The organism is Streptomyces sp. NPDC050842, assembly GCF_044456565.1.
Taxonomy (GTDB): domain Bacteria; phylum Actinomycetota; class Actinomycetes; order Streptomycetales; family Streptomycetaceae; genus Streptomyces.
In genome coordinates, this window is record NZ_JBITGA010000007.1 from 1 (window position 1) to 452,604 (window position 452,604).

Below are 452,604 nucleotides of genomic sequence, written 5' to 3' on the forward strand. Positions count from 1 at the left end.
ATCTGGCGTTGATTTTTGGCACGCTGTTGAGTTCTCAAGGAACGGACGCTTCCTTTGTACTCACCCTCTCGGGCTTTCCTCCGGGCTTCCCTTCGTTTCCGACTCTATCAGATCTTTTCGATCCGATTTCCTCGGTGCTTTCCGGTTCCCGTTCGCTTTCGCTCCGGGCCCTTCCGGCGTGTTCACTACTTTAGCTGATTTCTCTGGTGACTCATAATCGAGTCATTCGAAACTAATTTCGGGAATGCCGAAATACGCCCCTGCTGGGGAATCATCGTGTGTGTAGTGGATGGCCGCTACGGAGTGCTTGAACAAGCAGGTCCGTGTCCAGCGGCTCGGGCCACGTTAGGCGATCGGGCGGCCGGAGTCAAGGCCCCGCTTTCGGGGCGTGTGGGCGCGGTAGGGGCTGACCGTCGGGTCGTCGGTGATCCAGAAGCGCCAGGGGTGCGGGGCGCCGTCGCCGCCTACGCCCGTGCGGGGGCCGCTGCTGAGCGCGTCCGGGGTGGGTGGCGTGCCGGTGAGCAGGGAGAGCGGGGCTTCGGGGCCGGCGCAGGTGTCCGTGCCGTTCAGGGAGAGGGCGATGTCCAGGGCCGTGGCCAGACGGGCGGGGCCCTTGGCCAGCTCCGTGTCGCGGCGGGCCGAGCGGCGGCGGGCGCGGGCCTGCTCGGCGCCGGTCAGGATCTCGCCCGCGCGCAGGAGGACTCCGCTCGCCTCGCCTTCGGGGCCGCAGACCAGGTTGAGGCAGTGCCACATGCCGTAGGTGAAGTAGACGTACGCGTGTCCGGGCGGGCCGAACATGACGGCGTTGCGTGCGGTGCGGCCGCGGAAGGCGTGCGAGCCGGGGTCGATCGCGCCGGCGTACGCCTCCACCTCCGTGAGGCGGAGCTCGATCCTGCCTTCGGCCGAGTTCCGGACGAGGGTGCGGCCGAGCAGGTCGGGGGCGACCTCCAGGACGGGGCGGTCGAAGAAGGCCCGCGGGAGCGGCGTACGGGAGGGGGTGTCGCTCATGGCGGCCGAGCGTAGTGGCGGGTGGCGGGGAACCGGCTACGGTCGTCGCGCGTATGTAGAGGTCAGTACCGAGAAGGAGTGAAAGTCATGGGATTCAAGAAGCTGCTCGCGAGCCTGGGTGCCGGTGGGGCCACCGTGGAGACCGTGCTCACCGAGGCGAACGTGGTTCCGGGCGGTGTCGTCCAGGGTGAGGTGCGGATCCAGGGCGGCAGCGTCGACCAGCAGATCGAGGCGCTCTCCGTCGGGCTGCAGGCGCGGGTCGAGGTCGAGGGTGGCGACCAGGAGCACAAGCAGGATGTCGAGTTCCTCAAGGTGCGGCTGGGCGGTGCCTTCGAGGTGAAGGCCGGCGCCGTGCACGTGGTGCCGTTCGGTCTCGAGGTGCCGTGGGAGACGCCGGTGACCTCGATCGCCGGGCAGCAGCTGCACGGCATGAACATCGGCGTGGTCACCGAGCTGGAGATCGCCCGGGCCGTGGACTCCGGCGACCTGGACCCGATCAACGTGCACCCGCTGCCGGCGCAGCAGGCGATCCTGGACGCCTTCATCGGTCTGGGCTTCCGCTTCAAGAGCGCGGACATGGAGCGCGGGCACATCCGGGGGACGCGGCAGAAGCTGCCCTTCTACCAGGAGATCGAGTTCTTCGCGCCGCAGCAGTACCGCGGGCTGAACCAGGTCGAGGTCAGCTTCGTCGCCGACGACCGTGAGATGGACGTCGTCCTGGAGATGGACAAGAAGCCCGGTCTGTTCGGCGAGGGCAGCGACTCGTTCCGCGCGTTCAAGGTGGGGCTGCACGACTTCCACACGACCGATTGGGCGGCCTACCTGAACCAGTGGCTCGCCGAGGTCGGCGGCCGCCGCAACTGGCTCTAGGCTCGGCGGGAAAGTAGCGACAGGCGATACGGAGGCTCGACGTGTCCGACGGTAAGAGGGCGCCGCTCCCTCACGATTTCCATCCGCCGGTGGCGGCGTTCACCGTGGTGAGCGACGACATCGCGCCGGGTGCGGTCCTGAAGGACGCTCAGGTGTACGCGGCGGGGAACACCTCTCCGCACCTGCGCTGGGAGGGCTTCCCCGCGGAGACCAAGAGCTTCGCCGTGACCTGCTTCGACCCGGACGCTCCGACGGGCAGCGGGTTCTGGCACTGGTCGCTGTTCGACATCCCGGTGTCGGTGACGGAGCTGCCCGTCGGTGCCGGGTCGGGGTCGTTCGAGGGGCTGCCGGCCGGGGCCGTGCACGTCCGGAACGACTACGGCGCGAAGGAGTTCGGCGGCGCCGCTCCCCCGGCCGGGGACCCGGCGCACCGCTACGTCTTCACCGTGTACGCGGTGGACAGCGAGAAGCTGGGGCCCGACAGCGACGCGTCGCCGGCGGCGGTCGGCTTCAACCTGCGGTTCCACACGCTGGGCCGTGCCCAGTTGGTCGGTGAGTACGCGGCTCCCGCGGCGGTCTGATCGTTCGTTTGTTGTTTGCCCGCTTCTGGTCTTGGAGAGATCAGAAGCGGGCATCTTTTGTTTCGCGGGGGGAAATTGCGTTGTCCGACCCCGGCCGGCCCGGCCATCGTTGATCCAGGCCCCACGCCCCGCTCCGGGACGGGGCCGGCACACGGGAGGTGGGCACAATGCGGGACACGCTGGTACTCAACGCAAGCTTCGAGCCGCTTTCGACGGTCACACTCAACCGTGCGGTGGTGCTTGTCCTGCAGGACAAGGCCGTCGTCGAGCAGGCCCATCCCGAGCTGCGGGTGCGTGGTGCCGCCGTCGATCTTCCGGTGCCGCGGGTGATCAGGCTCTGCCGGTACGTGCGGGTGCCGTTCCGAAGACACGCCCCGTGGTCGAGGCGGGGGGTGCTGGTCAGGGACCAACACCGGTGCGCGTACTGCGGGAGGCGGGCGACGACCGTCGACCATGTCGTGCCGCGTGCCCAGGGGGGCGGGGACAGCTGGCTGAATACCGTCGCGTCCTGCGCGGAGGACAACCACCGCAAGGCCGACCGGACGCCGGAGCAGGCGGGGATGCCGCTGCTGCACGAGCCGTTCGTACCGTCGCCGGCGGACGCGATGCTGCTCGCCATGCGGGCGGGTGAGCGGTCCGAGCTGCCGGAGTGGCTGGCGAACTCGGCCGCGTAGACCGTCTCGTACGCGTACGGAAGGGTCCGACTCCCCCGGTGTGGGAGGCGGACCCTTCCGTCGTCCGGGCTACTTCAGCGTCAGCTGGAGGATCGCGACGACGCCGACCGCGATGATCACTCCGCGCAGGACGGACGGCGAGAGCCTGCGTCCGACCTTGGCGCCGATCTGGCCGCCGATGGTGGAGCCGACGGCGATGAGGAGAACGGCCGTCCAGTCGAACTCGGCGACGAAGAGGAAGAAGACGGCGGCGACGCCGTTGACGAGGGCGCCGAGGACGTTCTTGACGGCGTTGATCCGCTGCAGGGTGTCATGGAGCAGCAGGCCCATGAGCGAGAGGTAGAGCACGCCCTGGGCGGCGCCGAAGTATCCGCCGTACATGCTGGCCAGGCAGAGGCCGACGAGGAGGACGGGGCCGCCGTCGGGGTGGGCCACGGTGCCGGTCTGTTCACGGCGTCGCTGCACGGCGGCGGCGATGCGGGGCTGGAGCAGGACCAGGACGAGCGCGATGCCGATGAGGACGGGGACGATCGCGTCGAACGCCTCGGACGGCAGGGCGAGGAGCAGGATCGCGCCGATGAGGCCGCCGATGAGGGCCGCGCCGCCGAGGCGGAGGATGCGGGCCTTCTGGCCCTTCAGTTCGTGGCGGTAGCCGACGACTCCGCTGATGGCACCGGGGACGAGGCCCAGGGTGTTGGAGACGTTCGCGGTGATCGGGGGGAGCCCGGTCGCGAGGAGGACCGGGAACGTGATGAGTGTTCCCGATCCCACGATGGTGTTGATGGTGCCGGCGCCGATACCGGCGGCGAAGATTGCCAGCGCTTCCCAGATGGACAACGCCATCTCCTTACATGGTCAGTGAGTCGCCTCCCCGCTCCGACGTCGTCGGGGTCGAGGGGCTCGCACTGATCATGCACGAAACTTACGTGTACGTGTCAGTCAACCGGGGGTTCTTCTCGCCGGTCGGACCGGGAGTCCTTCGTGTTGAAGCCGGGGACGCCGCCGCCCATGTTCCCGAAGGCGCCGGAGAGGCCCTTGAGTGCGTCGCCGATCTCGCTGGGCACGATCCAGAGCTTGTTGGCGTCGCCCTCGGCGATCTTCGGGAGCATCTGGAGGTACTGGTAGGAGAGGAGCTTCTGGTCCGGGTCGCCGGCGTGGATGGCCTCGAAGACCGTTCGGACGGCCTGGGCCTCTCCCTCGGCGCGCAGGGCGGCGGCCTTGGCCTCGCCCTCGGCGCGGAGGATCGCGGACTGCTTCTCGCCCTCGGCGGTGAGGATCTGGGACTGGCGGGTGCCCTCGGCGGTGAGGATCGCGGCGCGCTTGTCGCGCTCGGCGCGCATCTGCTTCTCCATCGAGTCCTGGATGGAGGTCGGCGGCTCGATCGCCTTGAGCTCGACGCGGTTGACGCGGATGCCCCACTTGCCGGTCGCCTCGTCGAGGACGCCGCGCAGCGCCGCGTTGATGTCCTCGCGGGAGGTGAGGGTCCGCTCCAGGTCCATGCCGCCGATGATGTTGCGCAGGGTGGTGACGGTGAGCTGCTCGATCGCCTGGATGTAGCTGGCGACCTCGTAGGTCGCGGCCCGGGCGTCGGTCACCTGGTAGTAGATGACCGTGTCGATGTTGACGACGAGGTTGTCCTGGGTGATCACCGGCTGCGGCGGGAACGGGACGACTTGCTCGCGGAGGTCGATCCGGTTGCGGATCGAGTCTATGAACGGGACGACGATGTTGAGTCCGGCGTTGAGCGTGCGGGTGTAGCGGCCGAAGCGCTCCACGATCGCCGCGCTCGCCTGCGGGATGACCTGGATCGTCTTGATCAGGGCGATGAAGACGAGCACCACCAGAATGATCAGGACGATGATGACTGCTGACATCGTGTTCCCCGTGCCCTTCGATACCGGTTGAGTGCCGGATGGCTTTCGATGATCCAGATCGAGTTTCCCAGACGGCGGAACGTCATGGGCGAGGTTCGGTCACATGACGTCCGGTCACATGACGTCCGGTCACATGACGACTGCCGTCGCGCCGTCGATCTCCACGACGTCGACCTGGTCGCCCGGTTCGAAGGTCTGTCCGCTGTCGAGCGCGCGGGCGGACCAGATCTCGCCCGCGAGCTTGATACGGCCGCCGCCGCCGGCGTCGACCCGTTCCAGGACGACGGCCTGACGCCCCTTCAGGGCGTCGACGCCGCTGGCCAGGCGGGGCCGGTCGTCGCGGTGGCGGGCGGCGATCGGGCGGATCACCGCGATCAGCGCCACGGAGACGACGGCGAAGACGATCACCTGGGGAGTGATGCCGAAGCCGAGCGCGGCGGTCACCGCCCCGGCGACCGCGCCGACGGACAGCATGCCGAACTCCGGCATCGCGGTCAGGACCAGCGGAATGCCGAGCCCCACCGCGCCGATCAACCACCAGACCCACGCGTCGATGTCCACGTGGTCATGGTAGGGCGGTGGGGACCTTCCGGGACAGGGCGCGGGCGGCTGTGCGGGACGCCGGCGCTCCGGTCCGCTACTTCAGCGGCAGGCCCTGGGCGGTCCAGCGGTCGCCGACGCGCTCGACGACGAGCGGCAGGCCGAAGCAGCGCGAGAGGTTGCGCGAGCTGAGCTCGGTCTCCACGGGGCCGGCGGCGAGGACCTTGCCCTGACGGATCATCAGGACGTGGGTGAAGCCGGGGGCGATCTCCTCGACGTGGTGCGTGACCATGATCATGGAGGGGGCGAGTGGGTCGCGGGCGAGGCGGCCGAGACGGCGGACGAGGTCCTCGCGGCCGCCGAGGTCGAGGCCGGCGGCGGGCTCGTCGAGGAGGAGGAGCTCGGGGTCGGTCATCATCGCGCGGGCGATCAGGGTGCGCTTGCGCTCGCCCTCGGAGAGGGTGCCGAACTTGCGGTCCAGGTAGTCGTTCATGCCGAGGCGGTCGAGGAAGGCCTTGGCGCGCTCCTCGTCGACCGGGTCGTAGTCCTCGTGCCAGGTGGCCGTCATGCCGTACGCGGCGGTGAGGACGGTCTGGAGGACGGTCTGGCCCTTGGGCAGCTTCTCCGCCATGGCGATGCCGGCCATGCCGATGCGGGGGCGGAGTTCGAAGACGTCGGTGCCGACGCCGCCGAGCCGCTCGCCGAGGATCGTGGCGGTGCCCTTGGTGGGGAAGAGGTAGCTGGAGGCGATGTTCAGGAGGGTGGTCTTGCCGGCGCCGTTGGGTCCGAGGATCACCCAGCGCTCGCCCTCCTTGACCGACCAGGAGACCTCGTCCACCAGAGCCCGTCCGCCGCGGACCACGGATACGTCCACCAGCTCCAGTACATCGCTCATGAGCGCGTTGTCTCCCCTTGCGGTCGAGTCGTGTCGTCGCCTTGCACCGATGGGCGCGGCGTCCAGGGGAAAACCTACGTTATCGATGGAGCGGGCCGGTCCCTAGGGCTTCCTTTGAGTCCTTAGTCTGGGGGGATGCTTTCGGAACCACGCTCAGGACGCCTGGCCGCCTGGGGCAATGCCCTGCTGGCCGGGGCGGTGTCGCCGGACGACGCGGCGCTGGCCATTGTCGGGGAGGACGCGGTGCACCGCGTGGAGGGGCTGCCGGGTGAGGCGGCGCCGGTGGGGCTGACGCTGGCGCTGGGCCGGCTGCGGCGGCTCGGGGTGACCGGGTGGCGGGTCGCGCTGCCGGCGCCGGGGCATCCGCTGGGGCTGAGCGGACCGCCGGAGTTCAACGCGCGTGCCCTGGAGTCGGAGGAGGCCGTGGTGGGCTTCGGCGCGCCGTACGGTCTCGTGCCGGAGGTCTCGGAGGCGGGGCCGGCGGGCGACGCGCATGTGGAGGTCGTCTGGCGCTGTCTCGCGGTGCGGGAGGCTCCGCCGGCGGACGTGCCGTCGCTCGGCGAGGCGGAGCGGGAGCTCGCGGAGGCGCTGCGGGACGCGACGGCGGTGCTGACGCGGCTGGACGTGGCGGCCTCGGGCCCCGCGGCGGACGCGGCGCGCGAGGCGTACCGGGCGCGGGCGGAGGTGGGGCGCGAGGTGCTGGCCCCTGGCTACCCGCCGCGGGCGGTGCGCGTCCTGGAGCTGGCCCAGCGGATCGGTCTCCTAGTGGACCTGGCGTACGACCACGGGCACGGGGGCGCGGTCAGCGCTTCGGAAATGGCGGCGCGGGGGGAGGCTCTGCGGCCGGTGGAGCGGGTCGCGCGGCGGGCGCAGGTCGCCGCGTACAACGCGTATGTGGAGGAGCGGGAACGGGAGAAGGAACGAGAGCGGGGGTTCTGAGCCCCTGGCCCTCCCGGCGCCTCCGGCCCCGGGCCTTGCCCCCGACTCGGCGGTCGGAGGCCGCCGCAGCGTGCCGAAGCCCGGGAGGCCCGCCAGGGCCGAGCGGTGCGAGGGGCGCGTCAGGAAGGAGGGGCCAAAGGGGCCGGCCCCCGGGGGATCGTCCGGGGGCCGGTGGTTCTGGGGTGGCTCAGCCGTTGAGGGCGTGGTTGCCGAAGGCCGGGTTGAGCAGGCCGATCACGTTGACCGTGTTGCCGGAGACGTTCACGGGGACGTGGACCGGGACCTGCACCAGGTTGCCGGACGCGACGCCCGGCGAGTTGAGGGCCTTGCCGTCGGCCTCGGCGCCGTGGGCGGAGGCGGCACCCGCACCGGCGGCGATGATGCCGCCGGCGATCATGGTGACGGCAGCGGCCTTCTTGAGGTTCTTCACTTGGTACATCCTCCTGGTCGTCGCTGCGGCAGGTCCGCCGCAGCACGTCATGGAGAACGCCGCCGCGCCCGCCGGGTTGCGCCGAACGGGGGATATACACCCGACGGTATGAAGGACTGAACGGTCGTGCGCCCGGAGTGCCAGGGGGCGCACGGAGCGCTCTTCAGTCGGTGAGGCCGTGTCTGACCGCCCAGAGGGCGGCCTGGGTGCGGTCCGCGAGGTCGAGTTTCATCAGGATGTTCGAGACGTGGGTCTTGACCGTCTTCTCGGAGAGGACGAGCGCGCGGGCGATCTCGCGATTGGACCGGCCGTCGGCGATCAGGCCGAGGACCTCGCGCTCGCGCTCCGTGAGGGTGGTGCCCCGTCCCGTACCGCTCGGGGCGTCCTCCTGGCTGAGGAGCGCTTCGGCGACCTCCGGCTGGAGCAGGACGTGTCCCGCGTGGACGGAGCGGATGGCGCCGGCCAGGGCGTCGGGGTCGATGTCCTTGTAGACGTATCCGGAGGCTCCGGCGCGGAGTGCGGGGACGACCGTGCGCTGCTCGGTGAAGCTGGTGACGATCAGGACCCTGGCCGGGTTGGCGAGCTCGCGGAGCCGTTTCAGCGCCTCGATGCCGTCGGTGCCGGGCATCTTCACGTCCATGAGGACCACGTCGGGGCGGAGCTCCTCGGCGCGGGCGACTCCTTCGGCGCCGTCGGAGGCCTCCCCCACCACCTCTATGTCGTCCTGCACCTCGAGGAAGGTGCGCAGGCCTCGGCGGACGACCTGGTGGTCGTCGACCAGCAGGACACGGATCGGCTTGTCAGCCACCGGGTACCTCCATCTCGATCGTGGTGCCCTCGCCGGGGGCCGAGGTCACGGTGAGTCCGCCACCGACGCCGCCCGCCCGGTCCCGCATGGAGACGAGACCGAGGTGGCGACCGGCGCTGCGGACCGTACGGGGGTCGAAGCCCTTGCCGTCGTCGGCGACCGTGAGCCGCGCGCCCTGGCCGCTGCGGGCGAGGGTGACGCTGACGAGCTCGGCCTCCGCGTGGCGCAGGGCGTTGTGCAGGGCTTCCTGGGCGACGCGGAGCACGGCCTCCTCCTGGGCCGCGGGCAGGGCGCGGATCCCCGGGCTCTCGAAGGTGACCCTGGCGGTGTGGGCGCGGTCCATGACCTGGATCTGGGTGCGCAGGGTGTGGACGAGGCCGTCCTCGTCGAGCGCCGCGGGGCGCAGCTCGACGACCGCCGCGCGCAGCTCGTCGGCGGCCTCGGCCGCGAGGAGGGCGACCTGCTGGAGCTCGTCCTTGGCCCGGGCGGGGTCGCGGTCGACGAGGGCGGCCGCGGCCTGGGCCGTGAGGCGGAGCGAGAAGAGCTTCTGGCTGACGGCGTCGTGGAGCTCGTGGGCGAGGCGGGAGCGCTCCTCGGCGATGGTGAGCTCGCGGCTGCGCTCGTACAGCCGGGCGTTGGTGAGGGCGATGGCCGCGTGCTGGGCGAGGATCCCGAGCAGTTCCTCGTCCTCGGCGGTGAAGCCGCAGCCGCCCGTCTCCTTCGGGCAGCGCTTGTTCGCGAGGAAGAGCGCGCCGAGGGTCTCGTCGCCGTCCCTGACGGGGAGGCCGAGGAAGTCGGACATCTCGGGGTGGGCGGCCGGCCAGCCTTCGAAGCGGGGGTCCTCGCGGACGTCGGCGAGGCGCTCGGGCTCGGCCTTGTGGAGCATCGCGGCGAGGATGCCGTGCTGCCGGGGCAGCGGGCCGATCGCCTTCCACTGCTCGTCGCTGACGCCGTCGACCACGAACTGGGCGAAGCCGCCGTGGTCGTCGGGGACGCCCAGGGCCGCGTACTCGGCGTCGAGGAGCTCGCGGGCGGAGGCCACGATCGTCTTGAGGACGTCGCGGACCTCCAGATGGCGGCTCATCGCGAGGAGGGCGGTGCTCACGGCGGAGAGGCCGGAGCTGGGTCGATGGCTCATGTGTTCACCGTACCGGCGGGGTGTGACCGTGCGTATCCGCCTGGGGACGGCGTGGGAGGGGGACTCGGGACCTAGGTCCAATGCCCTCGGCGGGCCGGGCCGGGGGCCGAGGCGGCGCGGCGGGGCCCGGCGCGAGGGTGGTGCCTGTCGGCTTCGGCAGGTGGTGCCGGACGGCACGGATTCACGGATACAAGGGGGACTCGTCATGGCAGTCGCGATCGTCACGGGGGCGTCGAAGGGGCTCGGCAGGGCGCTGGCGCACGCGCTGGCCGGGCGGGGCTGGGACCTCGTCCTGAACGCCCGGACGGCGGGGGCACTGGAGGAGAGCGCGGCGGCGGTCCGCGCGGCGCACGGCACGCGGGTGGTCGCGCTGCCCGGCGACGTCGGGGACGCGGCGCACCGGCGGGAGCTGGTGGCCGCGGCCGAGGGGTTCGGCGGGCTCGATCTGCTGGTGAACAACGCGGGCGTGCTGGGTGCCGCGCCGCTCCCCCGCCTTGAGCACCAGCCGCTGGACGGTCTGCGGGCCGCCCTGGAGACGAACGTGGTGGCGGTGCTCGGCCTCGTACAGGAGAGCCTGCCGCTGCTGCGGGCGAGCGACGCGGGGACGGTGATCGCGCTCAGTTCGGAGGCGGCGGCGGTGCCGTACGCGACGTGGGGCGGGTACGGGGCGTCGAAGGCCGCGGTCGACCTGCTGGCGGCGGTGCTGGCCGTGGAGGAGCCGGAGCTGCGGGTGTGGGCGGTGGACCCGGGTGACATGGAGACGGATCTGTACGCGGCGGCGGTGCCGGAGGGGATCGGTACGCGGCCGGGTCCGGAGTCCGTGGTGCCGGGCTTCCTCCACCTGCTCGACCGGCGGCCGGCCAGCGGGCGGTACGTGGCGCCGGAGCTGGCGCGGGCCGTGGGATGAGGGGGTGAGGGGTGAGGGGGCGCCTCTGGTACGAGTCCGGCGGCGTCCCTCTCCTCCTCCCGGAGGACCCGCCTCACCGTCTGCATTGCTGCCGCAACGCCTGGTGAGTTCGTTACGTGCCCGATGTGAGCCCGCGCATAGGACCCACATCACTTACGAAGACCCCTAGTGGACGCCAGAAGGCCAGTTTGACGTGGAGGAACCTGGCCACAACGGGCATTCCGTGGCCTGTGCACAAGCCCCTGATCCACTACCCGGGATCGTACGTCACACCTTTGCCACACGATTTTGCTGCCGCTAAGAATTGCCCTCGTCGCCGCCGAGCAGGCGCAGCGCCGCCCCGGCGAGCGACCCCCCAGCGATTCGAAGAGGTAGTCCTGATGTCTGCGAACACCCCCGGCCACAGTCGTGGTCTGAAGAAGACCCACAAGGCCACGATCGCCGGCGTCGCCGCTCTGGGCGCCGCAGCACTCACTCTTTCCCTCGTGCCGGGCAACGGCGGCTCCAAGGAGACCGAGCCCCAGGCCCTCTCCGGTACGCAGCAGGTCGCCTGGTCGTACGACGCCGCCAGCCCGCAGGCGAAGGCGCTGGCCGCCAGCGTCACCGAGCAGCAGACCACGATCGGCCTGAAGGCCAAGCAGGAGGCCGACGCCAAGGCGGCGGCCAAGGCGAAGGCCGACGCGCAGGCCGCGGCGAAGGCGAAGGCCGACGCGAAGGCCAAGGCCGACGCCCGGGCCAAGGCCGACGCCCGGGCCAAGGCCGCCGCGAAGGCGAAGGCCGCGGCCAAGGCCAAGGCTGACGCGGCGAAGCGCGCCGCGGAGAAGGCGGCCGCGAGCCGTTCCGTCGCCCGTACGCCGGTCTTCGCGAACAACCTCGACGGCTGGATCCGCGAGGCGCTGTTCATCATGGACAAGCACGACATCCCGGGCAGCTACAACGGCCTGCACAAGAACATCATGCGCGAGTCCAGCGGCAACCCGCGGGCCATCAACAACTGGGACATCAACGCCATCAACGGCGTCCCGTCCAAGGGCCTGCTCCAGGTCATCTACCCGACCTTCAAGACCTACCACGTCGCCGGCACGCCGTTCGACCAGTACGACCCGGTCGCCAACATCGTCGCCGCCGCCAACTACGCGGCCGACCGCTACGGCTCGATCGACAACGTCAACAGCGCGTACTGATCGCATAGGGCCTGGCTGATAATGCGCCGAGCGTGCGTGCCGGGCGGGCGGGCCGGACCCGGCGGGAATTGTCAGCCAGGCCCTGAGTCCGCTGTCGCACGCCGAAGGGCGGCACCCCCCGCACTGGGGGTGCCGCCCTTCGGCGTATCGCCGGGGTCGTTACTTGCGCATGACCTCGGGCTCGTGGCGGCGCAGCAGGCGCGCCACGACGACGCAGCAGACGGCCGCCATGAGCAGCTGGACGCCGAGGTCGAAGCCCCACTGGCCGGCCGTGTGCTCCCACAGGGAGTCGGTGTCCGTGGGGTTCTTCGGGTCCCACGGCGGCATGAGGCGGGCCAGGTCGAGGGTGGTGCCGGCGCCGGCGATGCCCCAGCGGGAGGGCATGAGCCAGGCGAACTGCTCCAGGCCGGGCGAGCCGTAGACCTGGAAGAGGATGCCGGTGAACACGACCTGGATGATCGCGAACATGACGAGGAGCGGCATGGTCTTCTCGGCGGTCTTCACGAGCGCGGAGATGACCAGGCCGAACATCATCGAGGTGAGGCCGAGGGCGATCACCTGGATGCACAGTTCGACGGCCGGGGGCATGAGGAGGCCCTCGGCGGGCAGCGCGCGGGTGGAGAAGCCGATGCCGCAGATGATGACGCCCTGGAAGGCCGTGATCAGGCCGAGGACGATCACCTTGGACATCAGGTACGCGGAGCGGGAGAGGCCGGTGGCGCGCTCCCGTTCGTAGATGACCCGCTCCTTGATCAGTTCGCGGACCGAGTTGGCCGCGCCGCTGAAGCACATGCCGACCATGAGGATCAGCATGATCGTTCCGGCGTCGCCGTTGAAGCGGGACGGCGCCGTCGGCGAGCCGAGGCCGAAGTCCGCCGGGATGACGACCGAGACCGCGCCGAGGACGGCGGGCAGGATCACCATCAGACCCAGGAAGCCCTTGTCGGAGGCGATCACCGAGACGTAGCGGCGGATCAGGGTCCACAGCTGGGAGCCCCAGCCCTGCGGCTTCGGCGGGCGGGCCATCGCCTGCTGCGGCATCTGGACCGGCTGCGCGGCGACGGCGTCGATGTCCGCGGCGTACATCTGGTAGTGCTGCGAACCCTTCCAGCGGCCCGCCCAGTCGTAGTCGCGGTAGTTCTCGAAGGCGGAGAAGACATCGGCCCAGGTGGAGTAGCCGAAGAAGTTCAGCGCCTCCTCCGGTGGGCCGAAGTACGCCACCGAGCCACCGGGCGCCATGACGAGGAGCTTGTCGCACAGGCCCAGCTCGGCCACCGAGTGGGTGACGACGAGGACCGTTCGGCCGTCGTCGGCGAGGCCGCGCAGCAGCTGCATGACGTCGCGGTCCATGCCCGGGTCGAGGCCGGAGGTCGGCTCGTCCAGGAAGATCAGCGACGGCTTGGTGAGGAGCTCCAGGGCGACGGAGACGCGCTTGCGCTGGCCACCGGAGAGGGAGGTGACCTTCTTCTCCTTGTGGATGTCGAGCTTGAGCTCGCGCAGCACCTCGTCGATCCGGGCCTCGCGCTCGGCCTCGGCGGTGTCGCCGGGGAAGCGGAGCTTGGCCGCGTACTTGAGGGCCTTCTTGACGGTCAGCTCCTTGTGCAGGATGTCGTCCTGCGGGACCAGACCGATGCGCTGGCGCAGCTCGGCGAACTGCTTGTAGAGGCTCCGGTTGTCGTAGAGGACGTCGCCCTCGTTGGCCGGGCGGTAGCCGGTCAGCGCCTTGAGCAGCGTGGACTTTCCGGAGCCGGACGGGCCGATGACACCGATCAGCGACTTCTCCGGGACGCCGAAGGAGACGTCCTGGAGGATCTTCTTGCCGCCGTCGACCGTCACCGTGAGGTGGCGGGCCGAGAAGGACACGGAGCCGGTGTCGACGAACTCCTCGAGCTGGCCGCCGACGATGCGGAACGTCGAGTGGCCGACGCCGACGATGTCCTGCGGGCCGAGGACGGCCGAGCCACCCTTGGGGATCGGCTGGCCGTTAACGTACGTGCCGTTGTGCGAGCCGAGGTCGCGGATCTCGAAGCGGCCGTCGGGCGTCGCGTGGAAGTCGGCGTGGTGCCGCGAGACCTGGAGGTCGGAGACGACCAGCTCGTTCTCGAGGGCACGGCCGATGCGCATGACGTGGCCGAGGTTCAGCTGGTGGAACGTGGTGGGGCTGCGGTCGGCGTAGGCCGACGACGCCCCCGCGGCGGCGCCGGGGCGCCCGGGCCCCTGGTGGCCGTGGGGGCCCTGCGGGCCGCCCTGCTGGTGCGGGACCTGCGGCTGCGGGGCCTGCGGCTGCCAGCCCTGCTGGGGCGGGGCCTGGTGCTGCGGGGCCTGGTGCTGCGGCGGGGCCTGGTGCGTCGCCCAGTCGGCCTGGGCGGCGGCCTGCGGCCCCGCGGCCTGGTGGGCGGCGGCGGGCTGGGCCGCCTGCGCCTGGGCCGGCTGCTGGTGCGCCTGGTGCGCGGGCTGGGCTCCGGCGGCGAGATTCAGCCGGGGGCCGTCGGTCGCGTTGCCCAGGTGGACGGCCGATCCGGGGCCGATCTCCATCTGGTGGATCCGCTGCCCCTGGACGAACGTGCCGTTCGTCGAGCCGTGGTCCTCGATGACCCAACTGCGGCCGCCCCAGCTGACCGTGGCGTGCCGCCACGAGACCCGGGCGTCGTCGATGACCAGGTCACCCTGCGGATCGCGACCGAGGGTGTACGACCTGGACGGATCGAGCGTCCAGGTCCTTCCATTCAATTCCAGTACGAGTTCTGGCACTCCATGCCCCACTACTTGTCCCCCGATGTGCTCCCGTCGTCGGGAGTCTAGGGATGGCGAACATCGTGGGGAACTATTTCAGGCCCGGTCCCCACTCCGAAAGTCGGGCCACGCTCGTGCCGTGTTCGGGTCGTGTGAAGAGTCGGCCGAGGCAAGCCCACGACCACTCGGGTGTCCGCTGGGCGGGACGGGGGGTCAGGTGGCACGCGGTGCCCGATACGGTGGAACCACCATGAGCGCATCGCAGACCTCAGACGTTCCCACCCTTCTCGTCAAGATCTTCGGCAAGGACCGTCCCGGGATCACCGCCGGACTCTTCGACACCCTCGCCGCCTACTCCGTCGACGTCGTGGACATCGAGCAGGTCGTCTCCCGCGGCCGTCTCGTCCTGTGCGCGCTCGTCACCGAGCCGACCGTCGCCTCGCAGGGCGAGCTGCGGGCCACGATCCACAGCTGGGCCGAGTCCCTGAAGCTCCAGGCCGAGATCATCTCCGGTACGGGTGACAACCGGCCCCGTGGCGAGGGGCGCTCGCACGTCACCGTGCTCGGCAACCCGCTCACCGCGGAGCAGACGGCGGCCATAGCGGCCAGGATCGCGGAGACGGGCGGCAACATCGACCGTATCTTCCGCCTCGCGAAGTATCCGGTGACGGCCGTGGAGTTCGCCGTCTCGGGCTGCGAGACCGAGCCGCTGCGGACCGCGCTGGCGATCGAGGCCCACACCAGCGGGGTGGACGTGGCCGTGGTCTCCGCCGGGCTGCACCGGCGGGCCCAGCGGCTCGTCGTCATGGACGTCGACTCGACCCTGATCCAGGACGAGGTCATCGAGCTCTTCGCGGCGCACGCGGGGTGCGAGGACAAGGTCGCCGAGGTGACGGCGGCGGCGATGCGCGGTGAGCTGGACTTCGAGCAGTCGCTGCACGCGCGGGTGGAGCTGCTCGCCGGTCTCGACGCCTCGGTGGTCGACAAGGTCCGCGCCGAGGTGCGGCTGACGCCGGGGGCCCGGACCCTGATCCGTACGCTCAAGCGGCTCGGCTACCAGGTGGGTGTCGTCTCCGGCGGGTTCACCCAGGTCACCGACGATCTGAAGGAGCGGCTGGGGCTCGACTTCGCCTCGGCCAACACCCTGGAGATCGTGGACGGCAAGCTCACCGGTCGGGTGACCGGCGAGATCGTGGACCGTGCGGGCAAGGCGCGGCTGCTGCGCCGGTTCGCCACGGAGGCGGGGGTGCCGCTGGCACAGACCGTGGCCATCGGCGACGGGGCCAACGACCTGGACATGCTGAACGCGGCCGGTCTCGGGGTGGCGTTCAACGCCAAGCCGGTGGTGCGCCGGGCCGCGGACACGGCGGTGAACGTGCCGTTCCTGGACACCGTGCTCTATCTGCTGGGGATCACGCGCGAGGAGGTCGAGGTCGCCGACGGCGGCGAGGACCTGCTGCACTGAGCCATCGGTGCGCCCGTACGGAGAGGGCCCGGTCGTCGTCGGACGGGCGGGCCCTTTCGCGTACGAACAGGGTCCGCCCGTCAGTCGTGCGGGGTCCAGAAGTCCACGAGCCGTGCGGCCCCGTGCTCCAGCGACTTCCAGGAGCCGTTGAAGCCGAGGACGGCGTAGGCGGAGGTCGGGAAGCCGCTGCGGTTCATGCGGGTCAGGAGCTCTCCGTCGGCCTCGCCCGCGAGGGCCTCGGCCAGGGCGTGCATCCCGGGGTTGTGGCCGATGACGAGGAGGTCGTCGACGTCCTCCGAGGTCTCGTTGAGCAGGGCGATGAGCTCGCCGAGCGAGGCCTCGTACAGCCGGTCCTCGTACACGGTCTTCGGGCGCTCCGGCAGTTCGTGCACGGCCAGCTTCCAGGTCTCCCGGGTTCTGACGGCGGTCGAACAGAGGGCCAGGTCGAAGGCGATGCCGGTCCCGGCGAGCCTGCGGCCCGCGACGGGGGCGTCCGCGCGGCCTCGCTCGGCGAGGGGCCTCTCGTGGTCGGACTCGTCGCTCCAGTCTGCCTTCGCGTGGCGGAGCAGCACGATCCTGCGGGGTGTATCGACGCTCATGGTCAACAGCTTCGCACGGAACGGCTTTCGGTGACTCAGAGAGCGAGCGTTTGCTGGAGCTGCTCCAGGACCCGGCCGACCCCCGTGTCACCAGCGGTCGCCTGGGCCCCACCCGGCCCCGCTATGAGCATCAGCAGGACGCCGAACGCGGCCACGGGAAGGGCGAGCGCCCACCAGGGCAGCCGGGTGTCGACGCCGGTCGGCAGGGGCCGGGTGCTGGTGTCCGTACGGGCCGACATGGCCGCCTCCGAGGGGTGGGAGATGCAGGTCCCGCCGTCTCCGGCGGGATGTCTCCAACGTACGGACCCGGGGCTCGGCGGCCCATCAGGTGATCCACCCACTTCACCCTGACACTCGCCCCCTAGGGGATGCGGGGGATATCCCCACCCCCGGGGGTCACGGTGAGGCGAGGGTGGCGATCACGGCGATGACCGCCCCGATGCCGAGCATCGCGCCGAGCACGATGAGCAGCTTCTTCTGGCCGTTCTGGGGATTGGGTTCGAGGACTGGCATGGGACCAGTCTCGCATCTCAGCATTCGTCCTCGACGGTCCGGTCCCGCCCGGCGAGGCTTCCGACGATCATCTGCGGGATCATCAGGCCGCCCATGAGCGCGATGGGCAGTCCCCAGCCGCCGCTGTGCTGGTAGAGGACGCCGACGAGCAGGGGGCCGGGGATGGAGATGAGGTAGCCGACGCTCTGCGCGAAGGCGGAGAGGCGGACGACGCCGGCGCCGGTCCGCGAGCGCATCCCGATCATGGTGAGGGCGAGCGGGAAGGCGCAGTTGGAGACGCCGAGGAGCACCGCCCAGACCCAGGCTCCGGCGGCCGGGGCGAGGAAGAGGCCGGTGTAGCCGCCGAGGCCGCACAGGCCGAGCGCGACGACGATCGGTCCCTGGTTCTTCATCCGGGTCGCGAGGCGGGGGATGACGAAGGCGAGCGGGACGCCCATGACCATGGTGACGGCGAGGAGCACGCCCGCGGTGGAGGCGGGGACGCCGGCGTCGCGGAAGATCTGCGGCATCCAGCCCATGGTGATGTAGGCGCCGGTGGCCTGGAGGCCGAAGAAGCAGCCGAGGGCCCAGGCGGTGCGGCTGCGGGTGACGCGCGGGGCGGCCGTGGTGTCCGCCGGGGCGGCGGTCGCGGTCGCGTTCCCCGTACGTCGGGTGGGGCGGGCGCGGTCACGGTCGCCGTCGCGCAGGAGCGGGATCCAGGGCAGGACGGCGAGCGCGGCGACGACGGCCCAGACGCCGAGGCCGAGCCGCCAGTCACCGCCGAGGGCCTCGGTCATCGGGACGGTCGCCGCCGCGGCGACGGAGGTGCCGAGGGCGAGCGCCATGGAGTACAGGCCGGTCATGGTGCCGACGCGGTCGGGGAAGTACCGCTTGACGATGACGGGCATCAGGACGTTGCTGAGGGCGATGCCCATGAGGGCGAGGGCGCTGGCGGCGAGGAAGCCGGCCGTGCCGGTGGCGAAGGGGCGGACGGCGAGGCCCACGAAGATCGCCGCCATGCCCGCGCACACGACGGCGGCGGGGCCGAAGCGGCGGGCCAGGCGCGGGGCGGTGATGCCGAAGACGGCGAAGCAGAGCGGGGGGACGGAGGTGAGGACGCCGGCGACGGTGCCGCTCATGTGGAGGCCCGCACTGACCTCTTCGAGGAGCGCGCCGAGGCTGGTGATGGCCGGGCGCAGGTTCAGGGCGGCGAGGACGAGGCCGACGATGACGAGCCCGAGGGTCCAGCGGTGCGCCCGGCCGGGTGCGGGAGGATCGCCGGCGGCTGCGGCCGCTCGGGCGGTGATACCGGCCGGTCGTACGGCGGGGTCGAGGGTCTTCGGTTCGTCAGGCATGAGGCCATCATAGAATCATGGGATGATTGGTTGTCCAATCTCGAACGAATGGGACGGTACTCCATGGCCCTCGGCCACCCGCGGCGCGCAGGACTCTCCGATCAGGTGATCGCCGAGCTGCGGAACCAGATCACCTCCGGCGAGTGGCCGGTGGGTTCGCGCATCCCGACCGAGCCCGAGCTGGTCGAGCAGCTGGGCGTGGCCCGCAACACCGTGCGCGAGGCCGTCCGGGCGCTCGCGCACAACGGGCTGCTCGACATCCGCCAGGGCTCGGGGACGTACGTCATCGCCACCAGCGAGCTGGCGGGCGTCATGCACCGGCGCTTCGCCGGCTCCGACCCCCGGCACGTCGCGGAGCTGCGCTCGACCCTGGAGTCCGCCGCCGCCCGCTTCGCGGCGGAGCGGCGCACGGAGCGGGACCTGAAGCAGCTCGACGCGCTGCTCGTGCGGCGCGAGGAGGCGTGGGAGTCGGGTGACGCGGAGCGGTTCGTGACCGTCGACGCGGCCTTCCACCACGCGGTCGTCGCCGCCTCGGGCAACGACGTCCTCACGGAGCTCTACGCGGACCTGGGCGATCTCCTGCGGGACTGGCTGCGCGACGACGTGGGGCAGGAGCTGCGGCCGGAGAACCACATGGACCACGCGCGCCTGGTGGACGCGATCCGCGCGGGCGACGCCGAGCGGGCCGGCACGGAGGCGGCCGGCTACCCCTTCATGTGCCTCAAGAGCCCCGTCCCGGAGTCGGCTCCGGCTCCGGTTCCGCCGGCTGGTGCGTGACCCAGGCGGACCGGACCTCCTTCCAGCAGCGGCCGGTGACCTGGGCGTAGTCCGCGGGGCCGACGTCGACGGGGGCGCTGTCGGTGTCGACGTCCCACCACCGGTCGCACTCGACGTGGAGCCGGACGCGGTCGGTGTCGGGGTACGGGTTCTGGCAGTAGGCGGTGACGCGGGAGCCCTGGACGACGGTGCGGCAGGACGCCCCGAAGTTCTCCGGCTCCTCCGCCGCCGGGCCGGCGGCGGGGAGCTCCTCGGCCGGGGCGGGAGCGGCCCGCACCTCGGCGGCCACGGCGATCCCGGTGAGCAGAACGGCGACCGAGGCGAACGCGCCGAACCCGTTGCGTATCGCGCGCATGCCCGTACCTCCTCCCCGTCAGCAGCAGATCATCACGCTCTGCACCAGTCTGGGGTGATTCGCGCGACTTTTCGACTCGGGGACGGAAAAAGGCCCGCGCACCCGCCCCACCAGGGCAAACGCGCGGACCTTCGGCCGTACGGTGAGCGCTTACGCGCCGATCGCGTGCAGACCGCCGTCGACGTGGATGATCTCGCCCGTGGTCTTCGGGAACCAGTCCGAGAGCAGCGCGACGATGCCGCGGCCGGCCGGCTCCGGGTCCGAGAGCTCCCACTCCAGCGGGGAGCGGCTGTCCCACACGGCGGCCAGGTCGCCGAAGCCCGGGATGGACTTGGCGGCCATCGAGCCGAGCGGGCCCGCCGAGATCAGGTTGCAGCGGATGTTCTGCTTGCCCAGGTCACGGGCCATGTAGCGGCTGGTGGCCTCCAGGGCGGCCTTGGCCGGGCCCATCCAGTCGTACTGCGGCCAGGCGAACTTCGCGTCGAAGGTGAGGCCGACGACCGAGCCGCCCTCGCTCATCAGCGGCAGCAGCGCCATCGTCAGCGACTTCAGGGAGAAGGCGGAGACGTGCATGGCGGTGGCCACGGACTCGAACGGCGTGTTCAGGAAGTTGCCGCCGAGGGCGTCCTGGGGAGCGAAGCCGATCGAGTGGACGATGCCGTCGAGGCGGTCGCCCAGGTGCTCGCGGACCTGACCCTCCAGGCGGGCGAGGTGCTCGTCGTTCGAGACGTCGAGCTCCAGGACCTTGACCTTGTCGGGGTGGGGCAGCTTCTTGGCGATGCGCTCGGTCAGCGTCGGCCGGGGCCAGGCGGTGAGGATGATCTCCGCACCCTGCTCCTGGGCCAGCTTCGCGGCGTGGAAGGCGATGGAGGACTCCATCAGCACACCCGTGATCAGGATGCGCTTGCCCTCGAGAATTCCGCTCATGTGATCAGTGACCCATGCCCAATCCGCCGTCAACCGGGATGACGGCTCCAGTGATGTACGAGGCGTCGTCGGAGGCGAGGAACTTCACCGCGGCGGCGATCTCCTCCGGCTGCGCGTAACGGCCCAGCGGCACCTGGGACACGATGCCCGCGCGCTGCTCGTCGGTGAGGACCGCGGTCATGTCGGTGGCGACGAAACCAGGGGCGACGACGTTGAACGTGATGTTGCGCGAGCCGAGCTCACGCGCGAGGGAGCGGGCGAACCCGACCAGGCCGGCCTTGGAGGCGGCGTAGTTGGCCTGGCCCGCGGAGCCCAGCAGACCGACGACCGACGAGATCAGGACGACGCGGCCCTTCTTGGCCCGCAGCATGCCACGGTTGGCGCGCTTGACGACCCGGAAGGTGCCGGTCAGGTTGGTGTCGAGGACGGACGTGAAGTCCTCCTCCGACATGCGCATGAGGAGCTGGTCCTTCGTCACGCCGGCGTTGGCCACGAGGACCTCGACCGGACCGTGCTTCTCCTCGATCTCCTTGTACGCCTGCTCCACCTGCTCGGTGTCGGTGATGTCGCACCTGACGGGCAGGCAGCCCAGTTCGACCAGGGCGGCCGGCGGCTCGCCGGAGCGGTACGTGATCGCGACCTTGTCGCCGGCCTCGGCGAACGCGCGGGCGATGGCGAGGCCGATGCCCCGGTTTCCTCCGGTGACGAGAACCGAGCGGCTCAACGGATCACCCTTTCGATAGCGGTCTGGTAGCCGAAAACCTATCGGTATCGCTCCCGACATGAGGAATCGACCTCCGACAGTGGCGTAGGGGCGGCACTGTCGGATCCCTACAGCTCGGGGGCGGTACGGGTCCGGCCGGGAGAGCCCGGCGCGCGGCCCACGGGGGCCCTCTAATGGGCCTACCCGGCCGCCCTTCCCATGATTGACTTCCGGGACAGCTGAACCACCGTCTCCACCCCAGACTTCCGATCACTGAGAGCGAGGCCGCTCGTGGTCCATCAGATCGACCCTACGTTCGTCGCGCTGCCGCTCCGGGCGCTCGCCGACGCGGCGCTCGCCCGGGCGCGCGCGCTCGGCGCCGAGCACGCGGACTTCCGCCTGGAGCGGGTACGCAGCGCCTCATGGCGGCTACGGGACGCCAAACCCTCCGGTTCCTCGGACACCACCGACCTCGGCTACGCGGTGCGGGTGGTGCACGGCGGGGCCTGGGGCTTCGCCTCCGGGGTCGACCTGACCATGGACGGGGCGGCACGGGTCGCGTCGCAGGCCGTGGCCATGGCCAAGCTGTCGGCGAAGGTGATCGCCGCGGCCGGCTCCGAGGAGCGCGTGGAGCTGGCGCCGGAGCCGGTGCACGCCGAGCGCACCTGGGTCTCCTCGTACGAGATCGACCCCTTCTCCATCCCCGGCGAGGAGAAGAGCGCGCTGCTCGCCGACTGGAGCGCGCGACTTCTCGGGGCGGAGGGCGTGGCGCACGTGGACGCCTCGCTGCTCACCGTCCACGAGAACAAGTTCTACGCGGACACGGCGGGCACCGTCACGACGCAGCAGCGCGTCCGGCTGCACCCGCAGCTCACGGCGGTCGCCGTCGACGGGACGACCGGCGAGTTCGACTCGATGCGGACGATCGCGCCGCCGGTCGGGCGGGGCTGGGAGTACCTGACGGGCACCGGCTGGGACTGGGACAAGGAGCTGGACGAGATCCCGGCGCTCCTGGCCGAGAAGATGCGGGCGCCGAGCGTCGAGGCCGGGCGGTACGACCTGGTCGTGGACCCGTCGAACCTCTGGCTGACGATCCACGAGTCGATCGGGCACGCCACCGAGCTGGACCGGGCCCTCGGCTACGAGGCGGCCTACGCCGGCACCTCCTTCGCCACCTTCGACCAGCTCGGCAAGCTGGCGTACGGATCGTCGATCATGAACGTGACGGGTGACAGGACCGCCGAGCACGGGCTCGCGACCATCGGGTACGACGACGAGGGCGTCGAGGGGCAGAGCTGGGACCTGGTGAAGGACGGCACGCTCGTCGGCTACCAGCTGGACCGGCGGATCGCGAAGCTCACGGGCCTCGGCCGCTCGAACGGCTGCGCGTTCGCGGACTCCCCCGCGCATGTGCCGGTGCAGCGGATGGCGAACGTCTCGCTCCAGCCGGACCCGGGCGGTCTGTCGACCGAGGACCTGATCGGGGGTGTGGAGCGCGGGATCTACGTGGTCGGCGACCGTTCGTGGTCGATCGACATGCAGCGCTACAACTTCCAGTTCACCGGGCAGCGCTTCTTCCGCATCGAGAACGGCCGGCTGGCCGGGCAGCTGCGGGACGTGGCGTACCAGGCGACGACGACCGACTTCTGGGGCTCGATGGAGCAGGTCGGCGGCCCGCAGACGTACGTCCTCGGCGGCGCGTTCAACTGCGGCAAGGCCCAGCCGGGCCAGGTCGCCGCTGTCTCCCACGGCTGCCCCTCCGCCCTCTTCCGGGGTGTCAACATCCTCAATACGACGCAGGAGGCCGGTCGATGAGCCGCGTCAGCAAGCCGTACGAGATCGTCGAGCGGGCGCTTGAGCTGTCCCGTGCCGACGGGTGTGTCGTCATCGCCGACGAGGAGTCCTCCGCGAATCTGCGGTGGGCCGGGAACGCGCTGACCACCAACGGTGTCACGCGGGGCCGCACCCTCACCGTCATCGCGACCGTCGACGGCTCCCAGGGCACCGCCTCCGGTGTCGTCTCCCGGTCGGCCGTCACCGCCGACGACCTGGAGCCGCTGGTCCGGGCCGCCGAGGCCGCCGCGCGGGCCGCCGGGCCCGCCGAGGACGCCCAGCCGCTGGTCGAGGGCGTGCCCTCGTCCCCCGACTTCACGGACGCGCCGGCCGAGACCTCCTCCGCCGTCTTCGCCGACTTCGCCCCGGCGCTCGGCGAGGCCTTCGCCCGGGCCCGGGCCGGCGGCCGTGAGCTCTACGGCTTCGCCAACCACGAGCTGACCTCCACCTACCTGGGTACGTCGACGGGGCTGCGGCTCCGCCACGACCAGCCCAACGGGACCCTGGAGCTGAACGCCAAGTCCCCCGACCGATCGCGCTCCGCCTGGGCCGGGCGCTCGACGCGGGACTTCAAGGACGTCGACCCGGCCGCGCTCGACGCGGAGCTGGCGACGCGCCTCGGCTGGGCGGAGCGGCGCATCGAGCTGCCCGCCGGGCGGTACGAGACGCTGCTGCCGCCGACGGCCGTGGCCGACCTGCTCATCTACCAGCTGTGGTCGTCCACGGCCCGGGACGCGGTGGAGGGCCGTACGGTCTTCTCGAAGCCCGGCGGCGGCACCCGGCTCGGCGAGACCCTCTCCCCGCTGCCGCTGACCCTGCGCAGCGACCCGAACGAGCCGGGTCTGGAGTCCGCGCCGTTCGTGATCGCGCACTCCTCGGGCGACGACTCCTCCGTCTTCGACAACGGTCTGCCGGTCGGGCCGATCGACTGGGTGAAGGCGGGGAGCCTGGCCCACCTGATCACCACCCGGCACACCGCGGGGCTTACTCGGTTGCCCGTGGCGCCGGGGGCGGGGAACCTGATCCTGGACGGCGGCGGTGAGCGTTCCCTCGAGGAGATGGTGGCCTCGACGGAGCGCGGTCTGCTGCTGACCTGCCTCTGGTACATCCGCGAGGTCGACCCGGCGACGCTGCTGCTGACCGGTCTGACCCGGGACGGCGTCTACCTCGTCGAGAACGGCGAGGTCGTCGGCGAGGTGAACAACTTCCGGTTCAACGAGTCGCCGGTGGACCTGCTGTCGCGGGCCTCCGAGGCGGGCCGGACGGAGAAGACGCTGCCGCGCGAGTGGAGCGACTGGTTCACCCGGGCCGCGATGCCCGCCCTGCGGGTGCCGGACTTCAACATGAGCTCGGTCAGCCAGGGGGTCTGACCCACCTAGACTGAGTCGTCGTACCACCAACAACCTGAGGAGACTGACGGTCGTGACGGACATCGTCGACGAGCTGAAGTGGCGTGGGCTCTTCGCCCAGTCCACTGATGAGGACGCACTGCGCAAGGCTCTCGCGGACGGTCCCGTCACGTTCTATTGCGGTTTCGACCCGACCGCGGCCAGTCTCCACGTCGGTCACCTCGTGCAGGTGCTCACCGTCCGCCGGCTCCAGCAGGCCGGGCACCGGCCGCTGGCGCTGGTCGGCGGGGCCACCGGCCAGATCGGTGACCCGCGGCCGACGGCCGAGCGCACCCTGAACGACCCCGAGACGGTCGCGAACTGGGTGAACCGGCTGCGTTCGCAGATCGAGCCCTTCCTCTCCTTCGAGGGGGAGAACGCGGCGGTCATGGTGAACAACCTGGACTGGACCGCCGGTCTTTCGGCGATCGAGTTCCTGCGGGACATCGGCAAGCACTTCCGGGTCAACAAGATGCTGACCAAGGACTCCGTCGCCCGGCGTCTGGAGTCCGAGCAGGGCATCAGCTACACGGAGTTCAGCTACCAGCTGCTCCAGGCCATGGACTTCCTGGAGCTGTACCGCCGCTACGGCTGTGTGCTCCAGCAGGGCGGCTCGGACCAGTGGGGCAACCTGGTGGCCGGTCTCGACCTGATCCACCGCCTGGAGCCGGGTGCGGACGTGCACGCGCTCGCGACGCCGCTGATGGTCAAGGCGGACGGCACCAAGTTCGGCAAGACCGAGGGCGGGGCCGTCTGGCTGGACCCGGAGATGACCACGCCGTACGCGTTCTACCAGTTCTGGCTGAACGTCGACGACCGGGACATCTCGACGTACATGCGGATCCTCTCCTTCAAGTCCCGCGAGGAGCTGGAGGAGCTGGAGCAGCAGACCGCCGAGCGGCCGCAGGCGCGGGCCGCCCAGCGGGCGCTCGCCGAGGAGCTCACCACGCTCGTGCACGGCGCCGGGCAGTGCGCGGCCGTCATCGACGCCTCGAAGGCGCTGTTCGGGCAGGGCGACCTGGCCGAGCTGGACGGGGCGACGCTCGCCGCCGCGCTGTCCGAACTGCCGCACGCGCGCGTCACCGAGCTCGGTCAGGTCGTGGACCTGTTCACCGAGGTCGGGCTCGCGCCGAGCAAGTCGGGTGCGCGCCGCACGGTGAAGGAGGGCGGGGCGTACGTGAACAACGTGAAGGTCACCGCCGAGGACGCCGAGGTGTCGGCGGAGGACCTGCTGCACGGCCGCTGGCTGGTGCTGCGGCGCGGCAAGAAGAACCTGGCGGCGATCGAGTTCGCCGCTGCGGAGGGCTGACCGCGCCTGCCCCGCACGCCGGGAGGCCCCGGTACGTCACGTGATGTGCCGTACCGGGGCCTCCCGGTTTCACGGGTGCGTCACGCCCGCTGTTTGTTGCCCTTGATCGAGGCCCAGACCATGTCGCCCACGCCGACCACGGCGACGGCGCCGATCAGCTGGAGCAGGTGGCGGGTCCAGTCGATGCCCTTGGTGTCCTCGACACCGATCCAGGTCGCGACCGCGTTGCCGAGCACACTGCCGAGAATGCCGAACACGGTCGTCAGCCACAGCGGGATCTGCTGCTTCCCCGGCAGGATCGCCTTCGCGATCAGACCGAGGACGAATCCCACGATGATCGCCCACAACCAACTCATCGTCGCCTCCTTTTGCGCACGTGGGCCCAGTCTCGGCCCGTCCGCCAAACGGCGCATGTCGGACAGCGCCATCCGTGCCCCGGTCTCGTCGGCGCGAAGGGCCGGGCGTACGGTGGAAGCAGGTCCGGACCGGGGAGAGTCCGGCACGACCGTTGGGTGGTGGACGGCGATGCCGAAGCGCGGAGAGACCGAGGTCTTCCGGATCACGGGGGCCCGGCAAGGGCTCGCCGACGACGTCCGGGGGCGACAGCGGCGGTACATCATCTCGATGACCGTCCGAACGCTCTCCGTGATCGCCGCGGCGGTGCTGTGGAACATCGAACGGCACGTGGCGATCGTGGGGCTCGTGCTGGGGATCCTGCTCCCCTATATCGCCGTGGTCATCGCCAACGCGGGCAGGGAGTCGGCCCCGTCCCTTCCCTCCACCTTCGTACCGGCTCCGACGCGCCCCGCGCTCGATGCGGCGGAGGCGCCTGAGGGCGTCCGAGCGGAGACTCCGACCGGCCGGAACTGATCACGGACAGTGGCCGGAAACCTCAAGAAAAGCTCAGATCAATCATGAAGTTCCCGTGCACCTCACCCCATGTGCCGTGACATACTGCCTACGCGCTCCGCATCCCCCGTCGGAGCGACGGACCGATGCCGGGCAGCTCCCCCCGTGGCTGCCCGGCATCGCCCTTGCTGGACAATGATCAGGTGAGCGAAGAGAAGCCGATCTGTTCCGCCAAGGGCTGCCGCGCCGACGCCCTCTGGGTCCTCGCGTGGAACAACCCCAAGCTGCACACGCCCGAGCGGCGGAAGACCTGGCTCGCGTGCGACGAGCACCGCGAGCACCTCTCCCAGTTCCTGGGTGTACGGGGCTTCCTCAAGGACGTCGTCCCGCTGAGCGAGTGGGAGCCTACCGAGCAGTCCCCCGAGACCTGACGCCTCGCGGGGTCAGCCGCCGATCGCCGACATCGGGCGCTCGGGCTGGAGGAAGCTCGGGTCGTCGAGGCCCGAGCCGGCCTTCTTGCCCCACATGGCCTGCTTCCAGATCCGCGCGACCTCGTCGTCCGGGGCGTCCGAGCGGAGCGTGGCCCGCAGGTCCGTCTCCTCGGTCGCGAAGAGGCAGGTGCGGATCTGTCCGTCGGCGGTGAGCCGGGTGCGGTCGCAGGCCCGGCAGAACGGGCGGGTGACGGAGGCGATGACGCCGACCGTGTGCGGTCCGCCGTCGACGACCCAGCGCTCGGCGGGGGCGGAGCCGCGCTCGTCGGCGCCCTCGTCGGTCAGGGTGAAGCGGGTGCGCAGGGACTCCAGGATGTCGCCCGCGGTGATCATGCCGTCGCGCTTCCAGCCGTGCTGGGCGTCGAGCGGCATCTGCTCGATGAAGCGGAGCTCGTAACCCTCCGCGACCGCCCAGGCGAGCAGGTCGGGGGCCTCGTCGTCGTTGAGCCCGGGCATCAGGACCGCGTTGACCTTCACCGGGGTGAGGCCGGCGTCCCGCGCGGCGGCCATGCCGTCGATGACGTCCTGGTGACGGTCACGCCGGGTGAGGGTCTTGAAGACGTCGGGGCGCAGGGTGTCCAGGGAGACGTTGACCCGGTCCAGACCGGCGGCCTTGAGCGCGGTCGCGGTGCGCTTGAGCCCGATGCCGTTGGTCGTGAGGGACATCCGGGGGCGGGGTTCGAGGGCGGCGACGCGCTCGACGATCCCGACGAGGCCGGGGCGGAGCAGCGGCTCGCCGCCGGTGAAGCGGACCTCGGTGACGCCGAGGTCGGTGACGGCGATGCGGATCAGCCGGACGATCTCGTCGTCGGTGAGGAGATCCGGCTTCGCGAGCCACTGGAGGCCCTCTTCCGGCATGCAGTACGTGCAGCGCAGGTTGCACCGGTCGGTGAGCGAGACGCGCAGGTCGGTGGCGACCCTGCCGTAGGTGTCGATGAGCACTGTGGGCCCCCTCCCCGTCTTGCGGATACGTGTGGTTCGAGACTACGTGAGCCCGCGGACAACGAGCAGGGCAGATTGTCACGGGACCGGCACGGCCGCGTCGTAGAACCCTACGACGCGGCCGGCGGATCGCTGCGGAACGTATACGGCCCGTTGCGCTCCGGTCAGTGCTTGACCGCTGCGGCCACCCCGACGCCGGTGAGCGACTTGACCTCCAGCTCCGCGTACTTGCCGGCGTCCGGCTCCTCCTTGGAGAGGAGCGAGCCGAGCCAGCCGAGGAGGAAGCCGAGGGGGATGGAGACGAGGCCGGGGTTCTCCAGCGGGAACCAGTGGAAGTCCACGCCCTTGAACATCGAGGCCGGTCCGCCGGAGACGACCGGCGAGAAGAGGACGAGGACCACGGAGGAGATCAGTCCGCCGTAGATCGACCAGAGCGCGCCCTGGGTGGTGAAGCGCTTCCAGAAGAGCGAGTAGAGGATCGTCGGCAGGTTGGCCGAGGCGGCGACCGCGAAGGCGAGGGCGACCAGGCCGGCGACGTTGAGGTCGCGGGCGAGGGCGCCGAGCGCGATCGACACGATGCCGATGAGGACGGTCGACCAGCGGGCGGCCCGCATCTCCTCCTTCTCGGTGGCCTTCCCTCGCTTGATCACGTTCGCGTAGATGTCGTGCGCGAACGACGAGGACGAGGCGAGGGTCAGACCGGCGACCACGGCGAGGATCGTGGCGAAGGCGACGGCGGAGATGACGGCGAGGAGGATCGCGCCGCCGGTGGAGCCGGCACCGCCGCCGACTTCCAGGGCGGTGAGCGGGGCCGCCGTGTTGCCCGCCTTGTTGGACGCCTTGATGGTGTCGCCGCTGAGCAGGGCGGCGGCGCCGAAGCCGAGGACGATCGTCATCAGGTAGAAGGCGCCGATGATGCCGATGGCCCAGTTCACCGACTTACGGGCGGCCTTGGCGGTCGGCACCGTGTAGAAGCGGATCAGGATGTGCGGCAGGCCGGCGGTGCCGAGGACGAGGGCGATGCCGAGGGAGAGGAAGTCGAGCTTCGACAGGGCGCTGGTGCCGTACTTGAGGCCGGGCTCCAGGAAGGCGTCGCCCTTGCCGCTGTTGGTGGCGGCGGCGCCGAGCAGCTGCGAGAGGTTGAAGTCGAACTTCAGCAGGATGAGGAAGGTGATGAGGAGCGTGCCCGCGATGAGGAGGACGGCCTTCACCATCTGCACCCAGGTGGTGCCCTTCATGCCGCCGATCGTCACGTACACGATCATCAGGAGGCCGACGAGGGCGACGATCGCGATCTTTCCGCCGTCGCTGGTGATGCCGAGCAGCAGCGAGACGAGGACGCCGGCGCCCGCCATCTGGGCGAGCAGGTAGAAGATCGAGACGACGATGGTCGACGTGCCGGCGGCGGTCCTGACGGGCCGCTGGCGCATCCGGTAGGCGAGGACGTCGCCCATGGTGAAGCGGCCGGAGTTGCGGAGCGGCTCGGCGACCAGGAGCAGGGCGACGAGCCAGGCGACCAGGAAGCCGATCGAGTAGAGGAAGCCGTCGTAGCCGTAGAGGGCGATGGCGCCGCTGATGCCGAGGAAGGACGCGGCGGACATGTAGTCGCCGGAGATCGCGAGGCCGTTCTGGAAGCCGGTGAACTGGCCGCCGCCGGCGTAGAAGTCGGCGGCGCTGCGGGTCTGGCGGCCGGCCCAGACGGTGATGACCAGGGTGGCGACGACGAAGGCCCCGAAGAGGGCGATGATCAGCGGCCGGTGCTCGCTGGTGGCGTTGCCCGCCGCGAGCAGGACGGTGGTTCTCATGCGTCGCCCTCCATACGGTTCCGGATGACCTCGGCCCGGGGGTCGAGGCGGTTCGCGGCGTGCCGCGAGTAGAGCCAGGCGATGAGGAAGGTGGTCAGGAACTGACCGAGGCCCAGGACCAGCGCCACGTTGATGTTGCCGAAGAGCTTGGTGCCCATGAAGTCGCCCGCGTAGTTGGAGAGCAGCACGTAGAGCAGGTACCAGGCGATGAAGGCGAGGGTGAGGGGGAAGGCGAAGGAGCGGTACGTACGGCGCAGTTCGCCGAACTCCGCGCCTTCCTGCACCTCGACGAACTGCTCCGTCGTGGGCGGTACGGGACCGCGGTCGGTCTCCGTTCCGTTTCTGGGCGGCGGCGGTGCTTCGGTAGCCACGGAATCTCCTCGTGACGCGGGGACGGACGGCATGGTCAAGGGGGCCTCACCAGGGGGCGGGAACGGGGGCTCCGGGCGGAGCCCCTCCCCTGTCCAACGGCACGGAGCGGGAAGCGAAGTGGTTCACGCGGGGGATTTATTCGCACAGATCTTCATGAAGTCTTCTCAACTCATTGAAGGACCGGGAAGATCAGCGATAGCTTCACTCGTCATGCACCTGTCCGCGCGCAAACCCGCGCGGGGGCAGTACATACGGATGATGTGGAGAACCCATGGCTCATCTGGGATCGAGGCGCGGCCGAGCTCTTGCTCTGCCGGTTGGTCTCGCGCTCACGGCCTCGCTCGGCTTCCTTCCCTCCGGCGCCGCCTCCGCCGCGGAGCTGAGTGACGCCCCGGCCGCAGCCGTAGCGGCGACGAACGGGCCGAAGCTCTCGTACGTCGTCAACGTCGAGGGTGGCCGCTGGACCGCCGCCTCGGTGAAGAAGGCGATCGCCGCCGCGGGTGGCGAGGTGGTCATCTCGTACGACCAGATAGGCGTGATAGTCGTCCACTCGCAGAACCCCGAGTTCGCGAAGACGATCCGTCAGGCGCGCGGCGTGGTGTCGGCCGGTTCGACCCGTACCGCCCCCCTCTCCGTCCAGACCGACACCTCCGTCGACGAGGGCGCGCAGACGCTGACCGCGGCCGAGGCGAAGGCCGCCGCGGCCAACGCCACGGACGCGCAGGACCCGCTGGAGCCCCTGCAGTGGGACCTGCCCGCCATCAAGGCGGACAAGGCCCACCAGAAGACGCTGGGCAGCAAGCGCGTGACCGTCGCCGTCATCGACACGGGCGTCGACGACACGCACCCGGACCTGGCGCCGAACTTCGACGTCAAGGCCTCCGCCAACTGCGTGACCGGCAAGCCGGACACCACCGCCGGCTCGTGGCGCCCGAACCCGGGCGAGAGCGACCACGGCACGCACGTCGCCGGCACGATCGCCGCCGCCAAGAACGGCGTCGGCATCACCGGTGTCGCCCCGGGCGTCAAGGTCTCCGGCATCAAGGTGTCCACCCCGGACGGCTTCTTCTACACCGAGGCCGTGGTCTGCGGCTTCATGTGGGCGGCCGAGCAGGGCGTCGAGATCACGAACAACAGCTACTACACCGACCCGTGGATGTTCGCCTGCAAGAACGACGAGGACCAGAAGGCCCTCATCGAGGCGGTCACCCGTGCGACCCGCTACGCGGAGCGCAAGGGCACGGTCAACGTGGCGGCGGCCGGCAACTCGAAGTTCGACCTCGCGGCCGACTCGATCGTCGACAACAGCAGCCCGAACGACACCACGCCGGGCGACCGGGTCATCGACCCGAAGGAGTGCCTCGACTACCCGGCCATGTTGCCGGGCGTCGTCACGGTCTCCGCGACCGGAGCCAAGGACCTGAAGGCGTCCTACTCCAACTACGGTCTCGGCGTGATCGACATCGCCGCCCCCGGCGGTGACCGCACCGAGTACCAGACGCCGGACGCCCCGGCGGTCAACGGCCGCATCCTGTCGACCACGGTCAACGGCGGCTACAACTACAAGGCCGGCACGTCGATGGCCTCGCCGCACGCGGCGGGCGTCCTCGCGCTGATCAAGTCGACGCACCCCTACGCGTCCCCGGCGGCCCTCAAGGCGCTGCTGTACGCGCAGGCCGACGACCGCGCCTGCACCAACCCGTACGACATCGAGGGCGACGGCAAGATCGACGCCGTCTGCGAGGGTGGCAAGAACAAGAACGGCTTCTACGGGGCCGGTCTGATCGACGCGCTGGACGCCGTCCGCCGGTAGTCACCGCGTGTGCTTGACGGAGGGCCCTGGTGTGGTGTGCCACACCAGGGCCCTTTCACGTGGCACCGAGTGCCATAGTGCGGTCATGGACAACACGGTGCGCACCGGTACGGAGTGGTTGTGGTCGGCCCTCGGCGGCGATCCCGCCCTGGTGGACCGCGTGGAGTACGGCGGGACGTCCGGGCTGCTGCCCGCGCGGCTGCCCGTGTTGGATCTGGCCCGGGCCGCGGTCGCGGTCGCGGGGCTCGCGGCCGTCGAGCGGGCGGGGCTGCCGGGGCCCGTGCGGGTCGACGACGGGGCCGTCGCCACCGCGTTCGTGAGCGAGCGCCATCTGCGGGTCGACGGGCGGGCGCCGGTGAGCTTCGCGCCGCTGTCGCGGTTCTGGCGGACGTCGGACGGCTGGGTCCGTACGCACGCCAACTACCCGCACCACCGGGCGGCGTTGCTCGCCGCGCTGGGCGCCCCCGACTCCGTCGACGCGGTCGGCGCGGTCGCGGCGGCGATCGGCGAGCAGAGGTCCGTCGAGGTCGAGAGCGCGGTGTACGCGGCCGGGGGTCTGGCCGTCGCCCTGCGCACGCCCGCGGAGTGGGCGGAGCACGCGCAGGGCCGCGAGGTGGCGGCGCGGCCGCTGCTGACCCTGGAGCGGCTCGACGACGCCCCGCCGCGGCGCCGCTCGGGTCCCCTGCGGGTGCTCGATCTGACCCGGGTGATCGCCGGTCCCGTCGCGACCCGGACGCTGGCGCTGCTCGGCGCGGACGTGCTGCGGATCGATCCGCCGGGCAACCCCGAACTGCCGGACCAGCACGCGGACACGGACGTCGGGAAGCGGACCGCCGCCCTCGACCTGGACCGCCCGTCGGACCGCCGTACCTTCGACGAGCTGCTGGACGCGGCCGACGTCCTGGTCACCGGCTACCGCCCCGGCGCGCTCGACCGCTTCGACCTCGACCGGCCCGGCCTCGTGACCGCGCGGCTGTCGGCCTGGGGCGACTACGGCCCCTGGGGCGGGCGGCGCGGCTTCGACAGTCTGGTGCAGGTGGCGACCGGGATCGCCGTGACCGAGGGCTCGGCGGAGGAGCCGGGGGCGCTCCCGGCGCAGGCCCTGGACCACGGCACGGGCTATCTGCTCGCGGCGGCCGTGCTGCGCTCGCTGACCGAGCAGGACCGGGACGGCGGCACGCGGCTCGTACGGGTCGCGCTCGCGCAGACGGGGCATTGGCTGACGCATGGGCTGCCGCGGTACGAGCCCGGGCGGTACGTCACCGAGTCGGAGGGGCCGCTGGGACGCCTTCGGCACGCGCTGTCGCCGGTCGCGTACGAGGGCGGCCCGGCGGGCTGGTCACGCCCGCCGGGCGTCGCGGGGGCCGATACCCCTGTCTGGACTACGGCTTGACGAGGACCTTGAGCGCGGTGCGCTCGTCCATCGCCTTGTAGCCGCCCGGGACGCCGTCGAGGCCGACGGTCAGGTCGAAGACCGGGGACGGGTCGATGGTGCCGTCGAGGACGTCCGGGAGCAGTTCCGGGATGTACGCGCGGACGGGCGCGACGCCGCCGCGCAGCGCGATGTTCCGGTCGAACATCACGGAGAGGTCGAGCCCGGTGCCGCTGCCGTGCGGGACGCCGACGTAGCCGATGGAGCCGCCGTCGCGGGCGATGGCGACGGCCGTGCGCATGGACTGCTCGGTGCCGACGGCCTCGATGACGGCGTGGGCGCCCTGGCCGCCGGTGAGTTCGCGGACGGCGGCCTCGGCGGCCTCGCCGCGCTCCGCGACGACGTCGGTGGCGCCGAAGGCGCGGGCGATGTCGGTGCGGGCGGTGTGGCGGCCGAGGGCGATGATCCGCTCGGCGCCGAGGCGCTTGGCGGCGAGGACCCCGCAGAGGCCGACGGCGCCGTCGCCGACGACCGCGACGGTGGAGCCCCGCGTCACGCCCGCGCCGAGGGCGGCGTGGTGGCCGGTGCCCATGACGTCGGAGAGGGCGAGCAGCGCGGTCAGCAGGTGGTCGTCGGAGGCGGCGTCGGCGGGGAGCTTGACGAGGGTGCCGTCGGCGAAGGGGACGCGGACGGCCTCGCCCTGGCCGCCGTCGGAGCCGACCGAGCCCCAGAAGCCGCCGCGCGGGCAGGAGGTCTGGAGCCCCTCGGCGCAGTACTCGCAGGTGCCGTCGGACCAGACGAAGGGGGCGACGACGAGGTCGCCGGCGGCGAAGCCGGTGACGTCGGAGCCCGCGGCCTCGACGATGCCGAGGAACTCGTGGCCGATGCGCTGGCCGGGCTGCCGGGCGGACTCGCCGCGGTAGGCCCACAGGTCGCTGCCGCAGATGCAGGCGCGCAGGACGCGCAGGACGGCGTCGGTGGAGTCCTTGATCACCGGGTCGGGCACGTCCTCCACGCGCATGTCGAACGGGGCGTGGATGGTGGTGGCGCGCATGGGGGGCGGTCCTTGCTGTCAGACGGTTGTACGACGTTCACCGTACATCGCGGAGAGCACTCCCACGGTCAGCAGGTACTGCGCCGCGATGTAGGTCAGCATGACCCAGAAGTCGGGCGCGGGCAGCTGGGGCCACTCGGCGACGCCGGTGGCGATGAGGGTGTCGGACAGCAGGAACAGGGCTCCGCCCAGGCCGGCCGCACGGCCGAGGGCGCTCGCGCGGTAGGCCATCGCGGTGAGGAGCAGCGAGTACCCGGCGACGGGGATCCGCAGGTCGGCGGGGAGGTCGGGCCAGAGGAGCGCGACGGTGCCGACGAGGGCGGCCGCGTATCCGGCGCCGAGGAGCGTCGACGTACGCCGCCGTCCGAACAGGATCAGGTAGCAGACGTGTCCGCCGGCGAAGGAGCCCATGCCGACGAGGAAGGCCCAGTCGGCGTCGGAGAGCAGGAAGACGTCGCCGCCCCAGCCGAAGAGGAGCGCGGCGACCAGGAGCTTGGGGGCACCCCTGGTGACGGCGTACGCGGCGAGCAGGGGCATCAGGAGCGGCTTGGCGAGCTGGTGGCCGAGCTCGGCGCCGGCGAGGAGCGAGCCCAGGTCGACGACGGCGGCGAGGCCGAAGGCGACGAGCAGCGCGCGGGAGACGGTCGAGGAGGGCGAGGCGGGCGAGGCGGCGCGGACGGCCGTCGGGTCGGCGCTCACGCGGCGGCCTCCGGCGCGGCACCGGCCTGCGGGGACCGCTCGGGTGGGGGTCCCGGCTGCCAGCCCGGGCCGCGGAAGACCCGGCCGGCCCGCTCGCGCCAGTCGCCGGCGGACCGGACGTCGCGGGCGATGGCGGCGTACTCGTGGGTGGCGACGCGCAGGGGGTTGTACGTCTCGATGTTCTTGGTGAGCCCGTAGACGGGCCGGTCGGTCTCGCCGACCCAGGAGCCGAACATCCGGTCCCAGACGATGAGGATGCCGCCGAAGTTCCGGTCCAGGTAGCCGCCCTGGGAGGCGTGGTGGACGCGGTGGTGCGAGGGCGTGTTGAGGACGTACTCGAAGGGCCGGGGCAGCTTTCCGACGCGCTCGGTGTGGATCCAGAACTGGTAGACGAGGTTGACCGAGTAGCAGAAGGCGACGGCGGCCGGGTGCACGCCGAGGGCGATCATCGGCAGGTAGAACGGCCAGGAGGTCACGCTGGTCCACGGCTGGCGCAGGGCGGTGGTGAGGTTGAACTTGCGGCTGCTGTGGTGGACGACGTGGCAGGCCCAGAGGATGCGGATGACGTGGTGCCCGCGGTGCTGCCAGTAGTAGAAGAAGTCCTGTGCGAGCAGCATCAGCGGGATCGTCCACCACAGGACGGGGACGCGGAGCGGGGTCAGCTCGTAGACGGCGGTGTAGATCGCGACCACGGGGATCTTCCACAGCGCGTCGAAGGCGAGGCTCCCGATCCCCATGCCGAGGCTGGTGGCGGCGTCCTTGGTCTCGTACCCGGCGGCGTCCTCGTCGGGGTGGATCCGGTGGCTGACCATCTCCAGGACGGTGAGCAGGACGAACGCCGGTATGGACCAGAGCACGACATCGGGCAGGTTCGGCATGCCGTCGACGGTAGGCGGCATGGGCGGGGGCCCGCTAGACGTTGTTACCAACAAGTATGCGAGACGGCATGTCAGCAAGATTTGGCACCTTCTGACAGGCCCGCCGGCGCCTGTCCGACCCTGATCGGCCGGACACCCCCTAGATCCCCGCCGCGCCGAGGAGGGAGCCCGCGCCGTAGGTGACCGCCATCGCGAGCGCGCCGCCGCCCACGTTGCGGAGGATCGCGCGGCCCGCGGGGGCGTTGCCGAGGCGGGCGCTCCACCAGCCCGTGAAGGCGAGGGCCGCGAGGACGGCGGCGACCGTGACCCAGAGGCGGGCCGAGGCCGGCGGCAGGACGATCGCGAGGAGCGGGAGCAGGGCGCCGACGGTGAAGGCGAGGAAGCTGGCGCCCGCCGCGTGCCAGGGGTTGGTGAGGTCGTCGGGGTCGATGCCCAGCTCCACGCGCGCGTGGGCGCGCAGGGCATCGCGCTCGGTGAGCTGTTCGGCGGCCTCGCGGGCCACCTCCGCGGAGAGCCCTCGGGCGGCGAGGAGGCCGGTCAGTTCGGCGAGTTCCGCCTCGGGCTCCTCCCGCAGTTCGCGTCTCTCCTGGGCGAGCGCCGCCTTCTCCGAGTCGCGCTGGCTGGAGACGGAGACGTACTCCCCCGCCGCCATCGACATCGACCCGGCGAGCAGCCCCGAGAGGCCCGCGGTGAGCAGGGCCGCCTGGGACTCCGTGGCGCCCGCGACGCCCACGACGAGGCCCGCGGTGGAGACGACTCCGTCATTGGCTCCGAGCACGGCGGCCCGGAGCCAGTTGAGACGGGAGCCGAGACCACCGCCGTGGGCCTCGTCGTGGGCGGGCGGTTCGGGCGCGGGTGCGGTCACGTCAGGAGGTTCGCACCCGTCCGGTCACCAGACGCGGACCGACCCGCCCGTGGCGAAGGCGGGGCTGGTGGCGCCCTCGGGGATCTTCTCCAGGGGTGTGGCGATCTCCGTGACCTCCGGGCCGTGGACGGCGGCGAGGGGGTCGAGGAGGGCGAGGTCGAAGCCGTAGACGCGGGCGGCGTTGCCCCCGACCATGGCGGCGACCTCCTCCCTCGGCACGCCCGCGTAGGCGATGCGGAGGCCTTCGCGGGAGTAGGGGGTGGTGCCCTCGTCGTGCGGGTAGTCGCTGCCCCACATGATCTTGTCGAGGCCTATCCGCTCGCGCAGCGGCACCTCGTGCGGGCGCATGAAGCTCGCGCCCACGAAGCAGTTGTCGCGCCAGACCTCGCTGGGGCCCTTGCCCATGGACTCCGCGAGCCCGGCGCCGAACTTGGACTCGGCGGTGGAGGCCTTCGAGGCCGCCGCGACCAGGCGTCCGTGGTAGTAGTCCAGCATCTCCATGACCCCGGGGATCCAGCCGGAGCCCTGTTCCGTCAGGACGAGCCTGAGGTCCGGATGCCGGCGGAAGGCACCGCCGAAGACGAGGTGCCACAGGGCCCGGTGGGAGAACCAGGTCGTCTCCACCATGAAGACGGCCCGGGCCGCCGGTTCGTCGCCGAGCGGCGGCGAGGCCGAGCCGCCGTGGTGGTTGACCGGCACGCCCAGCTCCGCGCAGACGGCCCAGATCGGGTCGTACGCCTCCGAGTACAGCTCGGGCACGCCCGAGCCGGGCGGGGCGCCGGGCAGCAGGATCCCGCCGGTCAGACCGGCCTCCTTGGAGCGGCGGATCTCGCGTACGGCCTCGTCGACGTCGTTGAGCAGGACCTGCGCCACGCCCGCCCTGCGGCCCGGCGCGTCGGCGCAGAAGTCGGCGAGCCAGCGGTTGTGCGCGCGCAGGCCCGCCCAGCGGAGCTCGTACTCCTCGCGGGTCGGCGGCGGGGCCATCAGGGAGGCGGACGGGAAGAACGGCGGGATGGTGTTCGGGAAGACGACCTCGGCGACGATCCCGTCCGCCTCCAGTTCCCGCAGCCGGCGCTGCGAGTTCCAGTTGCGGTCGGCGGTGTCGGCGAGCAGGTCCTCGTATGGGTTGACGTAGCCCGCGGCCCAGGCGTCGAAGGCCGCGTGGTGCTTCTTCTCCAGGTACGGCCGGTAGTCGAGGAGGTCGGCGCCGGCATGGCAGTCGGCGGAGATGACGGTGTACCTGTCGTGTCCGTCCATCAGTTCGCCCCCAGACCCAGGACCGGGAAGTCGTGCTCCGTCAGCCAGTGGCGGCCGACCTCGCGGGAACGGGCCCAGGAGGCCTCCACCGCCGCCTGGTCGGGCGACTGTCCGAGCTCGGCGGGGGTGGGGCCGATCCGGCGGGCGATCGGTTCGAGGGCGGGGAGGTCGAAGCCGAAGACCTCGGCAGCCGCCAGGCCGAGCATCCGCCGGGTCTCCTCCACCGGGATGTCGTGGAAGGTGTTCCGCAGCCACGCGCGCGTGGCGGGCCAGGTCCCCTCCGGGTGCGGGAAGTCCGAGCCCCACAGGATGTTGTCGACGCCGATCTCGTACCGCTGGGCGAGCTCGCGCCGCTTGGTGTTGGTCGCGCAGATGAAGACCTGCCGGTCCAGGTACTCGCTCGGCGGCCGCTTCAGCTCCGCGAACGGGGAGAGCTTCTTGCCGCCGTGCGCGCCGAGGTAGAGCCGGTCCATGAACCAGAGCAGGTTGGGCAGCCACCAGCAGCCGGACTCGGCGACGCCGAACCTCAGGCCCGGGTGGCGCTCGAAGACCCCGGACCAGAGCAGGAACCAGAGCGGCCTGGCCGGCCAGAAGGTGACCTCGGAGACGTAGATCCCGAGGTGGTCGCCGTACTCCTCGCGCGGCGCGGCGCCGGAGTGGGTGACGACCGGCATGCCGGTCTCGGCGGCGGCCGCCCACACCGGGTCGTAACGCCGGTCGTGGTACGGGGCCTTGTCCACCCACATCGAGGGGATCATGAGGGCGCCGAGCCCGGACTCCTTGGCCCGGTGGATCTCGGCGACGACCTCGACGGGGTCGGCGGTGACGGGGAGCAGCGCGACCCCGCAGTGCCGCTCGGGATTCTGCCCGACGAACTCGGCGAGCCAGCGGTTGTGCGCCTTCGCACCCGCCATGCCGAGCGCCGGGTCCTGGTCGCCGGAGAGACCGAGGCCGACGCCGAAGGGGGCGGCGGTCTGGCTGTCGACGGCGTCCGCGTCGGGGAAGACGACCTCGGCGGCGACCCCGTCGCCGTCGAGCTCCTTGAGCCGCTGCGCGGCGTCCCAGCCGCCGCGCAGGCCCTCCTCGTTGTCGTGGAACCACTTGTCGGCGAAGGCCTCGTTGCGCACCCCGAGGCGGGTCATGGCCTCGCGGCGGGCGTCGCGCCCGGCGAGGAACTCGTCGAAGGCGCGGTGGAAACGGGACTCCAGATAGGGCCGGTACCGCTCGGTGGGCAGTCCGGCGTGGCAGTCGGAGGAGATGATCAGATACGGGTCCTCGTGCGTCGTCATGTCGATGGGTCCTCAGTCTCGGTCTCGGTCGAGGATGAAGCTCTCCAGGTACGACGGGTCGGCGCGGTCGAGCATCGACCGCGAGCGCGCCCGGATCTGGCCGTCGCTGTGCTCGCTCTCCGGCAGCATCCAGAACCGGTCGGCGCGGATGCCCTCGACGACCTGCTCGGCGACCTCCTCCACCGGGGTGAAGGCGATCTCCTGCCCGGCCTCCTTCATCGCGGCCTCCCACTGGTCGAGGCTGCGGTACGGGGTCCTGCGCGGGCGCTCCTTCGCGAACCGCTCGGGCCGGTTGCGGTGCGACTCCCACAGGCCGGTGCGGAGCATGTGCGGGCCGGGGAACAGCACGGAGGCGCCCACGGACGCGTGCTCGGCCCGGAGATGGGCGTAGAGCGACTCGGTCATGGTGACGACGGCCGCCTTGGTGACCGCGTACACGGAGGCGGTGGGGAGCGGGGCGATGCCGCCGTCGGCGGAGGAGGTGTTGACGACGTGGCCGGGCTCGCCGCTCGCGATCATGCGCGGGACGAAGGCCTGGATGCCGTGGAAGACGCCCCAGACGTTGACGGAGAAGGCCCACTTCCAGTCGTTCGGCTCGTGCTCCCACATCCGGCCCTCGGCGCCGGACCCCACGCCCGCGTTGTTGCAGAGGACGTGGACGGCGCCGAAGGTGTCGTACGCCGCGTCCGCGAACGCCCGGACCTGGTCGGGGTCGGAGACGTCGACCGTCCGTGCGAGGATCTGCGCCCCGCCCTCCATCAGCTCGTCGGCGGCCTCCGCGAGCGCGCCCGGCTCGACGTCCCCGAGGACGACGGCCATGCCCTCGGCGGCGAAGCGGCGGGCCATGGCCCGCCCGATGCCGCTCGCCGCGCCGGTGACGACGGCGACCTGTCCCGCGCGCAGTTCCATCAGACACTTCCTTCCGGGGGTCCGTCGAGGATCTGGAGCGGGTCGTCGTACCGCTGGTGGATGTAGGGCAGCAGCGCCTGCGCGGAGACGCGTTCGGCGACCGTGCCCTTCTGGTCGGTGGTCTTCTCGCCGATCGTGATCTCGACGAGCCGGCGTACGGGGAGGTCGGCCACCGGGTCGTACATGGACTCGCGCAGGATCACGTCGCCGGTGATCCGCTCCAGCTTCCGCACCTTCTCGTTGCGGACGCAGTGGACGAGGACGGGTTCGCCGTCGAAGCCGGTGCCGTCGACGGCGGGCAGGAACTTGAAGTAGAAGTCCGTCTTCCGGACGGGCTCCGGCAGCGGCAGCGGACCGGAGACGGCGCCGCGCACCTCGACGAAGGCGATGCCGTGCCGGGCGAGGGCGGCCCGGACGACGAGCCCTTCCCGGTCGACCGTGACCTCGCCCAGCTTCTTCGGCTCGCCGAAGACCTCGCGCCCGCCGATCAGGGCGCGCTCGTGGGTCATCGGCATGACCAGCGGGTACCAGCCCTCCTGGTCGCCGTGGGCCGCGGCCACGGCCACGGAGCCGGCGCCCAGGGGGTAGCCGGACAGGTCGACCTGGCTGATGTTGACGCGGACGAGCGGGCGCGCGGTGGGTTTCAGCGGGGGCGGCAGGATCGCCGCGACGACATCGGGGTCGGTCTCCCAGACGGCGACCACTCCGGTGGACCAGATGTCGGGGAGCTTGGAGCTCCGCTCACGCGCCGCCGCCGCCTCGGCCTCGCTGCGCGCCCCGTACCGTACTCGTGCCATGACGTACCACCCTTCGGGATCGTCCCCTGGACAGTCGGCCTGTAACACAGTTACACCGTCGTCGATGAAGGGTAAAGACCCGTGCACGCGGAGGAGTTGGGGGAAAGCGATGGCACGCTCGGCACTGAGCCGCGACGAAGTCCTGGACACCGCGGCCGCTCTGGTGAGGGAGCACGGCCCGGGCGCCCTGACCATGCGCAGGCTCGCCGCCGAGCTGGGCACCGCGGTCACCTCGATCTACTGGCACGTCGGCAACCGCGAGTCGCTCCTCGACGCGCTCGTCACCCGCACGGTCACCGACCTCGGCACGATCCGCCCGCGCGGGACGACCCCCGCCGAGCGGATCGTCTCGGTCGCCCGCGCGCTGCGCCGCGCCCTGCGCGAGCGCCCGCACCTGGTGGCGATGGTCCACGAACGGGGCCTGACGGAGCGGATGTTCCTGCCGGCCCAGCGCGCCCTGGTCCACGAGGCCCACGCGGCGGGGCTGCGCGGCGAGCACGCGGCGCGGGCCGTCCGCGCGCTGCAGTTCCAGGTCGTCGGCTACGTGCTGGTGGAGCGCAACCGCGAGCGGTCCCCGGCCCAGTCCCCCGCCGAGGAGGAGCTGTGGCGCGAGGAGACCGCCGAGGCCGCGGCCGACCCCGATCTGACGCGCGCCCTGGCCGCGCCGATCGACACCGAGGCCCTCTTCGTCGACTCCGTACGGGCCCTGGTGGAGGGTCTGCTCACCCGGGCCGGCGGGGGCGCCGCGGACACCGGGGACGGCACTGTCGGTCGCGGGCCGTATTCTCATTGACCATGCTCGACGACCGTACGACAGCAGCGACGTGGCCGGCCGCCTACCCACAGGGGTACGCGGTCGTCGACGTGGAGACCACCGGCCTCGCCCGCGACGACCGGATAGTGTCGGCTGCCGTCTACCGGCTGGACGCCCAGGGGAACGTCGAGGACCACTGGTACACGCTCGTCAATCCCGAGCGCGACCCCGGTCCCGTCTGGATCCACGGGCTGACCAGCGACGTCCTGGAGGGCGCTCCGCTCTTCCCGGAGATCGCGGCGGAGTTCGCGACCCGGCTCGACGGCCGGGTCCTGGTCGCGCACAACGCGATGTTCGACTGGCAGATGATCGCCAGGGAGTACGCGCGCGCCGAGTCCGCCGCCCCCGTGCGCCAGCGGCTGTGCACGATCGCGCTCGCCAAGGAGCTGTCGCTGCCGCTGCCCAACCACAAGCTGGAGTCGCTCGCCGCGCACTTCGGCGTCGTCCAGCAGCGCGCGCACAACGCGCTGGACGACGCGCGCGTCCTCGCCGAGGCGTTCCGGCCCAGCCTGCACACGGCGGCCGAGCGGAACGTCCGGCTGCCGCTCCTGGAGTGCCGGCCGCTGACGGAGTGGGCCGGCGCCCCGGCGCAGCCCCGGGTCGGGCACCAGGGCGGACACCCGTCCTCGTCGTCCTCCGGCGCGTACCGCATGAACAGCTGGCGCCCCTCCCGGAAGCGCCCCGCCTGCCCGTACCCCAACCCCGGCCGGTACGAGTCGGACCGGCCGCTCAAGCAGGGCATGCGGGTGGCTTTCTCCGGCGACACCTCCGTCGACCGCGAGCTCCTGGAGGACCGCACGGTCGACGCCGGGCTCCATGTCGCCACCAGCGTCTCCCGACTGACGAGCCTGCTCGTCACGAACGACCCCGACGCGCACACCTCCAAGACGCTGAAGGCGAAGTCCTTCGGCACGCCGGTCGTCGACGAGGCGGCCTACACCCACCTGCTGCGGGACGTGGCCCCGGCAGACGGGTGACGCGCGGGGCCGGGTGGGCGTGCCTCGCTGCGCCCACCCGCCGGGAGCTCCACCCTGTGGCGCATGGCACGTTGTGAGGTCTGCGGAAACGATTACGGCATGTCCTTCGAGGTTCATGCACAAGGTGCGGTGCACGTCTTCGACTGCTTCTCGTGCGCCATCCACCGCATGGCGCCCATCTGTGAGCACTGCCGCGTCCAGATCATCGGACAGGGCGTCGAGAGCGAGGGCAGCTGGTACTGCGGCGCCCACTGCGCCCGCGCGGAGGGAAAGGTGGGCATCGTCGACAGGGTGTGAGGAAACGATCCTGGGGGCGGCCTCCCCGAGTCGGCCGAACCCCGCCGCGTGCACCCCATGACCCCGGTTGTACCGTCATGGGGTGTACCGCTTCCTGTTGTCCCGGCAGTGGGTGATCCTCACCCTCATCGTCCTCGCCCTCATCCCCACGATGATCGAGCTGGGCTTCTGGCAGTTCCACCGGCACGAACGCCGTGTGACCCAGAACGCCCTGATCGCGGACAACCTCAAGGCGAAGCCGGTCCCGGTCGAGGAGCTCACCTCCCCCGGCCACACCGTCCCGCGCGCCGACTACTGGCGGCAGGTCACCGCCACCGGCACCTTCGACACCGCCCACGAGGTGGTCGTCCGGCGTCGCACCAACGCCGACGACAAGCAGGGCGTGCTCGTCCTGACGCCGCTGGTCCTCCGGGACGGCAGCGTCGTCCTGGTCAACCGCGGCTGGGTGCCGGCCGCCGCCGACCAGCGCGCGTACCCGACGGTGCCGCCCGCCCCCAAGGGCGAGATCACCGTCACCGGCCGCCTCAAGGCGGACGAGACGACGGGCGCCAGCGGCATCAAGGACCTCAAGGGCCTGCCGGACCGTCAGGTGATGCTGATCAACAGCGAGCAGCAGGCCGCGCTCATCGGCCGCGAGGTCCTCGGCGGCTACCTCGAACAGATCGCCCCCGAGCCGGCCGGCGACACCCCCGAGCTGATCCCCGAGCCCGACCACGACTCGATCGGCGCGCACATGGCGTACGCCGTGCAGTGGTGGCTCTTCACGGCCGGAGTGCCCGTCGGCTGGGTGATCCTCGTCCGCCGGGAGAAGCGCGACCAGGAGGCCGCCGCCCACGCCGAAGCCTCCGGGAGCGGAGACGGGAGCGGCGACGGCGACGGAAGCGGGGGCGACGACGGCGGGCCTTCCGGCGCCTCCGGGGCCCCTGCCGGGGACAGCAACGCGATCCAGGCCACCCCGTCCCTCTGATTGACGGCCGCCGCTTGCGGGAACAGCCCAAAGCGTGACGCAACGTATCGACGACTACGCCCTCATCGGCGATCTCCAGACCGCCGCGCTCGTCGGCCGTGACGGGTCGATCGACTGGCTGTGTCTGCCCCGCTTCGACTCGGCCGCCTGTTTCGCCGCACTGCTCGGCGACGAGAACAACGGCCACTGGCGGATCGCGCCCAAGGGCGCCACGACCTGCACGACCCGCCGCTACGTCGAGGACTCCCTCGTCCTGGAGACCTACTGGACGACCCGCACGGGCACCGTCAAGGTCGTCGACTTCATGCCCCAACGGGACAAGGCCCCCGACGTCATGCGGATCGTGGAGGGCGTCAGCGGCACCGTCGAGATGAGCGCCGTCCTGCGACTGCGCTTCGACTACGGCTCGATCGTGCCCTGGATGCGCCGCGCCGACGGCCACCGGGTCGCGGTCGCCGGGCCCGACGCCGTCTGGCTGCGCAGCGAGCCGCCCGTGAAGACCTGGGGCCAGCAGTTCGCCACCTGTTCCTCCTTCACCGTCGCCGCCGGCGAGAAGGTCGCCTTCGTGCTGACCTGGCACCCCTCCCACGAGCCGCGCCCCGACCTCGTCGACCCCTTCGAGGCCCTGGAGCAGTCCCTGGAGGACTGGCGGGAGTGGACCGCCCGCTGCACCTACCAAGGCCCCTACCGGGAGGCGGTGCTGCGCTCCCTGATCACCCTCAAGGCGCTCACGTACGCCCCGACCGGCGGGATCGTCGCCGCTCCCACCACCTCCCTGCCGGAGGAGCTCGGTGGCGTACGGAACTGGGACTACCGCGCGTGCTGGCTGCGCGACTCCTCCCTCACCCTCGGCGCGCTGCTCGCCGCCGGGTACGTCGAGGAGGCGGCCGCCTGGCGGGACTGGCTGCTGCGCTCGGTCGCGGGCGACCCGGCCGACCTCCAGATCATGTACGGCCCCGGCGGGGAGCGCCGGCTGCCCGAGACGACCCTGCCGTGGCTGCGCGGCTACGCCGACTCGGCGCCGGTACGGACCGGGAACGCGGCCGTGGAGCAGTTCCAGCTCGACGTGTACGGCGAGGTCATGGACTCGCTCTACCGCGCGCGCGAGGCGGGGATCCCGGCGGAGCGGCACGCCTGGAACCTCCAGCTGAGCCTGCTCGGCTTCCTGGAGTCGACCTGGCGGAACCCCGACGAGGGCCTGTGGGAGGTCCGCGGGCCGCGCCGCCACTTCACCCACTCGAAGGTGATGGCCTGGGTGGCCGCCGACCGGGCGGTGCGCACCCTGGAGTCGGACCCCTCGCTGCCGGGGGACCCGGCGCGGTGGCGGGCGATGCGGGACGAGATCCACGCCGAGGTGTGCGCGAAGGCGTACGACCCCGACCGGAACACCTTCACCCAGTCGTACGGCTCCCTGGAGCTGGACGCCGCCACGCTGCTCATCCCGCAGGTCGGCTTCCTGCCGCCGGACGACCCCCGGGTGGTCGGGACGGTGGACGCGGTGAAGGCCGAGCTGCTGCACGGCGGGTTCCTGCGCCGGTACAGCACGGATTCCGGCAAGGTGGACGGGCTGCCGGGGCAGGAGGGGACGTTCCTCGTCTGTTCGTTCTGGCTGGCGGACGCGCTGCGGATGACCGGCAGGACCGAGGAGGCGCGCCGGCTCTTCGACCGGCTCGTCGCCCTCCGCAACGACGTGGGGCTCCTCGCGGAGGAGTACGACCCGGTGGCCCGGCGCCAGCTGGGGAACTTCCCGCAGGCCTTCAGCCACATCGGGCTGGTGGGCACCGCCCTCGCGCTGGCCCGGGAGGATCGGGACCCGGCAGGATAGGTCCATGGATCTTGGACTGAAGGACCGTGTGTACGTGGTGACCGGCGCGACGCGGGGGCTCGGCAGGGCCTCGGCCGAGGCGCTGCTCGCCGAGGGCGCGAAGGTGCTGATCACCGGGCGCGAGGAGAAGACCGTCGCCGACGCCGTGGCCGAGCTGAGCACGGGCGCGGACGCAGGCGCCGGTGCGGGTGCGGGTGTGGGCGCGGGCCGGGTCGCCGGTGTCGCCTCCGACAACGCCGACCCGGGGACCCCGGCCCGGCTGATCGCCGAGGCGCGGGCCCGCTTCGGCGGATTCGACGGCATCCTGATCAGCGTCGGCGGCCCGGCGCCCGGCTTCGCCGCCGACAACACCGACGAGCAGTGGGCGGCGGCCTTCGACACCGTCTTCCTCGGGGCCGTACGGCTGGCCCGCGCGGCGGCGGAGACGCTCGCCGAGGGCGGTGTGATCGGCTTCGTCCTGTCCGGTTCGGTCCACGAGCCGATCCCGGGCCTGACCATCTCGAACGGGCTGCGGCCGGGACTCGCCGGCTTCGCCAAGTCCCTCGCCAACGACCTGGGCCCGCGCGGGGTCCGGGTCGTCGGGCTGCTCCCGAGCCGGATCGACACGGACCGGGTGCGCTCCCTCGACGCGCTCTCCGGCGACGCGGACGCGGCCCGCGCGGCGAACGAGGCCGCGATCCCGCTGCGCCGCTACGGCACCCCGGAGGAGTTCGGGCGCACGGCGGCCTTCCTGCTGTCGCCGGCCGCCTCGTACCTGACGGGGCTGATGCTCCCGGTGGACGGCGGGGCACGGGGCGGCTTCTGAGCCGTCGCGTCCTCGCCGTGGGTCAGGTGACCCGGCGGGCGCGGTGCTTCACGGCCCGCAGACGGGCCTCCGTCGGCAGCGCGGGGAGTCCCGTGGACGTACGGGCGTGCGCGAGGGCCTTGGTGCTGAGGGTACTCAGGGCGTCTCCCGGGGAGGCGTACGGCTCCAGGAGGAGCGCGACGCGGGTCCGGGGGGCGGCGCGGCGGCCCGTGAGGTGGACCCGGGCCCGGGAGACACCGTCCTGGGCGGCGGCGTCCGCTTCCAGGACGGCCTCCAGGGACCGGCCGCGCAGGGTCGCCTCCTCGCCGTCGCCGGTGTCGACGAGGACCTCGCGGAGCCGGGCGCGCCGGAACTGGACGAGCAGCCACCACAGGGCGAGCAGGACGACGAGCCCGAGGCCCGCGATGACCGCGGGCCACCACCAGCTCTCGTCGCGCCACCGTTGACGGTCCGCGGCGGAGAGCAGGACGTCGGAGGGGCCGGACCAGGGCCACCAGGACGGTACGGGCAGGTCGAGGGCGGCCGCGAGGACGGCGCCGCCGACGAGGACGAGGAGCAGCCCGGCGAGACCGAGCAGGACGCGGTTGACGCGTCGGAGGACGACCGTCACCGGGGTTCACCCCTTCCTGGGGGGTCGGGTCACCCGTACGGTCAGCGCGGGCGGGTGGGCGAGGCCGAGCTCGTCGACGCCGGTGGCGAGGACGGTCTCCACGTCGGCGCGGACCTCGTCGAGCACCCGGAAGTGCGAGACGGCGCGGACGCCCACCTTGGATCGGCCCACGCGGACCCGGACGGACTGGACCCCGGAGACCTCCATGGCGCGGTCGCGCAGGGCGAGGGCGGCGGCCTCACGGTCGAGCCCGGCCCGTACGTCGACGTGTGCGCGGCGCATGGGGAGGACGGCGCGCAGTCCGGGGGTGGCGGCCAGGATCAGCAGCCAGACGCCGAGCAGGACGGCGACGGCGGCGCCGATGACGACCGCGGCGCTGTCGAGGGGCTTGCTCGCGAGCCCCTCGGCGAGCTCGCGCCGCCAGGCCATGGCGGACCGCTCGGCCCGGACGGCCGCCACGTCGTACAGCAACAGCCCCGCCCCGCCGAGCACGACGGCCGCGAGGACGGCGGCGGGGATACGCCGCACCGCCCAGAAGCGGCGCACGCGCGGCCCTGCGGCACCGGGGAGTACGGGCACGGAGTCGGGAGACCCTGCGCCGTCGGAGCCGGAGGTCCCGTCGGGCCCGTCGGAAGCCGAGGGCCCATCGGAGGGCTCGGCCTTGTCGAAGGCCGAGGGCCCATCGGAGGGCTCGGCCTTGTCGAAGGCCGAGGCCCCGTCGCGAGGGGCGGCGGCCCCGTCGCGAGGTGGGGCGCCGGTGCCGGGGGTGGCGTCGGCGCGGGGGGCGTCCGGGTCCGGGGGCGGGTCCGGGGTGGTGGTCATGAGAGGCGGCCCCTCGGGGTGGTCTGGTGCGTGAGCGTGGAGTGGAGGCGTTCCACGTGGACGGCGACCTCGTGGACCTCCATGCCCACGAGGTCCTCCACGCGGCTGCGAACCCGGCCCCGGACGGCCCCGCACTGGCGGCCGATGTCGGACGGGTAGGCGAGTTCGAGGCTCACCGAGACCCGGGCGACGTCCCGGTGGACGACGACCGAGGTGTGCGGCGCCGAGCCGCCCTCGGGGACGGCTTCCAGCGCCTCCCGCGCGGCCTGGGAGGCGATCTTCGCGACGACCCGGTCGGCGATCGTGGTCGCCCCGCGGTCACGTACCGGGTCCGCTGCCACCCCGGGTCACCGCCGCCGGTCGCCGCGTTCGCGGCCCCGGAACAGGTCGCCTGCTTCGAGGTCGCCGTCGAGGAAGCGCCCGGCCACGAAGCCGATCGCGCCCAGGGCCGCGACCAGCAGAAACGCCCCGAAGCCGCCGAAGTACCCGGCGAAACCCAGGGCCATGCCGGCCACCAGGCCGACCACCGCCATGCTCATTCCTGTCCCCTTTCGAGGCCTGTTCGACGGACGGGCCGCCGACGGCTACTGGAGCCTCTGCTCCGGCTCTTCCTCCTCCTCGTCCGGGAGCTTCACGTCGCTGACCGCGATGTTGACCTCGACGACCTCGAGGCCGGTCATCCGCTCCACGGCGGCGATGACGTTCTCCCGTACGTCGCCCGCGACATCGGCGATGGACACGCCGTAGTCGACGACGATCTCCAGGTCGAGCGCGGTCTGCACCTCGCCGACCTCGGCTTTCACCCCTCGGGTGACGCTCGACTTGCCGCCGCCTCCGCCGGGTACGCGGTCGCGTACGGCGCCGAAGGTGCGGGAGAGGCCGCTGCCCATGGCGTGGACGCCGTCCACATCGCGTGCGGCGAGGCCGGCGATCTTCTCCACGACGCCGTCGGCGATCGTGGTCCTGCCCCGGGTGGCCGCGGCGCCGCCGCCCCGCTTGGTCACGGAGGTCCGGCGCGGTTCGTCGGTCGTGCTGTCACCGGAGTGCGTGGATTCCGTCATTGCATTTCGCCCCTTCTGGGATATTTCGGGGTTCTTTGCCCACACTAAGGGCGGCTGCCCGGTCTCGCCCCAGGTATACGGCAGGCTGGGGTAATGACGACGGCTGAGGGTTGGACGGCGGCGGTACGGGACCGGCTCGCGTCGGGCAGGTTGCTGCCGCTCGGGGCCCCGGAGGACGGGGCCTGGATCACGGAGCGTGCGGCGCGGACGGTTCTCGACGGGGTCGCTGCGGCCGTACGGGGAGTCGCGCCCGGCGAGCTCCGTATCGGGCCCCATACGGGAGCGGATACGGGAGCGGATACGGGAGCCGATGCCCTTCCGGTGCCGCTGGGCGGGGTGCCGCCGGGGCCGCTGCGGATCTCGGCGGATTTCGGGGCGGTGGCCGGGCGGCCCCTTCCGGAGCTCTCCGCCGAGCTGCGTACGGCCCTGCTCGCGGCGGCCGAGGACGCGCTCGGGCTCGTGGTGGCCGCCGTGGACCTGCGGGTGACGGACCTGCTCGACGCGGCCCCGGATATTTCCGGGCCGGCCGCTCCCCCACCCGGGCGACCCTCCCCCGCGACGGACGATCCCGCCGCGCTGGCGGCCCTGCGGGTCGAAGGCGTGGCGGGCGTGACGGACGCGTTGGGCCCGCCCGTCCACCGGGCCTCCGGCCGGGTGCGGGTCGAGCTGGCGGTGACGGCGGGCCACCGCCCCCTGGACGTGGCCCGTGCCGTGCGGAACGCCGTGACCGCCGCCACCCAGGAGGCGACGGCGGTCACGGTGCTGATCTCGGAGCTGCGGTAAGGGGGTGCCTCGCGGGGGGCGTCAGTCGCCGAGGCCGGCGAGGTCGCGCAGGCGGCGGGCCTGCGCGGCGCGCTCGGCGGTGCGCTGCTCCTCGTACGAGCGTCCGGCGGCAGCCTGAAGGAGCGCCTTGGTCTCGTTGACCGCGGCGCGCGGCGCCGCGAGCAGGGCGGCGCTCAGGTCCCGTACCGTCGCGTCGAGTTCTTCCGCGGGCACGGCGATGTTGGCGAGACCGATGCGCTCGGCCTCCTCCGCGTGGACGAAGCGACCGGTGGCGCAGATCTCCAGCGCGCGGGCATAGCCGACGAGCGAGACGAGCGGGTGCGTCCCGGTCAGGTCCGGGACGAGACCCAGGCTCGTCTCGCGCATGGCGAACTGCACGTCCTCGGCGACGACCCGCAGGTCGCAGGCGAGAGCGAGCTGGAAGCCCGCGCCGATGGCGTGCCCCTGTACGGCCGCGATCGACACGAGGTCGCTACGGCGCCACCAGGTGAACGCCTCCTGGTACTCGGCGATCTCCGCGTCGAGGTCCTCGTCGGAACCGCGCGCGAGATCGAGGAAGGACGGCTCTCCGTCGAAGCCCTCGGGCGTGAACGCCTGCCGGTCGAGCCCCGCGGAGAAGGACTTTCCCTCTCCGCGCAGGACCACGACCCGCACGCTGCCGGGCAACGACCGGCCGGCTTCTGTCAACGCCCGCCACAGAGCGGGAGACTGAGCGTTGCGCTTCGCCGGGTTGGTCAGGGTCACCGTGGCAACGGCGTCCTCGACGGTGAGCCGTACACCGTCCTTGTCGAATACGAGCTCAGAGTCGTCGAGCGAAGTCATGGGGCGCCTCCGGTTCCGGTGCAGCACTTACGAGAGCTAAGTGACTGCACAGTAACCACCTGGCCGACCGCGAGGCCGACCGGGTGGCCACCGAGAGACCCGGTGGCCGGTCGAGCCGCCCCGATGACTCAGACCGAGGCTGCCTTCTTGCCCCGGGTCGCTCCGCCGCGTCCGCGCAGCGTGACTCCGGACTCGCTCAGCATCCGGTGGACGAATCCGTAGGAGCGGCCGGTTTCCTCGGCCAGCGCCCGGATGCTCGCACCGGAGTCGTACTTCTTCTTCAGGTCTGCCGCGAGCTTGTCGCGCGCGGCGCCGGTCACCCGGCTGCCCTTCTTCAGAGTCTCGGCCACCCGTGCCTCCTCATGGGAAGTGCGCTCTGGACTTCTCATGATCACCCCTCCCCGCCGTCCTGGCCACCCATTCGACAAGGTCCGTGCCGCCGGGTTGCTGGAGCAGCACGCCCTCGTCACGACCGGAAGCACTGATTCCGCACAGGCGGAAAGCGGACTCCGCGGCGCCCGGGGCGGGAAGTGCCAGGTCAACGCCGCAGGGGGAACACACGTACGGCGCGGGTCTGCCGGAAGGATTCGGCAGAGCACCGCGCCGGGGTGTACGAGACGCCCTCACTCAGATGAAGGATCACCCATGAGCCGAATGATCCAGCCCTGAATGATCACTTCGGACCCAGGAACCCGCCGGTGGGCGCTTCCGGGGCCGCGAGCCGGGTCAGGCCAGGGCGACCAGGTCCGCGTAGTCCGCGCCCCACAGGTCCTCGACGCCGTCCGGGAGCAGGATGATCCGCTCCGGGTCGAGCGCCTCGACCGCGCCCTCGTCGTGGGTGACGAGGACGACCGCGCCCTTGTACGTCCGCAGGGCGCCGAGGATCTCCTCGCGGCTGGCCGGGTCGAGGTTGTTGGTCGGCTCGTCGAGGAGCAGCACGTTCGCCGAGGAGACGACCAGGGTCGCGAGCGCGAGACGGGTCTTCTCGCCGCCGGAGAGCACCCCGGCCGGCTTGTCGACGTCGTCGCCGGAGAAGAGGAACGAACCGAGCGTCTTGCGGACGGCGACGAGGTCGAGGTCGGGCGCGGCGGAGCGCATGTTCTCCAGGACGGTCCGCTCGGGGTCGAGCGTCTCGTGCTCCTGGGCGTAGTAGCCGAGCTTCAGGCCGTGGCCCGGGGTGACCTGGCCCGTGTCGGGCTTCTCGACACCGCCGAGGAGGCGCAGCAGGGTCGTCTTGCCCGCGCCGTTGAGGCCGAGGATGACGACGCGGGAGCCCTTGTCGATGGCGAGGTCCACGTCGGTGAAGATCTCGAGCGAGCCGTAGGACTTGGAGAGCCCCTCGGCGGTCAGCGGCGTCCTGCCGCAGGGCGCGGGGTCCGGGAAGCGGAGCTTGGCGACCTTGTCGGAGGCGCGCACGGCCTCCAGGCCGGAGAGCAGACGCTCGGCGCGCTTGGCCATGTTCTGCGCGGCGACGGTCTTGGTGGCCTTGGCGCGCATCTTGTCGGCCTGCGAGTTGAGGGACGCGGCCTTCTTCTCGGCGTTCTGCCGCTCGCGCTTGCGGCGCTTCTCGTCGGCCTCGCGCTGCTGCTGGTAGAGCTTCCAGCCCATGTTGTAGACGTCGATCGTGGTGCGGTTGGCGTCCAGGTAGAAGACCTTGTTGACGACGGTCTCGACGAGGTCGACGTCGTGGGAGATGACGATGAAGCCACCGCGGTAGGTCTTCAGGTAGTCGCGCAGCCAGACGATGGAGTCGGCGTCGAGGTGGTTCGTGGGCTCGTCGAGGAGGAGCGTGTCGGCGTCCGAGAAGAGGATCCGGGCGAGCTCGACGCGGCGGCGCTGACCGCCGGAGAGGGTGTGCAGCGGCTGGCCCATGACCCGGTCGGGCAGGCCGAGGGCGGCGGCGATGGTGGAGGCCTCGGCCTCGGCCGCGTAACCGCCCTTGGTCAGGAACTCGGTCTCCTGGCGCTCGTACTGCCGCATGGCCTTGTCGCGGGTGCCGCCGGAGCCGGTCGCGATGCGCTCCTCGTTCGCCCGCATCTTCTTGAGGAGGGTGTCGAGGCCGCGGGCGGAGAGGATGCGGTCGCGGGCCAGGACGTCCAGGTCACCGGTGCGCGGGTCCTGCGGGAGGTAGCCGACCTCGCCGGAGCGGGCGATGGCGCCGGCGGCGGGCTGCCCCTCGCCCGCGAGGCACTTGGTGAGGGTCGTCTTGCCCGCTCCGTTGCGGCCGACGAGGCCGATGCGGTCGCCCTTGGCGACGCGGAAGGAAGCGGACTCGAGGAGGACGCGGGCGCCGGCGCGCAGCTCGATGCCGGTGGCGGTGATCACGGACAGACTCCAGGGCGATGGGAAACGGCGGAAGGACGGTTATTGACGGGCTTCGACGCCGCTAATGCACGGGGAGAGTGGCCATACGGCCAGTCTAACGGCCTCCTGCAACTGGTTTTCGGCCATGTGGGTGTTCGATGGCGAGATCGGAGCTTTCTCACATTCCAGCCCCTTCTCTCCCATCTCCCCCAAAAGGGGCGAAAGGTGAAAGATCGACCGATACTCGGCGCAGGGCGGCGGCCACTGCCGCGGCAGTGACGCGGAGGGTGGTGGACCGTGCAGTTCGACGACGACGCCGACCTGGACACCTCGGAGGTCAAGGACGTCCGGAGCAGTCGCGTCCCGGGCGGCAAGGCGACGGTCGGCGGCGGCATCATCGGCTTCATCGCGTTGATCCTGGGCGTGCTCTTCGGCGTCGGCCCCGACCAGCTCGGGCTCACCGACAGCGGCGAAGAACCGGTCGCGACCTCGTCCTCCGCGGCCCAGGTGAACCAGACCTGCAAGAAGGGCTCGGACGCGAACGCCCGCGAGGACTGCCGGATCGTCGCCGTCGTCAACAGCCTCCAGGACTTCTGGCGGACCGAGTACGCGCGGCGGGGCGGGACCTACGGGAGCGCCGCCACGGTGATGTTCACCCAGCGGGTCGGGACCGCGTGCGGCTCGGCGACCTCGGCCGTCGGGCCCTTCTACTGCCCCGGCGACCGCCAGGTCTATCTGGACCTGGGCTTCTTCGACGAGCTGCGGACGAAGTTCGGGTCGAGCGGCGGACCCTTCGCCCAGGCGTACGTGGTGGCCCACGAGTACGGCCACCATGTCCAGAACCTGATGGGGACCCTCGGCCGCGCCCAGGACGGGCGGACCGGTGCGAACTCCAACGCCGTCCGGGTCGAGCTCCAGGCCGACTGCTACGCCGGGGTGTGGGCGCGGCACGCGACGACCACCCCCGACGACAGGACGGGCCGGCCGCTGCTGACGCGGCTCACCGACGACGACATCCGGGACGGTCTCGACGCGGCGGCCGCGGTCGGCGACGACCGGATCCAGGAGAGGTTCCAGGGCCGGGTGACCCCGGAGAACTGGACGCACGGCTCGGCGGCGCAGCGGCAGCAGTGGTTCTACCAGGGGTACAAGACCGGCGACATGGCCCAGTGCAACACCTTCCGCTGAGTTACCGGTGGGGGCTGAGAGACTGAGATCCAGGTCACATTCGGCTGAATCGAGAGGAAGTGATCGGGATGGCTGAGGCACCCCACATCTGTCCGACGCTGACGTACGAGGACGCGAAGGGCGCGATCAAGCTGCTCACGGAGGGCTTCGGCTTCACGGCGAACGCCGTGTACGAGGCCGAGGACGGGCTGATCGCGCACGCCGAGCTCGCGTACGGGAACGGCATGGTGATGCTCGGCAGCAAGGGCACGGGCAGCGAGTTCGACAAGCTGATGGCGGGCGGGGGCCCGGTGGGCGTCTTCGTGCACGTGGACGACGTGGACGAGCACCACGCGCGGGCCGTCGCCCACGGCGTCGAGATCGTGCTGCCGCCCACGGACCAGGAGTACGGCTCGCGGGACTACACGGCCCGGGACGCCGAGGGCAACATCTGGAGCTTCGGGACGTACACGCCCGGCGCCGCCGAGTAACGGATCGGCGGCGCCGGGCGTCGTCGTTCGGTGCGCGTCAGGCTCCGCCGGTGTGGACCTGGAAGGCGGCCCTGCGGACCGCCTTGGACAGGGCGGGGTCCGGGTGGGCCGCGGCCAGGGCGACCAGGACCTGGACGGTCCGGGGGTGGCCGACGGCCCTGACCTCGTCGAGCAGCGCGGGGACGGTGCCCTGGACGGCGGATTCGAGGTGGCGGACGAGCAGCTCGCTCTCGCCGTGGTCGGCGACGGCCGCGGCCGTGTCCACCCAGAGCCAGGTCGCCTCCTCGCGGGTGAGCACCTCCTGGGCGTCGTCGGGGTCGGCACCCTCGTACTCCGCCAGCCAGAGCAGCGCGTACGGACGCAGGGAGGGCTCGGCGACGGTGGCCCGGACCTCGGCCTCGGCGGGGGCTCCGACGACCCGGAGCGCCTCGAAGGCGAGGCCGCGCAGGAGGGCGTCCTCGCCCCTCGCGACGGCGAGCAGCTCGCCGACCGCGCTGGAGAGGGTGCGGGCCGCGAGCCAGGCGCGGTACTCGGCGCGGGCCGGTCCCGGGGTGAGCCGGGCGCAGCCGCGGAGCATGTCCTCGGCGGACTGCTCGATGTTGCCCGCGGGGCTCTGCGCGGCGACGCAGATCTGCTCCAGCTTGACCCAGACCGCCCAGTTCCCGAGGGGGGTCAGGGTGGCGTGCCGGGCGTCCGCGCCGGGGTCGAGGGTGAGCGCGCCGACGGCCGCCAGGCCTTCCAGGGCCCAGTCGAGGAGGGCGGGGAGCCCGTCCGTGCCGCGAGGCGTCTCGGGGGGCTCGGGGGCGGTGTCCGTGGCCGGCCCGGGGGTCTGGTCGGTCACGGGGACCTCGCAGCGCTCCTCGCGCAGCTCCTCGACGCGCTGGCCGAGCAGGTCCAGGAGCGCCGGGACGAGCACCGGGCCCTGGGAGAGCTGGAGCAGGGAGAGCACCTGCGGGACGGCCTCGACGACCTCGGCGACCGCGCTCGGCGCGACGCCCTCGGGGGCCGGGTGGACCAGGGACCAGGCGTCGAAGAGGGCGACCCAGCCGCGCAGGACGGCGGAGTCGTCGCGGTCCCACGCGTGCAGGCGCCAGCCGGGGCGGGCGGTGTCGCCGTGGAGCTCGACGAGTCCCGCGAGCCTGGCGCGGTCCCAGCCGGCCCGGATCTGGCCGGGCGTCAGGTCCAGTGCGGCCGCGGCCCGTTCCTGGGCGGTGACGGCTTCGGCGCCCGTACGGAGGGCGGATTCGGGGCCGCGCTCGACGGCGGCCCAGCGGGCGATCCGTACGGCGTCGGCGAGGACGTGCCGGGCCTGGCGGGCGAGTTCCGCGCGGGGCGGAGTGCCCTCGGGCGGCCGCGGCGCCGGCCGGGTGCGCCGGGTCGTCACGGCCCGTCGGGCGGTGGCCAGCGCCCGCGGGCGGACGAGTCGGAGTCTGGAGTTGCGCGCCAATGGTTCATCGGGCTTTCGAGACGTCACGGGGGCAGTCTTCCCGCTGACGGCCCGAAAGCCCAATCGGAATCCGCAGCCCCGTCAGAACGGCCTTCGGAGCAGGGGGGTGCGTGTCGTCAGAGCAGGGGGGTGAGGAAGCGGCGCAGGGCCTCTTCGTAGCGGACGGGGTCGGCGTTCCACATCGCCGCGTGCGGGGCGTGCCGGACCGTGTGCAGGGTGACCAGATCGGGGCGGCGGGCGGCGAGCTCGACGGACGACTCCCAGGGGGCGAGCGTGTCGTCGGGGCCGTGCAGGAGGAGGACCGGGACGCGCAGGGCGCCCGGTTCCGAGGCGGCCTGGAGCCGGTCCCCGTGGGGCCCCGTCCGGCCCTGGGCGGCGCGGACGGCGAGCGGGAGCAGGGGTCCGGGGACGTGGTGGGCCGTGGCGAGGCCGCGGAGGGTGGCCTCCCAGTCCAGGACCGGGGAGTCGAGGACGAGGCCCCTGATCCGGTCCCGTACGCCCGACTCGACGGCGGCGCGCAGGGCCATCGCGGCGCCGGTCCCCCAGCCGTGCAGGACGACCTTGTCGGCGCCGCGGCGGACGGCGTAGCGGATGACGGCGTCGACGTCCCGCCACTCGGAGTCGCCGAGGTGGGCGAGACCGTCCGGGGAAGCGGGCGCCCCTTCGTCGCCGCGGTAGGAGGGGACGAGGACCGGGATCTTGCGGCGGTTGTAGAAGGGGACGACGTTCAGAGGGTGCTCGCGGGTGGTGCCGAGGCCGTGCAGCGCGATCACCCACGTGGTGCGCGGGGCGGCCACGAGCCAGCCGGGCAGGGGGCCGAGCTCGCCGGGGACCTCGACGTCCTCGTGGGCGAGGCCGAGGGCGCCGATCGGTGTGCCGCAGTGGAGCTGGGGGGTGAGGCGGACGCGGGCGCCGGGGCCGAGGACGCCGAGCTCGACCCGTTCCAGGCGGCGGACGACGGAGTCGGCGGTGTGCGGGACGCGGTCGAGGACGGGGCCGATGACGGCGTGCAGGCCGGGGGCCTGGATCCCGTACGTGCCGGGGCGCAGCGAGGCGAGGCTGCGGGTGAGGGTGATCCGTTCGGGTTCCGTGGCGTGCACGGTGAGTCTGGGGTCTCCCGGGAGTGGTCGTCCGGACGGCACCTTGAGGGCGACGTCGCTGGCGTACCGGCCGGCCGCTACCGCGGCCGCACCGACACCGATCAGGGTGGTGACGGCCGCTGCCGTCGCTGTAGCCGGGCGCACGCTCCCAGTGTCGGCAGGTCTCGGGCGGCCTGCCACCGGGCGGACCCGGCCGGGGTGTCACTCCCCGGGGCACCCCGGGGAGTGACATGGGTCTCCTCGGCGGGGTCCCCCGGTCGGATGGTTCGGTCCAGGGGGCGGAACGGGGCGGCGGGGGACGAACCGGGCCGCGTCGCCGGTGCCTTGCGGGAGCCGGATTACCCGGGGTCGCAGGGCGACCGCATCGTGGACACCCCCTCGGACGGGGCCCTAAGCGGAATCTCTTGACACCGGATGGGGACACCACGCCGCCCGCCCCAGTTCACCTTCCGTTCACTCAGGTTGCCTACGTTCGTCGAGCCACTGACGTCAAACGATTGCCTGGGTAAATGGAACACATCACGCTGCTGCTCGCCATTGTGGTCGTGACAGCTCTCGTGTTCGATTTCACGAACGGTTTCCACGACACCGCCAACGCGATGGCCACGACCATCTCGACCGGTGCCCTGAAGCCCAAGACGGCGGTGGCCATGTCCGCCGTGCTGAACCTCGTCGGCGCGTTCCTGTCCGTGGAGGTCGCCAAGACGATCTCCGGCGGGATCATCAACGAAGAGGGCATTCGTACAGAAGTGATCTTCGCGGCGCTCGTGGGCGCCATCCTGTGGAACCTGCTGACCTGGCTCGTGGGCCTGCCGTCCAGCTCCTCCCACGCCCTCTTCGGCGGCCTCATCGGCGCCGCGGTCATGTCGGCCGGCTGGTCGGCCGTGAACGGCCCGACCATCGTCACCAAGGTCCTCATCCCCGCCATCGCCGCGCCGCTCGTCGCCGGCCTCGCCGCGATGCTGGCCACCCGGCTGACGTACAAGATCGGCGCCAACACCGACACGAAGCACACCGCCAAGGGCTACCGGGTCGGCCAGATCGCCTCCGCGGGTCTCGTCTCCCTCGCCCACGGCACCAACGACGCCCAGAAGACGATGGGCATCATCACCCTCGCCCTGGTCACCCAGGGCGTCGTCGCCCCCGGCTCCAACCCGCCCCTCTGGGTCATCGTCGCCGCCGGCGTCGCGATCGCGCTCGGCACCTACCTCGGCGGCTGGCGCATCATCCGCACCATGGGCAAGGGCCTCACCGACCTCCAGCCGCAGCAGGGCTTCGCCGCCCAGACCAGCGCCGCCACGGTCATCCTGGCCTCCTCGCACCTCGGCTTCTCCCTCTCCACCACCCAGTCCTGCTCGGGTGCCGTGATGGGCGCGGGCCTCGGCCGCAAGGGCGGTGTCGTCCGCTGGTCGACCGCGACCCGGATGTTCGTCGCCTGGGGTCTGACCCTGCCCGCCGCGGGCCTGGTCGGCGCCGGCGCCGAGTTCCTCACCAAGCAGGGTCCCTGGGGCATCGCCGCCGTCGCGGTCCTGCTGGTCTCCGGCTCGGCCGTCATCTGGTCGCTGTCCCGCCGCAAGCCGGTCGACCACAACAACGTCACCGACGACGACCTCGACGGCGAGTCCGAGCCCGCGGGTGTGGTGACCACCGCGATCGCGGCCGTCACCCCGCCGCCGGCCGGTTCCGTCGCCGCCGTCGCGGACGAGGACCTGAAGACCACCATCCCCTCGCCGGTTCCCACGGACCCGGCCGCTCCCCCGGCCCCCGCCGCAGCGGTGTAAGGAACCAACGACATGAAGATCGACTGGGCAGCTCTCGGCTCCGTCTTCGGAGTCAGCCTCGTGGCGACCGTCGCCCTCGTGGGCCTCTTCACCCTCGGCATCATCGGCCTCTCCAAGCAGGAGCAGGCCGCCGCCCAGGGCGGCTCGGCCACGATGGCCCGGACCGGCGCCTACGCCTGCTTCGCCGCGTGCCTGGCGGCCGTGGCCTACGGCATCTACCTGATCGTCGCCTGACGGTCCTCGCCACTCCGCAGTACATCGGCCGGGCGGTCCGCACCTTCGGGTGCGGGCCGCCCGGCCGCCGTGTTCGTGGTGCTTGCCGGGGCCCGTGTCTGTGGTGCTTCGCACAGTGACCTGTCGCAGGTCAAGGGTGGGTTGACGGGTGTTCGCGGGCCGTGGTGGACTGCCGAGGCCATTACGGCGGCAGCAGAGGAAGTCCGGTGCGAATCCGGCGCGGTCCCGCCACTGTGACCGGATCCGAAGGGTCCGGGAGTCAGGAACTCTCGCCGCCGGTCACGTCGATCCAGGGCGCGGACCCTGAGTGAGGACCTGCGCCATGCCCGGCCGCATCAGAGCCAGCCGCCTCTCCCGGGACGGATTCGCGTACGGCGCGGCCCTCGGGCTCGCCGTCGACCGGCTCGTCGGCGATCCCCGCCGCGGACATCCCGTCGCCGTCTTCGGCCGCGCGGCCGCCGCCGTCGAGCAGCGCCTGCACCACGACCACCGCGGCTGGGGCGCCCTGCACACCGCCGTCTGCGCCGGCTCCACCGCCGCCCTCGGCGCACTCGCCGCCCGGGCCGTACGGGACCGGCCGGCCGCCGCCGTGGCGCTGACCGCCGCCTCCGTCTGGGCCGTCGTCGGCGGCACGACCCTGGGGCGGGAGGCCCGCGCGATCGGCGGGGCGCTCGCCGTCGGGGACCTGGAGGTCGCCCGGGAGCGGCTGCCGCACCTGTGCGGGCGCGACCCGCAGTCCCTGGACGGCCCCGCGATGGCCCGCGCGGTCGTCGAGTCCGTCGCCGAGAACACCTCCGACGCCGTGGTCGGCGCCCTCTTCTGGGGTGCCGTCGCGGGCGTGCCGGGCCTCGTCGCCTTCCGGGCGGTCAACACCCTCGACGCGATGGTCGGCCACAAGTCCCCGCGCCACCGCCGCTTCGGCTGGGCCTCGGCCCGGCTCGACGACGTGGCCGGCTGGCCCGGGGCCCGGCTGACGGCCGTCGCCGCGACGCTCGCCGGAGGCAATCCGCGCGGGGCCGTACGGGCCTGGCGGGCGGACGCCGACAAGCACCCGAGCCCCAACGCGGGCCCCGTCGAGGCCTCCTTCGCGGGCGCCCTCGGCGTACGGCTCGGGGGGACCCTCTCGTACGGCGGGCGGGTCGAGCACCGGCCCGTGCTCAACGGGGAAGGGCGGCCCGTCGAGGTCGCCGACATCGACCGGGCGGTCCGGCTCTCCCGCCGGGTGACCGTACTGACCCTGGCCGCCTGTGTCGGCGGCCGCATGATCATCGGTGCCGTGAAGCGCGCGAAGCGGAGGAACGCATGAGGGGTGGGGGCCTGCTGGTCGCCGGGACCACGTCCGACGCCGGCAAGAGCGTCGTGACGGCCGGCATCTGCCGCTGGCTGGTCCGCAAGGGCCTGAAGGTGGCGCCGTTCAAGGGGCAGAACATGTCCCTCAACTCCTTCGTGACCCGCGAGGGCGCCGAGATCGGGCGGGCCCAGGCCATGCAGGCGCAGGCCGCCCGGGTCGAGCCGACCGCGCTCATGAACCCGGTCCTGCTCAAGCCGGGCAGCGACCGCTCCAGCCAGGTCGTCCTGATGGGCAAGCCGGTGGGCGAGATGAGCGCACGCGGGTTCTTCGGGGGGTCCGGGGGGTCGTCCCCCGGGAAGGCACTGCGCGGGGGGCGGCAGAAGGAGCTCTTCGAGCCGGTCATGGCGTGCCTGGAGGAACTCCGGGGCATGTACGACGCCGTGATCTGCGAGGGGGCGGGCAGTCCGGCCGAGATCAACCTGCGGCGCACGGACATCGTGAACATGGGCATCGCGCGGGCCGCGCGGCTACCCGTCGTCGTGGTCGGCGACATCGACCGGGGCGGGGTCTTCGCCCAGTTCTTCGGGACGACGGCGCTGCTGAGCCCCGAGGACCAGTCGCTCGTCGCCGGATACCTCGTGAACAAGTTCCGGGGTGACGTGACCCTGCTCGAACCCGGGCTCGACATGCTGTACGGGCTGACCGGGCGCCGGACCTTCGGTGTCCTGCCGTACGCGCACGGGCTCGGCATCGACGAGGAGGACGGGCTCCGGGTCTCGCTGCGCGGCACCGTGCGCGAGTCCGTCGTCGCGCCGCCGGTCGGCGCGGACGTGCTGCGGGTCGCCGTGTGCGCCGTCCCGCTCATGTCGAACTTCACCGACGTCGACGCGCTGGCCGCCGAGCCGGGTGTCGTCGTCCGGTTCGTGGACCGGCCGGAGGAACTCGTCGACGCCGACCTCGTCGTCGTGCCGGGGACCCGGGGGACGGTCAAGGCGCTCGCCTGGCTGCGGGAGCGGGGGCTGGCCGGCGAGCTGGCCCGGCGCGCGGCCGAAGGGCGGCCGGTGCTCGGGATCTGCGGCGGGTTCCAGGTGCTCGGCGAGCACATCGAGGACGAGGTCGAGTCGAAGGCCGGGGCCGTCGACGGGCTCGGGCTGCTGCCCGTACGGGTGCGGTTCGCGCGCGAGAAGACCCTGGCGCGGCCGGTCGGCGAGGCGCTCGGGGAACGGGTCGAGGGGTACGAGATCCATCACGGCGTCGCGGAGGTGGGCGGCGGCGAGGCGTTCCTCGACGGATGCCGGGTCGGCTCCGTGTGGGGCACGCACTGGCACGGCTCGCTGGAGAGCGACGGGTTCCGCCGGGCGTTCCTGCGGGAGGTCGCGGCGGCGGCGGGGCGTCGGTTCGTGCCCGCCCCGGACACGTCGTTCGGCACGCTGCGGGAAGAGCAGCTGGACCGGCTCGGCGACCTGATCGAGGAGCACGCGGACACGGACGCGCTGCTGCGGCTGATCGAGGAGGGGGCCCCGGCGGGGCTGCCGTTCGTGCCGCCGGGTGCGCCGTGAGTGCCGGTTGCGGGGTGGGGGGAGCGCGGCGGGGCCGCGCGGGGCGTGCGCCCGGCCTCCGGCCGGGCTCGGGTTCCCACCCGCACCACCCGTGCGACTCGGAGAGTCCGGTGCGGGTGGCCCCTGTGGGTGGTTGCCCGCCGTCGGCGACCGCCGGGCCGTGGCCGCCTGCCGCTCTGGCGACGGCACACGCTCGCGGCGCCGGAGCGCGCGAACGGCCAGGCGTCATCCCGGGCCGGCCGGCCCTCTCGCATCATCTGATCGAACTTGAAGGAGTGACCGCCCGATGAGCACCCGGTTTCCGTTCACCGCCGTCGTCGGCATGGACGACCTGCGGCTCGCGCTGCTGCTGAACGCGGTCAGTCCGGCGGTGGGCGGTGTGCTCGTCCGGGGCGAGAAGGGGACCGCCAAGTCCACGGCCGTCCGCGCGCTCGCCGATCTGCTTCCGGTGGTACCGGTGGTGGCCGGCTGCCGCTTCAGCTGCGACCCGGTCTCGCCCGACCCCGGCTGCCCCGACGGGCCGCACGACGGCGCCCCCGGGGCCGAACGGGCCGCGCGGATGGTCGAGTTGCCCGTCGGCGCGTCCGAGGACCGGCTCGTCGGCGCGCTCGACATCGAGAAGGCGCTCGCCGAGGGCGTGAAGGCCTTCGAGCCGGGGCTCCTCGCGGCGGCCCACCGGGGCATCCTGTACGTCGACGAGGTCAACCTGCTGAGCGATCACCTGATCGACCACCTCCTCGACGCCGCCGCCATGGGCGCCTCCCACGTCGAGCGCGAGGGCGTCTCCGTGCGCCATGCCGCCCGTTTCCTTCTCGTCGGGACCATGAACCCCGAAGAGGGCGAGCTGCGGCCGCAGTTGCTCGACCGGTTCGGGCTGACCGTGGAGGTCGCCGCTTCCCGCGTGCCCGAGCAGCGGGTGGAGGTCGTCCGGCGGCGGCTCGCCTTCGAGGACGACCCGGCCGCGTTCGCCGCGCGCTGGGCCGGTGAGGAGGCCGATCTGCGCGAGCGGATCATCGCCGCCCGCGACCTGCTCCCGAAGGTGGTCCTCGGGGACGCCGCGCTGCTCCAGATCGCCGCGACCTGCGCCGCGTTCGAGGTCGACGGCATGCGCGCCGACATCGTGATGGCGCGGGCGGCGACCGCCCTCGCCGCCTGGGCCGGGCGGACGGGGGTCACCTCCGAGGACGTGCGGCAGGCCGCCCTCCTGGCCCTCCCCCACCGGCGGCGCCGCAACCCCTTCGACGCGCCCGGCCTCGACGAGGACAAGCTCGACGAGACCCTGGAGCAGTTCAAGGGCGAGGAGCCGCAGACCGACCCCGACGAGGACCCGGAGCCCGACGGTCCGGGTGACGGCGGTCCCGGCGGTGGCGGTGGCATTCCGCCGCAGGGCGAAGGCCCCGGCCCCGAGACGGACGGTGTGCCCGACGAGGCCCCCGCCCCGGCCGAGGCTCCCGCGCCCGCCCCGCGGGGCTCCGGCGCCGGTGAGCGCGCGGCCGTCCAGGCCGCCGAGCCCTTCCGTACGAAGATGCTGAGCGTGCCCGGTCTCGGCGAGGGCGCCGCCGGGCGCCGCTCCCGGGCCCGTACCGAACACGGCCGTACCACCGGGGCCACCCGGCCCCGGGGCGCCCTGACCAAGCTGCATCTCGCGGCGACCGTGCAGGCCGCCGCCCCGCACCAGCGGGCGCGCGGGCGGACCGGTCCCGGGCTCGTCGTCCGGCGGGACGACCTGCGGCAGGCGACCCGTGAGGGTCGTGAGGGGAACCTCGTGCTCTTCGCCGTGGACGCCTCAGGCTCGATGGCGGCCCGGCAGCGGATGAGCGCCGTGAAGGGGGCCGTGCTCTCCCTGCTCCTCGACGCCTACCAGCGGCGCGACAAGGTCGGCCTGATCACCTTCCGGGGCCGTACCGCGGACCTCGCGCTGCCGCCGACCTCGTCCGTGGACGCGGCCGCTTCCCGGCTGGAGACGCTCCCGACCGGTGGCCGTACGCCGCTGTCGGCCGGGCTCCTCAAGGCCCATGACGTCCTGCGGATCGAGCGGCTGCGCGACCCCTCGCGCCGCCCGCTGCTCGTCGTCGTGACCGACGGGCGGGCGACCAGCGGCGGCGCCGACCCGGTGGCGCTGGCCGCCAGGGCGGCGCGGCTGCACGCCGCCGAGGGCACGGCGAGCGTGGTCGTGGACTGCGAGACCGGTCCGGTGCGGCTCGGGCTCGCCGGGAGCCTCGCACGCGAACTCGGCGGCACCGCCGTCACCTTGGACGAGCTGCGGGCCGACTCGATCGCCGGCCTCGTCAGGGACGTACAGGCAGCAGATCAGACAACCAGGAGGGCCGCTTAATGCCGCAGGGACAGCCGACCGTCGTGCCCGACGACGGTCTCACCACCCGTCAGCGCCGCAACCGCGCACTCGTGATGGTGCACACGGGCGTCGGCAAGGGGAAGTCGACCGCCGCGTTCGGCATGGCGCTGCGCGCCTGGAACCAGGGCTGGCCGATCGGGGTGTTCCAGTTCGTCAAGTCCGCCAAGTGGAAGGTCGGCGAGGAGAACGCCCTCAAGGCGCTCGGCGAGACCGGCAAGGGCGGCACGGTCACCTGGAACAAGATGGGCGAGGGCTGGTCCTGGATCCAGCGCGAGGTCGCCGAGGGCGAGCAGTCGCACGAGGACAAGGCCCGCGAGGGCTGGGAGCAGGTCAAGCGGGACCTCGCCGAGGAGCGGTACAAGTTCTACGTCCTCGACGAGTTCGCCTACCTGCTGCACTGGGGCTGGATCGACACCAAGGAGGTCGTCGAGGTCCTCCGCGACCGTCCCGGTCACCAGCACGTCGTCATCACCGGGCGCAACGCGCCGCAGGAGCTGGTCGACTTCGCCGATCTCGTCACCGACATGTCCAAGGTCAAGCACCCGATGGACGCCGGTCAGAAGGGCCAGCGGGGCATCGAGTGGTAGCACGTCTCGTCATCGCCGCGCCGTCGTCCGGCGCGGGCAAGACCACGGTCGCGACCGGCCTGATGGCCGCGTTCGCGGGCCGTGGTCTGGCCGTGTCCCCGCACAAGGTCGGGCCCGACTACATCGACCCGGGCTACCACGCGCTCGCGACCGGCCGCCCGGGGCGCAACCTCGACGCGTACATGTGCGGTACGGGGCTGATCGCGCCGCTCTTCGCGCACGGCGCGCGCGGGTGCGACCTGGCGGTCGTCGAAGGGGTGATGGGCCTCTACGACGGTGCCGCCGATCAGGGTGAACTGGCCTCCACCGCACAGGTGTCCAAGCTGCTCAAAGCGCCGGTGGTGCTCGTCGTCGACGCGTCGTCGCAGTCGCGGTCGGTGGCGGCGCTCGTGCACGGGTTCGCGTCGTGGGATCCGGAGGTGCGGATCGGCGGGGTGATCCTGAACAAGGTCGCCACGGATCGGCACGAGCATCTGCTGCGGGAGGCGCTGGGCGAGTCGGGGGTGCCGGTGCTGGGTGTGCTGCGGCGGGCTCCTGCCGTTGCCACGCCTTCTCGGCACCTGGGGCTGGTGCCGGTTGCCGAGCGGCAGGCTGCGGCGGTGGAGGCGGTGGCCGCGCAGGCGGAGCAGGTGCGGGCCGGGTGCGATCTGGAGGCGCTGCTGGCCCTTGCCCGGTCGGCGCCGCCGTTGAACGCCGAGCCGTGGGTGCCGGAGGTAGCGGGACGGCTGCACGCCGGTGGTCCTGTGGCGCCCACCCTCCCACAGAGCTCCGCCTGGGAGGTACCCCCAGCCCTGCGGGACGATTGCCCACCACGGCGGGTCGCCGTCGCCGGTGGGGCCGCGTTCACCTTCTCCTACGCCGAGCATGGCGAACTGCTCACCGCTGCCGGGGCCGAGGTCGTGACCTTCGATCCGCTGCGGGACGAGAGCCTGCCCGAGGGGACCTCCGGGCTCGTCATAGGTGGCGGCTTCCCCGAGATGTACGGGGCCGAGCTGTCCGCCAACGAGCCGTTGCGGAAGGCCGTGGCCGAGCTCGCCGCGGCCGGGGCGCCGATCGCCGCCGAGTGTGCCGGGCTGCTGTACCTGGCGCGGTCCCTCGACGGGACGCCCATGTGCGGGGTGCTCGACGCGGACGCGCGGATGTCGGAGCGGCTGACGCTCGGGTACCGCGACGCCGTCGCCGTGAGCGACAGCGTGCTGGCCCCGGCCGGGGCGCGGCTGCGGGGGCACGAGTTCCACCGGACCGTGATCGAGCCGGGCGCCGGGGCGCAGGCCGCCTGGGGGCTGCGGCAGCCGGAACGGCGTGTCGAGGGCTTCGTGCAGGGCGGGGTGCACGCCAGTTACGTGCACACGCACTGGGCGGGTGCCCCGGAGGTGGCCGCGCGGTTCGTCGCGCGGTGCGCGGGTGGTCCGGTCGCGTGAGATCAGCCGCCGGAGACGCCCACCACGAGCCAGATGAAGCCCACGCCCGCGACCGTGCACAGCAGGGTCGAACGGGCGGGGTGTTCGTGGTGGGCCTCGGGCAGGATCTCGGCGGCGGCGAGGTAGAGCAGGGCGCCGCCGAAGAAGCCGAGATAGCTGCCGAGGAGTTCCTCCGGAAGGGTGAACAGCAGGGTGGAGGCGGCGCCGAGGATCGGGGCGACCGCGTCGGCGACGAGCATCCCGATGGCCTTGCGGCGGGCGTTCCCGTAGAGGCTCGTGATCGTGTAGGTGTTGAAGCCGTCGGCGAAGTCGTGGGTGATGACGGCGAGCGCGACGGTGGCGCCCATGCCGCCGCCGACCTGGAAGGCCGCGCCGAGGGCGATGCCGTCCATGAGGCTGTGCAGGACCATCGCGGCGGCCGCGGTGAGGCCGACCTGCGGGACCCTCTCGTCGGCTCCGACCCCGTGTGCCGCCTGGCGGACCGCGAGGAGGCGCTCCACCACGTGGGCGAAGAGGAAGCCTCCGACGAAGAGCAGCAGGGCCTCCGGGACGCCGAACACCTCTTCCCCCGCGGCCTCCACGGCCTCCGGCAGGAGGTCGAGTCCGACGACGCCGAGCATGAGTCCGCCGGCGAGACCGAGGACGAGGTGGCGGCGGTCGGTGACGCGTTGCGCGACCCAGCCGCCGAAGAGCGTCATGAGGAACGCGCCGAGCGCGACGACCACAGCCATGGGCCTTTGCTATCGGATGGGACGGTGTGCGCGCACCTCGGTGTGGGGGCCAGGTCGGGCGTTCCGGTGGACGAAGTGCTCGCGCTGGTCGACGTGGTGCTGCGGGAGGCGGGTCTGACGCGGGCGGCCGTGCGGTCGCTGGCGACGCTGGACGCGCGGGCCGCCGAGCCGGGCGTCACGGGCGCGGCCGGGGAGCTGGGGGTTCCGGTGCGGGGGTTCCCGGCCGGGGAGCTGGCCGCCGTCTCCGTACCGCATCCGTCGTCGCTGCCGCTGGACGCGACGGGGACGCCGTCGGTGGCGGAGGCGGCGGCGCTGCTGACGGCGGGCGCGGGGGTCGGAGGGTCCGACGGGTCCGACGGGTCCGACGGGTCCCCGCGGGCCGTGTTGCTCGTGCCGAAGCGGAAATCGCGGCGCGTTACGTGTGCGATCGCCACGTGCGTACCGGTTTGTCCGCACGAACACGCGTCAGGCGTACGGTTGTTGCACCGGGCTCACGGGTACATCGCTGGCGAGCCTGGCTCACCCCCCACCATCCCCACCCCCCACACGACGGCGGCCATGGACACGCACACGCATTCCGACGCCCACGACCTGCGCCACCACGGTGACGCCGAGGTCCGGGACGAGAAGTTGATCGATCTCGCGGTGAACGTCCGGACGAACACCCCTCCGGACTGGCTGAGACAGAGAATCGCCGATTCGCTGACCGGCCTCGCGGCCTATCCCGACGGCCGGGCCGCGCGGGCCGCGGTCGCCGTGCGGCACGATCTGCCGCCCGGCCGGGTGCTGCTCACGGCCGGCGCCGCGGAGGCCTTCGTGCTGATCGCGCGGGCCCTGCCGGCGCGTCGGCCCGTGGTGGTGCACCCGCAGTTCACCGAGCCGGAGGCGGCGCTGCGCGACGCCGGGCACGAGGTGGGCCGGGTGCTGCTGCGCGAGGAGAACGGTTTCCGGCTCGATCCGGCGGCCGTGCCCGAGGACGCGGACCTGGTGGTGATCGGGAACCCCACGAACCCGACCTCCGTCCTGCATCCCGCCGCCTCGATCGCCGCCCTGGCCCGGCCCGGCCGGACGCTGGTGGTCGACGAGGCGTTCATGGACGCGGTGCCGGGTGAGCGGGAGTCGCTGGCCGGGCGGACCGACGTCCCGGGGCTCGTGGTGCTGCGCAGCCTCACCAAGACCTGGGGGCTCGCGGGCCTGCGGATCGGGTACGTCCTCGCCGCGCCGGAGACGATCGCCCTGCTGGAGCGGGCGCAGCCGCTGTGGCCGGTGTCGACGCCTGCTCTGGTCGCGGCGGAGGCCTGCATGTCGCGGCTGGCGCTCGCGGAGGCCGAGCACGCGGCGCACCGGATCGGGGTGGAGCGGGCGCACCTGCTCGCCGGTCTCGCGGAGTTCGACGAGGTGCGGACGGTCGCCGGGTCGGAGGGCCCCTTCGTCCTGCTGCGGATCGACGGGGCGGACGCGATACGGGACCGGCTGCGCCTGCTCGGCTTCGCGGCCCGGCGGGGCGACACGTTCCCGGGGCTCGACCGGAACTGGCTGCGGCTCGCGGTCCGGGACCGGGCCACGACGAACCGTTTCCTCCAGGCCTTGGACCAGGCGCTCCTGCTGGGCGGCTGACCGCCCCCGTAGAGAAGCACGCGAACGGGGCGCGGGGTGGGCGATGTCGTCACCATCGCCCACCCCGCGCCCCGCTTTCCCTCTTCCCCTACCCTTCCGGCACCCCCCGGCGCCTCCCCCTCGGGCCGTCAGCCGCGCGAGCGGGCACGCGAGCGGGTGACCGCGAGCGCGCCGCCGCCGGCCACCAGGAGGGCGAGGGCGCCCGCCGCGATGTACGTGGTGGAGGAGCTGCCACCGGTCTCGGCGAGGTTCTCGGTCGGGGTGGTGCCGCCGTTGTTGGTCTTCACGCCGCCGTCGCTGCCGGGCTCGACGGTGGGCTTCTGCGTGGGCTGCTCGGAGGGCCGCTCGCTGGGCTCCTGGGTGGGCTGCTCCGTCGGCCGCTCGGTGGGCTGCTCCGTGGGCTCCTGGGTGGGCTCCTTCGTCGGCGCCGGGCCCTCGGGCGTCTCGCAGGTCGCCTCGGCGAGCGTCACGGTGCCGTTGACCTTGGCCACGCCCAGCTGCAGCGGGTCGACCTTCACCGTGAGTTCGAGAGCCGTCGCCGCCGCGGTGCGGGAGGTGGTGGAGGTGCGGGAGAGGTCCAGGGTGACCTGGCCGATGCCGGGCACGGTCACCTGGGTCCGGCCGGCGGTGGAGAGGGTGGTCTTCTTGCCGAAGACGGTCACGTGCCCGAGGACGTTGGACTCGGCGACCGGCTCCTTCCCCACCTCGCACAGGGCTTTGGCGGTGACCTTCTCGACCTCGATGAGGGAGAGCAGCGGAATGCCGGGGACGTGGACCTGCGCCTTGACCAGGTTCACGTATCCCTCGGCCTTCGCCTCGTCCACGGTGGCCTTGGAGGTGGCGACGTCGGCGGCGAGGATGTCGATCGGCTTTCCGCCCTCGGCCCCCTGCACCTTCACGGTGAGCGCGGTCTCGCTCTCGGTCTCGGGCGCCTTGACCTCGTTGAGCGAGGTGCGCACCGGCACCTTCACCGTCTCGCCGAGGAGGGAGACGTCGAGGCCGGCGCGCAGGACGACGGCGGTGGCACGCCCTTCGCCGCCCGTGGCGTGCGCCGCCGGGGCCGCGAGGAGCACGGGGCCGACGGCCAGGGCGGCGACGGTCGCGGCGGCGGCGGTGCGGCGTACGGGCGCGCGGAAGGTGTTGCTGTTCAAGATGGTGGAACCCCCACAAGAGACATGGCGTCGCCGGCCGCTCACCACGGGGACGGTGGGTCGGCGCGGCCTCGGCGACTTGAGACACCGGAATCTTTACGCACGGAGAGTGAACCGACAGTCGCCTGGCGTGAGTTCACTCCAAAGGGGGGTTTCCGTGTTCATTTTCGATTTTTCTCGACACAACCGTCCCGCCACGTCCCGCGTCTTTCGTACGAGCGGGCGCATGCGGGCACCGACGGGTGCGTGCGGGGCCGCGCGGGAGAAAGTGAGAACGACCCGCTACCGCCCGGGGTAACGGATCGTCAACGCCACGCCCTGGAGCTCGATCAGCTCGCGCGCCAGTACCCGAGCGCGTGGACACGCTCCTTGGGAAGGGCGAGCTCCTTGCGGGCGTACGCGGCGAGCGTGCGGGTCGTCGCCGTGTCGCAGGCGATCCAGACGTACGAGGCGGCGTCCGCGAGCTCGGGCAGCTCGGCCTTCACCCGGGCGACGAGGTCGGGGCCGCCGCCCTGGCGCGGGACCCGGCGCAGCTCGTGGTGCGCGGGGTCGAGCCGGACCGGCAGCTCGTCGTCGGAGGCGTGCTGCGTCTCGAACCAGACGGTGGCGGGAACTCCGGGGAGCGCGTCGAGCAGGGAGTTGACGGCCGGCAGGGAGGCCGGGTCGCCGACCACGAGCAGCCGCGCGGGGAGCGGGTCGGGCGCGTCGAAGCCGGTGCCCTGGAGCGTGGCCTCCACGGTGTCTCCGGGGGCGCAGGTGCGGGCCCAGCGGCTGGCGATGCCGTCGTGGAGGGCGAATTCGAGACTGAAGGTGCCCGCGGCCAGGTCGGGGTCGACCAGGGTGTACGCGCGCTGGTGCGGCTTGCCCGCGTCGTCGAACCAGAGGCGCACCCACATCGTCGGGTGGATGCCGGCCGCGGCGAGCAGGCCGCCGTCCGTGAAGTGCACCCTGCGGTAGTCCTCGGTGACCTGCTCGGCCCCCGTCACCGTGAAGGTGAAGTCCTTCCCCCGAAACAGCTTGAGGACCGCCCCCTGCCAGCCATGCCCCACCGTGATCTCCTCCCCTGGACTCCTGTAAGTTACTTAGGTCAGCCTAACCTAAGGTTCTGAAAAAGATACGGACGGGATCGGGGTTCTCCGTGAGCATCGAGGTCTACCGGGACGCCTGGGGCGTCCCTCATCTGCGCGCCACGGACCCGGAGGAACTCGCCTTCGCCCAGGGGCGGGTCACCGCCCGCGACCGCGCCTGGCAGCTGGAGGTCGAGCGGCACCGGGCCCAGGGCACGACGGCCGCCTTCCTCGGTGCCGCCGAGCTCGGCTGGGACGCCTTCGCCCGGCGGGCCCGGCTCGCCGACACCGCCCGCCGCTGCTACGCGCGGCTCGAAGCCTCCGACGCGCCGACGGCCGCGTGGGTCCGGGCGTACGTGGACGGGGTCAACGACGGCCTGGCGGACGGGGCCCTGCGGGCACCCGAGTTCGCGGAGACCGGTCTCGTACCCGGGCGGTGGGAGCCGTGGACCCCGCTCGCCGTCTGGCTCTCCACCCACATCCTCTTCGCCGGCTTCCCCACCAAGCTGTGGCGTGAGCAGGTCGCCACCCGGCTCGGTGAGGAGTGGACGGAGCTCTTCGCGACGGACGGCCCCGGCACCGCGGGCTCCAACGGCTGGGTGGTGTCCGGCGAGCGGACCGCGAGCGGCGCCGCCCTGGTGGCCGGCGACCCGCACCGGTTCATCGAGGCGCCGGGCGTCTACCAGCAGATCCGGCTCGCCTGCCCCGCCTACGACGTCGTGGGCATCGCCGTGCCCGGCGTCCCCGGGCTCGCCCACTTCGGCCACACCGGCTCGGTGGCCTGGGCGATCACCAACGCCATGGCCGACTACCAGGACCTGTACCGGGAGCGGCTCCGCCGGCTGCCCGGCGGCGGCGTCGAGGCCTTCGGCCCCGAGGGGTGGCGCCCGGCGGCGACGCACACGGAGACGATCGAGGTCGCGGGCGGTGAACCCGTCGTCGTCGAGGTGGTGGAGACGGACCGGGGGCCCGTGATCATCGGGGCGGACGGCGAGCCCGCCGGCGGTTCCTCCGAGTGGGAGGCCGTGAGCCTGCGCTACCCGCCCCGGGTCACCGGGGAGCTCGGCTTCGGGACCCTGCCCGCGCTGCTGCGCGCCCGGACCGTCGCCGATGTGGACGCCGCCCTCGACGGCTGGGTCGAGCCCGTGAACGTCGTGCAGGCCGCCGACACCCGGGGCGGGCTGCTGCACCGGGTCGCCGGCCACGTACCCGTACGGAACCGGGCCAACTCCCTGCGTCTCGTACCCGCCTGGGACCCCGCGCACGACTGGGAGCCCGCGCCCGCGCCGCTGCCCCGCGCCGAGGTCCGCGGCCACGCCGTCATGGCCAACGCCCGGGGGCTCGCCGCCCCCCTCGGCGTCGAGTTCGCCCCGCCGCACCGGGCCGCCCGCATCGGCGAGCTCCTCGACGCCTCGGCGGAGTGGACCCCGGAGTCCACGACCGCCGTCCACACCGACACCGACAACCCCTCGGCCGCCCGCCTCCTCGCGGCGGTGGAGCGGGCGGCCGAGAGCCTCTCCCCCGACGCTTCCGCCGTGCGCGAGCGGCTGCTCGGCTGGGACCGGCGGATGGCGGCGGAGAGCACCGACGCGGGCCTGTACGCGGCCGTGCGCGGCGCCGTCGTGCGGCGGCTCGCCGGGCACGCGGCCTTCACTACGCTGCGCGAACCCGCCCCGTACCCCGAGCTGTTCCGCCCCTGGCTGGCCCTCGGACCCCGGGTCGCCTACGCCCTGGAGACGCTGCTCACGGCCGGTCCCGTGCCGGCCGGGGACGTCGACCGGATCGTCCGCGAGGCCCTTGAGGAAGTCGGGGCCGGTGAGCCGCCCGCCGCCTGGGGCGTGACCCACCGCCTCGCGCCCTGGCAGGCGCTCCCCGACGCCGACGACGCGCAGTGGCCGGGGCTCGCCGGGGACCACGACTGCGTCCTGTCCACGTCGAGCGTGCCCGGCTGGACCGACCGCAGCGCCCGCGCCTCCGCCGCCCGCTACGTCTGGGACCTCGCCGACCGCGACCGGAGCGGCTGGATCGTGCCGTTCGGGGCGTCCGGGGTGCCCGGCGACCCGCACCACCGCGACCAGCTTCCCCTGTGGCTGCGGGGCGAGCTGGCCCCCGTCACGACCGACTGGCAGTACCTCACCAAGGAGCAGGGATGACCACCGCCGTACACGTCCAGAGCGTCGAGGGCTTCGGCACCGTCACGATCCGGCCCGTCGACCCCGACCGCGACGCCCCGCTCCTGCACGGCTGGGTCAACGAGGAGCGCGCCCGGTTCTGGGGCATGGGCGGGACCACCGTCGAGCAGGTCCGGGACATCTACGCGCACCTGGACTCGCTCACCACCCACCACGGCTTCCTGGTCGACCTGGACGGGGAGCCCGTCGCGCTGTTCCAGACGTACGACCCCGAGGCGGACCGGGTCAGCGAGTGCTACACGGTGGAGCCCGGCGACATCGGCGTCCACTTCCTGATCGCGCCGAGCGCGACCCCCCGCTCCGGCTTCACCGCCGGACTCGTCGGCGCCCTCGTCGACTTCTCGCTGCGGGGCCACTCCCGGGTCGTCGTCGAGCCCGACGCCACCAACGAGAAGGCGATCGCCCGGATGGTCCGCGTCGGCTTCGAGCTCGGCCCGGAGGTCGTGCTGCCCGAGGTGGACCTGCCGGAGGTCTTCATCCCGGAGAAGAAGGCGCGGCTCGCGTTCCTCACCCGCTGACCGGCCGCCGACCGGCCGCCGACAGGCCGCTGACCGGCCCGCCGCCCGGCCGTTGACCGGCCCCGGTCAACGGCCGGGCGGTCAGCCGACCACCCGGCCGTTGACGACGACCCGCCGCGGCGCCGCGAGGACGCGGACGTCCGCGCGCGGGTCCTCGCCGTAGACGACGAGGTCGGCGGGGGCGCCCTCCTCCAGCGACGGGCGGCCGAGCCAGGCCCTGGCGCCCCAGGCCGTGGCCGAGAGCGCGTCGATCGGCGGGATGCCGGCGCGGGTCAGTTCCTCGACCTCCTCGGCGACGAGGCCGTGGGCGAGGGAGCCGCCCGCGTCGGTGCCGACGAAGACGGGGACGCCGGCGTCGAAGGCGGCGCGGACGGTGTCGTACCGCCGCTCGTACAGCCTGCGCATATGGGCCGACCAGCGCGGGAACTTCTCCTGGCCGCCGTCGGCGAGATGCGGGAACGTCGCGATGTTCACCAGGGTCGGGACGATGGCGACGCCCCGCTCGGCGAAGAGCGGGATCGTGTCCTCGGTGAGGCCGGTGGCGTGCTCGATGCAGTCGATGCCCGCCTCGACGAGGTCGCGGAGGGAGTCCTCGGCGAAGCAGTGCGCCGTGACCCGGGCGCCGAGCCGGTGCGCCTCGGCGATGGCCGCCTCGACCTCGGGGCGCGGCCAGCAGGCGGTGAGGTCGCCCGCGTCGCGGTCGATCCAGTCGCCGACGAGCTTGACCCAGCCGTCGCCGCGCCGGGCCTCGCGGCCGACGTACGCGACGAGGTCGGCGGGCTCGATCTCGTGGGCGTAGTTGCGGATGTAGCGGCGGGTGCGGGCGATGTGCCGGCCGGCGCGGATGATCTTCGGGAGGTCCTCGCGCTCGTCGATCCAGCGGGTGTCGGAGGGCGAACCGGCGTCCCGGATCAGGAGCGTGCCCGCGTCCCGGTCGGTGAGGGCCTGCTTCTCGCTGGTGGCCTCGTCGACCGGGCCGTGCCGGTCGAGTCCGACGTGGCAGTGGGCGTCGACCAGGCCGGGCAGCGCCCAACCCTCGACGGTCACCGCCTCGGCGGCGGGCCGGTCGTAGGTGATCCGCCCGTCGACGCACCAGAGTTCGTCCCGTACGTCCTCAGGGCCGACGAGCACCCGCCCCTTCACATGCAGCACCGCGTGATCGCTCATGTCTGCACTGTACGAGGGCGGGCGCCCGGGCCGGGACCCCCGGTCGAGGGGGGCACTCGTCGATCGCGCTCCCGTAGCGGGCGTCCAGGTGGGGCCCGCCGAAGGAGGCGACGCCGATGCCCGCCCGTGCCCGGTCCGTCGTCCTGTTGGACAGCTGATGTCCCTTGACGGTTGCATCAGGACGAAGATCCCTTTTGTACAGGTGGGCCAAGGAGCGAGCGGACCGTCCGTCGGTACCCTGATCGGGAGTTCCGCCCGCACCGCACCGAGTCGAAGAGGCACCGACGTGACCGTGACACATCCGCTCCTGGACCTGGCCCCGCTGACCGCCGCGCATTTCGCGTCGATCGAGCGGCGGGTGGCCACGCTGCTCTCCACGGAGCAGGACGTGGTGATCACCCAGGGCGAGGCGCTGCTTCCCCTGGAGGGGTGCATCCGCAGCGGGGCGCGGGCCGGTTCGACCGCGCTGAACGTCGTCACCGGTCCGTACGGGCAGACCTTCGGCAACTGGCTGCGGGACTGCGGGGCGACCGTGGTCGACCTGGAGGTGCCCTTCCACACGGCGGTGACGGCCGCTCAGGTGGAGCGGGCGCTCGCCGAGCACCCGGAGATCGACTTCGTGTCGCTCGTCCACGCGGAGGCGGCGACCGGGAACACCAACCCGGTCGCGGAGATCGGCGAGGTCGTCCGGGCGCACGGCGCGCTGTTCTACCTGGACGCGGTGGCGTCGATCGGCGCGGAGCCGGTGCTGCCGGACGCGTGGGGCGTGGACATGTGCATCATCGGCGCGCAGAAGGCGATGGGCGGCCCGGCGGGCGTCTCGGCGGTCTCGGTGAGCGCGCGGGCCTGGGAGCGGTTCGCCGCGAACCCGGCCGCGCCCCGTCGCTCGTACCTCTCCCTCCTGGACTGGAAGGAGCGGTGGATCGACGGCGGCCGGAAGGCGCTGCTGCACGCTCCGGCGCAGCTGGAGATGCTCGCCCTCGAGGCCTGCGTCGAGCGGATCGAGGCGGAGGGTCTGGACGCGCTGATGGCGCGGCACGCCTCGGCCGCGGCGGCGACCCGGGCGGGTGCGCTGGCGCTGGGCGGCGGTCTGAAGCCGTACGTGTACGAGGCGAAGGACGCGGCCCCGGTCGCGACGACGCTGCGCGTGCCGGCCGGGGTGGACGCCTCGGAGCTGGTCGCGAGGGCCCTCTCCGCGGATCCGTCGCTGCCGCTGATCGCGGGCGGCGGGGCGCTGGCGAAGAAGATGATCCGGGTCAACCACTACGGGGTGGACGCGACTCCGGGCGCCGTGCAGGCCTCGCTCGCGGCGCTGGGCGCCGCGCTCGGCGACACGGGCCGCCCGGTGGATCTGGAGGCCGCGCGGCGCGCGGTCACGGAGGCCTGGAAGTAGGAGCGCGTACGGAAAGGAGGGCGGGGTCCGGCGACCGGACCCCGCCCTTCGTCGTGCGTGGCATCCCTTACAGCGCGGGGTAGTCGGTGTAGCCGCGGTGGTCGCCGCCGAAGTACGTGGCGGTGTCCGGGGTGTTGTACGGGCCGCCGGCCCTGAGGCGGGCGGGCAGGTCGGGGTTGGCGAGGAACAGTGCCCCGTAGGCGACGAGGTCGGCGGTGCCGTCCTCGACGAGGGCCAGGGCGTCGGGGCCGGTCGGGCCCTCGCCGGCCGGGTTCAGGATGAAGGTGCCGGAGAAGGCCTTGCGCAGGGCGAGGGTCAGCTCGCGGACCTCGGGCGCGGGCTCCGTGACGTGCAGGTAGGCGATGCCGATCGGGTCGATCGCCTCGACGAGGGCGGGGTAGATGTCCTCGGTGTCGGTCTCGGCGATGTCGTTGTAGGTGTTGGCCGGGGAGATGCGCAGGCCGGTGCGCTCGGGGCCGATCTCGGTGGCGACGGCCTTGACGACCTCGACGGCGAAGCGGATGCGGTTCTCGACCGGGCCGCCCCATTCGTCGGTGCGCAGGTTGGAGTTGGTGGAGAGGAACTGCGAGACCAGGTAGCCGTTGGCGCCGTGGATCTCGACGCCGTCGAAGCCGGCCTCCACCGCGTTGCGGGCGGCGGTGGCGAAGCCGGCGATCGTCTCCCGTACCTCGTCGGCGGTGAGTTCGCGCGGGGCGACGAAGTCGATGAGTCCGGAGCCGGCGAAGAGCTGTCCGGCCGGGGCGACCGGGGACGGGCCGACGGGGTGGAGGCCGTCGCCGAGGACCTGGGGGTGGCTGATCCGGCCGGCGTGCATCACCTGGACGAAGATCCGGCCGCCGCGCTCGTGGACGCCGTCGGTGACCTGGCGCCAGGCGGCGATCTGCTCGGCGCTGTGCAGGCCGGGGGTGCTGGGGTAGCCCTGACCGATGGCGGTCGGCTGGACGCCCTCGGTGATGATGAGGCCGGCCGAGGCGCGCTGGGCGTAGTACTCGGCGACGAGGGCGGTGGGGGTGCGGCTCTCGCTCTCGGCCCGGCTGCGGGTCATGGGGGCCATGGCGATGCGGTTGGCGAGACGGATGCCGGCAAGGTCGACGGGGTCGAAAGCGGTGGTCATGGCGGTTCCCTCACATCATTATGTGGTCGGCCAACTAATGGGGCCGTTGCCACTGTAACCCATTCATTGGCCGACCAAGGTAATCTTCTGGGAGAGCCGTCCCGAGGAGCCCTGATGTCCGGAACCGACCCCGCCTGTACCGACCCCGTCTGTACCGAGCCCCGCGCCGCGGCGCCCACCGGTGTGTGCGGCGAACCGCTGCCGGACGCCGCGCGCGGCGGGCCTGTCAGCCACACTCTGGCGCGGGTCGCCCGGATGCACCGGATCGCCATGGGGCGGCGGCTGCGGGAGCTCGGCCTCTACCCGGGGCAGGAGCTGATGATGATGCGCCTGTGGGACTCCGGGCCGGTCCGCCAGTCGGAGCTGATCCAGTCGCTCGGGCTCGACCCCTCGACGGTGACGAAGATGCTCCAGCGCCTGGAGCAGTGCGGTCACGTCCGCCGCCGACCGGACCCCGCCGACCGGCGCGCGGTCCTCGTCGAGGTGACGGACAAGGGCCTGGCGCTGCGAACCGGGGTCGAGGGCGCCTGGAAGGGCCTGGAGGACTTGTCTCTGGGCGGGCTCGCCCAGGCCGACCGGGCGGAGCTGGCCCGCCTGCTCGGTCTCGTCGCGGAGAACCTGTACGAGGAGGCGGGCGAGGAGGGCGACTGCCCGCCGCTGCCGAAGAGCTGCTGACGGCGGAGGCGGGGCGCCGGGTCTCGCGGAGGGCTCAGCCCGCCAGGACGTCCAGGACGCGGTCGACGTCCGCCGCCGTGTTGTAGAGGTGGAACGAGGCCCGCAGGTTGCCCGCGCGGTCGGAGAGCAGCACGTCGGCGTCGCGCAGCGCGTCCGCCCGGTCGCCGAGGCCGGGGATCGCGACGACCGTCGAGTCGTCCATGACCGGCGCGTGGCCGAGCTCGACGAGTCCGGCGCGGAAGCGGGCCGCGAGCCCCTTGTCGTGGGCCTCGATCCGGTCGATGCCGATCTCTTCGAGCAGCGCGAGCGAGCGGGCCGCCCCGTGGTACGAGAGGAAGGCCGCAGGCTCGTCGAAGCGGCGTGCGGAGCGGGCCAGTTCGCGGACCGGGCCGTAGCTGTTCACCCACAGCTCCTCGCCCGTGACCCAGTTGGCGTGGATCGCGAGCAGCGAGTCCTGCGCCTCCTCGGTGACGGTGAGGAAGGACGCCCCGCGCGGGCAGAGCAGGTACTTGTAGGCACCGGTGACCGTGTAGTCCCACTCCCCCGCGTGCAGGGGCAGCCAGCCGGCCGACTGCGTGGCGTCCAGGAGGGTGCGGGCTCCGTGGGCGGCCGCCGCGGCCCGTACCGCCGCGAAGTCGGCCGTGCGGCCGTCCGCCGACTGCACGGCGGAGAAGGCGACGAGCGCGGTCTCGGGGCGGACGGACTCGGCGAGCTGCTCCAGGGGCACGAAGCGGGTCTTGAGGTCGCCGCGGATCGTGAACGGGGTGAGGACGGAGGAGAAGTCGCCCTCGGGGAAGAGGATCTCGGAGCCCGCGGGCATCGACTGGGCGATCATTCCGCAGTGCACGGCGACGGAGCTGCCGACGGAGACGCGCTCGTGCGGGACGTGGGCGAGCCGCGCGAAGGCCGCCCGGGCCTCCTCGACGATCGCGAAGCTGCCCGCGCCGTCGGCGCGGCCGTCGGCGGTCTCCTCCGCGAGGAGCGTGACGGCGTCGATCGTCCGGCGGGGCAGCAACCCGCAGGCGGAGGTGTTCAGATAGGTCTTCTTGGGCGCGAACTCGGCGCCGCCGAGCGGCTGATGCAGGGAATCCATGTCCCCACCCTGGATTCCCCACGATCACCCGTCAATGGCGATTCGACCGTGGGGAAGCTCCAAGACGCCCTTATCCGCGCAGGTCAGACTGGGTGCGCTGGCACCGGTCAGGCCTGCGGGACCTCGCAGCCGTCCGGGCCGCAGGCGTCCGCGCCGGCGTCGACGACGGGCTGGAGTACGCGGCCCTGCCAGGCCTGCTCCAGGGCCTGGGTGAAGACCTCGGCGGGCTGACCGCCGGAGACGCCGTAGCGGCGGTCGAGGACGAAGAACGGCACGCTGTTGGCGCCGAGTTCGGCGGCCTCGCGCTCGTCCTCCCGTACGGCGTCGGCGTAGGCCGAGTCGTCGGCGAGGACCGCCCGGACCTCGGCCTCGTCGAGACCGGCCTCGACGCCGAGCGTCGCCAGGGTCTCGGCGTCGAAGACGGAGCGCTCCTCGGCGAAGTTGGCGCGGTAGGCCAGGTCGAGCAGCTCGCTCTGCCGGCCGCGCGCCTTGGCGAGGTGGAGCAGCCGGTGGATGTCGAAGGTGTTGCCGTGGTCGCGGCCGTCGGTGCGGTAGCCGAGGCCCTCGGCGTGCGCGTTGTCGGCGACGTGCTGCTCCATGGCGCGGGCCTCGTCGAGGGTCCGGCCGTACTTCTTCGCCAGCATCTCCAGGACCGGGCCGGTGTCGCCCTTGGCGCGGTGCGGGTCCAGCTCGAAGGAGCGGTGCACGACCTCGACGTCGTCCCGGTGGGCGAAGGCCGCGAGGCCCTTCTCGAAGCGGGCCTTGCCTACGTAACACCAGGGGCAGGCGATGTCGGACCAGATCTCGACGCGCATGGGACTTCTCTCCGAGGGGTTGCCGGTGGGGTGTTCGTCGACGGGAACGCCCCCACCGGTCCGGTTCATTCCGCTTCGGGCGCCAGTGTGAGGCGGAGCACGAGGTGGTTGCCGGAGTGCGGGGAGACCGGGTCGGGGGCCCAGCCCTGGGCCGCGTAGAAGGCCTGGGCTCGTTCGTTCTCCTCGAAGACCTCCAGGACGGCGGTGGTCACTCCGGCGGCCTGCCAGGCCTCGACGCAGGCCGTGTGGAGGGCGCTGCCGACGCCCCGGCGCCAGTGGGCGGGGGTCACGTGCAGCTGGCTGAGGAACATCACGCCGTCGCGCTCGCCGTAGGCGGCGATCCCGGCGACCTCCCCGTCCAGCTCGGCGCACAGCACGGCCCCGCGGTCGATCGCGCCCGTCCAGCCGGTCCGGGAGCGGGCCAGCTCGTCGGGGCCGGCGTAGGCGGACTCGGGGAGGTGGCCGCGGTAGTACGTGGCCCGGGCCTCGGCGTGGAGGGCGGTGACGGCGTCGAGATCGGCGGCGGTCGCGTATCGGATCATGAACGTTCAGGACGCGGCGGCGCGCGCGCCGGTTCCGGGGAGCCCGGTCCGGGTGGCCAGGCGGCTGAAGGAGGCCCGGTACGCGCTCGGGGTGAGGCCGGTGCGCCGCAGCAGGTGCTGCCGGAGCGAGTCCCCCGTGCCGAGGCCGCTCGCGCGGGCGACCTGCTCCATGCCGAGGGAGGTGGCCTCCAGGAGCTCCTTGGCCCGCTCGACGCGCTGGTGGAGCAGCCATTGGAGCGGGCTGACCCCGGTCTCGGCGTGGAAGCGGCGCGAGAGGGTGCGGACGGAGGTCCCGGCGTGCCGGGCGAGGTCGGTGAGCGTGAGCGGTTCGTCGAGGCGCCCCATGGCCCACGCGCGCGTGTCGGCGAAGGAGATCCCGCGCTCGGGCGGCAGTGGGGTCTGGGTGAACTGGGTCTGGCCGCCGGGCCGTACGGGTGCGACGAGGGCGAGACGGGCGACGGTGTTGGCGACGGCGGCGCCGTGGTCGGTGCGGATGACGTGGAGGCAGAGGTCGATGCCCGCCGCGTATCCGGAGGAGGTGAGGAGGGGGCCGTCCTGGACGAAGAGGACGTCGTCCTGGAGGTCGACGGCCGGGTGGCGCTCGGCGAGCAGCTCCCGGTACGCCCAGTACGTCGTCGCCGCCCGGCCGTCGAGCAGCCCGGCCTCGGCGAGCGCGAAGGCGCCGGTGCAGATGGAGGCGATCCGCTTGCCCGCGGCGGCGGCACGGCGCAGCGCGTCGAGGATGCGGGGGTCGGGGTCCGTGTACGAGCCGCTGCCCGCGAGGACCACGGTGTCGGCGGCGTCCACGGCGTCGAGGCCGTGCGGGACGAGCAGGTCGAGGCCGCCGGTGGTGGTGACGGGACCGGGGTCGGGGGCGCAGATGACCGTCTCGTACCCGGGCCGGCCGTCGATCTCGACCTTCCCGAACAGCATCTCGGGAATGGCCAGGTTGAACAGGGAGACGGGCGGGGCGGCGATCACGGCGACGCGCTGGACGCGCGGGACGGCGCCTGTGATCGACATGGCCAGAACCTCCGGGCATATGGCATTCGGGCCACTACTCTACGTCCGCGCCGGTCACGAAGGTGGGGACATGTCATCGACCGATCTCACCGAAGCCCTCGCCGCCCGGCGCGGCACCCCTGACGGAGCCCCCTCCCCCGGTCCGGCTCCGGCCCTGGCCGCCGCGACGCTCGGCTTCGCCCTCATCACCCTCGACACCTCTGTGGTCAACGTCGCCCTGCCGGCGATCGGCGCCGACCTGGGCACGGGCATGACCGGTCTCCAGTGGGTGGTCGACGCGTACACGCTGGTGTTCGCCGCGCTCCTGCTGTCCAGCGGGGCGCTCGCCGACCGCTTCGGGGCGGCCCGGGCGTACGGGGTCGGGGTCGTCGTCTTCACCGTCGCGTCGGCCGCCTGCGGTCTGGCCCCCGGCCTCCCCTCGCTGCTCGCCGCCCGGGCGGTGCAGGGCGCGGCGGCGGCCGTGATGCTGCCGGCCTCGCTCGCCCTGGTGCGCGAGGCCTACGGCGATCCGGGGCGGCGGGCGCGGGCGGTGTCGCTGTGGGCGGCGGGCGGGACGGTCGCGGTGGCACTCGGCCCTGTCGTGGGCGGGGCCCTGACGACGGCCTGGAGCTGGCGCGGGATCTTCTTCGTCAACCTGCCGCTCGGGCTTCTCGCGCTCGCGCTGCTGACCCGGGTGGCACGCTCGGAGCCGCGGCCCGCGCCGCTCGACCTGCCGGGGCAGCTGACGGCGACGACGACGGTCGGCGCGCTGACCTTCGCGGCCATCGAGGGCGGTACGGAGGCCTGGTGGGCACTGGGGGTCGCGGCCGTCTCCCTGGCCGCCTTCCTACTGATCGAGGCGCGGCGGAGCCGTCCGATGGTGCCGCTGGGGCTCTTCCGGAACACGACGGTGGCGGTGGCGGTGACGGCGGGCGCGGCGAACAGCGTGGCCTTCTACGGGATGATCTTCGTCTTCAGCCTCTTCTTCCAGCAGGTGCTCGGGCTCTCGGCGCTGGGCGCGGGGCTGATGTTCCTGCCGATGACGGGGCTGCTCGCCGGGGTGAACCTCCTGTCGGCGAAGGCCGCGGCCCGGTACGGGGCGAGGCTGCCGATCGTGGTCGGCCAGGCGGTCGCGGTGGCCGGCCTGCTCGGCCTGCTCACCGTGGACGCGGACTCCTCCCTCCCGGCCCAGGCCCTGCTGCTGGTGCCGCTGGCGCTGGGCGCGGGCTTCTCGCTGCCGCCGCTGATCGCCTCGATGATGGAGGCGGTGCCGGCGGAACGCGCGGGCACGGCGGCGGGCCTGCTCAACGCGATCCGCCAGACGGCGGGCGCGCTCGCGATCGCGGTCTTCGGCTCACTGGCGGCCCACGACATGGCCGGCATGGAGACGGCCCTCCACACGAGCCTCCTGATCAGCGCCGCCTTCCTCACCCTGACCACCCTGGCGTCCCTGCGCCTGCCGGGCCGCCGGACCCGCTGAGCGCGCTCAGGCGCCCTTGCGGTAGCGGCCCGGGGCCATTCCGTACTCCCGCTTGAAGGCCTTGGCGAAGGCGAACTCCGAGGAGTATCCGGAGCGTTCGGCCACCGCGCGGAGCGGGAGGTCGTCCGTGCGCAGGAGGCGGCCGGCCGTCGTCATGCGCCACCAGGTGAGGTACGCGAGGGGGGAGCGGCCGACGAGGGCGGTGAAGCGGCGGGCGAAGGCCGCGCGGGAGAGGCCGCCGAGGGCGCCGAGTTCCTCGACCGTCCAGGCTCTGGCCGGGTCGTCGTGGAGGGCGCGGAGGGCACCGGCGACCACCGGGTCGCGCAGGGCGGCCGACCAGCCGGCCGACCGGTCGCCGCACTCGGTGAGCCACCAGGTGCGCAGCAGGTAGAGGAGCAGGGTGTCGAGCAGGGCGGGCACGATGGCGTCGGATCCCGGCTGGGGTTCGGCAAGCTCGGCGCCGAGGAGGTCGACGGCGGCCCGCAGCCGGGGGTGGGCGCCGACCCGGGCGGGGAGGTGGACGTACGGGGGCAGCTCGGTGAGGAGCGGGTGTGCGCGGGCCCTGCTGAGCTGGTAGGCGCCGCAGAGGAGCAGGGTCTCCTCGGCGCCGACGGGTCCCCGGTCGGGCACGGTGGGCCAGGAGCCGTCGGCGGCCGGCGTGGCGTCGACGAGCGGGGTGTCGGGGCGGTCCGCGAGGCCGTGGCCGGTGCCGTGGGCGAGCAGGACGACGTCGCCGGGGCCGAGCCTGACGGGGGCGCCGTCGTCCGGGGGGATGAGCCAGGCGGTGCCCTGGAGGACGACGTGGAATCCGGCGCCCTTGCTCGGGGCGAAGCGGAAGCCCCAGGGCGCGAAGCGGACCGTGCGGGAGGAGTGGGGCCGCCCGGTGCGCATGGCGGCGATGGCATCGCTCAGTACGTCCATCCCGGCACCGTACTCCTCGTCGAGGGTGGCGAGACGATCGGATATGACCGGGAGTCATGGGGATATGGATCGTCTCGCCGCGCCTTCGTACGGTCGAGGCATGACGACGACAACTGGCAGGACGACCAAGGCGGTTCTGTTCCACGAGACCGGCGGCCCCGAGGTGCTGACGGTGGAGGAGGTGGCGCTGCCCGCCCCGGGGCCCGGGGAGGTGCTCGTACGGGTCGAGGCGATCGGACTCAACCGTGCCGAGGCGCTGTTCCGCGAGGGCACGTACTACTACCGGGCGACGCTGCCCGGTTCGCGGCTCGGCTACGAGGCGGCGGGCGTGGTGGAGGCGGTCGGCGCGGGCGTCACCGCCTACGCCCCGGGCGATCCGGTGATGGCGGCGGCCAACTTCGACTTCGGGGTCCACGGCGTGTACGCGGAGCGGGTGGTGCTGCCGGAGGAGTACGTGGTGGCCCGGCCCGAGGGGGTGGACGCGGTGACGGGGGCGGCGGTCTGGCTGACGTACTTCACCGCGTACGGCGGGATGGTCCTGACCGGCGGACTGCGGCCCGGCGACCATGCGGTGATCACGGGCGCGTCGAGCGGGGTGGGGACGGCCGCGATCCAGACCGCGCTGCGGATCGGCGCGGTGCCGATCGCCACCACGCGCGGCGAGGGCAAGCGGAAGCGGCTGCTGGAGCTCGGGGCCGCGCACGTGATCGTGACGGAGAACAAGGACGCCGATGCCCTGGTGGAGGAGGTGCGGCGGATCACGGGCGGGGCCGGCGCGGACCTGGTGTTCGACGCGATCGGCGGGCCCGGTTTCGCCCGGCTCGGGGACGCGCTGCGGCCCGGCGGCACGGCCGTGCTGTACGGCTTCCTGGACCCGCGGCCGGTCGAACTGTCGATGAACTGGCCGATCACCACGCACGGATACGCCAACGGGGCGCTCGCCAGGACCGAGGAGGGGCGGCGGCGCGCGGCCGGGTTCATCGGCTCGGGGCTGCGGGACGGCTCCCTGGCGCCGGTGATCGCCGAGACCTTCGAGGGTCTGGAGCGGATCACCGACGCCCATCGGCTGATGGAGTCCAACACGCACACCGGGAAGATCGTGGTGCGCGTGCGCCACTGAAGGTCAGCGGCGGGGCAGGCCCAGCGGGTTGCCGTCCCGGAGCTCCGGCGGGAGCAGGTGCTCCGGGGTCGTCTGGTACGTGACCGGGCGGAGCCAGCGCTCGATCGCGGTCGCGCCGACCGAGGTGCTGGTGGAGGTGGTGGCCGGGTACGGGCCGCCGTGGTGCTGCGCGGCGGCGACGGCGACCCCGGTGGGCCAGCCGTTGACGAGGACGCGGCCCGCGAGCGGGGTGAGTTCGGCGAGGAGCGGCCCCGCGGCCTCGTCCTCCTCGGCGATGTGCAGGGTGGCGGTGAGATTGCCCGGCAGCAGGCCGAGGACGGCGGTGACCTCCTCACGGGAGGAGTAGCGGGCGACGACGGTGACGGGTCCGAAGCACTCCTCCAGGAGGAGGTGGTGACCGCCGCCGGTGAGCCGGTCGGCGTCGACGGCGAGGACGCCGGCGCTGACCGTGTGCTCGCCGCCCGCGCCCGGGGTGACGGGGGTCCGCACCCCGTCGAGCGCGCCGCGCTCGGCGACCCCGGTGACGAAGGCGTCCCGCATGCGGTGGTCGAGCATCACGGCCGGTTCGGTCTCGCTGACCCCGGCGGTGAGCGCGGCGAGGAAGCGGTCGCCCGCCTCGCCCCGCGGGGCCAGGACGAATCCGGGCTTGGTGCAGAACTGGCCCGCGCCCAGGGTCATGGAGCCGGCCAGGCCGGCCCCGATCTCCTCGGGGCGCTCCTCGGCGGCGGCCGGGGTGATCACGACCGGGTTGAGGGAGCCGAGTTCGCCGTGGAAGGGGATGGGTACGGGCCGGGCGGCGGCCGCGTCGAAGAGCGCGCGTCCGCCGCGTACCGAACCGGTGAAGCCGGCCGCCGCGACGAGCGGGTGGCGGACGAGCTCCACGCCCGCGTCGAAGCCGTGGACGAGGACGACGACGTCCTCGGGCAGGCCCTCCTTGGCGGCGGCCCGGCGCAGCAGCGAGGCGCAGAGTTCGGAGGTGGCCGGGTGGTCGGGGTGGGCCTTGACCACCACGGGGCAGCCGGCCGCGAGGGCGCTCGCGGTGTCGCCGCCGGGCACGGAGAAGGCGAGCGGGAAGTTGCTGGCCGCGTAGACGGCGACGACGCCGAGCGGGATCTTCCAGCGGCGCATGTCGGACCGGGGCGGGGTGGCGTCCGGGTCGGGGAGGTCGATCCGGATGTCGAGGAAGGACCCTTCCGTGACGACCTCGGCGAAGGCCCGCAACTGGGCGGTGGTCCGGGCGAGTTCGCCGGTGAGCCGGACCGGCCCGAGGGCGGTCTCGGCGTCGGCGGCCTCGATGACGTGCTCGCGTGCCTCGTCGAGGAGGTCGGCCGCGGCACGGAGGAAGGCGGCCCGCACCGTGCGGTCGGCGAGCGCGTCCCGGGCGCCGTGCGCGGCCCTGACCGCCCGGTCGACCTCCTCCGCTGTGGCCTCCACCGCAACCTGCTCGCGCGGCTTCCCCGTCCGGGGGTCCACACTCCACACTGGTTCTGCCGCCACCGCCACGCCCCTGTTCGCTATTCTGAACGCCGTTCCCGTAGATGAACGCGTCTGCGAGGGACTCTATTGACGGCCCGGCCGTCTCCACAAGGGGCCCGCTCGGCCAGGTGGCCAGGGCGGGCCGGGGGGCGACCGCCGGGACGACCGGACAACGGAAAAAGGGGCGAGGGTCATGGCGACTGCCGACGCGGGTGGGGCACAGGTGAAGTCCGCGGTGCGGACCGTGGAGCTGCTGGAGTACTTCGCCGGGCGCCCCGGGATGCACTCGCTCGCCGCCGTCCAGGAGGCCGTCGGCTACCCCAAGTCCAGCCTGTACATGCTGCTGCGCACCCTGGTCGAGCTGGGCTGGGTGGAGACGGACGCCACCGGCACGCGGTACGGCATCGGGGTGCGGGCACTGCTCGTCGGCACCTCGTACATCGATGGCGACGAGGTCGTGGCCGCCGCCCGGCCGACGCTGGACCGGCTCTCCGACGACACCACCGAGACCATCCACCTCGCGCGGCTCGACGGCACGAACGTGGTCTACCTGGCGACGCGCCAGTCCCAGCACTACCTGCGGCCGTTCACCCGGGTCGGGCGCCGGCTGCCCGCGCACTCGACATCGCTCGGCAAGGCACTGCTCGCCACCCACACCGACGAGCAGGTGCGCAAGCTGCTCCCCGAGACCCTGCCGGCGCTGACCGAGCACACGATCACCGACCGCGAGAAGCTCATCGAGGAGCTGCACGTCATCCGCGAGCAGGGCTTCTCGGTGGACCGCGAGGAGAACACCCTCGGGCTGCGCTGCTTCGGGATCGCGATCCCCTACCGGACCCCGGCGCGGGACGCGATCAGCTGCTCGGTGCCGGTGGCGCGGCTCACCCCGGCCCACGAGCAGATGATCAAGGACGCGCTCTTCGACGCGCGGGACCGGCTGACGCTGGCGACCCGCCGCCTCTGAGCCTCCCGCCAGGCGTCAGCCACGCTCGGCGAGGGCCTTCTGCCAGACCGGGCTGTCCACGTAGTGGTTGTCGTACTGCTCCGAGGACGCCTTGATCTCCTCGAAGCTCGCCTCGCCGCGCATGACCCGGCCGAGGAGGCGCAGGTAGTCGAAGCGGGCCATGCCGGGCGTGAAGGCGAAGAGGACGTCCGCCTCGGCGCCGGGCGCCGCCGCGAAGGCGTGCGGGGTGTGCGGCGGGACGAGGAGGAAGTCGCCCTGCTCCAGGACGGTCAGCTCCTCGCCGACGAGGACCTGGAGCGAGCCGCCGAGGACGAAGAACATCTCCGAGGCCTTGGTGTGGAAGTGCGCCGGGGCACCGACCGCGCCCTTCGCGAACGAGGAGCGGTAGCTCGTGAGCTGCCCGCCGGTGGTGTCGGAGTCGGCGAGGAGCGTCATCACGCTGCTCGGGTCGGCGGTGGTCTCGGCGGTGGCGGCGCGGGTCAGGAGCGGGGCGAAGGTCGCGTTCTCGTTCATGATCACTACTTTAGTGAGCCATTGACCCCGGGGAATGGGTCAATTGATCACAGGAATCATGGGTCAATTCCGCCTCGCCCCGCCTCCCCCGAGGCGGGGCGAGGCGGAGGGCTCCTCCCCCGCGCGGCGGAGACGGTTCACCACACGGCAGGACGTGGCACCGGCACCCCGCACGGGAGCGTGGAGCCATGACACCGACCGCGCACCGGCTCGCCCCGGCGCCCTCCGCCGCGTACCGCCCCTCCCTCCTCCGCCGGGTCCTGCGCATCCTCGCGATCGCCGCCTGCCTCCCGTACATCTCGCTCAAGATCGTCTGGGTGGCGGGCGGCGAACTCGGCATCCCCGCCGGGAGCGTGCTCCTGGAGCACCGGACGACGCTCGCCGTCGCCAACTCGCTCTCGGTCCTCGCCGACGCCGCCGTCATCGTCCTCGCCCTGCTGCTCACCCAGGCGTGGGGCCTTCGGGTACGGGCCTGGCTGCTCGCCTTCCCCATGTGGGCGGCGACCGGACTCCTCGCGCCGATCATGGCCGGGTACCCGGCGCAGCTCGCGATCGCGCTCCTCACCGGTGACGAACGGGCCGCCGCCCCCAGCGAACCCTTCCTGGACGGCTGGGTCTTCGCCGTCGTCTACAGCGGCTTCATCCTCCAGGGCCTCACCCTCGGCACCCTCTTCGTCCTCTACGCACGGGACCGCTGGGGCCACGTCTGGCGCGGCCGGCTCGGCGAGGTCTCGGCACGCGTCTCCGGGCCCGGCGTGATGGCGGCCGCCCTGGCCGGCGCGGTGGTCTCGCTCGTCCCCGCGACGGTCCAGCTGATCTGGCTCTCCGGCTCGGCCAGGGGGCTCTCCGCCCAGCGGGCCGCCGAACGGGACTCCGACTTCTACGTCCTGAGCGCCATCCAGCTCGGCTTCCTCGTCGCCGCCGTCGTCTTCACCCTCGTCCTCGTCCTGCGGCGGCCCGCGCGACTCGGGGTGCGGCCCGTCCTCGCCCTGGCCTGGGTCTCCACCAGCGCGGCGGGCTGCTGGGGCGCGTACATGTCGCTGGTCGCCCTCATGCCGGAGACCGATCCCGCCAAGCAGGTCACGGGCCTCGCACAGTTGTCCTACGCTGGCGAGATGATCACCGGGTTCCTGCTGGCCGCGTGCGTGGCCGTCTTCCTGCGGCGGCGGAGCGCCGAGGCGTGAGGCGGTGCGCGGTCGCCCTGTTCGGGCAGCGGGCCAGGCTGCGCTGGGTCCATCTGATCCTGGGCGGCGCGCTGTTCATGCCGTACTGGCTGGTCGGCACCATCGTCCTGGGGGCCTTCCTCGACTCGCCGGGCATGTTCGGCGGCAGTCTCACCGTGCAGTTCGGGGCGTACGCGATCGGGCTGCCGCTCGCCGCGGTCACCGCGCTCTTCCCGCCGGCCCGGCCGATGTCGGTGGCGGTGGCGCGGACGCTCTGCGGGGTTCCCGCGGACCGGCTCGCGGACGGCCCGGCCCGCGGCCGCGACGCGAAGGCCCGGACGGCCGGCTGGTTCACGCTGCACGTGGGCGCGGGCGCGCTGATCAGCGGGGCGTCCCTGGCCCTGCCGCCGTTCGCGGTGTCGGTCATGGCGCTGCCGTTCTCGCCGGCCCTGCGGGAGTCGGAGATCGGCCGCTACTGGGGGCTCGACCAGGACTGGTGGGTCTGGGCGGCGCTCCCGGCGGGCCTGCTGATGCTGCTCGCGCTCGCCGCCACGGCCGCCGCGACCGGGGCCCTGCTCGCCGGGCAGGCGCCCCGGCTGCTCGGGCCGAGCCCCATGGACCGGCTCGCGGCGGCGGAGCGGCGCGCGGCGGAGGCGGAGTCGCGCAACCGGCTCGCCCGCGAACTGCACGACTCGGTCGGCCACGCCCTCAGCGCGGTCACCCTCCAGGCGGGCGCGGCGCGCCGGGTCCTCGACACGGGCGACGCGGCCGACCTGGAGTTCGTCCGGGAGGCGCTGACCGCGATCGAGGAGACCACGCGGCGCACGGTCGGGGAGCTGGACTGGGTCCTCGGTCTGCTGCGGCGCGGCGAAGGGGCGGACAAGGGAGTGGGGCCGGGGCTCGACGCCCTGGAGGCCCTCGTGCGCGGCGCCGGACCGCGCGTCGGGCTGACGGTGAGCGGGGACCTCGCGCCCGTACCGGAGGCGCTGTCGCGGGAGGCGTACCGGATCGTCCAGGAAGGGCTGACGAACGCGGCCCGGCACGCGGGCGGCACGCCCGTCACCGTACGGCTCGACGCCCGTACCGAGGAGTTGGAGATCACCATGGAGAACCCCCTGCCCGAGCGGCCACCGGTCGCCCGACCGCACGGCGGGCTCGGCCTGCGCGGCGTCGGCGAACGGGCCCGGCTGTTCGGCGGCACCGCCGAGGCGGGCCCGGTGGACGGCGTGTGGCGCCTCGCGGTGAGGATCCCCCGGTGAGCGCGGCGGTACGGGTGGTGCTCGCCGACGACGAGCGCATGGTGCGGACGGCCCTGCGGGTCATCCTGGACGCGGAGCCCGACCTGGAGGTCGTCGGCGAGGCCTCCACGGGCGCCGAGGCGGTGTCGGTGGTGCGGGCGACGCGCCCGGACGTCGTGCTGATGGACGTGCGGATGCCGGAGATCGACGGGATCCGGGCCACCGAGCAGATCCTCGGCGGGATGGCGGAGCCGCCCCGGATCGTGGTCGTGACCACCTTCGAGAACGACTCCTACGTGTACGACGCGCTGCGCGTCGGCGCGGCCGGTTTCCTGCTGAAGCGGGCGGCGGCGGAGGACCTGGTGGCCGCGGTCCGGCTGGTCGCCCGGAGCGATTCGCTGCTCTACCCGGCGGCGGTACGGGGCCTGGCCGCCGAGCACGCCCGGCGCGCTCCGGCGGCGGCGCCGCCCTGGGCGGCGCGGCTCACCGAGCGGGAGGCGGAGGTGCTGCGGCAGGTGGCGACGGGCGCGACGAACGCCGAGATCGCCGGACGGATCGGCGTCGGCCCGGCGACGGTCAAGTCGCATGTGGCGGCGGTCCTGGCCAAGCTGGGCGCCCGGGACCGGACGCAGGCGGTGATCCTGGCGTACGAGTCGGGGTTCGTCCGGGCGGGGTGAGGCGGCAGGCCGCCACGCCGGGATGAAGGTTCCCTGAGAAACGGGACACATCCGGAACGGGCACCACCGGCCCGTTCGTCCCCACAAGTGCGATGAACAAGACGATCAGGCACACGTCGGTCTTCGTCCTGGTCCTGGTGCTCGCCCTCCTCGGGCGGGCCACCTGGGTGCAGGCGTACGAAGGCAAGGCGCTGGCGGACGACTCCAAGAACCGGCGGAAGACCATCGCGCAGTACGCGCAGCCGCTCGGCAACATCGTCGTGGCCGGTTCGCCGGTCACCGGCTCGAAGAAGACGGAAGGAGGCGATCTCGCGTACAAGCGCACCTACACGGACGGCGAGCTGTACGCGGCGGTCACCGGCTACAGCTCGCAGGCGTACGGCGCCACGCAGCTGGAGGGCATCTACGACGACGTCCTCGACGGCACCGACGACCGGCTGAAGAACCCGGTGGACGCGGTGACGCGCAAGCAGCAGGAGCCCGGCACGGTCGTCACCACGATCGACCCGGACGTGCAGAAGGCCGGCTACGAGGCGCTCGGGAACAAGAAGGGCGCGGCCGTCGCCGTCGACCCGGCCACCGGCCGGATCCTGGGCATGGTGTCGACCCCGTCGTACGACCCGTCGAAGATCGCCGGGACGGCGGACGGCGACGCCTGGCAGGAGCTGATGAGCGACGAGGACAAGCCGCTGGTCAACCGGGCCCTGCGCCAGCCGCTGCCGCCCGGTTCCACCTTCAAGCTGGTCGTCGCGGCGGCGGCCCTGGAGGACGGCCTGTACGGCTCGGTGGACACGGCGACGAAGAGCCCCGACCCGTACACCCTGCCGAACACCCGGACCGTGCTGAAGAACGAGAACGCCTCAGCGCCCTGCGAGAACGCCACGATCCGTACCGCGCTCCAGTACTCCTGCAACAACGTCTTCGCCAAGATGGCCGCCGACCTGGGGCAGGACAAGGTGAAGGCGATGGCGGAGAAGTTCGGCTTCAACGACTCCGAGCTCGACGTCCCGGTCCGCGCCTACGCGAGCGTGTACCCGTCGGGCATGGACTCCGCGCAGACGGCGCTCACCGGCATCGGCCAGTTCGACGTCACCGCCACGCCGCTCCAGATGGCCATGGTGTCGGCCGCGATCGCCAACGACGGTCTCCTCGCGGCCCCGCACGTGGTGTCGGAGGTCGTCGACTCCGACGGCGACGCCCTGGCCACGTTCGACGACGGGGACGGCACGCGGGTCGTCTCCTCCTCGACGGCGGAGCAGCTGCGGAGCGCGATGCGGACGGTCGTGGAGAAGGGCACCGGCACCAACGCGGCGATCTCCGGGGCCGAGGTCGGCGGCAAGACGGGCACGGCCCAGCACGGCGAGAACAACAGCAAGACGCCGTACGCCTGGTTCACCTCCTACGCGAAGACCCCCTCGACCGGGAAGCAGGTCGCCGTCGCGGTGCTGATCGAGGACTCGGGCGCGGCCCGCTCCGAGGTCAGCGGCAACGGCCTGGCGGCCCCGGTGGCGCAGAAGATGATGGCCGCGGCGCTGAAGTGATCCGTGCGGGGGTCCGATTGGCTCTGGGCCCCCGCCACGCGATATGCAGGGGCACGCTCGTTTCCGAGCGCGCATTCGAATCACCGACGTTGCTCGTTGACCCTGCTTCCCCTCGCGGAGGACCGCCGTGCGCCTGCCCCGTTCCCTGTCCGGCTGGACCATGGCGGTCTTCGGCGTGCTCGCCGCCGCGCTCGGTGTGGTGGGCCTGGTCACCCCGGACGCCCTGCTCACGGTCATGGGCTTCGAGCCGGTGCGCGAGGGCGGGCGGGCGGACGGCGACCACACCCTGGTCTTCCTCACGGCCTCCTCGATGGCCGCGCTCAACATGGGCGTCTACTACGTCCTGGCCGCGCTCGCCGACTGGAAGCCCTTCTTCCGCTGGACCGTCCCCTTCCGGCTCCTCACCTGCGCGGTCTTCACGCTCGCCGTCGTCACCGGCCGTGCCCCGGCCGGCTTCCTCGGCGTGGGCCTGTGGGAGGGGCTCGGGGCCGTGGTGACGGGGGCGGCGCTGCGGTACGAGAACCGCCCCGCTCACCGTCCGCTGACGTCGGAGAGCCCCGCCGGCCGACCGGAATAGGGCAGCTGACCGATCCCTGAGGGCCTCCTCAGAGGCCAGGCTGCCGCCATGCGTTGGTATCTGACAGGCATCGTCGTGTCCGGATTCGGGACGACGGCCATGTGGCTGGTCTCCGGGATCTGGGTCAAGTCCCTCACGGGTTCGGACAGTCTGGCGGCACTCGCCGCCTTCGCCCTGTGGGCACCCGTCCTCCTCGGCCCGCTGCTCGGCACGCTCGCCGACCGGGTGCGGCGGCGGCCCCTCCTCGTCGTCCTGAACGCGGCGATGGCGCTCCTGCTGCCCGTGCTCCTGTGGGTGGAGTCGGCGGACCGGGTCTGGCTGCTGTTCGCGGTGCTCGTGCTGTACGGGGCCCAGGGCGCCGTCCACGAGGCCGCCGAGCAGGCGCTCGTCGCGACGACGCTCGACGAGGGGCGGCTCGGCACCTTCAACGGGCTCAGGATGACCGCGAACGAGTCGATGAAGCTGATCGCCCCGCTGGTGGCGGCGGGCCTCTTCGCCCGCTACGGAGGCGGCCCGGTCGCGCTCCTCGACGCGGCGAGCTTCGCGCTCGCGGCGGTGCTGTTCGCGCTGATGCCCGTACAGGAGGAGCGCCCCGCGCGGCCCGCGGAGCGGCACTGGTGGCGGGAGACGGCCGAGGGCGTACGGCTCCTGCGGGCGTCGCCCGTGCTGCGGCCGCTGGTGGCGACGGGCGGGTTCACGATGCTGCTCGCCGGGGTGAACGGGGCCGCGATCTACGCCGTGGTGGACAGCGGGCTCGGGCGCTCCCCCGCGTACGCCGGTGTGCTGTACGCGGTCCAGGGCGTGGGGTCGGTCCTCGCGGGCCTGGTCACGGGCCCCCTGCTGCGCCGGGTCCCGGAGCGGGTGCTCGCCGCCGCCGGTCTCGCGCTGTTCGCGGTGGCGGTGGGCGTACGGGCGCTGCCGTACGAGGCGACGGCCCTGGCGGCCAGTGCGGTGATCGGTCTGGGGATGCCGTGGGTCCTCGTCGCCACCATGACGGCGGTCCAGCGGGAGGCCCCCGCGGAGGCGGTGGGCCGGGTGGCGGCGACCGCGCACACCCTGGTCTTCGCCCCGAACGCGCTGGCCATCGCGCTCGGCGCCGGTCTGGTCGCGGTGGCCGACGTCCGGATCCTGCTTCCGGTCCTCGCGGTGGCGGGGACGGTCTGGGCCGCCGGGCTCACGGTCCGGCGTACGGGACCGGGAGAGGACAGGAGCGAGGACGGGAGCGCGGGCCGGAGCGCGGGCGAGGAGGACAAGGTCGGGGCCTGACGGACGGGCTCGCAGTGCGGGGCGGCCAGGGGGCGGGGAGCATGGAGGGGGGCGCGTAGGGCGGCGGGAGGAGGGCAGTGTGACGGCCGGTTCCTTCCCGGAGACGGCGGGGCGGGCGGGTGTGCCGTTCGACGGCAAGGGGCTCCTCGACGTCCTCGGAGTCGCGGCCGTCGTCATCGACGCACACGGCCGCATCGTGCTGTGGAGCCCGCAGGCGGAGGCCCTCTTCGGCTACAGCGCCGACGAGGCCCTCGGCCAGTACGTGGCCCGGCTGATCGTCGGCGCCGAGCACCGCGAGGAGGCGATGCGCCTCTTCGGCGAGGTGCTGCACGGCGGCGCGGCCTGGGCGGGCACCTTCCCCGTACGGCACAAGGACGGCAGCACCCGCGCCGTGGAGTTCCGCAACATGCGGCTCACCGACGACCTCGGCGGTCTGTACGCGCTGGGGATCGCCGCCGACCGCGCCGTCGTCGAGCGCGTCGAGACCGGCCTCGCCCTCTCCGACCGGCTCGTCTCCCAGTCGCCGATCGGTCTCGCCGTCCTCGACACCGACCTGCGGTACGTCCTCGTGAACCCGGCCCTGGAGCGGATCAACGGCGTTCCGGCCGCGCTGCACCTCGGGCGCCGGATCGCCGACATGCTGCCCGGGGTCGACGCGGCGACCCTCGAGGCGGCGCTGCGCACGGTCCTCGCGACGGGCAGTCCGCTGCTCGACCACCAGACGACGGGGCGGACCCCGGCGGACCCCGACCACGAGCACACCTGGTCGGTGTCCTTCTACCGGCTCGACGGCGCCGAGGGCCGGGTCCTGGGGGTCGCGGCGTCGGTGATCGACGTGACCGAGCGGCACGACGCCGATGCGGAGGCCATGCGGTCCCGGCGGCGGCTCGCGCTCGTCGCGGACGCCTCGGCGCGGGTCGGCACCACCCTGGAGGTGGACCGGACGGCCGCCGAACTCGCCGGGGTCGTGGTGCCGGAGCTCGCGGACATCGCGGCCGTCGACGTCCTCGACTCCGTCCTGGCGCTGCGCAGGCCCGGCGCTCCCGAGGCGGGCCCCGAACTGTTCCGCGCGCTCGCGGTGAAGGCCTCGGGCCCGACGGAGGCCCTGCCGGCCGCGGACCCGCCCGGGGCGGTCGCGATGTACGGGGCGGACCGGCTCGTCACCCGCTGTGTGCACACCGGACTGCCGGTCCTGGTCGAGCACGTCGGTCCCGGTGATCTGCCCCGGATCGCGCGGAGCCCCGAGGCGGCGGAGCAGCTCCGGCGGGCCGGGGTCCACTCGTACCTGGCGGTGCCGCTGATCGCGCGCGGCGAGGTGCTCGGCGCGCTCGACCTCAAGCGGGACCGCAATCCGCTGCCCTTCGACAGCGACGACGTGCTGCTGGCGACGGAGCTCGCGGCCCGCGCCGCGGTCAGCATCGACAACGCCCGCTGGTATCAGAGCGTGCGGAACTCGGCGGTGACGCTCCAGCGCAGTCTGCTGCCGGGCACGCCGCCGGAGCGGGCGGGCCTGGAGATCGCCGCCCGCTACCAGCCGGCGCAGGCGTCGAGCGAGGTCGGCGGCGACTGGTACGACGTGATCGCCCTGCCCGACGACAAGACGGCGCTGGTCGTCGGGGACGTGATGGGCAGCGGGATCGACGCGGCGGCGACCATGGGGCGGCTGCGGACGGCCACCTGCGCGTTCGCGGACCTCGATCTGTCGCCGGCGCAGGTGCTGCGGCATCTGGACCGGATCACGGCGGGCCTGGAGCACTACATCGCGACCTGCCTCTTCGCCGTGCACGATCCGCGCCTGGGCCGGATCCGGATCTCGAACGCGGGCCATCTGCCACCCGTGCGGATCCCGGCGGCCGGCCCGGCCGAGCTGGTGCGGCTCTCGACCGGGCTGCCGCTGGGGGTGGGCGGTGGCACCTTCCGGACGGCCCGGGTCCCCTTCCGCCCGGGGGACGTGCTCGTGCTCTACACGGACGGGCTCGTCGAGACCCGCCACGAGGCGATCGACGACCGGCTCGCGGTGCTCGTGGGCCTGCTCGACGGGGCGCGCGGGCCCCTGGAGGAGACCTGCGACATGCTGCTCCAGGCGCTGCGACGGCCGGGCGCCCAGGACGACGTCGCACTGCTCGTCGCGCGGAGCACGGGATGAACGCCCGGGCGGGCCGGGACGGCCGGGACGCCAAGACGGGCCGGGACGGCAGGACGGGCCGGGACGCCAAGACGGGCCGGGACAGCAGGACGGGGCTGCGGAGCGTCGCCGGCCAGGTCTTCGCCCTGGAGGCCCTGATCGCCCTCCTGGTGATCGTGGCGGCGGTGTTCATCACGTTCCAGCAGGCCCGGCAGGACACCGAGCAGGACGCCCGGATCCGGTCCCTCGCGGTCGCGGAGTCCGTCGCGCGCGCCCCGGGCATCGCCGAGGCGCTGACCTCGCCCGATCCGACGGCGGAGCTCCAGAAGCGGGCGGAGGAGATCCGGCTGGCCACGCGCATCGACTTCGTCGCGGTCCTGAGCCCTGACGGGGTGCGGTACACGGACTCGGACACCTCCCTCATCGGCACCAAGGCGACCGGGGACCTCTCGCGCGCGGCGGTGGACGGCAACTCCTTCACCGAGGTCTTCCGGGGCGCGCCGAACGACGCGGTACGGGCCGTGGTCCCGGTGGTGGACGACCAGGGCCGGATCGTGGGCATGGTCAGCAGCGGCATCGAGGTGGAGAACATCGCGCAGTCCGTGCAAGGCAGGCTCCTTGTGCTCGCGGCCGCGGGGACGGGCGCGCTGGTCCTCGCCGTGGGCGGGGCGGCCCTGGTGAGCCGACGGCTGCGGCGGCAGACGCACGGCCTCGGGCCCGCCGAGATGACCCGGATGAAGGAGCACCACGAGGCGGTCCTGCACGCCGTGCGCGAAGGCGTCCTGATCGTGGGCCCCGACCACCGGCTGCTGCTCGCCAACGACGAGGCGCGCCGGCTGCTCGGTCTGTCGGCGGACGCGGAGCGGCGGCACGTCTCGGAGCTCGGCCTCGATCCCCGTACGGTCGAACTCCTCACGTCGGGGCGGGCGGCCACGGACGAGGTGCACCGGGCGGGTGACCGGCTGCTCGCGGTGAGCGTGCGCCCCACGCTCCCCGGCAACGACGAGTCCGGCAGCGTGATGACGATGCGGGACACCACCGAGCTGGCCGCCGTGACCGGCCGGGCGGCGGTGGCCCGGGGCCGACTCCAGCTGCTGTACGAGGCGGGGGTGCGGATCGGGACGACGCTGGAGGTCGTACGGACCGCGGAGGAGCTGGCGGAGGTGGCGGTGCCGCGGTTCGCGGACTTCGCGACGGTGGAGCTCCTCGAACCGGTGCTGCGCGGGGAGGAGCCCCCGGAGGACGCGGCCACGACGACGGAGATGCGGCGGACGGCGCTGAGCGGGCTGCGGCCGGACCAGCCGCTCCAGCCGGTCGGCGACACGATCCGCTTCGACGTGCCCAGTACTCCCATGGCGACGGCCCTGAGGGCGGGCCACGCCATGGCGCAGGCGGAGCTGGCGTCGGCGGAGGGCTGGCGGGCGCAGGACCCGGAGGGGGCGGCTCAGGCCCTCGCGTACGGGATGCACTCGCTGCTCACGGTGCCGCTGCTGGCCCGCGGGGTGGTCCTGGGGATGGCCAACTTCTGGCGCGCGGACACCCCGGAGCCGTTCGGGGAGGAGGACCTGTCGTTCGCGGAGGAGCTGGCGGCGCGGGCGGCGGTGGCGATCGACAACGCCCGCCGGTTCACGCGGGAGCACGCGATGGCGGTGACACTCCAGCGGAGCCTGCTGCCGAGGGCGCTGCCGGAGCAGAGCGCGGTGGACGTGGCGTACCGCTACCTCCCGGCGAAGGCGGGGGTGGGCGGCGACTGGTTCGACGTGATCCCGCTGCCGGGCGCTCGGGTGGCGCTGGTGGTGGGGGACGTCGTGGGGCACGGGCTGCACGCGGCGGCCACGATGGGGCGGCTGCGGACGGCCGTGCACAACTTCTCGACGCTCGACGTGCCGCCGGACGAGCTCCTGGGCCATCTCGACGAGCTGACGGCCCGGATCGACCACCGCGAGATGGAGGGCCCGGACGCCGAGGGACGGCGGCGGGACGAGGGCATCACTGGTGCGACCTGCCTGTACGCGATCTACGACCCGGCGTCCGGGCGGTGCACGGTGGCGAGCGCGGGGCATCCCGGTCCGGCGCTCGTGGGCCTGGACGGGCAGGTCACGTTCCCGGAGCTGGCGCCGGGGCTGCCGCTCGGACTCGGACTGGGCGACGTGCCCTTCGAGACGGCGGAGCTGTGGCTGCCGGAGGGGAGCAAGCTGGTGCTCTTCACCGACGGGCTCCTGGAGGACCGGGGGCGGGATCTGGACACGGGTCTCGCGCTGCTGGGATCGACGCTCGCGCGCCCGGACCGGACCCCTGAGCAGACCTGCGCGGACGTCCTGGCGACGCTCCTGTCGCCCTCGCCGCGCGACGACATCGCCCTGCTCGTGGCGCGGACCCGGCTGCTCGACCGGGAGCGGATCGCGGAGTGGGAGGTGACGCGGGACCCGTCGGCGGTCTCGCCCGTACGGAACGCGGCGGCGGCGAAGCTGTCGGAGTGGGGGCTCGACGGGCTCGCGTTCACGGCGGAGCTGATCCTCAGCGAGCTGATCACGAACGCGGTGCGGTACGGCGCCGATCCGGTCCGGGTGCGGCTGCTCCACGACCGCACGCTGATCTGCGAGGTCTCGGACGGCAGCAGCACGTCCCCGCACCTGCGGCACGCGACGACGACCGACGAGGGCGGGCGCGGGCTGTACCTGGTGGCGCAGTACGCGGAGCGCTGGGGCACGCGGTACGGCCGGCGCGGCAAGACGATCTGGGCCGAGCTGCGGGCGGTCGACGCGGACGCGGAGCCGCTGGCGGCGACGGTGGTGCCGGACCTGGACGCGCTGGAGGACCTGGCCTGGTGAGGGACGGCGGGCCTGGCCTGGTGAGAGGCGGCGGGCGGGGCGCGGAGCTTCTCGGCCTCCCGAGGGCCGACCTGCGCACGGGCTCCCCCGCCGACTTCATGCTCGTCGGCGGCGAGTGCCTCCCGCAGGTGGTGGTCGACCGGCCCCCGCGCGACCTGGTGATCCGCGCGGGCCGGGTGGTGGCGAGGGACGGACGCCTGGTCTGACGGGCCCTGGCGGGACGGCGCGGACCGACCCCGTCGGTCTGCGAAGATCGGGAACCGCCGCCCCCTCCGGACTGGAGCCCTCCCCATGACGAGCCCTCGCTCCGCCCCCCGCGGCTCCACCCCCGGGGACACCCACCCGTCCCTGCGGGAGCGGGTCTACGCGGAGCTGCGCGAGCGGATCGTCGAGGCGGAGTACCCGGCGGGGACACGGCTCGTGGAGCGGGAGGTCGCCGAGGAGCTGCGGGTCTCCCGGGTGCCGGTGCGGGAGGCGATGCAGCGCCTCGAATCGGAGGGGTTCCTCTCGGTGCGGCCGCGCCGGGGCTCCGTGGTGACGGACTTCGGCCCGGAGGACGCCGAGCACCTCTTCGACGTACGGGAGAACCTGGAGGGCCTGGCCGCCCGCCTCGCCGCCCGGCACGCGCGTCCCGAGGAGCTCCGCGCGCTGGAGGAGCTCCTCGCCCGGGCGCGGCGGGCGGCGGAGTCCGGCCGTCTCCGCGAGGCCGTCTCCCTCAACGCCGACTTCCACCGGGCCGTCGTCGAACTCTCCGGCAACCCGCTCCTGGTGGAGCTGATGGCCCCGCTCGACTCCCGCCTGCGCCGCCTCTTCCGGCTCACCTCCGCCGATTCGGACGGCGAACCGATGTGCGGCGCCCACGAACGGCTCTACGAGGCCGTCCGCGACCGCGACGAGTCGGCCGCGGAGTCCCTGGCCCGCGCCCACGTCGCGGCCACCCGCGCCTCCGCCCTGCGGCTGCTGAACGACCGGCGGAACCAATCCGGTTGACCCGGCTCGACTACTGTGCGCGGATGGCCCGGATGTCACCCACACGGACGCACGGTGGCTATCGGACCGATCCCCTGTGGACGGTTTTCCGGATCGCGCTCGTCGCCACGGGGCTCGGCTCGGCGGTGGCTCTGGTCGGCACGCTGAACGCCGACGACGAGTGCGGTCGGGGCTGGACCGAGGGCCCGGGCGCGCCGACGGGAACGCGGTACGAGGCGTTTCCCCCGTCCGTCGTCTGCGAGTTCGAGCGGGGAGAGGTCTCCACCACAGGGGACGTGCTCGGCGGGTCCCTCTGGGTGGCCATGACCGTCCTGGTCGTCTGCCTCTTCACGGCTCTGATCGCGGAGTGGTACGAACCGCGCCTCGGCGGCCCCCTGGTGGTGACCATGTCCAGGACGGAGATGCGCAGCCGGACGCCGGACCCGCTAGACCGGCTTGAGCAGGGCCGTGCGGATCGCCTCCAGGTCGCCGTCCGAGGCCAGGCCCGCGTGGTAGAGCCGCAGTTCGGTCGCGCCCGCGTCGCGGGCCCGTCCGGCGTCGCGGGCCAGGTGGCCGGGGGCGCCGCCCATGCCGGTGACGACGGAGAGATTGGCGGCGACGACACTGCCGGGGCCGGCGTGGGTCGCGAAGGCGGCGACCTTCGGGGGGCGGGCGACGACGCCGTCCGCGAGGGCGAGGACGCGTGCCGGGTCCGTGCCGGCGTCGGCGCCGCAGCGGTACGGGTCCGGGTCGGCGTGCAGCAGGACGCGGAAGCCGGGCGGGGCGGCGGCCCGTACGGCGGCCACGGCGGCCTCCTGGAAGGAGCGGGCGGTCCCGGCGCGCCAGGCCAGGACCGGGGCCTCCAGGTCGCCGAGCCCGCCCGCCGGGCCGGAGCCCGCCCAGACGGGTTCCAGGGCACGGCGGACTGCGGCGGCCAGTGCGTCGGGGTCGGCGCCGCCGTTCCCGTACCCCTCGCGGCAGGAGGGGCAGAAGCAGAGGGACATCAGGTACTGCTCGCGGTCGCCCAGCGGGACCCCGGAGGTCTTGTCGTGGGCGTGCAGATGGGCGAGGCCGTACCAGCCGCAGGACTCCAGCTCGGTGCCGGCCGCGCCGGGGCGGACGGCGGCCTCGGCAGCCAGGTCGACGAGCAGGGCACGGACGTCGGGCCGGGCGATACACGGGGCCCAGGGGTACCGGTCGCCGTACGCGTTGACGACGGAGGTCTCCGGGTGCTCGGCGCCGAGCCGGGAGTTGTGCGCGAGGACGACCCAGCTGTGGACCTCGAGGCCGGTGCCGGCGAGGGCCTCGGCGGCCCGGCCGTAGGAGTCGCCGGGGGCCCAGTCCCCCGCCGGGTACGGGCGGAGCGCTCGGCCCGCCCAGCGGTCCGGGTCCGGCGGGTAGAGCACGGCGGCGTGCTCGGCGGTGACGATCCGGTGGGCCGGGTGGCGGGGGCTGAGCGCCCGGGTGGAGTGGTAGGCGGCGGCGAGCGTCACCTGGGCGATGCCCAGGTCGGCGAGGAGTGCGGGCGCGGCGGGGTCGCCGTCGACGTCCCAGGGATAGAGGAAGGCCCCCGCCCGCAGACCCGGCGTTTCGGCGCTCACGCCCCGGCCTCCTTCAGGAGGGCCCGGCCGCGCTCGACGAGCCGGGCGAGTTCCGCGAGGTGTTCGGGTGCGGGCTCGCTCAGCGGCGGCCGCACCTCTCCGACGTCCAGACCCCCCATCCGTACCGCCGCCTTGACGAGCGAGACGGCGTATCCCCGGCCCTGGGCGCGGAGTTCGACGAGCGGCCGGTAGAAGCCGTCGACGAGCAGGTCCACGGTGGCGTCGTCACCGGTGGTGAGGGCGCGGTGGAAGGCGAGGGCCAGGTCGGGGGCGAAGCAGAAGACGGCGGAGGAGTAGAGGGTGACGCCGATGCCCCGGTAGGCGGCGCCGGTGAGTTCGGCGGTCGGCAGGCCGTTGAAGTAGAGCAGGTCGAGGCCCTCGGAGCGGACGGCGCTGACGATGCGCTGCATGAGGTCGAGGTCGCCGAGGCCGTCCTTGAGGCCGATGATGCCGTCGGTGCGGGCGAGGGCGACGGCCGTGTCGGGGGTGAGGATCGCGTTGTCCCGCTGGTAGACGATCACGTCGAGCGAGGTGGCGGCGGCGAGTTCGGTGTAGTGGCGGAGCAGTCCGGCCTGGTCGGCGACGACGAGGTACGGGGGCATGGCGAGGAGTCCGTCGGCGCCGGCCTCCTCGGCGAGCCGCGCGTACTGGATCGCGAGCGCGGTGCCGTAGCCGGCTCCGGCGACGACGGGGACGCGGCCCGCGGTCTCCTCGACGGCCGCGGCGACGCAGACCCGGAACTCCTCCGGGGTGAGGGCGTGGAACTCTCCCGTGCCGCAGCAGGCGAACACGGCCGCCGCGCCCGCGTCGACACCGCCGCGGACGTGGGCCCGGAAGGCGTCGAGGTCGAGGGAGCCGTCCGGCCCGAAGGCGGTGACGGGGAAGAAGAGCAGGCCGTCGAGCCGGCCGGCGAGCGGGGCAGTGGTCACGGGCGCTCCCAGGGAAGTCCGTCGTGTACAGCCACCACCGCGCACAGTCGTGCACGGTTCTGACTGTCATCCATATTCTTGAACACCGACGCGCTGCACGCTAGAACAGTGCGGAAGGGCCGGTCAAGGAGAGAACACGCCGTATCGCGGAGTCTTGACGCTCCGTCGGACCGCTCCCTACCGTGTCCACGGTTGTGAACGGCACTCACCTGCATGGCATTCACCTGCATGGCACTCGACGGAGGAGAACCACTCCATGTCCGTACCCCGCACCGTCCTCCTCACCGGCGCCGCCGGCGGCGTCGGCACGCTGATGCGGGAGCTGCTGCCCCCGTACGGCTACGAGCTCCGCCTCCTGGACGTCGTCCCCGTGCAGGGGGCACCGGACGCGATCGTCGCCGACCTCGCGGACCGTACGGCGCTGCGCGAGGCGGTCCGGGGCGTCGACGCGGTCGTGCACCTGGCGGGGATCTCCCTGGAGGCCGACTTCGAGCGGATCATGGCCGCCAACATCGCCGGGACGTACAACCTCTACGAGGCCGCCCGCGAGGAGGGCGTCCGACGGGTCGTCCTGGCCTCCAGCAATCACGCCGTCGGCTTCACCCGCCGCCCGCGCGACGGCGAGCCGGTCGTCCCGGTGGACACCCCGCACCGCCCCGACACCTTCTACGGCCTCTCCAAGTGCTTCGGCGAGGACCTGGCCCAGCTCTACTGGGACCTGCACGGCATCGAGACGGTGTCCGTGCGCATCGGCTCCTGCTTCCCCGAGCCCACCTCGGTGCGGATGCTCTCGATGTGGCTCAGCCCCGCGGACTGCGCCCGCCTCCTGCACGCCTCGCTGACCGCCGGGTCCGTGGGCCACACCGTGGCGTACGGCTCCTCCGCCAACACCCGCGTGTGGTGGGACCTCTCCACGGCCCGGGCGCTCGGCTTCGACCCGCGGGACGACTCGGAGGTCTACGCGGAGAAGCTGATCGCCGAGAAGGGCGTCCCCGAGGAGGGCAGTGCCGACGACCTCTACCTGGGCGGCCACTTCTGTGTGGACCCGCCGCGCTGGCCGCACTGATGTGAAGGGTCGGAACTACGCAGGACCCGGCCGGACTTAGTACGGGGGAGCCGGCCGGGGCCCGGGTCACGGGTGCGCGCTGGCAGACCGGACATGTCCACGGTAAGCGCGGACGAAGATCATCGCGAGCCGCGGAACGCGGCCTCTGTCCGGATTGCGCGGCCCGCTCGTACAACCGTCCGGACACCCGCTCACGCGCTCACCTGGGCACCCCTCACCCGGACGCCGTCACCCGCCACCCGTCACCCGGACTCCCGCAGGGTCCGGGACGGGGACTCGCCGTACTTCTCGCGGTAGCGCGCGGCGAACCTGCCCTGGTGGGCGAAGCCCCAGCGCCAGGCCACCTCGCTCACGGTCACCTCGTCCGGCGCGGCCGCCCGCAGCTCCTCGCGGACCCGGTCGAGGCGGACCTCCCGCACGTACGCCATCGGCGACATCCCCACGTACTCCCGGAAGGACTCCTGGAGGCGCCGCACGCTCACCCGGGCCAGGGCCGCGAGTTCGGTGGTCGTGAACGGGTGCTCGGGGCGCTCCCGCACCGCGTCCATCGCGCGCTTGACCGGGGCCGGGCGGCGCGCCTCCCCCGGGTGGGCGAGCGCCTCGCGCCAGGGGTGCTCGGCGGCCAGGAGCAGTCCGTTGAGCAGCGCCTCCTGGAGCGGCCGCGCGACCAGCTCGTGATGGGCGAGCCCCTCCCCGGCGAGCGCCTCGTAGGCGACCTGGCGGGCGAAGCGGACCCAGCTCAGGCCGGGGCCGCGCGAGATGTCCAGGCGGGGCGCGAAGGCCAGCGGGCCGCTCGCGCGGCGGCCGAGGAGCCGCTCCAGGCGGTCGTGCAGCTCGGCCGCCCCGATCTTCACGGAGAGGGTCCGGCAGTCCCCGCTCCAGCGGTCGAGGAAGGTGTCCCCCGCCGGGTCGAGGAGCAGCGCCTCGGTGGCCGTCGCGACGATCGGGGCGCGGCGGCCCTGGCGCATCTCCATCGTCCCGCTGAGCGGCGCGTTCAGGTGGTACGCGCCGAGCTCCCCGAAGCTCATCCGCACGTCGGCCCCGCAGCTCAGGTCGCCGATGACCAGCGGCCCGAGCGCGACGGTGTCGAAGCGCGCCGCGAAGGGTCTTCGCCGGTCGACCACGTCCATGCGGTTCGCGTAGTAGCGCGCGTCGAGCTCCTCGCGCGCCTCGTCGACGTCCCCCGTGCGGAACGAACTCCCACCCACAGTCCCCATGGGCCGAAAGAATATTCATATGACGGATCTGACCGGGAACGGCAGGATGCCCGGCATGCCGAGACCCCGGGGATTCACGTACGAGCGCCACCGCGACGGCTCCGTCGCCCTCACGCACCACGGACGCGCCGCGGGCGTGCTGCGCGGCGCCCGGGCCGAGAAGTTCCTCGCGGAGGTGGAGTCGGGGGACGCCCAGCTGGTGATGGCCCGGTGGACGGGCGCGTACCGCTTCGGCAACGAACGGCAGGCCAGGAACCATCCGCGTAACCAAGGTGGCCGAACCCGGCGAGGGTAAGGGAACGGCAAAGCCGTCCGGATCGTTACCCCTGGCATGACCGCTATGACCCCCGGCTCGAACATCCCTCTCACCGCCGCGCGCGTGGCGGTGGACGTCGCCGCCCCGGTGCGGCTCGACGTCTCGGGCCTGCTGCTCGGCGCCAACGGCAAGGTGCGCTCGGACGACGACTTCATCTTCTACAACCAGCCCGCCGGGCCCGGTGTGACGTACCGCTCCGGCGGCGGCACCGCGCCCGACGCGATCGTGGTGGACACGGGCGCGCTCCCGGCCGGCATCGAGAGGATCGTCGTCACGGCGAGCCCCGACGCCGCAGGCCAGACCTTCCAGGGCGTCGAGCCCACGGCCACCCTGCGGAACGCGGACGACGGCAGCGTCCTCGCCACGTTCACGCCGCCCCAGCTCGCCACCGAGACCGCACTGGTCGTCGTCGAGATCTACCAGCGCAACGGCGCGTGGAAGGCCCGCGCCGTGGGCCAGGGCTACGCGAACGGGCTGGCCGGCATCGCGACGGACTTCGGCGTCTCCGTGGACGACGAGCCCGCCGCGGCACCGGCCGCGACGCCCGTCGCCCCCGCCCCCGTCGCCCCGCCGGTCCCGCCCGCGCCGCCCGTCGCCGCGGTGGACCCGCGGATCGCGGCCTCGGCGCCCCCGGCACCGGCCGCTCCCCCGGCCGCCCCCGCCGCCGCGCCCGTCTCCACGGGCAAGATCAACCTCGACAAGGGCCGGGTCAGTCTCCAGAAGAACCAGACGGTGTCCCTGGTCAAGGGCGGCAAGCCGCTGCTCTCCCAGGTCAAGATGGGCCTCGGCTGGGAGCCCGCCTACCGCGGCAAGGACATCGACCTGGACGCCTCCGTCATCGCGTACGGGCCGCAGCGCAACCACCTGGACAGCTGCTACTTCGGCAAGCTGTCGATCCTCAACGGCTCGATCAAGCACTCCGGCGACAACCTCACCGGCGAGGGCGCGGGCGACGACGAGGTGATCGTCGTCGACCTGGGCCGGCTGCCCGCCGACGCCACCGGCCTCGTCTTCACGGTCAACTCCTTCTCCGGCCAGAAGTTCACCGAGGTCGCGAAGGCCTACTGCCGGCTGATGGACGCCGCGACCGGCGAGGAGCTGGTCCGCTTCGACCTCACCACCGCCGAGCCGCAGACCGGCGTGATGATGGCCAAGCTGATCAAGCAGTTCACCGGCGAGTGGGAGATGACGGCGATGGGCGACTTCGTGAAGTCGCGGACGGTCCGGGGCATGGTGAAGCCGGCCGCCCAGTCGCTCTGAGTGGCAGGCCGAGCGGCGGGCTCCCCCCCGCCCGCTAGGAGAACAGGGCGCTGTAGCCGTTGAGGGCGGGCTGGCCGCCGAGGTGGGCGTAGAGAACGGTCGAGTCCCGGCCGATCTCTCCCCGCTCCACCAGGTCGACCATGCCCGCCATCGACTTCCCCTCGTACACGGGGTCGGTGATCATGCCCTCGGTGCGGGCGGCGAGCCGCATCGCGTCGAGGGTGGCCTCGTCCGGGAGGCCGTACACCCCGGCGTGGTAGCGCTCGTCGAGCTCGACGTCGGCCGCCGTCACCTCGCGCTCGACGCCGATGAGCGCGGCGGTGTCGCGGGCGATCCGGGTGATCTGCTCGTGCGTCGGTCCGGGCTTCGCCGAGGCGTCGACGCCGAGGATCCGGCGGGCGGGTCCGCCCTCCTCGGCGAGCGCGGCGAAGCCCGCGACCATCCCGGCCTGGGTGGAGCCGGTCACCGAGCACACGACCACCGTGTCGAAGAAGACGCCGAGCTCGCGCTCCTGCTCGGCCACCTCGTAGGCCCAGTTCGCGAAGCCGAGACCGCCGAGCGGGTGGTCGGAGGCGCCCGCCGGGATCGCGTACGGCTTCCCGCCGCCCTCCTCGACCTCGCGCAGGGCCTGCTCCCAGCTCTCCTTGAAGCCGATGCCGAAGCCCGCCCGCACGAGGCGCACGTCCGCGCCGGCGAGCCGGCTGATCAGGATGTTGCCGACCTTGTCGTAGACGGGGTCGGGCCAGTCGACCCAGCTCTCCTGCACGAGGACGCAGCGCAGCCCGGCGCGGGCGGCGACGGCGGCGACCTGGCGGGTGTGGTTGGACTGGACCCCGCCGATGGAGACGAGGGTGTCGCAGCCCTGGGCGAGGGCGTCGGCGACCAGGTACTCCAGTTTGCGGGTCTTGTTCCCGCCGTACGCGACGCCCGAGTTGCAGTCCTCGCGCTTGGCCCAGAGCGTGGCGCCGCCGAGATGGTGGGTGAGCCGTTCGAGCGGGTGGACCGGGGAGGGTCCGAAGAGCAGCGGGTAGCGTGCGAAGTCGGTGATCGGCAAAACGGCTCCCGGTGAGTGAGGCGATTAGAGGGTGTCCTGGGGGGCCGGGATGCCCGTGACCTCGGCCACCTCGACGGCGTCGTCAGCGAGTTGTTCGAGCGCCGCCCAGATCTCGGTGGTGATCCGGACCGCCGCCTCCGCGTCCCCGCTCGCGCACGCGTCGATCAGCCGGGCGTGCAGCTCGGCCGAGCCGCAGCTGCCGGAGTCGCCGAAGAGCCGCCGCTCGACGCGGCGGATCAGCGGGGTGTAGCGCGCGATGGTGGCGGCGGCCGCGTGGTTCCCGCTGGCGACGACGAGGACCTGGTGGAGCTCGTCGTCGGCGCGGAGCGCGGCCTCCACGTCGGAGTCGCGGACGGCCGCCGCGAAGCGCTCGTTGGCCTCGCGCATGGTCCGGACGCCCTCGGGGCCGAGCAGGGGTACGCCGGTGCGGGCGGCGAGTTCGTGCATCACGCGCACGACGGAGGCGGCGTCGCGGACCACCCGGCTGACCGGCCGGGTGACCCGGGTGTAGCTCTGCGGCTTGGTCTCGACGAGCCCCTCGTCGCAGAGCCGGACCAGCGCCTCGCGCACGGGTGCGCGGGAGAGCCCGAGGAGGTCGGCGAGGTCGGCGTCCTTCAGCGGGGCGCCGGGGGCGAGGTCGCCGCGCACGATGGCCTCGCGCAGTGCCTCGTACGCCCGGTCGCGCAGAAGGGTCCGGCCCACGGGCCGCAGTGCGTCCATGGACTGACATGTTAGATGTCAGTCCATGGAGCTGACCAGGGGTCAGAGGGGCAGCCCTGGGAGGACCGGAAGGGCAGCCCACGGGCCCGAAGTGCAGCCCACGGGCCCGAAGTGCAACCCACGGGCCCGAAGGCCGGCCGGGAAGGCCGGCCGGGAAGGCCGGCCGGTGGCTCAGTGGCGCGGCTGGCGGCGCCAGGGGCCGGTGATCGCGACCAGGATGCCCGGCGACTGGATGTTGGCGAAGAGCGTGTCGCCGTCGGGCGAGAAGCAGACGCCCGTGAACTCGCCGTCGTTGAGGTCGTTGCGGGCGATCGGGTACGTCCGGCCGGAGTCGGTCGCGCCGAAGAGGTGCTGCACGCCCCAGCCGTCCTCGGCGATGACGATCCCGCCGTACGGGGAGACGGTGATGTTGTCGGGGCCGTCGTAGGCGCCGTCCTCGCCGGGCGCCTGGTTCACGCCGAGCAGCACCTTGAGGGTGAGGGTGCGGCGCCTGGGGTCGTAGAACCAGACCTGGCCGTCGTGCGAGGGGCCGGGGCTCCACTCCTCGCGCGCGAAGGAGGAGACGACGTACGCGCCGCCGTCGGCCCACCACATGCCCTCCAGCTTGCAGCCGCGGGTGACCTGGCCGGGGCCGAACTGCTTGCGGACGGGGACGGTGCGGGCGTCGCGGTCGGGGACGTCGACCCAGTCCACGCCGTAGACGGTGCCGATGCGGGTCGCCTGGGAGAGGTCCTCGACGAAACGGCCCCCGGAGTCCGTGCACTTGAAGGCCTGGAGCACACCGGCGTCGTCGGCGAGCGTACGGAGCTTCCCGCGCCCGTGCTCGAAGCCCTTCGGCGGCACCCAGCGGAAGAGCAGGCCGAAGGGCAGCGCGGCGTCCTCGGTGAGGTAGGCGTGGCCGCGCTTGGGGTCGATGACCACGGCCTCGTGGTCGTAGCGGCCGAAGGCCTTGATCGGCTTCGGGTCGAGGTTGGCGCGCCGGTCGCGCGGGTCGACCTCGAAGATGTAGCCGTGGTCCTTGGTCATGCCGTTGACGCCCGCGAGGTCGGAGTTCTCCTCTCCGGTCAGCCAGGTGCCCCAGGCGGTGCTGCCGCCCGCGCAGTTGGTGGAGGTGCCGGCGAGGCCGACCCACTCGGCGACGGTGCCGTCCCGGTGCATCTCGACGACGGTGCAGCCGCCCGGGGCGGTCGGGTCGTAGACGAGCCCCTCGGTGAGCGGGACCGGGTGGGGCCAGTTCGAGCGGGGGCCGTAGAGCTCGTGGTTGTTGACCAGATACGTGGTGCCGCGCGGGCCGGCGAAGGCCGCCGAGCCGTCGTGGTTGGACGGCGTGAACTCGCCGCTCTCCAGGCGGGTGACGCCGCTGTGCGTGACGACGCGGTACGAGAACCCGGCGGGCAGGGCGAGGATCCCCTCGGGGTCGGCGACGAGCGGCCCGTAACCGAGCGCGTGCCCGTGACCGTGCCCGTTCCCCTGGTCGTGCCCGCCTCCGTACGCCTCCGGCTCGTCCGAGGCGAGCGCCTCGGGCGCGGTGGCGAGAGCGCCGACGACGCCGGTCAGGGCGAGCCCCGCACCGGCGACGGCGGACTGCTTGGTGAACTCCCTGCGGTTGAGAGGCATTGTGTGAGGGTCTCCCTGTGACGGCATGATCTCGCGGGCCACCCTCCCGTGCCCCCGCGAACACGAGTCAAACACCACGGGAACGCCTCAGGGGCATCACACGATCGGTATCAGCCAGGGAAGATCACCGTGGCCACGGCTCAGGAGCCCGATCGCGAGCGGGCCTTGAAGGCCGACTTACGGGCTTCCTTCGCGGCCGTCCTGTCCCGGTGCAGCCGGCCGATCGCCTCCAGGACCTCCGCCGTCGCCGGGTGCTCGACCCGCCACGCCGCCTCGAAGAAGCCGCTGTGCCGGCCCGTGAGCCCCTCGATCAGCTCCTGGACCTCCTCCAGGTCGCCGTCCGCGTCGAGCTGCGCCGCGATCGTGTCGATCGCCAGCCAGAAGATCATCGCCTCCGAGGGCGCGGGCACGTCCGCCGCGCCCCGCTCCGCGAGCCAGACCCGGGCCAGGCCGCCGAGCTCCGCGTCGTCCAGGACCTCCCGGACCGCGGGCTCCGCCTCCGCGCCCACCAGGGAGAGCGCCTGCTGGCAGTGGAGGCGGCGGAGCGGCGAGCCCGCGTCCGCGCCCCGGGCCGCGTCCAGCAGCTCGCGTGCCGCGGTCACGACGTCGCGGCCGGAGAGCCACGCGGCGGTCTCGGCGCGCGCGGCGGCCTCCGGGTAGGCGGCGATGCCGCCGAGGAGCGCGTCGGCGCCCTTGTCGGCGAGGTCGCCGACGGCGGGCGCGTCCACACCGGCGTCGAGCATCCGGGCCCGGACGCCGTAGAGACCGAGCCGGGTGAGCCGGACCATGCCGTACCGCGAGACGTCCTCGTCGTCGAGCGGCGCGGCCGGCTCCTCACCCTCCTCGGCCATCAGGGCCTCGTCGACGGGCTGGTACTCGACGAGCCCGATCGCCTCCAGGAGGCGGAACTGCTCGTCGAGCCGCATCATCGCGTCCGAGACCTGCTCCAGGACGTCGTCGGTCGGCTCGCCCATGTCGTCGGGGACGACCATCGAGGCGGCGAGCGCGGGCAGCGGCACGGGCCCGTCGCCGGGTCCGCCCTCGCTGACGGTCAGCAGGTAGAGGTTGCCGAGTACGCCCTCCAGGAACTCGCCCTCCATCTCGGGGTCCCAGTCCAGCGACTCGAGGTCGATCTCGCCGTCCTCGCCGACGATCCGGTCCAGGTCGTCGAGGACGGGCACGACGGCGTCGGCGAAGACCGCGTCGAAGCCGTCCAGCCAGATCGTGAGGACGTCATGGGGCGAACCGCCGGTGAGCAGCCCCAGGTTCTCGCCGGGCCCCGCCCCGCCGGGGGTCTCGTCGTCCGCGCCGTCCTCGACCGTCACGAGGCCGGTGTCGACGGCGAGCCGCCAGGCGTCGGCGGCCAGGATCTCGGCCTCCTCGACGGCTTCCTCGAAGGCCTCGGTGTCCGCGAAGGAGTCGGCGTCCTCGCCGTCGGCGACGACGGTCAGGCCCAGCACCTCGACGGCGTCCGGCAGTTGCTCGTCGACGAGCTCGCCGCCCGCGCCGACCCTCGTCTCGGGTCCGGCCCAGCGGGCGAGCCGCACGGCGCGGGCGAGGAGGGGCGCGGCCAGGGCGTCCCGCGCCAGCTCCGCGTCCGCGGGAAGCCGAACGGGGGGAAGGGTGGGCTGCTCCGCTGACATGTGGGGGGTCTCCTCGACGCGTGCGGGTGGGACGGGGGTGGGGGAAGTGCGGGGAAAGAGCGGTACTCAGCGTAGACGCATCCGGGAGGACGTCCGCCGGTTCACGGAACCGTCAGCCTTCGTACACCCGTCGACTCTTGACAAGTTCCCCCCACTCACAAGAGATTGACGCGCGTAGATTCATCTGCCGTTCCTCCAAGCACCCTCCGGAGCCCTGATGCCTTCCTCCATACCGAGATTCGCCGCTGTCTCGGCCGTCGTCGCCGCCGCCCTCGCCGCCGGACTGCTCGCCGGTTCGACGAGCGCCTCCGCCGAGGACAGCGCCGCCGGCGTCCGCATCCACGACATCCAGGGCACCACCCGCGTCTCCCCCCTCGTGGGCACGCAGGTCACCGGCGTCACGGGCATCGTCACCGGCGTCCGCACCTACGGCTCGCGCGGCTTCTGGATCCAGGACCCCCAGGCCGACGCGAACCCGGCCACCAGCGAGGGCCTGTTCGTCTTCACCAGCTCGGTCCCGACCGTCGCCGTCGGCGACGCGGTCAGCCTGAACGGCACGGTCACCGAGTACGTCCCGGGTGGCCTGAACTCCGGCAACCAGTCGCTGACGCAGCTCTCCAAGCCCGTGATCACGGTGGTCTCGCAGGGCAACGCGCTCCCGGCCCCGGTGACGATCTCCGGCTGGTCCGTCCCCGACACGTACGCCCCCGAGGGCGACCCGGCCGCCGCCGGCTCGATCAACGGGCTGACGCTGGACCCGGAGACGTACGCCCTGGACTACTACGAGTCCCTGGAGGGCACGAACGTCCGGATCGGCTCCTCGCGGGTGGTCGGCGCCACCGACCCGTACGCGGAGCTGTGGGTGTCGGTGAAGCCGTTCGAGAACCGCACCTGGCGCGGCGGCACGGTCTACGGCTCGTACGAGTCCCAGAACAGCGGCCGGCTCCAGATCCAGTCGCTGACCCCGCTCGCCCAGCAGCCCTTCCCGAAGGCGAACGTGGGCGACCGGCTGACGGGCACGACCGAGGGCCCGCTCGACTTCAACCAGTTCGGCGGCTACACGCTGACCGCGCGGACCCCGGTCACGGTCGAGGACCGCGGCCTGGAGCGCGAGAGCACGGCCAAGCAGCACAAGAACGAGCTGGCCGTGGCGACGTACAACGTCGAGAACCTCGACCCGAGCGACCCGCAGGAGAAGTTCGACGCCCTCGCGAAGGCGGTCGTCGACAACCTCGCGTCGCCCGACATCCTCGCCCTGGAGGAGATCCAGGACAACAACGGCGCCAAGAACGACGGCACGGTCGCCGCCGACCAGACGGTCAAGAAGTTCACGGACGCGATCGTCGCGGCCGGCGGACCGGCGTACGAGTGGCGCTCGATCGACCCGCAGAACAACAAGGACGGCGGCGAGCCCGGCGGCAACATCCGTCAGGTCTTCCTCTTCAACCCCGAGCGGGTCTCCTTCACGGACCGCGCGGGTGGCGACGCCGCCGCGGCCACGGCCGTGACGGGCGAGAAGGGCCGCGCCGCGCTGACCCTCTCCCCCGGCCGGATCGACCCGGCGAACACCGCCTGGGAGAGCAGCCGGAAGCCGCTCGCGGGCGAGTTCGTCTTCCGCGGCCGCACGGTCTTCGTGATCGCCAACCACTTCGGCTCGAAGGGCGGCGACGAGTCCCTCGTCTCGCACCACCAGCCGCCGAACCGTTCCTCCGAGGCGAAGCGCCTGCTCCAGGCGCAGGCCGTCAACGCCTTCGTGAAGGACATCGTCGCGCTGGAGAAGCAGGCGGACGTCCTCGTCGTCGGCGACATCAACGACTTCGAGTTCTCCGGCACGACGAAGGCGCTGACCGACGGCGGCGCGCTGTACCCGGCGGTGAAGTCGCTGCCGCGCTCCGAGCGGTACTCGTACGTCTACCAGGGCAACAGCCAGGTCCTCGACCAGATCCTGACGAGCCCGGGCGTGCACCACTTCGCGTACGACAGCGTCCACATCAACGCGGAGTTCGCCGACCAGGACAGCGACCACGACCCGCAGGTGCTGCGCTTCCGCCCGTAGGGAATCCCGCCCCGGTCACACGACCCCGGTCACACGCCCGCGCTGAGGCTCAGCGCGGGCGTGTACCGCCTCACCGGGCCGACCGGGGCGGACTCCGACCGCCACTCCACATGCGCCTGCTCGCTCCCCCACTCGGCGAAGTCGAGAACACGGGCGCCGTCCGTGGAGACATGGAGGTGCGGTCCGGCCGGCCCGGTCCCGTCCGCCGCGGCGGACGGACGGGACGGCGGGGCGTACCGGTGCAGCTCGACCCGCTCGATCCCGGGGACGGCCGCGTCGATCTCGGCGTTCCGGTCGTCGCGGTAGGTCCGGACGAAGTCCTCGTAGGCCTGCTCGGCCGTCCACTGCGAGTAGTGCAGCAGCGTGTCGCCGTCCGTCCCGATGAACACGCTGTACGAGAGCAGCCCGAGCTCCGGCCACTCCCGGCTCTCCCAGGCCGTGCGGATGGCCTCGACGGCCGCCCGCTGGCGCTCGGGCGTGCCGACCCGCCAGGTGCTGGCCAGGACCGTTCCGACGCCGGGACGGTACAGGTCGGGACGGGCATCGGGGTGTGCGACGGCGTTCATGGAAGTCTCCCTCTCTTCGGCATCTCCGAATGACTCCACCGTCCTCCCTCAACCATGGTTGAGGTCAAGGGATCCGCCCGTGCGAGGTCCCGTGCGAGACTCTGCGCCGTGATCCTTCGCCCCGCCACCCGCGCCGAACTGCCCGCCGTCCTCGCCCTGCTCGCCGACGAGGAGAAGGTCGTGGACCCCGGCTCGGTCGTCGTCACCACCGCCTACGAGCGGGCCTTCGCGGACATCGAAGCCGACTCGCGCAACGAGATGCTGGTCCTGACGGACGGCGGACTCATCCTGGGCTGCCTCCAGATCACGTACATCCCGGGTCTCGGGAAGGGCGGCGCCGAGCGGGCCCTGATCGAGGCGGTACGGATCAGGGCCGACCGGCGGGGCGGAGGCCTCGGGCGGGAGCTCATGGAGCGGGCCGTGGCGCGGGCGCGCGCACGCGGCTGCGCGCTCGTCCAGCTGACCAGCGACAAGCGGCGGTCGGAGGCCCACCGCTTCTACGCCTCCCTGGGCTTCGCGCGCAGCCACGACGGCTTCAAGCTCCGCTTCTGAGAGCCCCGGGCCCCGCTACCCGAGCAGGTGCCCGCCGCCGTCCACGAGGAGCACCTCGCCGGTGATGTACGAGGCGTGGGCCAGGTCGAAGACCGCCTGCGCGATGTCCTCGGGGCGGCCGACGCGGCGCAGCGGGACGACGGCCGCGACATGGGCCTTGGCCTCGTCGGCGCCGTCGACCCCGTCGAACCAGGGGGTGTCGACGAGTCCGGGCGCGACCGCGTTGACCCGTACGTCGGGGCCGAGGGTCTTGGCGAGGAGCTTCGTCATGTGGTTGACGGCGGCCTTGGAGACCGCGTACGGGATGGAGCTGCCGCCCGGCCGGACACCGGCCTGGGAGGAGATCGTCACGACGCTGCCGCGGGTCTTCCGCAGGTGCGGGACGGCGGCGGTGACGGTCTGCCAGACGCCGATGACGTTGACGTCGTAGAGGTGCCGCCACACGTCGGGCGAGGCGGCTTCGAGGTCGTCGTGCGGGATGAACCGGGTGGTGCCCGCGCAGTTGACGAGGATGTCGAGGCGGCCGAGGCGCTCCACGGTCCGTTCGACGAGCTCCTTGGCCTGGGTCTCGTCGGAGACGTCCGCCCGGAGGTAGACGGCGCCGGGCAGTTCGGCGGCGAGGCGTTCCCCGGCCTCGACGGAACGGGCGGAGTTGACGACGACGCGGATGCCGGCCTCGGCGAGGCGGCGGGCGACGGCGGCCCCGATGCCCGAGGACGAGCCGGTGACGAGTGCGACGCGCTCTTCGGTCGTGCTGGGTGAGCTCATGCTGTGTCGTTCTCCATGTCCCCCTGTCGCGCCCGTCGATCATGCCAGAACGGCGCCATCCTTCAGTAGTACTTACCCCTCGGAGCAAGCAGATCTAAGTGGACCTTCAGGATCCATTGCGCACAGACTTCCCGGATGAGTACTGAACGCCCTTTCGGCCGCGCGCTGTGCGCGATGATCACGCCCTTCTCCCCCTCCGGCGCGCTCGACCTCGACCGGGCGGGCGAGTTCGCCGCCCATCTCGTGGCGGAGGGCTGTGACGGGCTGGTCCTCAACGGCACCACGGGCGAGTCGCCGACCACCACCGACGCCGAGAAGGCCGCGCTCGTCCGGGCCGTCCGGGCGGCGATCGGCCCGGGGCCGTCGCTCCTCACGGGCGTCGGCACCGCCGACACCCGGCACACCGCGGAGCTGGCCCGCCAGGCCGAGAAGGCGGGCGCCGACGGCCTGCTCGTCGTCACCCCCTACTACAGCCGCCCTCCGCAGGCGGCCGTCGAGGCGCACTTCCTGAAGGTCGCGGACGCGACGGAGCTGCCGGTGATGGTCTACGACATCCCCGTCCGCACCGGGACCCGCGTCGAGCCGGCGACGATGCGGCGCCTCGCCGAGCACCCGCGGATCGTCGCGGTGAAGGACTGTTCGTACGACCTCCTGGCCTCGGCCCGGCTGATCGCGGAGACCGGGCTCGCGTACTACTCGGGCAGCGAGGAGCTGAACCTGCCGCTGTACGCGGTCGGCGGCGCCGGCTACGTCAGTACGGTGGCGAACGTGGTGCCCCGCCGGCTGCGCGCGGTCCTCGACGCCTTCGACGCCGGCGACACCGCCGGGGCGGCCCGGCTCAACGCCCTGACGCTGCCGCTCATCGAGCTGATGATGGCCTCGGGGCTGCCCGGCACGGTGACCGCCAAGGCGCTGCTCGGCGGGCCGCTGCGGGAACCGCTGCAGCCCGCCGACCGGGAGACGGTCGACGGGCTGCGGGGTGCGTTCGAAGCGCTGCTTCAGGCGGAGTCGGTCGTGTAGGTCCTGCCGAGGATCGCGGCGTGCTCCAGGACGTCCTCCAGCGGGTCGTCGATCTGCCCGGTGTGGAGGGAGAGGCTGGGCCCGTTCGTGACGGTCGGGCCGTTGTGCGTGTGCGTCTCGTCCGCCTGGGCCGGACCGGCCGACAGCAGCACCGCCACCGCCGTGAGCACGCCGACGACCGTGGGCTTCGTCCTCATGTCGACTCCTCGCCTTGTCTGCTTGCACTGACTCTGCGCTCCGGGAGCGCGTCCTGTTAACGCAGAGTCACCGCATCAGTTGTGGCTGTGGAGGATGTCGTTCAGTCCGCCCCAGACCGCGTTGTTCGGGCGGGCCTCGACGGCGCCGGTGACCGAGTTGCGGCGGAACAGGATGTTCGAGGCGCCGGAGAGCTCGCGGGCCTTGACGATCTGGCCGTCGGGCATGGTGACCCGGGTGCCGGCCGTGACGTACAGACCGGCCTCGACGACGCACTCGTCACCGAGGGCGATGCCGACGCCCGCCTCGGCCCCGATCAGGCAGCGCTCGCCGATCGAGATGACGACGTTACCGCCGCCGGACAGGGTGCCCATGGTGGAGGCGCCGCCGCCGATGTCGGAGCCGTTGCCGACGACGACGCCGGCGGAGATCCGGCCCTCGACCATCGAGGTGCCGAGGGTGCCGGCGTTGAAGTTGACGAAGCCCTCGTGCATGACGGTGGTGCCGGCGGCGAGGTGGGCGCCGAGGCGCACCCGGTCGGCGTCGGCGATGCGGACTCCGGCGGGCACGACGTAGTCGGTCATGCGCGGGAACTTGTCGATGCTGGTCACGGCGAGGTGCAGGCCCTCGGCGCGGGCGTTGAGCCGGACCTTCTCGATGTCGTCCACGGCGACCGGGCCGAGCGAGGTCCAGGCGACGTTGGTGAGGAGGCCGAAGACGCCGTCCAGGCTCTGGCCGTGCGGCCGGACCAGCCGGTGGCTGAGCAGGTGCAGGCGCAGGTAGGCGTCGTGCGCGTCGAGCGGCTTGTCGTCGAGCGAGGCGATGACGGTACGGACGGCGACCACCTCGACGCCGCGGCGGGCATCCACGCCGAGGGCCTTGGCGGCCCCTTCGCCGAGGGCGTTCACGGCCTCGTCGGGGGTGAGCCGCTCGGTGCCGGCGGGGCCGGGCGCGTCGGTCAGCTCGGGGGCGGGGAACCAGGTGTCGAGAACGGAGCCGTCACCGGCGATGGTGGCGAGGCCGGCGGCGACGGCGCCGGTGGTGCGAGGAGCAGTGGTCATGACGGAAAACCTAACGGGCGGGCCCCCGCGCGGGCCAACCGGTCTCAGGTGACGGTCGCGTCGCGGGCCGGTTCCGGCGGAACGACCGAAGGCGACGGCGAGGCGATCGGATGTTCCCACCGGACACCGGAGAGGGAGGGTTGAAAGAATATGTAGATCGGTCTACTTTGACGTCATGGGACAGAAGGGCGCGGAGACACGGGACCGACTGCTGGACGCGACGCAGGAGCTGGTGGAGACAGCGGGGTACTTCGGCACGGGGCTCAACCAGGTCATCGCGGTCAGCGGCGCACCCCGCGGCTCGCTCTACTTCCACTTCCCCGGCGGCAAGGACCAGCTGGTCGGCGAGTCCGTCCGGCGGGCGGGACGGGCGATCGGCGACGCCCTGGGCGAGCCGGCCGGCCCCGACGCCTCGCCGGCGGAGTTCGTCGATGGGGTGCTGCGCCACCTGGGCGACCGGCTCGCGGAGTCGGGCTGGCGCAAGGGATGCCCGGTGGCGACCGTGGCGCTGGAGACGGCCGCCGTCAACGACCCGCTACAGGAGGTGTGCTCGGAGGTCTACTCCTCCTGGGAGGCGGCTCTGCGCGCACGGCTGGCGAGCCGTCCGGACGCCGACGACCTCGCCGTCACGGTCCTGGCCCTGGTGGAGGGTGCGCTCCTGCTGGCCCGGGCGCATCGCAGCAGGGACCCGCTGGACCGCGTCGCCCGCCGGATCCACACCCTGCTGGGCTGACCGAGGCCCGCCGGTCGACGGCGGGCCTTCTTCCTGGCCAAAAAATATGTAGACCGATCTATTCAAGGAGTCTCATGGACGCGATCGTCTTCGGCGCGAACGGCTTCATCGGCCGCTCCCTGGTCGCCGAGCTGCTCACCCGGGGCCGGCGGGTGGCGGCAGCCGTACGCAAGGACACCCTCACCCCCTGGCTGGCCTCCCAGGGTGTGGACACCGCGGGGCTGGAGATCGTCACCGCCGACATCACCCGACCGCTTTCGGGGCTGCCGGAGGTACGGGACGTCTACAACGCCGCCGCCCGCTTCGCCTTCGGCCTCGGCGTGGACGAGGCGCGGGCGACCAATGTCACCGGGGCGCTGCACGTGCTCGAATGGGCCGCCGCGCTGCCCGGGCTGCGGCGCCTGGTGCACATCAGCGGCTACCGGGTGAGCGCGGCCGGCGGCCGGGCCGACTACGCCGGTCTCGGCACCTACGAGGCATCCAAGTTCGAGGCCGATCTCGCGGTGCGCGCCCGGGCCCGCGAGCTGGGGGTCCCGCTGACGATCGCCAATCCCGCCACCGTGATCGGGCCGGGCCAGTACGTCGGCCTCGCCTCCCTCGTCGAGGACCTGTGGCGCGGGCGGCTCCCCGCGCTGCCCGGTGGCCCCGACACGTTCCTGCCGATCGCCACGATCGACTACTTCGCGCGGTTCCTGGCGGAGGTCCCCGCGGCGCCCGCGGGTGAGCACTACTGGGTGCTCGACGACAGCACGCCCCTCCTGCCCGACCTGATCCGTACGATCGCCGAGCACACCGGCGTACGCGCCCCTCGCCGGACCGTCCCCGTCGGCCTGCTGCGGCGCCTGCCGCGCACGCTGACCGGCGCCGATCCCGAGACGCTGTCCTTCCTGTCGAGCGACCGCTACCCGACGGCGTCCGCCCGCGCCTTCGCCGCGAGCGCCGGCCTGGAGATGCCTCCGGCCGCCGACGCCCTGCGCACGTGGGCCGATGACCTGGTGGCGGCGCGGTTCGGCGGCGCCTCGCCCTGGCTTCGCCCGTACGGCTTCCACGCCGTGGCGGGCAGTCGTACCTGGGTGACCGGGGACCGGCACCGCCCCGCCTATGTCCTGCTGCACGGCCTGCCGATGAACGCCGACGCCTGGGCGCCCCTCGCCGCCCGCCTTCCCGGCCCGGTCCTGGCCCCCGACCTGCCGGGCCTGGGTCGTTCGGCCGCCACGGACCGGCCGGTGGACGCGTGGCTGGCCGAGCTGCTGAACCCGGTGTCGACGCGCCCCGTGCTGATCGCGCACTCCGCGGCCTGCGGACCCGCGCTCCGCTTCGCCGTCGACCACCCGGAGCGGGTCAGCGGGCTCGTCCTCGTCTCCCCGGCGTTCCTCCAGGCACCCGTGGGGCGGCTCGCCCGCTCGGGCCTGGCCGCGCCGATGCTGCGCCGCATGCCCGCCGCCCGGCTGGCCCGGACGCTGGGTGTCCCGGAGGGGCCGGAGGTGGAGAGCGCGGCGGCCGACCTGCGCCGTCGCGGGGTGGCGCGCCGGGTGTCCACCACGCTGCGCGCGGACGTCGCCGAGCGCCGGCGGTCGCGGACGCTGCTCGACAGGGTCGGCGTCCCGGTCCGGATCGTCGTGGGTTCGACGGACCCGCTGGTCACGGCCGTCGATCACCCGGTGACCGAGATCGCCGGCGCCGGCCACTACCCCCAGCTGACGCATCCCTCCCAGCTGGCCCACCACCTCGGCGCCGGCTCCACCCAGGACGGCGGATGAGCCGGCGGCGGGGGGCCGCCCACACGGACGCGCGTGCCTACCGGGACGGGCCCGCCGTCGGTACCAGGATCCGGGCCAGCATCTCGCGCGCGTAGGCCTCGTCGTACGTGCCGCCGGTGAGCAGGACCTGGAGGCAGACGCCGTCCACGAGGGCGACCAGGGCGCGGGCGGTGACGGGGTCGGTCCGGGAGGAGAGCGCGGCGACGACCTCCTCGGCCCACTCGGCGGCGACCGGGCGCAGGGCGGGGCGGCGCAGGGCGGCGAGGTAGAGCTCGTACTCCAGCTCCACGCCGGTGCGTTCACCGCCCATCCACTCCCCCATGAGCCGAGCGAGCGCGGCGGCGAGGCCGGTGGACGGATCGGTGAGGGCGAGACTCTCGCGGAGCTGCCGCCCGAAGCTCTCGTTGGCCTCGCGGAGCGCGGCGACGAGGAGTTCGTCGAGGGAGGCGAAGTGGTACGTGGTGGAGCCGAGCGGCACGTCCGCCTCGGCGGCCACGGTCCGGTGGCTCAGCCCGGTGATGCCGGACCGCCCGACGACCCGGAGGGCCGCGGCGACGATCCGCTCGCGCCGCTCGGGGTCGTGGCGGCGGGCGCGGGCCATCAGTGCGCGCCGCCGAGCTGGAGGACGGCGACGCCGACGACGATGAGGACGATCCCGGCGATCTTGGCGAGGCTGAGGGTCTCGCCGAGGAAGAGGATGCCGATGGTGGCGACGGCGGCGGTGCCGACGCCGGACCAGATGGCGTAGGCGGTGCCGACCTGGAGCGTCTTGAGGGCCTGGGCGAGGAGCGCGAAGGCGATCAGGTAGCCCGCGCCGGTGATCAGCGAGGGCCAGAGCTTGGAGAAGCCGTCGCTGTACTTCATCGAGGTGGTGGCGAGGATCTCCGCCACGATGGCGCCCGCCAGCAGTCCGTAGCCCATGCGTACGAGGGTACACATCATGCGTACGGCCGTACACATCGGCGCCCGCTACGGTATCCGGCATGACGTTTCCCCCAGTGCCGCCTTACGGCTACGGCTACCCGCCGCCGCCTCCACCCCCGAGACCCGGGGTCATACCCCTGGCGCCGCTCGACCTCGGCGCGATCTTCTCCGGCACCTTCGCCGCCTTCGGACGCCACTGGAAGCAGCTGCTCGGCTTCACCGCCGCCGTCCACGGTGCGGCGATCCTGTTCGTGGGAGCGTCGATCCTCATCGCGTACGCGGCCGTGGGCGACCTCTTCGCCGCCGTGTTCGACCTGCCCGAGGGCCAGGAGCCCCGGTGGGACGACGTCCGGCCGCTGATCGTCGCCTTCGTCTGCGTCTGGATCGCCGGCCTGATCGCGATCCTCTGCGCCAACGCCCTGATGGCGGCGGCGTGCCCGGTCGTGATCCAGGAGGCCGTCCTCGGCCGCCCGACCACCTTCGGCGCGCTCTGGCGCCGCGCCTGGGCCCGGATGCCGGCCGTCCTGGGCACCGTGTTCCTGACGAGCCTCGCCCTGATGCTGCCGGTCGTGATCCTGCTCGTGGGGTTCGCCGCCATGTTCGTGGGCCTCCTCGCGGACCTGGGCGACCTGGACAGCGCTCCCTCGAACGGCAACTGGCTCCTCATCCCCTTCCTGGCCGTCCTCCTTGCCCTGCTCGTCACCCCGCTCGCGACCTGGATCTGGGTGAAGTTCAGCCTCGCCCCGGCGGCGGCGGTGATGGAGGGCCAGGGCCCGATCGCGTCGATGCGCCGCTCCTCGACCCTGATCCGCGGCTTCTGGTGGCGCTCCTTCGGCATCCTGCTGCTCGTCGGGTTCGCGAGCGCCCTCGTCAGCTGGATGATCCAGCAGCTGCTCTCGGTGCTGGCGTCGGCGCCGCTCGCGGCCATCGACTTCTCCGGCGACGACGCGAGCGCGGTGATCGCCGCCTTCGCGGTGCTGATCGCGTTCCTGTTCGTCGGGCAGCTGGTCGGCCAGCTGGTCGTCTCGGTCTTCCCCCCGCTGGCGACGGCCCTGCTCTACGTCGACCTGCGCATCCGCAAGGAGAACCTGGCCCCGGACCTCGCCCGGGCCGCAGGCCTGCACTGAGTACGCGAAACGGCCGTGCCCCGAAGGGCACGGCCGTTCACACGAGTCCGTCTCTCAGACGTTGAAGCCGAGCGCGCGCAGCTGCTCGCGGCCGTCGTCCGTGATCTTGTCCGGACCCCACGGCGGCATCCAGACCCAGTTGATCTTCAGCTCGCTGACGATGCCGTCCGTCGCGGACTTCGCCTGGTCCTCGATCACATCGGTCAGCGGGCAGGCCGCCGACGTCAGGGTCATGTCCAGCGTCGCGACGTTCGAGTCGTCGATGTGGATGCCGTAGATCAGCCCGAGGTTGACCACGTCGATGCCCAGCTCGGGGTCGACGACGTCGTACAGCGCCTCGCGGACTTCTTCCTCGGAGGCCGGCTTCATCGTGGCCCCAGCGTTCTCGGTCATGCCGACTTCCTCTCCGCATCACCCAGTGCCTGGGCGGTCGCGTCCTTCCACGCCATCCAGCTGAGCAGCGCGCACTTCACACGGGCCGGGTACTTGGAGACGCCCGCGAACGCGACCGCGTCCTCCAGGACCTCCTCCATCGCGTCGTCGGGCTCGATCTGGCCCTTCGACTGCATCAGCTCCAGGAAGGTGCCCTGGATCTTCTGCGCCTCGGCCAGCTCCTTGCCGACGAGCAGCTCGTTCAGGACCGAGGCCGAAGCCTGGCTGATCGAGCAGCCCTGACCCTCGTACGAGACGTCCGCGATACGCGTGCCCTCGTACTTCACGCGGAGCGTGATCTCGTCGCCGCACGTCGGATTGACGTGGTGCACCTCGGCATCGCCGTCCCGAAGACCGCGCCCGTGGGGGTGCTTGTAGTGGTCCAGGATGACGTCCTGGTACATCGAATCCAGCTTCACGACCCAACCCCTACCCGAAGAAGTTCCGTACGTGCTCCAGACCCGCGACGAGGGCATCGACCTCGGCCGGGGTGGAGTACAGATAGAACGACGCCCGCGTGGTCGCAGGAATTCCGTACCGCAGGCAGACCGGCCGCGCGCAGTGGTGGCCGACGCGGACCGCGATGCCCTCCTCGTCGAGCACCTGACCCACGTCGTGCGGGTGGATGTCGCCGAGCGTGAAGGAGATCGCCGCGCCGCGGTCCTCGGCCGTGGTGGGGCCGATGATCCGCAGGTCCGGGACCTCCTGGAGGCGTCGGACGGCGTACTCGGTGATCGCGTGCTCGTGGCGCGCGATGTTCTCCATGCCGATCGCCGACAGGTAGTCCACGGCCGCGCCGAGGCCGACGGCCTGGGCGATCGGGGGCGTACCCGCCTCGAACTTGTGCGGAGCCGGAGCGTAGGTCGAGGAGTGCATCGACACGGTCTCGATCATCTCGCCGCCGCCGAGGAAGGGCGGGAGGTCCTCCAGGAGCTCCTGCCGTCCCCACAGCACGCCGATGCCGGTCGGACCGCACATCTTGTGGCCGGTGAAGGCCACGAAGTCGGCCTGGAGCGCCTGCACGTCCAGGACCATGTGCGGGGCCGCCTGCGAGGCGTCGATGCAGACGAGCGCACCGACCTCCTGGGCGCGGCGGATGATCGTCTCGACCGGGTTGATCGTGCCCAGCAGGTTCGAGACCAGCGTGAAGGAGACGATCTTGGTCTTCTCGGTGATGACCTCTTCGATGTTCGAGAGGTCGAGACGGCCGTCGTCGGTGAGGCCGAACCACTTCAGCTTCGCGCCCGTGCGCTGCGAGAGCAGCTGCCACGGCACGATGTTGGAGTGGTGCTCCATCTCCGTGATGGCGATCTCGGTCTCGTGGTCCACGCGGTAGGGCTCGTCGGCCCAGCCCAGCATGTTGGCCACGAGGTTGAGCGACTCCGAGGCGTTCTTGGTGAAGATCACCTCGTCGCGGCTCGGCGCGTTGATGAACGCCGCGACCTTGTCGCGGGCGCCCTCGTACAGCGCCGTCGCCTCCTCGGCGACCAGGTAGACGCCGCGGTGCACGTTGGCGTTGTGCTGCTCGTAGTACTCGTTCAGCGCGTCGAGCACCTGGCGCGGCTTCTGCGAGGTCGCCGCGGAGTCCAGGTACACGATCTTCTTGCCGTCGTGGACCACGCGATCCAGGAGCGGGAAGTCCTTGCGGATCGCCTCGGTGTCGAGGAGGCCGGAGAGCCCCTGATGGGCAGAAATCACGCGGATGCGCCACCCTTCGTGCTGTAGGCCTCGTAGCCCTCGTTCTCCAGCTTGTCGGCGAGCTCGGCGCCGCCGGACTCGACGATGCGGCCCTCGGAGAAGACGTGAACGAAGTCGGGCTTGATGTAGCGCAGGATGCGCGTGTAGTGCGTGATCAGCAGGGTGCCGACCTCACCGGTCTCGCGGACGCGGTTGACGCCCTCGGAGACCTGACGCAGCGCGTCGACGTCCAGGCCGGAGTCGGTCTCGTCGAGGATCGCGATCTTCGGCTTGAGGAGCTCCAGCTGGAGGATCTCGTGGCGCTTCTTCTCACCGCCGGAGAAGCCCTCGTTGACGTTGCGCTCGGCGAAGGCCGGGTCCATCTGGAGCTGCTCCATCGCGGACTTGACCTCCTTCACCCAGGTACGCAGCTTGGGGGCCTCGCCGCGGATGGCGGTGGCGGAGGTGCGCAGGAAGTTGGAGACCGAGACACCGGGGACCTCGACCGGGTACTGCATGGCCAGGAAGACGCCGGCGCGGGCGCGCTCGTCGACCGACATCTCCAGGACGTCCTCGCCGTCGAGGGTGACGGTGCCGCCGGTGACCGTGTACTTCGGGTGGCCGGCGAGCGAGTACGCCAGGGTCGACTTGCCGGAGCCGTTGGGGCCCATGACGGCGTGGGTCTCGCCCTGCTTGATGGTCAGGTCGACACCCTTGAGGATCTCGCGGGGGCCGTTCTCGGCCTCGACGGAGACGTGCAGGTTGCGGATTTCAAGCGTTGCCATGGGTGACTCAGGACTCCTGGGTGACGGAGACGAGCACATCGTCCCCTTCGATCTTGACGGGGTAAACGGGCACGGGGCGCGTCGCGGGAAGGCCGGAGGGCTTCCCGGTGCGGAGGTCGAAGCTCGACCCGTGCAGCCAGCACTCGATGGCGCAGTCCTCGACCTCGCCCTCCGAGAGGGAGACGTTCGCGTGCGAGCAGATGTCGTTGATCGCGAACACCTCGCCCTCGGTGTGCACGACCGACACCGGCGTGCCGTCGACCTCGACCCGCTTCGGGGTGTCGGCCTCCAGCTCGCTCAGTGCGCAGACTCGGACGAAGGCCATCAGACGGAGGCCTCCAGCTCGGCCTCGATCTTGGCGAGGAGGCGCTCCTGGACGTCCGGCAGACCGATCTGCTGGACCAGCTCCGCGAAGAAGCCGCGGACGACGAGGCGGCGGGCCTCGGTCTGCGGGATGCCGCGGGACATCAGGTAGAAGAGCTGCTCGTCGTCGAAGCGGCCGGTGGCCGAGGCGTGACCGGCGCCGGCGATCTCGCCGGTCTCGATCTCCAGGTTCGGCACGGAGTCGACCCGGGCGCCGTCCGTGAGGACCAGGTTCCGGTTGAGCTCGTACGTGTCGGTGCCCTCGGCGGCGGCCTGGATGAGCACGTCGCCGATCCAGACGGCGTGCGCGTCCTGGCCCTGCAGCGCGCCCTTGTAGGCCACGTTGGACTTGCAGTGCGGGGTGTTGTGGTCGACCAGGAGACGGTGCTCCTGGTGCTGGCCGGCGTCGGTGAAGTACAGGCCGAAGAGCTCGGCCTCGCCGCCGGGCGCCGCGTACGCCACACGGGGGTGGATACGGACGACGTCGCCGCCGAAGGTGACGATGACCGACTTGAAGGAGGCGTCGCGGCCGACCAGCGCATTGTGCTGGGCGACGTGGACGGCCTTCTCGTCCCAGTCCTGGACGGAGACGACGGTGAGCTTGGCGCCGTCGCCGAGCACGTAGTCGACGTTGGCGGCGAGCACCGCGTCACCGGTGTGGTCGATGACCACGACGGCCTCGGCGAAGGCACCGAGCTCGATCACCTGGTGGCCGAAGGCGACCCCGCCCTCGCCGTGCACCGCGATGCGGATCGGCTCGGTGAGGACGGCCTCCTTGGCGACGGTGACGACCGAGGCCTTCTCGAAGGAGGAGTACGCCTGGGCCGCGACACGGTCGACGGGCTTGCCGGCCTTGCCGAGGCGCTCGTCCTCGCGGCCGACGGTCTCCACGGTGACGCCCTCGGGGGCCTCGATCTCGACCTTGACGCCCACGCCGGACGCGACGGCGGTGCCGTCGTGGAGACCGCGCAGTCGCGCGAGCGGCGTGAACCGCCACTCCTCCTCGCGGCCGTGCGGGACGGGGAAGTCCGCGACGTCGAAGGACGGGGGCGCGCTCATGCGCGTGGCGACGGTGGACTCGGCGGCCACCGCGATCGAGCCGGCGGTGGTGGAACCCGCCGGGATGTTCTGAGCCTCAGCCATGGCTGTCGTGTTGCTCTCTTCCTCGTAACTACGCAAAGACGGTACGGATGGCGGCCGGGTCTTAACCGACCGAGCCTTCCATCTGCAGCTCGATCAGCCGGTTCAGCTCAAGGGCGTACTCCATCGGGAGCTCCTTGGCGATCGGCTCGACGAAGCCGCGCACGATCATCGCCATGGCCTCGAACTCGGTCATGCCGCGGCTCATCAGGTAGAAGAGCTGGTCCTCGGAGACCTTGGAGACCGTGGCCTCGTGCCCCATGGAGACGTCGTCCTCGCGCACGTCCACGTAGGGGTACGTGTCCGAGCGGGAGATCGTGTCGACGAGCAGCGCGTCGCAGAGCACGTTGGACTTGGAGCCCGGGGCACCCTCGCCGATCTCGATGAGACCGCGGTAGGAGGTGCGGCCGCCGCCCCGCGCCACCGACTTGGAGACGATGTTCGAGGAGGTGTTCGGGGCCATGTGCACCATCTTGGCGCCGGCGTCCTGGTGCTGGCCCTCGCCCGCGAAGGCGATGGACAGGGTCTCGCCCTTGGCGTGCTCGCCCATGAGGTAGACGGCCGGGTACTTCATGGTGACCTTGGAGCCGATGTTGCCGTCGACCCACTCCATGGTGGCGCCCTCGTAGGCGACGGCGCGCTTGGTCACCAGGTTGTAGACGTTGTTCGACCAGTTCTGGATGGTCGTGTAGCGGCAGCGGCCGCCCTTCTTCACGATGATCTCGACGACGGCGCTGTGCAGCGAGTCGGAGGAGTAGATCGGGGCGGTGCAGCCCTCGACGTAGTGGACGTAGGCGTCCTCGTCGACGATGATCAGCGTCCGCTCGAACTGGCCCATGTTCTCCGTGTTGATACGGAAGTAGGCCTGGAGCGGGATCTCGACCTGCACGCCCTTGGGCACGTAGATGAACGAGCCGCCGGACCACACGGCCGTGTTCAGCGAGGCGAACTTGTTGTCGCCGACCGGGATGACGGTGCCGAAGTACTCCTTGAAGAGCTCCGCGTGCTCCTTCAGCGCCGTGTCGGTGTCGACGAAGATGACGCCCTGCTCCTCCAGGTCCTCGCGGATCTGGTGGTAGACGACCTCGGACTCGTACTGGGCGGCGACACCGGCGACGAGGCGCTGCTTCTCCGCCTCCGGGATGCCGAGCTTGTCGTACGTGTTCTTGATGTCCTCCGGCAGGTCCTCCCAGGACTCGGCCTGCTTCTCGGTGGACCGCACGAAGTACTTGATGTTGTCGAAGTCGATGCCGGAGAGGTCGGAGCCCCAGGTCGGCATGGGCTTCTTGCCGAAGAGCCGCAGACCCTTGAGACGCAGGTTCAGCATCCACTCGGGCTCGTTCTTCTTCGAGGAGATGTCGCGGACGACGTCCTCGTTCAGACCGCGCTTGGCGGTGGCACCGGCCGCGTCGGAGTCGGCCCAGCCGTACTCGTACCGACCCAGGCCCTCAAGCTCGGGGTGGCTGATCTCGGTGGTCATGCGGGGTTCCTCCCGGCCGTACTGACAGATGCTGATGAGTTGGTCTGTGGGGCGCTGTGCGGGATGAACGTCGTGCAGACGCCGTCACCATGCGCGATGGTGGCCAGACGCTGGACGTGCGTTCCCAAGAGGCGGGAGAAGAACTCCGTCTCCGCCTCGCACAGCTGCGGATACTGCTCGGCGACGTGAGCGACCGGGCAGTGGTGCTGGCAGAGCTGCTCGCCGACCGGCGCGTTCCGCGCAGTGGCAGCGTACCCGTCCGCCGTCAGGGCCTTGGCAAGCGCCTCGGTCCGCCGGGCGGGGTCGGCCGTCTCGACGGCTTCCCGGTAGGTGTCGCCCTGGGCCTCGATCCGGTCGCGGGCGAAGGCGGCGACGGCCGCCTCCCCACCGGCGTTGCGCTCGATCCAGCGGAGCGCTTCGACGGCCAGCGAGTCGTACGACTGGTCGAACTCGTCCCGGCCGCAGTCCGTGAGCGCGAAGATCTTCGCGGGGCGGCCGCGGGCGCGGGCGCCGTAGACGCGCTTCTCGCGGGCTTCCACGACGTTGTCGCCGACCAGCGAGTCGAGGTGGCGACGGACGGCCGCCTGGGTGAGGCGGAGCCGCTCGGCCAGATCGGCGACGGTCGAGGGGCCGTGATCCAGGATCGACCGCGCGACCCGGTTGCGCGTGGAACGCTCTCGGGTCGCGAGTTCCTCCACCGGAGCCGCGCCAACGTTTTTCACAACGCCATTGTTGCGTAATTAATCGAGGACTGACAAGCGGCGTCCACGGAGGCGACGGTGCCGTGCGTCACTCAGGTAAGGCTTACCTGACCTGCGGAAATGATCATTCGTAGGATGAATCCGAGCCCGCTCCACACCGCCACCGGGCCACCCGGCGGGCTCATACACGCAGGCCACAAGCGCTCCCGGGCCCCGCGCCGGGAGGACCCTCGCCGCCTCTCTAGACTTCCGGTCATGGGAAATGAGTCCGTCGTCCAGGTCCGCGGCCTGGTCAAGCGGTACGGAAGCAAAACCGCCGTCGACGGCCTCGACCTCGACGTGCGGGCGAACACCGTCACCGCCGTCCTCGGCCCCAACGGGGCCGGCAAGACCACCACGATCGAGACCTGCGAGGGCTACCGCAGGCCCGACGGCGGCACCGTCCGCGTCCTCGGCCTCGACCCGGTCGCCGACGCGGCCGCCCTGCGCCCCCGGATCGGCGTGATGCTCCAGTCCGGCGGCGTCTACTCCGGTGCCCGGGCCGACGAGATGCTCCGCCACATGGCGAAGCTCCACGCCCACCCCCTGGACGTGGACGCCCTGATCGAACGGCTCGGCCTCGACTCCTGCGGCCGCACCACCTACCGCCGGCTCTCCGGCGGCCAGCAGCAGCGCCTCGCGCTCGCCATGGCCGTCGTGGGCCGCCCGGAGCTCGTCTTCCTGGACGAGCCGACCGCCGGACTCGACCCGCAGGCCCGCCGCGCCACCTGGGACCTCGTACGCGAGCTGCGCACCGACGGGGTGACGGTCGTCCTCACCACCCACTTCATGCAGGAGGCCGAGGAGCTCGCCGACGACGTCGCCATCGTCGACGCCGGCCGGGTCGCCGCCCAGGGCAGCCCCGAGCAGCTCTGCCGCGGCGGCGCCGAGAACACCCTGCGCTTCACCGGCCGCCCCGGCCTCGACCTGGGCTCCCTGCTCAAGGCGCTGCCGGACGGCACGGCCGCCGCGGAGCCCCTCCCGGGCACGTACCGGATCACCGGAACCGTCGACCCGCAGCTGCTCGCCACGGTCACCACCTGGTGCGCCCAGCACGGCGTCATGCCCGGAGGCATCTCCGTGGAACGCCACACCCTCGAAGACGTTTTTCTTGAGCTCACGGGCAAGGAGCTGCGCGCATGATGCCGGCCGACATCGAGATTTGCCGGGGATCCGGGGGTTGTCCCCCGGATGGACACAGCCTCGAACTCACGGGCAAGGAACTGCGGTCATGAGCACGGGCACCTACTCCCCCAAGCCCGGCGCGGCCCCCGTAGGCCGGATGATCGCGGCGCAGACGGCCCTGGAGACCCGGATGCTGCTGCGCAACGGCGAGCAGCTCCTCCTCACCGTGATCATCCCCTCCCTCCTCCTCGTCCTCTTCTCCACGGTCGACATCGTCGAGACGGGCGCCGACAAGGCCGTCGACTTCCTCGCCCCGGGCGTCCTCGCGCTCGCCGTGCTCTCGACGGCCTTCACCGGCCAGGCCATCGCGACCGGTTTCGAGCGGCGGTACGGGGTGCTCAAGCGGCTCGGCGCCTCACCGCTCCCCCGCTGGGCGCTCATGACCGCCAAGACGCTCGCCGTCCTCGTCACCGAGGTGCTCCAGGTCGCGCTCCTCACGGCGATCGCCCTGGCACTCGGCTGGTCCCCGAACGGCAACCCCGCCTCCGTCGCCCTGCTCCTCGTCCTCGGCACGGCCGCCTTCTCGGGCCTCGGGCTGCTCATGGCGGGCACGCTCAAGGCGGAGGCCACCCTGGCCGCCGCCAACCTGGTCTTCCTGCTGCTCCTGGTCGGCGGTGGCGTCATCGTCCCCCTGGACAAGTTCCCCGAACCGGCCCGCTCCCTCCTGGAGCTCCTCCCGATCTCCGCCCTCTCCGACGGCCTCCGGGACATCCTCCAGAACGGCGCTCCACTGCCCTGGGCCAACGCCCTGATCCTCACGGTCTGGGCGGTCCTCGGCCTCGGCGCGGCGGCGAAATTCTTCCGCTGGGAGTAGCCGAAGAGGTTCAGAGGGTGACGTTTCCCGACAAGCCACCCCCCTCGTGAAAGCGTGCACAAGCCCCGTCCTACGATGGGCCCCGTGCTGACCCCCCTCGCCTACATCGCCCAGCGCTGGACCCCGTCCCCCCGGACGCTCCGGCGCGCCGCGCTCTCCGCCGTCGTGATGAGCGTGTTCATCATCGTCACGGGTGGCGCGGTCCGGCTGACCGGTTCCGGTCTCGGCTGTGACACCTGGCCGAAGTGCACCGAAGACAGCCTCATCGTCACACCCGAGCAGGGCTACCGCGGCCTGATCGAGTTCGGCAACCGGATGCTGACGTACGTCCTGTCGGCGGCCGTCGGCTGGGCCATCATCGCCACCCGGTCCACCAAGCCCTGGCGCCGGAACCTCACCCGGTGGGGCTGGGCGCAGTTCTGGATCGTGATGAGCAATGCCGTCATCGGCGGCATCACGGTGTGGATGGGCCTCAACCCGTGGACGGTCGCCGGTCACTTCCTGGCCGCGAACGCCCTCCTCACGGTGGCCGTCATCACCTGGCACCGGACCGGCGAGGGCGACACCGACCCGCGGCCGCGCGTGCCGCGCCCGGTCCGCAAACTGTCGTGGGCGGTCACGATCACCTCGGGTCTGCTCATCGCGCTCGGTACGACCGTGACCGGCGCCGGCAAGCACGCCGGTGACAGCAGCGACGTCCCGCGCATGCCGTGGAACTGGACGGACGCCGCCCACCTCCACGCCATCGCCGCCTGGGTCGTCTGCGCGCTCGCGGTCGCCATGTGGCTGGTGCTGCGCGTCGTGGACGCCCCGGACGACACCCGGGCCCGCGCCCGTGACCTGCTGATCGTGCTGCTCGCGCAGGGCGGGATCGGTTACGTCCAGTACTTCACCGGCGTCCCCGAGATCCTGGTCGCCGTCCACATGCTCGGCTCCTCGCTGATGTGGATCGCGGTGCTGCGGCTGGCCCTGAGCCTGCGCGAGCGCCCGGTGCCCACGGCGGGCATCCCGGCGCAGGCCGACCCGGAACTCACCGCCAAGGTCTGAGCCGGGGGGGGCCTAGCCCAGTCCGTAGACCCGCCGGGCGTTCCCCGCCGCGATCATCGTGGCGACGCGCTGGGCGTCCGCGTGGGACCAGGCGCCCTCCATCACCCACTCCGCGAGCACCCGTGTCAGCGCCGAGCGGAAGACGCCGGCGGCGACCGCGTGGAGCTCGGGCAGTCCGTGGGCGCCGCTGGAGAACAGCAGCTTGCCGAACGGCGCCAGTTCCAGGACCTCGGCGAGGACGGCCGCCGCCCGGGCCCCGGTGTGGGCGAGGGCCGGGCCGAGGTCCGCGTACACGTGCGGATGGACGACCGTCAGGTGCGCCGCCGCGCGGTGGTGCGGGTAGGCGTGCAGCAGGACGAGGTCCGTGCCGAGCCCTGACGTGGCGGCGGCGAAGCCGCCCAGGACGGCCGGGTCCCGGTCCCGGGTGTGCAGCTGGAGGGGGCGCCCGGCGGTGACGGCGATCCAGAGGAGATGCCTCAGCAGGACGGGGTCGGTGAGCCGCCCGCCCACCGGGCGTCCGGCGAGCCAGCGCCCCGCCGCCCCGCGTACCTCCCCCGGCCCCGGTGGTTCGGGCGCCGTCGCGAGCCCTCGGCGTACGCCCTCCACCGAGGTGAAGGCCACGGCGTCGACGGCGGCCCCGTGGACGGCCTCGGCGAGGTTGGCCAGGAACGCGTCGACGGTCCCCGAGGTGTCGGCGACCTGTTCGGCGAGGGGTTCGAGGCGGACGATCTCGTGGGCCTCCGCGCCGGCCGCGGCGGCGATCTCGGCGGGCCGGGTCAGGTCGCCCGGGAGCCCCGTGTCCACGAGGTAGGTGGAGATCCCGGAAGCCCGGAGGAGCCGGCGGCCCGCCTCGACGACGCCGAGTTCGCGACGGCGGGCGAGGTAGTGGGCGGGCGGGCAGTGCGGCTCGAGGCCGAGGAGCGGCGGACACCAGCGCCGTACCGCGAAACCCGCCTGCGTGTCGAAGAAGGTCGTCCCGGCGGCGGGCAGCCCGGGCGGACCACCGCGCCGGTCACCGAGGTGCGCGCCCAGGTGGGTCTCGAAGGTGCCCAGGCCGAGCTCCGTACGGAGCACTCCGTGGCAGTACTGGTCCACGAGGCTCGGCGTGTCGATCATCTCGGGGGGCTCCCTGTGTGGACGTGTCTCCACACGTCCTAACGGGTGAGCCCCACGCGAGGTTGTTGCCTCAGCTGTTGGAGGGACCGCCGATCTGGATACCGGCCATCCGGCTCCACTCGTACGGGCCGGTGACGACCCGGGCGGCGAACTCGCCGTCGAACTCGTCGTGGAGCGTCAGACCGGCCTTCTCGGCGGCCTGCTGCGCGATCGGGTACGTGGGCGCCACCAGGTCGCCCCAGCCGCCGTCCGTGCCGACGAGGACGATCCGGGTGCCCGCCTGGCCGATGTGGGCCAGCTGCCCCTCGGCGCCGCCGTGCTCCGCGGAGAACGCCCGGATCTGCTTCGCGAGCCTGGCCGCCCTGCGCTCTTCCTGCTTCGTTTCTGCCATGTCAACGATGCTACCGAGGGGTAGATCGACTGGCGACGGCCGGGCCACGTGGTCTATCCCACGTGACCCGGCCGTCGACCGGACACATCATCTGAGCGCGGAGTGCCTACCGGAGGAAGGGGTCCACCGCGACCGCCACGAACAGCAGCGAGACATAGGTGATGGACCAGTGGAAGAGGCGCATCTCCTTGAGCTTCGCGCCGGTCGCGCCCGACTTCGCGCGGTTGAGGAGCCCGTGCGCCTCCCACAGCCACCAGCCGCCGGTGAGCAGCGCCACGGCCGTGTAGAACCAGCCGGTGTAGCCGAGCGGGGTCAGCAGCAGCGAGACGGCGACCATCACCCAGCTGTAGGCGACGATCTGCTTGGCCACGACCTTGTTGGAGGCGAGGACCGGCAGCATCGGCACGCCGGCGCGCGCGTAGTCGTCCTTCACCTTCATCGACAGCGGCCAGTAGTGCGGCGGCGTCCAGAAGAAGATGACGAGGAAGAGGATGATCGCGGCCCACGACATCGAGTTCGTCACGGCCGACCAGCCGATGAGCACCGGCAGGCAGCCGGCGATGCCGCCCCAGACGATGTTCTGCGCGGTCCGCCGCTTCAGGATCATCGTGTAGACGACCACGTAGAAGAGGAGCGCGCCGAGCGAGAGCGCGGCGGAGAGCCAGTTGACCAGCAGGCCGAACCAGAGCGTGGAGATCACCGCGAGGCTGAGGCCGAAGACGAGGCCCTCACGCGGCGTGAGCACGCCGGTGACCAGCGGGCGCTGGGAGGTGCGGTCCATCAGGGCGTCGATGTCGCGGTCGATGTACATGTTCAGCGCGTTGGCGCCGCCCGCCGACAGGTAGCCGCCGAAGCAGGTGGCGAGCACCAGCCACAGGTTCGGCACGCCCTGCTCGGCGAGGAACATCACCGGAACGGTGGTGATGAGCAGAAGCTCGATGATCCGCGGCTTGGTCAGCGCCACGTATGCCTTGACGCGGGCCCCGAACGGCCGATGGCCCCCCGGGCTGGGAGTCAAGACGACCCCTGCGGGTCGGGACTCGACGGCCGTCACGCACACCCCTGACAGAGAAATTCCCAGCAAGCTCCCCGGATGAAGACGGGGTAAAGCTTGCGCGTACCACGCCACTGTAGACGTTGCCCAGACGCCGATCTTCGCGGGGGTGGGGTCGTGTTGGAGGGGTGTGTCCCAAGGCGTGGACACCGTTCGGGAGGCGAACTCACACGGCCACCGGCACTCTTGCTCTGTCCGCTCATTTGAGGGGCCTGCACACGAAAAGAGGGGGCTCTGTCGGGGGTAGGCTCGACACCGCCGGTACACCCTCAGTCACCGGCTTCAGAACATGTGGAGAGGAGCCCTGACCCAGGGTGAGCACTAAGCCGACCACCACAGACCTCGAGTGGACCGAATTGGACCAGCGGGCCGTCGACACCGCCCGCGTCCTGGCAGCGGACGCCGTACAGAAGGTCGGCAACGGCCATCCCGGTACGGCGATGAGCCTGGCGCCCGCCGCGTACACCCTCTTCCAGAAGGTGATGCGGCACGACCCGGCCGATCCCGAGTGGGTCGGGCGCGACCGATTCGTCCTCTCCGCGGGCCACTCGTCCCTGACCCTCTACACCCAGCTGTACCTGGGTGGCTTCGGTCTTGAGCTGGACGACCTGAAGGCCTTCCGCACCTGGGGCTCGAAGACCCCCGGTCACCCGGAGTACGGCCACACGGCCGCGGTCGAGACGACGACGGGCCCGCTGGGCCAGGGTGTCGCCAACGCCGTGGGCATGGCGATGGCCGCCCGCTACGAGCGCGGTCTGTTCGACCCGGAGGCGGCCCCCGGCACCTCCCCGTTCGACCACCGGATCTACGCGATCGCCGGTGACGGCTGCCTGCAGGAGGGCATCTCCGCGGAGGCGTCCTCGCTCGCCGGCCACCAGAAGCTCGGCAATCTGATCCTGCTGTGGGACGACAACCACATCTCGATCGAGGGCGACACCGAGACCGCCGTGTCCGAGGACACGATGAAGCGGTACGAGGCGTACGGCTGGCACGTCCAGCGCGTCGAGTCGAAGTCCAACGGCGACCTGGACCCGGCCGCGCTGTACGCGGCGGTCAGGGCCGCCGAGGCCGAGACCGAGCGTCCGTCGTTCATCGCGATGCGCTCGATCATCGCCTGGCCCGCGCCGAACGCGCAGAACACCGAGGCCTCGCACGGCTCGGCGCTCGGCGACGAGGAGATCGCGGCCACCAAGCGTGTCCTGGGCTTCGACCCGGAGCAGACCTTCGAGGTCACCGACGAGGTCATCACGCACACCCGCTCGCTCGGCGACCGGGGCCGTGAGGCCCGCGCCGCGTGGGAGAAGTCCCTCGCGGAGTGGCGTACGGCCAACCCGGAGCGCGCCGCCCGGTTCGACCGCATCCAGGCGAACGAGCTGCCGGCCGGCTGGGAGGAGAAGCTCCCCGTCTTCGAGCCCGGCAAGGGCGTCGCCACCCGCGCGGCCTCGGGCAAGGTCCTCCAGGCTCTCGGCGCGGTCATCCCGGAGCTGTGGGGCGGCTCGGCCGACCTGGCCGGCTCGAACAACACGACGATCGACAAGACGTCGTCGTTCCTGCCCGAGGGCAACCCGCTGCCGGAGGCCGACCCGTACGGCCGCACGATCCACTTCGGCATCCGCGAGCACTCGATGGCCGCCGAGATGAACGGCATCGCGCTGCACGGCAACACCCGTGTCTACGGCGGCACCTTCCTGGTGTTCTCCGACTACATGCGCAACGCCGTGCGTCTGTCGGCCCTGATGCACCTGCCGGTGACGTACGTCTGGACGCACGACTCGATCGGTCTCGGCGAGGACGGCCCGACCCACCAGCCGGTGGAGCACCTGGCCTCGCTGCGTGCGATCCCGGGGCTGAACGTGGTCCGGCCGGCCGACGCCAACGAGACGGCGATCGCCTGGCGCGAGATCATGAAGCGGCACACCAAGGTCTTCGGCAAGGGCGCCCCGCACGGTCTCGCCCTCACCCGCCAGGGCGTGCCGACCTACGTGGCGAACGATGACGCGGCCAAGGGCGGCTACGTGCTGTTCGACGCCGACGGTGGCGACGCCCAGCTGGTGCTGATCGCGACCGGCTCCGAGGTGCACCTGGCCGTCGAGGCCCGTGAGCAGCTCCAGGCCGCCGGTGTCCCGACCCGTGTGGTCTCGATGCCGTCCGTCGAGTGGTTCGAGGAGCAGGACCAGGCGTACAAGGACTCCGTCCTGCCGCCGTCGGTCAAGGCCCGGGTCGCGGTGGAGGCCGGCATCGGTCTCACCTGGCACCGGTACGTCGGGGACGCCGGCCGGATCGTCTCGCTGGAGCACTTCGGTGCCTCGGCGGACGCGAAGGTCCTGTTCCGCGAGTTCGGGTTCACGCCGGAGGCGGTCGTCGCCGCCGCGCGGGAATCTCTCGACGCCGCCGCGCGCTGACGCCCATACGTACGACTTAATGGAGATGCAACTCTCATGACAGACGCTCTCAAGCGCCTCTCCGACGAAGGCGTCGCGATCTGGCTGGACGATCTCTCGCGCAAGCGGATCACGTCCGGCAACCTGGCCGAGCTCATCGACCAGAGCCACGTGGTCGGCGTGACCACGAACCCGTCGATCTTCCAGAAGGCCATCTCCTCGGGTGACGGTTACGAGCAGCAGCTCGCCGACCTCGCCGCCCGCAAGGTGACCGTCGACGAGGCCATCCGCATGATCACGACGGCGGACGTCCGCGACGCCGCCGACATCCTGCGGCCGGTCTTCGAGGCGACCGACGGCCAGGACGGCCGGGTCTCCATCGAGGTCGACCCCCGTCTCGCCCACGAGACGGTCGCCACCATCGCCGAGGCCAAGCAGCTGGCCTGGCTGGTGGACCGCCCCAACACGCTCATCAAGATTCCGGCCACCAAGGCGGGTCTGCCGGCGATCACCGAGGTCATCGGCCTCGGCATCAGCGTCAACGTGACGCTGATCTTCTCGCTGGAGCGCTACCGCGCGGTCATGGACGCCTACCTGGCGGGTCTGGAGAAGGCCCGCGAGCGCGGCCTCGACCTGTCGAAGATCCACTCGGTGGCGTCCTTCTTCGTGTCCCGTGTGGACTCGGAGATCGACAAGCGCCTGGACGGCATCGGCACCGACGAGGCCAAGGCGCTCAAGGGCAAGGCCGCGCTGGCCAACGCCCGCCTGGCCTACGAGGCGTTCGAGGAGGTCTTCTCCTCCGACCGCTGGGCGGCCCTCGACAAGGCGCAGGCCAACAAGCAGCGTCCGCTGTGGGCCTCGACCGGTGTCAAGGACCCGGCGTACAAGGACACGCTGTACGTCGTGGACCTGGTCGCCCCGGGCACCGTCAACACCATGCCGGAAGCCACTCTGGAGGCCACCGCCGACCACGGCGACGTCTCCGGTGACACCGTGCGCGGCACGTACGACCGGTCCCGCGCGGAGCTGGCGGCCATCGAGAAGCTGGGCATCAGCTACGACGAGGTCGTGCAGCTTCTGGAGGACGAGGGCGTCGAGAAGTTCGAGGCGTCCTGGAACGACCTGCTCAAGTCCACCGAGGCGGAGCTCTCGCGCCGCGTACCTGCGGAGGCGTAAGCACTTTGAGCGCAGTCGACGGAGCCAACCCGCTCCGTGACGCCGCCGACCGACGGCTCCCGCGTATCGCGGGGCCGTCGGGCCTGGTGATCTTCGGCGTCACGGGCGATTTGTCCCGTAAGAAGCTGATGCCCGCCGTCTACGACCTGGCCAACCGCGGCCTGCTGCCGCCGGGCTTCTCGCTCGTCGGCTTCGCCCGCCGCGAGTGGCAGGACGAGGACTTCGCGCAGGAGGTCTACGAGGCCGTCAAGCAGCACGCGCGCACCCCGTTCCGCGAGGAGGTGTGGCAGCAGCTGATCCAGGGCATGCGGTTCGTCCAGGGTGACTTCGACGACGACGAGGCCTTCGAGAAGCTGAAGTCCACCGTCGAGGAGCTGGACAAGGCGCAGGGCACCGGCGGCAACTTCGCCTTCTACCTCTCCGTGCCGCCGAAGTTCTTCCCGCTGGTCGTCCGGCAGCTCAAGAAGCACGGCCTGGCCGACCAGAAGGACGGCTCCTGGCGCCGCGCGGTCATCGAGAAGCCCTTCGGGCACGACCTGGTCTCCGCCAAGGAGCTCAACGAGGTCGTCCACGAGGTCTTCCCGCCCGACGCGGTCTTCCGGATCGACCACTACCTCGGCAAGGAAACCGTCCAGAACATCCTGGCGCTCCGCTTCGCCAACACCCTCTTCGAGCCGATCTGGAACAGGTCGTACGTCGACCACGTCCAGATCACGATGGCCGAGGACATCGGCATCGGCGGCCGGGCCGGGTACTACGACGGCATCGGCGCCGCCCGTGACGTCATCCAGAACCACCTGCTCCAGCTGCTCGCGCTGACCGCGATGGAGGAGCCCGCCTCCTTCGACGCCGACGCGCTCGCCGCCGAGAAGACCAAGGTCCTCGGCGCGGTGAAGCTCCCCAAGGACCTGGGCGAGACGACGGTCCGCGGCCAGTACGCGGCCGGGTGGCAGGGCGGCGAGAAGGCCGTCGGCTACCTCCAGGAAGACGGCATCGACCCCCAGTCGAAGACCGACACCTACGCGGCCGTGAAACTGGAGATCGACAACCGCCGCTGGGCGGGCGTCCCCTTCTATCTCCGTACGGGCAAGCGCCTCGGCCGCCGCGTCACCGAGATCGCGGTCGTCTTCCAGCGCGCCCCGCACTCCCCCTTCGACCACACCGCGACCGAGGAACTCGGCCGCAACGCCATCGTGATCCGGGTCCAGCCGGACGAGGGCGTGACGGTGCGGTTCGGCTCCAAGGTGCCCGGCACCCAGATGGAGATCCGGGACGTGTCGATGGACTTCGCGTACGGCGAGTCCTTCACGGAGTCCAGCCCCGAGGCGTACGAGCGGCTCATCCTCGACGTCCTGCTCGGCGACTCGAACCTCTTCCCGCGCGTCGAGGAGGTCGAGCTGTCCTGGAAGATCCTCGACCCGATCGAGCAGTTCTGGGACAAGCACGGCAAGCCCGCGCAGTACCAGTCCGGGACCTGGGGTCCGGTCGAGGCGGACGAGATGCTCGCACGAGACGGACGGAGCTGGCGCCGGCCATGAAGACCGACCTGACGGACACCACGTCATCCAAGATCAACAAGGCGCTGGTGCTCGGGCGGCGGGCGATCGGCACGCCGGCCGTCGGCATGGTGCTCACCCTCGTCATCGTCACCGACGAGGAGAACGCCTACGACGCGCTGAAGGCGGCAAACGAGGCGTCCCGCGAGCACCCCTCGCGGACCCTCGTCGTCATCAAGCGGGTCTCGCGCTCGCCGCGGGACCGCTCCAAGGCACGACTCGACGCCGAGGTCCGCCTCGGCGCCGACGCCAGCACCGGCGAAACGGTTGTCCTCCGGCTGTACGGCGAGGTCGTCGACCACGCCCAGTCGGTGGTGCTTCCGCTGCTCCTCCCGGACGCCCCCGTCGTCGTCTGGTGGCCGGTGAACGCGCCGACCGACCCGGCGAACGACCCGCTGGGCGCGCTCGCCCAGCGCCGGGTGACCGACACGTACGCCGCCGAGCAGCCCATCCAGGAGCTGACGGCGCGGGCGGACACGTACACCCCGGGCGACACGGACCTCTCGTGGACCCGGATCACCCCGTGGCGCTCGATGCTCGCCGCCGCGCTCGACCAGGTCGTGTGCGAGGTCACCTCGGCCGAGGTCGAGGGCGAGGAGTTCAATCCGAGCGTCGAGCTGCTCGCGATGTGGCTGGCCGAGCGGCTGAAGGTGCCGGTGCGGCGCTCGAAGTCGGCGGGGCCCGGTCTCACCTCCGTACGGATGGAGACCAGCTCCGGGCCGATCGTGCTCGACCGGCCGGACGGCTCGCTCGCGACGCTCTCCATCCAGGGTCAGCCGGACCGCGGCGTGGCGCTCAAGCGCCGGGACACGGCCGAGCTGATCGCGGAGGAGCTGCGCCGGCTCGACCCGGACGACACCTACGCGACGGCGCTCAAGTTCGGTCTTGAGCGCCTCGACGAGCAGGCGGCGACCGTCGCCCCCGAGCAGGTCGACGAGCCCGTCGCCGAGGCGGTCACCGAGGCGGTCGTCGTCGTGGAGTCGGCGGCCCCGGCCCCCGCGAAGCCCGCCGCGAAGAAGGCCCCGGCCAAGAAGGCGGCGGCCAAGTGAGCACCCCTCAGCTGGTCGTGCACCGCGACAAGGAGCTGATGGCGCAGGCCGCGGCGGCCCGGCTGATCACGAAGATCGTGGACGCCCAGGCCACCCGCGGCTCCGCCTCGGTGGTGCTGACCGGCGGACGCAACGGCAACGGCCTGCTCGCCGCGCTGGGTACGGCGCCCGCCCGGGACGCGATCGACTGGTCGCGGCTCGACCTGTGGTGGGGCGACGAGCGCTTCCTGCCCGAGGGCGATCCCGAGCGGAACGTCACCCAGGCCCGTGAGGCGCTGCTCGACCGGGTGCCCCTCGACCCGGCGCGGGTGCACGCCATGCCGGCCTCGGACGGACCGTACGGCGCCGATGTCGACGCCGCCGCGGCCGCGTACGCGGAGGAGCTGGCCGCCGCCACGGGTCCCGGTAACCACGGGCGGGTGCCGACCTTCGACGTGCTGATGCTGGGCGTCGGCCCGGACACGCACGTGGCCTCGCTCTTCCCCGAGCTGCCCGGAGTCCGCGAGACCGAGCGGACGGTGGTCGGGGTGCACGGCGCTCCCAAGCCGCCGCCGCTCCGGGTCTCCCTGACGCTCCCGGCGATCAGGGCGGCCAAGGAGGTCTGGCTGCTCGCGGCCGGCGAGGACAAGGCGAAGGCCGCGGCGATCGCGCTGTCGGGCGCGGGCGAGGTGCAGGCCCCGGCGGCGGGCGCCTACGGCCGCTCGCGCACGCTGTGGCTGCTCGACGCGGCGGCGGCCTCGGAGCTGCCGCGGAACCTGTATCCGCCGGCTTCGGCCTGATTTCCCTACCCGGAGGCCCGGTTCACTGCTCTGTGGACCGGGCCTCCGGCGTCGGTACGGGCTCGATGAAGGGCGCGAGGAGGTCCGGTACGGCCTCGGCGGCGAAGGTCAGGCCCTGGGTCTCGCCCGCGTCGTAGATGTCGTACGCGCCCTCGCCGGCCGCCGTCGTGGCGGTCAGGGTGAGGACGCCCGCGCGGCGCTGGAAGTACGACTGCTTGACGGTCCAGCCGATGACGCCGGAGCGCTGGAGGGCGACCGTGGCGCGCCGGACCGTGCCCGAACGGGTCACCAGATAGGCGCCGCTGACGCCGTGTCCGAGACTGCGGTACGCGTCGTGGGCGAGGAGCACGGCGAGCGGGGTGAGGACGACGGCGCAGCCCGCCGCCACGTACAGCAGGACCGGGGTGAGGAGGAGCCCGAGTCCGGCGAGGAGGGCGACCGGGGCGGCGACGGACCACAGGGCCCAGCGCAGCCGGCGGGTGCGGGCGGCACGGGGGTGGGCGGCGAGCGGCGCCCCGGTGGGGGGTTCGGGCTCGCGCAGGACCTGGGCGGCGACGCGGTCGGCGATCTCCCGGGGCGCGGCCGGCAGCAGGGTCTTGAGGTCGGAGTGCTTGTCCCCGTCGTCCTTGGCGAGGCCGGTGGCGACGGCGTCGACGCGGGCGGCCCCGACCAGGCGCACGCCCAGCGGCTCGACGACCTCGATGCCGCGCAGCCGGCGCTCCTCGATGGAGACCGAGCGGGCGGTGAGGAGGCCGCGGCGGACGCGCAGGGTGCCGCCGGGCTCGCGCTCCAGGCGGTGGTTCCACCACATCTCGACCCAGAGGCCGAGGGCGCCGACGGCTCCGACGACGGTGGCGACGAGGACCAGGTCGACGATCATCCAGGTGACGGAGACGTCCCGGAAGCGGTCCCCTATCCAGTCGATGACCTCCGCCTGGGCGCCGAACCACTCGCTGACCTGCATGACGGCTCCGGCCGCCGCTCCGCCGAGGGCCGGGGCGACGAAGGAGACCGGGGCGTACCGGATCCAGCGCGGGTCGACGGTGGCGAGGGCGCCCTCGTGCGGCAGGTCCTCGGGGCCGGTGGTCGTGCGGGCGAGGAGCTCGTGGCGCAGGCGCTCGCCCTCGGCGCGGGTGACCAGGTCGAGTTCGAGCGTGGACTCGCTGCCGCCGGTGCTCTCGCCGGTGCCGATGCGGACCTTGACGAGGCCGAGGACCCGCTGGAGGGGGTTGGCGGTGAGGTCGACGCTGCGGATGCGCTCGCGGGCCAGGGAGCGGCGCTTGATCAGCAGGAGCCCGGTGTGGAGTTCGACCCGCTCGGGGCCGATGCGGTAGCGGGTACGGCGCAAGCGGACGTAGTCGACGAGGGTGCCGCCGAGGACGAGGAGAAGGGCTCCGGCGAGGACCCAGGAGAGGGCCTGCCACAGCGGTCTGGATCCGGCGAGGCCGAGGGTCGTAGGCAGGCCGGCGCCGCCGGCCACGCCGCACAGGACGGCGGCGGTGGCCAGGAGCATGCGCCGGTCGAGGCGCCGCCACGCCTCGGCGGGGCCCTCCCCTGGGGCCTCCCCGGGGCCTTCCCCGCGCGGCCCGTCGGCGCCGCCTATGCCGCCGGCGTGCGGGTCCTCGCCGTGTCCGGCCTCGTTCATGTGGCGTCCCCGGGGGTGGCCTGGGTGAGGGCCGTGAGCCGTTCGCCGAGCTCGGCGGCGAGCTCGTGGTCGAGGCCCTCGATCCGGAGGGCGCCCTTCGAGGAGGCGGTGGTCACCGTGACGGTGCCGAGCCGGAAGAGTTGCTCCAGCGGGCCGCGTACGGTGTCGACCGTCTGGATCCGGGACATCGGGGCGATCCGCCACTCCTGCCAGAGGGCCCCTGTGCGGACGTAGACGGCCTCGTCGGTGACCTCCCAGCGGTGCACCCGGAACCACCAGGCGGGGAAGAACGCGGCGCAGCCGAGGCCGAGGACCGCGACGGCCCCGGCCGCGAGCAGCAGCCAGAACCGGGCGGGCCCGATGAGCGCGCCGAGGACGGCGAGGATCACCACCGGGACGGCGGTGGTCACCAGGAGCTGGCTCCGCCACCAGGCGACGGCCCGCTCGTCCACGGCGTTCCTGGGCGGCCGCAGCCGCACCGCGTTCTCCCCCGTCATGCGATCAGCCCCGGTCGCGCAGCGCGCGGTAGGCCGAGACGAGCCCGGCGGTCGAACTGTCGAGCTGCTCGCCGCCCCCGCCGCCGGTCAGGACCGGTTCGATCTTCTTGGCGAGGACCTTGCCGAGTTCGACGCCCCACTGGTCGAAGGAGTCGATGTTCCAGATCGCGCCCTGGACGAAGACCTTGTGCTCGTAGAGCGCGATCAGCTGGCCGAGGACGGACGGGGTGAGCGCGTCGGCCAGAATCGTGGTGGTCGGGTGGTTGCCCTGGAAGGTCTTGTGCGGGACGAGCTCCTCGGCGACCCCTTCGGCCCGTACCTCCTCGGGCGTCTTGCCGAAGGCGAGCGCCTGGGTCTGGGCGAAGAAGTTGGCCATCAGCAGGTCGTGCTGGGCGACGAGCCCGGGAAGCAGGTCGTCGACGGGGCGGGCGAAGCCGATGAAGTCGGCCGGGATCACCTTGGTGCCCTGGTGGATCAACTGGTAGTAGGCGTGCTGCCCGTTGGTGCCGGGGGTGCCCCAGACGACGGGTCCGGTCTGCCAGTCGACCGGGTTGCCCTCGCGGTCCACCGACTTGCCGTTGGACTCCATGTCGAGCTGCTGGAGGTAGGCGGTGAACTTGGACAGGTAGTGGGAGTACGGCAGGACGGCGTGCGACTGGGCGTTGAAGAACGCGCCGTACCAGACGCCGAGGAGGCCGAGCAGCAGCGGCGCGTTCTCCTCGGGCGGGGCCGTGCGGAAGTGCTCGTCGACGAGGTGGAAGCCGTCGAGCATCTCGCGGAAGCGGTTCGGGCCGATGGCGATCATCAGGGACAGGCCGATGGCGGAGTCGTAGGAGTAGCGGCCGCCGACCCAGTCCCAGAACTCGAACATGTTCGTGGTGTCGATGCCGAACTCGGCGACCTTCTCGGCGTTGGTCGAGAGGGCCACGAAGTGCTTGGCGACGGCCTCCTGGCCGGCTCCGAGCCCGGCGAGGAGCCAGTCGCGGGCGGAGGTGGCGTTGGTGATCGTCTCGATGGTGGTGAAGGTCTTCGAGGCGACGATGAAGAGGGTCTCGGCAGGGTCGAGGTCGCGGACGGCCTCGTGGAGGTCGGCGCCGTCCACGTTGGAGACGAAACGGAGCGTCAGGTCCCGCTGGGTGAAGGAGCGCAGGACCTCGTAGGCCATGGCGGGGCCGAGGTCGGAGCCGCCGATGCCGATGTTCACGATGTTCTTGACCGGCTTGCCGGTGTGGCCGGTCCACTCGCCCGCGCGGACCTTGTCGGCGAAGGCGCCCATCCTGTCGAGGACGGCGTGGACGCCGGGGACGACGTTCTCCCCGTCGACCTCGATCACGGCCTCGCGCGGGGCGCGCAGCGCGGTGTGGAGGACCGCGCGGTCCTCGGTGGTGTTGATCTTCTCGCCGCGGAACATGGCGTCGCGCAGCTCGGCCACGCCGGTGGCGGCGGCGAGTTCGCGCAGCAGGGTCAGCGTCTCGTCGGTGACGAGGTGCTTGGAGTAGTCCAGGTAGAGGTCGCCGACCCGCAGGGTGTGGCCCGTGCCGCGCGCCGGGTCCGCGGCGAAGAGCTCGCGCAGGTGGGTCTCGCCCAGCTGCTCACGGTGCTTGCCGAGGGCCGCCCACTCGGGCAGCCGGTTCAGCCTGGTGCGGCCTTCGTTGTTCATCTCGGACATCGCCCACTTCTTCTCGTATGTCTGCCCCGCTGCCCCTCCAACCTAATTGATCAGGGGGCCCAACGACGCTACGGCGAGCGCGAACAGTGCCGCCGCGAGGAGGGCGGGTGCGTGCGGTCCCCAGCCGGCGGCCGCGACGCCGCCGAGGAGGGCCCCGAGCGGAGCGCCCGCGACGGCGAGGGTGCGGAAGGCCGCGGCGATGCGGCCGAGCATCCCGTCGGGGGCGCGCTCCTGCATGAGGGTCGTCTGGTTGACGTTCCACACCGTCCCCATGAATCCGAACACCGCCATGGCCGCGACCGATACCGCGAGGGCGGGGACGGCGCCCATCAGGATCAGGCAGGCCGTCTGGACCGTCCCGGCGAGGGCGACCGCGCGTATCCGTCCGGTCCGCTCGGCGATGCGGCGGGCGAGGAAGCCGCCGGCGACGCCGCCGATCGCGTAGGCGGTGATGGTGGCCGCGTATGCGGCGTTTCCGGCGCTTCCGGCCTGGCGCCCGTCCGTCACGTGGACGACGAGGGTGGCGATGAGGGCGCCCATCCCGATGTTGCAGAGGGTGGTGGCCGTGCAGAGCCGGCGCAGCGGCCGGTCCCGGCCGAGCGTGGCGAGCCCTTCGGCCATCTCCTTCCGGAGGGTCGACCCGGCGGGGCGGGGCGACCGCTCGGGTGCCTCGGTCCGCAGGGAGGCGATGAGGAGTGCGGCGAGGACGTAGGTGGCGGCGTCGGCCACGTACGGCACGGCGTCCCCGGCGAGGAGCAGCGCGGGCACCAGGGGCGCGGCGAGGAGGCCGCCCGCGAACTGCTGACCGGTCATCAGGCGGGCGTTGGCCGCGGCCAGGGCCTCGGTGGGGACGAGGGCGGGGAGAAGGGCCGTGGCGGCGTTGTCGAAGAGGGTCTGCAGGGTCGTGAGGGCGAAGGCGAGGACGAGCAGCAGGGCGATCGTGGCGTGTCCGAGCGCGACGGCCACGGCGAACGCGGCCATGAGCGCGCCGCGGACGAGGTCGACCGCCCACATGGCCCGGCGCTGGTCGACCCGGTCGGCGACGGCTCCGCCGAGGAGTCCGAAGAGCAGCCAGGGCAGGAAGCCGCAGGCGGTGACGGAGGCGATGAGGAGGGGGTCGTCGGTGAGCGAGGCGGCGAGCAGGGGCAGGGCGGCGGTCCGCAGCGAGTCGCCGAAGCGGGAGACGACGGCGGCCGTCCACAACCGTCCGAAGCCGCCTCGCCAGTTCGGTACGGCCCTGGCCGTCACTGCTTCCGTCGCCGTCATGGCGCCCCCCTGCGTCGGTGATCCCCTGCCCGACCGACCGTAGGGGACGCCACTGACAACGCCGGTTCAGTGCACGCTCAGTGCCCGCTCAGTACCCGCCGCGGTGCAGTCGGCCCTCGTAGCGGGCTTCGAGGAGCGCGTTGCGTTCGTGGCCGCCGGGGATGTTGGCGGAGACGTACACGGGCGGTTCGTGGCCCTCGGCGAGGAGCAGGGCGACGGCTTCGGCGACGGTCATCTGGACGAGGAGCGAGGAGGTGAGGGTGGAGATCCCGCACAGTCCGCCGCCTCCGGGGAGCGGGAGGACGGCGTCGCCGGTGGGGGCGCAGTTGTCGAGGACGGCGTCGGCGAGGTCGGCGAGCCGCCTGCCGCTCGGGTGGAGGGCGGGGACGGCGTGGGTGTGTTCGAGCGAGGTGAGGGCGACGAGCCGGTGTCCGGCGGCGGTGACCTTGAGGGCGAGGTCGACGATCGCGTTGTTGACGCCGGAGTTGGAGATGATGACGAACAGGTCCTGCGGGTGGGGGCCGGCGAGGGCGTAGAGCCGGTCGGCGAGGCCCGGGGAGCGTTCGAGGAGGGGGTCGGCGAGGACGGCGGGGTCCTCGCCGCCGCGCAGGACGAGGTCGGCGAGGGAGATCCGGCTGGTGGGGACGAGGCCCCCGGCCCGGCCCGCGATCTCCAGGGCGGCGGCCTGGGAGTGGCCGGTGCCGAAGGCGTGGATCACCCCGTCGGCGGCGACGCAGTCGGCGAGGAGCCGGGCGGCGAGCGGGACGGTGTCCTTGTTGGCGGCGACGGCGCGGTCGACGGCGCCGCGGGCGTGGTCGGCGAACCGGTCGGCGCCGAGGTCGGGTCGAGGCAGGGCGGCGGACATGACGAGGCCTCCACTGGTTCAGTGAACCCATATCTTCTGAACGACATGAATCAATGAACCAGTCAGGATGACGCGCCGTCAAGGGACCCGGCCAGGCGGGCGAGTGCCACCGCGCCCGCCACCCCGTCCGGTACGGGCACGGGGACGAGGCCCCACTCCCGCACCCCCTCCGTGAGCCGCCCGAGCAGCGGGCCGCCCGGGCCGACGAGGCCGCCCGTGACCACCAACGGCTCACCGGGTCGCGGGTCCAACGCCCGCACCGTGGCGCACAGCTCGGCCCCCGCCCGGTCGAGGAGCTCCCGCGCCGGGCCGTCCCCGGCCGCCGCCACGCCGACCACGAGCGGGCTCAGCGCCGCGAGCCGGACCGGATGCGCCTCGTACGCGTACCGCACGACGGCCTCCTTGCCGGGCCCGCCGCACACCTCGCCCACCGGCCCGGCGAGCGCCGTCCACGGCCCGCGGCCGTCCAGGGCGCGCAGCACCGCCCGCACCGCCTCCCGGCCGAGCCAGAAGCCGCTGCCCGCGTCCCCGAGGAGCCAGCCGTCGCCGTCCGCGACCCGGACGGCACGGCGCCGCTGCACGCGCGCGGCGGCCGCGCCCGTCCCGGCGATCAGGACGAGCCCGTCGGCCGGGGCGCCCGGTCCGGCCGCGAAGGCGACCTCCGCGTCCCCGTACACCTCGACCGCGCCGGGCGCCGCGCCCACCGCGTCGAGAGCCCGGGCGAGCGCCGTCCCCGCCCGCCCCCGCCCCGCGCCCTCTCCCCCGCCGGCGAAGCCGGCCACGACGGCCCGGACGTGCCGCCCCGCGCCGTCCGGCAGCGCCTCCCGCAGGGCGTCCGTGAGGTGACGGGCCAGCGCCGCGGGCGCCACGCTCAGCGCGTTGCCCGGCCCGCCCGCGCCCTCACCGAGGACGGCACCGCCCGCCGCGTCCGCGACCCGCGCCCTGATCCGCGTACCGCCCGCGTCGATCCCGACCACCCACGGGCGGTCCGCATGAATCCTGGATTCGCTCATCAGCCCGCATGGTGGTTGATAGATTCACCGCGCGACAAGACCCCTCCACGGCCGGCACCCGGCCGGCACCGGACCGAAGGCGCTCCCGCATGATCACCGCACTGATCCGCTCCGAACTGCCCAGGCTGTCGGGCTCCTTGCGCAAGGTCGGCGTCTGGGTCCTGGAGCGCCCCGCCGACGTCCCGAGGGCGTCCGCCTCCGAGGTGGGGCAGCGGACCGGGACGTCCCAGGCCACCGTCACCCGCTTCTGCCAGGCCCTGGGTCTCGCGTCGTACCGGGACCTGCAGTACGAACTCGCCAAGGAGCAGGGCCAGGTGGGCTCCGAGGAGCCGGAACCCCGGCCGCTCGGCCCGGACATCGGCCCCGACGACCCGCTCGACCGGCTCGTCTCCGTCGTGGCGCGGGCCGACCTCCAGGCGCTGCGCAGGACCGCGGAGAGCCTCGACCTCGACGCTCTGGACCGGGCCGCCCGGACGCTCGCCGCGGCCCGCCGGATCGACGTCTACGGGGTCGGCGGCTCCGGCGTGATCGCCCTGGAGGCAGAGGCCCGGCTCTTCGGCATCGGCTGCGACGCCCGCGCCCGGACCGAGGTGCACGCGGCGGAGACCTCGGCTGCCCTGCTGACGCCCGCCGACGCGGTCGTCGCCTTCTCCCACTCGGGCGCCACCCGGGAGGTCCTCGGCCCGCTGCGGCTCGCCGCCGAACGCGGCGCGGCCACGATCGCCGTCACCGGCGATCCCCGCTCCCCCGTCGCCCGCGCGGCCGGCGTCCACCTCGGCTCGACCTCCGCCGAGACCGGCTTCCGCCGCGGCGGCTTCGGCACGCGCCACTCGGTCCTGCTGATCGTGGACTGCCTCTACGCGCGCGTGGCACAGCTGACGTACGGCAGGGCGACGGCATCCCTGGCGCTCACCGCGCACATCGCCGACGGTCACCGCTGAAGCGCTGGAGCGCGGCTAAGGAACCGACGAGAAAAAGGAATTGACGAGAAACGGCGAACGGGCCTTGCCCGCGAACAGAATTCGCGGGCAAGGCCCGTTCGTCACATCGTCACACCACGTTTAGATCTCGCCGCGCAGCTTGGCCAGCGCCTCGGCGAGGATCGCCTCGCCGTCCGCGTCACTGCGCCGCTCCCGCACATAGGCGAGATGGGTCTTGTACGGCTCCGTGCGCGGCGGGTCCGGCGGGTTGTCCCGGTCCTGACCTGCCGGGAAGCCGCAGCGGGGGCAGTCCCAGGTCTCCGGGATCGCCGCGTCGCTGGCGAAGCTCGGCTGCGTCTCGTGCCCGTTCGAGCACCAGAAGGAGATGCGGGCGCGCGGCGCCGATTCGCCCCGCTCGGCCTCGCCCATCGGCCCCGCTCCGACCCGGCTTCCCCGGATCGCGTTGCCACTTGCCACGGTCGTAACTCCCTGCGTGATGGTGCTCGAAGATGCCCCAGTCTACGTAAGGCCCAACGCGCGTCCAGTGATTGGAGTTACCCGTCCAACTTCATCAGCAGACCAAGTACCACAATGCAGGCGAACCAGAGCAGACCGACCACAACCGTGATCCGGTCCAGGTTGCGCTCGGCGACCGAGGAGCCACCGACGGACGACTGCATGCCGCCACCGAACATGTCGGAGAGACCGCCGCCCTTTCCCTTGTGCATCAGTACGAGCAGCATCAGCAGCCCGCTGAAGACGAGCAGGGCGATCGAGAACCCCATAACCACGGCTGGACCAACTTCCTCGGACTTATACGGACGGGGGCCGGGCACCTGCCCGACCCCCGCTAGGGTACGACGTAACTCCGCTACCGCATACTCACTGGTCGCGGAAGCGCGCGATCTTGACGAACTCCTCGGCGTCCAGCGCCGCGCCGCCCACCAGGGCGCCGTCGACGTCCGGCTGCGCCATGATCGCGGCCACGTTGCCGGCCTTGACCGAGCCGCCGTACTGGATGCGGACCTTGTCGGCCAGCTCCTGCGAGTACAGCTCCGCGAGACGGCCGCGGATCGCCCCGCAGACCTCCTGCGCGTCCTCGGGGGTGGCGACCTCGCCGGTGCCGATGGCCCACACCGGCTCGTACGCGATCACGATGGTCTCGGCCTGCTCGGCCGGGACGTCCTTCAGGCCGCCGTCGAGCTGGGCGAGGGTGTACTCGACCTGCTGACCGGCCTTGCGGATGTCCAGGCCCTCGCCGACGCAGAGGATCGGGGTCACGCCGTGCTTGAAGGCGGCCTTCACCTTCGCGTTGCAGACCTCGTCGTTCTCGGCGTGGTACTGACGGCGCTCGGAGTGGCCGACGGCCACGTAGGCGCAGTTGAACTTCGCCAGCATCGCGCCCGAGATCTCACCGGTGTAGGCACCGGAGTCGTGCGCCGAGAGGTCCTGGGCGCCGTACTTGATCTTCAGCTTGTCGCCGTCGATCAGGGTCTGGACGGACCGCAGGTCGGTGAAGGGGACCAGGACGGCGACCTCACAGGCGTCGTAGTCCTTGTCGGTCAGGGCGAAGGCGAGCTTCTGGACGTGGGCGATGGCCTCAAGGTGGTTGAGGTTCATCTTCCAGTTGCCCGCCATCAGCGGAGTGCGAGTGCTCATAAAGGGGTCAGTCCTCCAGTGCGGCGAGGCCGGGAAGCGTCTTGCCCTCGAGGTACTCGAGGGAGGCGCCGCCGCCGGTCGAAATGTGGCCGAATGCCTTCTCGTCGAAGCCCAGGATGCGGACGGCGGCGGCGGAGTCGCCACCACCGACCACGGTGAACGCCGGGGAGTCGACGAGCGCCTGGGCGACGGCCTTGGTGCCCTCGGCGTAGTCGGGGTGCTCGAAGACGCCCATCGGACCGTTCCAGAAGACGGTGCCCGCGTCGGCGAGCTTCGAGGCGTAGAGCTTACGGGTCTCCGGGCCGATGTCCAGGCCCTCCTCGTCGGCCGGAATGGCGTTCGCGGCGACCGTGGTCGGGTTGGCCGGGGCCTTGGTCTTGAGGTCCGGGAAATCGGGCGAGACCAGGACGTCGACGGGGAGTACGAACTCCACCCCGCGGGCCTCGGCGCGCTCCAGGTACTCCAGGACCGCCGGGATCTGGTCCTCCTGGAGCAGCGAGATGCCGACCTCGTGGCCCTGGGCCTTGAGGAAGGTGTACGCCATGCCGCCGCCGATGAGGATGCGGTCGGCCTTCTCCAGGAGGTGGTCGATGACCCCGAGCTTGTCGGAGACCTTGGCGCCGCCGAGCGCGACCACGTACGGCCGCCGGACGTCGTCCGTGAGCTTCCTCAGGACGCCGACCTCGGTGGCGATGAGGTAGCCCGCGGCGTGCGGGAGGCGCGCCGGCAGGTCGAAGACCGAGGCGTGCTTGCGGTGCACGGCGCCGAAGCCGTCGCCGACGTACACGTCGGCCAGCGCGGCCAGCTGATCCGCGAAGGCGCCGCGCTCGGCGTCGTCCTTCGAGGTCTCGCCGGCGTTGAACCGGAGGTTCTCGATCACGGCGACCCCGCCGTCGGCGAGGCCCGCGACGGTGGCGGTGGCGGACTCGCCGACCGTGTCGGTCGCGAAGGCCACCTCGGCACCGAGCAGCTCACCGAGGCGAGCGGCGGCCGGGGCGAGGGAGAACGCCGGGTCCGGGGCGCCCTTCGGGCGGCCCAGGTGCGAGGCGACCACGACGCGGGCGCCGGCATCGGCGAGCGCCTTCACCGTGGGGACGACGGCGCGGATGCGGCCGTCGTCGGTGATGGTCGTGCCGTCGAGGGGCACGTTGAGGTCGGCGCGGACGAACACCCGCTTGCCGGAGACGCCTTCGGCGAGAAGCTCGTCGATCGTCTTCATCTGTCACAGACTCCTTGGTACGCGGTGGAGCACACGAGACAGGGCTCAGACAGCGCGGCGTTGCGCTGCCCGAGCCCTGCTCACATCGAAAGCCTGCCCTGAAGTTTAGAGCTGGCCGCCGACGAAGACGGTGAGGTCGACGAGACGGTTGGAGTAACCCCACTCGTTGTCGTACCAACCCAGGATCTTCACCGTGTTGCCGTCCTGGACCATCGTCAGGGAGGCGTCGAAGGTGCAGGAGGCCGGGTCGCTCACGATGTCCGAGGACACGATCGGGTCCTCGGTGTAGTAGAGGATGCCCTTGAGGTCACCGTCGTCGGCGGCCTTCTTGAACGCGGCGTTGACCTCGTCCTTGGTGACCTCGCGGTCCAGGGTGACGACCAGGTCGGTGGCGGAACCGGTCGGGACCGGGACGCGCATCGCGATGCCGTCGAGCTTGCCCTTGAGCTGCGGGAGGACCAGGGCGGTGGCCTTGGCGGCACCGGTCGTGGTCGGGATGATGTTCTCCGCGGCGGCACGGGCGCGACGCAGGTCCTTGTGCGGGAAGTCCAGGATGCGCTGGTCGTTGGTGTACGCGTGGACCGTGGTCATCAGGCCCTTGACGATGCCGAAGTTCTCGTCGAGAACCTTCGCCATCGGCGCGACACAGTTGGTGGTGCAGGACGCGTTCGAGATGACGTGGTGGTTGGCCGCGTCGTACTTGTCCTGGTTGACGCCCATGACGATGGTGATGTCCTCGTCGCTGGCCGGAGCCGAGATGAGGACCTTCTTCGCGCCGCCGGCGATGTGCTTCTCGGCGTCGGCCTTCTTGGTGAAGATGCCGGTCGACTCGATGACGATGTCGACGCCCAGCTCGCCCCAGGGGATGTCGGCCGGGTTGCGCTCGGAGAGCACCTTGATGGTGCGGCCGTCGACGGTGATGGTGTCGGCGGTGTGGGTGACCTCGGCCTTGAGGCGTCCCAGGATGGTGTCGTACTTCAGAAGGTGCGCGGTGGTCGCGGTGTCACCCAGGTCGTTGACGGCCACGATCTCGATGTCAGCACCCTGATCAAGGAGCGCGCGGAAGTAGTTCCGGCCGATGCGGCCAAAGCCGTTGATGCCTACGCGGATCGTCACGAACCGATCTCCTCGTTAGGTACGCCGGTGTGCTCGACGCCGGCGAGATTTTTGTTTTTAGGGATGTCCCCGACCGCTTACGACCCTACCTCTCCGGGGGCCGGGGAGTGACATCGACCGCATCCGCGCGTGCCCGGAAAGTAAGGAAAAAGGCCGACGGCCCGTACCTACCAACGGGTACGGGCCGTCGTGGGACCTTTGTCCCCACTACTCTCCGTCAGCGTCGGAGCGCCGCGAGGGCGCGGCCGAGGAGCCGTCCCCGCTCGGTCGCACCCGGCACGTGCTCCAGGCCGTAGCCGAGGAGGACGGTGTCACGCGTGGTGACCGCTGCCTGGGAGTGGAAGAGCGCCGCGGAGCGCGTCCAGTCCGTGCCGTTGCCCGGGCTGCCGGCCGGTGCGCCGGGTACGGACCAGGCGCCGAGGCCGGTCTCGAAGCCCTCCTCCTCCGTGGTGGTGCCGGTGACGAGCCGGGTGTCGTCGACGAAGGCGCCGGTCTCTCCCGTACCGGGGTCGGAGACGTACGAGATCGAGAGCTCGACCTGCTTGCCCGCCCAGGCGCTCAGGTCGACGGAGGCCTGCCGCCAGCCGTTGGAGGGGCCGGTGAAGGCGTTCCAGGAGCCGGTGGTGCCGGTGGCCGCGCAGCCGTCCTCGCCGACCGTGAGGTAGCGGGCGAGGAAGGGGTGGTCCCGGACGTAGTAGCCCTCGCCGCAGTCGGCCGGGGGCTCGGTGGACGTGCCGCCGTTGGTGTCGGGCAGCGTCGTCCAGTCGTCCTGGCCGACGGTGTGGGCCTCCACGACGAGGTTGTCGTAGCCGGGCTCGGTGTCGTAGCTGACCTGGAAGTCGAGGCGCGGCGCGGCCGCGGCGGCGACACCGGTGAGGTCGACGGTCCTGCCGAGCCGGGCCCAGGTGCCGTCGGAGTGCTTGACGGCCGCGAAGGTCGCGCCCTCGGCGGGCTCGAAGGGGGTGCGGACGCCCGGGTAGTCACCGGCGGAGGAGCTGCTCGCGAACTGCGGGAACTCCTTCGGCTTCAGGGTGTCCGAGGTGACGGTGTACGCGCCGGCGTTGTCCAGCGGGTTGTCGGCGGCGGCGCCGAGGCTCGCGCCGACGCCCGCGAAGGCGCCGGTGCCGGCGAAGGCGGGCGGCTGCCCGAGGCCCGCGCGGTGGTAGGCGCCGAGGTAGTACTGGGCGAAGTCGTTGGTCTCGGCCCGGCCGACCTGGGTGAGTCCGCCGGACTTCTCGCCGGCGTTGATCAGCTTGCCGCCCTCGTTGAGGTAGGCGCGGACAGCGAGCTGGGTGGGCCCGGAGGGCCGCTCGGCGCCGGTGTACCAGACGACGGTACGGAAGTGGGAGAGCACGCCGAGGGCGTCGGGGGTGCCCTGGGTGGCGACGTCCCAGACGGCGGCCTTGCGGCCGTTGTCGGCGAGCGCCTTCACGTACGCGGCGGTGTGCCGCGCGGCGGTGGTGCCGCCCTCGTCGGCGAGGACGAGCACGTCGCCGCGCGGGCGCTCGGCCACCTTGTAGGTGAAGGGGGCGGAGGCGGTGGTCCGGCCCTCCCGGGTGCGGGCGGTGAACCAGACCTCGACGGAGTCGCCGGGCCGGGCGTCCTCGACCTCGGCGCGGTACTCGTCGAAGTAGAGGTTGTCCTCGCCGCCGTAGGTCTCGCCGCCCTTCCAGGCGTCGAGCTCCTCGCTGTGGGTGCGGCCGCCGTTGATCCGGTACTTCAGGGTCTTGCCGCGCAGGGACTTGCGCGCGGTGACGGCGACCTCCTGCTCCCCGCCGCGGGCGTAGGAGGTGGTGAAGGCGGCCGGGGTGAAGTCGGGGGCCTCGATGCCGACCGGGGAGACGGGCCGGTCGGGGCGGGCGGCGCTCTCGGCGACGGCGAGCGCGAAGGGGATGTTCTTGGCGAACTCGGCCTGGATCAGCTTCTCGTCGTCCGGGAAGGTGAAGACGGAGGCGCAGTCGGCCGGGTTCCAGGCGTCGTTCGGGTCGACCCGGGAGGCGGTGGCGCAGGTCGACATCTCCGGGGTGAACATCTGCATCCCGTTGACGTTGGCCGCGTGTCCGTCGGCCTCGCCGTTGGTGATGTACAGCTCCGAGGAGACCTGCGGCCGGTAACCGGGCACGGCGGAGTTCTGCGGAGTGCCGGCGAGGGCCTTGAGCGCCACGTCGTCGGGGGTGTCGGTGGCGACCTGCCAGCCGACGCCGTACAGCAGGAGCTGGGCGGCCGAGTGGTAGTTGATGCCGTACGAGAAGCCGATCCGCTTCTGGAAGGCGTCCAGGGCCTTGGTCTCGGGCTCCGACATGGGGCCGGTGCCGCGGAAGGTCTCGTCGGCCGGGTCGGGGGACGAACCCTCGTTGTCGTAGCCCCACTTGTAGGCGAAGTTGCGGTTGAGGTCGACGCCGTCGCCCGGCGTGATCCGCCCGTCGCCGTCGTTGTCGCGGAGGTTCTTGCGCCACTGCCGGTTGTCGGGGTCGGCGTGGGTGAAGTCGTAGCCGTCCGGGTTGGCGGAGAGCACGAACCACAGCTCGGTGGTGTCGACGATCCGGGTGATCCGCTCGTCCTTGCCGTAGCCGGCGAGGTAGTGGTGGAGCAGCCTCCGGTTCATCTCCGGGGTGATCCACTCGCGCGCGTGCTGGTTGGACAGGTACAGCGTGGCGGGCTTCGAGCCGTCCTTGACCCGGCTGGCGCCCTTGCTGACCTTGAGGGCGAGGATGTCCTGCCCCTTGAGGGTCTTGCCGATCGAGACGACCTTGGTGATGCCGGGGTTGGCCCGGGCGGTGTCGAGGAGCTCCTGCTTGAGGCCGTTCGGGCCGCTGTACGGCCGGAAGACGCCGTCGCCGGCGGCGGCGACCCGCTGCTCGGCCCGCTGGGTCAGGGTGTGCTCGGCGAGCTCGACGCCCTGGTCGCGCAGCTGACCGGCCTGCCGGTCGGTGAGGAAGAGCTCGACCGTCGCGGAGCCCTTGTCGGGCACCTGCTCGGTCATCTCGTGGGCGTCGGCCCCGGCCTCGAGAAGCAGCGGAACCTGCTCCTGGGTGACCTCGGCCCGCCATACGGAGAGGGCGTCGCCGCCGTCCCGGTCGTTCGGCTGCGCTCCGGCGACGGGTGCCGTCGCCACTCCCGCGATCAGCAGTGAAGCCGCGGCGAGGATCGATCTCGCTCTGCGTCTCATGAGCCCCCCTTGCTATTGCCTGTCACGAAGGTGAACAGACGCCAGGCTCATGGGCGCTCATGGGCCTGTCAAGGGTGCCTCGCGGGTGGACGAAAAAGCTGCCGGTGCCTCAGAAAGGCACCGGCAGCGTGGAGTTCGGGATTCCGTACGGGCGACGGACCGGGTCAGCCGACCAGGCTGTCGTCGAGCTCCTCGGTCAGGTTGGACTCGGTCCCGGGAATGCCCAGGTCCTGCGCCCGCTTGTCGGCCATCGCGAGCAGCCGGCGGATCCGCCCGGCCACCGCGTCCTTCGTCAGCGGCGGGTCGGCGAGCGCGCCCAGCTCCTCCAGGGAGGCCTGCTTGTGCTCCATCCGGAGGCGGCCCGCGGCGGCGAGGTGCTCGGGCACCTCCTCCGCGAGGATCTCCAGGGCGCGCTGCACCCGGGCCCCCGCGGCGACCGCGGCGCGCGCCGAGCGGCGCAGGTTGGCGTCGTCGAAGTTGGCCAGGCGGTTGGCGGTGGCGCGGACCTCGCGCCGCATCCGCCGCTCCTCCCAGGCCAGCACCGACTCGTGCGCGCCGAGCCGGGTCAGCAGGGCGCCGATCGCGTCGCCGTCGCGGACGACGACCCGGTCCACGCCCCGTACCTCGCGGGCCTTCGCCGCGATGGAGAGCCGGCGGGCCGCGCCGACCAGGGCGAGCGCCGCCTCCGGTCCCGGGCAGGTGACCTCCAGCGAGGAGGACCGGCCGGGCTCGGTCAGCGAGCCGTGGGCGAGGAAGGCGCCGCGCCAGGCCGCCTCCGCGTCACAGGTCGCGCCGGAGACCACCTGCGGGGGGAGGCCCCGGATGGGGCGGCCCCTGCCGTCCACGAGGCCCGTCTGGCGGGCCAGCTGGTCGCCGCCGGCCACCACCCGCACCACGAAGCGCGAGCCGCGCCGCAGCCCGCCGGGGGCCATCACGATCAGTTCGGAACTGTGTCCGAAGATCTCCAGAATGTCCCGCTTCAGGCGGCGCGCCGCCATCGCCGTGTCCAGCTCCGCCTCGATCACGATGCGGCCGCTCACCAGGTGCAGCCCGCCCGCGAACCGCAGGATCGACGAGACCTCTGCCTTCCTGCAGCAGGTCCGGGTGACGGGAAGCCGGGAGATCTCGTCCTTCACCGCTGCCGTCATCGCCATGGGCCGATCCTTCCATGCATCCGAAAAATACGGTCGTACGCGGCGGCCAACAGCTCCGGGTCATGCTTCGCGGAGCCGTCGGGCCCGGCCACCGGCGCCAGCTCGACCGCGGCACCGAGCCGCTTGGCGGCATCGGCGAGGGACTCGCGATCGGGCACGGCAGCCTCGTCGGCGAGCACCACGTCCAGGGCGAGTTTAGGGGCGTGTCGTCCCAAAACCTCCAAATGACGCTGCGGAGAGAAGCCCTCTGTTTCTCCGGGTTGCGGAGCGAGGTTCAACGAGAGCACCTTCCGGGCCTTCGTCTCCACCAGCGCGTCGAGGATTTCGGGGACGAGAAGGTGCGGGATCACGGAGGAGAACCAGGAGCCCGGACCCACGACCACCCAGTCCGCGTCGAGCACGGCCGCGACCGCCTCGGGCACGGCCGGCGGGTCGTGCGGCACGAGGTGCACGGACTGCACGTCACCCGGGGTGAGCGCCACCGTCGCCTGACCGCACACGGTGTCCACGTCGTCCGGCCGCTCCGGGTCGTGCCCCTTGACCAGGGCCTGGAGCTCCAGCGGTACGGCGGACATGGGCAGCACCCGGCCCTGGGCGCCGAGCAGCCTGCCCACCAGGTCCAGGGCCTGCACGGGGTCGCCGAGCTGCTCCCAGAGGGCGACGATCAGCAGATTGCCGACGGCGTGGCCGTGCATCTCGCCCTTGGACTGGAAGCGGTGCTGGATGACCCGGGCCCAGGTCTGGCCCCAGTCGTCGTCCCCGCAGAGCGCGGCGAGCGCCTTGCGCAGGTCGCCCGGGGGCAGCACGCCGAGCTCCTCCCGGAGCCGGCCGCTGGAGCCCCCGTCGTCGGCGACGGTGACGACGGCGGTCAGGTCGCCGGTGATCCGGCGGAGGGCGGCCAGGGAGGCGGACAGGCCCATGCCGCCGCCCAGCGCGACGACCTTGGGCTGGGCACCGCGTCTGCGGAGGGTGCGCCGCGGCGTGAGGGTGGAGGCGCGGCGGCGGTACGGCTTCACTCGCGCCCCATGTCCCGGTGCACGACGACGGTCTCGACCCCTTCGGCGGCGATGCGGGCGGCGAGCCGCTCGGCGGTGGCGACGGAGCGGTGCTTGCCGCCGGTGCAGCCCACGGCGATGGTCACGTACCGCTTGCCCTCGCGGCGGTAGCCCGCGGCGATCAGCTGGAGGAGCTCCGTGTAGCGGTCCAGGAACTCCTTGGCGCCGGGCTGGTTGTAGACGTAGTTCGACACCTCCTCGTTGAGGCCGGTGAAGGGGCGCAGCTCGGGGACCCAGTGGGGATTCGGCAGGAAGCGCATGTCGACGACGAGGTCGGCGTCGACGGGGAGGCCGTACTTGAAGCCGAAGGACATGACGGTGGCCCGGAGCTCGGGCTCCTCGTCCCCGGCGAACTGGGCGTCCATCTTGGCGCGCAGCTCGTGGACGTTGAGGCTGGAGGTGTCGATCACCAGGTCGGCGTCGCCGCGCAGCTCGCGCAGCAGGTCCCGCTCGGCGGCGATGCCGTCGGTGATCCGGCCGTCGCCCTGGAGGGGGTGCGGCCTGCGGACCGACTCGAAGCGCCGGACCAGGGCGTCGTCGGACGACTCCAGGAAGACGATCCGGCGGGTGACCTGCTTGGAGTCCAGGTCGGCGAGGGACTCCCTGAGGTTGTCGAAGAACTGCCGGCCGCGGACGTCCACGACGACGGCGATCCGGGCGACGTTGCCCTGGGAGCGGGCGCCGAGCTCCACCATGGTGGGGATCAGCGCGGGCGGCAGATTGTCCACGACGAACCAGCCGAGGTCCTCCAGGCACTTCGCCGCGGTGGACCGGCCGGCTCCGGACATGCCGGAGATGATCACCAGCTCGGGAATGGCCGCCTCGGCGCCGTTGTCGCCGGGGGTCTCCTTCGTGCCCGTACTCACGTGTCCTGCTCCGTCTCGGTCGTGCTGGTCGTTCTGGTCCTGCTGGTCGGTCCGGTCCTGCTGGTCCTGCTGGTCGGTCCGGTCGTTCTCGTCAGGCCGGTCGCTGTGCTGCTCTTGCGCGGTCATGCCGTGCCGCCCCCGTCGTCTTCCATGATCTCTCCTGTCGCCGTGTTCACGGCGGGTGCGGCCGGGGCCGCCTGGGCGAGGGCCACGACCACCGATTCCGCGGTCTTCCGGCCCATGCCGGGGACCTCGCAGATCTGCTCGATTGTCGCCTGCCGGAGCCGCTTCACCGAGCCGAAATGCTTGATCAACGCCTGTTTCCGTGTCTCGCCGAGGCCCGGGACGGCATCCAGGGGGCTGGTCCGGATGCGTTTCGTCCGCTTGGAGCGCTGGTAGCGGATGGCGAAGTCGTGAGCCGTGTCACGTACCCGCTGGAGGAGGTAGAGGCCCTCGCTGGAGCGGGGCAGCACCACCGGGTCGTCGTCGCCGGGGAGCCAGACCTCCTCCAGGCGCTTGGCGAGCCCGCAGACCGCGATGTCGGTGATGCCGAGCTCGTCGAGGGCGCGCCGGGCGGCGGCGACCTGCGGCTGCCCGCCGTCGACCACCAGGAGCTGGGGCGGGTACGCGAAGCGCTTGGGCCGTCCGTCGTCCTCGGCCGGCACCTCGCCGTCGGCCCCGTCGCCGTCGCCGTCGACCCACTCGCCGGTCTTCTCCTTCTCGGCGAGATAGCGCTTGAAGCGGCGGCTGATCACCTCGTGCATCGAGCGGACGTCGTCCTGGCCCTCGAAGCCCTTGATCTGGAAGCGGCGGTACTCGCTCTTGCGGGGCAGCCCGTCCTCGAAGACGACCATCGAGGCCACGACGTCCTCGCCCTGGAGGTGCGAGATGTCGAAGCACTCGATCCGCAGCGGCGCCGAGTCCAGGTCCAGGGCGTCGGCGATCTCCTCCAGGGCCCGGGAGCGGGTGGTCAGATCGCTGGCGCGCTTGGTCTTGTGCAGGACGAGCGCCTGCTGCGCGTTGCGCGCGACCGTCTCCATCAGGTCCTTCTTGTCGCCGCGCTGCGGGATCCGCAGCGAGACGTTGGAGCCGCGCCGGCCGGCGAGCCAGGCGGTGACGGCCTCGGCGTCGTCCGGCAGCGCCGGGACCAGGACCTCCTTGGGGACCGTGTCGCCGCTCTCCTCCCCGTACAGCTGCTGGATCGCGTGCTCGACGAGCCCGGCCGTGTCGACGGCCTCGACCTTGTCGGTGACCCAGCCGCGCTGGCCGCGCACGCGTCCGCCACGCACGTGGAAGATCTGGACGGCGGCCTCCAGCTCGTCCTCGGCGAGGGCGATCAGGTCGGCGTCGGTGGCGTCGGCGAGGACGACCGCGCTCTTCTCCATGGCCCGGCGCAGGGCCTCTATGTCGTCACGGAGCCGGCCGGCCTTCTCGTACTCCATGTCCTCGGCGGCGATCATCATCTGCTTCTCGAGCCGGCGGATGTACGTGCCGGTGCGACCGGCCATGAAGTCGCAGAACTCCTCGGCCAGTTCGCGATGCTCGTCGGGCGTGACGCGGGCGACGCAGGGCGCCGAGCACTTGCCGATGTAGCCGAGGAGACAGGGGCGGCCGGCCGAGGCGGCGTTCCGGAAGACCCCCGCCGAGCAGGTCCGCACCGGGAAGACGCGCAGCATCAGGTCGACGGTCTCGCGGATCGCCCACGCGTGCGCGTACGGCCCGAAGTAGCGCACGCCCTTCTTCTTGTGGCCGCGCAGGACCTGGACGCGCGGGAACTCCTCGTTGAGCGTGACCGCGAGGTACGGGTAGCTCTTGTCGTCCCGGTACTTCACGTTGAACCGGGGGTCGTACTCCTTGATCCAGGAGTACTCCAGCTGGAGCGCCTCGACCTCGGTCGAGACGACGGTCCACTCCACGGAGGCGGCGGTCGTCACCATGGTGGCCGTGCGCGGGTGCAGGCTCACGAGCGGCTGGAAGTAGTTCGCCAGTCGCTGACGCAGGGACTTCGCCTTGCCGACGTAGATCACCCGGCGGTGCTCGTCGCGGAATTTGTAGACCCCCGGCGAGTCGGGGATCTGCCCCGGCTTGGGGCGGTAGCTGGAGGGGTCTGCCATGGTCCCCACCCTACTGGCGGGGACCGACACTCCGGCCTCGCGCGCTCGTTGGCGAAGCATGGCGAATCAGCTTGCGGGACGGGTGTGTGTGATCACGGGCGCGGCGAGCGGGATCGGCCGGGCGACGACGAAGCGTTTCCTCTCCGAAGGCGCGCGGGTCGTGGCCGCGGACGTCGACGGGGACGGTCTCGCGACGCTGGAGGGGGTCGTCCCCGTGATCGGCGACGTCTCCCTGGCGGAGGACGCACGGCGGATGATCGACACGGCGGTGGAGCGCTTCGGACGGCTCGACGTGCTCGTGGCCAACGCGGGCGTCATCCCGCTGCTCGACATCACCGAGGCGGACGGGGCGGACTTCGACGCGGTCATGGCCGTCGACGGCCGGGGCATGTTCCTGACGTGCAAGTACGCGATCGAGGCGATGCTCGTCTCGGGCGGCGGGGCGATCGTGTGCACGTCGTCGATCTCGGGGGTCGCCGGGCAGGCGCGGCAGGCGGTCTACGGCCCGGCGAAGTTCGTGGCGAGCGGGCTGACCAAGCACCTGGCGGTGGAGTGGGCGGAGCGCGGGATCCGGGTGAACGCGGTGGCCCCGGGCACGATCGAGACGGAGCGGGTCGCGGCGGCCCGCGTGGAGCCCGGCGGCCCGGAGTACCTCTCCGAGGTACTCCGGGCCCACCCGATGGCCCGCTTCGGCACGCCGGAGGAGGTGGCGGCGGCGATCCTCTTCCTGGCCTCGGCCGAAGCGTCCTTCATCACAGGCGCGATCCTCCCGGTAGACGGCGGCTACCTGGCCCGCTGACCGCCGGGCGCCGACGCCCACTGACCGGGTGGCGGCTCCCCCGGGCTCCGCACCGCGGCCGGGTGGCGGGTCAGGGCCGGCGGGTGGCGGGTCAGGGCTCCTGGGGGGCGCGGCGGCGTATTGCCGTCGTGGCGATCAGGGTGAGGGTCAGGGCCGCGCCCGCGCCCGCCATCGTGGAGGCCACCGTGACGGCGGGCTCCTCGTGACGCGCGGGTGCATCCGCGCGCGGCGCGTACCCGCCCGCCGCCCCCTTCCTCGCGTACGCCGAGCCGGGCAGCTTGTCCCCGTAGTCGCGGGCGACCCGCTCCCGGTACGCGGCCAGACTCGTCCCGTTCTTCCCGACCGCCCGCACCGCGTCCTCGTCCAGCGGCAGCACCTTCGCCCCCTTCTGGACGTACCAGGCGTCGATCTGCGGCTCCCGGAAGACGACGCCGCCGGGCAGCACGCGCCCGCCCTGTTCCGCGTACCGGATCTCGTCGTCGCCGGTGGCGATGTTCACGACCTGCCAGCCGCCCGGCTGCTTCACCGTCCACAGCGAGGCCTTCTGGCCGTCCGAGGCGACGGCCCGGCTGGCCCGGAACTCGACGCGGGCGACCGGCGCCCCCGCCTTCCCGGCGACGAAGTCCGGGGAGAGGATCCGTACCGGCACGGATCCGCCCTCGACGCGCGGGGCGGCCGCCGAGCGGGCGAGCGCCCCGTCCCGGGCGAAGAACCGGGACAGGGTGTCCAGGGTCTGCGGCGCGGAGGCGGCCTGTTCGGGGGTCGGCGCGGCCGGCAGGCTCTCCGCGGCGGCGGCCGGGAGCGCCCCGAGGGCGACGAGGGCGGCGGTGGTCAGCAGACCGGCGCCGATGGCACGTCCGTTCATCGTCGTCACGCCCCGATCCGGTAGAGCGAGTGGGTCCAGGAGAAGGAGTTGTTGTTGACGTACCAGGCATGCGAGGCCCAGTTGTAGCGGTCGCTGGAGGGCCAGGGGTCGCCCCAGTAGACCCAGCTGTTCGCATCGTCGTAGCCGTAGATCACATGCATGTGACCGCCGCCGCTCGACCACTGGATGCGGGTCTCGATGGGCCGGTTCGCGTTGATCTCGGTCTGCACGGTCGGGTAGCGCAGCCAGCCGGTCACGTACGAGCCGGGGTTGACGCCCGCCCAGCTGAGTCCGGTCTGGACGTTGCCGAGGGTGGCCTGGTTGTTGGGGCAGTCGTAGCCCTGCTGGCGGTTGAAGGCGGCGTTGCAGAACTGGTTCTGGCTGTAGTTGCGGCCGAACCAGGTGGCGATGGTGTTGCCGGCGGCGGCCCAGCACCAGTTGGTCTTCTGCTGCGCCTGCATGGTGATGTTCAGCTGCTTGGAGCCGAGGGCGGAGACGTCCTCACCGGCGGGCGCGGCGGACGCCGAGGTGGTGGGGACGAGGAAGAGGGCGGCTGCGGCGAGTGCCGCGAGGGACAGTTTCCTGCTGCGCATCGCGTTCCTCCCGTGGAGGGGGGTGGGGATGTGGGGAGTGGAGGAGCGCGTCCGGACGCTGGTCAGGAGCATCGGCCGTTGTCGGGAGCGGGTCAACACGCTTCAATGCGGGGTGACATCGGACTGTGAACGGTGTGACCCGGGTGTGAACGGACGCCCTCGGCCCACCTGCCCGCCCACCGCTCGCGGCGCGACGGTCCGCTCCCCCGTCGTGAATGTTCACTGAGGAGCCCTCGTGAGCCACACCGAGGCCGATCTGGTGCAGCTGCTGCACACCGGCCCCTTCCATCTGGCGCTGCGCACCGCGTTCGCCGTGCGCGGGCTGCCGCTCCAGCGGGTCCAGCACCATCTGGCGCACCGGGGCATCAGGGTCGGCGTGACGAGCCTGAGCTACTGGCAGCAGGGCGCCCGGCGGCCGCAGCGGCCGGAGTCCCTGAAGGCCGTGCGCGCGCTGGAGGAGGTGCTCCAGCTACCCGGGAACTCGCTCCTCCGGCTCCTGTCGGACGACGCGGCCGGCCGGGCCGAGGTGGAGCGCCCGGCGGGACGGTCGTACCGCTCACTGGTGGAGGCGTCCGGCTCGGTCGAGGAGCTGCTCGCGGAGCTGGAGTCCCCGGCGGACGGCGGGCTGCACACGGTGGGGCACCACGAGCGGGTACGGATCGGGGCGGCGCGGGAGCTGGTGGGGCGCGAGTCGCAGCACGTCGTGCGGGCGCACCGGGACGGGGTCGACCGCTATCTGGCCATCCACCACGGGGATCCGGGGTGCGATCCGTCCCGGGTGGAGGTGCGGGCCGTGGAGAACTGCCGCACCGGGCGGGTGCGGTGGCATGCCGGGACGGGCGTGATGGCCGCGGAGCTGCTCTTCGACGCGCGGCTGCGGGCCGGGGACACGCACCTGTTCTCGTACGGGTTCGAGGACGGCACAGCGGGTCCGAGCGGGGAGTACGTGCGCGGGTTCAGCTTCGCCGGTGGGCAGTACGTGCTTCAGGTGCACTTCGACGAGGCGGCGCTCCCGGTGCGGTGCCGGAGGTTCGCCCAGACCTCGGCGGGCGCGCCGCGCGGGGGCCGTGCGGAGCTGACGCTGAGCGGCCGGCACCGCACGGTGCACCTGGTGGAGCAGGGGGTGCGCCCGGGGATCCTGGGGATCGACTGGGACTGGTCGTGAGGGCGTGAGGGGCGGGAGCCGGAGGCTCAGGCCTCGGGTCCGGCGACCAGCTTGCCGTTCTCGACGCGGACCGGGACCTCGGGCAGCGGCACCGTGGCCGGGCCCTTGAGCGCCTTGCCGGTCGTCACGTCGAAGCGGCTGCCGTGGCAGGGGCAGTTGCCCTCGTTGTCCTCGATCTTGTCGAGGACGCAGCCGGCGTGGGTGCACTGGGCGCTGAACGCCTTGTACTGGCCCTTGGCCGGGCAGCTCACCAGGACCTTCTGCTCGCGGTAGAGCTTGGCGCCGCCGACGGGGATCTCGTCCGGGGCGCCGAGAGCGACCGGGGCGGTCGGGGTCGGGACCCCGGCATGGCCGAGCTTGGATTCGGTGGAGCAGGCGGCGACTCCCAGCCCGGCGGCGCCGGCGAGGGCGGCACTCTTCAGTACGGTGCGGCGGCTGGACTGGCCGGACATGAGCGCTCCACGGTGGGATCGGGGCAAGGCGTGACCGAACCGACGATACCGGCGGGGTTTCGCGGGCTGTCGCCCGGGCCTGTCGTGAGGCGGGGCCCCGGGTGGGGCCCCGCCTCTCCGCGTCAGGCCTTGCGGGCTCGGGCCGTCGCCTTCTTGGCGGTGGCCTTGGTGGCCGCGGCCTTGGTGGCGGTGGCCTTCGTGGCGGCAGCCTTCGTCGCCGTGGCCTTGGTGGCGGTGGCCTTCGTCGCCGTCGCCTTGGTGGCCGTCTTCTTCGCCGGGGCGGCGGACTTCTTGGCGGGGGCCTTCTTGGCCGCCGCCTTCTTCGCTCCGCGCGCCGCCGGGACGGTCCCGCCCGCGTCGCTGATCCGGTCCGCGCCGAGGATCTCGCGGAGGAACTTGCCGGTGTGGCTGGTCGACACCGAGGCGACCTCCTCGGGCGTGCCCTCGGCGACGACCAGGCCGCCGCCGTTGCCGCCCTCGGGGCCCATGTCGATGAGCCAGTCCGCGGTCTTGATGACGTCGAGGTTGTGCTCGATGACGATCACCGAGTTCCCCTTGTCGACCAAGCCGGAGAGGACCGTGATCAGCTTCGAGATGTCCTCGAAGTGCAGACCCGTGGTCGGCTCGTCCAGGACGTAGACGGTGCGGCCCGTCGAGCGCTTCTGGAGCTCGGAGGCGAGCTTCACGCGCTGCGCCTCGCCGCCCGAGAGCGTCGGCGCCGACTGCCCGAGCCGGACGTACCCGAGACCGACCTCGTTGAGCGTGCGCAGGTGGCGGGCGATGGTCGGGACGGCCTCGAAGAAGCCGAGGGCCTCCTCGATCGGCATGTTCAGGACCTCGGCGATGGACTTGCCCTTGTAGTGGACCTCCAGGGTCTCCCGGTTGTACCGGTCGCCGTGGCAGACCTCGCACGGGACGTAGACGTCCGGGAGGAAGTTCATCTCGATCTTGATCGTGCCGTCGCCGGAGCAGTTCTCGCAGCGGCCGCCCTTGACGTTGAAGGAGAACCGGCCGGGCAGGTAGCCCCGGACCTTGGCCTCCATCGTCTCGGCGAAGAGCTTGCGGACGTGGTCGAAGACGCCGGTGTAGGTCGCCGGGTTCGACCGCGGGGTGCGGCCGATCGGGGACTGGTCGACGTGCACGACCTTGTCGACGAGGTCGTCGCCGTCCACGCGCGTGTGACGCCCGGGCACCGACTTGGCGCCGTTCAGCTCGCGCGCCAGGTGGGTGTAGAGGATGTCGTTGACCAGGGTCGACTTGCCGGAGCCGGAGACTCCCGTGACGGCCGTCAGGACGCCCAGCGGGAAGGAGACGTCGATGTCCTGCAGGTTGTTCTCGCGGGCGCCGTGCACGGTGAGCCGTCGGCCCGGGTCCACCGGGCGGCGGATGTCCGGGGTGGGGATCGCCCTGCGGCCGGACAGGTACTGCCCGGTGATCGACTCCTCGTTGGCGAGGAGCTCCTTCAGGGGACCGGAGTGGACGACCTTGCCGCCGTGCTCGCCTGCACCGGGGCCGATGTCGACGACCCAGTCCGCGACCTTGATGGTGTCCTCGTCGTGCTCGACGACGATGAGCGTGTTCCCCATGTCCCGGAGCCGGACCAGGGTCTCGATGAGCCGGTGGTTGTCGCGCTGGTGCAGGCCGATGGACGGCTCGTCGAGCACATACAGCACACCGACGAGGCCGGAGCCGATCTGGGTGGCGAGCCGGATGCGCTGGGCCTCGCCGCCGGAGAGCGTGCCGGCGGCCCGGTTGAGGGAGAGGTAGTCGAGGCCGACGTCGACGAGGAAGCGCAGCCGCTCGTTGACCTCCTTGAGGACCCGCTCGGCGATCTTCTTGTCGCGGGCGTTGAGCGTCAGCCGGGAGAGGAACTCGGCGCAGTCGCTGATCGACATCGCGGAGACCTCGGCGATGGACTTCTCCATGACCGTGACCGCGAGGACGATCGGCTTGAGGCGGGTGCCCTCACAGGTGGGGCAGGGCACCTCGCGCATGTAGCCCTCGAAGCGCTCGCGGCTGGAGTCGCTCTCGGCCTCGCTGTGCCGCCGCTTGACGAAGGAGACGGCGCCCTCGAAGGCCGGGGTGGTGTACGCCCGCTCCCGCCCGTACCGGTTGCGGTAGCGGACCTCGACCTGGGTCTTGTGGCCGTGCATCAGGGCCTTCTTGGCGCGCTGCGGCAGCCCCGCGTACGGGAGGTCCGTGCGGAAGCCGAGGGCCTGGGCGAGACCGCCGATGAGCCGGCCGAAATACTCCTTGGTGTGGCCGTGCGACCAGGGGTGGATGGCCCCCTCGTCGAGCGACTTGTCCTCGTCCGGGACGATCAGCTCGGGGTCGACCTCCATGCGCGTACCGATGCCGGTGCAGTCGGGGCAGGCGCCGAAGGGCGAGTTGAAGGAGAAGGAGCGCGGCTCCAGCTCCTCGAACGACAGGTCGTCGTACGGGCAGTAGAGGTGCTCCGAGTACATCCGCTCGCGCTCGGGGTCGTCCTCGGGGAGGTCGACGAAGTCGAGCACGACCATGCCGCCGGAGAGCCCGAGCGCGGTCTCGACGGAGTCGGTGAGCCGGCGCTTGGCGCTGTCCTTCACGGTGAGGCGGTCGATGACCACCTCGATCGTGTGCTTCTCCTGCTTCTTCAGCGTCGGCGGCTCGCTCAGCTGAATGGTCACGCCGTCGACCCGGGCGCGGCTGTAGCCCTTGGTCTGGAGGTCGGCGAAGAGGTCGACGAACTCGCCCTTCCGCTCGCGCACGAGCGGCGAGAGGACCTGGAAGCGGCTGCCCTCGGGGAGCTCCAGGACCTTGTCCACGATGGCCTGCGGCGACTGGCGGGAGATCGGCCGGCGGCACTCGGGACAGTGCGGCTTGCCGATGCGGGCGAAGAGCAGGCGGAGGTAGTCGTACACCTCCGTGATCGTGCCGACCGTCGAGCGCGGGTTGCGCGAGGTCGACTTCTGGTCGATGGAGACGGCGGGCGACAGACCTTCGATGAAGTCGACGTCCGGCTTGTCCATCTGGCCGAGGAACTGCCGGGCGTAGGAGGAGAGCGACTCGACGTACCGGCGCTGCCCCTCGGCGAAGATCGTGTCGAACGCGAGGGAGGACTTGCCCGATCCCGAGAGCCCGGTGAAGACGATGAGGGAGTCACGCGGGAGGTCGAGCGAGACGTTCTTGAGATTGTGCTCGCGAGCGCCACGAACGATGAGACGGTCGGTCACGCCGGTCCGCACCTTTCTTGAGAGAGCGGATGTGCCTGACACACCCAACAACCAAGGATGCCGGATGCTTCCGTCGAGCCTATAGCACGCACATTCGATTTCCGGCCTCGTGGCGACCGCTTCACCCGAACGAGTGGCGGCGCTAGGGTCGGCGCCATGATCGACCACGAACGTGATCTCGCCTCTGTCAAAGCAGCGACCGACCGGCTGCTGGACGCGGCCGCCTCCTGGGACAACGCGACGACGGCCGAGCCGTCACGGCTTCCCGGCTGGACGCGCGGCCATGTCCTGGCCCACATCGCCCGGAACGCCGACGCTCTGGTGAACGTCCTCCAGGGCCGTCCCATGTACGCGGACGCCGCGACCCGCGACGCCGACATCGAGCGCGACGCGGGCCGCCCCCTCGCCGTCCAGCTCGCCGACCTGCGCGAGAGCGGCGACGGTTTCCAGGCCGCGGGCGCCGAGCCCGCCGACTGGAGCCGCACCGTCGAGCTCCGCAACGGCGTCACGGACAGTGCCTCCCGGATCCCCTTCCGCCGCTGGGTGGAGGTGGCCCTGCACCATGTCGACCTGGGCGTCGGCTACGAGCTGGAGGACCTGCCCGAGGAGTTCGTCCAGCGGGAGATCGAGTTCCTCGCGGACCGCTTCACGGGCAACGCGACCGTGCCGCCGACCCGGATCGTGGCGACGGCGGGCACGGACACCTGGACCACCGGTTCCGGCGAGGGCGCCGAGGTCACCGTGACCGGCCCCGCCCCCGAGCTCCTCGGCTGGCTCGCCGGCCGCCGCGACGGCTCCGCCCTCAAGACCGAGGGCGGCCCGCTCCCGGCGCTCCCGGCGCTCTAGCGCCCTCTGTCGTCGGTGGGCGGAGCTAGGCTGAGCCCATGACGTACAGCGGAAGTGTGAAGGTCGGCGGACCGGCGGACGTGCACGAGCTGACGGACCTGATGATCTCGAAGGTCTCGGTCGGCCCGATGGACAACAACGCGTACCTGCTGCGCTGCCGGGCGACCGGCGAGCAGCTGCTGATCGACGCGGCCAACGACGCCGACACACTGCTCACGCTGATCGGTGACGACGGCATCAGGGCCGTCGTCACCACCCACCGGCACGGCGACCACTGGCAGGCCCTCGCGGAGGTCGTCGCCGCGACCGGCGCCCGGACCTACGCCGGGGCGTACGACGCGGAGGGCATCCCGGTCGCCACCGACGTGCCGGTCGAGGACGGCGACACGGTCCGGGTGGGCCGGGTCGAGCTGACCGCCCGCCGGCTGGTCGGGCACACCCCCGGCTCGATCGCCCTCGTCTACGACGACCCGCACGGCCACCCGCATGTCTTCACCGGCGACTGCCTCTTCCCCGGCGGGGTGGGCAACACCTGGAAGGATCCGGAGGCCTTCGCGAGCCTGATCCACGACGTGGAGACCAAGCTCTTCGCGGCCCTGCCGGACGAGTCCTGGGTCTACCCGGGCCATGGCAAGGACACCACGCTCGGTGACGAGCGCCCGCACCTCGCGGAGTGGCGCGAGCGCGGCTGGTGAACCGCCGTCGCACCGACAGCGCGCGGCTCACCGGCCGCGCGCTTCCGTACGCCCCCGTAACCCGGACGGCCGCGGGGTAGTTGGCGCCACATGCGCCCCAGTCACTCTCCGTCGCCGACCGCTCCCCCGGCTCCGCCCGCTCCTCCTTCGATGCTCCGGCTCGCCACCGCCTCGCTCGTCGGCACCGCCATCGAGTTCTTCGACTTCTTCGTCTACGGGACCGCCGCCGCCCTCGTCCTCGGGCCGCTCTTCTTCCCGACCTTCTCCCCGATCGCCGGGACCCTGGCCGCCTTCGGCACCTTCGCCATCGGCTTCGTCGCCCGCCCGCTGGGCTCGGTCCTCTTCGGGCACGTCGGCGACCGGTACGGCCGCCGACCGGTCCTCTTCGCCTCGCTGCTCCTGACCGGCTGCGCCACCGTCGCGGTCGGCTGCGTCCCCACGTACGAGACGCTCGGCATCGCCGCGCCGCTGCTCCTGCTGACCCTCCGGTTCCTCCAGGGCCTCGGCCTCGGCGGCGAGTGGGGCGGGGCCGTCCTGCTGACCGCCGAGCACGCGCCGGCGAACCGGCGCGCGCTGTGGGCGAGCTTCCCGCAGATCGGCCCGGCGGTCGGCTTCCTCCTCGCGAACGGGGTGATGCTGGCGCTCACGGCGGGCCTGAGCGACGCGGACTTCCGCTCCTGGGGCTGGCGGGTGCCGTTCTGGGCGGCGGGGGTCCTCGCGGCGGCCGGGCTGCTGCTGCGGTCCTCGCTCGCGGAGACCCCGCAGTTCGAGGAGCTGACCGCGTCGGGACGGCGGGCGAGCGCCCCGCTGGCCGAGATCGTCCGCGATCACTGGCGGCTCGTGCTGCTGACGGCCGGGGCGCTCGCCGTCGGGTACGCGGTGTTCTACACGGTCTCCACCTGGGCCCTGGCCTACGGCACGGAGCGGCTCGGGGTGAGCAGCACGGTGATGCTGACGTGTGTGATGGCCGCGGTGGCGATCAAGGGCGCGGCCACGCCCTTCGTGGCCCTCCTCTCCGACCGCTGGGGCCGCCGCCCGCTGTGTCTCGCGGGGTGCGCGGCGTCCGCCCTCTGGATGTTCCCGATGGTGGCCCTGCTGCACACCGCGGAGCCGTTCCTGATGTTCCTCGGCTTCCTGGGCTCGCTGCTGGCTTTCATCACGATGTTCGCCGTGATCGCCGCGTACCTCCCGGAGCTCTACGAGCCCCGCGTCCGCTGCACCGGCGCGGCCGTCGGCTACAACCTCGCGGGCGTCCTCGGCGGCGCCCTCACGCCCATCGTCGCCACCACCCTCTCGGACGGCGGCTCGGGCCCGCCCTGGGGCGTCGCGGCCTATCTGACCGTGGTGGCCCTCATCAGCCTGGGCTGCTTCGCGCTCCTCCCGGAGACCCTTCCGGACCGGTCCGAGGCGGCGGGGGCACCGAAGGCGGCGGAGGCGGCGACCGCCTGACGGCACGGGAAACGGCGACGGCCGGCCGGGGGCGGGTGCCCCTGGCCGGCCGTCGCCGTGCGTGACGCGTCAGGCGCCGATGCTGTCCTTCTCGACGCCGTCCGCGTCCTCGACACCCTTGGTGTCGGTGACGCTCTCGGCAGCCTCTCGCTCCGCCTGCTTCTTGGAGGCGATCAGGCTGGTGATCGTGGTGACGACCAGGACGCCGCCGATGACCGCCAGCGAGAAGCCGATGGAGATCTCCGGGACGTGCACCCCGGACTCGTGCAGGGCGTGCAGGACGAGCTTCACGCCGATGAAGCCGAGAATCACCGACAGGCCGTAGCTGAGGTGGACCAGCTTCTTGAGCAGGCCGCCGATCAGGAAGTACAGCTGCCGCAGGCCCATGAGGGCGAAGGCGTTGGCGGTGAAGACGATGTACGGGTCCTGGGTCAGGCCGAAGATCGCCGGGATGGAGTCGAGGGCGAAGAGGATGTCCGTGGTGCCGATGGCGATCATGACGACCATCAGCGGGGTCAGGACGCGCTTGCCGTTGACGCGGATGAAGAGCTTGGTGCCGTGGTACTTGTCGGCGACGCCGAACTTCTTCTCGACGGACTTGAGGAGACGGTTCTCCTCCCAGTCGTCCTCTTCCTCGTCGGCACGCGCCTCCTGGATGAGCTTCCAGGCGGTGTAGATCAGGAACGCGCCGAAGATGTAGAAGACCCACGAGAAGTTCGCGATGACCGCGGCGCCCGCGACGATGAAGATCGTGCGGAGGACCAGGGCGATCACCACACCCACGAGCAGCACGCGCTGCTGGAGGTGGGAGGGGACCGAGAACTTCGCCATGATCAGGATGAAGACGAAGAGGTTGTCGACACTGAGCGACTTCTCGGTGACGTAGCCGGCGAAGAACTCCCCGGACGCCTGGCTGTTGCCGAACACGAGCAGGCCCACTCCGAAGAGCACGGCGAGCACGACCCAGACGATCGTCCAGATTCCGGCTTCCTTGACCGAGACGTCATGGGGCTTCCGCCCGATGAAGAAGTCGGCTCCGATGAGGGCGACCAGACCGAGAATGGTCAGCACCCACAGGGTCATTGAAACGTCCACTGCGCCTCCGGCGTCGTACGGCTACTTGATCAGCGTCGTCGCTGCCGGAGGTCTCTTCCACCCGAGCGGCTCACACCGCGGTCGGGCCGACGCCCCGGGATCGGATCGCTGAGGATCCGTCCGTATTGACGGGTACGCCGCGCATGGGGAGTACTCCCCTCCGCACCATGAACATTACCCGAAAACCCAAGAGAAGGTAAAGCGCAGGGTAAAGAGGCTCCAAGAGACCAGGTCAGGGCCGCTTTGCCGGGCGGGCGTCCGCGACCTGCGCGAGGACCTGCCGGAGGATCCGGCTGCCCGGCGGCAGGAGCGGGGGCTCGTACGACCACGCGTGACCCACCCACGGATCGGCGAGGTGGTCGTCGGGGACGGGGGTGAGCCGCAGCAGTGAGCGCCAGAGCGGGTCGAGCACGGGCCCGTACGCGGCGGCGTCGGCCCGGTCGGCCACCATCAGCAGATGGACGCCGACCCCGGGGCCCTCGTCGGCCAGGTACCGGAGCCGGGTGACCGCCCGGTCGTCGAAGCCGTGCGGGAAGTCGTGCACGATCAGGAGCTGCCGGGCCGCGTCCAGGCCGGGCGGCAGCGCGTCGACGGCGCCGTTCCGCAGGGCCATCTGGAGGAGGTCGACCCGCTCCGTGAGCTGCTCCAGCACCGCGGAGACGCCGGCCGCGCCCCGGGCGGGCGGGGCGGCGAGCACGCCGGTGTCCACGAGCGGCGCGAGCGAGGCCGCGCCGGCACCGGCCGCGTCGACGACGTGGACCGCGAAGCCGCCCGCCGGGTGGACGGCGAGCAGCCGGGCCGCGTGCGCGACCGCGGTGTCCAGGGCGAGCCGCCTCAGCTCGGTCTCGTCGAGGAGGCCGGCCGCCTCCGAGCGGCCCCGCCCTCCCCCAAGTTCTCGGCTGCGCTCGGACAGGGGGGACCCCGAGTCCACCCAGAGCCCGCGCTCCAGCGGGAGCCGGACGAGCATGGGGATCCGCAGCTCGGTGCGCTCGGGGAGGTGGAGGTCGCCCAGGCGCACGGCCATCGGCTCCTCCGCCGGCGGGCGGTAGCCGTGCCAGACCGGGTTGTCCCAGCGGGCGTAGGCGGGCGGCAGGGCCGGTTCGACGACCTCGGACTCGACGGCGAGCTGGGCGAGGTCCCGGTCCAGGACCTCCTGGGCCCGCTCCACGAGCTCGTCGTGACGGGCGCGGGCGGCTGCCCGCGCGGCATCGTTCGCGCCCCCGCCACGAGCGCGGTAGTCGGAGAGCACCTCGTCGAGCTCCCGGTCCAGCCGGGACTCGGCGAAGTCGCAGGCGCTGCGGTAGGCGGCGGCGGTACGGGCCAGGTCCTCGAACATCCCCCACACCTGGTTGTACAGGCGCTCGTCCATGGACCAGCCGGCCGCGTCCCCGGCGACGGGGACGGACGGGCCCTGGGGTGCCTGCGAACCCTGCGGGGCCGGAGTCGGGGCCGGGGCCGGGGCAGGCTCCGGGGCGGTGGTCCGGCGCCGGGGATGGGCGTAGCTGATCGGGCCGCCCGCGGTCGGCGCGGTCTGCTGCTCGGCCGGGGCGGGGACGGGCGCGGGCGGCGGTGTGCGGCGGGCCCGCTCCGACTCCAGGATCGACGCGGCCAGGTCGGCGGGGCGCTCCAGGCCCTGGTCACCGAGGAGGGCGGCGAGACCGCCCTCGTACCCCTGCCCCATGGCGCGGACCTTCCAGGCGCCCTGGCGGCGGTACAGCTCCAGGGCGACGACGGCGGACTCGCTGTCGAGCCCGGTGATCGTGTAGCTGGCGATGTCGGTGCCGTCGGGTCCTGTGACGGCGACGAAGGGGGCGGCGGCCTTCCCGAAGGAGGTCGGTCCGCCGCCGCCCACGGGCAGCGCCAGGAGGACGGAGACGCGGTGGACGGCGTCCGGGACCGCCGCAAGGTCGACGGCGAGGCGCTGGTCGGCCGCGGCCTGCCGGGGGACGTCCACACCGGGGAGCGAGGGGGCGACGGGGTGGGCGACCCACTCCACGCCCGGGACCCTGCCCCGCTCGTCGCCGAGGGCGGCTCCGGCGACGACCGGGTGACCGGCCGACACCCTGATCTCCAGTCGGGTGTCGGGCAGGGGGTGGTTCTGCCCCCGGACCAGCTCGGCCGTCATCGGCTCTGTCCCCTCAGCGGTTCCCTGTTGACGAATGGTGCGGACGTGCGGTGGCGCGGACGTGCGGTGGAGCGGTGCTGCCGTGGAGCGGTGGTGCGGGACAGCTCCCGGCGGCCTGCTGCCTCCGGGAGCTGTGGGTGCGTCCTGCGCGGTCCTGCCTACAGGTGCGGCAGGATCGCGGGCATCAGGTCCTGGAACGTCCGGCCGTTGGCCGGGTTGCCCAGGGCGGTCATCTGCCAACCGGAGCCGGCCCGGTGCACCTTCGCCATGATCTGCGCGGTGTAGTTGCCGCCGCCGTCGAGGGTGTAGCGCGCGAGCTCCTGGCCGTTCGTCTCGTCGACGATCCGGCAGAAGGCGTTCTGCACCTCCTGGAACGTCTGACCGGTGAAGGAGTTCACGGTGAAGACGATCGTGTCGATGTGGACCGGGACCCGCTGGAGGTCGACGAGGATCGCCTCGTCGTCCCCGCCCTGGCCCGCGCCGCCGACCAGGTTGTCACCGGTGTGCTTGACCGAGCCGTCGTCGCTGACCAGGTGACGGAAGAAGACCACGTCGACCGGCTGCTTGTCCGCGAAGAGGACGGCCGAGGCGTCCAGGTCGATCTCCTGCGTGCGCTTGCCGAAGAGACCGCGGCGCGGTGCCGCCTGCCAGCCGAGCCCCATCCTCACCTGGCTGAGGCTGCCTCCGCCCTGCTTCTCCAGGCTGATGGCCTGACCCTTGGTCATGTTGACCGTCACGCGCTTGCCCCTCTCGTTGCGTTCCCCGCGCCCGCTGTCCGGTGCGTGCGGTTGTCCAGCACCCTACGCAGAGGGACTGACACCGCAGAGCCGAGGTCCGGATTTGTGTCGGTCTTGCAACACACCGGACCGCCGCAGGTCAGGCGAGACCCGCCTCCTTCATCTGGCGCAACTCCTTCTTCAGCTCTCCCACTTCGTCGCGGAGCCGGGCCGCCACCTCGAACTGCAGCTCGGCGGCTGCGGCGCGCATCCGGTCGGTCATCTCCTCGATGATCGCGGCCAGTTCGGTGGCGGGGCGGTCGCCGAGCTCGACGGTGGATCCGGGCTTGCCTCCCTTGCCCCGGCTCTTGGGGCCGTGCGCGGCGAGCGAGGGTACGGGCGCCTTGGCGGCCTTCCCCTCCTTCCCCTGGCGGTAGCCGCTGCCGAGGAGCTCCTCGGTGTCGACCTCCTCGCGGGCGATGGTCGCCACGATGTCGTTGATCTTCTTGCGCAGCGGCTGCGGGTCGATGCCGTGGGCCGTGTTGTACGCGACCTGCTTCTCGCGGCGCCGGTTGGTCTCGTCGATGGCCTGCTCCATCGCCGGCGTGATCCGGTCCGCGTACATGTGGACCTGTCCCGAGACGTTTCGCGCGGCACGGCCGATGGTCTGGATGAGGGAGGTCCCGGAGCGCAGGAAGCCCTGCTTGTCGGCGTCGAGGATGGCGACGAGGGAGACCTCGGGAAGGTCGAGTCCCTCGCGGAGGAGGTTGATGCCGACGAGGACGTCGTACTCGCCGGCGCGCAGCTCGCGCAGCAGCTCGATGCGGCGCAGGGTGTCGACGTCGCTGTGGAGGTAGCGCACCTGGATGCCGAGCTCCAGGAAGTAGTCGGTGAGGTCCTCGGCCATCTTCTTGGTGAGGGTGGTGACGAGGACCCGCTCGTCCTTCTCGGTGCGCAGCCGGATCTCGTGGACGAGGTCGTCGATCTGGCCCTCGGTCGGCTTGACGACGACCTCGGGGTCGATGAGCCCGGTGGGGCGGATGATCTGCTCGACGAAGCCGTCGCCGCGGGAGAGTTCGTACGTGCCCGGGGTCGCCGAGAGGTAGACGGTCTGGCCGATCCGCTTCTGGAACTCCTCCCACTTCAGCGGGCGGTTGTCGAGGGCGGACGGGAGCCGGAAGCCGTGGTCGACGAGGGTCCGCTTGCGGGAGGCGTCGCCCTCGTACATGGCGCCGATCTGCGGAACGGTGACGTGCGACTCGTCGATGACGAGGAGGAAGTCCTCGGGGAAGTAGTCGATGAGGGTGTTCGGTGCGGAGCCGGGGTCGCGGCCGTCGAAGTGCATCGAGTAGTTCTCGATGCCGGAGCAGGAGCCGATCTGCCGCATCATCTCGATGTCGTACGTGGTCCGCATGCGCAGGCGCTGGGACTCCAGGTGCTTGCCCTGCTTGTCGAGCTCGGCGAGGCGGATCTCCAGCTCGCGCTCGATGTCGTTGACCGCCCGCTCCATCCGCTCGGGGCCCGCGACGTAGTGGCTGGCGGGGAAGACGTACAGCTCGCGGTCCTCGGTGATGATCTCGCCGGTGAGCGGGTGGAGGGTGGAGAGCGCCTCGATCTCGTCGCCGAACATCTCGATGCGGACGGCCAGCTCCTCGTACACCGGGAAGATCTCGATGGTGTCGCCGCGGACCCGGAAGGTGCCGCGGGTGAACGCCAGGTCGTTGCGGGTGTACTGGATGTCGACGAAGCGGCGGAGCAGCTGGTCGCGGTCGATCTCCTCGCCGACCTTGAGCGGGACCATCCGGTCCACGTACTCCTGGGGCGTGCCGAGGCCGTAGATGCAGGAGACGGAGGCGACCACGATGACGTCCCTGCGGGTGAGCAGGGAGTTCGTCGCGGAGTGGCGGAGCCGCTCCACCTCCTCGTTGATGGAGGAGTCCTTCTCGATGTACGTGTCCGACTGGGGGACGTACGCCTCGGGCTGGTAGTAGTCGTAGTACGAGACGAAGTACTCGACCGCGTTGTTCGGCAGGAGTTCGCGGAACTCGTTCGCCAGCTGGGCGGCCAGGGTCTTGTTCGGTGCCATCACCAGGGTGGGGCGCTGGAGCTTCTCGATCATCCAGGCGGTGGTGGCCGACTTGCCGGTGCCGGTGGCGCCGAGGAGCACGACGTCCTTCTCGCCCGCGCGGATGCGCCGCTCGAGGTCGGCGATGGCCGTCGGCTGGTCGCCGCTGGGCTGGTAGGAGCTGACGACCTCGAAGGGCGCCACCGAACGTTCGATCTTGGAAACGGGCCGCATGGAACCACCGTACGACCCGGCACTGACACTCGGGCGGTGATCGGCTCACCGCCCGCTCCGAAGGAGTCCCGAAGGTCGCCCGAAGTGGTGTCCCTGAGGTGTCCCGCTCACCAGTCCTGGGAGCGGTGGCCGCCGCGGGGGACGCTCCTGCGGGCGGCGCGGCCGGCGGGGCGGGCCGACCAGTTGGCGGGCTCGCCGTAGGACGGCACGTGGCGCGGCGCGGGCACGCCGGGGCGGTGCACGCTCTGCGCGGGCCGCTGCCAGTCCGGGTCGCCCATCACGAGCAGCGGGTCGAACATGACGACCACGGCGGCGAGGATGAGGAAGACCGCCGGGCCGATCAGCATCGGCAGGAGGAGCGAGGTCGCGGTGTCACCGGTGCCGGCGGGGACGTGTCCGCCCTGGAGGTGGACGCTGACGGCCGCCATGGCGGTGTAGTGCATACCACTGACGGCTCCGCCCATCACCAGGCTCGCACCGAGGCTGGCCAGAAACCCGTGTACGGATACGGCCGCCCAGAGGGCCGCGGTGGCGGCCACGACGGCGATGACGACGGACAGGGCGACGGTGACCGTGTCGTACTCGACGCGGCCGTGGAGGCGCATGCCAGCCATGCCGAGGTAGTGCATCGTGGCGACGCCGAGGCCGGTGATCGTGCCGCCGGTGACGAGCGTGAGGGCGGTCGCCCCGCGGTACCCGACGATGAAGATCCCGATGCCGACCATGAGGACGGCGACGCCCAGGCTGGCGAAGGTGATGGGGCGGTCGTAGGTGATGGGCGCCTGCCGGACCGAGAAGCCCATCATGGCGATGAAGTGCATCGTCCAGATGCCGGTGCCTATGGAGGTGGCGCCGAGGGCGAGCCAGCCGGCCTTGAAGGTGTCGCGGTGGCGGAGCGACCTGGTGGTGCACCTCAGACCGAGGGCGCCGCCGAGGCAGGCCATGATGAAAGCGGCCACCGGAGTGACGAGCCCGTAGCTGAATCCGTCGACCGTGCCCTGCATGAGCGTATGTCCTCCACCCCTGGTGCCACGTCGTCCGAAAACAGTCGGTACCGCTGGGTAGTACTACCGGGGCGAGATTATGGCGCGCCGGGGGCCTCACGACCACGTGACCGGGGAATTTCTGCTCGTGAGACCGGAGCGAGACCGGTCCGTGATCTAGCCGGCGGCTCGGCGCCCTCCTCGTGACCGTCACGGGAGCCTGTCCGGTCGGGCTGTCCTGTCAGTGGCGGGTCGTACCGTGGGCGGCATGGACAACGAAGCGGAGCCGACGGGCGGCGAGCCGACCGTCGCGGTGGAGTGGACGGTCGTGGAGAGCGACATCGGTCCGCTCTTCCTCGCCGCGACCGGGCGGGGACTGGTGCGGGTCGAGTTCCACGCCGACGCGGCGCGGCGGGTGCAGATGCTCGACCGCTTGGGCGGGCGGTTCGGGGTGGAGCCGGTGGAGAGTGCCTCGGGGCTGCTCGCCGAGGCGATACGCCGGCTCGACGCGTACTTCGCGGGCGATCCGCGCCCCTTCGACCTGCCCCTGGACTGGAGCCTGACGTCGGGCTTCAACCGGCAGGTGCTGCGCGAGCTGGCGACCGGGGTCCCGTACGGCACGGTCGTGGGGTACGGGGAGCTGGCGCGGCGCGTGGGGCAGCCGGGCGCGGCCCAGGCGGTCGGAGCGGCGATGGGCGCCAATCCGCTGCCGGTGGTGGTGCCGTGCCACCGTGTGGTGGAGAGCGACGGCGGGCTCGGGGGGTTCGGGGGCGGTCTGGAGACCAAGCGCCGGCTGCTGGCACTGGAGGGTGTGCTGCCCGCGCCGCTGTTCTGAGGGGGGCGTTCCCATCGGATGGGACGGCTGGCACACTCACGTAAGTGACCCACACCCCCGACGCCCCTGACGTCACCTTGCCCGGCGACATACCCGGCGCGGTATCCGACGAGACATCCGCCCCTGTCTCCGCCACCGAACTGCCCGCGCTGCGCCGACGGATCCAGGCCGTCCTCATCGCCACCCAGATCCTCGGCGGCCTCGGCATCGCCATCGGCTTCGCGCTCGCCGCCGTGCTGGCCAAGGAGGTCAGCGGGACGGAGGCGTTGTCCGGTCTCGCCTCCACGGCGTCGGTGGCCGGTCCCGCGCTGCTCGCCATGCCGCTGGCCGCGCTGATGGCCTCGCGGGGGCGCCGGGCGGGGCTCGTCCTCGCCTACCTGCTCGGGGCACTGGGGGCCGTGGTGGTGGTGCTCGGCGCGGCCGTCGAGAGCTTCCCGCTGCTCCTCGTCGGACTCGTCGGCTTCGGCGCCGGCTCCTCGGCCAACCTGGCCGCCCGGTTCGCCGCCGCCGACCTCGCCGAGCCCGACCGCAGGGCCCGGGCCATCTCCACCGTGGTGTGGGCGACCACGATCGGGGCGGTGCTCGGGCCGAACATCGCCGCACCCGCCGGGGAGAGCGTGTCGGGCCTGGGCATACCCGCCACGGCCGGCCCGTTCGTCTGGGCCGCCGGTGTCTTCGTCGTCTCGGCGGCGGTCGTCGCGCTCCTCCTGCGCCCGGACCCCCTCCTCACCGCCCGCGCGCTCGCGGATCCCGGGGCGGGCGAGCGGCCGGAGGGCCGCTCCCTGCGCGCCGGAATGCGGGCGGTACGGGAGTCGCCGCAGGCCCGGCTCGCCCTGGTCACGATCGCCGCCTCGCACACCGCGATGGTCTCGATCATGTCGATGACCCCGATCGCGCTGACCCATCACGGCGCGGGCATCCAGCTGATCGGTCTCGTGATCAGCGGGCACATCGCCGGCATGTACGCCTTCTCGCCGCTGATGGGCTGGCTGTCCGACCGGCTGGGCAGGCTGTCGGTGATCGGACTCGCCGTCGGGCTGATCGCCGTGGCGGCGCTCATCGCGGGCACGGCGGGGCCGAGCCCCGGCCAGACGGCCCTCGGTCTCTTCGTCCTCGGCCTCGGCTGGTCCGCCGGCCTCGTGTCCGGCTCGGCGCTGCTCACCGACTCGGTGCCGCAGGCCGCGCGGGCGGCCGTCCAGGGTCTCTCCGACTTCGTCATGAACACCGCCGCCGGGGTCGGTGGGCTCGCGGCGGGCCTGATCGTCTCGGAGGCGGGCTACGGGCCGCTCAACGCGATCGCCGCGTGTCTGCTCCTTCCGATGGCGGCGCTCGCGGTCCGCGGCGCCCTCCGGAAGTCCGGTCCGGTCGCGCCCTGACCCCGGTCCCGCCCTGTACCGGGCTCTGCCGGTGGGCACGCCGGTCAGCGCGGTACGGCGGGTGACGTCGCCCCGCGCGCCAGCTGCCGTGGCGCCCCCGTGCCGTCCGCCGGTACGGACCAGACCGCTCCCCCGTATCCGTACGCGAGGGTCTTCGGGTCCGTCCACAGGGCCTGGTCGTCGATGCCGCGCCGCTCGGCGACGGGGTGCTCGCGCCCGGAGCGCAGGTCGTGCACGTACAGCCGCCACGGCTCGCGCGGGCCTTCGGAGACCCGCTTCTTGAAGGCGATCCGGGTTCCGTCCGGGGAGAGCGACGGGCATTCGACGTTCTCCCGCAGGGTGCGGGCCGACCAGTTCGCCATGTCGCCCTCGACGAGATGGGTGCGCCCGTCCGTCGAGACGGTGGCGTAGAAGCGGTTGTCGTCGGCGGCGAAGGAGACGCCCCAGTAGTTGACGTCGGGGGCGTGGTACCGGCGCCCGCCGAGGGTCAGCGGAATCAGCTCGATGTTCTTCACCAGGTACCCGGTGTGCAGGTCGAGGATCGACGTGCGGGTGGAGAAGGACGAGCGCGCGTAGGAGTCGCCGGTCGCGAACATCGTCCAGGAGAGCATCCGCCCCGACGCGGAGACCCGGGCGCGGCTGGGGATGCCGGGCAGCGCGATGCGGCGCACTTCGCGCAGCCGGCGGTCGAGCACCAGGGCGTACGAGCGGGCCGGGACGCCCGGTCGGCGCACGAGGCAGAGGGCGGTGGGGCCGGCGGCGTGGAAGCGGTCGCAGGCGGGCCCGTCGGCCACCCGGCCGCCGGCCGCGGCCGGGTCCACGCGCGCGACGCGCCCGGTCGCGGTGTCCCGGACGTGGAGCGCGCCGGGGCGGCCCCCGTCGAGGGTGAAGCCGGCCACCGGGGCGTCGGTGGCCCCGGCCTGTCGCCCGGACGCCGCCCGGAGGGTGTAGGCGGTCGCGCCGCCGCCCAGCAGGACGAGGGCGAGGACGAGGATCCACACACGCGCGTGGCGGGACAGACGGACATCGGTCACGGCGGGCATGGGTCAGTCCTCTCGGAGGGTCGTGGCAGAGGCGGGAGGCAGAGCAGCGGCGGGCAGGGGGCTCGCGGCCGGTAGGAATCGGGCGGCGCAGCACAGGGCCGCGGCGAGGGCCAGGAGCGCCGCCACGAGTGCCGCTTCCGGCCCGCTCGCCGTCCAGACGGCGCCGAACGCGACGGCGGCGCCGAGCCGGGCCAGCGCCTGCGCGGTCTGGACGAGCGCGAGGCCGCCCGCCTGGCGCCCCTCGGCGAGGTAGGGCCCGGTCAGGGCCATCAGGACGCCGTCGGTGGCCGCGTAGAAGGTGCCGATCAGCACCAGGACGCCCCCGACGAGGAGGACGTCCGGTACGGGGGCGAGGAGCAGTCCGTACGCGAGGAGCAGGGCCCCGTGTCCGTACAGGAAGGGTCGCCGGCGGCCGACGCGGTCGGCGAGGCAGCCGGCCGGGACGGCGAGCAGCAGATAGACACCGGCGGCGCCGAGCGGCAGGAACGGGAACCAGGTGGCGTCGAGTTCGAGCCGTCGCTGGAGCAGCAGGTACAGGAAGGCGTCGCCGACGGTGGCGGCGCCGAGCAGGCCGGCGCAGAGAAGGATCCGCCGGTACGCGGGCGAGCGCAGCACGGCGAAGACCCCGCCACGCGCGCGTGGCGCCGCTTCTGCGGCCTGCGCTCGGGGCCGTCGTACCGCCGTGCCGCGTCGCCCCGGGACCAGCAGCACCCACAACAGGACGCCGAACACCCCGACGCAGAAGCTGACGGCGAAGACAGCCTCGTACGCCTCGGCCGTGGCCCACAGCAGGGCGAAGGCGGCCAGGGGGCCCAGGAGGGCTCCGGTGGTGTCCATCGCGCGGTGGGTGCCGAAGGCGCGGCCCAGCTCGTCCGGCGGACTGTGCAGGGTGATGAGCGCGTCGCGCGGGGCCGTGCGGACGCCCTTGCCGAGCCGGTCGGCGGCGAGCGCTGCGGCGATTCCGCCGGCCGAGCCGCCCGCGAGGAGGAGGCCGAGGCGGGAGCACGCCGAGAGGGCGTAGCCGAGCCCTCCGACCTGTTTGTGGCGTCCTCCGCGGTCGGCGGTGGCGCCGCCGAGGATCCGTACGAGCGCGGTGGCGCCGGTGGAGAGCCCGTCGAGCAGCCCGAACTGGAGCGGGGAGAGGCCGAGTCCGACGACGAGGTAGAACGGCAGCACGGCGGTCACCATCTCGGAGGAGATGTCGGTGACCAGGCTGACCGCGCCGAGCGCGAGGACGGTGCCCGGGACGCGCCGCCTGCCCCGCGAGGGGGCGGGCGGCGCGCCGCGGCGACCGGTGGTCGCGAGGTACATCAGTGGCAGGTGTAGGTCGGGCCGGAGTCCTTCACCTGGTCGTCGGTGCCGACGTACTGCCAGGTGTAGGTGGTGTCGGTGAGGTCCAGCTTCAGGACGCCGTACGGACCGCTGATCCGCTTCTGGCTGTTCGGCTGGACCGTCTCGATGTCGTAGGGGTCGGCGCCGCCCATGCCCCCGACGATCTCGACGATGCCGTCGGCGGTGGCGCGCCCGTTCGGGTCCTGCGGGGCGAACCGCTCGTAGTGGTGGTCGTGTCCGTTGAGCACGAGGTCGGCCTTGGCCCCGTACAGGATCTGCCAGACCGGCCGGGAGACGGGGTCGTTGCCGTGGCCGCCGGAGGAGTACAGGGGGTGGTGGAAGTAGGCGGCGAGGCAGCCCTTGGTGTTGCGGGCGAGGTCGTCCTTCAGCCACTGGATCTGGGCGGGGTCGTCGAAGGAGTTGGAGTCGAGGGCGACGAAGTGCCAGTTGCCCTGGTCGTAGCTGTAGTAGGGCTTGCCCTGGGGGTAGGCGATCGCGCCGAAGTACGCCTTGTAGCCGGCGAGCGAGCCCGCGGGGTCGTAGGTCTCGTGATTGCCGGGCACCGGCCGTGTCTTCGCCTTGAAGGCGCCCCAGGTCTTGTCGTAGTAGGCGCGGAAGTCGGAGAGCAGGGCGTCGTCGTACTGGTTGTCGCCCATCGTCAGGTAGAAGGACGGGGCGATCCGCTGTGCCAGCGCGGCGGTCTTGGGGTGGGCGCAGGAGCTGCTGGAGGCCGTGCACTGGGCGGCGATGTCCCCGGCCGCGACGACGGTGAAGGCGCCGGTGGGCGGGGGCGTGGTGCCGGTCGTGCCGTAGGCCTCGACCGCGAAGAGGGAGTAGCCGTACGAGGTGCCGCGTGCCGTCCCGTAGACGCGGAGGTGACGGCCCTTGCCGGTGAGTCCCGTCCAGTCGTCCGTGCCGCCGTTCCCGGCGGTCTCGGTGGCGAGGCGGGTCCAGGTGGTGCCGTCCTCGGAGATCTCGACGCGGTAGGCCTTGGCGTAGGCGGCCTCCCAGACGAGGCGGACGCGGGAGACGGTGGCGGAGGAGCCGAGGTCGACCCGGATCCACTGGGGGTCGGAGCCTTCGGCGCTGGCCCAGCGGGTGGTGGAGACGCCGTCGAAGGCCTTCTCCGGGCCGAACGTGCCGTCCTCGACGGAGGAGGAGGTGGCCGGCCGGCCCTGGGAGATCAGCGGATCGGCCGCGGCGCCGGCCCGGTCCGGGTGGGCGAGCAGGAGGCCGCCGACGAGCAGCAGGACGGCGGTGAGGACGAGGGTCAGTCGGGTGGTGGTGAAGGGGGTGGTGGGGGTGCTGCGCGGTGGTGTGGAGGCGTACAGGCGCATACCTGGGCTCCCTGGCCTGAGGGGTCGGCGAGAGCTGGACACCGGTGCGGAGCACGAGGGCCCTGCCGCGTGGCGATTCGGGGCGCCACGCGGCGGGGTGGTGCTCGGCGGCCGGGTCAGAGCTCTCGCTGAGCGCGTCACGCCCGTGGGGTCGGGCGCCGCGCCAAGCCGCTGGCCGGGATGCTAGCCGATAGGAAGGTTTCCTACCAGACCTTCAACTCCCCCTGTCCGCACGGGCGTCTGAGCCAGGGGCACGGACCCGGGAGGCCTCAGAGGCTGATGTGGTACGCCTTGCGCAGGGTCTCGTGCACGGTCCAGGTCGTCCGGTCGCCCTCGCGCAGCACGCACGCGTCGCCGGGGCCGATCTCCAGCGTCTCCCCGCCCTCTACGGCGACGGTCGCGCGTCCGCTGACCACCACGAAGAGCTCGTCGGCCTCGGTGTCGGTGACGACGCCGGGCGTGATCTGCCAGATGCCGCGCACCTGCTTTCCGTCGGCGGACTCCCACAGCACCTTGCCCGTCACCTCGGGCGTGCCGGAGACGATCTGGGCGGGGTCGAGGGGGTCCGCCTCGAGCTCCGCGTCGGGGATGTGCACGGCGAAGGAAGGCACGTCATGTGTCGTCATGGGCGGTGACTGTAGCGGGGGTCAGGAGCGCCCCGGGGACCGGGATCGGGTGGAACAGATCACTCCGCTTCGCCTCCTACCAGGCGACTTACCCGAATGCGACGACGGCGACGGATTCCGCACCACGCTCCCGGCGAAGCGCGGCGGGGCTCCTGGCCGTCCGCGGCGACGGGACCGGAGACGCCGTCACGGAATCCGCAGGAACGCCCGGGGACGGACGGGCGTGTGGCAGGAGGTCGCCACCGAGGTTTGCGGGGCCCGTGGTCGCGCCAGGAATGGGACATGTCCACACAGGTGTCCGAAGAGGTACGGGAGGCGCTCCACGAGGGCCGGCCCGTCGTCGCACTGGAATCGACGATCATCGCCCACGGCCTGCCCCGCCCGCGCAACCTCGACGTGGCCCTGGAGCTGGAGGAGCTCGTACGGGCCGGGGGCGCCGTCCCCGCCACCGTCGCCGTGGTCGACGGCACCGCCCGGGTGGGCCTGGACCGTGCGGCACTGACCAGGATCGCGGAGGACCCGGCGGTACGGAAGCTGGGTCACCGCGATCTTGCCCCGGCCCTGGCGACCGGGGCGACGGGCGCGACGACGGTCTCGGCGACGGCGTGGCTCGCGGACGCGGCGGGCATACGGGTGTTCGCGACCGGCGGGCTCGGCGGCGTGCACCGCGAGTGGAGCGAGACCCAGGACGAGTCGGCCGACCTGCGGCTGCTCGCCGAGGTCGGGATCACGGTGGTGTGCGCCGGGGTGAAGTCGATCCTCGACGTGCCGGCGACGCTGCAACGCCTGGAGACGCTGGGGGTGACGGTCGTCGGATACGGCACGGAGCACTTCCCCGGGTTCTACCTGTCCTCCTCGGGAGAGCCCGTCGACTGGACCCTGCGGAGCCCGGAGGAGGTGGCGGGGGTCATACGGGCCCAGGACGCGCTCGGCGGGCGGCGGGCCTCGCTCGTCGTGGCCAACCCGGTGCCGGAGACGGAGCAGTTGGACCCCGCGCTCCACGACCGGGTCCTCGCACAGGGACTCGCGGAGGCGAAGGAGAAGGCGATCACGGGGCAGGCGGTGACGCCGTTCCTGCTGGAATACCTGACGGTGCACACGGCAGGGGCGTCCCTGGAGGCGAACCTCGCGGCGGTACGGGGCAACGTCCGGCTCGCGGCCCGGATCGCGACGGCGTACGGCGCCGACGGCCGATGAGCCGGATGGGGCGCGCGCTGTTGGTCGTCGGGGACGTGGTGACGGATGTCGTCGCCCGGCACCGGACTCCCCTCGCACCCGCGACGGACACGGCGGCGGAGATCCGGACCCTCCCGGGCGGCGCCGGGGCCAACGCGGCCTGCTGGGCCGTGCGCTCCGGATGCGGGGACGTGCGGCTGCTCGGCCGGGTCGGGACGGACGCGGCGGACTGGCACGAGCGGGCGCTGAGACGGGCGGGGGTGCGCCCGCTGCTCGTCCGGGACGCCGAGGCGGCGACGGCCACCGTGATCGCGCTCGTCGACGCCTCGGCCGAGCGGACCTTCCTCACCGACAGCGGCGCCGCGCTGCGCCTCTCCCCCGCCGACTGGAGCGCCGGCGTGCTCGACGGCATGCTCGACGGCGTGGCCGCGCTGCATCTGTCCGGCTATCTGTTCTTCGCCCCGGCGAGCCGCGAGACGGCCCGGCGGGCGCTGCGGGACGCGCGGGAGGCGGGCGTTCCGGTGAGCGTGGACCCGGCCTCCGCGGGGTTCCTCGCGGAGCTGGGAGTGGACGGGTTCCTGACGGCGACAGCGGGCGCCGACGTGCTGCTGCCCAACGCGGACGAGGCCCGGCTGCTGACCGGGGGCCGTGAAACGGAGGCGGCGGCCGCGGAACTGAGCCGGCGCCATCCGCTCGTCGTGGTCACCCTCGGACCGGCGGGTGCGCTGGTCGCCGAGGGCGGCGCGGTCACGGCACGGGTGGCGGCGCCTCCGGTGCCCGCGGCGCTCAGGGTGGACTCGACGGGCGCGGGTGACGCGTTCACCGGGGCGTTCCTGGCGGCCCGGATCGCGGGCGCGGACCCGGTGAAGGCCGCGGAGGCGGGATGCCGCGCGGGCGCGGAGGCGGTCACCGTCGTGGGAGGCAGACCCCTGGACCCCACACCCAGGGCGACCGTCTAGTCCCCGGACTGGCCCCCGGGCCGCAACCCGGTCCAGGCCGGGTGGCGCGGGTCGTCGGCGCGTACGACGGCGTCGGCGGTCGTGGCGGGGTCGACCTCCGTCTCGTACCGGGCGAAGGCGGGCAGCGTCCAGGAATCCTCGGTGCGCCGGGCGAGTGCGGCGGCCGAGAGCCGCAGGTGCACGGTGAGGTCGAAGGGGAACCAGTGGCCGAGGAGGAACGGCCCGTGGAGCAGGAGCACCCCGCCGGGCGGCAGCGTCACGTACGGGCTGCGGGTCGCCCGGTCCGTGGCCGGGTCCCACAGGTCGGGCAGCACGCGTCCGGTGCCGCCGGGCTCCAGCGGCGCGAAGACCTCGCGCCACAGGGCCTTGATGTCGGTCCACCCGTCGAAGTACGCGTCGGGGTCCCGCTTCCCGTACTCGTACCGGAGTGAAGCGGGACGCAGGAAGCCGCCCGTCCCGGCCACGTGGACGGCGCGGCCGCGCGCCCGGAGCGCCTCGGCGAGGAGCCCGGCGAGCTCGCCGCCGGGTGCGGCGGGCGGCCCGTCGATGCCGACCTTGAGCCAGGGTCCGCCGTCGCCGGGCGTGGCCGCGTCAAGGTGCCCGGCGAGTGTGCCGGCCAGCCGTTCCCAGGTGATCGCCTCGTATCGCATCCCGCTCATCCTGCCCGTCACTCCCCTGCCTCGGCGCGTTCCCTGGTCCCGGCTCGCTCCCGCGTCCCAGCTTGTTCCCGCGTCCCGGCTTGACCTTGTCACTGGCGTCACTGTTCGACCATCGGATTCATGGACACCATCACACCCACCAGGGTCGTCGTCGTCACCGGCGCGGGCACCGGCATCGGCCGGGCCACCGCGCGCGCCTTCGCCGGACAGGGGGCGACGGTCGTCGCCGTCGGCCGCAGGAAGGAGCCGCTGCGCGAGGCCGCCGAGGGACACCCCGGAATCCACCCGTTCGTCGCGGACGTGACGGCGGAGGGGGCCGCCCAGGGGATCGTCGAGGCGGCCGTGACCGCGCACGGCCGCCTCGACGTCCTCGTCAACAACGCCGGGATCTCCACCGGCGGCCCGCTCGGCACCCTCGACCGCTCCGTGATCACCCCGCTCCTGGAGACGAACCTCGTTGCCCCCGTCCTCCTCACCCAGGCCGCCGTCCCCGCGCTCAAGGAGTCCCGGGGCGTGGTGGTGAACGTGTCGACGGCGATCGGGCAGCGCGGCTGGCCCGCCAACTCCGTGTATCCGGCGACGAAGAGCGCCCTGGAGGCCCTGACCCGGTGCTGGGCGCTGGAGCTCGCGCCCGACGGCGTCCGCGTGGTGGCCGTCGCGCCCGGCGCGATCGAGACCCCGATCGCCGACCACATGGGCCTCTCCCCCGAGCGGTTGGCGGCGCTGCGGGCGTGGCAGCTCGCCCACACGCCGCTGGGCCGCATCGGCAGGCCCGAGGAGGTCGCGCGGGTGATCACGTCGCTGGCCTCGCCCGACGCCGGCTTCCTCACGGGCACCGTCCTGCCCGTCGACGGGGGCGCGCTGGTCACGTGATACGACTGCGCGAGGAGGTGGCGCCTTGCGCATCGGTGAACTGGCCCGGCGGACAGGGGTGTCACCCCGCGCGCTGCGCCACTACGAGCAGGCGGGACTCATCGCGTCGGCCCGGGCGGACAACGGCTACCGGGTGTACGAGGAGGGCGCCGTCGCGCGCGTGTCGAACATCCGGTACCTGCTGGACGCCGGGCTCACGCACGACGACGTGTCCGCGTTCCGCTCGTGTCTCGACGGGGACGTCGCCTCGGCCGCGCCGTCCGCCCGCGGGCTGGAGATCGCCCGCGAGCGGCTGGCCGTTCTCGACGCGCGGATCGCGGCGCAGACGGCGGCCCGGGACCGGCTCGCGGCCTCCCTGGACCGGTCGGCCCCCGGGGCGCCGACCGAGTCCCTGGCGGGCGCTCAGCGCTGGGCGCAGGCCGGTGCCGGTTCGTCGACCGAGAGCGGCGCCCCCTCGGGCAGCAGGTAGGTCACGTACAGGACGACCGGCTCGGTGCCGAGGTTGCGGCCGATGTGGACGTGCTTGCCGCCCGAGGGCTCGATGAACGCCTGGCCCGTCGCGGTCACTTCGACCGAGCAGTCGTCGAGCGTACGGGTGAGCGTGCCGGCCTGCACGACGGCGACGAGCTGTCCGGGGTGGTGGTGCCACCCCGTGGAGCCGCCGGGGGCGATGGTGATGGTCCGGACGACCACATCGGTGTCGCCCTTGGGCGGCTTGATCTTCATCTTGCCGTCCGAGGTGCCCTTGGCGAGCACGGTCCCGCTGACGCCACTGCCGGGCGTGGCCAGCGCGGCGGACGGCACGACAGCCACCGCGGCGACCGCTCCCGCGACGAGTAGCCCTCTGCGCAGGCGCGCGCCGCGCCCCGCCTCACGTATTCCCTGCCCCAGCCCCATGACGATTCCCCTCCGCGTTCGTGGAGCGGCCGTACGTTCGACGGCCGCCGAAACGGCCACACGCTACTCGGAAGCGGGAGGTCCCGGACAGGGATTCGATCAAGGAACGCGGGTGGGCCGTTCGAGGGCGGCGCGCCCCGACTCGATCGCCCCGGCGAGCGTCAGCTCCCCTTCCGCAAGCGCCCGGCAGGTCGCCGCGTCGGTCCGCAGCCAGGCGTCGGGACCGTCATCCCCACCACTCGGCCGGCCGCCCTCGTACACCCCGTCCCCGTACTCCACGCCACCGTCGCCGTCGATCCGCACGTGGAACTCCCCCTCGTCCAGGGTCACCTGGACGACCCCCGCACCGAGCTCCGCGAGCGGGCCGAGGAGCGGGATCGCGTACCAGTGCGCGCGGACGGCGTCGGTCGGCCGCGGTTCGCCCAGGTCGCTCGCTCCCCATGCGGCGAGCGAGCGCAGGACGGGCAGCAGGTCCCGGCCGCGCGGGGTGAGTTCGTACACGGACGCCGAGGCGGGCGGCGGGAGCCGCCGCCGGGTGACGAGTGCGGCGCTCTCCATGTCCTTGAGGCGGCCGGCGAGCATGTCCGTGCTGACGCCGGGCAGGTCGGCGTGGAGGTCGGTGTAGCGGCGCGGCCCGGCGAGGAGTTCGCGGACGACGAGCAGGGTCCAGCGGTCGCCGACGAGGTCGAGGGCGCGCGCGGCGGCACAGTGCTGGTCGTAGCTGCGGCGTGGCTGACGTGGCATGCGACGCAGTCTAGACATGTTGTTGGACTTTCCAAGCTCGAACTTGGTAAAACCAAGCAACACTGATTCCGGGGACCTGGGGAGGTCGGACATGGAGTTCCGGCAGTCGAGCAAGCTGAGCGAGGTCTGCTACGAGATCCGCGGCCCGGTGATCGAACACGCCAACGCGCTGGAGGAGGCGGGCCACAGCGTCCTGCGCCTCAACACCGGGAACCCGGCGCTGTTCGGCTTCGAGGCGCCCGAGGAGATCGTCCAGGACATGATCCGGATGCTCCCGAAGGCCCATGGCTACACGGACTCCCGCGGCATCCTCTCGGCCCGCCGCGCCGTCGCCCAGCGCTACCAGGCCATGGGCCTGCCCGAAGTGGACGTCGACGACGTCTTCCTCGGCAACGGCGTGTCGGAACTGGTCTCCATGGCCGTCCAGGCACTCCTGGAGGACGGCGACGAAGTCCTGATCCCCGCCCCCGACTTCCCGCTCTGGACGGCGGTCACCACCCTCGCCGGCGGCAAGGCGGTGCACTACCTCTGCGACGAGTCGGCCGACTGGTACCCGGACCTCGACGACATGGCGTCGAAGATCACCGACCGGACCCGGGCCGTCGTCATCATCAACCCCAACAACCCCACCGGGGCGGTCTATCCGAAGGAGATCGTCGAGGGCATCCTCGATCTCGCCCGCCGCCACGGCCTGATGGTCTTCGCCGACGAGATCTACGACCAGATCGTCTACGACGAGGCCGTCCACTACCCGGCCGCCTCCCTCGCCCCCGACGTGGTCGTCCTCACCTTCGGCGGGCTCTCCAAGACGTACCGGGTGGCGGGCTTCCGCTCCGGCTGGCTGGTCGTCAGCGGGCCGAAGCAGCACGCCAGGAGCTATCTGGAGGGCCTCACCATGCTGGCCTCCATGCGACTCTGCCCCAACGCCCCCGCCCAGTACGCCATCCAGGCCGCGCTCGGCGGCCGGCAGTCGATCCACGAGCTCACCGCCCCCGGCGGCCGACTGCGCGAACAGCGCGACCGGGCCTGGGAGAAGCTCAACGAGATCCCCGGCGTCTCCTGCGTGAAACCGAAGGGCGCGCTGTACGCCTTCCCGCGCCTCGACCCCGCAGTGCACAGGATCCACGACGACGAGAAGTTCGTCCTCGACCTGCTGCTGCGGGAGAAGATCCAGGTCGTCCAGGGAACGGGCTTCAACTGGCCGCGCCCGGACCACTTCCGCATCCTGACCCTGCCGTACGCCGACGACCTCGACGCCGCCATCAGCCGCATCGGCCGCTTCCTGAGCAGCTACCGCCAGTGACGTCCCGCCCCCCGGCTGTCATGATCTGAGGGTCCGAAGGATCTTCGGGCGCGGACGAGCGCATCGGTCGAGGACTTCGGCCGAGGAAACGGGGAGGGCCGGCCGGTCATGGATGTGGCGCTGATAGCCGTGATGGGAACGCTGCTGGGTGTGGTCGCCACACACTGGTTCCAGGGCAGGACCACCGAGCGCACGGCCGCCCTCGCCCGGAACGAGCAGCTCCGCCAGGAGCGGATCGAGACGTACAGCGCCTTCGCGGGCGCGGTCGTCGACTACCGGCACAGCCAGAACGACCGCTGGTTCCGGGCGGCCGTGAAGCCCGGGTCGAAGGAGGCGGAGGAGTCCCGCCACGCCTCCTACCGGCAGCGCACCGCCGCCCGACAGGCTCTCTTCCGCGTCCAGTTGGTCTGTGACGACCCGGAGACCCGACGGCTCGCCGAGGCGGCCTTCGTGGACTCCCACTGCATGCACGACGCGGTCGACGAGGCGGACCGGGCCCGCCGTTCGGAACAGGCGAAGGAGGCACTCGCCACGTTCATCGCCGCCGCCGCGCCCGACGTCCGCTGAGGGGAGGCCGGACGTGGACCTCGTCGCCCCGGTCGTCGTGGAGCCGCTGCGACGGCGCCGCTGCTCGGAGTGCCACCAGGGGCCGCTGGAGCGGATGGTCGTCGAGTACCACGCCCTGGTCTGTCTGGACTGCGCCGACCTCGGCCATCTGGTGTTCCTGCGCCGGGGAGACACGGCGCTCACCCGGCGCGCCAGGGAGGGCAGTGCCCTCTGGGCCGTGGTGGTACGGCACAACAAGCGCCGTACGCGGTACGAGCGTCAGGGCCTGCTCGTCGAAGAGGCGGCGCTGGCACGGGCGGAGGCGGCCTGCCTGGCGGACGCGGAGGCGCGGGCCAGGCGGCGGGCCCGGGACGCGGCGCGGCATGCGGCGCTCGACGCCGAGATCACCGCGACCCTGCGGGCCGAGATCCTCCGGTTGTTCCCCTCCTGCCCGGCGGACCGGGCCACGGAGATCTCCGAGCACGCGTCGGCGAAGGGCAGCGGGCGCGTAGGGCGGACGGCCGCGGGCCGGTCTCTCGACCGGGGCGCCGTCACCGCCGCCGTACGCGCCTCCGTACGGCATGTCGACACGCCGTACGACAGCCTGCTGATGCAGGGGGTTCCCCGGCACCAGGCCCGGACGAGGGTCGCATCCGCCATCGAGACGGTGCTTCGGGCCTGGCGCCATGGCGCCGTGGATACGCGCGGTCCGCGACGCGGCTGACGGCTCGGGTGTCAGCGCGCGTCGGTCGGGGCACGAAGGGAAGACCTCGGGTCCGGTTCCCGGCGCGAGGAGGAGACCGTCAGACCTGGTCTCCGGTGCGGCGGGCGCGGCGGTACATCAGGGCGCCGCCGAGCAGCAGCGCGGCGCTCCCCGCGGCGGCGTAGCCGACGGTGTCCGAACCGGTGGCGGCCAGTGCGACCGACTCGGACTCGGTCTGCGGCGCGTGGGCCGGGGCGGGCACGGGCGCGGGGGCGGGCTTCTCGGTCTCCTCGGCGCGCGGAACCGGCACGTTCCTGACGGGGGTCTGCGGCCGCGGCGTCGGCTTCTCGATCGGCTGGACGGGCTTGCCGGGGCCGTTGACCGCGGTGTTGCCCACGGCCGGGTTGCCGATGCCGACGACGTTGACCGAGTTCCCGCTGACGTTCACGGGGAGGTCGATCGGCAGCTGGAGGCCGTTGCCGGAGAGGATGCCCGGGGAACCCTCGGTGTGGGTCTCGGCCGTGGCGCCACCGCCGTTGGAGTAACCGCCGTCGGACGAGCCGCCCCCGTGGGAGCCGCCGCCCTGCTCGCCACCGCGCGGGGTGCCGGGCAGGTCCTTGTGCGACCGGCCGCCGCCGTCCTCCTCGCCGTAGCCACCGGGCTCGGGCGCGGCCGACTTGTTGGCACAGCTGTTGCCGGCCGCCGGGTTGAGCAGTCCGATCACGTTGACCGTGTTGCCACAGACGTTGACCGGCACGTGGACGGGCAGCTGCACCGTGTTGCCGGAGATCACTCCCGGCGAACCGACCGCGGCGCCCTGGGCATCGGCGTCGGCGTGCGCGGCGCCCGCCGAGAGCGCGAGCGCCCCACCCGTGACCATCAGTGTGGCCAGACCACTTCGGCGAATCTGCCTCATGGCTTCCTGCCTTCCGGAGGTGTACACGGGCAAGTGCCCGTACCGGAATCAACGCGACAAACGCGGATGCCGGATCCGGCCGTTGGCGGGATTCACTCCTTCGAGTGGGGCGCCGTTCGAGTGTCGGCTCCCTTCCCGTCACCCTCCGAGCAGGTCGGTGAGCGCGCCGACCGGGTCCGGATCGGGTTCGCCGCGCGGCCACCAGTCCTCGCGGCCCCCGTCCGACTCGTAGCCGTACCAGAGGCCGTCCCGGCCCAGCCGGAGCTGGAGGGATTCCGTCGAGAGCCGGTTGCGCCAGGGCCGGAAGGCGGGGAAGTCGGCGGCGAGCAGCGCGGGTCGGGCCCGGTCGAACGGTCCGGCCGGCGGGTCCCAGGGCTCCTCCAGGACGGCGAGTCCGGCGGCGCCGCCCTGCCGCCAGGCGGCGACGGCACGGGCGAGGTCCGTGGGTGTGCGGTCCAGCGCGTACGCCAGGTCGCGGTAGAGCGCGCGGGTCGAGGCGGTGAGCCCGGAACCGGGGTGCGCGGCGGCCAGCCGGACCGCGTCCTGCCAGGGGGTGAGCGCGGCGACCGGGTCGTGTCCCGTGGCGAGGAAGGTGTGGGCGCGGACCGCCGCCTCGCTCGCCAGGAGGTCGAGGGCGAGCGGGTCGGGGGCTTCGGGGTCGGGAGGGAAGACGGCCGGACGGCCGGGCCGGTCGGGGAGCGCCAACGGCCGGGGCAGCGGCGGGAGTCCCGCTCCTGCCGCCGCCCCGGCCGCCGTCGCGGCGAGCGCGGCGCGGGCGGGGACCGTCGGCATCGGCGGCGCGGCGGCGGACGTCTCGGCGGCGGACCGGGCCGCGTTGCGCCGGGTGAGCTCGGCGAGCAGTTCCTGCTCGCCGCGACCGCGCATCAGGAAGAGGACGAACGGATCCTCGTCGAGGAGTCTCGCCGCCTGGTAGCAGAGGGCGGCAGCGTGCTTGCAGGGGTAACCGTCGTCCGGGCAGGAGCAGTCGGGGACGAGGTCCCCCGGCGCGGGCAGCAGGCCGGTGACGGCCTCCAGGGCGTGCGGCACGTCCTTGTCGAGGAGGGCGGCGATGTGATCGGGGCGGGCGGTGGCCTCGTCGAGGAACCGCTCCCAGCCGTCGTCGCCGAGGGTCCGCATCCTGATCTCGGTGCGGTACGGGCGGGGGCGGCTGCCGTGGACGTAGGCGACGACCCGGCCGGGAGTGACGGTGATCGCGTCGACATGGCCGCGCCCCGCGTACGCCTTCCCGCGCGCGAGGCGCGCCGGGTCGAGGGCCGTGTCCTCCAGCGCCTCGACCCAGGCATTGCCCCACCAGGTGGCGGCGAACCGCCCGTCGGGCGCCTCGCGGGGCGCGACCTGCGGGAAGCTGCGCCGGCGGTCGTCGTGGCGGGGCAGGGCCCCGCGGGCCGAGCGCGGGTGGTTCACGCCTGCCTCCTCAGGGACACCAGGTCGGCCAGCTCCCGGTCGGTCAGTTCGGTCAGGGCGGCCTCGCCCGAGCCGAGGACGGCGTCCGCGAGGGCCCGCTTGGCGCGCAGCATCTCGGCGATGCGGTCCTCGACCGTGCCCTCGGCCACGAGCCGGTGGACCTGCACCGGCTGGGTCTGCCCGATCCGGTAAGCCCGGTCGGTGGCCTGCTCCTCGACGGCCGGGTTCCACCAGCGGTCGTAGTGCACGACGTGGCCGGCCCGGGTGAGGTTGAGGCCGGTGCCCGCGGCCTTGAGGGAGAGCAGGAAGACGGGGATCTCGCCGGCCTGGAAGCGGTCGACCATCCGCTCGCGCTCGGCCACCGGGGTGCCGCCGTGGAGCAGTTGGGCCTGGATGCCGCGCGCGGCCAGGTGGTCGGCGAGGAGCCTGGCCATCGACACGTACTGGGTGAAGACGAGCACGGACCCGTCCTCGGCGAGGATCGTGTCGAGGAGCTCGTCGAGCAGGGCGAGCTTGCCGGAGCGGCCGGCGAGCCGGGCGGTGCCGCTGCCGCGCGGCGACTGCTCCTTGAGGTACTGCGCGGGGTGGTTGCAGATCTGTTTGAGGGAGGTCAGCAACTTCATGACGAGACCGCGGCGGGCGATGCCCTCGGAGGCCTCGATCTGCGCCATGGTCTCGCGGACGACGGCCTCGTAGAGCGTGGCCTGTTCCCGGGTGAGGGACACGGGGTGGTCGGACTCGGTCTTGGGCGGCAGCTCGGGGACGATCCCGGGGTCGGACTTGCGGCGGCGCAGCAGGAAGGGCCGTACGAGCCGGGCGAGCCGCTCGACGGCCTCCGCGTGCTCGATCTCCTCGTTGTTCTCGACGGCCCGGGCGTGGCGGGAGCGGAAGGCCTTGAGGGGTCCGAGGAGACCGGGGGTGGTCCAGTCGAGGAGCGCCCACAGTTCGGAGAGGTTGTTCTCCACGGGGGTGCCGGTGAGGGCGACCCGTGCCGGCGCGGGAATCTCGCGCAGGGCCTTCGCGGTGGCGGAGAACGGGTTCTTGACGTGCTGTGCCTCGTCGGCGACGACCATGCCCCAGTCCCGCTCGGCGAGTCGGGCGGCGCTGGTGCGCAGGGTGCCGTAGGTGGTGAGGACGAAACCGCCGTCCACCCCGTCGAGTCCCCGGTCGGCGCCGTGGAAGCGGCACACCGGCGTGCCGGGAGCGAACTTCTCGATCTCCCGCTGCCAGTTGCCGAGGAGGGACGCCGGGCAGACGACGAGGGTGGGGGCGCGGCGGGCGCGGCGCAGGTGGAGGGCGATGAGCGTGACGGTCTTGCCGAGGCCCATGTCGTCGGCGAGGCAGCCGCCGAGGCCGAGCGAGGTCATCAGGTCCAGCCAGGCGAGGCCGCGGAGCTGGTAGTCGCGGAGGGTGGCGGTCAGGCCGGGCGGGGCCTGCACGGCCTCGGGGCCGGCCATGAGCCGGTCCCGGAGGGCGGCGAGCGCCCCTACGGGGACGGCGGGGACGGTCTCGCCGTCCACCTCGGCGGTGCCGGTGAGGGCGGCGGCCAGGGCGTCGACCGGTTCCAGGAGGCCCAGTTCGCGCTTGCGGGCCTTGCGGACGAGGTCGGGATCGATGACGACCCACTGGTCGCGGAGGCGCACGACGGGCCGGTGGGCCTCGGCGAGGAGGTCCATCTCGCGCTCGGTGAGCGGATCGCCGTCGAGGGCCAGCTGCCAGTTGAACCGCAGGAGCTCCTCGCTGTCGAAGAAGGCAGTGCCGTCGGTCGCGGAGCCGGGCGCGGAGAGGGCGGAGCGGACGACGGCGGAGGCGCTCAGCGAGCGGGCGAGCTCGCGCGGCCAGTGGACGGCGACCCCGGCGTCGGCGAGCCGGGCCGCGGCGGGGCCGAGCAGCTCGTACAGCTCGTCCTCGGTGACGGCGAGGACGTCGGGCACGTCCCGCTCCAGGAGCCGGGCCAGCGGGGGCCAGACGCGGGCGGCCCGGCGCAGGGCGAGGACCGCGTCGATCCGGGCGCGCGGCCCGAAGTGCTCGCCCTCCCCCGCCCACAGGGCGAGGGCGTCGATGACGAGGGTCGGGTCGGCGAGGCTGTGGATCTGGAGGATCGCGGCGGCGGCCTGGCGCTCGGTACCGCCCTCTTCTCCGGCGTCGGTGTCGGAGATGTCGAAGAGTTCGTACCCCGACAGGTCGAGGCGGAGCGAGACCCGTACGCCCGCGTCCATCCCGGCGGCGGCCTCCGCGGCCCAGGCACGCGCGCGGGGCAGGTGCTGCGGCGCCCGGGCCGCGAACGGCGCCCCGACGGCGTGGGTGGCGGCCGGGGTACGGGGCAGGGTGTCGGCGACCGCGTCGAGGAAGGCGCGCACGAGCGCCTCGGGCTCGGGCAGCCGCAGCGGGCCGGGTCCTGGGACGGGCACGGCGTGCGCCTCGTACGGCATGGCCGCGGCCACGGCCCGCAGGTGGGCGATGTCGTCGGCGTCCAGCGGGCCGGCCCGCCAGGCGTCCAGGTCGTCGGTGGTGAGCCCGGGCAGCAGCCGGCCTCGGGCGATCAGCTGCAGGGCGTGCAGGGCGGCGGCTCCCCAGCAGGCGGTGGCGGGGTGGGCGGCCGGGTGGTGGCGGGCCGCGACGAGATGGGGAAGGGCGGCGGCGACGGGGAGGGTGACTGCGGGCACGGTCCGGGTGCGGGCTCCGCTGCCGTGCCGCCGGACGACGGTCAGCTCGACGCGCTCCGGCCCTTCGGGGGTGGTCCGACCGGCTTCGGCGGGCTCGGGTCCGCCGCCGAGCGCGGCGACGTCCGGCAGGGCGCTCCCGTCGGGGGCCCAGAAGGCGACACGGCCCTCGCGCGGCAGGGCGGCCGGGAGGAAGACGGCGGCGCCGGTGGTCCAGATGGGCGTCATGGCTCTGCTCTCCTCCCGCTGCGCGGCGGATTCCGACGGGATCTCCGCCCGGCTCTCCTACTGGCCTCCGACCTTACGGGTGAGGTCTGACAACGGCCGCCAGGGCCGTTCCCCCGGGCGGCCCAGCAGCGGATGCCGCGGGGTCCGGCAGACGGCATGGTGGCCAGGACCGGGGTGGATCCGGGGTGCTGCCGACCGCCGCCTTCGCACGACAGAAGAGGATTCGCCATGTCCGTTCGCCGGCGTCTCACGACGGCCACCGGAGCCGTCCTGCTCACTCTCACGGTCGCCGGCTGCTCGGGCCTCGGCCGCACCACCGTGGGCCCGATCGCCTACGAGACGGAACGCGAGCTGCTGATCTCCGTGACCAGCCCCTCGGTGAACGGCTGCCACCGCCTGGCGCCGTCCGGTGCGACCAGGGTCGCGAACGAGAGCCTGACCGACATCGTGCTGTACCGGACCCGCAACTGCCAGGGCCAGGACTCCACCTACCTCCCGATCAACACCAGCGACGGAATCGTGCCCGGACACCTGCCCTGGCGCAGTTACAGCGTCGTCCACTAGACACCCCGGCAGCGCCCTCCGTCTCCCCTTCCCCCTCCCCTGCCGCAGGTCCATGCTGGAAGTGAACCGGGGACCCCACGGGAGGGGTGACCGCCATGCGTTCCGGAAACGAGCCGGCCACCGCGCGCAGTGCCCTGCGGCTGCGGTTCTGGCTCAGTGTGTGGGGGCTGCTCTGGGCCGCCTTCGGCACGACCGTGTTCTCGCTGGTGGGCCGCCCGGGCTGGGCGGCTGCCTGCGGAGTGCTGCTCCTGGTGGTCACGGTCGATCTGGCGATGGTCGTGCGCCACCTCCACCAGGGACCGCACTGGCAGCCGGGCCGGGACATCCCGCCCTACGAGCCCGACCACGGCGGCACGGGCCGCTGAACCGCACGGGCCGCTGAACCACACGGACCGCTGAACCGCGGCCGTCAGCTCCGCGAGTCGAACCCCGCCGCCTGGAGGTACTCGGGCTTCGGGTCGAGAGCGGCGGCGAGCCGGAAGTGCCGGGTGGCCTGGGCGGGCTTCCCGGAGCGCTCGAAGGTGCGGGCCAGCGCGAAGTGGGCGAACGCGTTGTCCGGCTCGCGCTCCAGGACCAGCTCGAACTCCAGCTGGGCCGGTCGGAGCTGGGCGGCGGCGAAGAACGCCCTGGCCCGCAGCAGGCGGGCCGCCGTGTTCTCGGGGTGGGCGGCGATCACCGAGTCCAGCAGCTTCACGGCGCCCTGCGGGTCCCGCGCGGCCAGCAGATGCTCGGCGGCGCGGAAGTCGATGACGTGGGTTTCCGGGTTCCTGTCGGCCACGGTGGCATCCTTCCCTCGATGAGGTGAAGGAACACCGAACCCGGCGGCCGCATTCCGCCGACGGTTCGCCGGGCGCCCGCGGCGCCCGTACAACGCCGTGGGGCGGTGTCTCAGGCCGGGGCGGCGGCCCGGCGCTCCAGCTCGTCCCAGACCTTCCGCACCTGCGGTTCCAGTGCGTCCAGCGGACCGTCGTTGTCGATCACGAGGTCCGCGATGGCCAGCCGCTGCGCGCGCGTGGCCTGGGCGGCCATCCGGGCCCGGGCCTCGGCCTCGGCCATGCCCCGGAGGCGTACGAGCCGGTCGAGCTGGGTCTCGGGGGTCGCATCCACGACCACGACCAGGTCGTACAGCGGCGCGAGCCCGTTCTCGGTGAGCAGGGGGACGTCGTGGACGACGACGTCTCCGGCGGCCGCCCGGCTCTCCAGCTCCGCCGACCGGGCCCCGACCAGGGGGTGCACGATGGCGTTCAGGGTGGCCAGCCGGTCGGCGTCGGCGAACACGATGGAGCCGAGCTTCGGCCGGTCGAGCGCTCCGCCCTCGGTCAGGACGCCGTCCCCGAAGGCGTCCACGATGGCCGCGAGCCCGGGTGTCCCGGGTTCGACGACCTCGCGCGCGATCCGGTCGGCGTCGATCAGCACGGCTCCGTACGAGACGAGCAGCCGCGACACTTCGCTCTTGCCGGCGCCGATCCCGCCGGTCAGGCCCACCTTCAGCATGAGCGGCAGCTTAGGGCCTGCCCGGAGAGGGCTATGCGTCGCCCTCCCGCTCCGCGAGGAAGCGCTCGAACTCGCGGCCCAGCTCGTCGGCCGACGGCAGGTCGACCGGCTCGGCGACCAGGCTGCCGCGCGTCTCGGCGCCGGCCACCGCGTCGTACTGGTGCTCAAGGCCCTGCACGAGGGCGACCAACTCGTCGTCGCCCTCGCCGATCTGGCGGTCGATCTCGGTCTGGGTGCGGCGGGCCTCCGTCCGCAGCGCGTGGGCGACGCCGGGGAGCACGAGGCCGGTGGCGGCCGTGACGGCCTCGAGGACGGTCAGGGCCGCGTCCGGGTAGGGCGAGCGGGCCACGTAGTGCGGGACGTGGGCGGCCACGCCGAGAGTGTCGTGGCCGGCCTCCGAGAGCCGGTACTCGACGAGGGACTCGGCGCTGCCCGGGACCTGGGCCTCGTCGAAGGGGCTCTTGTGCCCGGGCATCAGGTCGGTACGGGTGCCGTGCGGGGTGAGGCCGACGGGGCGGGTGTGCGGAACGCCCATGGGGATGCCGTGGAAGTTGACCGCGAGGCGCACGCCGAGCCGCTCGACGATCTGCCGGACGGCGGCGGCGAACCGCTCCCACTCGACGTCGGGCTCGGGGCCGGAGAGGACCAGGAAGGGCGCGCCGGTGGCGTCCTGCACGAGGCGGACCTCGATGGTCGGCGTCTCGTACGCGCTCCACCGGTCCCGTCGGAAGGTCAGCAGGGGGCGGCGGGCGCGGTAGTCCACGAGCCGGTCGTGGTCGAAGCGGGCCACCAGCTGGTGGGGCAGGGTGTCGAGCAGCCGCTCGACGATCTGCTCACCCGTCTCGCCCGCGTCGATGTAGCCCTCGAAGTGGTACAGCATGACCAGCCCGGCCGACTCCTGCGCCAGAGCCAGGTCCACGACGGCCAGGCCCTTCGGGTCCCATTCGTACAAATCCTGGGGATCAAGCACGATTACCGCTCCTCCTCGTGTTCTCTCTGGCAACGCCGTGCGCCGCATCACCATTCCCGCGCGGGCCGATCTTCCGGAGGAGGAGTCCGGTGGGCCCGGCAGAGCTGCGGAAACGACCGAGGCCCGCTCCCCCGGAGGGAAGCGGGCCTCGGTGTGCTAGCGGCTAGCGCTCAGCGGAGAGCCTGTTCAGCTCTGGCCGCCGGCGAGCTTCTCGCGGAGGGCGGCGAGCGCCTCGTCCGACGCCAGGGCGCCGGAGTTGTCGTCCGACTCCGAGGAGTACGAACCACCCGAGATGCCCGCACCGGCGTTGCCACCGGCGGCCGGGGCGGCAGCGCCCTCGGCAGCGGCGGCCTCGTCGGCCTCGCGGGACTTGATGACCTGAGCCTGGTGCTGCTCGAAGCGAGACTGCGCCTCGGCGTACTGGGTCTCCCAGGCCTCGCGCTGGGTCTCGAAGCCCTCGAGCCAGTCGTTGGTCTCGGGGTCGAAGCCCTCGGGGTAGATGTAGTTGCCCTGGTCGTCGTAGGACGCGGCCATGCCGTACAGGGTCGGGTCGAACTCGACCGAGGCCGGGTCGGCACCGAAGGACTCGTTGGCCTGCTTCAGCGAGAGGCTGATGCGACGACGCTCGAGGTCGATGTCGATGACCTTGACGAAGATCTCGTCGTTGACCTGGACGACCTGCTCCGGGATCTCCACGTGGCGCTCGGCCAGCTCGGAGATGTGGACCAGACCCTCGATGCCCTCGTCCACGCGGACGAACGCACCGAACGGAACCAGCTTCGTGACCTTACCCGGGACGACCTGACCGATCTGGTGCGTACGGGCGAACTGCTGCCACGGGTCCTCCTGCGTCGCCTTCAGCGACAGGGAGACACGCTCGCGGTCCATGTCCACGTCGAGAACCTCGACGGTGACCTCCTGGCCGACCTCGACAACCTCGGACGGGTGGTCGATGTGCTTCCAGGACAGCTCGGAGACGTGCACGAGACCGTCGACGCCACCCAGGTCCACGAAAGCACCGAAGTTGACGATCGAGGAAACGACGCCGGAGCGGACCTGACCCTTCTGCAGGGTGGTGAGGAACGTCTGGCGAACCTCGGACTGGGTCTGCTCGAGCCAGGCACGGCGGGACAGGACCACGTTGTTGCGGTTCTTGTCCAGCTCGATGATCTTCGCCTCGAGCTCCTTGCCCACGTAGGGCTGGAGGTCGCGGACGCGACGCATCTCGACGAGGGAGGCCGGCAGGAAGCCACGGAGGCCGATGTCGAGGATGAGACCACCCTTGACGACCTCGATGACGGTACCGGTGACGATGCCGTCTTCTTCCTTGATCTTCTCGATCGTGCCCCAGGCACGCTCGTACTGAGCGCGCTTCTTGGACAGGATCAGACGGCCTTCCTTGTCCTCCTTCTGGAGAACCAGGGCCTCGATCTCGTCGCCGACCTTGACGACCTCGTTCGGGTCGACATCGTGCTTGATCGAGAGCTCACGGCTCGGGATCACGCCTTCGGTCTTGTAACCGATGTCGAGCAGGACCTCGTCCCGGTCGACCTTCACGATGACGCCGTCGACGATGTCGCCGTCGTTGAAGTACTTGATCGTCTCGTCGATCGCGGCGAGGAAGGCTTCCTCGTTACCGATGTCGTTGACCGCAACCTGCGGGGTGGTGCTGGTGGCGGTGGTCTCGGTGCTGCTCGTCATGTGGGAAAGGGCTCCGGTTACGGACAGAAAGTCGTAGGTACTGCTACGCCGAGAGCCCGTATCGCACCAAGAAGCCGGACAGCCAATGAAGCCCCTGCCCGCGAACGGGGAGGTGCCTCGAAAACCGAGGGGACATACAACAGGTACGAGCGCGGCCTGCTCCGTCTGAGGCGCGCAGGCCCGCAGCGCAACCTTTAGCATACGGGGGCGGCCGGACAGGGTCAATGCGCGAAGCGCGCACCAGGGGCAGAACCGTGCAAACCCGGCACTATTTCTTGTCCGCCGCGCCGGATCCGCGCCGGATCCACGCCGCATGGCGGGATCGGCCGCGGGGCGGCACTGAGCGCAAACTACATCGGCGGGCGAGATGAACCAAGAGTACGAACAGCACGAGGGCCACGACGAGGCCGAGGACGACGCCGAGGCGACCCGGCGTGACGCGGGGGACGCGGAGAGCAGCCGGGCGAGCCGCGGCTGGTGGGACCGGAACGCGGACGAGTACCAGAGCGATCACGGGGCGTTCCTCGGCGACGACCGGTTCGTCTGGGGCCCCGAGGGGCTCGACGAGGCCGAGGCCGAGCTGCTGGGGCCGGCCGGTGCGCTGAAGGGGCGCGATGTCCTGGAGATCGGCGCGGGCGCGGCGCAGTGCTCACGCTGGCTGGCGGCGCAGGGGGCGCGGCCGGTGGCCCTCGACCTCTCGCACCGGCAGCTCCAGCACGCGCTGCGGATCGGCGGGGGCGTGCCGCTGGTCGAGGCGGACGCCGGGGCGCTGCCCTTCCGGGACGGCTCCTTCGACCTGGTCTGCTCGGCGTACGGCGCGGTGCCGTTCGTCGCCGATCCGGTACGGGTCTTCCGCGAGGTGCGCCGGGTGCTGCGGCCCGGCGGTCGCTGGGTCTTCTCGGTGACGCACCCGATCCGCTGGGCGTTCCCGGACGAGCCGGGGCCGGAGGGCCTCTCGGTGGCGGCCTCGTACTTCGACCGCACGCCCTACGTCGAGCAGGACGAGCAGGGCCGGGCCGTGTACGTGGAGCACCACAGGACGCTCGGCGACCGGGTGCGGGACGTGGTGGCCGGCGGTTTCCGGCTCGTGGACCTGGTCGAGCCGGAGTGGCCAGCCTGGAACAGCCAGGAGTGGGGCGGCTGGTCCCCGCTCCGGGGGAACCTGATCCCGGGCACGGCGATCTTCGTCTGCGAACGCCAGGATTAGTCCTATGAACAGGTGGGGCCTGTGGACAACGGGACCCACCTCTTCTCCTCGCGTATGAGACTGAGTGCGTGATCCGAAACGACGCACTCGACCTGCTTCCCGTCCGCCATGCCGTCCCTGAGCTGCTGACCGCGCTCGCTGAGCGCGGCACGGCGGTGCTCCACGCGCCGCCCGGCACCGGCAAGACGACGCTGGTGCCGCTCGCGCTCGCGGGGCTCATAGGGGACGGGCCGACGCGGCGGGTGCTGGTGGCCGAGCCGCGCAGGATGGCCGTGCGCGCGGCGGCCCGGCGGATGGCCTGGCTGCTGGGCGAGGAGGTCGGCGGGACGGTCGGCTTCTCGGTGCGCGGCGAGCGCCGGGTGAGTGCCGCTACCCGGGTCGAGGTGGTGACCACGGGCCTTCTGCTCCAGCGGCTCCAGCGGGATCCCGAGCTGGCCGGCGTGGACGTGGTGCTGCTCGACGAGTGCCATGAGCGGCATCTGGACGCCGATACGGCCCTGGCCTTCCTGGTGGACGTCCGCGCGGCCCTGCGGCCGGAGCTGAAGCTGATCGCGGCCTCGGCGACGAGCGACGCGGAGGCGTGGGCGCGGCTGCTCACGGCCGTGGACGGCGGCGACCCCGCGCCGATCGTGCGGAGCGAGGGCGAGGGACACGGATACGAGGTCCGGTTCGCCGCTCCTCCGGCGGGGATCAGGCCCGCGCACGGCACGTGGGTGGATCCGGCCCTGCTGCGCCATGTGGCGGCGACGGTCCGGCTGGCGATGGAGCGGCACGAGGGGGACGTCCTCTGTTTCCTTCCCGGTACGGGGGAGATCGCCCGGACGGCGGGGCTGCTCGCCGGGCTGGACGCGGAGGTGCTCCAGCTGCACGGTCGGGCGCCGGCGGCGGTGCAGGACGCGGTCCTGCGGGGTGCCGAGCCGGGCGGGCGGCGCCGGGTGGTGTTGTCGACGTCGGTGGCGGAGTCGAGCCTGACGGTGCCGGGGGTCCGGATCGTCGTGGACTCGGGGCTCGCGCGGGAGCCGCGGATGGACCATGCGCGGGGGCTGGGGTCGCTGGCGACGGTGCCGGTGTCGGTCGCGGCGGCCACCCAGCGGTCCGGGCGGTCGATGCGCGAGGCCTTCGGCACCGTCTACCGGTGCTGGGCGGAGGCCGAGGAGGGGAATCGGGTGCGGTTCCCTTCGCCCGAGATCCGGATCGCCGATCTGGCGGACTTCGCTCTGCGGGTCGCGTGCTGGGGCGATCCGACGGCGGAGGGGCTCGCCCTGCTCGACGCGCCGCCCACCGGGGCGATGGCGGCGGCCCGCTCCGTGCTGGCGGCCGTCGGTGCCGTGGACGAGGACGGCAAGGCGACCGAGCGCGGAGGGCGGCTGTCCCGGCTCGGGCTCCACCCCCGGCTGGGTCGGGCGCTGCTCGACGGAGCCGCCGAGGTCGGTGTACGGCGGGCGGCGGAGGTGGTGGCGCTGCTGAGCGAGGAGCCTCCCCGGGAGTACGGGGACGATCTGACGGCGGCCTGGCGGTCGGCCCGCCGGGGCGCGGACGGCTACGCGGCCCACTGGAAGGCGGAGGCACGGCGCCTGGAGCGCTCGGCCGGTTCCGTCGGCGAGGCGGCCGAACCGGGGCGGGACGCGAAGGCGGGGGCCGTTTCCCGGGCGGGCGGTGAGGACGCCGTGGCCGGCCTGGTGACCGCGCTGGCCTTTCCGGAGCGGGTGGCCAGGGCGCGGGAGCAGGGCGGCTATCTGATGGTGTCGGGCAGCGGGGCGCGGATCGACGAGGGGTCGGGGCTGCGTTCCACTCCGTGGCTGGCCGTGGCGGTGGCGGACCGTACGGCGCGGGACGCCACGGCGCGGGTGCGGCTGGCGGCCGTGGTCGACGAGGGCACGGCCCGGTGGGCGGCGGGTCATCTGCGGGCCACGGGCGAGGAGGTCCACTGGGAGGACGGGGACGTGGTCGCGCGCTCGGTGGACCGGCTGGGAGCGGTGGAGCTGACCGTACGGCCCCTCGGGTCGGGGGCCGAGCCCGCGCTCGTACGGGAGGCGCTGCTCGACGGGCTGCGGCGGGAGGGGCTCGGGCTGCTGCGGTGGAGCCGGGACGCCTCGGAGCTGCGCGAGCGGCTCGCCTTCCTGTACGGGGAGCTGGGCGACCCGTGGCCGGACGTGGCGGACGGGGCGCTGGTCGACCGGGCCGAGGAGTGGCTGGAGCCGGAGCTGTCCCGGGCCTCGCGCCGGGCGGATCTGGGGCGGATCGACGCCGGGCAGGCGCTGCGGCGGCTGCTGCCCTGGGCGACGGGCGAGGCGGGTCGGCTGGACGAGCTCGCGCCGGAGCGGATCGAGGTGCCGAGCGGTTCGCGGATACGGGTCGAGTACGGCGGCGGGCGGCCGGTGCTCTCGGTGAAGCTCCAGGAGATGTTCGGCCTGGCCGAGACGCCGCGGGTGGCGGGGGTGCCAGTGCTGGTCCATCTGCTCTCCCCCGCCGGGCGGCCGGCGGCGGTCACCGCCGACCTGGCGTCGTTCTGGCGGGAGGGCTACCGCGCCGTGCGGGCGGAGCTCCGGGGCCGGTATCCGAAGCACCCGTGGCCGGAGGACCCTTCCGCGGCGGAGCCGACCCGGCACACCAGCGCGCGGCTCAGACGGGAGCGGTGACGGACCCTGTCGGCACCGACGGCACCGGCGGTGCCGCCGCACGGCGGGAGCGGGCTTCCAGCCAGAAGGCGAGGGCGAGGAGGGCGAGGGCGAGGACGGTGAGGGTCCAGGGCATGTAGGAGACGAGCATCATGACCATCAGGCGGTTGGACTCGACCAGCTCGCCGACGCTCTTGACGTAGTCCTCGCGCATCTTCACATGGCCCTCGAAGACGGTGATGGTGTCCTGGCCCATCAGTGCCTTGGCGTTGCGGAGCTCCTCCCGGTGGATCTCCTCGCCGTTGACGGGGGCGCCGGTGACCGGCTCGATCCAGAACATGCGCTTGGTGGTGTACCAGCGGGTGAGGCCGGATTCGGTGATGATCTCCGGGGGGATCTTGATCGGCATGGCCTTGGGCATGGGGACCTTGGTCCAGGGGATGGTCTGCTCGAAGTAGTAGACCTCCATCCCGCGGAAGTTCTGGGTGCCCTTGTAGTGGATGGGGGCCGAGGTGCGGGTCTGGGCGTCGAAGTACTGGTAGTCCCGCTTCTCGGTGAGGAAGGGCCACTTGAACTCGATGCCCTCGCGGCGGACCGGGTCGCCGTCTACCGTCTCGCCGGTGGCGTGGACGGGGTCCTGGGTGTGGGCGTCGAAGATGTACCGCTCGGGGACCTTGGAGACCATCTTGCCGTCGGGGCCCATGACGTAGGCGAGGGCGTCCCAGACGACGACGTCGCGCCCGGCGTCGCGTTCGATCCGCCGCGACTCCTCCACGTTGCCCTTGAGGGTCTGGACGATCGTGAGTTTCTCGACCTTCTCGGCCTTGAGCGTGGCGTAGTTGAGGAGGGTCGCGGGCCGGGCCTCCAGGACGGTCTCCTGGTACTGGTTCGGCGGGATCTTCGCCAGGCGCGGGAAGGCGTACCACCGCAGGGTCGGCGCCATGGCGGCGAAGCAGACGGCGAAGGCGAGCAGGACGAGGCTGGCTCGGCGGCGCACGGTATCCCCCTACTTCTTCGGGCCGGGATCGGCGGTCAGCAGGGGTTTGGGCGAGGTGGGCCCGTCGGGCGGCAGATCGACCAGGGACACGAGGAGGACGAAGAGGAGGACTGGGGCGAGTCCGATGGCGACGGCGACAAGGGCGCGCATGGTCGGCCTCCCGCGGCTGGATCTGATAGGGCGTCAGGGCGGGGGCACCGTAGCAACGCGACCGCGAGATGAGAACACGTTGCACCCGGGTAACGCGGAACGCCGCCCCCGCGTCCGGTACGGACGGAGGGGCGGCGCTGGAGGACGCGACGCGGGGAGCGGTCGGTCAGGCCGAGGGCGAGGAGGAGGGAGAGGAGGTGGCCTCGGGCGAGTCGGTCGTGGAGGGCGCCGGATCCGGGGTCGACGGCTCGGGCGTGGGCGTGGGCGCCGTGACCGTGAGCTCGACGAAGACGCTGCCGCCGCCGGGCGTCGTCAGCTTGAGGAAGAACGTGCCCGCCTTGTCGCCCGCGAGGAGGGCGCCGGGGGCGAGGGTGATCAGACCGTCCGCGTTGGTCGTGAAGGTCTTGGTCCTGGCCGTGGCACCCGCGTCGCCCGTGAAGTACGGGCCGTCGGCGCTCGCCTCGGTCGCGGTCTTCGAGGTGACGATCAGGCCGGTGACGAGGACGCCGGGGGCGAGCGCGCCCTTGTCGGTGGCCTTCACCTGCACCTGCTGGGTGAACTCCTTGCCGGTGGTGGCGGTCAGGGCCTCGCCGCCGACCCGGCTGAGGGTGTCCGCCTGGCGCTCGGTGACCGTCGCGGTGAACTCGGCGGCGACCAGGGGGGTGCGACCCACGACGGTGGCCCGAACCTTGAACGAGTCGAGCTTCTCCCCCGCCCGCAGCACGGGAGAGGCGGCGATGCCGCTGGCGCCGGTGGTGACGGTGGCCTTGGCCGTTCCCCCGGCGAAGCGGGCGTCGGTGGTTCCGACGATCTCGAAGCTGATGCTCACCCCGACGACCGGCGCGCCCGAGGCGTCGAGCGCCGCGACCGTGGGGGACTTGCCGAAGACGTTCCCGGTGGTGGTCGTCAGCGGACCGGTGGTCACGGTCGTGAGCCGCGTGACCTTCACGGCCGGCGGGACGGTGGGCGTCGTCGTCGGCGGGGTGGTGGGCTTCGTCGGCGGAGTCGTGGGCGGCGTGGTCGGAGTGGTCGGCGGCTTGGTCGGGTCCGTCGTCGGCGGGGTGGTCGGCGGCACGACCGACTCGGACGGCTTCGGCGACTTCGGCGGGACCGGCTTCGACGCGGGAGGCGTCGGCGCGGGCGTCGTCGGGAGGGGCGACAGCGGCGGGGTGGGCCTGGGGCGGATGCCCCGGCCGCGGTTGTCGCTGCGGTCGACCGGCAGCACGCCCGTACCGTCCGGGACCTGGTGGGTGCCGCGCTTGTAGTACTCGAACCAGGACAGGACCGTGTTCAGGTACTCCGTCGAGCGGTTGTAGCTGAGGACGGCGCGGTCGAGGTCGGCCTTGAGCGCGAGGTTCCGGTCGTTGGCGCAGAGGTAGAGACCGGCGGCCTGCGCGGCGTCGTAGATGTTGTTCGGGTCCTTCTTGCCGTCACCGTTGGCGTCCTGACCCCAGGTCGCCCAGGTGGACGGGATGAACTGCATCGGGCCGACGGCTCGGTCGTGCGTCTTGTCGCCGTCGTAGGCACCGCCGTCGGTGTCCGAGATGTTGGCGAAGCCGACGCCGTTGAGGGCGGGGCCCAGGATCGGCGAGAGAGTGGTGCCGTTGGCGTCGACGCCGCCGCCGCGCGCCTGGCCGGACTCGACCTTGCCGATGCCTGCGAGGAGCTGCCACGGCAGGTTGCAGCCGGGGTCGGTCGAGCGGACCGACGCCTCGGCCCGCTTGTAGGCGGAGAGGACGGACGCGGGTATGCCGGCCTCGGCGGGCCCGGTGATCACCGGGAGGTGGGTGGGCGCCCCGGGCTTGACCGGGGTGTTCAGCGGCGGCAGTTCGGTGTAGTACGGGGAATCACCGGTCGCGGAACCGTCGGTCGGCGGCGTGGCGGTGTCCCCGGCGCCGATGGCCCGGTCCCCGCCGGCGTTGTCCGCGGGCGGCGGGATCATGTCCGGCGCCTGCGAAGCGGCGAGCGCGGCGACCGCCGCGGCCACCACCGCACCGCTGGTGGCCCCCTTGCGCAGCCGGCGGCCCAATTGCGCTGCCATACCTGTGGTCCCCTCCCCATCGACTGAGTCCCACGCTCCCCGCGTGTGACCTCTGGCGACCCTATGCCAACTCCGGACCGCCGAACACTGACGCCTGACCGTGTTTCACGCTTTCGTCACCTCTCGGCCTCCTGGCGATCGGACCCGGACCGGTGGCCTCCTCACGTATACGGGCCGACCGGCCCGGAACGGGAACCGACCTGGGGGTCCGGGACCTCTTGCACTGCGGCCGTTCCGCCGCGGCCGTCACCACCGCAACCGAGTGGGAGCTCCCGTTGCCGTTCACGCTCAGCCATGCCGCCGCCGTCCTGCCCGGGCTGCGCCGCGACGGGACCGCGCGCGGACCGCTGGTCGCCTCCGCTCTCGTCGCGGGTTCCTTCGCGCCCGACATGACCTACTTCGCGGCCACGGCGGTGCCCGGGGCGATGGTCCTCGGCGACTTCACCCACTCCCCCGTCGGGATCGTCACGGTCGACGTGCTGATCACCGCGGTACTCGTGGCCCTGTGGCTGACCGTGCGCGAGCCGCTCGTCGCGCTGCTGCCCGCCCGGTGGCGCGGGCGGGTGTACGGGCTCGTACGGGGACGTCCCTGGCGGGACCGGCACACGGCGGTGCTCGCCGGCTGGTTCTTCCTCTCCGCGGTGGTCGGTTCGACGACCCATGTGGTGTGGGACTCCTTCACCCACATCGACCGCTGGGGCACGCGGGTGATCCCCTTCCTCGGCGAGCTCGTGGCCGGGTTCCCCGTCTATCTCTACGCGCAGTACGGGGGTTCCGCGCTGGCCCTGGGGCTCCTCTGCTGGTTCACCCTCCGCTCCCTGCGCGCCACCGCGCCGGGCACGGAGCTGCCCGCCCGGGTGCCGGTCCCGGGCCGGCGGGGGCGGCTCGTCGCGGTCGGCCTCATCGGCGGCTGCGTCCTCGCCGGGGTGGCCCACCGGGTGCTGCGCTGGGCGGCGTACTGGGGCTGGAATCGGATCGAGACGCCCCTGGACGTCATTCCGACGGCCTGCTTCGGGGCCGGCGCGGGGCTCGCCGTCGGGCTCGTGCTGTACGGGACGGGGGCACGGCTCCTGGGTACGTCCCCCACTCCTGCGGCCGGTGCCCCGGCCACGTCCCACCCGGCGCCGGAGGGCGAGACCCCGGTTCGCCGCGCGGAGCGCTCCCGTCCGGGGTCTCGCTGATCCTCTCCCCGGGGGTGAAGCCGCGGGCCGCCGTACTGCCCGCGAGGCCGCGGTGCACGGCGACGGCGATCCCCTCCAGGGTGCGTACGCCGTACCGCATGGTGGGGTTGTCGTGGCTCAGGAGGGCCATCCGGTAGTCAATGGCGGCGCTTCCGGTGGCGCTGCCGGTGCCGGTGGTGGTGCCCGTGCCGCGGACGATGCCGATGCTGTGGACGCGCCACTCGTGGGTGGCGCGGGGCAGCCAGCCGTTCTTGAGGTGGACCTTGACCGTGCGGGGCGCGCCCGCGGTGACGCCCCAGGCCTGGCTGCTGACGACCTGCCCCATCAGGCTGAGCGCCTCGGTCCGGCGGGAGACGGCGGTGAGCAGGGCCAGTTGGTCGCGGGCGGTGGTGCGGGTGAGGCCCCAGTAGCGGTCGTGACCGAGGACGGTGTCCTGGGCGCCGGCCTCGCGCAGCACCCTGTTCAGCCGGGCGCGCGAGAGCCCCTGCCACAGGTCGGTGGCGGCGGTGTTGTCGGAGCGGGTGATCATGGCTTTCATCCGCTGGGCCTCGAGGCGGGTGGGCGCGCGGCCCAGCTCCTCGGCCCGCCCGAGGACGGCCTGCATGATGAGGGCCTTGGCGATGCTGGCGGAGTCGTAGAGCCGGGCGTCCCCGAGCCGGCAGCGCAGCTCGCGCCGGGGGTCGTGGACGGCGACCGAGACCGTGCCGTCGCGGTCCTTGAGCGCGGCGGCGATGTCCTGGGACATGCGGGTGGCGAGGGCGGGGTCTCGGGACGAGGTGCAGAGGGCGGGGGCCTGGTGTGCTGCCTGGTGTGCCTCGGCGGGCCAGGTGGTGCCGGATGCTCCGAGGAGCGCGCCGAGGAGTACGCAGGCGCGGAAGCAAGAGCGGCGGCGGCTCGTGATCATGCTCCCCAGTGTCGGGAGCCGGGGTGCGGGGGCGCGCCTTGGAGTGGTCCACCTGGCGCACACCCGCCGGGCCGGGCCCTGGCCTGCACCGCACCGGTGGTGCGGGCTCAGGCACCAGAAGCCTAGGCCCGGCAGGGGGCGCCGTCCCGTGTGCCCACCCTCCCCCAGAGGGGGACCCCCAGCCCCTGCGGGACGATTGCCCACACGGAAGTGGTGCGCCCACCTGCCGTGACTCGTCAGTGGGCCGCCGAGTCCCAGTCGTGGCCTACGCCGACGGAGACGTCGAGGGGGGCTCGGAGGTCTGCCGCGGCAGACATCTGTTCGCGGACCAGGGCCTCGACCTGGTCGCGCTCGCCGGGGGCGAGTTCGAGGACGATTTCGTCGTGGACCTGGAGGAGCATCCGGGAGGCGAGGCCCGCCTCCGTCAGTGCCCGGTCGACATTGAGCATGGCGACCTTGACGATGTCGGCGGCCGTGCCCTGGATGGGGGCGTTGAGTGCCATCCGCTCGGCGGACTCGCGGCGCTGCCGGTTGTCGCTGTTGAGGTCGGGCAGGTAGCGGCGGCGGCCGAGAATCGTCTCCGTGTACCCGGTGGCGCGGGCCTCGTCGACGACCCGGCGCAGATAGTCCCGGACTCCGCCGAAGCGCTCGAAGTAGGTGTCCCTCAGGCCGCCGGCCTCGCCCGGGTCGATGTTCAGCTGCTGCGCGAGGCCGAAGGCGGAGAGGCCGTAGGCCAGGCCGTACGACATGGCCTTGATCTTGCGGCGCATCTCGGCGTCGACGGCGGACCGCTCGACGCCGAAGACCTGGGAGGCGACCGTGGTGTGCAGGTCCTCGCCGGAGGCGAAGGCCTCGATGAGGCCCTCGTCCTCGGAGAGGTGGGCCATGACGCGCAGCTCGATCTGGCTGTAGTCGGCGGTCATGAGGGCCTCGTAGCCCTCGCCGACGACGAAGCCGTGCCGGATGGCCCGGCCCTCGTCCGTGCGCACCGGCACGTTCTGCAGGTTCGGGTCGGTGGACGAGAGGCGTCCGGTGGCGGCGACCGTCTGGCTGAAGGTGGTGTGGATCCGGCCGTCGGCGGCGACGGTCTTGATCAGTCCTTCGACGGTGGAGCGGAGCCGGGCCTGCTCGCGGTGGCGGAGCATGATCACGGGCAGGTCGTGCTCGGTCTGGCCGGCCAGCCAGGCGAGCGCGTCGGCGTCCGTCGTGTACCCGGTCTTGGTCTTCTTGGTCTTCGGCAGGTTCAGCTCGCCGAAGAAGACCTCCTGGAGCTGCTTGGGCGAGCCGAGGTTGAACTCGTGGCCGACGGAGGCGTGCGCCTCCTTCACGGCCTGCTGCACGGCGCCCGCGAACTGCTGCTCCATGGCCTCCAGGTGGTCGCGGTCGGCCGCGATGCCGTGCCGCTCCAGGCGGGCGAGGAGGACGGAGGTGGGCAGCTCGACGTCGTGGAGGAGCTCGCGGGCCCCGACCTCGCCGAGCCGCTCGTCGAAGGCGTCGGCGAGGTCGAGGACCGCGCGAGCCTGGGTCATGAGGGCCTCGGCCTCGGCGGTGTCGTCGGCGCCGAAGGCGAGCTGACCGTCGGCGGCGGCCGCCGGGGCGAGCTCGCGGTGCAGGTACTCGACCGAGAGCGCGTCGAGCGCGAAGGAGCGCCGGCCGGGCTTGACGAGGTAGGCGGCGAGGGCGGTGTCCATGGTGACGCCCGCGATGCTCCAGCCGTGCTCGGGGAAGACACGCATGGCGCCCTTGGCGTTGTGCATGACCTTCGGGCGGGCCGGGTCGGCGATCCACTCGGCCCAGGCCCGCTCGTCGGTCTCGTCGAGGGCGCTGGGCTCGAACCAGGCGGCGGCTCCCCCGGCGGCGGCGAGGGCGACCTCGCTCACGTTCCCCGTGCCGAGGGCCCAGCTGTCGACGGTGGCGATGCCGAGGGGCTCGGCGCCGTGCTCGGCGAGCCAGGGGGCGAGCTCGCCGGCGCCGAGGACGGAGCCGTCGATCTCGACGCCCGCCTCCGGGGCCGGGGCGGTGTCCTCGGCGGCGCCCGGGTCGACGGCGAGGAGCCGCTCGCGCAGCGAGGGGTTGCGGATCTCCAGGGTGTCGAGGACGAGGGCGACCGCCCCGCGGTCGTACGGCTCGCGGGCGAGGTCCGTGACGCCCTTCGGCAGCTCGACGTCCGTGACCATCGCGGTCAGGCGGCGGTTGAGCTTGACCGACTCCAGGTGGTCGCGGAAGTTCTGCCCGGCCTTGCCCTTGACCTCCTCGGCTCGCGCGACGAGCTCGTCGAAGGAGCCGAACTGGTTGATCCACTTCGCGGCGGTCTTCTCGCCGACGCCGGGGATGCCGGGGAGGTTGTCGGACGGGTCGCCGCGCAGGGCCGCGAAGTCGGGGTACTGCGAGGGCGTGAGGCCGTACTTCTCCTGGACCTTCTCCGGAGTGAAGTGGGTGACCTCGGAGACGCCCTTGGTGGGGTAGATCACGGTGGTGCGGTCGGAGACCAGCTGGAAGGAGTCCCGGTCGCCGGTGAAGATCCGGACGTCGAAGCCCTCGGCCTCGGCCTGGGTGGTGAGGGTCGCGATGACGTCGTCGGCCTCGAAGCCGTCGACGGCGAAACGCGGCACGTTCATCGCGTCGAGGAGCTCGCCGATCAGCTCGACCTGACCCTTGAACTCGTCGGGGGTCTTCGAGCGGTTCGCCTTGTACTCCGGGAACTCGTCGGACCGCCAGGTCTTGCGGGACACGTCGAACGCCACCGCGAAGTGCGTGGGCGCCTCGTCGCGGAGGGTGTTCGCCAGCATCGAGGCGAAACCATAGATCGCGTTCGTCGGCTGGCCCGTCGCGGTGGTGAAGTTCTCCGCGGGCAGCGCGAAGAACGCGCGGTACGCCAGGGAGTGCCCGTCCATGAGGAGGAGTCGCGGGCGGTCCGCTTCGGTCTTCTCGGTCTTCTTCGATGCTGTCTCGGCCACGGAACGATCCTCCCACGCCCCACTGACATTCCCGGTCGCCCATGCCCCGGCCCCGCCCCGCCGCACTGCCCGGCCCGCCCCTCCGTCAGTGGCGCGTGACAGGATCGGAGACGTACGCCACAGGATTACCGCTCAAGGGAGAGCGCGATGGTCAGCAAGCCCCCGGCCGGTGACCCGGTACAGGACGCACCGCAGGTCACGCCGCCGCAGCACGCCGCAGCGGGCCTGCCCGCCATCGGGCACACGCTGCGGATCGCGCGGGAGCAGATGGGGCTGCGGCGCACCGCGAGCACCCTGCTCAAGGTCAACCAGAAGGACGGCTTCGACTGCCCCGGCTGCGCGTGGCCGGAGGAGGACAAGAGGCACGTCGCCGAGTTCTGCGAGAACGGCGCGAAGGCGGTGGCCGAGGAGGCGACGCTGCGCCGGGTGACCCCGGAGTTCTTCGCCGCGCATCCGGTGGCGGACCTGGCGACCCGCAGTGGGTACTGGCTGGGCCAGCAGGGCCGGATCACCCAGCCCATGCTGCTGCCGGAGGGCGGCGAGCGGTACGAGCCGGTGACCTGGGAGCGGGCCTTCGCGATCATCGCCGAGGAGCTCCGGGCGCTGGGCTCCCCCGACGAGGCGCTGTTCTACACGTCGGGCCGGACCAGCAACGAGGCCGCGTTCCTGCTCCAGCTCTTCGCCCGTGAGTTCGGCACGAACAACCTGCCGGACTGCTCCAACATGTGCCACGAGTCCTCCGGTTCGGCGCTGACGGAGACGATTGGGATCGGCAAGGGCAGCGTCTCCCTGGAGGACCTGCACCGGGCGGACCTGATCGTCGTGGCGGGGCAGAACCCGGGCACGAACCATCCCCGGATGCTCTCCGCCCTGGAGAAGGCGAAGGCCGCGGGCGCGAAGATCATCTCGGTCAATCCGCTGCCCGAGGCCGGTCTGGAGAAGTTCAAGAACCCGCAGACCCCGCGGGGCATGCTCAAGGGCGCCGCGCTCACCGACCTCTTCCTCCAGATCCGGATAGGCGGCGACCAGGCCCTCTTCCGCCTCCTCAACAAGCTGGTCCTGGAGACGCCCGGGGCGGTCGACGAGGAGTTCGTACGGGAACACACCCACGGGTACGAGGAGTTCACGGCGGCGGCGCGGGCGGCCGACTGGGACGAGACGCTCGCCGCGACCGGTCTCGACCGTGCCGAGATCGAGCGGGCCCTGGAGATGGTGCTCGCGTCGGAGCGGACGATCGTCTGCTGGGCGATGGGGCTCACCCAGCACAAGCACTCCGTGCCGACCATCCGCGAGGTGGTCAACTTCCTTCTGCTGCGCGGGAACATCGGGCGGCCGGGGGCGGGCGTGTGCCCGGTCCGCGGCCATTCGAACGTGCAGGGCGACCGCACGATGGGGATCTTCGAGCGCCCCGCGCCGGCCTTCCTCGACGCCCTGGACAAGGAGTTCGGGATCGTCTCGCCGCGCCACCACGGCTACGACGTGGTCCGCTCGATCCAGGCGCTGCGCGACGGCGAGGCGAAGGTGTTCTTCGCGATGGGCGGCAACTTCGTGGGGGCGACGCCCGACACGGAGGTGACGGAGGCGGCGATGCGGCAGGCCCGGCTGACCGTCCACGTCTCGACGAAGCTGAACCGCTCGCACGCGGTCACGGGCACGCGCGCGCTGATCCTGCCCACGCTCGGGCGCACGGACAAGGACGTACAGAAGAGCGGTCGGCAGATCGTCACGGTCGAGGACTCGATGAGTCTGGTGCACGCCTCGCGCGGCAATCTGCCGCCGGCGAGCCCGCACCTGCTGTCCGAGCCGGCAATCGTGGCGCGCATGGCGCGGGCCGCGCTCGGGGACGGATCCGCCACGCCCTGGGAGGAGTTCGAGGCCGACTACGCCACGATCCGGGACCGTATCGCGCGTGTGGTGCCCGGTTTCGAGGACTTCAACGCCCGTCTCGCGGCGAACGCGGGCGGCTTCGCGCTGCCGCACGGACCGCGCGACGAGCGCCGCTTCCCCACGACGACCGGCAAGGCCAACTTCACGGCCGCGCCCGTCGAGTACCCGAAGGTGCCGGAGGGCCGGCTGCTGCTCCAGACGCTCCGCTCGCACGACCAGTACAACACCACGATCTACGGCCTGGACGACCGCTACCGGGGCATCAAGGGCGGCCGCCGGGTCGTTCTCGTCCACCCCGAGGACGCGGCGGCGCTCGGGCTCGCCGACGGGGCGTACACGGATCTGGTGAGCGAGTGGACGGACGGGACCGAGCGGCGGGCGCCCGGCTTCCGGGTGGTGCACTACCCGACGTCCCGGGGCTGCGCCGCGGCCTACTACCCGGAGACGAACGTGCTCGTCCCGCTGGAGTCCACGGCGGACGTCAGCAACACACCCGCCAGCAAGTCCGTGATCGTCCGTCTGGAACAATCGCAGTCCGCCTAAGCGTTTGCTCAGGCGGGTCGGAACGCGACACGCAGCCGTACAAAGACGAACGGAGCCGGTCCATGGGCGAACAGCAGCACGTGAAGTTCCCGCAGGAGGTCATCGACGAGTACGCGGCACTCGGAGTCGACCTGCCCGCGCTCTTCTCCGCCGGGCACCTCGGCAACCGGATGGGCGTGCAGATCCTGGAGGCCTCGGCCGAGCGGGTCGTCGGCACGATGCCGGTGGAGGGCAACACGCAGCCGTACGGGCTGCTGCACGGCGGCGCCTCCGCGGTGCTCGCCGAGACGCTGGGTTCCATCGGCTCGATGCTGCACGGCGGGGTGTCCAGGATCGCGGTCGGCGTCGACCTCAACTGCACCCACCACCGGGGGGTGCGCAGCGGCCTCGTGACGGGCGTGGCGACCCCCGTGCACCGCGGGCGGTCCACCGCCACGTACGAGATCGTGATCAGCGACGAGGAGGGCAGGCGGGTCTGCTCGGCGCGGCTGACCTGCCTGCTGCGCGAGGTCACGGCGAAGGACGCGGGGATCGTCGCGGGCGGCTGACGCGCACGGACCGACGATCAAGGGGCGGCACCTGCCAGGGTGCCGCCCCTTCGTCATCCCCTCTTCGATTCCGTCGGCTGTCACTCTCCGTGATCTTCATTCGGGAGGTGAACGGGGGAAATCCGAGAGGAACGGAAGGGCCGATTCGTCCGCTGAGGTTTCTGCCACTGTCCGATATCCGGAGAGTCCGCTGAGCGGACCGTCAGTACCAAGAATCGCTCAAGCCCCTTAGCGGAACTGCATGTTCTCACTATGTGAACACCGCAATACCAACCCCTATGCCCCGGTATTCCCTGTCGCTGCGCACACTCTTTCCCCGTCGGCATAACAAGACAGTCACATCATGTCCTCGGCGCTCCCCGACCCTCCCCACCTGCGCTTAGAGTCACCGCCAGTCACCGCGCCGCCGGGCGCGTCCTAACGGCACGGCCCTGTACCACCCAGTACGGCCCGGCGTTCGACAACGGCACCCCTCGCTCCGCAGCTTCACGGCACCGCCTCATCCGAGGGGGCCGCGCCAGGGAAAGGACCCTTCGTGCGAAACCGTTCGTTGCTCATACTCACCACCGCGGTCACCGCGGGTGCACTCACCCTCACCGCCTGCGGATCGCGTGACGACAAGGGCGGCGCCGCCGAGAACGGCGACGGCGGCAACGTCACCGTGACCATCGGTCTCGACGCTCCGCTCACCGGTGAGCTGTCCGCCCTCGGCCTCGGCATCAAGAACTCGGCCGACCTCGCGGTCAAGACGGCCAACGAGAAGGCCCACGTCAAGGGCGTGACCTTCAAGCTGGAGTCCCTGGACGACCAGGCGCAGCCCTCCGCGGGCCAGCAGAACGCGACCAAGTTCGTCGCCGACAAGGGCGTCCTCGGCGTCGTCGGCCCGCTGAACTCCTCCGTCGCCGAGTCGATGCAGAAGGTCTTCGACGACGCCAAGCTGGTGCAGGTCTCCCCGGCCAACACCAACCCGTCCCTGAGCCAGGGCGCCAACTGGTCCAGCGGCGACAAGAAGCGCGGCTACAAGTCGTACTTCCGCACCGCGACCACCGACGCCATCCAGGGTCCGTTCGCCGCCCAGTACGTCTTCAACGAGGCCAAGAAGACCAAGGCCTTCATCATCGACGACAAGAAGACCTACGGCGCCGGCCTCGCGGGCACCTTCAAGGCCGAGTTCGAGAAGCTCGGCGGCAAGGTCGTCAACACCGAGCACATCAACCCGGACACCAAGGACTTCTCCGCGGTCGCGACCAAGGTGAAGAGCTCCGGCGCCGACGTCGTCTACTACGGTGGCGAGTACCCGGCCGCCGGCCCGCTGGCCAAGCAGATCAAGGAAGCCGGCGCCAAGGTCACCGTCGTCGGTGGCGACGCGATCTTCAGCCCCGAGTACGTGAAGCTCGCCGGTGCCGCCGCGGCCAATGGCGACATCGCCACCTCGGTCGGCGCGCCGATCGAGTCCCTGGCCTCCGCCAAGGACTTCCTGACCAACTACAAGGCCAAGGGCTACAAGGAGGCCTACGAGGCCTACGGCGGTTACGCCTACGACTCGACCTGGTCCGTCATCGAGGCCGTCAAGAAGGTCGTCGACGGCAACAACGGCAAGCTCCCGGACGACGCCCGCGCCAAGGTCGTCGAGGCCATGCAGGGTGTCTCCTTCGAGGGTGTGACCGGCAAGGTCTCCTTCGACGAGTTCGGTGACACCACCAACAAGCAGCTGACGGTCTACAAGGTCGAGGGCGGCGCGTTCAAGCCCGTCAAGTCCGGCACCTTCGGCGGCTGATCCCGCACCCCACTCAGCACCACCTTCATCGCGCGGGGGGCCGCACAAGGCGCCCCGCGCGGTGTCACATCCGTCGAAAGTCTCGGAGGACAATGCGGTGAACGAACTGCCGCAGCAGCTGGTCAACGGCCTGCTACTGGGATCCATGTACGGGCTCGTCGCCGTCGGCTACACGATGGTCTACGGCATCGTCCAGCTCATCAACTTCGCCCATGGCGAGATCTTCATGACCGGCGGCTTCGGGGCGCTCACGGTCTGGCTCATCCTGCCCGGTGGCACCAGCATGTGGGTCGCTCTGCCCCTCATGATCGTCGGTGCCGTACTGATCGCCACCACGATAGCCATCGGAGCGGAACGGTTCGCCTACCGTCCGCTGCGCGGTGGCCCCCGCCTCGCCCCGCTCATCACGGCCATCGGCCTCTCGCTCGCCCTCCAGCAGGCCGTCTGGGCCTGGTACCCGGAGGCGAAGTCCGCTCGGACCTTCCCGCAGATCTCCGGCGGCCCGATCGAGCTCGGCCCGGTCACCATCCAGACCGGCGACGTCTTCCTCCTGATCGCCGCCCCGGTCTGCATGGCCTTCCTCGCCTTCTTCGTCATGCGCACCCGCACCGGTCGCGGCATGCAGGCCACGGCGCAGGACCCGGACACCGCGAAGCTCATGGGTGTCAACACCGACCGGATCATCGTGATCGCGTTCGCCCTCGGTGCCGCGATGGCCGCCGTCGGCGCCGTCGCGTACGGCCTCAAGTACGGCGTCGTCGACTACAAGATGGGCTTCCTCCTCGGGCTCAAGGCCTTCACGGCCGCGGTCCTCGGCGGTATCGGCAACATCTACGGAGCCATGATCGGCGGAGTCGTCCTCGGTATCGCCGAGACCATGGCGACGGCGTACATCAGCCACATCCCCGGTATGGAGCAGCTCGGCGGCCAGTCCTGGGCCGACGTCTGGGCCTTCGTACTCCTCATCGTCGTACTCCTCGCCCGGCCACAAGGCCTTCTCGGCGAGCGCGTCGCGGACAGGGCGTGAGCACCATGACCACCATCTCCGAGAACACGACGGCGGCCACGCCTTCGAAGTCGGCCGCGGCGACCGGTCTCATCGGCTTCCTGCCGGAGAAGACCGCCCGCGCCCTCGTCCTGGGCGGCGGCCTCCTCACGGTCGCCAGCTGCTTCCTCTCCTGGACCTGGACGCCCACCTTCCCGGGTGACCTCACGTTCTACGGCTCCCCCGCCGGCCTGCAGCTCCAGGTCCTGGTCCTGGGCCTGCTCACCACCCTCTTCGCCCTCTCGTCGTACGGCGTCAAGGGCACGCGCTGGCTGACCCCGGCCGGCGCCGACGCGGCCGTCAAGCTCGCCGCGCTCGCCGCCTTCGGCACCACCTGGTACACCGTCGCCGCGATCAGCATCACGCTCGGCGGCCCGGTCAACCTGGAGCCGGGCGGCGCGATCGTCGCGATCGCCACCCTGGTCGCCCTCATCGGCGCCCTCGCCCTCCCCTTCGAGCGGCCGAAGACGCTGCCCGTGGACCCGGAGGACACCGGCTGGGACCAGTTCAAGCACCGGGCCGGCAACGGCTTCACCGCCTTCAAGGGCGCCTTCGCCAGCACGGGCGCCGCCCGCAAGCTGCCCCCGATGCACTCCGCCGTCGAGATCCTGATCATCACGGGCGTCCTCGCCGTGGCGCTCGGCGTCTTCACCTACGGCGTCGGCACGGAGTACGACGAGCTGTTCATCGGCTTCCTGATCACGGCCGGTCTCGGCTTCGCCGCGGTCAACAAGTCGGGCCTCATGCAGCAGGCCACGCAGCTCACCGGCAAGCACCAGAACCTCACCATCGCGGGCGCGTTCACCGCCGCGGCGCTGTTCCCCTTCACCCAGACCGACGACCAGTACGCGACGCTCGGCGTCTACATCCTGATCTTCGCCACGGTCGCCCTGGGCCTGAACATCGTCGTCGGCCTGGCCGGTCTCCTCGACCTCGGTTACGTCGCCTTCCTCGGCGTCGGCGCCTACGCGGCCGCCCTCGTCTCGGGCGCTCCGACCTCGCCGTTCGGTGTGGAGTTCCCCTTCTGGGCCGCCATCCTGGTCGGCGCGGCAGCGTCGCTCGTCTTCGGTGTCCTCATCGGCGCCCCGACCCTGCGGCTGCGCGGCGACTACCTCGCCATCGTGACGCTCGGTTTCGGTGAGATCTTCCGCATCGCGGTGATGAACACGGACGGCACCTCCGGTCCCGACATCACCAACGGCTCCAACGGCATCGCGTCCATCCCGAACCTCAACATCTTCGGGTTCGACTTCGGCGCCGAGCACGTGATCGCCGGCTTCACCATCGGCCGCTTCGCGAACTACTTCTTCCTGATGCTGCTGATCATGGCGGTCGTCGTGCTGGTCTTCCGGCGCAGCGGCGACTCCCGCATCGGCCGCGCCTGGGTCGCCATCCGCGAGGACGAGACCGCGGCGCTCGCCATGGGCATCAACGGCTTCCGGGTCAAGCTCATCGCCTTCGCGCTCGGTGCCTCGCTCGCCGGTCTCGCCGGCACGGTGCAGGCCCACGTCACCTACACGGTGACGCCGGAGCAGTACCTCTTCGCCGGTCCCATCCCGCCCAACTCCGCCTTCCTGCTCGCGGCCGTCGTCCTCGGCGGCATGGGCACCATGAGCGGTCCCCTGGTCGGCGCGGCGCTGCTCTTCCTCATCCCCAACAAGCTCCAGTTCATGGGCAGCTACCAGCTCTTCGCCTTCGGCGTCGCGCTGATCCTGCTCATGCGCTTCCGCCCGGAGGGCATGATCGCCAACCGGCGTCAGAAGCTGGAGTTCCACGAGGACGCCGAGTCGCCCGCCACGCTGTCCAAGGCAGGTGCCTGAACCATGACGACCACCACGAACACGGCCGACGCCACCACCGAGCCGGCGGCCCGCGAGACCGTCCTCGACGCGCGCGGTGTCACGATGCGCTTCGGCGGCCTCACCGCCGTGCGCGATGTGAACCTGACCGTGAACGCCGGGGAGATCGTCGGTCTCATCGGCCCCAACGGCGCCGGCAAGACCACCTTCTTCAACTGCCTCACCGGTCTCTACATCCCGACCGAGGGCGAGGTCCGGTACAAGGGCACGGTCCTGCCGCCGAAGTCCTTCAAGGTCACCGCGGCCGGCATCGCCCGTACCTTCCAGAACATCCGCCTCTTCGGCAACATGACGGTTCTGGAGAACGTCCTCGTCGGACGCCACACCCGGACCAAGGAGGGCCTCTGGTCGGCCCTGCTCCGCGGTCCCGGCTTCAAGAAGGCCGAAGCGGCCTCCGAGAAGCGGGCCATGGAGCTCCTGGAGTTCATCGGACTCCAGGACAAGGCCCAGCACCTCTCCAAGAACCTGCCGTACGGAGAGCAGCGCAAGCTGGAGATCGCCCGCGCCCTCGCGAGCGACCCCGGTCTGATCCTGCTCGACGAGCCCACGGCGGGCATGAACCCGCAGGAGACGCGTGCGGCGGAGGAACTCATCTTCGCCATCCGGGACATGGGCATCGCCGTGCTCGTCATCGAGCACGACATGCGGTTCATCTTCAACCTCTGCGACCGGGTCGCCGTGCTCGTCCAGGGCCAGAAGCTGATCGAGGGCGACAGCGCGACCGTCCAGGGCGACGAGCGGGTCATCGCCGCGTACCTGGGCGAGCCGGTCGAGGCCGACGCGCCCGTGGCAACGGACGACGCCCCCGAGGCTCCTGAGGCTCCCGAGGCGCCCGCCTCGGACGAGACCCCGGAGACCCCGGCCGCCGAGGCCCCGGAGACCGACGAGGCTCCGGACGCCGAGGACGCCCCGGACACCGAGGAGCCCTCGGAGGACACCCCGCAAGCCCCCGGTTCGGGCAAGGAGAACGACGCATGACCGCACTGCTCGAAGTCGAGGACCTGCGCGTCGCCTACGGGAAGATCGAGGCCGTCAAGGGCATCTCCTTCTCCGTCGACGCCGGTGAGGTCGTCACCCTCATCGGCACCAACGGCGCCGGGAAGACCACCACCCTGCGGACCCTCTCCGGGCTCCTCAAGCCGGTCGGCGGCCAGATCAAGTTCGAGGGCAAGTCCCTCCGCAAGATCCCCGCGCACAAGATCGTCTCGCTGGGTCTGGCCCACTCCCCCGAGGGCCGGCACATCTTCCCCCGCATGACGATCGAGGAGAACCTCCTCCTCGGCGCCTTCCTCCGGAAGGACACCGCGGGCATCGCCAAGGACGTCCAGCGCGCCTACGACCTCTTCCCGATCCTGGGCGAGCGTCGCAAGCAGGCGGCCGGCACGCTCTCCGGCGGTGAGCAGCAGATGCTCGCCATGGGCCGGGCGCTGATGTCCCAGCCGAAGCTGCTCATGCTCGACGAGCCCTCCATGGGTCTCTCCCCGATCATGATGCAGAAGATCATGGCGACGATCTCGGAGCTGAAGGCCCAGGGCACCACCATCCTGCTCGTCGAGCAGAACGCCCAGGCCGCGCTCGCCCTGGCGGACCACGGTCACGTCATGGAGATCGGCAAGGTCGTGCTCTCGGGCACGGGCCAGAACCTGCTCCACGACGAGTCCGTCCGCAAGGCGTACCTCGGCGAGGACTGATCGACCCGGTCCGCACCACGGACGGAAGGCCCGCCCCACAGTGACGTGGGGCGGGCCTTCTTCCGTACGGAACGGCTCCCGCTACTGGCCCTTGGCCGCCTTCTTCTCCTCGGCGTCCTCGATGACCGCCTCGGCGACCTGCTGCATCGACATGCGCCGGTCCATGGAGGTCTTCTGGATCCAGCGGAACGCGGCCGGCTCCGTCAGCCCGTACTGGGTCTGCAGGATCGACTTGGCGCGGTCCACCAGCTTGCGGGTCTCCAGGCGGAGGGAGAGGTCGGCGACCTCCTTCTCCAGGGCGCGCAGCTCGGCGAAGCGGGAGACGGCCATCTCGATGGCGGGCACCACGTCGCTCTTGCTGAACGGCTTCACCAGGTACGCCATGGCGCCGGCGTCCCGGGCCCGCTCGACGAGCTCGCGCTGCGAGAAGGCGGTCAGCATGAGGACCGGGGCGATGGACTCGCCCGCGATCTTCTCGGCCGCCGAGATGCCGTCGAGGACGGGCATCTTGACGTCGAGGATGACGAGGTCGGGGCGGTGCTCGCGGGCGAGCTCGACGGCGGTGGCGCCGTCGCCGGCCTCACCGACGACCGTGTAGCCCTCTTCCTCGAGCATTTCCTTGAGGTCGAGGCGGATGAGCGCCTCGTCTTCGGCGATGACGACGCGGGTCGTCAGCGGCGGGACGTGCGACGGCTCGGCGTCGTCGGCGGGCTGGGGCGACTCGGGGGCGGTCACGCGGGCTCCTCGTTCGATGGCCTCGTTTCGGAGGCGGATACAGCTCACCATGAGCCTACCCACCTCCTGTAAGGTAGGGACACGGCGGGTGATCACCGACCTTCGTTTTGAAGGATGCCCCGGTAGCCCAGCGGAAGAGGCAGTGGTCTCAAACACCATACAGCGTGGGTTCGAATCCCACCCGGGGCACTTTACCTTTGATTCCAAGGTGCGATTCGAGCGCCGCGCGCTCCGCCGAACGGCCTAGGTCAAGGGCTCGCCGATGTGATGGACCCGGACCAGGTTCGTCGAGCCGGCGACACCCGGCGGGGACCCGGCCGTGATCACCACGATGTCGCCCTTCTTGCAGCGCCCGATCCGCAGCAGCTCCTCGTCCACCTGGGCCACCATCGCGTCCGTGGAGTCGACGTGCGGACCGAGGAAGGTCTCCACGCCCCAGGTGAGGTTGAGCTGCGAACGCGTCGCCGGGTCCGGCGTGAAGGCGAGCAGCGGGATCGGCGAGCGGTAGCGGGAGAGCCGCTTGACCGTGTCGCCGGACTGGGTGAAGGCCACGAGGAACTTGGCCCCGAGGAAGTCACCCATCTCGGCGGCGGCCCGGGCGACGGCCCCGCCCTGGGTGCGGGGCTTGTTGCGCTCGGTCAGCGGCGGCAGCCCCTTGGCGAGGACGTCCTCCTCCGCGGCCTCGACGATCCGGCCCATGGTGCGGACCGTCTCGATCGGGTAGCGGCCGACGCTCGTCTCGCCGGAGAGCATGACGGCGTCGGTGCCGTCGATGACCGCGTTCGCCACGTCGCTCGCCTCGGCGCGCGTGGGGCGGGAGTTCTCGATCATCGAGTCGAGCATCTGGGTGGCGACGATGACCGGCTTGGCGTTGCGCTTGGCCAGCTTGACCGCCCGCTTCTGGACGATCGGCACCTGCTCCAGGGGCATTTCGACGCCCAGGTCGCCGCGGGCGACCATGATGCCGTCGAAGGCGGCGACGATCTCCTCGATGTTCTCGACGGCCTGCGGCTTCTCGATCTTGGCGATGACGGGCAGCCGGCGGCCCTCCTCGTCCATGATCCGGTGGACGTCCACGATGTCCCGGCCGCTGCGGACGAAGGAGAGGGCGATGACGTCGGCACCGATGCGCAGGGCCCAGCGGAGGTCCTCGATGTCCTTCTCGGACAGGGCGGGCACGGAGACGGCGACGCCGGGCAGGTTGAGGCCCTTGTGGTCGGAGACCATGCCGCCCTCGATGACCAGGGTGTTCACCCGGGGTCCTTCGACGGAGGTGACCTCCAGGGTGACGCGCCCGTCGTCGACAAGGATGCGCTCGCCTGCGGTCACGTCCGCGGCGAGGCCGGAGTAGGTCGTCCCGCAGCAGTGGCGGTCGCCTTCCATCGGCTCGACGGTGATGGTGAACTCGTCGCCGCGTTCAAGGAGTACGGGGCCGTCACGGAAGCGGCCGAGACGAATCTTCGGGCCTTGAAGGTCGGCGAGGACCCCGACACTGCGGCCCGTCTCGTCGGAGGCTTTGCGTACGCGCTGGTAGCGCTCCTCGTGCTCGACGTACGAGCCGTGACTGAGGTTGAAGCGGGCCACGTCCATTCCGGCCTCGATCAACGCCTTGATCTGGTCGTATGTTTCGGTGGCGGGCCCAAGGGTACAAACGATTTTCGCTCGGCGCATAGGGCGAGCCTAGGCCTTACCCATCAGTAGGAAATTGGCGCGGCATGACTACTCAACAACCTTTCCATGAAAGGTTGTTGACAAGTCTTGAATCTGTGCACCGGGGTGCTCCGATGAGCGATTTTCGCGCCCTCGCGCCCCTTGTCTCAGAGTGCGGGCGGCGCCATCGTGAAGCGCGCGACGACCTCGGCCGTGACCGTCTGCCGCTGCGGTTCGAGGTCCAGCGGAGGCGCCTCGCCGGCCCGCTCCGCCGCGAAGCCCGCCGGCGCCGCGGCGAAGACCGGGGGCACCCCCGACATGCCGGGCCCCGCGAGGCCCGCGTCCGCGAGTTCGAGGAGTGAGGCGAGCGAGGTACCGAGGGCCGACGCGTAGGCGCGCGCCCGCTGCACGGCCTCCGTCACCGCGAGACGCCGCGCCTCCGCGTACGCCGGGGAGTCCGGCCGCAGCTCCCACCACGGCCCGTCGACAGCCGTCATCTCCAGATCGGCGACCCGGGTCACCAGCTCCCCGAGGGCCGTGAAATCGGTCAGCTCGGCCGTCAGCCGCACCCGGCCCACGAAGGCGTGCACCCGCTCGCCGCGCCCGCGCCTGCCGAGCTCCGGCGAGATCGAGAACCGGCCAGTCTCCAGCTTCTGGACCGCCTCCCCCTGCGCCTTGACGAGGTCGAGCACCCGCGCGTTCCGCCGGGTCAGCTCCGTGAGCGTCGCCGAGCGGTCCGTACCGCGCGCGGAGACCGTCACCCAGATCCGGGCGAACTCGGGGTCGACCTCCAGCCGGCCCTCGCCACGCACCGTCACCTGCGGGGCCCCGGGGGTCGCGTGTTCCTGCGTCACGTCCTGACTCCTCCATGTTCGGTAACGATCGTCCACCGAACACTTTCCCACTCCGTAACCCGAAAGGGCTGTTGCCGACGTGCCGCCTGAGCCAGAATCTACGCGCGTTGTGCGCCTGATCCTGTGTCCCGTCGCGCGCCGCGAACAACGCCATCGAACCAAGGAGAAGCACATGCCGTTGAACCGCCGGACGTTCCTGGAGAGCTCCGTGGCCGTCGGGGCCGGAGCCGCCCTCACCGCGGGCGTCGCCGCCCCCGCCGAGGCCCACGGGCGCCGCCCCAAGCCGGCGAAGCGGTACTCGTTCACCGTGATGGGGACGACCGACCTGCACGGCAACGTCTTCAACTGGGACTACTTCACGGACAAGGAGTTCGACGACAAGGCGCACAACGACATCGGTCTCGCCAAGATCTCCACCCTCGTCGACCAGGTCCGCGCGGCGAAGGGCCGCCGCAACACCCTCCTCATCGACGCCGGCGACACCATCCAGGGCACCCAGCTGTCCTACTACTACGCCAAGGTCGACCCCATCACCCAGGCCGGCGGCCCGGTCCACCCGATGGCCCAGGCGATGAACGCCATCGGCTACGACGCCGCCGCCCTCGGCAACCACGAGTTCAACTACGGCATCCCGGTGCTGCGGAAGTTCGAGGAGCAGTGCGACTTCCCGCTGCTCGGCGCCAACGCGCTCGACGCGAAGACCCTGCGCCCGGCCTTCGCGCCGTACAGCATGCACCGGATGCGCACCCCGCACGGCAAGGACGTCAAGGTCGCGATACTCGGCCTGACCAATCCGGGCATCGCCATCTGGGACAAGGCGAACGTCTCCGGGAGGATGGTCTTCCCCGGTCTCGAGGAGCAGGCCGCGAAGTGGGTGCCGAAGCTGCGCTCGATGGGCGCGGACGTGGTCGTCGTCTCGGCGCACTCCGGCTCCAGCGGCACGTCCTCGTACGGTGACCAGCTCCCCCACATCGAGAACGCGGCCGGGCTGGTCGCCGAGCAGGTGCCGGGCATCGACGCGATCCTCGTCGGCCACGCGCACACCGAGATCCCCGAATACCGGGTGAAGAACAAGGAGACCGGCCGGGACGTCGTCCTGTCCGAGCCGCTCAAGTGGGGCCAGCGCCTCACCCTCATCGACTTCGACCTGGTGTGGGAGAAGGGCCGCTGGGTCGTCGAGAAGTGCGGCGCGCAGGTCCTCAACTCCAACACGGTGGCGGAGGACCCGGAGATCACCGGGCTGCTCGCGGACGAGCACGAGAAGGTCGTCGCGTACGTCAATCAGGTCATCGGCACCTCCACCGCGTCGATGACCACGGCCGACGCGCCGTGGAAGGACGAGCCGATCATCGACCTGATCAACGTGGTCCAGGCGGAGACGGTGAAGGCGGCCCTCGCGGGCGGCGCGCACGCGGCCCTGCCGGTGCTCTCGCAGGCCTCCTGCTTCTCGCGCACGGCCCGGATCCCGGCCGGCCAGGTCACCATCAAGGACGCCGCCGGGCTGTACCCGTTCGAGAACACCCTGGAGGCCCGGCTGATGACGGGCGCCCAGCTGAAGGAGTACCTGGAGTACTCGGCGAGGTACTACGTCCAGACCGCGGCGGGGGCGCCGGTGGACACCGCGCTGCTCACCAACGCGGGCGGGACGCCGGACTACAACTACGACGCCGTGTCGGGTCTGACGTACGAGATCGACATCGCGAAGCCGGCCGGTGCGCGGATCGTGAACCTGTCCTTCGAGGGCAAGCCGCTCGACCCGGCCGCGAGGTTCGTCCTCGCGGTCAACAACTACCGGGCGAGCGGCGGCGGCGCGTTCCCGCACGTCGCGAACGCCCAGCAGCTGTGGGCGAACTCGGACGAGATCCGCAACACCATCATCCAGTGGGTGAAGGCGAAGGGGACGGTCGACCCGGGTCTGTTCGCGTCGGTGGACTGGAAGCTGACCCGGGACGGCGTGCCGGTCTTCTAGTACTTCGCTCGGTACGTCAGTGCTGTACGAGAGGCGTCAGCTTCCGGTCCTGGGCCGGGATGCTCGGCGCCTCTCGCGTCTCCAGGCCGAAGCTGGTGAAGGCGGTGCGGCGCGGCAGCGGGTAGGGCTCCTTGCCGGTGACCGCGTTGAGGATGGTCGCGCTGCGCCAGGCGGCGAGGCCGAGGTCGGGGGCGCCGACTCCGTGGGTGTGCTTCTCGGCGTTCTGGACGTAGACGGAGCCGGTGACGGAGGGATCGAGGACCAGCCGGTACCGCTCGTCGATCCGGGCGCGGCCGGCCGCGTCGTGGCGGAGGTACGGGTCGAGTCCGGCGAGCATCCGGTCCACGGGGCGCTCGCGGTAGCCGGTCGCGAGGACGACGGCGTCGGTGGTGAGCCGGGTGCGGGTGCCCTGCTGGAGGTGTTCCAGGTGCAGTTCGACCTGGGTGGTGGCGACGCGGCCCGCGGTGCGGACGCGGACGCCGGGCGTGAGGACGGCGTCGGGCCAGCCACCGTGCAGGGTGCGGCGGTAGAGCTCGTCGTGGATGGCGGCGATGGTGTCGGCGTCGATGCCCTTGTGCAGCTGCCACTGGCGCGGGACGAGTTCGCCGCGTACGGGCTCGGGCAGGGAGTGGAAGTAGCGGGTGTAGTCGGGGGTGAAGTGCTCCAGGCCGAGCTTGGAGTACTCCATGGGGGCGAAGGCCTCGGTGCGGGCCAGCCAGTGGATCTTCTCGGCGCCGGCGGGGCGGGCGCGGAGCAGGTCGAGGAAGATCTCGGCGCCGGACTGGCCTGAGCCGATGACGGTGACGTGGCCTGCGGCGAGGAGCGTCTCGCGGTGGACGAGGTAGTCGGCGGAGTGGATCACGGGGACGCCGGGGGCGTCGGCGAGCGGCCTGAGGGGCTCGGGGACGTACGGCTCGGTGCCGACGCCGAGGACGACGTTCCGGGTGTAGGCGCGGCCGAGGGCCTCGGCCTCGCCGTCCGGGTCGATCTGGGTGAAGTCGACCTCGAAGAGGCGGCGCTCGGGGTTCCAGCGGACGGAGTCGACCTGGTGGCCGAAGTGGAGCCCGGGGAGCCGCTCGCTGACCCAGCGGCAGTACGCGTCGTACTCGGCGCGCTGGATGTGGAACTTCTCGGCGAAGTAGAAGGGGAAGAGGCGCTCGCGGCTCTTCAGGTAGTTGAGGAAGGACCAGGGACTGGCGGGGTCCGCGAGGGTCACCAGGTCGGCGAGGAAGGGGACCTGGAGCGTGGCGCCCTCGATGAGGAGGCCGGGGTGCCAGTGGAAGGCGGGCCGCTGCTCGTAGAAGGTGGCGGAGAGACCGCCGGGGACGCCGTGGGCGAGGGCGGCGAGCGAGAGGTTGAAGGGGCCGATGCCGACGCCCACCAGGTCGTGGGGCTGGTCGAGGTCGTCGTCCTTGGAGGTGCTGCCGGTCATCGGTGCGTGCTGCCTTCCACGAGGGTGATGAGCTGTGCCAGGTCGCCGGGGGTGGCGTGGGGGTTGAGCAGGGTGGCCTTGAGCCAGAGGCGGCCGTCCGCCTCGGCGCGGCCGAGGACCGCGCGGCCCTCGGCGAGCAGGGTGCGGCGGATCGCGGCGACGGTGTCGTCGGTGGCCTCCGCCGGCCGGAAGAGGACGGTCGTGAGGGTGGGCCGGGCGCGCAGGTCGAGGCCGGGGGTCTTCTCCACGAGGTCGGCGAGGTCCTGGGCGAGGGCCATGCACGCGTCGACGAGGGCGCCGAGTCCTGAGCGGCCGAGGGCGCGGAGGGTGACGGCCGTCTTGAGGACGTCGGGGCGGCGGGTGGTGCGCAGGGATCGGCCGAGGAGGTCGGGGAGGCCGGCCTCGGTGTCGTCGTCGGCGTTGAGGTAGTCGGCGGTGTGGCCGAGGACGGCGAGGTCGGCGGCGTCGCGTACGGCGAGGAGTCCGGCGGCGGCCGGCTGCCAACCGAGCTTGTGGAGGTCGACGGTGACGGTACGGGCCCGGTCGAGGCCGTCGAGGAGCCTGCGGTGGGCGCCGCTGAGGAGTACGGGGCCTCCGTAGGCGGCGTCGACGTGGAGTTCGGCGCCGTGGGCCGCGGCGACGTCGGCGAGCTCCGGGAGCGGGTCGATCAGGCCCTCGTCGGTGGTTCCGGCGGTGGCGACGACGAGGACGGGGCCGTGCGTCGTGGTCAGGACCTCGGCCAGGGCGGCCGGATCGAGGACGCCGTGCGGGGTGGGGACGGTGACCGGGGCGGGGAGCCCGAGGAGCCAGGCGGCGCGGTGGAAGGAGTGGTGGGCGTTGGCACCGAGGACGGTCCGCACGGCCCCGTGTCCGGCGTGGCGCTCGCGCGCGAGGAGCAGGGCGAGCTGGTTGGACTCCGTACCGCCGGTGGTGACGAGGGCGTCGGGGGCTCCCGCCCCGGGGAAGACCTCGGCGGCGAGGGCGGCGGTGACCAGGGCTTCGAGGGCGGAGGCGGCGGGGGCCTGGTCCCAGGAGTCCATGGACGGGTTGAGCGCGGAGGCGGCGAGGTCGGCGGCTGCGGCGAGCGCGAGGGGCGGGGTGTGGAGGTGGGCTGCGCAGAGCGGGTGCGCGGGGTCGGCGGCGCCGGCGGCGAGGGCGGTGACGAGGGCGCGGAGGGCCTCGCCGGCGCCGGTCCCGGTCTCGGGGAGTACGGCTCCGAGGGCCGCCACCCGTGCCGCGACGGCCTCGGGCCCGCCGGCGGGAAGAGGCCCGCCCCGCTCCTCCGAGCCGGCACGGAGGGCGTCGAGGACGGTGTCCAGGAGCGGGCGGAGGGCGTCGGCGCCGGGGGTGCCTCCGGCGAGAGGTGGGGGTGCGGCACGCATGGACGACAGCGTGCCGGGGGTTGTCGGGGTATGTCCGGGGAGTCGGACCTTGTGACCCGAACGGGGGACACGGGCCTGGCCGGGGAGGCGAGGCCTGTGCCGTCGCCGTGTGCCGTCCCGCCCGTGCGGGACGGCACGTGGGCGGACTACGCGGTGCGGACCGCCAGTGCGCGGCGGAGGTCGTCGAGTTGGTCGACGAGCTTGCGGTGGAGGGCCGGGATCATGGTGTCGGCGGTCAGGTGGGACTCGCCGAGGGCCAGAGACTCGGCGTCGATCGCGTACGACGGGAAGGCGTACCGGCCCGCGGCCTCGCCCATCGCCGCGCCGCGCCGGTCGCCGAGGGCGGTGGCGGCGGTGTAGAAGCGGGGCACGTACTCCCGTACGAGATCGGCCTGTTCGGGCTGCCAGAAGCCTCGGGCGGTGGCGGTGAAGAGGTAGTTGGACAGGTCGTCCGTGTCGAAGAGGGCCGACCAGGCGGCCTCCTTCGCCGCCGGGTCCGGGAGGGCGGCCCGGCAGAGGGCGGCGCCCTCCTGGCCGGTGGCGCTCGGGTCGCGCGCCAGCTCGGCGGCGATCACCGTCTCGTCGGTGGCGCCGAGGACGGCGAGGCGGGCGAGGATCCGCCAGCGCAGCTCGGGGTCGAGCTCGGGGCCGCCGTGGACGGTGCCCTCCTCCAGCCAGGAGGCGATCTTCGCGGGCGTGGTGGCGCTGTCGATGTACGTGCGCACGGCGGTGAGGCGCAGGCCGGGGGCCTCGCCGTCCTCGGTGCGGCGGAGCAGCGCACGGGCGATCTCGCCGATGGTCGCGAGGGCGGCGGGGCGCTCGTCCTCGGTGACGTACCGGTCGGCGATCTGGGTGCGGGCGAAGCCCAGGACGCCCTGGACGAGGGAGAGTTCGGTCTCCTCGGTCAGGTGCGCGAGGGCGAAGTCCAGATAGTCGGCGGGGGCGAGGTCGCCGTCCCTGACCATGTCCCGCATCGCGTTCCAGACGACGGCGCGGGTCAGCGCGTCGGGGATGCGGGAGAGGCCGCGCAGGGCGGACTCCTCGGAGATCTCGTCGAAGCGGAGCTTGGCGTAGGTGAGGTCCTCGTCGTTGAGGACGACGAGGGCGGGGCGCGGTCCGGTCAGCTCGGCGGGCGCCTCCTGCGGGACGTCGATCGGGCGCCGCTCGCGCAGGACGAGGTCGCCGGAGCCGTCCCGGTCGTACACGCCGACGTCGACGCGGTGCGGGCGGCTGCCCTCACGGTCGACGGTGAGCCGCCAGCGGTTGCCCTCGCCGTCGAGGCGCGGGGTGAGCGTGTCGACGCCCGTGGTGCGCAGCCACTGCTCGGCCCAGGCGTGGACGTCGCGGTCGGTGGCGGCGGCGAGGTTGTCGATGAAGTCGGCGAGGGTCGCGTTGCCGAACTTGTGGCGCTTGAAGTGGATGTTGATGCCGGCGAGGAAGTCCTTCTCGCCGAGCCAGGCGACGAGCTGGCGGAGGGCGGAGGCGCCCTTGGCGTAGGAGATGCCGTCGAAGTTGAGGAGCGCGGACGCGGTGTCGGGGACGGCTTCCGGGTCCGGGGCGACGGGGTGGGTGGAGGGCCGCTGGTCGGCCTCGTATCCCCAGGCCTTGCGGGTGACGCCGAAGTCGACCCAGGTGTCGGGGAAGAGGTCGGCGCAGGCCTCGTTGACGGTCTGGTAGCCCATGTACTCGGCGAAGGACTCGTTCAGCCAGATGTCGTCCCACCAGCGCAGGGTGACGAGGTCGCCGAACCACATGTGGGCCATCTCGTGGGCGATGACCATGGCGCGGGTCTGGCGCTCGGTGACGGTGACGGCGGAGCGGAAGACGAACTCGTCGCGGAAGGTGACGAGGCCGGGGTTCTCCATGGCGCCGGAGTTGAACTCGGGGACGAAGGCCTGGTCGTACGAGTCGAAGGGGTACGGCTCGTCGAACTTCTCGTGGAACCGGTCGTAGCAGGCCTTGGTGACGGCGAAGATCTCGTCGGCGTCGGCGTCGAGGTGGGGTGCGAGGGAGCGGCGGCAGTGGATGCCGAAGGGGAGCCCGGCGTGCTCGGTGCGGACGGAGTGCCAGGGGCCGGCGGCGACGCAGACGAAGTAGGTGGAGAGCAGCTGCGTGGGGGCGGCCTTCCACCGCCCGTCGGGCTGGCGCTCGGTGATGCCGTTGGCGAGGACGGTCCAGCCCTCGGGGGCGCTGACGGTCAGCTCGAAGACGGCCTTCAGGTCGGGCTGGTCGAAGGCGGCGAAGACCCGCTGGACGTCTTCCATGAAGAGCTGCGTGTAGACGTACGACTCGTCGTCGGTGGGGTCCGTGAAGCGGTGCATGCCCTCGCCCGTGCGGGAGTACCGCATGGTCGTGGTGACGATCAGCTCGTGCTCGCCCTCGGTGAGGCTCAGCGGGAGCCGGTTGCCGGTGAGGTCGGCGGTGTCGAGGGCCACTCCGTCGAGGGTCGCGGAGTGGAGGGTCTCGGGCTTGAGCTCGACGAAGGTGTCCCCGGCGGCGCGGGCGGTGAATCGGACGGTGCTGGTGGACCCGAAGGTCTCGGCGCCGGTGGTGAGGTCGAGGTCCACGAGATAGCGGTGGACGTCGAGGAGCTGGGCACGGGTCTGCGCTTCGTCGCGCGTCAGTACGGACATGGGGGCCATGCTGCCTGATGCCTCCCGCCCGTGGCAGGGGGTGGTGGGAGAACGCGGCTCAGGCGAGTCCGGAGCCGTTCAGGTGGGCGAAGGCGGCCGTGATGCGGGGGCGGTCGTAGCCGGTGGGGCCGGCCGCGCCGCTGGAGAGCAGGGTGTGGAGGAGGATCCGGGCCTTGGCGGGGTCGAGAGGGCCCGCGGGGATCAGTCCGTGGTGCAGCAGGTCGTACTCGGAGCCGGGGCCGCGGTAGGTGTGCGAGAGGGTCGCTCCGCCGCCCGTACGGGAGGCGAGGACGACCGGGATGCGGCGGGCGAGCTCGGCGAGCGGCTCGACGAACCAGGAGGGGACGTGGCCGGCGCCGAAGGCGGCGACGACGAGGCCCTGGAAGCGGTGGTCGACGGCTTCGAGGAATTCGCCCCGGTCGCCCTGGGAGAGGGTGAGGAGGGCGACCCTGACCTCGGGGTCGAACGTCAGCGGGCAGAGCGCGGCGCGGACGGCGGGGCGGAGCAGGATCCGGGGCTCGCCCTCGACGACGGTGCCGATCGGGCCGGCCCCGGGCGACGCGAAGGTGGCGACCGAGGTCGTGTGGGACTTGCGGGCGAGGCGGGCGGTGTGGATCTCGTCGGCCAGGACGACCACGACGCCGAGGTTCCGGCAGGCGGGGTCGGCGGCGACGGCCAGCGCGGCGGCGAGGTTGGCGGGGCCGTCGGCGCCGGGCAGGTCGGGGCGGCGCATGGCGCCGGTGACGACGATGGGCTGCTCGGTGGTGCAGAGCAGGTCGAGGAGGAAGGCGGTCTCCTCCAGGGTGTCCGTGCCCTGCACGACGACCACGCCGGAGCCGTCGGCGACGGTGGCACGGACCTCGGCGGCGAGGTCCGCGAGGTCCGCGTGGGTCAGGGACGAGCTGGGGACGCGCCGGAAGTCGCGGAGCACGACGTCGTCGGGCGCGCCGAGACCTGCCAGGACCTCCTGGCCGGTCATCCGGGCCGCGTCACCGCCTCGCGCGGAGATGGTCCCTCCGAGGGTGAAGACCGTGACGCGGGCCATCAGCGTGCTCCGTCCGCAATCGTCTCGTGGTGGCGGATGACCTCCGCGATGATGAAGTTCAGGAGCTTCTCCGCGAAGGCCGGGTCCAGTCTCGCGCTCTCGGCCAGTTCCCGCAGCCGAGCGATCTGGCGGGCCTCGCGGGCGGGGTCGGCGGGCGGCAGCTTGTGCTCGGCCTTGAGGACGCCGACCTGCTGGGTGCACTTGAAGCGCTCGGCGAGCATGTACACGACCGCGGCGTCGATGTTGTCGATGCTCTCGCGGAGCCGGGTCAGTTCGGCCCGTACGGAGTCGTCGACCGGGCGGGGCAGGGTGGAGTCACTCATGATCTGCGAGCTTAGACCGATCTCGGCTGGATCGTGGGCGGGTGTTCGGGATCCGGTACGCGGTTGCTCCAGCCGCCGTGGACGGACCGCCCCTGCTGCTCGCGGAAGCGGATGGGCGCGGTGCCGACGCGGCGGGTGAAGAGCCGGGAGAAGTAGGCGGGGTCGTCGTAGCCGACGCGGCGGGCGACGGCCGCGACGGGGAGCTCGGTGGCGGCGAGGAGTTCCTTGGCGCGGCCGAGGCGGACGGTGAGCAGGTAGTCCTTGGGGCTGCAGCCGGCGGCGCGGCGGACCGCGGTGCGCAGTTCGGCGGCGGTCATGCCGTGCCGGGCCGCGTGTTCGGCGACGGAGAGCGGCTGGAAGGCGTCGCGGGCGAGCGCGGCGAGGACGGGGTCGCCGTCGGCGTTGGTGTCGGCGCGGGCGCGGCGCAGCGCGACGAGCAGCTCGTGGACGGCGGCTCCGGTCTCGACCTCCAGGAGGGGGTTGCCGGGGCGGGCCGCGCGGGCTATCCGGCTGATCGCGGCGCGGGCGGGGGCGGCGTCGGAGAGGGGCACGACGGGCCGGTCGGGCTCGATGTAGCCGAGCTCGGTGTACGTGGCGGTGGCGGGTCCCGAGAAGTCGACGAAGGCCTCGTCCCAGCCGGTGCCGGGGTCGGCGGCGTAGTGGTGGGGGGTGCCGGGGGTGAGCCAGATCAGGGCGGGGGCGGTGACGGCGGTGCGGCGCCCGTCGGCGCCCAGGTACCAGCCGCTGCCCGCGGACACGACGACGGCGACGTGGTGGTCGAGGGTGCGCGGTCCTACCGTGGGCAGGGTGCCGTGCTGAAGCCCGACGCCGAGGCAGACGAGGCCGAGGCGCTGGTGGACCGGGCTGGGCGTGAAGTAGCGCATCCAGGTGTGGTACATGCCGGGTGGGCCTCCCTGACGTCCGCTGCGACGTCTCTAACGTCCAAACTGCGACGATCTTTGTCCATGGACCGGTCCGCCGCCAGAGGGCGAGGGTGAGGCCATGAGCACGTTCGCTGTGGGTGACGAGGACTTTCTGCTCGACGGGCGGCCGGTGCGCCTCCTCTCGGGGGCGTTGCACTACTTCCGGGTGCACGAGGCGCACTGGGAGCACCGGCTCGGGATGCTGCGCGCGATGGGCCTGAACTGCGTCGAGACGTACGTCCCCTGGAACCTGTACGCGCCGGAGCCCGGCCGGTACGGGGACGTGGAGGCGCTCGGCCGGTTCCTGGACGCGGTGGAGCGGGCCGGGATGCACGCGATCGTGCGCCCGGGTCCGTACATCTGCGCCGAGTGGGAGAACGGCGGACTTCCGCACTGGCTGACGGGACCGCTCGGGCGGCGCGTGCGGACCCTCGACCCGGAGTTCCTGGCGGCGGTCGAGGCCTGGTTCCGGCGGCTGCTCCCGCAGGTGGTGGAGCGGCAGGTCGACCGGGGCGGTCCGGTGGTCCTGGTGCAGGTGGAGAACGAGTACGGGAGTTACGGCAGCGACCGGGCGTATCTGGAGTGGGTGGCGGAGCTGCTGCGCGCGTGCGGGGTGAGCGTGCCGCTCTTCACGTCGGACGGTCCTGAGGACCACATGCTGACGGGTGGTTCGGTGCCGGGGGTGCTCGCGACGGCGAACTTCGGCTCGGGGGCGCGGGAGGGGTTCGCGACGCTGCGGCGGCACCAGCCGAAGGGGCCGTTGATGTGCATGGAGTTCTGGTGCGGCTGGTTCGACCACTGGGGCACGGAGCACGCGGTGCGGGACGCGGCGGACGCGGCGGCGGCGCTGCGGGAGATCCTGGAGTGCGGGGCGTCGGTCAATGTGTACATGGCGCACGGCGGGACCAACTTCGGCGGCTGGGCGGGGGCGAACCGGACGGGTGAGCTGCACGACGGGGTGCTGCGGCCGACGGTGACCTCGTACGACTACGACGCGCCGGTGGACGAGGCGGGGCGGCCGACGGAGAAGTTCCGGCGCTTCCGCGAGGTGCTCGCGGAGTTCGTGGAGGGGCCGCTTCCCGCGCTGCCCGAGCCGCCGGCGCGGCTGGCGGCCCCGGTGCGGGGCGGCCTCGTGGAGTGGGCGCCGCTCGACGAGGTCCTGGAGGTGCTCGGCGACGAGGAGGCGCGGGCGCCGGTGCCGCCGTCCTTCGAGGAGCTGGGCGTGGACCGGGGCCTGGTCCGCTACCGGGTGGAGGTCCCGGGGCCCCGGCAGCCGTACGCGCTGGGGGTGACGGGGCTGCGGGACCGGGCGACGGTGTACGTCGACGGGGTCCTGGCGGGGGTGCTCGACGCCGAGGACGCCGAGGACGCCGAGAACTCGGCACTCGTGGAGCCGGTGGCCGGGCCGGCCGTGGTGGACCTGTGGGTGGAGTCGCTCGGCCGGGTCAACTACGGGCCGCGGCTCGCGGAGTCGAAGGGGATCACGGGTGGGGTGCGGCACGAGCGGCAGTACCTGCACGGGTTCCGCGCTCAGGGCCTGCGCCTGGACGCCTTCGAGGCGGCGGCGGTGGCGAAGGTGCCGTTCCGGCCGGTGGCCGGGGAGGGCGGGCCGGGACTGTACCGGGCGGTCGTGGACGTGACGGGTCCGGGAGACGCGATGCTCTCGCTCCCCGACGGGACGCGCGGCTTCGTCTGGGTGAACGGCTTCTGCCTGGGCCGGTACTGGAACGTCGGCCCGCAGGAGTCGCTGTTCGTGCCGGGGCCGGTGCTGCGGGAGGGCGCCAACGAGGTGTGGGTGCTTGAGCTGGCGGGCGGGGCGGGGTCGGACGTCGTCCTCGATGTCCTATGAGTCAGCACAGTAAATAACGTGATCACGCACGTGACGGTGCCCCGGAGCCGAGGCCGCTCCGGAGCACCTGTCCACGGGTCGCCGTTACAGCGTGGCCGCGGCCGACTTGATCGCGGCGGCGAAGGTCGAGACCTCCGTGTAGACGCCGGGGTAGCCGGCCCGGGCGCAGCCCTCGCCCCAGCTCACGATGCCGACCTGGATCCAGGCGCCGGCGTTGTCCTTGCGGAACATCGGGCCGCCGGAGTCACCCTGGCAGGTGTCGACCCCGCCCTCGGCGTACCCGGCGCAGATCTCCTCGGCGGGGACGAGGGAGCTGCCGTACGAGGCCTGGCAGGAGGCGTCCGAGACGAACGGGACGTTCGCCTTGCGCAGGTAGCGCTGCTGCGCGCCGCCCTCGCGGGTGCCACCCCAGCCGGCCACGGTGAAGGTGCCGCTGTTGTACGCGGTCGTGTCGGCGATCTTGAGGGTGGGGACCGAGGTGATCGGCGACGCGAGCTTGATCAGGGCCCAGTCCTTGCCCGTGCCGTTGTAGCCGGGGGCCTGGAGGACCTTGGTGGACTTGACCTTGATCGCGCTGCTGGACTGAAGGTCCACGACTCCGACGGTGGCGGTGATGCCGGTGTTGTTGCCGGAGCCGTTCACACAGTGGGCGGCGGTGAGGACGATCTGCGGGGTCAGCATCGAGCCGCCGCAGCCCATGGAGAGCCTGACCATCCAGGGGAACTCGCCCTGGGCGGCGCGCACGCCGCCGACGACGGGCGCCGGGGCGGCGGAGGCGGTGGTGGGCTGGAGGCTGACGGCGGCGAGGACGACGGCGCCGGCTGCCGCGAGTTTCTGGAGGGCGCTGACCAGTCGGTTCTTCTTCACGCGTGCTCCTTTTTTCATGGGGGGTTGAGCCCGACGGGTATGACATGCGCCCGTCAAGCCATGTCCGGATTATGGGCAGCCCTCAACTGCCGCCACAAGAAAGCCTTTTCGGCCAGAACCGGTGGAGGGACCGTACAGTGGACGGGAGGGGGGATCCGGCATGCCGAACCGTCAGGGGGCCGACCGTGTCGGCCACGGCTTCCCGCACCGCGCGGCGGTCCGGGGCTCGCTCACCGCGCTCTACCGTCGCCTCTCCCCCGACGGTGTCCAGCGGTTTCCGGCGAGCGTGCCGGCCGCCGACATGGCCATCGGCGACGACGAGGACCTCCATCTGGGCACCCAGCGGGTGGCTCGCGCGCTGGTCCACCACCTACGGCTCCCCGACGCCCGCATCGTGGCGAGTTTCCGCCCCATGGAGCACGCGGCCACCGTCGAGCTCGCCGCCGGACCCGAGTACTTCGTCGAGCTCAACGACCGCTTCCGGACCCGCCGCCGGGACATCGGCGCGGCCCTCGCCCACGAGATCACCCACGTCCTGCTGCACCGGCTCGGACTCGGCCGCCCCGGCACCGCGGAGAACGAGATCCTCACCGACGTCGTGACCACCTACCTGGGCGCCGGCTGGCTGCTCCTCGACGCGTACCGCCGGGACGGGGTCGAGAGCCAGAAGCTCGGCTATCTGACCCCGGAGGAGTTCGGCTACGTCCTCGCCAAGCGGGCCGAGGTCTTCGGGGAGGACCCCTCGCCGTGGTTCACCAGCGCGGTGGCGTACGAGGCGTGGGTACGGGGCCGGGCCGAGGCGGAGCGGGAGCGGCGGCAGCCGCCGCTCGCCGGGGCGGGCTGGGGGGAGCGGCGGCGGTACGGCAGGGAGCGGCGCCAGGGCCGGGCCGCGGCGGGAGCCCCGTACTCCTTCGACGGCGGGACCCCGGCGACCGGCGTCTTCTTCGCCTGCCCGGTCTGCCTCCAGCGGCTGCGGGTCCCCGCGGGGCGGTCCCTGCGGGCGCGGTGCGGGGTGTGCGGCTCGGTCCTGGAGTGCGCGGCCTGACCCGCGTGCGGGGACGCGGGAGCGCCCGGGCCCGCCGCCGTACGGGGAATGGATTTGCGCCATGTGCGGACGGCGCGTCAGGGTCGGCGCATGAGTACGTTGTTCGACGCCATCCGAGCCGGGGACGAGGACGGGGCCGTACGCGCCCTGCGGAGCGGGGCGGACCCCGAGGGCCGGGAGGACGGGGAGACCCCGCTGTACCGGGCCGCCGTCGGCGACGAGCCCGGGATCGTCCGGGTGCTGCTCGCCGCCGGGGCCGATCCGGGGCGGCGCAGCGGCGAGGGGGACAGCGACCTGCCCCTGTGCGGGGCGGCCTGCGGGGGGCACGCCGAGGTCGTCCGGGCGCTGCTCGCGGGCGGCGCGCCGGCCGACCAGGAGGAGGAGTTCGGCTTCACGGCGCTTGCCTGGGCGCTCCGGCTCGGCCACGCCGACACGGCGCGGGTGCTCCTGGAGCACGGCGCCGACCCTGACCGCCCGGGACCCGACGGTTTCCTCCCGCTCGTCGCCGCCGCCCGGCGCGGCTCCACCGCCAGCGTACGGGCGCTGCTCGACCACGGGGCGGCCGCCCCGGAGGCCGCGCTGCGGGAGGCGCGGCGGTGGATCGGCGCCGACATCGCGGCCGAGCTGCGGCGCGGGCTCGTCGCGGGGAACGACGGCGGGCAGACGTACGAGGCGGTCGTCCGCCGCGTCCGGGAGGACGGCGGGGTGACGGTCGTCGTCGAGCTGCTGCGGGAGGACGGCGCGCCCACGCGCGGCGACGAGCGGCAGACCGGTCACGCGGCGATCGCCACGCTCCTGGAGGCGGCGATCGGGCTGCGCACCCCGCACGAGGAACTCGCGGCGCGGGCGCTGCGCTGCGGGGACCCGGAGCTCGACGCCTGGACGACGGCGGTGGCCGAGCTGGCCGGCCGGGCCGACGAGGAGACCTTCGTGGCGGCGGCGGGCTGGTGCGCCTATCGCGATCCGCTGCGGCGGGCGCTCGGCGCGCGGGTGCTCGGCGCGCTGCCGGGCTTCGCGGCGAGCGCGCTGCCGATTCTGCGCCCGCTGACCGCGGAGGCCGTGCCCACGGCGCGGGAACCCCTGCTGTCGACGGTGCTCGCGCTCGGGGAGTGCGGGGACGCGGCGGCGGTGCCCGAGCTGCTCGCGGCGGCCGGGCATCCCGAGGCGGCGGTACGGCGGGCGGTCGCGGGGGCGTTGGCCGGGATCGTGCCGGCGGGGCACACCGAGGCCCTCGGGGTGCTCCTGGCGCTGAGCCGGGACGGCGACGCCCGGGTGCGGGACTGGGCGACGCTCGCCCTCGCCGAGCTGCCCGACGACACCCCTCTCGTACGGGAGGGGCTCGCCGAACGGCTGGGCGACGACGATCCGGAGACGGCGGCGGAGGCGGCGCGGGGCCTGGCGATCCGTCAGGACCCGCGGGCCGTGGACGCCTTGGCGACGATCCTCGCGGACGGCGACCCGGACGGCGCGGCGCGCGAGACGGCACTCGCCGCCCTCGAACACGTCCGGGACGCCCGGGTCAGGACCCGTCTGGAGTGGACGACCCCGCGCCGCGGCTGACGGGTGGGGTCGGCCGGAAGCCGGCTCAGCAGGTGTGGTCGACCAGGTCGAACGAGGCGTAGTGGTCGGCGGTGTAGTAGTCCTCCTGGAACGAGTCCCCGGTCACGATCCGGCGGGCACCGCGGGTGGAGACGCCCGGGGTCTTGACCGTGTACTCGTGGTAGTAGCCCAGCGAGTGGGACGGGAGGATCCCTTCCCGGTTCTGGAAGACGGAGCCGTCCTGGCGGTACGGGAAGGGGCCGCCCGCGTCGATCAGCCGCAGGGTCGTGTGGGCCTGGGACGGCAGGTCGGAGTAGCAGATGTCCCCGACGGCCGCGGTCGCCGCGAGCGAGGACGCGACGGTGGCGGGTGCGGGGGCCGGTGCGGCGGTGGCGGGGGCGCCGAGGAGGAGGGAGGAGAGGAGGGCGGCGGCGACACCGCCGGCGAGGGTGAATCGAGGGGGGATTCGCATGGCTGGATGATGACGCGCGTAGAGCGACCCTCGGAAGGCCAACCCGCTTCAATTCCCCGGACGTTCACCGCTCGTCACCACTCGTGCGGATGTCGTGCACGACGTTTCACCGATCACGAGCAGGCCTCTCCCGTACGGCCCTGGCGGCTGCTACCTTCCTCCCCAGTCGCCTAACAAACGTTTGGTGGGCCCGTCCGCCCGTCAGCCCGTATGTTCATGAGGGAGTCCGGCCATGCCCCTGTCCCGACGCGCGCTGCTCACCACCACCGGCGCCACCGCCCTGTTCACGGCCCTGCCGACGAACGCGCAGGCCCACGCGAAACCGCGAGCACCCCGGAACACGATCCGCCAGATCCCGCTCCAGGGCGCGGTCAACGTCCGTGACCTCGGCGGATACCGCACCTACGACGGCGGCCGGGTCCGCCACGGCCTCGCCTACCGGGGCGACCACCTCGGCAAGCTCACCGCCGCCGACCTCACCACCCTCGCCGGGCTCGGCCTCGGGACCGCCGTCGACCTGCGGATCCCGCTGGAGGTGCAGTACGACGGCGCCGACCGGCTGCCGGCCGGTACGGTCCCGGTCGCCCGGCCCATCACCGACAACGGTCTGTTCGGGCAGCTGATGGCCGCGATCGGCTCACGCGACCCGGTGCGGCAGGAGGAGATGCTCGGCGGCGGGCGGGCGGCCGCCTTCATGAGCGACGTGTACCGGACCTTCGTCACCGACGCCGCGAACCGGGCCGCGTTCGCCGAGAACCTGCGGGACCTGGGCGACCCCGCCCGGGGGCCGCTGCTCTTCCACTGCACCTCGGGCAAGGACCGCACCGGCTGGACCGGCTATCTCCTGCTCACCCTGCTGGGCGTGCCGACGGCGGCGGCCCGCGCCGACTACCTGGCCTCGAACACTATCCGCGCCGCCTACGACGCCAAGGTGCGCGAGGGACTCAAGCAGGGCGGGCTCATGCAGAACCCGGACCTGATCGTGCCGCTCCAGGAAGTGCGCCCGGAGTATCTCGACACCGCCCTCGACCAGGTCCGGGCCTCATACGGAAGCCTTCTCCGTTACTACTCCGTCGGCCTCGGCCTGGAGTTCCGCGACGTGCTGGCACTGCGGGAACGGCTCGTGCTCGGCGCCTGACGTCCGCCGCGGGCGGCTCCCGCCCCGGCACCGCGCCCCGCACCCGCACCCGCGCCGGAGCCGGCACCCCGGCCACCGCCGGTGCCGCGACCCGCACCGGCCGCGGCACGGCCCGTGCCGCCCGCGGAGCGCCCGGAGCCGCCCGCGGAGCCGGATCCACGGCCCGTGGACGTACCGGAGCCGGAGGCGCGCCCCGAGCCCATCGACGTGGTCGAGCCCGTCCCGCTTCCGCCACCGGCGGGCGCGGGACGGCGACGACGGCCTCGGCCGCCACCCGCACCGCTGCCACCGGCTCCCGCCGCCTTGCGCGGCTGGGTCGGCTGCGGCGTCTCGATGACGATCGGGACGCCGGAGGGCTCCTTGGCGCCGGTCAGGTCGGTCAGGTGCTGGTCGCTGGACTTGATCTGCGCCGTGCGCGGGCTGATCCCGGCGTTCGACATCAGCCGGCCCATGTCCCGCTTCTGCTCGGGCAGGACCAGGGTGAAGACGCTGCCGGACTCACCGGCGCGGGCGGTCCGGCCGCCGCGGTGCAGGTAGTCCTTGTGGTCCATCGGCGGGTCGACGTTCACGACCATGTCGAGGTCGTCGACGTGGATGCCGCGGGCCGCCACGTTCGTCGCGACGAGCGTGGTGACCTGGCCGGTCTTGAACTGGTCCAGGGTCCGGTTGCGCTGCGGCTGCGAGCGGCCGCCGTGCAGCCCCGAGGCCCGTACGCCGTTGGCGAGGAGCCGCTTGACCAGCCGGTCCACGGACCGCTTGGTGTCGAGGAAGAGGATCGTCCGGCCGTCGCGGGCCGCGATCTTCAGCGTGACGGCCTTCTTGTCGGTCTCGTCCATGACGTACAGGACGTGGTGCTCCATGGTGGTCACGGCACCGGCCGAGGGGTCGACCGAGTGCACGACCGGGTCGTCCAGGAACATCTTGACCAGTTTGTCGATGTTCCGGTCGAGCGTGGCCGAGAAGAGCAGCCGCTGGCCGCCCGGCTCGACCTGCTTGAGCAGCTTGGTGACCTGCGGCAGGAAGCCCATGTCGGCCATCTGGTCGGCCTCGTCGAGGACCGTGACGGCGACCTGGTCGAGTCGGCAGTCGCCGCGCTCGATGAGGTCCATGAGCCGGCCGGGCGTGGCGATGAGGACCTCGGCGCCGCGCCGCAGCGCGGAGGACTGCCGGGAGATCGACATGCCGCCGACGACCGTGGTGATCCGCAGGCGCAGGGCGCCGGCGTACGGGGTGAGGGCGTCGGTGACCTGCTGCGCGAGCTCGCGGGTGGGCACCAGGACCAGCGCGAGGGGCGCGGTCGGCTCGGCGCGGCGGCCGGCGGTGCGGGCGAGCAGCGCGAGGCCGAAGGCGAGGGTCTTGCCCGAGCCGGTACGGCCCCGGCCGAGGACGTCGCGCCCGGCGAGGGAGTTCGGCAGGGTCGCGGCCTGGATCGGGAACGGCTCCGTCACACCCTGCTCGCCCAGAATCCGCAGGAGGCCCTCGGGCATGTCCAGGTCGGCGAAGGAGGCCACCGCGGGGAGCGCGGGCGTCACCGTCTCCGGCGGGGTGAACTCGCTCGGCGGCGGGGGCGCGGTGGGACGACGGCCACCGCGGGAGGCCTTCGGCTGTGACGTGGACTTCGCCTGGGCGGTGCGGGGGCTGCGCTTGAAGGGGCGTTCGGAGCGGGTCATGCGTGCCTTCCTGGCCGGTGCTCGCGGCACAGCCGGGGCCCGCACCTGCACGATGCGGGCCCCGGCTGTTCTACCCGGAACACGTGAACGGGCCCCGGCTGTGTCTCCCGGAGCACGTGAACGGGCCCCGGCTGCTTCTCCCGGAACACGCGATACGCACTCCGGATGTCTCTACCGGAACAATAGTGCGCCTCAGGACCTTCCCGCCCCGCCCGACCGATGCCTGGACGGATCACACCAGGCCCGGGCGCCGCGACGTGGGCGACTTCACAGCCGTTCCGTGATCGTCGGAGGTGACCGGCCGGTCGGTCACGCGCGTACGGCGACTCCGTCCAGGACCATCGACAGGTACTGGCGGGCGATCTCCTCCGGGCTGTGCCCGCCGCCGGGCCGGTACCAGGACGCGGCGACCCAGACGGTGTCGCGCACGAACCGGTAGGTCAGCCGGACGTCCAGGTCGGCGCGGAACACCCCGGCCGCGACGCCGCGCTCCAGCGTGCCGAGCCAGGCCTTCTCGAACCTCTCCTGCGAGTCCACGAGGTAGTGGAAACGGGGCAGGTCGGTGAGGTGCCGGGACTCCTTCTGGTAGATGGCGACGGCGGCGCGATGCCGGTCGATCTCCCGGAAGGACTCGGTGACCAGCGCCTCGATGGTCTCGCGGGGCCCGAGCCCGGCGTCGAGGACGGCGTCGTACCCCTCCCACAGCTCGTTCAGGAAGCCGGAGAGGATCTCGTCGAGCATCGACTCCTTGGAGTCGAAGTGGTAGTAGAGGCTGCCGGCGAGCATGCCGGCGGCGTCCGCGATCTTGCGGACGGTGGTGGCGTTGTACCCCTGGGCGGCGAAGACCTCGGCCGCCGTGTCGAGGAGCTCACGGCGCCGCTCGGGCCCGGCGCTCACCTGGGTCTTCTTCTTGCTGGCAGTGTTCGGCACCCGCCCATTCTCGCCCCAGGGCGTGTCCGGCGGGCCCCGACCGGTGCCTCAGGACTCCTCGCGCGGCGGGCTGTCGTCGTTGCCGCGCCGGATCGTCCGCACGGGACGCCCGGGGGCCCAGGTCCGCAGGACCATCTCGTCGCCCTCCACCCGGATCCGTACGACCTCGGTGGGTTCCACCCGGAAGAGGTGGAAGGGCAGCGGCGCGCCCGCGTCGGCCGCGTACCGCTCGACGGTCTCCGGGTCGGTGATCTCGACCGCCCGCCCGGAGACGCGGACGTCCCCGCCGCCCATGCCGGTGCCGGAGCCGGGGTTGGCGAGCAGCGCGAAGCGGGGGTCGCGGCGCAGGTCGAGCGCCTTGCGGGAGTGCGGCATCATGCCGAGCCAGAGCTCGCCGAAGCGGAAGTCCGCCTCGATGCCGCTGAGCCGGGGCGAGCCGTCCTTCCGCACGGTGGCGAGCGCGTGGTGCGTGAACTGCCCGAAGCGCTCGCGCACGGCCGCGGCCAGCTCGGGTTCGGCGGCTTCGAAGGCCGACCAGGTGGCTGCGCCGGCTACGGCGGCTGCGGTGTGTCCCTTGTCTCCCATGACTCCAGGAAACACCGGATACCCGACATCCTCTGTCCGGATTACTCCGAAGGTCTCCCTGGGCTCAGCGCACTCCCTACGAGGTCGCGGCACGCTCCGCCGCGCTGCGCTCGACGCAGAACTCGTTGCCCTCCGGGTCCCCGAGGGTCGCCCAGCCGGTGCCGTCGGCGTTCCGCCGGTCGTCGAGGAGGGTGGCGCCGAAGGCGAGCAGCCGCTCGATCTCCTCGTCGCGGGTGCGGTCCTGCGGCTGGAGGTCGAGGTGGACGCGGTTCTTCACCGACTTCGCCTCGGGGACCTGGATGAAGAGGAGGCTCACACCGGGCGACTCGACGACGGCCTCGGGATCGCCGGGAAAGTCGTCGGCGCCGAGTTCCGCGTCCAGCGCCATGGCCCAGAAGCTCGCCAGGCCGTAAGCGTCGGCGCAGTCGATGGTGACGTGTCGTACGAGAGAAGTCATGGCGTCATGATCGCCCGCGCGTCCCGGAGTCGGCCACCGGAATACCCATCGCCCGGCCGTCGGCGGCGAGTTGCCGGTTCTCGGTGACCGCGACGAGCGCCGCGAGGGAGGACCGGGTGCCCTGGAGGCCGTGGATCTTCTCGTCGATGGCGTCGAGCTGGGCGACGAGCATCGGGCTGAGGCAGGGCTCGATCTCCGCCTCGCTGCCGCACACGCAGTCCAGGACCTCGGCGATGGCCCGGGTCGGCAGTCCGGCGCCGAGGAGGGCCCGGATGCGGCGGACGACGGCGGGGGCGTCGGGGCCGTACACGCGCTGCCCGCCCGGGGTCCGCTCCGAGGCGAGGAGGCCCTGCTCCTCGTAGTAGCGGAGCAGCCGGACGCCGACCCCGGTCTCGCGCGACAGCTCACCGATCTTCACTGTGACCCCCCTCACATCGGCCCGTTCCCGCTTGAAGCTCACACCGGTGTGAGCTCCTACGGTTCCGGACATGACGAACAACTCGAGCAACACGAGCAACACGAGCAACACGACGATATTCCAGCTCGGGGGCGACCTCCCGGTCCGGCGCATCGGCTACGGCACGATGCGCCTCGCCGACGGCCCCGGCGACCCGACGGGCCCCGAGGCCCGTATCTGGTCGGCCCCGGCCGACCGGGGGGCCGCGCTGGCCCTGCTGCGGACGGCCGCCGAGGCGGGCGTCACCCTCTTCGACACGGCCGACGCGTACGCGCTGGGGGCGGGCGAGGAGCTCCTCGCCGAGGCGCTCCGCCCCTACGGCGACACCGTCGCGGTGGCCACCAAGGTCGGCGTGGTCAGGCCCTCCCCCACCGAGTGGGTGCCGCTCGGCCACCCCGCCTATCTGCGCCAGCAGGCCGAGCTGAGCCTGCGCCGGCTGGGTACGGAGCGGATCGACCTGCTGTACCTGCACCGTCTCGACGAGAACTACCCGGTCGCCGAGCAGGTGGGGGCGTTGCGCCGGCTCCAGGAGGAGGGCAAGGTCCGGCACGTCGGCCTTTCCGAGGTGACGGTCGCCCAGCTGGAGGAGGCCGAGTCGGTCACCCCGATCGCGGCCGTGCAGAACCTCTACAACCTGGCGACCCGCGACCACGAGGCCGTGGTCGCGTACACGGCGGGACGCGGCATCGCCTTCGTCCCCTTCTTCCCGATCGCCATGGGCGGGCACGCGGGGCCGGACGGCCCGGTGGCGCGCGTCGCCCGCGAGGTCGGCGCCACCCCGTCCCAGACGGCCCTGGCCTGGCTCCTGCACCGGGCCCCGCACATCCTCCCCATCCCCGGTACGTCCTCGGCGACGCACCTCCTGGAGAACCTGGGCGCGCTCGATCTCACACTCACTGAGGAGCAGTTCGCGCGGCTTGGGGAGGAAGGCTGAAGCCGACGAACCCAGCCGGACCGGGGCGTGGGCGGTTCAGGAGCGGACGATGCCCTGGGCCCGGGCCACGGCGAGCCAGGCGGGGAAGTCGGCGACGAGCCGGTCGTACAGCTCCGCGTCCGGCACCCGGTTCGGGTCCTGGCCCGCGTGGAAGAAGCCGGCGTTGTCGATCGGCCGCTTCGCCGGTACGTCCAGCTCGTCGAGCTTGCGCAGGAAGTCGAACTGCCGGCTGCCGGGGTCGCCGAAGCCGATGAACTGCCAGAAGAGCGGCAGCCGGGCCGCCTTGCACACGTACCGCTCGGCGGCCGGCTTGTCGATGGGCCCGCCGTCGGTCTGGAAGACGACCAGCGCGGGGGCGGTGGAGCCGCTGTCCAGGTAGTGGTCGATGACGGCGTCCATGGCCAGGTGGTAGCTGGTCCTGCCCATGTGGCCGAGCCCGGCGACGATCCGGTCGATGCTGCCGGCGTGGTCGTCGAGCCGGATCTCGGTCTCGGCGTCGATGTCGGTGGAGAAGAAGACGACCGGCACGCGGCCGTCGTCGTCGAAGTGCGCGGAGAGCCCCAACACCCGATCGGCGAAGGCCTGGACGGTGCCGTCGGCGTAGTACGGCTTCATCGACCCCGAGTAGTCGACGACCAGGTAGACGGCGACCCGCTGCCCGTCCATGCCGTGCCGCCGGAGCGACTCCCCCGCCGATTTGTAGAGGCCGGCCAGCGCGGGCGCGCTCTCCTCGACCTTCCGCAGGCTCATGGCCATGGCCGCTCCTCGCCCTTCCCCTTCTCCCAGTGCTCGATGTCCGCGAGCATGGCGTCGGCCAGGTCGCGCTCGGCCGCGTAGTACCGCTCGGCCCAGGTGAGGGTGAGCCGGGGGTACGCCCACGCCTCGTCGGTCCCGGCGTCCGCCGCGTCGGCTTCCGCACGCAGCCGCATGCCCTCGGCGTACTCCCGGTGTCCGGCCAGGATCTCGCGCATCCGGTCGGGTTCGAGGAGATGGCCCAGCCAGAGCCGCAGCATCGGCCCGTGCTTGAGGACGGGCGGGTCGAGGGGGGCCGTGCGGGCCCAGGTGCGGACGGCGGCGAGGCCCTCGTCGGTGATCCGGTAGACGCGCTTGTCGCGCGTGCCGGCCTCGGGTGCGACCAGGCGCGAGGTGGCGTAGCCGGTTTTCTCCAGTCGTTTGAGCTCGCTGTAGATCTGGCTGAAGGAAGGGCTCCAGTAGAAGAGGCGCAGTGACCGGTCGGACCATTTCTTGAGGTCGTAGCCGGACAACTCCCTTCCGAAGGAGAGCAGTCCGAGCACGGCCCAGCTGGTCGCCGGAAGCCCGGGCAGCGCCTCCGGGGCCCCCTCCGTCTTCTCGTCCACGGCGGAAGTGTACGGCGCTTCCCTCTTCCACCTATGCCTGCTAGAAGTATTTCGATTAGGCATATCTGTCGCAGCGCAGCCTCAGCCGCAGCCGCACAGGTTCGGGAGGAGCTCACCGTGAAGTTCTCCATGATCTTCGAAGCACAGCTCGTCGACCCCACCCCCGCACGCGAACGCGCGGTCATCCACGACTGCGTCGAACAGGCCGTCCTCGCCGAGGAGATGGGGTTCGACCGCGTCTGGGCGGTCGAGCACCACTCCCTCACCCGGTACGCCCACATGAGCGCGTCCGAGATCTTCCTGACCTGGGTCGCCGCCCGCACGCGGACCATCCGCGTCGGGCACGGCGTGGTCACCATGCCCTTCGGGTACCAGCACCCCGTCCGGGTCGCCGAACGCGCCGCCATGCTCGACGTGCTCTCCGGCGGCCGCCTCGACGTCGGCGCCGGCCGGGGCGCGACCCGTCAGGAGATGCGGATGTTCGGGGTGGACCCCGAGGACACCCGGCCGCAGATGGAGGAGGCCCTGCGGATCTTCGCCGCGGCGTGGCGCGAGCCGGAATTCGAGTGGCACGGCTCCCTCGACATCGGCCCCGGCGCGGTCCTGCCGCGCCCCGTGCAGCATCCGCACCCGCCGCTCTTCATGGCCTGCTCGCAGCACGACTCGCTCCGGCAGGCGGCCGAACTCGGCATCGGCGCCCTGGTGATGGGGTTCGCGGGCGCCGACGACGTCCGCGCGATGCGCGCGGTGTACGACGAGACCATCGCCGTACGGGACGGATCGCGGTTCGTCTCCACCGAGGTCAACGACCACTTCTCCGCCCTCTGCCCGACGATCGTCCTGGACGACGCCGACCGCGCCCTGCGGCTCGGCACACGCGGCCAGCGCTTCTTCGCCGAGTCGATCGCCCACTGGTACGGCGGCGCCCCGGCGCCCACCGGTTACGCGGAGGACGAGGACCACGCGGGCGCTCTGGAGGAGGAGCGGCGGAAGCTGGTGGCCCGGCTGCACGAGGCGAACATCCCGGCCCGGCCGGTCGACACCGGCACGTACAACACCGACCACGCGTACGGAGACTCCGCGACCGCGATCGCCTACGTGGAGCGGCTGCGGGAGATCGGCGTGGACGAGGTGATGTGCCTGATCCAGATGGGCACGGTGCCGCAGGAGGCCTGCCTGGAGACCATCCGCCAGTGGGGCACGAAGGTCATCCCCCACTTCCGCGGGCCGAAGAACCTGTAACGGGAGCGCCGCGGCGCCCTCCCAGTCGTCCGGTCGGGGACATTCGGGGGGCGCCGCGCTCAGTTCCGTACGTCGTTGTACGGGACGTCTCTGGGGTGATCCGGCGGGATCAGACCGTCAGCGAACGGTCCGTCGGGCGGATCGGGGCCGGCAGCGAGCTGGCTCCGGTCAGGTAGCGGTCCACGCCACGGGCGGCGGAGCGGCCCTCGGCGATGGCCCACACGATGAGGGACTGGCCGCGACCCGCGTCACCGGCGACGTACACGCCATCGACGTTGGTGGCGAAGTCCGCGTCACGGGCGATGTTACCCCGCGCATCCAGGTCCAGACCAAACTGGGCGACCAGACCGTTCTCCACGTCCGTGCCGGTGAAGCCCATCGCGAGCGTGACCAGCTGGGCGGGGATCTTGCGCTCCGTGCCCGGCTTCTGGGTCAGCTTGCCCTCGACGAACTCGACCTCGACGAGGTGGAGGAACTGGACGTTGCCGTCCTCGTCGCCCTCGAAGTGGGTGGTGGAGACGGAGTAGACCCGCTCGCCGCCCTCCTCGTGCGCCGAGGTGACCTTGTACAGCATGGGGAAGGTCGGCCAGGGCTGGCCGGCGTTCCGGTCCTCGCCCGGTCGCGGCATGATCTCCAGCTGCGTGACCGAGGCCGCGCCCTGGCGGTGCGCCGTACCGACGCAGTCCGCGCCGGTGTCGCCGCCGCCGATGACCACGACGTGCTTGCCCTCGGCGGTGATCGGCGGGGCAACGAAGTCGCCCTCGACGACCTTGTTCGCCAGCGGCAGGTACTCCATCGCCTGGTGGATGCCGTTGAGCTCGCGGCCCGGGACGGGCAGGTCACGCGCGGTGGTGGCGCCGGCGGCGATGACCACGGCGTCGAACCGCTTGCGCAGGTCCGTCGACGTCAGGTCGCGGCCGATCTCGATGCCGGTACGGAACTTGGTGCCCTCCGCGCGCATCTGCTCGATGCGGCGGTTGATGTGCCGCTTCTCCATCTTGAACTCGGGGATGCCGTAGCGCAGCAGGCCGCCGATGCGGTCGGCGCGCTCGTACACGACCACGGTGTGGCCGGCCCGGGTCAGCTGCTGGGCGGCGGCGAGACCCGCCGGGCCCGAGCCGATGACGGCGGCGGTCTTGCCGGACAGGCGCTCGGGCACCTGCGGCTTGACGTCGTTGGCGTCCCAGGCCTTGTCGATGATGGAGACTTCGACGTTCTTGATGGTGACGGCCGGCTGGTTGATGCCGAGCACGCACGCCGACTCGCACGGTGCCGGGCACAGGCGGCCGGTGAACTCCGGGAAGTTGTTGGTGGCGTGCAGACGCTCCTGCGCCGCCGACCAGTCCTCGCGGTAGGCGTAGTCGTTCCACTCGGGGATCAGGTTCCCGAGGGGGCAGCCGTTGTGGCAGAACGGGATGCCGCAGTCCATGCAGCGGCCGGCCTGCTTGCTGATGATCGGCAGCAGGGAGCCGGGAACGTAGACCTCGTTCCAGTCTCTGACTCGCTCGCCCACCGGCCGGGTCTTGGCGACCTCGCGCCCGGTGGTCAGGAAGCCCTTGGGGTCAGCCATTGGTCGCCGCCTCCATCATCTTCTCGGTGGTCTCGGTCTCGGAGAGACCGGCGAGCTCAGCGGCGTCCTTGGCGGCGAGCACTGCCTTGTACGTGGTGGGGATGATCTTGCTGAACCGGGCCGCCGCGGCGTCCCAGTCGGCGAGGAGCTTCTCCGCGACCGTCGAGCCGGTCTCCTCCTGGTGGCGGCGCACGACGTCGTGCAGCCACGCCTTGTCGGAGTCCGACGGGGTCTCGACCGCTCCCAGGTTGCCGGAGTTGACGTTGTCCCGGTCGAGGTCGATGACGTAGGCGACACCGCCCGACATGCCCGCCGCGAAGTTGCGGCCGGTCTCGCCGAGGACGACCGCCGTACCGCCGGTCATGTACTCGCAGCCGTGGTCGCCCACGCCCTCCGAGACGACCAGCGCGCCGGAGTTGCGGACGCAGAAGCGCTCGCCGGTGCGGCCGCGCAGGAACAGCTCGCCGCCGGTCGCGCCGTAGCCGATCGTGTTGCCCGCGATGGTCGAGTACTCGGCCAGGTGGTCGGCGCCGCGGTCCGGGCGGACGACGACGCGGCCGCCGGAGAGGCCCTTGCCGACGTAGTCGTTCGCGTCGCCCTCCAGGCGGAGGGTGACACCGCTCGGCAGGAAGGCGCCGAAGGACTGGCCGGCGGAACCGGTGAAGGTGATGTCGATGGTGTCGGCCGGGAGGCCGGCGCCACCGAACTTCTTCGTCACCTGGTGGCCGAGCATGGTGCCCACGGTCCGGTTGATGTTGCGGATCGCGACCTGGGCGCGGACCGGCTGCGCCTCCTCGGCGGAGGCGGCGTTGAGGGCCTCGGCGGCGAGCTGGATCAGCTCGTTGTCGAGGGCCTTCTCCAGACCGTGGTCCTGCTCGATCAGGGCGTGGCGGACCGCGCCCTCGGGCAGCTCGGGCACGTAGAAGAGCGGCTCCAGGTCGAGACCCTGCGCCTTCCAGTGCGTGACGGCACGGCTGGTGTCGAGCAGCTCGGCGTGGCCGACGGCCTCTTCGATGGTGCGGAAGCCCAGCTCGGCGAGGAGCTCGCGGACCTCCTCGGCGATGAACTCGAAGAAGTTGACGACGTACTCGGCCTTGCCGGAGAACCGGTCGCGCAGCGCCGGGTTCTGGGTGGCGATGCCCACCGGGCAGGTGTCGAGGTGGCAGACGCGCATCATGACGCAGCCGGAGACGACGAGCGGCGCGGTCGCGAAACCGAACTCCTCGGCGCCGAGGAGCGCGGCGATGACGACGTCACGGCCGGTCTTGAGCTGACCGTCGGTCTGGACGACGATGCGGTCGCGCAGGCCGTTGAGCAGCAGGGTCTGCTGGGTCTCGGCGAGGCCGAGCTCCCAGGGGCCGCCCGCGTGCTTCAGGGAGGTCAGCGGGGAGGCGCCCGTTCCGCCGTCGTGGCCGGAGATGAGGACGACGTCCGCGTGGGCCTTGGAGACACCGGCGGCGACCGTGCCGACGCCGACCTCGGAGACCAGCTTCACGTGGATGCGGGCGACCGGGTTGGCGTTCTTGAGGTCGTGGATCAGCTGAGCCAGGTCCTCGATGGAGTAGATGTCGTGGTGCGGCGGCGGCGAGATCAGGCCGACGCCGGGCGTCGAGTGACGCGTCTTGGCGACCCACGGGTAGACCTTGTGGCCGGGCAGCTGGCCGCCCTCGCCGGGCTTGGCGCCCTGCGCCATCTTGATCTGGATGTCGTCGGCGTTGACCAGGTACTCGCTGGTGACGCCGAAGCGGCCGGACGCGACCTGCTTGATGGAGGAGCGGCGCGCCGGGTCGTACAGGCGGTCCGGGTCCTCACCGCCCTCACCGGTGTTGGACTTGGCGCCCAGCTGGTTCATGGCGATGGCGAGGGTCTCGTGCGCCTCGCGGGAGATGGAGCCGTACGACATGGCGCCGGTCGAGAACCGCTTGACGATCTCGCTGACGGGCTCGACCTCGTCGACGGAGATCGACGGGCGGTCGGCGGTGATGCCGAAGAGGCCGCGGAGCGTCATGAGGCGCTCGGACTGCTCGTTCACCCGCTCCGTGTACTGCTTGAAGATGTCGTACCGCTTGTTGCGCGTGGCGTGCTGGAGGCGGAAGACGGTCTCCGGGTCGAACAGGTGCGGCTCGCCCTCGCGGCGCCACTGGTACTCGCCGCCTATGTCCAGGGCGCGGTGCGCCGAGGGGACGCCGGAGACGGGGTACGCCTTGACGTGGCGGGCGGCGACCTCCTTGGCGACGACGTCGAGGTCGGCGCCGCCGATCTTGGTGGCCGTGCCGTTGAAGTACGTGGCGACGAAGCCGGCGTCGAGGCCGACGGCCTCGAAGACCTGCGCGCCGCGGTAGGAGGCGACGGTCGAGATGCCCATCTTCGACATGACCTTGAGGACGCCCTTGCCGAGGGCGTAGATCAGGTTCCGGATGGCCTGCTCGGGCTCCATGTCCTCGATGAAGGTGCCGGCGCGGACCAGGTCCTCGACGGACTCCATGGCGAGGTACGGGTTGACCGCAGCGGCGCCGTAGCCGATGAGCAGGGCGACGTGGTGGACCTCGCGGACGTCACCGGCCTCGACGAGCAGACCCACCTTGGTGCGCTGCTTGGTACGGATGAGGTGGTGGTGGACGGCCGAGGTGAGCAGCAGCGACGGGATCGGCGCGTGCTCGGCGTCGGAGTGCCGGTCGGAGAGCACGATCAGGCGGGCGCCGCCCTCGATCGCGGTGTCGGCCTCGGCACAGATCGCCTCGATGCGGGCCGCGAGGGCCTCGCTGCCGCCGGAGACCCGGTAGAGACCGGAGAGGGTCACGGCCTTCATGCCGGGCATGTCGCCGTCGGCGTTGATGTGGATGAGCTTGGCCAGCTCGTCGTTGTCGATCACCGGGAAGGGCAGGGTGACGCTGCGACACGACACGGAGGTCGGGTCGAGCAGGTTGCCCTGGGGGCCCAGCGAGGAGCGGAGGCTCGTCACGAGCTCCTCGCGGATGGCGTCAAGGGGAGGGTTGGTGACCTGCGCGAAGAGCTGGGTGAAGTAGTCGAAGAGCAGCCGCGGGCGGGCGGACAGGGCCGCGATCGGCGAGTCCGTGCCCATGGAGCCGAGGGGCTCGCCGCCGGTGCGGGCCATCGGGGCGAGGATGACGCGGAGCTCTTCCTCGGTGTAGCCGAAGGTCTGCTGGCGGCGGGTGACCGAGGCGTGGGTGTGCACGATGTGCTCGCGCTCGGGGAGGTCGGAGAGCTCGATCTCGCCGGTCTCCAGCCACTCCGCGTACGGGTTCTCGGCGGCGAGACCGGCCTTGATCTCGTCGTCCTCGATGATCCGGTGCTGGGCGGTGTCGACGAGGAACATCTTGCCGGGCTGGAGGCGGCCCTTGCGGACGACCTTGGCGGGGTCGATGTCGAGGACGCCGACCTCGGAGGAGAGGACGACGAGGCCCTCGTCGGTGACCCAGTAGCGGCCGGGGCGCAGACCGTTGCGGTCGAGGACCGCGCCGACCTGGACGCCGTCGGTGAAGGTGACGCAGGCCGGTCCGTCCCAGGGCTCCATCATCGTGGAGTGGTACTGGTAGAAGGCACGGCGGGCCGGGTCCATGGACTCGTGGTTCTCCCACGCCTCCGGGACCATCATCAGGACCGCGTGCGGCAGGGAACGGCCGCCGAGGTGGAGCAGCTCCAGGACCTCGTCGAAGGAGGCCGAGTCCGAGGCGTCCGGGGTGCAGATCGGGAAGATCCGGTCCAGCGAACCCTCTCCGAGGATGTCGGAGTCGAGCTGCGCCTCGCGGGCGGTCATCCAGTTCCGGTTGCCCTTGACGGTGTTGATCTCACCGTTGTGGGCGACGAAGCGGTACGGGTGGGCCAGCGGCCAGCTCGGGAAGGTGTTGGTGGAGAACCGGGAGTGGACCAGGGCCACGGCGGAGGCGCAGCGGCGGTCCGACAGGTCCGGGAAGAAGGGCTCCAGCTGGCCGGTGGTCAGCATGCCCTTGTAGACGATCGTGCGGGCGGAGAGCGACGGGAAGTAGGTCCCGGCCTCACGCTCGGCGCGCTTGCGCAGCACGAACGCCTTGCGGTCCAGCGCGATGCCCGTGCTCTCGCCTCCCCCAGAGCCTTCGGCCTGGGAGGTACCCCCAGCCACGAAGAGCTGGCGGAAGACCGGCATGGTGGAGCGGGCGGAGGCGCCGAGCAGCTCCGGGGCGACGGGGACCTCGCGCCAGCCGAGGACGGTGAGGCCCTCTTCGCCGGCGATGGTCTCGATCTTCGAGACGATCTCGTCCGTGCCGTCCTCGGGGAGGAAGGCGATGCCGACGGCGTACGCGCCGGCTTCGGGGAGCTCGAATCCGGCGACCTCGCGGAGGAAGGCGTCCGGGACCTGGAAAAGGATGCCGGCGCCGTCGCCGGAGTCGGGCTCGGAGCCGGTGGCGCCGCGGTGCTCGAGGTTGCGCAGTACGGTCAGCGCCTGCTCGACCAGCGCGTGGCTGGCTACACCGGTGAGGGTGGCCACGAACCCGACACCACAGGCGTCGTGTTCGTTACGGGGGTCGTACATCCCCTGCGGAGCGGGGCGACCGTCCATGGGCGACCAGGCGTCGGAACGCATCGGCTCTCCCGTCGTCGTATTGGCATATGTAACTGCCGAGGGACGACGTTGGCCCTCCGCGAAATTTCGTGCAGGTTACATGATGGCTGGCTTCTCGCGAAGTGGATAGCTCATTCCAGCATGCGGACACCACCGACACGCAGTGGTGGTGCGTTCTCACCTATGGGATGCGGGAACGGGGAGCGTTCTCGCAGGGGACGGACCGGGGGGAGCCGGAGGATCTCCGGACTTCAAGCGGTCCGTCACTGAGTGGGCCTCATTGCCCAACGACGCTCATGCCTCATTCCCGTTGGTCACGGGTTCGAAACCGCCGAGTAACCGGCTACTTATGTGGCGTCGTGCATAGTGTCTCACCGCAACGGCGGATCGAGCCAGGGATATACGTCACAGCCGATACGGGCCTTATGCCCCGAAAAGGTGCCCCGAAATGCCGGAAAGGCCCCTTACGAGGCCCTCCCGATCTTCCTTACGGCTACGGAATCCGTTCCGATATCCGGAGCTACAGCGCCGCTCCGAAGAACATCCCGAGCCCGTACGTGACGGCGGCCGCTGCCCCGCCCAGGACGAGCTGGCGCAGCCCGCTGAAGAGCCAGCCGCGGGCGGTCACCCGGGCCACCAGCGCGCCGCAGGCGAAGAGCCCGAGGAGCGCGAGCAGCACGGCGGGCCAGAGCGCGGTCGCCCCGAGCAGGAACGGCAACACGGGCAGCAGGGCGCCGAGCGCGAAGGAGCCGAAGGACGACACGGCGGCGACCATCGGCGACGGCAGGTCGTCCGGATCGATGCCGAGCTCCTCGCGGGCGTGGATCTCCAGGGCCTGCTCGGGGTCCTTCGACAACTGCATCGCGACCTCGCGGGCGAGCGCGGGCTCGACACCCCGGGACACGTACAGCGCGGCCAGCTCCTCCATCTCGTCGATGGGGTGCTTGCGCAACTGGCGACGCTCGACGTCCAGTTCCGCCTGGACGAGCTCGCGCTGCGAGGCCACGGAGGTGTACTCGCCGGCCGCCATGGAGAAGGCACCGGCGGCGAGTCCCGCGACACCGGTGATGACCACGGTCTGCGTGGACACCGCGCCGCCGGCGACGCCGGTCATCAGGGCGAGGTTGGAGACGAGGCCGTCCATCGCGCCGAACACCGCGGGGCGCAGCCAACCGCCGTTCACGTCACGGTGCGTGTGGTTGTCGCGGTGGGCCTCGTGCAGTGGTGCCTGGGCTTCGATGATGGACATGACTCTCCCCTTGTTCCGGCGGGCCGGGGTGCACCCGCCGCCCCCAACACCTCGAAAATACGCGCGATGTAAGGGTCCTGCCAGCAAGGCAGGCCGTACTTACTAAGGCCCGCCTTAGGAGTTGCGTGCCGGGTGAACCTGATTCTGGCGAGGTGTCAGCCGGGTGACAGAGACGTTTCTTCGGCGAGTTCGCGGCCCGCGGTGGCACAGATCCAGGCATCGGGGCGCGCCGAACCGCGCGCCCCCACCGAGGAAGGGGCCGCGAGAATGACGACCACGGCATGCGACACGCGTGAACGGGCGAGAGGGGCGCTCCTCGGCCTCGCCGTCGGCGACGCCCTCGGAGCCCCCGCGGAGAACATGCGCCCTTCGGAGATCCGCCGCCGGTGGGGCCGCATCGAGGGCTTCGTGACGGACCGTCCGGCGGGCACCGACGACACCGAGTACGCGATCTTCTCGGCCCTGCTCCTCGCCCGGCACGGCTCGGCGCTCACCGTCCACCACGTCGAACGGGCCTGGCACCACTGGATCGCCGACCTCGACGAAGGCCCCTTCCGCGGCGCGGGCTTCTCGGAGCGCGGCACGCTGGAGAACCTTCGCCGGGGGCTCGCCGCGCCCATCTCCGCCCAGCACCGTCACGCCTGGAGCGACGGGCTCGCGATGCGCGCCGCGCCGTTCGGGGTCTTCGCCGCCGGACGCCCGGCAGAGGCGGCGCGCCTCGTCGCGATCGACGGCAGCGTCAGCCACGAGGGAGAGGGCATCTACGGGGGCCAGGCCGTCGCGGCGGGCGTCGCGGCGGCGATGGCGGGCGCGGGGGTGACCTCGATCATCGCGGCGGCCCTGTCCGTCGTCCCGATGGACTCCTGGACGGCCCGCTCCCTGCGCCGCGCGGTCGTCGCCGCCCAGCGCGTCCAGCCGGACCCGCTCACCCGCGAGCGGCAGGTCCGCTCGGCGGTCGTCATCGGCGGCTACCCGTGGACGGACCTGGCGCCGGAGGCGGTGGGCCTGGCCTTCGGCGCCTTCGCGGCGGCCCGCGGGGACTTCCGTACGGCGGTCCTGACCGCGGTCAACATGGGCCGCGACGCCGACACGACGGCAGCGGTCGCCGGCGCCCTGGCCGGAGCGATGTCGGGCGCTCCGGCGATCCCGGAGGAATGGGCGACGGCGATCGCCCCGGTCACCGGCAGCTGCCTGCCCTCCATGCGCGGCTACCACGTCCTGGACGTCGCGGACCTTCTGACCCCGGAGGAAACCCTGTCATGAGCGCCGACACCACGACGGAACCCACGACCGCCGACACGGCCACCCCCGCCACGAGCGCCGCTCACGCGACGCCCGCTGCGATCACCGCCCCTGCGGTCGCGTCCGCCGCGGGCACCGCCGTGGGCACTCCCGCCACCACCGCCGCGGGCACCGCCCCTGCGGTCGCGTCCGCCGCGGGCACTCCCGCCGCCACCGCTGTGGGCCATCGTCCCGCAGGGCTGGGGGAACCTCCCCTGCGAAGCTCTGGGGGAGGGTGGGCACAGCCCCCGATGCCGGGTTCCGGCCTCCTGTTCGGTGACCCCGAGGCCCCGGCGGCCCCGGTGCCGGGCGCACAGCTCACGCCCCCGCTCCCGGGCGCCGACACACTGGACCCCGCCCCGGTGCGGGGCACCGGTTCATGGGGCGGCGCCCACGAGGCCCCCCGGCCACAGGCCCCGCCCAGGGCCGGCCGCGACGCCGTCGAGGGCCTCCTCCTCGGGCTCGCCGCAGGCGACGCCGCCGGCTGGCCCGCCGCCCGCCACCGCGCCGCCCGCATGCCGGAGTGGACCCGCCGCCTCACCCGCGAGCTCGACACCTTCGCCGAGCAGAACGCGACGACCACCCTCCCCGTCCCCATCGCCCTCAACCAGCCCCCCGAGCCCCTCCGCCTCGGCCCCTCCGACGACGCCGAGTGGGCGGCCTTCACCGCCGAGGCGATCCTCACCGCCTCCGGCCCCGTCTTCGCCGGCCTCCCCCCGGAGCGCCGCATCCGCGCCGCCGTCGACCTCGCCTGGAACGCCCTCGCCGGCCAGGTCGCCGCCGCCGCCGACCGCGCCCCCGAGGTCGAGTCCGCCATCCTCCCGCTCCGCGCCCGGATCTCCGTACGCGCCGGGCTCGGCAACCTCGCCACCGGCCTGCGCCCGCCCGCCACCGGCCACGACAACCCGCACTACTTCGACGACGCCGCCTGCGTCCGCGCCGTCGTCCTCGCCGTCGTCCACCCCGGCGACCCGCGCGCCGCCGCCGAACTCGCCGAGTTCGACGCCCGGTACACCCAGGACGGCGACGGCGTCCACGGCGCCCGCGCGATGGCGGCGGCCATCGCCGCGGCGCTCGGCGGGGGGACGGTCGGCGAGGCCGTCGAGGCGGCGCTCGCCGAACTCCCGCAGGTCACCGAGATCGGCCGCAACGCCCGGTACGCGGTGAAGCTGGCCCAGACGGCCGGTTCGGCCTTCGAACTGGTCCCGCTCCTGGAGCACCAGATCGTGGACCACGTCTACAGCTACGGGATCGCCGCGGCCGAGACCGTCCCGGTCGCCCTGGCCCTCGCCACCGCCGCCCGGGGCGAGATGACGGCCGCGGTACCGGCCGCCGTCTGCCTCTCCCGCGTCGCGGACTCCGCCCCCGCGCTCGCGGGTGCGCTCACCGGGGCGCTGGGCGGCGGCCGTTCGGTGCCGGCGACCTGGCGCGAGGCCTGCCGGACGCTGGCGGGGTGCGCGCTGCCGAGGTTCGCTGGGACGGATCTGGTCGAACTCGCCGGGCTGCTAGGAGCCACGGAACCGACCACCTCAGGTGGACAATTCCGACATGACCCCCACACTGGATGTGCCCACCCTGGATGACCGGATCACCGGCAGCCTCCTCGGGGCCGCCGTCGGCGACGCGCTCGGCGGCCCCGTCGAGGGCTACACCCCCCAGCAGATCCTGGAACGTCACGGCGGCCGCGTCACCGGCATCGTCCGCCCGTGGAACGGCGACGGCTGGCGCACCGCCCGCCCCATCGCGCCGTACCACAAGGGCGACGGGCACGTCACCGACGACACCTTGATGACCCACGCCCTGATCCGGGTGTACGAGAAGGTCCGCGGCCACCTCGACGCGTACGCGGTCGCGGACTTCCTCGTCCCCGAACTCATGGGCGCCCCCGTCTGGATCCCGGAGCTGGAGGCCGAGGCGCTCCCCCTCCAGCGGATCTTCCTCGCCGAGAAGTGGCTCGTGGCACGGCTCCACTACGGCCACGTGGACCCGCGCGAGGCCGGTGACGGCAACATCGTCAACTGCGGCGCCGCGATGTACATGGCACCGGTCGGACTCGTCAACGCCGCCCACCCGGCGGCCGCCTACGCCGAGGCCCTGGACGTCGCGGGCGCGCACCAGTCGTCGTACGGCCGGGAGGCGGCGGGCGTGTTCGCGGCGGCGGTAGCGGCGGCGTGCGCACCGGGCGCCACGCCTCGCACGGTCGTCGACACCGTCCTGTCTCTCGCCAAGGACGGCACGAGGTCGGCGATCGAAGCGGTCGCCGAAGTGGCGGCCCGCCACACGGACTTCGAGTCCGCGCTCGCCCCGCTCCGGACGGCGGTGGCCCCCTTCGACACGGTCGGACCGGACTACCGCTCCCCGTCCCTGGGAGCCCGCCGCCCGTCTCGCCTGCACGCGATCGAGGAACTCCCCATCGCCCTCGGCATGCTCCTCGTCGGCGAGGGCGACTACCGCCGTACGGTCCTGGGGTCGGTCAACTACGGGCGTGACTGCGACTCGATCGCCACGATGGCGGGCGCGATCGTGGGCGCGCTGCACGGCGAGTCCGCCGTCCCCGCCGACTGGGCGAAACGCGTCGCGGAGGCGAGCCGGCTCGACCTGCACGCCCCGGCGGCGGCACTGGCCAGGGTGACGCGCGAGGTCTTCGCCCAGGACGAGGAGGCGCGCCGGGCGCACGAGGCGGCGTTCGCGACACTGACGAGCGCGGACCGGTGAACCTCCGGCTGACCTGGGTGCAGCCGGAGGACCTGGTGGGCCACGAGCTCCGCCTGGCGGGGGAGGACGGCCGCGACGCCCGCGCGATCGCCGGCCGCTGGTACGCGGCGGGCGGCCCCCCGGCCCCGGAGACGGCCGGCGCCTCCGCCGCACCCCGCCCGGACCTCCGCCCCCTCGCAGAGGAACTCCTGGACACCCTGGCGTCCCTCCCCACCCCTTCCTCGCACCACGAACCGACGTCACTCCCGAGCATCCAGGCCCTGACGACCCCCCTCACCACTTCTCCCCGCGACCCTGCCGGAACCGACGGCGAAGCCCCGCGACTCCACCCGCGTGAAGCGCCGGGACCCCGGGGGGTCGGGGGCGGCGATCCCGGTCTCGTCAGGGTTTCGGGAAGGGGCGGGGTGGGGGAAAGCGACGCCCTCCTCCACCGGCTGCACGCCGCCTGGCTCGGGCGGGCCGTGGGGTGTCTGCTCGGCAAGCCCGTCGAGAAGCTGCCCCTCCCCGCCATCCGCGCCCTCGCCCGCGCCGCCGGCAACTGGCCCCTCTCCACCTGGTTCACCGCCCGCGGCGTACCACCTGAGCTGCTCGCCGCCCACCCCTGGAACCGTCGGTCCGCCACCACCTCCCTCGCCGAGAACATCGACGGGATGCCCGAGGACGACGACCTCAACTACCCCCTCCTCAATCTGCTGCTCCTCCAGCGGTACGGCCGCGACTTCACCACCGCCGACGTCGCCCGCCTCTGGCTCGACGAACTCCCCGCAGGCCGCACCTTCACCGCCGAGCGCGTCGCCTACCGCAACCTCCTCGACGGCGTCGAGCCCCCGCTCACCGCCGTCCGCCGCAACCCCTTCCGCGAGTGGATCGGCGCCCAGATCCGGGCGGACGTCCACGGCTGGACCCACCCGGGCGACCCGGTCGCCGCCGCCGCGCAGGCCTACCGGGACGCGGCGCTCACCCACACCACGAACGGCGTCTACGGCGCCATGTTCGTCGCCGCCACCCTCGCCGCCGCCGCGACCGGCACCGCCGACGTCCACCGGTCGCTCGCAGCCGGCTTGACCGTGATCCCGCCGCGCTCCCGCCTCGCCGAGGCCGTTCGCCTCGGCATCGACTCCGCCCGCGCCCACGACGACTTCGACACGGTCGTCGACCGCCTGCACGCGGGGCTCGGCGGGTACCACTGGGTCCATGCCGTCCCCAACGCCGCCCTCCTCGCCGCCGCCCTCACCCACGGCGACGGCGACTTCTCCCGCTCCGTCTGCGCGGCGGTGTCGGGCGGCTGGGACACCGACTCCAACGGCGCCACCGCCGGTTCGGTCGCCGGGCTGCTCGCCGGTCACCCCGACCGGCTGCCGGAACGCTGGACCACCCCTCTCAAGAACCGTCTCGCGACCTCGGTCCCGTCGTTCGACGGCATCGGCTTCGACACCCTGGCCGAACTGACACATCTGGAGGCAGTACGCCCATGACCAGCATCGTCGTACTCGGCAGCATGAACATGGACCTCGTCGCCTACGTACCGAGGGCCCCCGCCCGCGGCGAGACGGTCACCGGCCGCGCGTTCCGCACGGTCCCCGGCGGCAAGGGCGCCAACCAGGCGGTGGCCGCCGCCCGCGCCGGAGCCGAGGTGGCGATGATCGGCGCGGTCGGCGCGGACGACTTCGGCGCACGCCTCCGGGCCAACCTGGAGCACTGCGCGGTCGACACCGACCTCCTGCGGACCGCCGAGGGCCCCTCCGGCACCGCCCACATCGTCGTCGACGACGAGGGTGGCAATGCGATCGTCGTCGTCCCCGGCGCCAACGCCGCCGTCACCTCCCTCAGCCACGGCGACGAAGCCCTCATCGGCACCGCCGACACCCTGCTCCTCCAGCTCGAACTCCCCCTCTCCGTCGTCACCGAGGGCGCCGCGACCGCCCGCCGCCTCGGCGTCCGCACCGTCCTCACGCCCGCCCCCGCCCAGCCGCTCCCTCCCGAACTCCTCGCCGCCACCGACCTGCTGGTCCCCAACGAGCACGAGGCCGCCGCGCTCACCGGACTGACCGACCCGCGCGCCGCCGCCCAGGCCCTGCTGCGGGACGTCCCCGAGGTCGTCGTCACGCTGGGCGCGGCCGGCAGCCTGTACGCGGCACGGGGCGCCGAGCCGGTCACCGTGCCCGCCCCCCGCGTCAGGGCCGTGGACACCACCGCCGCCGGCGACACCTTCGTCGGTGCCCTCGCGGTCGCCCTCGGCGAGGGCCGGCCCGTCCCGGAGGCGCTCGCCTGGGCGCAGACCGCCGCCGCGCTGTCCGTCCAGCGCGAGGGCGCGTCGACCTCGATGCCGTACCGGACCGAGATCGAGGCGGCCTTCGGCTCCCTCGACGACCTGGAGGCCGACCCCGTATGACGACCACCCCACAGACCGCCGCCCCGCACAGCGCCGCTCCCCCCGCGCCTCCCCTCCACGGACTGCGCGTCCTGGACCTCGCGACCCTCTTCGCCGGACCGATCGCCGCGACGATGCTCGGCGACTTCGGCGCCGAGGTCATCAAGGTCGAGCACCCCCGCAAGCCCGATCCGTCCCGCGGCCACGGCCCCGCCAAGGACGGCGTCGGTCTGTGGTGGAAGGTCCTCGGCCGGAACAAGCGGACGATGACCCTCGACCTCTCCGCGCCGGGCGGCCGCGACACGCTCCTCAAGCTCGCCGCCGAAGCCGACGTGATCGTGGAGAACTTCCGCCCCGGCACCCTGGAACGCTGGGGTCTGGGCTGGGAGGAGCTCTCCACCGTCAACCCGCGTCTCGTCCTCGCCCGCGTCACCGGCTTCGGCCAGTTCGGCCCGTACGCCCACCGCCCCGGCTTCGGCACCCTCGCCGAGGCGATGAGCGGCTTCGCCTCCATCACCGGCGAGCCCGACGGCCCGCCCACCCTGCCCCCCTTCGGCCTGGCCGACTCGATCGCCGCCCTCGCCACCGCGTACGCGGTGATGACCGCGCTCACCGCCAGGAACACGACCGGCCGCGGCCAGGTCGTCGACATGGCGATCATCGAACCGATGCTCTCCGTCATCGGACCCCACCCCCTCTGGTACGACCAGCTCGGCTACGTCCAGCCCCGCACCGGCAACCGCTCCCGCAACAACGCCCCGCGCAACACCTACCGGACCGCCGACGGCTCCTGGGTGGCCGTCTCCACCTCGGCCCAGTCGATCGCCGAGCGCGTGCTGCGGCTCGTCGGGCGTCCGGAGCTCGTCGACGAGCCGTGGTTCGCCGACGGCACGGGCCGCGCCGAGCACGCGGACGTCCTGGACGAGGCGGTCGGCACCTGGATCGCGCGCCACACCCGCGACGAGGCCATGGCCTGCTTCGAGAAGGCCGAGGCCGCCATCGCCCCGGTCTACGACATCCGGGACGTCCTCGACGATCCGCAGTACCAGGCGCTCGGCACCGTCACCGAGGTGCAGGACCCGGAGCTCGGCCCGATCAGGATGCAGAACGTGCTCTTCCGGCTCTCCGAGACTCCCGGGGCGATCCGCTGGCCCGGCCGCCCCCACGGCGCCGACACCGACGGCGTCCTCACCGAGCTCGGCCTCACGCCCGCCGAGATCGACGCCCTCCGCGCCCAGGGAGCGGTATGAACGATATGGAGCGCCTGCGCACTCCCCTCACCTGGCTGTACGTCCCCGGCGACCGCCCCGAGGTCGTGTGCAAGGCCCTGTCCTCCGGCGCCGACGTCGTCATCGTCGACCTGGAGGACGCGGTCGCCCCGCACCGGAAGGCGTACGCCCTCGACGCCACGGTCGATCTGCTCGCCGACGCCCACCCCGTCCCGGTGCACGTCCGCGTCCACTCCCCGCTCGACATCCCCACCCTGGCCCCCCTCCCCGGCCTCTGCGGTCTCCGTGTACCCAAGGTGACACACGCCACTGACATCCACCGGATCGCCGGCCTCGCCCCCGGTCTCCCCCTCTACCCGCTCCTGGAGAACGCCCTCGCCGTGGAGCACGCCTATGCCATCGCCACCGCCCACCCCGACGTGCGCGGCATCGCGCTCGGCGAGGCCGACCTCCGCGCCGACCTCGGGGTACGGGACGACCGCGGGCTCGACTGGCCGCGCAGCCGCGTCGTGGTCGCCGCCCGCGCGGCCGCCCTGCCCCCGCCCGCCCAGTCGGTCCACCCCGACATCGGCGACCTGGACGCCCTGGCCTCCGGCTGTGCCCGGGGCCGGGCGATGGGCTTCCTCGGCCGGGCCGCGATCCACCCCCGCCAGCTCCCCGTCATCGAGCGGGCCTACCTCCCCACCCCGGAGGAGGTCGACGCGGCGCGGGAGGTCGTCGCGGCGGCGGCGACCGGCCGGGGCGCCCTGGCCCTCCCCGACGGCCGTTTCGTCGACGCGGCGGTCGTGGAGGGCGCCCACCGGGTCCTCGCCCTCGCCTCCCGCACGGCCTGACCCCCTGCATGCGAAAGGGCCGCCGGAACCTCTCGGTCCCGACGGCCCTTCGACGAAGGAGGAGAGCAGGATCAGCCCTTGGCGGCCGACCCGGCGCCGTTGTCGGCACCGTGCTCCACGTCCGTATCCGTATCCGTGCGCGCGTCGTCCGCGCCGTCCGCGTCCGGAGCCGCGTCCTCGAGCTCACCGTCCACGACGACGTCGTCGGAGTCCTCGAACCCGTCGTCGTCCCCGGCCTTCTCGGCCTTGTCAGCCTTGTCAGCCTTGTCAGCCTTCGGCTCCACGATCTCCTCGCGTCCCGGCCGGATCCGCGCCGAGATCACGATGTAGGTCACCGCGAGCACGAAGACGATGATCGCCGTCCACACGTTCAGCCGCAGGCCGAGCACGTGGTGCGCCTCGTCGACACGCATGTACTCGATCCAGGCGCGGCCCGCGCAGTACGCGGCGACGTAGAGGGCGAAGACGCGCCCGTGGCCCAGCTTGAAGCGGCGGTCGGCCCAGACGACCAGGACGGCGACGCCGACGCACCAGAGCGACTCGTACAGGAAGGTCGGGTGGTACAGCCCGGCCTCGCGGTTCGCGCTCTCGGTGATCTTCAGGGCCCAGGGCAGATCGGTCGGCTTGCCGTAGAGCTCCTGGTTGAACCAGTTGCCCCAGCGGCCGATGGCCTGGGCGAGGACGATACCGGGCGCGATCGCGTCCGCGTACGCCGGAAGCGGGATGCCCCGTCGACGACAGCCGATCCAGGCACCCACCGCGCCGAGCGCGATGGCGCCCCAGATACCGAGGCCGCCCTCCCAGATCTTGAAGGCGTCGACCCAGTTCTCACCCTCGCTGAAGTACAGCTGGTAGTCGGTGATCACGTGGTAGAGGCGTCCGCCGACGAGGCCGAAGGGCACCGCCCAGACGGCGATGTCGGCCACGGTGCCGGCGGTGCCGCCCCGGGCGATCCAGCGCTTGTTGCCGTACCAGACGGCGACGAAGACACCGATGATGATGCAGAAGGCATAGCCGCGCAGCGGGACCGGTCCGAGATGGATCACGCCGGTCGACGGGCTGGGAATGTAGGCAAGGTCCATGGCAGGTCCGACGCTACCTTGCCGGGCGGGCGCGACGGCAGCCCACCCGGCAACGTATGGGTAACTAACCCGCCGGACGCACCCGCCGGACTATCCGGCCGAGGGAGCGGCCGAGGAGGCCGCCGGAGAGGCCGTGCCCGGCTTCTTGCCCTTGTTGGCCTCGGCGACCCACTTCTTCAGGTTCTCCGGGGAGATCTGCTCGTTCCCCTTCGTCGGGAAGATCGATTCGCCGTTGAGGAGGACGGTCGGGGTGCCGCGGAAGCCGCCGTTCTGGAAGGCCTCGTTCGACTTCGCCACCCAGGTGTCGTGCGTGCCGTCCTCGACACAGCTGCGGAAGGCGGGCGTGTCGAGCCCGGGCACCTTCGCCGCCAGTTCGAGCAGCTTGGCGTTGTTCCCGAAGGCGTCGTCCGTCTCCGGCGGCTGGTTGATGTAGAGCGTGTCGTGGTACGCGGTGAACTTCCCCGCGTCCTGGGCGCACGCGGCCGCGTTCGCCGCGCGCAGCGAGCCGCTTCCGCCCATGTTCCCGTCGATGAGGGTGGCGAGGTGGTACTCGGCCTTGAGCGCGCCGGAGGCCTCCAGCTCGTGGATGGCGTCCCGCATGACGTTCTCGAACTGGGCGCACGCCGGGCAGCGGAAGTCCTCCCAGATCGCGAGCGTCGACGGGGCGTCCGCCTTGCCCGTGGGGATGGCGGGCTTGTCGCCCTCGACGGACCCCGTCGGCGCCACCACCGGGCCCGCCTTGTCCGATCCTCCGTCGTCGCCGCTGTTCGCGGCGATCACCCCGACGACCGCGGCCAGGCCGAGGACTCCGACCACCGCCGCCGACACGATGAGGACGCGCCGCTGCTTCTCGCGGGCCTTGTCGCGCTCGCGCTGCTGCTGGAGGCGCTCCCGCGCGCTCCGGTTACCGTCACCACGGTTCTTCTCGCTCACGCCCACAGCAACGAACCGGGGAGGCACGTACGTGCCTCCCCGGTCCCGGATCCACCCGAATGGGTTACGAAACGCGGCGCACGCCCGCCGCGAGTTCGCCCGCCAGTTCCCTTACGGCGGCGAGCCCTGCGGCTTCGTCGCCGTCGGCGTCGAGGATCCGCTGCACGAAGGCGGAGCCGACGATGACGCCGTCGGCGAAGACGGCGACCTCCTTCGCCTGGGTGGCGTTGGAGACGCCGAGTCCGACGCACACCGGCAGTTCGGAGGTGGCGCGGGTACGGCGGACGAGGTCGGCGGCCTGCTCGCCGACCGACTCGCGGGTGCCGGTGACACCCATGAGCGAGGCGGCGTAGACGAAGCCGGAGCCGGCCGCGGTGATGGTGGCGAGGCGCGCGTCCTTGCTGCTGGGCGCGACGACGAAGACGGTGGCGAGACCGTGCTTGTCGGCGTTCTGCCGCCAGACGGCGGACTCCTGGACCGGCAGGTCGGGCAGGATGCAGCCCGCGCCGCCGGCCGCGGCGAGCTCCTCGGTGAAGCGCTCGATGCCGTACCGGTCGATCGGGTTCCAGTACGTCATGACGAGGACGGGCTTGCCGGTGGCCTCGTAGGCCTCCTTGACCGTCCGCATGACGTCGGCGATCTTGACGCCGCCGCGCAGGGCGATGTCGTCGGCCGTCTGGATGACCGGGCCGTCGAGGACCGGGTCGCTGTGCGGCAGACCGACCTCGACGACGTCCGCGCCGCCGTCGAAGACGGCCTTGATGGCCGCGATGCCGCCGTCGACGGTCGGGAAGCCGGCCGGCAGGTAGGCGATGAGCGCCGCCCGGTTCTCCGACTTCGCCTTGGCGAGGGTCTCGCCGAGCAGCTGGATGTTGCCGGTCACTTGGCGTCCCCCTCGATCTCCGCGATGCCGGTGCCGGCGTCAGCGGCGACCTCGGCGTCGGTGTCGTACAGGCTGAAGTAGCGGGCGGCCGTGTCCATGTCCTTGTCGCCGCGGCCGGAGAGGTTGACGAGGAGCAGCGCGTCCTTGCCGAGCTCCTTGCCGACCTCCAGGGCCCCGGCGAGGGCGTGCGCCGACTCGATGGCCGGGATGATGCCCTCGGTACGGGAGAGCAGCCGCAGCGCCTGCATGGCCGCGTCGTCGGTGACGGCCCGGTACTCGCCGCGCCCGCTGTCCTTGAGGTACGCGTGCTCGGGGCCGATGCCCGGGTAGTCGAGGCCGGCCGAGATCGAGTACGGCTCGGTGATCTGGCCCTCCTCGTCCTGGAGGACGTACGAGCGCGAACCGTGCAGGATGCCGGGCTCGCCGGCGGTGAGGGTGGCCGCGTGCTCGCCGGTCTCGACGCCGTGACCGGCCGGCTCGCAGCCGATCAGGCGCACGCCCGCGTCCGGGACGAAGGCGTGGAAGAGGCCGATGGCGTTGGAACCGCCGCCGACGCAGGCGATCGCCGCGTCGGGGAGGCGTCCGGCGCGCTCCAGGATCTGGCGGCGGGCCTCGACGCCGATGACCCGGTGGAAGTCGCGGACCATGGCGGGGAAGGGGTGCGGGCCGGCGACGGTGCCGAACAGGTAGTGCGTCCTGTCGACGTTGGCGACCCAGTCGCGGAAGGCCTCGTTGATGGCGTCCTTGAGGGTGCGGCTGCCGGACTTCACGGCGATGACCTCGGCGCCCAGCATCCGCATCCGGGCCACGTTGAGGGCCTGGCGCTGGGTGTCGATCTCGCCCATGTAGATGGTGCAGTCGAGGCCGAAGAGGGCGCAGGCGGTGGCGGTGGCCACGCCGTGCTGGCCGGCGCCGGTCTCGGCGATGACCCGCGTCTTGCCCATGCGCTTGGTCAGCAGGGCCTGACCGAGCACGTTGTTGATCTTGTGCGAGCCGGTGTGGTTGAGGTCCTCGCGCTTGAGGAAGATCCGGGCACCGCCGGCGTGCTCGGCGAACCGGGGGACCTCGGTGAGGGCGCTCGGGCGGCCGGTGTAGTTGACCATCAGGTCGTTGAGCTCGCGGGCGAACTCGGGGTCGGACTTGGCCTTGTCGTACTCGACGGCGACCTCGTCCACGGCGGCGACGAGGGCCTCCGGGATGAACTTGCCGCCGTACGCGCCGAAGTACCCCTCGGCGGTGGGGACCTGGCCTTCCAGGTCCGGAATGAAGAACTCGCTGGACATGCGGATGCTCCTCGCGGGGCGGGGCGCCCCGGGTGACGTGCTGACGGTGGTCACGATATGCGCGCGACCTCGTCACGAACGCCGACACCGCGCCCCGTCAGGGCCGTACCCGCGTTCCCATGTGAGGGCACCCCGGCCACGACGGGGTGGCGGAGGCGAGGGTAGGCCTTGGTCAGGCGGTGGTGGTGTTCGTGGTGGTGCGCGCGGGGCGCTCGCGCCATCGCATGCCGTTGACCTGGCCGGGCTCGTCGCCGATCACGTACCGGACCCGGCGGCCGTGGACACGGCGGGCGGGTGCGCGGCAGCCGCGCGGTCGGCAGCCCCGGGCCAGCGGGGCGTGCGGCGCGGGGACGAACGCGGCGGCGGTACGCAACCGGCCGCCACGCCCGGTGACCGCCGACGGCACGCCGACGGTCCCCCGGGCGAGGCCCGGAGGGGTCGGCGTGGCGGGGACGACGGTCATGTCGGGGTCAGCTCCGGCCGTGGCGGAGGGCCGGGTGGGCGCCGGCGGCGACCAGGTCGGCGACGGCGGCCTTCGGGTCGCGGCCGGTGACGAGGGACTCGCCGACCAGGACCGCGTCGGCGCCGGCGTTGGCGTACGCGATGAGGTCGTGCGGGCCGCGGACGCCGGACTCGGCGATCTTGACGATGTGCGCCGGGATCTCGGGGGCGACACGCTCGAAGGTGGTGCGGTCGACCTTGAGGGTCTTGAGGTCGCGGGCGTTGACGCCGATGATCCGGGCGCCCGCGTCGACGGCACGCTCGACCTCGTCCTCGTCGTGGACCTCGACCAGCGGGGTCAGCCCGATGGACTCGGCACGCTCGATGAGGGAGACCAGCGCCTCCTGCTCCAGGGCCGAGACGATGAGGAGCGCGAGATCCGCTCCGTACGCCCGGGCTTCCCAGAGCTGGTACGCGGTGACGATGAAGTCCTTGCGCAGGACGGGGATGTCGACCCGGGCGCGCACGGCCTCCAGGTCGGCGAGGGAGCCGCCGAAGCGGCGCTGTTCCGTGAGGACGGAGATGACGGCCGCGCCGCCCGCCTCGTAGTCCGCGGCGAGTCCTGCGGGGTCGGCGATCGCGGCGAGCGCACCCTTGGACGGGCTGGAGCGCTTGACCTCGCAGATCACCTTGACGCCGTCGCCGCGCAGTGCGGCGACGCCGTCCTTGGCCTGCGGCGCCTTGGCGGCGCGCTCCTTGAGCTCGTCGAGGGTGACCCGCGCCTGCCGCTCTGCGAGGTCGGCGCGTACGCCTTCGATGATCTCGTCGAGCACACTCACGCGAGGGGCCCCCTTCCGGGACGGTGATGGTGATGAGGAACCAGGTTCAGCCACATCGATCCTATCCGCAGGACGGCCCCGGACTCGCATCGGCCGGAGTGGCGTCCCACCTGCTGGGACTCCCGTCGGGGTTTGCCCGGGAGCGCGACGACCCTCACGGGGCCAGCGCGGAGCCGAAGGGGAGGTTCCGGACCAGGGTGAAGAGGGCGAGGACGGCCCCGATCCCCCACCACCAGGCCGGGGAGATCGCGAGGCGCATCGGCACCCCGCGTATGGCGCGAACCAGCCACAGGACCATGACGACGGCGAAGAGTCCGTAGCCGAGGACGGCGAGGGCGTTCGCGCCCAGGGCGGCCGGGAGGTCGCCGTGGGCGAAGGCGTGGGCGCTGCGGAGTCCGCCGCACCCGGGGCAGAAGACGCCGGTGAGGCGGAGCAGGGGGCAGACGGGGTAGTGCCCGGGTTCGTTGGGGTCGACGGCCCCGACGTAGGCGAAGGCGGCGGCGACCCCGGCGAGGGTCGCGACAGGCGCGAGCAGCCGCCGGGCGAGCGGCCGGGGCCGCGGTGGAGCGGGGGGTACGCCGGTGAACGCTCCGGGTCCCGCGGGTGCGGCAGGCCCCGGAGCATCCGCCCGGGCGGATTCACCCGGTCGGGCGAGGGGTGCTGCTGCTCTGGTCTGGGGTTCGGCTTCGGCTGCGGCTTCGGCCGTCGGCTGCGGGTCCACCCGGTGATTCTCGCCCCTGACGCGCGAAGGCGCAGCCCGGCACGTCCGGACTGCGCTTTCGGGTGCGTCGTGTCGCGTCAGGAACGGGCCTGCGCGGTCGCGGTCGCGGTCTCGCGGGCGGCGGCGACGGCCGCCGACTCCTTCGGCATGCCGAGGCCGGCGGCCTTCATCGCGCCGCCGACGATGCCGCCGAGGACGATGACACCCATGCCCGCCCAGAATCCGGGCTGGTTGGCGGCCACCATGAAGACGCCGGCGATGCAGAAGCCGATGAAGGAGATGATGACACCGGTCCAGGCGGCCGGGGTGTGTCCGTGGGCGCTGCCCGCCATGAGTTGCTCCTCGTTGCTGTTGCTCGGTGGTGAGGTCTCGCGTGCGCGGACACTCCGTGCTCATTGTCCCGCACGCGGGCGCGCGAGGATGAATCGGGGGTGCCCGGACGATCACGCGTCGCGGTGAGCCCTCCGCGTCACCGTCGTCGGCTCACTCGCCGCGGGTGGGGTCCTCGCCGCGGTCCAGGGCCTTCCAGAGGTCCTCGGGGCGGTCGGGGTCGACCGCGGGGGCCGTGCGCCCGGTGCGCGGGGTCGCGGACCGCTCGTAGCGGCCGCCCATCGCCGGCCAGGTCTTGCCGAAGCGCAGCGCGAAGAGGCCGGCGAGCAGGATGAGGGCGGCGCCGGCGGCCGTGACGTACGGCCAGGCGGTATGGGTCAGGCCGGATACGACGGCGGCCGTGTCGCCGCTGATCCGGGCGGCCTCCGCGTCCAGGGCGGAGCTGTCGGAGGCGCCGAGGACCGCGGCGAGCGCGGCGCCCGCGCCGCTCAGCGCGAGGAGCGCGGCGACGAGGGTGCGGCCGGTGCGGCGGACGGCGAAGACGGCGAAGAGCGCGGCGAGTCCGACGATCGCGAGGGCGGTCGGCACACCGGTGACGGCGCCGCCGTCGGCTTCGACGGGGACGGTGCCGCCGCCGACGGACGCGACGCCCTCCGCCCAGATCTGGCCGGCGGAGAGCAGGACGACGGTGGCACCGAGGGCGCCGAGGAAGAGGGCCGCGGCCAGGCTGCGGCGGCCTCCGCCGGTGGGGACGGCCACGCGGGCTGCCCGGGGCTGGGGTACGGGTACGGGTACGGCACTCACGTACCCCACTATCCCCTACGGGCTCAGGAGCCGTTCATCCGGTTGGCGGTGTGGACGGCGCGGAGCACGGCCGCGGCCTTGTTGCGGCACTCGTTGTCCTCGGCGACCGGATCGGAATCCGCGACGACACCCGCTCCGGCCTGCACGTACGCGGTGCCGTCGCGCAGCAGGGCGGTGCGGATGGCGATGGCCGTGTCCGCGTCGCCGGCGAAATCGAGATAACCGACACATCCGCCGTACAGGCCGCGCCGGGAGGGTTCGAGCTCCTCGATGATCTGCATGGCGCGGGGCTTGGGCGCGCCGGAGAGCGTGCCGGCCGGGAAGCAGGCGGTGAGGACGTCGAAGGCGGTCCGTCCCTCGGCGACCTTGCCGGTCACGGTGGAGACGATGTGCATGACGTGCGAGTAGCGCTCGACGGACATGAAGTCGACGACCTCCACGGAGCCGGGCGCGCAGACCCGGCCGAGGTCGTTGCGGCCGAGGTCGACGAGCATGAGGTGCTCGGCGCGCTCCTTGGGGTCGGCGAGCAGCTCCTCGGCGAGGTCGTGGTCCTCCTGCGGGGTGGCGCCGCGGTGCCGGGTGCCGGCGATGGGGTGGAGCAGCGCGTGGCCGTCCTCGACCTTGACGAGGGCCTCGGGGCTGGATCCGACGACGTCGAAGCCGTTCTCGAAGCGGAAGAGGTACATGTACGGGGAGGGGTTGGTGGCCCGCAGGACCCGGTAGACGTCGAGCGCGGAGGCGGCGCACGGGGTCTCGAAGCGCTGGGAGGGGACGACCTGGAAGGCCTCGCCCGCCCGGATGCGCTCCTTGATGTCCTCGACGGCGTCCTGGTAGGCCGGGCCGCCCCAGAGCGCGGAGAACTCGGGGAGCTCGGAGGCGGGCAGGGCGGCGGGGACGGTGGCGACCGGGCGGGCCAGGTCGGCCTCCATGGCGTCGAGGCGGGCGACGGCGTGCGCGTACGCCTCGTCGACGCCGGTCTCCAGGTCGTTGTGGTTGATCGCGTTGGCGATCAGCAGGACCGTGCCGTCCCAGTGGTCGAGGACCGCGAGGTCACTCGTGAGGAGCATGGTGAGCTCGGGGAGCTTCAGGTCGTCGCGGGTGGAGTCCCCGATCTTCTCCAGGCGGCGGACGATGTCGTAGCCGAGGTAGCCGACCATGCCGCCGGTGAAGGGGGGCATCCCGGGCTCGGGGCTCCGGGGGGTGTGGAGGGTCTCGACCGTGGCGCGCAGGGCCTGGAGCGGGTCGCCGTCCGTGGGGACGCCGACGGGCGGGGTGCCGAGCCAGTGGGCCTCGCCGTCCCGGACGGTGAGGGTGGCGTCGCTGCGGACTCCGACGAAGGAGTAGCGGGACCAGCTGCGGCCGTTCTCCGCGGATTCGAGGAGGTAGGTGCCGGGGCGTTCGGCGGCGAGCTTGCGGTAGAGCCCGACCGGGGTGTCGCCGTCCGCGAGGAGCCTGCGGCTGACGGGGATGACGCGGCGGTCGGCCGCCAGCTTGCGGAAGGTCTCGAGATCCATGGCGCCAGACCTTACTGGGAGAGCGGGAGCACGTCGGCGTCGAAGCAGGTGCGGTCGCCGGTGTGGCAGGCGGCTCCGACCTGGTCGACCTTGACGAGGACGGTGTCGGCGTCGCAGTCGAGGGCGACGGACTTGACGTGCTGGACGTGCCCGGAGGTGTCGCCCTTGACCCAGTACTCGTTGCGGCTGCGGGACCAGTAGGTGCAGCGGCCGGTGGTGAGGGTGCGGTGGAGGGCTTCGTCGTCCATCCAGCCGAGCATCAGCACCTCGCCTGTGTCGTACTGCTGGGCGATGGCGGGCACGAGCCCGTCGGGGCTGCGCTTGAGGCGGGCGGCGATGGCCGGGTCGAGATTGCTGCTCATGGCGCCATTGTGCCGCGCTCGGGCGGGGTGTCCGGCGGGACGTCCACTGGGCGGACCGGCGTCCCCGGTCGTACGCTGGCGGGCATGTCGACCCATGCGAAACGTGAACGGCTTCTGCTCGCCGATCTGTTGGAGGCGGCGGGCCCGGACGCCCCGACGCTCTGCGAGGGCTGGCGGACCCGGGACCTCGCGGCCCATGTGGTGGTCCGCGAGCGGCGCCCGGACGCCGCGGCGGGCTCGCTCGTACCGGCGCTGAAGGAGCGGCAGGACCGGGTGCAGGCGGAATTCGCCGACAAGCCGTACGAGGAGCTGATCCAGCTCATCCGTACGGGGCCGCCGCGGTTCTCCCCGTTCACCATCAAGCAGGTGGACGAGGGGGCGAACGTCGTCGAGTTCTACGTCCACGCGGAGGACGTGCGGCGGGCCCAGCCGGACTGGTCGGCGCGCGAGCTCGACCCGGTCTTCGCGGACGCCCTCTGGTCCCGTGTGGAGCGCATGGCCCGGCTTCTCGGCCGGAAGGCCCCGGTGGGCCTGGTGCTGCGCCGTCCGAACGGCCAGACGGCGGTGGCGCACCGCGGCACTCCGGTGGTGACGGCCTCCGGGGAGCCGGGCGAGCTCGTGATGTACCTGTACGGCCGCCAGGCGGCGGCGAAGGTGGCCCTGGACGGCGAGCCCGAGGCGATCGAGCGGCTGCGGGAGGCGAAGCAGCTGGGGATCTAGGCCGTCTCGGTGCGGGGCAGCTCGGCGCGGCGGAGGGACTTCACCGAGAGGCCGTAGATCCCGCCGAGGGCGCAGACGGCGGCGCTGGCGGTGAAGACCGGTGCGGGGCCCCACAGGCCGACGGCCGCGCCGGTGAGCGGGAAGCTCAGCGGGGCGATGCCGAGGCTGAAGAAGGTGGACACCGAGGTGACCCGGCCCAGGTAGGCGGGGTCGCACTCGGTCTGGGTGAGTGCTCCGCACAGGGCGCCGCTGAGGCCGGCGAGCAGGCCGACCGCGACGGACACGGCGACGGCCACCGGCAGCCGCGGTACGTACGCGAGGGCGGCGATCGACACCGCGCCGAGGGCGATGGTCCAGGAGAGGACGAACCCGGCGCGCGGGACGCGGCCCCGGACGGTCAGGAGCAGGGACGCGGCCCCCGCGCCCGTACCGAAGCCGGCGAGGATCCAGCCGATGCCGGCGGCGCCCCAGCCGCGCAGGTCGGAGAGGAGCGCGAGACCGACGTTGAGGGGGCCGACGAAGCCGAGGTCGCTGAGGGCGACGACGATCATCAGCGGGCCGAGGACGCGGTGGCGGCGGATGTAGCGCAGTCCGTCGGTGAGATCCTGCAGCGCGGTGGTCTTCTCGCGGGCCGCCTCGTCGGTCGGCAGCGGCCGGAGGCGGAGCGTGAGCAGCAGGGGCAGCGAGAAGGCGAAGAGCAGCCCGGCGGCGGCGAACGCGGCGGCCGACCCGCCGAGGGCGACCGCGAGGCCGCCGAGCGGGGCGCCGACCAGGACCGAGATCCGGTAGGCGAGGCCCCGCATCCCCTGGACCCTGCCGAGCTGTCCTGAGGAGGCGATCCGTGGCGGCAGGGCACCGACGGCGGGCATGAACACGGCGTCCACGGCTCCGAAGACGAGCGCGACGGCGGCGAGGACCCAGAGGCCGGGGGTGGCGAGCGCCAGTGTCGCGGCGACGCCGAGGACGACGACGCAGCGGACGGCGTCGGAGGATATGACCACCCGCCAGGGCCCGAAGCGGTCGGCGACCACTCCCCCGCCGAGCATGAGCAGGGCGCGCATCACGGCGCTGAGGGCGAGGACGATCCCGGCCTGCGCGGGGGTGCCGCTCTGTACGGCGGCCCAGGAGAGGGCCAGGTGGTAGACCATGTCGCCGGTGGCGGAGGCGGTGTACGCGCCGAGCCAGCGCAGGATGTTCGGGTCGCGGTAGGCGGGGTGCTCGACGGGGGCGAGCCGGGTGGCCGTCACGAGTGGTACGGGAACGCGTGGAGGTGGATGGCGACGTTCTCGCGGCCCTCGGTCTCGCCGGCCGCTTCGGCGGCGCGGGCCTTCTGGTCGTACTTCTCGAAGACGGCTTCGAGCTCCTCGCCGAGCGAGGTGAGCTCGGCGGCCGTGAGCCGGGGCAGCCACTCGGAGCTGATGGAGGCGGAGCGCCACGCGTCGGACCAGGTCAGCCGCTCGTCGAGGAAGCGCCGGTGGAGTTCGGTGCGCTGTTCGTTGATGGTGCGGCCGAGGGCGTCGCTCGCGGCGGCCAGCTCCGGGGTGCCCCGGACGTCCTCGTCGTGGATGGAGACGCCGTACGAGCTGGGCTGCCACCAGCGCTCGCGGCCGTCCGCCGACCGGGTCTCGGCCTCCTCGATGAGGCCGTGGTCGGCGAGCTTGCGCAGGTGGTAGCTGACGAGCGAGACGGCCTCGTCGACCTGGTCGGCGAGCTGGGAGGCGGTGGCGGTGCGGGCCACGAAGAGGGCGCGGTAGAGGCGCATCCGCAGCGGGTGCGAGATGGCCTTGAGGGTGCCGAGGTCGGTGATCCGACGGTTCTCCTGCGAGGTCATGACACCGACCCTAGATGCGCAGGAAAACTTGCACAACAGAAATTGCACAAATAATCCTGCACATCTGGGGAAGAAGAAGGGCCCCCGTGGGGGCCCTTCGTGACGACCGCTCAGCGGACCGGGTGGCCCGCCTCCCGCAGCGCGTCCTTGACCTGCGAGATCCGCAGATCGCCGAAGTGGAAGACGGAGGCGGCGAGCACCGCGTCCGCGCCCGCCGCGACGGCCGGCGCGAAGTCGGAGAGCTTGCCGGCGCCGCCGGAGGCGATCACCGGGACCGTGACGTGCTTGCGCACGGCCGCGATCATCTCGGTGTCGTAGCCGTCCTTGGTGCCGTCCGCGTCCATCGAGTTCAGCAGGATCTCGCCCGCACCCAGCTCCGCGGCCCGGTGCGCCCACTCGACGGCGTCGATGCCGGTGCCCCGGCGTCCGCCGTGGGTGGTGACCTCGAAGGAGCCCGATTCGGTGCGGCGCGCGTCCACGGAGAGGACGAGCACCTGGCGGCCGAAGCGCTCCGCGATCTCCTGGATCAGCTCGGGGCGCTCGATGGCGGCGGTGTTGACGCCCACCTTGTCGGCCCCGGCCCGCAGCAGCTTGTCGACGTCCTGGGCCGCGCGGACCCCGCCGCCCACGGTGAGCGGGATGAAGACCTGCTCGGCGGTACGGCGCACCACGTCGTAGGTGGTCTCGCGGTTCCCGGAGGAGGCGGTGATGTCGAGGAAGGTCAGCTCGTCGGCGCCCTCGGCGTCGTACAGCTTGGCCATCTCGACGGGGTCGCCCGCGTCACGGAGGTTCTGGAAGTTGACGCCCTTGACGACGCGGCCGTTGTCCACGTCCAGGCAGGGGATCACGCGTACGGCGAGGCTCATGCGGACGCCTCCGCCCGATACGCCTCGACTTCGACCTCGACGACCAGGCTCGGGTCGACGAAGCCGGAGACGATGATCATCGACGCGGCCGGACGGACGGTGTCGAAGAACTCCTTGTGGGCGCGGCCGACCTCGTCCACGTCCCGGGCGTGCGTGATGTACATCCGGGTCCGTACGACGTGCTCCGCGCCCAGGTCCAGCTGCTTCAGCGCGTCGAGGGCCACATTGAAGGAGTTGACCGTCTGCTCGTAGGGGCCGCCCCCGGTGATCTGGCCTCCGACCACCGACGTGCAGCCGGAGACCAGGACCAGGCCGTTCGGCAGCTCCACCGCGCGGGAGTAGCCGAACTGCTCCTCCCAGGGCGCGCCGGTCACCACCTTGCGTACGGAATCGGTCATACGGCGGCCACCGCCTCCAGCGCCTCTTCCAGGGTGAACGCCTTGGCGTAGAGCGCCTTGCCGACGATCGCGCCCTCGACGCCCAGCGGGACGAGACCGGACAGGGCCCGCAGGTCGTCCAGGGACGAGACGCCGCCGGAGGCGACGACGGGCTTGTCGGTGGCCGCGCAGACGTTCCTCAGGAGCTCCAGGTTGGGGCCCTGGAGCGTGCCGTCCTTGGCGATGTCGGTGACGACGTAGCGGGCGCAGCCCTCGGCGTCGAGGCGGGCCATCGTCTCGTACAGGTCGCCGCCGTCGCGGGTCCAGCCGCGGCCGCGCAGGGTCGTGCCGCGCACGTCGAGGCCGACGGCGATCTTGTCGCCGAACTCCGCGATGACCTTGGCGACCCACTCGGGGGTCTCCAGGGCCGCGGTGCCCAGGTTGACGCGGGTGCAGCCGGTGGCGAGCGCCGCCGCGAGCGAGGCGTCGTCGCGGATACCGCCGGAGAGCTCCACCTTGATGTCCATGGCCTGCGCGACCTCGGCGATCAGCGCGCGGTTGTCACCGGTGCCGAAGGCGGCGTCGAGGTCGACCAGGTGCAGCCACTCGGCGCCCGAGTTCTGCCAGGCGAGGGCCGCCTCCAGCGGGGAGCCGTAGGAGGTCTCGCTGCCGGACTCGCCGTGCACGAGACGGACCGCCTGGCCGTCGCGGACGTCCACGGCGGGGAGGAGTTCGAGCAGGTTCCTGGAAGACACAGTCACAGGGTTCCGATCCAGTTGGTGAGGAGCTGGGCTCCGGCGTCGCCGGACTTCTCGGGGTGGAACTGGGTCGCCCACAGGGCGCCGTTCTCGACGGCCGCGACGAACGGCTCGCCGTGGGTGGCCCAGGTGACCTTGGGGGCGCGCATGTTGGGGTTGCCGACCTCGAGGCTCCACTCGCGCACCGCGTAGGAGTGCACGAAGTAGAACCGGGCGTCGGCGTCGAGGCCCGCGAACTGCTCGCTGCCCTCGGGCGCGTCCACCGTGTTCCAGCCCATGTGCGGTACGACGGGGGCGTTCAACGGCTCGACCGTACCGGGCCACTCGTCGAGGCCCTCGCTCTCCACGCCGTGCTCGATGCCGCGGGCGAAGAGGATCTGCATGCCCACGCAGATGCCCATGACGGGGCGGCCGCCGGCGAGCCTGCGGCCGACGATCCAGTCGCCGCGGGCCTCCTTGAGGCCGTCCATGCAGGCGGAGAAGGCGCCGACGCCGGGGACGAGGAGCCCGTCGGCGTTCATCGCCTTGTCGTAGTCGCGGGTGATCTCGACATCGGCGCCGACCCGGGCGAGCGCGCGCTCGGCGGAGCGGACGTTGCCGAAGCCGTAGTCGAAGACGACGACCTTCTTGGGGGTGCTCGCGGTCATGCCCACACGTCCAGCCGCAGCACGCCGGCGACGAGACACATCGCGGCGCCGAAGGCGACGAGCGCGATGAGGCCCTTGGGCATCTGCTGCTTCACGAAGGAGTAGATGCCGCCGAGCAGGAAGAGCCCGACGACGATGAGGATGGTGGAGAGGCCGTTCACGGTTAGAGCGCGCCCTTCGTGGAGGGGAGGATTCCGGCGGCGCGCGGGTCGCGCTCCGAGGCGTAGCGCAGGGCGCGGGCGAAGGCCTTGAACTGGCACTCCACGATGTGGTGGGCGTTGCGCCCGTACGGGACGTGGATGTGCAGCGCGATCTGGGCCTGCGCGACGAAGGACTCGAAGATGTGCCGGGTCATCGTCGTGTCGTACGACCCGATCATCGGCGCCATGTTCTCGGGCTCGGTGTGCACGAGGTACGGACGGCCGGAGAGGTCGACGGTCACCTGGGCGAGCGACTCGTCCAGGGGGACGGTGCAGTTGCCGAATCGGTAGATGCCGACCTTGTCGCCGAGGGCCTGCTTGAAGGCGGCGCCGAGGGCGAGGGCGGTGTCCTCGATGGTGTGGTGCGAGTCGATGTGCAGATCGCCGTCGGTCTTGACGGTGAGGTCGAACAGACCGTGCCGGCCGAGCTGGTCGAGCATGTGGTCGTAGAAGCCGACCCCGGTCGACACGTCGACCTTTCCGGTGCCGTCGAGGTCGATCTCGACGACGACGGAGGTCTCCTTGGTGGTGCGCTCAACGCGGCCTACGCGGCTCATCGCTTCTGCTCCTTCATCAGTTCACGGACCGCGTCGAGGAACGCGTCGTTCTCTTCGGGGGTGCCCGCGGTGACCCGCAGCCAGCCCGGTACGCCGTTGTCCCGGACCAGGACGCCCCGGTCGAGGATCCGCTGCCAGGCCGCGTGCGTGTCGGCGAACCTGCCGAACTGCACGAAGTTGGCGTCGGACTCGGTGACCTCGTAGCCGAGGGCACGCAGTTCGGTGACGAGCCGGTCGCGCTCGACCTTGAGCTGCTCGACGTACCCGAGGAGGGTGTCGGTGTGCTCCAGGGCGGCGAGCGCGGTGGCCTGGGTGACGGCGGAGAGGTGGTACGGCAGGCGGACCAGCTGGACGGCGTCGACCACGGCCGGGTGCGCGGCGAGGTAGCCGAGGCGCAGCCCGGCGGCGCCGAAGGCCTTGGACATGGTCCGGGAGACCACCAGGTTCGGCCGGCCCTCGATGAGGGGCAGCAGCGAGTCGCGGTGGCTGAACTCCACGTACGCCTCGTCGACGACCACCATGGAGGGCTTGGCCGCCTGGGCCGCCTCGTACAGGGCGAGGACGGTGTCGGCGTCGACGGCGGTGCCGGTGGGGTTGTTGGGCGAGGTGATGAAGACGACGTCCGGGCGGTGCTCGGCGATCGCCTTCTCGGCCGCGACCAGGTCGATCGTGAAGTCGTCGTCGCGCGGGCCCGAGATCCAGCCGGTGCCGGTGCCGCGGGCGATCAGGGCGTGCATCGAGTACGAGGGCTCGAAGCCGATCGCCGTACGGCCCGGGCCGCCGAAGGTCTGCAACAGCTGCTGGAGGACCTCGTTGGAGCCGTTGGCCGCCCAGACGTTCTCGACGGAGACCGGGTGCTTGCCGGTACGGGAGAGGTAGCGGGCGAGCTCGGTGCGCAGCTCGATCGCGTCCCGGTCGGGGTAGCGGTTGAGGCTCCGGGCGGCGTCGGCGACGCGCTCCGCGATCCGGGCGACGAGCGCCTCGGGCAGCGGGTAGGGGTTCTCGTTGGTGTTCAGCTGGACGGGCACGTCGAGCTGGGGCGCGCCGTACGGGGACTTGCCGCGCAGCTCGTCACGGACGGGAAGATCGTCGATGTGGATCTCGGTCACTGCTGGGGCACCTTCCAACCGAACCTCGCCTTGATCGCCGCGCCGTGGGCCGGGAGGTCCTCGGCCTCGGCGAGGGTCACCACGTGGTGGGCGACCTCGGCGAGCGCGTCGCGCGTGTAGTCCACGATGTGCACGCCGCGCAGGAAGGACTGCACGGAGAGGCCCGAGGAGTGGCAGGCGCAGCCGCCGGTGGGCAGGACGTGGTTGGAGCCGGCGCAGTAGTCGCCGAGCGAGACCGGGGCCCAGGGGCCGACGAAGATCGCGCCCGCGTTGCGGACCCGGTCGGCGACGGCGGCCGCGTCGCGGGTCTGGATCTCCAGGTGCTCGGCGCCGTACGCGTCGACGACCTTGAGGCCGTCGGCGAGGTCGCGGACGAGGACGATCGCGGACTGGCGGCCGGCCAGGGCCGGGACGATCCGGTCGTCGACGTGCTTGGAGGCGGCGACCTGGGTCTTCAGTTCGGCCTCGGTGGCGGCGGCCAGCTCCTCCGAGTCGGTGACGAGGACGGAGGCGGCCATGGGGTCGTGCTCGGCCTGGCTGATGAGGTCGGCGGCGACGTGCACGGGGTCGGCGGTGGAGTCCGCGAGGATCGCGATCTCCGTCGGGCCGGCCTCGGCGTCGATGCCGATGCGGCCCTTGAGGAGGCGCTTGGCTGCGGCCACGTAGATGTTGCCGGGGCCGGTCACCAGGTTGACGGGGGCGCAGCCGGGCTCGTCGGCGGAGTCGGCGGTGCCGAGCGTTCCGTACGCGAACATGGCGATGGCCTGGGCGCCGCCGGCGGCGTACACCTCGTCGACGCCGAGCAGGGCGCAGGCGGCGAGGATCGTCGGGTGCGGCAGTCCGCCGAACTCCTTCTGCGGGGGCGAGGCGACGGCCAGGCCCTCGACACCGGCCTCCTGGGCCGGGACGACGTTCATCACGACGGAGGACGGGTAGACGGCGCGGCCGCCCGGCACGTACAGGCCGACGCGCTCGACCGGGATCCACTTCTCGGTGACCGTGCCGCCGGGGACGACCTGGGTGGTGTGCGTGGTGCGGCGCTGCTCGCGGTGGACGAGGCGGGTGCGCCGGATGGACTCCTCGAGGGCGGCCCGGACGGCCGGGTCGAGCTCTTCGAGGGCGCGGCTGATCGCCTCGGCGGGCACGCGGAGGCTGGGGACCCGCACACGGTCGAATTTCTCCCCGTAGTCGATCACTGCCGCCGCGCCATGATGCCGGACGTCCTCGCAGATCGGCCGCACCGTTTCCAGGGCGGCTTCCACGTCGAACTCGGCACGGGGCAGCAGGTCGCGCAGGGCGGCACCCTCGGGGAGGGCTTCGTCGCGCAGATCGATTCGAGAGATCACGGGTCAATTCTCGCAGACGGCACCACGGCGCCGGACGCCTGTATCACTGGCTGATACTCGCGCTGATACACGCCACAGTGGCGTCTTGTCGCCACACCTGACCGTTAGCGTTCAGCCCGTCACACAGCGGGAAGAACGGCTGTGCGAATCCATCAAAGGCATGGACGGATTCACGGGGAAAGCGAGGGGGCGGCGTGACCGAGCCGCACGAGGACGGGATGCCCGACGGGCTGACGGGCCCGGAGCGGGCCGTGTGGCGGGCGTTCCGGATCGGCAGGACCTGCGACCTGACAGAGGGGATCCCCGAGCGGGACGACCCGTTCGGGTCGCGGGAGTGGGGCCCCGAGCGGAGCGTCCGCGCCGACGTGGTGGCCCTGCTGCTGCTCGACGGGCCGCAGGCCCGGTCGGGACGGGTGGCCGCGCTGAAGCTGCGCGGAGTGCGGATCACCGGCGTGCTGAATCTGGCGGGCGGGACGATAGGGCCGTACGTGGAGCTGCACGGCTGCCGCTTCGACGGCGAGGTCGTGCTCCCCGAGGCCCAGTTCGGCACCTTGCGGATGGTCGCCTGCGCCCTGCCGCGCCTGGAGGCGGCCCGGCTGCACACGACGGGCGATCTGCATCTCCCGCGCTGCCGGGTGGGGCGCGGCATCCGGCTCACGGACGCGCAGATCGGCACGGACCTGCTCATCAACCAGATCCAGGTGTGGCCGGACCGGCGCGGGCGGGCGATCACCGCCGACGGGATGGTGGTGGCCCAGGACCTCCAGGCCGAACTGATCGAGACGCACGGCGAGCTGAGCCTGCGCGGCGCGAAGGTCGGCGTCTCGCTCAGCCTGCGGGGCAGCGTGCTCCGCGGGGCGCAGCAGCGCCGCGCGCTCAACGCCCCGCAGCTCACGGTGGAGCGCTCGCTCTACCTGAACGCGGCGTGGGTGTACGAGGAGCCGGACTCCTCGGGGAACGCGGAGACGTCAGGAAACTCCGGGAACACCGGGAACACCGGGAACACCGGGAACACGGGCCATTCGATGGCCACCCCGCCGTACGGCGTGACGCCCGCCCACGGCGCCCGGCGCAAGCCCGTGGAGTGCCACGGCGGCGTCCGGCTCGACGACGGCCGGTTCGGCGACGCGGTGGATCTGAACCACGCCCGTTTCCTGCTGAACGGCTCGCGCCGGGAGGAGGTGTCGCTGCGCCGGATCGTCACCCCGGAGCTGCGGTTCAACGGCGAGCGCCCGGAGGAGGGGCGGGTGGTGCTCAACGGCGCCAGGATCGTCACGCTGATCGACCTGTCGACCAGCTGGCCGGGGCCCGGCGGCCTGGCGATGGGCGGGTTCGTCTACGAGAACCTCGTGCCGTACGGGCACTTCCCGCTGTCCCGGCGCCTGGAGTGGGTGGCGGCGGCCACCCCGGAGTACGCCCCCGAGCCGTACGAGCGTCTGGCGACGGTCCTGCGCAACAGCGGGGAGGACGCGGACGCGCGCGAGGTGCTGCTCGCCAAGCAGCGGCGCCGGCGGGAGACGCTGCCGCTGGCGGGGAAGCTGTGGGGCTTCGTCCAGGACTGGACGGTGGCGTACGGCTACCGGCCCGGCAGGGCGGCGCTGTGGATGGCGATCCTGTGGGCGGCGGGCACCGTGGCCTTCTCGCGGTACCCCCCGACACCGCTCAAGAAGGACGAGGCTCCGGAGTGGAACGGGACGCTGTACGCGCTGGACCTGCTGCTGCCGGTGATCAACCTCGGGCAGGAAGGCTACTGGCGTCTGGAGGGCGTCTGGCAGTGGGCGGCGACGGCGCTGATACTCCTCGGCTGGATCCTGGCGACGACGGTGGCGGCGGGCGCGACGCGCCTTCTGCGCCGCGGCTGACCGGGCGGGTCTCCGAGGCGAGGAGAGAGGCGCCGCAGCAGGGCGAGGAGAGGGGCCGCGGGAGGGCGAGGAGTCGCGCCGTGGGAGGCCGGGGAGGCGGCGATGTGAGGGGGCCGGGTGAGGTGGGGGTGAAAGGGCTGGGCAGATGGGCGTGAAACAGCACGACCCGGTGGGAAAATACGTCGCACCATGGCCTTCCTCCGCGCCCTGATCGGCGCCGTCCGTTCGGCCCGGCACACCCCGCGGCTCGCCGCCGGGCTCGTGCCGGACGACGACGTGCTGCTCGACGCCCCGGACGCGCGGCTCGCCCCCGCCCTGGTCGCCGCCGCCCTGGCCGACCCGGAACCCGCGGCGAAGCTGCTCGCCACGACCCGGGACGCCGCCGAGTGGGAGGACCGCGACCGGTACGTCACCCGGCTCGCCACCTTCGCGTACAACAGGGGCGACTGGCTGGCCCACTGGCTCTCCGCCGCGCCGCGCGACCCCGACGCCCTCCTGATCTCGGCCCAGCTCGCCGTCCGCCGGGCCTGGGAGTCCCCCGCCCGGGCCGAACGGCTGCGCGAGCTCGACCCGTTGATCCGCACGGTCACCGAGGAAGCGCCCGACGATCCGGTGCCGTGGCGACTGGCCCTGGACCACGCGCGCGGGGCGCACGCCGGGCACGCCGTCTTCGAGACACTGTGGGAGCAGGCCGTGCGCCGCTCCCCGCACCACTACGGCAGCCACGTCGCGGCGCTCAAGTACCTCTCCGCGCAGTGGTACGGCTCACACCGGGCCGCCTTCGACTTCGCCGAGCAGGCCGCCGACGACGCCGCGGCGGATTCGCTCGTGCGGGCACTCCCGGTCCGCGCGGCCTACGACCGGCTCCGGGCGCGGCCAAGGCCGGACCGTTCGGCGGCCGCGACGCGGCTCGACCGGGCGGCCGACCGGGCCCTCGCGCTGTCGGCCGCCTTCCCGGCGGGCGACCCGTGGCCCGCCGAGGTCCGCAATCTGCTCGCGTACGTGCTGGTGGAGCGGGCGCGGTGGGACGAGGCGCTGGACGAGTTCCGCCGGATCGGCCCCCACGCGACCTCCTTCCCGTGGGGTGCGCCGCGGGGGGCCGTACAGGAGGACCCCCTCCGCCGGTTCCTGGCCGTACGGGACGTCGTACGGGCCGAGTCGGCCGGCCGGACGCCCCTGTGGAGGCCCGGAGACGGACGGGCCGGACGGGGCGGGCGCGGCGGCCATTAGGCTTGCCGCCGTGACCACCGCTCGCCTGCCCCTCTTCCCGCTCAACGCAGTGCTGTTCCCTGGCCTCGTGCTGCCGCTGAACGTCTTCGAGGAGCGCTATCGCGCCATGATGCGGGAGCTGCTCACGATCGACGACACGGAGCCGCGTCGCTTCGCCGTCGTCGCCATCCGTGACGGGCGCGAGGTCGCGCCGACCGCTCCCGGGATGCCGGACCCGACGGCGCTGCCGGAGAAGGGCCCCGCGGCCGGCTTCGGCGCGGACCCCATCCAGGCCTTCCACCGGGTCGGCTGTATCGCCGACGCGGCGAGCATCCGCGAGCGCTCCAACGGCAGCTTCGAGGTGATGGCGACCGGGACGACCCGGGTGAAGCTCCTCTCGGTCGACGCGAGCGGGCCGTTCCTGGTCGCCGAGGTCGAGGAGATCCCGGAGGAACGGGGCGAGGACGCGGGCACCCTCTCCGAGGGTGTGCTGCGGGCGTTCCGGAACTACCAGAAGCGGCTGGCGGGGGCGCGGGAGCGGTCGCTGACGACGAGCGACCTGCCGGACGACCCGTCGGTGGTGTCGTATCTGGTCGCGGCTGCGGCGGTGCTCGACACCCCGTCGAAGCAGCGGCTGCTCCAGGCCCCGGACACGGCGACGCGGCTGCGCGAGGAGCTGGCGCTGCTGCGCGCGGAGACGGCGGTGCTGCGGCATCTGCCCTCGCTGCCGGCGGTCGACCTGACGCAGGGTCCGACGAACCCGAACTGAGCCGATCTCGGTCACGATCCCAGGAAGAGCGCGTGGCGAAGAAGCAGAAGAAGAACAGCGGGGGCACCCCGGCGACGGTCGCCCTGACCACGGCCGGGACCCCGTTCACCCTGCACGCGTACGAGCACGACCCGGCCTCCCCCTCGTACGGCGAGGAGGCGGCGGAGGCCCTCGGCGTCTCCCCCGACCGGGTCTTCAAGACGCTGGTGGCGGACGTCGACGGCGAGCTGACGGTGGCGGTGGTCCCGGTCGCGGGGCAGCTGGACCTGAAGGCGCTGGCCTCGGCGGTCGGCGGGAAGCGCGCGGCGATGGCGGACCCGGCGGCGGCGGAGCGCACGACGGGGTACGTCCGGGGCGGCATCTCGCCCCTGGGCCAGCGCAAGCGCCTGCGAACGGTCCTCGACGCCTCGGCCTCGGACCACGCGACGATCTGTATCTCGGCGGGCCGCCGCGGCCTGGAGGTCGAGCTCTCCCCCGCGGACCTGGCCGCCCTCACCTCGGCGGTCGTGGCCCCGATCGGCCGCGGCTGACCCTCAGAGCGACTTCTGCTCGGGCTGCGGGTGCGGCCCCCAGTACTCCGGTTCCGGGTCGCGGGGGCCGAAGAGGGCCGTGAGCGCCAGGTGGACGATCATCGCGGCGAGCGGCCAGGCCAGCATCGCCGCGGCCGCCATGTCGAGTTCGAGCGGTGCCTCGAAGACGACGTTGGGGCCGACCGCCTTCGCGTGGGCGACCACGTCCCGCGCCGGGCCGAAGTACGTCCCCACGCCCCAGGCGAGCAGCGATCCGAGGACGCCGCCGAGCGCCAGGCCGAGCACCAGCGGCACCCCGCCCTCGCGGCGCAGCAGGAAGACGACGAGCGCGGCGACCGCGCCGAAGGCCAGGGCGAGGAGCACGAACGTCCCGTCCGCGCCGATCGCCGACTCGCCCTCGGAGTCGCGGAGGTAGACCCCCTTGCCGTCCGAGATCAGCAGGACGCGCGGCGCCAGCCACAGCCACAGCAGCCCGAGCAGCACAGCCGCGACCGCCGAAGCGGCGGTCACGACGACACCCCACAGGACCTCGGCCGCCGTGATCGGGTCCCCGGCGGGGCCGAGCGGCGGAGGCGGCGGGGGCCAGTCAGGGTCGTGCGGAGGCTGGTGAGGCGGAGTCAGGGGTGCGGTCACCCCGCCATCGTGCCAGGTGTGTCTGTGGCCCGCCTCAGCGGACGGCTGCCCGCCGGTAGGCCCAGGTGGCGACCGCCAGGGACACCACGCCGACGGCCCCGCAGATGGCGAGGTCGACGGCGACGACCGCCCAGTCCGGGCGCGGGTCGAAGGTACGGGCCAGGGCCTCCACGCCGTACGTCGACGGCAGCAGGTCCCGCGCCCAGCCGATCGGCTCCGGCAGCCGCTCGGCCGGGAGCACGCCGAGGAGCAGCGCGGCCGACATGCCGAGCTGGCCGAGGAGCGTGGCCAGCTCCTGCCGGGGGGCGAGGAGTCCGAGCGCGGCGCCGAGTCCGGCGAGGGCCGCCCCGGCGAGCGGGACGACGGCGCCGAGGATCCACAGCTGGCCGAGGGGCAGCCCGAAGAGCACGGACCCGGCGACGGCGGTGACGACGGTCCCGGGCACGGTGAAGGAGGCGTACGCGCCGGCCGCGCCGAGCACGACGGCCGCCGGCGGCACGGGCAGGGTGGCGTAGTGGTCGAGGCCGCCGCTCGCCCGCAGCTGCCCGAAGTACTGGGCGAGCAGGTTGAGCGCGACGAAGGCGACGACGAGGACGGTGGAGCCGGCCACGACGGCCCTGGCCTCGGAGCCGCCGTCGACGACCCCGCGCATCAGGACCATGATCCCGATCGACTGGAAGGTGGCCACGAAGAGCAGCGGGATGCGGGCCACGCGGGCGCGCGAGAGCTGCGCGCGGTAGACGGCGGCCATCGCGGGCAGCAGCCGGGCGCGCGGGGCGAGGGGCGCCGCACCGTCCTCGGCGTGCGCCTGGACGGGGAGCGCGCCGGACGGCAGGGCATCGGCGGGCACGGTGCTCACTGCGTACAGCTCCTGACGGTCACGGACGGAACAAGAGGCCCTGGGGGCGCGAGGGGGAACCGGGACGCAAGGGGACCGCGGGGGCCCGGGGCGGGGGAAACGCGGCTCACGCCTTCACCAGTCCCTCGGTCGCGCCGCCCAGCGCCAGGTACACGTCCTCCAGGCTGGGCGTCGCCAGCGTGAAGTCGTCGAGCGCGGCGAAGGCGGCCCCGCCGGTGACGGTGGCGACGGCCGCGCGGGCCTCGTCGGGGGCGAGCCGGAGGATCCAGCGCCGTCCGGTCTCCTGGGCGAGTCCGCGCAGGGCGGCGACCTCGGGCAGGTGGAGCGGCGGCGCCTCGCGCCACACCAGCTCCACACGGACCTCCCCGGCGACGCGGTCCTTGAGTCCGGCCGGGGTGTCGCAGGCGATGACCCGGCCGCGGTCGAGGACGGCGACGCGGTCGAGGACGGTCTCGGCCTCGATGACGTTGTGGGTGACGAGCAGCACGGTGGTGCCGTCCTCGGCGCGCCGCCGGTCGACGGCGGCCCAGACGGCCCGGCGGGCGACGGGGTCCATGCCGGTGGTGGGTTCGTCGAGGACGAGGACGGACCGGCGGCCGACGAGCGCGGTGGCGAGGCAGGCGAGCCGCCGCTGGCCGCCGGAGAGCTTCTTGAGGGGCCGGCCGGCGAGCTCGGTGAGGCCGAGCTCCTGCAGGACGGCGTCGCGCTCGGCGCGCGCGTCGTGGGCGCCGAGCCCGCGCAGGCGTGCGGTGGTCTCGGCGGCGAGGGCGACGGTCAGCTCGTCGAGGGCGGTGGATTCCTGGCCGAGGTAGGCGAGGAGTCGGGCCGCCCGCTCGGGGTGGCGTACGAGGTCGTGGCCGAGGAGCTCGACGGAGCCGGAGTCGGGGCGCATGAGCCCGGTGAGCTGGCGGACCAGGGTGGACTTGCCCGCTCCGTTGGGTCCGAGCAGCCCGAAGATCTCGCCGCCGCGCACGTCGAGGCTGATCCCGTCGGTGGCGCGCACCTCGGGTGTCGCGGGCGCGCCGCGCCTGCCCCGCGTGGCGGGGTACGTCTTGACCAGATCCCGCACCACGCACACCGTACTCACGGGGGAAGAGCCTACGGGGTCGCCGGGCCGGCTCCGGGCGCGGGGGCGTGTTCGGCGGCGGCGCGGACGTCGATCTCGCGCCAGAAGCCCGCCCGGATGGCGTACCGGTCGTGCTCGTCGATCTGGTCGTCCTTGTGGGCGAGGAGACCGAAGCGTGCGGCGTAGCGGAGGAGTTCGCCGTCGATGCGGTGCGGGATCCGCGGGTAGAGGGTGGAGAGCTTCTGGACGTGGGTCTGTTCGGGGAGCCGCTCCATCCACCGGCGGGCGAACACCTGCCCGACCTCGAACGGGTCGCCGCCGACGGTGGTGATGTCCTCCTCGCGGTCCGCCCAGCGCTGCTCGGCGCTGGTGAGCAGGGCGAGGGTGGGCAGGGACGCGGTCTCGGCCGGTTCGCCGAGCGAGGAGGTGGCCGGGCGGTCGATCCAGCCCCGGTCGGAGGACCAGCGGAGCGCGCTCGCGCCCTGCGGCACCGGGGCGAGCGGCCCGCCCGAGCCGTTGGGGCCGCGCAGGCCCGCCAGGTCCTTGGGCGTGGGGACGCCCTTGCCCGCGGCGCCGCCGGGGCCACCGTGGGCGTGCCCGTTGGAGGGGGCGGGCGCCTCGGCGGAGTCCGGTCCGCTCCCGTTCCGCGCCGCGGCCGCGGCGGCCTCGGCGGCCCGTTCGGCGGAGGCCGCGAGGGCGGCCTCGGGCAGGGGCGCCGAGAGGATGGCGGCGATCTCGGGGCGGGGGGCGGGCGGCGGTGCGCAGATGCCGGTGAGGTCCCTGGCGCGGACGGCCCGGGTGATCCAGGTCCGGTCGAGGACCCGCCGCTCGTCGGCCTCGGCCACCAGGTCCTCGGACTGGTTGTAGTCGCCGTCGGCGGCCTGGACGGCCCACAGGTGGACGGCGACGCCGTGCTCCTTGGCGGACATGAGGCCGGGCAGCAGGTCGCCGTCGCCGGTGACGAGCACGATGTCGGAGCAGGCCCTGTTGCGGGCGAGCTCGGTCAGTTCGGTGTGCATGGCCGCGTCGACGCCCTTCTGCGCCCAGCGCCCGTCGCTCCTGGTCAGGGCGCCGAGCCGGACGGTGACCCGGGGCATCACGCGCAGTCTGCGGTGCTCGGGCTGGGGCACTCGGTCGGGTGCGCCGTCGAACCAGTAGATCCGCAGGAGCGGCAGCGCGGTCTCGGCCTCGGCGCGTTCCCGCAGCTGCTGGATGAGAGCGGCGTGGTCGACGGCGATCCTGGAGCGGGCCGGTTCCCCGGCGAGGAGACTGGCGGCGGCGCCCAGCAGGTAGCCGGCGTCCACCAGGACGACGCAGCGGTCCACGTGTTCCACCCTCTTTCGGGAACCTCGGGGTCGGACTCGGGGTCGGAAGGTGCTCCGTATCTTCTTCGTTCTCTTCGAGTCTGCCCGACGGCCGGGAGCTTGACGGTGGGAACTGGATCATCGGCGTGGCGGATGTCACGTTCACCCGGCCGTTACGTTCCGTAATGATCCAAAATGCGGCCGATTCGCCTGTGTGTGAATCTGACAGCGGCCCTGGCCCCTAGGTCCCTTTGAGGAGGCATCATCCCCATGGCCAAGAACCGCAAGCAGGACCGTATGCAGCAGAAGTCGTCGGCAGCGGAACGCGGCACCCAGCAGGCGCAGCAGTCCGCGATGGAGTCGCAGGCCGAGCAGCGCGCCACCCAGGTGACCCCGGGTGACATGGCCCGCAAGGGCCGCCAGAAGCGCTTCGGTCATAACTGACACGTATGCACCGGAAGGGGCGCGCCCGTGACGACGGGCGCGCCCCTTCCGGTGGGACGGGCGTGACGGAGGCCGCTAGCCGGCCAGGCAGGACGGGCCGAGCAGCACCTTCAGGTCGCCGAAGAGGGCCGGGTCGGCCGTCACCCGGTGCCGGTCGAGGCGGAGCACGGTCGTGGTCCGGGGTCCCTGGAGCTTGATCCGTACCTCGGTGTTGCCCTTGTGGTGCTTGAGGATCTCGCCGAGCCTGCTGACCATGGGCGGGGTGACCTTCACCGTCGGGATGGTGAGGATCACCGGCGCGTTGGTCCCGGCGTTCGACAGGTCGGGGACCATCAGCTCCATGGCGACGAGCCGGGGCACGTCCTCGCGCTTGTCGAGTCGTCCCTTGACGAAGACGACCGTGTCCTCGACGAGCTGGGTGGAGACCAGCTGGTAGGTGGCCGGGAAGAACATGCACTCGATGGAGCCGGCCAGGTCCTCGACGGTGGCGATCGCCCAGGCGTTGCCCTGCTTGGTCATCTTGCGCTGGAGGCCCGAGATGATGCCGCCGATGGTGACGACCGCGCCGTCGCTGTGCTCGCCGCCGGTGAGCTGCGAGATCGCCGCGTCGGTCTTGTCGGACAGGACGTGCTCGATGCCGAAGAGCGGGTGGTCGGAGACGTAGAGGCCGAGCATCTCGCGCTCCTGGGCGAGCAGGTACGACTTCTCCCACTCGACGTCGGAGAACTCGACGTCCAGGCCGAAGCCGGGCTCGTCGTTCGTCTCCTCGCCCATGCCGCCGAAGAGGTCGAACTGTCCCTCGGCCTCCTTGCGCTTGACCGCCACCACGTTGTCGATCATCGGTTCGTGGTGGGCGACCATCCCCTTGCGGGTGTGGCCCATCTCGTCGAAGGCGCCGGCCTTGATCAGCGATTCGATGGTCCGCTTGTTGCAGACGACGGCCTCGACCTTGTCGAGGAAGTCGGGGAAGGTGCTGTACTTCCCCTTCGCCTTGCGCGACTTGATGATCGACTCGACGACGTTGGTGCCGACGTTCCGCACGGCGGAGAGGCCGAAGAGGATCACGTCGTCGCCCTGGGCGGCGAAGTTCGACTCGGACTCGTTCACGTTCGGCGGGAGCACCTTGATGCCCATGCGGCGGCACTCGTTGAGGTAGACGGCGGACTTGTCCTTGTCGTCCTTGACCGAGGTGAGCAGACCGGCCATGTACTCGGCGGGGTAGTTCGCCTTGAGGTAGGCGGTCCAGTAGGAGACCAGGCCGTACGCGGCGGAGTGCGCCTTGTTGAAGGCGTAGCCGGCGAAGGGGACCAGGACGTCCCAGAGCGCCTGGATCGCCTTGTCGGTGTAGCCGTTCTTCTTCGCGCCCTCCTGGAAGATGACGAAGTTCTTCGCCAGCTCCTCGGGCTTCTTCTTGCCCATCACGCGGCGCAGGATGTCGGCCTCGCCGAGCGAGTACCCGGCGATGATCTGGGCGGCCTTCTGCACCTGCTCCTGGTACACGATCAGGCCGTAGGTGACCGCGAGCACCTCTTCGAGCGGCTTCTCCAGCTCGGGGTGGATCGGGGTGATCTCCTGCTGCTTGTTCTTGCGCAGGGCGTAGTTCGTGTGCGAGTTCATGCCCATCGGGCCCGGCCGGTACAGGGCCGAGACGGCGGAGATGTCTTCGAAGTTGTCGGGCTTCATCAGCCGCAGCAGCGAGCGCATGGGGCCGCCGTCGAACTGGAAGACACCGAGCGTGTCACCGCGGCAGAGCAGTTCGTACGTCTTGGGGTCGTCCAGCGGGAGGGCGAGCAGGTCGAGCTCGATGCCCTTGTTCGCCTTCACCATCTTGACGGCGTCGTCCATGATCGTGAGGTTCCTGAGGCCCAGGAAGTCCATCTTGATCAGGCCGAGCGACTCGCACTGCGGGTAGTCCCACTGCGTGATGGTCACGCCGTCCGTGTGCCGCACCCAGATCGGGGCGTGGTCGACGATCGGCTCGCTGGACATGATCACGCCGGCCGCGTGCACGCCCATCTGCCGGACCAGGCCCTCGACGCCCCGGGCGGTGTCGATGACCTTCTTGACGTCCGGCTCGTTCTCGTACATCGCGCGGATCTCGCCGGCCTCGCCGTACCGCGGGTGCGAGGGGTCGGTGATGCCGTTGAGGTCGATGCCCTTGCCGAGGACGTCGGCGGGCATGGCCTTGGTGAGCCGGTCGCCCATGGCGTAGGGGTAGCCGAGGACGCGCGCGGAGTCCTTGATGGCGTTCTTCGCCTTGATCTTTCCGTACGTGCCGATCATGGCGACCTTGTCCGAGCCGTACTTCTCCGTCACGTACCGGATCACCTCGACGCGCCGACGCTCGTCGAAGTCGATGTCGACATCGGGCATGGAGACGCGCTCGGGGTTGAGGAAGCGCTCGAAGATCAGTCCGTGCGGGATCGGGTCGAGGTCGGTGATGCCCATGGCGTACGCGACGATCGAGCCGGCCGCGGAGCCTCGGCCGGGGCCCACGGCGATGCCCTGCTTCTTCGCCCACATGATGAAGTCGGCGACGACGAGGAAGTAGCCGGGGAAGCCCATCGAGATGATCGTGTCCATCTCGTACTCGACCTGCTTCATGCGGTCCTCGGGGATGCCCCCGGGGAAGCGGCGGTGCATGCCCCGCATGGTCTCCTCGCGGAACCAGGTCGTGTCGGTGTACCCCTCCGGGATGTCGAACTTCGGCATGAGGTTCTTCTCGACGAACATGCCGTCGGTGCTGATCTGCTCGGCGACCAGGAGGGTGTTGCGGCAGCCCTCCTGCCAGGCGTCCGACGAGTCGATGGCGTACATCTCGTCCGTGGACTTGAGGTAGTAGCCGGTGCCGTCGAAGCGGAAGCGGTCCGGGTCGGAGAGGTTCTTGCCGGTCTGGATGCAGAGCAGGGCGTCGTGCGCGGTCGACTCGTGCGCGTACGTGTAGTGCGAGTCGTTGGTGACGAGCGGCGGGATGCCGAGCTTCTTGCCGATCTCCAGGAGTCCGTCGCGGACCCGGCGCTCGATCTCGATGCCGTGGTCCATCAGCTCCAGGAAGTACCGCTCCTTGCCGAAGATGTCCTGGTACTCGGAGGCGGCCTTCAGGGCCTCGTCGAACTGGCCGAGGCGGAGCCGGGTCTGCAGTTCGCCGGAGGGGCAGCCGGTGGAGGCGATGAGCCCCTCCGACCACTTGGAGATGGTCTCCTTGTCCATCCGGGGCCACTTCTGCAGCCAGCCCTCGGCGTACGCGTCGGAGGAGAGCTTGAAGAGGTTGTGCAGTCCGGTGGCGTTGGCCGCCCAGATCGTCTTGTGGGTGTAACCGCCGGAACCGGAGACGTCGTCCCGCTTCTGGTGCGGCTGGCCCCACTGGATCTTGCGCTTGTTGCGCCGGGACTCGGGGGCGACGTAGGCCTCGATGCCGATGATCGGCGTCACCCCGGCCTTCTTGGCCGTGTGGAAGAAGTCGTACGCCCCGTGCAGGTTGCCGTGGTCGGACATCGCGATATGGGTCATGCCCATCTCGTTGCACGCGTTGAACATGTCCTTGAGCCGCGCGGCACCGTCCAGCAGCGAGTACTGGGTGTGGACGTGGAGGTGCGTGAAGGGCGGCTTGGTCACGGCGGAAGGCCTCCGAAAAACACTGAGCGACAGGCTGCGGACAGTCTGGGGGGACAGCGTGGAAGTCTACGTCTCCGCACTGACAGACGTCGGGCACTCGAAGCTAGGGTCGCCCGTTGAGAGACAGAGAACACCCTCCCCCTCGCGAGCTGGGGGGACCCCCAATTTGTCATGACTGGCCTCACAGCACGGCCGGTACCAGGAGGCACCTCGAATGTCGGTCCCCCAGCCCACCGTCGCGGAGCGCGGTGAGCACATCCTCGCCGTCTTCGAGACCGCCTTCGGCGAGCTCCTCGCCGCCGACCCCGCGGCCTTCCGCGTCAAGTTCCGGAAGATGGCCGGCTCCGCCTTCGCCTTCTACCGGGGGACGGCCTGCCTCTTCTACGCGGACCTGGAGAAGGAGACCGCCGGGCGGGTGGACGGGAGCGTAGGTGTCGGCCCCTACCTGGACGAGCGCACCGGCCGGGTCTGGATCCACGGCGATCTGCACGCCGAGAACTTCGGCACGTACATGGACGCCAACGGCCGGCTGGTCTTCAACGTCAACGACTTCGACGAGGCGTACGTCGGGCCCTTCACCTGGGACCTGAAGCGGCTCGCGGCCTCGCTCGCCCTGATCGGCTACGCGAAGGCGCTCAGTGACGAGCAGATCACCAAGGGGGTCCGGATCTGCGCCGCCGCCTACCGCGAGCGGATCCACGCCCTCGCGACCGGCGCCGGGGAGGACGAGGTGCCCTCCTTCACCCTGCATACGGCCGACGGCGCGCTGCTCGGCGCCCTGCGCGCCGCCCGGGCGAAGACCCGCTTCGGGCTGCTCGACTCGATGACGGAGATCCGCGACTTCGAGCGCCGCTTCGCGCCCGGCGGCGGCGCGATCGACCTGGACGCGGCCACCCGGTACAAGGTCCTGGCCGCCTTCGACGGCTATCTGGAGACCCTGCCGGAGGCCAGCCTGGTCCGCCCCGACTCGTACCGGGTCAAGGACGTCGTCGGCCGGCGCGGGATCGGCATCGGCTCGGCCGGCCTCCCCTCGTACAACATCCTCCTGGAGGGCCACAGCGACGCCCTGGAGAACGACGTCGTGATCTACATGAAGCAGGCCCAGACCCCGGCGGTCTCCCGCCACGTCACGGACCCGGCGGTACGGGAGTACTTCCGGCACGAGGGCCACCGCACCGTGATCTCGCAGCGGGCGCTCCAGGCGCACGCCGACCCCTGGCTGGGCTGGGCGGAGCTCGACGGCGCCGGACAGCTCGTCGCCGAGGTCTCGCCGTACGCGGTGGACCTGGACTGGTCGGACATCGACGACCTCGACGAGATCGCGGAGACCGTCGCGGACCTGGGCCGGGCGACGGCGACCATGCACGCGGCGGCGGACGAGTCCAGCGGGCAGTCGCTCGTGCCGTTCTCGACGGAGCGGGCCATCGACGCGGCGATCGCCGCCGACGAGGACGGCTTCGCCGATCTCCTCGTGGACTTCGCGCACGCGTACGGGGCGCGGGCGCGGGCCGACCACCAGATCTTCGTGGACCTCTTCCGCAACGGCCGGATCCCCGGGCTGTAAAGGCCGTCGGCCGTCGGCTGTCGGCTGGTCGGCTGTCGGCTGTCGGGGCCGGTGGGACGGTTCACAGCCTTCCTTTAGCGACCCCTTACGGCACGGCATGGGACACTCCACGACGATGGACATGGCAGGGACGCAGCTGAGAGCGCTGCGGGCGGCGTTCTTCACGGCACTGGTCGTGACGCTGTCCGTGGCGTCCCACGTGCTGCTCTCGGGCGTGCCGCTGCCGCTGGGGACGGTCGTCCCCGTCGCGGCCGGCGTCTTCGCCGTCGCGTACGCGCTGGCCGGCCGTGAGCGCGGCCTCGGACCCATCGCCGGGCTCCTCGTCCCGCTGGAGCTGGCGGCCGACACACTCTTCACCACCGGTCAGGTGGTCTGTTACGGCGCCGCCGGGGGCCCGGTCGCCGGTTCGCTGCGCGCGGTCGGCGTGGACGTCTTCTGCGGCGGCGCGGTGGGTGCGCCGCTGCCCGGCGTGGCCGCCCCCGAGAGCGGGACCGCGGCCGCCCTGCTCGACTCCCCCGACCCGGCGCTGCCGTGGCTGCTGCTCCTGGCGCACATCGGCGTCGGGCTCGCGGCGGCGTGCTGGCTGCGCGGCGGGGAGCGGGCGCTCGCCCGGCTGCTCGGCGCGGTGGCGGCCTTCGCGTTCCGGCCGCTGCTGCTCGTGGCGGCCTTCTTCGGCGGCGGCGGTACGGCTCCGCGCCGCACCGCCCGGCCCGCCGGACGGCCCCGGTCCTCCCGTATCCGTCTCCTCGTGCACTCCGTAGGGCGGCGGGGGCCGCCGTTGCCGGGCCTCGCTCTCGTCTGAGCGACGCCGGTACAGCGGTTCCCCCTTGTCTGCTTCACACCCTCACGGAGATCACGATCATGAGTGCACGCAACAGCCAGACCAACAAGGCCGCCGCCCGCGAGCGGCTGCGCGTCGAGCGCGAGCGCCAGGCGAAGAAGGACCGGGCGCGCCGGCAGCTCGTCGTCGGCGTCTCGGCCGTGGCCGTCCTGGCCGCCGCCGGCGGCATCGGCTACGCGGTCGTGCAGTCCAACAAGCCCACCCAGTGGGAGGCGGCGGCGGACGCGAAGACCGTGGCGGCCCCGAAGAACACCTCGGGCACGAACGGCACGACGGTCGTCATCGGCAAGCCGTCCGCGAAGAAGACCCTGGAACTGTACGAGGACTCGCGCTGCCCCGTCTGCGCGACCTTCGAGCAGGGCGTGGGCTCGAGGATCGAGAAGGACGTCGAGTCCGGCAAGTACAAGATCAAGTACGTCGGCGCGACCTTCATCGACGACGGCATCCCGGGCGAGGGCTCGAAGAACGCCCTCTCGGCCCTGGGCGCGGCTCTGAACGTGAGCCCCGAGGCCTTCCTGAAGTACAAGGCGGCGCTCTACTCGACGGAGTTCCACCCGGAGGAGAACCAGGACAAGTTCGCCAAGGACTCGTACCTCCTGGAGGTCGCGGACACGGTCCCGGCCCTCAAGAGCAACGCCGAGTTCAAGAAGAACGTCGAGAGCGGCACCTTCGACGCCTGGGCGATGAAGATGTCCAAGGCGTTCGACGCGAGCGGCGTGACGGGTACGCCGACGCTGAAGATGGACGGCAAGACGGTCACGGCGGAGGGCTCCGACAGCCCGCCGATGACGGCCGATCAGTTCACCACGGCGATCGACGCGGCCCTCAAGGGCTGACACCCGCGGCCCCGGCTCCCGAGCCGGCCCCGCCCCGGCCCCGGACCTCTGAGGTCCGGGGCCGGGGCGGTTCCGCGACACGACGTCCGGGCGACAAGTCGACGAACTTCCGGAATTCGCCTGCCCAACGGGCCTACCCGTCAGTAATCTGACTGGCCGTGACCAGTCAGTTCATATCTCCTGCCCCCAGCCGTCGCACGGTCGTCAAGGCCGCCGCCGTCACCGCTGTCGCCGCGCCCGCCCTCCTGGGCGCCGCCTCCCCCGCCCTCGCGGACTCCGGGGCCCCCGCCTTCCTCCACGGTGTCGCCTCCGGCGACCCGCTGCCCGACGGCGTCCTCCTCTGGACGCGCGTCACCCCTTCCGCCGCGGCCGTGCCCGGATCCGGGCTCGGCCCGGACGTCGCGGTCGGCTGGGAGCTCGCCGAGGACCGCGGCTTCACCCGGACCGTCGCCGCCGGTTCGACCACGGCGAGCGCGTCCTCCGACCACACCGTGAAGGCCGACGTGCGGGGCCTGCGCCCGGCGACCGCCTACTGGTTCCGCTTCACCGCGGGCGACGCCGTGTCGTCGGCCGCCCGCACCCGGACCGCGCCGGCCGTCGACGCCGCCGCCCCCGGGGTCCGCTTCGGCGTGGTCTCCTGCGCGAACTGGGAGTCCGGCCACTTCTCCGCGTACCGCCACCTCGCCGGCCGCGCCGACCTGGACGCCGTCCTCCATCTCGGCGACTACGTCTACGAGTACGCGAGCGGGGTCTACCCGGAGGCGAAGGACACCGTCCGCCCGCACGAGCCGCGCCACGAGATCGTCTCGCTCGCCGACTACCGCACCCGGCACGGGCACTACAAGACGGACCCCGACCTCCAGGCGCTGCACGCCGCGCACCCGGTGATCGCCATCTGGGACGACCACGAGTTCGCCAACGACGCCTGGACGGGCGGGGCCGAGAACCACACCCCCGGCGCCGAGGGCGAGTGGGCGGCCCGGGTGGCCGCCGCCAAGCAGGCGTACTTCGAGTGGATGCCCGTCCGCGCCTCCACCGAGGGCACGGTCTTCCGGCGGCTGCGCTTCGGCAGGCTGGCCGATCTGCACCTGCTCGACCTGCGCACCTTCCGCTCCGCCCCGGCGAAGACCGGCAGCGGCACGGTCGACGACCCGGAGCGGACGATCACCGGCCACGCCCAACTGGACTGGCTGAAGGCCGGTCTGGCCGGCTCGGACGCGACCTGGCAGCTCGTCGGCACCTCGGTGATGATCTCGCCGATCGCCTTCGGCGCCCTGCCCGCCCACCTCCTGGAGCCGCTCGCCGAGCTGATGGGCCTGCCGAAGGAGGGGCTCGCGGTCAACGTCGACCAGTGGGACGGGTTCACCGACGACCGCAGGGAACTGATCGCGCACCTGACCTCCCGGGCGATCCGGAACACGGTCTTCCTGACCGGCGACATCCACATGGCCTGGGCCAACGACGTACCGGTGAAGGCGGCGACGTACCCGCTGTCGGCCTCGGCGGCCACCGAGTTCGTCGTCACCTCGGTGACCTCGGACAACCTGGACGACATGCTGAACGTGGCCCCGGGGACGCTCTCGGTCGTGGCCGCGGGCGCCGTGAAGGCCGCCAACCGCCATGTGAAGTGGGTGGACATGGACCACCACGGCTACGGCGTGCTCGACGTGACCTCCGAGCGCTCGCAGATGGACTACTACACGGTCTCCGACAAGACGGATCCGGCCGCGACGACCGCCTGGGCGCGCTCGTACCGGACGAAGAACGGAACCCAGCGTGTCGAGCGGGTGTACCAGCCGGTTCGCTGACGAGGCCTTAACAGCGATTTTCAGCCATGATCTCTTCTGTTAACGGGAGATCACATCGCTACGGCGGGTGGCCAGTTTTGGAGATCGAATCCGGACACACCACCCGCCTCCGTCACCCCGCTCGTTACGTCGAGGTCTCAAACTCCGGAATCGGCGCAAGAATTTCTTCTCGATGGACCGAATTGCCCCATGAATGATTGGGCTTGATCACTCCTCAACAGTGGCTGACATGGACGCGTAATCTCCGGGCCGTGGCGAGGAAGTTCCTCTCCCACCCTCCCCCACGAGGAGTCACCGTGCGTGCTCTTGCCCGTATATCGCCCCGTATGTCACGTCGTATTCTTGGCACCGCCGTCATGGCCGGAACCCTGGCCATTGCCCCGCTGTCCGCCCCTGTCGCCACCGGCGCGGCCACCGCCACCCTGGCCGGTGCCTCCGCCGAGGAGTGCGTCGACGGCCACGACGACGCCGGCGTCTCCAGCGCCCGCAAGGCGCGCGGCGCCGACAGCCACGCCGCCGAGCCCAACGAGGTCACCGCCGCCAAGGCGAAGGCCATGGACGACGACCTGAAGAAGAAGCTGGCCGCGGCCGCCGCCGAGGGGCGCCTCAGCGCCTCCGCCGAGGCCGCCGCCGTGGTCAACATCCCCGTGTACTTCCACGTCATCCACAGCGGCACGACGGGCAAGCTCTCCGCCACCGCCATCAACAACCAGCTGAACGTCCTGAACGCGGCCTACGCGGGCCAGGGCACCGGCAACGTGAACTCCAACTTCCAGTTCACGCTGGCCAGCACCGACTACACGGACAACGCGTCCTGGTACAACCTCGCCTCCGGCTCCACCGCCGAGAAGACGATGAAGCAGACCCTCCGCAAGGGCGGCGCCGGCGCGCTGAACTTCTACACCGCCAACCTGAGCGGTGGCCTCCTCGGCTGGGCGACCTTCCCGTCCGCGTACGCCTCGAACCCCTCCATGGACGGTGTCGTCGTCCTGGACTCCTCGCTGCCGGGCGGCTCCGCGGCCAACTACAACGAGGGCGACACCGCGACCCACGAGGTCGGCCACTGGATGGGCCTCTACCACACGTTCCAGGGCGGCTGCAACGGCGCCGGTGACTCCGTCGCCGACACCCCGGCCGAGAAGAGCCCGGCGTACGAGTGCCCGACCGGTCGTGACTCCTGCGCCTCCAAGGCCGGCGTGGACCCGATCCACAACTTCATGGACTACACGTACGACGCCTGCATGTACCAGTTCACTTCCGGCCAGGTGACCCGGATGAACCAGTTCTGGACCTCGTACCGCGCGGGCTGACCCACGCCGGAACGGACCGAGGGCGCGGCGGGAGCACATTCCCGCCGCGCCCTCGGGCGTCCGTACCGGACAACCCCTACAGGCTGTCCAGGAAGGACAGCGCCACCGACCAGGTCCGCTCGGCCGCCTCCGCGTCCCAGTCGGGCAGCTCCGGGTCCGTGTACACGTGCCCCGCGCCCCGGTAGCGGTAGATCTCCACGTCCGCCCCGGCCTTGCGCATCTGGAGGTACCAGGCGGACAGCCAGTCGTCCGTCTCGAAGGGGTCGGGCTCCGCCACGTGCAGCTGTACGGGGAGCTCGTCCACCGACACGTTGGGCGCCAGGTCCGAGGTGCCGTGGAGCAGCAGCAGCCCGCGCGCCTTGTCGTCGCCGAGGGCCAGGGTCTGCGCGACCGAGGCGCCGAAGGAGAAGCCCGCGTAGACCAGACCGCGCTCGGAGTACGGGGCGGCGGCCAGGATCGCGCGCTTCAGCAGCTCGTCCTTGCCGATCGCGTCCCGCTTCGCCATGCCCTCCTCCACCGACTCGGTGGTCCAGCCGTCGAAGAGGTCCGGCACCCACACCCGGTGTCCGGCGGCCCGCAGCCGCTCGGCCGCGTCCTCGACGGCCGGGCGCAGTCCGTGGACCGAGTGGAAAAGCATGATGTCCATGCGGGCCATCCTGCCACCCGCGACCGACAGTCACCGAAAGCCCCGGTGCGGGCCGAACCGTCCCGGCCTCAGCGCAGGCTGCGCACGTCCAGCTGCCGCAGCACCCGGTCCACCACCTCCGGGTCGGCGCCCGGCTCGCTGCGCGCCGCGAGGACCTCGTGCCGGGCGGCGGACATCAGCTCCCGCTGGATCCGCTGCACCGCCTTGAGCCGCTCCGTCCGCGCGGCGAAGGCGGCCCTCCGCTCCTCGTCGACCATGTCCGGGCTGATCCGGGCGCCGATGTCGTACGCGCCGCGCAGCAGCCGCTCCTGGACCTCCTCGGGCAGCTCCTCGACCTCCTCGATCTCCTTGAGCCTGCGCTTGGCGGCCTTCGCGGCCCGGACCGCGAGGTCGCGCTCCAGGACCCGCTCGGCGTCCGTGTCGGCCCGCACCCCGAGCCGCTTGACCAGCCACGGCAGGGTGAGCCCCTGGAAGACGAGGGTGGCGATGATCACGCAGAAGGCGATGAAGATGATCTCGTCGCGGCCGGGGAAGGGCGAACCGTCGTCGGTTTCGAGGGGGATGGCGAGGGCGAGGGCCACCGAGGCCACGCCGCGCATCCCCGACCACCACATGACGATGGTCTCCCGCCAGCTCGTCGGGATCTCCTCGTCGACGTCCCGGCGGGTGTGCATGCGCTTCGCCAGCCAGGTGGCGGGCAGCAGCCACAGCAGCCGGACGCCGACGACCACCCCGACCACGGCGCCACCCCAGCCGAGCATCTCCCAGCCGTGCCCTTCGGCGACTCCGAACACATGGATCAGCTCCAGGCCGATGAGGCCGAAGGCGATGCCGGTGACGAGGGTGTCGACGATCTGCCAGAAGGTCTGTCCGGCGAGCCGGCCCATGACGTCGTCGGCGTCGACGGCGTGCTCGGCGAGGAAGAGCGCGGTGACCAGGACGGCGAGGACGCCCGAGCCGTGCAGCTCCTCGGCGAGGACGTAGCTCACGAAGGGCACGAGGAGGGTCAGCCCGGTCTGGAGGGTGACGTCCCCGAGGAAGCCGATCAGCTTGTGGGTGAGCCACCCGAGCCCCATGCCGACGACGACGGCGACCACGGCCGAGAGCACGAGCTCGCCGACCGCCTCGGGCCAGGAGAAGGAGCCGCTGACGACGGCGCCGATGGCCACGTGGTAGAGCACGATGGCGGTGACGTCGTTGAAGAGCCCCTCGCCCTCCAGGATCGAGACCAGCCGGCGGGGCAGGCCGAGCGACCCGGCGACGGCGGTGGCCGCGACCGGGTCGGGCGGGGCGACGAGCGCGCCGAGCGCGAGGGCGGCGGCCAGCGGAAGGCCGGGCACGAGCGCGTCGGCGACGGCTCCGACGGCGGCCGTGGTCACGAAGACGAGGGCGACGGCGAGCAGGAAGATGGGCCGCTTGTTGGCCCAGAACTGCCGCCAGGACGTCCGCTGCACGGAGGCGTACAGCAGGGGTGGCAGCACCAGCGGGAGGATCAGCTCCGGCGGGACCTCGACGTTCGGTACGAACGGCAGGACGGCCAGCACGATCCCGAAGAGGGTCATCAGGACGGGCGCGGGCAGTCCGAGCCGCTCACCGAGGGGGACGGTGAGCAGGGCGCCGAGGAGCAGCAAGAACAACAGGGCCAATTGATCCACGGGCCCACCCTGCCATGAACGTCCGGTTTGCCCGCGATGCCCCCCTCAGAGCGGCAGGCAGCAAATATGCCCGGCCGATCCCCCGCCGGCCCTTCGCCTAGAGAACCCTCCGCATGGACCGGTGCGGGATGCCCGCGTCCGGGAACTCCGGCCCGTACGCCTCGTAGCCGAGCCGCTCGTAGAAGCCCAGCGCGTGCGTCTGCGCGTGCAGGTCGACGGCGGCGAGGCCGCGCTCGCGCGCCGTGTCCTCGATGCCCCGCACGAGCGCCGCGCCGACCCCGAGCCCGCGGGCCGCCTTGGCGACCGCGAGCCGGCCGAGCGAGCCCACCGTGGCGTCGCCGCCGGTCTTGCCGAGGGCGTCCGCCCCGTGCAGGAGCCGTCCGGTGCCCAGCGGCAGCCCGTCCGCGCGCACGGCGAGGACGTGGACCGCGGTCGTGTCGTACGTGTCGTACTCGAGCTCCTGCGGGACGCCCTGCTCCTCGACGAAGACCTCACGGCGGACCGCGAAGCAGGCCTCCCGGTCAGCGGCTTCGACCGCCTCGCGGACGGCGTACGCGTCGGTCACTGGCTCTCCGCGGCGATCCGGTCGAGGGCCTTCCGCAGGTCCTCGGGGTAGGTGCTGGCGAACTCGACCCACGAGCCGTCGCCCGGGTGCTCGAAGCCGAGGCGGACGGCGTGCAGCCACTGCCGGGTGAGGCCGAGGCGCTTGGCGAGCGTCGGGTCGGCGCCGTAGGTGAGGTCGCCGACGCAGGGGTGGCGGTGGGCGGACATGTGCACCCGGATCTGGTGGGTGCGGCCCGTCTCCAGCTTGATGTCGAGCAGCGAGGCCGACCGGTACGCCTCGATGAGGTCGTAGTGCGTGACGGAGGGCTTGCCCTCGGCGGTGATCGCCCACTTGTAGTCGTGGTTCGGGTGCCGGCCGATCGGCGCGTCGATGGTGCCGCTCATCGGGTCGGGGTGGCCCTGGACGAGCGCGTTGTAGCGCTTGTCGACCACGCGCTCCTTGAACTGGCGCTTGAGCGAGGTGTACGCGTACTCGGACTTGGCGACGACCATCAGGCCGGAGGTGCCGACGTCGAGGCGGTGCACGATGCCCTGGCGCTCGGCGGCGCCGGAGGTGGAGATGCGGTACCCGGCGGCGGCGAGGCCGCCGATGACCGTGGTGCCGGTCCAGCCGGGGCTGGGGTGGGCGGCGACGCCGACCGGCTTCATGATCACGACGATGTCGTCGTCGTCATGGATGATCTCCATGCCCTCGACGGGCTCGGCGACGACCTGGACGGGCGCGGGAGCGCCCGGCATCTCGACCTCGAGCCACGCGCCGCCACTCACCCGCTCGGACTTGCCGACGACGGAGCCGTCGACCTGGACCTTCCCTGCGGCGGCCAGCTCGGCCGCCTTCGTACGGGAGAACCCGAACATACGGGCGATGGCGGCGTCGACGCGCTCGCCCTCCAGGCCATCGGGAACGGGCAGCGTGCGGATCTCGGGACTCGTACTCACCCGTCGAGTATGCCTTGCGCGGAAGGTGATCCGCCCCGGCTCAGTCCTTGTGGACGGTGCCGTCGGGGTCGATGCCCCGGAATGACAGGAACACGATGAGGATGCCGCCGCAGACGATCGCCGAGTCGGCGAGGTTGAAGACGGCGAAGTGCGCGGGGGCGATGAAGTCCACGACCGCGCCCTCGAAGACGCCCGGCGAGCGGAAGATCCGGTCCGTGAGGTTGCCGAGCGCGCCGCCGAGCAGCAGACCGAGGGCGATGGCCCAGGGCAGGCTGTAGAGCTTCCGCGCCAGCCGGACGATCACGAGGATCACGACGGCCGCGATGCCGGTGAAGACGATCGTGAAGGCCTCGCCCATGCCGAAGGCGGCGCCCGGGTTCCGGATGGCGTCGAGGCGCAGCAGATCGCCGATCAGCGGGATCGCCTCGCGGCCCTCCAGCTTGGCGACCACCAGCATCTTGCTGCCCAGGTCGAGCAGGTAGGCCACGACGGCCACGACGAGCAGCGCGACGATCCTGCGCCTGCCCCTGGGCCGCTCCTCGGGAGCAGCCGTGCCGTCGTCGGAGGCTGCCGACTCGTCGGCCCCTGCTGAATCCGGCGTACCGATGATGCGCTCCGCCTCTGCCACGTGAGTGAGTCCCTCGACCTCGATGCCTGACCGTGCCCCGAGGGTACGGCACAGGCGTACGAGACCGTCAGCCGCGCCGCTCCTGCCGCTGCTTGTCCTCGACGCAGAGCGTGGCCCGCGGGAAGGCCTGCATCCGCGCCTTGCCGATCGGCTTCCCGCACACCTCGCAGAGGCCGTACGTGCCCGCGTCGAGGCGCTCCAGGGCGTGCTCGCTCTGCTCCAGCATCTCCCGGGCGTTGGCGGCGAGCGCGAGCTCGTGCTCGCGGGTGATGTTCTTGGTGCCGGTGTCGGCCTGGTCGTCGCCCGCGCCGTCGCCCGAGTCCCGCATGAGGCCGGTGAGCTCCTCCTTCGAGTGGACGAGCTCGCTGCGCAGCCGCAGGACCTCCGACTGGAGCGAGCTGCGGGCCTCGGCGACCTCCTCCGGCGTCCAGGGGTCCTCGCCGGGGCGCACCGCGAGCTCACCGGTACGGGCCGTGGGCACCGCGGCCTCGTCCTCTACGGTCGTCACGCCACCCGCGGTCTTCTTGACTGCCACCGTCCTGGCTCCTGTCTGCTTCTTCGCCGCGGTCGCCTTCCTGGCGCCCGTCTTCTTCGCCGCGGCCTTCTTGGCCGGGGTGTGCGCTGCGGGGGTCTCGTCGGTCGCCTCGGCGGCCGGGGCCGCCGTCTTGCGGGCAGGGGCCGCCGTCTCCGCCTTCTTCGCCGTGGCCTTCTTGCCGACCGCCTTCTTGGCGGCCGGCTTGCCGGCGGCCGCCTTGCCCGTGACCGTCGACTTCTTCCCGGCCACGTCCTTGCCGTCCAGGGCCGCCGCACCGGTGGAGACGGCGGTCGAGGACTTCTTCGCGGCGGTCTTCTTCGCCACCATGTCGCGGCCCCTTCACATTTTGTGATCTTGCTCGCGAATCGTGCTGGGACGATAAATCGGCCCAAGGCCCGCGGCAACGGGGCACGCCGCCGTTCCCACCCGCCCCCGCTCCCCGCGGGGCGGGCCTGCCTCCGTTGTGCCCAGCTCCCCGCCGGGTTATCCGCCCCGCGCCTCCCCCACATGGCCGTAACCGAACTCCGCCCCGCTTCGTATGGCCATTCGGGTGGCCGCCCGGGGCTCGGGAAATGGGTCGGCCTCCCCTCGCTGCGGCCCGTACACTGGCCACAGCGAAAGGCTTGGATGGGGACGAGTAGCGTCGTACGCAGCCATGAGCGACCCGGGGACGGTGAGAGCCCGGGGGCGAGCCCGATGTGAAGCATCACCCCGGAGCCGTCGGAAGAAAGCCGCGCGAGAGCGCGGTGACTAGACCCGGCGTCGCGACCCCAATGAGGGGGCTCAGGGCACGTGTGCCTGCCCGGAGCCAAGGAGGGTGGTACCGCGGGAGCAGTGCTCTCGTCCCTCCGACGGAATGACGACAGTCCGCCGGAGGAATCTCGATGACACCGCCGCAGTACCGCCAGGTGCCCGCCCAGGTCGACCTGCCCGCGCTGGAGCACGACGTGCTCGACTTCTGGCGCGACAGCAAGGTCTTCGCGAAGACCCTTGAGCAGTCCGAGGGACGCCCCGAGTGGGTGTTCTACGAGGGCCCGCCGACCGCGAACGGCATGCCCGGCGCTCACCACATCGAGGCCCGCGTCTTCAAGGACGTGTTCCCCCGCTTCCGGACCATGCGCGGCTACCACGTGGCCCGCAAGGCCGGCTGGGACTGCCACGGCCTGCCGGTCGAGCTCGCCGTCGAGAAGGAGCTCGGCTTCGCCGGCAAGAAGGACATCGAGGCGTACGGCATCGCCGAGTTCAACGCCAAGTGCCGCGAGTCGGTGACCCGCCACACCGACGCGTTCGCCGAGCTGACGACCCGCATGGGCTACTGGGTCGACCTGGACGACGCGTACCGCACCATGGACCCCTCGTACATCGAGTCGGTCTGGTGGTCGCTGAAGCAGATCTTCGACAAGGACCTGCTGGTCCAGGACCACCGGGTCGCCCCCTGGTGCCCGCGCTGCGGCACCGGTCTCTCGGACCACGAGCTGGCGCAGGGCTACGAGACGGTCGTCGACCCGTCCGTCTACGTCCGCTTCCCGCTGACCTCCGGCCCGCTGGCCGGCAAGGCGGCGCTCCTCGTCTGGACGACGACCCCCTGGACCCTGGTGTCGAACACCGCGGTCGCCGCGCACCCCGAGGTCACCTACGTGGTCGCGACCGACGGCGACGAGCGCGTCGTCGTCGCGCAGCCGCTGCTCGAGAAGGCGCTCGGCGAGGGCTGGGTCACCACGGGCGAGTCCTTCACGGGCGCCGAGATGGAGCGCTGGACCTACCAGCGCCCCTTCGAGCTGGTCCCCTTCGACGCCCCGGCGCACTACGTCGTGAACGCCGAGTACGTGACGACCGAGGACGGTACGGGTCTGGTCCACCAGTCCCCCGCCTTCGGTGAGGACGACCTCAAGGTCTGCAAGGCGTACGGCCTGCCGGTCGTGAACCCGGTCCGCCCCGACGGCACCTTCGAGGAGGACGTGCCGCTGGTCGGCGGCGTCTTCTTCAAGAAGGCCGACGAGGCGCTCACCGCCGACCTGGACGCGCGCGGCCTGCTCTTCCGCCACATCCCGTACGAGCACAGCTACCCGCACTGCTGGCGCTGCCACACGGCCCTGCTCTACTACGCGCAGCCGTCCTGGTACATCCGTACGACCGCGGTCAAGGACCGCATGCTGGCGGAGAACGAGCGGACGAACTGGTTCCCGGACTCGGTCAAGCACGGCCGCTTCGGCGACTGGCTCACCAACAACGTCGACTGGGCGCTCTCCCGGAACCGCTACTGGGGCACCCCGCTGCCGATCTGGCGCTGCGAGGACGACCACCTCACGTGCGTCGGCTCCCGCGCCGAGCTCACCGAGCTGACGGGCACCGACCAGTCGGAGCTCGACCCGCACCGCCCGTACATCGACGCGGTCACGTTCTCCTGCCCGACCGAGGGCTGCGGGAAGACGGCGACCCGTGTGCCGGAGGTCATCGACGCCTGGTACGACTCGGGCTCGATGCCGTTCGCGCAGTACGGCTACCCGTACGAGAACAAGGAACTGTTCGAGTCCCGCTACCCGGCGCAGTTCATCTCCGAGGCGATCGACCAGACGCGCGGCTGGTTCTACACGCTCATGGCCGTCGGCACGCTGGTCTTCGACAAGTCGTCCTACGAGAACGTGGTCTGCCTGGGCCACATCCTCGCCGAGGACGGCCGGAAGATGTCCAAGCACCTGGGCAACATCCTCCAGCCGATCCCGCTGATGGACCAGCACGGCGCCGACGCGGTCCGCTGGTTCATGGCGGCCGGCGGCTCGCCGTGGGCGGCCCGCCGCGTGGGCCACGGCACGATCCAGGAGGTCGTCCGCAAGACCCTGCTGACCTACTGGAACACGGTCGCCTTCCAGGCTCTGTACGCCCGTACGTCCGGCTGGGCGCCGAGCGCCGCGGACCCGGCCCCGGCCGACCGCTCGGTCCTCGACCGCTGGCTCCTCTCCGAGCTGAACGCGCTCGTGGCCGATGTCACCGAAGCGATGGAGTCGTACGACACCCAGCGCACCGGCAAGCTGATCTCGTCCTTCGTCGACGACCTGTCGAACTGGTACGTGCGCCGCTCGCGCCGCCGCTTCTGGCAGGGCGACGCGTCCGCGCTCCGCACGCTGCACGACGTGATCGAGACGGTCACGCGCCTGATGGCGCCGCTGACGCCGTTCATCACGGAGCGGGTCTGGCAGGACCTGGTGGTCCCGGTCACGCCGGACGCCCCGGAGTCGGTCCACCTGGCCACGTGGCCGGCGGCGGACACCGAGCTGATCGACAAGACCCTCTCCGAGCAGATGCTCCTGGTCCGCCGTCTGGTGGAGCTGGGCCGGGCGACGCGCGCGGAGTCGGGCGTGAAGACCCGCCAGCCGCTCTCGCGCGCGCTGGTGGCGGCGACGGGCTTCGCGGCCCTCTCGCCGGCCCTCCAGGCCCAGATCACGGAGGAGCTGAACGTCTCCTCCCTGGCGTCCCTCTCGGAGGTCGGCGGCTCGCTCGTCGACACGACGGCCAAGGCGAACTTCCGGGCCCTGGGCAAGCGCTTCGGCAAGGGCGTCCAGGACGTGGCGAAGGCGGTGGCCGCGGCCGACGCGGCGGCCCTCTCGCTGGCCCTCCGCTCGGGTGAGGCGACGCTCACGGTGAACGGCGAGGAGATCACGGTCACCCCCGAAGAGGTCATCATCACGGAGACCCCGCGGGAGGGCTGGTCGGTCGCCTCGGACTCGGGCGCGACGGTCGCCCTGGACCTGGAGATCACCCCGGAGCTCCGGAAGGCCGGCCTCGCCCGCGACGCCATCCGCCTGATCCAGGAGGCCCGCAAGAACAGCGGCCTGGACGTCGCGGACCGGATCGCCCTGCGCTGGACGTCCGCCTCCCCGGAGACGACGGAGGCCCTCACGGCCCACGCCGCGCTCATCTCGGACGAGGTCCTCGCGACGGACCACGCCGAGGGCGAGGCGGACGCCACCTACGGCGCCCCGTTCACGGACGACTCCCTCGCCCTGACGTTCCGCCTCCGCAAGGCGTAACCGCCACCGAGAAGGCCCGGCACCCCTACGGGGGCGCCGGGCCTTCTCGCGTTCCCCCGCCCCGCCCGCCGCGGCTCCGAGCGGCCCCGGCGCGAAGCCGCCGCGGCTTGCGTCCGGGGGGCTTGCGGCGCGAAGCCGCCGCGCTTGCGTCCGGGAGCCTGCGGCGCGGAGCTGCCGTTGCTCCTTGGCGGGCCGGGGCCTGCGGCGCGGAGTTGCCGCTGCTCCTTGGGGGTCCTGGGGCGCTGCCCTGGGTCGTTCCCGGGGTCCGGGGCGGAGCCCCGGTTTCGGGAAGGGGCGGGGTGGGGGAAGGCCCGCCGCAGGCGCCTCCAGCCCGTCCCGTCCCGCCCCCGGGTACGGCGAAGGGCCGGGTCCCGGTGTTACCCGGGGCCCGGCCCTTGCAGCCTGCCGACGGCTACGCGCTCATCGCGCGACCGCCCGCCGTCAGTTGTCGTCCTCGTCGATCAGGAAGCCCCGCATCGGCGCCGGCGCCTGCTGCATCGGCTGGGGAGCCTGCGGCCGGACCGGAGCCATCGGCTGGGTCATCGCCGGGGACATCTGCTGCTGGCCGCCGTAGGAGGGGGCGCCACCCATGGACGGCGCACCGCCCATCGCGCCGTTGCCACCGTAGGACGGGGCGCTCGCGCCGGCCGAGGCCATCGAGGGCGCCGGCGGCAGCGAGGCCGTCGCCGGGGTCCGCGGCGGTGCCAGCGAGTCGTCGGCCTGGGTCTCCAGCTGACGCAGCTGCGACTCCAGGTACGACTTCAGGCGCGTGCGGTACTCGCGCTCGAAGCCGCGCAGGTCCTCGACCTTGCGCTCCAGCGTGGCGCGGGCGGACTCCAGGGAGCCCATCGCGACGCGGTGCTTCTCCTGGGCGTCCCGCTCAAGGGCGTCCGCCTTGGCGCGGGCGTCCCGCTCCAGGCCCTCGGCGCGCGAGCGCGCCTCGCCGACGATCTTGTTCGCCTCGGAGCGGGCCTCGGCGATCGCCTGGTCGGCGGTCTGCTGGGCCAGCGAGAGGACACGCGCGGCACTGTCGCCGCCCGGGGCCTGCGCCTGCACGGGCTGCTGCTGCATCTGCTGCTGCTGCGGGTGACCCATGGGGCCGCCCTGCATCGGGCCGGGACCCATCGGTCCACCCTGCATGGGGCCACCCTGCATCGGGCCGGGGCCCATGGGCCCACCCTGCATGGGGCCGCCCTGCATGGGGCCGGCGGGAAGCTGCGGGGCACCGGAAGGCAGCTGCGGCGGGCCCATCTGCGGCGGCTGCTGCTGGACCGGCGGTCCGGATATGGCCGCGGGCACGGGCGCGCCGGGACCGACGGGACGATCCTGCGGCTCCGGGGGCTTGCGCATGCCCTGCTGCTGCTGGTTCTGCGCGGCGGCACGCGTCGCGGCGGCCAGCTTGGCGCGCAGGTCCTCGTTCTCGCGGAGCAGGCGGGTCAGCTCGGCCTCGACCTCGTCGAGGAAGGCATCGACCTCGTCCTCGTCATAGCCTTCTCGAAGGCGGACGGTCGTGAACTGCTTGTTCCGCACGTCCTCGGGGGTCAGCGGCATCTCTTCTTCACCTCTACGTAGTCGTCGGCAGTCGGCAAGACCGTATCGTCCACAGTTCTCTCCACCATCACCTCGCGAAACTGCTCACGACGGAGATCAGGATGTAAACGATGATCATCAGAACGAAGAAGGACAGGTCGAGTGCCACGCCCCCGAGACGCAGCGGCGGGATGAGTCGCCGCAGAAGCTTGAGCGGTGGATCGGTGACAGTGTAAGTGGCCTCCAGAACGACCACCATCGCCTTACCGGGTTGCCATGAACGCGCGAACTGGAAGACGTAGTCCATGACCAGCCGGACGATCAGGAGGACGAGGAAGCACATCAGCACGATGTAGACCACCTGTAGTGCGACGCCCATCCCGCGTTTCCCTCTCCCCTGACTTACGTGCTCTCACTTGTTCCGGCCGCGTCGCGACCGGTCCGTCCGGTTCCGTTGTTCTCAGCTCTGGTTGAAGAATCCGCCCTCAGCGATCCGGGCCTTGTCCTCCGCCGTGACATCGACGTTAGCAGGCGACAACAGGAACACCTTCTGCGTCACGCGCTCAATGCTGCCATGGAGCCCGAAGACGAGTCCGGCGGCAAAGTCGACAAGTCGCTTCGCATCCGTGTCGTCCATCTCCGTGAGATTCATGATCACCGGGGTGCCCTCACGGAAGTGTTCCCCGATGGTACGGGCCTCGTTGTAGGTCCGGGGGTGCAGCGTGGTGATGCGGTAGGGCTCCCGCTCGGACACGACCTTGGGCATGATCACCGGTGCGTTCTTCTCCAGGCTCGGGCGTTCGGGTGTGATGGATGCCACGGGGGCAATTCGGGCCGGACGTCCGCTTTCGGCGAGTACCGGGACAGAATGAGCAATCGGTTCCCGGGGCGCCGGGGGCTGCACCACGCGCACCGGTTCCTCGCGCTCCATCTGTCGCGGAGGGGTGTGGCGCCGCTCGCGCTCGGGCTCCGGCTCCAGCTCGGGTTCGAAGTCGTCGTCGGGATCGAAACCCCGGCCGTCGTACCCATCGTCCTCCACGAGGCCGAGGTAGACCGCCATCTTGCGCATCGCGCCGGCCATTCTCTGAGTCCTCCGCTCTGTGGTGGATCGGCCTCGTCACCAAGTGCCAGCGATCCACGAGCCACCCCGCCGTTCTGCGGAATGACCATATTTTCTGCTGTGGTCCGACTTGCTTCGCGACGTTACCCGAGCTTCGGGCGGACACCGAGTACCGCCGTACCGACGCGTACGTGTGTCGCCCCGGCAGCGACGGCCTCCTCGAGGTCCGCACTCATCCCTGCCGACACCATGTTCGCAGCCGGACGGGTCGCGCGCAGGGCAGTCGACAAATCCATCAACCGGTCGAAGGCGGCGCGTTGTCTGCCCGCGTACGGACCGGAGAGCGGCGCGACGGTCATCAGGCCGTCGAGCCGCAGTCCGGCGGCGGCGTCCACCGCGGCGGCCAACTCCTCGACACCCTCCGGCGAGACGCCGCCGCGGGCGCCGCGCTCCCCGGACTCGGCGTCGAGCGCGACCTGGAGCAGGCAGCCGAGCTCCCGTCCCTCCTTCTCCGCGGCCGCGGAGAGAGAGGAAACGAGCTTCAATCGGTCGACAGACTGCACCACATCGGCATAACCCACCACGGAACGGACCTTGTTGGTCTGCAACTGGCCCACGAAGTGCCAGGTCAGATCAAGGTCGGCGCACGCGGCGGCCTTGGGGGCGGCGTCCTGGTCCCGGTTCTCGGCGACATGCCGCACGCCCAGTTCGTGCAGCATGCGCACATCGCTCGCGGGGTAGGTCTTGGTGACCACGATGAGGGTCACCTCCTCCCGCGCGCGCCCGGCGGCGGCACAGGCGGCTGCGATGCGCTCCTCCACCAAAGCCAGATTCTCGGCGAGTTGCGACTTCCGGTCCGTCATGTCTCTTCCTGGGTCAACCAGACATATCCCGCGAGTCGCCCGGTGGTGCGGTCGCGGCGGTACGAGTAGTGGTCACCGGATTCCCGGGTGCAGACCTCACTGGCCTGCCGGTCCGTGACGCCGAGCCGTTCGAGCTGGGCGTGCACGCCGGCGACGACGTCGACCGCCGGGGTGCCCCAGCTCGTCTCGGCCCAGGCGGCGGGCTCGGTCTCCGCGACCTCGGCGCGCATCGCCTCCGGCACCTCGTAGCACCGCCCGCAGACGGCGGGGCCGGTGCGGGCGACGATCCGGGCGGGGTCGGCGCCGAGGCCGATCATGGCCTCGACGGCGGCGGGGACGACTCCGGCGACCAGTCCGGGCCGCCCGGCGTGGGCGGCGGACACGATCCCGGCGACGGGATCGGCGAGCAGGACCGGGACGCAGTCCGCGGTGAGGACGGCGAGGGCGAGTCCGCGGGCCGCGGTCACCAGACCGTCGACCGCCGGGACGGCCTCGTCGGTCCACGGGCCCGCGACCTCGGCGACATCGGCGCCGTGGACCTGGTTCATCCAGACGACCCGAGCCGGGTCTAGCCCGAGGGCGCCAGCGGCCAGCGCCCTGTTGGTCCGTACGGCCTCGGGGTCGTCCCCGACCGCGCCGCCGAGGTTGAGCTCCTCGTACGGAACGGCGCTCACCCCGCCCCACCTGTCGGTGAAGGCGAAATGCGCGCCGTTCGCGTCGAAGTACTTCCCTATCACTTCAGGAAGTCCGGGACGTCCAGCTCTTCGGCCTGGGAGTCCGCGTACGGACGGGCCGGCGGGACGACCGGCGGGGCCGGCGTCAGCGGGGTCTCGTTGACGGCCGGGACCGGCTCGACCGGGACGGAGACCGGCTCTTCGCGGGGGGCCACCGTGCCGAGTCCGCCCATGGGACGGGAGGGCTCGCTGATGCGGGGCGCCGGAGCCGGCTCCTCGCGCTTGGCCGCGACCGAGCCGATGATGTTGTCCCGGCGGGCCGGCGGCTGGCCGCCGTCGAAGCCGGCCGCGATGACCGTGACCCGGACCTCGTCGCCGAGGGCGTCGTCGATGACGGCGCCGAAGATGATGTTGGCCTCGGGGTGGGCCGCCTCGCTGACCAGCTGCGCGGCCTCGTTGATCTCGAAGAGACCGAGGTCGCTGCCGCCGGAGATGGAGAGCAGCACGCCACGGGCGCCGTCGATGGAGGCCTCCAGGAGCGGCGAGGAGATCGCCATCTCCGCGGCGGCCACCGCGCGGTCGTCGCCACGGGCGGAGCCGATGCCCATCAGGGCGGATCCGGCCTCGGACATGACCGACTTGACGTCGGCGAAGTCGAGGTTGATCAGACCCGGGGTGGTGATGAGATCCGTGATGCCCTGGACGCCGCTCAGCAGCACCTGGTCGGCCGACTTGAACGCGTCGAGCACGGAGACCTGACGGTCCGAGATCGAGAGCAGTCGGTCGTTCGGGATGACGATGAGGGTGTCGACCTCTTCGCGGAGCTCGGCGATGCCGTCCTCCGCCTGGTTGGCGCGACGCCGGCCCTCGAAGGTGAAGGGCCGGGTGACCACACCGATCGTCAGGGCGCCCAGCGAGCGCGCGATGTTGGCGACGACGGGTGCGCCGCCGGTGCCGGTGCCGCCGCCTTCTCCGGCGGTGACGAAGACCATGTCGGCCCCCTTGAGGACCTCCTCGATCTCCTCACGGTGGTCCTCTGCCGCCTTGCGACCGACGGCCGGGTTCGCCCCGGCGCCCAGGCCGCGGGTGAGTTCACGACCGACGTCGAGCTTGACGTCGGCGTCGCTCATCAACAGCGCTTGCGCGTCGGTGTTGATCGCGATGAACTCGACGCCCTTGAGGCCGACCTCGATCATTCGGTTGATGGCATTGACACCACCGCCGCCGACACCGATGACCTTGATGACTGCGAGGTAGTTCTGCGGTGCTGCCACGTCGAAGGCCTCTCGCCTCGAGTTACGTGTCGCCTGCTACGCGGTGGTTGGTCGCGCTGCGACGACGGATGCCGATTGGGGCGGTCCGGAACGCCGACCCAAACCCTAACGTTGAAGTTTAGGGTTACCAGTGTCTCTGTTCGCTGGACTCTTCCGAACAGGACACTAAGTCGACAAGCGGCGCACGTTCAACGAACACGCCGAACCTCCCGTTTTTCTTTTCACCCTATGTGATCACCCGGAGCGCTGGCCAACCAGGGTGCTGGCCAGCGGTGATGTCCGTCAACTACCGGACGAAGCGGGTGCCGTGGGGGCACTTACATCGAAGTGCCCCGCTTTGGGCGACGCCTTCATGAGAGCGGTGAGCACCCTGGCTTTCACCGGGCCGTGCTCAGCACTCCCCCAGAGGACGGTGCGCCCCTTGGTCAGTTCCAGAGTGACGGAGTCGTACGAGGTGATGCGGACGACACGAGCGTTCCGGGCGATTTCCTCCGGGAGTTCACCCCGGACGCGGACCGCCTCGCCCAACAGCCGGTCCGCGTCGAATCGGCGCAGGCTGGGCGAGGAGGCGGTGTCGAGGACGAGATGGGGAACACCCCGGGGGGCGGTGTCGACGGTGGCGAACCGGACGCCGGTCGCGTCCACTTCGATGAACTTCGTGCCCTTTTCCAGCAGGAGAACGGGCTTCCGTTCCGTCACTTTCAGACCGATTCCGTGCGGCCAGGACCGTACGACGTCGACCGACGCGATGCGCGGGAGTTCCTTCCGGAGCCGCGCCTCGATCGCCTCGGTGTCGACCGAGAGGAGCGGGGCGCCCGTGGGAACGGCGGCGACCGCCTCGACCTCACGGGGGGTCAGAACCCCCGTACCGGAAGTCTTCACACGTTCCACACGGAACCAGGTCGATCCGTAGAGCGCCCAGATCACGCCGGCCGTGAGCGCGACGACGCCGAGCACGACGAGGAGTACGCGGGTGGCGGGCACCCGGAACCGCTGATTCCGGGTGCCCGTGCGGGACGGCCGCTCCGACGACCCCTTCGGCTGCTTCGCGCCGCTCTTCTCGGCGGTCGTCGATCCGGCTGCCACGCTTCCGCCTTTCGTCGCCGCTACGCCTGTCGGCGGGCGGCGATCGCCTCGTACACCATGCCGACGAGCAGGTCGTCGGCGTCCCGGCGGCCGAACTCGGCGGCGGCGCGGGACATCTCGTACAACCGGTGCGGATCGGCCAGTACGGGCAGGACGTTGCCCTGCACCCACTGCGGCGACAGCTCCGCGTCGTCGACGAGGAGTCCGCCGCCGGCCTTGACCACCGGCTGGGCGTTGAGCCGCTGTTCGCCGTTGCCGATGGGCAGCGGGACGTACGCGGCCGGCAGCCCGACGGCGGAGAGCTCGGCGACGGTCATCGCGCCCGCGCGGCAGAGCATCATGTCGGCCGCGGCGTACGCGAGATCCATCCGGTCCACGTACGGTACCGGCACGTAGGGCGGCATACCGGGCATGTTGTCGACGCGCGGCATTTCGTTCTTCGGGCCGACCGCGTGCAGGATCTGGATGCCCGAGCGCTGGAGCACCGGGGCGATCTGCTGGACGACCTCGTTGAGCCGCCGGGCGCCCTGCGAGCCGCCCGAGACGAGCAGCGTCGGGAGGTTCGGGTCGAGCCCGAAGGCGGCGCGCGCCTCGGGACGCACCCGCGCCCGGTCGAGGGTCGCGATGGTGTGCCGCAGCGGGATGCCGATGTAGCGGGCGTTGCGGAGCTTGCTGTCCGGGGTGGCGACGGCGACCCCGGCCGCGTACCGCGAGCCGATCTTGTTGGCCAGGCCGGGCCGGGCGTTGGCCTCGTGGACCACGATCGGCACCCCGAGGCGCTTGGCCGCGAGATAGCCGGGCAGCGCCACGTAGCCGCCGAAGCCGACGACGCAGTCGGCCTTCGTGCGCTCCAGGATCTGCTCGGCGGCCTTGATCGTGCCGCGGAGCCGCCCGGGGACGGTGATCAGCTCAGGGGTGGGCTTGCGGGGCAGCGGTACGGCGGGGATGAGCGCCAACTCGTAGCCCCGCTCGGGCACGAGTCGGGTCTCCAGACCCTTTTCCGTGCCCAGCGCTGTGATCCCCACGCTGGGGTCCTGCCTGCGCAGGGCATCCGCGAGGGCCAGCGCGGGCTCGATGTGGCCGGCGGTCCCCCCGCCGGCGAGTACGACATGCACCGAAATTCACCGCTCTCCGGACGGGCGCTTCTTGACGCGCCGTCGCATCGACTTCCATCTCACCCCGGCCCGCTTACCCCAACCGGGGCGGCGCATGGCCAGGGCCGCTTTCGCGGCGGGATCCTGTCGCGCGAAGGCGATGAGGAGCCCGACGGCGAACATGGTCGGCAGCAGGGCCGACCCCCCGTACGAGAACAGCGGGAGCGGGACTCCGGCGATCGGCAGCAAGCCGAGCACCGCACCGATGTTGATCACGGCCTGCGCCGTGATCCAGGTGGTCACGCCTCCCGCGGCGTACCTCACGAAGGGGTCCTCCGTGCGTCCGGCCACGCGGATACCCGCATAGCCTAGAGCCGCGAACAGGGCGACTACCGACAGCGTCCCCGCGAGACCGAGTTCCTCACCGGTGACCGCGAAGATGAAGTCGGTGTGCGCTTCGGGGAGTTGGCCCCATTTCTCCACACTGGCACCGAGCCCGGAACCGAACCATCCGCCCGAGGCCAGAGCATAGATTCCGTGCGCGGCCTGGAGGCAGGGGGCTCCCTCGCCGCCGGGGTCGGTCGCTCCGATGCAGTCGAAGCGCTTCATCCGGTTGTCACTCGTCTTGATCAGCAGCACACCGATCGCGCCGGCGACGGAGAGCACTCCGACGAAGAGCCGGGTGGGCGCGCCGGCCGTCCACAGCAGACCGAAGAGGATCGCGGCGAGGATGATCGAGGTGCCCATGTCGCCGCCGAGCATGATCAGTCCGAGCAGCATGAAGGCCACGGGGACCAGCGGGACGAGCATGTGCTTCCACTGGGACAGCAGCCGCATGTCCTGCTTGCGGGCGAGCAGGTCGGCCCCCCACAGGATCAGCGCCAGCTTGCCGAACTCGCTGGGCTGGAGCTGGAAGGGGCCGCCGAGCGAGATCCAGTTCTGGTTGCCGTTGACCGAGTGCCCTATCCCGGGGATCTGCACGAGCACCATCAGGAAGACGGCGCCGACGAGGATCGGGTAGGCGAGCGCCCGGTGCAGCTTCACCGGCATCCGGGAGGCGGCCAGGAGCAGCCCGGTGCCCAGGAGCGCGGCGAAGAACTGCTTCCGGAAGAAGTAGGAGGGCACGAGGTCGTAGCGGAGCGCCGTGATCATCGAGGCGGAGAAGACCATCACCAGGCCGAGCATGGTGACGAGCAGCGCCGCACCGATGATCACGTAGTACGCGGTGAGGGGCCGGTCCCAGGCCTTCAGCGCCCGCTCGTGGAGCCGCCGTACGCCCCCGCCGCGGGTCCGCCGCGGGGTCGCTGGGGCCCGCCCTCCGCCGCGTACGGCGGAAGGCCGGCGTGTCCCGGCGATCTTGCTCGGCATGGTCGCTGCCCCCTCCAGTCGTGCCCGGTCCGGCCGGACCCTCCCACTGGTCAGGTCAGGCGTCCCCGGTGGCGGCGAGGGCGCGGACAGCGTCCGCGAAGGCCTCGCCCCGCTTGTTGTAGTTGGTGAACATGTCCATCGAGGCGCAGGCCGGGGCGAGGAGCACCGTGTCCCCCGGGCGGGCCAGCCGGGCCGCCTCCCGGACCGCCTCGGACATCGCCCCAGTGTCGGTCCGGTCGAGGTCCACCACCGGGACTTCCGGGGCGTGTCGCGCCAGGGCTTCGCGGATCAGCGCGCGGTCGGCGCCGATCAGGACGGCCCCGCGCAAGCGCTTCGCCGACTTCTGTACGAGCTCGTCGAAGGTCGCGCCCTTGGCGAGGCCGCCGGCGATCCAGACGATCGGGTCGTAGGCCGCCAACGAGGCTTCCGCGGCGTGGGTGTTGGTGGCCTTGGAGTCGTCGACGTACGTGACGCCCTCGATCTCCTCGACCAGTTCGATGCGGTGCGGGTCCGGCCGGAAGGCCTTCAGCCCGGCCCGTACGGCCTTGGCGTCGACGCCGAAGGCGCGGGCGAGGGCGGCCGCGGCGAGGGCGTTGGCGATGTTGTGCGGGGCCGGGGGCTGGACGTCGTCGACCTCGGCGAGCTCCTGGGCGTTCTTCTGCCGGTTCTCGACGAAGGCACGGTCGACGAGGATGCCCTCGACGACGCCCAGTTCGGACGGGCCGGGGGTGCCGAGCGTGAAGCCGATCGCCCGGCAGCCCTCCTCGACGTCGGCCTCGACGACCAGGTCCTCGGTCGCCTTGTCGGCGACGTTGTAGACACAGGCGACCTGGTTGCCCTCGTAGATCCGGCCCTTGTCGGCGGCGTACGCCTCCATCGAGCCGTGCCAGTCGAGGTGGTCGGGCGCCAGGTTGAGCACGGCGCCGGAGTGGACGCGGACGGACGGCGCCCAGTGGAGCTGGTAGCTGGAGAGCTCGACGGCGAGCACGTCGTACGGCTCCTCGCCGAGGACGGCATCGAGGAGGGAGACCCCGATGTTGCCGACGGCGGCGGTCCGCAGACCGGCCGCCTCCAGGATCGAGGCGAGCATCCGCACGGTCGTGGTCTTGCCGTTGGTGCCGGTGACCGCGAGCCAGGGGGCCGCGCCGGGCCCCCTGAGCCGCCAGGCCAGTTCGACGTCGCCCCAGACCTCCACGCCCGCCTCGGCGGCGGCCGCGAAGAGCGGCTTGTCGGGCCGCCAGCCGGGGGTGGTGACGATCAGCTCGGTGCCGGACGGCAGGGTGGCCCCGTCGCCGAGGCGGACGGTGATGCCCTCCGCCTCCAGGTCGGCGGCCTGCGCCCGGGAGCGCTCGTCGTCGCCGTCGTTGACGACGGTCACGACCGCGCCCAGGCCGTGCAGGACCCGGGCGGCCGGGATCCCGGAGACCCCGAGCCCCGCGACGGTGACCTTCTTGCCGTTCCAGTCGAGCTGTTCTGTCACTTCTCCGATGCCCATCCCGCGTAGAAGAGGCCCAGGCCCACGATCACGCACATGCCCTGGATGATCCAGAACCGGACGACGACCAGGACCTCCGACCACCCCTTGAGTTCGAAGTGGTGTTGGAGTGGGGCCATCCGGAAGACGCGCTTGCCGGTCATCTTGAACGAGCCGACCTGGATGACCACGGACATCGTGATCAGCACGAACAGGCCGCCGAGCAGGGCCAGCAGGAGCTCCGTACGGGAGCAGATGGCGAGACCGGCCAGTGCGCCGCCGAGGGCGAGCGAGCCGGTGTCACCCATGAAGATCTTGGCGGGCGAGGTGTTCCACCACAGGAAGCCGAAGCAGGCGCCCATCAGGGCGGAGGCGACGACCGCGAGGTCGAGCGGGTCGCGCACCTCGAAGCAGGCGTTGGGGTTGGTCAGCGTCACCGCGTTGGCACAGGACTCCTGGAACTGCCAGAGCCCGATGAAGGTGTACGCGCCGAAGACCATCACCGAGGCGCCGGTGGCCAGACCGTCCAGACCGTCCGTCAGGTTCACGCCGTTGGACATGGCCAGGATCATGAAGAGCGCCCAGATCACGAACAGCACCGGGCCGATGGTCCAGCCGAAGTCCGTGATGAAGGAGAGCTTCTCGGAGGCGGGCGTGAGTCCGCGCATGTCCGCGAACTGCAGCGACAGCACGGCGAAGGCGATGCCGACGATCAGCTGGCCGGCCATCTTCGCCTTGGCCCGCAGGCCCAGCGAACGCTGCTTGACGATCTTGATGTAGTCGTCGAGGAAGCCGACCAGGCCCATGCCGGCCATGAGGAACAGCACCAGGATGCCCGAGTACGTCGGGTCCTCGCCGGTGATGACCTTGGCCAGGGCGTACGCGATGAGCGTGGCCAGGATGAAGGAGATGCCGCCCATGGTGGGCGTGCCCTTCTTCCCGGCGTGGCCGCGCGGGCCGTCGTCCCGGATGAACTGCCCGTACCCCTTGCGGGCAAGGAGCTTGATCAGCAGCGGGGTGCCGATCAGGGTCAGGAAGAGGCCGATGGCCCCCGCGAAGAGGATCTGCCTCATCGTCCGGCGACCTCGCCCTCGGTGTCGAGGAGGGCCAGCGCGACCCGTTCGAGACCGACCGACCTGGAAGCCTTCACAAGGACGACGTCCCCCGGGCGCAGCTCACTGCGCAACAGGTCGACAGCCGCCTGCGCGTCGGACACGTGCACCGACTCCTCACCCCACGAACCCTCGTTATATGCGCCCAGTTGCAGCCAGGACGCTTCCCTGTCCCCGACCGCGACGAGCTTGCTGACGTTGAGCCGGACGGCGAGCCGTCCGACCGCGTCGTGCTCGACGAGCGATGCGTCACCGAGCTCGGCCATCTTGCCGAGCACCGCCCACGTACGAGCCCCTCGGGCCTGTGCGGCCCGGCCCATGGACGCGAGCGCGCGCAGGGCGGCTCGCATGGACTCGGGGTTCGCGTTGTAGGCGTCGTTGACGATCGTCACGCCGTCCGGACGCTCGGTGACCTCCATGCGCCAGCGCGACAGGGTTCCCGCTTCGGAGAGCGCGGTGGCGATCTCTTCGACAGGCATGCCCAGCTCGTGCGCGACGGCGGCCGCTGCGAGCGCGTTCGACACGTGGTGCTCACCGTACAGGCGCAAGGTCACGTCGCTGCACCCGGTGGGTGTGTGAAGCCTGAAAGAAGGCTGTCCGTTCTCTGTGAGGAGGACGTTCTCGGCCCGTACGGCCGCTTCGTCCGCTTCGCCGAAGAGGATCACGCGGGCCTTGGTGCGGCTCGCCATCGCGCGGACGAGCGGATCGTCGGCGTTGAGGACCGCCACTCCGCCTTCCTCGGCGGACGGCAGCGCCTCGACGAGCTCGCCCTTGGCCTCGGCGATCTGCTCCCGGCCGCCGAACTCGCCGATGTGGGCGGTGCCCACGTTGAGGACGAGACCGATGCGGGGCGGGGTGAGGCCGGTGAGGTAGCGGATGTGCCCGATGCCGCGGGCGCCCATCTCCAGGACCAGGTGCCGGGTCTCGTCGCTCGCGCGGAGCGCCGTGAGCGGCAGTCCGATCTCGTTGTTCAGCGAGCCGGGTGTCCACACGGTGGGCGCGTGCCGGTCGAGGACCTGGGCGATCAGGTCCTTCGTGGAGGTCTTGCCGGCCGAGCCGGTGAGGGCGACGACATCGGTGCCGAGCCGCTCGACGACCGCGCGGGCGAGGGCCCCCAGCGCGGTCTGCACGTCGTCCACGACGATCGCGGGGACGCCGAGGGGACGGGCGGCGAGCACGGCCGCCGCGCCCGCCTCGACGGCGCGCTCCGCGTAGTCGTGGCCGTCGACGCGCTCACCGGCGAACGCGACGAAGAGGCTGCCGGGCCGCACCTCGCGGGAGTCGATGACGACGGACCCGTCGACCAAGGCGGCCGGATCCGGTATGTCGTGCTTCTGCCCGCCGACGATTTCGGCGATCTCGGCGAGGGAGAGGGCGATCACTGCTTCATCCCTGACTGTTCTGGTGGCTGGCTGTGTCCTTGCCGCCCCCCAGGGCGACCCGGCCGTTCTGTTCGAGGATCGCCGCGCGCAGGACTTGGCGGTCGTCGAAGGGGCGTACGACCCCGGCGATCTCCTGGCCCTGCTCGTGGCCCTTGCCCGCGACCAGGACGGTGTCGCCCGGCCGCGCGCGGGCCACGGCGGTGGCGATGGCGGCGGCGCGGTCGGCGAGGACGATGACCTCGCCGCGCTCCTCCGCCGGGACCTCGGCCGCGCCCGCGAGCATGGCGGAGAGGATCACGAGCGGATCCTCGGAGCGGGGGTTGTCGGAGGTCAGGACGGCGGTGTCGGAGAGCCGGGCCGTGGCGGCGCCCATCGGGCCGCGCTTGGTGGTGTCCCGGTCGCCGCCGCAGCCGATGACCACGTGCAGCTTGCCCTCGGTGACCTCGCGCAGCGAGCGCAGGACCGATTCGACGGCGTCCGTCTTGTGGGCGTAGTCGACGACCGCGAGGTACGGCTGGCCGGCCTCGACCCGCTCCAGGCGGCCCGGTACGCCGGGGACGGCGGCGATGCCGTCGGCGGCGCTCTTCGCTTCGAGGCCCGCGGTGGCGAGGGTGGCGATCGCGGCGAGGGTGTTGGCGACGTTGAACGGGCCGGGCAGCGGTGCGGTGGCGGAGATCCGCTCGCCCTGCGGGCCGACGGCGGTGAACGTCGAGTCGTGGGAGCCGAGGACGAGGTCCTCGGCGCGCCAGTCGGCGTCGGCGCGGCCCTCGGCGGAGAAGGTGACGACCGGTACGGTCGCCTCCTTCGCGAGCCTGCGGCCGTACGCGTCGTCGAGGTTCACGACGCCGAGCCTGCTGCGCTCGGGCGTGAAGAGCGCGGCCTTGGCCCGGAAGTAGTCCTCCATGTCGGAGTGGAACTCCATGTGCTCCGGGCTGAGGTTGTTGAAGACGGCGACGTCGAAGACGCAGCCGTCGACCCGGCCGAGCACGAGGGCGTGGCTGGAGACCTCCATGGCGACCGCCTCGACGCCCCGCTCGCGCATGACCGCGAAGAGCGCCTGGAGGTCGGTGGCCTCCGGGGTGGTCCGCTCCGACTTGATGCGCTCGTCGCCGATGCGCATCTCGACGGTGCCGACGAGACCGGTGGACCGTCCGGCGCCGCGCAGGCCGCCCTCGACGAGGTACGCCGTGGTGGTCTTGCCGGACGTGCCGGTGATGCCGATCTGGAGGAGATCGGCGCCGGGCCGTCCGTAGATCTCGGCGGCGAGCTCCCCCATCCGGCCGCGCGGGTTCTCGACGACGAGGACCGGCAGGCCGGTCGCGGCGGCGCGCTCGGCGCCCGCCGGGTCGGTGAGGACCGCGGCGGCTCCGAGTCCGGCGGCCTGGGCGACGAAGTCGGCGCCGTGCATGCGGGCTCCGGGCAGGGCCGCGTACACGTCCCCGGGGCGTACGGCCCGGGAGTCGTGCGTGATGCCCGTGATGGCGACGGGGTCGGAGCCGGCGCCGGGGGTGTCGACGCCCAGCTGTGCGGCCAGGTCGCCCAGGGGTGTCGGGCGGGCCTGCTGCGGCCGGGGCGGGGTGGTTCGGTACTGATCAGCGTGTGGCACGGCGGTGAGCGTACCGGGCGCACCCTGTGCGGGGCCAAAAGAGCCCGGGGCGTCGCCGGAGTTCGATTTCCGGTTCCCGGAATGGGGGGTGATCGTTGTCACTGGTGCTCCCGGAGGGTCACGGGGTGCGGTCGGAGAAGACCGGCAGTCGGGCGGGCTCGCCGCCCGTGGGGGCGACGTGGAGGGTCTTGAGGGCGAACTCCATGACCTTCTTGTAGATGGGTCCGCAGATCTGGCCGCCGAAGTAGCTGCCCTTGGTGGGGTTCTGGATGGCGCAGTAGACGGTGATCTGCGGGTCGTCGGCGGGGGCGAAGCCGGCGAAGGAGGCGGTGTACCCCTTGTAGCGGCCGAGTTCGGGGTCGACGCGGTTGGCGGTGCCCGTCTTGCCCGCGACCCGGTAGCCGGGGATCGCGGCCCTGGTGCCGGTGCCCTCCCGGTCGTCGACGACGGACTCCAGCATCTGGGCGAGGGTCTTGGCGGTCTTCTCGCTGACGACCCTGGACTCCTTGGGCGCGGGGGCCGCGGCGAAGCGCCCGTCGGGCCCCTTGGTGCCGCGTACGAGGCTCGGTTCGATCCGTACGCCTCCGTTGGCGATGGTCGAGTACACGGAGGCGGCCTGCATGGCGCTGACGGAGAGGCCCTGGCCGAAGGGGATCGTGTACTGCTGCGAGGTGGACCAGGCCTCGGGCTTGGCGAGGATGCCGGGGGTCTCGCCCGGAAAGTCCAGGCCGGTGGGGCTGCCCATCCCGAACTTGCGCAGATAGGTGTGGAGGACCCGGTTGGCCTCGGCCTGGGTGTCGCCGAGCCGGCCGGTGGCGAGGATCGTGCCGATGTTGCTGGACTTGGCGAGGACGCCGTTGAGGGTCAGGTACCAGGTCTTGTGGTCGATGTCGTCCTTGAAGAGCCGGTCGCCGCGGTGGAGCCGGTTGGGGACGGTGACGTGGGTGTCGGGGGTCGCCTTGCCCTCCTCCAGGACGGCGGCCATGGACATGACCTTGCTGGTGGAGCCGGGCTCGTAGGCGTCCTGGAGGGCGGCGTTGCCCATGGAGGCCGCGTTGGCGGCGGAGAGGTCGTTGGGGTCGAAGCCGGGGGCGTTGGCCATGGCGAGGACCTCGCCCGTCTTCGTGTTCTGCACGACGACGTACCCGCGGTCGGCCTTGGACTTCCTCACCTGGTCGGTGATGGCCTGCTGGGCGGCCCACTGGATGTCCCGGTCGATGGTGAGCTCGATGTCGGAGCCGGGGACGGCGGGGGTGCCCTGGGAGCCCGCGGTGGGCACCTGGCGGCCGCCGGACTCGGTGAAGCGGACCTTGCCGTCCTTGCCGGCGAGCTCCGGGTCGAGCATGGACTCCACGCCGCCGGCTCCCTTGCCCTCGGCGTTGACGTAGCCCAGTATCCCGGCGGCGAGCTCGCCGTTCGGGTACACGCGCTTGGTGCTGGGCTCGCTGAGGATGCCGCCGAGCAGATTGACGCCGGTGCCGCCCTTGGCGCGGGCCTTCTCCCCGTAGACCTTCCTGAGGTCCTTGATCTGGTTCCAGACCTGCGGGGTCTGCTTGCGCGCGAGCAGGGTGTAGCGGGACTTGGGGGTACGGAGCTTCTTCGCGAGCTCGGCGGGTTCCTTGCCGAGGATCGGGGCGAGGAGGGCCGCGGCCTGCTCGGGCGCGTCGGGGACCTTGGACTCCTCGGGCGTGAAGAGCTTGGGGTCGGCGGTGATGTCGTACGCGTCGACGCTGGCGGCGAGCGCGATGCCGTTGCGGTCGGTGATCTCGCCCCGCTCGGCGGAGAGCGTGTAGTCCTGGAAGCGGTACTTGTCGGCCTTGGCGGCGTACGCGCTGGCGTCGACGGCCTGGACCTGGAGCAGCCGGACCACGAAGACCAGCATGACGAGGGTCAGGCCGAGGGAGATCAGCCGGAGCCGGGGCCGGGGGCTGCCGAGCCGGATGGTGCGGGGCTGCCGGGCCGGGGGCCGGGGCGCGGGGCGCTTCGCGGCCGGGCGCGGAGCGGGGCGCGAGGCGGCGGGCCGGGAGGGGCGGGCTCCGGCGGAGGCGGGCCGGGGGCGTGCGGGCCGGGCGGCTCCGGCGGGTCCGGGGACGCGGCGGCGGGGGGGCTCCTTGGAGGGCACTGCTCGGTCACCTGCCGGAGGTAGTAGGGGAGGCGGGTGTGGGCACTGTCCGTACGGGGCCGGCCCCGGTGGGGCCCGGACTGGTGGGACTTCCGCCGGTGGGAGTGGTGCCCGTGGAGCCTGGGCCGGTGTCCGCCTGGGCCGTGCCGGTGGGGCTTCCGCCAGTGGGGGACGTGGCCGCGGCCGTGTTCGGCGGTGGGTTCGAGGCGACGGGCGGGGTCGGCCTCGCGCTCGGGCTCGGGCTCGGCTTCGGGGCGACCGCGGTCGAGGGCTCGCCGAGGACCTTGCCGTCCGGGCCGAGGAAGGCGGGGCTGCCGCCCGGGACCATGCCGAGCTCGCGGGCCCGCCGCTCCAGGGCGTCGGGGGCCGCGTAGTCGTCCACGTCCCGCTGGAGCGCCTGCTCCTCGTCGGTGAGCTCGGTGGTCCTGTCCTTGAGCTCGCGCAGCTTGAAGGAGCCCTGGTTGAGGGCCGAGTTCAGCAGGAGCAGGGCGATGAGCCCGCCGCCGAGGAGCACGAAGACGAGCAGGACGAAGGGGGTACGGGCGGCCGAGCTGGGCCCCGACGGCATGAGCCGTCCGAGCCGCGCGGCCCGCCCTTTGAGGGGCCCCTTCGCCGTGCTCACAGCACGTCCTCCCGGATGCGCTGCGCGCCGCGGAGCCGGGCGGGCGCGGCGCGCCGGTTCTCGGCGACCTCTTCCTCGGTGGGGAGCTCGGCGCCGCGGGTGAGGAGCTGGAGGCGCGGCTGGTACTTCTCCGGGACGATCGGGAGCCCGGGCGGCGCGGTGGTCGTGGCGCCGGCCGCGAAGACCTGCTTGACGATGCGGTCCTCCAGCGACTGGTAGGAGAGGACGACGACCCGGCCGCCGACGGCGAGGGCCTTCACGGCCGCCGGGATCGCCTTCTCGACGCTGTCGAGCTCGCGGTTGACCTCGATGCGCAGGGCCTGGAAGGTCCGCTTGGCCGGATTGCCGCCGGTGCGCTTGGCCGCCTGGGGCAGGGAGTCGCGGATGAGCTCGACGAGCCGGGCGCTGTTGGTGAAGGGTTCCTTCTCGCGCTCGCGCACGACCGCGGAGACGATGCGCTTGGCCTGCTTCTCCTCGCCGTACGCCCGCAGGATGCGGACCAGTTCGCCGGCGGGGTAGGTGTTGAGGACCTCCGCCGCGCTGATGCCGGTCGTCTGGTCCATGCGCATGTCGAGCGGGGCGTCCTGCGCGTAGGCGAAGCCGCGGTCGGCCTCGTCCAGCTGCATGGAGGAGACGCCCAGGTCGAAGAGGACGCCGTCGACCGTGGGGATGCCGAGCCGGTCGAGGACCTCGGGCAGCTCGTCGTACACGGCGTGGACGAGCGTGGCGCGCTCCCCGAAGGGGGCGAGGCGCTCGCCGGAGAGGCGCAGCGCCTCCTTGTCCCGGTCGAGGGCGACGAGCCGCACCTCGGGGAAGCGCCGGAGCAGTGCCTCGCTGTGGCCGCCGAGGCCCAGGGTGCAGTCGACGACGACCGCGCCGGGGCGCTCCAGTGCGGGGGCCAACATGTCCAGGCACCGCTGGAGCATCACCGGGACGTGTCGGTCGTTGCTCAATGCGCCCTCTCAGATCCGGCGCGGTGGTACGTACCGCCGGGCTCCCGCCCCGCACCGGCTGCCGCGCGAGCGGGAGGAGCGCGAGCGGGAGGGATTCGAGCCGTAGGTACCGCCGCACACACGGGGGAGAAACCGCGGAAATCGCTCGATGTCTCCGTGAACTTCGCGTCACTTTAGTCCACGTGACCCGCCGGTCAATCAACCGGCTGGCGCGTCGCACGGCGCCGGCGGACCGGTGGGACATTCCGGACGGCTCACTCGTTCGGGGCCCGGCTTCCCCCATCTGTGGGTTAGCTCACAACAAGCCTCAATGGCGTTCTTTGTCCCCTCTCACAGCAGGCCCGGCGCCCTTGTGCCCGTTAACGTCGGAACCATGTCGACATCCGCGCACCCCTCTGCCGACGCCGTACGCACCGCCGACACGGTCACCGACCGCCTCGTCGAGGCGAACGAGCGCTACGCCGCCGACTTCACCGACCCCGGAATGGACGCGCGGCCCGTGCTGCGCGTCGCCGTCGTCGCCTGTATGGACGCCCGTCTCGACCTGCACGCGGCCCTGGGTCTCGAACTCGGCGACTGCCACACCATCCGCAACGCGGGCGGTGTGGTCACCGACGACGTGATCCGGTCCCTCACGATCAGCCAGCGGGCGCTCGGCACCCGCAGCGTCATGCTGGTCCACCACACGGGCTGCGGTCTCGAATCGCTCACCGAGGACTTCCGGCACGAGCTGGAGGACGAGGTCGGCCAGCGGCCGGCGTGGGCGGTCGAGGCGTTCCGCGACGTGGACCAGGACGTCCGGCAGTCGATGCAGCGGGTGCGGACCTCCCCCTTCCTGTTGCACTCCGACGACGTCCGGGGCTTCGTCTTCGACGTGACGACCGGTCTTCTGCGCGAGATCGACCCGGCCTAGTCGTCTCCGTACGGCAACAGTCGGCCCGGCACAACGGGGCAAACTCCGGCATTCCCCTCGCACTTGTCCACAGGCGAGTGACACGACCCGGCCACGGCAACAAGAATGCTCGGGTGACACCCCCCGAAACATGTCCCCGGGGGCAGGTGTCCGTGTTCCGGAAGGCCGAGGAGGGCCGGGTGACGACCTATGACGATCGAGCGAGCCTCACTGATCTGACCACGACCGCGGAGCGTGTCCGCAGGTCGGTGGAGAGTGTGATCGAGGGCAAGCCCGAGGTCGTACGGCTTTCTCTGACCGTGCTGCTCGCCGAGGGGCACCTCCTCATCGAGGATGTCCCCGGCGTCGGCAAGACCATGCTGGCCAAGACCCTTGCGCGGTCCATCGACTGCTCGGTGCGCCGCATCCAGTTCACCCCCGACCTGCTGCCCTCGGACATCACGGGCGTGTCGATCTTCGACCAGCAGCGCCGGGAGTTCGAGTTCAAGCCGGGCGCGATCTTCGCGCAGATCGTGATCGGCGACGAGATCAACCGCGCGTCGCCGAAGACCCAGTCCGCGCTCCTGGAGTCCATGGAGGAGCGGCAGGTCACCGTCGACGGCCAGACGTACGAGCTGCCCGGCCCGTTCATGGTCGTCGCCACCCAGAACCCGGTGGAGATGGAGGGCACCTACCCGCTGCCCGAGGCCCAGCGCGACCGCTTCATGGCCCGGGTCTCCATCGGCTACCCGAGCGCCGAGGCCGAGCTCCAGATGCTCGACACGCACGGCTCGGTGTCCCCGCTGGACGACCTCCAGCCGGTCGCCCACGCCCACGACATCGTGAAGCTGATCGAAGCGGTGCGCGCGGTCCACGTCGCCGACTCCGTCCGCCGGTACGCGGTCGACATCGTCGCCGCCACCCGCACCCACGCCGACCTGCGGCTCGGCGCCTCGCCCCGGGCCACGCTCCACCTGCTGCGGGCAGCCAAGGCGTCCGCCGCGCTGAGCGGCCGCGAGTACGTCCTGCCGGACGACCTCCAGGCCCTCGCCGCGCCCGTCCTCGCCCACCGGCTGATGCCGACGGCACAGGCCCAGCTGAACCGGCGCACCGCCGAGCAGGTCGTCCAGGACATCCTCCAGCGCACCCCCGTCCCGGCCGCGGCCCCGCCCGCCGGACCGCTCTACGGCCAGCAGCAGCCCGGCGCCCGGCGGCTGTGATGAGAGGCGCTGCCGTACCGGACGGGCAGCGGGGCGAGGACGACCGGGGCGGGCTGCGGGCCGCCTTCGGCGGTCTCACCACCCGCGGCCGGTCCTTCCTCGCCGCCGGGGTGGCCGCCGCCGTCTGCGCGTACGTCCTCGGCCAGGCCGATCTGCTGCGCGTCGGGCTGCTCCTCGCCGCCCTGCCGCTGATCTGCGTCCTCGTGCTGCACCGCACGCGCTACCGCGTCGCGGCCTCCCGCCGCCTCACCCCGCAGCGGGTCGAGGCGGGCTCCGAGGCCCGGGTCCAGCTCCGGATGGAGAACGTCTCCAAGCTCCCCACCGGGCTGCTCATGCTCCAGGACCACGTGCCGTACATGCTGGGACCCCGCCCCCGCTTCGTCCTCGACCGGGTCGAGGCGGGCGGTCGGCGCGAGGTCTCCTACCGGGTCCGCTCCGACCTGCGGGGACGCTTCCCGCTGGGCCCGCTCCAGCTGCGGCTCAACGACCCCTTCGGGATGTGCGAGCTGACCCGTGCCTTCAGCGCCTACGACACCCTCACCGTCGTCCCGCGCACGGAGGCGCTGCCCCCGGTGAAGCTCGCCGGCGAGGCCGCGGGGTACGGCGACGGGCAGCAGCGCTCCCTCGCGCTCGCCGGCGACGACGACGTCATCCCGCGCGCCTACCGGCACGGCGACGACCTGCGCCGGGTGCACTGGCGCTCCACCGCCCGCTACGGCGAGCTGATGGTCCGGCGCGAGGAGCAGCCGCAGCGGGCCCGCTGCACCGTGCTCCTCGACACCCGCCGGGTCGCCTACCAGGGCACCGGCCCCGACTCCGCCTTCGAGTGGGCGGTCTCCGGCGCCGCGTCCTCCCTGGTGCACATGCTGGAGCGCGGCTACGCGGTCCGGCTGCTCACCGACACCGGCAGCGCGGTGCCCGAGGGCTCCGACGGCTTCGCCGGCTCGACGCAGGACTCTGCCGACACGGCCGGTCTGATGATGGACACCCTCGCGATCGTCGACCACTCCGAAGGTGCCGGGCTCTCCCGCGCCTCCGACGTGCTGCGCGGCGGCAACGAAGGGCTGCTCATCGCCTTCCTCGGCGACCTCGACGAGGAGCAGGCGGCCCTGACCGCCCGGATGCGCGGGCGGACCGGCGCGGCCGTGGCGTTCGTCCTGGACTCGGGCACCTGGCTGACGGGCGGCGCGGTCAGCGGCGCGGTCGAGAACCGCGTACGGCAGCTGCGCGAGGCGGGCTGGACGGCACTGGCCGTGGCGCCCGGGGCGCGGATCGGCGACGTGTGGCAGCAGGCGGCCGGAGCCCGTACGGAATCCGCCGCCGACACCTACGGAGGTTGGTCATGAGCGGCCGCGCACGGCTGACCCTCGCCTCCTGGGCCGCCACCCTGATGGCGGCCGGGGCGCTGCTCCCGCTGGTGAAGCCGGCGACCTGGATCTTCACGGCGGCCTTCGTCCTCGCTCTGGTGAGCGGCGTGGGCACGCTGGCCCGGCGGGTGCCGCTGGCCCGCCCGCTGACCCTGCTGGCGCAGGCGGCCGTCATACTGCTCGCGCTGACCCTGTTCTTCGCCCGGGAGCAGGCGGTCCTCTGGCTGATCCCCGGCCCGGAGGCCCTCGCGCACGCCGTCGACCTGTTCTCTGCGGGCGCCGAGGACGTCGGCCGGTACGCAATCCCGGCGCCGGACACCGAGGGCATCCGGCTCATGCTCGTCGGCGGCGTGGTCGCGATCGGGCTCCTGGTGGACGCCCTCGCGGTCACCTTCCGCAGGGCGGCCCCGGCCGGTCTTCCGCTGCTCGCTCTGTACTCGGTGGCCGCCGGTCTCTCCGGTGGCGGCGCGGGCTGGCTCTGGTTCCTCCTCGCGGCCTCCGGCTATCTGCTGCTGCTCCTCGCGGAGGGCCGCGACCGGCTCTCCCAGTGGGGGCGGGTCTTCGGCGGCGCCCAGCGTGCCGGCCGGCCGGGCTCGACGGTCGCGAGCGGCGGTCCCGCCTTCGCCCCGGCCCGCACCGGCCGCCGGATCGGCGCCGTCGCGATGGGCGTCGCCATGGTGGTGCCGCTCGCGCTGCCGGGTCTCTCCGGCGGCGTGTTCGGCGGCGGCAGCGGCGAGGGGAACGGGGGTTCGGGCAAGGGCGGCACCATCTCCGCCGTGAACCCGCTGGTCTCCCTCCAGGACAATCTGCGCCAGCCCGAGGACCGGGAGGTCCTCCGCTACCGGACCAACGCCCTCGACAACAGCGGCCTGTACCTGCGCCTCGTCGCCCTCGACCAGTTCGACGGCGCCTCCTGGAAGTCCTCGGTCCGCCCGATCGAGGACGTGCCGAAGCAGCTGCCGTGGCCCGAGGGGCTCGGCCAGGACGTCAAGGTCAGCGAGGTGACCACCAACATCGTCGCCTCCGACGCGTACGAGCAGCGGTGGCTGCCCATGCCGTACCCGGCGGGCCGGGTCGACATCGGCGGGAAGTGGCGCTTCGAGCCGGCCGGCCGGATGCTCGTCGGCGACGACAAGCAGAACACCGCCGGCGTCCGCTACCAGGTCTCCAGCCTGGACGTGCAGCCCACGTCCGGGCAGCTGGCCGCCGCCGGGACCGCCCCGGAGAAGCTGCGCGCCGAGTACACGAAGGTCCCCGAGTCCCTCCCCGCCGACGTCCGGGCGAAGGCCCGGGAGGTCACCAAGGGCGCGCGCAACGACTACGCGAAGGCGGTGAAGCTCCAGGACTGGTTCGCCGAGGACGGCGGCTTCCGCTACGACGTCGAGGTGAGCTCCGGCACCGGGGTGCAGGCGATCTCCCGCTTCCTGAAGGACAAGGAGGGCTTCTGCGTCCACTTCTCCTTCTCCATGGCGGCGATGGCCCGCTCGCTCGGCATCCCCGCGCGGGTGGCCGTCGGCTTCATGCCGGGCACGACGCAGACCGACGGCTCGGTCTCGGTGGGTATCCGGGACGCGCACGCCTGGCCCGAGCTGTACTTCGACGGGGCGGGCTGGATGCGGTTCGAGCCGACGCCGTCGCGGGGCTCCACCCCGGCGTACACCCGGCAGAACACGCCCTCGGGCACGGCCACCGGTCCCACGCAGCCCCAGCAGAGCGCCTCGGCGCAGCCGTCCGCCGCGCCGAGCGCCTCGGAGAGCTGCACACCGCAGATGAAGAAGCTCGGCGACTGCGGTCCGGACGCCGCCGTGGGCGGTGACTTCTCGGACGGTTCCGGTGCGGATCCGCTGAAGGTGGTGCTGCTGTCCCTGGGGGCGCTCCTGGTGCTCGCGCTGCCGTTCGTTCCGCTGCTGTGGCGGACCCGCGTGCGGGCGCGGCGGCTCGGTCCGGGCGGCGGACGCGGCCCGGAGGACCTGGCGGCGCGGACGCTCGCCGTCTGGCAGGAGATCACCGACACGGCCTGGGACTACGGGGTCGAGCCGGACGAGTCGATGACGCCGAGGAAGACGGCGGCGCGAATGGTCCGACTGGGTGAGCTGACGGGCGAGCCGGCGGACGCGGTGCATCGCGTGGCCCGTGCGGTGGAGGAGGCCCTCTACGCGCCCCGGCCCGTACCGGCCGCGGGTCTCGCCGAGGAGGCCGCCCGGATCAGGGCGGGTTTCCACGCGAGCGCCGACCGCCCTGCGCGCCTCCGCGCCACCCTGGCCCCGCGCTCGGCGGTCCGCCTCCGCTGGGAGGCCTCGGCCCGCTGGTCGTCCGCGACGGCGACGTGGTCGGTACGCCGCCACGCGCTGGTGTCGCGCACGACGTCCCTGTTCCGCCGTACCCCCCGCGAAGCGGGCTGACGGGGCCAAGGGGGGCGGGGTCGCCACCGGCGGCCCCGCCCTCTTTCTCTGTCCCCAGGACGGCCGGGGGAACGGCCGAGCCCCGCAGGGCATCGCGCGTCGTGGCGCGGGCCCTGCGGGGCTCGGTCGTGTAAGGGGTGCGGGGCTGCCGCTCAGGGGGCCGTCAGTGGCCGCCGCCCTGCTGTTCGTCGCGGCGGCGCTGCCACCGCTCTTCGATCCGATTCATGGTGGAGCGTCGCTGCCGGGTCTGACGACCACTGGTCGCCGTCCCGCCACTGGCCTGCTGCTCACCTGGCTTGGGCGCCTTGCGCCATCCGGTGACCGCCAGGACCGCGCAGCCCAGCATGACGAGGAATCCCACCACGCTGATCCAGATCTGCTGTGCGACCATTCCGGCCATGAGGAGCGCGATACCCACCAGGAAGCCGGCGACTGCCTGGTAAACCCGTCGGCGGGTGTACGTACGCAGCCCGCTTCCCTCGAGCGCTGTCGCGAACTTGGGATCTTCGGCGTACAGCGCTCGCTCCATCTGCTCGAGCATTCGCTGCTCGTGCTCCGAGAGCGGCACGGAGTCCTCCTAGTCGTCGGTCGCGGGGGCGACCGGTTTGCGGCCCTTTCAGGATAGGCAGGGAATCGCCCCCGTGAAACCCGCCCACAATGCCGAATAGCCAATCCGGGCCGCCATGCGGATCGGTTGCTGAGGCGTTGATTCCCCAGCGCCATCTCCGTCATGCCGGATGGTGTCCCCCGATCATACGGGGCCGAACCCCAGATCGGGCGGGCAGTGGCGTACTCCATCGACGCCCGTTGCCCGCACCGCCGAACGGGTGCCGGTGGCTGTCAGGCTCGCTTCTCGCCGAGAACGTGCAGCTGGGTGGCGATGGCGTGGAAGGAGGGCAGCTCCGCGGCCGCGGCCTCCAGCTTGAGCAGGGCCTCCGCTGCGCCCGGTTCGGTGTCCACGAGGACGCCCGGAACCAGGTCGGCGAAGACCCGGACGCCGTGCACGGCGCCGATCTCGAGTCCGGCGTCCGCCGTCAGCTCGGCGAGCTGCTCGGCGGTGAAGCGCCGGGGCACGGGGTCGCCCGCGCCCCAGCGGCCGTCGGGGTCGTTCAACGCGTGCCGGGCCTCGGTGAAGTGTCCGGCGAGCGCACGGGCCAGCACGGCGCCGCCGAGCCCGGCGGCGAGCAGGCTGAGGCTGCCGCCGGCGCGGAGCGCGGCGACCGCGTTGCGCACGCCCTCGGCGGGGTCGTCGACGTACTCCAGGACGCCGTGGCAGAGCACGACGTCGTACCCCTCGCGCTCGACCACGTCGAAGAGACCCCGGACGTCGCCCTGGACACCGGTGACCCGGTCGGCGACCCCGGCCTCGGCGGCCCGTCGCTCCAGCGCGAAGAGCGCGTTGGGGCTGGGGTCGACGACGGTGACGCGGTGACCGAGGCGGGCCGCCGGTACGGCGAAGTTCCCGGAGCCGCCGCCCGTGTCGAGGACATCGAGGCTGTCCTTCCCGGTGGCCTTGGCCCGGCGGTCGAGGGCGTCCTTCAGGACGTCCCAGACGACGGCGGTACGCAGGGAGGCGCGCGACGGTCGCGACGACGCCTCTCGACCGAAGACAGGGGAAGGGTCCGGCACGGCTGTTGACTCCTCGGTGACGGGTACGGACGCTCCCCACCCTATGGCCTCGGGCCTGCGTTTCGGATCATCCGCCGGCCTCTCCGGCCCCCGGCTGGCGGGGCAGCACCGGCTGGAGGGCGAGCAAGCGCTCGACCAGCCGCAGGAACAGGGCGGCGTCCCGGAGCAGGTCGTCCGCCTCGCGTCGGCTCGCCGCGCTCGTGATGCCGGCCTCGGCGCGGGCCCTGCGCTGGGCGCCGGAGGCGAAGAGGGCGCTCCACTCGGTCAGCTCGGGCGCGAGCTGGGGAAGCAGCTCCCAGGCGCTCCTTATGCGCTGCCGGTGGCGGGGGGAGGTCTCGGGCCTGCCCCGGGCGGCGAGCACGGCGGCCGCGGCCCGCAGGGCGGCGAGGTGGGCGGTGGCGTACCGCTCGTGGGGCCGGTCGAGCGAGGCGGCCTCGACCAGTCCGGTGCGGGCCTTGGCGAGCAGGTCGAGGGCGGCGGGCGGGGCGGTGGCGCGGCGCGGGACGGGGTGGACGTCGGACGCGGGTCCGGACGCTGCGGGGGTGGCATGACCGCCGGAGAGAGGGAGGGGGCGGGGGCGGGGCGCGGCTGCTGCGGAAGGGCTGGCCATGACGTGCCTCCTGTCGTCGCGTGACGGCGCTGTGGCCGTATGTGTCCATCGTGCAGGCACCCACTGACAATCCGGCTGACCTGGGGTTTTGCCTGATCCACTACCCCGGGGTAGCTTTTGCACTGACCAGTCAGTTCAAAAATGGGGAAGTGGGGGTGGGCCCGTGGGAGCGGAGGCAGAGGAGCAGCCGCACGGCGCCGCCGTCGTCGCGGACGGCTTCGGACTGAAGGGGCCTCGCGGCTGGGCCTTCCGGGAGGTCTCCTTCCGGGCCGGGCCGGGCGCGCTGGTGGCGATCGAGGGACCGTCCGGCTCCGGCCGTACGTGCCTGCTGCTCGCCCTCACGGGCCGCATGAAGGCCACGGAGGGACACGCCGAGGTCGGCGGGGTGCGACTGCCCCGCAAGCTGGGCGCGGTGCGCCGGATCAGCGCGCTCGGCCAGGTGCCCGGCGTGAGCGAGCTGGACCCCGCCTTCACGGTCGCCGAGCACCTGCGCGAGCGGGTCCTGCTCCAGCGCCGCTTCGACGGTTCCGTACGGGCGCTCCTGCGGCGCCCCGCCGAGCGGGCGGCGGAGGCGCGGGCCCGGATCGACGAGGCCGTCGCGGCCTCCGGCCTCGACCTCGCCGCCCTGCCGAAGGGCGAGCGGACCTCCGTGCGCGATCTGGAGCGGCTCGAAGCGCTGCGGCTGTCGATCGCCCTGGCCCTCATCGGCCGGCCCCGGCTGCTCGCCCTGGACGACACGGACCTCAAGCTCTCGGACGCCGACCGGGCCGAGGCCTGGGCGCTGCTGCGCTCGGTGGCCGAGGCCGGGACGACCGTCCTCGCCGTCTGCGCGGAGGCCCCGGCGGACGCCCAGCGGATCACGACGATCGCCGACGCGGCGGATCCCGATGAGCCCGAAGAGGCCAAGGAGCCGGCGGAGCCGGAGGAGCCCGCGGAGCCCGAGGAGCCGGAAGCAGAGCCGGAGCCCACCGAGGCCAAGCCCGCCACCGCCGAAGGCGACACCGCAGACACCGCAGACACCGCAGACGACACCGAGGAGGGGGCGGCCGATGCGCTCGCCGAAACTGGCCGCTCTTGAGCTGAAGCGCTTCGGCAGGGGAAAACTCCCGCGCGCCGCGCTCGTCGCGATCCTGCTGCTGCCGCTGCTCTACGGCGCCCTGTACCTGTACTCGTTCTGGGATCCGTACAGCAGGCTCGACAAGATCCCCGTCGCCCTCGTCAACGAGGACCGGGGCGCCACCGCCGACGGCAAGAAGATCAACGCCGGTGACGACATCGCCGAGGGGCTCCTGGAGAGCAACACCTTCGCGTGGCACCGGGTGAGCGACGCCGAGGCGCGCAAGGGCGTCGAGGACGGGACGTACTACCTGTCCCTGACGATGCCCGGCGACTTCAGCTCGCGGATCGCCTCCAGCTCCGGCGACTCCCCCGAGACCGGCGCCCTGCGGGTCCGGACGAACGACGCCAACAACTACATCGTCGGCCAGATCTCCCGCACGGTCTTCTCCGAGGTGCGCACGGCCGCCTCCACGAAATCCTCGCGCACCTTCCTCGACAAGATCTTCATCTCCTTCTCCGACATCCACGACGCCACCGCGAAGGCCGCCAAGGGCGCGGACGACCTCAAGGACGGTGTGGACAAGGCGAAGAAGGGCTCCAAGGACCTGGCCGACGGCCTCAAGGACGCCAAGCAGGGCAGCGGCGACCTGGCCGCCGGGCTGAAGAAGCTCGACAAGGGCGCCAAGGACCTGGAGAGCGGCTCCCGCAAGGTCGCGAAGGGCACGCAGGAGCTCGCCGACAAGGTGAACGGCACCGCCGACAAGGTCCGCCCGTACCTGGCGAACAACGGCACGTCGATCCGCGACAGCGCCCGCCTCGCCTCGGACTCCATCGTGGCCGTCCGCAACAACCTCGACGACCTCGTGAGGCGTGCCCCGATCGTCCGGGCCGCCGCGCACAAGGCGGACGACGGCCTCGCCGCCCTCCACCGCGAGGAGTGCGAGACGAAGCCGGAGCCGGACGCGCGGGTGTGCAAGGTGCTCAAGGAGGCCTCGGTCAGCGCCGACGACGTGGCCACCATCGCCGACGACGTGCACGTCCTGACCAAGGACAGCACCGGCGACCTCAAGACCCTGGACGCGCGGCTCGTCACGCTCAAGAAGCAGGCCGACGAGCTGGCCGTCCGCGCCCCGCACCTCGACGAGGACGTCGAGGGCGCCATCAGGAAGATCAACGAGCTCAACGCGGGCGCCAGGAAGGTCGCCGACGGCGCGGACCGGCTGCACACCGGCATCGGCGGCGCCAAGACCGGGTCGGCGAACCTCGACACCGGCGTCGGCAAGCTCAAGAAGGGCGCGGGCGAGCTCGACGGCGGTCTGTTCAAGCTGGCCGACGGCTCCGGCGCGCTGGCCGTCGGTCTGCACGACGGCGTCAAGCAGATCCCCGACTACGACGAGAAGGACCGCGACCGGCGTACGGAGGTCATGGCCGACCCGGTGCAGCTGGCCTCGCAGTCGATGCACAAGGCGCCCAACTACGGCACCGGCTTCGCCCCGTACTTCATCCCGCTCTCCCTCTGGGTCGGCGCGATGGTCGCGTACATGATCATCCAGCCGCTGAACCGGCGTGCCCTCGCCGCCGGCGGCTCCGCCTGGCGGATCGCGCTGGCGGGCTGGCTCCCGGTGGCGGCGATCGGCGTCCTCCAGGTCGGGGCCCTCATGTCGGTCCTGCACTGGGGCCTCGGTCTCCAGATGGCCAGGGCCGCCGGCACGGTCGGCTTCCTCGCCCTGGTCACCTGCTGCTTCGCCGCGATCATCCAGTGGCTCAACGCCCGCTTCGGCGCGGCCGGCCGGATCCTCGTGCTCGCGGTGCTCATGCTCCAGCTGACCTCGGCGGGCGGCACGTACCCCGTCCAGACCAGCCCGGGCTTCTTCAACGCGATCCACCCCTTCCTGCCGATGACCTACGTGGTCGAGGCGCTGCGCCGACTGATCACGGGCGGCGGGATCGAACCGGTCTGGCAGGCCTGCGCGGTGCTGACCGCGTTCACCCTGGGCGCCCTGGCCCTGACCGCCGTCTCCGCCCGCAAGCGGCAGGTCTGGACGCTCGACCGACTCCACCCCGAGCTGACCCTGTGAGACAGGGCCGGTGACACCCGCGACACCTGTGAGAATCGACCCCATGGACAGCAGCAGCACCCGACGCCAGGCCACCCGCGCGAAGCTCTACGAGGCGGCCGTCACCCTCATCGCGGAGCAGGGATTCTCCGCGACGACGGTCGACGAGATCGCCGAGCGGGCCGGGGTGGCCAAGGGCACGGTCTACTACAACTTCAAGAGCAAGACCGAGCTCTTCGAGGAGCTGCTGCGCCACGGGGTGTCGCTGCTGACGGCCTCGCTGCGGGCGGCGGAGCAGGAGACCGCCGAGCGCGGCGGGAGCCGGATAGACGCACTCGACGCGATGATCCGGGCGGGGCTCGTCTTCATCGACCGCTACCCGGCCTTCACCCAGCTGTACGTGGCCGAGCTCTGGCGCACCAACCGGGCCTGGAACTCCACGCTGCTGGTGGTCCGCCAGGAAGCCGTCGCGGTGGTCGAGGGGGTCCTGCGGGAGGGGGTCGCGGCCGGTGAGCTGAGCGAGGACATCGACGTCCAGCTGACGGCGGCGGCGCTGGTCGGCATGGTGCTCGTGGCGGCGCTCGACTGGCAGGCCTTCCAGAGCGAGCGTTCGCTCGACGACGTGCACGCGGCGCTCTCGCGCCTGCTCCACGGCCGCGTCGGCGGCCGGTAGGCACCCATGGTGTGGTGTGCGACGATCACTCGTCTCACACCACACCATGGGGGTAGAACGCTGTGAAAATCCGCAGGATCAAGGAGCTGGGCCGGGCGGCGGTCGGCGTCCTCGCGCTCGCGCTGGGCGGCTCGTCGCTCGGCGCCGCGCCCGCCACCGCCGCGTCGGCGGACTTCGCGTACGAGGTGACCCGCAACGCCGACACGTACCTCGACGTGCCGGGGACGGAGATCGGCTTCGACGCGCTCGCCGGCGAGCGTTCGGTCCTGTGGTCCCGGCACTTCTCCACGGGCCCGGTCTCGGCGCTCGCGGCCGGTGACAACATCGGCAACACCTTCGCCATCCGCTGCCGCGACGCGGACGGCACGGCCCTGCCGACCGAGACGGAGGCCGGGGCCTTCTGGGCGGCGAACCTGGTGCCGCCGAACGAGACCTCGCTGACCGCAGGGCTCCGCTGGATGTTCATCGCACCCGCGGACGGCAGCTACACCTGCCGCCTGTCGATCCTCTCGTACTCCTCGATCATCACCGGCGACCGCACCGTCACCATGCGCGTGCCGGCCGGAGCCGAACTGGCCAGGGCCACCTACTCCTCGATGTCCCGCTGGACGCTGCTCGCCGGCAGCGGCACCACGGTCGCCCGCGGCGCCACCGTCTCCACCCTCGGCTCCACGAACACGCCGACGGGCGAGGACATCGTCGTCTACCAGGACGCGGAACTGACGACCTGCATGGCCGGCTCCGGGATCTGCTCGGGCGGCACCACCGACCACACCTTCACCCGCGCCGAGACCTGGGTCGAGGCGCAGCCCAGGAACGCGGACGGCGCACTGTGCGGCGGCCCGATCAAGGGCCCGGTCTCGGTGTGGAACATCAGCAACGCCAAGCACCACCAGACGGCGGCGAACACCCTGCGCCTGACGAAGGCACAGCTCGGCGGCTGCACCCAGATCCGGATGACGCTGAAGGTACGGAACGTCGACGGCAACCCGCTGAAGATCCACGACGGCCACGCCTCGGGCAGGATCGCCGCCACTCACGGCGCGGCCTACAGCTACTGACGAGGCCCGCGACCCGTCCGAACCGCCCTCCCCACCACGCGAAGAGGCCGGTGCGGCGAGGCTCGATCCCCCCGAGCCTCGCCGCACCGGCTTCCTTCTTCGCGTGCACCCCCGTGCACCCCCGTGGCACATCCCCCGTACCCCGGAGCCGGCAGGCACGCGGCCCCGTTCCGCAGCCCCGTGCCGGCGGTACCGGAGCCGCGCCCCTTCCGTGGGCTCCACTCTTCCTTCTCGGCCGGTCCGAGCCCATCCGCGTACCTACTCATCTCGACCTCTAGGTACGGATACTCAGTCCTGGTTACGATCGCGGGCGTGTCGGTACTCCCCCTGGTGTTCACCAGCGGCTGGGCTAGCGGGATCAACGCGTACGCGGTGGTCCTGCTGTTCGGCATCTTCGGCGCGACCGGGCTGACCGACGAGGTGCCCGAGTCCTTGCAGCGCACCGATGTCCTCGTCGTCGCGGGCGTGCTGTTCCTGTGCGAGGCGGTGGCGGACAAGATTCCGTACGTCGACTCGGCCTGGGACTCCGTCCACACCGTGATCCGGCCGATCGCGGGGGCCGTGGTCGCCGCCCTGCTCGCCGGCCAGAACGGCTCGCTGCCGGAGCTCGCGGCGGGCGCGGTCGGCGGCACGACGGCCCTCCTGAGCCACTTCGTCAAGGCCGGGACGAGGATGGCGGTCAACACCACGCCGGAGCCGTTCTCCAACGTCGCGCTGAGCCTGGCGGAGGACCTCGGGGTGGCCGCGATCGTCACCTTCGCGATCTTCAACCCCGTGGCGGCGGCGAGCATCGCGGCCGTCCTGCTCGTCCTCGGCCTGGCCATACTGTTCTTCCTCGCCCAGAAGATCCGCCGCTTCCTGCGCCGCAGGTCCCAGCGCCGTGAGGAGAGGCACCTCATGGACGCCGCCCCGGGGAGACGTGTGCGGACACCTCCCCCACCGGACGAGTCCGACCACTTCTGAGCGGTGTCCGACCTGCCGGATAGGGTCGCTGACATGGCACGGATTGTGGTGATCGGCGCGGGACTCGGCGCCATGGCGACGGCGGCCCGACTGGCCGTGGCGGGCCACCGGGTGACGGTGTACGAGCGGACGGCGACGTACGGCGGGGCGGTCGGCCGCTTCGCCCGCGAGGGCTTCGCCTTCGACACCGGCCCGGGGCTGCTGCATCTGCCCGCCGTCTACCGGGACCTGTTCGTGAAGACGGGCAAGGAGCCCCTGGAGGAGTGTGTCGCGCTGACCCAGGTCGATCCGGCGAGCCGTCATGTCTTCGCCGACGGCACGCGCGTCGACCTGCCGAACGCCTCCCGCGCAGGCACGGTCGCCGCCCTCGACGCGGCGCTCGGCGCGGGCGCGGGCGAGCGCTGGGGCGCGTTCCTGGTGCGGGCCCGCGAGGCCTGGGACCGCACCCGGCGCCCGCTCCTGGAGGAGCCGCAGCCGGCGGACCCGGCGCCGCTGGCCCGGGAACCGTACCCGGCGCTCAAGGCCGGCCTGCTGCGCCGCCCGACGACGACGCTCGCCCAGGTCGGGGCGCGGGAGCTGGGCGACCCCCGGCTCGCCGCCCTGCTCGACGCGTACGCGTGGTCGTACGGCTTCGACCCGGCGACCGCCCCGGCCGCGGCCGCCGTCCTGCCGTACATGGAGCAGACGTTCGGCAGTTGGTACGTGGGCGGGGGCCTGCGGGCGCTCGCCGACGCGGTGTACGAGCGGTGCCGGAAGCGGCGGGTGGAGTTCGTCTTCGAGACGGCGGTCGAGGACGTCCTGGAGAAGGACGGCCGGGCGGTCGGCGTCCGGCTCCCCGGGGGCGAGACGGTCGAGGCGGACCACGTGGTCTCCGGTGCGCCGGTGCCCGCGCTGTACGACGAGCATGTCGTCGAGTGGGGCCACGGCGACGACCGGCCGCACCACCAGCTCAACCGGACCAGCCGGGTGACGGTCTGTCTGGCCCTGCGCGGGCCCCGGGAGGCGGCGGCGGTCCACCGCACGGTCGTGCACGCGGCCGGCGAGCGGCCGGCCGTGACGGTGCTGCGGCCGGACGACCCGGCGCTGCGGCCCGACGCGGAGCACGAGTCGGTGACGGTCACGGCGACGGTCCGTACGTCTCCGGGCCGGGAGCCCCGGGACGGGGAGACACAGGACGGGGAGACACGGGACTGGGCGGCCTTCGCCGACCGGATGGTCGAGGCGGCCGGGGAGGCGGTGCCGGGGCTGCGGGAGCGGCTGCTGTGGCGGCACGTCCGCACGCCGGAGGACGTACGGCGGGACACCGGGTCCGCGGAGGTGCCGGGGCCCGCGCTCGGGGGCGCGCGCGGGCTGCTGCTCCCGGCCGCCAACCGCTCGCCGCTGCCGGGGCTCTGGTTCGCGGGCGGCTGGTCCCACCCGGGCGGCGGGCTCGCCCACGCGGGCATGTCGGGTGCGCTGGTGGCGGGCCTGATCGTGGAGGGCGCGGAGTTCCGCGGCTCACGGTGACAGGCCCGCCGGCGCCCGCTCAGTAGCGGTACTGCTGCTGCTCGTCCGGGTGCTGCTCGTAGCCGTACGGGGCCTGCGGCTGCGGCGCCTGCTGCGGGGGCTGTTCGGTGTCGCGCTGCTGCGGGACCCAGACGCCGCCGGGCGGGGTGTCGTAGGTGTACGACGGCGCGTAGGGGTCTCCGTAGTACGAGGTGTACTGCTGGCCGTCCGTGCCCGGGCCGATGTACGGGTCGGAGTAGGCGGCGTACTGCTGCTGCGGGGCGGGCGCGCCGTAGTCGTAGGCCGGCTGCTGCTGCTCGTACGCCGGGGCGTACGGGTCGTAGGCGGGCTGCTGCGGCTGCTCGTAGCCCGTGCCGTATCCCGCGCCCTGACCGGAGTCCTGGTGACCGGTGCCGTGGTGACCGCCGTCGTGGCCGCCGTCCTGGTGGCCGGTGCCCTGGTGGCCGATGCCGTAGATCCCGTACTGGCCGGTGTCGTCCGGCAGCGGCTGGGGCTCGTAGACCGCGGTGGTCTCGGCGGCGGTGGCGGCGTCGTAGCGCTCGCCGTCGGCCGGGGCGTAGGCGTCGACGGCGTCGTACGAGACCTCGGTGACTTCGAGTGTGGGCCCTGCCTGGGCCTGGGCACCCGCCTTGCGGCGGCGGCTGGCGCCCGGGTTCCCGCCGATCGCCCAGCCGGTGGAGAAGCCGCGGCGGAAGGAGAGCGTCACATAGGTCTGGCCCACGGCGAAGGCGACCGCGCCGGCGATGATGACCACGACCGAGGGCAGCAGCACGCCGAGGACGACGCCGAGGAAGCCGGTGAAGGCGAGCAATCGCCATCGCAGCCGCGCTTTGTACTGAAGGAGCACCTCCCCCAGCAGCCACAACGCGACCACGCCGAATGCGATGTAGAGGACCGTCCACCCCATGCCCCGCCGCCCCTCTCCACGGTCACCGCCGCGGGTCGGGGCGGGTACGACCGGTCACGACCGCTGGTGCAGTCCGAGATTCTCGTAGATCTCGAGCGTCGCGGTGGAGCTGTTCAGCGTGATGAAGTGCAGTCCGGGGACACCCTCGGAGAGCAGACGCGCGCAGAACTCCGTCGCGAACTCGATGCCAATGGAGCGTACAGCGGCCGGATCGTCCTTGACCGCGAGGATGCGGTCTTTCACATCCGCCGGGAAGGCGGCGTTGCTCAGCTGGGGCAGCCGGTCGAGGGTCTTCACGTTCACAACGGGCATGACCTCGGGGATGATCGGGGTCTCGCAGCCGGCCTTCGCCACACTGTCCCGCAGCCGCAGATAGTTCTCCGGGTCGAAGAACATCTGGGTGATCGCATAGTCGGCGCCCGCGCGGCACTTGTCCACGAAGTGCCGGATGTCCGTGTCCCAGTCGGTGGAGCGGGGGTGCATCTCGGGGAAGGCCGCGACGCCGACGCAGAAGTCTCCCGACTCCTTGATGAGCCGGACGAGGTCGGCGGCGTACCGGACGCCCTCCGGGTGCTCGATCCACTCCCCCAGCGGGTCGCCGGCCGGGTCGCCGCGCAGCGCGAGCATGTTGCGGATGCCTGCGTCGGCGTACTGGCCGAGGACGTTGCGCAGTTCGGCCACCGAGTGGTCGACGGCGGTGAGGTGCGCGACGGGGGTGAGCGTGGTGTCGGAGGCGATCTTCTGGGTGGCCTTGACCGTGCCGCCCCGGGTGGTGCCGCCGGCGCCGTAGGTCACGGAGACGAAGCTGGGGCCGACTGCCTCGACCCGGCGCATCGCGTTCCAGAGACCCTGCTCGCCCTTCGCGGTCCGCGGCGCGTAGAACTCGAAGGAGTACGACGTGCCGCCGGAGGCGAGGATCTCGCGGACCGTGCGTGCGCGGTCCGAGCGGACGGAAGCGGTACCTAGGGCCATACCGGCAGGTTAGACGGGGGACGAGGACCCGCGTAGACAGCGTCCGCGTTGTGGACAATTTTTCGGACAAACTTGCGGGACGCCGCTAGGGGCACCCCGGAGAACCCACCCAGGACCCCCGCCACGGACCGCTGGGGACCCCGCCACGGACCCGCTACGGAACCCCCGCCCCGGACTCCGCTCAGGCCCCGGCGCGCTCGCGGACGCGCTTGGCGAGGGCGGCGGTCGCGGCCGCCGGGTCCTCGGCCTCGGTGATCGCGCGGACGACGACGATCCGGCGGGCGCCCGCGTCCAGGACCTCGTCGAGGTTGGTCTCGTCGATGCCGCCGATGGCGAACCAGGGGCGGTTCTGAGCCAGACCGGCCGCGTACCGCACGAGGTCGAGCCCCGGGGCGTACCGCCCGGGCTTGGTGGGGGTGGGCCAGCAGGGCCCGGTGCAGAAGTAGTCCACGCCCGGTTCGACGGCGGCCGCGGCCGCCTCGGAGTCGGCGTGGCAGGAACGGCCGATCAGGATCTCGTCGCCGAGGATCGCGCGGGCCGCGGGCACGGGCAGGTCGCCCTGGCCGAGGTGGAGCACGTCGGAGCCGATGGCGTGGGCGACGTCGGCCCGGTCGTTCACCGCGAGGAGCTTGCCGTGGCGGCGGGCGGCCTCGGCGAAGACGGCGAGGTGCTCCAGCTCCTCACCGGCCTCCATGCCCTTGTCGCGGAGCTGCACGATGTCCACGCCGGAGGAGAGCACGGCGTCGAGGAAGGCGGGCAGGTCGCCCTGGCGCTTCCGGGCGTCGGTGCACAGGTAGAGCCGGGCGTCGGCGAGCCGCTCACGAGGCGTGGGCATGGGTGGGTTCCCCCCGTCGGTGTCGCCGGTGCCGCGGCGGCCGGCCCGTGCGGGGCCGGCCACCGCGTCACCCGCTGGTGGTGTCTTCGGTGCGTGCGAGTGTCAGAGGGCGAGCGCCTGGGCGCGGCGCTTCACCTCCGTGCCGCGATTCTCGTTGAGCGCCTGCGCGGGCGTGCCCGGCAGGCTCTCGTCCGGAGTGAAGAGCCACTCCAGCATCTCTTCGTCGGTGAAGCCGTCGTCCCGCAGGACGGTCAGGAGCCCGACGAGCCCCTTGACGATCGCGTCGCCCTGGATGAAGGCGGCGGGGATCTGCAGGGCGTTGTTCTCTCCACGGCGCACGGCGATGAGCTGACCTTCCTTGATCAGCTGCCGCACGCGCGTCACCTCGACATCGAGCATCTCCGCGATGTCGGGCACGTAGAGCCAGGCGGGGACGAGCGCATCGATCTTTACGTCAATCTCGGTCACAGGACAAGCCTGCCATCCCGGACCGACAGTCGGTACCCGGGCCCTACCTGACTGCCGCCTTCAGGGGGACGGACGGGTCGGCGGCGCGTTCCGGATCGACGGGGGTGGCCGCCTCGATGAGCTTGCGGCCCTGGGCCAGGTCGCGGGGGCGGCCGACGGCGAGGAGGGCCACCGGGACCCCGGCGCGCAGCCAGAGCACCGACCAGGTGTCGTCCGCCGGGTCGCCGCGCCAGAGGAGCTCGTCGGCGTCCGCGTGGTGCCCGGCGTACTGGACGAACCGGCCGAACTGCTCGGACCAGAAGTACGGCACCGGGTCGTACGGGCCGGTGTCGGCGCCGGTGATCGTCGCGGCGACCGTGCGCGGGCCCTGGAGCGCGTTGTCCCAGTGGTGCACGAGGAGGCGCCGGCCGTAGCGGGCGGAGGGGTAGGAGGCGCAGTCGCCGACGGCGTACACGTCGGGCAGGGAGGTGCGCAGCCGCTCGTCGGCCGTGACGGCGCCGCTCGCGTCGAGGGCGATGCCGGAGCCGGCGAGCCAGCCGGTGGCGGGGCGGGCGCCGATGCCGACGACGACGGCGTCGGCGGGCAGCTCGCGGCCGTCGGCGAGGACGACCCGGCCGGGTTCGACCGTGTCCACGCGCGCGTGGGTGAGGAGTTCGGCGCCGTTCGCCCCGTACCAGTCGGCCATGGGGGCGGCGACCTCGGCGGGCAGGGCGCCGGCGAGGGGGCGGTCGGCCGCCTCGACGACGGTGACGGCGCAGCCGGCCTCGCGCGCGGCGGTGGCGAACTCTGCGCCGATCCAGCCCGCGCCGACGACCACGACGGCGTGGCGGCGCTCCAGGACGGGGCCGAGGCGTACGGCGTCGTCGAGGGTGCGCAGCAGGTGGACCCCGGGGACGCCCTCGGCTCCGGGCAGGGTGACGGGGTGGGCGCCGGTGGCGACGACGAGGACGTCGTACGGGACGGGCCCGGCCTCGGTGTCGAGCTCGTGGTCGGCGGCGCGCAGCCCGGTGACGTCGAGGCCGAGGCGGAGTTCGATGTCGAGCGCCTCGAAGTCGACGTCGAAGGCGGAGTCCTCGGCCTTGCCGAGGAGGATCGCCTTGGAGAGCGGGGGCCGGTCGTAGGGCTGGTGGGGCTCGGCCCCGATGAGGATCACGGGGCCGGTGAAGCCCTGTTCGCGCAGGGCGACGGCGGTCTGCACACCCGCCATCCCGGCTCCGACGATCACGACCTGCTGCTGGGCCTTCTTCTGCTCGCTCACCCGACCACCTTACGCATCTGACGGTCCGTCAGGAAGGCAGGGGTTCGGGGAGGGGCCTGGGACCGCACCGGGGCTGCGGCTAGTCTGGCGGGCGTAAAGCACTCGCGGGAGCCCGGACGCACCGGGCTGAGAGGGAGGCTGGGCGGCCTCCGACCGTACGAACCTGATCCGGGTCATGCCGGCGAAGGGAGGGGCTGGACGCCCATGCGTTCTTCCGATGTCCTCGTGGTCGGGGGCGGCATCATCGGCCTGGTCACGGCCTGGCGGGCCGCGCGGCGCGGGCTGCGCACCGCCGTGGTCGACCCGGATCCGGGCGGCGGCGCCGCGCGGGTCGCGGCCGGCATGCTCGCCGCCGTCACCGAACTCCACTACGGCGAGGAGACCCTGCTCGGGCTCAACCTCGCCTCCGCCGCGCGCTATCCCGCGTTCGTCGCCGACCTGGAGGAATCCACCGGCCACGACGTGGGCTACCGCGCCTGCGGAACGCTCGCCGTCGCCCTCGACGCCGACGACCGGGCCCATCTGCGCGAACTCCACGCCCTCCAGACCCGCTGCGGCCTCACCTCGGAGTGGCTGAGCGGGCGCGACTGCCGCCGTCTCGAACCGATGCTCGCCCCCGGGGTGCGCGGCGGGCTGCGCGTGGACGGCGACCACCAGGTCGACCCGCGCCGGCTGGCCGCCGCGCTCCTCGTCGCCTGCGAGCGGGCCGGGGTGGTCTTCCACCGCGCCCTCGCGGAGCGCCTGACGGTCGTCCGCGACCGGGCCCGCGGGGTCCTCCTCGCCGACGGCGAGGAGCTGACCGCCGGCCAGGTCGTCCTGGCCGCGGGCAGCCTGAGCGGGCGGCTCGCGGGCGTGCCGGACGAGGTGCTGCCGCCGGTCCGCCCCGTGAAGGGCCAGGTCCTGCGGCTGCGCGTGCCCGCCCCGTACGCCCCCTTCCTCTCCCGTACCGTCCGGGCCGTCGTCCGCGGCAGCCACGTCTACCTCGTGCCGCGCGCGAACGGCGAGCTCGTCGTCGGTGCCACCAGCGAGGAGCTCGGCTGGGACACCACGGTGACCGCGGGCGGGATGTACGAGCTGCTGCGCGACGCCCACGAGCTCGTCCCCGGCATCACCGAGCTGCCGCTCACCGAGACGCTGGCCGGACTGCGCCCCGCGTCCCCGGACAACGCGCCGCTGCTCGGCCCCAGCGCCCTGCCCGGCCTGCACCTGGCCACCGGCCACTACCGCAACGGGGTGCTGCTCACCCCCGTCACCGGCGACGTCATGGCGGAGGTGCTCACCACGGGCGTCCTCCCCGCCGAGGCCCGCGCCTTCACCCCCCGCCGCTTCTCCCCTGTACGTCTGGAGCAACCCGCATGAACGTGCCCGTGAACGTGTCCGTGAACGGAGAACCCCGAGAGCTCACCGGCCCCGTCTCCCTCGACGCCCTCGTCGCGACCCTGAGCACGGCCCCCTCCGGGGTGGCGGCGGCCGTGAACGAGGCCGTCGTCCCGCGCAGCGCGTGGGCGGCCACGCTGCTCGGCGAGGGCGACCGCGTGGAGGTCCTGACCGCGGTGCAGGGAGGCTGAGCGCGATGTCCGACGACGTGTTCGTCCTCGGCGGTACGGAGTTCTCCTCGCGCCTGATCATGGGCACCGGCGGCGCGCCGAGCCTCGACGTCCTGGAGCGCTCGCTGGTCGCCAGCGGCACCGAGCTGACCACCGTCGCGATGCGGCGCCTCGACCCGACGGTCCAGGGCTCGGTCCTCTCCGTCCTGGAGCGGCTCGGCATCCGCGTCCTGCCCAACACGGCGGGCTGCTTCACGGCGGGCGAGGCGGTCCTGACCGCCCGGCTCGCCCGGGAGGCGCTCGGCACCGACTGGATCAAGCTGGAGGTCGTCGCCGACGAGCGGACGCTGCTGCCGGACGGGGAGGAGCTCCTCGTGGCGGCCGAGGTGCTGGTCGACGACGGCTTCACCGTCCTCCCCTACACGAACGACGACCCGGTCCTCGCGCGGAAGCTGGAGGACGTGGGGTGCGCGGCGATCATGCCGCTCGGCTCCCCCATCGGCTCGGGACTCGGCATCCGCAACCCGCACAACTTCCAGCTGATCGCGGAGCGGGCGGGGGTGCCGGTGATCCTGGACGCAGGGGCGGGCACCGCCTCGGACGCGGCGCTCGCGATGGAGCTGGGGTGCGCGGCGGTGATGCTGGCCTCGGCGGTGACGCGGGCGCAGGAGCCGGTCCTGATGGCCTCGGCGATGCGGCACGCGGTGGAGGCGGGCCGACTCGCGCACCGGGCGGGCCGCATCCCCCGCCGCCACTTCGCGGAGGCCTCGTCCCCCGTGGAGGGCCGCCCCCACCTGGACCCGGAACGCCCGGCGTTCTAGAGAGCGAGCTGCGGCGCTCGTCACAGCTGCGCTGCAGTACAGGGGCAGCCGCACGGGGGCCGTGTCCACGGCTCGTAGACTCGACGCCGTGGACACGACCCTTCAGGACCCCCTCGTCGGGCGGCTGCTCGACGGCCGCTACCGCGTCGACGCGCGCATCGCCGTCGGCGGGATGGCCACGGTCTACCGGGCCGTCGACACCCGCCTCGACCGCGTCCTCGCGCTCAAGGTGATGCACCCCGCCCTCGCGACGGACGCCGCCTTCGTCGAGCGTTTCATCCGCGAGGCGAAGTCCGTCGCCCGGCTCGCCCACCCGAACGTCGTCGGCGTCTTCGACCAGGGCGCCGAGGGCGCGTACGTCTATCTGGCGATGGAGTACGTCGCCGGCTGCACCCTCCGCGACGTCCTGCGCGAGCGGGGCGCCCTCGCGCCCCGCGCCGCCCTCGACATCCTGGAGCCCGTCCTCGCCGCGCTGGGCGCCGCGCACCGGGCCGGGTTCGTCCACCGGGACATGAAGCCGGAGAACGTCCTGATAGGGGACGACGGCCGGGTCAAGGTGGCCGACTTCGGTCTCGTACGGGCCGTGGGCTCGGCGACCGCCACCACCGGCTCGGTCCTCGGCACGGTCTCGTACCTCGCGCCGGAGCAGATCGAGCACGGCACGGCCGACACCCGCGCCGACGTGTACGCGTGCGGTGTCGTGCTGTACGAGATGCTGACCGGCGGCAAGCCCCACGCCGGCGACACCCCCGCCCAGGTCCTCTACCAGCACCTCCACACGGACGTGCCCGCTCCCTCGGTCACCGTCCCCGGCCTCGCCTTCGAGCTGGACGAGCTGGTCTCGGCCGCCACCGCCCGCAACGCCGAGCTCCGCCCGCACGACGCCGTCGCGCTGCTCGCCCTGCTCCGGGAGGCCCGCGCCGCCCTCGACGACGCGCAGCTGGACGCCGAGCCGCCGCAGGCGCGCTCCGAGGCCCGGGACACCGCCGAGGACCGGACGAGCGTGATCGCCCGCGTCGCACCGGCCGGGGACGACATCCGGCAGGTGCAGCACACGAACCGGCTCCCGGCCCCTGAGCCCCCGGCCGGCACCGGCCGCAGGCGCACGCCCCGAGCCCCCCGCGGCCCGCTGATGATCGTCCTCGGCGTCCTGCTCGCGCTCGGTCTCGGCTCCGGTGTCTGGTACATCAATTCCGGCCAGTTCACCCGCGTCCCGGCCGTCCTCGGCCAGCCCGAGGCCACCGCGGCCCAGCGACTCAAGGACGCCGGCCTGGACGTCGGCACGACGAAACGTGCCTTCAGCGAGGTGTACGAGCGCGGCACGGTCATGGCCGTCGACCCCGCTCCCGGCGAGCGCGTCCGGGGCAACGCCACGGTCGTCCTCACGCTCTCCCGCGGCCCCGAGATCGTGAAGGTGCCCAACCTCAGGAACAAGCCGCTCCCGGAGGCCAAGCGCCTGCTCAAGAAGGAGGGGCTGGCCCCCGGGGTGATCACCCAGGAGTTCAGCGACTCCGTCGCCCAGGGCTCCGTGATCGGCTCCGACCCCGAGCCCGGCACCGAACGCCGCCCCGACTCGGCCGTCGCCCTGGTGGTCAGCAAGGGCTCCCCGATCGACGTGCCCGACGTCACCGCCGAGACCGTCGCCGACGCCACGGCCACGCTCCAGGAGGCCGGCCTCACCGTGCGGGTCGCGCCGGAGCGGATCCACTCCCCGGCGGACGCCGGCACGGTCGCCGCCCAGTCCCTCGCCGAGGGCAGCCGGGCCGCCGAGGGCGACACCATCACCCTCACCGTCTCCAAGGGACCGAAGCTGGTCGAGGTCCCGGACGTCACGGGCGAGTCCACCGACGACGCCCGTACGACGCTCGAGGATGCGGGCTTCGAGGTCGAGGTCAAGAAGTCCTTCCCCTTCCTCGGCGACAAGGTCGCGAGCCAGTCGGTGGAGGGCGGCTCCACCGCCCCCGAGGGCTCCACCGTCACCATCACGATCAAGGGACTCTAGAGACTCATGCGCAACCCCGTCGGCGGCCACGTCCCCGTGGCCGGTGGCCTCGCCACGACCGGCCTCGCCTACGCCCGCGTGCTCGGCGCCGAGACCGTCCAGGTCTTCGTCGCCAACCCGCGCGGCTGGGCCACCCCGGTCGGCAATCCCGCCCAGGACGAGCGGTTCCGGGCGGAGTGCGAGGCCGAGTCGATCTCGGCATGGGTCCACGCCCCGTACCTGATCAACTTCGGCTCCCACACCGAGGCCACCGTGGAGAAGTCGGTCGAGTCGCTGCGGCACTCGCTGCGCCGGGGCCGCGAGATCGGCGCGAAGGGCGTCGTGGTGCACACCGGCTCGGCGACCCAGGGCCGCCCGCGCGAGGTGGCCCTCGCGCAGGTACGGGAGCGGATGCTGCCGCTCCTCGACGAGCTGACGCACGCGGACGATCCGTACCTGCTCCTGGAGTCGACGGCCGGCCAGGGCTTCTCGCTCTGCTCGCGCGCGGAGGACTTCGGCCCGTACTTCGACGCCCTCGACCACCACCCGAGGCTCGGCATCTGCCTCGACACCTGCCACATCTTCGCGGCGGGCCACGACCTCGCGGAGCCGGGCGGCGCGGTACGGACGCTCGACGAGCTGGTGGCGACCGTCGGCGAGGGCCGGCTGAAGCTGATCCACGCCAACGACTCGAAGGAGGGCGTGGGCGCCCACAAGGACCGCCACGCCAACATCGGCGCCGGTCACATCGGCCAGGACGCCTTCCGCGCGCTCCTGCGCCACCCGGCGACGGACGGGGTACCACTGATCATCGAGACCCCGGGCGGCACGCAGGGACACGTGGCCGACGTGGAGCTCCTGAAGAAGCTACGCAGTTGAGGAATACCCCAGGGGGGTATACGGTTCTTGCAACGGCAGGAACCGCTACCCAACTCTGGGGGGCACCCATGCAGCACGACGCGCACGCTCATCACGACCACAGTGCCCACGAGGACCACAGCGGGCACGAGCACCAGGGGCACCAAGGCCACCAGGAACACCAGGGCCATCACCAGCTTCACGGCAAGGTCTCCTGGTCCATGGCCGCCAAGGCCACGCTGCACTGCCTCACCGGCTGCGCCATCGGCGAGGTGCTCGGCATGGTCATCGGCACGGCGCTCGGCTGGGGCAACGTCCAGACGATGATCCTCGCGATCGTCCTGGCCTTCTTCTTCGGCTACGCGCTGACCCTGCGCTCCATCCTCGCCGCGGGCGTCGACTTCAAAACGGCCTTCAAGGTCGCGCTCGCCGCCGACACCCTCTCGATCGCCGTCATGGAGATCATCGACAACGGCATCATCGCCCTCTGGCCGGGCGCCATGGACGCGCACCTCGACGAGCCGTTCTTCTGGATCGTGCTCGCCATCGCACTCGCCGCCGCGTTCGTGATCACCACGCCGGTGAACAAGTGGATGATCGGCCGCGGCAAGGGCCACGCGGTGGTCCACCAGTACCACCACTGACCGAACGGAATCAGCCACACCCGCCGACGGTCCGGAGCGCTACAGCTCCGGGCCGTCGCCCGGTTCCTCCTGGTACGAGTACCGCTGCTCCGTCCACGGGTCACCGAGGTTGTGGTAGCCGCGCTCCTCCCAGAAGCCCCGGCGGTCGGCGGCCATGTACTCCACACCCCGGACCCACTTGGGCCCCTTCCAGGCGTACAGATGGGGGACGACGAGCCGCAGCGGGAAGCCGTGCTCGGCGGTGAGCAGCTCGCCGCCCTTGTGGGTGGCGAAGATCGTGCGGTCGGCGGCGAAGTCGGAGAGCCGCATGTTGGCGCTGTAGCCGTACTCGGCCCAGACCATCACATGCGTGACCTGCGGCGCGGGCGGAGCCAGGTCGAGGATGGTCCGGGCGGGCACCCCACCCCATTCGGCCCCGAGCATGCTGAATTTCGTCACGCAGTGCAGATCGGCCATGACCGTGGAGAACGGCAGGGCCGAGAACTCCTCGTGGTTCCAGCACCGCTTGTCGCCGTCCGCCGTCGCGCCGAAGACGCGGAACTCCCAGCGCTCCGGCTTGAACTTGGGGACGGGCCCGTAGTGGGTGACCGGCCAGCCGCGCTGCAGCCGCTGACCCGGCGGGAGCTCCGGCGAACGATCCGGCTCCCCCGCTTCCCCTTCCCGGCGTTCTCCGCTCTCCGGCTGACCCATGTCATCCATGGTGACAGACGGCGAGGGGTGGTCATGACCAGCCAACCTCGCACCCGTCCAGGATTCGGGCAACTCCCACTAAGCCTGCACTTACTGGACGCCCCCCATTCGGGGTGCGAGGATGCGGCCATCCTGCCCAGTGACGGCACAGACACGCAACGTGGAAGTGGAAGGAGCCTCTGCGATGCAGGGCGACCCCGAGGTCCTCGAGTTTCTCAACGAGCAGCTGACCGGCGAGCTGACGGCCATCAACCAGTACTGGCTGCACTACCGCATCCAGGACAACAAGGGGTGGACGAAGCTCGCCAAGTACACCCGCGAAGAGTCCATCGATGAGATGAAGCACGCGGACAAGATCACCGAGCGCATCCTGATGCTCGACGGTCTGCCGAACTACCAGCGGCTCTTCCATGTCCGGGTCGGCCAGACGATCACCGAGATGTTCCAGGCGGACCGCCAGGTGGAGGTGGAGGCGATCGACCGCCTCAAGCGCGGGATCGAGGTCATGCGCGCCAAGGGGGACATCACGTCCGCCAACCTCTTCGAGGAGATCCTCGCCGACGAGGAGCACCACATCGACTACCTGGACACGCAGCTGGAGCTGATCGAGTCCCTGGGCGAGGCCCTCTACATCTCGACCCTGATCGAGCAGCCGAGCTAGGACAGGCCGTACGGCTCTAGGCGGCTTCGCGGAGCTCCGTGGCGGTCTCGGCCGTCAGGGCCGGCATGCCCTGGTCGACGAGGTCGCGGCGGGGGCAGTTGCCGCGCCCGAGGATGGCCTGGATGCGGCGGACGCAGGATCCGCAGTCCGTTCCGGCCTTGCAGGCGGAGGCGATCTGGCGCGGCGTGCAGGCGCCCGCGTCCGCGTGCTGCTTGACCTGCTTCTCCGTGACACCGAAGCATGAGCAGACGTACACGCGGTTCACCTCCCACCGAGATCAATAAGGCTAACCTAACCTTACCCGGCGGGCCTGAGCCTCAAAAGCCCTGGATACGACGATGGGGCGCGGATCACATGGATCCGCGCCCCATCGTCGTAGGTACCTACCGACTGATCACGTCACTGGTCGCGGTACATCTCCGCGACGAGGAACGCCAGGTCGAGCGACTGGCTGCGGTTGAGACGCGGGTCGCAGGCCGTCTCGTAGCGCTGGTGCAGGTCGTCGACGAAGATCTCGTCGCCGCCGCCCACGCACTCGGTGACGTCGTCACCGGTGAGCTCGACGTGGATGCCGCCCGGGTGGGTGCCGAGGGCCTTGTGGACCTCGAAGAAGCCCTTGACCTCGTCGAGCACGTCGTCGAAACGGCGCGTCTTGTGGCCGGAGGCGGCCTCGAAGGTGTTGCCGTGCATCGGGTCGGTGACCCAGGCGACGACCGCGCCCGAGGCGGTGACCTTCTCGACGAGCTCGGGGAGCTTGTCGCGGACCTTGTCGGCGCCCATGCGGACGATGAAGGTCAGCCGGCCCGCCTCGCGCTCCGGGTCGAGCCGGTCGATGTACGTCAGTGCCTCGTCCACCGAGGTGGTCGGGCCCAGCTTGATGCCGATCGGGTTCGCGATCCGCGAGGCGAACTCGATGTGGGCGTGGTCGAGCTGGCGGGTGCGCTCACCGATCCAGACCATGTGGCCGGAGGTGTCGTACAGCCTGCCGGTGCGCGAGTCCGTCCGGGTCAGGGCGCCCTCGTAGTCGAGCAGCAGCGCCTCGTGGGAGGCGTAGAACTCGACGGCCTTGAACTCGGCCGGGTCGGTGCCACAGGCCTTCATGAAGTTCAGCGCGTTGTCGATCTCCCGCGCCAGCTGCTCGTAGCGCTGGCCCGAGGGGGACGACTTCACGAAGTCCTGGTTCCAGGCGTGCACCTGGCGCAGGTCGGCGTAGCCGCCGGTCGTGAAGGCGCGCACCAGGTTGAGCGTGGAGGCGGAGGCGTTGTACATCCGCTTCAGGCGCTCGGGGTCCGGGACGCGGGACTTCTCGTTGAAGTCGAAGCCGTTGACCGAGTCGCCCCGGTACGTCGGCAGGGTCACGCCGTCACGGGTCTCGGTGCCCTTGGAGCGGGGCTTCGAGTACTGGCCGGCGATACGGCCGACCTTCACCACGGGCACGGAGGCCGCGTAGGTGAGGACGGCGCTCATCTGGAGCAGCGTCTTGAGCTTGGCCCTGATGTGGTCGGCGGACACGGCGTCGAAAGCCTCGGCGCAGTCGCCGCCCTGGAGCAGGAACGCCTCGCCACGGGCGACGGCTCCCATCCGGGCGCGCAGCTGGTCACACTCGCCGGCGAAGACGAGCGGAGGATACGACTCGAGGTCCGCGATCACATCGCGCAGAGCCTCGGCATCGGGGTACTCGGGCTGCTGCGCCGCGGGCAGGTCTCGCCAGGTCGCCTTGGCGACGGCGTGGGTATCAGCGTTCACGGTCACGCGCACAACATTACGGGGTCCTTCGCCCGATCTCGGCCCCCTGCCCAGTGGCTGAGACGCGTGCCCGAAATGTCCGTCGACGATCTTCATGCCTTCGGGTGGTGTTACCCTCTGGCCCGTTTCACATGTTGACAGTCGAATCACAGGGGTGGGCGTGACCCAGGGGCACCGCAGGGACCGCAAGAAGAAACGACTCATGTACGGAGCGGCGGCAGCGGTCGTCGCCACCGCCACGATCGGCACCATCGCGGTCGCCTCGCCGAGCCTTCTCGGCGCGACGGGCGACGCCAAGACGCCTGCTGGAGACGTTTCCCTCCAGTCGCAGTTCGCAAACGCCGCGCGCGAGTTCGATGTGCCGCAGAGCGTGCTGATGGCGGTGTCGTACCGCCAGACGCGCTGGGAGTCGCACGACGGGCAGCCGAGCACGACCGGCGCGTACAACGTGATGGGTCTGACGAAGGTCGACCCGGAGGACATCGCGGACGACGCGGGCGAGGACCTCCTCCACCACCTCGTGAACGGCACCGGCGACCCGTCGATCGACAAGAAGATCGACAAGAAGAAGTCGCTGGAGCCCGTTCCCCAGGCGACGGTCGACACCGACGACCCGAAGCTGCACACCCTGGACAAGGCCGCGGAGCTGATCGACGGCTCGACCGACGCCGTCCAGAACGACACGGCCGCTTCCATCCGAGCCGGTGCGGCGCTTCTCGCCGACTACCAGAAGCAGGCCGGCGCCGAGCTGTCCGACGACCCGGGTGCCTGGTACCCGGCCGTGGCCCGCTACAGCCAGTCGGAGGACCGCAAGGGCGCCGATCAGTTCGCGAAGCGCGTCTTCGAGTCGATCAAGACGGGCGAGGTCGAGATCACCTCGGACGGCGAGCAGATCGTCCTCCCGGCCGACCCGACGGTCGAGCCGGTGAAGCCGGCGAACGTCCCGCTGGCCGCGACGTCCACCGCCACGACGGCGACCACGCCCGAGTGCCCGACCGGTCTGGCCTGCTCCTTCGACCCGGCCGCCTACGTGCAGGACAAGGGCAACTACAACATCGCGAGCCGCGTTCCGAACGGCACCGGTGGCTTCGACATCCGCCAGATCGTCATCCATGACGTCGAGGGCACCCACGACGGCGCCGTGAGCGTCTTCAAGAACCCCGAGAAGTGGGCCAGCGCCCACTACATCGTGCGTGCCGACGGTCGTGTGACGCAGATGGTCGAGACCAAGAACGAGGCATTCCACGCGGGCAACAAGACCGTGAACATGCACTCGGTCGGCGTCGAGCACGAGGGCTACGCCATCAAGGGCGACGCCGGCTGGTACACCGAGCCGGAGTACGAGTCCTCCGCTGCTCTCGTGAAGTACCTTGCCGCGAAGTTCTCCATCCCGCTGGACCGCGAGCACATCATCGGCCACGACGAAGTGCCGAGTGTGCTGGACGGCAAGATCCAGGACCACTGGGACGCGGGCCCGTTCTGGGACTGGAACCACTTCATGTCCCTGGTCGGCGCCCCCACCGGCGCCGGTGGCGCGGGCGGCCTCCTCCAGGCCGGCCAGCTCGTCAAGATCGTCCCGCCGTTCACCTCGGCGAACCAGCAGCAGATGAAGTACACCGAGAAGGTCGGCGACCAGTACGTCACGAAGACCACCGTCGCGCTGCCGGTCAACTTCGGCTACCTCTACTCGGAGCCCGTGGCCGACCAGACCAAGGCGCTGACCGACCCGTACTTCTCGGCGGGCTGGCAGTACGGTTCCAACTGGGCGAACAAGGTGACGGCCGGCAGCAGCCACGTCGTCGCCGAGTCGCGGACCAACTGGACCGCCATCTGGTACGGCGGCAAGAAGGCCTGGTTCCACAACCCCGGCGGCCAGTACACGTCCCCCGTGGGTGTGAAGACGGCGATCACCGCCAAGGACGGCGCCACGTCGATCCCGGTCTACGGTCGGGCCTACCCCGAGGACGCCGCGTACACCGGAACCGGTGTCCCGATCCAGAGCAGCAACAACGCGTCGCTGACGAAGTACAGCCTCCCGGCCGGCCAGCTCTACACCAAGGCCGGTGACGCCGTGGTGGGCGACTACTACTCCAGCGCGTTCAACGTCGACGGCACCCGGGTCGCGGGCAAGACCAACGTCTTCATCCCGATCCGCTACAACCACCGCCTGGCGTGGGTGAAGGCCGCCGACGTCAAGGAGGTCGCGACCAAGGCCCCGGTCAGCGCCACCAACCGCTACAACGTCCTCGCCCGTGACGCCGCCGGTGTGCTCTGGCAGTACCAGGGCACCGGCAAGGGCGCGTTCCTGAACCGGTACCGGGTCGGCCCCGGCTGGGACGCGTACAACATGATCACCCCGATGACCGCGTTCCGTGCCGACGGCACCGGTGACGCCGTCGCCCGGGACAAGGACGGCGTGCTCTGGTACTACCGGGGCAGCGGCAACCCCTCCGCGCCGTTCGCGAGCCGCCTTCGGGTCGGCGCCGGCTGGAACGTCTACGACAAGCTCCTCGGCGCTCGCGACATGAACGCCGACGGCCGGCCGGACCTGATCGCCCGCGACAAGACCGGCGTGCTGTGGCTGTACACGAACACGGGCGCCACCCCGAACCCCTTCGCGACCCGCGTCCGGGTCGGCGGCGGCTGGAACATCTACAACGAGCTGATCAGCACCGGTGACATGACCGGGGACGGCAAGCCCGACCTGATCGCCCGCGACAAGACCGGCGTGCTGTGGCTGTACAAGAACACGGGCGGCTCGCCGAACCCGTTCGCCACCCGTGGCCAGGTCGGCGGCGGCTGGAACACCTACAACGTCATGGTCGGCCCGAGCGACCTCGACCTCGACGGCAAGCCTGACCTGATCGCCCGGGACGCCGCCGGCGACCTGTGGTTCTACAAGAACACGAACGGCTACCCCAACCCGTACGCCACGCGCGTCCGCGTCGGTGGCGGCTGGGGCATCTACAACCTGATCGTCTGATCGGGTCCGCACGGCCCCGGGGCCCGTTCCGCACCGTCCGCGGTGTGGAACGGGCCCCGTTTCCGTGGCCCGTCGTCTTCCCGCTGGGTTACAGTGCTCGCATGTTCGCGCCGCAGATCCAGAACTGGTGGTGGACCGCTCATCCGGCGGCCCACTGATCGCGCGTACACCGACTGACACGCGAAGGCCGCCCGAGGGGCGGCCTTTTCTCGTACCCGGGCCGTTCCTCTCCGTACTCCCTCCGGAAGGAACCGACCCACCCCATGGACCTCTCCCGTCTCCTGGACGACTCCTGCCCGCCCTTCGCCCTGCTGCGCAGGCGCACCCCCGGCCGTGACCACGACACCGTCGAGGTGCTGATCGGCCGGGTCCACGAGGCCGAGCGCCTCGCCGAGCTGCCCGTGGGCCCGCTGCCGACGCTCGCGCTCGTGCCCTTCCGGCAGATCCGGGAGCGCGGCTTCGACGTGCGGGACGACGGCACCCCGCTCTCCGTGCTCGTCGCGGACGAGGTGTACGAGATGCCGCTCGGGGAGGCGCTCGCACAGCTGCCCGCGCACGACGTGACCGTCGAGGGCGGCCGGTTCGACGTCTCCGACCAGGAGTACGCCGGGACCGTGCGCCGGGTCATCGACGAGGAGATCGGCTCGGGCGAGGGCGCGAACTTCGTCATCCGGCGCACCTACACCGGCGAGATCCCGGGCTTCGGGCGGGCCGACGCCCTCGCCCTGTTCCGGCGGCTCCTCGCGGGCGAGCGGGGCGCGTACTGGACGTTCGTCGTGCACACCGGCGACCGGACGCTCGTCGGGGCGAGCCCCGAGGTGCACGTGCGGATGACGGGCGGCACGGTCGTGATGAACCCGATCAGCGGCACGTACCGCTACCCGGCCGGCGCCGCGCCGACCCCCGAGGACCTGCTCGCCTTCCTCGCCGACCGCAAGGAGACCGAGGAGCTCTCCATGGTGGTGGACGAGGAGCTGAAGATGATGTGCACGGTGGGCGACATGGGCGGGGTCGTGATCGGCCCGCGGCTGAAGGAGATGGCCCATCTCGCGCACACCGAGTACGAGTTGCGGGGCCGTTCCACGCTGGACGTGCGGGAGGTGCTGCGGGAGACGATGTTCGCGGCGACCGTGACCGGGTCTCCGGTGCAGAACGCCTGCCGGGTGATCGAGCGTCACGAGGCCGGCGGGCGCGGCTACTACGCGGGGGCGCTCGCCCTGCTCGGTACGGACGAGAACGGGGCGCAGACGCTGGACTCGCCCATCCTGATCCGTACCGCGGACATCTCCTCGGACGGGAGGCTGCGGGTGCCGGTCGGGGCGACCCTCGTCCGGCACTCCGACCCCGCCGGCGAGGTCGCCGAGACCCACGCCAAGGCGGCCGGCGTGCTGACCGCGCTCGGGGTGCGGGAAGGCCGGCCGGCGGCGGACGCGACGGCTCCGGCGCCCGCGCGCCTGGCCGACGATCCGCGCGTACGGGCCGCTCTGGACGCGCGGCGGGCCGATCTGGCGCCGTTCTGGCTGACGATGCAGATTGGGGTCTCCCCTGCTCGAACGGAGTTGAGAGCTTGGGGAAGGTCGGCGGAGCTGTCCGGGCACGCGCTGGTGATCGACGCCGAGGACACGTTCACGGCGATGCTCGCGCACGTCCTGCGCTCCTCGGGCCTCGAGGTGTCCGTCCTGCGCTACGACGAGCCGGGGCTGCGGGAACTGGCCCTCGCCCACGAGGGGCCGGTGGTGCTCGGTCCCGGGCCTGGCGACCCCGCGGACGCCGCCGACCCGAAGATGCGCTTCCTGCGCGGCCTGACGGCGGAGCTGGTGCGGGACCACCGGCACGGGCTGCTCGGGGTGTGCCTGGGGCACGAGCTGATCGCCGCGGAGCTGGGCCTGGAGATCGTCCGCAAGCGGACCCCGTTCCAGGGGGCCCAGTTGCGGATCGACCTGTTCGGGCAGGAGCAGACGGTCGGCTTCTACAACAGCTTCACGGCCCGCTGCGACGACCGGGCGGCGACGGAGCTCGCCCTGCACCGGATCGAGGTCAGCCGGGACCCGGAGACAAACGAGGTCCACGCGCTGCGCGGACCGGGCTTCGCGGGGGTGCAGTTCCACCCCGAGTCGGTGCTGACGACGGAGGGGGCCGCGCTGACGGCCTCGCTGCTCGCCGGAGTGCTGGTCTAGGCGGTCTGGACCCTGGGTACCAGGACGTTCTCGCTGCGCCGCCCGGCGGTGTAGTCGAGGACGTTCCGGACCGTGGTGTCGATGATCTGGCCGACGGCGTCGACCGTGTAGTACGCCTGGTGGGAGGTGACCACCACGTTCGGGAAGGTGACGAGGCGGGCCAGGGTGTCGTCCTCGACGATCTCCAGGGACTTGTCGAGGAAGAAGAGCCCGGCCTCCGCCTCGTACACGTCCAGGCCGACACCGGTGAAGCGGCCCGTCCTGAGCTCGGCGACCAGGGCCTCGGTGTCGATGAGACCGCCGCGGCTGGAGTTCACCAGGATCACGTCGTCCTTCATCGCCCGGAGGGCGTCGGCGTCGATGAGGTGATGGGTGGACGGGAGCAGCGGCACGTGCAGGCTGATGAGGTCGGCCTCGGCGAAGAGCCGCTCCTTGTCCACGTACTCCATGCCCAGCGCGAGGCAGACCGGGTTCTCGGCGACGTCCCAGCCGAGCAGGTTCATGCCGAAGCCCTCGGCGATCCGGGTGAAGGCCTCGCCGATCTTGCCGGTGCCGAGGACGCCGACGGTACGGCCCCTCAGGTCACGGCCCATCAGTCCGTCGAGGCGGAAGTCGAAGTCGCGGGTCCGGTTGGAGGCGCGGACGATCCGGCGATTGACGGCCATCGCGAGCGTCCAGGCGAACTCGGCGACGGAGTACGGGGAGTAGTACGAGACCCGGGCGACGGTGAGGCCGAGGCGCTCGGCGACCTCCAGGTCGATGTTGTTGAAGCCCGTGGAGCGCTGGGCGATCATCTGGGTGCCGCCGGCGGCGAGGGTCTGCAGGACCCTGTGGTCGAGGATGGCGTTGACGCTGGTGGAGATGATCTCGTAGCCGGCTGCGATCGGCGCGGTGTCCGGGGTGAGGAACACCTCCAGGCAGCGGACGTCGTGGTGCCCGTCGAACGCCTTCTCGATCAGAGGCTTCTCGTCCGCCTGCACGCCGAATGCCAGGATTTCCACGGATTTCCCCTAGAAGCGGTGATGGGCCGGATATGCGCGGTCTTCGCGAATATACGGCCCATCAGGTCCCCGCGCCCGGCGCGGGGCACTTCTCAGGCGTCGTCGAGCCCGCGCTCGATGGCGTACCGGACGAGCTCCACCCGGTTGTGGAGCTGGAGCTTGCCGAGCGTGTTCTGGACGTGGTTCTGGACCGTGCGGTGCGAGATCACCAGGCGCTCGGCGATCTGCTTGTAGCTGAGCCCCTTGGCGACGAGCCGCAGGACCTCCGTCTCGCGCTCGGTCAGCTGCGGGGCCTTCGGCTCGTCGGCGCCGGCCGCCGGGGCGGGCTCGGAGGCGAGCCTGCGGTACTCGCCGAGGACCAGACCGGCGAGACCGGGGGTGAAGACGGGGTCGCCGACGGCCGTCCGCCGCACGGCGTCGATCAGCTCCGCCGTACTGGCCGACTTGAGCAGGTAGCCGGTGGCACCGGACTTGACCGCCTCCAGGACGTCGGCGTGCTCGCCGCTCGCCGAGAGGACGAGGACCCGCAGCGCCGGCTGCGCGCCGACGAGCTCCTTGCAGACCTGGACGCCCGGCTTGACCGGCAGGTTCAGGTCCAGGACGAGGACGTCGGGGCCGGTCGCCGTGGCCCGGCGCACGGCCTGCTCGCCGTCGCCCGCCGTGGCGATCACGTCGAAGCCCGCCTCCGCGAGGTCGCGGGCGACCGCGTCCCGCCACATCGGGTGGTCGTCGACGACCATCACCCTGATCCGCTGCCGGTCGGCCTGCTGCTCGCTCATCTTTCCTGTCCTGCCTTCCCCCGTGGAACCGTCAACTCGACTTCCGTGCCCTGCCCCGGGACCGAGATCAGCTCGGCCGATCCGCCCAGGTCCCGCAGTCTGCCCCGGATGGAGAGGGCGACCCCCATCCGGCCCTCGCCCTCGGCCTGCGCGAGGCGGCCCTCCGGGATGCCGGGGCCGTCGTCCCGGACGGTGACGATCACCTCGTCCGTCCAGTCCTCGACCAGGATCCAGGCCTGGGCTTCCTCGCCCGCGTGCACCCGGACATTGTCCAGGGCGGCGCCGACGGCGGCGGCCAGCTCCCGGGCGGCGGGCGGCGGCAGGAGCACCGGCGCGCCCGGCTCGGAGAGGGTGACCCGGGCCCCGGCGCGCGGGGCGAGCAGGAGGCGCAGGTCGACGGGGGTGTCCTCGTCGGGCTCGTCGTCCACCTCGACGACCCGGACCACGGCCCCCTCCGACTCGTCCTCCGAGACCAGGCTGGGCCGGGCGAGACCGCCCGCGACGAGCGTACGGAGCGCGACTTCCTGCTCCCCCGCCATCCGGCCGAGCTCGGCGGCCTCGCCGCCCAGCGCCGTGCCGCGCCGCTGCACCATCGCGAGGACCTGGAGGACGCTGTCGTGGATGTCCCGGGCGAGCCGTTCGCGCTCCCGCGTCGCGGCCTCGATCTCCAGGGCGCGGGCGAGGGTGCGCTCGGAGGCGCGGGCCACCTCGACGACGTATCCGATGGCGATGGAGGCCACCCAGACGAGCAGCACGTTGTGGAGGGTGTCCCGGCTGGGGTCGCCGCGCTCGACGATGTTGGCGACGGCGACCAGGGAGGAGGCGACTCCGGCCCAGCGCCAGCCGCCCTTGATCGCGAACGCGAGGACGGAGCCGGCGGTCCATATCGACGGCAGGGTGGGGCCGTCGACCGTCTGGGCGTGGGCGTCGGCGAGCGGGGTGAGCAGGATGCCGACGAGGGCGACGGTGAGGTCGGCGCCGAGGAAGCGCTTGGTGCAGCTGGCCGCGTTCGCCACCCTGGGGAGGGTCGCGAGGGTCCAGACGCACATCACCGCCAGATAGACGACGGCGATCCAGGGCCGCTCGTACCGCTCCCGCCCGAAGGCGAAGAGCAGGACCGCGTAGATCATCGTCAGGACGCGGTAGCCGGTCAGCGCCCGCCACAACGGCTGCTCGACCGACATGCGCACGACACGCTCGCGCTTGGCCATCTCCCCCACCACCCCCGGACACCCCTAGGGGGTGTCTTGGCCCGGTCCGCATGTGCGCGCCGGTCTGCTTGCACGCCGGTCCGCCACGCGCCGGTCCGCTTACGCCCCGGACTCTTCCCGCGCCGCGATCTCGGCCTTGACGGCCTCCTTCGCCGCCTTCTCCGCGTCCGCGATCTGCCGCTTGGCGGCGGTCGCGTAGATGTCGACGTACTCCTGGCCGGACAGCTTCATGATCTCGTACATGACCTCGTCGGTCACCGAGCGGAGGATGAAGCGGTCCGCCTCCATGCCCTGGTAGCGGGTGAAGTCCAGCGGCTTGCCGATCCGGATCCCCGGGCGCATCAGCTTGGGGACGACCTTGCCGGGCGGCTGGATCTTCTCCGTGTCGATCATCGCGACCGGGATCACGGGCGCGCCGGTGGCCAGGGCCACCCGGGCCAGACCGCCGGGCTTGCCCCGGTACAGCCGGCCGTCGGGCGAACGGGTGCCCTCGGGGTAGATCCCGAAGAGCCCGCCCTTCTCGACGACCTCGATGCCGGCCTTGATCGCCGCCTCGCCGGCGCCGCGGGCGCCCGAACGGTCGACCGGGAGCTGGCCGACGCCCTTGAAGAACGCGGCGGTGAGCTTGCCCTTCACCCCCGGAGAGGTGAAGTACTCGGCCTTCGCGATGAACGTGACCTTGCGGTCGAGGACGGCGGGGAGGAAGAAGGAGTCGGAGAAGGAGAGGTGGTTGCTCGCCAGGATCGCGGGACCCTCGGCCGGAATGTTCTCCAATCCCTCGACCCAGGGTCGGAAGGCAAGCTTCAGGGACCCTCCGATGGAGAACTTCATTGCGCCGTAGATCAACTCGCCATGCCTTCCGTGTGCCGTGGCGACGACTTTATCCCGTACCTGTCCACGGCCCCCGCTACGGCCCTGGTCGGTGTCGGTCCGGTCGCGTACCGTGAAGGTCCTTCCCCATTTTCCGTCGCTTCGGCGCACCCGAAGTCGAACGAACAGGAGACCCCGGTGCCGGTCCTTCCCGGAGCCGAGCCGTACCGCCACGAAGGCGGAGAGGTCGGCGTCCTTCTCTGTCACGGATTCACCGGTTCCCCGCAGTCGATGCGCCCGTGGGCCGAGTATCTGGCCGGCCGCGGGCTCACCGTGTCACTGCCCCTGCTGCCGGGCCACGGCACCCGCTGGGAGGACCTCCAGCTCACCACCTGGCGCGACTGGTACGCGGAGGTGGACCGGGCCCTGCGCGAGCTCCTGGACCGGTGCGAGACCGTCTTCGTCATGGGCCTCTCCATGGGCGGGGCGCTCACGCTGCGGCTGGCCGCCCAGCACGGTGACGCGGTGCGGGGCATCGTCCTCGTCAACCCGGGCAACAAGGTGCACGGCCTGGCGGCGCACGCGCTGCCGGTCGCCCGGCACCTGGTCCGCACGACGAGCGGCATCGCGAGCGACATCGCCAAGGAGGGCGTGACGGAGGTCGGCTACGACCGCGTCCCGCTGCACGCCGCGCACTCGCTGCGCCAGTTCTTCCGCACGGTGGACGCGGAGCTCCCGCAGGTCACGCAGCCGCTGGTGGTGCTGCACAGCCCGCAGGACCACGTGGTCCCGCCGGCCGACTCGGCCCGCGTCCTGAGCCGTGTCTCCTCGACGGACGTCCGGGAGATCCTGCTGGAACAGAGCTACCACGTCGCGACGTTGGACCATGACGCGGAGCGGATCTTCGAGGAGAGCTGGGCGTTCGTCGAGCGCCTCGCCCCGAGTCCGGTCGACGGGAAGAGGAGCAGCAGCGGTGGCTGATCAGCAGGACGGCGGCGAGCGGGAGCCGCAGCCCATCGACGAGGAAGCGGCGTGGGCCGCGATCGTCGCCGGGTACGGGGACGAGCCCGCGGATCCGCCGGGGGCGAGGCCGTACCGGCCGATCGAGAACCTCGCGCTGCCCGAACCGGAGGACGAGCCGGCGGACGAGCCGACGAAGCCGGACGCCAAGACGGGGACGGGTACGGGGACGGGGAAGGGGACTCCTGCCGGATCCGGAGCCGCCGAAACCGAAGCCCAAGCCGACGCCGCCTCGGGAGCCGACTCCGGTTCCGGTCCCGGTTCCGGTTCCGGAGCGGACACCGCGCCGGGGCCCGCGTCCGGCAGCGAATCCGGTACCGGGACGGACGGCGAGGCCTCGCCCGATGCCGACCGGAAGCCGGAGGCCGGAGCGGAGAAGCCCGCGCTGGGCAGCTCCGTCGTCTTCGCGCCCGGGGTGCGCCCGAGCGGCCCGCGGGACTATTCCCCGGCCGAGCCGGAGCAGGGCCCGGACGGCTCCGAGGAGGGACACTTCGTCCCGCCGGAGCCCCCGCCGCTGCCGGAGGCGGACGCGACGACCAAGTTCGCCTGGCTGGGCGTGGTCGGCGGTCCGGTGCTGATGCTGGTGGCCGTCCTGTTCCAGTGGGACATGACCTGGTGGCTGACGACGCTCTGCGTGGGCGGCTTCCTCGGCGGCTTCGCGACCCTGGTCGCGCGCATGAAGCACGACGACGATGACGACGACGGCTTCGGCGACCCGGGCCGCGGCGCGGTCGTGTAGACCCCCGAGCCCCACTTCTACGAAGCAGGCACACGGACCGCCGCCAACACAGGGAGGTGGTCCGTCGCCGTTCTCAGGTCTTCGGGGTCGAGGTGGGGTGGGACGCCGCAGCCGAGGAACTCGATGCCCGGGGTGGCCAGGATCGCGTCGATGCGCTGGTGCGGGTCGGCGGGGGTCGAGGTGTACTCGCCGCCCCAGGGACTGACCGCCCAGCCGTCCCGGAGCTCCGTCGCGAGCCGGGTGAAGGCGGGGCCGCAGGGTCGTTCGTTGAGGTCCCCGGCCACGAGGGCGTACGGGGTGCCCAGTGCGCCGACCCGGTCGAGGACCATCCCGGCCTGTGCGTACCGCTCGTCCTTCCGCAGGCTCAGGTGGCAGCTGATCAGCCCGACCCTGGCCCCGGCGAAGCGGACGACGGCGGTCGCGAGGCCGCGGCGGTGCAGGCCGGGGGTGAGCGGCAGCAGCACGTCCTCGGTGCGTTCCACGGTGGCCCGCAGGGAGCAGAGGATCATCGGTCCGGCCGCGGTGGCGCCGCCGCTCAGCATGACGAGCTCGCTCTTGGCGGCGAGCCGGGCCGCGTGCTTGCGCCAGCGGAAGAAGCGCGGGGCCTCCTGGACGAAGACGAGGTCCGGGGCGCAGGCGCGGATCACCCGGGCGAGGGCGTCCTCGTCGTCGCGCATCGAGCGGACGTTGTAGCTCAGCACCCGGAGGACGGCCGAACCGTCCGCTTCGGTGCGGGAGTTGGGCAGCTCGCTGATCGCCATGACAGCCAACATACGACGACCGCCCGCCGTGTCCCAGAGGACGCGGCGGGCGGTCGTCGTATGCCTTCGTACGGGTGTCAGCCCTGGCGGGCCAGGTCCGCCGCGCCGACCAGGCCGGCCTTGTTGCCGAGCTGGGCCGCGAGGACCTGCGCGTGCGGACGCCACTGGCCGCCGATCAGCCAGCGCCGGAAGGACTTCCGGATCGGGTCGAGGACGAGGTCGCCCTCGTCCGAGACGCCGCCGCCGACGATGAACGCCGAGGGGTCGAAGAGCGAGGCCAGGTCGGCGAGACCGGCGCCGGCCCAGCGGGCCAGCTCGCGGAAGGAGTCGACGGCGACCGGGTCACCGGCGCGCGCCGCCTGGCTGACGTGCTTGCCCTCGATGCCCTCCGGGGTGCCGTCGCCGAGGCCCAGCAGGACCTTGGCGCGCTCCGGGGTGGCGTTGGCGCGCTGCTTGGCGTACCGGACGAGCGCGCGCCCGGAGGCGTACTGCTCCCAGCAGCCCTGGCTGCCGCAGCCGCACAGCAGACCGTCCGGGACGACCCGGATGTGGCCGAACTCGGCGGCCACGCCGAAGCGTCCGCGGCGCAGCTTGTTGCCGATGATGATGCCGCCGCCGAGGCCGGTGCCGAGGGTGATGCAGATGACGTCCTCGTGGCCCTGGCCGGCGCCGAACTTGTACTCGCCCCAGGCCGCCGCGTTGGCGTCGTTCTCGACGACGACGGGGAGGCCGACCCGCTGCTCGACCTTGTCCTTCAGCGGCTCGTGCCGCCAGTCGATGTTCGGCGCGAAGAGGACGGTGGCGCGCTTGTCGTCGACGTAGCCGGCGGCACCGATGCCCACGGCCTCGATCACGTGGCCCTTGCCCGCCTCGGAGACGGCGGCGCTGATCGCGTCGACGATGCCCTCGGGGGTCGGCGGGGTGGGCACCTTGTGCGTGTCGAGGATGTTGCCCTCCTCGTCGACCACGCCGGCCGCGATCTTCGTGCCGCCGATGTCGACGCCGATGGTGAGTCCCATGTGTCCCTCAGTTTTCGGTCGAGCCCCGCTACGGCCCACCGTACCCGAGGGGAGGGGTCGTCCCGATCAGTCCCGATCAGTCGGTCCCGATCAGTCGAGGTCGATGTGCTGGCCCGTACCGGGGCCTTCGTCGTCGCGGCGCGGCTTCTCCTCGCCGTCACCCTTACCGTCGGTTTCGGTGTCGGCCTCGCGGCGCGGATCGTCCTCGGCGACGGTCCCGCCGCGGGTCCAGCGGGTCTCGTGGCCCTCGACGGCGGAGCGGTAGGCGGCGAGCAGTTCGTTCCCGGCGGCGGCGAGGTGGTCGAAGACCTGCGGGTTGCGCTCGATGACGGGCTCGACGACGGCCTTCGCCTGGCTGACGACCTGCTTGACGGTCTCGCCGCTGATGCCGCCGAGTCCGCCCAGGAGCGGGCCTCCGAGTCCCCCGGCGACCTTGTCGGCGACGGCGTCGAAGAGCTTGCGGAGCTCCTCGGCGGCCGAGCCGGGCTCGGTGCCGCGCTCCGCACGGCGGCGGGCCTTCTCCGCCTCCAGGTCCTCGGCGCACGCCTTGGCCCAGGCATCCGAATCGCTCATGGCGTACTCCTCAATGGCTGGTACTTCGACGGTACACGCCCTCAGGGGGTACGTGGCCAGAGTCCCGGGTCCGGGGTGAAGCGCACCCTGAGGTCCCCGTCGACGAGCCCCGCGCCGGTCACGGTGCAGCGGCGCAGGACGGACGGCAGGGGCAGGTGGCGGCGGAACGGGCCGACGGTCAGGAGCAGTTCGTCGCCGCGGCGGACGAGGGCGAGCTCCTCCTTGACGGCGCCGGGCAGGGCGATGTGCCAGACGAGTACGCCGTCCTCCTCCCGCCGGTCCTCGACCTCACGGCCGGGTACGGGGGTGAGAGGGGCGTGCGGGACGGGCGCCAGGAGGGCGAGGTCCTCGGCGCCGCGGGGGTCGCGTCCGAGGTGCGGCAGCTCGTGGACGATGCCGGCGGCGGTACGGAGCTCCTCCAGGTGCCGGTGCTGCTGGGCGGTGAGCCCGGCGAGCCAGGGGTCCTCGGAGTCGGCGGGGAGCAGCCGGTTGGCGACGACGGCGTCGAGGGCGAGGCCCTGGAGGGCGAGGCCGAGCCGGGCGGTGCGCAGGGCGCGGACGGCGGCGGGTCCGGGTTCGAGGACGAGGCGGACGCGGGTGGTGGGGGCGTCGACGACGGCCTGGGCGGCGGCGAGCTCGGCCTCCCAGCGGGCGGTGGTCTCGTACAGCCACTGCGCGGGCATGGGGACCCCGGCGAGCTGGGCGAGCATCGGGCGCAGCGCGCGAGCGGCCTGCCGTTCGGCGGGCAGGAGGCGGCGCAGATAGCGGCGGAGCTGCTCGGGCAGGGCGAGGAGGGCGAGGGCCTCGGGGAGCGGGGGCAGGTCGACGACGGCGAGGTCGTGCTCGCCGTCGGCGGCGTCGCGCAGGGCCCTCAGGAGGGCGAACTGGCGGCTGCCGGGGAGTTCGGTGAGCTCGGCGTCCTCGAAGGGCGCGGCGCCGAGGAGGTCGAGGGCGGCGCCGGAGCGGGCCTGGAGCGCGAGGAACTCGCGGCGGAAGTCCGCGGCGGGATCGGGGCGCAGGACCCGGAGACCGCCGCCGCTCAGGAGCGGGTCGGCGTCCTCGGAGACGAGCAGGACCCGGCGCCCCGCCCGCGCCTCGGCGAGGGCGGTCGCGGCGGCGACGGTGGTACGGCCGGCGCCGCCGAGGCCGGTGACAAGGATGATCCGCATGCGCGGGAACGTTACCGCCCCGCCAAGCTGGTGGTGCGGCTGGGCTCAAGGGGCGGAGGCGCCCGCAAGGGCGCCGGTCCGTGTGCCCACCCTCCCCCAGAGGGGGCACCCCCAGCCCTGCGGGACGATCGCCCCCACGGACCGGGGGGCGCTACGCGCCGGATTCGACGCGCTTCTTCAGGCCGGCCAGGGCGCGGTCGATGATGACCTTCTCGGCCTTGCGCTTGATCATGCCGAGCATGGGGATCTTGACGTCGACGGTCAGCTGGTACGTGACCTCGGTGCGGGCGCCGCCGCCGAGCGCGGCGAGCCGGTAGGAGCCGTCGAGGGAGCGGAGCATCTGGGACTTGACCAGGGTCCAGCTGACCTCGTCGGCGCCGGTCCAGGTGTACGCCAGGGTGTGGTCGTCCTTGATGGCGCCGGCGTCGAGGAGCAGCCGGACCTTCTCCGCGCGGCCGGAGGCGTCCGTCTCCAGGACCTCGGCCTCCTTCACCTCGCCCGTCCACTCCGGGTAGCGGGCGAAGTCGGCGATCACACCCATGACGTCGGCCGGCGCCGCCTCGATGGTGATGCTCGAGCTGGTGTGTTCGGCCATCGCGGTGGCTCCTCCACTGTGCGGTCCGGCGAGAACTAGAGGAAAACAGGGGCACAGACGTACAGATGTGCCGTCGGAAGGCTATCGCGCCGCGACTCCGCGCCCGTCACCACTCCAGGGCGAAGGGCCTGCCGGTCGACGCGAAGTGGCCGACGTTGACGCACTCGGTCGCGGCGATCCGCATCCGCCGGGCGAGCGGCTGGTGGACGTGGCCGAAGAGGGCGTACCGGGGCCGGGTGCGCCGGATCGCGTCGAGCAGGGCGCGGCTGCCGCGCTCGAAGCGGCGGGCCACCGTGTCGTACGTCAGTTCCGGCACGTCCGGCGGGATGTGGGAGCAGAGGATGTCGACGTCCCCGAGGGCCTCGACCTTGGCGGCGTACTCCTCGTCCGAGATCTCGTACGGGGTGCGCATCGGGGTGCGCAGCCCGCCGCCGACGAAGCCGACGGTGAGGCCGCCGAGCTCGACGCGCTGCCCGTCGAGGACGGTCGTGCCCGGCCCGGCGAACTCGGGCCAGAGCCGGGGGATGTCGACGTTCCCGTAGGTGGCGTACGTCGGGGTGGGGAAGGCGGCGAAGAGTTCGGCGTACTGGCGGCGCACGGCGGCCTCGATGGCGGTTTCGCGGTCGACGTCGAGCTCGGCCCAGAGGCGGCGGCCCAGGTCACGGGCCTCGTCGAAGCGGCGGGCGGTGCGCAGTTCCACGAGCCGGTCGGCGTTCTCGACGCCGAAGAGGTCGGGGAAGATCCCGCGGCCGTGGTCGGCGTAGTCGAGGAAGAGGACCAGGTCCCCCAGACATATGAGGGCGTCGGCGCCCTCCCCCGCCGTGGCGAGGTCTCCGGCGTTGCCGTGCACGTCACTGACCACATGGACTCGCATGCGCTCACCTTAGGGGGTGTCACCTGCGGTTACTTCCGAGTCGGGAAACCTGTGGATTACTGTGCGCACAGCACCGTCATGCATGTGTGACGCACGGAACATCTGGCCGGGACCCCCTATCGGAACCATCTACTGATGGGTAACGTCCGGGCAGTCCAGTCGTGCTCACCCCCACTGAGCACCTGCCCGATCATGGACCACACCGGTGCATCACACAGAGCCGTGGCGCCGGCGCCCGATGAGGAGCAGCAGTCTTGCGCGAGTTCAGCCTTCCGGCCCTGTACGAGGTCCCCACGGACGGCAACCTGACGGATCTCATCCGCCGCAATGCCTCCCGGCACCCAGATGTCGCCGTGATGGGACGCAAGGTCGACGGGGTCTGGACGGACGTGACCGCGACCCAGTTCCTCGCGGAGGTCCGCGGGGCCGCCAAGGGGCTGATCGCCGCGGGCGTCGAGGCGGGCGACCGGGTCGCCCTGCTGTCCCGTACGCGGTACGAGTGGGTGCTGCTCGACTTCGCGATCTGGAGCGCGGGCGGCGTGACCGTGCCGGTCTACGAGACGAGCTCGCCGGAGCAGATCCAGTGGATCCTCGGCGACTCGGGCGCCTCGCTGGCGCTGGTGGAGAGCGCGGCCCACGAGGCGTCGGTGGAGTCCGTCCGGGCCGATCTCCCGGAGCTCAAGGGCATCCGGCAGATCGACGCCGGCGCGGTCGCCAAGCTCACCGCCGACGGCGCGGACGTCTCCGACGAGCTGCTCGACGCGCGGATGTCGGCGGCGAACGCCGACGACCCGGCCACGATCGTCTACACCTCGGGCACGACCGGCCGCCCCAAGGGCTGTGTCCTGTCCCACCGGGCGTTCTTCGCCGAGTGCGGCAACATCGTGGAGCGGCTGAAGCCCCTCTTCCGTACCGGCGAGTGTTCGGTGCTGCTCTTCCTGCCGGCCGCGCACGTCTTCGGGCGGCTCGTCGAGGTCGCGTCCGTCATGGCGCCGATCCGGCTGGGCTGCGTCCCGGACATCAAGAACCTCACCGACGAGCTGGCCTCGTTCCGGCCGACGCTGATCCTGGGCGTGCCGCGGGTCTTCGAGAAGGTCTACAACTCGGCGCGGGCCAAGGCGCAGGCCGACGGCAAGGGCAAGATCTTCGACAAGGCCGCGCACACGGCGATCGCGTACAGCCGGGCGATCGGGACCCCCGAGGGCCCGTCCCTCGGCCTCAAGCTCAAGCACAAGCTCTTCGACAAGCTGGTCTTCAGCAAGCTGCGGGCGGTGCTCGGCGGACGCGGCGAGTACGCGATCTCGGGCGGCGCGCCGCTGGGCGAGCGGCTCGGCCACTTCTTCCGGGGCATCGGCTTCACGGTCCTGGAGGGGTACGGGCTGACGGAGTCGTGCGCGGCGACCGCGTTCAACCCGTGGGACCGGCAGAAGATCGGCACGGTCGGGCAGCCGCTGCCGGGCTCGGTGGTGCGGATCGCCGACGACGGCGAGGTCCTGCTGCACGGCGAGCACATCTTCTCGCGGTACTGGAACAACGAGGCGGCGACGGCCGAGGCGCTGGCGGACGGCTGGTTCCACACGGGTGACATCGGCACGCTCGACGAGGACGGCTACCTCGCGATCACGGGCCGCAAGAAGGAGATCCTGGTGACGGCGGGCGGCAAGAACGTCGCCCCGGCGGTCATCGAGGACCGCATCCGGGCGCACGCGCTGGTCGCGGAGTGCATGGTGGTCGGCGACGGACGCCCGTTCGTGGGCGCGCTCGTCACCCTGGACGAGGAGTTCCTCGGCCGCTGGGCCGCCGACCACGGCAAGCCGGCGGGCTCGACGGCGGCCTCCCTGCGCGACGACGCGGAGCTCCTCGCGGAGGTCCAGCGGGCGATCGACGACGGCAACGCGGCGGTCTCCAAGGCGGAGTCGGTGCGCAAGTTCCGCGTCCTTCCCGCCCAGTTCACCGAGGAGGCGGGCCACATCACCCCGTCCCTGAAGCTGAAGCGGAACGTGGTGGCGCGGGAGTTCGCGGACGAGATCGAGGCGATCTACCAGGGCTGAGCCCGGTCGCGCGACGCAACGGAGAGGGGCCCGGGTGATGTCACCCGGGCCCCTTCCGCACGTCTCGCGGCGCGTCCGTCTCGGAGCACGTACGTCTCGCAGCGCGTCCGTCTCAGAGCAGTTCGCGCAGCCGTTCCGCGAGGAGGTCCCAGCGCCACTTCTCCTCGACCCAGGCGCGGCCCCGCTCGCCCATGCGGGCGCGGAGTTCGGGGTCGAGGAGGAGGGTCGCGACGCGGTCGGCGGTCTCCTCGGCGGACTCGCCGCGGACGACCCAGCCGGTCTCGCCGTCGAGGACGGCGTCGGGGGCGCCGCCGGAGTCGCCGGCGACGACCGGGAGGCCGGTGGCCGAGGCCTCCAGGTAGACGATGCCCAGGCCCTCGACGTCGAGGCCGCCGCGGCGGGTGCGGCAGGGCATGGCGAAGACGTCGCCCGCGCCGTAGTGGGCGGGGAGTTCGGCCCAGGGGACGGCGCCGGTGAAGCGTACGGATCCGGCCACGCCGGTCTCGTCGGCGAGGCGGCGCAGGTCCTTCTCGTACGGGCCGCCGCCGACGATCAGGAGGACCGCGTCCGGGACCCGGCGCAGGATCGCGGGCAGGGCCCGGATCAGGGTGTCCTGGCCCTTGCGCGGGACGAGCCGGGAGACGCAGACGACGACGGGCCGGTCGCTGAGCCCGAGGCGGGCGCGGACCTCGGCGCCGCCCGAGTCGGGGTGGAACGTCTTCTCGTCCACACCGGGCGGGAGCTGGACCATCCGCCCGGCGGCGGCGGGCGTGAGGGCCTCCGCGATCCGGGAGCGGGTGTACTCGCCGAGGTAGGTGATGGTGTCCGTGCCCTCGCCGATCCGCCGCAGCAGCTGCCGGGCGGCGGGCAGCTGGGCCCAGCCGGCCTCGTGCCCGTGGGTGGTGGCGACGAGCCGCTTCGCGCCCGCCCTGCGCAGCGCGGGGGCCATCAGGCCGAGCGGCGCTGCGGCGCCGAACCAGACGGACCGGCAGCCGTGTTCGCGCAGCAGCGCGGTGGCGCGGGCGGTGACCCGAGGTGTGGGCAACAGCATGGTGGTGCGATCGCGGACAACCGTGAAAGGCTGTTCGGCGTCAAACAGAGCGGTCGCTTCGACTCCGTCGCGGCTTCGCTTCCATGTGGAGGCGTAGACCACGATCTGTTCGGGGTCCAGGCGCAGCGCCATGTTGTGCAGGAACGCCTGGATTCCGCCGGGTCGCGGCGGGAAGTCGTTGGTTACGATCAGGGTCTTGTCCATCGTGGCCGACAGTACGCGATGGCACTCACCGCCCGGCACCACCACTCTCCGCGCGAGCGGACCGCGAGACGAGGAACGGAAGAGGCATGACGGGCGCAGTGGGGAACGGCTCGCGCATGGGCCTGCGGCTTCCGCTCGGCCTGTGGGGCCTGACCCGGATCCTTCTCCTGTTGTGCACGTTCAAGGTCGTGGTGGCCCCCGGCCCGGACACGACGTTCGAGGTCGAGCAGATCTACCAGGGCTGGTTCGAGGTCCTGCAGTCCGGCACGTATCCCCGGAACGACGTGACCTGGCAGTACCCGCCCGGCGCCGCCCTGGCGGTCCTGTCCCCCGCGCTGCTGCCGTTCCTCGACTACGCCCCCGCCTTCTTCCTGCTGGCGTTCCTGTGCGACGCGTTCGTCTTCGGACTGCTTGTCCATACGGGGCGCCGGCCGGGCCGGTCGATGCGGGGCGCCTGGTTCTGGCTCGCCGCGGTGCCTCTCCTCGGGCCGACCGCCTACGCCCGTTACGACGTCATGGTGACGGCGGTCGCCGTGGCGGCTCTGCTGGCCGCGGTCCGCAGTCCGCGGGTGCTCGGGGCGCTCACCGGCTTCGGCGCGGTCCTCAAGGTGTGGCCGGCGCTGCTCCTCGTGGGCACGCCGAAGGGCCGGGCGACCTGGTCGTCCTGGTCGGCGGCGGCGGGCGGAGGGGCCGCGGTGCTGCTGCTGTGCACGGCGTGGATGCCGGGCTCGCTGGCTTTCCTCTCGTATCAGAGCGAGCGGGGCACGGAGGTCGAGTCGCTGGGTGCGATGGTGTTCCACATAGCCCGGCACTTCGGCTGGGACGGCGTCGCGCGGATGAACTACGGCTCGATGGAGTTCCTCGGCCCGTACGTCTCCTGGGTCTCGGGCGGCGCGATGGCGCTGACGGTCGCCGCCTTCGGCTGGCTGGCCCTGTGGCGGTTCAAGGCCCGGCGCTTCGCGACCTCGACGACGGCGGACGCGGCCTTCGTGGCGGTGCTGCTCTTCACCGTGACGAGCCGGGTGATCTCGCCGCAGTACATGATCTGGCTGTTCGGTCTCGCCGCCGTCTGCCTCGTCTACCGTTCGAGCCGGATGCGGCGCCCCGCCCATCTGGTGCTGTGGGCGACGGCCGTGACCCAGTTCGAGTACCCCGTCTGGTTCTCGCACGTGACGGCCAGCGATCCGCTGGGCATCGCGGTGCTGTTCCTGCGCAACGCCCTGCTGATCGCCGCGACCTTCTCCGCCTGCCGCATCCTGTGGCGGCACACCGTGACGGAGGCCGGATCGGTGCACATCCCGGTTCCGGCGGGCCGGCCGGAGCAGGAGAAGGTGCTGGCCGGTTCGATCTGACCGGTGCGGATTAGCCGTACGAGCTTCACCCGACCGGCCTAAGAGCTGTGCTGGTACTCTTGGGCACCTTTGTCTCCCTGTTAGGTTCTCCTGCCGACATGAACAACTCGAATCTCTCGGTCGACACGCTTCAACGGCGCACAGGGACCGGGGGTGACGAGAGAACCACGGAGGGCTCATCGGAAGCAGCGGCAGGGACGTTCTCGAAGGCCTCTCTTCTGACTTCCGGCGCTTTCTTCCTGATTTATCTGCTCTTGTCGGCACGGCGCCACGCGACAAACCTCTCGACCGGATACGACCTGGGCATCTTCACCCAGATCGTCAAGTCGTACTCCGAGCTCACCGCCCCGTATTCCGATCTCAAGGGGCCCGCGTACAACACGCTCGGGGATCACTTCCATCCGATCCTCGCATTGCTGGCACCGGTCTACAGGATATTCCCGTCCAGCTACACCCTGCTCGTTTGCCAGGCGGCACTCGTCGCCTTCTCCATAGCCCCCTTGATGAAATGGGCCTACCGGGTCAAGGGTCGGAACTTCGCCTACTGGATCGGCATTTCGTACGGGGCTTCCTGGGGAATTGCCGAACTGATCGACTTCGACTTCCATGAAGTCGCTTTCGCGGTTCCGCTGCTCTCGCTCTCCCTCTGCGCCGCCGGGCAGAAGAACTGGCGCTCGGCCGCCCTGTGGTCGATTCCGCTGGTCCTGGTCAAGGAGGACCTGGGGCTCACGGTCGCCGCGATCGGCGTCTACGTGGCATGGAAGGGTCCGAGGGTCACGGGGCTCGCCGTGGCCGCCTTCGGGGCCGGCGCGACGGCGCTGGAGATGCTGGTGATTCTCCCGTACTTCAATCCCCTGGGGCAGTTCGCCTACTGGCCCCCCGAGGCCGCCGAGGACGCGGGCCTGCTGATGGAGGTCACCGGAGCCTTCTGGCCTCCGGTGAAGTGGCTGACGCTGTTCCTGATCGTCGCCACCACCGGCTTCCTGGCCCTCCGCTCCCCGCTCCTGCTCGTCGCGCTGCCGACCCTCGCCTGGCGCTTCACATCGGAGAACCCCTTCTACTGGGGTACGGGTTTCCACTACAGCGCCGTTCTCATGCCCATCGCCTTCGCGGCCGCCGTTCACGCCGTGGCCACGGGCGTGCCCGCCCGAAGAATCCTGCCCGCCTGTGTCATCGGAGCGGTGGTCACGAGCGTCACGCTCTTCACCCACCCCCTGCATGAGCTCGTCATGCCACGGACGTCGAGCGAGACCGCCCACGTCAGGGCAGCGGACGAGCTGCTCGAAAGGATCCCCGACGGCGCGACCGTGGCCGCGTCGAACCGTCTGGCCGCTCAGCTCGTGGACCGGGCCACCGTCAGCGAGGTGTGCCTGTTCCCCCGGTCCTTCCCGCCGAAGGAACCGGCCCAGTGGGTGATTTACGACGTCACCGACAACACGGATCCGGACTGTGCGACCGGAAGGCAGCTGGAAGCGCCCTCGCCGAGCCTCGCCGGCTATCGCGTCGTGGAGACGCGGGACGGGATAGCCCTCCTGAAAAGGATCGACGACCAGAAGAGCCGAAACACAGGTCGCTGACCCCCACAGGGGAGACGAGGGCGGCGGCAGGTCCTGAGAAATCCGGCGGCGGAAACGCCGAGCGCCGCCTCAGCCGAGCCGCTCCCCCAGATACGTCCGCCACGCGGCCGTGAACTCCTCCGGCGTGGTGTCCAGGACCTCCTGGAGCGCCTTCTCCACCGCGCCCTCCCGGCCCCGATGCGCCCCCACCGCCCGGTAGAACGCCGTCAGCTCGGTCTCGCCCCAGCGCTCCGCGATCAGCGCGCACGCGAGCCAGCCGCCCTCGTAGGCCCGCGCGAGCGCCTCCGCGTCGCCGCCGAAGCCGAAGTCCGCGTCCTCCGGTAGCCGGGCGGGCAGCTCGCCCGCGCGGACCGCGCGGGCCAGCTCGGGGGCCGCCTGGGCGGGCGTCCGGCCGGTGCCCCGGTAGGCGACCCAGTCGGCGAAGCCCTCGGAGAGCCAGACCGGGGTGGCCGGGGAGGTGTGGGCCCGGGTGGCGACGTGGACCGTCTCGTGGGTGAGGACGAGCTGCCGGCCGAAGGCCCCGAGGACCCCGTACGCCTCGGGGTTGACGATGACCCGGTCCGCGGGCGCGTCCGCCCCGCCCACGGTCTCCCCCGTGGTGACGGCGGCGATCCCCCGGTAGGAGCTGCCCGGCGCCCCGAGGAGCCCGCCCATCGCCTCCAGCGAGCCGGGGACGAGGACGACGACCTCGCGGGCCCACTCCGAGGGCCAGGCCTCGCTCACGGCGGGGACGGCCCGGTCGGCGGCCGCGGCGATCTCCCGGAGCCGCTCCGGATCCTGGCCGACGCCGAGGACGAGCGAGCGGGCGCCGCGGACGGTCCGCACGTCCCCCTGTTCCCAGAGCTGCCGCGGCGCGCCCTCCGCGGGCCGGTCGCCGGTCACGTACCAGCGTCCGTCCCGCTCGGCCAGGTCCAGGACGCGGCCGCTGACGACGGGTCCCCTGTCGTGGCCCTGGAGGCGGTAGCCGAGCTCGGCCCGGGCGGTGACCCGGCCGTCGCCGGCCTGGTCGATCCCGGTGACCCGGTACGTCCAGTCGTCGAGCGGCACCTTCGCGAGCCGCCGGAACTCGGTGAGGGCGGTCGGCGCGTACGCGGGGTCGAGGGCGGTCCGGAAGCCGGGTTCGTCGCGGTCGAGGAGCGCCCTGGCGTGCCTGTCGAGGAGCGTCTGTATCTCCCGGGACGCCGTGGCATGGGCCGAGTCGGCGGCCGCGTCGACGGGGCGGGCCGCCGTGCAGCCGACGAGACCCGTGAGCGTGAGCAGGAGGGCGAGCAGGCAGGCCACGGCCGGTCGCCGCGCTCCACACCCCTGACCTGCCACGCCCCCGATCGTACGGTCGGACCGGGCGGTACCGCTTCCGGTACGGCGGGATCGGCGCCCCGCCCCGGGCTCAGACCCGCGTCACCGTCACGTTCGACATCATGTTCACCGGGTCGTAGCGGACCCGTGCCCCCGGATAGGGGGCGTGGATGACCTGTCCGTTGCCCGCGTAGATCCCCACATGGCTGGCGTCGCCGCGGTACGTGACCAGGTCGCCGGGCTGCGCCTGCGAGAGCGGCACCTGCCGGCCGGCGTACCGCTGGGCCGAGGAGGTGCGCGGCAGGCTGATCCCGGCCTGCCCGTACGACCAGACCATCAGGCCCGAGCAGTCGAAGCCGGTGGGCCCGGTCGCCCCCCAGACGTACGGCTTGCCGATCGCGCTGCGGGCGGCGATCACCGCGGCGGAGGCCCGCGAGGAGCCGGGGCCGAGGTCGGCGAGGGGCGGCAGCTCCCCGGCGGCGTCCGCGCGCCCGCCGGAGCGGGAGGCGCGGTCGTAGTCGGCGCGCTCCGCGACGGTGAGGGAGGCGAGGATCCGGCGGGCCTCGGCGAGCTTGCGTTCGACGGCGCGCTTGTGGCGGGCGACGTCGGCCCGGCTGCGCTCCAGCTCGGCGAGGGCGGTGCGCGCCTCGTCCCGCCGCTGGTTCAGCCGGCGCTGCTCCCGCTGGAGCTCGCTGAGCGCGGCGCCCTGCCGGGCGGTGGCGCGGTCGAGGGCGGAGGCGCGCTCCAGGTAGCTGTCCGGGTCGGAGGAGAGCAGCAGCGCGAGGGCGGGGTCGATGCCGCCGGAGCGGTACTGGGCCCCGGCGACCGCGCCGAGGGCGCCCCGCATGTGGTTGATGCGCTCCTGGCCGCGGGCGAGTTCGTCCTGCGCCCGGGAGACCGTCCTGCGCAGCGCGTCCGTCTTCTCGTCCGCCTTGTTGTAGCCCTCGGTGGCCTTCTCGGCCTCCTCGAAGAGGCGGTCGACCGTGGCGCGGGTGGCCGCGCTCGTGGGCCCCGGGTCGGCGCTCGCGGGGACGGCCCCGAGGGACGCCGCCGCGGTGGCCGCGGCGGCTGCGGTCAGGACGGTGACCCTCGCGGGTCGGCGGTGGGACGCCACTAATCGCGCTCCGTTCGGCTCGACGCAGACTGGCGCGGCAGACAGTAGCCGCTGATCACGTCGCGTCCAACGAAGACGCCGGGCACACAAAGTGACGCCCCGCCGGAGATCACAGGTCACCGGCGGGGCGTCAGGTCAGCATGTGTCCGGGCGAACCACCCGTTTGGGCGGCATGCCGGGGCGGGGCGCGTCAGCCTCCGATGCGGACACCGAACTGGAACGTGCCCATGTAGCCCATCGACTCGTACCGGACGTTGGCGCCCGGCTTGGGGGCGTGCAGGATCGTGTTGTTGCCCGCGTACAGACCCACGTGCGACAGGCCGTTGAAGAAGACCAGGTCGCCCGGCTTGAGCTGGCTGCGGCCGATCTTCGTGCCGTCGTTCTGCTGGGTGTAGGTGACGCGGCTGAGCCTGGCGCCGGCCTGGGCGTAGGCCCACTGGGTCAGACCGGAGCAGTCGTACGAGTTCGGGCCTTCCTGGCCGGAGGCGTACGGCTTGCCGATCTGGGTGGCGGCGGCGGCGAGCGCGGCGGCGCCGAGGCCGCTCGCGGGGGCCTCGTTGCCCAGGTCGATCCGCTCGCTGGCGGCGCGGCTGGCGCGCTGCTCCTTGGCCCGCTCCTCCTGCTCCAGCTTGGCCTTCTCGGCCGCGGTGAGGGTGTTGAGGAGCTTCCTCGCGTCGGCGAGCTTGCCCTGGTACTTCTTCTTCTTCTCGCCGAGGGTCTTGCGGACGTCCTCGAGGTCGGCCAGCTTCGCGGTCGCCTCGGAGCGCTGCTGCGCGAGGGTCCGCTGCTTGGCCTGGATCGAGGTGAGGACGTCGGCCTGCTGGGCGCTCAGCTGGTCGATCGCGGACGCCTTGTCGAGGTAGGAGTCCGGGTCGGCGGAGAGGAAGAGCTGGAGCGCCGGGTCGATGCCGCCGGAGCGGTACTGGGCGGTGGCGACCGAACCGATCTGGTCGCGCAGGGTGTTGAGCTCCTGCTGACCGCGGGCCACCTTGTCCTGGAGGTTGCCGATCTCCTCCTGGAGCTTGCCGCGACGCTCCTCGGCCTGGTTGTACTGCTCCGTGGCCTCTTCGGCCTCATGGTGGAGCTCGTCGACCTTCGACTTGACCTCGTCGATCTTGGGCTTGGGGGCCGCCTGGGCTCCGGACTGGGCGGAGAGTGCGACGGCGGCGGCCGCGGCCGCGGTGAGCACGGTCACACGGGCACGGCTCGGCTGCTTGGGTCGACGGTGGGACGCCACGAAGGCGAGCTCCTTCTTCCTCAGAGCCGCCCGACCCGTGAGGGGCAGGCGGTTCCTCCGCCGCCACCCCGGATGGGTGATCGACCGTGCGAAGGTTCGAAGCCTGACCCTAGTGACCAAGTTGTGATCAGTTCAAATCCCACTGGCAAAAATATTGCCCACACAGCACTTTGTTTACACACACCGCACGGGCAGTGATGGCAACTTGACGGTGCGCCATCCATAATTCGGGCATAACGCCCAGGAGTTATGAGGTCGCTACGAGAGCCGCGAAAGCCGCTTCAGCAACAAGGCGGACGCCACCGGCCGCGCCCCCGCCTTCGCCACCCCGTCGGCGACCTCGCGGTCGGTGGAGACCACCACCACGGGGCGCCCCGGCGGCTCGGCCCGCACCAGCTGCCGGATCAACTCGTCCGCCGTGACACCGGGCTTGGAGAAGAGCACGCGCACCCCGCGCGGCGGCGCGAGCAGCACCGGAGCCGCCAGCTCGGCCCCGTCGAAGACACAGGTGACCTCGGCGCCCGACCGGGCCGCGAGAGCCGAGAGGCTCCCGAGCAGCCGCAGCCGCTGCTTCTCCAGCGGCATCGTCGGATAGCCGGTCTTGGTGACGTTGTAGCCGTCGACGACCAGATGGGCCTGCGGCAGCGCGAGCAGTTGGTCGAGCAGCGCCGGATCGGTCTCGGAGAGCGCCCGCGCCGCGATGTCCTTCGGGGACATCCGCCCCGGCTCCACCGCGTCCACGGTGTCCGCCGGGTGTACGGAGACGGGCGGCAACGCCAGCTCGCGGCGCAGCCCCTGGGCCGCGTCCAGCACCGTGTCGAGCAGCAGCCGCAGCCGCATGTCCTCCACCGAGCGGCCCTCGCGGGCCGTCCTGCGGCTCGCCTCCAGGGCCGCTTCGACCTCGCCGAGCCGGGCCTTGAGCCGCCGGCTCTCGCTCTCGGCGGCCGACACCTGGGCCGCCGCCTCCGCCTTCGCGGCGTCGATCTCGCCCTGCGCGCGGCGCATCGCGGCCTCGCCGCGCTTCACGTCGCTCTGGGCGCTGCGCAGCTTGCGGTGAAGCGATTCCGCTTCCTTGCGGGCGGCGTCCAGATCGTGGCGCAACTGCTCCGTCTCGCCGCGGGAACGGTCCTTGGCGGCGGCGAGCTCCTCGCGCAGCCGCTCCAGCTCGCGCCGCCCGGCCTCGTCGGCCCGCTCGGCGTCCACCCGCAGGGCCTCCTCGCCCGCGGCGGCCACGAGCTTGACCCAGCCGGCCGGGCGCAGCACATAGGCGGCCGCGGCCACGTCGACCGGGTCGGCGGCGGCGGGCGGGGTGCCCGTCTCGACGGCCCCGGCCAGTTCGGGCTGGGCCTGCTTGAAGCGCTCGCCGATCCGCTGCCGGAAGAGCGGGTCGCTCTCCAGGGCGGCCGCCATCGCGTTGCCGGCGAACTTGGCCCGCCGGCTCGCGGTGAACCGGGCGTACTGCCGCAGGGGGGCCGGCAGCTCCGCGACGGTCAGCCCGCCGAAGGCGTCCGCGACCAGCGCGACGACCCGCCGACGTACACCTTCCGTCAGTGGGTGGTCGAGCGTCTCGGCAGCGTCACCTGCCGCGCCGGCCGGCTCTCCACCGTGCGCGGGCTGCTCCACGATCCGTCACCCCTATGTCGTCCGCGCCGTCCCTCAGGAGGCGGCGCCCGGCCTGTCCACCAGTTCGATCTGGTCCACCGCGTTGCACCAGCGGCAGCGGACCGACTCGATGGTCTCACTGACCACCTGCCGCTCCTCGACCGTCGGGTCGCCCGCGAGGTCCAGATGGACGTACTCCACGACCTTGGAGGAGCGGGTCACGTCGAAGCGGGTCAGATTGCCGCACAGCGTGCAGCGCCAGCGGGTCTCGGCGGTCGGCAGGGGAACCGTCGTCATCGTGCCGTCCTTCTTCCTGTTGCGTGTACCAGGTGCGGGAGCCGCGGTGCGCCGTCGAACTGCGGTTGTACTGCCCGTTACCCTACGGCCTCGCCGGTACGCCGGGGCACGGCGAGGCACTCTGTCCAGTTCGGCCCCGGTACGCCATGATCTGTCCATGATCGACTGGCGAGCGAAGGCTCTCGGTGCCTGGCGGGGCACTCGCGGCGGCCCCACGGTGACCTACGGCCTGATCGCCGCCTGCTGCCTCCTCTTCGCGGTGAGCCCGGTCTCCGGACTCAACCCGGTGTACGGCACGGGCGACGCGCTCCTGGCGGCCCAGGGCACGTACTTCCGCCGCTGGGGCGTGGTCCCCGCCGAGCTGATGAGCGGCGAACCCCGCGCCCTGCTCACGCCGTTCACCGCGCTCTTCGTCCACGGCAGCTGGCTCCACCTCCTTGGGAACATGCTCTTCCTCTACGTCTTCGGCGCGATGGCCGAGGAGCGCATGGGTCCGATCGCGTTCGCCCTCTTCTATCTGGGCACCGGCTGCCTCGCCCTCGTCGGGTACGCGGTGGCGCACGCGAACAGCGAGCAGACGCTCGTCGGGGCGTCCGGGGCGATCTCCGGGGTGCTCGGGGCCTTCCTCTTCCTCTTCCCGCGCTCCCGTGTGACCAGCCTCTTCCCCTTCCTCTTCTTCCTGCCGCTGCGCTTCCCCGCCTGGATCGTGCTGATCTTCTGGTTCGTGCTCCAGTGGCTGGCGGCGCGGGCGGCCGGACCGGGACCCGGCATCGCCTATCTGTCCCATGTGGTGGGCTTCTCCGTCGGCTTCCTCTACGCCTGGGGCCGCTACCGGGGTGGGGATAGAGTGAAGGCTCCAGCCGCGGCGACCGAGGGAGAAAGCCAGCCGTGATCACCGCGATCGTGCTCATCAAGACCAGCGTGGACCGCATCCCCGAGATCGCCGAGTCGATCGCCGCGCTCGACAGCGTCAGCGAGGTCTTCTCGGTGACCGGCACCTACGACCTGATCGCCATGGTGCGGGTGTCGCGCCACGACGACCTGGCGGACGTGATCCCCGGAAGCATCAGCAAGATCCCCGGCGTCGAGGCCACGGACACGCACGTGGCGTTCCGTACGTACTCCCAGCACGACCTGGAGGCGGCCTTCGCCATCGGTCTGGAGTCCTGAGGCCGCGCACGCGTCATGGGTGAAGGGGGTCTCCCGGTCGGGAGGCCCCCTTCACCCGTACGAGTGACCGGTCAGCCGCGGTCCGGGACGCAGCGGCCGTCCTCGGTGCGGTACTTCCACTGTGCGCCGTCCCGGACGAGCGCCTTCACGGCGCCGACGAACCGCTCCACGTGCTCGTCCGGTGTACCGGCGCCGAAGCTCACCCGGATGGCGTTGAGCGATCGCTCGCCGGGCGCGGCCTCGGGGGCGCCGCACTCCCCCTGGGTCTGCGGGTCGCTGCCGAGCAGAGTGCGGACCAGCGGGTGGGCGCAGAACAGGCCGTCGCGGACGCCGATGCCGTACTCGGCGGAGAGCGCGGCGGCGAAGTGGGAGCTGTTCCAGCCCTCCACGACGAAGGAGATGACTCCCACGCGGGGCGCGTCGTCGCCGAAGAGCGAGAGCACCTTGACCTCGGGCACCTCGGCGAGGCCCGCGCGCACCGTGTCGATCAGGTGTTGCTCGCGGGGGACCAGCTGATCGAAGCCGGCCTCGGTGAGCGCCTTGCAGGCGGAGGCGATGGAGTAGACGCCGATGACGTTCGGGGAGCCGGCCTCGTGGCGGGCGGCGGTGGTGTGCCACTCGACGTCCACGCCACCGTCGGCCCGGCGCGCCACCGTGCGGGAGGCGCCGCCGCCGGCGAGGTACGGCTCGGCGTCCTGGAGCCAGTCGGAGCGGCCCGCGAGGACGCCCGAGCCGAAGGGCGCGTACAGCTTGTGCCCGGAGAAGGCGACCCAGTCCACATCCAACTCCTGTACGGAGACGGGGTGGTGGGGCGCGAGCTGGGCGGCGTCGAGCACGATCCGGGCGCCGTGGGCGTGCGCGGCGGCGGCGAGCTCCTTCACCGGCCACAGTTCACCGGTGACGTTCGAGGCGCCGGTGACGCAGACCAGGGCGGGGCCGTAAGGGTCGCGGTCGGCGAGCGCCCGCTCAAGCGTCTCGACGGCCTGGGCCGGGGTGCGCGGCGCGTTGAGGTAGGTGACGCGGGCGTCCTGCCACGGAAGGAGCGAGGCGTGGTGCTCGGTCTCGAAGACGAAGACCTCGCAGCCGGCCGGGACGGCCCGGGCGAGCAGGTTGAGGGAGTCGGTGGTGGAGCGGGTGAAGACGACCTGGTCGCCGGGGCGGCAGTCGAGGAACTCGGCGACGGTGACGCGGCTGTTCTCGAAGAGGTCGGTGGAGAGCTGGGAGAGGTAGCCGGCGCCGCGGTGGACGCTGCCGTAGTAGGGGGCGTACGCGGCGACGTCGTCCCACACCCGCTGGAGCGCCGGGGCGCTGGCGGCGTAGTCGAGCGCCGCGTAGGTCACTTCGCCGCCGGTGACGAGCGGGACGGTGACGTCCCGGCCGAGGACGGGCAGCGGGGCGGCGCAGCAGGGGTCGGCGGACTCGGAGCCGGAGGTCTCGACGGAGGTCTGGACGGAGGACTCGACGGAGGCGGTGTCGACGGCGGCGTTCGGGTATGCGGACATGGCGGTATCTCCCGGCGGGCGGTGCGGAATGGCTTCGGTGATCCCGTACGCGGCCGGACGTGGCGGGGTACGGGTGATGCCTCGGAAGACATGGGGGTACGCGAAAGTGACCCTGATCCGAGGGTGAAGAAGGGGCGGATTCGCCCTATCGCATTCGCTTGCTCACGGAAAAAGCTCCTCGAGAGACCAGGACCCCTGGTGTGTCGAGGGGCCCGCGCTTGCCGTAGACCTTGCTGTCTACGGCCTGGTCTTCACCCGGGGCACCCCGCCACGGACGGAGGGTTGCCGGACAGCAAGCCGGGGCTTCGTAGCTGTCACTCATGACCTGGCATGCATCCTGCCACATGATCGCGCATGCGCAAGACCGCGGTCCGCATGCTGGACCAGGGCCTTGGGGGACGACTACGCGTTGCTGGCGGCGATCCAGCGCTCCAGGGTCTGACGGGCCGCCCCGGAGTCGATGGCCTCCGCGGCCTTCGCGATGCCGGCCCGCAGCTGCTCCACGAGGGTGCCCTCGCCCGGTTCGAGCGCGGTGAGCGCCGCCGCGGTGTTGAGGAGCACCGCGTCCCGTACGGGCCCGGTCTCCCCCGCGAGCAGCCGACGGGCCACGTCGGCGTTGAACGAGGCGTCCGCGCCGCGCAGCGCCTCCAGGGGTACGAGGTCGATGCCCACGTCCCGCGGGTCGAAGCGCTCCTCGGTGACCGTACCGCCGCGGACGACCCACACCCGGGAGGTGGAGGTGGTCGTCAGCTCGTCCAGGCCGTCGTCGCCGCGGAAGACCAGGGCGGAGTTGCCGCGCTCGGCGAAGACCCCGGCCACGATCGGCGCCATGCGCGCGTCGGCGACGCCGACGGCCTGGGCGCGTACCTTGGCCGGGTTGGTCAGCGGGCCGAGGACGTTGAAGGTCGTGCGGATCCCCAGCTGGCCGCGCGCGGCGGCGACGTGCCGCAGCGCCGGGTGGAACTTCACCGCGAAGCAGATGGTGATGCCGGCTTCCTCGGCGACCTCGGCGACCCGCTGCGGGGTCAGGTGCAGATTGATGCCGAGCTTCTCCAGGACGTCGGAGGAGCCGGAGGCGGAGGACGCGGCGCGGTTGCCGTGCTTGACGACCTTCGCGCCCGTGCCGGCGGCCACGATCGACGCCATCGTGGAGATGTTGACGGTCTTGGCGCCGTCGCCGCCGGTGCCGACGATGTCGACGGCGGGGCCCGGCACCTCGATCACGTTGGCGTGTTCGTACATGCTCCGTACGAGGCCGGTGATCTCCGCCACCGTCTCGCCCTTGGCCCGCAGCGCCACCATGAATCCGGCGATCTGGGCGTCGGTGGCCTCGCCGCGCATGATCAGGTCCATCGCCCAGGCCGTGTCGTCGGCGGCGAGGTCGCGGCCGTCGAGCAGGCCGTTCAGGAGGGCGGGCCAGGAGCGGCCCGCCGACGTAGGTCCTCCAGCGGGGGTCGCAGCGCTCATGGCAGCTCCTGGATCGTCACGTAGGGAAAGACAAGTGCCACCCTATCGAGCCCGGGAGACGGCGAAGAGCCCCGTCCATCGAATGGACGGGGCTCTCACCGTGGCGACCTACGTCATCGGAAGGTCAGGGGATCAGTGGTGGCCGTGGCCGCTCTGGATCTCCTTGTACTCCTCCGAGGTGGGCTTGGCGATCTGGCTGTCCCCGCCGTAGTAGCCCTTGTTGAGCTTGACCCGGAGCTTCTCGATCGGGCCGATCTTGCGCTCCACGCCGTTCTCGTCGACGGCCGGCGGCAGCTCCGCGGGCTCGTACTGCTCGTGCGCCGTGAGGCGGTGCAGCTCGCCCTGGCTGAGCGGCTCGTGGATCTCGACGAACTCACCGTGCGGCAGGCGCTTGATGATGCCCGACTCGCGGCCGTGCAGCACCTTGTCCTTGTCCCGGCGCTGGAGGCCGAGGCAGATCCGCTTGGTGACGATGAACGCGATGACCGGGCCGACGAAGAAGAAGATCCGTACGAACCAGGTGATCGAGTTGATCGACAGGTGGAAGTGGGTCGCCCAGAGGTCGTTTCCACCACCCACGAGCATGATCATGTACGCGGTGATCCAGGCGACACCGAAGCCGGTGCGCGTCGGAGCGTTGCGCGGGCGCTGCGAGATGTGGTGCTCGCGCTTGTCGCCGGTGATCCAGGACTCGATGAACGGGTACACCGCGATCGCGCCGAGCACCGCCGGGAAGATCGCCAGCGGGATCATCACGCCCAGGACGAGCGTGTGGCCCCAGAGGTTGATCTCCCAGCCCGGCATGACACGGATCAGACCCTCGGCGAAGCCCATGTACCAGTCGGGCTGGGCGCCGGTGGACACCTGGTCCGGGCGGTACGGGCCGAGGGCCCAGATCGGGTTGATCGAGGCGATCGCCGAGATGACCGCGATGACACCGAAGACCAGGAAGAAGAAGCCTCCGGCCTTCGCCATGTACACGGGCAGCAGCGGCATGCCGACGACGTTCTTGTTCGTGCGGCCGGGGCCCTCGTAGTGCGTGTGCTTGTGGACGACCACCAGGATGAGGTGGGCGACCACCAGGCCCAGCATGATGCCGGGCAGCAGGAGCACGTGCGCCGAGTAGAACCGGGCCACGAAGTCGCCGCCGGGGAACTCCCCGCCGAACAGGAACATCGAGAGGTAGGTGCCGACGATCGGCACCGACAGGATCGCGCCCTGCATGAAGCGGACACCGGTGCCGGAGAGCAGGTCGTCCGGGAGCGAGTAACCGGTGAAACCGGTGAACATGCCCAGGAAGAACAGCAGGAAGCCGAACAGCCAGTTGATCTCACGCGGCTTGCGGAACGCGCCGGTGAAGAACACGCGCATCATGTGCACGAACATGCCGGCGAGGAAGATCAGCGCCGCCCAGTGGTGGATCTGCCGGATCAGCAGACCACCGCGCACCTCGAAGGAGATGTGCATGGTCGAGTTGAACGCCTCGGACATCAGCTGTCCCTGGAGCGGGACGTACGGTCCGACGTACTCCACCTCGTTCATCGACGGGTGGAAGAACATCGTCAGATAGACGCCCGTCAGGATGATGATGAGGAAGCTGTAGAGGCAGATCTCGCCCAGCATGAAGGACCAGTGGTCCGGGAAGATCTTCCGCATGTTGGCCTTGGCCAGCGTGTAGATCCCCAGGCGACCGTCGGCCCAGTCGGCGACCCGCTCACCGGCGGGGGCCTTCTTGTTCGTATCGGTCACGGTGCTCATCCGCGCTCCCAGAAGGCAGGACCGACGGGCTCGTCGAAGTCGCCGAGCGCCTCCAGGAAGCCCTTGTCGTTCACACCGATCCGCAGCTGCGGAAGAGCGTGACCGGCCGGGCCGAAGATGACGCGGGCGCCGTCGGAGAGGTCGAAGGTGGACTGGTGGCACGGGCAGAGCACGTGATGCGTCTGCTGCTCGTACAGGGAGATCGGGCAACCCACGTGGGTGCAGATCTTCGAGAAGGCGACCACGCCCTGGTGCGACCACTCGAGCTCGCGCTTGTCCTTGATGTCCTCCGGCTGGATCCGGACGATCATCAGGGCGGCCTTGGCGATCTCGGTCTGGAAGTCGTGGTCGTGCTCCGACATGCCCTCGGGCATCGCGAAGGTCAGCGAACCGACCGCGACGTCCTCGGGACGCAGCGGCTCGTGCGTGTTCATGTTGATCAGCTGCTTGCCGCGGGCCCACTTGGTGGTCCGGAGCTTCTTCTCGGGCAGCGGACCCATGTCACGCAGGAGCATGACACCGGAGAGCGGGACGAGCGCCAGCGCACCGAACATCGTGTTGCGGATGAGCTTGCGGCGGCCGAAGCCGGACTCGGCGGCACCGGCCGCGAAGTCCGCCATGACCTGTGCCTTGACCTCGGGCGACGCCGCGATCGGGTGACGCTCGTCGGCGACCTCGACGTCGGACATCAGGGTGCGGGCCCAGTGGACCGCTCCCGCGCCGATGAAGAAGAGAGCCAGGCCGAGCGTCCAGCCCAGGGCGAAGTTGAGCGCGGACACCCGGCCGAAGGGCCAGATGTACACGATCTTGTCGACCGGGAAGATCACGTACGAGGCGATGAAGCCGACGGTGGCCAGCATCGACAGCACGAACATGAAGGCGACCGCACGCTCGGACCGGCGGGCGGCCCGCTCGTCGATGTCCTGGATGCGCGGCTTGTGGGGCGGAAGGCCCGGGTCGGCGAACGGGTCGTCGGCGACCTTCACCGCGCCGTGCGCGGTGTCCTGCCCCGCGGGCAGGTTCTCTTCTGGAATCTCTTGGGTACTCATGACTTCTTGGCCTTAGCGGTGTGGGCCGCGACCCAGATGGCAACTGCGATGAGCGCACCCAGGCCGAAGACCCAGGCGAACAGACCCTCGGAGACGGGGCCGAGGCCACCGAGCTTGAGACCGCCCGGGTTGTCGGCCTTGTCGCTGTTGACGGCCTGGACGTACGCGATGATGTCCTGCTTCTGCTTCTCCGGCATGGTCGTGTCCGGGAAGGAGGGCATGTTCTGCGGGCCTGTCTGCATGGCCTCGTAGAGGTGCTTCGGGCTCACGCCTTCGAGGTTGGGGGCGTACTTGCCGTTGCTCAGCGCGCCGCCCTCACCGGTGAAGTTGTGGCACTGGGCACAGTTGTTGCGGAACAGCTCGCCACCCTTGGCGATGTCGGCTCCGGCCGGGTCGTACTGCTCCGGCGTCGGCGTGATCGGGCCCGCGCCGAGGGAGGCCACGTACGCCGCGAGCTGATCGATGTCAGCCTGCGAGTAGATGACCTTCTTCTTCGGGACCTGGGCGCCCGGCTGCTGGGCCGGCATGCGGCCCGTGCCGACCTGGAAGTCGACGGAGGCCGAGCCGACGCCGACCAGGGACGGGCCGTCAGAGGTGCCCTGACCGCCGGTTCCGTGGCAGCTGGCGCAGCCGACGGAGTAGAGCTTCTTGCCCTCCTCGATCGCGAGGGACTGGGCGGTTTCATCGGCCTTCGCCGTGCCCGCGGGCGCGAACGCGGCGTACAGCCCCCCAGTGGCCGCCAGCGCGAGTAGGAGGACGACGACCGCCGCCAGCGGATGGCGTCGTCGTGCGGAGAGCTTTTTCACGGATTACCCCGGTGTCAGGATCTTCTGCGTCGATGCTTGCTGGATGTCTCGGTCCGCCGGGAGGCGGAACCGATTACTTGATCATGTAGATCGTGGCGAAGAGGCCGATCCAGACGACATCGACGAAGTGCCAGTAGTAGGACACGACGATGGCGGCGGTTGCCTGCTCGTGAGTGAACCTCTTGGCGGCGTACGTCCGGCCGAGGACCAGCAGGAAGGCGATGAGACCGCCCGTCACGTGCAGGCCGTGGAAGCCGGTGGTCAGGTAGAACACGGAACCGTAAGGTCCGGACGAGAGCGACATGCCCGCGTCCTTCACCAGCTCGGTGTACTCGAAGACCTGGCCGCCGATGAAGATCGAACCCATCACGAACGTGATGATGAACCACGTCCGGAGCTTCTTCACATCGCCCCGCTCGGCGGCGAATACGCCGAGCTGACAGGTGAGGGAGGAGAGCACCAGGATCGTGGTGTTGGTCGCCGAGAACGGGAAGGCCAGGTGTTCCGCCTGAGCCTTCCAATAGTCGGGACCCGTCACCGATCGCAGGGTGAAGTACATCGCGAAGAGGGCCGCGAAGAACATCAGCTCGGAGCTCAACCAGATGATGGTTCCGACGCTGGTGAGGTTCGGTCGATTGACCGACGGGTGCGCGTGCCCTGTTTCTACTGTCGTTACTGTCGCCACGACCGACATTATGTCGGTCGCTTATCCCGCCCTCACTCCGGGGGGTGCCGTTCGGAGTGTCAGGGGGGCGTGTCCAGCCCGAACGGCCCATCGGAAGCCCCTTCGAACAGGTGCTGAACGGGTGTTGACGGGGTGTGGACCGGAGTAGCATCCCGCGCATCGATCGACGACCTTCCCACGGACTTCCCCACGGAGGAACGATGCAGTCGAGTGCCACGGTCCTGGTCTACAGCGACGACGCGAACACCCGCGCGCAGGTGCGCCTCGCCGCCGGGCGCAGGCCCGCGGCCGACGTGCCGCCGGTCCAGTTCGTGGAGTGCGCGACGTTGCCGGCGGTGCTGAAGCGCCTGGACGAGGGCGGCATCGACGTGTGCGTCCTGGACGGCGAGGCGGTGCCCGCCGGCGGCATGGGCATCTGCCGGCAGATCAAGGACGAGGTCTTCCGCTGCCCGCCGGTGCTGCTGCTCATCGGGCGCCCCCAGGACGCCTGGCTGGCCACCTGGAGCCGCGCGGACGCCGCGATCACCCTTCCGGTGGAACCGGTCGAGTTCGCGGCGTCCCTGGCCGCCCTGCTGCGCTCCCGACTGTCCCTGGACGCGTAGCCCGGAGGCGAACCGAGCCTCAGAAAGAGAGGGGCCGCAGGCGGGCTTTGGCGTCCTCGGTGGCGGTCGGGTCTCCCGTTTCCTCCACCAGGGCGCTGCCCTTGCGCCACTTCTCCCAGGGCATGTTCCAGTCGCCGAAGCCGTTGCCGAAGGTGTCCATCGTGTCGCCGTAGCTGTTGACGGTCTTCACGATGTCGCCGGGGCGGACGGTCTCGTAGAACCAGGCCGCGTTCCCGGTCGACATGCCGACGCAGCCGTGGCTGACGTTCGCCACGCCCTGCGAGCCGACGGACCACGGCGCGGCGTGGACGTATTCGCCGCTCCATGTCACCCGGGTGGCGTAGTAGACCGGCAGGTCGTACGACTCCGAACTGCCTTCCGCGATGCCGATGCTGGTGCCCCGCATCCGGACGTAGTACTCCTTGCCGAGCACGACCTTGATGCCGTTGCGGGTGGAGAAGCCCGGCTTGCCGGTGGTCACCGGAATGGTGTTGATCACTTCTCCGTTGCGCCGGACGGTCATGTAGTGCGAGCCGGCGTCCGCGACCGCCTCGACGCGGTCGCCGATGGTGAGCTTCAGCGGCTTGGACGCGCCGCCGTAGAGCTTGTCGCCCACCTTGAGGCCGTCCAGGTTGGCGGTGGCCGTGACGAGCGCGCCGGCGGGCCAGTACTCCTTCGGGCGGAAGTGCAGCTTCTTGTCGTCCACCCAGTACCAGGAGCCCTGCACGGCGGGCGTGGAGCGGACCTTGAGGGCGCGCTCGACGACCGCACGGGCCGCCCGGTCCTTCACGGGGAGGGTGAGGTCCGCGGTGATCGGCTGTCCGACGCCGTACGTGCCCGTCTCCGGCCCGAAGGTGACGGTCAGGGCCCGTTTGGCCGGGGCCGTCTCGAACGTGTACGTACGGGCGCCTGGGGCGCCGTCCTCGTCTTCGGTGGCCACCCGGACCGTGTACTGGGTGCCGGCCGCCAGGGCGGCCGTGGAGCGCCAGCGCTGCCCGTCCGCGGTGAGTTCACCCGCCAGGTGGCGTCCTGCGGCGTCGACGGCGGTGACGTCGGTGATCCGGCCGTCCTCGCCCTTGGCGGAGATCTCCAGGGGCTTCTCCGGGTCCGCCTTGGCACCGCCGGCCGCGGTACTTATGGCGAGCTGGTCCGCCGCGTCGTAGGGCTTCACCGACAGCGGATGGCCGTCGGAGCCCGCGCACGCCGTGGCGGTCGCGGTGACGGTGACGGCCAGAAGAGTGCAGCTCAGAACAGTCCGAATGCGCGGCGTGTCGTTCATGACTTCACGCTAAGGACAATCCTCGGCACCAGCGCGTCGAGTACGGCAAACGAGGGGCCCGGCCGCTTCGGTGACGAAGCGTCCGGGCCCCTCGGGTGCTCCGGTACGGAGCGGGGTACCGCTTGTGCTGCTACTGGTTCTGGTTCTCACCGCGGTAGAACTCGAACACCCAGCCGAACAGACCGACGAGGAGCAGCGGAGCCGAGAAGTACAGGATCCACCAGCCCATCGCGACGGCGAGGAAGGCGAGCGCACCACCGACGGCCAGCGACAGCGGCTGCCAGCTGTGCGGGGCGAAGAAGCCCACCTCACCGGCCTCGTCCGCGACGTCGGCTTCCTTGTCGTCCTGCGCCATCGCGTCGACACGCTTGGCCGTGAAGGCCAGGTAGTAGCCGATCATGATGGACAGGCCGAACGCCAGGAACAGCGCCGTCGTACCGACCGGCTCCTTCGACCACACGCCGTACAGGACGGCCATGGCGAGGATGAAGACGCTCAGCCAGATGAACATCTTGCCTTGGATCTTCACTTGCCGGCCTCCTTCGCGCCCGCGAGGGCCTCGGCCACGTGCCCCTTGTTCTCCAGCTGGTCGACAGCGGCGATCTCAGGGTGGTGCAGGTCGAACGCCGGGGATTCGGAACGGATCCGCGGCAGGGTGAGGAAGTTGTGCCGCGGCGGCGGGCAGGACGTCGCCCACTCGAGCGAACGGCCGTAGCCCCACGGGTCGTCGACCTCGATCTTCTTGCCGTACTTGGCGGTCTTCCAGACGTTGTACATGAACGGCAGGATCGACAGGCCGAGCAGGAAGGAGGAGATCGTCGAGATCGTGTTCAGCGCGGTGAAGCCGTCGGCGTCGAGGTAGTCCGCGTAACGACGCGGCATGCCCTCGGCACCGAGCCAGTGCTGCACCAGGAAGGTGCCGTGGAAGCCGATGAACAGCGTCCAGAACGTGATCTTGCCGAGTCGCTCGTCCAGCATCTTGCCGGTGAACTTCGGCCACCAGAAGTGGAACCCGGCGAACATCGCGAAGACCACGGTGCCGAAGACGACGTAGTGGAAGTGCGCGACGACGAAGTACGAGTCGGAGACGTGGAAGTCCATCGGCGGCGAGGCCAGGATGACACCCGTCAGACCACCGAAGGTGAAGGTGATCAGGAAGCCGATCGTCCAGAGCATCGGTGTCTCGAACGACAACGAGCCCTTCCACATCGTTCCGATCCAGTTGAAGAACTTCACGCCTGTCGGTACGGCGATGAGGAACGTCATGAAGGAGAAGAACGGTAGGAGCACGCCGCCTGTGACGTACATGTGGTGCGCCCACACGGTCACGGACAGGCCGGCGATCGCGATCGTCGCGGCCACCAGACCGATGTAGCCGAACATCGGCTTACGGCTGAAGACCGGGATGATCTCGGAGACGATGCCGAAGAACGGCAGCGCGATGATGTACACCTCTGGGTGGCCGAAGAACCAGAAGAGGTGCTGCCACAGCAGCGCTCCACCGTTGGCCGCGTCGAAGATGTGCGAGCCGAACTTGCGGTCCGCCTCCAGGGCGAACAGCGCGGCCGCCAGCACCGGGAAGGCCAGCAGGACCAGGACACCGGTCAGCAGGACGTTCCAGACGAAGATCGGCATGCGGAACATCGTCATGCCCGGAGCGCGCATGCAGATGATCGTGGTGATGAAGTTGACCGAACCGAGGATCGTGCCGAAGCCGGAGAAGGCCAGACCCATGATCCAGAGGTCGGCGCCGACACCCGGCGAGCGGACGGCGTCCGACAGCGGGGAGTAGGCGAACCAGCCGAAGTCGGCCGCGCCCTGCGGGGTGAGGAAGCCACCCACCGCCATGAGCGAGCCGAAGAGGTACAGCCAGTAGGCGAACATGTTCAGCCGCGGGAACGCCACGTCGGGCGCGCCGATCTGCAGCGGCATGATCCAGTTCGCGAATCCGGCGAACAGCGGCGTCGCGAACATCAGCAGCATGATCGTGCCGTGCATCGTGAACGCCTGGTTGAACTGCTCGTTCGACATGATCTGCGTACCCGGACGGGCCAGCTCGGCGCGCATGAAGAGCGCCATGAGTCCGCCGATGCAGAAGAAAGCGAACGACGTGACCAGGTACATCGTCCCGATCGTCTTGTGATCGGTGGTGGTCAGCCACTTGATCACGACGTTGCCGGGCTGCTTGCGCCGTACGGGCAGCTCGTTCTCGTACGAGTCCTCAGCTGCGGCGGCACCCTGGGTTTCGTTGTGGATGCTCACAGTTGGTTCTTCTCCGCATTCCTGGCCGGGTCCGTCTGCTCGATGCCAGACGGGATGTAGCCGGTCTGCCCCTTCTCGGCCAGCTCCTTCAGGTGCTGCTGGTAGCGCTCCGGAGAGACCACCTTGACGTTGAAGAGCATCCGGGAGTGGTCGACACCGCACAGCTCGGCGCACTTGCCGAGGAAGGTGCCCTCCTGCGACGGGGTCACCTCGAAGGCGTTGGTGTGCCCCGGGATGACGTCCTGCTTCATCAGGAAGGGGACCACCCAGAAGGAGTGGATGACGTCGCGGGAGGTCAGGACGAACCGGACCTTCTCGCCCTTCGGCAGCCACAGGGTCGGACCCGGGTTGCCGGTCTGCGGGTTCCGGTCGCCGGGGATACCGGCGTCGTAGACACCGCCGGCGTTCGCCGGGAAGTCGTCCTGGAACTTGTCCGGGATGGCGGCGAGGTTCGGCGCCGTCTTGGCGTCACCCTTCACGCCCGGCACGTTCTCGACGTAGTTGAAGCCCCAGCTCCACTGGTAGCCGACCACGTTGATGGTGTGGGTGGGCTTGTCGGCGAGCGACAGGAGCTTCGACTCGTCGCGCGCGGTGAAGTAGAAGAGGACCGACACGATGATGAGTGGCGTCACCGTGTACAGCGCCTCGATGGGCATGTTGTACCGCGTCTGCGGAGGTACCTCGACCTTGGTGCGGCTGCGCCGGTGGAAGAAGACGGACCACAGGATCAGCCCCCAGACCAGGACGCCCGTGACGAGCGCGGCCGCCCACGAGCCCTGCCAGAGGGAGAGGATCGTAGGTGCCTCTTCCGTGACCGGAGTGGGCATACCAAGGCGGGGGAAGTCTTCCCAGTTGTACGAGCAGCCCGTGGCTGTCGCCAGGATCAGGCCCGCAGTCAGCACCTGCGGCAGCTTCCGCCGCATCGGGCGCCGCGACGAGCGGTCGGAGCCGTTGGGACTCACGTAGCGCCTTCCCGAGAGTCTCGGCCCGCGTTGGTCGGCCACGGCCGTCCGTCTCGCTGGTCGGTCGCCGCCCCGGCCGCGGGCAGGGGTTTGGATGTTTATGCGGACCAAACCCTACTGGACGCTATTTGGGGTCGCGCGGGGAGGGTGCCCAACGCGCCGTCCGAGTCCCCGAAGGGGTGGACTCCGGGGTTCCGGAGGGGGCTCGCAGGCGGCCGTTCGGCGGTCTGCCGTCGTACCGGGGCGGCCTTCTGACGAGTGCTCACGAGAAGCGGACGGGAGCGCGGACGGGGGCGTGGACGGATGTACGGGCCGGGCGCGTCGGGCGTGTCGGCCGGGCGGACGGCGGGGTCGGCCAGGCGGTCGGGGAGGGTGGCCCCGGCGGGTCGGGGAGGGGTGACCCCGCGGGTCGGGGCAGGTCGGCCCTACCGTGGGCGGATGCCGTACTTCGACGCCGCGTCCGCCGCACCCCTGCACCCCGTCGCCCGCCAGGCGCTGCTCGCCTCCCTGGACGAGGGCTGGGCCGATCCGGCCCGGCTGTACCGGGAGGGGCGGCGGGCCCGGCTGCTGCTCGACGCTGCGCGGGAGGCCGCGGCGGAGGCGGTGAGGTGCCGCCCGGACGAGCTCGTGTTCACTCCTTCGGGAACACGCGCGGTTCACGCCGGGATCTCGGGCGCCCTCGCGGGCCGTCGGCGTGTCGGGACCGGCCTCGTCGTCTCGGCGGTCGAGCACTCCTCCGTCCTGCACGCGGCGGAGCTGCACGCGGCGGCGGGCGGCACGGTCACCGAGGTGCCCGTGGGCCGCTCCGGCGCGGTGGACGCGGCCGTCTTCGGAGGGGCGCTCGCGCCCGGCACGGCACTCGCCTGCCTCCAGTCGGCCAATCACGAGGTGGGGACCGAACAGCCGGTCGCGGAGGTCGCCGAGGCCTGCCGGGCGGCGGGCGTGCCGCTGCTCGTGGACGCGGCCCAGTCGCTGGGCTGGGGGCCGGTGGAAGGCGGCTGGTCGCTGCTCGCGGCGAGCGCGCACAAGTGGGGCGGGCCGGCGGGCGTGGGGCTCCTCGCCGTACGCAAGGGGGTGCGGTTCGCGGCTCAAGGCCCTTCGGACGAACGGGAGTCGGGGCGGGCACCCGGTTTCGAGAACCTGCCGGCGATCGTGGCGGCGGCGGCCTCGCTGCGCGCGGTCCGGGCGGAGGCGGTGGCCGAGGCGGCACGGCTGCGGGGTCTGGTGGACCGGATCCGGGCGCGGGTGCCGGAGCTGGTGCCGGACGTGGAGGTCGTGGGCGATCCGGTGCGCCGGCTCCCCCACCTCGTCACGTTCTCCTGTCTCTATGTCGACGGAGAGACGTTGCTGCACGAGCTGGACCGGGAGGGTTTCTCCGTTTCGTCCGGTTCGTCGTGTACGAGTTCGACGCTGACGCCCAGCCATGTGCTGCGCGCGATGGGGGTGCTGAGCGAGGGGAACGTCCGGGTGTCCCTGCCGGCCGGCACCCCGGCGGAGGACGTGGACCGGTTCCTCGACGTGCTGCCGGGGGTGGTCGCGGGGGTACGGGAGCGGCTCGGCGCCCCGGTGGCCGCGGCCGCGGTCCCGGCGGCCGGCTCCGGCTCGCTCGTGGTGGACGCGCTCGGCCGGCGCTGCCCGATCCCGGTGATCGAGCTGGCGAAGGTGATCGGCGACGTGCCGGTCGGCGGGACGGTGACCGTCCTCTCCGACGACGAGGCGGCCCGGCTCGACATCCCGGCCTGGTGCGAGATGCGCGGCCAGGAGTACGTGGGCGAGGAGCCGTCCGAGCGGGGCGGCGTCGCGTACGTGGTGCGGCGCGTGGCCTGAGAGCCGCCCGCCGCACCCCGCACTGGGCCTGTCCGGCCATGAGCCGCCGGACAGGCCTCAGGGACGTCAGCCCAGGTAGGACGTGACCTCGGCGGCGGCCTCGTCGCCGTACGCCTTGGTGAAGCGGTCCATGAAGTTGGCGCGGCGCAGGGTGTACTCCTGCGTGCCCAGGGTCTCGATGACGAGGGTGGCGAGCATGCAGCCGATCTGGGCGGCGCGCTCCAGGCCGACGCCCCAGTGCAGACCGGTCAGGAAGCCGGCGCGGAAGGCGTCGCCGACGCCGGTCGGGTCGACCTTGGCCGTCTCCTCGGGGCAGCCGACCTCGATCGGGGTCTCGCCGACGCGCTCGATGCGGACGCCGCGCGAGCCGAGGGTGGTGATGCGGTGGCCGACGCGGGAGAGGATCTCCGCCTCGGTCCAGCCCGTCTTGGACTCGATGAGGCCCTTCTCGTACTCGTTGGAGAAGAGGTAGGTGGCCCCGTCGAGGAGGGTGCGGATCTCCTCGCCGTCCATGCGCGCGATCTGCTGCGAGAAGTCGGCGGCGAACGGGATCGACCGGGAGCGGCACTCCTCGGTGTGGCGGAGCATCGCCTCGGGGTCGTCGGCGCCGATCAGGACCAGGTCGAGGCCGCCCACGCGGTCGGCGACGGCCTTGAGCTCGATCAGCCGGGCCTCGCTCATCGCGCCCGTGTAGAAGGAGCCGATCTGGTTGTGGTCCTTGTCCGTGGTGCAGACGAAGCGCGCGGTGTGCAGGACCTCGGAGATCCGCACCGAGGACGTGTCGACGCCGTGGCGGTCGAGCCAGGCGCGGTACTCGTCGAAGTCGAAGCCGGCGGCGCCCACGAGGAGCGGACGGCTGCCGAGCTGGCCCATGCCGAAGCAGATGTTGGCCGCGACGCCTCCCCGGCGCACGTCGAGGTTGTCGACGAGGAACGAGAGGGACACCGTGTGGAGCTGGTCGGCCACGAGCTGGTCGGCGAACCTTCCGGGGAAGGTCATGAGGTGGTCGGTGGCGATGGAGCCGGTGACTGCGATACGCACGGTGGGGTGCTCCTGCGGGAAGGCGGTGATGACAGTTCACGCTACCGGGTGGCGGCTTTCCTGCCGAACAGTGGAAACTACCCCAGAGTAGGCCTTTTCTGCGGAGCACCGGGGTGCATACGGTGCGCGCATGAGTCCGCACCCCGCTCCCCGTGAGCGTCACGAGTCCGAGCTGAGCCTGGCCCAGCTGCGTGGTGACAGCGCGCGGATGGTCCCGCACTGGGTCACGCCGGCCCCGCCGGTACCCGCTCCGGTCTCCCCCGCGCTGATCCACGGAGTGGTCGTACCGGCCGCGTCGGCACGGCTGATCGACGCCACCGCCGAGTACGGCGGCTGACGGACGGAACCGTCCGCCCGCCCGCTCCGTCCCACCGGTGTCTTCCCCACAGGGATGCCAGGTCCGAAGGAGCGATGCCGTGAGCGGTACGGAGAACGGTCGGAGGCGGCGGAGGCTGGTCACCGCCTCGGTGGCGGCGGGCGTCCTGCTCGCCGGTGGAGGCGGGGTGTACCTCGCCGTCGCCGCGACGGCGCCCGGCGAGGCCACGCCCGCCGGGGCCGAGAGCCGGGCCGACAAGGCGGCCGTGCCCCCGCCGCTCCGCCTGGAGGGCGGGAGCGCGGGTACGGACGGTGATCCGGGTACGGGCGGTACGGGCGGCGGTACGGGTGACGGTCCCGGTATCGCGCCCGGCGAGCCCGACCCCGGCGGCGGCCCGAACGGGACCGTCTACACAGCCAAGGGCCCGCTCCCCCAAGGGCCCTCCTCGGCCGCGGTCCACCGGCCCGAGGGCCTGGTCACCTCGGCGGAGGTGACCAGGCTGGCCGAAGCGCTGGGCCTCTCCGGGAGCCCCGCCCTGGTGGGTGAGGTCTGGACGATCCGGCCGGAGAAGGACGGCCAGGGAGCCCGCCTCGACGTGGCGCGGAAGGCGCCGGGGAACTGGACTTACTCCTGGTACGACGGCGGTCCGGCCGGCGACAGCTGCCTGAAGGGCAAGGCGTGTCCTCCGCCGGGCGAGACGAAGCCCTCCCCCGGTGGTTCGCCGGTGAGCGAGGCGGCGGCGAAGGCGGCGGCCGCGCCCGTCCTGAAGGCGATCGGCCAGGACGACGCCAAGGTGTCGGCGACGCAGGTGATGAACGGCTCGGTCCGGGTGGTCAACGCCGAGCCGGTGGTGGGCGGCCTGCCGACGTACGGCTGGTCCACGGGGCTCCACATCGGCCCGGACGGCCGGCCGGTCGCCGGGAGCGGGATGCTCAAGGATCCGGTGAAGGGCGACACGTACCCGGTGATCGGGGCGGAGAAGGCGCTCGCCGAGCTGAACGAGGCCTCGAAGGGCACCGGCCCGATCGGCATCGGCGGCTGCGCCACCGCCCCGCCGGCCGAGGTTCCGGAGGCGGGGAAGCCCGACGCCCCGATGCCGGACGCCGGGAAGCCCGACACCGGAATGCCGGACTCGGGGAAGCCGACCGCCGGCAGGCCCGACCTCGGCGAGCCGAGCACCGGGTCGAGCACCCCGGGCGCGCCCTGCCAGACGATCGTGGACATGGCGCCGCCGGAGGAGGTGCCGGTGACGCGCGCGGTGTTCGGTCTGGCCGCGCAGGACGTGGACGGCGCGCGGCTGCTCGTACCGGCGTGGCTGTTCACGGCGGACCCCGCGGACGCGGCGCCGTACACGGTGACGGGGACGGCGGTGGCCCCGGAGTTCCTGGTGCCGCCGGCGAAGCCGTCGCCCACGCCGACGCCGGAGCCCGACGAGGGCACGTCTCCGGCGCGGCAGATCGAGTCGTTCCGGACCGAGGGGGACGGCCGGAAGCTGACCGTCACCTTCTGGGGCGGGGTGTGCAGCGAATACACGGTGACGGCGCGGGAGGACGCGGACCGGGTCACGGTGCGGGTGAAGGAGACGCCCATCGACCCGGGCCGGGCGTGCATCGCCATCGCGGTCGAGGTGACGAAGTCGGTGACGCTCGACCGGCCGCTGGGCGACCGGCCAGTCGTCGACGGGGCGAGCGGGGAGGCCGTGCCGCGCCGCTGACCCGTGGAGGAGGCACATGCGCGAGGGCGGCGGCCCGGGAGTCCCGGGCCGCCGCCCTCGCGTTCGTGCGGGTGGTGCGACTTAGCTGAACGAGTCGCCGCAGGCGCAGGAGCCCGTGGCGTTCGGGTTGTCGATCGTGAAGCCCTGCTTCTCGATGGTGTCGACGAAGTCGATCGAGGCACCACCGAGGTACGGGGCGCTCATGCGGTCGGTGACGACCTTGACTCCGTCGAAGTCCTTCACGACATCGCCGTCGAGCGAACGCTCGTCGAAGAACAGCTGGTAACGCAGGCCGGAGCAGCCACCGGGCTGTACGGCGACGCGCAGGGCCAGGTCCTCGCGGCCTTCCTGGTCGAGGAGGGCCTTGACCTTGGCCGCGGCGGCGTCGGACAGGAGGATGCCGTCGCTGACAGTGGTCTTCTCGTCCGATACGGACATCTGCTTCTCTCCCGGTGTGTACGGAGACTGCTTGCCGACAGTGGTAACCGCCGGTGCCCCGGATTCATTCCGGGCCGCGTGAGGTCTTCCTCATTCATGCTCGCACACCCTGCCCAGGAGCGCGGACAGCGAATTCGTCACATCGACACTATGGACATCGTCAACGTGACGTGAAGCGGTTATGATAGATAACGTCATTTCGACGAAAAGGTTCCCCGAAGAAAGGGTGCGTGACGTGACCACCGCCCAGCCCCTGGATGTTCAGCCGACGCCGCTCGCTCTGCTCCTGCTCGGCCGCGAGGCCGACCCGAAGAGCGAGCGCGGCGTGGAGTGTCCGGGCGATCTGCCGTCGCCCTCCGACCCGGACCTCGTGGAGCGCGCCCGCGCCGCCAAGGAGAAGCTCGGGGACAAGGTCTTCGTGCTCGGCCACCACTATCAGCGTGACGAGGTCATCCAGTTCGCCGACGTCACCGGTGACTCGTTCAAGCTCGCGCGCGACGCCGCCGCCAAGCCGGAGGCCGAGTACATCGTCTTCTGCGGCGTGCACTTCATGGCGGAGTCGGCCGACATCCTCACCACCGACGACCAGAAGGTCGTCCTGCCGGACCTGGCGGCCGGCTGCTCGATGGCCGACATGGCCACCGCCGAGCAGGTCGCCGAGTGCTGGGACGTGCTGACCGAGGCCGGCGTCGCCGAGCAGGTCGTGCCCGTCTCGTACATGAACTCCTCGGCCGACATCAAGGCCTTCACCGGCAAGCACGGGGGCACGATCTGCACCTCGTCGAACGCCAAGCGCGCGCTGGACTGGGCCTTCGAGCAGGGTGACAAGGTCCTGTTCCTGCCCGACCAGCACCTGGGCCGCAACACCGCCGTCCGCGACATGGGCATGTCCCTGGACGACTGCGTGCTCTACAACCCGCACAAGCCCAACGGCGGGCTCACCGTCGAGGAGCTGCGCGCCGCCAAGATGATCCTGTGGCGGGGTCACTGCTCGGTGCACGGCCGTTTCTCGCTGGACTCGGTCAACGACGTCCGCGAGCGCATCCCGGGCGTGAACGTGCTGGTCCACCCGGAGTGCAAGCACGAGGTCGTCGCCGCCGCGGACTACGTGGGCTCGACCGAGTACATCATCAACACCCTGGACGCGGCCCCGGCCGGTTCGAAGTGGGCGATCGGCACCGAGCTGAACCTGGTCCGGCGCGTGGCCAACGCGCACCCGGACAAGGAGATCGTCTTCCTCGACAAGACGGTCTGCTTCTGCTCGACCATGAACCGCATCGACCTGCCGCACCTGGTGTGGACCCTGGAGTCCCTGGCCGAGGGCAACCTGGTCAACCAGATCAAGGTCGACCAGGAGACGGAGAGCTTCGCCAAGCTCGCCCTGGAGCGGATGCTGGCACTGCCGTAACGGTTCTCCCGTACGTACGCCGGAAGGGGCGCCCCGCGATCGCGGGGCGCCCCTTCCGGCTGTCACCGGGACTCGGGTCAGTCGAGGACGTCCAGCAGGCCGGCGTCCAGGGGGCTGACGTCCGCCTGCCCCGGGATCTCCGCCTTCTCGCCCTTCTTCGCGGCCGCCTCCTTCTCGCCCTTCTTCGCCGCCTTCTTCTTCGCGCGGCGCTCCTTGCGGAGCTCCACCATCGCGTAGAGCGTCGGGACGAGGAGCAGGGTCAGCAGCGTCGAGGTGACGAGACCGCCGATCACGACCACCGCGAGCGGCTGGGCGATGAAGCCGCCCTCGCCGGTGATGCCGAGGGCCATCGGCAGCAGGGCGAAGATCGTCGCCAGGGCGGTCATCAGGATCGGGCGGAGCCGGTGCCTGCCGCCCTCGACGACCGCTTCGACGACGCCCAGGCCCTGGGCCCGGTACTGGTTGATCAGGTCGATCAGGACGATCGCGTTGGTCACGACGATGCCGATGAGCATCAGCATGCCGATCATCGCCGGAACGCCCATCGCCGTGTCCGTGACGACGAGCAGACCGATCGCGCCGGTCGCCGCGAAGGGGATCGAGACCAGCAGGATCAGCGGCTGGATCAGCGACCGGAAGGTCGCCACGAGCAGCATGAAGACGATCGCGACGGCCGCGAGCATCGCCAGGAACAGGTTGGTGAAGGCCTCGGTCTGGTCCTCGGAGACACCGCCGATGCTGGCGGTGGCGCCCTCGGGCAGGTCCAGCGCGTTGATCTCCGACTGGAGCGAGGCGCTCACCGCGCCGGTGTTGTCACCGGTCGGCTTGGCCGAGATCGTCGCCGCGCGGGCGCCGTCGATCCGGGTCATGGAGACCGGGCCGGGGACCAGCTCGACGGTGGCGATGTCGCCCAGCTTCACCGGGCCGAGCGGCAGGGCCTTGAGCTCGGCGAGGGTGGTGGCGGGCTTCGCCGAGGTGATGAGGACGTCCCGCTCGCTGTCGTCGAGGATCGCCTTGGCGGCCGGGGTGCCCCGGACGGCCTGGGCGACGATCGCGCCCAGCGAGCCGGTGTCGAAGCCCGCGTCGGCCGCCTTGGCGTTGGCCTTGACGGAGATGCGCGGGACGGACTGGGAGAGGTCGCTCTGGACGTCGGTGACGTCCTTCATCCCGGCGATCGCCGTGCGGACCTGCTCGGAGGCCTGCTCCAGGATCTTCGGGTCGGCGGCCTTGACGACCACGCTCAGGTCCTGGCTGCCGAAGCCGTCACCGGCCGCGATCGTGGTGTCGCCGATGCCGTCGAGGCCCGCGAGGGCCTTCTCGATGGAGGCGCGGGTCTTCTCGTACGCGTCGGAGTCCTCCAGGCTGATCTTGTACGAGGCCTGGTTGGAGCCGGTGCCGCCGCCGAAGGCCGCCATGAAGCCGGAGGAGCCGACGGTGACCTGGTAGTCCTTGACGCCCTCGGTCTCCGCGAGGACCTTCTCGATCTTCTTCGCGGCCTCGTCGGAGGCGCTCAGGCTGGTGCCGGGCGCCAGCTCCTGCTGGATGCTGAGCACCTCCTGCTCGCCCTGGTCGAAGAAGTTCGTCTTCAGGAACGGGGCCATGCCGAAGGTGACGACGAGGACGACGAGCGCGATGCCGAGACTCGTGAGCCGGCGCCGGGTCGCGAACCGCAGGACGGGCACGTACAGGCGCTGGAGACGGCTCTTCTCCTCCTTCTCCTCGGCGACCCTGCGGGCCTCCTCCAGGTCCTCTGACGTGCCCTTGGGGGCGCGGAGGAACCAGTACGAGAGGACGGGGACCACGGTCAGGGAGACGAGCAGGGAGGCCAGCAGGGCCGCCGTGACCGTCAGCGAGAACGAGCCGAACAGCTCGCCGATCATGCCGCCGGTCAGACCGATCGGCAGGAAGACGGCGACGGTGGTGAGCGTGGAGGAGGTGACCGCGCCGGCCACCTCGCGGACCGCGGTGATGATCGCGGCCTGGCGCTCCTCGCCGTAGCCCAGGTGACGCTTGATGTTCTCCAGGACCACGATCGAGTCGTCGACGACCCGGCCGATGGCGATGGTGAGCGCGCCCAGGGTCAGCATGTTGAGCGAGAGGTCGCGGGTCCACAGCACGATCAGGGCCAGGACGACCGAGAGCGGGATGGAGACCGCGGTCACCAGGGTCGAGCGGATCGAGGTCAGGAAGACCAGGATCACCAGGACGGCCATCACGAGGCCGAGCGCGCCCTCCGTGGTCAGGCCGGAGATCGCCTTGGCGACGGCCGGGCCCTGGTCGGAGACGACGGTCAGCTCGGCGCCCGCGCCGAGGTCGCGGCGCAGATCGGGCAGCTTCTCCTCGACGGCGTCGGAGATGGCGACGGCGCTGCCGTCCTTGTCCATCGTGGCCATGACGGCGAGGCTGGGCTTGCCGTTGGTGCGGGTGAGGGAGACGCTCGGCGACTCCTCCTGGCGGACGGTGGCGACGTCGCCGAGACGGACCGCCTTGCCCTTGCCGGGGGTGGCCGAGGGGATGCGCAGGTCCTCGATCTGCCGCAGGGAGGTGTAGCCGCCGCCGACCTGGATCGTGCGGCTCTTGCCGGCCTCCGAGAAGGAGCCGGCCGGCATCGTGGCGCCGCCGGAGCGCAGCGCCTCGGCGAGCTTCATCGAGCTGAGTCCCGCCGCGGCGAGCTTCCGCTCGTCCGGGACGACGGAGATCTGGACGTCCTGGACGCCGCTGACGGACACCTGGCCGACGCCCTCGATGCCTTCGAGGGCGGGCACGACGGTCCGCTCCAGGAGGTCGGCGAGGGCCTGCGGGTCCTTGTCGGAGGCGGCGGCGAGGACGACGGTCGGCATGTCGTCCGTCGAGCCGGCCACGACCTGCGGGTCGACCGAGTCGGGCAGCTGGGCGCGGGCCCGGTTCACGGCCTGCTGGACGTCGGCGACGAGCTGCTTCGTCGACTCGTCGCCGTAGTCGAAGGAGGCCATGACGACGGCCATGCCCTCGGAGGCGGTGGAGGTGACGCCCTTCAGGCCGTCGACGGCCTTGAGGTTGTTCTCCAGGGGTTCGACGACCTGCTTCTCGACCACATCGGGAGAGGCCCCCTGGTACGGGGCGAGGATCGAGACCATCGGGAGCTCGATCGAGGGGAACAACTGCTGCTTGAGCTGCGGTATCGCGATCGCCCCGAACACGATCGCGACGATGGACGTCAGCCCGATCAGGGCCCGTTGCGCGAGGCTGAATCTGGACAGCCAGGACATGGGGTCTCTCTTCTGTGGCGTACTCGTCGACAGGCGGGAGCAGCCAAGACCCCGGCCCTGATCCGCTGGATCCGCCGGAGGTGCCCCCCGCCTATACGATCTGCCATCCGCGCCCGGAAGTCCTCGGCCCTCGGGTCCACATCCTTATCCCGCGCATACCGCGTCTGGAGTACGCCGGGGCCTGCGGTCACTCCACCCTCGGACGTACCAGTCCCGATTCGTACGCCGTGACCACCAGCTGGGCCCGGTCGCGGGCGCCGAGCTTGGCCATGGTCCGGTTGACGTGCGTCTTCACGGTGAGCGGGCTGACGTCGAGCCGCTCGGCGATCTCGTCATTGGAGAGGCCGCCGCCGACGAGGACGAGGACCTCGCGCTCGCGGGCGGTGAGGGCGGCGAGCCGCTCGGAGTAGGGCCTGTCGCCGCCCGTCAGGGGTTCGAGCCCGCCGCCCTGCGCGAGGAAGGTGGCGATCAGGCCCTTGGTGGCGACCGGGGAGAGCAGCGCTTCGCCGGCGTGGGCGATCCGGATCGCGCCGAGCAGCTCCTCCGGTTCGGCGCCCTTGCCGAGGAAGCCGGAGGCGCCGGCGCGCAGCGACTGCACGACGTACTCGTCGACCTCGAAGGTGGTGAGCATGACGATGCGTACGGCGGACAGCTCGGGGTCGGCGGTGATCGCGCGGGTCGCCGCGAGGCCGTCCGTGCCCGGCATCCGGATGTCCATGAGGACGACGTCCGGCCGCTCGGCGCGGGCCAGGGCGACGGCCTGGGCGCCGTCGGCGGCCTCGCCGATCACCTCCATGTCCGCTTCGGAGTCGACCAGGACCTTGAAGGCGCTGCGGAGCAGGGCCTGGTCGTCGGCGAGCAGTACCCGGATCGTCATGCGTCCTCCCCCGTACGGGTCGTCACGGGCAGTATCGCCTGCACCCGGAAGCCGCCGCCGTAGCGGGGTGCGGCGGTCAGGGTGCCGCCGAGCGCGCTGACCCGCTCGCGCATGCCGAGGAGGCCATGGCCACCGGAGTCGGCGGGGGGCGCGGGCTGCGGGGTGCCGTTGTCGAGGACGGTGATCTCGACCGTACGGCCCACCCTGACGACGCTCACCTCCGCCTCGGCGTCCGGTCCCGCGTGCTTGCGGACGTTGGTGAGGGCCTCCTGCACGATCCGGTACGCGGCGAGGTCGACGGTCGCGGGCAGGGGCCGGTCGCCGTCGGCACGGGCCAGGGCGACCGGGAGGCCGGCCTTGCGGAAGCTGTCGAGGAGTCCGTCGAGGACGGCGAGGCCCGGGGCGGGCTCGGTGGGCGCCTCGGGGTCGCCGGACTGGCGCAGGAGGCCGACGGTGGCGCGGAGCTCGTCGAGCGCGGAGCGGCTGGCCTCGCGGACGTGCGCGAGGGCCTCCTTGGCCTGGTCGGGGCGCTTGTCCATGACGTGGGCGGCGACCCCGGCCTGGACGTTCACCAGGGCGATGTGGTGGGCGACGACGTCGTGGAGGTCGCGGGCGATCCGCAGCCGCTCCTCAGCGACCCGGCGGCCCGCCTCCTCCTCGCGGGTGCGCTCGGCCCGCTCGGCGCGCTCGCGTATGGCGTCGACGAAGGCCCGGCGGCTGCGGACGGCGTCCCCGGCGGCGGCCGCCATGCCGGTCCAGGCGAAGACGCCGAGGTTCTCCTGCGCGTACCAGTCGGTCGGGCCGAAGATCATCGCGGCGGCGGTGAGCAGCGCCATCGTGACGAGCCCGACGCGCCAGGTGGTGGGGCGGTCGGTGCGGGAGGCGACCGTGTAGAGCGCGACGACGGCGGCCATGGCGATCGGGGCGGGCCGGTTGTCGTTGACGAGTTCGAGGAGGCAGATCGTGACCGTGAAGCAGAGCACCGCGAAGGGTCTGCGGCGGCGGAGCACCAGCGCGGCGGCCCCGACGACCATGATCAGCACGCTCCACACGTCGGGCGGGTGGTCGCCGAAGGTCGGCCCCTCCCGGCTCCCGTGCGGGTCGGTGAAGGACCCCGCGATCATGCAGACCAGCGTGCCGCTCGCGATCACCGCGTCGAAGGCGAGCGGGTGCGCGCGGAACCAGTCGCGGAGGCGGGCGTGAAGGGTGCCGGTGGCGGGGCCGGTGGGGGTCACGTCGAGGAACGGTACGGGGAAAGCGGCGGGAGGGGGAAAGTGCGGTGCCCCACCCGGAGAGCGCGGTGTCCCCCGGACCCGGAGAACGCGGTGGCCCGCCGACCCGGAGAACGCGGTGTCCAGCCGACCCGGAAAGCGCGGTGTCCCACCACCCCGGTGGGGGCGGTGGGACACCGACAGGTCCTTCGTGGGCGTCAGCCCGGGATGAGGCCGTCGTCGGAGAGCATCTCGCGGACCTCTTCGAGACTCGCGTCCGGAGCCGGGAGGATCAGCTCCGAGGGCTCCAGAGCGTCGTCCGGGAGCGGCTCACCGAGCCGCCGGACGGCGTTCAGCAGGGCGCCCAGCGTGCGGCGGAAGCCCTCGTCGTCCCCCGACTCCATCTCTTCGAGCAGCTCGTCGTCCAGCCTGTTCAGCTCGACGAAGTGGCTGTCGGCCAGCTTCCACTGGCCCTCCCCCATGATCCGTACGATCATGACGCGTCCTGTCTGTCGCCTGGCTTCGGCCTACTTCTCGAACCGCGGGTGGGACTGCTGCTGCTGCGTACGGTCCTGCGGTGCGGCCTCGCCGCCGCCCTCGAGCGCCTGCTGCTGCGCCGAAGGGCCTCCGGCCAGCTCGGCCTTCATCCGCTGGAGCTCCAGCTCCACGTCCGTGCCGCCCGAGAGCCGGTCCAGCTCCGCCTGGATGTCGTCCTTGGCGAGCCCGGACTGGTCGTCGAGGGCGCCCGAGGCGAGCAGCTCGTCGATCGCGCCGGCGCGCGCCTGGAGCTGGGCGGTCTTGTCCTCGGCCCGCTGGATCGCGAGACCGACGTCGCTCATCTCCTCCGAGATACCGGAGAACGACTCGGCGATCCGGGTCTGGGCCTGGGCGGCCGTGTAGGTCGCCTTGATCGTCTCCTTCTTCGTGCGGAAGGCGTCGACCTTGGCCTGGAGGCGCTGCGCCGCGAGCGTCAGCTTCTCCTCCTCGCCCTGCAGCGTCTGGTGCTGCACCTCCAGGTCGCTGACCTGCTGCTGGAGCGCGGCCCGCCGGGACAGCGCCTCGCGCGCCAGGTCCTCGCGGCCGAGCGCCAGCGCCTTGCGGCCCTGGTCCTCCAGCTTGGCGGACTGGCCCTGCAACTGGTTCAGCTGGAGTTCGAGCCGCTTGCGGGAGGTGGCGACGTCGGCCACGCCGCGCCGCACCTTCTGCAGCAGCTCCAGCTGCTTCTGGTAGGAGTAATCGAGCGTCTCGCGCGGATCCTCGGCCCGGTCAAGGGCCTTGTTCGCCTTCGCGCGGAAGATCATCCCCATACGCTTCATGACACCGCTCATGGGCTTCGCGCGCCCCCTTCTGACGGACTTCGGCTCCAGCTCTCCAACAAGGTCCACAGTACGGGCCCTGCCTCTATTACCGCACTGTTCGGAGCGGGATGCGCTCCTCCCCAAGGACGACTGCGCGCGGTCTCCCTCCCGCCCAGGGTGTAGATGGATCTCGGGGTGCCCTGCGGAAACCCCGAGCGTCCTGCGTGCGTACCGCCGTAGACGCAGTCCGTTAGCGGATCGTTCCCGCCCGGGCTGGGGTCCATGCCCACCACCCCGTACCCTTGGGTTTTGTGTTCCGTAGCCGTTCGAAGGACGAGAAGGCCCCCACCGACAAGGTGACGGCGGACCCTTCCACCACTCAGCCCCGCGACCCCGAGGCCCCGAAGGGCCGCCCGACACCGAAGCGGAGCGAAGCGCAGACCCAGCGTCGGCGTGCCGCGACGGTGCCGACCGACCGCAAGGAGGCCGCCAAGCGCCAGCGCGAGGCGCGTCGCTCGGACCTGGCCCGGCAGCGCGAGGCGCTGGCGAGCGGTGACGAGCGCTATCTGCCGGCCCGCGACAAGGGCCCGGTGCGCAAGTTCGTGCGCGATTTCGTCGACTCGCGCTTCGCGATCGCCGAGTTCTTCCTGCCGATGGCCGTGGTGATCCTCGTGCTGTCGCTCTTCGGGAACGCGAACCGCGCCCTGCAGAACATCTCGCTGCTGCTGTGGCTCGGCGTGATCATCCTGATCGTGATCGACTCGATCGGCATCTGGCTCCGGCTGAAGAAGCAGCTGAACGAGCGCTTCCCGAACGAGCCGAAGCGCGGCGCCGTGGCCTACGGCCTCATGCGTACGCTCCAGATGCGCCGACTGCGGCTGCCGAAGCCGCAGGTCAAGCGCGGAGAGCGGCCCTGAGCGCCGACAGCTCGGACCTCGGCGGACAGGCTTTCGACGAGGGCGCGCCCGAGGGGCGTGCGCTGGACGAAGGTGCGCCCGACGAGCGTGCGCGTGACGAACGTGCCTTCGGTGCGGACGCGTCGGCGACGGGCGGCGCCGTGCTGCCCGCCGTCGCGCACTGGCCCGCCGGACACGGCGGGCTGCGCGACACCATCCGGCAGGAGGTCATCGCCCGCCAGCTCGACGAGCAGATATCCGCCCGCTACCCCGTGGGGCAGCGGCTGCGGATCCTCGACGCGGGCATGGGGCAGGGCACCCAGGCGCTGCGCCTGGCCCGCGCCGGCCACACCGTGACCGGCCTGGAGGCCGATCCCGAGCTGCTGAAGTCGGCGCGCGAGTCGCTGGCGACGGAGCCCGCCGGAATCCGCGAGCGGGTCCGGATGATCGAGGGCGACGGCCGCGAGACCGGCGTCCACTTCCTGCCCGGCAGCTTCGACGTGGTCCTCTGCCACGGCGTGCTCATGTACGCGGACGAGCCGGACGCGCTGCTCGCGGGTCTGGCCCGGATGCTGGCCCCCGGCGGCCTGCTCTCCCTCGTCGTCCGGAACGCGGAGGCGCTCGCCCTGCGCCCGGGGCTCGCCGGCGACTGGTCGGGTGCCCTCGCGGGCTTCGACACCGATGTCTACACCGACGACAACGGCGTGAAGGTGCGGGCCGACCGGCTCGACGCGCTGACGTCGACCCTCGCGGGGATCGCCGCGCCGCTGCACGCCTGGTACGGCGTGCGGGTCTTCACCGACGGCATCCCGCCCGAGACGGGCCTGCCGGCCGCCGAGGAGCTGGACCGGCTGCTCGCCGCCGAGGACCGGGCGGGCCGCACGGAGCCGTACCGGCGGATCGCGGCGCTGCTGCACCTCTGCGGCGTCCGGGGCTGACTCCCGGATCCCGGGTGAGCGCCCGTACCTGATCGGGTGCGCTCACCGGGCCGGGCTCCGGGGGCGAGCCGATACTCCGGACATGGGTGCTTCCCTTGCCCGGCGCCTCCACCTCCTCCCGGCGACCGCCGGGGCGTGCGCCGCCGCGCTCGTCGGCGGCTGCTCGGCCGTCGGCGACGCGCCCGCGCCCCGAACGCTCCACGCAGGCGGCCGCTCCCCTCGCCGCCGACGAACTCCAGGACGACCACCGGGCCGTCATCAAGGACGTCCTGCCGACGTGATCACGCGGCTCGGCGACGACGACGTCACGACGATCGCCTCGCTGTCGGAGGCGTCGGCCTCGCGCCGGCCGGGCGACAAGGTGACGGTCACGTACGTCCGGGGCTCGGAGACCCACGAGTCGGAGGTCACGCTCGGAGAGCTGTAGGACGGCCGGCCTCCGGCCCGGCCGAGGGGACGCGAAAGGTGCGGGGGCCCGGGCCCCCCCACCCCTCCTGGTCGCCGGGTGCTCTAGCCCTCCGCGTTCAGGGGCATCGGGCCGTAGATCTTGGTGCCGTCCTCCGAGAGCGTCACCTGATCCGCGCCGCCGCCCAGGAGGTCACGCCAGTGCTCGCCGATCCAGCTCTCGGCGTCGCCCTGGGTGGTGAACTCCTCGGGAGTCACCACCGGCTCGACCTCCGTGCCGTCGGACTTCTCGAACCGCCACGTCCATGCCATGTCCGCCTCCAGGCGCTCACCGGATGATCGGTTTCCTGCCCGCAGCGTAGCCGGGCGCGCACGCCTCGCGGTGGCGCGGGAGGATCTGAGGGTGGAACTGACTCTGCTCGGCACCGGCGCCCCCCTCGGGCTCCCCCGCCCCGACTGCCCCTGCGCCGTCTGCGCGCTCTCCCGCGGTACCCGCGCGCGGGCCGCGACCGCGCTGCTCATCGACGGGGCCCTGCTGCTCGACCTCACCCCGGGGGCCGCGCTCGCGGCGGCCCGTTCGGGCCATTCGCTCGTGGGCGTGCGACAGGTGTTGCTGACCCATCCCCACGACGGGCCGGCCGTCGAGGTGCCCGCCGGGCTGCCCACCGCCGGGAGGGTGCCGGACGGCCGGGAGTTGACGCTGATCTCCGGGCACCGGGTGCGGGCGGTTCCCATGGACTCCCCCGGTACGGGGTACGAGGTGACATCGGCGGACGGCGAGCGGCTGCTCTATCTGCCGCCGGGCGGGGCTCCGGCAGGGCTGTCGGAGGACCACGGCGTGCCGTACGACATGGTCGTCGCCGATGTGACGGGCCGTCCGGACGCGCTGGCGCGGCTGCGGGCGACCGGCGCGGTCGGCCCGGCCACCGAGGTGATCGCGGTCCACCTGGACCACGACGTGCCGACGGGGGCGGCGCTGGACCGGCGGCTCGCGGCGGCGGGGGCGCGGGCGGTGCCGGACGGGACGACGCTGTACGTGGGCGAGTACCACGAGGTGCCGGACGTGCCCCGGCGGACGCTGGTGACCGGCGGGGCCCGGTCGGGGAAGTCCGTGGAGGCCGAGCGGCGTCTGGAGACCTTCCCCGAGGTGCTGTACGTGGCGACGGGCGGGACCCGGGAGGGCGACCCGGACTGGGCGGAGCGGGTGGGGCTGCACCGGGAGCGGCGGCCGGGTGCGTGGCGTACCGCCGAGACCTGTGACCTCGTACCGCTGCTCGCCGAGGACGGTCCCGCGCTCCTCGTCGACTGTCTGTCGCTGTGGCTGACGGACGCCATGGACCGGGTGGGTGCCTGGGACGACGAGCGGTGGGCGGACGGCGGGCAGACGGCGCTGCAGGAGCGGACGGCGGAGCTGGTCGCGGCGGTGCGGGCCACGCGCCGCACGGTCGTCGCGGTGACGAACGAGGTCGGCTCGGGGGTCGTGCCGGGCACGGCGTCGGGGCGCCGGTTCCGGGACGAGCTGGGCCGGCTGAACGCGGCCTTCGCCGAGGAGTGCGAGGAGGTCCTCCTCGTGGTCGCCGGTCAGGCGCTGGTGCTGCGCGGGTAGGGTGCCAACACCGATGGCCCTCGCTGATTGTCTCAAGGCGGAACCCGTGAACCTGGACGACTTCTCCGATCTGATCGAGCGCCCCGACGGGGGGATCCGGCGTGACGCCGAGGAGCGCCGTGAGCGGCTGAGCGTGCCGCCGGGGGCGCTCGGCCGGCTCGACGAGCTCGGTGAGTGGCTGTCGGCCGCGCAGGCGACCGTGAAGGTGCGGGCGATCGAGGCGCCGAAGGTGCTGCTCTTCGCGGGCGACCACGGGGTGGCCTCGCTGGACGTGTCGGGCCGCGTGCCCGGCACCGCGCACGAGCTGGTGCGTGCGGTCCTGGACGGGGCGAGCCCGATCGCCGTCCTGGCCCGCTCGATGAGCGTGCCGGTACGGGTCGTGGACGCCGGTCTGGACTGCGAGCCGGAGCTGCTGCCCGCCGACGTGGTGCGCCATCGGGTGCGGCGGGGCAGCGGCCGGATCGACGTGGAGAACGCGCTGACGGTCGAGGAGACCGAGGCGGCGGTCCGGCTCGGCATCGCGATCGCCGACGAGGAGGCGGACTCGGGCACCGATCTGGTGGTGCTCGGCGATCTGAGCGTGGGCGGTACGACTCCGGCGTCGACGCTGATCGCGGCGCTGTGCGGGACGGACGCGTCCGTCGTGACGGGTCGGGGCGGCGCGGGGATCGACGACCTGGCGTGGATGCGCAAGTGCGCGGCGGTCCGGGACGCGCTGCGGCGGGCCCGGCCGGTCCTCGGCGACCAGCTGGAGCTGCTCGCGGCGGTCGGCGGCGCGGACCTGGCGGCGATGACGGGCTTCCTGCTCCAGGCCTCGGTGCGGCGGATGCCGGTGATCCTGGACGGTGTGGTCGGGGCGGCCTGCGCGCTGGTGGCGCAGCGGGCGGCGTTCCGCGCGCCGGACTGGTGGCTGGCGGGTCAGGTGAGCGGGGAGCCGGCGCAGGCGAAGGCGCTGGACCGGATGGCACTCAACCCTCTGCTCGACCACGGCGTCCATGTGGGCGAGGGAACCGGGGCATTGCTCGCGCTTCCCCTCGTCCAGGCCGCGGCGGCGTTCGCCGCGGAGCTGCCCGAGCGACCGGATCCGACCACTCCGGACGTCGAGGGCGCTCCGGAGGCCTGACGGGGAGAAGCGGGAAAGACGGATCGTCCGACTCCGGGGCGGTCACGCGCGACGCGCGCGTGGCCGCCTCCGGCGTCTCCGCACGAGAAGCGATGCCCCATATGATCGCTTTTCATGGGAGAGGTCCGTTTGTCCGCCGAAGCAGCGCCCCGAGGCTCCACCGTCCGTTCGCGGCGCAGCGCCGCGTTCGCCGTCTGGTACCTGCGCGCCGTCACGTTCATCAACTTCCTGAGCGCCGTCTGGGTCTCGTTCGGCCAGGACCTGCGCCGCCACAACGAGGACGACTACTTCACCCCGTACCTGCTCACCGCGGGCTTCGCCTCGGGCGTCTTCACGCTCTTCCTGGCGATCACCATGCGCCGACGCAAGCGGGCCGCGTGGATCCTCAACATGGTGCTCGCGGGCCTGTTCCTGCTGCTCTTCGCCGTCGTGATGGTCTTTCCGGAGATCCGGCAGCACGCCCAGAACTGGGTCTCGCTCGCCCTGACCGCCGCCTTCGTCCTGGCGCTGCTCCTGGGCCGCAAGGAGTTCTACGCGAAGGGCGACCGCTCCAACCCGCTGCTCGCCGCGCTCGTCGCGGTCGGCGGACTGCTCGTCACCTCGCTGCTCGCCGCCGTCCTGGTCACCGTCACCAACACCTCCACCGCCCCCTCCACCTTCCTGGAGCGCTGGCGGTACGGCGTGATGCGGTTGGTGACCCTGGCCGCCGACGACTCGCGCTTCGCCGGGATCTCCACCCCCGGCTGGGTCGACGTCACCATCAACGTCCTCTCCACCCTGCTGCTCTTCGCGGTGCTCTTCGCCGCCTTCCGCGCCCGGCGGGCCACCGACCCGCTGACCGAGGAGGACGAGGACCGGCTGCGGATCCTCCTCGACAAGCACGGGGACCGTGACTCGCTCGGCTACTTCGCGCTGCGCCGCGAGAAGAGCGTCGTGTGGTCGCCGAGCGAGAAGGCCGCCGTCGTCTACCGGGTGGTCGGCGGGGTCTCGCTCGCCTCCGGCGACCCGATCGGCGACCCCGAGGCCTGGCCGGGTGCGATCGAGCCCTGGCTCGTCGAGGCACGCGAGCACGGCTGGATCCCGGCCGTGATGGGCGCGAGCGAGGAGGCCGGGGTGATCTACGCCCGGCACGGTCTGGACGCCCTGGAGCTGGGCGACGAGGCGATCGTCGAGACCGACGCTCGGGGGTCTGGGGGTGGAACCCCCGGAGAACACTTCACGCTCGACGGCCGGGCGATGCGGACGGTCCGGCAGGCCTTCAACCGGGTCAAGCGGGCCGGTTACGAGGTCCGCATCCGGCGCCACGAGGACATCCCGGCCGAGGAGATGGAGGAGCTGCTCCGCAAGGCCGACGACTGGCGGGACGGAGCGACCGAGCGGGGCTTCTCGATGGCGCTCGGGCGGCTCGGGGACCCGCGGGACGGGCGCTGCGTGATGCTGGAGTGCACGGACGGGGAGGGTGCGCTGCGGGCGGTGCTGTCCTTCGTGCCCTGGGGCCCGAAGGGGCTCTCGCTCGACCTGATGCGCCGTGACCGGGACTCCGAGAACGGCCTGATGGAGTTCATGGTGATCGAGCTCCTCCAGCGCGCCAAGGAGATCGGGATCACTCAGGTCTCGCTGAACTTCGCGATGTTCCGCTCCGTCTTCGAACGCGGCTCGAAGCTCGGCGCGGGACCCGTGCTGCGCATGTGGCGCTCGCTGCTCAGCTTCTTCTCCCGCTGGTGGCAGATCGAGTCGCTGTACCGCGCCAACGCCAAGTACCGACCGATCTGGGAGCCCCGATTCATGCTCTTCGAGAAGAGCGCCGACCTGTTGCGCATCGGCCTCGCCGCCGGCCGGGCCGAGGGCTTCCTCGAAGCCCCCGGGCTGCCGAAGTGGCTGCACCGCAAGCACCTGGAGAGCGGGCGTTGAGCAGTTCCGTGACGCGTTTCGCCCACCGCGAGTGGGGGCCGCTGTTCGGCACCGTACGGGCCGGGCTCGTCGCGCGGAAGTGGCGCGCGGTCCCGATGACGCTGGCCGCCGTCTGTCTGACGGCCCTCTTCCAGCTCGTACAGAACCAGGACTGGGGCTATCAGCCGGTCCAGAACATCGGTTCGGTACGGGCCGAGGACCCGCTGTGGCTCTCCCTGCTGCGGACCCCGCTCTCGCTCTTCGTCCCCGCGCTCGACCTGCCCGTGTGGGGCGCCCTGGCCCAGGTCCTGCTGGTGTTCGGGATCGCCGAGATCTGTCTCGGGCGGTGGCGGACGCTCGCCGTCGCCTATCTGGCCACGCTGTGCGGGACGCTGTACGCACGCGTGGGCATCGCCCTCGGTCCGGACAGCCCGCTCGGCCTCCCCGCGACCGACGCGCAGGTGGTCGACACCGGCCCGTCGGCGGCCGTGGTGGGCCTCGCCGTCTACGTCTGCTGGCGCTACCGGGCGTGGTGGACGGGCGGTGCGGTGGTCGTGGCCATGGTCGTCGAGGTGATCATCAAGCCGAATCTGGCGGGCAAGGAGCATCTGGCCGCCATCGCGGGCGTCCTCGTCCTGATCGCGATTCAGGCCGGCCGGGAGCGGGGCCGGGGCCGGGGTCACGACGGCGGGTCGGAAGGGGTCGAACCCCGGCCCGGGACCCGCTCCTGGAAGCCGCCGATCAGGTCCTGAGAGCGGCGCCGCACCTTGGTCCAGCGCCTGTCGTGGCGGTACGTGCGAATGCGGGAGCGGGCGCGGGCCCGGTGCCGGCGGCCGTAGAAGCGCCGGGACCACCAGGAGCCGGGGCGGGCCAGGCGGACGGCTCCGACGATCGCCACGAACGGGACCAGGACGCCCAGCACGGCCATCCGGAACTTCCCCTTGACCAGGGTGATCAGGACGAGGAGGAAGTTCAGGGCGAGGGTCAGGAGGAAGGTGACGCGGTCCTGGCGTTCGTCGGCGGTCAGGTCGTCGACGCCGAGCGGGGAGAAGCCGCTCAGGGCCAGGCCGACCAGGGCCGCGGTGAGGACGACCACCTCGACGCTCTTGCGGCCCTCGTCCGTCCAGTACACGTCGTCGAGGTGGAGGATCAGCGCGAACTCGTCGAGGACGAGCCCCGCGCCGATCCCGAAGACGACGGCGAAGACCGCCGCGCCGAGGCCGTGCCGGCCGCTGCCGACCGCGCCGAAGCCGCCGATGACGGCGAGGACGACGCCGGGCACGACGTGATGGATGTGGAGCCCCCCGGAGGAGACGTTCTTGAAAGGGCCCTTCCCGGCCCTGATGAGCCGGGTGACGGTCCGGGTGACCAGGAATGTCAGGACGAACGAGGTCAGAGCGAGCAGCGTCGGGAGCTTGCCGGGCTCGACGATGTTCCGGGTGAACCAGTGACCCATGCCACCCCGTTCCGATATGAGCGTTATGCGTAATCTACCGTCCGGGGGCGGCGATTACCCTGCCCGGATGGACGGCCTGCGTTTCGCTTTCGGCACCCTCACCGTGCTCCCCGCCCGCATCACCCGCTGGGACCGGGACGCTGCGCGCGCCGGCATGCTCTGCGCCCCGCTCGCCGGACTCGTCGTCGGCCTCGCCTCCGCCGCGCTCGGCGGGACGTTCCTGCTGCTCGGCTCGGGCCCGTTCCTCGCGGCCGTCGTCGCCACCGCGGTCCCCGCCTTCCTCACCCGGGGGCTCCACCTCGACGGCCTCGCGGACACGGCGGACGGCCTCGGCAGCGCCAAGCCCGCCGAGGACGCGCTGCGCATCATGAAGCAGTCGGACATCGGACCGTTCGGCGTCATCACGATCCTCCTCGTCCTGCTCGCCCAGGTCGCCGCGCTCTTCCGGCTGTACGAGGAGGGCTGGGCGCACGGCGCGGTCGCCGCCGTCCTCGCCGCGACCGTCGCCCGCCTCGCCCTCACCCACGCCTCCCGCCACGGCGTCCCCGCGGCCCGCCCCGAGGGCCTCGGCGCGATCGTCGCGGCGACGGTCCCGGTCCGCTCCGCGACCCTCGCGACCGCGCTCGTCCTGGTGGCGTGCGCGGGCGCGGGCCTCCTCTTCTCCCCGTACGACGCGGTACGCAACGTCCTGGCGGCCGGCGCCGCCCTGTGCGCGGCGGCCCTGCTGCTGCGCCGGTGCGTGCGGCGCTTCGGCGGGGTGACGGGCGACGTGTTCGGCGCGCTGGAGGAGACGGCGGCGACCGTGGCGCTCGTGGCACTCACCCTGGGGTGAGCGCCGCTAGCAGGCCTTGCGCCAGACACCCAGCTCGTAGCGCTTCTGCATCGAGCTGAGGCCCAGCTTCCGCGCCTGGGGGCAGAAGTCGCGGGCGTCCCGCTCGTACTCGACGTGGAAGACCGCCTTGCCCGCCGCCACGAACGGGGTCAGCCGGCCGCACTCGTCGTACTCGGCGCACTGCTCGTTGACCGCGAAGTCGAAGTCCGGGAGCAGCCGCGGGATCTGGTCCAGGTCGTTCTTGAGACCCACCGCGAGGCCCCGTTCGTGGGCCAGGCGGGCGATGAGGCGGTTGTAGCGGAGCTGGTCGGCGGCGGTGAGGGGGAAGCCGGTGCGGTTCTTGTAGCCGTCCATGTTGTCGGGTTCGACGGCGTCGAAGCCCTTGTCCCGGCACATGTCGATCCGCTTCGCCATGAGGGGTTCGAGGACGTCGGTGCGGCGGATGTCGAGCCAGCGCTCGCCGTCCCAGCCGTTGCCCTCGCCGAGGACGGACTTCGGGAAGCGGGCGGCGTCCGGGCGGAAGTCCTCCCAGGCGCCGGTGGAGAGGTAGCAGATGACCTTGCGGCCGCGGGCGTGCAGGTCCTTCACGGTGGACGCCGGGTGGTCGAAGCCGTCGATGTCGTACACCGGGACGTCGACCGTCGGGTCGAGGCGGCCGCTGAGCTGCCACTGCCAGGCCAGGCCGGGCTTCGGCCGCCAGCGGTCGTCCGGCGAGGGTTTCGGATCCGGGTCCGGGCCCGCCGTACAGGCCGTGGCCAGCAGCAACAGGCCCGCGAGCAGGGGCAGGAGGCGTCTCATCGGGCGGGCTCCAGAAGGTGCGGCAGGGTGCCCCAGGGGTGGGCGCCCGTGCCGGGGACGGCGCAGTGCACCGGGGTGGCCGGGCGGACCCCGGGCGGGGCCGCGTAGACGAGGTGGCAGTAGTGGGGGGCGACCGGGAGGTCGAGTGTCCGGTACGTGTCCCAGGGGCCCTCGAAGGTGACGAGGAGGTCGGCGAACTCCTCGTACCCCGGGTCCGGGTGGGCACCGTGGTTGAGGACGAGGGTCGCGGCCCCGGCGGCCCGGGCCGCGACCGCGATCCGCCGGTAGTGGGCGAGGCCGCCTGGCGCGGTCGTCACCTGGTCGAGGAAGGTCCCGTCGGCGCCGTACCAGTCCCGGTGCCGGAGCAGTTCGGTGACGATCTCGGCGTGCGGGCGGCGGCCGTAGGCGGTGTCCACGTATCCGAGGACGCGGACGCCGGCCTCCCGCAGCCGCGCGCACACCTCGGCGAACGCCGGATCGGGCGCCTCGCCGGCGCCGCTCGCCGGGTTGAGGACGACGCCGTGGAGGGAGGGCGCGGCGGCGACGAGCGCCGACCAGGCCTCGGGGCGGTCGGCGGGGTGCTCGTAGTACGGCACCAGGAGGGCAGGCGTCACGGTCACCCTCTACGCGCGGTGGGCGGTCGGTCGTACCAGCAGAACACAGGTGAGGACGGCGAGCAGCGCCGCCGCTCCCCCGGTCGCCGCCGGACCCGCCGCGGGCACCGCGGTCTGCGCCGCCGCCGCGATCAGGCAGACGGCCGCCGCGCTCGTCACCGAGCCGAAGGCCTGGAGCAGCAGCCCCAGCCAGAGCACGGTCCCGATCATGAGCAGGGTGGCGAGGCGCGGGAGCGTCGGCCAGGGCGCGCCGGGCCAGGCCAGGGTCGCGGCGAGGGTGAGGCCGACGAGGACGGTGAGGTAGCCGCCGAGGCAGAGGACGAGGGTGCCGGTGACCGCCCTGCGGAACTCGCGGGCCGTGGTGAGGGTCCGCAGCCGGGTCAGGCTCTCGCCCCGGAAGCGGTGCAGCAGCCACTCGGCCGGTCCCATGGAGAGGGTGAGGGCGACGACCGCTCCGGCTCCGCTCACCAGGGTGTCGCCGATGCCCGCGTGGAGGACGAGCAGTCCGCTGCCGAGGCCGAAGAGTCCGTACGGGAGGGAGGCCGCGCGCGGGGGACCGCCCCGGCCCGCCGCCCCGCGCCGCGCGCCCGGCCGGAGTACGAGCGCCGCGAAGGCGACGGCGGCGGTGAGCGAGGCGAGGAGGAGCCCGGCCCGCAGCGGGTCGGGGAGGTCCCAGCGGAAGGCGGGGACGGCTCCGGCGAGCGGCAGCAGGGCGCAGAGCAGGGCCCGTTCGCGGCCGAGGACCAGGAGGACGGTCGCGGCGGCGAGGTAGACCGACTGGCCGGCGGCGAAGAGGGCCGCCGGGATCTCGCCGGGCCCGGCGGCCGCGAGCGCGACCGCGGAACCGGCGAGGGCGCCCGCGGGGGCGCCGGTGAGCAGGGCGCGGGCGGCGGCGGGCCGGTCGCCGAGGCCGAGCCAGGTGTACGCGCGGTGGGACAGGGCCTGGTTCCACACCCAGCCGGTGACGGCTCCGGCGAGGAGGGGGACCGTGCCGCCGGGGAGCCCGAACCGGCCGTGCTCCCCGGCGAGGAGCGGCGCGGCCAGGACGTAGGCGAGGCCGGGCAGCGCGAAGACGAGGCCGCGCAGGAGACAGCCCGCGAGTTCGCTGTGCCAGGGTCCGGCGGGCGGCGCCTCCGGTGCGGGGTGGCGCCGCTCCCCGCGGGCGTAGAGGTCCTCGGCGAGGGCGAAGGAGTCGGCCCTGCCGTAGGTGAGGCGGATGTGGTCGTCGGTCATGCCGTCGGATTCGAGGAGCGCGGCGATCTCGTCCGGGTGCACGGCGACGGCGACGAACGCGTCGAGCCGCTCGGCGAGTTCGTCGAGGGGGTCGACGGCGAGGCCGGGGGACGCCGGCCTCGCCTCCTCCCGCCGGGGGCGGGGGATCGCCGGGAGCGGGGGCGCCGCGGTCGGGGGTTTCAGCCAGAGGGAGCCGCTCATGCGGGGGTGCCTCCCACGACGAGGGGCGCGGGGACGCGGCGCGGGGAGGGGATGCGGACGGTCCACGCCTTCGGGGCGGGGAGGGGCCGGGGGCGGGGGGCCGGGCGTTCACCCGCCAGTTCGCGGTAGATCTGGCGGAAGCCGTCCACCGAACGGTTCAGGGTGAACCGGTCGATGACCCGCTGCCGCGCCAGGCGGCCGAGTTCGGCGCGCCGGGCTCCGTCCCTGAGCAGTTCGGTGACGGCGGCGGCCATGACGGCCGGTTCGCGGGGCGGGACGACGATCCCGGTGTCGCCGACGGCCTCCCGTACGCCTCCGACGTCCGTCGAGACGGTGGCCCGGCCGCAGGACATGGCCTCGATGAGGGAGAAGGGGAAGCCCTCGCTGATGGAGGAGAGCATGACGACGCTGCCGGCCCCGTAGGCGCGTGGCACGTCGGAGACGCGGCCCTCGAAGGTGATGCCGTCGGTGACGCCGAGTTCGGCGGCGAGCTTCTCCAGGCGGGTGCGGTAGTCCTCGTTCCCGGCGGGGACCGGGCCGAACAACCGCAGCCGCAGCTCGGGGAGTTCGGCGCGGCAGATCGCGTAGGCCCGGATCAGGGTCTCCAGGTCCTTGATGGGGTCGACCCGCCCGCACCAGCTGAGGGTGGGGGTCTCGGGTTCGGGTCCGGCCTCGGGGAAGAGGGCCGGGTCGACGCCGTTGTAGACGGTGCGGATGCGGTCGGCGGGGGCGCCGCCGCGCTCCTCCCAGCGCCGGTTGTACTGGTTGCAGGGGGTGATGAGATCGGCCTTGCGGTAGCCGAGCGTGTTGAGCTCGCGGTAGAAACCGAGCATCAGGGCCTTGACGGGCCAGCGCTGCGCGTCGGTGCGGTAGCCGAGGTAGCGCTCGCGGAGGTAGATGCCGTGTTCGGTGAGCAGGAAGGGCACCCCTTCGAAGTGCTGCGCGGCCAGGGCCGGCAGCGTGGCGAGGCCGCTGGAGACGGCGTGGGCCACGCTGCCGGTGGCTATCCGGGCGGCGAGCGGGCGCAGGGCGTGTTCCAGCAGGTCGGTGGCGGTGAGCGCGTCGTGGACGGTGGGCCGGGCCGCAAGCGTCGGCAGGTGCGGCATGGTCCAGATCCACATGAGGGAGCGCAGGGCCGGTTCGGAGCGGAGAGCGGGGGTCAGCCGTCCCTGCCGGGCGAGCTCGGCCAGCTCGTACAGGCTCGTGCCGAAGTCGCATCCCGCGCCCGGGTCGAGGAGGGCGAGGAGCAGGCGTTCGTACGTGTCGAGGAAGCGGCGGCGTTCCCGCCCCCGCAGGGGCCGGCGCGCCCGGTCGAACAGACCGGGCGCGGCCGGCCCCTGCGGGTGGCCCCAGAGGGGGAACGCGGTGTGCCGGGTGATGTTGGGCGGCAGCTCCCAGGTGACGGGTTCGCGGCCGTTGCCGGTGAGGGCGAGGATCTCGAAGTCGACCTCCGGCATGCCGCGGACGAGCTGGTCGCACCAGGTGCTGACGCCGCCGTGGACGTGCGGATAGGTGCCTTCGGTGAGCATGGTGACGTGACGGCCACGGCTCGGCATGTACGTTTCCCCCCAGGACGTGCTGGTCAGGCGGTCGGGAGCGTGAGTGTGACGGCGGTCTGGAGCAGTTCGGGCGCGGTCCAGGCCGAGCGGGTGCCCGCGTAGGCCGACCCGAAGACGGTCGAGCCGAGCAGGGCCTGCTTACGGGTGCCCTCGGGTGCGGTGACGGGCACGGTGAGGCCGGCCGGGGCCTTCACGGTGACCGTGGTGCCGATGCGGTAGGCGGTGACCTTTCCTGCGGCGATCGCCTGGTCCCAGGCGGCACGGCGGTTCAGCTCGGTTCCGACGTCCTTCTGACGCGGGTTCACCAGGGGTGCGCTGGGTGCGAACAGGTCCCTGTATCCGGAGAGTACGCGGTCGAGTACGGGATAGAGGAGCCGTTCCTCGGCCAGGTTGGACTGGTGCACGTAGTGCGGGCGGGGGTCGTTCCCGAGCACGTGGGAGAGGGCCGTGCGGGCCTCCTGCGGGACGATCCGCTCGGCGTATCCGGTGGTGGTGGGGAGCGGGGCGGGCAGGCAGGTGGACAGCGGGTTGTCCTCGCAGATGCCACTGCCGCCGTCGGCGCGGGAGGTGTAGATCCAGTTGTACTCGTCGGTCATCTCGGCGGCGGTGCCCACGTTGTAGTACACGTTCATGGGGTGGCGGGGCACGGTCCTCGCGGCGGCGGTCCCGGTGCCGAGGGAACGTTGCTGCGGTTCGCGGGAGTTGTCGCTCGCCGTCCATTTCACGCCGTTGTCGGCGAGGGCGCCGGCGAGGTTCGGATTGTCGACGGGCTGCTGGGGCAGGGTCCTCAGACCGGAGTGCTCGCCGGTGACGAGTTCGGAACGGTCGACGGAGATGCCCTTGCCCACGGCCCAGTTGTGGTTGTTCCGGATCTGGCCGGAGAGCTCGGAGCGGCTGACCCAGAGGGTGTTGCCCGCGAGGTCCTTGGCGCACTGCCAGGGGACGGTGGTGTTGTCCTGGACGCAGCCGAGGAACGGGTGGGTGTAGGTGTGGTTGATCCACCGGTACTGGGCGCGGTCCGCGAGGAGCTGCGTGGTGAGCGGGTCGGTGCCGCCGTGCTCGGTCTTCCACTGCTCGCCCTGGCCGCCGTTGTAGACCATGTCGAGGGTGAAGCCGGAGGCCTTCTGCCAGGCGGCGGCGTACTGGGCGTCGGCGGCGGTCATCCGGATCGGGTCGACGCCCTCCCCGTCGTCCTCGACGCAGTCGAAGTCGCCGGGGGTGCAGTTGAGCGCGGAGTCCCAGCGGGCGTCGGGAGCGAAGACGTCGTCGACGTGGACGGAGAGGTAGTTGCGGCTCTGGCCGAGGTGGACGCCCTGGGTGAGCCATTCGACGATGCCGCGCGCGAGGGCCCGGAACTGCCGCTGGTACTGGTTGTAGGCGAAGGTGACGACGAGCTCGCGGCGCCCGTCGGCGGTGTACTCGCCGACGAGGCTGGCCCGGCCGCCGCCCTCGACGGGGACGTCGAGGTAGCTGGTGAAGCCGGCGCGGGGGCGGCCCGCGTAGCCGTAGCTCTCGGCGATCGCCGGGTCGTTGTCCTCGAAGGTCAGCGCCCCCGCGAGGTACCGGAAGGGGCCCGTCTTCCCGGCGGCGGTGACGCCGGCCGTGGTCCCGTCGAGGACGCCGGACCAGCCGCCCTCGTTGGTGTAGTCGAGGCCGACACCCGGGTGCGACCAGGTGTAGGCGTCGACCTGCGGGATCCCGAAGGTCCGCTCGTACGCCTGGAGCGCGGTGTGCTCGGCGGAGTCGGGGCCGAAGGCGCTCTCGTGGGGCAGGACGACGCCCTGGTACTTGGCGCGGGGGCGGCCGTCGAGCGTGTCGCTGAGGAAGGCCGGGTCGAGGACCGGCCGGTTCGGGTCGTTGAGGTCGATCCTGCGGTACGGGACGCCGGAGCCCTTCAGCTCGGCGGTGATCGCCTCGACGGCGCTGCCGCCGTCGTCGACGACGAGGACCGTCAGGTCGACGCGGGGCACCGGGGCGGCCACCGCCTGCGCGGACGGCAGGACGGTGGCGAGCAGCGCGGCGGCGGCGAGCGCCGCGACCCTGGCGGTGCGGGGCGCGGTGCCCTGCGCGGTGCGGCGGGCGGTTCTGGGCGTGCGGATTCGGCCGGAGTCCATCGGTGGTGTCCCCCCTCGGCAGGCCCGTCCGGGCCGGAGCCGGCTCGGCGGGACCTGTGGAGATGATGCAGATGGCGCGAAGGCGAGTGCGTCGCCTTGCAGGAATGAGGCGAGTGTGGACGAGCTCTCCGAGCCTGAACGGTAAACATGAAAGAGACACCACGGATGAGTGAATCACTGCCGCCGTGAGCGAACGCCGCGAGCGAGCGTAGGCTCGTTCTCGGCGCTCTCCGGGCCGAAATACGATGCGGCGGGCACGGTCGGCCCATCCCTCGACCGCCACAGAACTCAATGGAAGCGAGAATTCACCACCGTGACTGCTCTCACTCTCAGCACTGCCGGTGCGGCGACGCTGCGCGCCGACGCCCTCGTGGTCGGCGTCGCGAAGACCGGGAAGGCGCTCGTCGTCGCCCCGGGCGCCGAGGCTGTCGACAAGGCCTTCGACGGGCGGCTCGCCGCCGTCCTGGAGACGCTGGGCGCCTCGGGTTCCGAGGGTGAGGCGATCAAGCTGCCCGCGCCCGCCGGTCTCAAGGCCCCCGTCGTCCTGGCCGTCGGCCTGGGCACCGCCCCCGAGGACGGCGAGTCGTTCGGCGCGGAGACCCTGCGCCGCGCCGCCGGTACGGCCGCCCGCACCCTGACCGGTTCGAAGAAGGCCGCCTTCGCTCTGCCGATCGCCTCCGCCGAGGACGCCGCCGCCGTCGCGGAGGGCGCCCTGCTCGGCGCGTACGCCTACACCGCGTACCAGGAGAGCGCCAAGGACGCGAAGAAGCCGCTGGCCGAGGTCGCCCTGCTCGGCGCCAAGCCGCGCGACAAGGCGTACAAGGCCGCCGCCGAGCGCGCCCAGGCCGTCGCGGAGGAGATGAACCGCGCCCGTGACCTGATCAACATGCCGCCGAACGACCTCTACCCCGAGTCGTTCGCCGCCATCGTCGCCGCCGCCGGCAAGGAGCACGGCCTCAAGGTGCAGGTGCTCGACGAGAAGGCGCTCGACAAGGGCGGCTACGGCGGCATCCTCGGCGTCGGCAAGGGCGCCGTCCGCGGCCCGCGCCTCGTCCGCGTCGCCTACACCCACCCGAAGGCGGAGCGGACCCTCGCCCTCGTCGGCAAGGGCATCACCTACGACTCCGGCGGCATCTCCCTGAAGCCGGCCGGCCACAACGAGACGATGAAGTGCGACATGAGCGGCGCGGCCGCCGTGTTCGCCGCCGTCGTCGCCGCGTCCCGCATCGGCCTCGCCGTCAACGTCACCGGCTGGCTCGCCCTCGCCGAGAACATGCCGTCCGGCAACGCCACCCGCCCGGGTGACGTGCTGCGCATGTACAGCGGCAAGACCGTCGAGGTCCTCAACACCGACGCCGAGGGCCGGCTCGTCCTCGCCGACGCGCTGACCAAGGCCTCCGAGGAGCACCCGGACGCGATCGTCGACGTGGCGACCCTGACCGGCGCCATGGTGCTGGCCCTGGGCAACCGCACCTTCGGCATCATGGCCAACGACGACGACTACCGCACCGCGATCCACGAGGCCGCGGAGGAGGTCGGCGAGGCGTCCTGGCCGATGCCGCTCCCGGCGGACCTGCGCAAGGGCATGGACTCCCCCACCGCCGACATCGCCAACATGGGCGAGCGGATGGGCGGCGGCCTGGTCGCCGGTCTCTTCCTCCAGGAGTTCGTGGGCGAGGGCATCACCTGGGCCCACCTGGACATCGCGGGCCCGGCCTTCCACGAGGGCGCCCCGTACGGGTACACCCCGAAGGGCGGCACCGGCTCCTCGGTGCGCACCCTCGTGAAGCTGGCCGAGCGCACGGCGGCCGGCGAGCTCTGAGCACACCCGTGACAGGGGCGGCCCCGGGTCCCGTACCCGGGGTCGCCCCTGTTCACGACGGTCATCGCCTGTTCGCTCGCGACGAAATCCGTAGGTTCGTACGCTGGGGCGATCCCTCCGTACGGACGATCGGCCGTCTCAGAGCACGGCCCCGCGTCCCGCCATCCGTCAACAAGTGCGAAGATGGGTTCTCGGCAGGACAGGGCCCCCACCACAGGGCCGAAATAAAGCGGCCGAACACCAGCCGCCGCCTGGTCACTGAAGACCGGCGACGAGCGCACATGCATGGAGGACGTGACGTGGCGAACGACGCCAGCACCGTTTTCGACCTAGTGATCCTCGGCGGCGGTAGCGGCGGTTACGCCGCGGCGCTGCGCGGAGCGCAGCTGGGCCTGGACGTCGCACTGATCGAGAAGAACAAGCTCGGCGGCACCTGCCTGCACAACGGCTGCATCCCGACGAAGGCCCTGCTCCACGCCGGCGAGGTCGCCGACCAGGCGCGTGAGGCGGAGCAGTTCGGTGTCAAGGCCTCCTTCGAGGGCATCGACATCAAGGGCGTGCACAAGTACAAGGACGACGTGATCTCGGGCCTGTACAAGGGTCTGCAGGGTCTCGTCGCCTCCCGCAAGGTGACCTACATCGAGGGCGCGGGTCGCCTCTCCTCCCCGACCTCCGTCGACGTCGACGGCCGTCGCGTCGAGGGTCGTCACGTCCTCCTCGCCACCGGCTCCGTGCCGAAGTCGCTCCCCGGCCTGGAGATCGACGGCAACCGGATCATCACCTCGGACCACGCGCTGACCCTGGACCGGGTCCCGGAGTCCGCGATCATCCTCGGTGGCGGCGTCATCGGCGTCGAGTTCGCCTCGGCGTGGAAGTCCTTCGGCACCGACGTGACGGTCATCGAGGGCATGAAGCACCTCGTCCCGGTCGAGGACGAGAACAGCTCGAAGCTTCTTGAGCGCGCGTTCCGCAAGCGCGGCATCAAGTTCAACCTCGGCACCTTCTTCCAGTCCGCCGAGTACACCGACAGCGGCGTCAAGGTCACCCTGGCCGACGGCAAGACCTTCGAGGCCGAGGTGCTGCTCGTCGCGATCGGCCGCGGCCCGGTCTCCGCCGGTCTCGGTTACGAGGAGCAGGGCGTCGCGATGGACCGCGGCTACGTCCTGGTCGACGAGTACATGCGTACCAACGTGCCGACGATCTCGGCCGTGGGCGACCTCGTCCCGACGCTCCAGCTCGCGCACGTCGGCTTCGCCGAGGGCATCCTCGTCGCCGAGCGCATCGCGGGCCTGAAGGCCGTGCCGATCGACTACGACGGCGTGCCGCGGGTGACGTACTGCCACCCCGAGGTCGCCTCCGTCGGCATCACCGAGGCCAAGGCCAAGGAGATCTACGGCGCGGACAAGGTCGTCGCCCTCAAGTACAACCTCGCGGGCAACGGCAAGAGCAAGATCCTCAAGACCGCGGGCGAGATCAAGCTCGTCCAGGTCAAGGACGGTGCCGTGGTCGGCGTCCACATGGTCGGTGACCGCATGGGCGAGCAGGTCGGCGAAGCACAGCTGATCTACAACTGGGAGGCGCTGCCGGCCGAGGTCGCGCAGCTCATCCACGCCCACCCGACGCAGAACGAGGCGCTCGGCGAGGCCCACCTGGCCCTGGCCGGCAAGCCGCTGCACTCCCACGACTGACGCTCATCGTCATCACAGGGCGCGACGACCACTTTCCGCAATTCGTTAGGAGCAACTGAAACCATGTCGGTTTCCGTAACCCTGCCGGCGCTCGGCGAGAGCGTCACCGAGGGCACCGTCACCCGCTGGCTCAAGGCCGAGGGTGAGCGTGTCGAGGCCGACGAGCCGCTGCTCGAGGTCTCGACCGACAAGGTCGACACCGAGATCCCCGCCCCCGCCTCGGGCATCCTGGCCTCCATCAAGGTCGCCGAGGACGAGACGGTCGAGGTCGGCGCCGAGCTGGCCATCATCGACGACGGCACGGGCGCCCCGGCCCCCGCCGCCGCTCCGGCCGCCGAGCCGGCCGCCGCCCCGGCCCCCGTGGCCGAGGCTCCGGCCGCCCCGGCCGCTCCGGCTCCGGCCGCCGAGGCCCCCGCCGCGGCTCCGGCCGGCGGCGCCGCCGGTACGGACGTCGTGCTGCCCGCGCTGGGCGAGTCCGTCACCGAGGGCACCGTGACCCGCTGGCTGAAGTCGGTCGGCGAGACCGTCGAGGCCGACGAGCCGCTGCTCGAGGTCTCCACGGACAAGGTCGACACCGAGATCCCGGCCCCGGTCTCGGGTGTCCTCCTGGAGATCGTCGTCGCCGAGGACGAGTCCGCCGAGGTCGGCGCCAAGCTGGCCGTCATCGGCGCCGCGGGTGCCGCTCCGGCCGCCCCCGCCGCCCCGGCTCCGGCCGCGCCCGCCGCGGCTCCGGCGCCCGCCGCGGCTCCGGCCCCGGCCCCGGTGGCTCCGGCCGCTCCGGTCGCGGCTCCGGCTCCGGCCGCCCCGGCTCCCGCACCGGTGGCACCGGCGGCAACCCCCGCCCCGGTCGCGCCCGCAGCCCCTGTGGCCGCTCCGGCTCCGGCCGAGGACGGCGCGTACGTGACCCCGCTGGTCCGCAAGCTCGCCACCGAGAACGGTGTCGACCTCGCGGCCGTCAAGGGCTCCGGCGTCGGCGGTCGCATCCGCAAGCAGGACGTCCTCGCCGCCGCGGAGGCCAAGAAGGCCGCCGCTGCCGCCCCCGTCGCCGCCGCTCCGGCCCCGGCCGCCGCGAAGGCTCCGGCCCTCGCGGTCTCCCCGCTGCGCGGTCAGACCGTCAAGATGACCCGCATGCGCAAGGTCATCGGCGACAACATGATGAAGGCGCTGCACGGCCAGGCCCAGCTGACCTCGGTCGTCGAGGTCGACATCACCAAGCTGATGAAGCTGCGCGCCCGTGCCAAGGACGCGTTCGCGGCTCGTGAGGGCGTCAAGCTCTCCCCGATGCCGTTCTTCGTCAAGGCCGCGGCCCAGGCGCTGAAGGCCTTCCCGGTCATCAACGCCCGGATCAACGAGGACGAGGGCACGATCACCTACTTCGACACCGAGAACATCGGTATCGCGGTGGACTCCGAGAAGGGTCTGATGACCCCGGTCATCAAGGGTGCGGGCGACCTCAACATCGCCGGTATCTCGAAGAAGACCGCGGAGCTGGCCGGCGCCGTGCGCGCCAGCAAGATCACGCCGGACGACCTGGCCGGTGCGACCTTCACCATCTCCAACACCGGTTCGCGCGGCGCGCTGTTCGACACGATCATCGTGCCCCCGAACCAGGTCGCCATCCTGGGCATCGGCGCCACCGTGCGCCGTCCGGTCGTCATCGACCACCCGGACCTGGGTGAGACGATCGCGGTCCGCGACATGACGTACGTCGCCCTGTCCTACGACCACCGTCTGGTGGACGGCGCCGACGCCGCCCGCTACCTGACGGCCGTCAAGGCGATCCTGGAGGCCGGCGAGTTCGAGGTCGACCTCGGCCTGTAAGGCGATGTGAGGGCCGTACGCCGACTGGCAACGTAACGAGCCTCACCTGCGGCGCCCCCGCCCGGAAGTGTTTCCGGGCGGGGGCGCCGCCGTATTGTCTAAGGGTCAACACTCCCCGAGGAGCCTTCATGACCGTCCCCGTCGTCCACTCGCTGCGCGAACAGATCCGCGAGCACATCGTGGAGGGGATCGTCAGCGGCCGCTGGAAGCCGGGCGAGCGCATCGTGGAGCGCCGGATCGCGACGGAGCTGGAAGTCAGCCAGACCCCGGTCCGCGAGGCCCTGCGCGAGCTGGAGTCGCTGCGCCTGATCGAATCCGCCCCCAACAAGGGCGTCCGGGTCCGCAACCTGACCGCGGCCGACCTGGAGGAGAGCTACCCCGTACGGGCCGGTCTGGAGCAGATCGCGGCCGAGCTGGCGGCCGGGCGGCTCGCGACGGACTGCTCGGCCCTGGAGCCGCACGTGGCGGCGCTGTACGAGGCGGACGCGACCGCCGACGGCACGGCGCAGGTGCGGCACACGGTGGCCTTCCACCGGGAGCTGGTGAAGGCCGCCGGGAACGCGGTGCTGCTGCACACCTGGGAGACGCTCGGCATCGAGGTCTTCACGGCCCTGTCGATCCGCTGGCTGGGCACGGTCCAGAAGTCGTACGCGGAGGAGCACCAGGAGCTGGTGGAGGCCTTCCGCCGGGGCGACCCGAACATCGGGGCGCTCGTGAAGGCCCACGTCCTGGGCTGCGCACCCCGAGCCTGACCCCTTGGCTTGACGCACAGTGAGCGGGTCCACCCCTGGGCGGGCCCGCTCATTCGTGCGACCACGTTCTCAGACAGCCACTCCCACCTGCGAGAACAAGGCGAAATCAAGGCACATTCGAGGCACCCGGTGCCCTCGGGTGCGGCACCCTGTGCCGACTTTCTCGATCTGGAGAGGTTTTTCCCCTCCAGCCTTTGATCGATCATCGATCGCTGGCTTACAGTCTTCCGCGGGCCTCACCCGGCCCTTCGCCCTGTCCTGCCAGACATGGCCCCCATCTCTACCCCACCTGTCCGGAAGGCGGCGATCATGACCGATCCCGTAGGCAAGATTCCGAGCGAGCTCGACCAGCTCCCGGACCGTGACACCGAGGAGACCGCCGAATGGGCGGCCTCCCTGGACGCCGTCACCAAGGCCGCCGGCCCCCACCGGGCCGCCTACCTGATGCGCCGTACGCTCCAGCACGCCGAGGGCGCGGGCCTCGCCCTGCCCAAGCTGCTGGAGACCGACTACGTCAACACCATCCCCACCTCCGCGGAGCCGTCGATCGGCGAGTTCGGCGGCGACGAGGAGATGGAGCGGAAGATCACCGCGTGGAACCGCTGGAACGCGGCCGCGATGGTCACCCGCGGCTCGAAGTACGGCGTCGGTGGCCACATCGCCACCTTCGCCTCGGCGGCCTGGCTCTACGAGACCGGCTTCAACCACTTCTTCCAGGGCAAGGAAGCCGACGGTTCCGGCGACCAGCTCTACATCCAGGGCCACGCCTCCCCCGGCATCTACGCCCGCGCGTTCCTCGACGGGCGGCTCGGCGAGGCCCAGCTCGACAACTTCCGGCAGGAGTCCGGCGGCAACGGCCTGCCCTCCTACCCGCACCCGCGCCGGCTGCCCTGGCTGTGGGAGTTCCCCACCGTCTCCATGGGTCTCGGCCCGCTCTCCGCGATCTACCAGGCGCGCTTCAACCGCTACCTGACGAACCGTTCCATCAAGGACGTCTCGGCCTCCCACGTGTGGGCCTTCCTCGGTGACGGCGAGATGGACGAGCCCGAGTCGACGGCAGCCCTCGCGCTCGCCGCCCGCGAGGGTCTGGACAACCTGACCTTCGTCATCAACTGCAACCTGCAGCGCCTCGACGGCCCGGTCCGCGCGAACTTCAAGATCGTGCAGGAGCTGGAGGCCCAGTTCCGCGGCGCCGGCTGGAACGTCGTGAAGTCGCTGTGGGGCAACGCCTGGGACGAGCTGTTCGCGCTCGACACCACCGGCGCCCTCGTCCGCCGCCTCCGCGAGGTACCGGACGCGCAGGTCCAGACGTACCAGACCCGCGACGCCGCCTACATCCGCCAGGACTTCTTCGGCAAGGACCCGGCGCTCGTCGCGATGGCGCAGCTGCTGAGCGACGACAAGATCCTGGAGTGTTTCCACCTCTCCCGCGGTGGCCACGAGCCGCGCAAGGTGTTCGCCGCGTACAAGGCCGCCCTGGAGTTCAAGGGCGCGCCGACGGTCATCCTCGCGCAGACCGTCAAGGGCTTCACCCTCGGTGAGGGCTTCGCGTCGAAGAACGCGAACCACCAGATGAAGAAGCTGACGACCGACGAGTTCAAGAACATGCGTGACCTTCTTGAGCTGCCGATCTCGGACGCGCAGTTCGTCGACGGCCAGGTGCCCTACGGCCACCCCGGCGCCGACTCGCCCGAGGTCCGCTACCTCCAGGAGCGCCGCGCGGCCCTCGGCGGCCCGGCCCCGGCCCGCCGCACCCACGCGCTGGCCCCGCTGCCTGCCCCGGCGGAGAAGGCCTTCACCGCCTTCGACAAGGGCTCCGGCTCGCAGTCGATGGCGACGACGATGGCGTTCGTCCGGCTCATCAAGGACCTGATCCGCGACAAGGAGACCGGCAAGCGCTGGGTCCCGATCGTCCCGGACGAGGCCCGTACCTTCGGTATGGAGTCGCTGTTCCCGTCGCTCGGCATCTACTCGCCGAAGGGCCAGACGTACGAGCCGGTCGACCGCGACCAGCTGATGTACTACAAGGAGGCCGTGAACGGCCAGATCCTCAACGAGGGGATCACCGAGGCCGGTTCGATGGCCGACTTCATCGCCGCGTCCACCGCGTACTCCACGCACGGCGAAGCGATGATCCCGTTCTACATCTTCTACTCGATGTTCGGCTGGCAGCGGACCGCCGACCAGATGTGGCAGCTCGGCGACCAGCTCGGCCGCGGCTTCCTCGTCGGCGCGACCGCCGGCCGTACCACCCTGACCGGTGAGGGCCTCCAGCACGCCGACGGCCACTCGCCGGTGATCGCGGCCACGAACCCGGCGGCGCTGTCCTACGACCCGGCGTTCGCCTACGAGGTCGCGACCATCGTCAAGGAGGGTCTGCGCCGGATGTACGGCGAGGCCGCCGAGGGCGAGGACCAGGACGTCTTCTACTACCTGACGGTCTACAACGAGCCGATGCCGCAGCCGGCCAAGCCGTCCGGCATCGACGAGGGCATCGTCAAGGGCCTCTACCGCTTCAACACGGCGGAGTCCGCGGGCCTCGACCTCCCCGCGAACGCCTCGCGCATCCAGCTCCTCTCCTCCGGCACGGCGATCCACTGGGCCCTCGAGGCGCAGAAGCTGCTCGCCGCCGAGTGGGGCGTGGCCGCCGACGTGTGGTCCGCGACCTCCTGGACGGAGCTGCGGCGCGACGCCCTGGAGGCGGACGCGGCGCTGCTGCGCGGCGAGGAGCAGGTGCCGTACGTCCGCAAGGCCCTGGAGGGCGTCACCTCCCCCGTCCTCGCGGTCTCCGACTACATGCGCCAGGTCCCGGACCAGATCGCGCAGTGGGTCGAGCAGGACTGGTCCTCGCTGGGCGCCGACGGCTTCGGCCTCTCGGACACCCGCGAGGCGGCCCGCCGCCACTTCGGCGTCGACGCCCAGTCGATCGTCGTCGCGGCGCTCGCGCAGCTGGCGCGACGCGGCGAGGTCCAGGCGACGGCCGTGAAGGAAGCGCGCGAGCGCTACGGCCTGTAGGTCGACCGGTTCGACCGGTCCGAGGGGCCGCGCCCGTACTTCGATACGGGCGCGGCCCCTCGGTCGTTCCCGGGTTCCTGCCGGTTCAGGCCTGGGCGAAGCCCGGCGTGCCAGGCGCGCGGGCACGACTCGGGCTCCGCGCCCCAAGGCCACGGTATGGATGGCAGGGTGGGCGCATGCGTGCCGCCCGTCTCATCAAGTTGGTCCTGCTGCTCCAGTCCCGTCCGTCGATGACGGCGGCCGAGCTGGCCGCGGAGCTTGAGGTGTCGGAGCGGACCATCACCCGGGACGCGCTCGCCCTCGCCGAGGCGGGGATTCCGGTGTACGCGGACCGGGGCCGCGCGGGTGGCTACCGGCTGATCGGCGGCTACCGGACGCGGCTCACGGGGCTGGCGCGCGGCGAGGCGGAGGCGCTGTTCCTCTCCGGGCTGCCGGGCGCGCTGCGCGATCTGGGGCTCGCGGACGCGGCCTCGGCGGCCCGGCTGAAGGTGTCGGCGGCGCTGCTGCCGTCGCTGCGGGACGCCCCCGACGCGGTGGGCCGGCGCTTCCATCTGGACGCGCCCGGCTGGTACCAGGAGCCGGAGACCCCGGAGCTGCTCGCCCCGATCGCGGAGGCCGTCTGGGACGACCGTCTGCTCTCCGCCCGCTATCTGCGCGGGGACGGCGAGGAGGTGGAGCGGGAGATGTGTCCGTACGGCCTCGTCCTGAAGGCCGGCGTCTGGTACGTGTGCGCCCGGGCGGACGCCTCCTTCCGTACGTACCGCGTGGACCGGTTCACGGCGGTCGCCGTGGGCGAGGAGCGGTTCGTCCGGGACGAGGAGTTCGACCTCTCGTCCTTCTGGGAGGAGCGGGCGGCGGAGTTCGCCCGCTCCCTGCTGCGCGCCGAGGTCGTCCTGCGGCTCTCGGAGGCGGGCGCGCGGCGGCTGCCGTACGTCACGGACCGCGCGGCCGCCGAGGAGGCCCTCGCGGCCGGGGAGCGGGACGCGGAGACCCCCGGCCGGACGACCGTGACGCTGCGCGTCGAAAGCGAGGAGGTCGCCTTCTCGCAGCTGCTCGGCCTGGGCGCGGACGCCGAGGTGCTGGCCCCGGACTCCCTCCGCACCCGCTTCCGGGAGGCGGCCCGGGGCCTGTCGGGCCTCTACCTGTAGTCGTTCACGTCCGGGTCGCCCGTCTCGTCCGCGAACATGTAGCCCCAGGCGTCCGGCTGCGAGCCGTCGGCGTCGGTGAAGCCGTACTCCTTCGCCAGTTGGCCGCTGGAGAGCGACTGCCCGTTCCAGCGGTGCCGGTCGGCGTCGGCGGCGAGGGCGGCGACGGCCCTGCCGACGTACGCCGGGGACTCGGCGACGGCGAATCCGGGGATCTTCTCGACGGCGTCGCGCCAGTTCTCCTCGGTGACGCCGAAGGCCGCGAGCATCTGTTCGGACCTGAGCCAGCCGGGGGTGAGGGCGACCGCCGTGGCGCCGTGCTCCTCCAGCTCCTTGCCGAGGCCGAAGGCCATCCGGAGGGGCGCGTTCTTGGCCAGGTCGTAGAAGAGGTTCTCGCGGAAGCGGGTGCCGTTGTACTCGGTGGTGCCGTCGGTGAGCTCGACGACGAGTCCGCCGGGGTTCCGGATGAGCAGCGGCAGGGCCGTGTGCGAGGTGATGACGTGCGTCCGGATGCCGAGTTCGAGCATCCGGAGGCCGCCGTCGAGGTCGTTCTCCCAGGTCTTCTTCCCGAAGACGAGGAGGTGCTCGCCGCCCCACACGTCGTTGACGAGGACGTCGAGCCGTCCCCGCTCCCGGTCGATCCGGTCGATGAGCGCCCGGACCTGGTCCTGCTCCAGATGGTCGGTCGGCACGGCGATGCCCTCGCCGCCGGCGGCCGTCACCAGTTCGGCGGTCTCCTCGATGGTCTCGGTGGCCCGGCCGACCTCGCTGACCTTCTCGCGGGTGGTCCGCCCGGTGACGTACACCGTGGCTCCGGCGGCCCCCAGCTGGACGGCGATGCCCCGTCCGGCGCCCCGGGTGGCTCCCGCGACCAGGCAGACGCGTCCGTGCAGCGGCTTCGTCTCGCGTGTCTCTGTCGTCATGAACACCAGACTGGCAGGAAAGTACGACATCTTCTGTCCGGATTCATTTCCGGAATTCTTCGGGCATTCCGGGTGCGTCGCGCTCGCCGAGACAGGATGCTGGTCCCGTGATGGACGAGACGGAGTTCTGGGAGATCATCGACAACACCCGCGAGGCCGCCGAGGGCGACCCCGAGGAGCAGGCCGATCTGCTCGTGGACCGGCTGACCCGGCTCGATCCCGACTCCGTGCTCGACTACGCCCGCCACTTCGAGGCCCGCTACAACCGCGCGTACCTCTGGGATCTGTGGGGCGCGGCGGCCGTGCTCTTCGACGGGGCCGGCGACGAGACCTTCGACGCCTTCCGCTGCTGGCTCATCGGCCAGGGCCGGGAGGTCTTCGAGGGGGCGGTGCACGATCCGGACGCGCTGGCGGAGCTGCTCGACGACTTCGACGTGGAGATCGACGGGGACGGCGAGGAGATCGGCTTCGCGGCGGACGAGGCGTACGAGCAGCTGACCGGCGCCGAGACCCCGGACCTGGGCATTCCGATGCCGGGCGGGGAGCCGCTGGGCGCACCCTTCGACCTGGAGGACGACGACGTGCTCGCGGCCCGCTTCCCGCGGCTGTGGGAGCGCTTCGGGGCCGGGTAGGAGACGGCGAGGGTACGGACAGGACGACAGAGGTACGGACCCGGGGGCCGTCCCACCCCGGGTCCGTACCGGCTCTGTGCCCGCCCGTCAGCCCTGCTGGAGCTGCGGGTTCACCTGGCCGAGGATCATGTCCGTGCGCGGCTGGAGCGCCGGGAAGAGCTGCTCCGGCTGCGGGATCGCCCAGTACTTTCCCTCGGCGGCCATCTCGAAGACGCTCCCCCAGCCTCCGGCCGGGGGTACCCCCACGGCGTGCTCCTCGGGGGTCAGCCCGTGCTCGTCGGCGAGGGTCTGCAGGTGGTCGTTGAAGGCCGCGATCTCGGGCGGGGTGCCCTCGCCGGGCCTGGCCGCCTTGAAGATCTCGCTCTTGACCGAGCCGGGGGTCACCACGGACACCTGGATCGGTGCGCCCTTCATCTGCATCTCGTGGTGGAGCGACTCGGTGAGCGCGAGCGTGCCGAACTTGGTGACGCTGTAAGGGGCCATCAGCGGGCTCGGCAGCATGCCGCCGATGGACGACACGTTCACCACCCAGGCCTTCTCGCCGCGCTCCAGCATGCGCGGGACGAAGGCACGGATGCCGTTGACGTACCCGCCGATGTCGATGCGGAGCATGGCGTCTGGGGGCACCTCCCGGACGGAGTCTGGGGGAGCTCGGCCGGGATCTCCCAGGAGTAGCCCATGGCCGTGATTCCGGCGTTGTTGACCAGCAGGTCCACCGCGCCTGGGGGCACCTCCCGGACGAAGTCTGGGGGAGGGTGTACGCGTGGTCGGCGAGGGCGTCGACGGAGGCGGGGTCGGCGACGTCGGTGACCACGGCCTCCACCTCGGCGCCGGTGGCCCGCAGCTCCTCGGCGAAGGCGGCGAGCCGCTCGGCGGCGACGTCGGCGAGGACCAGCTTCATGCCGAGTCCCGCAGCGTGGCGGGCGAGGCCGGCGCCGATGCCGGAGGAGGCGCCGGTGATGACGGCCGTCCGGCCGCCGAACACGTCCTGGGCGCTCCTCAGAAGTGCGTTCCGCCGTCGATGCGGACCTCGGTGCCGGTGATGAACTTCCCGTCCTCGCTGGCGAGCATCGCGACGACGCCGGCGACGGTCTCGGGGCCGGCGAAGCCCTGGCCGAGGGCGGGGGCGAGCTTCATGAAGAGGGAGAAGTCGGCGTCCTCGGGGAGACCGGGGCCGACGCTCTGGCGGCTGGCGCCGGTGCCGTCGGTCATGCCGGAGGAGATGGAGCCGGGCTGGACGGCGGTGAAGCGGATGCCCTGCTTGGCGTACTCGGCGGCGAGCGCGTGGGTCATGGACTGGATGCCGCCCTTGCTGGCCGCGTAGGCCGCCATGTAGGGGTGGGCGAACGCCGCGGAGGTGGAGGAGAAGTTCACGACGGCGGAGCCGTTGCCCTCCAGGAGGGCCGGGATCGACTCGCGGATCACGAGGAAGGTGCCGGTGAGGTTGATCCGCAGCACCTGCTCGAAGGAGTCGAGGCTCGTCTCGTGGGTGTGCGAGGAGCGCAGGATGCCGGCCGCGTTGACCAGGACGTCCAGGCCGCCGAGCGCCTCGACGGCGGCGGCGACGCCGGCCCGTACGGAAGCCTCGTCGGCGACGTTCACGACGACGGTGGTGAGGCGGTCGGCGGCGTCGCCGGCCTTGGCGACGGTGTCCTTGAGGCCGTCCTCGCTGATGTCGGCGGCGACGACCCGGCCGCCCTCCGCGAGCACGCGGAGCACGGTGGCCTGGCCGATGCCGGAGCCACCGCCGGTGATGAGGGCGCGGCGTCCTTCGTAACGGGTCAGCTGGTTCATGGCGGCAACCTCTCGATGTCAAGCTTCCGTGGAACGCTGCCACCGTACGCCCAAGTGGCACGTTTTGCCATAGCTGCACGTCATGCACTTCGGGTGGTTCCGGGCGTACGCTTCGTACGGTGAGCACCAAGCCCCCCTCCCTGACGGAACGCCGCAAGGCCGCGACCCAGCTGGACATCGCCCGCGCCGCCGCCGAGCTCTTCACCGAGCGCGGACCCGACGGCACCACGGCCGAGGACATCGCCCAGCGGGCCGGGGTCGCCCTGCGCACCTTCTACCGGTACTTCCGCTCCAAGCAGGACGCCGTGGCCCCGCTCCTCGCGGGCGGCGCGGACCGCTGGCGCGATCAGCTCGCGGCGGCCGGCCCCGGGGCCCGGCTCCCCGAGGCGCTGGAACGCTCGATCGCCGCGTCGCTGGCGGCGGCGGACGCGGAGGCGGCGGAGGGGCTCCTGTGGACCCGCGGGCTCCTGCGGGCGGCCGCCGAGGACCCCGCCCTGCGGGCCGTCTGGTACCGGGTCAACCAGGAGTCCGAGGAGAAGCTGCGCGAGGTCCTGGCCGGACTCGCGGGCCCGGAGGCCGACCCGCTGGAGATCCGGCTCGCGGCGGCGGCGGCCACGGACGCCATCCGGATCGCCCTGGAGGCCTGGGCGGAGTCGGACGCGCCGGTGCGCGGCGAGGGCTCGCCGGCCGCCCTCGCGGTCCGCTGCCTGCGCGAGCTGATGGGCGGGATGCGGCTCCTCGGGGACGCGGGTGCCGGGGGCCGCTCAGGCGAGTAGCGAGCGGCCCATCAGGACGTCGTCCACGTACTCCCCGTCGATCAGGAGCTCGCCCGGCAGGACGCCCTCCACCGCGAAGCCCTCGGAGGCGTAGAGCGCGCGGGCCGGGGCGTTGTGCCCGAGGACCCGCAGGGTGATCCGGCGGGCGCCCTCCGCGCGGGCCCGCTCCACGGCCGCCCGCAGCAGGGCCCGCGCCACGCCCCGGCCGCGGGCCGACTCGGCGACCACGAGGCCCTGGATCTGGCGCACGTGCGCGGTGGCGGCGAGCGGGGTCGGCAGGGCGAGCCGGATGTAGCCGACGACCTCGCCGGCGACCTCCGCGACGAGGTAGTCCTCGGGCAGGTGCCGGGCGTCGAAGAAGGGCTCGTACGGCTCCGCGGGGGCGGGCAGCACCGCGTGCAGGGGCGACCAGGCGGCCCGGTCGAGCGCGGCAAGGACGTCCTCGTCCCCGGGTGCGGCGATACGTATCTGCGTCTCCGGCACGATCATGACGGCCACTGTGTCACGCACGGGACCGGGAGGGCAGGATGGGCCCATGCAGCGTTCCGCCACCCGCAAGCGCGTCGCCGTCACCGGCGCCTCCGGACTCATCGGCAAGGCCCTCGTCCGCTCCCTGCGCGCCGACGGCCACGACGTCCTCCGCCTCGTCAGGCGGCCCGCCGCGACCGCCGACGAGGTCGAGTGGGACCCGAAGCGGCTGCACGTGGACGCCGCCGGACTCGTCGGGGTGGACGCCGTCGTGCACCTGGCGGGCGCCGGCGTCGGCGAACGCCGCTGGACGGAGGCGTACAAGCGGGAGATCCGCGACAGCCGCGTCCTCGGCACGCGGGCGATCGCCCAGGCACTGGCCTCGCTCGCGGAGCCGCCGGAGGTCCTGGTGTGCGGCACGGCGCTCGGCTGGTACGGGGACACCGGCAGCCGCGCGGTCGACGAGAGCGCGCCCGCCGGGACGGGCTTCCTGCCCTCGGTGTGCGTGGAGTGGGAGGCCGCGGCGGCCCCCGCCGAGGAAGCCGGCATCCGCGTCGCCTACGCCCGTACCGGACTGGTCGTGGCCCGCGAGGGCGGGGCCTGGGGACGGCTCTTCCCGGTCTTCCGCGCCGGGATCGGCGGGCGGATGGGCGACGGCCGCCAGTACTGGTCGCACATCTCCCTCCACGACGAGGTGGCCGCCCTGCGCCACCTGGTCGACACCCCGTCCCTCGCCGGGCCGGTGAACCTGACGGCCCCCGAGCCGGTCACCAACCGGGAGGTGACGGCCGCGATGGGGCGGGTCCTGCGGCGGCCCACACTGTGCACGGTGCCCGCGCCGGCCCTGAGGCTGGTGCTCGGGGACTTCGCCCAGGACGTGCTGGGCAGTCAGCGGGTGCTGCCGGGGCGGCTGTTGGAGTCCGGCTTCGACTTCGCCTTCCCGACGATCGACGACGCGATCCGCGCCGCCGCCCGCTGAGCGCTCCTCCCCCGCCCCCGTCCCTCCCCTGCCCCTCCCCTGCCCCTCCCTGGCCTCCCCTGCGCTCCCCCGTGCTGCGCGCGCACCGGTGCGCGCGGGCCGACTTCCGTGGGAGCGCTGCCTAGGATCGTGGCGAACTCGGGCATTCCGGGGGCTCGTTGGGGGCATAGGCCTCCCACTGTGGGGGGCATGAGCCTCCCACCAGCCGCGCCGATCCTGGGGAGGGGCACGTGCTCAGCAGCTCAAGTACCGCACAACGAACGGACGTCGTGGAGACCGTCGACGTCGTCATCGTGGGGGCCGGGATCGCGGGGCTCGCGGCCGCGCACCGGCTGACCGGGGCGGGGCTCTCCGTCGCCGTCCTGGAGGCGGAGCCGCGGATCGGCGGCCGGATGGCCACCGACTCCGTCGACGGCTTCCTGCTCGACCGGGTGGGGCCCCTGCTCACCCTGTCGCCCGAGGATCTGCGTGCCGTGCCGGGGCTCGACGGGCTCGCGCTGCGCCCCTTCGCCCCGGGGGTGCTCGTGCACAGCGACGGCCGGTACACGCGATGGGGCGCCCCGCACCCGCGCCGGGTGGCCGGCGCGCACCGCGTCGGGGGCCACCGAAGCGTGGGGGGAGCGTTCAGCATGGCGCGCGCCCTCGCGAGCGCCCCCCGGCGTCCGGCTGCCTCGCTCGACCAGGCTCGGCTCGGCGCGTCCCTGGTCCGGCTCGCCGCGACCCCGTCCCAGCGGCTGCTGACCCGCCCCGAGCGGACCGCGCGCGAGGCGCTGACCGCCCGGCTGCCCGCCCGGACCGTGCAGGGCGTGCTGCGGCCGCTGCTCGCGGCGCTCCTCGGCGACCCGGACCTCGGCATGTCGAGCCGCCGGGCGGACCTGGCGCTGCGCGGCTTCGCCCGGGGCCGGCTCGCCGTGCCGGAGGGCGGTTCGGCGGCCCTTCCGGAGCGGCTCGCCGCCGCGCTGCCGCCCGGCACGGTCCGTACCGGCGTCCGGGTCACGGAGGCGTCCGTCTCCCGGGTCACGACCGCCGGGCACGGGGTCTTCGGCTGCCGCTCGGTGCTGCTCGCGACGGGGGCGCGGACGGCGGCCGAACTGCTGCCCGGCCTGCGTGCGCCCGCCTTCCACGCGGTGACGGTCCTCCACCACACGGCGCCCGCGGCGCCCACCGGGGACCCGACGCTGCTCCTGGAGTCCGACCCGGGCGGGCCGGTGGCCCACACGGCCGTGATGAGCGCGGTCGACCCGACCCGCGCCCCGGAGGGCCGGGCCCTGATCACCTCGACGGTGCTCGGGACGCCGCCGGACGACACGGAGCGCCGGGTCCGCAAGCACCTCGCCACGCTGTACGGCACGTCGACCGACGAGTGGGAGCTGCTCGCCCTGCGCCACACGGCGGAGGCCGTGCCGGCGATGCCGCCGCCGCACGACGCCCGCCGCCCGGTCCGGCTGCTCGCGGGCCTGTACGTGTGCGGCGACCACCGGGACGCGGGCACCCCGCACGGCGCCCTCGCCTCGGGGGCGCGCGCGGCCCGCGCGCTCCTCGGCGACCTCGGCGTCCGGCTCCCGCAGGAGGAGGACGAGGCGGCGGAGGAGGCCGCGTGACGGTGGCTGCCCCTGAGGGTCAGCCGATGGCGGCGACGCGGTCGCGGTAGGTGCGGGCGGCCGCGGCGTCGCGGTACGGCTCCAGGCGGCGCTCGAAGTCGCGTACGTACTCGACGGCGCGCGCCGACCGCATCTCGGAGGCCTGCTGGGCGGCCTCTGCGCCCAGCGCGCAGGCCTGGTCGAGTTCGCCGAGGGCGAGGCGCGAGGTGGCGAGGACGACCCGGCAGAAGAGCCGGCTGCGGGCGAAGCCGGGCGCGCGCAGCTGGAGGGCGCGCTCGGCGTGCTGGGCGGCGGGCCGGTACTGCTGGAGGTCGCGGTGGCAGTGCCCGAGCTCGTCGGCGAGCTGGGCCTCGTCGAACATCCGGGCCCAGTAGGGCACCTCGTCGCCCGGCCGGGCCGCTTCGAGGGCCCGCTCGGCCCGGACCAGGGAGGCGCTGCACACCCGGGCCTCGCCGAGGACCGCGTGCCCGCGGGCCTCGATGGCGTGCAGCATCGCCTGGACGACGGGCGGCGCGGCGGGCCCGACGCCCTGCTGGGCGACCCGGGCGAGCTGCACGGCCTCCCGCCCGTGGCCGAGGTAGACGGCCTGGCAGCTCATGGTGAGGAGCACGTACGAGCCGTAGGCGCGGTCCCCGGCGGCCTGGGCGAGGCGCAGCGCCTGGACGAAGTAGCGCTGGGCGAGGCCGTGGGCGGCGATGTCGTACGAGGTCCAGCCGGCGAGCCGGGTGAGGTCGGCGGCGGCGGCGAACAGGCGGCGGCCGACGGCCTCGCCGTACGTGCCGCGCAGCATCGGCTCGGCCTCGTGCTCCAGGTAGCGGACGAGGGCCTGGCGCGCGTGTCCGCCGCCGTAGGCGTGGTCGAGGGTGCGGAAGAGCTCGCCGACGGAGCGGAGGGCGGCGATGTCGCCGCTGGAGACCCGCTGGCCGGGCCCTCGGTCCGTGCCGCGCTGCCGGGGCACGGAGAACCGGCCCTGCGCGGGGACGCGCGGGTCGTGGGAGACACGGGGGTCATGGGAGACGCGGGGGTCGTGCGGGGTCCTGGGTTCGTGCGGGGAGCGGGATTCATGCGGGGAGCGGGATTCGTGCGGGGACCGAGGGTCGTGCGGCGCGCGGGGGTCTCCGGGGGTCCCGCCGTGGGCCCGGGTGGACGGCGGGCCGGGGGCGAGCTCGCCGCGGGCCACCCGCTCGTCGGCGCGGCCGATGAGCCAGTCGCGGCTGGGGACGACGAGTCCCGCCGGGGTGAAGGCGATCTTGCGGAGTTCGGCGTGGCTGCCGGAGTCCTTGCGCCAGAGCCCGCTGACGATGTCGACGGCCTCCTCGGGGGTCGCCGCGAACTCCAGGCCCGCGTAGACCGGCGCGCAGGCGTCGAGACCGAGGTCCTGCGCGGAGAGCCGGCGGCCCAGGCGCCGGGTGAAGACCTCGGCGATGAGGGCGGGGGTGGTGCCGCGCGGCTGCTGGCCGCGGAGCCAGCGGGTCACGGAGGTCTTGTCGTACCGCAGGTCGAGGCCGTGCTCCAGACCGAGCTGGTCCACCCGTCTGGCGAGGCCCGCATGGGAGAACCCGGCTTCGGCGATGAGCGCGGCGAGCTGCCGGTTCGGGATGCGCTGCGGTGGTCGTTCCGTCATCAGCTGTGCGGTCTCCTGCCTTCCGGGCCCAGGTGCAGCCCGTTCGGACCCTCATGGATCGGCGTGAATTTAGCGGTCCCCACGGCCCGTACCGCCGCCTTCGCCCCACATTCATCCGATCGTGTGAGGATTGACGGCACCGCTGACGTAGCCGTCACGGGCCGGCTGCCGGAGGCGGCACCCCGGCACCGCCCGTAGGGGGCGCCACCAGGGGCGCATCTACACGCGTCCCCGGCCACCCCCGTACAGGTGTCCACGACACCGCCGTACAGTGGCATGGGCGCGAATGACGCATGGTGTCTCGCCGGCCCGGGATGATCCCCGGAACCCGGCCGCGGCACCCAGGAGGAGGCATGGCCGTGAGTGAGCTGCGATTCGTCCGCCTTGGATTCGGCGCTGATGCCGTCGACTATCAGGTGGCCTGGGACAAGCAGCGCGAAGTGCACGCCGCACGGTTCGCCGACGAGACCGCCGACACCTGTCTGCTCCTCGAGCACCCGCCGGTCTACACCGCCGGTCGGCGCACGGCGGAGAGCGAGCGCCCGCTGGACGGGACGCCCGTCGTGGACGTGGACCGCGGCGGCAAGATCACCTGGCACGGCCCCGGCCAGCTGGTCGGCTACCCGATCATGAAGCTGCCCCGCCCGGTGGACGTCGTCGCGCACGTCCGCCGCCTGGAGGACGCCCTGATCCGTACGGCCGCCGAGTTCGGCGTGGAGACGAGCCGGGTCGAGGGGCGCAGCGGTGTCTGGGTCCTGGGTGATCCGGTGGAGGAGCGGCCGTCGTTCGGCGGGCTCTCCCTCGACTTCGACCCCCGGCTCACCGACGAGGAGTTCGACCCCCGGCTGAACGGGCCCGAGTACGCCCCGTCCAACGCCGGCCAGCGCCGCGAGGACCGCAAGCTCGCCGCCATCGGCATCCGGGTCGCCAAGGGCGTCACCATGCACGGCTTCGCCCTCAACGTGAACCCGGACAACGCGTGGTTCGACCGGATCATCCCGTGCGGCATCCGCGACGCGGGCGTGACCTCGCTCGCCAACGAACTGGGCCGGGACCTCACGATCGAGGAGGTGCTCCCGGTCGTGGAGCGCCATCTGCGGGAGGTCCTGGAGCAGGCGGAGCTGAAGCCCCGCGAGATCGAGCGTCCGGCGGAGCCGGAACCGGAGCCGGCCTCCGCCTAGCGGCGGGACCGAGGTCTGAGGAATGCGGTGCTCTGGCCAGAGGTTGGCCAGACGGTAAGGCATGGGAAGCAACGGGCGTACCCTGGTGTGCGCCGAAGAATCGAAGCTACAGGAGCCGATGTGTCCGCAGTCGCACCCGACGGACGCAAGATGCTGCGCCTGGAGGTCCGGAACGCCCAGACCCCCATCGAGCGCAAGCCCGAGTGGATCAAGACCCGCGCGAAGATGGGGCCCGAATACACGAAGATGCAGGGCCTCGTGAAGAGCGAGGGCCTGCACACGGTCTGCCAGGAGGCGGGCTGTCCCAACATCTTCGAGTGCTGGGAGGACCGCGAGGCGACCTTCCTCATCGGCGGCGACCAGTGCACCCGGCGCTGCGACTTCTGCCAGATCGACACGGGCAAGCCCGAGGCGCTGGACCGTGACGAGCCGCGTCGCGTGGGCGAGTCGGTCGTCACGATGGACCTGAACTACGCCACGATCACCGGCGTCGCGCGCGACGACCTGGCGGACGGCGGCGCCTGGCTGTACGCGGAGACCGTGCGCCAGATCCACCAGCAGACCGCGGAGCGCGCCGACGGCCGTACGAAGGTCGAGCTGCTCGCCCCCGACTTCAACGCGGTGCCGGAGCTCCTGGCGGAGGTCTTCGCCTCCCGCCCCGAGGTCTTCGCGCACAACGTGGAGACGGTGCCGCGGATCTTCAAGCGGATCCGTCCGGGCTTCCGGTACGAGCGTTCGCTGGACGTCATCACGCAGGCCCGTGACTACGGTCTGGTCACGAAGTCGAACCTGATCCTCGGCATGGGCGAGACCCGCGAGGAGGTCAGCGAGGCGCTCCAGCAGCTGCACGACGCGGGTTGCGAGCTCATCACGATCACGCAGTACCTGCGCCCCTCGGTCCGGCACCACCCCGTCGAGCGCTGGGTGAAGCCGCAGGAGTTCGTGGAGCTGAAGGAGGAGGCCGACGAGATCGGCTTCTCCGGCGTGATGTCGGGCCCGCTGGTCCGTTCGTCGTACCGGGCCGGGCGTCTGTTCCAGCAGGCGATGGAGCAGCGCAGCCGAGCTGGAGCGTAGGTTGCGGGTCCGTCCGAGGAACGAGGGCGGGCACGCGGCCGGAGCGGTAGCGAGGCGGAGCGCGACCAGAAGGACAGAGAAGCGCGGTGCCGTCGACAACGCCACTCAGGCTGTGTGAATCCGAGCACAAGCAGTTACCGGTCGGTAGTGGCCGGATCGGAAGCGGCCCGTACGCCCCCGCAGCTCAGCGGGGACGTACGGGCCGCGTCGGCGTATCCGCCGTCCGGCACTTGGCCGCATCAACGTTTCATCAGTGTTTGACCACCGGGTCACGCCCTGGTAACACCGATCTGTGAGCTTGAATTCACTCACCGCCACCACCCGCTCACATCCCCCC

The 452,604-nt window shown here is 72.2% G+C and carries 413 protein-coding genes, 1 tRNA gene, 4 pseudogenes and 3 riboswitches; of the genes and pseudogenes, 174 read left to right on the top strand and 244 right to left on the bottom strand.

The annotated features are described in order from the left end of the window. The coding region (locus tag ACIBG6_RS23655; RefSeq protein ID WP_399224533.1) for a hypothetical protein at positions 1-194 on the top strand (194 nt) is incomplete at its 5' end. A gap of 151 nt (positions 195-345) precedes the next feature. Here ACIBG6_RS23655 and ACIBG6_RS23660 read toward each other — a convergent pair. Further along, positions 346-1,008 (bottom strand): DNA-3-methyladenine glycosylase, encoded by a 663-nt coding sequence (locus ACIBG6_RS23660; protein ID WP_399224534.1) that lies wholly within the window; start codon positions 1,006-1,008, stop codon positions 346-348. Positions 1,009-1,095: 87 nt separating this feature from the next. Between ACIBG6_RS23660 and ACIBG6_RS23665 the strand changes: the two genes are divergently transcribed. From ACIBG6_RS23665 to ACIBG6_RS23675, 3 genes are all read left to right on the top strand, one after another. Beyond that, on the top strand, positions 1,096-1,878 hold the full coding sequence (locus tag ACIBG6_RS23665; RefSeq protein ID WP_329624238.1) for a sporulation protein: 783 nt from the start codon (positions 1,096-1,098) through the stop codon (positions 1,876-1,878). A gap of 41 nt (positions 1,879-1,919) precedes the next feature. Further along, on the top strand, positions 1,920-2,459 hold the full coding sequence (locus ACIBG6_RS23670; RefSeq protein ID WP_399224535.1) for a YbhB/YbcL family Raf kinase inhibitor-like protein: 540 nt from the start codon (positions 1,920-1,922) through the stop codon (positions 2,457-2,459). A gap of 167 nt (positions 2,460-2,626) precedes the next feature. Beyond that, on the top strand, positions 2,627-3,133 hold the full coding sequence (locus tag ACIBG6_RS23675) for an HNH endonuclease (protein ID WP_024756197.1): 507 nt from the start codon (positions 2,627-2,629) through the stop codon (positions 3,131-3,133). A 69-nt stretch (positions 3,134-3,202) separates the two neighbouring features. Here ACIBG6_RS23675 and ACIBG6_RS23680 read toward each other — a convergent pair whose 3' ends face one another. The 4 genes from ACIBG6_RS23680 to ACIBG6_RS23695 form a co-directional block, all read right to left on the bottom strand. After that, on the bottom strand, positions 3,203-3,976 hold the full coding sequence (locus ACIBG6_RS23680; protein WP_399224536.1) for a sulfite exporter TauE/SafE family protein: 774 nt from the start codon (positions 3,974-3,976) through the stop codon (positions 3,203-3,205). Between the two features lie 92 nt (positions 3,977-4,068). Next, entirely contained in the window at positions 4,069-5,007 is a 939-nt protein-coding gene (locus tag ACIBG6_RS23685) for an SPFH domain-containing protein (protein WP_329624235.1), read from the bottom strand. A gap of 129 nt (positions 5,008-5,136) precedes the next feature. Continuing rightward, positions 5,137-5,568 (bottom strand): NfeD family protein, encoded by a 432-nt coding sequence (locus ACIBG6_RS23690; RefSeq protein WP_399224537.1) that lies wholly within the window; start codon positions 5,566-5,568, stop codon positions 5,137-5,139. Positions 5,569-5,644: 76 nt separating this feature from the next. Beyond that, entirely contained in the window at positions 5,645-6,442 is a 798-nt protein-coding gene (locus ACIBG6_RS23695; protein ID WP_399224538.1) for an ABC transporter ATP-binding protein, read from the bottom strand. Between the two features lie 135 nt (positions 6,443-6,577). On the opposite strand from ACIBG6_RS23695, the gene ACIBG6_RS23700 reads away from it, so the two are divergent. Further along, a complete protein-coding gene (locus tag ACIBG6_RS23700) occupies positions 6,578-7,381 on the top strand; it encodes a hypothetical protein (protein WP_399224539.1) in 804 nt (267 codons plus the stop codon). Positions 7,382-7,568: 187 nt separating this feature from the next. On the opposite strand, the gene ACIBG6_RS23705 is transcribed toward ACIBG6_RS23700, so the two are convergent. The 3 genes from ACIBG6_RS23705 to ACIBG6_RS23715 form a co-directional block, all read right to left on the bottom strand. Beyond that, complete coding sequence (locus ACIBG6_RS23705) at positions 7,569-7,811, bottom strand: chaplin (protein WP_024756203.1); 243 nt, start codon at positions 7,809-7,811, stop codon at positions 7,569-7,571. Between the two features lie 163 nt (positions 7,812-7,974). Continuing rightward, positions 7,975-8,619, bottom strand: coding sequence for a response regulator (locus tag ACIBG6_RS23710; RefSeq protein ID WP_399224540.1), 645 nt, complete (start codon positions 8,617-8,619; stop codon positions 7,975-7,977). Continuing rightward, positions 8,612-9,757, bottom strand: coding sequence for a GAF domain-containing sensor histidine kinase (locus ACIBG6_RS23715; RefSeq protein ID WP_399224541.1), 1,146 nt, complete (start codon positions 9,755-9,757; stop codon positions 8,612-8,614). The genes ACIBG6_RS23710 and ACIBG6_RS23715 overlap by 8 nt, the downstream gene beginning before the upstream one ends. Before the next feature lie 205 nt (positions 9,758-9,962). On the opposite strand from ACIBG6_RS23715, the gene ACIBG6_RS23720 reads away from it, so the two are divergent. Further along, entirely contained in the window at positions 9,963-10,664 is a 702-nt protein-coding gene (locus tag ACIBG6_RS23720; RefSeq protein WP_399224542.1) for an SDR family NAD(P)-dependent oxidoreductase, read from the top strand. A gap of 380 nt (positions 10,665-11,044) precedes the next feature. After that, complete coding sequence (locus ACIBG6_RS23725; protein WP_399224543.1) at positions 11,045-11,848, top strand: transglycosylase SLT domain-containing protein; 804 nt, start codon at positions 11,045-11,047, stop codon at positions 11,846-11,848. A 159-nt stretch (positions 11,849-12,007) separates the two neighbouring features. Here ACIBG6_RS23725 and ACIBG6_RS23730 read toward each other — a convergent pair whose 3' ends face one another. Further along, positions 12,008-14,611 carry an FHA domain-containing protein gene (locus tag ACIBG6_RS23730; RefSeq protein WP_399224544.1) on the bottom strand — a complete coding sequence of 868 codons (2,604 nt, stop codon included), beginning with the start codon at positions 14,609-14,611 and terminating at the stop codon, positions 12,008-12,010. A gap of 220 nt (positions 14,612-14,831) precedes the next feature. Here ACIBG6_RS23730 and serB point away from each other — a divergent pair, with 220 nt between their 5' ends. Then, entirely contained in the window at positions 14,832-16,046 is a 1,215-nt protein-coding gene (serB, locus tag ACIBG6_RS23735; RefSeq protein ID WP_399224546.1) for a phosphoserine phosphatase SerB, read from the top strand. A gap of 80 nt (positions 16,047-16,126) precedes the next feature. On the opposite strand, the gene ACIBG6_RS23740 is transcribed toward serB, so the two are convergent. The 4 genes from ACIBG6_RS23740 to ACIBG6_RS23755 form a co-directional block, all read right to left on the bottom strand. Continuing rightward, entirely contained in the window at positions 16,127-16,645 is a 519-nt protein-coding gene (locus ACIBG6_RS23740; protein ID WP_399224547.1) for a SixA phosphatase family protein, read from the bottom strand. 35 nt (positions 16,646-16,680) lie between these two features. After that, complete coding sequence (locus ACIBG6_RS23745) at positions 16,681-16,884, bottom strand: hypothetical protein (protein WP_399224548.1); 204 nt, start codon at positions 16,882-16,884, stop codon at positions 16,681-16,683. 157 nt (positions 16,885-17,041) lie between these two features. After that, a complete protein-coding gene (locus tag ACIBG6_RS23750; RefSeq protein ID WP_317594076.1) occupies positions 17,042-17,158 on the bottom strand; it encodes an SGM_5486 family transporter-associated protein in 117 nt (38 codons plus the stop codon). Between the two features lie 17 nt (positions 17,159-17,175). Next, positions 17,176-18,492, bottom strand: a complete 1,317-nt coding sequence (locus ACIBG6_RS23755) for a CynX/NimT family MFS transporter (protein WP_399224550.1) — start codon at positions 18,490-18,492, stop codon at positions 17,176-17,178. 63 nt (positions 18,493-18,555) lie between these two features. Between ACIBG6_RS23755 and ACIBG6_RS23760 the strand changes: the two genes are divergently transcribed. Then, positions 18,556-19,269 carry a FadR/GntR family transcriptional regulator gene (locus ACIBG6_RS23760; RefSeq protein WP_399225021.1) on the top strand — a complete coding sequence of 238 codons (714 nt, stop codon included), beginning with the start codon at positions 18,556-18,558 and terminating at the stop codon, positions 19,267-19,269. Here the strand turns inward: ACIBG6_RS23760 and ACIBG6_RS23765 are convergent. From ACIBG6_RS23765 to fabG, 3 genes are all read right to left on the bottom strand, one after another. Next, on the bottom strand, positions 19,214-19,624 hold the full coding sequence (locus ACIBG6_RS23765) for a hypothetical protein (protein WP_399224551.1): 411 nt from the start codon (positions 19,622-19,624) through the stop codon (positions 19,214-19,216). The genes ACIBG6_RS23760 and ACIBG6_RS23765 overlap by 56 nt on opposite strands. Before the next feature lie 150 nt (positions 19,625-19,774). Continuing rightward, entirely contained in the window at positions 19,775-20,551 is a 777-nt protein-coding gene (fabI, locus tag ACIBG6_RS23770; RefSeq protein WP_382869107.1) for an enoyl-ACP reductase FabI, read from the bottom strand. Between the two features lie 4 nt (positions 20,552-20,555). Beyond that, positions 20,556-21,275 (bottom strand): 3-oxoacyl-[acyl-carrier-protein] reductase, encoded by a 720-nt coding sequence (gene fabG, locus ACIBG6_RS23775; protein WP_399224552.1) that lies wholly within the window; start codon positions 21,273-21,275, stop codon positions 20,556-20,558. A 270-nt stretch (positions 21,276-21,545) separates the two neighbouring features. On the opposite strand from fabG, the gene ACIBG6_RS23780 reads away from it, so the two are divergent. The 3 genes from ACIBG6_RS23780 to tyrS are packed head-to-tail and all read left to right on the top strand — an operon-like array spanning position 21,546 to position 25,784. After that, positions 21,546-23,069: a TldD/PmbA family protein gene (locus ACIBG6_RS23780; protein ID WP_399224553.1), complete on the top strand. Its 1,524-nt coding sequence runs from the start codon at positions 21,546-21,548 to the stop codon at positions 23,067-23,069. Continuing rightward, positions 23,066-24,457 carry a metallopeptidase TldD-related protein gene (locus tag ACIBG6_RS23785; protein ID WP_399224554.1) on the top strand — a complete coding sequence of 464 codons (1,392 nt, stop codon included), beginning with the start codon at positions 23,066-23,068 and terminating at the stop codon, positions 24,455-24,457. Before ACIBG6_RS23780 ends, ACIBG6_RS23785 begins: the two co-directional genes overlap by 4 nt. 52 nt (positions 24,458-24,509) lie before the next feature. Then, positions 24,510-25,784, top strand: a complete 1,275-nt coding sequence (gene tyrS / locus ACIBG6_RS23790; protein WP_399224555.1) for a tyrosine--tRNA ligase — start codon at positions 24,510-24,512, stop codon at positions 25,782-25,784. A gap of 80 nt (positions 25,785-25,864) precedes the next feature. Here tyrS and ACIBG6_RS23795 read toward each other — a convergent pair whose 3' ends face one another. After that, positions 25,865-26,140 carry a GlsB/YeaQ/YmgE family stress response membrane protein gene (locus ACIBG6_RS23795; protein WP_399224556.1) on the bottom strand — a complete coding sequence of 92 codons (276 nt, stop codon included), beginning with the start codon at positions 26,138-26,140 and terminating at the stop codon, positions 25,865-25,867. A gap of 169 nt (positions 26,141-26,309) precedes the next feature. Here ACIBG6_RS23795 and ACIBG6_RS23800 point away from each other — a divergent pair, with 169 nt between their 5' ends. Both ACIBG6_RS23800 and ACIBG6_RS23805 read left to right on the top strand, forming a co-directional pair. Continuing rightward, the gene (locus ACIBG6_RS23800) at positions 26,310-26,654 is read left to right on the top strand and encodes a DUF3099 domain-containing protein (protein WP_399224557.1); all 345 of its coding nucleotides are present in this window, start codon (positions 26,310-26,312) and stop codon (positions 26,652-26,654) included. A 182-nt stretch (positions 26,655-26,836) separates the two neighbouring features. After that, positions 26,837-27,064: a hypothetical protein gene (locus ACIBG6_RS23805; protein WP_399224558.1), complete on the top strand. Its 228-nt coding sequence runs from the start codon at positions 26,837-26,839 to the stop codon at positions 27,062-27,064. Between the two features lie 12 nt (positions 27,065-27,076). Here ACIBG6_RS23805 and moaA read toward each other — a convergent pair whose 3' ends face one another. The 3 genes from moaA to ACIBG6_RS23820 all read right to left on the bottom strand — a co-directional run bounded on the left by moaA (position 27,077) and on the right by ACIBG6_RS23820 (position 30,242). Next, entirely contained in the window at positions 27,077-28,066 is a 990-nt protein-coding gene (moaA, locus tag ACIBG6_RS23810) for a GTP 3',8-cyclase MoaA (RefSeq protein ID WP_399224559.1), read from the bottom strand. Positions 28,067-28,230: 164 nt separating this feature from the next. Continuing rightward, positions 28,231-29,871, bottom strand: a complete 1,641-nt coding sequence (locus tag ACIBG6_RS23815) for a cation acetate symporter (protein ID WP_399224560.1) — start codon at positions 29,869-29,871, stop codon at positions 28,231-28,233. After that, positions 29,868-30,242, bottom strand: coding sequence for a DUF485 domain-containing protein (locus tag ACIBG6_RS23820; RefSeq protein ID WP_399224562.1), 375 nt, complete (start codon positions 30,240-30,242; stop codon positions 29,868-29,870). The genes ACIBG6_RS23815 and ACIBG6_RS23820 overlap by 4 nt, the downstream gene beginning before the upstream one ends. A 272-nt stretch (positions 30,243-30,514) precedes the next feature. Here ACIBG6_RS23820 and ACIBG6_RS23825 point away from each other — a divergent pair, with 272 nt between their 5' ends. Continuing rightward, complete coding sequence (locus ACIBG6_RS23825) at positions 30,515-32,056, top strand: S8 family peptidase (protein ID WP_399224563.1); 1,542 nt, start codon at positions 30,515-30,517, stop codon at positions 32,054-32,056. An 85-nt stretch (positions 32,057-32,141) separates the two neighbouring features. Beyond that, on the top strand, positions 32,142-33,449 hold the full coding sequence (locus ACIBG6_RS23830) for a CoA transferase (protein ID WP_399224564.1): 1,308 nt from the start codon (positions 32,142-32,144) through the stop codon (positions 33,447-33,449). Here ACIBG6_RS23830 and ACIBG6_RS23835 read toward each other — a convergent pair. From ACIBG6_RS23835 to ACIBG6_RS23870, 8 genes are all read right to left on the bottom strand, one after another. Further along, positions 33,439-34,482, bottom strand: a complete 1,044-nt coding sequence (locus tag ACIBG6_RS23835; protein ID WP_399224565.1) for a zinc-dependent alcohol dehydrogenase family protein — start codon at positions 34,480-34,482, stop codon at positions 33,439-33,441. The genes ACIBG6_RS23830 and ACIBG6_RS23835 overlap by 11 nt on opposite strands. A gap of 18 nt (positions 34,483-34,500) precedes the next feature. Further along, a complete protein-coding gene (locus ACIBG6_RS23840) occupies positions 34,501-35,181 on the bottom strand; it encodes a lysoplasmalogenase (RefSeq protein ID WP_399224566.1) in 681 nt (226 codons plus the stop codon). Beyond that, entirely contained in the window at positions 35,178-36,059 is an 882-nt protein-coding gene (locus ACIBG6_RS23845) for a sterol desaturase family protein (RefSeq protein WP_399224568.1), read from the bottom strand. The genes ACIBG6_RS23840 and ACIBG6_RS23845 overlap by 4 nt, the downstream gene beginning before the upstream one ends. Before the next feature lie 139 nt (positions 36,060-36,198). Then, positions 36,199-36,924 carry a VIT family protein gene (locus ACIBG6_RS23850; protein WP_399224569.1) on the bottom strand — a complete coding sequence of 242 codons (726 nt, stop codon included), beginning with the start codon at positions 36,922-36,924 and terminating at the stop codon, positions 36,199-36,201. 24 nt (positions 36,925-36,948) lie between these two features. After that, complete coding sequence (locus ACIBG6_RS23855) at positions 36,949-38,181, bottom strand: amidohydrolase family protein (RefSeq protein WP_399224570.1); 1,233 nt, start codon at positions 38,179-38,181, stop codon at positions 36,949-36,951. Next, positions 38,181-39,470 carry an amidohydrolase family protein gene (locus ACIBG6_RS23860; protein WP_399224571.1) on the bottom strand — a complete coding sequence of 430 codons (1,290 nt, stop codon included), beginning with the start codon at positions 39,468-39,470 and terminating at the stop codon, positions 38,181-38,183. Before ACIBG6_RS23860 ends, ACIBG6_RS23855 begins: the two co-directional genes overlap by 1 nt. Positions 39,471-39,482: 12 nt before the next feature. Beyond that, a complete protein-coding gene (locus tag ACIBG6_RS23865) occupies positions 39,483-40,379 on the bottom strand; it encodes an SDR family NAD(P)-dependent oxidoreductase (RefSeq protein ID WP_399224572.1) in 897 nt (298 codons plus the stop codon). After that, positions 40,379-41,176, bottom strand: coding sequence for an acetoacetate decarboxylase family protein (locus ACIBG6_RS23870; RefSeq protein ID WP_399224573.1), 798 nt, complete (start codon positions 41,174-41,176; stop codon positions 40,379-40,381). Before ACIBG6_RS23870 ends, ACIBG6_RS23865 begins: the two co-directional genes overlap by 1 nt. Positions 41,177-41,285: 109 nt before the next feature. Here ACIBG6_RS23870 and ACIBG6_RS23875 point away from each other — a divergent pair, with 109 nt between their 5' ends. The 6 genes from ACIBG6_RS23875 (at position 41,286) to ACIBG6_RS23900 (ending at position 46,861) form a co-directional block, all read left to right on the top strand. Next, positions 41,286-41,969 carry a TetR family transcriptional regulator gene (locus ACIBG6_RS23875; RefSeq protein WP_399224574.1) on the top strand — a complete coding sequence of 228 codons (684 nt, stop codon included), beginning with the start codon at positions 41,286-41,288 and terminating at the stop codon, positions 41,967-41,969. Beyond that, positions 41,966-42,967, top strand: coding sequence for a DEDDh family exonuclease (locus tag ACIBG6_RS23880; RefSeq protein WP_399224576.1), 1,002 nt, complete (start codon positions 41,966-41,968; stop codon positions 42,965-42,967). The genes ACIBG6_RS23875 and ACIBG6_RS23880 overlap by 4 nt, the downstream gene beginning before the upstream one ends. A 63-nt stretch (positions 42,968-43,030) precedes the next feature. Continuing rightward, entirely contained in the window at positions 43,031-43,264 is a 234-nt protein-coding gene (locus ACIBG6_RS23885) for a hypothetical protein (RefSeq protein WP_189505659.1), read from the top strand. Between the two features lie 82 nt (positions 43,265-43,346). Next, a complete protein-coding gene (locus tag ACIBG6_RS23890; RefSeq protein ID WP_399224577.1) occupies positions 43,347-44,231 on the top strand; it encodes an SURF1 family protein in 885 nt (294 codons plus the stop codon). Between the two features lie 34 nt (positions 44,232-44,265). Then, positions 44,266-46,056, top strand: a complete 1,791-nt coding sequence (locus ACIBG6_RS23895; protein WP_399224578.1) for a glycoside hydrolase family 15 protein — start codon at positions 44,266-44,268, stop codon at positions 46,054-46,056. 4 nt (positions 46,057-46,060) lie between these two features. After that, complete coding sequence (locus ACIBG6_RS23900; protein WP_399224579.1) at positions 46,061-46,861, top strand: SDR family oxidoreductase; 801 nt, start codon at positions 46,061-46,063, stop codon at positions 46,859-46,861. A gap of 22 nt (positions 46,862-46,883) precedes the next feature. On the opposite strand, the gene amaP is transcribed toward ACIBG6_RS23900, so the two are convergent. From amaP to ACIBG6_RS23925, 5 genes are read right to left on the bottom strand one after another with little or no spacing between them, the layout of a single operon-like run. Continuing rightward, positions 46,884-47,471, bottom strand: coding sequence for an alkaline shock response membrane anchor protein AmaP (gene amaP, locus ACIBG6_RS23905; protein WP_399224580.1), 588 nt, complete (start codon positions 47,469-47,471; stop codon positions 46,884-46,886). A gap of 6 nt (positions 47,472-47,477) precedes the next feature. Continuing rightward, a complete protein-coding gene (locus ACIBG6_RS23910; RefSeq protein WP_399224581.1) occupies positions 47,478-48,293 on the bottom strand; it encodes a DUF6286 domain-containing protein in 816 nt (271 codons plus the stop codon). After that, positions 48,290-48,634, bottom strand: a complete 345-nt coding sequence (locus ACIBG6_RS23915) for an Asp23/Gls24 family envelope stress response protein (RefSeq protein ID WP_399224582.1) — start codon at positions 48,632-48,634, stop codon at positions 48,290-48,292. Before ACIBG6_RS23915 ends, ACIBG6_RS23910 begins: the two co-directional genes overlap by 4 nt. A gap of 6 nt (positions 48,635-48,640) precedes the next feature. After that, positions 48,641-48,832 (bottom strand): hypothetical protein, encoded by a 192-nt coding sequence (locus ACIBG6_RS23920; protein WP_116161682.1) that lies wholly within the window; start codon positions 48,830-48,832, stop codon positions 48,641-48,643. Between the two features lie 45 nt (positions 48,833-48,877). After that, on the bottom strand, positions 48,878-49,354 hold the full coding sequence (locus tag ACIBG6_RS23925; RefSeq protein WP_399224583.1) for an Asp23/Gls24 family envelope stress response protein: 477 nt from the start codon (positions 49,352-49,354) through the stop codon (positions 48,878-48,880). Between the two features lie 93 nt (positions 49,355-49,447). Between ACIBG6_RS23925 and ACIBG6_RS23930 the strand changes: the two genes are divergently transcribed. Further along, positions 49,448-50,137, top strand: coding sequence for a hypothetical protein (locus tag ACIBG6_RS23930; RefSeq protein WP_399224585.1), 690 nt, complete (start codon positions 49,448-49,450; stop codon positions 50,135-50,137). A gap of 21 nt (positions 50,138-50,158) precedes the next feature. Here the strand turns inward: ACIBG6_RS23930 and ACIBG6_RS23935 are convergent, their stop codons facing one another. From ACIBG6_RS23935 to ACIBG6_RS23945, 3 genes are all read right to left on the bottom strand, one after another. Then, complete coding sequence (locus ACIBG6_RS23935) at positions 50,159-50,959, bottom strand: enoyl-CoA hydratase/isomerase family protein (RefSeq protein WP_317594110.1); 801 nt, start codon at positions 50,957-50,959, stop codon at positions 50,159-50,161. Between the two features lie 128 nt (positions 50,960-51,087). Further along, positions 51,088-51,309, bottom strand: a complete 222-nt coding sequence (locus tag ACIBG6_RS23940) for a helix-turn-helix domain-containing protein (protein ID WP_024756249.1) — start codon at positions 51,307-51,309, stop codon at positions 51,088-51,090. A 376-nt stretch (positions 51,310-51,685) separates the two neighbouring features. After that, positions 51,686-53,284 (bottom strand): ABC-F family ATP-binding cassette domain-containing protein, encoded by a 1,599-nt coding sequence (locus ACIBG6_RS23945; protein WP_024756250.1) that lies wholly within the window; start codon positions 53,282-53,284, stop codon positions 51,686-51,688. 276 nt (positions 53,285-53,560) lie between these two features. Between ACIBG6_RS23945 and ACIBG6_RS23950 the strand changes: the two genes are divergently transcribed. Both ACIBG6_RS23950 and ACIBG6_RS23955 read left to right on the top strand, forming a co-directional pair. Beyond that, entirely contained in the window at positions 53,561-54,451 is an 891-nt protein-coding gene (locus ACIBG6_RS23950) for a neutral zinc metallopeptidase (protein ID WP_399224587.1), read from the top strand. A 68-nt stretch (positions 54,452-54,519) separates the two neighbouring features. After that, positions 54,520-54,921 carry a VOC family protein gene (locus tag ACIBG6_RS23955; RefSeq protein WP_399224588.1) on the top strand — a complete coding sequence of 134 codons (402 nt, stop codon included), beginning with the start codon at positions 54,520-54,522 and terminating at the stop codon, positions 54,919-54,921. 37 nt (positions 54,922-54,958) lie between these two features. On the opposite strand, the gene ACIBG6_RS23960 is transcribed toward ACIBG6_RS23955, so the two are convergent. Beyond that, the gene (locus ACIBG6_RS23960) at positions 54,959-56,395 is read right to left on the bottom strand and encodes a hypothetical protein (RefSeq protein WP_399224589.1); all 1,437 of its coding nucleotides are present in this window, start codon (positions 56,393-56,395) and stop codon (positions 54,959-54,961) included. 89 nt (positions 56,396-56,484) lie between these two features. Further along, on the bottom strand, positions 56,485-57,612 hold the full coding sequence (locus tag ACIBG6_RS23965; RefSeq protein ID WP_399224590.1) for an alpha/beta hydrolase: 1,128 nt from the start codon (positions 57,610-57,612) through the stop codon (positions 56,485-56,487). 365 nt (positions 57,613-57,977) lie between these two features. Between ACIBG6_RS23965 and ACIBG6_RS23970 the strand changes: the two genes are divergently transcribed. The 7 genes from ACIBG6_RS23970 to ACIBG6_RS24000 all read left to right on the top strand — a co-directional run bounded on the left by ACIBG6_RS23970 (position 57,978) and on the right by ACIBG6_RS24000 (position 66,697). Further along, on the top strand, positions 57,978-59,249 hold the full coding sequence (locus ACIBG6_RS23970) for an anion permease (protein ID WP_399224591.1): 1,272 nt from the start codon (positions 57,978-57,980) through the stop codon (positions 59,247-59,249). Positions 59,250-59,261: 12 nt separating this feature from the next. Beyond that, positions 59,262-59,483 (top strand): hypothetical protein, encoded by a 222-nt coding sequence (locus ACIBG6_RS23975; RefSeq protein ID WP_399224592.1) that lies wholly within the window; start codon positions 59,262-59,264, stop codon positions 59,481-59,483. 156 nt (positions 59,484-59,639) lie between these two features. Then, a riboswitch (cobalamin riboswitch) is annotated at positions 59,640-59,772 on the top strand. A gap of 33 nt (positions 59,773-59,805) precedes the next feature. Then, positions 59,806-60,789, top strand: a complete 984-nt coding sequence (locus tag ACIBG6_RS23980) for a cobalamin biosynthesis protein (protein WP_399224593.1) — start codon at positions 59,806-59,808, stop codon at positions 60,787-60,789. After that, complete coding sequence (locus ACIBG6_RS23985) at positions 60,786-62,333, top strand: cobyric acid synthase (RefSeq protein WP_399224594.1); 1,548 nt, start codon at positions 60,786-60,788, stop codon at positions 62,331-62,333. The genes ACIBG6_RS23980 and ACIBG6_RS23985 overlap by 4 nt, the downstream gene beginning before the upstream one ends. A gap of 286 nt (positions 62,334-62,619) precedes the next feature. Next, positions 62,620-64,668: a putative cobaltochelatase gene (locus ACIBG6_RS23990; RefSeq protein WP_399224596.1), complete on the top strand. Its 2,049-nt coding sequence runs from the start codon at positions 62,620-62,622 to the stop codon at positions 64,666-64,668. Beyond that, the gene (gene cobO / locus ACIBG6_RS23995; protein WP_399224597.1) at positions 64,668-65,276 is read left to right on the top strand and encodes a cob(I)yrinic acid a,c-diamide adenosyltransferase; all 609 of its coding nucleotides are present in this window, start codon (positions 64,668-64,670) and stop codon (positions 65,274-65,276) included. Before ACIBG6_RS23990 ends, cobO begins: the two co-directional genes overlap by 1 nt. Continuing rightward, positions 65,270-66,697: a cobyrinate a,c-diamide synthase gene (locus ACIBG6_RS24000; protein WP_399224598.1), complete on the top strand. Its 1,428-nt coding sequence runs from the start codon at positions 65,270-65,272 to the stop codon at positions 66,695-66,697. The genes cobO and ACIBG6_RS24000 overlap by 7 nt, the downstream gene beginning before the upstream one ends. A 2-nt stretch (positions 66,698-66,699) precedes the next feature. Here ACIBG6_RS24000 and ACIBG6_RS24005 read toward each other — a convergent pair whose 3' ends face one another. After that, a complete protein-coding gene (locus ACIBG6_RS24005; RefSeq protein ID WP_399224599.1) occupies positions 66,700-67,428 on the bottom strand; it encodes a ZIP family metal transporter in 729 nt (242 codons plus the stop codon). A 66-nt stretch (positions 67,429-67,494) separates the two neighbouring features. Between ACIBG6_RS24005 and cobC the strand changes: the two genes are divergently transcribed. Further along, complete coding sequence (gene cobC, locus ACIBG6_RS24010) at positions 67,495-69,045, top strand: Rv2231c family pyridoxal phosphate-dependent protein CobC (protein ID WP_399224600.1); 1,551 nt, start codon at positions 67,495-67,497, stop codon at positions 69,043-69,045. Between the two features lie 128 nt (positions 69,046-69,173). Here cobC and ACIBG6_RS24015 read toward each other — a convergent pair whose 3' ends face one another. Together ACIBG6_RS24015 and ACIBG6_RS24020 are read right to left on the bottom strand one after the other, a co-directional pair. Then, complete coding sequence (locus ACIBG6_RS24015) at positions 69,174-70,196, bottom strand: SCO1860 family LAETG-anchored protein (RefSeq protein ID WP_399224601.1); 1,023 nt, start codon at positions 70,194-70,196, stop codon at positions 69,174-69,176. 329 nt (positions 70,197-70,525) lie between these two features. Beyond that, on the bottom strand, positions 70,526-71,245 hold the full coding sequence (locus ACIBG6_RS24020) for a siderophore-interacting protein (RefSeq protein ID WP_399224602.1): 720 nt from the start codon (positions 71,243-71,245) through the stop codon (positions 70,526-70,528). Positions 71,246-71,334: 89 nt separating this feature from the next. On the opposite strand from ACIBG6_RS24020, the gene ACIBG6_RS24025 reads away from it, so the two are divergent. After that, the gene (locus ACIBG6_RS24025) at positions 71,335-73,416 is read left to right on the top strand and encodes a penicillin acylase family protein (RefSeq protein ID WP_399224603.1); all 2,082 of its coding nucleotides are present in this window, start codon (positions 71,335-71,337) and stop codon (positions 73,414-73,416) included. After that, positions 73,413-73,973 carry a GNAT family N-acetyltransferase gene (locus tag ACIBG6_RS24030; protein ID WP_399224604.1) on the top strand — a complete coding sequence of 187 codons (561 nt, stop codon included), beginning with the start codon at positions 73,413-73,415 and terminating at the stop codon, positions 73,971-73,973. The genes ACIBG6_RS24025 and ACIBG6_RS24030 overlap by 4 nt, the downstream gene beginning before the upstream one ends. A gap of 81 nt (positions 73,974-74,054) precedes the next feature. On the opposite strand, the gene ACIBG6_RS24035 is transcribed toward ACIBG6_RS24030, so the two are convergent. Continuing rightward, positions 74,055-75,140 carry an amidohydrolase family protein gene (locus ACIBG6_RS24035; protein ID WP_317594128.1) on the bottom strand — a complete coding sequence of 362 codons (1,086 nt, stop codon included), beginning with the start codon at positions 75,138-75,140 and terminating at the stop codon, positions 74,055-74,057. Between the two features lie 292 nt (positions 75,141-75,432). On the opposite strand from ACIBG6_RS24035, the gene ACIBG6_RS24040 reads away from it, so the two are divergent. After that, positions 75,433-76,533 (top strand): pyridoxal-phosphate-dependent aminotransferase family protein, encoded by a 1,101-nt coding sequence (locus tag ACIBG6_RS24040; RefSeq protein ID WP_399225023.1) that lies wholly within the window; start codon positions 75,433-75,435, stop codon positions 76,531-76,533. 67 nt (positions 76,534-76,600) lie between these two features. On the opposite strand, the gene ACIBG6_RS24045 is transcribed toward ACIBG6_RS24040, so the two are convergent. Beyond that, positions 76,601-77,668 (bottom strand): alkene reductase, encoded by a 1,068-nt coding sequence (locus ACIBG6_RS24045; RefSeq protein WP_399224605.1) that lies wholly within the window; start codon positions 77,666-77,668, stop codon positions 76,601-76,603. Positions 77,669-77,782: 114 nt separating this feature from the next. Between ACIBG6_RS24045 and ACIBG6_RS24050 the strand changes: the two genes are divergently transcribed. Then, entirely contained in the window at positions 77,783-78,343 is a 561-nt protein-coding gene (locus tag ACIBG6_RS24050) for a MarR family winged helix-turn-helix transcriptional regulator (RefSeq protein WP_399224606.1), read from the top strand. 34 nt (positions 78,344-78,377) lie between these two features. On the opposite strand, the gene ACIBG6_RS24055 is transcribed toward ACIBG6_RS24050, so the two are convergent. The 4 genes from ACIBG6_RS24055 to ACIBG6_RS24070 form a co-directional block, all read right to left on the bottom strand. Next, positions 78,378-79,436, bottom strand: a complete 1,059-nt coding sequence (locus ACIBG6_RS24055; RefSeq protein WP_399224607.1) for an aminotransferase class V-fold PLP-dependent enzyme — start codon at positions 79,434-79,436, stop codon at positions 78,378-78,380. A 107-nt stretch (positions 79,437-79,543) separates the two neighbouring features. Next, positions 79,544-80,251: a DsbA family oxidoreductase gene (locus ACIBG6_RS24060; protein ID WP_399224609.1), complete on the bottom strand. Its 708-nt coding sequence runs from the start codon at positions 80,249-80,251 to the stop codon at positions 79,544-79,546. Between the two features lie 65 nt (positions 80,252-80,316). Next, positions 80,317-80,793, bottom strand: a complete 477-nt coding sequence (locus ACIBG6_RS24065) for a GNAT family N-acetyltransferase (protein WP_399224610.1) — start codon at positions 80,791-80,793, stop codon at positions 80,317-80,319. A 6-nt stretch (positions 80,794-80,799) separates the two neighbouring features. Further along, on the bottom strand, positions 80,800-81,816 hold the full coding sequence (locus ACIBG6_RS24070) for a GlxA family transcriptional regulator (RefSeq protein ID WP_399224612.1): 1,017 nt from the start codon (positions 81,814-81,816) through the stop codon (positions 80,800-80,802). A 70-nt stretch (positions 81,817-81,886) separates the two neighbouring features. On the opposite strand from ACIBG6_RS24070, the gene ACIBG6_RS24075 reads away from it, so the two are divergent. Beyond that, the gene (locus ACIBG6_RS24075) at positions 81,887-83,275 is read left to right on the top strand and encodes an MFS transporter (protein WP_399224614.1); all 1,389 of its coding nucleotides are present in this window, start codon (positions 81,887-81,889) and stop codon (positions 83,273-83,275) included. A 6-nt stretch (positions 83,276-83,281) separates the two neighbouring features. Here the strand turns inward: ACIBG6_RS24075 and ACIBG6_RS24080 are convergent, their stop codons facing one another. Further along, the gene (locus ACIBG6_RS24080) at positions 83,282-84,196 is read right to left on the bottom strand and encodes an AraC family transcriptional regulator (RefSeq protein WP_399224616.1); all 915 of its coding nucleotides are present in this window, start codon (positions 84,194-84,196) and stop codon (positions 83,282-83,284) included. A gap of 100 nt (positions 84,197-84,296) precedes the next feature. Here ACIBG6_RS24080 and ACIBG6_RS24085 point away from each other — a divergent pair, with 100 nt between their 5' ends. Then, positions 84,297-85,316 (top strand): zinc-dependent alcohol dehydrogenase family protein, encoded by a 1,020-nt coding sequence (locus ACIBG6_RS24085; protein ID WP_399224617.1) that lies wholly within the window; start codon positions 84,297-84,299, stop codon positions 85,314-85,316. A gap of 3 nt (positions 85,317-85,319) precedes the next feature. Here the strand turns inward: ACIBG6_RS24085 and ACIBG6_RS24090 are convergent, their stop codons facing one another. After that, a complete protein-coding gene (locus ACIBG6_RS24090) occupies positions 85,320-86,813 on the bottom strand; it encodes an aldehyde dehydrogenase (NADP(+)) (protein ID WP_399224619.1) in 1,494 nt (497 codons plus the stop codon). A 172-nt stretch (positions 86,814-86,985) separates the two neighbouring features. Here ACIBG6_RS24090 and ACIBG6_RS24095 point away from each other — a divergent pair, with 172 nt between their 5' ends. Further along, positions 86,986-87,756 (top strand): IclR family transcriptional regulator, encoded by a 771-nt coding sequence (locus ACIBG6_RS24095; RefSeq protein ID WP_024761148.1) that lies wholly within the window; start codon positions 86,986-86,988, stop codon positions 87,754-87,756. Positions 87,757-87,771: 15 nt separating this feature from the next. On the opposite strand, the gene ACIBG6_RS24100 is transcribed toward ACIBG6_RS24095, so the two are convergent. Next, positions 87,772-88,269: a cupin domain-containing protein gene (locus ACIBG6_RS24100; RefSeq protein ID WP_267042929.1), complete on the bottom strand. Its 498-nt coding sequence runs from the start codon at positions 88,267-88,269 to the stop codon at positions 87,772-87,774. A 188-nt stretch (positions 88,270-88,457) separates the two neighbouring features. Here ACIBG6_RS24100 and ACIBG6_RS24105 point away from each other — a divergent pair, with 188 nt between their 5' ends. From ACIBG6_RS24105 to ACIBG6_RS24150, 10 genes and pseudogenes are all read left to right on the top strand, one after another. Then, on the top strand, positions 88,458-89,453 hold the full coding sequence (locus ACIBG6_RS24105) for a hypothetical protein (protein ID WP_399224621.1): 996 nt from the start codon (positions 88,458-88,460) through the stop codon (positions 89,451-89,453). Continuing rightward, positions 89,450-90,691, top strand: coding sequence for a sensor histidine kinase (locus tag ACIBG6_RS24110; protein ID WP_399224622.1), 1,242 nt, complete (start codon positions 89,450-89,452; stop codon positions 90,689-90,691). The genes ACIBG6_RS24105 and ACIBG6_RS24110 overlap by 4 nt, the downstream gene beginning before the upstream one ends. A 38-nt stretch (positions 90,692-90,729) precedes the next feature. After that, entirely contained in the window at positions 90,730-91,347 is a 618-nt protein-coding gene (locus ACIBG6_RS24115; RefSeq protein WP_399225024.1) for a response regulator, read from the top strand. Between the two features lie 92 nt (positions 91,348-91,439). Further along, positions 91,440-92,888, top strand: coding sequence for a peptidoglycan D,D-transpeptidase FtsI family protein (locus ACIBG6_RS24120; RefSeq protein WP_399224624.1), 1,449 nt, complete (start codon positions 91,440-91,442; stop codon positions 92,886-92,888). Between the two features lie 160 nt (positions 92,889-93,048). After that, positions 93,049-93,465 carry a hypothetical protein gene (locus ACIBG6_RS24125; protein ID WP_399225025.1) on the top strand — a complete coding sequence of 139 codons (417 nt, stop codon included), beginning with the start codon at positions 93,049-93,051 and terminating at the stop codon, positions 93,463-93,465. A 48-nt stretch (positions 93,466-93,513) separates the two neighbouring features. Then, a complete protein-coding gene (locus ACIBG6_RS24130) occupies positions 93,514-94,731 on the top strand; it encodes an MFS transporter (protein ID WP_399224625.1) in 1,218 nt (405 codons plus the stop codon). Positions 94,732-94,810: 79 nt separating this feature from the next. Next, positions 94,811-96,877, top strand: a complete 2,067-nt coding sequence (locus ACIBG6_RS24135; RefSeq protein ID WP_399224626.1) for a SpoIIE family protein phosphatase — start codon at positions 94,811-94,813, stop codon at positions 96,875-96,877. Beyond that, the gene (locus ACIBG6_RS24140; protein ID WP_399224627.1) at positions 96,874-99,687 is read left to right on the top strand and encodes a SpoIIE family protein phosphatase; all 2,814 of its coding nucleotides are present in this window, start codon (positions 96,874-96,876) and stop codon (positions 99,685-99,687) included. The genes ACIBG6_RS24135 and ACIBG6_RS24140 overlap by 4 nt, the downstream gene beginning before the upstream one ends. Positions 99,688-99,713: 26 nt before the next feature. Beyond that, positions 99,714-99,893 (top strand): annotated as a pseudogene (locus ACIBG6_RS24145) (cytosine deaminase); the annotation flags it as partial. Between the two features lie 85 nt (positions 99,894-99,978). Then, positions 99,979-100,677 (top strand): GntR family transcriptional regulator, encoded by a 699-nt coding sequence (locus ACIBG6_RS24150; RefSeq protein WP_399224629.1) that lies wholly within the window; start codon positions 99,979-99,981, stop codon positions 100,675-100,677. Between the two features lie 425 nt (positions 100,678-101,102). Here the strand turns inward: ACIBG6_RS24150 and ACIBG6_RS24155 are convergent, their stop codons facing one another. After that, complete coding sequence (locus ACIBG6_RS24155; protein ID WP_399225027.1) at positions 101,103-102,236, bottom strand: hypothetical protein; 1,134 nt, start codon at positions 102,234-102,236, stop codon at positions 101,103-101,105. A 17-nt stretch (positions 102,237-102,253) separates the two neighbouring features. After that, positions 102,254-103,186 (bottom strand): 5-dehydro-4-deoxyglucarate dehydratase, encoded by a 933-nt coding sequence (locus ACIBG6_RS24160; protein WP_399224630.1) that lies wholly within the window; start codon positions 103,184-103,186, stop codon positions 102,254-102,256. Between the two features lie 256 nt (positions 103,187-103,442). Between ACIBG6_RS24160 and ACIBG6_RS24165 the strand changes: the two genes are divergently transcribed. After that, on the top strand, positions 103,443-104,252 hold the full coding sequence (locus ACIBG6_RS24165) for an NAD-dependent epimerase/dehydratase family protein (RefSeq protein WP_399224631.1): 810 nt from the start codon (positions 103,443-103,445) through the stop codon (positions 104,250-104,252). 242 nt (positions 104,253-104,494) lie between these two features. Here ACIBG6_RS24165 and ACIBG6_RS24170 read toward each other — a convergent pair whose 3' ends face one another. Beyond that, the gene (locus tag ACIBG6_RS24170; RefSeq protein WP_399224632.1) at positions 104,495-105,469 is read right to left on the bottom strand and encodes an AraC family transcriptional regulator; all 975 of its coding nucleotides are present in this window, start codon (positions 105,467-105,469) and stop codon (positions 104,495-104,497) included. A 55-nt stretch (positions 105,470-105,524) separates the two neighbouring features. Between ACIBG6_RS24170 and ACIBG6_RS24175 the strand changes: the two genes are divergently transcribed. Then, entirely contained in the window at positions 105,525-105,764 is a 240-nt protein-coding gene (locus ACIBG6_RS24175) for a hypothetical protein (RefSeq protein WP_399224633.1), read from the top strand. 36 nt (positions 105,765-105,800) lie between these two features. Then, positions 105,801-107,045: a TerD family protein gene (locus ACIBG6_RS24180; RefSeq protein ID WP_399224635.1), complete on the top strand. Its 1,245-nt coding sequence runs from the start codon at positions 105,801-105,803 to the stop codon at positions 107,043-107,045. Positions 107,046-107,079: 34 nt separating this feature from the next. Here the strand turns inward: ACIBG6_RS24180 and ACIBG6_RS24185 are convergent, their stop codons facing one another. The 4 genes from ACIBG6_RS24185 to ACIBG6_RS24200 all read right to left on the bottom strand — a co-directional run bounded on the left by ACIBG6_RS24185 (position 107,080) and on the right by ACIBG6_RS24200 (position 112,079). Then, positions 107,080-108,099 (bottom strand): 1-aminocyclopropane-1-carboxylate deaminase, encoded by a 1,020-nt coding sequence (locus tag ACIBG6_RS24185; protein ID WP_399224636.1) that lies wholly within the window; start codon positions 108,097-108,099, stop codon positions 107,080-107,082. A 24-nt stretch (positions 108,100-108,123) separates the two neighbouring features. Beyond that, entirely contained in the window at positions 108,124-108,819 is a 696-nt protein-coding gene (locus ACIBG6_RS24190) for a GntR family transcriptional regulator (RefSeq protein WP_399224638.1), read from the bottom strand. A 171-nt stretch (positions 108,820-108,990) separates the two neighbouring features. Beyond that, positions 108,991-110,436: an alkaline phosphatase PhoX gene (locus ACIBG6_RS24195; protein WP_399224639.1), complete on the bottom strand. Its 1,446-nt coding sequence runs from the start codon at positions 110,434-110,436 to the stop codon at positions 108,991-108,993. A gap of 140 nt (positions 110,437-110,576) precedes the next feature. Continuing rightward, positions 110,577-112,079 (bottom strand): hypothetical protein, encoded by a 1,503-nt coding sequence (locus ACIBG6_RS24200; protein ID WP_399224640.1) that lies wholly within the window; start codon positions 112,077-112,079, stop codon positions 110,577-110,579. Positions 112,080-112,296: 217 nt separating this feature from the next. On the opposite strand from ACIBG6_RS24200, the gene ACIBG6_RS24205 reads away from it, so the two are divergent. Next, positions 112,297-114,135, top strand: coding sequence for an endonuclease/exonuclease/phosphatase family protein (locus ACIBG6_RS24205; RefSeq protein ID WP_399224641.1), 1,839 nt, complete (start codon positions 112,297-112,299; stop codon positions 114,133-114,135). A gap of 29 nt (positions 114,136-114,164) precedes the next feature. Here the strand turns inward: ACIBG6_RS24205 and ACIBG6_RS24210 are convergent, their stop codons facing one another. Next, on the bottom strand, positions 114,165-114,701 hold the full coding sequence (locus ACIBG6_RS24210) for an antibiotic biosynthesis monooxygenase (RefSeq protein ID WP_399224642.1): 537 nt from the start codon (positions 114,699-114,701) through the stop codon (positions 114,165-114,167). A 54-nt stretch (positions 114,702-114,755) separates the two neighbouring features. Between ACIBG6_RS24210 and ACIBG6_RS24215 the strand changes: the two genes are divergently transcribed. Next, positions 114,756-115,253, top strand: a complete 498-nt coding sequence (locus tag ACIBG6_RS24215; protein WP_399224643.1) for a GNAT family N-acetyltransferase — start codon at positions 114,756-114,758, stop codon at positions 115,251-115,253. A 15-nt stretch (positions 115,254-115,268) separates the two neighbouring features. Here the strand turns inward: ACIBG6_RS24215 and ACIBG6_RS24220 are convergent, their stop codons facing one another. Beyond that, entirely contained in the window at positions 115,269-116,021 is a 753-nt protein-coding gene (locus ACIBG6_RS24220) for an SDR family NAD(P)-dependent oxidoreductase (RefSeq protein ID WP_399224644.1), read from the bottom strand. 135 nt (positions 116,022-116,156) lie between these two features. On the opposite strand from ACIBG6_RS24220, the gene dapA reads away from it, so the two are divergent. Continuing rightward, on the top strand, positions 116,157-117,041 hold the full coding sequence (dapA, locus tag ACIBG6_RS24225) for a 4-hydroxy-tetrahydrodipicolinate synthase (protein ID WP_399224645.1): 885 nt from the start codon (positions 116,157-116,159) through the stop codon (positions 117,039-117,041). Here the strand turns inward: dapA and ACIBG6_RS24230 are convergent. Beyond that, complete coding sequence (locus ACIBG6_RS24230; protein ID WP_399224646.1) at positions 117,020-117,238, bottom strand: hypothetical protein; 219 nt, start codon at positions 117,236-117,238, stop codon at positions 117,020-117,022. The two genes, dapA and ACIBG6_RS24230, sit on opposite strands and share 22 nt — an antisense overlap. Before the next feature lie 75 nt (positions 117,239-117,313). Further along, positions 117,314-118,297, bottom strand: coding sequence for a 2,3,4,5-tetrahydropyridine-2,6-dicarboxylate N-succinyltransferase (gene dapD, locus ACIBG6_RS24235; protein ID WP_399224647.1), 984 nt, complete (start codon positions 118,295-118,297; stop codon positions 117,314-117,316). A gap of 175 nt (positions 118,298-118,472) precedes the next feature. Between dapD and ACIBG6_RS24240 the strand changes: the two genes are divergently transcribed. Both ACIBG6_RS24240 and ACIBG6_RS24245 read left to right on the top strand, forming a co-directional pair. Continuing rightward, the gene (locus ACIBG6_RS24240) at positions 118,473-119,030 is read left to right on the top strand and encodes a TetR/AcrR family transcriptional regulator (protein ID WP_399224648.1); all 558 of its coding nucleotides are present in this window, start codon (positions 118,473-118,475) and stop codon (positions 119,028-119,030) included. Positions 119,031-119,104: 74 nt separating this feature from the next. Next, positions 119,105-120,790 carry an alpha/beta fold hydrolase gene (locus ACIBG6_RS24245; RefSeq protein WP_399224649.1) on the top strand — a complete coding sequence of 562 codons (1,686 nt, stop codon included), beginning with the start codon at positions 119,105-119,107 and terminating at the stop codon, positions 120,788-120,790. Between the two features lie 37 nt (positions 120,791-120,827). Here ACIBG6_RS24245 and ACIBG6_RS24250 read toward each other — a convergent pair whose 3' ends face one another. Then, positions 120,828-121,391, bottom strand: coding sequence for a TetR/AcrR family transcriptional regulator (locus ACIBG6_RS24250; protein ID WP_399224650.1), 564 nt, complete (start codon positions 121,389-121,391; stop codon positions 120,828-120,830). After that, complete coding sequence (locus ACIBG6_RS24255) at positions 121,391-121,711, bottom strand: DMT family transporter (RefSeq protein ID WP_399224651.1); 321 nt, start codon at positions 121,709-121,711, stop codon at positions 121,391-121,393. Before ACIBG6_RS24255 ends, ACIBG6_RS24250 begins: the two co-directional genes overlap by 1 nt. Positions 121,712-121,773: 62 nt before the next feature. Between ACIBG6_RS24255 and ACIBG6_RS24260 the strand changes: the two genes are divergently transcribed. Next, positions 121,774-122,841: an oxidoreductase gene (locus ACIBG6_RS24260; protein ID WP_399224652.1), complete on the top strand. Its 1,068-nt coding sequence runs from the start codon at positions 121,774-121,776 to the stop codon at positions 122,839-122,841. 54 nt (positions 122,842-122,895) lie between these two features. Here the strand turns inward: ACIBG6_RS24260 and ACIBG6_RS24265 are convergent, their stop codons facing one another. From ACIBG6_RS24265 to ACIBG6_RS24300, 8 genes are all read right to left on the bottom strand, one after another. Further along, positions 122,896-123,234, bottom strand: coding sequence for a metal-sulfur cluster assembly factor (locus ACIBG6_RS24265; RefSeq protein ID WP_055644196.1), 339 nt, complete (start codon positions 123,232-123,234; stop codon positions 122,896-122,898). Continuing rightward, on the bottom strand, positions 123,231-123,692 hold the full coding sequence (sufU, locus tag ACIBG6_RS24270) for a Fe-S cluster assembly sulfur transfer protein SufU (RefSeq protein WP_399224653.1): 462 nt from the start codon (positions 123,690-123,692) through the stop codon (positions 123,231-123,233). Before sufU ends, ACIBG6_RS24265 begins: the two co-directional genes overlap by 4 nt. A gap of 10 nt (positions 123,693-123,702) precedes the next feature. Further along, on the bottom strand, positions 123,703-124,971 hold the full coding sequence (locus ACIBG6_RS24275) for a cysteine desulfurase (protein ID WP_399224654.1): 1,269 nt from the start codon (positions 124,969-124,971) through the stop codon (positions 123,703-123,705). Then, positions 124,968-125,735 carry a Fe-S cluster assembly ATPase SufC gene (sufC, locus tag ACIBG6_RS24280; RefSeq protein WP_024757174.1) on the bottom strand — a complete coding sequence of 256 codons (768 nt, stop codon included), beginning with the start codon at positions 125,733-125,735 and terminating at the stop codon, positions 124,968-124,970. Before sufC ends, ACIBG6_RS24275 begins: the two co-directional genes overlap by 4 nt. Before the next feature lie 7 nt (positions 125,736-125,742). Then, positions 125,743-126,060 carry a bifunctional 3-phenylpropionate/cinnamic acid dioxygenase ferredoxin subunit gene (locus ACIBG6_RS24285; RefSeq protein WP_030322524.1) on the bottom strand — a complete coding sequence of 106 codons (318 nt, stop codon included), beginning with the start codon at positions 126,058-126,060 and terminating at the stop codon, positions 125,743-125,745. After that, entirely contained in the window at positions 126,060-127,241 is a 1,182-nt protein-coding gene (sufD, locus tag ACIBG6_RS24290) for a Fe-S cluster assembly protein SufD (protein WP_399224655.1), read from the bottom strand. Before sufD ends, ACIBG6_RS24285 begins: the two co-directional genes overlap by 1 nt. Before the next feature lie 61 nt (positions 127,242-127,302). Further along, positions 127,303-128,718, bottom strand: a complete 1,416-nt coding sequence (sufB, locus tag ACIBG6_RS24295; protein WP_317594164.1) for a Fe-S cluster assembly protein SufB — start codon at positions 128,716-128,718, stop codon at positions 127,303-127,305. Beyond that, entirely contained in the window at positions 128,715-129,440 is a 726-nt protein-coding gene (locus ACIBG6_RS24300; RefSeq protein WP_399224656.1) for a helix-turn-helix transcriptional regulator, read from the bottom strand. The genes sufB and ACIBG6_RS24300 overlap by 4 nt, the downstream gene beginning before the upstream one ends. A gap of 234 nt (positions 129,441-129,674) precedes the next feature. Between ACIBG6_RS24300 and ACIBG6_RS24305 the strand changes: the two genes are divergently transcribed. From ACIBG6_RS24305 to ACIBG6_RS24315, 3 genes are all read left to right on the top strand, one after another. Then, a complete protein-coding gene (locus tag ACIBG6_RS24305; RefSeq protein ID WP_399224658.1) occupies positions 129,675-130,601 on the top strand; it encodes an ABC transporter ATP-binding protein in 927 nt (308 codons plus the stop codon). Between the two features lie 88 nt (positions 130,602-130,689). After that, positions 130,690-131,457 carry an ABC transporter permease gene (locus ACIBG6_RS24310; protein ID WP_399224659.1) on the top strand — a complete coding sequence of 256 codons (768 nt, stop codon included), beginning with the start codon at positions 130,690-130,692 and terminating at the stop codon, positions 131,455-131,457. A 75-nt stretch (positions 131,458-131,532) separates the two neighbouring features. Further along, a complete protein-coding gene (locus ACIBG6_RS24315; protein WP_399224660.1) occupies positions 131,533-132,504 on the top strand; it encodes a heme A synthase in 972 nt (323 codons plus the stop codon). A 12-nt stretch (positions 132,505-132,516) separates the two neighbouring features. Here ACIBG6_RS24315 and ACIBG6_RS24320 read toward each other — a convergent pair whose 3' ends face one another. The 3 genes from ACIBG6_RS24320 to ACIBG6_RS24330 form a co-directional block, all read right to left on the bottom strand. Then, positions 132,517-133,620 carry an amidohydrolase gene (locus ACIBG6_RS24320; RefSeq protein ID WP_399224661.1) on the bottom strand — a complete coding sequence of 368 codons (1,104 nt, stop codon included), beginning with the start codon at positions 133,618-133,620 and terminating at the stop codon, positions 132,517-132,519. A gap of 70 nt (positions 133,621-133,690) precedes the next feature. Then, entirely contained in the window at positions 133,691-134,011 is a 321-nt protein-coding gene (locus ACIBG6_RS24325; RefSeq protein WP_329624126.1) for a hypothetical protein, read from the bottom strand. Between the two features lie 106 nt (positions 134,012-134,117). Beyond that, positions 134,118-135,065 (bottom strand): heme o synthase, encoded by a 948-nt coding sequence (locus ACIBG6_RS24330; RefSeq protein WP_329624125.1) that lies wholly within the window; start codon positions 135,063-135,065, stop codon positions 134,118-134,120. Positions 135,066-135,379: 314 nt separating this feature from the next. On the opposite strand from ACIBG6_RS24330, the gene tkt reads away from it, so the two are divergent. The 5 genes from tkt to pgl are packed head-to-tail and all read left to right on the top strand — an operon-like array spanning position 135,380 to position 142,006. After that, the gene (gene tkt / locus ACIBG6_RS24335) at positions 135,380-137,467 is read left to right on the top strand and encodes a transketolase (protein WP_399224662.1); all 2,088 of its coding nucleotides are present in this window, start codon (positions 135,380-135,382) and stop codon (positions 137,465-137,467) included. Between the two features lie 36 nt (positions 137,468-137,503). Next, positions 137,504-138,622 (top strand): transaldolase, encoded by a 1,119-nt coding sequence (gene tal, locus ACIBG6_RS24340; RefSeq protein ID WP_399224664.1) that lies wholly within the window; start codon positions 137,504-137,506, stop codon positions 138,620-138,622. Positions 138,623-138,627: 5 nt separating this feature from the next. Further along, the gene (gene zwf, locus ACIBG6_RS24345; RefSeq protein ID WP_399224665.1) at positions 138,628-140,160 is read left to right on the top strand and encodes a glucose-6-phosphate dehydrogenase; all 1,533 of its coding nucleotides are present in this window, start codon (positions 138,628-138,630) and stop codon (positions 140,158-140,160) included. Further along, a complete protein-coding gene (opcA, locus tag ACIBG6_RS24350; protein WP_399224666.1) occupies positions 140,157-141,227 on the top strand; it encodes a glucose-6-phosphate dehydrogenase assembly protein OpcA in 1,071 nt (356 codons plus the stop codon). The genes zwf and opcA overlap by 4 nt, the downstream gene beginning before the upstream one ends. Beyond that, the gene (pgl, locus tag ACIBG6_RS24355) at positions 141,224-142,006 is read left to right on the top strand and encodes a 6-phosphogluconolactonase (protein ID WP_399224667.1); all 783 of its coding nucleotides are present in this window, start codon (positions 141,224-141,226) and stop codon (positions 142,004-142,006) included. Before opcA ends, pgl begins: the two co-directional genes overlap by 4 nt. 22 nt (positions 142,007-142,028) lie before the next feature. On the opposite strand, the gene ACIBG6_RS24360 is transcribed toward pgl, so the two are convergent. From ACIBG6_RS24360 to ACIBG6_RS24385, 6 genes are all read right to left on the bottom strand, one after another. Next, the gene (locus ACIBG6_RS24360; RefSeq protein WP_399225028.1) at positions 142,029-143,519 is read right to left on the bottom strand and encodes a PH domain-containing protein; all 1,491 of its coding nucleotides are present in this window, start codon (positions 143,517-143,519) and stop codon (positions 142,029-142,031) included. Positions 143,520-143,647: 128 nt separating this feature from the next. Next, positions 143,648-144,148, bottom strand: coding sequence for a PH domain-containing protein (locus ACIBG6_RS24365; RefSeq protein ID WP_399224668.1), 501 nt, complete (start codon positions 144,146-144,148; stop codon positions 143,648-143,650). Positions 144,149-144,152: 4 nt separating this feature from the next. After that, the gene (gene pgi, locus ACIBG6_RS24370) at positions 144,153-145,808 is read right to left on the bottom strand and encodes a glucose-6-phosphate isomerase (protein WP_399225029.1); all 1,656 of its coding nucleotides are present in this window, start codon (positions 145,806-145,808) and stop codon (positions 144,153-144,155) included. A gap of 51 nt (positions 145,809-145,859) precedes the next feature. Next, on the bottom strand, positions 145,860-147,083 hold the full coding sequence (locus ACIBG6_RS24375; protein WP_399224669.1) for an MFS transporter: 1,224 nt from the start codon (positions 147,081-147,083) through the stop codon (positions 145,860-145,862). A gap of 88 nt (positions 147,084-147,171) precedes the next feature. Further along, positions 147,172-147,948 (bottom strand): sugar isomerase domain-containing protein, encoded by a 777-nt coding sequence (locus ACIBG6_RS24380; protein ID WP_399224670.1) that lies wholly within the window; start codon positions 147,946-147,948, stop codon positions 147,172-147,174. Between the two features lie 62 nt (positions 147,949-148,010). After that, on the bottom strand, positions 148,011-148,961 hold the full coding sequence (locus tag ACIBG6_RS24385; RefSeq protein WP_399224671.1) for an N-acetylglucosamine kinase: 951 nt from the start codon (positions 148,959-148,961) through the stop codon (positions 148,011-148,013). An 89-nt stretch (positions 148,962-149,050) separates the two neighbouring features. Between ACIBG6_RS24385 and ACIBG6_RS24390 the strand changes: the two genes are divergently transcribed. Then, on the top strand, positions 149,051-149,902 hold the full coding sequence (locus ACIBG6_RS24390; RefSeq protein ID WP_399224673.1) for a MurR/RpiR family transcriptional regulator: 852 nt from the start codon (positions 149,051-149,053) through the stop codon (positions 149,900-149,902). A gap of 120 nt (positions 149,903-150,022) precedes the next feature. Here the strand turns inward: ACIBG6_RS24390 and ACIBG6_RS24395 are convergent, their stop codons facing one another. The 10 genes from ACIBG6_RS24395 to uvrC form a co-directional block, all read right to left on the bottom strand. Continuing rightward, positions 150,023-150,358 (bottom strand): RNA polymerase-binding protein RbpA, encoded by a 336-nt coding sequence (locus ACIBG6_RS24395; RefSeq protein ID WP_071891222.1) that lies wholly within the window; start codon positions 150,356-150,358, stop codon positions 150,023-150,025. Positions 150,359-150,435: 77 nt separating this feature from the next. After that, a complete protein-coding gene (gene secG, locus ACIBG6_RS24400) occupies positions 150,436-150,666 on the bottom strand; it encodes a preprotein translocase subunit SecG (protein ID WP_024758014.1) in 231 nt (76 codons plus the stop codon). Between the two features lie 97 nt (positions 150,667-150,763). Continuing rightward, positions 150,764-151,540 (bottom strand): triose-phosphate isomerase, encoded by a 777-nt coding sequence (tpiA, locus tag ACIBG6_RS24405; RefSeq protein ID WP_329624115.1) that lies wholly within the window; start codon positions 151,538-151,540, stop codon positions 150,764-150,766. A gap of 7 nt (positions 151,541-151,547) precedes the next feature. After that, on the bottom strand, positions 151,548-152,759 hold the full coding sequence (locus tag ACIBG6_RS24410) for a phosphoglycerate kinase (protein WP_399224674.1): 1,212 nt from the start codon (positions 152,757-152,759) through the stop codon (positions 151,548-151,550). Between the two features lie 105 nt (positions 152,760-152,864). Further along, positions 152,865-153,875, bottom strand: coding sequence for a type I glyceraldehyde-3-phosphate dehydrogenase (gap, locus tag ACIBG6_RS24415; protein WP_399224675.1), 1,011 nt, complete (start codon positions 153,873-153,875; stop codon positions 152,865-152,867). 217 nt (positions 153,876-154,092) lie between these two features. After that, complete coding sequence (locus tag ACIBG6_RS24420) at positions 154,093-157,044, bottom strand: M14 family zinc carboxypeptidase (protein WP_399224676.1); 2,952 nt, start codon at positions 157,042-157,044, stop codon at positions 154,093-154,095. 164 nt (positions 157,045-157,208) lie between these two features. After that, on the bottom strand, positions 157,209-158,198 hold the full coding sequence (gene whiA / locus ACIBG6_RS24425) for a DNA-binding protein WhiA (RefSeq protein ID WP_017238652.1): 990 nt from the start codon (positions 158,196-158,198) through the stop codon (positions 157,209-157,211). After that, positions 158,189-159,214 (bottom strand): uridine diphosphate-N-acetylglucosamine-binding protein YvcK, encoded by a 1,026-nt coding sequence (yvcK, locus tag ACIBG6_RS24430; RefSeq protein ID WP_399224677.1) that lies wholly within the window; start codon positions 159,212-159,214, stop codon positions 158,189-158,191. The genes whiA and yvcK overlap by 10 nt, the downstream gene beginning before the upstream one ends. Then, positions 159,211-160,245 carry an RNase adapter RapZ gene (gene rapZ / locus ACIBG6_RS24435; RefSeq protein WP_399224678.1) on the bottom strand — a complete coding sequence of 345 codons (1,035 nt, stop codon included), beginning with the start codon at positions 160,243-160,245 and terminating at the stop codon, positions 159,211-159,213. Before rapZ ends, yvcK begins: the two co-directional genes overlap by 4 nt. Continuing rightward, positions 160,242-162,233 (bottom strand): excinuclease ABC subunit UvrC, encoded by a 1,992-nt coding sequence (gene uvrC / locus ACIBG6_RS24440; protein ID WP_399224679.1) that lies wholly within the window; start codon positions 162,231-162,233, stop codon positions 160,242-160,244. The genes rapZ and uvrC overlap by 4 nt, the downstream gene beginning before the upstream one ends. A gap of 58 nt (positions 162,234-162,291) precedes the next feature. Between uvrC and ACIBG6_RS24445 the strand changes: the two genes are divergently transcribed. Then, positions 162,292-163,032 carry an SDR family NAD(P)-dependent oxidoreductase gene (locus tag ACIBG6_RS24445; protein ID WP_399224680.1) on the top strand — a complete coding sequence of 247 codons (741 nt, stop codon included), beginning with the start codon at positions 162,292-162,294 and terminating at the stop codon, positions 163,030-163,032. A gap of 91 nt (positions 163,033-163,123) precedes the next feature. Here ACIBG6_RS24445 and ACIBG6_RS24450 read toward each other — a convergent pair whose 3' ends face one another. After that, positions 163,124-163,897: a hypothetical protein gene (locus tag ACIBG6_RS24450; RefSeq protein WP_399224683.1), complete on the bottom strand. Its 774-nt coding sequence runs from the start codon at positions 163,895-163,897 to the stop codon at positions 163,124-163,126. A gap of 5 nt (positions 163,898-163,902) precedes the next feature. Then, a complete protein-coding gene (locus tag ACIBG6_RS24455) occupies positions 163,903-164,490 on the bottom strand; it encodes a papain-like cysteine protease family protein (RefSeq protein WP_329624109.1) in 588 nt (195 codons plus the stop codon). A gap of 235 nt (positions 164,491-164,725) precedes the next feature. Here ACIBG6_RS24455 and ACIBG6_RS24460 point away from each other — a divergent pair, with 235 nt between their 5' ends. Then, positions 164,726-165,655, top strand: a complete 930-nt coding sequence (locus tag ACIBG6_RS24460; RefSeq protein ID WP_399224684.1) for a hypothetical protein — start codon at positions 164,726-164,728, stop codon at positions 165,653-165,655. Between the two features lie 26 nt (positions 165,656-165,681). Here the strand turns inward: ACIBG6_RS24460 and ACIBG6_RS24465 are convergent, their stop codons facing one another. Together ACIBG6_RS24465 and uvrA are read right to left on the bottom strand one after the other, a co-directional pair. After that, positions 165,682-166,107 carry a Rieske (2Fe-2S) protein gene (locus ACIBG6_RS24465; protein WP_399224685.1) on the bottom strand — a complete coding sequence of 142 codons (426 nt, stop codon included), beginning with the start codon at positions 166,105-166,107 and terminating at the stop codon, positions 165,682-165,684. Between the two features lie 122 nt (positions 166,108-166,229). After that, the gene (gene uvrA / locus ACIBG6_RS24470) at positions 166,230-169,319 is read right to left on the bottom strand and encodes an excinuclease ABC subunit UvrA (protein WP_399224687.1); all 3,090 of its coding nucleotides are present in this window, start codon (positions 169,317-169,319) and stop codon (positions 166,230-166,232) included. A 156-nt stretch (positions 169,320-169,475) separates the two neighbouring features. Here uvrA and ACIBG6_RS24475 point away from each other — a divergent pair, with 156 nt between their 5' ends. The 3 genes from ACIBG6_RS24475 to ACIBG6_RS24485 all read left to right on the top strand — a co-directional run bounded on the left by ACIBG6_RS24475 (position 169,476) and on the right by ACIBG6_RS24485 (position 172,309). Then, a complete protein-coding gene (locus ACIBG6_RS24475) occupies positions 169,476-170,165 on the top strand; it encodes a maleylpyruvate isomerase family mycothiol-dependent enzyme (RefSeq protein ID WP_399224688.1) in 690 nt (229 codons plus the stop codon). A gap of 38 nt (positions 170,166-170,203) precedes the next feature. Further along, positions 170,204-170,860: an MBL fold metallo-hydrolase gene (locus ACIBG6_RS24480; protein ID WP_399224689.1), complete on the top strand. Its 657-nt coding sequence runs from the start codon at positions 170,204-170,206 to the stop codon at positions 170,858-170,860. A gap of 150 nt (positions 170,861-171,010) precedes the next feature. Then, a complete protein-coding gene (locus tag ACIBG6_RS24485) occupies positions 171,011-172,309 on the top strand; it encodes an MFS transporter (protein ID WP_399224690.1) in 1,299 nt (432 codons plus the stop codon). 69 nt (positions 172,310-172,378) lie between these two features. On the opposite strand, the gene ACIBG6_RS24490 is transcribed toward ACIBG6_RS24485, so the two are convergent. The 5 genes from ACIBG6_RS24490 to ACIBG6_RS24510 form a co-directional block, all read right to left on the bottom strand. After that, positions 172,379-173,404 (bottom strand): TerC family protein, encoded by a 1,026-nt coding sequence (locus ACIBG6_RS24490; RefSeq protein WP_399224691.1) that lies wholly within the window; start codon positions 173,402-173,404, stop codon positions 172,379-172,381. A 232-nt stretch (positions 173,405-173,636) separates the two neighbouring features. After that, entirely contained in the window at positions 173,637-175,529 is a 1,893-nt protein-coding gene (locus ACIBG6_RS24495) for a TerD family protein (protein ID WP_399224692.1), read from the bottom strand. A 158-nt stretch (positions 175,530-175,687) separates the two neighbouring features. Beyond that, on the bottom strand, positions 175,688-176,266 hold the full coding sequence (locus tag ACIBG6_RS24500; RefSeq protein ID WP_329624100.1) for a TerD family protein: 579 nt from the start codon (positions 176,264-176,266) through the stop codon (positions 175,688-175,690). Positions 176,267-176,405: 139 nt separating this feature from the next. After that, the gene (gene uvrB, locus ACIBG6_RS24505) at positions 176,406-178,544 is read right to left on the bottom strand and encodes an excinuclease ABC subunit UvrB (RefSeq protein WP_399224694.1); all 2,139 of its coding nucleotides are present in this window, start codon (positions 178,542-178,544) and stop codon (positions 176,406-176,408) included. A 107-nt stretch (positions 178,545-178,651) separates the two neighbouring features. After that, positions 178,652-179,548, bottom strand: a complete 897-nt coding sequence (locus ACIBG6_RS24510; RefSeq protein WP_399224695.1) for an MHYT domain-containing protein — start codon at positions 179,546-179,548, stop codon at positions 178,652-178,654. Positions 179,549-179,795: 247 nt separating this feature from the next. Here ACIBG6_RS24510 and ACIBG6_RS24515 point away from each other — a divergent pair, with 247 nt between their 5' ends. Both ACIBG6_RS24515 and ACIBG6_RS24520 read left to right on the top strand, forming a co-directional pair. Continuing rightward, positions 179,796-180,362 (top strand): methylated-DNA--[protein]-cysteine S-methyltransferase, encoded by a 567-nt coding sequence (locus tag ACIBG6_RS24515; RefSeq protein WP_399224696.1) that lies wholly within the window; start codon positions 179,796-179,798, stop codon positions 180,360-180,362. A 44-nt stretch (positions 180,363-180,406) separates the two neighbouring features. After that, positions 180,407-181,738, top strand: coding sequence for an MFS transporter (locus ACIBG6_RS24520; protein WP_399224698.1), 1,332 nt, complete (start codon positions 180,407-180,409; stop codon positions 181,736-181,738). Between the two features lie 44 nt (positions 181,739-181,782). Here ACIBG6_RS24520 and ACIBG6_RS24525 read toward each other — a convergent pair whose 3' ends face one another. The 4 genes from ACIBG6_RS24525 to ACIBG6_RS24540 all read right to left on the bottom strand — a co-directional run bounded on the left by ACIBG6_RS24525 (position 181,783) and on the right by ACIBG6_RS24540 (position 186,076). Continuing rightward, entirely contained in the window at positions 181,783-182,781 is a 999-nt protein-coding gene (locus ACIBG6_RS24525; RefSeq protein WP_399224699.1) for a TolB family protein, read from the bottom strand. A 3-nt stretch (positions 182,782-182,784) separates the two neighbouring features. Further along, complete coding sequence (locus tag ACIBG6_RS24530; RefSeq protein ID WP_399224700.1) at positions 182,785-184,092, bottom strand: MFS transporter; 1,308 nt, start codon at positions 184,090-184,092, stop codon at positions 182,785-182,787. Further along, a complete protein-coding gene (locus ACIBG6_RS24535) occupies positions 184,092-185,450 on the bottom strand; it encodes a discoidin domain-containing protein (protein ID WP_399224701.1) in 1,359 nt (452 codons plus the stop codon). The genes ACIBG6_RS24530 and ACIBG6_RS24535 overlap by 1 nt, the downstream gene beginning before the upstream one ends. A 269-nt stretch (positions 185,451-185,719) precedes the next feature. Continuing rightward, positions 185,720-186,076, bottom strand: coding sequence for a cupin domain-containing protein (locus tag ACIBG6_RS24540; protein ID WP_384143373.1), 357 nt, complete (start codon positions 186,074-186,076; stop codon positions 185,720-185,722). A gap of 282 nt (positions 186,077-186,358) precedes the next feature. On the opposite strand from ACIBG6_RS24540, the gene ACIBG6_RS24545 reads away from it, so the two are divergent. Together ACIBG6_RS24545 and ACIBG6_RS24550 are read left to right on the top strand one after the other, a co-directional pair. Then, a complete protein-coding gene (locus ACIBG6_RS24545) occupies positions 186,359-187,273 on the top strand; it encodes a pseudouridine-5'-phosphate glycosidase (protein WP_399224702.1) in 915 nt (304 codons plus the stop codon). After that, positions 187,270-188,211 carry a carbohydrate kinase family protein gene (locus ACIBG6_RS24550; RefSeq protein WP_399224704.1) on the top strand — a complete coding sequence of 314 codons (942 nt, stop codon included), beginning with the start codon at positions 187,270-187,272 and terminating at the stop codon, positions 188,209-188,211. The genes ACIBG6_RS24545 and ACIBG6_RS24550 overlap by 4 nt, the downstream gene beginning before the upstream one ends. Here ACIBG6_RS24550 and ACIBG6_RS24555 read toward each other — a convergent pair. After that, on the bottom strand, positions 188,208-188,861 hold the full coding sequence (locus tag ACIBG6_RS24555; protein WP_399225030.1) for a uridine kinase: 654 nt from the start codon (positions 188,859-188,861) through the stop codon (positions 188,208-188,210). The genes ACIBG6_RS24550 and ACIBG6_RS24555 overlap by 4 nt on opposite strands. A 129-nt stretch (positions 188,862-188,990) precedes the next feature. Here ACIBG6_RS24555 and ACIBG6_RS24560 point away from each other — a divergent pair, with 129 nt between their 5' ends. Both ACIBG6_RS24560 and ACIBG6_RS24565 read left to right on the top strand, forming a co-directional pair. Continuing rightward, positions 188,991-189,743: an SDR family NAD(P)-dependent oxidoreductase gene (locus tag ACIBG6_RS24560; protein ID WP_399224706.1), complete on the top strand. Its 753-nt coding sequence runs from the start codon at positions 188,991-188,993 to the stop codon at positions 189,741-189,743. Positions 189,744-189,768: 25 nt separating this feature from the next. Next, positions 189,769-190,212 carry a MerR family transcriptional regulator gene (locus tag ACIBG6_RS24565; protein WP_399224707.1) on the top strand — a complete coding sequence of 148 codons (444 nt, stop codon included), beginning with the start codon at positions 189,769-189,771 and terminating at the stop codon, positions 190,210-190,212. Here ACIBG6_RS24565 and ACIBG6_RS24570 read toward each other — a convergent pair. Both ACIBG6_RS24570 and ACIBG6_RS24575 read right to left on the bottom strand, forming a co-directional pair. Then, positions 190,146-190,640: a cupin domain-containing protein gene (locus ACIBG6_RS24570; RefSeq protein WP_399224709.1), complete on the bottom strand. Its 495-nt coding sequence runs from the start codon at positions 190,638-190,640 to the stop codon at positions 190,146-190,148. The genes ACIBG6_RS24565 and ACIBG6_RS24570 overlap by 67 nt on opposite strands. A 99-nt stretch (positions 190,641-190,739) precedes the next feature. After that, on the bottom strand, positions 190,740-191,384 hold the full coding sequence (locus ACIBG6_RS24575; protein WP_399224711.1) for a winged helix-turn-helix transcriptional regulator: 645 nt from the start codon (positions 191,382-191,384) through the stop codon (positions 190,740-190,742). A gap of 91 nt (positions 191,385-191,475) precedes the next feature. Here ACIBG6_RS24575 and ACIBG6_RS24580 point away from each other — a divergent pair, with 91 nt between their 5' ends. From ACIBG6_RS24580 to ACIBG6_RS24590, 3 genes are all read left to right on the top strand, one after another. Then, positions 191,476-192,687: a pyridoxal phosphate-dependent aminotransferase gene (locus tag ACIBG6_RS24580; protein ID WP_399224712.1), complete on the top strand. Its 1,212-nt coding sequence runs from the start codon at positions 191,476-191,478 to the stop codon at positions 192,685-192,687. A gap of 108 nt (positions 192,688-192,795) precedes the next feature. Further along, positions 192,796-193,254 carry a hypothetical protein gene (locus tag ACIBG6_RS24585; protein WP_399224714.1) on the top strand — a complete coding sequence of 153 codons (459 nt, stop codon included), beginning with the start codon at positions 192,796-192,798 and terminating at the stop codon, positions 193,252-193,254. Between the two features lie 13 nt (positions 193,255-193,267). Continuing rightward, positions 193,268-193,957, top strand: a complete 690-nt coding sequence (locus tag ACIBG6_RS24590) for a DUF2293 domain-containing protein (RefSeq protein WP_399224717.1) — start codon at positions 193,268-193,270, stop codon at positions 193,955-193,957. A 79-nt stretch (positions 193,958-194,036) separates the two neighbouring features. On the opposite strand, the gene ACIBG6_RS24595 is transcribed toward ACIBG6_RS24590, so the two are convergent. The 3 genes from ACIBG6_RS24595 to ACIBG6_RS24605 form a co-directional block, all read right to left on the bottom strand. Continuing rightward, on the bottom strand, positions 194,037-194,852 hold the full coding sequence (locus tag ACIBG6_RS24595) for a chaplin (RefSeq protein WP_399224718.1): 816 nt from the start codon (positions 194,850-194,852) through the stop codon (positions 194,037-194,039). A 138-nt stretch (positions 194,853-194,990) separates the two neighbouring features. Further along, the gene (locus tag ACIBG6_RS24600) at positions 194,991-196,277 is read right to left on the bottom strand and encodes an SWIM zinc finger family protein (RefSeq protein ID WP_399224719.1); all 1,287 of its coding nucleotides are present in this window, start codon (positions 196,275-196,277) and stop codon (positions 194,991-194,993) included. Further along, complete coding sequence (locus tag ACIBG6_RS24605; protein WP_399224720.1) at positions 196,274-199,168, bottom strand: SNF2-related protein; 2,895 nt, start codon at positions 199,166-199,168, stop codon at positions 196,274-196,276. The genes ACIBG6_RS24600 and ACIBG6_RS24605 overlap by 4 nt, the downstream gene beginning before the upstream one ends. A 228-nt stretch (positions 199,169-199,396) precedes the next feature. Between ACIBG6_RS24605 and ACIBG6_RS24610 the strand changes: the two genes are divergently transcribed. Together ACIBG6_RS24610 and ACIBG6_RS24615 are read left to right on the top strand one after the other, a co-directional pair. Beyond that, positions 199,397-199,732 carry a hypothetical protein gene (locus tag ACIBG6_RS24610; protein WP_399224721.1) on the top strand — a complete coding sequence of 112 codons (336 nt, stop codon included), beginning with the start codon at positions 199,397-199,399 and terminating at the stop codon, positions 199,730-199,732. A gap of 95 nt (positions 199,733-199,827) precedes the next feature. Beyond that, on the top strand, positions 199,828-200,097 hold the full coding sequence (locus ACIBG6_RS24615) for a DUF6343 family protein (RefSeq protein WP_399224722.1): 270 nt from the start codon (positions 199,828-199,830) through the stop codon (positions 200,095-200,097). 44 nt (positions 200,098-200,141) lie between these two features. Here ACIBG6_RS24615 and ACIBG6_RS24620 read toward each other — a convergent pair whose 3' ends face one another. From ACIBG6_RS24620 to rpsA, 4 genes are all read right to left on the bottom strand, one after another. After that, positions 200,142-200,510, bottom strand: a complete 369-nt coding sequence (locus ACIBG6_RS24620) for a tetratricopeptide repeat protein (RefSeq protein ID WP_399224724.1) — start codon at positions 200,508-200,510, stop codon at positions 200,142-200,144. A 110-nt stretch (positions 200,511-200,620) separates the two neighbouring features. Then, positions 200,621-201,226, bottom strand: a complete 606-nt coding sequence (gene coaE / locus ACIBG6_RS24625; RefSeq protein ID WP_399224725.1) for a dephospho-CoA kinase — start codon at positions 201,224-201,226, stop codon at positions 200,621-200,623. 31 nt (positions 201,227-201,257) lie between these two features. Further along, positions 201,258-202,196, bottom strand: a complete 939-nt coding sequence (locus ACIBG6_RS24630; RefSeq protein WP_399224726.1) for a PAC2 family protein — start codon at positions 202,194-202,196, stop codon at positions 201,258-201,260. Between the two features lie 186 nt (positions 202,197-202,382). Then, complete coding sequence (gene rpsA, locus ACIBG6_RS24635; RefSeq protein ID WP_073806662.1) at positions 202,383-203,897, bottom strand: 30S ribosomal protein S1; 1,515 nt, start codon at positions 203,895-203,897, stop codon at positions 202,383-202,385. Between the two features lie 367 nt (positions 203,898-204,264). Here rpsA and ACIBG6_RS24640 point away from each other — a divergent pair, with 367 nt between their 5' ends. Together ACIBG6_RS24640 and hrpB are read left to right on the top strand one after the other, a co-directional pair. After that, positions 204,265-205,104 (top strand): class I SAM-dependent methyltransferase, encoded by an 840-nt coding sequence (locus ACIBG6_RS24640; RefSeq protein ID WP_399224727.1) that lies wholly within the window; start codon positions 204,265-204,267, stop codon positions 205,102-205,104. Positions 205,105-205,172: 68 nt separating this feature from the next. Then, the gene (gene hrpB / locus ACIBG6_RS24645) at positions 205,173-207,743 is read left to right on the top strand and encodes an ATP-dependent helicase HrpB (protein WP_399224728.1); all 2,571 of its coding nucleotides are present in this window, start codon (positions 205,173-205,175) and stop codon (positions 207,741-207,743) included. Here hrpB and ACIBG6_RS24650 read toward each other — a convergent pair. The 3 genes from ACIBG6_RS24650 to ACIBG6_RS24660 all read right to left on the bottom strand — a co-directional run bounded on the left by ACIBG6_RS24650 (position 207,727) and on the right by ACIBG6_RS24660 (position 210,910). Continuing rightward, a complete protein-coding gene (locus tag ACIBG6_RS24650) occupies positions 207,727-208,719 on the bottom strand; it encodes a DUF3068 domain-containing protein (RefSeq protein ID WP_399224729.1) in 993 nt (330 codons plus the stop codon). The genes hrpB and ACIBG6_RS24650 overlap by 17 nt on opposite strands. Positions 208,720-208,728: 9 nt before the next feature. After that, positions 208,729-208,869 carry an SPW_0924 family protein gene (locus ACIBG6_RS24655; protein ID WP_107105423.1) on the bottom strand — a complete coding sequence of 47 codons (141 nt, stop codon included), beginning with the start codon at positions 208,867-208,869 and terminating at the stop codon, positions 208,729-208,731. A gap of 166 nt (positions 208,870-209,035) precedes the next feature. Next, a complete protein-coding gene (locus tag ACIBG6_RS24660; protein ID WP_399224731.1) occupies positions 209,036-210,910 on the bottom strand; it encodes a lytic transglycosylase domain-containing protein in 1,875 nt (624 codons plus the stop codon). A gap of 275 nt (positions 210,911-211,185) precedes the next feature. Here ACIBG6_RS24660 and ACIBG6_RS24665 point away from each other — a divergent pair, with 275 nt between their 5' ends. Continuing rightward, on the top strand, positions 211,186-212,091 hold the full coding sequence (locus ACIBG6_RS24665) for a DUF4184 family protein (RefSeq protein WP_399224732.1): 906 nt from the start codon (positions 211,186-211,188) through the stop codon (positions 212,089-212,091). A gap of 232 nt (positions 212,092-212,323) precedes the next feature. Here the strand turns inward: ACIBG6_RS24665 and ACIBG6_RS24670 are convergent. Beyond that, a pseudogene (locus ACIBG6_RS24670) lies at positions 212,324-212,995 on the bottom strand (serine hydrolase); the annotation flags it as partial. Positions 212,996-213,231: 236 nt separating this feature from the next. Continuing rightward, positions 213,232-215,952, bottom strand: coding sequence for a DNA polymerase I (gene polA / locus ACIBG6_RS24675; RefSeq protein ID WP_399224733.1), 2,721 nt, complete (start codon positions 215,950-215,952; stop codon positions 213,232-213,234). A 147-nt stretch (positions 215,953-216,099) separates the two neighbouring features. On the opposite strand from polA, the gene ACIBG6_RS24680 reads away from it, so the two are divergent. The 7 genes from ACIBG6_RS24680 (at position 216,100) to ACIBG6_RS24710 (ending at position 225,302) form a co-directional block, all read left to right on the top strand. Beyond that, positions 216,100-218,382, top strand: coding sequence for an FdhF/YdeP family oxidoreductase (locus ACIBG6_RS24680; protein ID WP_399224734.1), 2,283 nt, complete (start codon positions 216,100-216,102; stop codon positions 218,380-218,382). Positions 218,383-218,444: 62 nt separating this feature from the next. After that, a complete protein-coding gene (locus tag ACIBG6_RS24685; protein WP_329624069.1) occupies positions 218,445-218,930 on the top strand; it encodes a hotdog fold thioesterase in 486 nt (161 codons plus the stop codon). A gap of 535 nt (positions 218,931-219,465) precedes the next feature. After that, complete coding sequence (locus ACIBG6_RS24690; RefSeq protein WP_399224735.1) at positions 219,466-220,707, top strand: branched-chain amino acid ABC transporter substrate-binding protein; 1,242 nt, start codon at positions 219,466-219,468, stop codon at positions 220,705-220,707. Positions 220,708-220,804: 97 nt separating this feature from the next. Further along, complete coding sequence (locus ACIBG6_RS24695) at positions 220,805-221,734, top strand: branched-chain amino acid ABC transporter permease (protein ID WP_384143452.1); 930 nt, start codon at positions 220,805-220,807, stop codon at positions 221,732-221,734. Positions 221,735-221,739: 5 nt separating this feature from the next. Next, the gene (locus ACIBG6_RS24700) at positions 221,740-223,572 is read left to right on the top strand and encodes a branched-chain amino acid ABC transporter permease (protein ID WP_399224736.1); all 1,833 of its coding nucleotides are present in this window, start codon (positions 221,740-221,742) and stop codon (positions 223,570-223,572) included. 3 nt (positions 223,573-223,575) lie between these two features. Then, positions 223,576-224,589, top strand: coding sequence for an ABC transporter ATP-binding protein (locus tag ACIBG6_RS24705; RefSeq protein ID WP_399224737.1), 1,014 nt, complete (start codon positions 223,576-223,578; stop codon positions 224,587-224,589). Further along, entirely contained in the window at positions 224,586-225,302 is a 717-nt protein-coding gene (locus ACIBG6_RS24710; protein ID WP_384143460.1) for an ABC transporter ATP-binding protein, read from the top strand. Before ACIBG6_RS24705 ends, ACIBG6_RS24710 begins: the two co-directional genes overlap by 4 nt. Before the next feature lie 81 nt (positions 225,303-225,383). Here the strand turns inward: ACIBG6_RS24710 and ACIBG6_RS24715 are convergent, their stop codons facing one another. Then, positions 225,384-226,037, bottom strand: coding sequence for an ANTAR domain-containing response regulator (locus ACIBG6_RS24715; RefSeq protein ID WP_056645833.1), 654 nt, complete (start codon positions 226,035-226,037; stop codon positions 225,384-225,386). A 116-nt stretch (positions 226,038-226,153) separates the two neighbouring features. Between ACIBG6_RS24715 and ACIBG6_RS24720 the strand changes: the two genes are divergently transcribed. After that, positions 226,154-226,226 (top strand) — tRNA-Leu (locus tag ACIBG6_RS24720). 54 nt (positions 226,227-226,280) lie between these two features. On the opposite strand, the gene pyk is transcribed toward ACIBG6_RS24720, so the two are convergent. After that, the gene (gene pyk / locus ACIBG6_RS24725; protein ID WP_399224738.1) at positions 226,281-227,708 is read right to left on the bottom strand and encodes a pyruvate kinase; all 1,428 of its coding nucleotides are present in this window, start codon (positions 227,706-227,708) and stop codon (positions 226,281-226,283) included. A 146-nt stretch (positions 227,709-227,854) separates the two neighbouring features. Beyond that, positions 227,855-228,541 (bottom strand): SIMPL domain-containing protein, encoded by a 687-nt coding sequence (locus ACIBG6_RS24730; protein ID WP_399224739.1) that lies wholly within the window; start codon positions 228,539-228,541, stop codon positions 227,855-227,857. Between the two features lie 172 nt (positions 228,542-228,713). Between ACIBG6_RS24730 and ACIBG6_RS24735 the strand changes: the two genes are divergently transcribed. Next, positions 228,714-230,510, top strand: coding sequence for a 5'-nucleotidase C-terminal domain-containing protein (locus ACIBG6_RS24735; protein WP_399224741.1), 1,797 nt, complete (start codon positions 228,714-228,716; stop codon positions 230,508-230,510). Positions 230,511-230,526: 16 nt separating this feature from the next. On the opposite strand, the gene ACIBG6_RS24740 is transcribed toward ACIBG6_RS24735, so the two are convergent. The 6 genes from ACIBG6_RS24740 to ACIBG6_RS24765 form a co-directional block, all read right to left on the bottom strand. Beyond that, complete coding sequence (locus ACIBG6_RS24740; RefSeq protein ID WP_399224742.1) at positions 230,527-231,942, bottom strand: lysine N(6)-hydroxylase/L-ornithine N(5)-oxygenase family protein; 1,416 nt, start codon at positions 231,940-231,942, stop codon at positions 230,527-230,529. Continuing rightward, positions 231,939-233,324 (bottom strand): pyridoxal phosphate-dependent decarboxylase family protein, encoded by a 1,386-nt coding sequence (locus ACIBG6_RS24745; protein ID WP_399224743.1) that lies wholly within the window; start codon positions 233,322-233,324, stop codon positions 231,939-231,941. Before ACIBG6_RS24745 ends, ACIBG6_RS24740 begins: the two co-directional genes overlap by 4 nt. 146 nt (positions 233,325-233,470) lie before the next feature. Next, positions 233,471-235,957 (bottom strand): aminopeptidase N, encoded by a 2,487-nt coding sequence (gene pepN / locus ACIBG6_RS24750; protein WP_399224744.1) that lies wholly within the window; start codon positions 235,955-235,957, stop codon positions 233,471-233,473. Positions 235,958-236,015: 58 nt separating this feature from the next. Then, entirely contained in the window at positions 236,016-237,002 is a 987-nt protein-coding gene (locus ACIBG6_RS24755) for an asparaginase (RefSeq protein WP_399224745.1), read from the bottom strand. After that, entirely contained in the window at positions 237,002-237,325 is a 324-nt protein-coding gene (locus ACIBG6_RS24760) for a chorismate mutase (RefSeq protein ID WP_317594240.1), read from the bottom strand. Before ACIBG6_RS24760 ends, ACIBG6_RS24755 begins: the two co-directional genes overlap by 1 nt. Positions 237,326-237,336: 11 nt before the next feature. Further along, on the bottom strand, positions 237,337-238,224 hold the full coding sequence (locus tag ACIBG6_RS24765; RefSeq protein ID WP_399224746.1) for a helix-turn-helix domain-containing protein: 888 nt from the start codon (positions 238,222-238,224) through the stop codon (positions 237,337-237,339). A 103-nt stretch (positions 238,225-238,327) separates the two neighbouring features. Between ACIBG6_RS24765 and ACIBG6_RS24770 the strand changes: the two genes are divergently transcribed. Beyond that, on the top strand, positions 238,328-240,097 hold the full coding sequence (locus tag ACIBG6_RS24770; protein ID WP_399224747.1) for a beta-galactosidase family protein: 1,770 nt from the start codon (positions 238,328-238,330) through the stop codon (positions 240,095-240,097). Between the two features lie 84 nt (positions 240,098-240,181). Here ACIBG6_RS24770 and ACIBG6_RS24775 read toward each other — a convergent pair whose 3' ends face one another. Continuing rightward, on the bottom strand, positions 240,182-240,964 hold the full coding sequence (locus ACIBG6_RS24775; RefSeq protein ID WP_399224748.1) for a S1 family peptidase: 783 nt from the start codon (positions 240,962-240,964) through the stop codon (positions 240,182-240,184). Positions 240,965-241,124: 160 nt separating this feature from the next. Between ACIBG6_RS24775 and ACIBG6_RS24780 the strand changes: the two genes are divergently transcribed. Both ACIBG6_RS24780 and ACIBG6_RS24785 read left to right on the top strand, forming a co-directional pair. Continuing rightward, positions 241,125-242,009 carry a hypothetical protein gene (locus tag ACIBG6_RS24780; RefSeq protein WP_399224750.1) on the top strand — a complete coding sequence of 295 codons (885 nt, stop codon included), beginning with the start codon at positions 241,125-241,127 and terminating at the stop codon, positions 242,007-242,009. Positions 242,010-242,099: 90 nt separating this feature from the next. Further along, positions 242,100-243,569, top strand: coding sequence for an ankyrin repeat domain-containing protein (locus ACIBG6_RS24785; RefSeq protein ID WP_399224751.1), 1,470 nt, complete (start codon positions 242,100-242,102; stop codon positions 243,567-243,569). 25 nt (positions 243,570-243,594) lie between these two features. Here ACIBG6_RS24785 and ACIBG6_RS24790 read toward each other — a convergent pair whose 3' ends face one another. Further along, positions 243,595-244,020: a ribonuclease domain-containing protein gene (locus ACIBG6_RS24790; protein WP_399224752.1), complete on the bottom strand. Its 426-nt coding sequence runs from the start codon at positions 244,018-244,020 to the stop codon at positions 243,595-243,597. 232 nt (positions 244,021-244,252) lie between these two features. On the opposite strand from ACIBG6_RS24790, the gene ACIBG6_RS24795 reads away from it, so the two are divergent. Beyond that, complete coding sequence (locus ACIBG6_RS24795) at positions 244,253-245,158, top strand: tyrosine-protein phosphatase (protein WP_399224754.1); 906 nt, start codon at positions 244,253-244,255, stop codon at positions 245,156-245,158. On the opposite strand, the gene ACIBG6_RS24800 is transcribed toward ACIBG6_RS24795, so the two are convergent. The 5 genes from ACIBG6_RS24800 to ACIBG6_RS24820 form a co-directional block, all read right to left on the bottom strand. Next, positions 245,086-246,828 carry a DEAD/DEAH box helicase gene (locus ACIBG6_RS24800; protein WP_399224755.1) on the bottom strand — a complete coding sequence of 581 codons (1,743 nt, stop codon included), beginning with the start codon at positions 246,826-246,828 and terminating at the stop codon, positions 245,086-245,088. The two genes, ACIBG6_RS24795 and ACIBG6_RS24800, sit on opposite strands and share 73 nt — an antisense overlap. Before the next feature lie 309 nt (positions 246,829-247,137). Beyond that, entirely contained in the window at positions 247,138-247,758 is a 621-nt protein-coding gene (locus ACIBG6_RS24805; protein WP_399224756.1) for a TetR/AcrR family transcriptional regulator, read from the bottom strand. Between the two features lie 48 nt (positions 247,759-247,806). After that, positions 247,807-248,343, bottom strand: coding sequence for a pyridoxamine 5'-phosphate oxidase family protein (locus ACIBG6_RS24810; protein ID WP_399224757.1), 537 nt, complete (start codon positions 248,341-248,343; stop codon positions 247,807-247,809). A gap of 76 nt (positions 248,344-248,419) precedes the next feature. After that, positions 248,420-248,800, bottom strand: a complete 381-nt coding sequence (locus ACIBG6_RS24815) for a VOC family protein (protein ID WP_399224758.1) — start codon at positions 248,798-248,800, stop codon at positions 248,420-248,422. A 4-nt stretch (positions 248,801-248,804) separates the two neighbouring features. Beyond that, on the bottom strand, positions 248,805-249,218 hold the full coding sequence (locus tag ACIBG6_RS24820) for a MerR family transcriptional regulator (RefSeq protein WP_399224759.1): 414 nt from the start codon (positions 249,216-249,218) through the stop codon (positions 248,805-248,807). A 70-nt stretch (positions 249,219-249,288) separates the two neighbouring features. On the opposite strand from ACIBG6_RS24820, the gene ACIBG6_RS24825 reads away from it, so the two are divergent. After that, positions 249,289-250,191 (top strand): aldo/keto reductase, encoded by a 903-nt coding sequence (locus ACIBG6_RS24825; protein ID WP_399224760.1) that lies wholly within the window; start codon positions 249,289-249,291, stop codon positions 250,189-250,191. 36 nt (positions 250,192-250,227) lie between these two features. On the opposite strand, the gene ACIBG6_RS24830 is transcribed toward ACIBG6_RS24825, so the two are convergent. Together ACIBG6_RS24830 and ACIBG6_RS24835 are read right to left on the bottom strand one after the other, a co-directional pair. Continuing rightward, positions 250,228-250,947 carry a VWA domain-containing protein gene (locus ACIBG6_RS24830; protein WP_399224761.1) on the bottom strand — a complete coding sequence of 240 codons (720 nt, stop codon included), beginning with the start codon at positions 250,945-250,947 and terminating at the stop codon, positions 250,228-250,230. Continuing rightward, a complete protein-coding gene (locus ACIBG6_RS24835; protein WP_399225031.1) occupies positions 250,938-251,516 on the bottom strand; it encodes a PadR family transcriptional regulator in 579 nt (192 codons plus the stop codon). The genes ACIBG6_RS24830 and ACIBG6_RS24835 overlap by 10 nt, the downstream gene beginning before the upstream one ends. A gap of 150 nt (positions 251,517-251,666) precedes the next feature. Between ACIBG6_RS24835 and ACIBG6_RS24840 the strand changes: the two genes are divergently transcribed. After that, the gene (locus tag ACIBG6_RS24840; protein ID WP_399224762.1) at positions 251,667-252,791 is read left to right on the top strand and encodes an LLM class flavin-dependent oxidoreductase; all 1,125 of its coding nucleotides are present in this window, start codon (positions 251,667-251,669) and stop codon (positions 252,789-252,791) included. A gap of 109 nt (positions 252,792-252,900) precedes the next feature. On the opposite strand, the gene ACIBG6_RS24845 is transcribed toward ACIBG6_RS24840, so the two are convergent. The 3 genes from ACIBG6_RS24845 to ACIBG6_RS24855 all read right to left on the bottom strand — a co-directional run bounded on the left by ACIBG6_RS24845 (position 252,901) and on the right by ACIBG6_RS24855 (position 260,171). After that, positions 252,901-254,361, bottom strand: coding sequence for a glutamate synthase subunit beta (locus ACIBG6_RS24845; protein ID WP_329624046.1), 1,461 nt, complete (start codon positions 254,359-254,361; stop codon positions 252,901-252,903). Further along, positions 254,354-258,943 carry a glutamate synthase large subunit gene (gene gltB, locus ACIBG6_RS24850; RefSeq protein WP_399224763.1) on the bottom strand — a complete coding sequence of 1,530 codons (4,590 nt, stop codon included), beginning with the start codon at positions 258,941-258,943 and terminating at the stop codon, positions 254,354-254,356. The genes ACIBG6_RS24845 and gltB overlap by 8 nt, the downstream gene beginning before the upstream one ends. A 499-nt stretch (positions 258,944-259,442) precedes the next feature. After that, complete coding sequence (locus ACIBG6_RS24855; RefSeq protein WP_399224764.1) at positions 259,443-260,171, bottom strand: VIT1/CCC1 transporter family protein; 729 nt, start codon at positions 260,169-260,171, stop codon at positions 259,443-259,445. A 267-nt stretch (positions 260,172-260,438) separates the two neighbouring features. On the opposite strand from ACIBG6_RS24855, the gene ACIBG6_RS24860 reads away from it, so the two are divergent. From ACIBG6_RS24860 to ACIBG6_RS24890, 7 genes are read left to right on the top strand one after another with little or no spacing between them, the layout of a single operon-like run. After that, positions 260,439-261,434 (top strand): ADP-ribosylglycohydrolase family protein, encoded by a 996-nt coding sequence (locus ACIBG6_RS24860; RefSeq protein ID WP_024759535.1) that lies wholly within the window; start codon positions 260,439-260,441, stop codon positions 261,432-261,434. Beyond that, positions 261,431-263,035, top strand: coding sequence for an ADP-ribosylglycohydrolase family protein (locus ACIBG6_RS24865; protein ID WP_399224765.1), 1,605 nt, complete (start codon positions 261,431-261,433; stop codon positions 263,033-263,035). Before ACIBG6_RS24860 ends, ACIBG6_RS24865 begins: the two co-directional genes overlap by 4 nt. Continuing rightward, the gene (locus ACIBG6_RS24870; protein ID WP_399224766.1) at positions 263,001-264,167 is read left to right on the top strand and encodes an ADP-ribosylglycohydrolase family protein; all 1,167 of its coding nucleotides are present in this window, start codon (positions 263,001-263,003) and stop codon (positions 264,165-264,167) included. The genes ACIBG6_RS24865 and ACIBG6_RS24870 overlap by 35 nt, the downstream gene beginning before the upstream one ends. Next, the gene (locus tag ACIBG6_RS24875) at positions 264,164-265,642 is read left to right on the top strand and encodes an ADP-ribosylglycohydrolase family protein (RefSeq protein ID WP_399224767.1); all 1,479 of its coding nucleotides are present in this window, start codon (positions 264,164-264,166) and stop codon (positions 265,640-265,642) included. The genes ACIBG6_RS24870 and ACIBG6_RS24875 overlap by 4 nt, the downstream gene beginning before the upstream one ends. Then, complete coding sequence (gene rbsK, locus ACIBG6_RS24880; RefSeq protein ID WP_399224769.1) at positions 265,639-266,559, top strand: ribokinase; 921 nt, start codon at positions 265,639-265,641, stop codon at positions 266,557-266,559. The genes ACIBG6_RS24875 and rbsK overlap by 4 nt, the downstream gene beginning before the upstream one ends. Then, positions 266,556-267,788 (top strand): CaiB/BaiF CoA transferase family protein, encoded by a 1,233-nt coding sequence (locus tag ACIBG6_RS24885; RefSeq protein WP_399224770.1) that lies wholly within the window; start codon positions 266,556-266,558, stop codon positions 267,786-267,788. The genes rbsK and ACIBG6_RS24885 overlap by 4 nt, the downstream gene beginning before the upstream one ends. After that, positions 267,785-268,600, top strand: coding sequence for an HpcH/HpaI aldolase/citrate lyase family protein (locus ACIBG6_RS24890; RefSeq protein ID WP_399224771.1), 816 nt, complete (start codon positions 267,785-267,787; stop codon positions 268,598-268,600). Before ACIBG6_RS24885 ends, ACIBG6_RS24890 begins: the two co-directional genes overlap by 4 nt. A 71-nt stretch (positions 268,601-268,671) precedes the next feature. Here ACIBG6_RS24890 and lgt read toward each other — a convergent pair whose 3' ends face one another. From lgt to hisI, 11 genes are all read right to left on the bottom strand, one after another. Beyond that, positions 268,672-269,682, bottom strand: a complete 1,011-nt coding sequence (gene lgt, locus ACIBG6_RS24895) for a prolipoprotein diacylglyceryl transferase (protein WP_399224772.1) — start codon at positions 269,680-269,682, stop codon at positions 268,672-268,674. Between the two features lie 90 nt (positions 269,683-269,772). Continuing rightward, entirely contained in the window at positions 269,773-270,615 is an 843-nt protein-coding gene (locus ACIBG6_RS24900; RefSeq protein WP_399224773.1) for a DsbA family protein, read from the bottom strand. A 64-nt stretch (positions 270,616-270,679) separates the two neighbouring features. Continuing rightward, complete coding sequence (gene trpA, locus ACIBG6_RS24905) at positions 270,680-271,498, bottom strand: tryptophan synthase subunit alpha (RefSeq protein ID WP_399224774.1); 819 nt, start codon at positions 271,496-271,498, stop codon at positions 270,680-270,682. Further along, positions 271,495-272,781 (bottom strand): tryptophan synthase subunit beta, encoded by a 1,287-nt coding sequence (trpB, locus tag ACIBG6_RS24910; protein ID WP_399224776.1) that lies wholly within the window; start codon positions 272,779-272,781, stop codon positions 271,495-271,497. The genes trpA and trpB overlap by 4 nt, the downstream gene beginning before the upstream one ends. Positions 272,782-272,953: 172 nt before the next feature. Next, complete coding sequence (trpM, locus tag ACIBG6_RS24915; RefSeq protein ID WP_399224777.1) at positions 272,954-273,244, bottom strand: tryptophan biosynthesis modulator TrpM; 291 nt, start codon at positions 273,242-273,244, stop codon at positions 272,954-272,956. A gap of 7 nt (positions 273,245-273,251) precedes the next feature. Beyond that, positions 273,252-274,061, bottom strand: a complete 810-nt coding sequence (trpC, locus tag ACIBG6_RS24920; RefSeq protein ID WP_399224778.1) for an indole-3-glycerol phosphate synthase TrpC — start codon at positions 274,059-274,061, stop codon at positions 273,252-273,254. Positions 274,062-274,215: 154 nt separating this feature from the next. Then, positions 274,216-274,782 (bottom strand): DUF2752 domain-containing protein, encoded by a 567-nt coding sequence (locus ACIBG6_RS24925; protein ID WP_399224779.1) that lies wholly within the window; start codon positions 274,780-274,782, stop codon positions 274,216-274,218. A gap of 77 nt (positions 274,783-274,859) precedes the next feature. Next, positions 274,860-275,114: an HGxxPAAW family protein gene (locus ACIBG6_RS24930; RefSeq protein ID WP_399224780.1), complete on the bottom strand. Its 255-nt coding sequence runs from the start codon at positions 275,112-275,114 to the stop codon at positions 274,860-274,862. Between the two features lie 151 nt (positions 275,115-275,265). Beyond that, a complete protein-coding gene (locus ACIBG6_RS24935) occupies positions 275,266-275,925 on the bottom strand; it encodes a TIGR02234 family membrane protein (protein ID WP_399224781.1) in 660 nt (219 codons plus the stop codon). Positions 275,926-275,939: 14 nt separating this feature from the next. Continuing rightward, on the bottom strand, positions 275,940-277,430 hold the full coding sequence (locus ACIBG6_RS24940; RefSeq protein WP_399224782.1) for an anthranilate synthase component I: 1,491 nt from the start codon (positions 277,428-277,430) through the stop codon (positions 275,940-275,942). An 11-nt stretch (positions 277,431-277,441) separates the two neighbouring features. Continuing rightward, positions 277,442-277,792, bottom strand: a complete 351-nt coding sequence (gene hisI / locus ACIBG6_RS24945; protein WP_024757910.1) for a phosphoribosyl-AMP cyclohydrolase — start codon at positions 277,790-277,792, stop codon at positions 277,442-277,444. A gap of 84 nt (positions 277,793-277,876) precedes the next feature. Between hisI and ACIBG6_RS24950 the strand changes: the two genes are divergently transcribed. Further along, a complete protein-coding gene (locus ACIBG6_RS24950) occupies positions 277,877-278,512 on the top strand; it encodes a TIGR03085 family metal-binding protein (RefSeq protein ID WP_399224783.1) in 636 nt (211 codons plus the stop codon). Here ACIBG6_RS24950 and ACIBG6_RS24955 read toward each other — a convergent pair. The 10 genes from ACIBG6_RS24955 to hisD all read right to left on the bottom strand — a co-directional run bounded on the left by ACIBG6_RS24955 (position 278,509) and on the right by hisD (position 286,203). Beyond that, positions 278,509-279,759, bottom strand: coding sequence for an MFS transporter (locus ACIBG6_RS24955; protein ID WP_399224784.1), 1,251 nt, complete (start codon positions 279,757-279,759; stop codon positions 278,509-278,511). The genes ACIBG6_RS24950 and ACIBG6_RS24955 overlap by 4 nt on opposite strands. After that, a complete protein-coding gene (locus ACIBG6_RS24960; RefSeq protein ID WP_399224785.1) occupies positions 279,756-280,343 on the bottom strand; it encodes an ArsR/SmtB family transcription factor in 588 nt (195 codons plus the stop codon). Before ACIBG6_RS24960 ends, ACIBG6_RS24955 begins: the two co-directional genes overlap by 4 nt. Positions 280,344-280,453: 110 nt before the next feature. Next, entirely contained in the window at positions 280,454-281,209 is a 756-nt protein-coding gene (gene hisF / locus ACIBG6_RS24965; protein ID WP_399224786.1) for an imidazole glycerol phosphate synthase subunit HisF, read from the bottom strand. Continuing rightward, positions 281,206-281,607, bottom strand: a complete 402-nt coding sequence (locus ACIBG6_RS24970) for a RidA family protein (RefSeq protein ID WP_399224787.1) — start codon at positions 281,605-281,607, stop codon at positions 281,206-281,208. Before ACIBG6_RS24970 ends, hisF begins: the two co-directional genes overlap by 4 nt. Beyond that, the gene (gene priA / locus ACIBG6_RS24975; protein WP_399224788.1) at positions 281,604-282,341 is read right to left on the bottom strand and encodes a bifunctional 1-(5-phosphoribosyl)-5-((5-phosphoribosylamino)methylideneamino)imidazole-4-carboxamide isomerase/phosphoribosylanthranilate isomerase PriA; all 738 of its coding nucleotides are present in this window, start codon (positions 282,339-282,341) and stop codon (positions 281,604-281,606) included. Before priA ends, ACIBG6_RS24970 begins: the two co-directional genes overlap by 4 nt. Positions 282,342-282,343: 2 nt before the next feature. Further along, positions 282,344-282,991, bottom strand: coding sequence for an imidazole glycerol phosphate synthase subunit HisH (gene hisH, locus ACIBG6_RS24980; protein ID WP_399224789.1), 648 nt, complete (start codon positions 282,989-282,991; stop codon positions 282,344-282,346). After that, on the bottom strand, positions 282,988-283,152 hold the full coding sequence (locus ACIBG6_RS24985) for a hypothetical protein (protein WP_187623890.1): 165 nt from the start codon (positions 283,150-283,152) through the stop codon (positions 282,988-282,990). Before ACIBG6_RS24985 ends, hisH begins: the two co-directional genes overlap by 4 nt. Positions 283,153-283,154: 2 nt before the next feature. Beyond that, positions 283,155-283,748 (bottom strand): imidazoleglycerol-phosphate dehydratase HisB, encoded by a 594-nt coding sequence (gene hisB, locus ACIBG6_RS24990; protein ID WP_015032911.1) that lies wholly within the window; start codon positions 283,746-283,748, stop codon positions 283,155-283,157. Continuing rightward, positions 283,745-284,848 carry a histidinol-phosphate transaminase gene (locus ACIBG6_RS24995; RefSeq protein WP_399225032.1) on the bottom strand — a complete coding sequence of 368 codons (1,104 nt, stop codon included), beginning with the start codon at positions 284,846-284,848 and terminating at the stop codon, positions 283,745-283,747. Before ACIBG6_RS24995 ends, hisB begins: the two co-directional genes overlap by 4 nt. Before the next feature lie 5 nt (positions 284,849-284,853). Beyond that, a complete protein-coding gene (gene hisD, locus ACIBG6_RS25000) occupies positions 284,854-286,203 on the bottom strand; it encodes a histidinol dehydrogenase (RefSeq protein WP_399224790.1) in 1,350 nt (449 codons plus the stop codon). Between the two features lie 194 nt (positions 286,204-286,397). Here hisD and ACIBG6_RS25005 point away from each other — a divergent pair, with 194 nt between their 5' ends. The 4 genes from ACIBG6_RS25005 (at position 286,398) to ybaK (ending at position 290,573) form a co-directional block, all read left to right on the top strand. Next, positions 286,398-288,065 carry an oxidoreductase gene (locus tag ACIBG6_RS25005; RefSeq protein WP_399224791.1) on the top strand — a complete coding sequence of 556 codons (1,668 nt, stop codon included), beginning with the start codon at positions 286,398-286,400 and terminating at the stop codon, positions 288,063-288,065. A 189-nt stretch (positions 288,066-288,254) separates the two neighbouring features. Continuing rightward, positions 288,255-289,295, top strand: a complete 1,041-nt coding sequence (locus ACIBG6_RS25010; protein ID WP_399224792.1) for a hypothetical protein — start codon at positions 288,255-288,257, stop codon at positions 289,293-289,295. Positions 289,296-289,305: 10 nt separating this feature from the next. Next, positions 289,306-290,043 (top strand): LON peptidase substrate-binding domain-containing protein, encoded by a 738-nt coding sequence (locus ACIBG6_RS25015; RefSeq protein WP_024757922.1) that lies wholly within the window; start codon positions 289,306-289,308, stop codon positions 290,041-290,043. A 32-nt stretch (positions 290,044-290,075) separates the two neighbouring features. Continuing rightward, positions 290,076-290,573 carry a Cys-tRNA(Pro) deacylase gene (gene ybaK, locus ACIBG6_RS25020; RefSeq protein WP_024757923.1) on the top strand — a complete coding sequence of 166 codons (498 nt, stop codon included), beginning with the start codon at positions 290,076-290,078 and terminating at the stop codon, positions 290,571-290,573. 3 nt (positions 290,574-290,576) lie between these two features. Here the strand turns inward: ybaK and ACIBG6_RS25025 are convergent, their stop codons facing one another. The 4 genes from ACIBG6_RS25025 to ACIBG6_RS25040 all read right to left on the bottom strand — a co-directional run bounded on the left by ACIBG6_RS25025 (position 290,577) and on the right by ACIBG6_RS25040 (position 294,465). Further along, on the bottom strand, positions 290,577-291,206 hold the full coding sequence (locus ACIBG6_RS25025; protein ID WP_399224793.1) for a DUF2567 domain-containing protein: 630 nt from the start codon (positions 291,204-291,206) through the stop codon (positions 290,577-290,579). A gap of 34 nt (positions 291,207-291,240) precedes the next feature. Next, positions 291,241-292,065: an ABC transporter permease gene (locus tag ACIBG6_RS25030; RefSeq protein WP_399224794.1), complete on the bottom strand. Its 825-nt coding sequence runs from the start codon at positions 292,063-292,065 to the stop codon at positions 291,241-291,243. Between the two features lie 106 nt (positions 292,066-292,171). After that, on the bottom strand, positions 292,172-293,143 hold the full coding sequence (locus ACIBG6_RS25035; RefSeq protein WP_399225033.1) for an ABC transporter ATP-binding protein: 972 nt from the start codon (positions 293,141-293,143) through the stop codon (positions 292,172-292,174). 20 nt (positions 293,144-293,163) lie between these two features. Further along, positions 293,164-294,465: an NYN domain-containing protein gene (locus ACIBG6_RS25040; protein WP_399224795.1), complete on the bottom strand. Its 1,302-nt coding sequence runs from the start codon at positions 294,463-294,465 to the stop codon at positions 293,164-293,166. 240 nt (positions 294,466-294,705) lie between these two features. On the opposite strand from ACIBG6_RS25040, the gene ACIBG6_RS25045 reads away from it, so the two are divergent. Continuing rightward, positions 294,706-294,879, top strand: coding sequence for a hypothetical protein (locus ACIBG6_RS25045; RefSeq protein ID WP_317594289.1), 174 nt, complete (start codon positions 294,706-294,708; stop codon positions 294,877-294,879). 75 nt (positions 294,880-294,954) lie between these two features. Here the strand turns inward: ACIBG6_RS25045 and dnaE are convergent, their stop codons facing one another. Further along, positions 294,955-298,494 carry a DNA polymerase III subunit alpha gene (dnaE, locus tag ACIBG6_RS25050; protein WP_399224796.1) on the bottom strand — a complete coding sequence of 1,180 codons (3,540 nt, stop codon included), beginning with the start codon at positions 298,492-298,494 and terminating at the stop codon, positions 294,955-294,957. Positions 298,495-298,708: 214 nt separating this feature from the next. On the opposite strand from dnaE, the gene ACIBG6_RS25055 reads away from it, so the two are divergent. The 5 genes from ACIBG6_RS25055 (at position 298,709) to ACIBG6_RS25075 (ending at position 304,853) form a co-directional block, all read left to right on the top strand. After that, positions 298,709-300,058, top strand: coding sequence for a DUF2252 domain-containing protein (locus ACIBG6_RS25055; protein ID WP_399224798.1), 1,350 nt, complete (start codon positions 298,709-298,711; stop codon positions 300,056-300,058). 115 nt (positions 300,059-300,173) lie between these two features. After that, a complete protein-coding gene (locus tag ACIBG6_RS25060) occupies positions 300,174-300,860 on the top strand; it encodes a hypothetical protein (protein ID WP_399224799.1) in 687 nt (228 codons plus the stop codon). A 59-nt stretch (positions 300,861-300,919) separates the two neighbouring features. Continuing rightward, complete coding sequence (locus tag ACIBG6_RS25065; protein ID WP_399224800.1) at positions 300,920-301,735, top strand: DsbA family protein; 816 nt, start codon at positions 300,920-300,922, stop codon at positions 301,733-301,735. Between the two features lie 158 nt (positions 301,736-301,893). Next, the gene (locus ACIBG6_RS25070) at positions 301,894-303,543 is read left to right on the top strand and encodes an alkaline phosphatase D family protein (RefSeq protein ID WP_399224801.1); all 1,650 of its coding nucleotides are present in this window, start codon (positions 301,894-301,896) and stop codon (positions 303,541-303,543) included. Between the two features lie 356 nt (positions 303,544-303,899). Further along, positions 303,900-304,853: a zinc metalloprotease gene (locus tag ACIBG6_RS25075; protein WP_399224802.1), complete on the top strand. Its 954-nt coding sequence runs from the start codon at positions 303,900-303,902 to the stop codon at positions 304,851-304,853. A 76-nt stretch (positions 304,854-304,929) separates the two neighbouring features. On the opposite strand, the gene ACIBG6_RS25080 is transcribed toward ACIBG6_RS25075, so the two are convergent. From ACIBG6_RS25080 to ACIBG6_RS25105, 6 genes are all read right to left on the bottom strand, one after another. After that, on the bottom strand, positions 304,930-305,499 hold the full coding sequence (locus ACIBG6_RS25080) for a dienelactone hydrolase family protein (protein WP_399224803.1): 570 nt from the start codon (positions 305,497-305,499) through the stop codon (positions 304,930-304,932). A 68-nt stretch (positions 305,500-305,567) separates the two neighbouring features. Further along, a complete protein-coding gene (locus tag ACIBG6_RS25085; RefSeq protein ID WP_399224804.1) occupies positions 305,568-307,154 on the bottom strand; it encodes a Na+/H+ antiporter in 1,587 nt (528 codons plus the stop codon). A gap of 97 nt (positions 307,155-307,251) precedes the next feature. Further along, on the bottom strand, positions 307,252-307,719 hold the full coding sequence (locus ACIBG6_RS25090; protein WP_399224805.1) for a GNAT family N-acetyltransferase: 468 nt from the start codon (positions 307,717-307,719) through the stop codon (positions 307,252-307,254). Beyond that, a complete protein-coding gene (locus ACIBG6_RS25095) occupies positions 307,716-308,657 on the bottom strand; it encodes an RluA family pseudouridine synthase (RefSeq protein ID WP_399224806.1) in 942 nt (313 codons plus the stop codon). Before ACIBG6_RS25095 ends, ACIBG6_RS25090 begins: the two co-directional genes overlap by 4 nt. Before the next feature lie 40 nt (positions 308,658-308,697). Next, positions 308,698-309,285: a signal peptidase II gene (gene lspA / locus ACIBG6_RS25100; protein WP_399224807.1), complete on the bottom strand. Its 588-nt coding sequence runs from the start codon at positions 309,283-309,285 to the stop codon at positions 308,698-308,700. Between the two features lie 67 nt (positions 309,286-309,352). After that, positions 309,353-310,147, bottom strand: coding sequence for a TraR/DksA family transcriptional regulator (locus ACIBG6_RS25105; protein ID WP_399224808.1), 795 nt, complete (start codon positions 310,145-310,147; stop codon positions 309,353-309,355). Positions 310,148-310,704: 557 nt separating this feature from the next. On the opposite strand from ACIBG6_RS25105, the gene ileS reads away from it, so the two are divergent. Next, on the top strand, positions 310,705-313,848 hold the full coding sequence (gene ileS / locus ACIBG6_RS25110) for an isoleucine--tRNA ligase (protein ID WP_399224809.1): 3,144 nt from the start codon (positions 310,705-310,707) through the stop codon (positions 313,846-313,848). Positions 313,849-314,289: 441 nt separating this feature from the next. Here ileS and ACIBG6_RS25115 read toward each other — a convergent pair whose 3' ends face one another. From ACIBG6_RS25115 to rsmH, 16 genes are all read right to left on the bottom strand, one after another. Then, on the bottom strand, positions 314,290-315,399 hold the full coding sequence (locus ACIBG6_RS25115; protein ID WP_399224810.1) for a DivIVA domain-containing protein: 1,110 nt from the start codon (positions 315,397-315,399) through the stop codon (positions 314,290-314,292). A gap of 67 nt (positions 315,400-315,466) precedes the next feature. After that, positions 315,467-315,757: a YggT family protein gene (locus ACIBG6_RS25120; RefSeq protein WP_190102598.1), complete on the bottom strand. Its 291-nt coding sequence runs from the start codon at positions 315,755-315,757 to the stop codon at positions 315,467-315,469. Positions 315,758-315,838: 81 nt separating this feature from the next. After that, entirely contained in the window at positions 315,839-316,459 is a 621-nt protein-coding gene (locus ACIBG6_RS25125; RefSeq protein WP_317594302.1) for a cell division protein SepF, read from the bottom strand. A gap of 122 nt (positions 316,460-316,581) precedes the next feature. Further along, a complete protein-coding gene (locus tag ACIBG6_RS25130) occupies positions 316,582-317,301 on the bottom strand; it encodes a YggS family pyridoxal phosphate-dependent enzyme (RefSeq protein ID WP_399224811.1) in 720 nt (239 codons plus the stop codon). Beyond that, positions 317,298-318,038 carry a peptidoglycan editing factor PgeF gene (gene pgeF / locus ACIBG6_RS25135; RefSeq protein ID WP_399224812.1) on the bottom strand — a complete coding sequence of 247 codons (741 nt, stop codon included), beginning with the start codon at positions 318,036-318,038 and terminating at the stop codon, positions 317,298-317,300. Before pgeF ends, ACIBG6_RS25130 begins: the two co-directional genes overlap by 4 nt. After that, a complete protein-coding gene (ftsZ, locus tag ACIBG6_RS25140; protein ID WP_399224813.1) occupies positions 318,035-319,249 on the bottom strand; it encodes a cell division protein FtsZ in 1,215 nt (404 codons plus the stop codon). The genes pgeF and ftsZ overlap by 4 nt, the downstream gene beginning before the upstream one ends. 282 nt (positions 319,250-319,531) lie before the next feature. Next, positions 319,532-320,335 (bottom strand): cell division protein FtsQ/DivIB, encoded by an 804-nt coding sequence (locus ACIBG6_RS25145; RefSeq protein ID WP_399224814.1) that lies wholly within the window; start codon positions 320,333-320,335, stop codon positions 319,532-319,534. A 20-nt stretch (positions 320,336-320,355) separates the two neighbouring features. Further along, positions 320,356-321,450 (bottom strand): undecaprenyldiphospho-muramoylpentapeptide beta-N-acetylglucosaminyltransferase, encoded by a 1,095-nt coding sequence (gene murG, locus ACIBG6_RS25150; RefSeq protein WP_266890857.1) that lies wholly within the window; start codon positions 321,448-321,450, stop codon positions 320,356-320,358. Between the two features lie 6 nt (positions 321,451-321,456). Continuing rightward, positions 321,457-322,797, bottom strand: coding sequence for a putative lipid II flippase FtsW (ftsW, locus tag ACIBG6_RS25155; protein WP_399224815.1), 1,341 nt, complete (start codon positions 322,795-322,797; stop codon positions 321,457-321,459). A 55-nt stretch (positions 322,798-322,852) separates the two neighbouring features. Continuing rightward, a complete protein-coding gene (murD, locus tag ACIBG6_RS25160; RefSeq protein ID WP_399224816.1) occupies positions 322,853-324,292 on the bottom strand; it encodes a UDP-N-acetylmuramoyl-L-alanine--D-glutamate ligase in 1,440 nt (479 codons plus the stop codon). Next, positions 324,274-325,344 carry a phospho-N-acetylmuramoyl-pentapeptide-transferase gene (mraY, locus tag ACIBG6_RS25165; protein ID WP_399224818.1) on the bottom strand — a complete coding sequence of 357 codons (1,071 nt, stop codon included), beginning with the start codon at positions 325,342-325,344 and terminating at the stop codon, positions 324,274-324,276. Before mraY ends, murD begins: the two co-directional genes overlap by 19 nt. Next, complete coding sequence (gene murF, locus ACIBG6_RS25170) at positions 325,341-326,765, bottom strand: UDP-N-acetylmuramoyl-tripeptide--D-alanyl-D-alanine ligase (protein WP_399224819.1); 1,425 nt, start codon at positions 326,763-326,765, stop codon at positions 325,341-325,343. The genes mraY and murF overlap by 4 nt, the downstream gene beginning before the upstream one ends. 4 nt (positions 326,766-326,769) lie before the next feature. Then, the gene (locus ACIBG6_RS25175) at positions 326,770-328,473 is read right to left on the bottom strand and encodes a UDP-N-acetylmuramoyl-L-alanyl-D-glutamate--2,6-diaminopimelate ligase (protein ID WP_399224820.1); all 1,704 of its coding nucleotides are present in this window, start codon (positions 328,471-328,473) and stop codon (positions 326,770-326,772) included. A gap of 16 nt (positions 328,474-328,489) precedes the next feature. Beyond that, positions 328,490-330,493: a peptidoglycan D,D-transpeptidase FtsI family protein gene (locus tag ACIBG6_RS25180; protein ID WP_399224821.1), complete on the bottom strand. Its 2,004-nt coding sequence runs from the start codon at positions 330,491-330,493 to the stop codon at positions 328,490-328,492. Between the two features lie 7 nt (positions 330,494-330,500). Beyond that, positions 330,501-331,115: a hypothetical protein gene (locus ACIBG6_RS25185; protein ID WP_399224822.1), complete on the bottom strand. Its 615-nt coding sequence runs from the start codon at positions 331,113-331,115 to the stop codon at positions 330,501-330,503. Further along, positions 331,112-332,068 (bottom strand): 16S rRNA (cytosine(1402)-N(4))-methyltransferase RsmH, encoded by a 957-nt coding sequence (rsmH, locus tag ACIBG6_RS25190; RefSeq protein ID WP_399224823.1) that lies wholly within the window; start codon positions 332,066-332,068, stop codon positions 331,112-331,114. Before rsmH ends, ACIBG6_RS25185 begins: the two co-directional genes overlap by 4 nt. A 373-nt stretch (positions 332,069-332,441) precedes the next feature. Between rsmH and ACIBG6_RS25195 the strand changes: the two genes are divergently transcribed. The 4 genes from ACIBG6_RS25195 to ACIBG6_RS25210 all read left to right on the top strand — a co-directional run bounded on the left by ACIBG6_RS25195 (position 332,442) and on the right by ACIBG6_RS25210 (position 337,949). Continuing rightward, the gene (locus ACIBG6_RS25195) at positions 332,442-332,981 is read left to right on the top strand and encodes a carbonic anhydrase (RefSeq protein ID WP_317594314.1); all 540 of its coding nucleotides are present in this window, start codon (positions 332,442-332,444) and stop codon (positions 332,979-332,981) included. A 179-nt stretch (positions 332,982-333,160) separates the two neighbouring features. Then, positions 333,161-334,180, top strand: coding sequence for an AAA family ATPase (locus ACIBG6_RS25200; protein ID WP_399224824.1), 1,020 nt, complete (start codon positions 333,161-333,163; stop codon positions 334,178-334,180). After that, positions 334,180-335,526, top strand: coding sequence for a DUF58 domain-containing protein (locus ACIBG6_RS25205; RefSeq protein ID WP_399224826.1), 1,347 nt, complete (start codon positions 334,180-334,182; stop codon positions 335,524-335,526). Before ACIBG6_RS25200 ends, ACIBG6_RS25205 begins: the two co-directional genes overlap by 1 nt. After that, positions 335,523-337,949, top strand: coding sequence for a DUF3488 and DUF4129 domain-containing transglutaminase family protein (locus tag ACIBG6_RS25210; protein ID WP_399224827.1), 2,427 nt, complete (start codon positions 335,523-335,525; stop codon positions 337,947-337,949). Before ACIBG6_RS25205 ends, ACIBG6_RS25210 begins: the two co-directional genes overlap by 4 nt. Before the next feature lie 163 nt (positions 337,950-338,112). On the opposite strand, the gene ACIBG6_RS25215 is transcribed toward ACIBG6_RS25210, so the two are convergent. From ACIBG6_RS25215 to ACIBG6_RS25225, 3 genes are all read right to left on the bottom strand, one after another. Then, entirely contained in the window at positions 338,113-338,517 is a 405-nt protein-coding gene (locus ACIBG6_RS25215; RefSeq protein WP_399224828.1) for a DUF3040 domain-containing protein, read from the bottom strand. Positions 338,518-338,789: 272 nt separating this feature from the next. Further along, positions 338,790-339,578 (bottom strand): methyltransferase, encoded by a 789-nt coding sequence (locus ACIBG6_RS25220; RefSeq protein ID WP_399224829.1) that lies wholly within the window; start codon positions 339,576-339,578, stop codon positions 338,790-338,792. 67 nt (positions 339,579-339,645) lie between these two features. After that, a complete protein-coding gene (locus tag ACIBG6_RS25225) occupies positions 339,646-340,188 on the bottom strand; it encodes an SAV_6107 family HEPN domain-containing protein (protein ID WP_399224830.1) in 543 nt (180 codons plus the stop codon). 163 nt (positions 340,189-340,351) lie between these two features. On the opposite strand from ACIBG6_RS25225, the gene ACIBG6_RS25230 reads away from it, so the two are divergent. From ACIBG6_RS25230 to ACIBG6_RS25255, 6 genes are all read left to right on the top strand, one after another. After that, a complete protein-coding gene (locus ACIBG6_RS25230; protein ID WP_399224831.1) occupies positions 340,352-341,266 on the top strand; it encodes an ATP-binding cassette domain-containing protein in 915 nt (304 codons plus the stop codon). Continuing rightward, positions 341,238-343,325: a YhgE/Pip family protein gene (locus tag ACIBG6_RS25235; RefSeq protein WP_399224832.1), complete on the top strand. Its 2,088-nt coding sequence runs from the start codon at positions 341,238-341,240 to the stop codon at positions 343,323-343,325. The genes ACIBG6_RS25230 and ACIBG6_RS25235 overlap by 29 nt, the downstream gene beginning before the upstream one ends. 43 nt (positions 343,326-343,368) lie before the next feature. After that, positions 343,369-343,977, top strand: a complete 609-nt coding sequence (locus ACIBG6_RS25240; RefSeq protein ID WP_329623983.1) for a TetR/AcrR family transcriptional regulator — start codon at positions 343,369-343,371, stop codon at positions 343,975-343,977. Between the two features lie 62 nt (positions 343,978-344,039). Further along, a complete protein-coding gene (locus tag ACIBG6_RS25245) occupies positions 344,040-345,038 on the top strand; it encodes a hypothetical protein (protein WP_399224833.1) in 999 nt (332 codons plus the stop codon). Between the two features lie 312 nt (positions 345,039-345,350). Further along, a complete protein-coding gene (locus ACIBG6_RS25250) occupies positions 345,351-346,001 on the top strand; it encodes a DUF4126 domain-containing protein (RefSeq protein WP_399224834.1) in 651 nt (216 codons plus the stop codon). A 33-nt stretch (positions 346,002-346,034) separates the two neighbouring features. Continuing rightward, the gene (locus tag ACIBG6_RS25255; protein WP_399224835.1) at positions 346,035-347,507 is read left to right on the top strand and encodes a phytoene desaturase family protein; all 1,473 of its coding nucleotides are present in this window, start codon (positions 346,035-346,037) and stop codon (positions 347,505-347,507) included. A 19-nt stretch (positions 347,508-347,526) separates the two neighbouring features. Here the strand turns inward: ACIBG6_RS25255 and ACIBG6_RS25260 are convergent, their stop codons facing one another. From ACIBG6_RS25260 to ACIBG6_RS25280, 5 genes are all read right to left on the bottom strand, one after another. Then, the gene (locus ACIBG6_RS25260) at positions 347,527-348,414 is read right to left on the bottom strand and encodes a hypothetical protein (protein ID WP_399224837.1); all 888 of its coding nucleotides are present in this window, start codon (positions 348,412-348,414) and stop codon (positions 347,527-347,529) included. A gap of 54 nt (positions 348,415-348,468) precedes the next feature. Then, positions 348,469-349,386: a methylenetetrahydrofolate reductase [NAD(P)H] gene (gene metF / locus ACIBG6_RS25265; RefSeq protein WP_399224838.1), complete on the bottom strand. Its 918-nt coding sequence runs from the start codon at positions 349,384-349,386 to the stop codon at positions 348,469-348,471. A 181-nt stretch (positions 349,387-349,567) separates the two neighbouring features. Continuing rightward, the gene (gene thiE / locus ACIBG6_RS25270) at positions 349,568-350,221 is read right to left on the bottom strand and encodes a thiamine phosphate synthase (RefSeq protein ID WP_399224839.1); all 654 of its coding nucleotides are present in this window, start codon (positions 350,219-350,221) and stop codon (positions 349,568-349,570) included. A 102-nt stretch (positions 350,222-350,323) separates the two neighbouring features. Then, a complete protein-coding gene (locus tag ACIBG6_RS25275) occupies positions 350,324-350,689 on the bottom strand; it encodes an Rv2175c family DNA-binding protein (protein WP_267043143.1) in 366 nt (121 codons plus the stop codon). Positions 350,690-350,732: 43 nt separating this feature from the next. Continuing rightward, the gene (locus ACIBG6_RS25280; RefSeq protein WP_399225034.1) at positions 350,733-351,896 is read right to left on the bottom strand and encodes an NAD(P)/FAD-dependent oxidoreductase; all 1,164 of its coding nucleotides are present in this window, start codon (positions 351,894-351,896) and stop codon (positions 350,733-350,735) included. A 145-nt stretch (positions 351,897-352,041) separates the two neighbouring features. After that, positions 352,042-352,154, top strand: a riboswitch (TPP riboswitch). On the opposite strand from ACIBG6_RS25280, the gene thiO reads away from it, so the two are divergent. The 6 genes from thiO (at position 352,152) to ACIBG6_RS25310 (ending at position 357,798) form a co-directional block, all read left to right on the top strand. Further along, complete coding sequence (gene thiO / locus ACIBG6_RS25285; protein WP_399224840.1) at positions 352,152-353,306, top strand: glycine oxidase ThiO; 1,155 nt, start codon at positions 352,152-352,154, stop codon at positions 353,304-353,306. It overlaps the preceding riboswitch by 3 nt. After that, positions 353,303-353,515 carry a sulfur carrier protein ThiS gene (gene thiS / locus ACIBG6_RS25290; RefSeq protein ID WP_399224841.1) on the top strand — a complete coding sequence of 71 codons (213 nt, stop codon included), beginning with the start codon at positions 353,303-353,305 and terminating at the stop codon, positions 353,513-353,515. The genes thiO and thiS overlap by 4 nt, the downstream gene beginning before the upstream one ends. Positions 353,516-353,520: 5 nt before the next feature. After that, positions 353,521-354,315, top strand: a complete 795-nt coding sequence (locus ACIBG6_RS25295) for a thiazole synthase (RefSeq protein WP_399224842.1) — start codon at positions 353,521-353,523, stop codon at positions 354,313-354,315. Between the two features lie 88 nt (positions 354,316-354,403). Continuing rightward, entirely contained in the window at positions 354,404-356,317 is a 1,914-nt protein-coding gene (gene pknB / locus ACIBG6_RS25300) for a Stk1 family PASTA domain-containing Ser/Thr kinase (protein ID WP_399224843.1), read from the top strand. A 6-nt stretch (positions 356,318-356,323) separates the two neighbouring features. Continuing rightward, a complete protein-coding gene (locus tag ACIBG6_RS25305) occupies positions 356,324-357,175 on the top strand; it encodes a deoxyribonuclease IV (RefSeq protein ID WP_399224844.1) in 852 nt (283 codons plus the stop codon). Positions 357,176-357,243: 68 nt separating this feature from the next. Next, complete coding sequence (locus tag ACIBG6_RS25310) at positions 357,244-357,798, top strand: DUF4396 domain-containing protein (RefSeq protein ID WP_399224845.1); 555 nt, start codon at positions 357,244-357,246, stop codon at positions 357,796-357,798. Positions 357,799-357,837: 39 nt separating this feature from the next. Here the strand turns inward: ACIBG6_RS25310 and ACIBG6_RS25315 are convergent, their stop codons facing one another. Next, positions 357,838-358,488: a sulfite oxidase-like oxidoreductase gene (locus ACIBG6_RS25315; RefSeq protein ID WP_399224846.1), complete on the bottom strand. Its 651-nt coding sequence runs from the start codon at positions 358,486-358,488 to the stop codon at positions 357,838-357,840. Between the two features lie 184 nt (positions 358,489-358,672). On the opposite strand from ACIBG6_RS25315, the gene bfr reads away from it, so the two are divergent. Continuing rightward, complete coding sequence (gene bfr / locus ACIBG6_RS25320; RefSeq protein WP_024755581.1) at positions 358,673-359,149, top strand: bacterioferritin; 477 nt, start codon at positions 358,673-358,675, stop codon at positions 359,147-359,149. A 16-nt stretch (positions 359,150-359,165) separates the two neighbouring features. Here bfr and ACIBG6_RS25325 read toward each other — a convergent pair whose 3' ends face one another. Together ACIBG6_RS25325 and ACIBG6_RS25330 are read right to left on the bottom strand one after the other, a co-directional pair. Then, positions 359,166-359,414: a bacterioferritin-associated ferredoxin gene (locus tag ACIBG6_RS25325; RefSeq protein ID WP_399224847.1), complete on the bottom strand. Its 249-nt coding sequence runs from the start codon at positions 359,412-359,414 to the stop codon at positions 359,166-359,168. Between the two features lie 134 nt (positions 359,415-359,548). Continuing rightward, a complete protein-coding gene (locus tag ACIBG6_RS25330) occupies positions 359,549-360,895 on the bottom strand; it encodes a class II 3-deoxy-7-phosphoheptulonate synthase (protein WP_399225035.1) in 1,347 nt (448 codons plus the stop codon). A 160-nt stretch (positions 360,896-361,055) separates the two neighbouring features. On the opposite strand from ACIBG6_RS25330, the gene ACIBG6_RS25335 reads away from it, so the two are divergent. From ACIBG6_RS25335 to ACIBG6_RS25345, 3 genes are all read left to right on the top strand, one after another. Next, positions 361,056-363,878 (top strand): N-acetylmuramoyl-L-alanine amidase, encoded by a 2,823-nt coding sequence (locus ACIBG6_RS25335; RefSeq protein WP_399224848.1) that lies wholly within the window; start codon positions 361,056-361,058, stop codon positions 363,876-363,878. A gap of 101 nt (positions 363,879-363,979) precedes the next feature. Continuing rightward, positions 363,980-364,036 carry a trp operon leader peptide gene (locus ACIBG6_RS25340; RefSeq protein ID WP_071892416.1) on the top strand — a complete coding sequence of 19 codons (57 nt, stop codon included), beginning with the start codon at positions 363,980-363,982 and terminating at the stop codon, positions 364,034-364,036. Positions 364,037-364,141: 105 nt separating this feature from the next. Next, positions 364,142-366,055, top strand: coding sequence for an anthranilate synthase family protein (locus ACIBG6_RS25345; RefSeq protein ID WP_399224849.1), 1,914 nt, complete (start codon positions 364,142-364,144; stop codon positions 366,053-366,055). Here the strand turns inward: ACIBG6_RS25345 and ACIBG6_RS25350 are convergent. The 4 genes from ACIBG6_RS25350 to ACIBG6_RS25365 all read right to left on the bottom strand — a co-directional run bounded on the left by ACIBG6_RS25350 (position 366,052) and on the right by ACIBG6_RS25365 (position 369,877). Beyond that, positions 366,052-367,056, bottom strand: a complete 1,005-nt coding sequence (locus ACIBG6_RS25350; protein ID WP_399224850.1) for a 2-hydroxyacid dehydrogenase — start codon at positions 367,054-367,056, stop codon at positions 366,052-366,054. The two genes, ACIBG6_RS25345 and ACIBG6_RS25350, sit on opposite strands and share 4 nt — an antisense overlap. Before the next feature lie 92 nt (positions 367,057-367,148). After that, a complete protein-coding gene (locus ACIBG6_RS25355; protein WP_399224851.1) occupies positions 367,149-367,835 on the bottom strand; it encodes a response regulator in 687 nt (228 codons plus the stop codon). Continuing rightward, a complete protein-coding gene (gene macS, locus ACIBG6_RS25360) occupies positions 367,832-369,046 on the bottom strand; it encodes a MacS family sensor histidine kinase (RefSeq protein ID WP_399224852.1) in 1,215 nt (404 codons plus the stop codon). The genes ACIBG6_RS25355 and macS overlap by 4 nt, the downstream gene beginning before the upstream one ends. A gap of 99 nt (positions 369,047-369,145) precedes the next feature. Beyond that, positions 369,146-369,877: a lysophospholipid acyltransferase family protein gene (locus ACIBG6_RS25365; protein ID WP_399224853.1), complete on the bottom strand. Its 732-nt coding sequence runs from the start codon at positions 369,875-369,877 to the stop codon at positions 369,146-369,148. 177 nt (positions 369,878-370,054) lie between these two features. On the opposite strand from ACIBG6_RS25365, the gene ACIBG6_RS25370 reads away from it, so the two are divergent. Both ACIBG6_RS25370 and ACIBG6_RS25375 read left to right on the top strand, forming a co-directional pair. Then, positions 370,055-370,837: an alpha/beta fold hydrolase gene (locus ACIBG6_RS25370; RefSeq protein ID WP_329623965.1), complete on the top strand. Its 783-nt coding sequence runs from the start codon at positions 370,055-370,057 to the stop codon at positions 370,835-370,837. Further along, entirely contained in the window at positions 370,830-371,615 is a 786-nt protein-coding gene (locus ACIBG6_RS25375; protein ID WP_399224855.1) for a hypothetical protein, read from the top strand. Before ACIBG6_RS25370 ends, ACIBG6_RS25375 begins: the two co-directional genes overlap by 8 nt. A gap of 17 nt (positions 371,616-371,632) precedes the next feature. On the opposite strand, the gene ACIBG6_RS25380 is transcribed toward ACIBG6_RS25375, so the two are convergent. From ACIBG6_RS25380 to ACIBG6_RS25405, 6 genes are all read right to left on the bottom strand, one after another. Beyond that, positions 371,633-372,376 carry an endonuclease/exonuclease/phosphatase family protein gene (locus ACIBG6_RS25380; RefSeq protein ID WP_399224856.1) on the bottom strand — a complete coding sequence of 248 codons (744 nt, stop codon included), beginning with the start codon at positions 372,374-372,376 and terminating at the stop codon, positions 371,633-371,635. A 77-nt stretch (positions 372,377-372,453) separates the two neighbouring features. Then, complete coding sequence (locus ACIBG6_RS25385; protein ID WP_317594344.1) at positions 372,454-373,395, bottom strand: ROK family glucokinase; 942 nt, start codon at positions 373,393-373,395, stop codon at positions 372,454-372,456. Between the two features lie 90 nt (positions 373,396-373,485). Further along, the gene (locus ACIBG6_RS25390; protein WP_399224857.1) at positions 373,486-373,968 is read right to left on the bottom strand and encodes a DUF5304 domain-containing protein; all 483 of its coding nucleotides are present in this window, start codon (positions 373,966-373,968) and stop codon (positions 373,486-373,488) included. A gap of 41 nt (positions 373,969-374,009) precedes the next feature. Beyond that, positions 374,010-375,137 carry an ArsA-related P-loop ATPase gene (locus tag ACIBG6_RS25395; protein ID WP_399224858.1) on the bottom strand — a complete coding sequence of 376 codons (1,128 nt, stop codon included), beginning with the start codon at positions 375,135-375,137 and terminating at the stop codon, positions 374,010-374,012. Between the two features lie 151 nt (positions 375,138-375,288). Beyond that, positions 375,289-375,732, bottom strand: coding sequence for an SRPBCC family protein (locus ACIBG6_RS25400; RefSeq protein WP_399224859.1), 444 nt, complete (start codon positions 375,730-375,732; stop codon positions 375,289-375,291). A gap of 106 nt (positions 375,733-375,838) precedes the next feature. Then, positions 375,839-376,606: a metallophosphoesterase gene (locus tag ACIBG6_RS25405; RefSeq protein ID WP_399224861.1), complete on the bottom strand. Its 768-nt coding sequence runs from the start codon at positions 376,604-376,606 to the stop codon at positions 375,839-375,841. A gap of 254 nt (positions 376,607-376,860) precedes the next feature. On the opposite strand from ACIBG6_RS25405, the gene ACIBG6_RS25410 reads away from it, so the two are divergent. Further along, positions 376,861-378,657, top strand: coding sequence for an AMP-dependent synthetase/ligase (locus ACIBG6_RS25410; RefSeq protein WP_399224862.1), 1,797 nt, complete (start codon positions 376,861-376,863; stop codon positions 378,655-378,657). Positions 378,658-378,769: 112 nt separating this feature from the next. Here the strand turns inward: ACIBG6_RS25410 and ACIBG6_RS25415 are convergent, their stop codons facing one another. Next, positions 378,770-379,912, bottom strand: coding sequence for a glycosyltransferase family 4 protein (locus tag ACIBG6_RS25415; RefSeq protein WP_399224863.1), 1,143 nt, complete (start codon positions 379,910-379,912; stop codon positions 378,770-378,772). 86 nt (positions 379,913-379,998) lie between these two features. On the opposite strand from ACIBG6_RS25415, the gene ACIBG6_RS25420 reads away from it, so the two are divergent. Together ACIBG6_RS25420 and ACIBG6_RS25425 are read left to right on the top strand one after the other, a co-directional pair. After that, on the top strand, positions 379,999-381,264 hold the full coding sequence (locus ACIBG6_RS25420; RefSeq protein WP_399224864.1) for a glycosyltransferase 87 family protein: 1,266 nt from the start codon (positions 379,999-380,001) through the stop codon (positions 381,262-381,264). Positions 381,265-381,362: 98 nt separating this feature from the next. Continuing rightward, complete coding sequence (locus ACIBG6_RS25425; protein ID WP_399224866.1) at positions 381,363-382,841, top strand: DUF2079 domain-containing protein; 1,479 nt, start codon at positions 381,363-381,365, stop codon at positions 382,839-382,841. Between the two features lie 69 nt (positions 382,842-382,910). Here the strand turns inward: ACIBG6_RS25425 and ACIBG6_RS25430 are convergent, their stop codons facing one another. From ACIBG6_RS25430 to ACIBG6_RS25450, 5 genes are all read right to left on the bottom strand, one after another. After that, positions 382,911-384,158, bottom strand: coding sequence for a hypothetical protein (locus tag ACIBG6_RS25430; RefSeq protein ID WP_399224867.1), 1,248 nt, complete (start codon positions 384,156-384,158; stop codon positions 382,911-382,913). A 70-nt stretch (positions 384,159-384,228) separates the two neighbouring features. Continuing rightward, a complete protein-coding gene (locus tag ACIBG6_RS25435; RefSeq protein WP_399224868.1) occupies positions 384,229-385,251 on the bottom strand; it encodes an NlpC/P60 family protein in 1,023 nt (340 codons plus the stop codon). Between the two features lie 190 nt (positions 385,252-385,441). Then, a complete protein-coding gene (locus tag ACIBG6_RS25440; RefSeq protein ID WP_399224869.1) occupies positions 385,442-386,488 on the bottom strand; it encodes an NlpC/P60 family protein in 1,047 nt (348 codons plus the stop codon). A 258-nt stretch (positions 386,489-386,746) separates the two neighbouring features. Further along, the gene (locus tag ACIBG6_RS25445) at positions 386,747-388,111 is read right to left on the bottom strand and encodes an NYN domain-containing protein (RefSeq protein ID WP_399224870.1); all 1,365 of its coding nucleotides are present in this window, start codon (positions 388,109-388,111) and stop codon (positions 386,747-386,749) included. Between the two features lie 33 nt (positions 388,112-388,144). Further along, on the bottom strand, positions 388,145-388,387 hold the full coding sequence (locus ACIBG6_RS25450; RefSeq protein ID WP_017238847.1) for a hypothetical protein: 243 nt from the start codon (positions 388,385-388,387) through the stop codon (positions 388,145-388,147). A gap of 157 nt (positions 388,388-388,544) precedes the next feature. Here ACIBG6_RS25450 and ACIBG6_RS25455 point away from each other — a divergent pair, with 157 nt between their 5' ends. Together ACIBG6_RS25455 and ACIBG6_RS25460 are read left to right on the top strand one after the other, a co-directional pair. Next, positions 388,545-389,279: a rhomboid family intramembrane serine protease gene (locus tag ACIBG6_RS25455; protein ID WP_399224871.1), complete on the top strand. Its 735-nt coding sequence runs from the start codon at positions 388,545-388,547 to the stop codon at positions 389,277-389,279. Next, positions 389,276-389,557 (top strand): Lrp/AsnC family transcriptional regulator, encoded by a 282-nt coding sequence (locus ACIBG6_RS25460; RefSeq protein ID WP_024755605.1) that lies wholly within the window; start codon positions 389,276-389,278, stop codon positions 389,555-389,557. Before ACIBG6_RS25455 ends, ACIBG6_RS25460 begins: the two co-directional genes overlap by 4 nt. 71 nt (positions 389,558-389,628) lie before the next feature. On the opposite strand, the gene ACIBG6_RS25465 is transcribed toward ACIBG6_RS25460, so the two are convergent. The 6 genes from ACIBG6_RS25465 to ACIBG6_RS25490 all read right to left on the bottom strand — a co-directional run bounded on the left by ACIBG6_RS25465 (position 389,629) and on the right by ACIBG6_RS25490 (position 396,833). After that, positions 389,629-391,059, bottom strand: coding sequence for an aminotransferase class V-fold PLP-dependent enzyme (locus ACIBG6_RS25465; protein WP_399224872.1), 1,431 nt, complete (start codon positions 391,057-391,059; stop codon positions 389,629-389,631). A 209-nt stretch (positions 391,060-391,268) separates the two neighbouring features. Continuing rightward, positions 391,269-391,385, bottom strand: a riboswitch (SAM riboswitch). 76 nt (positions 391,386-391,461) lie between these two features. Next, positions 391,462-392,526, bottom strand: a complete 1,065-nt coding sequence (gene trpD / locus ACIBG6_RS25470) for an anthranilate phosphoribosyltransferase (protein ID WP_399224873.1) — start codon at positions 392,524-392,526, stop codon at positions 391,462-391,464. A 132-nt stretch (positions 392,527-392,658) separates the two neighbouring features. Then, entirely contained in the window at positions 392,659-394,284 is a 1,626-nt protein-coding gene (locus ACIBG6_RS25475; RefSeq protein WP_399224874.1) for a cytochrome bc complex cytochrome b subunit, read from the bottom strand. Then, entirely contained in the window at positions 394,281-395,333 is a 1,053-nt protein-coding gene (locus ACIBG6_RS25480) for a Rieske 2Fe-2S domain-containing protein (protein ID WP_399224875.1), read from the bottom strand. The genes ACIBG6_RS25475 and ACIBG6_RS25480 overlap by 4 nt, the downstream gene beginning before the upstream one ends. Continuing rightward, positions 395,330-396,139, bottom strand: coding sequence for a c-type cytochrome (locus ACIBG6_RS25485; RefSeq protein ID WP_399224876.1), 810 nt, complete (start codon positions 396,137-396,139; stop codon positions 395,330-395,332). Before ACIBG6_RS25485 ends, ACIBG6_RS25480 begins: the two co-directional genes overlap by 4 nt. 73 nt (positions 396,140-396,212) lie before the next feature. Beyond that, the gene (locus tag ACIBG6_RS25490; RefSeq protein ID WP_351905637.1) at positions 396,213-396,833 is read right to left on the bottom strand and encodes a heme-copper oxidase subunit III; all 621 of its coding nucleotides are present in this window, start codon (positions 396,831-396,833) and stop codon (positions 396,213-396,215) included. 191 nt (positions 396,834-397,024) lie between these two features. Here ACIBG6_RS25490 and ACIBG6_RS25495 point away from each other — a divergent pair, with 191 nt between their 5' ends. Beyond that, the gene (locus ACIBG6_RS25495; protein WP_399224877.1) at positions 397,025-397,426 is read left to right on the top strand and encodes a hypothetical protein; all 402 of its coding nucleotides are present in this window, start codon (positions 397,025-397,027) and stop codon (positions 397,424-397,426) included. A gap of 19 nt (positions 397,427-397,445) precedes the next feature. On the opposite strand, the gene ACIBG6_RS25500 is transcribed toward ACIBG6_RS25495, so the two are convergent. The 4 genes from ACIBG6_RS25500 to coxB all read right to left on the bottom strand — a co-directional run bounded on the left by ACIBG6_RS25500 (position 397,446) and on the right by coxB (position 401,929). After that, entirely contained in the window at positions 397,446-398,705 is a 1,260-nt protein-coding gene (locus tag ACIBG6_RS25500) for an Ig-like domain-containing protein (protein WP_399224878.1), read from the bottom strand. Positions 398,706-398,835: 130 nt separating this feature from the next. Then, a complete protein-coding gene (locus tag ACIBG6_RS25505; RefSeq protein WP_399224879.1) occupies positions 398,836-399,234 on the bottom strand; it encodes a cytochrome c oxidase subunit 4 in 399 nt (132 codons plus the stop codon). Further along, complete coding sequence (gene ctaD, locus ACIBG6_RS25510; protein WP_329623942.1) at positions 399,231-400,967, bottom strand: cytochrome c oxidase subunit I; 1,737 nt, start codon at positions 400,965-400,967, stop codon at positions 399,231-399,233. The genes ACIBG6_RS25505 and ctaD overlap by 4 nt, the downstream gene beginning before the upstream one ends. Beyond that, positions 400,964-401,929 (bottom strand): cytochrome c oxidase subunit II, encoded by a 966-nt coding sequence (gene coxB / locus ACIBG6_RS25515; RefSeq protein WP_399224880.1) that lies wholly within the window; start codon positions 401,927-401,929, stop codon positions 400,964-400,966. Before coxB ends, ctaD begins: the two co-directional genes overlap by 4 nt. A 438-nt stretch (positions 401,930-402,367) precedes the next feature. Between coxB and ACIBG6_RS25520 the strand changes: the two genes are divergently transcribed. Beyond that, positions 402,368-403,756 carry a cysteine desulfurase/sulfurtransferase TusA family protein gene (locus tag ACIBG6_RS25520; RefSeq protein WP_399224881.1) on the top strand — a complete coding sequence of 463 codons (1,389 nt, stop codon included), beginning with the start codon at positions 402,368-402,370 and terminating at the stop codon, positions 403,754-403,756. A 66-nt stretch (positions 403,757-403,822) separates the two neighbouring features. On the opposite strand, the gene ACIBG6_RS25525 is transcribed toward ACIBG6_RS25520, so the two are convergent. Further along, positions 403,823-404,797: a carbohydrate kinase family protein gene (locus tag ACIBG6_RS25525; protein ID WP_399224882.1), complete on the bottom strand. Its 975-nt coding sequence runs from the start codon at positions 404,795-404,797 to the stop codon at positions 403,823-403,825. Between the two features lie 130 nt (positions 404,798-404,927). Here ACIBG6_RS25525 and ACIBG6_RS25530 point away from each other — a divergent pair, with 130 nt between their 5' ends. Then, positions 404,928-405,134: a hypothetical protein gene (locus tag ACIBG6_RS25530; protein WP_399224883.1), complete on the top strand. Its 207-nt coding sequence runs from the start codon at positions 404,928-404,930 to the stop codon at positions 405,132-405,134. 79 nt (positions 405,135-405,213) lie between these two features. Beyond that, a complete protein-coding gene (locus tag ACIBG6_RS25535) occupies positions 405,214-406,827 on the top strand; it encodes a hypothetical protein (protein ID WP_399224884.1) in 1,614 nt (537 codons plus the stop codon). Positions 406,828-406,908: 81 nt separating this feature from the next. Here the strand turns inward: ACIBG6_RS25535 and ACIBG6_RS25540 are convergent, their stop codons facing one another. Next, positions 406,909-407,265 carry an iron-sulfur cluster assembly accessory protein gene (locus tag ACIBG6_RS25540; protein WP_015033024.1) on the bottom strand — a complete coding sequence of 119 codons (357 nt, stop codon included), beginning with the start codon at positions 407,263-407,265 and terminating at the stop codon, positions 406,909-406,911. Positions 407,266-407,491: 226 nt separating this feature from the next. Here ACIBG6_RS25540 and nadA point away from each other — a divergent pair, with 226 nt between their 5' ends. Beyond that, positions 407,492-408,673 carry a quinolinate synthase NadA gene (gene nadA / locus ACIBG6_RS25545; protein WP_399224886.1) on the top strand — a complete coding sequence of 394 codons (1,182 nt, stop codon included), beginning with the start codon at positions 407,492-407,494 and terminating at the stop codon, positions 408,671-408,673. 77 nt (positions 408,674-408,750) lie between these two features. Here nadA and ACIBG6_RS25550 read toward each other — a convergent pair whose 3' ends face one another. The 5 genes from ACIBG6_RS25550 to ACIBG6_RS25570 form a co-directional block, all read right to left on the bottom strand. Beyond that, positions 408,751-411,921: an efflux RND transporter permease subunit gene (locus ACIBG6_RS25550; protein WP_399224887.1), complete on the bottom strand. Its 3,171-nt coding sequence runs from the start codon at positions 411,919-411,921 to the stop codon at positions 408,751-408,753. Positions 411,922-412,108: 187 nt separating this feature from the next. Further along, entirely contained in the window at positions 412,109-412,798 is a 690-nt protein-coding gene (locus tag ACIBG6_RS25555) for a response regulator (RefSeq protein WP_399224888.1), read from the bottom strand. Then, on the bottom strand, positions 412,795-414,033 hold the full coding sequence (locus ACIBG6_RS25560) for a sensor histidine kinase (protein ID WP_399224889.1): 1,239 nt from the start codon (positions 414,031-414,033) through the stop codon (positions 412,795-412,797). Before ACIBG6_RS25560 ends, ACIBG6_RS25555 begins: the two co-directional genes overlap by 4 nt. Positions 414,034-414,227: 194 nt before the next feature. After that, positions 414,228-414,506 (bottom strand): hypothetical protein, encoded by a 279-nt coding sequence (locus ACIBG6_RS25565; protein WP_399224891.1) that lies wholly within the window; start codon positions 414,504-414,506, stop codon positions 414,228-414,230. A 30-nt stretch (positions 414,507-414,536) separates the two neighbouring features. Next, on the bottom strand, positions 414,537-415,337 hold the full coding sequence (locus ACIBG6_RS25570) for a PspA/IM30 family protein (protein WP_399224892.1): 801 nt from the start codon (positions 415,335-415,337) through the stop codon (positions 414,537-414,539). Positions 415,338-415,618: 281 nt separating this feature from the next. On the opposite strand from ACIBG6_RS25570, the gene ACIBG6_RS25575 reads away from it, so the two are divergent. The 4 genes and pseudogenes from ACIBG6_RS25575 to ACIBG6_RS25590 form a co-directional block, all read left to right on the top strand. Further along, entirely contained in the window at positions 415,619-416,224 is a 606-nt protein-coding gene (locus ACIBG6_RS25575; RefSeq protein WP_317594378.1) for a DUF3043 domain-containing protein, read from the top strand. Positions 416,225-416,364: 140 nt separating this feature from the next. After that, positions 416,365-417,141 (top strand): class I SAM-dependent methyltransferase, encoded by a 777-nt coding sequence (locus tag ACIBG6_RS25580; RefSeq protein ID WP_399224893.1) that lies wholly within the window; start codon positions 416,365-416,367, stop codon positions 417,139-417,141. A gap of 86 nt (positions 417,142-417,227) precedes the next feature. Then, entirely contained in the window at positions 417,228-417,422 is a 195-nt protein-coding gene (locus ACIBG6_RS25585; protein ID WP_399225040.1) for a hypothetical protein, read from the top strand. After that, positions 417,407-417,568, top strand: a pseudogene (locus tag ACIBG6_RS25590) (PDZ domain-containing protein); the annotation flags it as partial. The gene ACIBG6_RS25585 and the pseudogene ACIBG6_RS25590, both read left to right, overlap by 16 nt. 83 nt (positions 417,569-417,651) lie before the next feature. Here the strand turns inward: ACIBG6_RS25590 and ACIBG6_RS25595 are convergent. Beyond that, positions 417,652-417,858: a hypothetical protein gene (locus tag ACIBG6_RS25595; RefSeq protein ID WP_030205728.1), complete on the bottom strand. Its 207-nt coding sequence runs from the start codon at positions 417,856-417,858 to the stop codon at positions 417,652-417,654. A gap of 91 nt (positions 417,859-417,949) precedes the next feature. Between ACIBG6_RS25595 and ACIBG6_RS25600 the strand changes: the two genes are divergently transcribed. The 4 genes from ACIBG6_RS25600 (at position 417,950) to ACIBG6_RS25615 (ending at position 422,917) form a co-directional block, all read left to right on the top strand. Then, the gene (locus tag ACIBG6_RS25600) at positions 417,950-419,152 is read left to right on the top strand and encodes a bifunctional adenosylcobinamide kinase/adenosylcobinamide-phosphate guanylyltransferase (protein ID WP_399224895.1); all 1,203 of its coding nucleotides are present in this window, start codon (positions 417,950-417,952) and stop codon (positions 419,150-419,152) included. A gap of 46 nt (positions 419,153-419,198) precedes the next feature. Further along, complete coding sequence (gene cobT, locus ACIBG6_RS25605) at positions 419,199-420,275, top strand: nicotinate-nucleotide--dimethylbenzimidazole phosphoribosyltransferase (RefSeq protein ID WP_399224897.1); 1,077 nt, start codon at positions 419,199-419,201, stop codon at positions 420,273-420,275. A gap of 114 nt (positions 420,276-420,389) precedes the next feature. Further along, positions 420,390-422,186 (top strand): phosphatidylglycerol lysyltransferase domain-containing protein, encoded by a 1,797-nt coding sequence (locus ACIBG6_RS25610; protein WP_399224898.1) that lies wholly within the window; start codon positions 420,390-420,392, stop codon positions 422,184-422,186. After that, positions 422,183-422,917, top strand: a complete 735-nt coding sequence (locus ACIBG6_RS25615; protein ID WP_399224900.1) for a hypothetical protein — start codon at positions 422,183-422,185, stop codon at positions 422,915-422,917. Before ACIBG6_RS25610 ends, ACIBG6_RS25615 begins: the two co-directional genes overlap by 4 nt. Here the strand turns inward: ACIBG6_RS25615 and ACIBG6_RS25620 are convergent. Beyond that, complete coding sequence (locus tag ACIBG6_RS25620; RefSeq protein WP_399224901.1) at positions 422,845-423,621, bottom strand: hypothetical protein; 777 nt, start codon at positions 423,619-423,621, stop codon at positions 422,845-422,847. The genes ACIBG6_RS25615 and ACIBG6_RS25620 overlap by 73 nt on opposite strands. Positions 423,622-423,688: 67 nt before the next feature. Between ACIBG6_RS25620 and cobS the strand changes: the two genes are divergently transcribed. Beyond that, positions 423,689-424,453: an adenosylcobinamide-GDP ribazoletransferase gene (gene cobS, locus ACIBG6_RS25625; RefSeq protein WP_399224902.1), complete on the top strand. Its 765-nt coding sequence runs from the start codon at positions 423,689-423,691 to the stop codon at positions 424,451-424,453. A 6-nt stretch (positions 424,454-424,459) separates the two neighbouring features. Here the strand turns inward: cobS and ACIBG6_RS25630 are convergent, their stop codons facing one another. The 5 genes from ACIBG6_RS25630 to ACIBG6_RS25650 are packed head-to-tail and all read right to left on the bottom strand — an operon-like array spanning position 424,460 to position 430,972. Next, positions 424,460-425,251, bottom strand: a complete 792-nt coding sequence (locus tag ACIBG6_RS25630; protein WP_399224903.1) for an endo alpha-1,4 polygalactosaminidase — start codon at positions 425,249-425,251, stop codon at positions 424,460-424,462. Continuing rightward, on the bottom strand, positions 425,248-425,865 hold the full coding sequence (locus ACIBG6_RS25635) for a spherulation-specific family 4 protein (RefSeq protein WP_399224904.1): 618 nt from the start codon (positions 425,863-425,865) through the stop codon (positions 425,248-425,250). The genes ACIBG6_RS25630 and ACIBG6_RS25635 overlap by 4 nt, the downstream gene beginning before the upstream one ends. A gap of 9 nt (positions 425,866-425,874) precedes the next feature. Further along, the gene (locus ACIBG6_RS25640; protein WP_399224905.1) at positions 425,875-427,299 is read right to left on the bottom strand and encodes a hypothetical protein; all 1,425 of its coding nucleotides are present in this window, start codon (positions 427,297-427,299) and stop codon (positions 425,875-425,877) included. After that, complete coding sequence (pelF, locus tag ACIBG6_RS25645; protein WP_399224906.1) at positions 427,296-428,855, bottom strand: GT4 family glycosyltransferase PelF; 1,560 nt, start codon at positions 428,853-428,855, stop codon at positions 427,296-427,298. The genes ACIBG6_RS25640 and pelF overlap by 4 nt, the downstream gene beginning before the upstream one ends. A 26-nt stretch (positions 428,856-428,881) precedes the next feature. Beyond that, positions 428,882-430,972, bottom strand: a complete 2,091-nt coding sequence (locus ACIBG6_RS25650) for a hypothetical protein (RefSeq protein ID WP_399224907.1) — start codon at positions 430,970-430,972, stop codon at positions 428,882-428,884. A gap of 313 nt (positions 430,973-431,285) precedes the next feature. Here ACIBG6_RS25650 and ACIBG6_RS25655 point away from each other — a divergent pair, with 313 nt between their 5' ends. From ACIBG6_RS25655 to ACIBG6_RS25680, 6 genes are all read left to right on the top strand, one after another. After that, positions 431,286-432,794: a leucyl aminopeptidase gene (locus ACIBG6_RS25655; RefSeq protein ID WP_399224908.1), complete on the top strand. Its 1,509-nt coding sequence runs from the start codon at positions 431,286-431,288 to the stop codon at positions 432,792-432,794. A gap of 299 nt (positions 432,795-433,093) precedes the next feature. Then, positions 433,094-434,482, top strand: a complete 1,389-nt coding sequence (gene lpdA / locus ACIBG6_RS25660; protein WP_399224909.1) for a dihydrolipoyl dehydrogenase — start codon at positions 433,094-433,096, stop codon at positions 434,480-434,482. 63 nt (positions 434,483-434,545) lie between these two features. After that, positions 434,546-436,303, top strand: coding sequence for a 2-oxoglutarate dehydrogenase, E2 component, dihydrolipoamide succinyltransferase (gene sucB / locus ACIBG6_RS25665; RefSeq protein WP_399224910.1), 1,758 nt, complete (start codon positions 434,546-434,548; stop codon positions 436,301-436,303). Positions 436,304-436,431: 128 nt separating this feature from the next. Further along, positions 436,432-437,055 (top strand): GntR family transcriptional regulator, encoded by a 624-nt coding sequence (locus ACIBG6_RS25670; protein ID WP_024758969.1) that lies wholly within the window; start codon positions 436,432-436,434, stop codon positions 437,053-437,055. A 309-nt stretch (positions 437,056-437,364) separates the two neighbouring features. Next, on the top strand, positions 437,365-440,070 hold the full coding sequence (aceE, locus tag ACIBG6_RS25675; RefSeq protein WP_399224911.1) for a pyruvate dehydrogenase (acetyl-transferring), homodimeric type: 2,706 nt from the start codon (positions 437,365-437,367) through the stop codon (positions 440,068-440,070). Between the two features lie 176 nt (positions 440,071-440,246). Beyond that, positions 440,247-441,218: a helix-turn-helix transcriptional regulator gene (locus ACIBG6_RS25680; RefSeq protein WP_399224913.1), complete on the top strand. Its 972-nt coding sequence runs from the start codon at positions 440,247-440,249 to the stop codon at positions 441,216-441,218. Here ACIBG6_RS25680 and ACIBG6_RS25685 read toward each other — a convergent pair. After that, entirely contained in the window at positions 441,209-442,138 is a 930-nt protein-coding gene (locus ACIBG6_RS25685; protein WP_399224914.1) for an SDR family oxidoreductase, read from the bottom strand. The genes ACIBG6_RS25680 and ACIBG6_RS25685 overlap by 10 nt on opposite strands. Before the next feature lie 110 nt (positions 442,139-442,248). Here ACIBG6_RS25685 and ACIBG6_RS25690 point away from each other — a divergent pair, with 110 nt between their 5' ends. Then, on the top strand, positions 442,249-442,770 hold the full coding sequence (locus tag ACIBG6_RS25690; protein WP_399225036.1) for a DUF4240 domain-containing protein: 522 nt from the start codon (positions 442,249-442,251) through the stop codon (positions 442,768-442,770). An 87-nt stretch (positions 442,771-442,857) separates the two neighbouring features. Here the strand turns inward: ACIBG6_RS25690 and ACIBG6_RS25695 are convergent, their stop codons facing one another. From ACIBG6_RS25695 to ACIBG6_RS25705, 3 genes and pseudogenes are all read right to left on the bottom strand, one after another. Then, positions 442,858-443,382 carry an SDR family NAD(P)-dependent oxidoreductase gene (locus ACIBG6_RS25695; RefSeq protein WP_399224915.1) on the bottom strand — a complete coding sequence of 175 codons (525 nt, stop codon included), beginning with the start codon at positions 443,380-443,382 and terminating at the stop codon, positions 442,858-442,860. 160 nt (positions 443,383-443,542) lie between these two features. Further along, positions 443,543-443,755 (bottom strand): annotated as a pseudogene (locus ACIBG6_RS25700) (SDR family NAD(P)-dependent oxidoreductase); the annotation flags it as partial. 14 nt (positions 443,756-443,769) lie between these two features. Continuing rightward, complete coding sequence (locus ACIBG6_RS25705; RefSeq protein ID WP_399224916.1) at positions 443,770-444,564, bottom strand: SDR family NAD(P)-dependent oxidoreductase; 795 nt, start codon at positions 444,562-444,564, stop codon at positions 443,770-443,772. 119 nt (positions 444,565-444,683) lie between these two features. Between ACIBG6_RS25705 and ACIBG6_RS25710 the strand changes: the two genes are divergently transcribed. Next, positions 444,684-445,340 (top strand): TetR/AcrR family transcriptional regulator, encoded by a 657-nt coding sequence (locus ACIBG6_RS25710; protein WP_399224918.1) that lies wholly within the window; start codon positions 444,684-444,686, stop codon positions 445,338-445,340. Here ACIBG6_RS25710 and ACIBG6_RS25715 read toward each other — a convergent pair. Beyond that, positions 445,329-445,829, bottom strand: a complete 501-nt coding sequence (locus ACIBG6_RS25715) for a GNAT family N-acetyltransferase (RefSeq protein ID WP_399224919.1) — start codon at positions 445,827-445,829, stop codon at positions 445,329-445,331. The two genes, ACIBG6_RS25710 and ACIBG6_RS25715, sit on opposite strands and share 12 nt — an antisense overlap. 46 nt (positions 445,830-445,875) lie before the next feature. Between ACIBG6_RS25715 and ACIBG6_RS25720 the strand changes: the two genes are divergently transcribed. Both ACIBG6_RS25720 and ACIBG6_RS25725 read left to right on the top strand, forming a co-directional pair. After that, positions 445,876-446,787: a TIGR01777 family oxidoreductase gene (locus ACIBG6_RS25720; RefSeq protein ID WP_399224920.1), complete on the top strand. Its 912-nt coding sequence runs from the start codon at positions 445,876-445,878 to the stop codon at positions 446,785-446,787. A gap of 230 nt (positions 446,788-447,017) precedes the next feature. Next, positions 447,018-448,388: an NAD(P)/FAD-dependent oxidoreductase gene (locus tag ACIBG6_RS25725; RefSeq protein ID WP_399224921.1), complete on the top strand. Its 1,371-nt coding sequence runs from the start codon at positions 447,018-447,020 to the stop codon at positions 448,386-448,388. A 19-nt stretch (positions 448,389-448,407) separates the two neighbouring features. Here ACIBG6_RS25725 and ACIBG6_RS25730 read toward each other — a convergent pair whose 3' ends face one another. Next, a complete protein-coding gene (locus ACIBG6_RS25730; protein WP_399224922.1) occupies positions 448,408-450,012 on the bottom strand; it encodes a regulator in 1,605 nt (534 codons plus the stop codon). Between the two features lie 359 nt (positions 450,013-450,371). Between ACIBG6_RS25730 and lipB the strand changes: the two genes are divergently transcribed. Both lipB and lipA read left to right on the top strand, forming a co-directional pair. Beyond that, entirely contained in the window at positions 450,372-451,193 is an 822-nt protein-coding gene (gene lipB, locus ACIBG6_RS25735; protein ID WP_399224924.1) for a lipoyl(octanoyl) transferase LipB, read from the top strand. A 120-nt stretch (positions 451,194-451,313) separates the two neighbouring features. After that, entirely contained in the window at positions 451,314-452,267 is a 954-nt protein-coding gene (lipA, locus tag ACIBG6_RS25740; protein ID WP_399224925.1) for a lipoyl synthase, read from the top strand. The last annotated feature ends 337 nt before the right edge of the window (positions 452,268-452,604 follow it).

Bases quoted from the DNA above. Each gene is read 5' to 3' on its own strand.
- ACIBG6_RS23660 (WP_399224534.1), bottom strand. From the start codon at position 1,008: ATGAGCGACACCCCCTCCCGTACGCCGCTCCCGCGGGCCTTCTTCGAC.
- ACIBG6_RS23665 (WP_329624238.1), top strand. From the start codon at position 1,096: ATGGGATTCAAGAAGCTGCTCGCGAGCCTGGGTGCCGGTGGGGCCACC.
- ACIBG6_RS23675 (WP_024756197.1), top strand. From the start codon at position 2,627: ATGCGGGACACGCTGGTACTCAACGCAAGCTTCGAGCCGCTTTCGACG.
- ACIBG6_RS23680 (WP_399224536.1), bottom strand. From the start codon at position 3,976: ATGGCGTTGTCCATCTGGGAAGCGCTGGCAATCTTCGCCGCCGGTATC.
- ACIBG6_RS23685 (WP_329624235.1), bottom strand. From the start codon at position 5,007: ATGTCAGCAGTCATCATCGTCCTGATCATTCTGGTGGTGCTCGTCTTC.
- ACIBG6_RS23695 (WP_399224538.1), bottom strand. From the start codon at position 6,442: ATGAGCGATGTACTGGAGCTGGTGGACGTATCCGTGGTCCGCGGCGGA.
- ACIBG6_RS23700 (WP_399224539.1), top strand. From the start codon at position 6,578: ATGCTTTCGGAACCACGCTCAGGACGCCTGGCCGCCTGGGGCAATGCC.
- ACIBG6_RS23715 (WP_399224541.1), bottom strand. From the start codon at position 9,757: ATGAGCCATCGACCCAGCTCCGGCCTCTCCGCCGTGAGCACCGCCCTC.
- ACIBG6_RS23720 (WP_399224542.1), top strand. From the start codon at position 9,963: ATGGCAGTCGCGATCGTCACGGGGGCGTCGAAGGGGCTCGGCAGGGCG.
- ACIBG6_RS23725 (WP_399224543.1), top strand. From the start codon at position 11,045: ATGTCTGCGAACACCCCCGGCCACAGTCGTGGTCTGAAGAAGACCCAC.
- serB (WP_399224546.1), top strand. From the start codon at position 14,832: ATGAGCGCATCGCAGACCTCAGACGTTCCCACCCTTCTCGTCAAGATC.
- ACIBG6_RS23740 (WP_399224547.1), bottom strand. From the start codon at position 16,645: ATGAGCGTCGATACACCCCGCAGGATCGTGCTGCTCCGCCACGCGAAG.
- ACIBG6_RS23745 (WP_399224548.1), bottom strand. From the start codon at position 16,884: ATGTCGGCCCGTACGGACACCAGCACCCGGCCCCTGCCGACCGGCGTC.
- ACIBG6_RS23750 (WP_317594076.1), bottom strand. From the start codon at position 17,158: ATGCCAGTCCTCGAACCCAATCCCCAGAACGGCCAGAAGAAGCTGCTC.
- ACIBG6_RS23755 (WP_399224550.1), bottom strand. From the start codon at position 18,492: ATGCCTGACGAACCGAAGACCCTCGACCCCGCCGTACGACCGGCCGGT.
- ACIBG6_RS23760 (WP_399225021.1), top strand. From the start codon at position 18,556: ATGGCCCTCGGCCACCCGCGGCGCGCAGGACTCTCCGATCAGGTGATC.
- ACIBG6_RS23765 (WP_399224551.1), bottom strand. From the start codon at position 19,624: ATGCGCGCGATACGCAACGGGTTCGGCGCGTTCGCCTCGGTCGCCGTT.
- fabI (WP_382869107.1), bottom strand. From the start codon at position 20,551: ATGAGCGGAATTCTCGAGGGCAAGCGCATCCTGATCACGGGTGTGCTG.
- ACIBG6_RS23785 (WP_399224554.1), top strand. From the start codon at position 23,066: ATGAGCCGCGTCAGCAAGCCGTACGAGATCGTCGAGCGGGCGCTTGAG.
- ACIBG6_RS23795 (WP_399224556.1), bottom strand. From the start codon at position 26,140: ATGAGTTGGTTGTGGGCGATCATCGTGGGATTCGTCCTCGGTCTGATC.
- ACIBG6_RS23800 (WP_399224557.1), top strand. From the start codon at position 26,310: ATGCCGAAGCGCGGAGAGACCGAGGTCTTCCGGATCACGGGGGCCCGG.
- ACIBG6_RS23815 (WP_399224560.1), bottom strand. From the start codon at position 29,871: ATGAGAACCACCGTCCTGCTCGCGGCGGGCAACGCCACCAGCGAGCAC.
- ACIBG6_RS23825 (WP_399224563.1), top strand. From the start codon at position 30,515: ATGGCTCATCTGGGATCGAGGCGCGGCCGAGCTCTTGCTCTGCCGGTT.
- ACIBG6_RS23830 (WP_399224564.1), top strand. From the start codon at position 32,142: ATGGACAACACGGTGCGCACCGGTACGGAGTGGTTGTGGTCGGCCCTC.
- ACIBG6_RS23835 (WP_399224565.1), bottom strand. From the start codon at position 34,482: ATGCGCGCCACCACCATCCACGCCCCGTTCGACATGCGCGTGGAGGAC.
- ACIBG6_RS23845 (WP_399224568.1), bottom strand. From the start codon at position 36,059: ATGCCGAACCTGCCCGATGTCGTGCTCTGGTCCATACCGGCGTTCGTC.
- ACIBG6_RS23855 (WP_399224570.1), bottom strand. From the start codon at position 38,181: ATGGACGGACACGACAGGTACACCGTCATCTCCGCCGACTGCCATGCC.
- ACIBG6_RS23860 (WP_399224571.1), bottom strand. From the start codon at position 39,470: ATGACGACGCACGAGGACCCGTATCTGATCATCTCCTCCGACTGCCAC.
- ACIBG6_RS23865 (WP_399224572.1), bottom strand. From the start codon at position 40,379: ATGGAACTGCGCGCGGGACAGGTCGCCGTCGTCACCGGCGCGGCGAGC.
- ACIBG6_RS23870 (WP_399224573.1), bottom strand. From the start codon at position 41,176: ATGGCACGAGTACGGTACGGGGCGCGCAGCGAGGCCGAGGCGGCGGCG.
- ACIBG6_RS23875 (WP_399224574.1), top strand. From the start codon at position 41,286: ATGGCACGCTCGGCACTGAGCCGCGACGAAGTCCTGGACACCGCGGCC.
- ACIBG6_RS23885 (WP_189505659.1), top strand. From the start codon at position 43,031: ATGGCACGTTGTGAGGTCTGCGGAAACGATTACGGCATGTCCTTCGAG.
- ACIBG6_RS23900 (WP_399224579.1), top strand. From the start codon at position 46,061: ATGGATCTTGGACTGAAGGACCGTGTGTACGTGGTGACCGGCGCGACG.
- ACIBG6_RS23910 (WP_399224581.1), bottom strand. From the start codon at position 48,293: ATGACCACCACCCCGGACCCGCCCCCGGACCCGGACGCCCCCCGCGCC.
- ACIBG6_RS23920 (WP_116161682.1), bottom strand. From the start codon at position 48,832: ATGAGCATGGCGGTGGTCGGCCTGGTGGCCGGCATGGCCCTGGGTTTC.
- ACIBG6_RS23925 (WP_399224583.1), bottom strand. From the start codon at position 49,354: ATGACGGAATCCACGCACTCCGGTGACAGCACGACCGACGAACCGCGC.
- ACIBG6_RS23930 (WP_399224585.1), top strand. From the start codon at position 49,448: ATGACGACGGCTGAGGGTTGGACGGCGGCGGTACGGGACCGGCTCGCG.
- ACIBG6_RS23935 (WP_317594110.1), bottom strand. From the start codon at position 50,959: ATGACTTCGCTCGACGACTCTGAGCTCGTATTCGACAAGGACGGTGTA.
- ACIBG6_RS23955 (WP_399224588.1), top strand. From the start codon at position 54,520: ATGGCTGAGGCACCCCACATCTGTCCGACGCTGACGTACGAGGACGCG.
- ACIBG6_RS23970 (WP_399224591.1), top strand. From the start codon at position 57,978: ATGGAACACATCACGCTGCTGCTCGCCATTGTGGTCGTGACAGCTCTC.
- ACIBG6_RS23975 (WP_399224592.1), top strand. From the start codon at position 59,262: ATGAAGATCGACTGGGCAGCTCTCGGCTCCGTCTTCGGAGTCAGCCTC.
- ACIBG6_RS23980 (WP_399224593.1), top strand. From the start codon at position 59,806: ATGCCCGGCCGCATCAGAGCCAGCCGCCTCTCCCGGGACGGATTCGCG.
- ACIBG6_RS23985 (WP_399224594.1), top strand. From the start codon at position 60,786: ATGAGGGGTGGGGGCCTGCTGGTCGCCGGGACCACGTCCGACGCCGGC.
- ACIBG6_RS23990 (WP_399224596.1), top strand. From the start codon at position 62,620: ATGAGCACCCGGTTTCCGTTCACCGCCGTCGTCGGCATGGACGACCTG.
- cobO (WP_399224597.1), top strand. From the start codon at position 64,668: ATGCCGCAGGGACAGCCGACCGTCGTGCCCGACGACGGTCTCACCACC.
- ACIBG6_RS24005 (WP_399224599.1), bottom strand. From the start codon at position 67,428: ATGGCTGTGGTCGTCGCGCTCGGCGCGTTCCTCATGACGCTCTTCGGC.
- ACIBG6_RS24030 (WP_399224604.1), top strand. From the start codon at position 73,413: ATGACCACCGCCGTACACGTCCAGAGCGTCGAGGGCTTCGGCACCGTC.
- ACIBG6_RS24035 (WP_317594128.1), bottom strand. From the start codon at position 75,140: ATGAGCGATCACGCGGTGCTGCATGTGAAGGGGCGGGTGCTCGTCGGC.
- ACIBG6_RS24045 (WP_399224605.1), bottom strand. From the start codon at position 77,668: ATGACCACCGCTTTCGACCCCGTCGACCTTGCCGGCATCCGTCTCGCC.
- ACIBG6_RS24050 (WP_399224606.1), top strand. From the start codon at position 77,783: ATGTCCGGAACCGACCCCGCCTGTACCGACCCCGTCTGTACCGAGCCC.
- ACIBG6_RS24055 (WP_399224607.1), bottom strand. From the start codon at position 79,436: ATGGATTCCCTGCATCAGCCGCTCGGCGGCGCCGAGTTCGCGCCCAAG.
- ACIBG6_RS24060 (WP_399224609.1), bottom strand. From the start codon at position 80,251: ATGCGCGTCGAGATCTGGTCCGACATCGCCTGCCCCTGGTGTTACGTA.
- ACIBG6_RS24065 (WP_399224610.1), bottom strand. From the start codon at position 80,793: ATGATCCGATACGCGACCGCCGCCGATCTCGACGCCGTCACCGCCCTC.
- ACIBG6_RS24070 (WP_399224612.1), bottom strand. From the start codon at position 81,816: ATGTCGATCACAGGCGCCGTCCCGCGCGTCCAGCGCGTCGCCGTGATC.
- ACIBG6_RS24075 (WP_399224614.1), top strand. From the start codon at position 81,887: ATGTCATCGACCGATCTCACCGAAGCCCTCGCCGCCCGGCGCGGCACC.
- ACIBG6_RS24080 (WP_399224616.1), bottom strand. From the start codon at position 84,196: ATGGACGTACTGAGCGATGCCATCGCCGCCATGCGCACCGGGCGGCCC.
- ACIBG6_RS24085 (WP_399224617.1), top strand. From the start codon at position 84,297: ATGACGACGACAACTGGCAGGACGACCAAGGCGGTTCTGTTCCACGAG.
- ACIBG6_RS24095 (WP_024761148.1), top strand. From the start codon at position 86,986: ATGGCGACTGCCGACGCGGGTGGGGCACAGGTGAAGTCCGCGGTGCGG.
- ACIBG6_RS24100 (WP_267042929.1), bottom strand. From the start codon at position 88,269: ATGAACGAGAACGCGACCTTCGCCCCGCTCCTGACCCGCGCCGCCACC.
- ACIBG6_RS24105 (WP_399224621.1), top strand. From the start codon at position 88,458: ATGACACCGACCGCGCACCGGCTCGCCCCGGCGCCCTCCGCCGCGTAC.
- ACIBG6_RS24115 (WP_399225024.1), top strand. From the start codon at position 90,730: ATGGTGCGGACGGCCCTGCGGGTCATCCTGGACGCGGAGCCCGACCTG.
- ACIBG6_RS24120 (WP_399224624.1), top strand. From the start codon at position 91,440: ATGAACAAGACGATCAGGCACACGTCGGTCTTCGTCCTGGTCCTGGTG.
- ACIBG6_RS24125 (WP_399225025.1), top strand. From the start codon at position 93,049: ATGGCGGTCTTCGGCGTGCTCGCCGCCGCGCTCGGTGTGGTGGGCCTG.
- ACIBG6_RS24130 (WP_399224625.1), top strand. From the start codon at position 93,514: ATGCGTTGGTATCTGACAGGCATCGTCGTGTCCGGATTCGGGACGACG.
- ACIBG6_RS24140 (WP_399224627.1), top strand. From the start codon at position 96,874: ATGAACGCCCGGGCGGGCCGGGACGGCCGGGACGCCAAGACGGGCCGG.
- ACIBG6_RS24150 (WP_399224629.1), top strand. From the start codon at position 99,979: ATGACGAGCCCTCGCTCCGCCCCCCGCGGCTCCACCCCCGGGGACACC.
- ACIBG6_RS24165 (WP_399224631.1), top strand. From the start codon at position 103,443: ATGTCCGTACCCCGCACCGTCCTCCTCACCGGCGCCGCCGGCGGCGTC.
- ACIBG6_RS24170 (WP_399224632.1), bottom strand. From the start codon at position 105,469: ATGGGGACTGTGGGTGGGAGTTCGTTCCGCACGGGGGACGTCGACGAG.
- ACIBG6_RS24175 (WP_399224633.1), top strand. From the start codon at position 105,525: ATGCCGAGACCCCGGGGATTCACGTACGAGCGCCACCGCGACGGCTCC.
- ACIBG6_RS24180 (WP_399224635.1), top strand. From the start codon at position 105,801: ATGACCGCTATGACCCCCGGCTCGAACATCCCTCTCACCGCCGCGCGC.
- ACIBG6_RS24190 (WP_399224638.1), bottom strand. From the start codon at position 108,819: ATGGACGCACTGCGGCCCGTGGGCCGGACCCTTCTGCGCGACCGGGCG.
- ACIBG6_RS24195 (WP_399224639.1), bottom strand. From the start codon at position 110,436: ATGCCTCTCAACCGCAGGGAGTTCACCAAGCAGTCCGCCGTCGCCGGT.
- ACIBG6_RS24200 (WP_399224640.1), bottom strand. From the start codon at position 112,079: ATGTCAGCGGAGCAGCCCACCCTTCCCCCCGTTCGGCTTCCCGCGGAC.
- ACIBG6_RS24205 (WP_399224641.1), top strand. From the start codon at position 112,297: ATGCCTTCCTCCATACCGAGATTCGCCGCTGTCTCGGCCGTCGTCGCC.
- ACIBG6_RS24210 (WP_399224642.1), bottom strand. From the start codon at position 114,701: ATGAACGCCGTCGCACACCCCGATGCCCGTCCCGACCTGTACCGTCCC.
- ACIBG6_RS24215 (WP_399224643.1), top strand. From the start codon at position 114,756: ATGGTTGAGGTCAAGGGATCCGCCCGTGCGAGGTCCCGTGCGAGACTC.
- ACIBG6_RS24220 (WP_399224644.1), bottom strand. From the start codon at position 116,021: ATGAGCTCACCCAGCACGACCGAAGAGCGCGTCGCACTCGTCACCGGC.
- dapA (WP_399224645.1), top strand. From the start codon at position 116,157: ATGAGTACTGAACGCCCTTTCGGCCGCGCGCTGTGCGCGATGATCACG.
- ACIBG6_RS24230 (WP_399224646.1), bottom strand. From the start codon at position 117,238: ATGAGGACGAAGCCCACGGTCGTCGGCGTGCTCACGGCGGTGGCGGTG.
- dapD (WP_399224647.1), bottom strand. From the start codon at position 118,297: ATGACCACTGCTCCTCGCACCACCGGCGCCGTCGCCGCCGGCCTCGCC.
- ACIBG6_RS24240 (WP_399224648.1), top strand. From the start codon at position 118,473: ATGGGACAGAAGGGCGCGGAGACACGGGACCGACTGCTGGACGCGACG.
- ACIBG6_RS24245 (WP_399224649.1), top strand. From the start codon at position 119,105: ATGGACGCGATCGTCTTCGGCGCGAACGGCTTCATCGGCCGCTCCCTG.
- ACIBG6_RS24250 (WP_399224650.1), bottom strand. From the start codon at position 121,391: ATGGCCCGCGCCCGCCGCCACGACCCCGAGCGGCGCGAGCGGATCGTC.
- ACIBG6_RS24255 (WP_399224651.1), bottom strand. From the start codon at position 121,711: ATGGGCTACGGACTGCTGGCGGGCGCCATCGTGGCGGAGATCCTCGCC.
- ACIBG6_RS24260 (WP_399224652.1), top strand. From the start codon at position 121,774: ATGACGTTTCCCCCAGTGCCGCCTTACGGCTACGGCTACCCGCCGCCG.
- ACIBG6_RS24265 (WP_055644196.1), bottom strand. From the start codon at position 123,234: ATGACCGAGAACGCTGGGGCCACGATGAAGCCGGCCTCCGAGGAAGAA.
- sufC (WP_024757174.1), bottom strand. From the start codon at position 125,735: ATGGCAACGCTTGAAATCCGCAACCTGCACGTCTCCGTCGAGGCCGAG.
- ACIBG6_RS24285 (WP_030322524.1), bottom strand. From the start codon at position 126,060: ATGGCCTTCGTCCGAGTCTGCGCACTGAGCGAGCTGGAGGCCGACACC.
- sufD (WP_399224655.1), bottom strand. From the start codon at position 127,241: ATGGCTGAGGCTCAGAACATCCCGGCGGGTTCCACCACCGCCGGCTCG.
- sufB (WP_317594164.1), bottom strand. From the start codon at position 128,718: ATGACCACCGAGATCAGCCACCCCGAGCTTGAGGGCCTGGGTCGGTAC.
- ACIBG6_RS24305 (WP_399224658.1), top strand. From the start codon at position 129,675: ATGGGAAATGAGTCCGTCGTCCAGGTCCGCGGCCTGGTCAAGCGGTAC.
- ACIBG6_RS24310 (WP_399224659.1), top strand. From the start codon at position 130,690: ATGAGCACGGGCACCTACTCCCCCAAGCCCGGCGCGGCCCCCGTAGGC.
- ACIBG6_RS24315 (WP_399224660.1), top strand. From the start codon at position 131,533: ATGGGCCCCGTGCTGACCCCCCTCGCCTACATCGCCCAGCGCTGGACC.
- ACIBG6_RS24320 (WP_399224661.1), bottom strand. From the start codon at position 133,620: ATGATCGACACGCCGAGCCTCGTGGACCAGTACTGCCACGGAGTGCTC.
- ACIBG6_RS24325 (WP_329624126.1), bottom strand. From the start codon at position 134,011: ATGGCAGAAACGAAGCAGGAAGAGCGCAGGGCGGCCAGGCTCGCGAAG.
- tal (WP_399224664.1), top strand. From the start codon at position 137,504: ATGACAGACGCTCTCAAGCGCCTCTCCGACGAAGGCGTCGCGATCTGG.
- opcA (WP_399224666.1), top strand. From the start codon at position 140,157: ATGAAGACCGACCTGACGGACACCACGTCATCCAAGATCAACAAGGCG.
- ACIBG6_RS24360 (WP_399225028.1), bottom strand. From the start codon at position 143,519: ATGCTCCTGGCCACCGCCGCCGTCCTGTGCGGCGTGGCCGGCGGCGCC.
- ACIBG6_RS24365 (WP_399224668.1), bottom strand. From the start codon at position 144,148: ATGACGGGGGAGAACGCGGTGCGGCTGCGGCCGCCCAGGAACGCCGTG.
- pgi (WP_399225029.1), bottom strand. From the start codon at position 145,808: ATGAACAACGAAGGCCGCACCAGGCTGAACCGGCTGCCCGAGTGGGCG.
- ACIBG6_RS24375 (WP_399224669.1), bottom strand. From the start codon at position 147,083: ATGACGGCGACGGAAGCAGTGACGGCCAGGGCCGTACCGAACTGGCGA.
- ACIBG6_RS24380 (WP_399224670.1), bottom strand. From the start codon at position 147,948: ATGTCCGCCGCCCTGCCTCGACCCGACCTCGGCGCCGACCGGTTCGCC.
- ACIBG6_RS24385 (WP_399224671.1), bottom strand. From the start codon at position 148,961: ATGAGCGAATCCAGGATTCATGCGGACCGCCCGTGGGTGGTCGGGATC.
- ACIBG6_RS24390 (WP_399224673.1), top strand. From the start codon at position 149,051: ATGATCACCGCACTGATCCGCTCCGAACTGCCCAGGCTGTCGGGCTCC.
- secG (WP_024758014.1), bottom strand. From the start codon at position 150,666: ATGGGGTTCTCGATCGCCCTGCTCGTCTTCAGCGGGCTGCTGATGCTG.
- tpiA (WP_329624115.1), bottom strand. From the start codon at position 151,540: ATGAGCACTCGCACTCCGCTGATGGCGGGCAACTGGAAGATGAACCTC.
- ACIBG6_RS24410 (WP_399224674.1), bottom strand. From the start codon at position 152,759: ATGAAGACGATCGACGAGCTTCTCGCCGAAGGCGTCTCCGGCAAGCGG.
- ACIBG6_RS24420 (WP_399224676.1), bottom strand. From the start codon at position 157,044: ATGAGACGCAGAGCGAGATCGATCCTCGCCGCGGCTTCACTGCTGATC.
- whiA (WP_017238652.1), bottom strand. From the start codon at position 158,198: ATGGCGATGACGGCAGCGGTGAAGGACGAGATCTCCCGGCTTCCCGTC.
- rapZ (WP_399224678.1), bottom strand. From the start codon at position 160,245: ATGACCGCGCAAGAGCAGCACAGCGACCGGCCTGACGAGAACGACCGG.
- uvrC (WP_399224679.1), bottom strand. From the start codon at position 162,233: ATGGCAGACCCCTCCAGCTACCGCCCCAAGCCGGGGCAGATCCCCGAC.
- ACIBG6_RS24445 (WP_399224680.1), top strand. From the start codon at position 162,292: ATGGCGAATCAGCTTGCGGGACGGGTGTGTGTGATCACGGGCGCGGCG.
- ACIBG6_RS24450 (WP_399224683.1), bottom strand. From the start codon at position 163,897: ATGAACGGACGTGCCATCGGCGCCGGTCTGCTGACCACCGCCGCCCTC.
- ACIBG6_RS24455 (WP_329624109.1), bottom strand. From the start codon at position 164,490: ATGCGCAGCAGGAAACTGTCCCTCGCGGCACTCGCCGCAGCCGCCCTC.
- ACIBG6_RS24465 (WP_399224685.1), bottom strand. From the start codon at position 166,107: ATGTCCGGCCAGTCCAGCCGCCGCACCGTACTGAAGAGTGCCGCCCTC.
- ACIBG6_RS24475 (WP_399224688.1), top strand. From the start codon at position 169,476: ATGATCGACCACGAACGTGATCTCGCCTCTGTCAAAGCAGCGACCGAC.
- ACIBG6_RS24480 (WP_399224689.1), top strand. From the start codon at position 170,204: ATGACGTACAGCGGAAGTGTGAAGGTCGGCGGACCGGCGGACGTGCAC.
- ACIBG6_RS24485 (WP_399224690.1), top strand. From the start codon at position 171,011: ATGCTCCGGCTCGCCACCGCCTCGCTCGTCGGCACCGCCATCGAGTTC.
- ACIBG6_RS24495 (WP_399224692.1), bottom strand. From the start codon at position 175,529: ATGACGGCCGAGCTGGTCCGGGGGCAGAACCACCCCCTGCCCGACACC.
- uvrB (WP_399224694.1), bottom strand. From the start codon at position 178,544: ATGCGGCCCGTTTCCAAGATCGAACGTTCGGTGGCGCCCTTCGAGGTC.
- ACIBG6_RS24510 (WP_399224695.1), bottom strand. From the start codon at position 179,548: ATGCAGGGCACGGTCGACGGATTCAGCTACGGGCTCGTCACTCCGGTG.
- ACIBG6_RS24515 (WP_399224696.1), top strand. From the start codon at position 179,796: ATGGACAACGAAGCGGAGCCGACGGGCGGCGAGCCGACCGTCGCGGTG.
- ACIBG6_RS24525 (WP_399224699.1), bottom strand. From the start codon at position 182,781: ATGCCCGCCGTGACCGATGTCCGTCTGTCCCGCCACGCGCGTGTGTGG.
- ACIBG6_RS24530 (WP_399224700.1), bottom strand. From the start codon at position 184,092: ATGTACCTCGCGACCACCGGTCGCCGCGGCGCGCCGCCCGCCCCCTCG.
- ACIBG6_RS24535 (WP_399224701.1), bottom strand. From the start codon at position 185,450: ATGCGCCTGTACGCCTCCACACCACCGCGCAGCACCCCCACCACCCCC.
- ACIBG6_RS24540 (WP_384143373.1), bottom strand. From the start codon at position 186,076: ATGACGACACATGACGTGCCTTCCTTCGCCGTGCACATCCCCGACGCG.
- ACIBG6_RS24545 (WP_399224702.1), top strand. From the start codon at position 186,359: ATGTCCACACAGGTGTCCGAAGAGGTACGGGAGGCGCTCCACGAGGGC.
- ACIBG6_RS24550 (WP_399224704.1), top strand. From the start codon at position 187,270: ATGAGCCGGATGGGGCGCGCGCTGTTGGTCGTCGGGGACGTGGTGACG.
- ACIBG6_RS24555 (WP_399225030.1), bottom strand. From the start codon at position 188,861: ATGCGATACGAGGCGATCACCTGGGAACGGCTGGCCGGCACACTCGCC.
- ACIBG6_RS24560 (WP_399224706.1), top strand. From the start codon at position 188,991: ATGGACACCATCACACCCACCAGGGTCGTCGTCGTCACCGGCGCGGGC.
- ACIBG6_RS24570 (WP_399224709.1), bottom strand. From the start codon at position 190,640: ATGGGGCTGGGGCAGGGAATACGTGAGGCGGGGCGCGGCGCGCGCCTG.
- ACIBG6_RS24575 (WP_399224711.1), bottom strand. From the start codon at position 191,384: ATGCCACGTCAGCCACGCCGCAGCTACGACCAGCACTGTGCCGCCGCG.
- ACIBG6_RS24580 (WP_399224712.1), top strand. From the start codon at position 191,476: ATGGAGTTCCGGCAGTCGAGCAAGCTGAGCGAGGTCTGCTACGAGATC.
- ACIBG6_RS24585 (WP_399224714.1), top strand. From the start codon at position 192,796: ATGGATGTGGCGCTGATAGCCGTGATGGGAACGCTGCTGGGTGTGGTC.
- ACIBG6_RS24595 (WP_399224718.1), bottom strand. From the start codon at position 194,852: ATGAGGCAGATTCGCCGAAGTGGTCTGGCCACACTGATGGTCACGGGT.
- ACIBG6_RS24605 (WP_399224720.1), bottom strand. From the start codon at position 199,168: ATGACGCCCATCTGGACCACCGGCGCCGCCGTCTTCCTCCCGGCCGCC.
- ACIBG6_RS24610 (WP_399224721.1), top strand. From the start codon at position 199,397: ATGTCCGTTCGCCGGCGTCTCACGACGGCCACCGGAGCCGTCCTGCTC.
- ACIBG6_RS24615 (WP_399224722.1), top strand. From the start codon at position 199,828: ATGCGTTCCGGAAACGAGCCGGCCACCGCGCGCAGTGCCCTGCGGCTG.
- coaE (WP_399224725.1), bottom strand. From the start codon at position 201,226: ATGCTGAAGGTGGGCCTGACCGGCGGGATCGGCGCCGGCAAGAGCGAA.
- rpsA (WP_073806662.1), bottom strand. From the start codon at position 203,897: ATGACGAGCAGCACCGAGACCACCGCCACCAGCACCACCCCGCAGGTT.
- ACIBG6_RS24640 (WP_399224727.1), top strand. From the start codon at position 204,265: ATGAACCAAGAGTACGAACAGCACGAGGGCCACGACGAGGCCGAGGAC.
- ACIBG6_RS24655 (WP_107105423.1), bottom strand. From the start codon at position 208,869: ATGCGCGCCCTTGTCGCCGTCGCCATCGGACTCGCCCCAGTCCTCCTC.
- ACIBG6_RS24660 (WP_399224731.1), bottom strand. From the start codon at position 210,910: ATGGCAGCGCAATTGGGCCGCCGGCTGCGCAAGGGGGCCACCAGCGGT.
- ACIBG6_RS24680 (WP_399224734.1), top strand. From the start codon at position 216,100: ATGGTCAGCAAGCCCCCGGCCGGTGACCCGGTACAGGACGCACCGCAG.
- ACIBG6_RS24685 (WP_329624069.1), top strand. From the start codon at position 218,445: ATGGGCGAACAGCAGCACGTGAAGTTCCCGCAGGAGGTCATCGACGAG.
- ACIBG6_RS24700 (WP_399224736.1), top strand. From the start codon at position 221,740: ATGACCACCATCTCCGAGAACACGACGGCGGCCACGCCTTCGAAGTCG.
- ACIBG6_RS24705 (WP_399224737.1), top strand. From the start codon at position 223,576: ATGACGACCACCACGAACACGGCCGACGCCACCACCGAGCCGGCGGCC.
- ACIBG6_RS24710 (WP_384143460.1), top strand. From the start codon at position 224,586: ATGACCGCACTGCTCGAAGTCGAGGACCTGCGCGTCGCCTACGGGAAG.
- pyk (WP_399224738.1), bottom strand. From the start codon at position 227,708: ATGCGCCGAGCGAAAATCGTTTGTACCCTTGGGCCCGCCACCGAAACA.
- ACIBG6_RS24735 (WP_399224741.1), top strand. From the start codon at position 228,714: ATGCCGTTGAACCGCCGGACGTTCCTGGAGAGCTCCGTGGCCGTCGGG.
- ACIBG6_RS24740 (WP_399224742.1), bottom strand. From the start codon at position 231,942: ATGACCGGCAGCACCTCCAAGGACGACGACCTCGACCAGCCCCACGAC.
- ACIBG6_RS24745 (WP_399224743.1), bottom strand. From the start codon at position 233,324: ATGCGTGCCGCACCCCCACCTCTCGCCGGAGGCACCCCCGGCGCCGAC.
- pepN (WP_399224744.1), bottom strand. From the start codon at position 235,957: ATGTCCGTACTGACGCGCGACGAAGCGCAGACCCGTGCCCAGCTCCTC.
- ACIBG6_RS24755 (WP_399224745.1), bottom strand. From the start codon at position 237,002: ATGGCCCGCGTCACGGTCTTCACCCTCGGAGGGACCATCTCCGCGCGA.
- ACIBG6_RS24760 (WP_317594240.1), bottom strand. From the start codon at position 237,325: ATGAGTGACTCCACCCTGCCCCGCCCGGTCGACGACTCCGTACGGGCC.
- ACIBG6_RS24765 (WP_399224746.1), bottom strand. From the start codon at position 238,224: ATGTACCACACCTGGATGCGCTACTTCACGCCCAGCCCGGTCCACCAG.
- ACIBG6_RS24770 (WP_399224747.1), top strand. From the start codon at position 238,328: ATGAGCACGTTCGCTGTGGGTGACGAGGACTTTCTGCTCGACGGGCGG.
- ACIBG6_RS24780 (WP_399224750.1), top strand. From the start codon at position 241,125: ATGCCGAACCGTCAGGGGGCCGACCGTGTCGGCCACGGCTTCCCGCAC.
- ACIBG6_RS24785 (WP_399224751.1), top strand. From the start codon at position 242,100: ATGAGTACGTTGTTCGACGCCATCCGAGCCGGGGACGAGGACGGGGCC.
- ACIBG6_RS24790 (WP_399224752.1), bottom strand. From the start codon at position 244,020: ATGCGAATCCCCCCTCGATTCACCCTCGCCGGCGGTGTCGCCGCCGCC.
- ACIBG6_RS24795 (WP_399224754.1), top strand. From the start codon at position 244,253: ATGCCCCTGTCCCGACGCGCGCTGCTCACCACCACCGGCGCCACCGCC.
- ACIBG6_RS24800 (WP_399224755.1), bottom strand. From the start codon at position 246,828: ATGACCCGCTCCGAACGCCCCTTCAAGCGCAGCCCCCGCACCGCCCAG.
- ACIBG6_RS24810 (WP_399224757.1), bottom strand. From the start codon at position 248,343: ATGGGAGACAAGGGACACACCGCAGCCGCCGTAGCCGGCGCAGCCACC.
- ACIBG6_RS24815 (WP_399224758.1), bottom strand. From the start codon at position 248,800: ATGACTTCTCTCGTACGACACGTCACCATCGACTGCGCCGACGCTTAC.
- ACIBG6_RS24825 (WP_399224760.1), top strand. From the start codon at position 249,289: ATGACGAACAACTCGAGCAACACGAGCAACACGAGCAACACGACGATA.
- ACIBG6_RS24830 (WP_399224761.1), bottom strand. From the start codon at position 250,947: ATGGCCATGAGCCTGCGGAAGGTCGAGGAGAGCGCGCCCGCGCTGGCC.
- ACIBG6_RS24845 (WP_329624046.1), bottom strand. From the start codon at position 254,361: ATGGCTGACCCCAAGGGCTTCCTGACCACCGGGCGCGAGGTCGCCAAG.
- gltB (WP_399224763.1), bottom strand. From the start codon at position 258,943: ATGCGTTCCGACGCCTGGTCGCCCATGGACGGTCGCCCCGCTCCGCAG.
- ACIBG6_RS24855 (WP_399224764.1), bottom strand. From the start codon at position 260,171: ATGTCCATCATCGAAGCCCAGGCACCACTGCACGAGGCCCACCGCGAC.
- ACIBG6_RS24860 (WP_024759535.1), top strand. From the start codon at position 260,439: ATGACGACCACGGCATGCGACACGCGTGAACGGGCGAGAGGGGCGCTC.
- ACIBG6_RS24865 (WP_399224765.1), top strand. From the start codon at position 261,431: ATGAGCGCCGACACCACGACGGAACCCACGACCGCCGACACGGCCACC.
- ACIBG6_RS24870 (WP_399224766.1), top strand. From the start codon at position 263,001: ATGACCCCCACACTGGATGTGCCCACCCTGGATGACCGGATCACCGGC.
- rbsK (WP_399224769.1), top strand. From the start codon at position 265,639: ATGACCAGCATCGTCGTACTCGGCAGCATGAACATGGACCTCGTCGCC.
- ACIBG6_RS24885 (WP_399224770.1), top strand. From the start codon at position 266,556: ATGACGACCACCCCACAGACCGCCGCCCCGCACAGCGCCGCTCCCCCC.
- ACIBG6_RS24890 (WP_399224771.1), top strand. From the start codon at position 267,785: ATGAACGATATGGAGCGCCTGCGCACTCCCCTCACCTGGCTGTACGTC.
- lgt (WP_399224772.1), bottom strand. From the start codon at position 269,682: ATGGACCTTGCCTACATTCCCAGCCCGTCGACCGGCGTGATCCATCTC.
- trpB (WP_399224776.1), bottom strand. From the start codon at position 272,781: ATGTCCAGCGAGTTCTTCATTCCGGACCTGGAAGGCCAGGTCCCCACC.
- trpM (WP_399224777.1), bottom strand. From the start codon at position 273,244: ATGACCGTCGTCCCCGCCACGCCGACCCCTCCGGGCCTCGCCCGGGGG.
- ACIBG6_RS24930 (WP_399224780.1), bottom strand. From the start codon at position 275,114: ATGGCGGGCAGCGCCCACGGACACACCCCGGCCGCCTGGACCGGTGTC.
- ACIBG6_RS24940 (WP_399224782.1), bottom strand. From the start codon at position 277,430: ATGGATCTCGAGACCTTCCGCAAGCTGGCGGCCGACCGCCGCGTCATC.
- hisI (WP_024757910.1), bottom strand. From the start codon at position 277,792: ATGAGCAGCAATCTCGACCCGGCCATCGCCGCCCGCCTCAAGCGCAGC.
- ACIBG6_RS24950 (WP_399224783.1), top strand. From the start codon at position 277,877: ATGTCGACCCATGCGAAACGTGAACGGCTTCTGCTCGCCGATCTGTTG.
- ACIBG6_RS24960 (WP_399224785.1), bottom strand. From the start codon at position 280,343: ATGACCTCGCAGGAGAACCGTCGGATCACCGACCTCGGCACCCTCAAG.
- hisF (WP_399224786.1), bottom strand. From the start codon at position 281,209: ATGAGCCTCGCCGTACGCGTGATCCCCTGCCTGGACGTGGACAACGGC.
- ACIBG6_RS24970 (WP_399224787.1), bottom strand. From the start codon at position 281,607: ATGACCGATTCCGTACGCAAGGTGGTGACCGGCGCGCCCTGGGAGGAG.
- hisH (WP_399224789.1), bottom strand. From the start codon at position 282,991: ATGACCGCGAGCACCCCCAAGAAGGTCGTCGTCTTCGACTACGGCTTC.
- hisB (WP_015032911.1), bottom strand. From the start codon at position 283,748: ATGAGCCGCGTAGGCCGCGTTGAGCGCACCACCAAGGAGACCTCCGTC.
- ACIBG6_RS25010 (WP_399224792.1), top strand. From the start codon at position 288,255: ATGGCCTTCCTCCGCGCCCTGATCGGCGCCGTCCGTTCGGCCCGGCAC.
- ACIBG6_RS25045 (WP_317594289.1), top strand. From the start codon at position 294,706: ATGGCCAAGAACCGCAAGCAGGACCGTATGCAGCAGAAGTCGTCGGCA.
- ACIBG6_RS25055 (WP_399224798.1), top strand. From the start codon at position 298,709: ATGTCGGTCCCCCAGCCCACCGTCGCGGAGCGCGGTGAGCACATCCTC.
- ACIBG6_RS25060 (WP_399224799.1), top strand. From the start codon at position 300,174: ATGGACATGGCAGGGACGCAGCTGAGAGCGCTGCGGGCGGCGTTCTTC.
- ACIBG6_RS25065 (WP_399224800.1), top strand. From the start codon at position 300,920: ATGAGTGCACGCAACAGCCAGACCAACAAGGCCGCCGCCCGCGAGCGG.
- ACIBG6_RS25075 (WP_399224802.1), top strand. From the start codon at position 303,900: ATGGCCGGAACCCTGGCCATTGCCCCGCTGTCCGCCCCTGTCGCCACC.
- ACIBG6_RS25080 (WP_399224803.1), bottom strand. From the start codon at position 305,499: ATGGACATCATGCTTTTCCACTCGGTCCACGGACTGCGCCCGGCCGTC.
- ACIBG6_RS25105 (WP_399224808.1), bottom strand. From the start codon at position 310,147: ATGGTGGCGAAGAAGACCGCCGCGAAGAAGTCCTCGACCGCCGTCTCC.
- ileS (WP_399224809.1), top strand. From the start codon at position 310,705: ATGACACCGCCGCAGTACCGCCAGGTGCCCGCCCAGGTCGACCTGCCC.
- ACIBG6_RS25115 (WP_399224810.1), bottom strand. From the start codon at position 315,399: ATGCCGCTGACCCCCGAGGACGTGCGGAACAAGCAGTTCACGACCGTC.
- ACIBG6_RS25120 (WP_190102598.1), bottom strand. From the start codon at position 315,757: ATGGGCGTCGCACTACAGGTGGTCTACATCGTGCTGATGTGCTTCCTC.
- ACIBG6_RS25125 (WP_317594302.1), bottom strand. From the start codon at position 316,459: ATGGCCGGCGCGATGCGCAAGATGGCGGTCTACCTCGGCCTCGTGGAG.
- ACIBG6_RS25130 (WP_399224811.1), bottom strand. From the start codon at position 317,301: ATGACGGACCGGAAGTCGCAACTCGCCGAGAATCTGGCTTTGGTGGAG.
- ftsW (WP_399224815.1), bottom strand. From the start codon at position 322,797: ATGCCGAGCAAGATCGCCGGGACACGCCGGCCTTCCGCCGTACGCGGC.
- murD (WP_399224816.1), bottom strand. From the start codon at position 324,292: ATGGGCATCGGAGAAGTGACAGAACAGCTCGACTGGAACGGCAAGAAG.
- mraY (WP_399224818.1), bottom strand. From the start codon at position 325,344: ATGAGGCAGATCCTCTTCGCGGGGGCCATCGGCCTCTTCCTGACCCTG.
- ACIBG6_RS25195 (WP_317594314.1), top strand. From the start codon at position 332,442: ATGTCGACATCCGCGCACCCCTCTGCCGACGCCGTACGCACCGCCGAC.
- ACIBG6_RS25205 (WP_399224826.1), top strand. From the start codon at position 334,180: ATGAGAGGCGCTGCCGTACCGGACGGGCAGCGGGGCGAGGACGACCGG.
- ACIBG6_RS25210 (WP_399224827.1), top strand. From the start codon at position 335,523: ATGAGCGGCCGCGCACGGCTGACCCTCGCCTCCTGGGCCGCCACCCTG.
- ACIBG6_RS25225 (WP_399224830.1), bottom strand. From the start codon at position 340,188: ATGGCCAGCCCTTCCGCAGCAGCCGCGCCCCGCCCCCGCCCCCTCCCT.
- ACIBG6_RS25235 (WP_399224832.1), top strand. From the start codon at position 341,238: ATGCGCTCGCCGAAACTGGCCGCTCTTGAGCTGAAGCGCTTCGGCAGG.
- ACIBG6_RS25240 (WP_329623983.1), top strand. From the start codon at position 343,369: ATGGACAGCAGCAGCACCCGACGCCAGGCCACCCGCGCGAAGCTCTAC.
- ACIBG6_RS25255 (WP_399224835.1), top strand. From the start codon at position 346,035: ATGGCACGGATTGTGGTGATCGGCGCGGGACTCGGCGCCATGGCGACG.
- ACIBG6_RS25260 (WP_399224837.1), bottom strand. From the start codon at position 348,414: ATGGGGTGGACGGTCCTCTACATCGCATTCGGCGTGGTCGCGTTGTGG.
- metF (WP_399224838.1), bottom strand. From the start codon at position 349,386: ATGGCCCTAGGTACCGCTTCCGTCCGCTCGGACCGCGCACGCACGGTC.
- thiE (WP_399224839.1), bottom strand. From the start codon at position 350,221: ATGCCCACGCCTCGTGAGCGGCTCGCCGACGCCCGGCTCTACCTGTGC.
- ACIBG6_RS25280 (WP_399225034.1), bottom strand. From the start codon at position 351,896: ATGGCGGGTGTGCAGACCGCCGTCGCCCTGCGCGAACAGGGCTTCACC.
- thiO (WP_399224840.1), top strand. From the start codon at position 352,152: ATGCGTTCTTCCGATGTCCTCGTGGTCGGGGGCGGCATCATCGGCCTG.
- thiS (WP_399224841.1), top strand. From the start codon at position 353,303: ATGAACGTGCCCGTGAACGTGTCCGTGAACGGAGAACCCCGAGAGCTC.
- ACIBG6_RS25295 (WP_399224842.1), top strand. From the start codon at position 353,521: ATGTCCGACGACGTGTTCGTCCTCGGCGGTACGGAGTTCTCCTCGCGC.
- ACIBG6_RS25305 (WP_399224844.1), top strand. From the start codon at position 356,324: ATGCGCAACCCCGTCGGCGGCCACGTCCCCGTGGCCGGTGGCCTCGCC.
- ACIBG6_RS25310 (WP_399224845.1), top strand. From the start codon at position 357,244: ATGCAGCACGACGCGCACGCTCATCACGACCACAGTGCCCACGAGGAC.
- ACIBG6_RS25315 (WP_399224846.1), bottom strand. From the start codon at position 358,488: ATGGGTCAGCCGGAGAGCGGAGAACGCCGGGAAGGGGAAGCGGGGGAG.
- bfr (WP_024755581.1), top strand. From the start codon at position 358,673: ATGCAGGGCGACCCCGAGGTCCTCGAGTTTCTCAACGAGCAGCTGACC.
- ACIBG6_RS25345 (WP_399224849.1), top strand. From the start codon at position 364,142: ATGGACCTCTCCCGTCTCCTGGACGACTCCTGCCCGCCCTTCGCCCTG.
- ACIBG6_RS25355 (WP_399224851.1), bottom strand. From the start codon at position 367,835: ATGAGCGAGCAGCAGGCCGACCGGCAGCGGATCAGGGTGATGGTCGTC.
- macS (WP_399224852.1), bottom strand. From the start codon at position 369,046: ATGGCCAAGCGCGAGCGTGTCGTGCGCATGTCGGTCGAGCAGCCGTTG.
- ACIBG6_RS25365 (WP_399224853.1), bottom strand. From the start codon at position 369,877: ATGAAGTTCTCCATCGGAGGGTCCCTGAAGCTTGCCTTCCGACCCTGG.
- ACIBG6_RS25380 (WP_399224856.1), bottom strand. From the start codon at position 372,376: ATGGCGATCAGCGAGCTGCCCAACTCCCGCACCGAAGCGGACGGTTCG.
- ACIBG6_RS25385 (WP_317594344.1), bottom strand. From the start codon at position 373,395: ATGGGACTCACCATCGGCGTCGACATCGGCGGCACGAAGATCGCGGCC.
- ACIBG6_RS25390 (WP_399224857.1), bottom strand. From the start codon at position 373,968: ATGAGCGATTCGGATGCCTGGGCCAAGGCGTGCGCCGAGGACCTGGAG.
- ACIBG6_RS25395 (WP_399224858.1), bottom strand. From the start codon at position 375,137: ATGCGGATCATCCTTGTCACCGGCCTCGGCGGCGCCGGCCGTACCACC.
- ACIBG6_RS25400 (WP_399224859.1), bottom strand. From the start codon at position 375,732: ATGGCCGAACACACCAGCTCGAGCATCACCATCGAGGCGGCGCCGGCC.
- ACIBG6_RS25405 (WP_399224861.1), bottom strand. From the start codon at position 376,606: ATGCGAGTCCATGTGGTCAGTGACGTGCACGGCAACGCCGGAGACCTC.
- ACIBG6_RS25415 (WP_399224863.1), bottom strand. From the start codon at position 379,912: ATGGACAAGACCCTGATCGTAACCAACGACTTCCCGCCGCGACCCGGC.
- ACIBG6_RS25420 (WP_399224864.1), top strand. From the start codon at position 379,999: ATGACGGGCGCAGTGGGGAACGGCTCGCGCATGGGCCTGCGGCTTCCG.
- ACIBG6_RS25425 (WP_399224866.1), top strand. From the start codon at position 381,363: ATGAACAACTCGAATCTCTCGGTCGACACGCTTCAACGGCGCACAGGG.
- ACIBG6_RS25450 (WP_017238847.1), bottom strand. From the start codon at position 388,387: ATGACGACGGTTCCCCTGCCGACCGCCGAGACCCGCTGGCGCTGCACG.
- ACIBG6_RS25455 (WP_399224871.1), top strand. From the start codon at position 388,545: ATGATCGACTGGCGAGCGAAGGCTCTCGGTGCCTGGCGGGGCACTCGC.
- ACIBG6_RS25465 (WP_399224872.1), bottom strand. From the start codon at position 391,059: ATGTCCGCATACCCGAACGCCGCCGTCGACACCGCCTCCGTCGAGTCC.
- trpD (WP_399224873.1), bottom strand. From the start codon at position 392,526: ATGAGCGCTGCGACCCCCGCTGGAGGACCTACGTCGGCGGGCCGCTCC.
- ACIBG6_RS25475 (WP_399224874.1), bottom strand. From the start codon at position 394,284: ATGAGCACCGTGACCGATACGAACAAGAAGGCCCCCGCCGGTGAGCGG.
- ACIBG6_RS25480 (WP_399224875.1), bottom strand. From the start codon at position 395,333: ATGAGTACCCAAGAGATTCCAGAAGAGAACCTGCCCGCGGGGCAGGAC.
- ACIBG6_RS25490 (WP_351905637.1), bottom strand. From the start codon at position 396,833: ATGTCGGTCGTGGCGACAGTAACGACAGTAGAAACAGGGCACGCGCAC.
- ACIBG6_RS25495 (WP_399224877.1), top strand. From the start codon at position 397,025: ATGCAGTCGAGTGCCACGGTCCTGGTCTACAGCGACGACGCGAACACC.
- ACIBG6_RS25500 (WP_399224878.1), bottom strand. From the start codon at position 398,705: ATGAACGACACGCCGCGCATTCGGACTGTTCTGAGCTGCACTCTTCTG.
- ACIBG6_RS25520 (WP_399224881.1), top strand. From the start codon at position 402,368: ATGCCGTACTTCGACGCCGCGTCCGCCGCACCCCTGCACCCCGTCGCC.
- ACIBG6_RS25530 (WP_399224883.1), top strand. From the start codon at position 404,928: ATGAGTCCGCACCCCGCTCCCCGTGAGCGTCACGAGTCCGAGCTGAGC.
- ACIBG6_RS25540 (WP_015033024.1), bottom strand. From the start codon at position 407,265: ATGTCCGTATCGGACGAGAAGACCACTGTCAGCGACGGCATCCTCCTG.
- ACIBG6_RS25550 (WP_399224887.1), bottom strand. From the start codon at position 411,921: ATGTCCTGGCTGTCCAGATTCAGCCTCGCGCAACGGGCCCTGATCGGG.
- ACIBG6_RS25555 (WP_399224888.1), bottom strand. From the start codon at position 412,798: ATGACGATCCGGGTACTGCTCGCCGACGACCAGGCCCTGCTCCGCAGC.
- ACIBG6_RS25565 (WP_399224891.1), bottom strand. From the start codon at position 414,506: ATGATCGTACGGATCATGGGGGAGGGCCAGTGGAAGCTGGCCGACAGC.
- ACIBG6_RS25570 (WP_399224892.1), bottom strand. From the start codon at position 415,337: ATGAGCGGTGTCATGAAGCGTATGGGGATGATCTTCCGCGCGAAGGCG.
- ACIBG6_RS25595 (WP_030205728.1), bottom strand. From the start codon at position 417,858: ATGGCATGGACGTGGCGGTTCGAGAAGTCCGACGGCACGGAGGTCGAG.
- ACIBG6_RS25610 (WP_399224898.1), top strand. From the start codon at position 420,390: ATGGGAGAGGTCCGTTTGTCCGCCGAAGCAGCGCCCCGAGGCTCCACC.
- ACIBG6_RS25620 (WP_399224901.1), bottom strand. From the start codon at position 423,621: ATGGGTCACTGGTTCACCCGGAACATCGTCGAGCCCGGCAAGCTCCCG.
- cobS (WP_399224902.1), top strand. From the start codon at position 423,689: ATGGACGGCCTGCGTTTCGCTTTCGGCACCCTCACCGTGCTCCCCGCC.
- ACIBG6_RS25630 (WP_399224903.1), bottom strand. From the start codon at position 425,251: ATGAGACGCCTCCTGCCCCTGCTCGCGGGCCTGTTGCTGCTGGCCACG.
- ACIBG6_RS25640 (WP_399224905.1), bottom strand. From the start codon at position 427,299: ATGAGCGGCTCCCTCTGGCTGAAACCCCCGACCGCGGCGCCCCCGCTC.
- pelF (WP_399224906.1), bottom strand. From the start codon at position 428,855: ATGCCGAGCCGTGGCCGTCACGTCACCATGCTCACCGAAGGCACCTAT.
- ACIBG6_RS25650 (WP_399224907.1), bottom strand. From the start codon at position 430,972: ATGGACTCCGGCCGAATCCGCACGCCCAGAACCGCCCGCCGCACCGCG.
- sucB (WP_399224910.1), top strand. From the start codon at position 434,546: ATGTCGGTTTCCGTAACCCTGCCGGCGCTCGGCGAGAGCGTCACCGAG.
- ACIBG6_RS25670 (WP_024758969.1), top strand. From the start codon at position 436,432: ATGACCGTCCCCGTCGTCCACTCGCTGCGCGAACAGATCCGCGAGCAC.
- aceE (WP_399224911.1), top strand. From the start codon at position 437,365: ATGACCGATCCCGTAGGCAAGATTCCGAGCGAGCTCGACCAGCTCCCG.
- ACIBG6_RS25680 (WP_399224913.1), top strand. From the start codon at position 440,247: ATGCGTGCCGCCCGTCTCATCAAGTTGGTCCTGCTGCTCCAGTCCCGT.
- ACIBG6_RS25685 (WP_399224914.1), bottom strand. From the start codon at position 442,138: ATGACGACAGAGACACGCGAGACGAAGCCGCTGCACGGACGCGTCTGC.
- ACIBG6_RS25690 (WP_399225036.1), top strand. From the start codon at position 442,249: ATGGACGAGACGGAGTTCTGGGAGATCATCGACAACACCCGCGAGGCC.
- ACIBG6_RS25695 (WP_399224915.1), bottom strand. From the start codon at position 443,382: ATGCTCCGCATCGACATCGGCGGGTACGTCAACGGCATCCGTGCCTTC.
- ACIBG6_RS25705 (WP_399224916.1), bottom strand. From the start codon at position 444,564: ATGAACCAGCTGACCCGTTACGAAGGACGCCGCGCCCTCATCACCGGC.
- ACIBG6_RS25715 (WP_399224919.1), bottom strand. From the start codon at position 445,829: ATGATCGTGCCGGAGACGCAGATACGTATCGCCGCACCCGGGGACGAG.
- ACIBG6_RS25720 (WP_399224920.1), top strand. From the start codon at position 445,876: ATGCAGCGTTCCGCCACCCGCAAGCGCGTCGCCGTCACCGGCGCCTCC.
- ACIBG6_RS25730 (WP_399224922.1), bottom strand. From the start codon at position 450,012: ATGACGGAACGACCACCGCAGCGCATCCCGAACCGGCAGCTCGCCGCG.